The organism is Paenibacillus sp. FW507-14B1B (assembly GCF_058781425.1).
In genome coordinates, this window is record NZ_JBYSWS010000002.1 from 1 (window position 1) to 461,373 (window position 461,373).

409 protein-coding genes, 1 tRNA gene, 1 rRNA gene, 1 pseudogene and 2 riboswitches (1 of these 414 only partly in view) are annotated in these 461,373 nt (G+C 43.0%); of the genes and pseudogenes, 65 read left to right on the forward strand and 347 right to left on the reverse strand.

All coding sequences use genetic code 11. The annotated features are described in order from the left end of the window. The 6 genes from AC3WJJ_RS08250 to AC3WJJ_RS08275 form a co-directional block, all read right to left on the reverse strand. Positions 1-203: ribosomal RNA gene (locus AC3WJJ_RS08250) — 16S ribosomal RNA — on the reverse strand; the annotation flags it as partial. Positions 204-684: 481 nt separating this feature from the next. Continuing rightward, entirely contained in the window at positions 685-1,248 is a 564-nt protein-coding gene (locus AC3WJJ_RS08255; protein ID WP_492539655.1) for a hypothetical protein, read from the reverse strand. Between the two features lie 215 nt (positions 1,249-1,463). Next, positions 1,464-3,218 (reverse strand): fibronectin type III domain-containing protein, encoded by a 1,755-nt coding sequence (locus tag AC3WJJ_RS08260; protein WP_492539657.1) that lies wholly within the window; start codon positions 3,216-3,218, stop codon positions 1,464-1,466. A gap of 392 nt (positions 3,219-3,610) precedes the next feature. Further along, positions 3,611-4,762, reverse strand: coding sequence for a PAS domain-containing sensor histidine kinase (locus AC3WJJ_RS08265; protein ID WP_492539658.1), 1,152 nt, complete (start codon positions 4,760-4,762; stop codon positions 3,611-3,613). Beyond that, entirely contained in the window at positions 4,755-5,408 is a 654-nt protein-coding gene (locus AC3WJJ_RS08270; protein ID WP_422657005.1) for a response regulator transcription factor, read from the reverse strand. The genes AC3WJJ_RS08265 and AC3WJJ_RS08270 overlap by 8 nt, the downstream gene beginning before the upstream one ends. Positions 5,409-5,537: 129 nt before the next feature. Continuing rightward, a complete protein-coding gene (locus AC3WJJ_RS08275) occupies positions 5,538-5,972 on the reverse strand; it encodes a GAF domain-containing protein (RefSeq protein ID WP_492539660.1) in 435 nt (144 codons plus the stop codon). Positions 5,973-6,255: 283 nt separating this feature from the next. Here AC3WJJ_RS08275 and AC3WJJ_RS08280 point away from each other — a divergent pair, with 283 nt between their 5' ends. Beyond that, the gene (locus AC3WJJ_RS08280) at positions 6,256-7,035 is read left to right on the forward strand and encodes a Crp/Fnr family transcriptional regulator (protein ID WP_492539662.1); all 780 of its coding nucleotides are present in this window, start codon (positions 6,256-6,258) and stop codon (positions 7,033-7,035) included. An 81-nt stretch (positions 7,036-7,116) separates the two neighbouring features. Here AC3WJJ_RS08280 and AC3WJJ_RS08285 read toward each other — a convergent pair whose 3' ends face one another. The 15 genes from AC3WJJ_RS08285 to AC3WJJ_RS08355 all read right to left on the reverse strand — a co-directional run bounded on the left by AC3WJJ_RS08285 (position 7,117) and on the right by AC3WJJ_RS08355 (position 25,703). After that, a complete protein-coding gene (locus tag AC3WJJ_RS08285) occupies positions 7,117-8,523 on the reverse strand; it encodes a protoporphyrinogen oxidase (RefSeq protein ID WP_492539664.1) in 1,407 nt (468 codons plus the stop codon). A gap of 214 nt (positions 8,524-8,737) precedes the next feature. Then, complete coding sequence (locus tag AC3WJJ_RS08290; protein WP_422657009.1) at positions 8,738-9,478, reverse strand: GTP pyrophosphokinase; 741 nt, start codon at positions 9,476-9,478, stop codon at positions 8,738-8,740. 171 nt (positions 9,479-9,649) lie between these two features. Beyond that, a complete protein-coding gene (locus tag AC3WJJ_RS08295) occupies positions 9,650-10,543 on the reverse strand; it encodes an EamA family transporter (RefSeq protein ID WP_492539666.1) in 894 nt (297 codons plus the stop codon). A 179-nt stretch (positions 10,544-10,722) separates the two neighbouring features. Next, positions 10,723-11,106, reverse strand: coding sequence for a hypothetical protein (locus tag AC3WJJ_RS08300; protein ID WP_492539668.1), 384 nt, complete (start codon positions 11,104-11,106; stop codon positions 10,723-10,725). A gap of 122 nt (positions 11,107-11,228) precedes the next feature. Then, positions 11,229-12,596 (reverse strand): LLM class flavin-dependent oxidoreductase, encoded by a 1,368-nt coding sequence (locus AC3WJJ_RS08305; RefSeq protein ID WP_492539669.1) that lies wholly within the window; start codon positions 12,594-12,596, stop codon positions 11,229-11,231. 31 nt (positions 12,597-12,627) lie between these two features. Next, positions 12,628-13,464 carry an ABC transporter permease gene (locus AC3WJJ_RS08310; protein WP_492539671.1) on the reverse strand — a complete coding sequence of 279 codons (837 nt, stop codon included), beginning with the start codon at positions 13,462-13,464 and terminating at the stop codon, positions 12,628-12,630. Further along, a complete protein-coding gene (locus AC3WJJ_RS08315) occupies positions 13,461-14,318 on the reverse strand; it encodes an ABC transporter permease (RefSeq protein ID WP_492539673.1) in 858 nt (285 codons plus the stop codon). The genes AC3WJJ_RS08310 and AC3WJJ_RS08315 overlap by 4 nt, the downstream gene beginning before the upstream one ends. Before the next feature lie 31 nt (positions 14,319-14,349). Further along, positions 14,350-15,369: an aliphatic sulfonate ABC transporter substrate-binding protein gene (locus tag AC3WJJ_RS08320; protein ID WP_492539675.1), complete on the reverse strand. Its 1,020-nt coding sequence runs from the start codon at positions 15,367-15,369 to the stop codon at positions 14,350-14,352. A gap of 44 nt (positions 15,370-15,413) precedes the next feature. Further along, a complete protein-coding gene (locus tag AC3WJJ_RS08325) occupies positions 15,414-16,190 on the reverse strand; it encodes an ABC transporter ATP-binding protein (protein WP_492539676.1) in 777 nt (258 codons plus the stop codon). Positions 16,191-16,388: 198 nt separating this feature from the next. Beyond that, the gene (locus tag AC3WJJ_RS08330) at positions 16,389-17,852 is read right to left on the reverse strand and encodes a sulfatase family protein (RefSeq protein ID WP_492539678.1); all 1,464 of its coding nucleotides are present in this window, start codon (positions 17,850-17,852) and stop codon (positions 16,389-16,391) included. A 108-nt stretch (positions 17,853-17,960) separates the two neighbouring features. Next, a complete protein-coding gene (locus tag AC3WJJ_RS08335) occupies positions 17,961-18,854 on the reverse strand; it encodes a carbohydrate ABC transporter permease (RefSeq protein ID WP_492539680.1) in 894 nt (297 codons plus the stop codon). A gap of 13 nt (positions 18,855-18,867) precedes the next feature. Further along, the gene (locus AC3WJJ_RS08340; protein WP_492539682.1) at positions 18,868-19,788 is read right to left on the reverse strand and encodes an ABC transporter permease; all 921 of its coding nucleotides are present in this window, start codon (positions 19,786-19,788) and stop codon (positions 18,868-18,870) included. A gap of 126 nt (positions 19,789-19,914) precedes the next feature. Then, positions 19,915-21,534 carry an extracellular solute-binding protein gene (locus AC3WJJ_RS08345; RefSeq protein ID WP_492539684.1) on the reverse strand — a complete coding sequence of 540 codons (1,620 nt, stop codon included), beginning with the start codon at positions 21,532-21,534 and terminating at the stop codon, positions 19,915-19,917. A gap of 166 nt (positions 21,535-21,700) precedes the next feature. Next, entirely contained in the window at positions 21,701-24,028 is a 2,328-nt protein-coding gene (locus AC3WJJ_RS08350; protein ID WP_492539686.1) for a helix-turn-helix domain-containing protein, read from the reverse strand. 256 nt (positions 24,029-24,284) lie between these two features. Next, positions 24,285-25,703, reverse strand: a complete 1,419-nt coding sequence (locus tag AC3WJJ_RS08355) for a sulfatase family protein (protein ID WP_492539688.1) — start codon at positions 25,701-25,703, stop codon at positions 24,285-24,287. A gap of 131 nt (positions 25,704-25,834) precedes the next feature. Between AC3WJJ_RS08355 and AC3WJJ_RS08360 the strand changes: the two genes are divergently transcribed. Beyond that, positions 25,835-27,826: a beta-galactosidase gene (locus AC3WJJ_RS08360; protein ID WP_492539689.1), complete on the forward strand. Its 1,992-nt coding sequence runs from the start codon at positions 25,835-25,837 to the stop codon at positions 27,824-27,826. 92 nt (positions 27,827-27,918) lie between these two features. Here AC3WJJ_RS08360 and AC3WJJ_RS08365 read toward each other — a convergent pair whose 3' ends face one another. Both AC3WJJ_RS08365 and AC3WJJ_RS08370 read right to left on the reverse strand, forming a co-directional pair. Continuing rightward, positions 27,919-28,260: a DUF952 domain-containing protein gene (locus AC3WJJ_RS08365; protein WP_492539690.1), complete on the reverse strand. Its 342-nt coding sequence runs from the start codon at positions 28,258-28,260 to the stop codon at positions 27,919-27,921. A 25-nt stretch (positions 28,261-28,285) separates the two neighbouring features. After that, positions 28,286-29,182 carry a LysR family transcriptional regulator gene (locus tag AC3WJJ_RS08370; protein ID WP_492539692.1) on the reverse strand — a complete coding sequence of 299 codons (897 nt, stop codon included), beginning with the start codon at positions 29,180-29,182 and terminating at the stop codon, positions 28,286-28,288. Positions 29,183-29,303: 121 nt separating this feature from the next. On the opposite strand from AC3WJJ_RS08370, the gene AC3WJJ_RS08375 reads away from it, so the two are divergent. Beyond that, complete coding sequence (locus AC3WJJ_RS08375) at positions 29,304-30,377, forward strand: branched-chain amino acid aminotransferase (protein WP_492539694.1); 1,074 nt, start codon at positions 29,304-29,306, stop codon at positions 30,375-30,377. Between the two features lie 59 nt (positions 30,378-30,436). On the opposite strand, the gene AC3WJJ_RS08380 is transcribed toward AC3WJJ_RS08375, so the two are convergent. Further along, positions 30,437-32,011 carry an ATP-binding protein gene (locus AC3WJJ_RS08380; RefSeq protein WP_492539696.1) on the reverse strand — a complete coding sequence of 525 codons (1,575 nt, stop codon included), beginning with the start codon at positions 32,009-32,011 and terminating at the stop codon, positions 30,437-30,439. Between the two features lie 208 nt (positions 32,012-32,219). Between AC3WJJ_RS08380 and AC3WJJ_RS08385 the strand changes: the two genes are divergently transcribed. The 3 genes from AC3WJJ_RS08385 to AC3WJJ_RS08395 all read left to right on the forward strand — a co-directional run bounded on the left by AC3WJJ_RS08385 (position 32,220) and on the right by AC3WJJ_RS08395 (position 33,518). Then, positions 32,220-32,552 carry a hypothetical protein gene (locus AC3WJJ_RS08385; RefSeq protein ID WP_492539698.1) on the forward strand — a complete coding sequence of 111 codons (333 nt, stop codon included), beginning with the start codon at positions 32,220-32,222 and terminating at the stop codon, positions 32,550-32,552. Between the two features lie 149 nt (positions 32,553-32,701). Beyond that, the gene (locus tag AC3WJJ_RS08390) at positions 32,702-33,271 is read left to right on the forward strand and encodes a thymidine kinase (protein WP_492539700.1); all 570 of its coding nucleotides are present in this window, start codon (positions 32,702-32,704) and stop codon (positions 33,269-33,271) included. Between the two features lie 34 nt (positions 33,272-33,305). After that, the gene (locus tag AC3WJJ_RS08395; RefSeq protein ID WP_422657025.1) at positions 33,306-33,518 is read left to right on the forward strand and encodes a hypothetical protein; all 213 of its coding nucleotides are present in this window, start codon (positions 33,306-33,308) and stop codon (positions 33,516-33,518) included. A gap of 60 nt (positions 33,519-33,578) precedes the next feature. Here the strand turns inward: AC3WJJ_RS08395 and AC3WJJ_RS08400 are convergent, their stop codons facing one another. Further along, positions 33,579-34,445, reverse strand: a complete 867-nt coding sequence (locus AC3WJJ_RS08400) for a YitT family protein (protein WP_492539702.1) — start codon at positions 34,443-34,445, stop codon at positions 33,579-33,581. 331 nt (positions 34,446-34,776) lie between these two features. Between AC3WJJ_RS08400 and AC3WJJ_RS08405 the strand changes: the two genes are divergently transcribed. Beyond that, positions 34,777-35,385 carry a TVP38/TMEM64 family protein gene (locus AC3WJJ_RS08405; protein ID WP_422657027.1) on the forward strand — a complete coding sequence of 203 codons (609 nt, stop codon included), beginning with the start codon at positions 34,777-34,779 and terminating at the stop codon, positions 35,383-35,385. A 71-nt stretch (positions 35,386-35,456) separates the two neighbouring features. Here the strand turns inward: AC3WJJ_RS08405 and AC3WJJ_RS08410 are convergent, their stop codons facing one another. The 7 genes from AC3WJJ_RS08410 to AC3WJJ_RS08440 form a co-directional block, all read right to left on the reverse strand. Next, positions 35,457-35,966 carry a hypothetical protein gene (locus tag AC3WJJ_RS08410; protein ID WP_492539704.1) on the reverse strand — a complete coding sequence of 170 codons (510 nt, stop codon included), beginning with the start codon at positions 35,964-35,966 and terminating at the stop codon, positions 35,457-35,459. A 69-nt stretch (positions 35,967-36,035) separates the two neighbouring features. Then, positions 36,036-36,431: a monovalent cation/H(+) antiporter subunit G gene (gene mnhG / locus AC3WJJ_RS08415; protein WP_492541965.1), complete on the reverse strand. Its 396-nt coding sequence runs from the start codon at positions 36,429-36,431 to the stop codon at positions 36,036-36,038. Beyond that, positions 36,424-36,708, reverse strand: a complete 285-nt coding sequence (locus AC3WJJ_RS08420; protein ID WP_422657029.1) for a Na(+)/H(+) antiporter subunit F1 — start codon at positions 36,706-36,708, stop codon at positions 36,424-36,426. The genes mnhG and AC3WJJ_RS08420 overlap by 8 nt, the downstream gene beginning before the upstream one ends. Then, positions 36,708-37,184, reverse strand: coding sequence for a Na+/H+ antiporter subunit E (locus tag AC3WJJ_RS08425; protein ID WP_492539706.1), 477 nt, complete (start codon positions 37,182-37,184; stop codon positions 36,708-36,710). Before AC3WJJ_RS08425 ends, AC3WJJ_RS08420 begins: the two co-directional genes overlap by 1 nt. Before the next feature lie 5 nt (positions 37,185-37,189). Beyond that, positions 37,190-38,671: a Na+/H+ antiporter subunit D gene (locus AC3WJJ_RS08430; RefSeq protein ID WP_492539708.1), complete on the reverse strand. Its 1,482-nt coding sequence runs from the start codon at positions 38,669-38,671 to the stop codon at positions 37,190-37,192. After that, the gene (locus AC3WJJ_RS08435; RefSeq protein WP_422657032.1) at positions 38,664-39,002 is read right to left on the reverse strand and encodes a Na(+)/H(+) antiporter subunit C; all 339 of its coding nucleotides are present in this window, start codon (positions 39,000-39,002) and stop codon (positions 38,664-38,666) included. Before AC3WJJ_RS08435 ends, AC3WJJ_RS08430 begins: the two co-directional genes overlap by 8 nt. A gap of 2 nt (positions 39,003-39,004) precedes the next feature. Then, positions 39,005-41,863, reverse strand: coding sequence for a Na+/H+ antiporter subunit A (locus AC3WJJ_RS08440; RefSeq protein WP_492539710.1), 2,859 nt, complete (start codon positions 41,861-41,863; stop codon positions 39,005-39,007). Positions 41,864-42,106: 243 nt separating this feature from the next. Here AC3WJJ_RS08440 and AC3WJJ_RS08445 point away from each other — a divergent pair, with 243 nt between their 5' ends. Then, positions 42,107-42,331, forward strand: coding sequence for a hypothetical protein (locus tag AC3WJJ_RS08445; protein ID WP_492539712.1), 225 nt, complete (start codon positions 42,107-42,109; stop codon positions 42,329-42,331). A gap of 22 nt (positions 42,332-42,353) precedes the next feature. Here the strand turns inward: AC3WJJ_RS08445 and AC3WJJ_RS08450 are convergent, their stop codons facing one another. From AC3WJJ_RS08450 to AC3WJJ_RS08485, 8 genes are all read right to left on the reverse strand, one after another. Next, positions 42,354-42,629, reverse strand: a complete 276-nt coding sequence (locus AC3WJJ_RS08450; protein ID WP_492539714.1) for a hypothetical protein — start codon at positions 42,627-42,629, stop codon at positions 42,354-42,356. Positions 42,630-42,818: 189 nt separating this feature from the next. Then, on the reverse strand, positions 42,819-43,667 hold the full coding sequence (locus tag AC3WJJ_RS08455; RefSeq protein WP_492539716.1) for a bifunctional 5,10-methylenetetrahydrofolate dehydrogenase/5,10-methenyltetrahydrofolate cyclohydrolase: 849 nt from the start codon (positions 43,665-43,667) through the stop codon (positions 42,819-42,821). 71 nt (positions 43,668-43,738) lie between these two features. After that, positions 43,739-43,816, reverse strand: a riboswitch (ZMP/ZTP riboswitch). Between the two features lie 55 nt (positions 43,817-43,871). Then, a complete protein-coding gene (locus AC3WJJ_RS08460; protein WP_492539718.1) occupies positions 43,872-44,057 on the reverse strand; it encodes a hypothetical protein in 186 nt (61 codons plus the stop codon). Between the two features lie 67 nt (positions 44,058-44,124). Then, complete coding sequence (locus AC3WJJ_RS08465) at positions 44,125-45,534, reverse strand: sucrose-specific PTS transporter subunit IIBC (RefSeq protein ID WP_492539720.1); 1,410 nt, start codon at positions 45,532-45,534, stop codon at positions 44,125-44,127. A gap of 1 nt (position 45,535) precedes the next feature. Beyond that, a complete protein-coding gene (locus AC3WJJ_RS08470) occupies positions 45,536-47,032 on the reverse strand; it encodes a glycoside hydrolase family 32 protein (protein WP_492539721.1) in 1,497 nt (498 codons plus the stop codon). A gap of 156 nt (positions 47,033-47,188) precedes the next feature. After that, the gene (locus AC3WJJ_RS08475; protein ID WP_492539723.1) at positions 47,189-48,172 is read right to left on the reverse strand and encodes a LacI family DNA-binding transcriptional regulator; all 984 of its coding nucleotides are present in this window, start codon (positions 48,170-48,172) and stop codon (positions 47,189-47,191) included. Continuing rightward, positions 48,169-48,564, reverse strand: coding sequence for an MmcQ/YjbR family DNA-binding protein (locus AC3WJJ_RS08480; protein ID WP_492539725.1), 396 nt, complete (start codon positions 48,562-48,564; stop codon positions 48,169-48,171). The genes AC3WJJ_RS08475 and AC3WJJ_RS08480 overlap by 4 nt, the downstream gene beginning before the upstream one ends. 67 nt (positions 48,565-48,631) lie before the next feature. Further along, the gene (locus tag AC3WJJ_RS08485) at positions 48,632-49,438 is read right to left on the reverse strand and encodes a Cof-type HAD-IIB family hydrolase (RefSeq protein ID WP_492539727.1); all 807 of its coding nucleotides are present in this window, start codon (positions 49,436-49,438) and stop codon (positions 48,632-48,634) included. Positions 49,439-49,638: 200 nt separating this feature from the next. On the opposite strand from AC3WJJ_RS08485, the gene AC3WJJ_RS08490 reads away from it, so the two are divergent. Next, positions 49,639-50,343, forward strand: coding sequence for a TolB family protein (locus AC3WJJ_RS08490; protein ID WP_492539729.1), 705 nt, complete (start codon positions 49,639-49,641; stop codon positions 50,341-50,343). Beyond that, the gene (locus AC3WJJ_RS08495) at positions 50,312-51,649 is read left to right on the forward strand and encodes a S9 family peptidase (RefSeq protein ID WP_492539730.1); all 1,338 of its coding nucleotides are present in this window, start codon (positions 50,312-50,314) and stop codon (positions 51,647-51,649) included. The genes AC3WJJ_RS08490 and AC3WJJ_RS08495 overlap by 32 nt, the downstream gene beginning before the upstream one ends. An 81-nt stretch (positions 51,650-51,730) precedes the next feature. Here AC3WJJ_RS08495 and AC3WJJ_RS08500 read toward each other — a convergent pair whose 3' ends face one another. Continuing rightward, positions 51,731-52,192, reverse strand: a complete 462-nt coding sequence (locus AC3WJJ_RS08500; RefSeq protein WP_422657044.1) for a hypothetical protein — start codon at positions 52,190-52,192, stop codon at positions 51,731-51,733. A 272-nt stretch (positions 52,193-52,464) separates the two neighbouring features. Between AC3WJJ_RS08500 and AC3WJJ_RS08505 the strand changes: the two genes are divergently transcribed. Next, positions 52,465-53,721, forward strand: a complete 1,257-nt coding sequence (locus AC3WJJ_RS08505) for an MFS transporter (protein ID WP_492539733.1) — start codon at positions 52,465-52,467, stop codon at positions 53,719-53,721. Positions 53,722-53,826: 105 nt separating this feature from the next. Here the strand turns inward: AC3WJJ_RS08505 and AC3WJJ_RS08510 are convergent, their stop codons facing one another. The 26 genes from AC3WJJ_RS08510 to AC3WJJ_RS08635 form a co-directional block, all read right to left on the reverse strand. After that, positions 53,827-54,834: an HAAS signaling domain-containing protein gene (locus tag AC3WJJ_RS08510; RefSeq protein ID WP_492539735.1), complete on the reverse strand. Its 1,008-nt coding sequence runs from the start codon at positions 54,832-54,834 to the stop codon at positions 53,827-53,829. 3 nt (positions 54,835-54,837) lie between these two features. Continuing rightward, positions 54,838-55,182 (reverse strand): PadR family transcriptional regulator, encoded by a 345-nt coding sequence (locus AC3WJJ_RS08515; RefSeq protein WP_422657050.1) that lies wholly within the window; start codon positions 55,180-55,182, stop codon positions 54,838-54,840. 198 nt (positions 55,183-55,380) lie between these two features. Then, positions 55,381-55,908, reverse strand: coding sequence for a hypothetical protein (locus AC3WJJ_RS08520; RefSeq protein ID WP_492539737.1), 528 nt, complete (start codon positions 55,906-55,908; stop codon positions 55,381-55,383). 65 nt (positions 55,909-55,973) lie between these two features. Continuing rightward, positions 55,974-57,494: an amidase family protein gene (locus tag AC3WJJ_RS08525; protein ID WP_492539739.1), complete on the reverse strand. Its 1,521-nt coding sequence runs from the start codon at positions 57,492-57,494 to the stop codon at positions 55,974-55,976. 253 nt (positions 57,495-57,747) lie between these two features. Beyond that, positions 57,748-61,869, reverse strand: coding sequence for a beta-N-acetylglucosaminidase domain-containing protein (locus tag AC3WJJ_RS08530; protein WP_492539741.1), 4,122 nt, complete (start codon positions 61,867-61,869; stop codon positions 57,748-57,750). 47 nt (positions 61,870-61,916) lie between these two features. Continuing rightward, entirely contained in the window at positions 61,917-62,783 is an 867-nt protein-coding gene (locus AC3WJJ_RS08535; protein ID WP_422657054.1) for a carbohydrate ABC transporter permease, read from the reverse strand. 13 nt (positions 62,784-62,796) lie between these two features. After that, positions 62,797-63,693, reverse strand: coding sequence for a carbohydrate ABC transporter permease (locus tag AC3WJJ_RS08540; RefSeq protein WP_492539743.1), 897 nt, complete (start codon positions 63,691-63,693; stop codon positions 62,797-62,799). An 87-nt stretch (positions 63,694-63,780) separates the two neighbouring features. Next, positions 63,781-65,154, reverse strand: coding sequence for an extracellular solute-binding protein (locus tag AC3WJJ_RS08545; protein WP_492539745.1), 1,374 nt, complete (start codon positions 65,152-65,154; stop codon positions 63,781-63,783). A gap of 287 nt (positions 65,155-65,441) precedes the next feature. Next, a complete protein-coding gene (locus AC3WJJ_RS08550; protein WP_492539747.1) occupies positions 65,442-67,628 on the reverse strand; it encodes an S-layer homology domain-containing protein in 2,187 nt (728 codons plus the stop codon). A gap of 267 nt (positions 67,629-67,895) precedes the next feature. After that, the gene (locus tag AC3WJJ_RS08555; RefSeq protein WP_492539749.1) at positions 67,896-69,632 is read right to left on the reverse strand and encodes a DUF4091 domain-containing protein; all 1,737 of its coding nucleotides are present in this window, start codon (positions 69,630-69,632) and stop codon (positions 67,896-67,898) included. A gap of 249 nt (positions 69,633-69,881) precedes the next feature. Then, the gene (locus tag AC3WJJ_RS08560) at positions 69,882-72,197 is read right to left on the reverse strand and encodes a dockerin type I domain-containing protein (protein WP_492539750.1); all 2,316 of its coding nucleotides are present in this window, start codon (positions 72,195-72,197) and stop codon (positions 69,882-69,884) included. 93 nt (positions 72,198-72,290) lie between these two features. After that, the gene (locus tag AC3WJJ_RS08565; RefSeq protein ID WP_492539752.1) at positions 72,291-76,382 is read right to left on the reverse strand and encodes a beta-N-acetylglucosaminidase domain-containing protein; all 4,092 of its coding nucleotides are present in this window, start codon (positions 76,380-76,382) and stop codon (positions 72,291-72,293) included. An 83-nt stretch (positions 76,383-76,465) separates the two neighbouring features. Further along, entirely contained in the window at positions 76,466-80,389 is a 3,924-nt protein-coding gene (locus tag AC3WJJ_RS08570; protein WP_492539754.1) for a glycosyl hydrolase family 95 catalytic domain-containing protein, read from the reverse strand. A gap of 104 nt (positions 80,390-80,493) precedes the next feature. Further along, positions 80,494-84,294 (reverse strand): alpha-L-fucosidase, encoded by a 3,801-nt coding sequence (locus AC3WJJ_RS08575; RefSeq protein WP_492539756.1) that lies wholly within the window; start codon positions 84,292-84,294, stop codon positions 80,494-80,496. Positions 84,295-84,406: 112 nt separating this feature from the next. Next, complete coding sequence (locus tag AC3WJJ_RS08580) at positions 84,407-87,415, reverse strand: sialidase domain-containing protein (RefSeq protein WP_492539758.1); 3,009 nt, start codon at positions 87,413-87,415, stop codon at positions 84,407-84,409. Between the two features lie 48 nt (positions 87,416-87,463). Further along, a complete protein-coding gene (locus tag AC3WJJ_RS08585; protein ID WP_492539760.1) occupies positions 87,464-88,180 on the reverse strand; it encodes a cohesin domain-containing protein in 717 nt (238 codons plus the stop codon). Between the two features lie 59 nt (positions 88,181-88,239). Beyond that, the gene (locus tag AC3WJJ_RS08590; RefSeq protein ID WP_492539762.1) at positions 88,240-91,323 is read right to left on the reverse strand and encodes a dockerin type I domain-containing protein; all 3,084 of its coding nucleotides are present in this window, start codon (positions 91,321-91,323) and stop codon (positions 88,240-88,242) included. Between the two features lie 77 nt (positions 91,324-91,400). After that, positions 91,401-94,424, reverse strand: a complete 3,024-nt coding sequence (locus AC3WJJ_RS08595) for a DUF4838 domain-containing protein (protein WP_492539764.1) — start codon at positions 94,422-94,424, stop codon at positions 91,401-91,403. 27 nt (positions 94,425-94,451) lie between these two features. Further along, complete coding sequence (locus tag AC3WJJ_RS08600; RefSeq protein ID WP_492539766.1) at positions 94,452-99,329, reverse strand: discoidin domain-containing protein; 4,878 nt, start codon at positions 99,327-99,329, stop codon at positions 94,452-94,454. Positions 99,330-99,515: 186 nt separating this feature from the next. Further along, positions 99,516-104,927 (reverse strand): glycoside hydrolase family 2 TIM barrel-domain containing protein, encoded by a 5,412-nt coding sequence (locus tag AC3WJJ_RS08605; RefSeq protein WP_492539768.1) that lies wholly within the window; start codon positions 104,925-104,927, stop codon positions 99,516-99,518. Between the two features lie 35 nt (positions 104,928-104,962). Next, a complete protein-coding gene (locus AC3WJJ_RS08610; RefSeq protein ID WP_492539770.1) occupies positions 104,963-108,928 on the reverse strand; it encodes a family 20 glycosylhydrolase in 3,966 nt (1,321 codons plus the stop codon). Positions 108,929-109,023: 95 nt separating this feature from the next. Continuing rightward, positions 109,024-114,186, reverse strand: a complete 5,163-nt coding sequence (locus tag AC3WJJ_RS08615) for an endo-alpha-N-acetylgalactosaminidase family protein (RefSeq protein ID WP_492539772.1) — start codon at positions 114,184-114,186, stop codon at positions 109,024-109,026. A 266-nt stretch (positions 114,187-114,452) separates the two neighbouring features. After that, complete coding sequence (locus tag AC3WJJ_RS08620) at positions 114,453-115,466, reverse strand: S-layer homology domain-containing protein (protein ID WP_492539774.1); 1,014 nt, start codon at positions 115,464-115,466, stop codon at positions 114,453-114,455. A gap of 184 nt (positions 115,467-115,650) precedes the next feature. Beyond that, positions 115,651-117,288 (reverse strand): response regulator transcription factor, encoded by a 1,638-nt coding sequence (locus AC3WJJ_RS08625; RefSeq protein WP_492539775.1) that lies wholly within the window; start codon positions 117,286-117,288, stop codon positions 115,651-115,653. A gap of 27 nt (positions 117,289-117,315) precedes the next feature. Next, positions 117,316-118,509, reverse strand: coding sequence for an ABC transporter substrate-binding protein (locus tag AC3WJJ_RS08630; protein ID WP_492539776.1), 1,194 nt, complete (start codon positions 118,507-118,509; stop codon positions 117,316-117,318). Positions 118,510-118,767: 258 nt separating this feature from the next. Further along, the gene (locus tag AC3WJJ_RS08635) at positions 118,768-120,555 is read right to left on the reverse strand and encodes a sensor histidine kinase (RefSeq protein ID WP_492539778.1); all 1,788 of its coding nucleotides are present in this window, start codon (positions 120,553-120,555) and stop codon (positions 118,768-118,770) included. A gap of 282 nt (positions 120,556-120,837) precedes the next feature. On the opposite strand from AC3WJJ_RS08635, the gene AC3WJJ_RS08640 reads away from it, so the two are divergent. Then, positions 120,838-121,074, forward strand: coding sequence for a DUF4183 domain-containing protein (locus AC3WJJ_RS08640; RefSeq protein WP_492539780.1), 237 nt, complete (start codon positions 120,838-120,840; stop codon positions 121,072-121,074). 79 nt (positions 121,075-121,153) lie between these two features. Here AC3WJJ_RS08640 and fucU read toward each other — a convergent pair whose 3' ends face one another. The 4 genes from fucU to AC3WJJ_RS08660 are packed head-to-tail and all read right to left on the reverse strand — an operon-like array spanning position 121,154 to position 125,638. Next, entirely contained in the window at positions 121,154-121,585 is a 432-nt protein-coding gene (gene fucU, locus AC3WJJ_RS08645; protein WP_492539782.1) for an L-fucose mutarotase, read from the reverse strand. A 53-nt stretch (positions 121,586-121,638) separates the two neighbouring features. Beyond that, complete coding sequence (locus AC3WJJ_RS08650) at positions 121,639-123,141, reverse strand: rhamnulokinase (protein WP_492539784.1); 1,503 nt, start codon at positions 123,139-123,141, stop codon at positions 121,639-121,641. Positions 123,142-123,161: 20 nt separating this feature from the next. After that, positions 123,162-123,821 (reverse strand): class II aldolase/adducin family protein, encoded by a 660-nt coding sequence (locus AC3WJJ_RS08655; RefSeq protein ID WP_492539786.1) that lies wholly within the window; start codon positions 123,819-123,821, stop codon positions 123,162-123,164. Between the two features lie 26 nt (positions 123,822-123,847). Further along, positions 123,848-125,638 (reverse strand): L-fucose isomerase, encoded by a 1,791-nt coding sequence (locus AC3WJJ_RS08660; protein ID WP_492539788.1) that lies wholly within the window; start codon positions 125,636-125,638, stop codon positions 123,848-123,850. A 158-nt stretch (positions 125,639-125,796) separates the two neighbouring features. Here AC3WJJ_RS08660 and AC3WJJ_RS08665 point away from each other — a divergent pair, with 158 nt between their 5' ends. Then, positions 125,797-126,657: an AraC family transcriptional regulator gene (locus tag AC3WJJ_RS08665; RefSeq protein ID WP_492539790.1), complete on the forward strand. Its 861-nt coding sequence runs from the start codon at positions 125,797-125,799 to the stop codon at positions 126,655-126,657. A gap of 83 nt (positions 126,658-126,740) precedes the next feature. On the opposite strand, the gene AC3WJJ_RS08670 is transcribed toward AC3WJJ_RS08665, so the two are convergent. From AC3WJJ_RS08670 to AC3WJJ_RS08715, 10 genes are all read right to left on the reverse strand, one after another. Beyond that, positions 126,741-127,754: an ABC transporter substrate-binding protein gene (locus tag AC3WJJ_RS08670; RefSeq protein WP_492539792.1), complete on the reverse strand. Its 1,014-nt coding sequence runs from the start codon at positions 127,752-127,754 to the stop codon at positions 126,741-126,743. A 110-nt stretch (positions 127,755-127,864) separates the two neighbouring features. Next, a complete protein-coding gene (locus tag AC3WJJ_RS08675; protein ID WP_492539794.1) occupies positions 127,865-128,839 on the reverse strand; it encodes an ABC transporter permease in 975 nt (324 codons plus the stop codon). A 37-nt stretch (positions 128,840-128,876) separates the two neighbouring features. Further along, positions 128,877-130,373: a sugar ABC transporter ATP-binding protein gene (locus tag AC3WJJ_RS08680; RefSeq protein WP_492539796.1), complete on the reverse strand. Its 1,497-nt coding sequence runs from the start codon at positions 130,371-130,373 to the stop codon at positions 128,877-128,879. A 139-nt stretch (positions 130,374-130,512) separates the two neighbouring features. Continuing rightward, positions 130,513-131,490, reverse strand: a complete 978-nt coding sequence (locus AC3WJJ_RS08685; protein WP_492539798.1) for a substrate-binding domain-containing protein — start codon at positions 131,488-131,490, stop codon at positions 130,513-130,515. A gap of 5 nt (positions 131,491-131,495) precedes the next feature. Further along, positions 131,496-133,283 (reverse strand): sensor histidine kinase, encoded by a 1,788-nt coding sequence (locus tag AC3WJJ_RS08690; RefSeq protein ID WP_492539800.1) that lies wholly within the window; start codon positions 133,281-133,283, stop codon positions 131,496-131,498. Positions 133,284-133,297: 14 nt separating this feature from the next. After that, complete coding sequence (locus tag AC3WJJ_RS08695) at positions 133,298-134,911, reverse strand: response regulator (RefSeq protein WP_492539802.1); 1,614 nt, start codon at positions 134,909-134,911, stop codon at positions 133,298-133,300. Positions 134,912-134,966: 55 nt separating this feature from the next. Beyond that, positions 134,967-135,377 (reverse strand): VOC family protein, encoded by a 411-nt coding sequence (locus AC3WJJ_RS08700; protein WP_492539804.1) that lies wholly within the window; start codon positions 135,375-135,377, stop codon positions 134,967-134,969. Between the two features lie 95 nt (positions 135,378-135,472). Continuing rightward, complete coding sequence (locus tag AC3WJJ_RS08705) at positions 135,473-135,862, reverse strand: 2Fe-2S iron-sulfur cluster-binding protein (RefSeq protein WP_492539806.1); 390 nt, start codon at positions 135,860-135,862, stop codon at positions 135,473-135,475. Positions 135,863-135,896: 34 nt separating this feature from the next. Next, positions 135,897-136,844 (reverse strand): phosphotransferase family protein, encoded by a 948-nt coding sequence (locus tag AC3WJJ_RS08710; protein ID WP_492539808.1) that lies wholly within the window; start codon positions 136,842-136,844, stop codon positions 135,897-135,899. Positions 136,845-136,931: 87 nt separating this feature from the next. After that, the gene (locus AC3WJJ_RS08715; protein WP_422657092.1) at positions 136,932-137,405 is read right to left on the reverse strand and encodes a C40 family peptidase; all 474 of its coding nucleotides are present in this window, start codon (positions 137,403-137,405) and stop codon (positions 136,932-136,934) included. A 3-nt stretch (positions 137,406-137,408) separates the two neighbouring features. Beyond that, a riboswitch (cyclic di-AMP (ydaO/yuaA leader) is annotated at positions 137,409-137,541 on the reverse strand. A 683-nt stretch (positions 137,542-138,224) separates the two neighbouring features. On the opposite strand from AC3WJJ_RS08715, the pseudogene AC3WJJ_RS08720 reads away from it, so the two are divergent. After that, positions 138,225-138,587 (forward strand): annotated as a pseudogene (locus tag AC3WJJ_RS08720) (transposase); the annotation flags it as partial. Between the two features lie 99 nt (positions 138,588-138,686). Here AC3WJJ_RS08720 and AC3WJJ_RS08725 read toward each other — a convergent pair. Further along, entirely contained in the window at positions 138,687-139,016 is a 330-nt protein-coding gene (locus AC3WJJ_RS08725; RefSeq protein WP_422657093.1) for a four-helix bundle copper-binding protein, read from the reverse strand. Between the two features lie 217 nt (positions 139,017-139,233). Here AC3WJJ_RS08725 and AC3WJJ_RS08730 point away from each other — a divergent pair, with 217 nt between their 5' ends. After that, complete coding sequence (locus AC3WJJ_RS08730; protein WP_492539810.1) at positions 139,234-140,304, forward strand: Mrp/NBP35 family ATP-binding protein; 1,071 nt, start codon at positions 139,234-139,236, stop codon at positions 140,302-140,304. A gap of 88 nt (positions 140,305-140,392) precedes the next feature. On the opposite strand, the gene AC3WJJ_RS08735 is transcribed toward AC3WJJ_RS08730, so the two are convergent. Beyond that, positions 140,393-140,629 (reverse strand): ferredoxin family protein, encoded by a 237-nt coding sequence (locus tag AC3WJJ_RS08735; protein WP_492539812.1) that lies wholly within the window; start codon positions 140,627-140,629, stop codon positions 140,393-140,395. 256 nt (positions 140,630-140,885) lie between these two features. Between AC3WJJ_RS08735 and AC3WJJ_RS08740 the strand changes: the two genes are divergently transcribed. Then, the gene (locus AC3WJJ_RS08740) at positions 140,886-141,740 is read left to right on the forward strand and encodes an SDR family oxidoreductase (RefSeq protein WP_492539814.1); all 855 of its coding nucleotides are present in this window, start codon (positions 140,886-140,888) and stop codon (positions 141,738-141,740) included. A gap of 146 nt (positions 141,741-141,886) precedes the next feature. Here the strand turns inward: AC3WJJ_RS08740 and AC3WJJ_RS08745 are convergent, their stop codons facing one another. The 14 genes from AC3WJJ_RS08745 to AC3WJJ_RS08810 form a co-directional block, all read right to left on the reverse strand. Beyond that, positions 141,887-142,627 (reverse strand): LutC/YkgG family protein, encoded by a 741-nt coding sequence (locus tag AC3WJJ_RS08745; RefSeq protein ID WP_492539816.1) that lies wholly within the window; start codon positions 142,625-142,627, stop codon positions 141,887-141,889. Further along, positions 142,620-144,134, reverse strand: a complete 1,515-nt coding sequence (locus AC3WJJ_RS08750; RefSeq protein WP_492539818.1) for a LutB/LldF family L-lactate oxidation iron-sulfur protein — start codon at positions 144,132-144,134, stop codon at positions 142,620-142,622. Before AC3WJJ_RS08750 ends, AC3WJJ_RS08745 begins: the two co-directional genes overlap by 8 nt. Continuing rightward, positions 144,131-144,859, reverse strand: a complete 729-nt coding sequence (locus AC3WJJ_RS08755; RefSeq protein ID WP_492539820.1) for a (Fe-S)-binding protein — start codon at positions 144,857-144,859, stop codon at positions 144,131-144,133. The genes AC3WJJ_RS08750 and AC3WJJ_RS08755 overlap by 4 nt, the downstream gene beginning before the upstream one ends. 44 nt (positions 144,860-144,903) lie before the next feature. Continuing rightward, complete coding sequence (locus tag AC3WJJ_RS08760) at positions 144,904-145,680, reverse strand: DeoR/GlpR family DNA-binding transcription regulator (RefSeq protein WP_492541967.1); 777 nt, start codon at positions 145,678-145,680, stop codon at positions 144,904-144,906. A 260-nt stretch (positions 145,681-145,940) separates the two neighbouring features. Continuing rightward, complete coding sequence (locus AC3WJJ_RS08765; RefSeq protein ID WP_492539822.1) at positions 145,941-148,010, reverse strand: bifunctional aldolase/short-chain dehydrogenase; 2,070 nt, start codon at positions 148,008-148,010, stop codon at positions 145,941-145,943. Positions 148,011-148,173: 163 nt separating this feature from the next. After that, positions 148,174-149,451, reverse strand: coding sequence for a class II aldolase/adducin family protein (locus AC3WJJ_RS08770; RefSeq protein WP_492539824.1), 1,278 nt, complete (start codon positions 149,449-149,451; stop codon positions 148,174-148,176). Positions 149,452-149,647: 196 nt separating this feature from the next. Beyond that, positions 149,648-149,992 (reverse strand): hypothetical protein, encoded by a 345-nt coding sequence (locus AC3WJJ_RS08775; RefSeq protein WP_492539826.1) that lies wholly within the window; start codon positions 149,990-149,992, stop codon positions 149,648-149,650. Positions 149,993-150,099: 107 nt separating this feature from the next. Next, complete coding sequence (locus AC3WJJ_RS08780; protein WP_492539828.1) at positions 150,100-150,666, reverse strand: peroxiredoxin family protein; 567 nt, start codon at positions 150,664-150,666, stop codon at positions 150,100-150,102. A 33-nt stretch (positions 150,667-150,699) separates the two neighbouring features. Next, positions 150,700-151,368 carry a hypothetical protein gene (locus AC3WJJ_RS08785; RefSeq protein ID WP_492539829.1) on the reverse strand — a complete coding sequence of 223 codons (669 nt, stop codon included), beginning with the start codon at positions 151,366-151,368 and terminating at the stop codon, positions 150,700-150,702. A 94-nt stretch (positions 151,369-151,462) separates the two neighbouring features. After that, the gene (locus AC3WJJ_RS08790; RefSeq protein WP_492539831.1) at positions 151,463-151,618 is read right to left on the reverse strand and encodes a hypothetical protein; all 156 of its coding nucleotides are present in this window, start codon (positions 151,616-151,618) and stop codon (positions 151,463-151,465) included. Positions 151,619-151,781: 163 nt separating this feature from the next. After that, positions 151,782-152,165 (reverse strand): DUF302 domain-containing protein, encoded by a 384-nt coding sequence (locus AC3WJJ_RS08795; protein WP_492539833.1) that lies wholly within the window; start codon positions 152,163-152,165, stop codon positions 151,782-151,784. Between the two features lie 94 nt (positions 152,166-152,259). Next, a complete protein-coding gene (locus AC3WJJ_RS08800; protein WP_492539835.1) occupies positions 152,260-153,015 on the reverse strand; it encodes a class I SAM-dependent methyltransferase in 756 nt (251 codons plus the stop codon). Between the two features lie 245 nt (positions 153,016-153,260). Next, on the reverse strand, positions 153,261-154,109 hold the full coding sequence (locus tag AC3WJJ_RS08805) for a hypothetical protein (RefSeq protein ID WP_492539837.1): 849 nt from the start codon (positions 154,107-154,109) through the stop codon (positions 153,261-153,263). 277 nt (positions 154,110-154,386) lie between these two features. After that, the gene (locus tag AC3WJJ_RS08810) at positions 154,387-155,289 is read right to left on the reverse strand and encodes an SDR family oxidoreductase (protein WP_492539839.1); all 903 of its coding nucleotides are present in this window, start codon (positions 155,287-155,289) and stop codon (positions 154,387-154,389) included. Between the two features lie 137 nt (positions 155,290-155,426). On the opposite strand from AC3WJJ_RS08810, the gene AC3WJJ_RS08815 reads away from it, so the two are divergent. From AC3WJJ_RS08815 to AC3WJJ_RS08825, 3 genes are all read left to right on the forward strand, one after another. Further along, on the forward strand, positions 155,427-156,389 hold the full coding sequence (locus tag AC3WJJ_RS08815) for a helix-turn-helix transcriptional regulator (protein WP_492541969.1): 963 nt from the start codon (positions 155,427-155,429) through the stop codon (positions 156,387-156,389). A 32-nt stretch (positions 156,390-156,421) separates the two neighbouring features. Continuing rightward, the gene (locus AC3WJJ_RS08820) at positions 156,422-157,090 is read left to right on the forward strand and encodes a pentapeptide repeat-containing protein (RefSeq protein ID WP_492539841.1); all 669 of its coding nucleotides are present in this window, start codon (positions 156,422-156,424) and stop codon (positions 157,088-157,090) included. Positions 157,091-157,252: 162 nt separating this feature from the next. Beyond that, positions 157,253-157,999: a sulfite exporter TauE/SafE family protein gene (locus AC3WJJ_RS08825; protein WP_492539842.1), complete on the forward strand. Its 747-nt coding sequence runs from the start codon at positions 157,253-157,255 to the stop codon at positions 157,997-157,999. A 31-nt stretch (positions 158,000-158,030) separates the two neighbouring features. Here the strand turns inward: AC3WJJ_RS08825 and AC3WJJ_RS08830 are convergent, their stop codons facing one another. From AC3WJJ_RS08830 to AC3WJJ_RS08845, 4 genes are all read right to left on the reverse strand, one after another. Then, the gene (locus AC3WJJ_RS08830) at positions 158,031-158,237 is read right to left on the reverse strand and encodes a hypothetical protein (protein ID WP_492539844.1); all 207 of its coding nucleotides are present in this window, start codon (positions 158,235-158,237) and stop codon (positions 158,031-158,033) included. 172 nt (positions 158,238-158,409) lie between these two features. After that, positions 158,410-159,156 (reverse strand): amino acid ABC transporter ATP-binding protein, encoded by a 747-nt coding sequence (locus AC3WJJ_RS08835; protein WP_492539846.1) that lies wholly within the window; start codon positions 159,154-159,156, stop codon positions 158,410-158,412. 15 nt (positions 159,157-159,171) lie between these two features. After that, a complete protein-coding gene (locus tag AC3WJJ_RS08840) occupies positions 159,172-159,831 on the reverse strand; it encodes an amino acid ABC transporter permease (RefSeq protein WP_492539847.1) in 660 nt (219 codons plus the stop codon). Between the two features lie 43 nt (positions 159,832-159,874). After that, positions 159,875-160,648 carry an amino acid ABC transporter substrate-binding protein gene (locus AC3WJJ_RS08845; RefSeq protein WP_492539849.1) on the reverse strand — a complete coding sequence of 258 codons (774 nt, stop codon included), beginning with the start codon at positions 160,646-160,648 and terminating at the stop codon, positions 159,875-159,877. Between the two features lie 251 nt (positions 160,649-160,899). On the opposite strand from AC3WJJ_RS08845, the gene AC3WJJ_RS08850 reads away from it, so the two are divergent. After that, positions 160,900-161,637, forward strand: coding sequence for a hypothetical protein (locus AC3WJJ_RS08850; RefSeq protein ID WP_492539851.1), 738 nt, complete (start codon positions 160,900-160,902; stop codon positions 161,635-161,637). Between the two features lie 89 nt (positions 161,638-161,726). Here the strand turns inward: AC3WJJ_RS08850 and AC3WJJ_RS08855 are convergent, their stop codons facing one another. The 10 genes from AC3WJJ_RS08855 to AC3WJJ_RS08900 form a co-directional block, all read right to left on the reverse strand. Continuing rightward, positions 161,727-162,245: a hypothetical protein gene (locus AC3WJJ_RS08855; protein WP_492539853.1), complete on the reverse strand. Its 519-nt coding sequence runs from the start codon at positions 162,243-162,245 to the stop codon at positions 161,727-161,729. Positions 162,246-162,503: 258 nt separating this feature from the next. Beyond that, entirely contained in the window at positions 162,504-163,433 is a 930-nt protein-coding gene (locus AC3WJJ_RS08860) for a manganese-dependent inorganic pyrophosphatase (protein ID WP_492539855.1), read from the reverse strand. Between the two features lie 125 nt (positions 163,434-163,558). Further along, a complete protein-coding gene (locus tag AC3WJJ_RS08865) occupies positions 163,559-164,581 on the reverse strand; it encodes a UDP-N-acetylmuramate dehydrogenase (protein ID WP_492539857.1) in 1,023 nt (340 codons plus the stop codon). 194 nt (positions 164,582-164,775) lie between these two features. Continuing rightward, positions 164,776-165,006, reverse strand: coding sequence for a hypothetical protein (locus AC3WJJ_RS08870; protein WP_492539859.1), 231 nt, complete (start codon positions 165,004-165,006; stop codon positions 164,776-164,778). Positions 165,007-165,056: 50 nt separating this feature from the next. Beyond that, positions 165,057-165,977, reverse strand: coding sequence for an RNA polymerase sigma factor RpoD (gene rpoD / locus AC3WJJ_RS08875; RefSeq protein ID WP_492541971.1), 921 nt, complete (start codon positions 165,975-165,977; stop codon positions 165,057-165,059). 213 nt (positions 165,978-166,190) lie between these two features. Continuing rightward, positions 166,191-168,809 carry a PAS domain S-box protein gene (locus AC3WJJ_RS08880; protein WP_492539861.1) on the reverse strand — a complete coding sequence of 873 codons (2,619 nt, stop codon included), beginning with the start codon at positions 168,807-168,809 and terminating at the stop codon, positions 166,191-166,193. 99 nt (positions 168,810-168,908) lie between these two features. After that, positions 168,909-170,207: a beta-N-acetylhexosaminidase gene (nagZ, locus tag AC3WJJ_RS08885; protein ID WP_492539863.1), complete on the reverse strand. Its 1,299-nt coding sequence runs from the start codon at positions 170,205-170,207 to the stop codon at positions 168,909-168,911. Positions 170,208-170,329: 122 nt separating this feature from the next. Beyond that, a complete protein-coding gene (locus tag AC3WJJ_RS08890) occupies positions 170,330-171,178 on the reverse strand; it encodes a DegV family protein (protein ID WP_492539865.1) in 849 nt (282 codons plus the stop codon). A gap of 317 nt (positions 171,179-171,495) precedes the next feature. Beyond that, the gene (locus AC3WJJ_RS08895) at positions 171,496-171,855 is read right to left on the reverse strand and encodes a GIY-YIG nuclease family protein (protein WP_492539867.1); all 360 of its coding nucleotides are present in this window, start codon (positions 171,853-171,855) and stop codon (positions 171,496-171,498) included. A 27-nt stretch (positions 171,856-171,882) separates the two neighbouring features. Then, the gene (locus tag AC3WJJ_RS08900) at positions 171,883-172,638 is read right to left on the reverse strand and encodes a DUF2087 domain-containing protein (RefSeq protein ID WP_492539868.1); all 756 of its coding nucleotides are present in this window, start codon (positions 172,636-172,638) and stop codon (positions 171,883-171,885) included. A gap of 168 nt (positions 172,639-172,806) precedes the next feature. On the opposite strand from AC3WJJ_RS08900, the gene AC3WJJ_RS08905 reads away from it, so the two are divergent. Beyond that, positions 172,807-174,084 (forward strand): MFS transporter, encoded by a 1,278-nt coding sequence (locus tag AC3WJJ_RS08905; protein WP_492539870.1) that lies wholly within the window; start codon positions 172,807-172,809, stop codon positions 174,082-174,084. 79 nt (positions 174,085-174,163) lie between these two features. Here the strand turns inward: AC3WJJ_RS08905 and AC3WJJ_RS08910 are convergent, their stop codons facing one another. Continuing rightward, positions 174,164-175,912 carry a M28 family peptidase gene (locus AC3WJJ_RS08910; protein WP_492539872.1) on the reverse strand — a complete coding sequence of 583 codons (1,749 nt, stop codon included), beginning with the start codon at positions 175,910-175,912 and terminating at the stop codon, positions 174,164-174,166. 207 nt (positions 175,913-176,119) lie between these two features. On the opposite strand from AC3WJJ_RS08910, the gene AC3WJJ_RS08915 reads away from it, so the two are divergent. From AC3WJJ_RS08915 to AC3WJJ_RS08925, 3 genes are read left to right on the forward strand one after another with little or no spacing between them, the layout of a single operon-like run. Continuing rightward, the gene (locus AC3WJJ_RS08915; RefSeq protein ID WP_492539874.1) at positions 176,120-176,833 is read left to right on the forward strand and encodes a polyphosphate polymerase domain-containing protein; all 714 of its coding nucleotides are present in this window, start codon (positions 176,120-176,122) and stop codon (positions 176,831-176,833) included. A gap of 5 nt (positions 176,834-176,838) precedes the next feature. Beyond that, positions 176,839-177,540 carry a DUF4956 domain-containing protein gene (locus tag AC3WJJ_RS08920; protein WP_422657127.1) on the forward strand — a complete coding sequence of 234 codons (702 nt, stop codon included), beginning with the start codon at positions 176,839-176,841 and terminating at the stop codon, positions 177,538-177,540. Positions 177,541-177,559: 19 nt separating this feature from the next. After that, complete coding sequence (locus tag AC3WJJ_RS08925; RefSeq protein WP_492539877.1) at positions 177,560-179,443, forward strand: CotH kinase family protein; 1,884 nt, start codon at positions 177,560-177,562, stop codon at positions 179,441-179,443. Between the two features lie 50 nt (positions 179,444-179,493). On the opposite strand, the gene AC3WJJ_RS08930 is transcribed toward AC3WJJ_RS08925, so the two are convergent. From AC3WJJ_RS08930 to AC3WJJ_RS08975, 10 genes are all read right to left on the reverse strand, one after another. Next, on the reverse strand, positions 179,494-179,808 hold the full coding sequence (locus AC3WJJ_RS08930) for a hypothetical protein (protein ID WP_492539878.1): 315 nt from the start codon (positions 179,806-179,808) through the stop codon (positions 179,494-179,496). Positions 179,809-179,897: 89 nt separating this feature from the next. After that, entirely contained in the window at positions 179,898-180,512 is a 615-nt protein-coding gene (locus AC3WJJ_RS08935) for a TVP38/TMEM64 family protein (protein WP_492541973.1), read from the reverse strand. 115 nt (positions 180,513-180,627) lie between these two features. Continuing rightward, positions 180,628-181,098, reverse strand: a complete 471-nt coding sequence (locus tag AC3WJJ_RS08940; protein ID WP_492539879.1) for a DinB family protein — start codon at positions 181,096-181,098, stop codon at positions 180,628-180,630. Positions 181,099-181,266: 168 nt separating this feature from the next. Continuing rightward, positions 181,267-182,079, reverse strand: coding sequence for a GNAT family N-acetyltransferase (locus AC3WJJ_RS08945; RefSeq protein ID WP_492539881.1), 813 nt, complete (start codon positions 182,077-182,079; stop codon positions 181,267-181,269). A 179-nt stretch (positions 182,080-182,258) separates the two neighbouring features. After that, complete coding sequence (locus tag AC3WJJ_RS08950) at positions 182,259-182,975, reverse strand: DsbA family oxidoreductase (protein ID WP_492539882.1); 717 nt, start codon at positions 182,973-182,975, stop codon at positions 182,259-182,261. 129 nt (positions 182,976-183,104) lie between these two features. Continuing rightward, entirely contained in the window at positions 183,105-183,818 is a 714-nt protein-coding gene (locus AC3WJJ_RS08955) for an HAD family hydrolase (protein ID WP_492539884.1), read from the reverse strand. Between the two features lie 15 nt (positions 183,819-183,833). Further along, entirely contained in the window at positions 183,834-184,403 is a 570-nt protein-coding gene (locus tag AC3WJJ_RS08960) for an AAA family ATPase (protein ID WP_492539886.1), read from the reverse strand. A 212-nt stretch (positions 184,404-184,615) separates the two neighbouring features. Further along, positions 184,616-189,538, reverse strand: a complete 4,923-nt coding sequence (locus tag AC3WJJ_RS08965; RefSeq protein ID WP_492539888.1) for a HAMP domain-containing protein — start codon at positions 189,536-189,538, stop codon at positions 184,616-184,618. Positions 189,539-189,612: 74 nt separating this feature from the next. Next, positions 189,613-189,876: a YqkE family protein gene (locus AC3WJJ_RS08970; protein ID WP_492539890.1), complete on the reverse strand. Its 264-nt coding sequence runs from the start codon at positions 189,874-189,876 to the stop codon at positions 189,613-189,615. A 74-nt stretch (positions 189,877-189,950) separates the two neighbouring features. Further along, positions 189,951-190,682, reverse strand: a complete 732-nt coding sequence (locus AC3WJJ_RS08975; RefSeq protein WP_492539891.1) for a ZIP family metal transporter — start codon at positions 190,680-190,682, stop codon at positions 189,951-189,953. Positions 190,683-191,004: 322 nt separating this feature from the next. Here AC3WJJ_RS08975 and AC3WJJ_RS08980 point away from each other — a divergent pair, with 322 nt between their 5' ends. After that, the gene (locus AC3WJJ_RS08980) at positions 191,005-191,502 is read left to right on the forward strand and encodes a hypothetical protein (protein ID WP_492539893.1); all 498 of its coding nucleotides are present in this window, start codon (positions 191,005-191,007) and stop codon (positions 191,500-191,502) included. A 123-nt stretch (positions 191,503-191,625) separates the two neighbouring features. Here the strand turns inward: AC3WJJ_RS08980 and AC3WJJ_RS08985 are convergent. The 9 genes from AC3WJJ_RS08985 to AC3WJJ_RS09025 all read right to left on the reverse strand — a co-directional run bounded on the left by AC3WJJ_RS08985 (position 191,626) and on the right by AC3WJJ_RS09025 (position 200,399). Continuing rightward, positions 191,626-191,698: transfer RNA gene (locus tag AC3WJJ_RS08985), tRNA-His, on the reverse strand. A 75-nt stretch (positions 191,699-191,773) separates the two neighbouring features. Then, positions 191,774-192,232 carry a RidA family protein gene (locus tag AC3WJJ_RS08990; RefSeq protein ID WP_492539895.1) on the reverse strand — a complete coding sequence of 153 codons (459 nt, stop codon included), beginning with the start codon at positions 192,230-192,232 and terminating at the stop codon, positions 191,774-191,776. A gap of 162 nt (positions 192,233-192,394) precedes the next feature. Next, the gene (locus tag AC3WJJ_RS08995) at positions 192,395-194,023 is read right to left on the reverse strand and encodes an S-layer homology domain-containing protein (RefSeq protein ID WP_492539896.1); all 1,629 of its coding nucleotides are present in this window, start codon (positions 194,021-194,023) and stop codon (positions 192,395-192,397) included. Between the two features lie 102 nt (positions 194,024-194,125). Continuing rightward, positions 194,126-196,081: a type I pullulanase gene (pulA, locus tag AC3WJJ_RS09000; protein ID WP_492539897.1), complete on the reverse strand. Its 1,956-nt coding sequence runs from the start codon at positions 196,079-196,081 to the stop codon at positions 194,126-194,128. A gap of 12 nt (positions 196,082-196,093) precedes the next feature. After that, a complete protein-coding gene (locus tag AC3WJJ_RS09005) occupies positions 196,094-197,401 on the reverse strand; it encodes a DUF4129 domain-containing protein (protein WP_492539899.1) in 1,308 nt (435 codons plus the stop codon). Beyond that, complete coding sequence (locus tag AC3WJJ_RS09010; protein WP_492539901.1) at positions 197,398-198,504, reverse strand: DUF58 domain-containing protein; 1,107 nt, start codon at positions 198,502-198,504, stop codon at positions 197,398-197,400. The genes AC3WJJ_RS09005 and AC3WJJ_RS09010 overlap by 4 nt, the downstream gene beginning before the upstream one ends. Positions 198,505-198,515: 11 nt before the next feature. After that, a complete protein-coding gene (locus AC3WJJ_RS09015) occupies positions 198,516-199,439 on the reverse strand; it encodes an AAA family ATPase (protein ID WP_422661487.1) in 924 nt (307 codons plus the stop codon). Between the two features lie 280 nt (positions 199,440-199,719). After that, entirely contained in the window at positions 199,720-200,010 is a 291-nt protein-coding gene (locus tag AC3WJJ_RS09020) for an alpha/beta fold hydrolase (RefSeq protein ID WP_492539903.1), read from the reverse strand. Between the two features lie 32 nt (positions 200,011-200,042). After that, complete coding sequence (locus AC3WJJ_RS09025; RefSeq protein ID WP_492539905.1) at positions 200,043-200,399, reverse strand: antibiotic biosynthesis monooxygenase family protein; 357 nt, start codon at positions 200,397-200,399, stop codon at positions 200,043-200,045. Between the two features lie 97 nt (positions 200,400-200,496). Here AC3WJJ_RS09025 and AC3WJJ_RS09030 point away from each other — a divergent pair, with 97 nt between their 5' ends. Next, positions 200,497-200,796 carry a hypothetical protein gene (locus AC3WJJ_RS09030; protein ID WP_492539907.1) on the forward strand — a complete coding sequence of 100 codons (300 nt, stop codon included), beginning with the start codon at positions 200,497-200,499 and terminating at the stop codon, positions 200,794-200,796. 109 nt (positions 200,797-200,905) lie between these two features. Here the strand turns inward: AC3WJJ_RS09030 and AC3WJJ_RS09035 are convergent, their stop codons facing one another. The 6 genes from AC3WJJ_RS09035 to AC3WJJ_RS09060 all read right to left on the reverse strand — a co-directional run bounded on the left by AC3WJJ_RS09035 (position 200,906) and on the right by AC3WJJ_RS09060 (position 207,661). Then, a complete protein-coding gene (locus tag AC3WJJ_RS09035) occupies positions 200,906-201,823 on the reverse strand; it encodes an NAD(P)/FAD-dependent oxidoreductase (protein ID WP_492539908.1) in 918 nt (305 codons plus the stop codon). A 199-nt stretch (positions 201,824-202,022) separates the two neighbouring features. After that, positions 202,023-203,135, reverse strand: a complete 1,113-nt coding sequence (chrA, locus tag AC3WJJ_RS09040; protein ID WP_492541975.1) for a chromate efflux transporter — start codon at positions 203,133-203,135, stop codon at positions 202,023-202,025. Positions 203,136-203,437: 302 nt separating this feature from the next. Then, on the reverse strand, positions 203,438-204,661 hold the full coding sequence (locus AC3WJJ_RS09045) for a CynX/NimT family MFS transporter (protein ID WP_492539910.1): 1,224 nt from the start codon (positions 204,659-204,661) through the stop codon (positions 203,438-203,440). A 183-nt stretch (positions 204,662-204,844) separates the two neighbouring features. Next, positions 204,845-205,639 (reverse strand): ABC transporter ATP-binding protein, encoded by a 795-nt coding sequence (locus tag AC3WJJ_RS09050; protein ID WP_422657151.1) that lies wholly within the window; start codon positions 205,637-205,639, stop codon positions 204,845-204,847. Then, complete coding sequence (locus AC3WJJ_RS09055; protein WP_492539912.1) at positions 205,639-206,568, reverse strand: ABC transporter permease; 930 nt, start codon at positions 206,566-206,568, stop codon at positions 205,639-205,641. The genes AC3WJJ_RS09050 and AC3WJJ_RS09055 overlap by 1 nt, the downstream gene beginning before the upstream one ends. A 58-nt stretch (positions 206,569-206,626) precedes the next feature. Then, on the reverse strand, positions 206,627-207,661 hold the full coding sequence (locus AC3WJJ_RS09060) for an ABC transporter substrate-binding protein (protein WP_492539914.1): 1,035 nt from the start codon (positions 207,659-207,661) through the stop codon (positions 206,627-206,629). Positions 207,662-208,017: 356 nt separating this feature from the next. On the opposite strand from AC3WJJ_RS09060, the gene trhO reads away from it, so the two are divergent. Beyond that, the gene (trhO, locus tag AC3WJJ_RS09065) at positions 208,018-208,914 is read left to right on the forward strand and encodes an oxygen-dependent tRNA uridine(34) hydroxylase TrhO (protein ID WP_492539916.1); all 897 of its coding nucleotides are present in this window, start codon (positions 208,018-208,020) and stop codon (positions 208,912-208,914) included. An 87-nt stretch (positions 208,915-209,001) separates the two neighbouring features. Here trhO and AC3WJJ_RS09070 read toward each other — a convergent pair whose 3' ends face one another. From AC3WJJ_RS09070 to AC3WJJ_RS09105, 8 genes are all read right to left on the reverse strand, one after another. Next, entirely contained in the window at positions 209,002-209,250 is a 249-nt protein-coding gene (locus AC3WJJ_RS09070) for a YuzB family protein (protein ID WP_422657155.1), read from the reverse strand. A 91-nt stretch (positions 209,251-209,341) separates the two neighbouring features. After that, the gene (locus AC3WJJ_RS09075; protein WP_492539918.1) at positions 209,342-210,418 is read right to left on the reverse strand and encodes a lactonase family protein; all 1,077 of its coding nucleotides are present in this window, start codon (positions 210,416-210,418) and stop codon (positions 209,342-209,344) included. Positions 210,419-210,585: 167 nt separating this feature from the next. Beyond that, on the reverse strand, positions 210,586-211,842 hold the full coding sequence (odhB, locus tag AC3WJJ_RS09080; RefSeq protein ID WP_492539920.1) for a 2-oxoglutarate dehydrogenase complex dihydrolipoyllysine-residue succinyltransferase: 1,257 nt from the start codon (positions 211,840-211,842) through the stop codon (positions 210,586-210,588). 6 nt (positions 211,843-211,848) lie between these two features. Then, positions 211,849-214,725, reverse strand: a complete 2,877-nt coding sequence (locus tag AC3WJJ_RS09085; protein WP_492539922.1) for a 2-oxoglutarate dehydrogenase E1 component — start codon at positions 214,723-214,725, stop codon at positions 211,849-211,851. 224 nt (positions 214,726-214,949) lie between these two features. Then, positions 214,950-215,822, reverse strand: coding sequence for a DUF72 domain-containing protein (locus tag AC3WJJ_RS09090; protein WP_492539924.1), 873 nt, complete (start codon positions 215,820-215,822; stop codon positions 214,950-214,952). 77 nt (positions 215,823-215,899) lie between these two features. Next, the gene (locus AC3WJJ_RS09095) at positions 215,900-216,826 is read right to left on the reverse strand and encodes a Gfo/Idh/MocA family protein (protein ID WP_492539925.1); all 927 of its coding nucleotides are present in this window, start codon (positions 216,824-216,826) and stop codon (positions 215,900-215,902) included. A 132-nt stretch (positions 216,827-216,958) separates the two neighbouring features. Then, on the reverse strand, positions 216,959-217,123 hold the full coding sequence (locus tag AC3WJJ_RS09100) for a hypothetical protein (protein ID WP_492539926.1): 165 nt from the start codon (positions 217,121-217,123) through the stop codon (positions 216,959-216,961). A gap of 125 nt (positions 217,124-217,248) precedes the next feature. After that, positions 217,249-217,764 carry a metallophosphoesterase family protein gene (locus AC3WJJ_RS09105; protein ID WP_492539927.1) on the reverse strand — a complete coding sequence of 172 codons (516 nt, stop codon included), beginning with the start codon at positions 217,762-217,764 and terminating at the stop codon, positions 217,249-217,251. Positions 217,765-217,928: 164 nt separating this feature from the next. Between AC3WJJ_RS09105 and AC3WJJ_RS09110 the strand changes: the two genes are divergently transcribed. Then, the gene (locus tag AC3WJJ_RS09110) at positions 217,929-218,555 is read left to right on the forward strand and encodes a LysE family translocator (RefSeq protein WP_492539929.1); all 627 of its coding nucleotides are present in this window, start codon (positions 217,929-217,931) and stop codon (positions 218,553-218,555) included. 26 nt (positions 218,556-218,581) lie between these two features. Here AC3WJJ_RS09110 and AC3WJJ_RS09115 read toward each other — a convergent pair whose 3' ends face one another. Then, positions 218,582-219,928: an amino acid permease gene (locus AC3WJJ_RS09115; RefSeq protein WP_492539932.1), complete on the reverse strand. Its 1,347-nt coding sequence runs from the start codon at positions 219,926-219,928 to the stop codon at positions 218,582-218,584. Between the two features lie 156 nt (positions 219,929-220,084). Between AC3WJJ_RS09115 and AC3WJJ_RS09120 the strand changes: the two genes are divergently transcribed. Genes AC3WJJ_RS09120 through AC3WJJ_RS09130 form a run of 3 tightly spaced genes read left to right on the forward strand, consistent with a single transcriptional unit; the run spans position 220,085 to position 223,745 of the window. After that, the gene (locus AC3WJJ_RS09120; protein ID WP_492539934.1) at positions 220,085-221,206 is read left to right on the forward strand and encodes a GerAB/ArcD/ProY family transporter; all 1,122 of its coding nucleotides are present in this window, start codon (positions 220,085-220,087) and stop codon (positions 221,204-221,206) included. Then, on the forward strand, positions 221,182-222,600 hold the full coding sequence (locus AC3WJJ_RS09125) for a spore germination protein (RefSeq protein ID WP_492539936.1): 1,419 nt from the start codon (positions 221,182-221,184) through the stop codon (positions 222,598-222,600). The genes AC3WJJ_RS09120 and AC3WJJ_RS09125 overlap by 25 nt, the downstream gene beginning before the upstream one ends. Beyond that, positions 222,597-223,745 carry a Ger(x)C family spore germination protein gene (locus AC3WJJ_RS09130; protein WP_492539938.1) on the forward strand — a complete coding sequence of 383 codons (1,149 nt, stop codon included), beginning with the start codon at positions 222,597-222,599 and terminating at the stop codon, positions 223,743-223,745. Before AC3WJJ_RS09125 ends, AC3WJJ_RS09130 begins: the two co-directional genes overlap by 4 nt. A gap of 89 nt (positions 223,746-223,834) precedes the next feature. Here the strand turns inward: AC3WJJ_RS09130 and AC3WJJ_RS09135 are convergent, their stop codons facing one another. The 5 genes from AC3WJJ_RS09135 to AC3WJJ_RS09155 form a co-directional block, all read right to left on the reverse strand. Beyond that, entirely contained in the window at positions 223,835-225,301 is a 1,467-nt protein-coding gene (locus tag AC3WJJ_RS09135) for a PTS transporter subunit EIIC (RefSeq protein ID WP_492539940.1), read from the reverse strand. A 344-nt stretch (positions 225,302-225,645) separates the two neighbouring features. Then, positions 225,646-226,146 (reverse strand): PTS sugar transporter subunit IIA, encoded by a 501-nt coding sequence (locus AC3WJJ_RS09140; RefSeq protein ID WP_492539942.1) that lies wholly within the window; start codon positions 226,144-226,146, stop codon positions 225,646-225,648. Then, on the reverse strand, positions 226,147-227,034 hold the full coding sequence (locus tag AC3WJJ_RS09145) for a PRD domain-containing protein (protein ID WP_422657170.1): 888 nt from the start codon (positions 227,032-227,034) through the stop codon (positions 226,147-226,149). Positions 227,035-227,371: 337 nt separating this feature from the next. Next, entirely contained in the window at positions 227,372-230,113 is a 2,742-nt protein-coding gene (locus tag AC3WJJ_RS09150; protein WP_492539945.1) for a CHASE3 domain-containing protein, read from the reverse strand. Positions 230,114-230,327: 214 nt separating this feature from the next. Continuing rightward, on the reverse strand, positions 230,328-230,705 hold the full coding sequence (locus AC3WJJ_RS09155; protein ID WP_422657172.1) for a DivIVA domain-containing protein: 378 nt from the start codon (positions 230,703-230,705) through the stop codon (positions 230,328-230,330). 228 nt (positions 230,706-230,933) lie between these two features. Between AC3WJJ_RS09155 and AC3WJJ_RS09160 the strand changes: the two genes are divergently transcribed. Then, positions 230,934-231,506 (forward strand): TraR/DksA C4-type zinc finger protein, encoded by a 573-nt coding sequence (locus AC3WJJ_RS09160; protein WP_492539947.1) that lies wholly within the window; start codon positions 230,934-230,936, stop codon positions 231,504-231,506. A gap of 114 nt (positions 231,507-231,620) precedes the next feature. On the opposite strand, the gene AC3WJJ_RS09165 is transcribed toward AC3WJJ_RS09160, so the two are convergent. The 15 genes from AC3WJJ_RS09165 to AC3WJJ_RS09235 form a co-directional block, all read right to left on the reverse strand. Then, positions 231,621-232,631, reverse strand: coding sequence for a Gfo/Idh/MocA family protein (locus tag AC3WJJ_RS09165; RefSeq protein WP_492539949.1), 1,011 nt, complete (start codon positions 232,629-232,631; stop codon positions 231,621-231,623). A gap of 23 nt (positions 232,632-232,654) precedes the next feature. After that, positions 232,655-233,014, reverse strand: coding sequence for a replication termination protein (locus tag AC3WJJ_RS09170; protein ID WP_422657177.1), 360 nt, complete (start codon positions 233,012-233,014; stop codon positions 232,655-232,657). Between the two features lie 258 nt (positions 233,015-233,272). Further along, positions 233,273-234,448: an acyltransferase gene (locus tag AC3WJJ_RS09175; RefSeq protein WP_492539951.1), complete on the reverse strand. Its 1,176-nt coding sequence runs from the start codon at positions 234,446-234,448 to the stop codon at positions 233,273-233,275. Between the two features lie 179 nt (positions 234,449-234,627). Then, positions 234,628-235,176: a general stress protein gene (locus AC3WJJ_RS09180; RefSeq protein WP_492539952.1), complete on the reverse strand. Its 549-nt coding sequence runs from the start codon at positions 235,174-235,176 to the stop codon at positions 234,628-234,630. Positions 235,177-235,248: 72 nt separating this feature from the next. Next, positions 235,249-237,753 carry an ATP-dependent helicase HrpB gene (gene hrpB / locus AC3WJJ_RS09185; protein WP_492539954.1) on the reverse strand — a complete coding sequence of 835 codons (2,505 nt, stop codon included), beginning with the start codon at positions 237,751-237,753 and terminating at the stop codon, positions 235,249-235,251. A 31-nt stretch (positions 237,754-237,784) separates the two neighbouring features. Next, positions 237,785-238,159 (reverse strand): DnaJ family domain-containing protein, encoded by a 375-nt coding sequence (locus tag AC3WJJ_RS09190; protein WP_492539956.1) that lies wholly within the window; start codon positions 238,157-238,159, stop codon positions 237,785-237,787. A gap of 167 nt (positions 238,160-238,326) precedes the next feature. Next, positions 238,327-239,127 carry an SDR family oxidoreductase gene (locus AC3WJJ_RS09195; RefSeq protein ID WP_492539958.1) on the reverse strand — a complete coding sequence of 267 codons (801 nt, stop codon included), beginning with the start codon at positions 239,125-239,127 and terminating at the stop codon, positions 238,327-238,329. A gap of 90 nt (positions 239,128-239,217) precedes the next feature. After that, a complete protein-coding gene (locus tag AC3WJJ_RS09200; RefSeq protein ID WP_492539960.1) occupies positions 239,218-240,027 on the reverse strand; it encodes a hypothetical protein in 810 nt (269 codons plus the stop codon). Between the two features lie 5 nt (positions 240,028-240,032). Then, positions 240,033-240,785, reverse strand: coding sequence for a vWA domain-containing protein (locus AC3WJJ_RS09205; protein ID WP_492539962.1), 753 nt, complete (start codon positions 240,783-240,785; stop codon positions 240,033-240,035). A gap of 27 nt (positions 240,786-240,812) precedes the next feature. Beyond that, complete coding sequence (locus AC3WJJ_RS09210; RefSeq protein ID WP_492539963.1) at positions 240,813-242,942, reverse strand: cell envelope integrity TolA family protein; 2,130 nt, start codon at positions 242,940-242,942, stop codon at positions 240,813-240,815. Between the two features lie 154 nt (positions 242,943-243,096). Then, complete coding sequence (locus tag AC3WJJ_RS09215) at positions 243,097-243,372, reverse strand: WXG100 family type VII secretion target (protein ID WP_422657186.1); 276 nt, start codon at positions 243,370-243,372, stop codon at positions 243,097-243,099. 136 nt (positions 243,373-243,508) lie between these two features. Then, complete coding sequence (locus AC3WJJ_RS09220) at positions 243,509-244,021, reverse strand: WXG100 family type VII secretion target (RefSeq protein ID WP_492539965.1); 513 nt, start codon at positions 244,019-244,021, stop codon at positions 243,509-243,511. Positions 244,022-244,048: 27 nt separating this feature from the next. After that, a complete protein-coding gene (locus AC3WJJ_RS09225; RefSeq protein WP_492539967.1) occupies positions 244,049-244,855 on the reverse strand; it encodes a hypothetical protein in 807 nt (268 codons plus the stop codon). A 16-nt stretch (positions 244,856-244,871) separates the two neighbouring features. Then, the gene (gene essC, locus AC3WJJ_RS09230) at positions 244,872-248,864 is read right to left on the reverse strand and encodes a type VII secretion protein EssC (protein WP_492539969.1); all 3,993 of its coding nucleotides are present in this window, start codon (positions 248,862-248,864) and stop codon (positions 244,872-244,874) included. Between the two features lie 90 nt (positions 248,865-248,954). Then, a complete protein-coding gene (locus tag AC3WJJ_RS09235; protein ID WP_492539971.1) occupies positions 248,955-249,266 on the reverse strand; it encodes a hypothetical protein in 312 nt (103 codons plus the stop codon). Positions 249,267-249,653: 387 nt separating this feature from the next. On the opposite strand from AC3WJJ_RS09235, the gene AC3WJJ_RS09240 reads away from it, so the two are divergent. After that, positions 249,654-249,893 (forward strand): hypothetical protein, encoded by a 240-nt coding sequence (locus AC3WJJ_RS09240; protein ID WP_492539973.1) that lies wholly within the window; start codon positions 249,654-249,656, stop codon positions 249,891-249,893. A gap of 79 nt (positions 249,894-249,972) precedes the next feature. On the opposite strand, the gene AC3WJJ_RS09245 is transcribed toward AC3WJJ_RS09240, so the two are convergent. Continuing rightward, positions 249,973-250,107 (reverse strand): hypothetical protein, encoded by a 135-nt coding sequence (locus AC3WJJ_RS09245; protein WP_422657192.1) that lies wholly within the window; start codon positions 250,105-250,107, stop codon positions 249,973-249,975. Between the two features lie 218 nt (positions 250,108-250,325). Between AC3WJJ_RS09245 and AC3WJJ_RS09250 the strand changes: the two genes are divergently transcribed. From AC3WJJ_RS09250 to AC3WJJ_RS09300, 11 genes are all read left to right on the forward strand, one after another. Then, positions 250,326-250,655, forward strand: coding sequence for a PadR family transcriptional regulator (locus AC3WJJ_RS09250; RefSeq protein WP_492539975.1), 330 nt, complete (start codon positions 250,326-250,328; stop codon positions 250,653-250,655). Then, complete coding sequence (locus AC3WJJ_RS09255) at positions 250,648-251,196, forward strand: HAAS signaling domain-containing protein (protein ID WP_492539977.1); 549 nt, start codon at positions 250,648-250,650, stop codon at positions 251,194-251,196. The genes AC3WJJ_RS09250 and AC3WJJ_RS09255 overlap by 8 nt, the downstream gene beginning before the upstream one ends. Then, positions 251,196-252,044: a DUF4097 family beta strand repeat-containing protein gene (locus tag AC3WJJ_RS09260; protein ID WP_492539979.1), complete on the forward strand. Its 849-nt coding sequence runs from the start codon at positions 251,196-251,198 to the stop codon at positions 252,042-252,044. Before AC3WJJ_RS09255 ends, AC3WJJ_RS09260 begins: the two co-directional genes overlap by 1 nt. Before the next feature lie 77 nt (positions 252,045-252,121). Further along, positions 252,122-252,298, forward strand: coding sequence for a hypothetical protein (locus AC3WJJ_RS09265; protein ID WP_492539981.1), 177 nt, complete (start codon positions 252,122-252,124; stop codon positions 252,296-252,298). A gap of 11 nt (positions 252,299-252,309) precedes the next feature. After that, positions 252,310-253,287 carry a YpdA family putative bacillithiol disulfide reductase gene (locus tag AC3WJJ_RS09270; RefSeq protein ID WP_492539983.1) on the forward strand — a complete coding sequence of 326 codons (978 nt, stop codon included), beginning with the start codon at positions 252,310-252,312 and terminating at the stop codon, positions 253,285-253,287. Positions 253,288-253,325: 38 nt separating this feature from the next. Then, a complete protein-coding gene (locus tag AC3WJJ_RS09275; RefSeq protein WP_492539985.1) occupies positions 253,326-253,769 on the forward strand; it encodes a DUF441 domain-containing protein in 444 nt (147 codons plus the stop codon). 105 nt (positions 253,770-253,874) lie between these two features. Continuing rightward, on the forward strand, positions 253,875-254,780 hold the full coding sequence (locus AC3WJJ_RS09280; RefSeq protein ID WP_492539987.1) for a decaprenyl-phosphate phosphoribosyltransferase: 906 nt from the start codon (positions 253,875-253,877) through the stop codon (positions 254,778-254,780). A 23-nt stretch (positions 254,781-254,803) separates the two neighbouring features. Continuing rightward, the gene (locus tag AC3WJJ_RS09285) at positions 254,804-255,439 is read left to right on the forward strand and encodes an HAD family hydrolase (RefSeq protein ID WP_492539988.1); all 636 of its coding nucleotides are present in this window, start codon (positions 254,804-254,806) and stop codon (positions 255,437-255,439) included. Further along, entirely contained in the window at positions 255,427-255,765 is a 339-nt protein-coding gene (locus AC3WJJ_RS09290; protein ID WP_422657200.1) for an EamA family transporter, read from the forward strand. The genes AC3WJJ_RS09285 and AC3WJJ_RS09290 overlap by 13 nt, the downstream gene beginning before the upstream one ends. After that, positions 255,755-256,075, forward strand: coding sequence for an EamA family transporter (locus tag AC3WJJ_RS09295; protein ID WP_422657201.1), 321 nt, complete (start codon positions 255,755-255,757; stop codon positions 256,073-256,075). Before AC3WJJ_RS09290 ends, AC3WJJ_RS09295 begins: the two co-directional genes overlap by 11 nt. Positions 256,076-256,109: 34 nt before the next feature. Next, the gene (locus tag AC3WJJ_RS09300) at positions 256,110-257,411 is read left to right on the forward strand and encodes a DUF6080 domain-containing protein (protein WP_492539989.1); all 1,302 of its coding nucleotides are present in this window, start codon (positions 256,110-256,112) and stop codon (positions 257,409-257,411) included. A 103-nt stretch (positions 257,412-257,514) separates the two neighbouring features. On the opposite strand, the gene AC3WJJ_RS09305 is transcribed toward AC3WJJ_RS09300, so the two are convergent. Beyond that, positions 257,515-259,260 carry an ABC transporter ATP-binding protein gene (locus tag AC3WJJ_RS09305; RefSeq protein ID WP_492539991.1) on the reverse strand — a complete coding sequence of 582 codons (1,746 nt, stop codon included), beginning with the start codon at positions 259,258-259,260 and terminating at the stop codon, positions 257,515-257,517. 146 nt (positions 259,261-259,406) lie between these two features. Between AC3WJJ_RS09305 and AC3WJJ_RS09310 the strand changes: the two genes are divergently transcribed. Next, complete coding sequence (locus tag AC3WJJ_RS09310) at positions 259,407-259,907, forward strand: ADP-heptose synthase (RefSeq protein ID WP_492539993.1); 501 nt, start codon at positions 259,407-259,409, stop codon at positions 259,905-259,907. Positions 259,908-260,001: 94 nt separating this feature from the next. Here AC3WJJ_RS09310 and AC3WJJ_RS09315 read toward each other — a convergent pair whose 3' ends face one another. Then, on the reverse strand, positions 260,002-260,454 hold the full coding sequence (locus AC3WJJ_RS09315) for an NUDIX domain-containing protein (RefSeq protein WP_492539995.1): 453 nt from the start codon (positions 260,452-260,454) through the stop codon (positions 260,002-260,004). Positions 260,455-260,505: 51 nt separating this feature from the next. Then, positions 260,506-260,811 carry a HesB/YadR/YfhF family protein gene (locus AC3WJJ_RS09320; protein ID WP_492539997.1) on the reverse strand — a complete coding sequence of 102 codons (306 nt, stop codon included), beginning with the start codon at positions 260,809-260,811 and terminating at the stop codon, positions 260,506-260,508. Between the two features lie 522 nt (positions 260,812-261,333). Here AC3WJJ_RS09320 and AC3WJJ_RS09325 point away from each other — a divergent pair. Together AC3WJJ_RS09325 and AC3WJJ_RS09330 are read left to right on the forward strand one after the other, a co-directional pair. Next, positions 261,334-263,091, forward strand: a complete 1,758-nt coding sequence (locus AC3WJJ_RS09325; protein ID WP_492541977.1) for an ABC transporter ATP-binding protein — start codon at positions 261,334-261,336, stop codon at positions 263,089-263,091. Beyond that, positions 263,092-265,203, forward strand: coding sequence for an ABC transporter ATP-binding protein (locus tag AC3WJJ_RS09330; RefSeq protein WP_492539999.1), 2,112 nt, complete (start codon positions 263,092-263,094; stop codon positions 265,201-265,203). A 110-nt stretch (positions 265,204-265,313) separates the two neighbouring features. Here AC3WJJ_RS09330 and AC3WJJ_RS09335 read toward each other — a convergent pair whose 3' ends face one another. From AC3WJJ_RS09335 to AC3WJJ_RS09370, 8 genes are all read right to left on the reverse strand, one after another. Further along, positions 265,314-266,237, reverse strand: a complete 924-nt coding sequence (locus AC3WJJ_RS09335; protein ID WP_492540001.1) for an S-layer homology domain-containing protein — start codon at positions 266,235-266,237, stop codon at positions 265,314-265,316. Positions 266,238-266,322: 85 nt separating this feature from the next. Further along, positions 266,323-266,793 carry a hypothetical protein gene (locus tag AC3WJJ_RS09340; protein ID WP_422657209.1) on the reverse strand — a complete coding sequence of 157 codons (471 nt, stop codon included), beginning with the start codon at positions 266,791-266,793 and terminating at the stop codon, positions 266,323-266,325. Positions 266,794-266,872: 79 nt separating this feature from the next. After that, a complete protein-coding gene (locus tag AC3WJJ_RS09345) occupies positions 266,873-267,607 on the reverse strand; it encodes a hypothetical protein (protein ID WP_492540003.1) in 735 nt (244 codons plus the stop codon). Then, entirely contained in the window at positions 267,601-268,449 is an 849-nt protein-coding gene (locus tag AC3WJJ_RS09350) for an ABC transporter ATP-binding protein (protein ID WP_492540005.1), read from the reverse strand. Before AC3WJJ_RS09350 ends, AC3WJJ_RS09345 begins: the two co-directional genes overlap by 7 nt. A 103-nt stretch (positions 268,450-268,552) precedes the next feature. Continuing rightward, on the reverse strand, positions 268,553-268,921 hold the full coding sequence (locus AC3WJJ_RS09355; RefSeq protein ID WP_492540007.1) for a PqqD family peptide modification chaperone: 369 nt from the start codon (positions 268,919-268,921) through the stop codon (positions 268,553-268,555). Positions 268,922-268,926: 5 nt separating this feature from the next. Next, on the reverse strand, positions 268,927-270,840 hold the full coding sequence (locus AC3WJJ_RS09360; RefSeq protein ID WP_492540009.1) for an OPT family oligopeptide transporter: 1,914 nt from the start codon (positions 270,838-270,840) through the stop codon (positions 268,927-268,929). 171 nt (positions 270,841-271,011) lie between these two features. Then, positions 271,012-271,350, reverse strand: a complete 339-nt coding sequence (locus AC3WJJ_RS09365) for a four-helix bundle copper-binding protein (protein WP_422657214.1) — start codon at positions 271,348-271,350, stop codon at positions 271,012-271,014. Positions 271,351-271,473: 123 nt separating this feature from the next. After that, complete coding sequence (locus AC3WJJ_RS09370) at positions 271,474-272,475, reverse strand: CobW family GTP-binding protein (RefSeq protein WP_492540012.1); 1,002 nt, start codon at positions 272,473-272,475, stop codon at positions 271,474-271,476. 132 nt (positions 272,476-272,607) lie between these two features. Between AC3WJJ_RS09370 and AC3WJJ_RS09375 the strand changes: the two genes are divergently transcribed. After that, the gene (locus AC3WJJ_RS09375; RefSeq protein ID WP_492540014.1) at positions 272,608-273,120 is read left to right on the forward strand and encodes a MogA/MoaB family molybdenum cofactor biosynthesis protein; all 513 of its coding nucleotides are present in this window, start codon (positions 272,608-272,610) and stop codon (positions 273,118-273,120) included. Positions 273,121-273,181: 61 nt separating this feature from the next. Here the strand turns inward: AC3WJJ_RS09375 and AC3WJJ_RS09380 are convergent, their stop codons facing one another. The 103 genes from AC3WJJ_RS09380 to sucC all read right to left on the reverse strand — a co-directional run bounded on the left by AC3WJJ_RS09380 (position 273,182) and on the right by sucC (position 378,787). After that, positions 273,182-273,727 (reverse strand): hypothetical protein, encoded by a 546-nt coding sequence (locus tag AC3WJJ_RS09380; protein WP_492540015.1) that lies wholly within the window; start codon positions 273,725-273,727, stop codon positions 273,182-273,184. Between the two features lie 118 nt (positions 273,728-273,845). Continuing rightward, a complete protein-coding gene (locus AC3WJJ_RS09385; RefSeq protein WP_492540017.1) occupies positions 273,846-274,847 on the reverse strand; it encodes an acrylyl-CoA reductase family protein in 1,002 nt (333 codons plus the stop codon). Positions 274,848-275,073: 226 nt separating this feature from the next. Next, complete coding sequence (locus tag AC3WJJ_RS09390) at positions 275,074-276,543, reverse strand: nicotinate phosphoribosyltransferase (protein WP_492541979.1); 1,470 nt, start codon at positions 276,541-276,543, stop codon at positions 275,074-275,076. A gap of 50 nt (positions 276,544-276,593) precedes the next feature. Beyond that, entirely contained in the window at positions 276,594-277,142 is a 549-nt protein-coding gene (locus AC3WJJ_RS09395) for a cysteine hydrolase family protein (RefSeq protein ID WP_492540019.1), read from the reverse strand. Positions 277,143-277,187: 45 nt separating this feature from the next. Next, positions 277,188-277,973: an NUDIX hydrolase gene (locus AC3WJJ_RS09400; RefSeq protein WP_492540021.1), complete on the reverse strand. Its 786-nt coding sequence runs from the start codon at positions 277,971-277,973 to the stop codon at positions 277,188-277,190. 145 nt (positions 277,974-278,118) lie between these two features. Next, on the reverse strand, positions 278,119-278,532 hold the full coding sequence (locus AC3WJJ_RS09405; RefSeq protein ID WP_492541981.1) for a YlbF/YmcA family competence regulator: 414 nt from the start codon (positions 278,530-278,532) through the stop codon (positions 278,119-278,121). A 76-nt stretch (positions 278,533-278,608) separates the two neighbouring features. After that, complete coding sequence (miaB, locus tag AC3WJJ_RS09410) at positions 278,609-280,168, reverse strand: tRNA (N6-isopentenyl adenosine(37)-C2)-methylthiotransferase MiaB (RefSeq protein WP_492540023.1); 1,560 nt, start codon at positions 280,166-280,168, stop codon at positions 278,609-278,611. A 200-nt stretch (positions 280,169-280,368) separates the two neighbouring features. After that, positions 280,369-280,941: a phosphate propanoyltransferase gene (gene pduL / locus AC3WJJ_RS09415; protein WP_492540025.1), complete on the reverse strand. Its 573-nt coding sequence runs from the start codon at positions 280,939-280,941 to the stop codon at positions 280,369-280,371. A gap of 110 nt (positions 280,942-281,051) precedes the next feature. Then, positions 281,052-281,918 (reverse strand): 2-oxoacid:ferredoxin oxidoreductase subunit beta, encoded by an 867-nt coding sequence (locus AC3WJJ_RS09420; protein ID WP_422657222.1) that lies wholly within the window; start codon positions 281,916-281,918, stop codon positions 281,052-281,054. 2 nt (positions 281,919-281,920) lie between these two features. Beyond that, positions 281,921-283,675, reverse strand: a complete 1,755-nt coding sequence (locus AC3WJJ_RS09425; protein WP_492540027.1) for a 2-oxoacid:acceptor oxidoreductase subunit alpha — start codon at positions 283,673-283,675, stop codon at positions 281,921-281,923. A 126-nt stretch (positions 283,676-283,801) separates the two neighbouring features. Then, positions 283,802-284,764, reverse strand: a complete 963-nt coding sequence (locus AC3WJJ_RS09430; protein WP_492540029.1) for a dipeptidase — start codon at positions 284,762-284,764, stop codon at positions 283,802-283,804. Positions 284,765-284,848: 84 nt separating this feature from the next. Continuing rightward, positions 284,849-285,109 (reverse strand): stage V sporulation protein S, encoded by a 261-nt coding sequence (locus tag AC3WJJ_RS09435; RefSeq protein WP_054956146.1) that lies wholly within the window; start codon positions 285,107-285,109, stop codon positions 284,849-284,851. A gap of 131 nt (positions 285,110-285,240) precedes the next feature. Beyond that, complete coding sequence (locus AC3WJJ_RS09440; protein WP_492541983.1) at positions 285,241-286,035, reverse strand: TIGR00282 family metallophosphoesterase; 795 nt, start codon at positions 286,033-286,035, stop codon at positions 285,241-285,243. An 83-nt stretch (positions 286,036-286,118) separates the two neighbouring features. Continuing rightward, positions 286,119-287,660: a ribonuclease Y gene (rny, locus tag AC3WJJ_RS09445; protein WP_422657225.1), complete on the reverse strand. Its 1,542-nt coding sequence runs from the start codon at positions 287,658-287,660 to the stop codon at positions 286,119-286,121. A 348-nt stretch (positions 287,661-288,008) separates the two neighbouring features. Next, a complete protein-coding gene (locus AC3WJJ_RS09450; protein ID WP_492540032.1) occupies positions 288,009-288,752 on the reverse strand; it encodes a regulatory protein RecX in 744 nt (247 codons plus the stop codon). Between the two features lie 131 nt (positions 288,753-288,883). Continuing rightward, entirely contained in the window at positions 288,884-289,945 is a 1,062-nt protein-coding gene (recA, locus tag AC3WJJ_RS09455) for a recombinase RecA (RefSeq protein WP_492541985.1), read from the reverse strand. A 235-nt stretch (positions 289,946-290,180) separates the two neighbouring features. Further along, positions 290,181-291,443, reverse strand: a complete 1,263-nt coding sequence (locus AC3WJJ_RS09460) for a competence/damage-inducible protein A (RefSeq protein WP_422657227.1) — start codon at positions 291,441-291,443, stop codon at positions 290,181-290,183. Positions 291,444-291,554: 111 nt separating this feature from the next. Then, a complete protein-coding gene (gene pgsA / locus AC3WJJ_RS09465; RefSeq protein ID WP_492540034.1) occupies positions 291,555-292,142 on the reverse strand; it encodes a CDP-diacylglycerol--glycerol-3-phosphate 3-phosphatidyltransferase in 588 nt (195 codons plus the stop codon). A 232-nt stretch (positions 292,143-292,374) separates the two neighbouring features. Beyond that, on the reverse strand, positions 292,375-292,866 hold the full coding sequence (locus tag AC3WJJ_RS09470) for a YajQ family cyclic di-GMP-binding protein (RefSeq protein ID WP_422657229.1): 492 nt from the start codon (positions 292,864-292,866) through the stop codon (positions 292,375-292,377). Positions 292,867-292,992: 126 nt separating this feature from the next. Then, positions 292,993-293,163, reverse strand: coding sequence for a hypothetical protein (locus AC3WJJ_RS09475; RefSeq protein ID WP_422657230.1), 171 nt, complete (start codon positions 293,161-293,163; stop codon positions 292,993-292,995). A gap of 89 nt (positions 293,164-293,252) precedes the next feature. After that, complete coding sequence (locus AC3WJJ_RS09480) at positions 293,253-294,230, reverse strand: helix-turn-helix domain-containing protein (RefSeq protein ID WP_492540036.1); 978 nt, start codon at positions 294,228-294,230, stop codon at positions 293,253-293,255. Positions 294,231-294,262: 32 nt separating this feature from the next. Continuing rightward, positions 294,263-295,030: a DUF3388 domain-containing protein gene (locus tag AC3WJJ_RS09485; RefSeq protein WP_492540038.1), complete on the reverse strand. Its 768-nt coding sequence runs from the start codon at positions 295,028-295,030 to the stop codon at positions 294,263-294,265. 186 nt (positions 295,031-295,216) lie between these two features. Then, on the reverse strand, positions 295,217-295,471 hold the full coding sequence (locus AC3WJJ_RS09490; protein ID WP_422657233.1) for a DUF3243 domain-containing protein: 255 nt from the start codon (positions 295,469-295,471) through the stop codon (positions 295,217-295,219). 116 nt (positions 295,472-295,587) lie between these two features. Further along, positions 295,588-296,358 (reverse strand): elongation factor P 5-aminopentanone reductase, encoded by a 771-nt coding sequence (gene ymfI, locus AC3WJJ_RS09495; RefSeq protein ID WP_492540041.1) that lies wholly within the window; start codon positions 296,356-296,358, stop codon positions 295,588-295,590. Next, on the reverse strand, positions 296,355-297,641 hold the full coding sequence (gene yfmH, locus AC3WJJ_RS09500; RefSeq protein WP_492540043.1) for an EF-P 5-aminopentanol modification-associated protein YfmH: 1,287 nt from the start codon (positions 297,639-297,641) through the stop codon (positions 296,355-296,357). The genes ymfI and yfmH overlap by 4 nt, the downstream gene beginning before the upstream one ends. A 3-nt stretch (positions 297,642-297,644) precedes the next feature. After that, complete coding sequence (gene yfmF / locus AC3WJJ_RS09505; protein ID WP_492540044.1) at positions 297,645-298,928, reverse strand: EF-P 5-aminopentanol modification-associated protein YfmF; 1,284 nt, start codon at positions 298,926-298,928, stop codon at positions 297,645-297,647. A 116-nt stretch (positions 298,929-299,044) separates the two neighbouring features. Next, entirely contained in the window at positions 299,045-299,839 is a 795-nt protein-coding gene (gene sleB, locus AC3WJJ_RS09510; protein WP_492540046.1) for a spore cortex-lytic enzyme, read from the reverse strand. Positions 299,840-300,082: 243 nt separating this feature from the next. After that, positions 300,083-302,725 carry an FtsK/SpoIIIE family DNA translocase gene (locus tag AC3WJJ_RS09515; RefSeq protein ID WP_492540048.1) on the reverse strand — a complete coding sequence of 881 codons (2,643 nt, stop codon included), beginning with the start codon at positions 302,723-302,725 and terminating at the stop codon, positions 300,083-300,085. Between the two features lie 61 nt (positions 302,726-302,786). Further along, complete coding sequence (locus AC3WJJ_RS09520) at positions 302,787-303,032, reverse strand: YlzJ-like family protein (protein ID WP_492540050.1); 246 nt, start codon at positions 303,030-303,032, stop codon at positions 302,787-302,789. Then, positions 303,029-303,787: a ClpP family protease gene (locus tag AC3WJJ_RS09525; RefSeq protein ID WP_492540052.1), complete on the reverse strand. Its 759-nt coding sequence runs from the start codon at positions 303,785-303,787 to the stop codon at positions 303,029-303,031. Before AC3WJJ_RS09525 ends, AC3WJJ_RS09520 begins: the two co-directional genes overlap by 4 nt. Positions 303,788-303,985: 198 nt before the next feature. After that, positions 303,986-305,665, reverse strand: coding sequence for a ribonuclease J (locus AC3WJJ_RS09530; RefSeq protein WP_422657241.1), 1,680 nt, complete (start codon positions 305,663-305,665; stop codon positions 303,986-303,988). 254 nt (positions 305,666-305,919) lie between these two features. Then, complete coding sequence (dapA, locus tag AC3WJJ_RS09535) at positions 305,920-306,801, reverse strand: 4-hydroxy-tetrahydrodipicolinate synthase (protein WP_492540054.1); 882 nt, start codon at positions 306,799-306,801, stop codon at positions 305,920-305,922. Positions 306,802-306,839: 38 nt separating this feature from the next. Further along, positions 306,840-308,054, reverse strand: coding sequence for an aspartate kinase (dapG, locus tag AC3WJJ_RS09540; protein ID WP_492540056.1), 1,215 nt, complete (start codon positions 308,052-308,054; stop codon positions 306,840-306,842). Between the two features lie 330 nt (positions 308,055-308,384). Beyond that, on the reverse strand, positions 308,385-308,981 hold the full coding sequence (locus AC3WJJ_RS09545; protein WP_422657244.1) for a dipicolinate synthase subunit B: 597 nt from the start codon (positions 308,979-308,981) through the stop codon (positions 308,385-308,387). Continuing rightward, positions 308,982-309,878 carry a dipicolinate synthase subunit DpsA gene (dpsA, locus tag AC3WJJ_RS09550; protein ID WP_492540057.1) on the reverse strand — a complete coding sequence of 299 codons (897 nt, stop codon included), beginning with the start codon at positions 309,876-309,878 and terminating at the stop codon, positions 308,982-308,984. It abuts the gene before it with no gap. 186 nt (positions 309,879-310,064) lie between these two features. Next, positions 310,065-310,511: a dUTP diphosphatase gene (gene dut / locus AC3WJJ_RS09555; RefSeq protein ID WP_492540059.1), complete on the reverse strand. Its 447-nt coding sequence runs from the start codon at positions 310,509-310,511 to the stop codon at positions 310,065-310,067. Further along, on the reverse strand, positions 310,486-311,754 hold the full coding sequence (locus tag AC3WJJ_RS09560; RefSeq protein WP_492540061.1) for a M16 family metallopeptidase: 1,269 nt from the start codon (positions 311,752-311,754) through the stop codon (positions 310,486-310,488). The genes dut and AC3WJJ_RS09560 overlap by 26 nt, the downstream gene beginning before the upstream one ends. Before the next feature lie 96 nt (positions 311,755-311,850). Further along, the gene (locus tag AC3WJJ_RS09565; protein ID WP_492540063.1) at positions 311,851-312,831 is read right to left on the reverse strand and encodes a polysaccharide deacetylase family protein; all 981 of its coding nucleotides are present in this window, start codon (positions 312,829-312,831) and stop codon (positions 311,851-311,853) included. Positions 312,832-313,017: 186 nt separating this feature from the next. Further along, positions 313,018-315,111, reverse strand: coding sequence for a polyribonucleotide nucleotidyltransferase (gene pnp / locus AC3WJJ_RS09570; RefSeq protein WP_492540065.1), 2,094 nt, complete (start codon positions 315,109-315,111; stop codon positions 313,018-313,020). A 283-nt stretch (positions 315,112-315,394) separates the two neighbouring features. Then, a complete protein-coding gene (gene rpsO, locus AC3WJJ_RS09575) occupies positions 315,395-315,664 on the reverse strand; it encodes a 30S ribosomal protein S15 (RefSeq protein WP_422657250.1) in 270 nt (89 codons plus the stop codon). Between the two features lie 166 nt (positions 315,665-315,830). Next, the gene (locus AC3WJJ_RS09580; RefSeq protein WP_492540067.1) at positions 315,831-316,778 is read right to left on the reverse strand and encodes a bifunctional riboflavin kinase/FAD synthetase; all 948 of its coding nucleotides are present in this window, start codon (positions 316,776-316,778) and stop codon (positions 315,831-315,833) included. Positions 316,779-316,820: 42 nt separating this feature from the next. Further along, the gene (gene truB, locus AC3WJJ_RS09585) at positions 316,821-317,735 is read right to left on the reverse strand and encodes a tRNA pseudouridine(55) synthase TruB (RefSeq protein ID WP_492540069.1); all 915 of its coding nucleotides are present in this window, start codon (positions 317,733-317,735) and stop codon (positions 316,821-316,823) included. Continuing rightward, positions 317,732-318,709 carry a DHH family phosphoesterase gene (locus AC3WJJ_RS09590; RefSeq protein WP_492540070.1) on the reverse strand — a complete coding sequence of 326 codons (978 nt, stop codon included), beginning with the start codon at positions 318,707-318,709 and terminating at the stop codon, positions 317,732-317,734. The genes truB and AC3WJJ_RS09590 overlap by 4 nt, the downstream gene beginning before the upstream one ends. A 34-nt stretch (positions 318,710-318,743) precedes the next feature. Continuing rightward, complete coding sequence (gene rbfA / locus AC3WJJ_RS09595) at positions 318,744-319,094, reverse strand: 30S ribosome-binding factor RbfA (RefSeq protein WP_422657254.1); 351 nt, start codon at positions 319,092-319,094, stop codon at positions 318,744-318,746. Positions 319,095-319,113: 19 nt separating this feature from the next. Continuing rightward, positions 319,114-321,825 carry a translation initiation factor IF-2 gene (gene infB / locus AC3WJJ_RS09600; RefSeq protein ID WP_492540072.1) on the reverse strand — a complete coding sequence of 904 codons (2,712 nt, stop codon included), beginning with the start codon at positions 321,823-321,825 and terminating at the stop codon, positions 319,114-319,116. Further along, complete coding sequence (locus AC3WJJ_RS09605) at positions 321,818-322,147, reverse strand: L7Ae/L30e/S12e/Gadd45 family ribosomal protein (protein ID WP_492540074.1); 330 nt, start codon at positions 322,145-322,147, stop codon at positions 321,818-321,820. Before AC3WJJ_RS09605 ends, infB begins: the two co-directional genes overlap by 8 nt. After that, complete coding sequence (gene rnpM / locus AC3WJJ_RS09610) at positions 322,134-322,445, reverse strand: RNase P modulator RnpM (RefSeq protein ID WP_422657257.1); 312 nt, start codon at positions 322,443-322,445, stop codon at positions 322,134-322,136. Before rnpM ends, AC3WJJ_RS09605 begins: the two co-directional genes overlap by 14 nt. Before the next feature lie 24 nt (positions 322,446-322,469). Continuing rightward, entirely contained in the window at positions 322,470-323,567 is a 1,098-nt protein-coding gene (gene nusA, locus AC3WJJ_RS09615; protein ID WP_422657258.1) for a transcription termination factor NusA, read from the reverse strand. Between the two features lie 32 nt (positions 323,568-323,599). Further along, positions 323,600-324,061, reverse strand: coding sequence for a ribosome maturation factor RimP (gene rimP, locus AC3WJJ_RS09620; RefSeq protein WP_422657259.1), 462 nt, complete (start codon positions 324,059-324,061; stop codon positions 323,600-323,602). Between the two features lie 194 nt (positions 324,062-324,255). Beyond that, positions 324,256-328,572: a PolC-type DNA polymerase III gene (locus tag AC3WJJ_RS09625; protein WP_492540077.1), complete on the reverse strand. Its 4,317-nt coding sequence runs from the start codon at positions 328,570-328,572 to the stop codon at positions 324,256-324,258. Between the two features lie 167 nt (positions 328,573-328,739). Next, positions 328,740-330,188, reverse strand: a complete 1,449-nt coding sequence (gene proS / locus AC3WJJ_RS09630) for a proline--tRNA ligase (protein ID WP_492540079.1) — start codon at positions 330,186-330,188, stop codon at positions 328,740-328,742. A gap of 136 nt (positions 330,189-330,324) precedes the next feature. Further along, the gene (gene rseP / locus AC3WJJ_RS09635) at positions 330,325-331,593 is read right to left on the reverse strand and encodes an RIP metalloprotease RseP (RefSeq protein ID WP_422661495.1); all 1,269 of its coding nucleotides are present in this window, start codon (positions 331,591-331,593) and stop codon (positions 330,325-330,327) included. Positions 331,594-331,730: 137 nt separating this feature from the next. Next, entirely contained in the window at positions 331,731-332,870 is a 1,140-nt protein-coding gene (locus AC3WJJ_RS09640; protein WP_492540080.1) for a 1-deoxy-D-xylulose-5-phosphate reductoisomerase, read from the reverse strand. Between the two features lie 19 nt (positions 332,871-332,889). Beyond that, on the reverse strand, positions 332,890-333,690 hold the full coding sequence (locus AC3WJJ_RS09645) for a phosphatidate cytidylyltransferase (protein WP_492540082.1): 801 nt from the start codon (positions 333,688-333,690) through the stop codon (positions 332,890-332,892). A gap of 19 nt (positions 333,691-333,709) precedes the next feature. After that, complete coding sequence (gene uppS / locus AC3WJJ_RS09650; protein WP_492541987.1) at positions 333,710-334,477, reverse strand: undecaprenyl pyrophosphate synthase; 768 nt, start codon at positions 334,475-334,477, stop codon at positions 333,710-333,712. Positions 334,478-334,545: 68 nt separating this feature from the next. Then, the gene (gene frr / locus AC3WJJ_RS09655; RefSeq protein WP_422657264.1) at positions 334,546-335,100 is read right to left on the reverse strand and encodes a ribosome recycling factor; all 555 of its coding nucleotides are present in this window, start codon (positions 335,098-335,100) and stop codon (positions 334,546-334,548) included. Further along, the gene (gene pyrH / locus AC3WJJ_RS09660; RefSeq protein WP_208918882.1) at positions 335,100-335,828 is read right to left on the reverse strand and encodes a UMP kinase; all 729 of its coding nucleotides are present in this window, start codon (positions 335,826-335,828) and stop codon (positions 335,100-335,102) included. Before pyrH ends, frr begins: the two co-directional genes overlap by 1 nt. A gap of 418 nt (positions 335,829-336,246) precedes the next feature. Further along, positions 336,247-336,897, reverse strand: a complete 651-nt coding sequence (gene tsf / locus AC3WJJ_RS09665; RefSeq protein ID WP_492540085.1) for a translation elongation factor Ts — start codon at positions 336,895-336,897, stop codon at positions 336,247-336,249. Between the two features lie 145 nt (positions 336,898-337,042). Then, positions 337,043-337,741, reverse strand: a complete 699-nt coding sequence (gene rpsB / locus AC3WJJ_RS09670; RefSeq protein ID WP_422657266.1) for a 30S ribosomal protein S2 — start codon at positions 337,739-337,741, stop codon at positions 337,043-337,045. Positions 337,742-337,982: 241 nt separating this feature from the next. Further along, positions 337,983-338,588: a hypothetical protein gene (locus tag AC3WJJ_RS09675; RefSeq protein ID WP_492540087.1), complete on the reverse strand. Its 606-nt coding sequence runs from the start codon at positions 338,586-338,588 to the stop codon at positions 337,983-337,985. After that, positions 338,585-339,130: a hypothetical protein gene (locus AC3WJJ_RS09680; RefSeq protein ID WP_492540089.1), complete on the reverse strand. Its 546-nt coding sequence runs from the start codon at positions 339,128-339,130 to the stop codon at positions 338,585-338,587. Before AC3WJJ_RS09680 ends, AC3WJJ_RS09675 begins: the two co-directional genes overlap by 4 nt. A gap of 32 nt (positions 339,131-339,162) precedes the next feature. Beyond that, a complete protein-coding gene (locus AC3WJJ_RS09685; RefSeq protein ID WP_492540091.1) occupies positions 339,163-339,474 on the reverse strand; it encodes a hypothetical protein in 312 nt (103 codons plus the stop codon). A 67-nt stretch (positions 339,475-339,541) separates the two neighbouring features. Beyond that, entirely contained in the window at positions 339,542-340,951 is a 1,410-nt protein-coding gene (locus AC3WJJ_RS09690; protein ID WP_492541989.1) for a flagellar assembly protein A, read from the reverse strand. 30 nt (positions 340,952-340,981) lie between these two features. Next, positions 340,982-341,770 (reverse strand): FliA/WhiG family RNA polymerase sigma factor, encoded by a 789-nt coding sequence (locus tag AC3WJJ_RS09695; RefSeq protein WP_422657271.1) that lies wholly within the window; start codon positions 341,768-341,770, stop codon positions 340,982-340,984. A 15-nt stretch (positions 341,771-341,785) separates the two neighbouring features. After that, positions 341,786-342,190, reverse strand: a complete 405-nt coding sequence (locus AC3WJJ_RS09700) for a hypothetical protein (RefSeq protein ID WP_492540093.1) — start codon at positions 342,188-342,190, stop codon at positions 341,786-341,788. A 2-nt stretch (positions 342,191-342,192) separates the two neighbouring features. After that, complete coding sequence (locus AC3WJJ_RS09705; RefSeq protein ID WP_492540095.1) at positions 342,193-342,690, reverse strand: chemotaxis protein CheD; 498 nt, start codon at positions 342,688-342,690, stop codon at positions 342,193-342,195. Next, complete coding sequence (locus AC3WJJ_RS09710; protein WP_492540097.1) at positions 342,683-343,309, reverse strand: chemotaxis protein CheC; 627 nt, start codon at positions 343,307-343,309, stop codon at positions 342,683-342,685. Before AC3WJJ_RS09710 ends, AC3WJJ_RS09705 begins: the two co-directional genes overlap by 8 nt. Before the next feature lie 4 nt (positions 343,310-343,313). Continuing rightward, positions 343,314-343,775, reverse strand: a complete 462-nt coding sequence (locus AC3WJJ_RS09715) for a chemotaxis protein CheW (protein ID WP_422657275.1) — start codon at positions 343,773-343,775, stop codon at positions 343,314-343,316. A gap of 60 nt (positions 343,776-343,835) precedes the next feature. Further along, a complete protein-coding gene (locus AC3WJJ_RS09720; protein ID WP_492540099.1) occupies positions 343,836-345,923 on the reverse strand; it encodes a chemotaxis protein CheW in 2,088 nt (695 codons plus the stop codon). A 25-nt stretch (positions 345,924-345,948) separates the two neighbouring features. After that, the gene (locus AC3WJJ_RS09725; protein ID WP_492540101.1) at positions 345,949-347,358 is read right to left on the reverse strand and encodes a protein-glutamate methylesterase/protein-glutamine glutaminase; all 1,410 of its coding nucleotides are present in this window, start codon (positions 347,356-347,358) and stop codon (positions 345,949-345,951) included. A 42-nt stretch (positions 347,359-347,400) separates the two neighbouring features. Next, positions 347,401-348,285 (reverse strand): MinD/ParA family protein, encoded by an 885-nt coding sequence (locus AC3WJJ_RS09730; RefSeq protein WP_492540103.1) that lies wholly within the window; start codon positions 348,283-348,285, stop codon positions 347,401-347,403. After that, positions 348,282-349,715 (reverse strand): flagellar biosynthesis GTPase FlhF, encoded by a 1,434-nt coding sequence (gene flhF / locus AC3WJJ_RS09735; RefSeq protein ID WP_492540105.1) that lies wholly within the window; start codon positions 349,713-349,715, stop codon positions 348,282-348,284. Before flhF ends, AC3WJJ_RS09730 begins: the two co-directional genes overlap by 4 nt. Further along, positions 349,712-351,745, reverse strand: coding sequence for a flagellar biosynthesis protein FlhA (gene flhA, locus AC3WJJ_RS09740; protein ID WP_492540107.1), 2,034 nt, complete (start codon positions 351,743-351,745; stop codon positions 349,712-349,714). The genes flhF and flhA overlap by 4 nt, the downstream gene beginning before the upstream one ends. A 23-nt stretch (positions 351,746-351,768) precedes the next feature. After that, a complete protein-coding gene (gene flhB, locus AC3WJJ_RS09745) occupies positions 351,769-352,866 on the reverse strand; it encodes a flagellar biosynthesis protein FlhB (protein ID WP_422657281.1) in 1,098 nt (365 codons plus the stop codon). Positions 352,867-352,883: 17 nt separating this feature from the next. Then, a complete protein-coding gene (gene fliR / locus AC3WJJ_RS09750) occupies positions 352,884-353,675 on the reverse strand; it encodes a flagellar biosynthetic protein FliR (protein WP_492540109.1) in 792 nt (263 codons plus the stop codon). 11 nt (positions 353,676-353,686) lie between these two features. Further along, entirely contained in the window at positions 353,687-353,956 is a 270-nt protein-coding gene (gene fliQ, locus AC3WJJ_RS09755; RefSeq protein WP_422657283.1) for a flagellar biosynthesis protein FliQ, read from the reverse strand. A gap of 32 nt (positions 353,957-353,988) precedes the next feature. Beyond that, on the reverse strand, positions 353,989-354,741 hold the full coding sequence (gene fliP, locus AC3WJJ_RS09760; protein ID WP_492540111.1) for a flagellar type III secretion system pore protein FliP: 753 nt from the start codon (positions 354,739-354,741) through the stop codon (positions 353,989-353,991). Further along, positions 354,738-355,256 carry a flagellar biosynthetic protein FliO gene (locus AC3WJJ_RS09765; protein ID WP_492540113.1) on the reverse strand — a complete coding sequence of 173 codons (519 nt, stop codon included), beginning with the start codon at positions 355,254-355,256 and terminating at the stop codon, positions 354,738-354,740. Before AC3WJJ_RS09765 ends, fliP begins: the two co-directional genes overlap by 4 nt. Positions 355,257-355,268: 12 nt before the next feature. After that, complete coding sequence (locus AC3WJJ_RS09770) at positions 355,269-355,634, reverse strand: response regulator (RefSeq protein ID WP_422657286.1); 366 nt, start codon at positions 355,632-355,634, stop codon at positions 355,269-355,271. 27 nt (positions 355,635-355,661) lie between these two features. Further along, positions 355,662-356,930: a flagellar motor switch phosphatase FliY gene (gene fliY / locus AC3WJJ_RS09775; RefSeq protein ID WP_492541992.1), complete on the reverse strand. Its 1,269-nt coding sequence runs from the start codon at positions 356,928-356,930 to the stop codon at positions 355,662-355,664. Continuing rightward, a complete protein-coding gene (fliM, locus tag AC3WJJ_RS09780; RefSeq protein WP_492540115.1) occupies positions 356,920-357,918 on the reverse strand; it encodes a flagellar motor switch protein FliM in 999 nt (332 codons plus the stop codon). Before fliM ends, fliY begins: the two co-directional genes overlap by 11 nt. 33 nt (positions 357,919-357,951) lie before the next feature. Continuing rightward, entirely contained in the window at positions 357,952-358,413 is a 462-nt protein-coding gene (locus AC3WJJ_RS09785) for a flagellar basal body-associated FliL family protein (RefSeq protein WP_492540117.1), read from the reverse strand. After that, positions 358,410-358,634 (reverse strand): flagellar FlbD family protein, encoded by a 225-nt coding sequence (locus tag AC3WJJ_RS09790; RefSeq protein ID WP_492540119.1) that lies wholly within the window; start codon positions 358,632-358,634, stop codon positions 358,410-358,412. The genes AC3WJJ_RS09785 and AC3WJJ_RS09790 overlap by 4 nt, the downstream gene beginning before the upstream one ends. A 51-nt stretch (positions 358,635-358,685) precedes the next feature. Next, positions 358,686-359,504: a flagellar basal body rod protein FlgG gene (flgG, locus tag AC3WJJ_RS09795; protein ID WP_422657290.1), complete on the reverse strand. Its 819-nt coding sequence runs from the start codon at positions 359,502-359,504 to the stop codon at positions 358,686-358,688. A gap of 75 nt (positions 359,505-359,579) precedes the next feature. After that, complete coding sequence (locus tag AC3WJJ_RS09800) at positions 359,580-359,966, reverse strand: TIGR02530 family flagellar biosynthesis protein (RefSeq protein WP_422657291.1); 387 nt, start codon at positions 359,964-359,966, stop codon at positions 359,580-359,582. Beyond that, positions 359,966-360,520: a flagellar hook capping FlgD N-terminal domain-containing protein gene (locus tag AC3WJJ_RS09805; protein WP_492540122.1), complete on the reverse strand. Its 555-nt coding sequence runs from the start codon at positions 360,518-360,520 to the stop codon at positions 359,966-359,968. Before AC3WJJ_RS09805 ends, AC3WJJ_RS09800 begins: the two co-directional genes overlap by 1 nt. 21 nt (positions 360,521-360,541) lie before the next feature. Continuing rightward, entirely contained in the window at positions 360,542-361,990 is a 1,449-nt protein-coding gene (locus AC3WJJ_RS09810; protein ID WP_492540124.1) for a flagellar hook-length control protein FliK, read from the reverse strand. A 44-nt stretch (positions 361,991-362,034) separates the two neighbouring features. Further along, a complete protein-coding gene (locus tag AC3WJJ_RS09815; RefSeq protein ID WP_492540126.1) occupies positions 362,035-362,961 on the reverse strand; it encodes a MotE family protein in 927 nt (308 codons plus the stop codon). A gap of 44 nt (positions 362,962-363,005) precedes the next feature. Beyond that, a complete protein-coding gene (fliJ, locus tag AC3WJJ_RS09820; RefSeq protein ID WP_492540128.1) occupies positions 363,006-363,449 on the reverse strand; it encodes a flagellar export protein FliJ in 444 nt (147 codons plus the stop codon). Between the two features lie 10 nt (positions 363,450-363,459). Further along, a complete protein-coding gene (fliI, locus tag AC3WJJ_RS09825; RefSeq protein WP_492541994.1) occupies positions 363,460-364,779 on the reverse strand; it encodes a flagellar protein export ATPase FliI in 1,320 nt (439 codons plus the stop codon). Beyond that, positions 364,766-365,617, reverse strand: coding sequence for a FliH/SctL family protein (locus AC3WJJ_RS09830; RefSeq protein WP_492540130.1), 852 nt, complete (start codon positions 365,615-365,617; stop codon positions 364,766-364,768). The genes fliI and AC3WJJ_RS09830 overlap by 14 nt, the downstream gene beginning before the upstream one ends. Beyond that, positions 365,610-366,626, reverse strand: coding sequence for a flagellar motor switch protein FliG (gene fliG, locus AC3WJJ_RS09835; RefSeq protein ID WP_492540132.1), 1,017 nt, complete (start codon positions 366,624-366,626; stop codon positions 365,610-365,612). The genes AC3WJJ_RS09830 and fliG overlap by 8 nt, the downstream gene beginning before the upstream one ends. Before the next feature lie 12 nt (positions 366,627-366,638). Continuing rightward, positions 366,639-368,219 (reverse strand): flagellar basal-body MS-ring/collar protein FliF, encoded by a 1,581-nt coding sequence (gene fliF / locus AC3WJJ_RS09840; RefSeq protein ID WP_492540134.1) that lies wholly within the window; start codon positions 368,217-368,219, stop codon positions 366,639-366,641. A gap of 33 nt (positions 368,220-368,252) precedes the next feature. Beyond that, on the reverse strand, positions 368,253-368,561 hold the full coding sequence (gene fliE / locus AC3WJJ_RS09845) for a flagellar hook-basal body complex protein FliE (protein ID WP_492540136.1): 309 nt from the start codon (positions 368,559-368,561) through the stop codon (positions 368,253-368,255). Between the two features lie 42 nt (positions 368,562-368,603). Next, positions 368,604-369,056: a flagellar basal body rod protein FlgC gene (gene flgC, locus AC3WJJ_RS09850; RefSeq protein ID WP_492540138.1), complete on the reverse strand. Its 453-nt coding sequence runs from the start codon at positions 369,054-369,056 to the stop codon at positions 368,604-368,606. 6 nt (positions 369,057-369,062) lie between these two features. Continuing rightward, on the reverse strand, positions 369,063-369,470 hold the full coding sequence (flgB, locus tag AC3WJJ_RS09855; RefSeq protein WP_492540140.1) for a flagellar basal body rod protein FlgB: 408 nt from the start codon (positions 369,468-369,470) through the stop codon (positions 369,063-369,065). Between the two features lie 396 nt (positions 369,471-369,866). Continuing rightward, positions 369,867-371,273, reverse strand: coding sequence for an ATP-dependent protease ATPase subunit HslU (hslU, locus tag AC3WJJ_RS09860; RefSeq protein ID WP_492540142.1), 1,407 nt, complete (start codon positions 371,271-371,273; stop codon positions 369,867-369,869). 43 nt (positions 371,274-371,316) lie between these two features. Then, a complete protein-coding gene (hslV, locus tag AC3WJJ_RS09865; protein WP_422657303.1) occupies positions 371,317-371,859 on the reverse strand; it encodes an ATP-dependent protease subunit HslV in 543 nt (180 codons plus the stop codon). Positions 371,860-371,883: 24 nt separating this feature from the next. Continuing rightward, positions 371,884-373,215 carry an FADH(2)-oxidizing methylenetetrahydrofolate--tRNA-(uracil(54)-C(5))-methyltransferase TrmFO gene (gene trmFO / locus AC3WJJ_RS09870; RefSeq protein ID WP_492540144.1) on the reverse strand — a complete coding sequence of 444 codons (1,332 nt, stop codon included), beginning with the start codon at positions 373,213-373,215 and terminating at the stop codon, positions 371,884-371,886. A gap of 20 nt (positions 373,216-373,235) precedes the next feature. After that, a complete protein-coding gene (gene topA, locus AC3WJJ_RS09875) occupies positions 373,236-375,335 on the reverse strand; it encodes a type I DNA topoisomerase (RefSeq protein ID WP_492540146.1) in 2,100 nt (699 codons plus the stop codon). 35 nt (positions 375,336-375,370) lie between these two features. Then, a complete protein-coding gene (dprA, locus tag AC3WJJ_RS09880) occupies positions 375,371-376,492 on the reverse strand; it encodes a DNA-processing protein DprA (protein WP_492540148.1) in 1,122 nt (373 codons plus the stop codon). Positions 376,493-376,598: 106 nt separating this feature from the next. Beyond that, positions 376,599-377,528 carry a succinate--CoA ligase subunit alpha gene (gene sucD, locus AC3WJJ_RS09885; protein ID WP_422657307.1) on the reverse strand — a complete coding sequence of 310 codons (930 nt, stop codon included), beginning with the start codon at positions 377,526-377,528 and terminating at the stop codon, positions 376,599-376,601. Positions 377,529-377,626: 98 nt separating this feature from the next. Further along, complete coding sequence (gene sucC / locus AC3WJJ_RS09890; protein WP_422657308.1) at positions 377,627-378,787, reverse strand: ADP-forming succinate--CoA ligase subunit beta; 1,161 nt, start codon at positions 378,785-378,787, stop codon at positions 377,627-377,629. A gap of 571 nt (positions 378,788-379,358) precedes the next feature. Between sucC and AC3WJJ_RS09895 the strand changes: the two genes are divergently transcribed. After that, the gene (locus tag AC3WJJ_RS09895; RefSeq protein WP_492540151.1) at positions 379,359-380,987 is read left to right on the forward strand and encodes a YifB family Mg chelatase-like AAA ATPase; all 1,629 of its coding nucleotides are present in this window, start codon (positions 379,359-379,361) and stop codon (positions 380,985-380,987) included. 134 nt (positions 380,988-381,121) lie between these two features. Here AC3WJJ_RS09895 and AC3WJJ_RS09900 read toward each other — a convergent pair whose 3' ends face one another. From AC3WJJ_RS09900 to trhA, 18 genes are all read right to left on the reverse strand, one after another. Continuing rightward, positions 381,122-381,508 carry a YraN family protein gene (locus tag AC3WJJ_RS09900; RefSeq protein WP_492540153.1) on the reverse strand — a complete coding sequence of 129 codons (387 nt, stop codon included), beginning with the start codon at positions 381,506-381,508 and terminating at the stop codon, positions 381,122-381,124. Continuing rightward, complete coding sequence (locus AC3WJJ_RS09905; protein ID WP_492540155.1) at positions 381,505-381,810, reverse strand: EscU/YscU/HrcU family type III secretion system export apparatus switch protein; 306 nt, start codon at positions 381,808-381,810, stop codon at positions 381,505-381,507. Before AC3WJJ_RS09905 ends, AC3WJJ_RS09900 begins: the two co-directional genes overlap by 4 nt. Further along, a complete protein-coding gene (locus AC3WJJ_RS09910) occupies positions 381,807-383,909 on the reverse strand; it encodes a TP0910 N-terminal domain-containing protein (protein WP_492540157.1) in 2,103 nt (700 codons plus the stop codon). Before AC3WJJ_RS09910 ends, AC3WJJ_RS09905 begins: the two co-directional genes overlap by 4 nt. 81 nt (positions 383,910-383,990) lie before the next feature. Continuing rightward, positions 383,991-384,608, reverse strand: coding sequence for a ribonuclease HII (rnhB, locus tag AC3WJJ_RS09915; RefSeq protein ID WP_492540158.1), 618 nt, complete (start codon positions 384,606-384,608; stop codon positions 383,991-383,993). A gap of 191 nt (positions 384,609-384,799) precedes the next feature. Next, positions 384,800-385,666, reverse strand: a complete 867-nt coding sequence (gene ylqF, locus AC3WJJ_RS09920) for a ribosome biogenesis GTPase YlqF (protein WP_492540160.1) — start codon at positions 385,664-385,666, stop codon at positions 384,800-384,802. Between the two features lie 49 nt (positions 385,667-385,715). Beyond that, positions 385,716-386,333, reverse strand: a complete 618-nt coding sequence (gene lepB, locus AC3WJJ_RS09925) for a signal peptidase I (RefSeq protein WP_492540161.1) — start codon at positions 386,331-386,333, stop codon at positions 385,716-385,718. A 106-nt stretch (positions 386,334-386,439) separates the two neighbouring features. Beyond that, positions 386,440-386,784 carry a 50S ribosomal protein L19 gene (gene rplS / locus AC3WJJ_RS09930; protein ID WP_422657317.1) on the reverse strand — a complete coding sequence of 115 codons (345 nt, stop codon included), beginning with the start codon at positions 386,782-386,784 and terminating at the stop codon, positions 386,440-386,442. A 246-nt stretch (positions 386,785-387,030) separates the two neighbouring features. Continuing rightward, positions 387,031-387,177: a hypothetical protein gene (locus tag AC3WJJ_RS09935; RefSeq protein WP_492540164.1), complete on the reverse strand. Its 147-nt coding sequence runs from the start codon at positions 387,175-387,177 to the stop codon at positions 387,031-387,033. 93 nt (positions 387,178-387,270) lie between these two features. Continuing rightward, positions 387,271-388,344, reverse strand: a complete 1,074-nt coding sequence (locus AC3WJJ_RS09940; protein WP_492540166.1) for a hypothetical protein — start codon at positions 388,342-388,344, stop codon at positions 387,271-387,273. A 97-nt stretch (positions 388,345-388,441) separates the two neighbouring features. Continuing rightward, a complete protein-coding gene (locus AC3WJJ_RS09945) occupies positions 388,442-389,272 on the reverse strand; it encodes a glycosyltransferase family 2 protein (protein WP_492540168.1) in 831 nt (276 codons plus the stop codon). 31 nt (positions 389,273-389,303) lie between these two features. Beyond that, a complete protein-coding gene (locus AC3WJJ_RS09950) occupies positions 389,304-390,005 on the reverse strand; it encodes a class I SAM-dependent methyltransferase (RefSeq protein WP_492540170.1) in 702 nt (233 codons plus the stop codon). A gap of 146 nt (positions 390,006-390,151) precedes the next feature. Continuing rightward, positions 390,152-390,973, reverse strand: coding sequence for a tRNA (guanosine(37)-N1)-methyltransferase TrmD (gene trmD, locus AC3WJJ_RS09955; RefSeq protein WP_492540171.1), 822 nt, complete (start codon positions 390,971-390,973; stop codon positions 390,152-390,154). A gap of 1 nt (position 390,974) precedes the next feature. Next, positions 390,975-391,499, reverse strand: coding sequence for a ribosome maturation factor RimM (rimM, locus tag AC3WJJ_RS09960; protein ID WP_492540173.1), 525 nt, complete (start codon positions 391,497-391,499; stop codon positions 390,975-390,977). 126 nt (positions 391,500-391,625) lie between these two features. Beyond that, positions 391,626-391,856 (reverse strand): KH domain-containing protein, encoded by a 231-nt coding sequence (locus AC3WJJ_RS09965; protein ID WP_422657324.1) that lies wholly within the window; start codon positions 391,854-391,856, stop codon positions 391,626-391,628. 21 nt (positions 391,857-391,877) lie between these two features. Continuing rightward, positions 391,878-392,150 (reverse strand): 30S ribosomal protein S16, encoded by a 273-nt coding sequence (rpsP, locus tag AC3WJJ_RS09970; protein WP_006211361.1) that lies wholly within the window; start codon positions 392,148-392,150, stop codon positions 391,878-391,880. Between the two features lie 58 nt (positions 392,151-392,208). Next, positions 392,209-393,588 carry a signal recognition particle protein gene (gene ffh, locus AC3WJJ_RS09975; protein ID WP_422657325.1) on the reverse strand — a complete coding sequence of 460 codons (1,380 nt, stop codon included), beginning with the start codon at positions 393,586-393,588 and terminating at the stop codon, positions 392,209-392,211. A 25-nt stretch (positions 393,589-393,613) separates the two neighbouring features. Continuing rightward, positions 393,614-393,970: a putative DNA-binding protein gene (locus AC3WJJ_RS09980; protein WP_492540176.1), complete on the reverse strand. Its 357-nt coding sequence runs from the start codon at positions 393,968-393,970 to the stop codon at positions 393,614-393,616. A gap of 137 nt (positions 393,971-394,107) precedes the next feature. Continuing rightward, a complete protein-coding gene (gene trhA / locus AC3WJJ_RS09985) occupies positions 394,108-394,755 on the reverse strand; it encodes a PAQR family membrane homeostasis protein TrhA (RefSeq protein WP_422657327.1) in 648 nt (215 codons plus the stop codon). Positions 394,756-394,941: 186 nt separating this feature from the next. Between trhA and AC3WJJ_RS09990 the strand changes: the two genes are divergently transcribed. The 5 genes from AC3WJJ_RS09990 (at position 394,942) to AC3WJJ_RS10010 (ending at position 398,798) form a co-directional block, all read left to right on the forward strand. Further along, positions 394,942-395,964 (forward strand): glycosyltransferase family protein, encoded by a 1,023-nt coding sequence (locus AC3WJJ_RS09990; protein WP_492540178.1) that lies wholly within the window; start codon positions 394,942-394,944, stop codon positions 395,962-395,964. A gap of 274 nt (positions 395,965-396,238) precedes the next feature. After that, positions 396,239-397,207, forward strand: a complete 969-nt coding sequence (locus AC3WJJ_RS09995; RefSeq protein WP_492540180.1) for a glycosyltransferase family 2 protein — start codon at positions 396,239-396,241, stop codon at positions 397,205-397,207. A gap of 6 nt (positions 397,208-397,213) precedes the next feature. Then, positions 397,214-398,221: a polysaccharide pyruvyl transferase family protein gene (locus AC3WJJ_RS10000; RefSeq protein WP_492540182.1), complete on the forward strand. Its 1,008-nt coding sequence runs from the start codon at positions 397,214-397,216 to the stop codon at positions 398,219-398,221. Between the two features lie 17 nt (positions 398,222-398,238). After that, positions 398,239-398,559 carry an LSm family protein gene (locus AC3WJJ_RS10005; protein WP_492540184.1) on the forward strand — a complete coding sequence of 107 codons (321 nt, stop codon included), beginning with the start codon at positions 398,239-398,241 and terminating at the stop codon, positions 398,557-398,559. A gap of 35 nt (positions 398,560-398,594) precedes the next feature. After that, complete coding sequence (locus AC3WJJ_RS10010) at positions 398,595-398,798, forward strand: hypothetical protein (RefSeq protein WP_492540186.1); 204 nt, start codon at positions 398,595-398,597, stop codon at positions 398,796-398,798. Between the two features lie 138 nt (positions 398,799-398,936). Here the strand turns inward: AC3WJJ_RS10010 and ftsY are convergent, their stop codons facing one another. The 12 genes from ftsY to AC3WJJ_RS10070 form a co-directional block, all read right to left on the reverse strand. Continuing rightward, positions 398,937-399,935, reverse strand: coding sequence for a signal recognition particle-docking protein FtsY (ftsY, locus tag AC3WJJ_RS10015; protein ID WP_492540188.1), 999 nt, complete (start codon positions 399,933-399,935; stop codon positions 398,937-398,939). 26 nt (positions 399,936-399,961) lie between these two features. Continuing rightward, complete coding sequence (gene smc, locus AC3WJJ_RS10020; RefSeq protein ID WP_492541996.1) at positions 399,962-403,531, reverse strand: chromosome segregation protein SMC; 3,570 nt, start codon at positions 403,529-403,531, stop codon at positions 399,962-399,964. A gap of 155 nt (positions 403,532-403,686) precedes the next feature. After that, complete coding sequence (gene rnc / locus AC3WJJ_RS10025) at positions 403,687-404,385, reverse strand: ribonuclease III (protein ID WP_422657334.1); 699 nt, start codon at positions 404,383-404,385, stop codon at positions 403,687-403,689. 12 nt (positions 404,386-404,397) lie between these two features. Further along, the gene (fabF, locus tag AC3WJJ_RS10030; RefSeq protein WP_492540191.1) at positions 404,398-405,636 is read right to left on the reverse strand and encodes a beta-ketoacyl-ACP synthase II; all 1,239 of its coding nucleotides are present in this window, start codon (positions 405,634-405,636) and stop codon (positions 404,398-404,400) included. A gap of 161 nt (positions 405,637-405,797) precedes the next feature. Next, entirely contained in the window at positions 405,798-406,031 is a 234-nt protein-coding gene (gene acpP / locus AC3WJJ_RS10035; protein WP_046677908.1) for an acyl carrier protein, read from the reverse strand. Positions 406,032-406,135: 104 nt separating this feature from the next. Next, on the reverse strand, positions 406,136-406,885 hold the full coding sequence (gene fabG, locus AC3WJJ_RS10040; protein WP_492540193.1) for a 3-oxoacyl-[acyl-carrier-protein] reductase: 750 nt from the start codon (positions 406,883-406,885) through the stop codon (positions 406,136-406,138). A gap of 118 nt (positions 406,886-407,003) precedes the next feature. Beyond that, a complete protein-coding gene (gene fabD, locus AC3WJJ_RS10045) occupies positions 407,004-407,933 on the reverse strand; it encodes an ACP S-malonyltransferase (protein WP_492540195.1) in 930 nt (309 codons plus the stop codon). Between the two features lie 35 nt (positions 407,934-407,968). Beyond that, positions 407,969-408,973 carry a beta-ketoacyl-ACP synthase III gene (locus AC3WJJ_RS10050; RefSeq protein ID WP_422657338.1) on the reverse strand — a complete coding sequence of 335 codons (1,005 nt, stop codon included), beginning with the start codon at positions 408,971-408,973 and terminating at the stop codon, positions 407,969-407,971. After that, on the reverse strand, positions 408,970-409,956 hold the full coding sequence (plsX, locus tag AC3WJJ_RS10055) for a phosphate acyltransferase PlsX (RefSeq protein WP_422657339.1): 987 nt from the start codon (positions 409,954-409,956) through the stop codon (positions 408,970-408,972). The genes AC3WJJ_RS10050 and plsX overlap by 4 nt, the downstream gene beginning before the upstream one ends. Positions 409,957-409,991: 35 nt before the next feature. Continuing rightward, entirely contained in the window at positions 409,992-410,558 is a 567-nt protein-coding gene (gene fapR / locus AC3WJJ_RS10060) for a transcription factor FapR (protein WP_492541998.1), read from the reverse strand. Between the two features lie 177 nt (positions 410,559-410,735). Next, on the reverse strand, positions 410,736-410,909 hold the full coding sequence (rpmF, locus tag AC3WJJ_RS10065; protein WP_006211382.1) for a 50S ribosomal protein L32: 174 nt from the start codon (positions 410,907-410,909) through the stop codon (positions 410,736-410,738). A gap of 52 nt (positions 410,910-410,961) precedes the next feature. Beyond that, positions 410,962-411,471 carry a YceD family protein gene (locus AC3WJJ_RS10070; protein ID WP_492540197.1) on the reverse strand — a complete coding sequence of 170 codons (510 nt, stop codon included), beginning with the start codon at positions 411,469-411,471 and terminating at the stop codon, positions 410,962-410,964. 183 nt (positions 411,472-411,654) lie between these two features. On the opposite strand from AC3WJJ_RS10070, the gene AC3WJJ_RS10075 reads away from it, so the two are divergent. Beyond that, on the forward strand, positions 411,655-412,890 hold the full coding sequence (locus AC3WJJ_RS10075) for a nucleotidyltransferase (protein ID WP_492540199.1): 1,236 nt from the start codon (positions 411,655-411,657) through the stop codon (positions 412,888-412,890). Here AC3WJJ_RS10075 and AC3WJJ_RS10080 read toward each other — a convergent pair. Beyond that, a complete protein-coding gene (locus AC3WJJ_RS10080) occupies positions 412,880-413,920 on the reverse strand; it encodes a SepM family pheromone-processing serine protease (protein WP_492540201.1) in 1,041 nt (346 codons plus the stop codon). The two genes, AC3WJJ_RS10075 and AC3WJJ_RS10080, sit on opposite strands and share 11 nt — an antisense overlap. Before the next feature lie 117 nt (positions 413,921-414,037). Here AC3WJJ_RS10080 and AC3WJJ_RS10085 point away from each other — a divergent pair, with 117 nt between their 5' ends. Then, positions 414,038-415,270 (forward strand): nucleoside recognition domain-containing protein, encoded by a 1,233-nt coding sequence (locus AC3WJJ_RS10085; RefSeq protein ID WP_492540203.1) that lies wholly within the window; start codon positions 414,038-414,040, stop codon positions 415,268-415,270. Here the strand turns inward: AC3WJJ_RS10085 and coaD are convergent. The 5 genes from coaD to AC3WJJ_RS10110 all read right to left on the reverse strand — a co-directional run bounded on the left by coaD (position 415,248) and on the right by AC3WJJ_RS10110 (position 418,219). Next, positions 415,248-415,763: a pantetheine-phosphate adenylyltransferase gene (gene coaD / locus AC3WJJ_RS10090; RefSeq protein WP_492540205.1), complete on the reverse strand. Its 516-nt coding sequence runs from the start codon at positions 415,761-415,763 to the stop codon at positions 415,248-415,250. The two genes, AC3WJJ_RS10085 and coaD, sit on opposite strands and share 23 nt — an antisense overlap. Continuing rightward, positions 415,753-416,361: a 16S rRNA (guanine(966)-N(2))-methyltransferase RsmD gene (gene rsmD / locus AC3WJJ_RS10095; protein ID WP_492540207.1), complete on the reverse strand. Its 609-nt coding sequence runs from the start codon at positions 416,359-416,361 to the stop codon at positions 415,753-415,755. The genes coaD and rsmD overlap by 11 nt, the downstream gene beginning before the upstream one ends. Positions 416,362-416,979: 618 nt before the next feature. After that, positions 416,980-417,093, reverse strand: a complete 114-nt coding sequence (locus AC3WJJ_RS10100) for a YjcZ family sporulation protein (RefSeq protein ID WP_422657381.1) — start codon at positions 417,091-417,093, stop codon at positions 416,980-416,982. Positions 417,094-417,296: 203 nt separating this feature from the next. Further along, positions 417,297-417,536, reverse strand: coding sequence for a helix-turn-helix domain-containing protein (locus tag AC3WJJ_RS10105; protein WP_492540209.1), 240 nt, complete (start codon positions 417,534-417,536; stop codon positions 417,297-417,299). A 92-nt stretch (positions 417,537-417,628) separates the two neighbouring features. After that, positions 417,629-418,219 carry an HD domain-containing protein gene (locus AC3WJJ_RS10110; protein WP_492540210.1) on the reverse strand — a complete coding sequence of 197 codons (591 nt, stop codon included), beginning with the start codon at positions 418,217-418,219 and terminating at the stop codon, positions 417,629-417,631. Between the two features lie 120 nt (positions 418,220-418,339). Between AC3WJJ_RS10110 and AC3WJJ_RS10115 the strand changes: the two genes are divergently transcribed. Both AC3WJJ_RS10115 and AC3WJJ_RS10120 read left to right on the forward strand, forming a co-directional pair. Next, positions 418,340-420,334 carry a GTP-binding protein gene (locus tag AC3WJJ_RS10115; RefSeq protein ID WP_492540212.1) on the forward strand — a complete coding sequence of 665 codons (1,995 nt, stop codon included), beginning with the start codon at positions 418,340-418,342 and terminating at the stop codon, positions 420,332-420,334. Positions 420,335-420,398: 64 nt separating this feature from the next. Continuing rightward, the gene (locus AC3WJJ_RS10120; protein ID WP_492540214.1) at positions 420,399-421,070 is read left to right on the forward strand and encodes a tetratricopeptide repeat protein; all 672 of its coding nucleotides are present in this window, start codon (positions 420,399-420,401) and stop codon (positions 421,068-421,070) included. A 145-nt stretch (positions 421,071-421,215) separates the two neighbouring features. On the opposite strand, the gene AC3WJJ_RS10125 is transcribed toward AC3WJJ_RS10120, so the two are convergent. The 14 genes from AC3WJJ_RS10125 to AC3WJJ_RS10190 all read right to left on the reverse strand — a co-directional run bounded on the left by AC3WJJ_RS10125 (position 421,216) and on the right by AC3WJJ_RS10190 (position 433,994). Then, positions 421,216-421,881, reverse strand: coding sequence for a GDSL-type esterase/lipase family protein (locus AC3WJJ_RS10125; protein WP_492540215.1), 666 nt, complete (start codon positions 421,879-421,881; stop codon positions 421,216-421,218). Between the two features lie 84 nt (positions 421,882-421,965). Continuing rightward, complete coding sequence (locus AC3WJJ_RS10130) at positions 421,966-425,127, reverse strand: MMPL family transporter (RefSeq protein WP_492540217.1); 3,162 nt, start codon at positions 425,125-425,127, stop codon at positions 421,966-421,968. After that, the gene (locus tag AC3WJJ_RS10135; protein WP_492540219.1) at positions 425,111-425,590 is read right to left on the reverse strand and encodes a MarR family winged helix-turn-helix transcriptional regulator; all 480 of its coding nucleotides are present in this window, start codon (positions 425,588-425,590) and stop codon (positions 425,111-425,113) included. The genes AC3WJJ_RS10130 and AC3WJJ_RS10135 overlap by 17 nt, the downstream gene beginning before the upstream one ends. 137 nt (positions 425,591-425,727) lie before the next feature. Continuing rightward, a complete protein-coding gene (locus AC3WJJ_RS10140; RefSeq protein ID WP_492540220.1) occupies positions 425,728-426,153 on the reverse strand; it encodes a GNAT family N-acetyltransferase in 426 nt (141 codons plus the stop codon). A gap of 40 nt (positions 426,154-426,193) precedes the next feature. Further along, a complete protein-coding gene (locus AC3WJJ_RS10145) occupies positions 426,194-426,643 on the reverse strand; it encodes a MarR family winged helix-turn-helix transcriptional regulator (protein WP_422657390.1) in 450 nt (149 codons plus the stop codon). A 41-nt stretch (positions 426,644-426,684) separates the two neighbouring features. Next, complete coding sequence (rpiA, locus tag AC3WJJ_RS10150) at positions 426,685-427,362, reverse strand: ribose-5-phosphate isomerase RpiA (protein ID WP_492540222.1); 678 nt, start codon at positions 427,360-427,362, stop codon at positions 426,685-426,687. Positions 427,363-427,439: 77 nt separating this feature from the next. Beyond that, entirely contained in the window at positions 427,440-427,994 is a 555-nt protein-coding gene (locus AC3WJJ_RS10155) for an O-acetyl-ADP-ribose deacetylase (protein ID WP_492540224.1), read from the reverse strand. Positions 427,995-428,084: 90 nt separating this feature from the next. Beyond that, complete coding sequence (locus tag AC3WJJ_RS10160) at positions 428,085-428,534, reverse strand: hypothetical protein (RefSeq protein ID WP_492540226.1); 450 nt, start codon at positions 428,532-428,534, stop codon at positions 428,085-428,087. Positions 428,535-428,565: 31 nt separating this feature from the next. Next, on the reverse strand, positions 428,566-429,093 hold the full coding sequence (locus tag AC3WJJ_RS10165) for a GNAT family N-acetyltransferase (protein ID WP_492540228.1): 528 nt from the start codon (positions 429,091-429,093) through the stop codon (positions 428,566-428,568). A 27-nt stretch (positions 429,094-429,120) separates the two neighbouring features. Further along, positions 429,121-429,747 carry a TraX family protein gene (locus AC3WJJ_RS10170; RefSeq protein ID WP_492540230.1) on the reverse strand — a complete coding sequence of 209 codons (627 nt, stop codon included), beginning with the start codon at positions 429,745-429,747 and terminating at the stop codon, positions 429,121-429,123. Between the two features lie 182 nt (positions 429,748-429,929). Beyond that, positions 429,930-430,907, reverse strand: coding sequence for a diaminopimelate dehydrogenase (locus tag AC3WJJ_RS10175; RefSeq protein WP_492540232.1), 978 nt, complete (start codon positions 430,905-430,907; stop codon positions 429,930-429,932). A gap of 164 nt (positions 430,908-431,071) precedes the next feature. Beyond that, positions 431,072-432,274 (reverse strand): SLC45 family MFS transporter, encoded by a 1,203-nt coding sequence (locus AC3WJJ_RS10180; protein WP_492540234.1) that lies wholly within the window; start codon positions 432,272-432,274, stop codon positions 431,072-431,074. 4 nt (positions 432,275-432,278) lie between these two features. Then, positions 432,279-433,016 (reverse strand): glycerophosphodiester phosphodiesterase, encoded by a 738-nt coding sequence (locus tag AC3WJJ_RS10185; RefSeq protein WP_492540236.1) that lies wholly within the window; start codon positions 433,014-433,016, stop codon positions 432,279-432,281. A gap of 228 nt (positions 433,017-433,244) precedes the next feature. Next, positions 433,245-433,994, reverse strand: coding sequence for a DsbA family protein (locus AC3WJJ_RS10190; protein WP_492540237.1), 750 nt, complete (start codon positions 433,992-433,994; stop codon positions 433,245-433,247). Between the two features lie 193 nt (positions 433,995-434,187). Between AC3WJJ_RS10190 and AC3WJJ_RS10195 the strand changes: the two genes are divergently transcribed. Next, positions 434,188-434,622 (forward strand): MarR family winged helix-turn-helix transcriptional regulator, encoded by a 435-nt coding sequence (locus AC3WJJ_RS10195; RefSeq protein ID WP_492540239.1) that lies wholly within the window; start codon positions 434,188-434,190, stop codon positions 434,620-434,622. 24 nt (positions 434,623-434,646) lie between these two features. Continuing rightward, positions 434,647-435,855 carry an MFS transporter gene (locus AC3WJJ_RS10200; protein ID WP_492540240.1) on the forward strand — a complete coding sequence of 403 codons (1,209 nt, stop codon included), beginning with the start codon at positions 434,647-434,649 and terminating at the stop codon, positions 435,853-435,855. Between the two features lie 82 nt (positions 435,856-435,937). On the opposite strand, the gene bcbE is transcribed toward AC3WJJ_RS10200, so the two are convergent. From bcbE to AC3WJJ_RS10225, 5 genes are all read right to left on the reverse strand, one after another. Then, positions 435,938-437,227 (reverse strand): bacillibactin exporter BcbE, encoded by a 1,290-nt coding sequence (gene bcbE / locus AC3WJJ_RS10205; RefSeq protein ID WP_492540241.1) that lies wholly within the window; start codon positions 437,225-437,227, stop codon positions 435,938-435,940. Between the two features lie 84 nt (positions 437,228-437,311). Beyond that, positions 437,312-439,018, reverse strand: a complete 1,707-nt coding sequence (locus AC3WJJ_RS10210) for a methyl-accepting chemotaxis protein (protein WP_492540243.1) — start codon at positions 439,016-439,018, stop codon at positions 437,312-437,314. Positions 439,019-439,206: 188 nt separating this feature from the next. Further along, positions 439,207-441,534: an RNA polymerase recycling motor HelD gene (helD, locus tag AC3WJJ_RS10215; RefSeq protein WP_492540245.1), complete on the reverse strand. Its 2,328-nt coding sequence runs from the start codon at positions 441,532-441,534 to the stop codon at positions 439,207-439,209. 264 nt (positions 441,535-441,798) lie between these two features. Further along, positions 441,799-442,857 carry an FUSC family protein gene (locus AC3WJJ_RS10220; RefSeq protein WP_492540247.1) on the reverse strand — a complete coding sequence of 353 codons (1,059 nt, stop codon included), beginning with the start codon at positions 442,855-442,857 and terminating at the stop codon, positions 441,799-441,801. 126 nt (positions 442,858-442,983) lie between these two features. Next, the gene (locus AC3WJJ_RS10225; RefSeq protein ID WP_492540249.1) at positions 442,984-443,628 is read right to left on the reverse strand and encodes a phosphatase PAP2 family protein; all 645 of its coding nucleotides are present in this window, start codon (positions 443,626-443,628) and stop codon (positions 442,984-442,986) included. 159 nt (positions 443,629-443,787) lie between these two features. On the opposite strand from AC3WJJ_RS10225, the gene AC3WJJ_RS10230 reads away from it, so the two are divergent. Then, positions 443,788-446,055 carry a glycosyl hydrolase gene (locus tag AC3WJJ_RS10230; protein ID WP_492540251.1) on the forward strand — a complete coding sequence of 756 codons (2,268 nt, stop codon included), beginning with the start codon at positions 443,788-443,790 and terminating at the stop codon, positions 446,053-446,055. 111 nt (positions 446,056-446,166) lie between these two features. On the opposite strand, the gene AC3WJJ_RS10235 is transcribed toward AC3WJJ_RS10230, so the two are convergent. The 3 genes from AC3WJJ_RS10235 to selD are packed head-to-tail and all read right to left on the reverse strand — an operon-like array spanning position 446,167 to position 448,504. Then, positions 446,167-446,361: a hypothetical protein gene (locus tag AC3WJJ_RS10235; protein WP_492540252.1), complete on the reverse strand. Its 195-nt coding sequence runs from the start codon at positions 446,359-446,361 to the stop codon at positions 446,167-446,169. 18 nt (positions 446,362-446,379) lie between these two features. After that, positions 446,380-447,414: a tRNA 2-selenouridine(34) synthase MnmH gene (gene mnmH, locus AC3WJJ_RS10240; RefSeq protein ID WP_492540254.1), complete on the reverse strand. Its 1,035-nt coding sequence runs from the start codon at positions 447,412-447,414 to the stop codon at positions 446,380-446,382. A gap of 40 nt (positions 447,415-447,454) precedes the next feature. After that, positions 447,455-448,504, reverse strand: a complete 1,050-nt coding sequence (selD, locus tag AC3WJJ_RS10245) for a selenide, water dikinase SelD (RefSeq protein ID WP_492540256.1) — start codon at positions 448,502-448,504, stop codon at positions 447,455-447,457. A 370-nt stretch (positions 448,505-448,874) separates the two neighbouring features. On the opposite strand from selD, the gene AC3WJJ_RS10250 reads away from it, so the two are divergent. Both AC3WJJ_RS10250 and AC3WJJ_RS10255 read left to right on the forward strand, forming a co-directional pair. Beyond that, positions 448,875-450,074, forward strand: coding sequence for a peptidylprolyl isomerase (locus AC3WJJ_RS10250; RefSeq protein WP_492540258.1), 1,200 nt, complete (start codon positions 448,875-448,877; stop codon positions 450,072-450,074). Between the two features lie 142 nt (positions 450,075-450,216). Continuing rightward, positions 450,217-450,561 (forward strand): LytTR family DNA-binding domain-containing protein, encoded by a 345-nt coding sequence (locus AC3WJJ_RS10255; protein WP_492540260.1) that lies wholly within the window; start codon positions 450,217-450,219, stop codon positions 450,559-450,561. Positions 450,562-450,608: 47 nt separating this feature from the next. Here AC3WJJ_RS10255 and AC3WJJ_RS10260 read toward each other — a convergent pair whose 3' ends face one another. After that, positions 450,609-451,241 (reverse strand): YdcF family protein, encoded by a 633-nt coding sequence (locus AC3WJJ_RS10260; protein ID WP_492540261.1) that lies wholly within the window; start codon positions 451,239-451,241, stop codon positions 450,609-450,611. A 106-nt stretch (positions 451,242-451,347) separates the two neighbouring features. On the opposite strand from AC3WJJ_RS10260, the gene AC3WJJ_RS10265 reads away from it, so the two are divergent. Beyond that, positions 451,348-452,112, forward strand: a complete 765-nt coding sequence (locus AC3WJJ_RS10265; protein ID WP_492540263.1) for a YwaF family protein — start codon at positions 451,348-451,350, stop codon at positions 452,110-452,112. Between the two features lie 105 nt (positions 452,113-452,217). Here the strand turns inward: AC3WJJ_RS10265 and AC3WJJ_RS10270 are convergent, their stop codons facing one another. From AC3WJJ_RS10270 to AC3WJJ_RS10285, 4 genes are all read right to left on the reverse strand, one after another. Then, positions 452,218-453,207 (reverse strand): aldose 1-epimerase, encoded by a 990-nt coding sequence (locus AC3WJJ_RS10270; RefSeq protein WP_492540264.1) that lies wholly within the window; start codon positions 453,205-453,207, stop codon positions 452,218-452,220. Positions 453,208-453,373: 166 nt separating this feature from the next. Then, positions 453,374-455,050 carry a glycerol-3-phosphate dehydrogenase/oxidase gene (locus AC3WJJ_RS10275; protein WP_492540266.1) on the reverse strand — a complete coding sequence of 559 codons (1,677 nt, stop codon included), beginning with the start codon at positions 455,048-455,050 and terminating at the stop codon, positions 453,374-453,376. A gap of 163 nt (positions 455,051-455,213) precedes the next feature. Further along, positions 455,214-456,704, reverse strand: coding sequence for a glycerol kinase GlpK (gene glpK / locus AC3WJJ_RS10280; protein ID WP_492541999.1), 1,491 nt, complete (start codon positions 456,702-456,704; stop codon positions 455,214-455,216). A gap of 63 nt (positions 456,705-456,767) precedes the next feature. Continuing rightward, positions 456,768-457,328, reverse strand: coding sequence for a glycerol-3-phosphate responsive antiterminator (locus AC3WJJ_RS10285; RefSeq protein WP_492540267.1), 561 nt, complete (start codon positions 457,326-457,328; stop codon positions 456,768-456,770). 252 nt (positions 457,329-457,580) lie between these two features. On the opposite strand from AC3WJJ_RS10285, the gene AC3WJJ_RS10290 reads away from it, so the two are divergent. Continuing rightward, entirely contained in the window at positions 457,581-458,420 is an 840-nt protein-coding gene (locus AC3WJJ_RS10290; RefSeq protein WP_492540269.1) for a sugar phosphate isomerase/epimerase family protein, read from the forward strand. 94 nt (positions 458,421-458,514) lie between these two features. On the opposite strand, the gene AC3WJJ_RS10295 is transcribed toward AC3WJJ_RS10290, so the two are convergent. The 3 genes from AC3WJJ_RS10295 to AC3WJJ_RS10305 all read right to left on the reverse strand — a co-directional run. After that, positions 458,515-459,942 carry an NAD-dependent succinate-semialdehyde dehydrogenase gene (locus tag AC3WJJ_RS10295; protein WP_492540270.1) on the reverse strand — a complete coding sequence of 476 codons (1,428 nt, stop codon included), beginning with the start codon at positions 459,940-459,942 and terminating at the stop codon, positions 458,515-458,517. 116 nt (positions 459,943-460,058) lie between these two features. Beyond that, positions 460,059-461,015 (reverse strand): siderophore ABC transporter substrate-binding protein, encoded by a 957-nt coding sequence (locus tag AC3WJJ_RS10300; protein ID WP_492540272.1) that lies wholly within the window; start codon positions 461,013-461,015, stop codon positions 460,059-460,061. A gap of 200 nt (positions 461,016-461,215) precedes the next feature. Further along, positions 461,216-461,373 carry the end of an iron ABC transporter ATP-binding protein gene (locus AC3WJJ_RS10305; RefSeq protein WP_492540274.1) on the reverse strand. Its footprint extends 601 nt past the window's final position, so 158 of the gene's 759 nt are visible here — the last part of the coding sequence; the start codon falls outside the window, past its right edge; its stop codon occupies positions 461,216-461,218.

Here is a 461,373-nt window from a genome sequence, read left to right on the forward strand (position 1 = left end):
TCGCCATGAGACAAAATAAATTATCCGGTATTAGCTACCGTTTCCGGTAGTTATCCCAGTCTTGAGGGCAGGTTGCCTACGTGTTACTCACCCGTCCGCCGCTAACTATCAGGAGAGCAAGCTCTCCATCAAGTCCGCTCGACTTGCATGTATTAGGCACGCCGCCAGCGTTCGTCCTGAGCCAGGATCAAACTCTCCATTAAGGATTTATCGAGCTGAACATCACCGAATTACTTCGAGAAAATATCCAACCTTCCAAATCATTTAAAGAGCGATTCGCTCATTTAGAAAAACTGACGAGAATTAAAAATTCTCATTTTTGATCTTACCGAGGTAAGATCGGTTTAACTCACTCGTTGTTCAGTTTTCAAAGGTCAATTCTTTCACGTTACTCGTGAATAACATTCACCGCAGCAACTCTTATATCTTATCACACTCTATCAATGTTTGCAAGCTTTTTTTGAAATCTTTTTTTTAATTCATTCAACTCAGCATTGATTGTATTGTGCGCCTTCCGTTTATATCTCGCGGCCGGATTTATAATATAACATCTTGCTAGCTAACTTGCTAGTTGTAAATTATTCCATTTAAAAACTACTGTTACTCCCAAGGGATAACTCCCACAGTAACAGTAGTTTTTAAACATTCATTATAAACAACAATTAATATCGATTATTGTCTCTCTTAATCATCCAGTTCCACACTTTGAATCTGTCCATCCGTGTTTATTTCTAATTCAATTTCAACACCTTGCTTTAGACCAAGTTGATCTTCATCTTCAATGACCACATCTTTTGGGATGTTAAATGTTTGGGTGCCGCCCTGTTTTACTTGAACCTCTACCTTGTTACCTTCAGCTTTCAAGATAATTCCTTCATATTCTATATACTTCGTAACTGTTTTACCATTTGGGTCCGTGATCGTCTTTCGCTTACCTCCGTCTGTAAGCAACTCCACCTTTTTATGATAGCCGTTATCTATCGTTTCATCTTTAATAATCTTTTTAACGGTTACACCTTCTGGAAGTCCTTCTTTATTCGATTTCTCAGTATCTGAGTTAGGATTTGTTGTCGAGGTGGATTGATCAGTTGTTGATTCTGTTGGTGTTGTTGTTTCAGAGGAAGTATTAGGTGGTTGAGATTCTGCTTTCTCTGATGCACAACCACTTAACACAGCACTAATAGAAATTAATGTGAGAAGCAATACATAAGCATATCTTCGGTAATTCTTGTTCTTTTGAATTCTCATTAGGTTCCCTCCTGATGTTAGACAGATCTACTTCGTTCTTTGTAACTCAGCTTTTACACCTTGCATTGTTATTATACTGGTATTGCACTTGACCATAATTACACCACTCTATTAAATTAAACGGCATATCTATTTTTAAACAATTGAAAAAAGAGGACTCTCCGATTAAACAATGGAGGCCCCCTGATATATTACGACTATTTTAAAGGACTAAATTACGGAAGCTGTTGAAGCATTGTCTTTACGGTCTTCGCAAAATTATAATTACTTGTTTTATCCCAATTGATCGACCACGTCATAGCTCCGCGTATGTCCGGATACTTAGCTACAGGCTTATAGTTCCCGCATCCATTGCCCGTAGCAAGACAATTCAGTGCATTACTAACTACACTAGGTGCGACGTATCCTCCACCCGCTGCTCCTGTTGTTGCTGGCGTTCCAATTCCAAGTTGGGAAGGTGCCACCCACTGTAGGGAGAGGTCAGATAGAGCAGTTAAGAAATCGATTGTGCCTTGCCCGTAACACTTACCATCCCGTCCAAGCATACAACCTGAATTATAGTATTGTACATTGATAACAGTCGTAATATCTTTTAAGTTATTATACAACTGCATATATGCGGTACCACTACTTTGCATATCTATCGTCTGCGGTGCCATAGTCAAAATAAAATCCGGTCCAACTTTTTGCTGTAGTTGACGTACTGCGTTCGTCAGATTCGCAACATTCATACCATTTTCTAAATCAATATCGAGACCATCCAATCCAAATTGGGTGATTACATTATATATACTATTTACAAAATTAGTTACATTGGGCGAGGCACTGCTCAGATTCACGTTTCCTTTTTCTCCGCCGATCGAAATAATGACCTTTTTGCCTTGAGCTCGTTTTGCCTGAATATCATTTATTAAATCCGCATTAGAATATCCGCCAAGTGCATTAGAAAGACTTGAATCGACGTTGAAAGTTACTCCACCAGGTTTGGTCGGATCCATATCCGCAAAAGATAATACGATAATATCATACTCACTAGGCACATCACTTAGTTTCAAGGCTGATGATCCATTGATAAAATTCTGCCAATAACCGGTTAATGTATGTTTAGGCAGGCTTCCATTACTTCCACCCGTTAGAGTAGTTCCACTCACCGCCGTACTTGCAGCAGAAACATTACCCGCAGCATCTTTTGCTTTCACTGAAAATGAATAGGTTGATCCTGCCGAAAGACCAGTAACTGTAGCTGTCGTGCCTGGTACAGATAAGGCAAGTGTATTCCCTTGATAAATATCATAACCAATAACACCTACGTTATCTGTAGAAGCGTTCCATGACAAAGAAATGCTGGAGAGAGTATTTCCTGTCACTAAGACATTTGTTGGAGCAGTGGGAGCCTGGGTATCTGGACCGCTACTGTTATTATCCGTAGTAACACTGACGACATTACTTGCATTTGATAGATTCCCCGCTGCATCTTTCGCTTTAACAGTAAAGGAATAAGACGTATTTGCATTCAGATTAGATACAGTATAGGCAAGTGTCGTGCCTGACACATTCCCCACTTCGGTCGAACCTTGATAAATACGGTATCCTGTGACACCTACATTATCTGTAGATAAGGACCAAGACAATGACACGCTGGATGATGTCTTTCCTGTGATTTGCAGATTACTTGGCGCAGTTGGCGCTTGCGTATCGGTACCGCCTCCACTGCCCTGAATTTCTTGCCATAGCGCTGGTACATTAGAAGGTTCCCATCCAGGAAGAGAGGTATGTGCTTGTATATCTTTATATGTCTTCCCTCCATATGTGACTGTATCGTTTACAGCATAGGAAACGTAGGGAGCCCATGCGCCACGATCAGCTGCTGATGCCATCATCGGCAATGAGCTAAGAATAACTAATATAACTAAAACAAGCAGACCAATTTTCTTATGTCTGAACCAGATAGGCTTAACACTTTTTTTCATAATATCTCCTCCTATAGTTTCATATGGTCTCTCTCCAACCCGCTTTTCACCTCCTTTCATAAATAAACCAAATCAAGGCACCAAGAAATAAGCGTCCAAAACAAATAACCTTGTCTCTGTTATGCAGTTCACTTATAGAAGGAAATCGAGAGAGTTGTACTGAAGCTTCATATAGAAGAAAGGAATTGCAAAAAAAACTGCGAATGGTATCCAAAGAAAGAGGAACTTACAAAATTGGGGGGGTTGAATTGTCTACAATCAATAATTACATTTTATATATGTATTGTAATTAATTGGGCTAATGCTGTCTATAACAATATTTATATAAGATAATAATTTAAACACAAAAAACCTTTGTTGATAGTTCATCAACAAAGGTTTTATCATCTAACTCACACCGGAATAATTAGTCTTATCACAGTACCCTCACCTGGTGCCGTCTCGATAAGAAGTCTCGCACCAATCCCATGTGCCCGCTCTTCCATGCTGAACAGTCCGACACCTTGTTTCTCTTCACTACGGATAATACCTACGCCTTTATCAATAATACTGACCTCAACCGAAGTTGAGGTTTGTTCAATTCGGACTTCAGCTTGATCCACTTCAGCATATTTCCCGATATTTAACAGTGCTTCCTGGATGATACGGTAGATCACCGTCTCTTGTTGATAATTCAAACGTTTGGTTAGACCCGATTTGAAATCCACTCTTATTCCATAGTGTTCGGTGAAGTTTTCGATATATGTGCGGATGGCAGGTACAACACCTAGGTCATCGAGTATAGAAGGTCGAAGCTGCCACGCCAACCCACGGACATCTTCTATAATATTAGAGACTTCTTGTCTAACAACAGTCAATTCATCAACAGTCGAACTCTTCATTTCTGAAATATTAGAGGAAGATTCCAACCGTTCCTGCTCTGCTATTAAGATCCGGTCCATACTAATTAACAATGAAAATAAACTTTGGCCAATTCCATCATGAAGTTCGCGCGAGAAACGCTTACGCTCTTCCTCTTGAATGTCCATCACCTTAACCATCATACGCTTTAATTCTTCTTCCGCAGCTTTAAGGCGGGTAACTTCATGGCGAATGGCTAAGAATTGTACAGGTTCGCTCTCTTCATCAAAAAGAGGCACGATTGTTGTATCAACCCAGTAGTGCGTTCCATCCTTGGCTTTGTTTCTAATCTCCCCATGCCATACAGAACCAGATTTAATGGTATCCCAAAGCGTCTTCATAAATGCTTTATCATGATAATCCGAGTTGATAAGCCTATGATCCTTACCAAGTAATTCTTCACGAGAATATTTTGAAATCTGACAGAACTTATCATTCACATATAAAATTCGGCCTTTATAGTCCGTAACCGCAACAATTGAGGATTCATCTAGGGCAATTTTTAAATCACTTAATTGTCGCAGCGAATTTTTTACGTTATCCAAAATATCAGGATCTGCATGAATGCCGTCAAGCTGATTCAAAAGTTCCATGACATGCTGACCAATCACCTCAGGGTAATGGGAACTTTGATTATTATTCAAAGGTTAGCAACCCCTTTTGCATCGCATATTTAATCAAGTCAGGACGTGATTTGAGACCTAACTTCTCCATCAAATTGCTCTTGTGGGTTTCGACTGTCTTTACACTAATAATCAGCTTCTCCGCAATTTCTTTGTTAGCGTAACCCTTAGCAGTCCAGGATAACACTTCTTTTTCTCGATCTGAAAGGGATTCAAATTCGTCTGTCCCTTCGCCATTCTTAACTTTTTCAATATACTGCCCCATTAAACGTTTTGTAGCTAGCGGAGTCAAGTATGCATTTCCTGCAGCCACATAACGGATAGCCGTTAATAATTCTTCATGCGGAGCGTTCTTTAAAATATACCCTGAAGCACCTGCTTGAATGGCGCGAAATAAATATTGTTCATCATCATGCATCGTTAGAACTAATATGTAAATGTCCGGCATCAACTTTTTCAATTCTTCTGTAGCTGTCATTCCGTCTTTGCCGTGCGGCATGCTCAAATCCATTAGAACCACGTCAGGTTTTAATTCCTCAGCCATACGTATGGCCTCATCTCCGTCCGCAGCTTCCCCAACCACTTCTATATTCTGCTTCTCGCCTAGTAGCAACTTGAGTCCGGACCTTACAACAGCGTGGTCGTCCACAATCAACAGACGTATCATGATTCCCCTCCTAATATCCGTTCCAGTAAGTGTGACTTATATCATGATATAAGAAAACAACAATCCCAGCAAATATGGATTGTTGTTACTGTATAGAATATAAAAGCATTAAGCCCATTTAAATGTATACTAAGCTGTTTCTGGTTTTCTAGAAAAATACGTTGCTGCTTTCTCTAGTATCGCCAACTCAGGCGTCGTGTAGATCGCGCCAATTCTTCTACCCATTAACAGAATACCCATGGTTTCATTGTCTTCTGTACGCACAGGTGTAGCTGCAGCAACAACAAGACGTTCAGCAAGCATAATCGAATCAACACTTCGACGCTGTTCATCAGAAGTACATGTTCTCTGTACAGTTCGTCCGATCCGAATAACTTCACCTGAGATCCCCTGTCCTGGCCGATTTACCATATACCTGAACTTTTCATTGATGTTACCCGAAGCTGCAATCCATCGAATTTGACGGGATGAGGCATCATATAATGCAAGTGCACAAAAATCACTCTCTATATGCTGACGCAACTCCGATAAATAATGTTCCCATTCCGCTTCTCCGGCATTCATTTCGAGTCCCTCCCATATATAGTTGTTCATTATAATAATTATTGTATATTGATCAAAACAAATTGTAGATCGGGGTATTCCCTGAAAAAATACTAAGGGTACACGAGCATGAATTGCATGATTAGGCGATATCATAACGAATTCACTCGCTAAATTCTATGATATTCCTCACTAAAATGAGGGGATACCCTCAGAAAAAATTCAGAGCGTTCCCCGATGTTCGATTGTTCCGTAATCTTTTATGATAGATACAACAAGAGAACAACACGGGAGGCTGATCATAATGGCCATGACGATTGAACATCAACAAACATTTAAAGCATGCTGTAATGTAGTTAAATCCAAGACAGAACATTCCGCTCTAAAAGGAATCGCTCAATATTTATCAGATGAACAGTTCGGATGCTTAGAAACAATAATGCAGACAAGAAAAATTGCGAAAGGTTCCTATTTATTCTGGGAGAGCGAAGATGCAGATAAACTGTATTACATTATTTCCGGACAGGTGAAATTGCTGAAATCAACAGAAGATGGCAAAGACCTTATTCTTTCCGTTATGCAGAAAGGAGATTTGATCGCACAATTCAACGGCCTAGCGAGCGCTCAGTACGGATTCAGTGCAGAAACAATGAGCAATGCTCAAGTGGGCGTGATTTTGCGAAAAGATCTAGAAGAATTATTGACCAACCGTGGCGATATTGCACTGCAGTTCATGTATTGGTCGGGTCTAAACAATCAAATTATCGAATCTAAATTACGTGACCTTCTTCTACATGGTAAGCCAGGAGCACTTGCCTCCACTTTGATCCGTATGAGCAACACGTATGGTATTCCAGCTATAGATGGTTCCATTCATGTTCAACTAAAATTAACTAATGCTGAACTTGGTGAAATGATCGGCTGCACTCGTGAAAGTGTAAATCGTATGCTCGGAGATTGGCGAAACGAAGGAACCATTGATATCGAAGACGGAAAAATGATTATTCGTGAAATCGACAAATTGCGCGAAATTTGCAAATGTCCGAATACTTCGGGCTGCCCTGTCCAAGTATGTCGTCTGTAGGTCGATCCCTCAAAATAAAAAGACACCATTTTATTCAATGAATAATAATGGTGTCTTTTTATTTATTTTATCAAACTCGAATTAAGCGTCTTGTTGATTTTGTTTCAGCCGTGTCACAATTTCATGAGCAGTCTTCTCTCCATTACTTATACAGTCTGGAATGCCTACACCATAATAAGAGCAGCCTGCCAACAATACATTAGGATATCTATGCTCAAACTCCGTCTCAAGAGAATCTACGATTTCACGGTGCTTTAAATGATAATTCGGCATATTATTGTGCCATTTCGTCACTTCATAAGTAATCGGTTTAGCTGCTAAACCCAGACTTTTGTGGATATCCATCATCGCCACTTCTGTCAGTTCTTCTTCCGTCATATTTACCAGTTGATCGTAAGCAGGATTCGAACTTTTATAAAATAGTCTAAGAAGGAGACGACGCTCTTTAGACGTATGCTCCCATTTCCTACTGGTCCACGTACAAGCGTCACACATCAAATCACTATTCTTGGCTGCGATAAAACCTGTCCCATCACTCGGCAGTTGGCTATCCATAACATCAAATCCAAGATAAATGCTAATCATCGACTTCGTGTGTAGCTGTGCTAAATGATTCGTGAGTGAATAATCCTGAAGCAGCTCTTGTGTCTGGTAGCTACCACCGCTGAGCACAACATAATCTGTCTTTAACTCGCGGCCATCCGCCAATGTAATAACATAACCCTCTTCACTCTTTCTCAGGGTCTCCGCTTTTACACCTTTATAGATAAGAGCATCTTCCAAGCGTTGTTCCATTCGGTCTATTAATGTAGACACACCCGATTTGAAGGAGATAAACTTTTTGTTGCTAGCACCTAAATAGATGTGTCTGTTTTCACCGAGGCCCTTAATAAGGCTTCCATATTTATTCTTGTATTCAAGTAGATAAGGAAATGTCGACGCGATGGTCAGATCATGCAGATCACCAGAATAAACACCAGAAATTACGGGTGCAATCTGTTTGTCTACAAGCTCTTTGCCGAGGAAGGCTTCTAAAAACAAACCAAGCGAATCATTTTCCTCAAACGTTTCGTTAGGGATGTATAAATCTTTCAATGCCTCAACTTTTCCTTCGGCTGATACAAGCTCACTTTCAGCGAGTGACTTCAGGTCGGTTGGAATACCGAATACTGAATCCGCAGGGATCTTTTTCAATCCTTCTTCTGTATAAATATACGAAGTCCCTGTGGCGTTATAAACAACCTCTTCAGTCAATCCTAACTCTTCCAATAAAGGGGCAACATTTGTCTTCCTTGCAACGATGGAGTCCGCACCTGTTTCCATAATGAATTCACCATTCGACAGGGTCCGTATTTTTCCACCAAGGATTTCATCGCTCTCTACGAGAACCAATTGCATATCCAAGTTGTATTGTCTCGTTTCCTTCTGCAAATAATACAACGTAGACAATCCTGTAATACCACCACCAATAATAACGGTTGTTGCCATGACGATAACACCTCGTATATGTAAGTTATGAACAATTGTTTATTATGATTTACTGTCTAACATTCTATCCAATTCAAGAGTATAACATAGGTGGACGGGCATACTGCGACTTGAGCCTTTCAATTATGTGAACAGTTGCGAAATACTGGAGCTACTTGGACATAAAAAAAGAACTCTGCAAAAAATCACAGAGTTCTTTATCGTGAGACAATGATCAATCTTGGGTCAATACATCTAACAAGCCCGAAGGAAGTTTAAATTGCTGGTTGCTGATCTGAATATTTCTTAACTCTTCTAATAATGACTCTTGAGGGTGTGAATCTTTAATGAGCTGTACTTCATGCTGCAAACGTTCCATTTGATGATCCAAAGCGTTGGCAGTATCTGCAGCAATCTTCAACTCAAGCAATAGTCTTTCCGGTACAGACTGGTTGTATTTATAAAAAATCTTGTGCTCTAAACTTGCCCAAAAGTCCATTGCAATGGTCCGAATCTGTAACTCGACACATACATGTTCCACGCGATCCGAAAGAAATACAGGTACTTCAAGAAGCAAATGTAGACTTTGATAGCCATTTGGCTTCGGATTCTTAATATAATCTTTAACATTAAGAACTTTCAAGTCGCTTTGATTCTCTAACATTTCACTGACTTTATAAATATCAGAGAGAAAAGAACACGTGATTCGCAGGCCTGCAATATCCTTAATATTCTCTTCGACCGATTCTAGAGAGATTGGTACTCCTTTACGATTCAATTTTTTGAGAATACTTTCCGGAGACTTCAGCCTGGATTTCGTATGTTCAATCGGGCTGTAATCATGAAGAGCTTGAAACTCTTCCTTCAAAATTTCAATTTTGGTTTCTATTTCGTCAAGTGCAAATTTATATTTCATCATAAAACGTGTGATTTCATTCTTCATTATTTTGAGCTGTCCGAGTTGCTGTTGGTTCATTTCTAGTCGTCCTTTCAGTACGATGATAGATCGAATGATGCATTTATGAATTGTATGTTACTCATTTAATATTCTAAACTTTTAAGGCTTACGACTGCAACTTTCATACATTAACTGACTGTTAGCTGTAATGCTTCTGATACAAAAGACCGCTTTAAGCGGCCTACATCTTTACGTTGCTTGTGCGTTTTTGGTTCTTACTGCTGCGATCTGCGGATAGGCAATTCCAAGTAGGATAATAATAACGCCGATCCACTGTGTCATTGAAACATGTTCCCTTAACACAAGCATCGACACAATAACAGCCACTGGAAGTTCTCCGGCGCCGAGAATCGTTGCGAGGCCTGTGCTAATCTTCGGCGCACCCAAAGCGAATAAAAGAACGGGTAACACTACACCAAATGCCCCTAATATCAACCCATATATCCATAAGCCGTTAGCAGGTGAAACCTCTAAGAATACTCTTGGGGTAAAGAGAACGGTCAACAAGATCAGTCCCCCACAGGACATATAGAAACTTCTTGTGATTGGCGACATCTGTGTCTCAACCCTGCCACTAAAGAATACAAACAACGCCATCATGAGTGCCGCAGCAAGACCTAACAGAGTCCCTCTCAAGTTAAGCTGTAGTTGCTCTGCTCCAATGATTCCACCTGCCAATACCGTTCCAACAAGCAAAATAATGATAGACACCAGCGTGGCCCGAGACGGCATCTTTCTGTTCACAACTGCTTCAATAACGACCCCCATCCAGGTAAACTGGAACAGGAGTACTACTGCTATAGAAGCTGGGATACTTTGAAGTGACAAATAATAAGTTACTCCAGTCAGACAAGTACAAAGCCCCACACAAGCAAGTCTGCCAAACTGCTTCAGCGTTATTCTTCTCCTCGCAAAAACAAGCATTAATACAAGTAAGATAAGCCAACCTGTAAAGAACTGGCTGATCATCACTTCTTGAAACTTAAAACCCTTGCTGTAAGCCAGCTTCACAACGGTTGACAAAATGCCGAAGCAGCAAGCTCCTAAAAATACATACAGTGAATTTTTGAGTAATTGATACAATTGCTTCTCCTCCACAGAAAAACCCCGCTCCTTTTTGTTTTGGATACCAGAAAACAAAAAAAAGTGGGGTCAAAATTTACATTATTCATTTACGATTCATTGTATGATAAAAATGGATTAAAGTAAACGGTTCGTAAAATTTTGGTACGAGGACACTCTTACTCATAACATCGATTTTATTAAGGCTCAATTTGAGCTTTCGTTGCATACCATCTTCCCTTCTTTAGTTTCAAAGAAAGAGTAACTGGTTCATAAAATCCCATTTCTTTCGTGTCGTATTTATGTGTAACATACACTTTAGCCGTTAAGAACAAGTGAACAGGAAAAGACATGCCAATCTTATGCGCAGACGAATCATATACATACCCATTTTTTGTCATACCTCTTTCTACTGGATTGATTGATTTTAATGTGGATTTATTCATATAGTCAGTATAATCATAAGCACCACTCATTCCTCTTTCAAGGATAGAGCGAACATCCTTCGCAATCCAAAAGCTGAATGCAATATACACAGCGACAATGATAATCACAGAAGTTAACACCCAACCTTTCAATTTCACGCTACTCCCCCTTATTTCAGATTAATCTCCTTATTCTATATAACAACTTCAATAACCATAAAAAGTTGTAATACTCAAAAAAATCCCCTCGGTCAACCGACCATAAGGGGAGCTCTACACTTTTATGAGAATAATACGGGTTCAACCTCTTGAGACTTCCGGAAATAATTCACACTAGGTCTAGATAATCCAAGATGATCCCTTAAAGTAGTCCCTGTGTAATCCTGACGAAACAATCCACGTTCCTGTAATACGGGAATGACTAGATCAACAAACTCTTCCAATCCGCCCGGAAGAACCGGTGCCATGATGTTAAATCCATCGCAGCCGTAATCCTCATACCATTCCTGCATGAAGTCTGCAAGCTGTTCAGGTGTGCCCACAAACTGCATATGTCCTCTTGACGCAAGCACTTTTCTGCCTAGTTCTGCAATCGATAGCTTTTCTTTATATGCCAAATCCAAAAGAAGCTGAATTCGACTCTTCATTCCATTAGAAGCTGCTACAGGATCTGGAATATCCGATGGCAGCGGTTGATCTGGAGACAATCCACTCAAATCATAATTCAAAAATCCAGATAACACCGCAACTGCCGCAGACTCAGGAATTAGCGCTTGAAGCTCATAATATTTTCGCCATGCTTCTTGCTCCGTATTTCCGATGACGGGAGAGAGTCCAGGCATGATCTTGACATCACCGGGTTCACGTCCATAAGTAGATAACTTGGATTTCACAGATTTATAAAAACTCTTTGCCGCCTCAAGTGAAGTCTGGGCTGTAAAAATCACTTCAGCATACTGCGCAGCGAAATCTTGTCCCGCTTCTGATGAACCTGCCTGAATCAGTACAGGATAACCTTGTGGAGGTCTTGGTACATTCAGTGGTCCCATGGTGGAATACCACTGGCCTTTATAATCAACGGATCTAACCTTAGGAGAATCAGCGAACTTTCCTTGTTCCCGATCGAGTATCAGTGCATCATCCTGCCAGCTATCCCAGAGCCGTGTAGTCACATCGACGAATTCTTGCGCCATTTTATAACGTAAACCATGCTCTGGATGCTTCTCTCTTCCGAAATTTTGAGCTTCAATATCCAACTGAGAGGTTACGATGTTCCATCCCGATCTTCCACCACTAATATAATCGAGTGAGGCGAACTTCCTAGCAACATTATACGGTTCGTTATAGGTCGTAGACACTGTTGCAGTAAGACCTATCTTTTGAGTTACCATGGATAGCGCAGGCAGTAGAGTCATTGGATCAAGCATTCCCGAAACAGACTGCTCAACTTGCTGAACATGAACATATAACAAGTCTGCAAAGAAAAGCATATCGAATTTTCCTCGTTCTGCCGTTTCAGCTAGTTTTTGATAGAATGATATATCAAAGAGTTGTTCTACTGCCGAATCAGGGTGACGCCAACCTGCATGATGGTGGCCGGTATAATAGATAAACGCTCCTAAGTGCATTTGTTCATTTCTTGTTCTCATTCTCATTCTCCCCTTTATTTATGTTAAGTCTTCAGCCCGTATAAGTATCTCTCCACCTCAGCCAGCGCTTCTCAAGCACTCTTACGACCGAATCCGACAGCTTGCCAATAATGGCAAAAATAATGATTCCTACAAATACAACATCTGTCTGAGAGTATGCTCTTGCATCCTGAATCATATATCCAATCCCTGCGCTCGTTCCCATCATCTCCGCAACAACCAGTACAAGCCACGATACGCCAAGAGACAATCGGACCCCAAGTAAAATATTCGGTAGTGCAGCCGGAATGATGACCTTATGAATCTGCTGCCATTTCGAAAATTGAAAAATCCGTGAAACCTCAAACAACTTCATATCCACACTTCGTATTCCAAGGAATGTGTTTACATATACCGGGAAGAAAGCGCCCAGGGAAATCATAAGTGTCTTGGAAAACTCACCAATTCCAAACCAAAGAATAAACAATGGGATAAGCGACAAGAGTGGAACAGTTCTCAACATTTGCAGAGACGGATCTAACGTTCGCTCAACGATCTTGCCTAATCCAGTAGATATTCCAAGTAGAAATCCTGCTAACCCACCAAGTACAAATCCAAGCATGGCCCGAATAAAACTAATCCGAAAATGATCCAGCATTTCTCCACTTACAACAAGTCTGAAGAACTGACGAACGATGGCATACGGCGTAGGCAGCAGGTTCGGTCCAATCCACCCTAGACTTCCCGTTATCTGCCAAATAACTAGAAGAATTACAGGTATAATCCAAGCATGCAATGAACCGGGAATACCTTGAAGCCAAGCTCTGCGTATAATCTCCGAATTAGCGTCGCCCTCAGTTTTAAAAATCGGTGTAATATCTTTACTCATGATCGGCCACCTCCTTGGTAGCTATCTTGCCACTTAAGCATTCTCTTCTCCAACCACCGAACCAATGAATCTGATCCCTTCCCGATCAAAGCGAACACAATAATTCCAGAAAAGACGACCGTGGTTAATGAGAATGAACGCGCATCATTGATTAAATATCCGATTCCTGAACTCGACCCCATCATTTCTGCAACAACCAAGCCAAGCCATGCAACACCGATGGAAAGTCGCACCCCAAGGAATATATTCGGTAGTGATGCTGGTATGATCAGCTTCGTAATCAGATCCCATCGACTGAACTGCAAGACACGTGCCACGTCGAACAGCTTACTGTCAACTGAACGAATACCCAGAAATGCATTCACGTACAGTGGAAAAAAAGAGCCTTTTGCAATGAGCAGGATTTTGGAAGTCTCACCAAACCCAAACCACAAAATGAATAACGGAGCAATCGCTAAATGAGGTAGTGTCCTAAGCATTTGAAGGGATGGGTCTAACAGGCGTTCTGCTGAGTAAGAGAACCCTACCCATATACCCGCCGCTAGCCCAAGTCCGCCGCCAAGCAAAAAGCCTAGAAGCGCACGATATGCTGAAATGCCGAAATGACTGGCTAATTCTCCTGATTGGGTAAGGTTAAGCAGCTCTCCCAATATAGCGCTAGGAGCAGGGAGAAGGATCGGATTCAGCATATTCAGTGCGCCGGCAACTTCCCAGATGATCAAGAGTGACACCGGGACAAGTATGCCTAGAAGCGCATTCGTTATTGAAATCAAGACACGCCGATTTTTTGTTGCTCTCTGCTTATGATGAGTCCTCGGCTTTACAGCCGCTTGGCTTATACCCTCTTGAAACATGTCCCTGGCCTCCCTTCATTTGAATCGTTCATTATTTCAACCTGTCTTTCAAAGCTTCTTCTATATATCTGTTATCGAATACTTCCTTCACGTCAATCTTCTTTCGAATGGTCTTTTGTTCGTACTGAAAATCTGCCGTTTTCTGCTGTTCAGCAATAATCTCATCTGAAACTGGAATATTGATCATATGAGATCTGTCGAAGGTTCCTTGAATAACCTCACTAGGTACCCCACGCTCCTTCGCATATCGTTGAACAGCTTCCTCCCGGTGTTCATTTTCCCAAGCCAATGTTTTATTGAGCACTTTTAAATACAAGGTAACAAGTTCAGGATACTGGTCAGCAAATTCTTTCCGAACAATGTTAAATGAAGGAGAAAGAACCCCCTGTTTCTCACCGTCAACCAGTACATTACCTTTTCCGGTTAAGGAATTGAGCGTAATATACGGGTCCCATGTCGCCCAAGCATCCACGCCCCCTGATTCAAAAGCAGGCTGCGCCTCGTCAGGTTGGAGCTGTATAATCTCAAATTCGGATGGCTCTATTCCAGCCTCTGCAATGCTTCGATATAAGAAGTTATAAGCATTGCTACCCTTCGCTACAGCAATCTTCTTCCCCTTAAGATCAAGTAGTTCTTTTGCAAGACTGTCTGGCGGCACAATAATGGCCACATTGTTCTTCCCCTCGAGTGTCTGGGAGATCACCTTAAACGAAATGTTCGCTGCTTGAGCAGCAACAATCGGCATGTTGCCAAGACCTGCGAAATCCAGTCGGTTGGATGCCATTGCTTCGGTCATGGGCGGTCCGCTCTGAAACTCTGCCCACTCCACGTTGACGCCAAGTTTACCGAATTCGTCCTCGAACCACCGTTCTTCACGTGCTTTACCGAATAAACCTCCGCTTCCTTGAACCCCAAGCTTTACAGTTAACCCTTCATAACTCCCCTTAATTAATGGTTTATCCGAGCTCGTATCCTGACCCTGTTTCGCGCAGCCGCTCATCCAGACCGTTAACAGCAACAATAATATGGCTATTGCACGCATTGGTTTCATCGACAATCTCTCCCCCTGATCAATATAAATCTTCTTGCACTCCCTTATATTCCGGCACCATGATCAATTTCTGGCCCTTCTACTTTCTCGAATTCATCCAAAACCTTACGCCGAAACTCCTGAAAAGGCTGCGATGTTCTCTTTCTAGGAAAGGACAGTTCGATTGGCAGCACAGTACGAATATGTCCCGGCCGTGGGTTCATAATCACAACCCTTTGACCTAGGAAAACGGCTTCATCCAAGTCATGCGTTACGAAAATCATTGTTGTTCGGTTTTGTTGCCAGATATCGAGCAGTACCTCCTGCATATGAGAACGAGTAAAGGCATCGAGTGCGCCAAATGGTTCATCTAGTAGAAGTACTTCAGGATTACGAAGCAATGCCCTCGCAATAGATACACGCTGAGCCATACCACCTGATAACTCCCTCGGGTAGGACTTTTCAAATCCCTTCAATCGAACCAGCTCGATTAATTCATCCACTTTGTTTCGGACACGGGAATTTTTCAAGGCTAAATTTCCTGCGATATTTTTCTCTACCGTCATCCAAGGAAAAAGACGTGGCTCTTGAAAGATGAAGCCTTTCTCGATTCCTGGTCCTTCAATCGGTTTGTCGTTAAGAAGTACCTTGCCTGTATAGTCTGTATCTAAACCAGCGATGATCTTGAGCAACGTACTTTTACCACATCCACTTGGTCCAATAATCGTGACGAACTCGCCTTTCTGAATCGACAACTCAATATTATGAAGGGCACGAACCGTCCCCGTCGGTGCTAGGAAAGATTTATGCAATTGTTCGATTACCAGTGAATCCAATGCCATAACGATCACCTCTTTATATTTGATAAAACCTACCCGTTTACTCAGTATTATGCATAAAAAAAACTGGAGATTCAGCGTTAAAGAGTACTCTCGTAACAGAAGTACCGCGCTTTAATCTCCAGTTGTCTGGTCGATTGATTTAGTTAATCGTCATTTTAGCAACTGCATTTATGATTGTCAAACATTTTTTGGTCATCTTTAAGAATACAGTCCCGTAAAACTGCTCTCTCTCACACCTGGAGAAACAGGCTTAATTTGTCCGCTACCACATACCGGAGCAGACACTCCGTCCTTGTCTGGAATGACATATTTTCCGAACCATTGTCCTAGACTCAAACGCAAAGATTCTAAGACAGGCAAGCAAGTTGGATCGTCAATCCGATTGTTGTTCTCATCAGGATCATTTAATACATTGTACAAAGCATGGGGACCGTAAGGATAATTGTGAACATACTTCCACTCGCGTGTTCTTATCATCCGTACCGGACCGTATTCATCATAAATAACGACGTCCTCACGTCCAGGTCCCTGCTTTCCAGCGAGCAATTCAGAGAAACTTCTTCCTGGAAGCGCGATCTCTAGCTCAGGTTGATTCAATCCTACGTATTCGAGTAGCGTTGGAAACACGTCATATTGGCTAAGTAATTCATCACAGACCTGTCCTTGAGCAATCACACCCGGATGACTAAATATAGCTGGTACTTTTACAGAGGTGTCATACATATTGAGAGGGAATGTTCCATTTCCTTTGCCCCATACGCCATGATGTCCCATGTTCATTCCGTTATCGCTCATAAAGATAATGAGGGTATTATCGCGAATTCCCTTTTCCTCTAAGCTGTCAATAATCTGTCCAATGCCTATATCCATTGCGGTTATCGAAGCATAATAACCTCTTAGAAGCTCTTTACGATGTTCTCCTTCGCCGCGTGGACATGTTGCGATCTGATTCGGATGTATTGGAAGTTCCGGCACCGATTCAAACGGGCAATCATCATACATCGAGACATATTCTTCCGGATGCTCGGAGCGTTCCCATGGGGAATGAGGCGCTGTATAGTGAACACCTAAGTAAAATGGATTCGTCTCTTGAGTCAGATCATCCAGAAATGTAAGTGCATGATCAGTAATAAACTCCGTAATGTATCCGTTCTCAATTTTGACCTCTCCATCCTCCACAACATCCGGTCTCATGTAAGAGCATCCACCGCGGGCGATCGAATACCAGCGACTAAATCCTTTTTGCGGAACGATGCTGTTGCCAAGGTGCCACTTGCCGCTAAGCGCACAAGTATATCCCGCTTGCTCCAATAGTTCGGTATAACAGGTCTGACCATCCAGATAACCTACCGCTTTCTCTTCATCTCTAAATACAGGATCAGCTGCGACAGATTCATCCAGCGTACTCTTATCCAGATTACCGGATCTAATCCAATCATGAACGCCATGTTGTGAAGGAATGCGTCCTGTCATAATCGAAGCTCTGGCGGGAGAGCACACAGGTGATGCACAGAAAAAATTCTCAAATCGAACTCCTTCCGCAGCTAAACGATCAAGATTCGGCGTCTGAATCTCTTCATTCCCTTGCGCACCTAGTGCCCACGCCCCCATATCATCAGCTAAGATGAATACAATATTAGGCTTGTTTTGAACATGTTTCATAACTTATGAGTCCTCCGTTCAAGTAGGATTAGTGATGAGCTTGTTCAATCTTACATTGTACGCCCTCCATTATATTCCTTTATCCATGAATGCCAAGGGGAAAATTGGTTACCCTTTCACAGAACCGATCATGACACCTTTGATAAAAAATCGCTGCAGGAATGGATATAACATTAGCATTGGGACAGAAGATACGATAATAACCCCATATTTAATTTGCTCGGCAGCCTTTTGCCGCTCCATCATTTCAACCGCATCTTCACTGAGTAAATCCTGAGCCTGATTCTGCACGAGAATCTCTCTTAGAATAAGCTGTAATGGATGCATGTCCGCATCTCTTAAATAGATGAGAGCCGAAAAATAACTATTCCATTCTTGAACCGCACTAAACAATGCAATTACTGCAATAATAGGCAAAGACAATGGCAATACAATTCTCATGAAAAATCGGATATTACTGCATCCGTCAATGGCAGATGCCTCAAGTATTTCATCTGGTATGGTCTGTTGGAAAAAAGTTTTCACGATAATCAAGTTATAAGCACTAACTGCCCCCGGTATAATCATCGCCCAAACCGTATTTATCATATCTAAATCACGCACAATCAAATAAGTTGGGATTAGTCCACCACCGAAAAACATAGTGAAAATAATCATCATCATAAAGAAGTTACGACCAACAAGATCCTTACGGGATAGAGCATATCCTGCTGTAATCGTAAGTGAAGTACGGATAATCATGCTAAGAAGCGCATATATGATGGAGTTCTTATAACCTGTCCATATTCGGCTGTTAGAGAATATCTCTTTATAACCATTGAGCGTGATATCTTTCGGAAATAGAAAGGTCTGCCCTGTGTTAACAGCATCAGGATTACTGAACGATGCTATGAGCATGAAATAGAGAGGATAGATCACAATAAGGGATACAATAATAAAAAATAGTGTGTTTAACAAATCGAATATTTTATCATTTCTACTTCGATTACGAATATTATCCATATCTAAGTCCTCCTCACCACAGACTAGTCTGTTTCATTCGCTTCGCTAACGTATTCATGGTAATCAGGACGATGAAATTCACAATATTATTAAAGAGTCCGATAGCCGCAGAATAACTGAACTGAGCCCCAACGATCCCGACCTTATAAACGTAGGTCTGTATAATCTCTGAAGAGCCTGCATTCATAGCATTTTGCATTAAATATGCTTTTTCAAAGCCTACTGACATGAAAGATCCCATGTTCAAAATCAGAAGAATCATAACCGTTGGCATAATTCCTGGCAGGTCTATATTACGAATACGCTGCATTTTACTCGCACCATCCACGATGGCAGCTTCGTGCAGTTCGGGATTGATCGACGTTAAGGCTGCCAAATATATAATCGTACCCCATCCGGCATTCTGCCACACATTTGACCATACAAATAATGATTTGAACCAACCCGGCTCGGCCATAAAGTTTAACGGGTCGATCCCGATCGCCCCAAGCCCAATATTGATAAGTCCACTTCGAGGATTTAAGAATAAATACATCATACCTACAAGTACAACCATTGAAATGAAGTGAGGCGCATAAACAATGGTCTGTACACTTCGCTTCAATTTATTACTGATCAACTGGTTCATGAGAAGTGCAAGTATAATCGGAATTGGAAAGAGAACGAGTTCATAAAGTGATATGACTAATGTATTTTGAAGAGTCGGCCAAAATTGAGCAGAATTAAAGAACCGAATAAAGTGATCAAACCCGCTCCAATCGCTCCCCCAGATTCCTCGATTCGGTGAATAGTTTTTAAAGGCAATCTGTAAACCATACATCGGTCCATACTGAAAAATGATGAAATAGATGAGTGTCGGTAGTAGGAGCAAATACAACTGGTAGTTTTGAAGTACTTTCATCCATATGCTACGCCGAAGTACTTGTCTTGCCATATGTGACAACTCCCTTCAGATAAAATATTGTGTGAGGTTAAAGGGGCGGTATATTGAAGAAATAAAGAAGGCCGCATAAGCTTCTATGCGGCCTCTTTAGCGAGTACAAATCCCGATTATAGGCGGTTATTTGGCTTCGCTTGAAGAAATATAGCTGTCATAGTTACGCTGCATCATCGCTGTATAATCTTCAAGTCCGTACTTCTTAAGCTGTTCAACCATTTTACTCCATTCTCCAGCAGGATCATTCCCCGTTACAATCTTGGCAATCGCCTGATCCAGATAAGCATTTTCAGCTAAAACATCTATTCCCCATTGCTTAATCTGTTCTGCATCTTCAAGTGAAACCATTAAATTTCTTGGGAATATTTCTGGATTCGTGAAAGGTTTCAGAAGTTCGACATATTCCTTCTTCCGATCAGGGGGTAAGTCCGGATTTGGAACAGCCGTTGCAAATGTCTCCGCGAGTACCGCTCCCGGCGCCTGAGCCCCGGCACTTTCAGCATAACGATCATCCACAGTTACGGTATATCCGCCATCCACTTTTTCTAGATTAGTACCAAAGGGACCAAATGTAGCTTCAAGTGATGTATCTGTTTCATACAGTTCGTCGAACCATTTCATCGTTATCTCAGGATTCTCATTCTCCTTCGTTATGGAGAACCCGTGAGGATTGTTATTCGGATCCTGTCTGTTCCAACCGGTTTCACCATTCGGACCTTTTAAAGGAGGCACCATGACATAATCATCCCGTGTTTCCGGAGGAAGCGCGGCAGAATTCCAGAAGAAAAATGCGCCTACCGAGGATGGATTACTGTTTAATTTAGCTGAATAAACAGAAGCATCATGGGTAAAAATCTCCTGATCAATCAAGCTCTCCTTATAAAGCTTGTTCATGTAAGTGAGGAAATCACGATTCTCTTCCAAAATAGGTGCGAATGTAATTTTTCCATTCTCCACATGGAAGTTCGATGCATTTCCGCTAGGCCATGATTTTCCGAAGGCAGCAGCCAAGGAAAGCGGTCCCTGAATCGCATTTTTCATATTCACTACGCTAAACGGTATTTCATCAGCGGTACCATTGCCATTGGGATCTCCCGTTTTAAACGCTTTCAACACTTCATAAAATTCATCCGTTGTCGTCGGCATCTCCAAACCCAATTTGTCGAGCCATTTTTTGTTGATAAACATAGCATCCGGTATCGTATTTTCCATGGTTTCAGAAATCATAGGAATGGTATAAATATGACCATCTGGAGCCGTTACATAAGCTTTATACTCTGGCCGTTTCTCGAATAATTTCATAATATTAGGTGTCAGTTCTTCATTAATCATATCGTCCAGAGGGATAATCTGACCGTCAGATCCATAACGTACAATATCGGATGTAGACATCAAATAAGGACCAAAAAAGACATCTGGCAGATCGTCACTAGCAAATAATAGATTCATCTGCTCCTGACCATCCGCTGTGCTGGCTAGATTCCATTTCACATTGACACCTGTCTTCTCGGCCATATTTTTGAAGAATTTCATTTCACTATAGTCTTTTTTCACTGCAGGATGTTTAATCGTAAACATGGTCAAATCCACTGGTTTTTCTAATGGAAATACGATTTTCTTCGTTTCTCCAGGCGCTTCACTTTTAACAGTTTCTTTCTCTCCTTTACTACCACTGCATCCTGTAAGCGCTGTAGAAATCGCAATTAGCGATGTGAACAGCAAGAGCCCCCATTTTTTTGTCATTCGAATACCAACTCTCCCCTTCATTCAAAATAAATGACATAGCTGATGTGTCAAAAGAACGATCGTACTCTCGCTCACAGCTATGATCACGTCTACCTTATCAATTGCCTCATCCATCTCACAATCAGCGAAATCAAGAAGACATGTGCCGAACGGATAAATCCCGTCATGATAAGGATTTAGAAGAGATGTCAGTATTCATTTGACCTAGATCATATTCATTTCGCATATTGTCGCATTCACTTTCCTTCAACGTGTTCAGCTTTCTATAATCACCAGGAGTAGCGTGGGTATGCTGTTTGAATTTACGGATAAAGCTTGATACATCTGCATAGCCAATTCGTCTGACGATATCCTGCAATGAAAATTTAGTTGTCGTTAAGAGAAGCTTCGCTCGAATGATTCGCTGTTCATTAACATATTCCGAGATGGTCATGTTACTCTTCTCTTTGAATACTTTTCGAATATGAGAAGCCGACCAGGATAGTGAATCTGCCATATTCTGAACTGAAAAGTGATAGTCAAATCCATTTTGCTCAATATATTGAACCATCGCTTGATATAGATCATCTTCGGAGGATTGATCATTGTGATTCATCTCTGCTACAGCAAAAGTACACACCTGTAGTACAATTGCCGCTAGTTCATCGAAACTCTCTTTCCGTGTTAAAGCCATCACATCAGGAAACGGTTCATACTGAAACCTGTTTCCATACAACTCCTGCATCGTCTTCCAGACAGACTGCACAACATCCACACACAAATAAGTAGCCATAAACATGGTTGTACTATTGTCACGTATTTTATTAATCAGAAAATCTGCATTCCGCTGAATTTCTTCCGTCTCTTTTTTGTGAATAGCACGAATCAAATGTTTAAGTTCTTGATCTGGATACCAGAATCGATCATTTTGCTCAGCCGATGTTTCTCTAAAGAAGATGACCTTATTTTTACCTTTAATGATCGAGTACTGTAGTGACGTTGAAGCTTCAATAAATGATTTGTATAGCCGTCCCACTTCTGAAGATGGATTTCCAACACCTAAGGTCATTGGGATAGATGTTAGTTCAGTAAATCGCTCATGAAGCAAAAGCCAATCTCGTTCAGGCCATGGCTCTTTCTCATCTACCGAGATAATACATGCTGTTCGCCCATCTTCTATAAGGTCAACCAGATAAACTTCCATTCCTTCTTTAAATAGAGAATACCAAATTTGATAGAAATCCCGCTTTTGCTCTTCGGTTTCGGATGAATGTTCACCAAATTGCAGAATAGCGACTTGATATGTGGATTGTTGTAACGCCAGACCAACAACTTGACCCTCCTCATTAAAATGCTCCGTATTCTTGAACTGTCCTTTTAATAAGCGGTTTAACAAGTGTTCCCGGAGAGCGGGTGTTGTGATTTCTTCATGCTCCTTTAAACGCTCTTGAATGGACTCTGCATGTTCCATTATTTTGCGTATGGTTTCAAAACCATGAGCTCCACGAAGCATAGATCCCCATTTCGCGTCCCCTTGTCGGATCAGCATACGGATGGGATTATAGTTCATACGCATTCCAGCATAGATGAACAGCACGCCAATAAAGACAACCAGTATGGCTGCAAAAACCGATTTGTTCTTAATATCCGTGACAGGTCTCATCAGCTCAAGATCAGGTACAACCGTTACATATGTCCAACCCGTACCATGAGACTTCGCATAGGATACGTGAAACAACTCTTCCCCTGATTTAACGGCACTCGTGCCTTCATCATCTGATAATTCAAGCCTCTCCATAATATCTCGATCCAGTTGCTCAAATGGATATAAAGAGGCAAGTACCTGTCCATCTTTATTTATGACAAACGTATTTTTCACATTTAATTTCATTGAATTCTTGAACAATTCCTGATACGAAGTTTCGTTCACTGAGAAAATAGCCGTTCCCTTAGGATTCAGACTGTTCACTGGAATGGGAATCATATAAACGATTTGATTGGAAGTGCTCGTACTACTTTCTTTTCGAGTAGCTAGCAATAACTTTGCTCTTTTGAGATTGTCCAATTCCGTCTTTAATTGTACTGGCTTCCATTCTTGGAACTGGTAGATTTCTTTGAAGAAATCAAATCGATAGGAGCTTTTATAGGAGAATATATAGTCTCCGTTACGAGGATAAAACATGAGCTCTTCTACAAATTTATTGCCTGTAGAAAAGTTCAAACGATTTTTAGCAAGCAAAATATCGTAAGCTGTTTCTGGCATATTGGAACTAAACGTGGGGTCACTCGAAATCGTGCCTGCCATACTCATCATTTCTCGATACTTGGAATCAACGATGTCACGGACCTGTGCCAACATACTCCGGTTCGCCTCGAAAGACTGCTCTTTCATCAAAGAGACAAAATGAGAGTATACCGTAAATCCAATAATTAGAATGGGAATTCCCAAAACAAGTAGATAGGACAATAAATATTGATAAAATAAAGGGATTCTCCATGAATTTTGCGACATCGTCTCATCCTTTCTTCCTTAAATAGCAGAAAACTATCCCCCGATTTCAGGAATAGTCATCTGCCATATTAGTATTAATACTTAAACAACCTGTTGATTTACGTAAGCGTTTACAAGTAATTCTAAATTAACAATCCCTTCTCATAATACCAATCAGTCAAATAAACAAATCATGTGTGAAATCGATATTGGCATACAAAAAGGCCACATTTCATAGGTCAAGCCTTGAGTTGTGGCCTTGTACAATCAATTTTCCTTACTCGCCCGTGTATACAAAAGGTTCATCGCCAACCTCTTGCTGGAGCCGGTCTAACTCTTGTTTCAACACCTGCACGACGTGTTCATAATCAGGATCATTGTACACATTGATCATCTCATAAGGGTCTTTCTTTAAATCAAGCAATTCCCATTCGGGCTTCTTCGGCTCATCCGTTGCTCCTGAAGAACCTAGTGCATCAGCGTAGTAATATATCAATTTGTACTGATCGGTTCGTACACCATAGTGTGCGTAAACATTGTGCTCGGACATATGCATCCAGTATCGGTAGTACATGGAGTTACGCCAACCCTCAGGATTCCTTCCTTCAAGGATGGCTCGAAAACTTACCCCTTGCATAAATTCAGGAGTAGCAATGCCCGCATAATCTAAAAATACAGGAGCAAAGTCCACATTAAGCACCATATGCTTACTTACTTGCCCTGCCGAAATCTCACGAGGGTAGCGAACTACAAATGGCATCTGCAAAGATTCCTCATACATAAATCGTTTATCATACCAACCGTGATCACCGAGAAAGAATCCTTGGTCTGAGGTATAGATTACCATCGTATCGTCGCTTAAGCCTTCTTGGTCCAAATAATCCAGCAATCGGCCCACATTATCATCTACAGAAGCAATGCAGCGCAAGTAATCTTTAATATAGCGCTGATATTTCCAGCTTTTTAGAGCTCTTCCTTCCAGATGAGCTGGTGGATCCATCTTTAAATCCGTCTTGGTAAGGTCACGGTCAATTCTCATTTCTGCGGCTGCGGCAGCACTAGCTCGATTAGCGTAATCATCATGGAAAGTTTCTGGTTCAGGGATATCGATATCTTCATACATATGGGCATGCTTCTGATCCGGAATCCAAGGGCGGTGGGGTGCTTTATGGTGACACATTAAGAAAAAAGGCCTATCTTTATCCCTCTTCGCAATCCAATCTATCGATTTATCTGTAATAATGTCGGTTGCATAACCCTCTTCATGAATTGTACTTCCCATCTCATAAAACTTTGGATCAATATAATCGCCTTGTCCAGGAAGCACACTCCAGAAATCAAACCCTGTTGGATCACTTTCCCCTCCATGACCGAGATGCCACTTCCCAATCATCGCGGTCTGATAGCCATCTTCTTGCAACAATTTCGACACGGTCATCTGTCTTCCATCAAACCTGTCAGACAATGTTTTGACACCGTTTACATGATTGTATGTACCTGTTAATATGCTTGCTCTGCTTGGTGTACAGATGGAGTTGGTACAGAAGCAATGGTCAAATCGAATACCTTCATTGGCAATTCGGTCAATATTCGGCGTTTCGTTAATCTTACTGCCATAGCAACTGATAGCATGTGCAGCATGATCATCACTCATCATAAAAATAATATTGGGACGCTTTACATTACTGTTGTTCATCGTAAATAGTCCTTTCATTTCAGAGTTTCAATTCGTTATACTTATATTCAAATTGTACACTGTTTATAATTCCCTTTTTATTATAGTATTCAGATAAGAAATTGACAACCATTAAAAGGGAAGTGTTCAAAATGTTATATGGCGCTTGTTACTATCCTGAACATAGGGAACCAGACCGTTGGGGTGAAGATCTGCAATTGATGAACAAAGCAAAAATTAATGCTCTTCGAATTGGGGAATTTGCTTGGACAAGGTTCGAACCTGAAGACGGAGTATATGATTTCTCATGGATGGATTCTTTTATTCAACTTGCAGGAAGCTATGGGATACAAATCGTATTGTGTCCACCCATGAGAACAATTCCTGTATGGTTAAGCGAAAATGACCCTTCATTGCACATTGAGAACCATAGCGGAGATCGGTTAGAGCATGCTAGTAGATACACCTTTTGCATCAATCACCCACTTCTTCGGGAAAAAGCCCACGCTCTTACTTCAAACATGGCTATTCGTTACGGAAGTCATCCACAAGTGATCGGCTGGCATTTGGATAACGAAATTGGTGACGAACCTGATTGTCACTGCCATCGTTGTCGGTCAAAATGGCAGCAGTGGTTAGAGGGACGATATGGAGATATTCAAGCACTTAACCGTGCCTGGGGAACGGTGTTTTGGTCTATGGAATATGATCATTTCGGTCAAATCCCTACTCCCCGCATAACTAAAGCAGATTATAATCCAGGCTTCATCCAAGCATGGCGTCATTTTCGAAGTAACTGTAACATTGAAGTCGTAAAACTTCTTTCAACTGCGATTCGTCCCCATTTAGGAGCCGAAGGATCTTATATTACTACGAATAGTCAGATGCCCTGGAATAACCGTACAGACAATTATGAAATGGCCGAACATTTAGATATTACGGGTACAAATTACTACCCTCCGTATGGAGACCGTTGCCATGCTAATGCACTAGGATTAGCAGCCAACCGAAGCTTTAAAAACGCACCATTTCATGTCTATGAGCTGCGTAATGAAGGTCATTCTATCATGGGGGCCTCAGGTAACACGCCTGCTCCTGGAGAGCTCGAAAGGCTGACCATGCATACCATCGCGAATGGGGCAGACGGTGTCTTTTATTTCCCGTGGAAGCGATTCCCTTTTGGCAGTGAACAAAATCATGGTGCGATAACAGATTTCGACGGTAAACCTACTCGGATTTATGATGAATGTCTATCTATTGGAGAGAAATTGAATGAAGTAGCGTCGTTCTTCCAAGGTTCCCATGTCATTAGCGAAATTGCCGTTTTGTACGATTTTCCAAGTCGCTGGCATGTAGAGCATCCCTCTCCTTGGACCGGAGATAGCAGTCTATATATGAATCATACCAACAAGTTATATCATACCGTGCGTAAACTTGGACATAACTGTGATGCCGTGGGGAGGAACTGTGACTTTTCCGCTTATAAACTTATCCTTGTTCCCATGCTTCCAATTGTAGATGATCTGTTGGTGAAGAAGCTTCAGCGTTATACGGATGAAGGTGGAGTCCTGGTATTTCATCCAATGAGCGGGATTAAAAATGAAGAGACACGTTATTTCAACGATCGCCTACATCCTGGCATGATCGATCTATTGGGAATACGTACTTTAGAGGTAGCTACTGCAGGAGTCGGTCATGCTATTGATTTTAGCTGGAACGGACAGTCTTACACAGGAGGCTTATTCAGTGAGCTTATTCAACCAACTACAGCACAAATCGAGGGATCATTTGCAGGTGAATGGTACGAAGGATATCCGGCTGTCACTAAACGATCAAGTGGCGAAGGATATTGCTGGTTTGTTGCTACCTTTGCGGAGGAGAATTTCTATATCGAACTACTGACGTATCTATGCAGTGACATCGGCTTGTCACCAATACTTAACATACGTCCACCTGCCGAAGTAGAGATAACCATGCGACAACAGATTGATGGGACGAAGTATACGTTTCTAATCAATGCGTCCGCACGAGAGAAAAATATGGAGTTAAATAGCAGCCTTCAAGACATATGGAATAACGAGGTTGTATCTGGCACAGTAAGCTTGCAACCGTATCAAGTTCGTATATTACGTTCTGCTGAGTAGGTATATTAAGATATCAAGACGAGTGAGTCTAGGATAAACTTTATCATTTAACAATAAGTCTTTAGCTAGACTCTCTCGTCAACTAATATTGATTAATGAAGCACCCCAGCTGGTAGTTGAAAGTTCCCCTCAGCATCAGTTGCGAATTCTAAAGTCTGGATGATCGCATCTAAATTCAGTGGTCCGTAGATATGTGGAAACAGTTTACCTAACTCATATAAGTCCTCATATACAATTTCAGATTCTACTTTTGTGTCATCAATAAGCATCAGCAGTAGATCTCTCTTCCCTTTATATAAAGAATTTGCCACTCCTAATACTTGATCGGTTGTAGAACAATGAATGAATCCTTCCTGTTGCAGGCTGCTTGGAGCATACTCTCCATCGAGAAGCATTTGTTTCAAGGCTGTATGGTTCAGAATATGCATGATCATGAAAATTCCACCTTTGTATGTATAATTATTCCTCATCTCTAAAACTACTTATAAATCGTTGTGCACTCTTTGATAAATAATGATCTTTAAGCCATACAATCCCTACTTCGGATTGAAAATCCGCATCCACTATATCCAGCATTTGTACGACGTTTACAGGAAAGGATGACATGACGGACTTCGGAAAAATCGTGATTCCGATGCCGCTAGCAATTAAGGACATAATGATCGCCACACTTGAACATTCACAGATAATATTAGGTTCAAAGCCATGTCTCTTGCACTCATTCATAACCTGCTCATGCATTCTTGTGGTCTTTTCTGTCTTCAGCGTAAGGAATGGAAATGTCGCTAGTTCCTTCATATTAACCGTATGATTGTGAAACTGTGGGGTCCATGCACTTGGAATAACAGCAACATAAGGATCAGAGGGTAGTGGAAGCACTTCATATTGATCGATGTGAGTCTGCGCCTCAAATGGAAGTCTCGCAACGACCAGTTCAATCACTCTTTTTTGAAGTAGTTCTCCTAAGTATACATGATCTCCCTCTATAATTTTAAACGTAACTTGAGGGTAAGATTCTCGAAAAAGCTGAATGCGATTAGGAAGTAGTGAAATACAAGAAACAACCGAACCAAGAGAAAGAACCCCTCTTACCCCTTCTTCCATCTCTTTAACCTCTCGAAGTGTTTCGTCAAATTGTGCAAGCAAGATTTCTGCTCTTTGCCGGAGAAGCTCCCCTGCATCTGTAAGATTCAAGCGTTTAGACGTCCGATCAAACAATCTGACGCCCAGCTCCTCCTCCATAAGCTTCAATTGGCGGCTAAGTGGGGGTTGTTCCATATTTAATTGCTTCGCTGCCCTTGTCACCTGACCCTCTCTTGCAATTGCTAGGAAATACTTCATTTGACGCATATCCACGTTCCATTCCACCGCCCATACCTAAAAGATATGATAATTAAACAAAATAGATACTTTAAATATACCTCTCAAAATGATAGCATTCAATGTAAGAATAAATTTTTAGGGAGCGATGGGAATCATGGCTAGTACAATAGACATCCAAACAACAACTAAGAAAAAACAAAAACCGCTTCAACACGAGCTTGGTTTTGGCATTCATTTTACCGACCACATGTTTATTATGGACTATAGCGAAGGTAAGGGATGGTATGATCCCCGCATCGTACCTTATCAACCAATTGTGCTTGACCCTGCTGCAAAGGTGTTTCACTACGGTCAGACGATCTTCGAAGGCTTGAAAGCTTTCAAGTCCGAAGAAGGTAAAGTTCTCTTATTCAGACCAGACAGAAATATTCAACGTCTAAACCGTTCCAATGAACGTCTTGGAGTACCACACATCGATGAAGATTTGGCGCTTGAAGCCTTAAAAAAAGTGATCGCGGTTGATCAAGACTGGATTCCTACTGAACCAGGAACTTCTCTATATGTCCGCCCCTTCGTAATTGCAACACAGCCAGCACTAGGTGTTGATGCTTCCACACACTATCAATTCATCATCATTATGTCACCTGTTGGCAACTACTACGCTGAGGGAGTAAACCCTGTAAAAATATTCGTTGAGAACGAATATGTACGTGCAGTTAAAGGTGGAATTGGCGAAGCTAAAACAGCTGGTAACTATGCTGCAAGCTTGAAAGCTCAAGAAATTGCCAAAGAAAAAGGTTATTCTCAAGTGCTATGGCTTGATGGCGTTCATCGTAAATATATTGAAGAAGTTGGTAGCATGAACGTCTTCTTCAAGATTAATGGAACAGTTTATACTCCGAAGCTAAACGGTAGTATACTGGATGGAATTACTCGTAGTTCTATTATTCAACTTCTCCGTCACTGGGATATCCCTGTTGAAGAAAGCACAATGTCGATTGAAGATTTGTACAACGATGCAAAGAGCGGTGCTCTTGAAGAAGCATTCGGTACAGGCACTGCTGCTGTAATCTCTCCAATTGGCGAGCTGAACTGGCGTGGTGAACAGCTGACTATTGCAGATGGAAAAACCGGTGAAGTTTCAAGCAAGCTTTATGATACATTAACAGGGATTCAGCGTGGAACAAAACCAGACCCATTCGGATGGATGGTTGAAGTTACACTGTAAATCCATATGAAACAAGGTTCCTAGAGTGATGTCTACTCTTGGAACCTTGTTTTTGTATATTATGTAGTTGTATTCTCCTCTGAGATCGGTATTCGGATCGTAAATGTGGTGCCGATATTTATTTCGCTATGTACGTAAATCGCCCCTCCATGATCTTCAACAATTTTTTGACATAACGACAATCCTAGACCCGTCCCCTCCTCTTTCGTTGTATAAAAAGGATCAAAAATCTGGTTCATATCACTTGCAGCAATTCCTCTTCCGGTATCTTGCACCTCAATGATAGCTGTCTTCTTATCCACCTTCAAAGAAAAATGAACATGTCCTGTGGTCTCCATAGCCTGAAACGCATTACGAATCAGATTGATCAATACTTGAATGACCTTATCTCTATCCATGTACACCATAGCCTGATCTTCAGGAGTTTCCATTGTAAAGGTATGCCCTCTAGAAGCGGCCTCGGACTCACATAAAGAATATACTCTGGCCATACAAAAATGCAGGGAGTCTAATTTCATGTTGCTGACATGGGGCTTAGAGAACTGAAGGAACTCAGCGGTCAACTCACCGACTCTCGTAATTTCACCCATAATGACATCATACCAAGGCTCAATATTATAGTTTTGTATTTTGGATAACTGAATAAATCCCTTAATTGAAGTTAATGGATTTCGAATCTCGTGAGCCATGCCGGCTGCAAGTTCTCCTACTGTTTTCATTTTTGCTGATCGCATAAATTCTTCCTGACTCTTAAGCCAGCTTTCCCTACGCATTTGGAATATTCGTTCTTCGGCCATGCTAATTACTTCTTGAAAGGTTGGAGCTTCTTGAGGAAAATGTGTCACGCTATAGGTAACTTGAATACCTAGCTCATCAAAAGAGATTAAATCCTTCACCTTGTCTGACGATGGAAGAAGGATTGCAAATCGGTCTCCTGCATATCGAGCTGTTGCAAGCATGTTCGTGAAGTGGTTTCGAATCGAGTGTGCGAAATGGATAAGTATCTCATTTGCTGAGGCAATGTCTTTAGCATTCAAAGACTTGAAGTTGTTAATATCGAGCAGCACTAGCTGAAAGCTATTATTCTTCTGCGTGAGCTGCTGAACCGTCTTCATGTAACCTTCATAGTTGAGAAAGCCAGTAAGCGGATCATGATTAATTAAGTAATCATTCTGTTTCGTTAATGATTTCTTCTCAGATTCCATTCTTATAATAATATGGATCGCGAGAATAATAAGAATAGAAGTAAGTACATCAAAAAATGAAACAAGTATTGCATATGTAGATAGAGGTGTGTACGTCAATCGGATTAATGTAAATTGAAGGATCAGAAGAATCCCTATGGTTATCGTTTCTTTAAACTTCTCCTTATGCTGTATCATATGGATGATCAAAATATAATAAAGCAATATACTCCAATTCAATTGACTCGTGTAATGAAAAGCGCCGATAAGTACAAACTGAAAGACTATAATTTTAGGATATTTACGATCCAGAGCCATACTTGCCATTAACAATAGAGCAGTGAGGAGCAAAAGTTCCAAATTCACATGCTTACCAAGACTAATTGATGAGATCACAACAAAGGCCGTCACTAAAGGAACAAACAGGAGCTTGATAATATTAATGGACAATTACAATCACTCCTATATTCATATACAAACACTATTTTATGGTTATCACCCTTCCATATGTTATAACAAAAACGAAGATATGCACAGATAAATCAAGAAGACAGAAAAATCTTTAATCAATATGGGTATTGGCACAGGTACATCTGTCCTCCACTTCATACTATAACCCAAGATAAACACATAATCTAACTGCAAGGGAGATGCCTTAATGACAGAATATAGTGGATCAATTGGCAACACAGGAATGGGCCATGGAACACCAAATGCAGACGCCCTTATGAATACGAGCTGGGGTTCACACACAAACGTATCAGGTATGATGGAGAATGCTAATTATCCATTAATGAATGCTGTCCACCCCAATTCAAAGCATGAACATGGACATATGCACGGGCATGGGCATAAGCATGGGCATAAGCATGTTCACGCACACGGCTGTGCTCCAGTGCATGTCGTTCCTGCTGTAGTCAAAACAAGTATTAGTGCAGAATTGGTACTTTTCATTCTCCTCGTTATTATCATCCGTTGCGCTAATTGGTAATCCTCAGCTTTAATAAATTTGACTGCTTTGTGGCCATATGGCTACAAGGCAGTCTTTACTTTTTTTCAAAAGATTTGTTATTTACACATGTGGTTAGAAAATGAGAAAATAGGATTTGGCTTATATGTTTAACGGGAAAGGAAATAAAAATGGCACAGTTATATTTCAAGTACGGAGCTATGAATAGTGGTAAATCCATTGAGATCTTGAAGGTTGCACATAATTACGAAGAGCAGAACAAACCTGTTCTCATCTTTACTTCCGCTTTAGATCATCGGGATGAAGTTGGTTATGTTTCCTCTCGTATCGGTCTTAGACGACAAGCTACCCCAATTACTGAAGATACGGATATATTCGGGATAGTACGCAATCATCAGCCGAAACCTTTTTGTGTTCTTGTGGATGAGTGTCAGTTCCTAAGCAAAGACAGCATCCTACAGCTTGTACGGATCGTGGATGAGTTAGACGTTCCGGTAATGGGCTTTGGACTTAAGAACGATTTCCAGAATCAACTTTTTGAGGGAAGTCGCTACATGCTGACCTACGCTGATAAAATTGAGGAAATGAAAACCATTTGCTGGTTTTGTGAACGTAAAGCGATCATGAACCTTCGTGTAAAAGATGGAAAGCCGGTGTACACTGGCGAACAGATCGTCATTGGTGGGAACGATACTTATTTCCCTGTATGTCGCAAATGTCACTCCAACCCTCCACTCTAAAACAAATGTCAATCTTAAAGGAGAATACGCGCTCATGCCTATTGTCAGACCTCTGAATACAGATCAGGATTTTCAGGAAGCCGTGGATCATAAATATAAAATACGGATATTTAAAGATAATCATCTCATCGATTCCGGAACCATCGTGATTCGCTTCACGGACGATACCATCGTGACTCAGTCAGGGGTCAGTTCCCTTGATTATCATAAGCGTGAGCAATGCGAGTTTTTCGAAGTTCGAAAATAAGATATGATTCAAAACAAAATCCCTGCTCGTGGTACTCCACGTAAGCAGGGATTTTGAGGTTTAATGAATATCTTTTTTTACGATGCTACCACCGAGAACATCTGCAACATTTTGAATGGATATGAAAGCATTCTTATCAATTTCCTGAACGACTGTTTTTAGCTTAGATACTTCAAGTCTGTTGACTACGCAATAGATCATTTGAGTCTCTTCCTTCGAGTATCCACCTTTACCATACAAAAGTGTTGTGCTCCGGCCTAAACGATCATTGATTGCATCAGATATCTCTTCATAGTCGCTCGATATAATCGTAACAGACTTAGACTCGTCTAAACCTTCTACGACAATATCCATAACCTTTGCTGCGATGTAATACGTGAAGATGGAAAACATCGCTGAATCCGCTCCAAATACGAAACCGGCCACAATAAAAATAAAGACATTGATAAACATGACAATTTGACCAACAGGAAGACGCAGCTTTTTCGAGAGAAGAATGGCCACGATTTCCGTACCATCAAGTGCACCACCGTAACGGATAACAAGACCTACCCCGAAACCAAGAATAAGACCACCAAAGAGAACAGCGAGGATCGTCTCATTCGTAAAGGGTTGAACATCATGTAGTAACACCGTCGTAACAGATAGCACGATAATTCCGTACAACGCAGATAAAGCAAACGTCTTGCCAATTTGTTTATATCCGATAAACAGAAATGGTAAGTTAAAGATAAAGAGGAATGCACCAAGTGCAACGGGGGTAATCTTGGATAGTACCATTGAAATACCCGTGATACCTCCATCAATAATGGTATTCGGAACGAGGAAGATTTCCAGGGCAACTGCCATGGCTACAGCCCCGATCGTAATAAAAATAAAACGTTTAATGATTTCGCCGATAGACAGTTTTCGATGCGTTTTGGCCATACTTAGGACTCCTTCAATGTAGAATATCACCGCTAGTGCGATAATTATCGAAATTTTACTTAATAATAATATAGGAATTTGATACATTGTTCAAATCGGAACAATGTATCACGAGCCTTAGGTTCGTGCATGATTATACATAAATATAAGCATATCGACACGTAACAAGGAATTAATGCGCTATCAAAGTTAACTCAGATGCAGCAATATAGGGTAATATGCTATAATGAAATTCGTTGTATTTCATACAAGAATTCAAATGGCTCAGATACATATAAAGTGACTAACGCGAGTTAAAACCAGGTATCGACAGGGAGAGATCGTACTCATCATGATGGATTGGATTGAGCAAGCTTTTACCTTTTTGAAAAATATAGATATGAATCAAGTCGAATCCTGGCTTCAAGAATACTCTAGCTTGGGTCCGCTTCCAGGCATACTTCTTTCTTTCATTGAAGCTTTTCTTCCCATTCTACCTCTTATTGTCATTGTGATGGGCAATGCAGCCGCCTATGGCTTGTGGTGGGGGTTTCTATTCTCATGGATCGGCGTGTGTGCTGGTGCTATTGCAGTCTTCTGGTTATCGCGTAAATTAGGTGGTAAGCTTGGACTCTATATTCAAAAGCGAATGCCCGGTACACAGCGTTTCTTTCACTGGATTGAAGAAAAGGGTTTCACGCCTATTTTTATACTCTATTGTTTCCCATTTACGCCATCGGCACTTATCAATGTTGCATCGGGTATAAGTACTGTATCCATGACTACCTTCATTATTGCCGTAATGGCAGGTAAATCGGTCATGATCTTTATGGTTGCTTTCATCGGTCATGATTGGCAAGGGTTTGTTCAGCAACCGTGGCGAATACTCATTGCCGTTGGCGTGCTCTGGCTGCTATGGCTCGCCGGTAAAAAATTAGAGAATCGTTATCATCACGCTTAAATAGCGTGGCTACTTATAAAAGAAGGCCACTCGAGGAATCCTCCTCAGGTGGCCTTTTAGCATTGATTCTATTATACGAATTGCACAAACTCCTCAGGGTCAGTGTGAATATACTGAGCAATCTTGTGATGAATCACTTCATCACATTGTAAGAACTTTTCATAGAATGCACTGAATGAATTCAACAGCTCTGGATCCTCTGCCACATCTGTTCGAGATACCTTGAATCCTTCGAGACTACTAGGGTAGCCTTTGGCCTTCAGATAGAATTCAATACTCTCCAGCAGCACTGACGCCTCTTCTCCTCCGAAGAAACGTAAGCTCCCTTTTAAAGCCATCCATTTCGGTGGTTGAGCCAGAAAGTAGGCACTCCACCAAAACAACTCTTCCGGTGAATGATGCACGTGGTCGTAGTATACACGGTACATGAACAATAGCTGCTGTCCATGTGTCAGTCCATCATAGAAACGTCTCTCTTCCTCACCACGCATTCTCGCTTCCTTGAAAGCTTGAATTAATGGGGCAAAACAGACGTCCCCTAGGCGATGCTCCTCTAGCAAATTGAATTCATTACGATTCATGCACACTCTTAGCAATAGATCAGCTCCTTTAGAGTGATTATCGCTATGCGATGAAATGAAGTCAATAAGTTATTTATTAAGTGTACGCTCAGTTTGCTTCTCTTGCTGTATATCCATATATTCTTTCTCCAGTGCAGGGCGAAGATCATCGTTCGTGCTCTCACTCCATAACGGAACCCCGGAACGATAAGCTGCTCTCCCGTTAAGATGACCCGCTACTGGAGCGGTAATAAATACGAAGATGATGCCAAGCAGAAGCTTTGCGCTAATATGCTCAACATAAAATGCAAAGTACAGAAATGCACCTGATAAAATGAGAAGCACACCGAGCGTTGAGCTTTTCGTCGCCGCATGTGAACGCAAGTACACATCAGGCAGACGAATTAACCCGAACGCACTTAAAGCACTTATCAAAGCACCTAGCAATATGACGATACCGAGCAGTAATTCTCCAATTTCACTCATCGTTACTCCGTTCAATGACATCACCCCTTTCAATATATCTCGCTAAGGCTGTTGTGCCTATGAAAGTCAGAATACCAATTAACAAGATGATGTCTAGATATGCTTCTGTTCGAAACAGCATCGAGAGAACAGCGATCATAGACAGCAAGATAATCCCGATCGTATCTAGTGACATGATCCGGTCATTCATGGAAGGTCCTTTTATTAACCGATATAAGCACCCAAGAATGGCGAGGGACAGGACGGCAAGTGAAATAATAAGCAGCGTATTCAACATTACCGCGTCACCTCCAGAATCGCCTTCTCGAAACTATCTTTGATCTGCTGAACAACTTCACCTTTGTCCTCGATATCCATCGCGTGAATATAAAGCTTCTTTTTATCATGTGAGACTTCCATCGTCAGCGTCCCCGGTGTTAAGCAGATTAGACAGGATAGTACGGTGATCTCCCAATCTGTCTTCAATTCAGTTTCGTATTCAAAAATCCCTGGGCGAATATTCAGTTTCGGTCTAATGATCTGACCAATGACCGTAAAGCTTGATTTAAATAGTTCCTTCAGGAATAGCAAGAGAAGAGCGATGACCGCCCACAACTTCCGCAGATAAAAATCATGTGGCCAAAACCGATTGAGCAAACCTATGAGCGCTGCACCAATCATGTAGCCAACTATGAATTGCTTAGCAGACCAGTCCGAATAAAGAAACATCCAGACAAAGGCAATAATTAGATTTAGTAAAATTTGATGGCCCATCTACACTACTCCTTTAATACAGCATCGATGTATATGGACGGATTCGCTAATACCTCACCCGCCTGTCCGGCAAAGGAATAGATCCACTCCGAACCCAAGCCGAGACCAATAACTAAAATGAACAATCCGATCACAGAAATGTAAGCCGTACTATGCCACTTTTTCAAATCCCGGACAGGAAGTAAGTGATCTTCCTTCCAAAATGCTCCCATAAACATTTTAATCAAGGAGTATAGCACGAGCAGGCTTGAGGCAACAGCAACAATCGTGAGCCATATTTCGCCTTCACTCAGACCACCACGTACCATCAGTACTTTACCAGGGAAGCCACTAAGAGGAGGTATACCAACGAGCGCCAGTACCAAGATGAAGAACATCCAGCCAATGAGTGGATAACGCTTGATCAATCCGCCCATCTCGCTTAGCTTGTTCGTGCCTGCAGCAGCAATGATCATCCCTCCCAAAATGAACATCAACGCTTTTGCAATCATGTCATGCATGAGATACATCACTGTGCCATCTAGTGATTCCTTTGTGGCCACCGCTAAACCAAAAGCGATGAAGCCGACACTAATGATAACGTTATAGTTGAGAATTCGATGAATGTCCTTGTAAGCTACAGCTCCTAGTCCACCTAATATCATCGTGGCTGCCGCCATCCATGCAATGATGTTATGAGTGAACCCTTGATCGTGATAAAAGATAAGCGTAAAGGTTCGAATGATCGCATACAATCCGACCTTCGTCAGCAGTGCCCCGAACAAAGCCGTTACAGCGGTTGGAGGAACACTGTATGAACCCGGTAACCAGAAAAATAGGAACAATCCAGCTTTTAAAGCGAAAACGATCAAGAACATGATCGCGATCACATTCAGGATCCCACCCTGCCCAGCTTCAGCCACTCGAACGGATAAATGAGCCATGTTCAGCGTACCCACTACTCCATACAGATACGCCATCGCTGCGACGAATAAGCTCGATGAGATGATATTAATCAACACATATTTCAGCGTCTCCCTAAGCTGCCGTTTCGTACCCCCAAGTACAATCAATGCATACGAAGCGATGAGCATAACTTCAAAGCATACAAACAGGTTAAATAGATCACCCGTCAGAAAAGAGCCGATCACACCTGCAAGAATGAATTGAACAAAAGGGTAAAAATAATACTTTTCACGCTGTTCCCCTATCGTACGGAAGGCATACAAGAGACAGCCTGCCGCTACGACAAGCGTCGTTAATACAAGCAGTGCTGCAAACATATCCGCTACAAATACAATCCCGTATGGCGGCATCCATCCCCCCATGTAAAGAGTCTGTATTCCCTTGTCCTGCACCTGTCCAATCAAAATGACAACAGAGATAATATTAATTACAACACTGATTATACTGATCCACCGCTGCGCTTTAACCTGCTTGGGCAGGAATATGAGAACGACTGCAGTTAATAAAGGGATCAGAAGTGGGAGAACGATCAGGTTATTCATCTTCATTCCCCCTTAACTCTTCCATATCATCTGTTCCGAGCCGCTGATATGCCTTATAAGCTAGCACGAAAAAGAACGATGTCACACCGAAACTAATAACGATGGACGTCAGTATCAGCGCTTGTGGGAGCGGATCTACATAAGATTCTGCTTGCTCTCCTAAAAGCGGTGCTGCCCCTGTCTTCAATCTAGCTGTCGTGAGTAGCAATAAATGGATCCCATGCGTTAATAGGGACGTTCCCAAAATGATACGGAGTAAACTTTTGGAGAGAATCAAGTAAACCCCGACGGCGAACAAGACGCCGATGGCAAGTGACATATATAATTCCATGGCTAGTCGTCCCTCCCAATTGAATAAATAATCGTCATGGTGACTCCAACGACCGCCAAATATACACCTAAGTCGAATAATACAGCGGTCGCCAGCTCCGTATCACCAAGCAGTGGTAGATCAAAATGATTAAAAGCATGGCTGAGGAATGGTGCACCAAACAAAAATGATCCCATAGCTGTAAGGTACGCAATTAGAAGGCCAATCGCTGCCATCGCTCTGTAGTTTACTGGAACGATCTTTCGGCTTACATCCATACCAAAAGCCATAGATAAAAGCACTAAGGCAGATGCAGTCATGAGCCCACCAATGAAGCCGCCACCTGTACTGTTATGCCCTGCAAGGAAAAGATACAGCGCAAATGTCAGTACGATAAAAATGACAACCTTCGAGATGGTTCTTAAGATGACGTCATTGCTATTCGGAAGAACAATATCAAGTCTCCGCTCTCTCTGTCCCAGTATCGCATCACCTGGATCAATCTTAATCATTGCATATATTGCAAGTGCAGCAACACAGAGTACCGTAATTTCAAGCATCGTATCAAATCCACGGAAGTCAACGAGAATAACGTTAACTACGTTCTTACCTCCCGCGAGTTTTTTACTTCCATTGATGAAGAAATCTGAAATAGGTTCAAACATTCTGCCGCTGGAAGCTCCTAATGCGATCAATGTCATCACGATACCAACACCTGCAGAAATGAGCGCATTTGTCCATTTGAAACTAAGTTTAACTTTCTCCTTCTTCAGTTTCGGCAAATGATAGAAGCAGAGCAGGAACAGCATAACGGAGACCGTCTCTACAATCATCTGAGTAAGTGCCAGATCCGGCGCTCTGAAGATAACAAAGAACAGTGTAACCATATAACCTGACATACCGGTCAAGATAATCGCTACAAGTCGTGTGCGGACAAATAGAAGTGCCAGCACGGAAACAACAAGGACGATAATAACGATTGCCTCATAAAACGACACAGGAGCAAAGTTCGAGGTATCAATCTTAATACCACCTATATATACGATAGCGTAACCTAATAGCGCGATCATAAATGCAAATATATAGATGACATAGTGACGAATGGATCCAGTCATATATGTTCCTGTAATCTTATGACCTCCACGCTCTAATGTAGAGAGACCACTGTCGTAAGCGCGATTAAAAGTGATTCGGTTAAATAACGGTCTGTTTAACAAGCGTACTTTTCCATAAAGCTTGTAAAGGATCGTCCCTAGAATGATAATTCCAATCGTCATAAAGATCTCTGTAGTCCAGCCGTGCCAGAACTCGATCTTCACGAGGAATTTATCACCCGGTGTTAGCATATCTGGCATAATAGCTGCCATTGCAGGCTCGATCAACGAGTATGACAAAATGTTTGGGAATAGCCCGAACAATACGACAAGCGAAGCCAAGATCACTGGTGGAATAAGCATGCCGAGTGGAGCTTCGTGAGGTTTCTTATTAAGCTTGTTCGGTTGAAACTTCCCTGTAAAAGTTTTGAACACCAAGATCATGCTGTACAGGAATGTAAATACACTTGCTACCCAAGCCACAACAGGAATGAGAATACTCCATGTCTCCGCATTCCAGAAATTCATTTCCGTGGCGTGAAGCACAGCCGTAAAGAACATTTCTTTACTTAGAAAACCATTAAACGGTGGTAATCCTGCCATCGAGAATGCACCTATTGCAGCGATCGTAAAAGTGATGGGCATCAGTGACATCAAGCCGCCAAGCTTGCGGATATCACGCGTACCTGTCTCATGGTCAACGATACCTACCACCATAAACAATGCACCTTTAAATGTAGCGTGATTGATAAGATGGAAGATCGCTGCGGTTGTTGCTTTTGTGTAGATAAGGGAGTCTGGATTCCCCGAGTAAAATGCGGCGGCGGAACCAAGACCTAGCAAGCTCATAATTAGACCTAGCTGACTTATGGTCGAGAATGCTAATAGAGCTTTAAGATCGGTCTGTTTAATAGCTCGAATTGAGCCATAAATGAGTGTGGTTAATCCCACGGCTGTTACAATCCAGAACCATTCGGCTTGACCTGCGAACACAGGACTAAAGCGGGCAACCAAATACAGTCCTGCTTTAACCATCGTAGCAGAGTGGAGATAAGCACTGACAGGTGTAGGTGCTTCCATTGCGTCAGGTAACCAAATATGAAATGGAAACTGAGCTGATTTCGTAAATGCCCCGAGCAGAATAAGAATCATAGCAGGAATAAATAATCCATGACTTGTTATCTCACTGCTATTAGCTATGATTTCACGAACACTCATACTGTTTGACATGATGGATAGCATCAGGAATCCAGTAAACATAGCAAGACCACCAAATACAGTGATGAGCATGGACTTTAATGCCCCGTATCTGGAACGATCACGCGTATGCCAGAAAGCGATTAGAAGAAAAGACGATACACTTGTCAATTCCCAAAATCCATAAAGCACCATTACGTTGTCTGATAACACAACGCCGAGCATAGCTCCCATGAACAGAAGCAGATAAACATAAAAGCGATGGATTGCTTCTTTGTTCTTATCCATATAAAACACGGAATAGAAGACAACAAGCATACCAATCCCTGTAATCAGTAGTGCAAATAACAAGCTTAGCCCATCCAGATATACGGTGAAGTTAATACCTAATGAAGGGATCCACCGTAAGGTTGAAAGTACACCTTCCCCATCTTGTATAGAAGGGATCCTGCCAATGAAATACGCAAATAATAAGGCAGGAACAGGTAGAATAAACCATCCTGTGTGTACTCGTTTCATGTACTTGTAAAGCAGAGGTACCAGAACGGCATAAAATATCGGTACCATAATGGCGACGTGAAGCAGCGACAAGTTGATTCCTCCTTAGCCCAAAAATGTTAATCTTCCCTTAGTATTGCCAATACAAAGATCGTAAGACCGAAAAAACGCAAAAAGAGCCCGCTGTTGGCAGGCTCCTCCGGTTACTTCCATATGTAATTAGCGTACAACTTCAAACTGTGAACCAGTATATCTTAAATTCAGCGTTTTTGTCAAAAGAAAAATGAATGAAAATAATTCAATTGGGCATCACTCTTAAGTGAGGAGTGATAAAGAATGATCATCCGAAAAATCACAGTTTGCGTATTGCTATTCGCTGTTCTACTTATGGGTGCAGTCCTTCTAGACAACTACATCAGCCGGATCCATTATCCTGATTCTACGGTCTCACCATTTAGCTACAATGATAATATAAACACTCATAATCCAATGGAAACAGAAAGCACTCGATTCTTTTTACCACGAGAATATATCCGAATTCTTTATCACCTAGACGAGTAAACAAGCGTTTAAGGTATATGTGTTACAGATTTTTAAAAGCTTGAATGAAACGCTCCGGGCTATCTTTCACCGTATAGGAATATACGCCGAATTTCGTATGCAAGTATAGAAAGCCGCCAGCCTTTCCCATCTGACGATAGGACAAGTCGAATACATCTGCAACCTTAAATTCACGATACTGCGTTACAATCCGATCGCGGTACAAATACAATGTCCTGTTATCCTCATACATGATTTGCTCCGTACTTCCAATCTCTCTTTGAATTTTGTAATAGGGCTGTACAGCCAACCAATCCATATTCGCCCTCCCTGATCTAATCATTTCAAATTTATTACCCATTGTAGCACATAAAATGTGTGGGATTATTTTACACCATAGTTGAATAACCCTTGTAACCATTGGTGATGCATTCATGATCTAACTCAGAAAAACCCCGAATTTGTTAAATTCGGGGTTTTTTTGTCTTCTTTTTCATTATGGTAAGTATTACTTCACAGCACTCTTCTCTGCTGCATCAACAGTATGCTTGAGAAGTGTTGCAATCGTCACTGGGCCTACTCCACCTGGAACGGGCGTTATCGCACTTGCACGCTCATAACACGCCTCGTAATCACAGTCTCCTATGTTCCCTTCATTATAGCCTGCATCCATAATCACAGCACCTGGCTTAATCCAGTCTCCTTGGATAAAGTTCGGTTTACCAACTGCAGCCACAACAATATCCCCTTGAGAGACCAATTGGTCCAAGTTCTGTGTTCTCGAATGACAGATTGTAACCGTAGCATTTCGGTTCAGAAGCATCAAGGATACTGGCTTACCGAGGATTGGACTTCTGCCAACAACAACGGCATGCTTTCCTTCCATAGGAAGCTGGTATTCGTCCATAATAGCTAGAATGGCTGCAGGAGTACATGAAGGAAATGCAGCCTGATCAAATGCATTTTGTGCAAACCCTAGCATTGTGACGCCATCCACATCTTTTTCAATAGAAATAGCTTCAAACGCAGCACGTTCATCAATATGATGAGGAACAGGATGCTGCAGCAATATTCCGTGTACGGAGGGATCAGTATTCAGATCTTGAATAACATTGATCAACTCCTTCGTAGAAGTAGACGCCTCCAACACAACCCGTTTGGAATCAATTCCAAGTCTTTTGCAGGCGTTACCTTTCATGCGGACATATGTTTCAGAAGCAGGGTCATCCCCAACAAGAATCGTGGCAAGACAAGGTGTTACACCTTTTTGTACCAAATGGTTTACACGATCCTTCAATGCCTCTTTAATATTACTCGCTACTTGGTTACCATCCAAAATCAACGGTTCGTTCTTCATCCTAATCAGCCCTTTCGACATTTATGTTAATAAAACACAAAGAGGTAAAGCGATTCTGATTAGAATCGCTTTACCTCTGCCCAGGCGTACGGCTGTTATCTATGTGCTCCCTCATGGTATTCCATGTTACGCCAGTTACACATAGTAGTTTTTTTAAATATATCACGTTTTGAAGTAAGGTGCACCTGAATTTCCTAATGTGATTTACGAATCTTTTTTTCTGCGATTCCTCAAGTGTTCCATTATTTCAAGCGCTCCTATAAATAGAACGAACAATATAAACATTGAAATAGACCGGCCATAATCGATCAGACCGAACTGCGGAGCGACCGCTGCCGTGATACCTACAACGATTATCCCGAGTACAGACAATTTCCACCCTCTAAACATTGATGTATGACTCCTCGCTATTCAGCTTCTTGTCCATCATTATACAATGTTCTCAGGCAGAAAAAATCTATTTTTTGTTAGAAACGTCATTAAGCATTCGATCATTAAATCCAAAGAACCAAGTTAATGTGAACGCAACACCCATCGCAACTAAGTTACACAGGATATAAAGTGGGAGCTGACTGTTCAAGTACAAGAGCGTTCCTGGTATAACCGTTACAGCCATGCCTGTCGCTTTTAACTGTAACAATGAAGCCATAAAACCACCAACACCACCACCGATAAGCCCCATCACAAATGGTTTGACATATCGAAGATTAACCCCGAAGATAGCTGGCTCTGAAATACCTAGAAAAGCAGAGAATGACGATGGAAGAGAAAGCGCCTTTAGCTTCTTATTCTTGGTCTTCAAGCCCACAGCTAGGCAAGCTGCCCCTTGAGCAGCCATTGCACTTGTAACAATCGCATTAAAAGGATTAGCACCCGTGCGCTCTAGCAACTGGATTTCTAGAAAATTAAAAATATGGTGCACACCTGTGACCACAATGATCTGATTAAAGAAGCCAATGATAAGCCCCGCCAGTCCAAAAGGAAGCTCTAGCAAGTATGTCGTTGCATTTAGAACAACCTCTTCAACCGAGTGAAATACCGGACCAATGGCAAATAGTCCAAGCGCAATCATAACCACAAGTGTTAGGAATGGAGTTACGATTAGATCCAGCGCTTCCGGAATTCTTTTTCTAAGAAAACGTTCGAACTTTGCCCCTATGAGTCCCATGAAAAATGCGGGAAGCACGGACCCCTGGTAACCTACAACAGGAATGAATCCAAGGAAAATAAGTGCTTCTGATGAACCATTAGCTACTTCATAAGCATTTGGAAGAGCAGGATTAACAAGCATTAATCCGAGCACAATCCCTAGAACCGGACTACCTCCAAACACCCTGAAGGCAGACCATGCCACTAACGCAGGTAGAAAGGCGAACGCCGTATCTGTGAGCACCTGAGTGAATAATAGGAAATTAGGAGAAATGTCTGCTGGGGTTGCACCAAACCAAGCAAGCATTTGTTCTTGTGTCAGCAGCCCCCTAAGCCCCATGAATAGCCCTGTTGCGACCAATACGGGAATAATCGGCACGAACACATCACCAAATGTACGGATGGCCCGTTGAAAAGCATTGCCTGATTTTTTTGATTCCTTCTTCAACTCATCTTTACTTGTACTCTCAAGCCCTAGGCTTTCAACGGCTTCAAATATTTGATTGACCGTACCAGTACCGAAGATGATTTGATACTGACCTGAGTTGAAAAATGCACCTTTAACCTTATCGATATTCTCCACTTTCTCCTGGTCAATCTTCTCCTTATCATGCACCATGATACGAAGTCTAGTTGCACAGTGAGCGAAAGAAGCGATGTTCTCCCTCCCACCGATTGCCTCCACTACTGATTTTGCGATTTCCCGATTGTCCGCCATCCTAATACTCCCCTTTCTTTAAGTCTACGGCTTGTTTAAGATCCCACTTCGTTACTGCTATATCAGCACTGCCTCCTTCGGTGAACACTCGTATCCCCTCACTTCCGGGCTGCGGAAAGATTCTACTCGTAAATACCTCTGACCCATCATTAACAAATAACTCCACTGAGGATATATCTACAAAGAGATGAAGTTTTAGCTGCTCTCCATCCATATGACACGATCTAGTCATTCCATATTCTTGACCAACAGGTTCACCGGATGCGGATCGATCCAGCGTTAGTGTGCTGCGCTTCCTGTCATATTTAATCACCGTCTGTTCATGCTCACTAGCACGAATTGAAATCCCTACAACATCCGCCTTTATATCATGAAATTCACATATCATTTCGTAACAGGTTCCAGCGAGTCGCTTATAGGTACGAACTTCATTCGTAATCTTGTCCTTTATCTCCATAGATTGCTCCCGTAGGAGTCGGAGTTCTGGAACCGGCTGTTGTATTAACTTGCCCTGATCGATTTTGAGTTCTCTTGGGATGGTAAGACAGTGAGCCCATCCATGCGAATCCGTTGGGTAGTCAACTTCAGGCTGACCCATCCATGCAACCAGAATCCGGCGTCCCTTCTCATCCTCCATCGTCTGAGGTGCATAGAAATCAAATCCACGATCCAGCTCATCAAAATCTCCATGATCAAACTCTAATGTATCTCGGTTCAGCGGCCTTCCTAATACAAATCCTGATTGGTATATATTGTGATAACGCTCTCCCTCTGGACGCAACCCTTGAGGTGAGAAGATGAGTACACCGTTGCCATCCAATTCAAAATAATCTGGGCATTCCCACATATAACCGAAACCGTTCAATCCAGTCTTTATCTCTCCTCGGAGCTGCCACTTTATTAGGTCAGGCGATTCGTATACTACCGCAGCTCCTGTAAGGTTTCGCCTTTGGGAACCAATCACACAGCGATACATATCTTCGTCTTTCCATACCTTCGGATCACGAAAATGATCGGTATATCCTTGTGGAATATTAGCTATAAGGGGTTCGCTTCTTTTTCTAACTAAACCGCTTTCATTCATAGTGGCTAAGCATTGATAAGGTTGTCTGTTCCAGTCTTGATCCCGAGTATTACCTGTGTACATCAAGTAAAGCTTGTTATCTTTAACAATCCCGCTTCCCGAGTAGGCACCATGGGAATCAATCGGATCACCGGGAGCAATGGCGATACCTTCATTATGCCAAAACACGAGATCCTTGGACTTGGTATGATACCAGTATTTCATTCCATGATACGTCCCGAGTGGAAACCATTGATAGAAGAGATGATACTCTCCTGCATAGAAACAAAATCCATTGGGATCATTCAATAGTCCGGTTGCAGGCTGAACATGGAATTTCTGACGCCATGGACTTCGTGCAACCAGATCAGTTAAAGCGGCAATCTCTTCGGGAGAAGCCTGTGTGAGAAGCCGATATTTCTGTTCTCTGTCCATCTCTCTTCTCCTTTACAAAGAATTATTAATATCTAACTTTAAAAAACAGATACAACGGAACCGGTTCCATTCATGAGTAAAAAAATGAACTCAGTTCCAAAAAAGCTTTTGTTATCCTTTTTGGAACCGGTTCCGCATTTAGTATAAATGATTATTTCAAACGCTGTCAACACTTTCACGATCCATAAAATCATATCCAAGAATTGTTAATGGTTTCACGGATTCTTCTCTCACTAGTTTTATGATATTTAATGCAGCCAATCGACCTGACTGCGAATAACCATATTTAACCGTTGTAAGGCTTGGATGAATCACTTCAGTGACGTCATAACCGCCGAATCCAGTAACGGATAACCGTTCAGGAATCCTTATTCCTTTCATGTAAGCAGCCTTCATGACACCCAGTGCAATGTTATCCGTAGCACATACAATTATAGATGGGTTACTTTGATCTAGAATGGATGAGGCTGCTATAACGGCATCTGACATTTTAAAGCCACTCTCATAAAAATTCACTTCAACATCAGCACGTTTGTGGATAGCATCTTGAAAGCCTTGTTTTCGATGAACACCAACGGCTACATCTTTCTCAGTGACACCAAGATAAGCGATCTGCTTATGTCCTTTATTCAAGATATACTGACCCACATCATAACCTGCACCATAATCGTCATACACCATGCTATGAACATCCGGATGCTGTTGACCAAGAAGGATAACCGGAACCTCTATTTCTTGAATCGCTGTCAAATGAGCTTCTGTGACCTGTGTAGCAAATAGAATAATGCCCGAAATTTTCTGTCTGGCCAGATCATATAGTGCTTCTATTTCCCGAATTAAATCTTGGCTTGTATTCACAATGAGCAGCTGGTAGCCCTGAGACCTAAGCTCTTCATCAAGGCCGGTAACCGATTGAGAGGCAGAGAAAGAGTCAAGCCTCGGAACGATGGCTCCAATCATATTCGTCTTCTTCGCCTTTAGGCTTTGAGCAAATGTATTGGGAGTATATCCTGTTTCTTGGATCACTTGATCAAGCTTTCTACGGGTAGCGTCACTAACGGATCCACCATTTAAATAACGGGATACCGTGCTTTTTGCCACTCCTGCAATCTTGGCTATATCGGTAATCGTATTTTTCATTCTTTATCCTCGTAGATTGTGGCTGAGGGCACTTTGCCTTCGTTTATTGTAATTCGGATCGATTTAGGCAAGCTTTTAACCACCAGATCATAGGAATGATTGATCATATCGTGAAGGTCAGAATCTGTTAATGAACCATCTATAGTAACGGTATTCCAATGTTTTTTATTTAGGTGATAACCTGGCTGTACTGCGCTATGTTGCTCTCGCAGGTTCTCAGCAATAAGAGGATCACACTTTAGGGATATGCTCGATATTTGCTTATTTTCCGATTTGGAGATCAATGCAAACATCTTCCCTCCAACCTTGATCACAAGCGGTTCTGGGCCGAACGGGTAGTCTTCAATTGCTCCCTTTTTGGATAAACAATAGGCTATAAAATCGCTATTCATGGATTTATTCTCCTTCATCCTTCATTATTCATTTAATATAACATGTCAAAAGGATGATAGCGTAGTTCTATACCGCAGACATCCCTGCAGAGGAGATTAAATTAAGCTGCATAAGCCCTTTCATGATCCCATCTTGGTCAACATCACTCGTTATATATTTTGCTACTTGTTTAACCTCCGGTTGTGCATTCCCCATCGCTACACCGTGTCCAACATACTGTAGCATTTCAAGATCATTGTAATGATCTCCAAAGGCTACAACCTCTTTGCGGTTAATCCCAAGATGATTGATCATACGCTCAATTCCTGCGGCTTTAGAGCCTCCAAGCGGTAAGACGTCTGTAGCAAACTCATCCCAACGCACAAAACGAAGTATATCCTTATATTCCTGTTCGTATAAGACCTGTTCTTGCTCGGTACAAAATACAATCGCCTGATATATCTCTCTATTCATATAATAATGCGGATCATATTCTGGCATCTCAATCTTCAAAGGACCGTAACTTGAATCTACACGTATATGTTTGGCCACATTCATTCTCATATGCTCTTCACTGACATAAAGAATTGGTTGGTCTGAACGAACAGCAAATGCAGTCAACGACTGAAGCACTTCAGAAGGAATGGGATGTGTATAAATGACTTCTCCCTTGTACACCACATATTGCCCATTCATGCTAACATAAGAATCAATCTCAAGTTCTTCTAGGAGATCCTTGAATAGAAATGGAGATCTGCCCGTTGCAATCGCAACCTCATGACCATTCGCCTTTAACTCCTTTATGGCAGCTTTAGTGGAAGGTGGTATGTTTTTATCATGATCTAGCAAGGTGCCATCTATATCAAAAAAGATCATTTTCTTATGCTCATTCATTTCATTTCCTCCTTTGGTGACTCTTTTTCACCATCCAAGCATAATGTATGAAACGCATTTCAGGTCAAGAGACTAATTATTAACCAGCTGCTGATTAAGCAACTGGTTTTTTCTTTGTAATAGATAGATTTTGAATGTTTTATCTGGGATAATGTGGTATATAATCATGGTCAACACTATGAACTAGGGGGAATAACAGCATGAATGATAAACGCGCCATCACTGCCGAAGACTTGTACCAAATACAGTGGGTGAATGATCCTGTCGTTTCTCCTGAGAACGGTGCCGTCGCCTACGTCTTAAGGAAAGTAAATGATAAACATGACGGATACCACTCCCATATCCGATTGATGAATGCAGATGGGACTCACGATATTCCTTTTACAACAGGAGTACAGGATACCGTACCTGCATGGTCTCCAGACGGATCTCAGCTCGCTTTTCTTCGTCATAAAGAAGGCGTAAGTCAAGTGTGGATCATGCCGGCTCATGGGGGTGAAGCTCTTGCAATGACGGATTATAAGTATGGGGTGAGCACATTTAAGTGGTCTCCTGACGGCTCTTCTCTCCTTATCAAATCGGAAGCTGCAAGTGTACTTTCTTCAGAGCTGGATGTTGAGAAGAACGACACACCACAATTACCCGAAGAGATAATTATTGATCGTATGAAGTTCAAATCAGACGGTGGAGGTTTATGGAATGGTCGTCGAAGTCATTTGTTTCTATTCGACCTAACAAATAAGGAAAGCGCACAGCTTACAGAAGGCGCTTATGATATAGGCTCTTTCGCTTGGTCTCCAGATGGACTAGAGATTGCTTTCACCACTGCGTCTTCAGCTGATCATTATCCTGATCCAGACCTTAGGCTGACGAATGATCTTATTCACTCTAGATCTGGTCAATAAGTCTAAGAAGCAGCTAACAGACGGATCCCTCGCCATTGACTTTATTTCTTACACACCCGATGGACAGTCCATACTTATGCTGGCTGATGACTTATCACATGGATTCGCTACTCTGACTAGAATCTACCTTATCTCAGTAAACGATTGTTCATATCAAGTACTGTTTGATGAACTAGATATTCAGCTGGGACATAGCTGTGTGAGTGATATGAGGTCTGGAGCCGGGTCTCCACCGCAGTTCAGTAAGGATCAAAAATCGGTATATGTACAACTCAGCCGAAATGGTAGTGTGCATATTGGTCGATTCACACTTGATGGTTTAGAGCATCAAGTTACGATCAGCGGTGATCGAGAGGTCTACCAATTCGCACTTACCTCTGAGGAGAATCTGATATTCGCTGCCGCAGATCCTATGCAACCCGGTGATCTTTTTACATACAATCGTAATCGCGGGGAAGAAAGTAGACTAACGCGGTGGAATGAATCCTTCTTAGATGAACTACAACTGAGTGAACCCGAAGAATTCACTTTTGAAACTTCTGATGGTTGGCCGATTCAAGGATGGATCATCAAACCAATTCATTTCGTTGAAGGCTCCAAAGTTCCAGCTGTGTTAGAAATCCATGGTGGCCCACAAGCGATGTACGGTCACACATTCATGCAGGAGTTCCAATTGCTTGCAGCATCTGGATATGCTGTCTTCTATACGAATCCTCGTGGAGGTCACGGCTATGGACAGGTACATGTAAACACAGTGCGCGGCGATTACGGAGGACGGGATTACCAAGATCTCATGGAATCCGTAGATCATATATTAAAGACTTACTCCTATATCGATGAATCACGTTTAGGGGTAACCGGCGGAAGCTATGGTGGGTTTATGACGAACTGGATTGTCGGTCACACAGATCGCTTTAAAGCAGCGGTCACGCAGCGATCGATTTCTAACTGGATCTCTTTTTATGGCATAAGCGATATCGGATATTATTTCACAGAAGATCAGATTTGGGGTAACCCTTGGGATCATTTCGAGAAACTGTGGAAGCATTCACCTCTTGCTTATGTGAATAACGTTCACACCCCTCTGCTTATTCTTCATGGTGAACAAGATTTGAGATGTCCAATTGAGCAAGGCGAACAGCTGTTTATCGCCCTAAAGCGCCTTCATAAAGAAACCCAGCTCATTCGTTTTCCTGGAGCTGATCACAATTTATCCAGAAGCGGTCATCCGCACCTACGTGTAAGGAGACTTCGTCATATTGTACGCTGGTTTGAAGAACATATTGAACGATCCGCGGACTCATAAACATATTTAAAACCGCATGAACAGATTGTTCATGCGGTTTCTTCTACCTGTAATTATTAATTTAATATTACTATAGAAAACTCAGATCCGCGTCATCGACGATTGTGGTCCAATCTTTATGACTTCAATATTATGACGCTCTGCCCAGCGTATTATTTCACGAATTCCTTCACAATTAGAATCCATGAATTTGAAGTTACTAGCAACTCTTGGACTCTTCTTACCTTTTAACTTAAAGCTAAATGCTGCACTCCGGCAACCAGAAACGCGAATAACTTCAACGTCTTCTGCTCTTATGGTCTCTTCATGTATTCTGATCGTACTTGTATCATTCTGAATTTCAACACGACGTTTTACCATTCTAGCGTAAAATTCGATGACCAGGGCTGTGACCATCACCAAGTTCACAAGCATCTGAGCATAAAACAATACTGGATATGACTGCTGCGTCCAAACACCGATTTGAAACATAACAATGCTGAATAATAAGGATAAGAAAATAACTTCTTTCATACGAGTGGCATATTTGATCTGATAGTTCATATTAAATCCGCTCCTATCTGTGTATTGACCGTCATAATGTAAGTGCTTACAAAACATCTTACCTTATTATACCACCTTTGTACATATTTCAGACACATTTAAGCCACATTTTTGTCAAATATTTTTTATTAAATTTCTTGCAATCGATCATTATTGTTGTTATCACTCATATTCTCTTCCTAAAGTTACAGAAATATTATTCTTATTGCTCTAAGAATGAAGTAGTATTATGGATGCAACATCAAACGTAAACATCTCGGAGGGATTACGGATTGCAAAATTCATCTAAGATCAAAAAACTTGCTCATCCAAAATGGAACTACTTTATTCTGCTGCTCGTTGTATTTGGAGGATTTCTTATCTTTGGATTCTCTGAGAATATTAAAGGTCCGGCTATTCCTAGAATGCAATCCGAATTTCAACTTGATGAAATGCAGCTTGGATTACTCCTTGCTTTTAATTCATTAGGCTATTTGATCGCTTGTTCATTCACAGGCATTTTATCATCACGAATCGGAGTTAAGTGGACTGGGATATTAGCCTTTAGTTCAATGGCTATATCCGGTATACTCATGTATTTGTCTACTAACTATGCCTTCTTATCTGCATCTTATTTTCTTATGTACATAGGCAACGGAATGTTGGAAATCGGGCTTGCGATCATGGCTGCCCGAATCTTTACAAAAAACACAGGCACGATGATGAACTTGTCCCATTTCTTTTATGGTCTTAGCTCTACCGTTGCGCCAATTATCGCATCATCCATGATGGGTTGGAATGTATTTGGCGGTGAGCTTGGTTGGCGAGGAATGTATCTCATCATGCTATCTCTGTCACTACTTCCAATTATCCCTTCTGTAATCGGAAAGTTCCCAGGGGATGAACAAATGGTTGGTGAACGGATACCACTTAAACGCTTCTTTAAGGATAAGATTGCGTGGCTCATTGTTGCCGTCTTGTCGTTCGGGGTTGTATCGGAGATGGCTGTAGGGGGCTGGCTTGTTTATTACTTAGAAAAAGCATATGGCTGGTCCATCGACTCAGCTTCAAGTATGCTCTCCATATTCTTTCTCTTCTTCATGTTATCTCGATTATTTGTCGGACCGATAACAGATCGAATTGGTTATACCGTATCCATCATGCTATTCTCCGCTTTTTCAGGAATATGCACACTTATAGCTATTGTTATCGGACAGAAAGGTGCCATTCTATTCGCTGTCGCTGGTATCGGAATTGCTCCGATCTACCCTACTGTTATGGCGCTGCTCGCAAAACGTTATCCCAGCAGCACAGATTCGGCAATTACATTTACAGTTACATTGATGGGAATAGCAAGTGTTATAGGGAATTTGCTCATTGGTGTAATTATTGACGGGGTTCGTTCTCTATTCCAAAGATACGGTGAAGCAGAAAGCTCTATTATAGGTCTTCAAGCGGGCTATGGATTTATCGGATTTCTTGCTCTTCTGTGCTCAGCTACCTGCGTCATCCTGTATTTATATCTTCGAAGAAGAAATGAATTGGTTTAAAAATATCATTTAGCATTTATACTGGATCATATAGAACAAAGAGGCAACCGACCGCTATGGGAAGGCGCCTCTTTGCTCTTTGTAAATGTCGATAATGATTAATCATTATTTCCTATACAGCTTCATCCCTACACTTACAGAATCGATAATGGTTATGATCGCAATTATAGTGATCAATCCACCTTTTGTTGTGTTATTCCATATAGACATCACAGTCTGATACGCTTCACTTCCCATACTGATCAGCCCTGCATGTTCTAATTGGTTCATAAAATCAGCATTCCAAATGGACGGATTAGAGAACATCACAAATATAAGAATCAGAGACGTGATATTGAAAAAGAGATGGGAGATAACAATTTCAGGGGTCCACTTTCGTGTCATCATTTTCAAACAATCTCTAAGGATTGCAATCGCAGTAATCACCCAAATAAACGGAATATATTTACTAAATACTTCCTCATTAAAGACGGGTATTACCCAGTACAAATCATCATTGTATCTGTGTACACCGACTAAATTTAATGCAAAAGTAAATAAAACTAAAGATAAGATCGAGATGATAATCCCGAAGATCGGCTCACTTACTTTAATAAGAGTTCTTGGATTGGGGATCGATGGCAAATCAGATGGACTCCATGATTTCTTCGTATTTAATGTGCGTTTGGAACTGCGGCCTCCCTTCCATTCTACCAAAGCAAAGATGATGGTTACCCACGCGAAGCCTTGGATACATGCTGTAAATAAAGTAACTACATATTCCGCGAACTGCTTCATAATTTCAGTCGGGTTCAAAATCAATTCAATGATTGAAGCTACACTTATCGCTATAGCAATTGAAACAAGGACCACTTTCATAACGGTTACAAAAGGATCGAACATCTCCGGACTGATCAAATAACGCTCTTTCCCTCTATACTTTGCTGCTAATTCTGAAGGATCGCCAAGCTCAATCAGTACTTCTTCCACATCATTTTCATGAATGGTTCCATCCCCAACTCTCAGCTCCAGCATATCTTCAATCAAGCCTGTTAATTCCTGCTCGATATCTGATCTTTGTTGTTCGGGAAGTTTCTGAGTTACCGCAAAAACGTACTTCTTCACCAGATCCATTAATTAACCTCCTCCATGATCAATCAAGCCTTCAAGACTTCCAATCAAGCTTCTCCATTCCACACAAAGTTGTTCATAAACTTCCTTGCCTAACGGAGAAAGAGAGTAATATTTCCTCGGTCTTGTGTCATTGGTGTCCCACTGACTTTGAAGCAACTCTTGTTTCTCCAATCTCCGAAGAAGTGGATACAGCGTTCCTGGATCTACATTTATCCCCTTCTCCTCAAGCACTGTGACAAGGGAGTAGCCATATTGCGGCTCAGACAACTGGCTTAGTACACCCAAAATAATGGTTCCGCGTCTTAATTCCTGCATTAATCCATTGATGATTTCATTCACGTCAGCCATATGATCAACTCCTGCATTCAATATACTGTACGACACACACTATTGTAAATAGTAAAATATCATACATTGAATATTATTATCGAAATTGAGTCTTATAAACCTAAATTACACTAAAAAGAGCTGATAACCGATTTTGATCGGTACCAGCTCTTGTTACATTCATTGTTATTTCACATATTCCACGTATAATTCTTATGTTTACTTTGTTGCTATAGTATCCCAGCGATGACTGAATTTATCCAGTCTCGGATGAGGATGATCTGGCTTAGCAGTGAGAATTAATCTAAGCTTTACAATCCATTCTTCGAATGATGAGAATGAAGCAAAAGCATTAGCCATTTCCGGTGACAAAAAAAGAAAATGCGGGGCTGGATATTTCTCCGTCAGATGACGAAGAGCCGCATCGATCGGTGTGTACTTCTTTCTTTTTCCTTCCCAGGATTCTACGATTACATCGGAACGACCAATCTCTTCCACCCAGTACCCAAGCGGCTTCTCACGCTTATGGAACGCGCTGGATAGTTCTTTGAACATTCGTTTTACCGTTTCCTCATGAAGCGGATACAGAATGAGTTTCTTAAAGGATAAGTTATCAAGTAGATCAAGAGCTACTTGTAGGTCGGACTCATGGATGTTTTCAAATGTATCATAAAAGATCAGTGAACCTTTAACCCCTTCTTTAGGTGGCTCATACCCGTAAGGCACGTGTTGTAAATTGCGTGTCATTCGATTACCGCCCTTTCATCTCATGCGTTTCATTCCATGAAGCAATCCAAAATGGTTCTCTACAACTATTCCCCATTATTCGACTCATGACACAAATCGTCCATCATCGGAGGTTGGCGAAATTGAGTAGCCTGCTCATAACCGTAAGCTATTTTGAACAGGGTAGGTTCACTGAAGGATGTACTCACAAATGTAACCCCCTGCGGTCCTTTCGTATTATACCCTCCCGGTGCAATAACACCATCTTTCGCATATCCACCTGGTACGGTGATGGCTGGGTAACCAAGTCGTGCAGCCAGATCATTACAATCCTCGTCACCTAAGAACATCAGGGCATCTAATTGATGCTCCCGAAGAACGTAATCAATTCCTTGTTTGCCAGCAAGTTCTATGTTCTGCTGAACACTATCAAGGTATTCCTGTTCCGTAAGGGTGCCACTAGTCTCTTCACACTTCACGAGGACATCCTGTCCGTATTTTAAAGTCTGTTCCGCATGTTCATTATTAAAAGCGATGACATCGGCCAAGGAATGAACAGGAATGGAAACATCCAGCTTACTTAAGTAGTCATTCAAATACTTTTTGAACTCATAACGGAGAACATGAAAGTCCCATGATGTTTCTTGGCTAGGTAGTTCAACGGGATCGATGATTGTCGCTCCCTTCTCTTTCATGACTTCAATAGCTGCCTCTATGACTTCTAGTCTATCTTTATCTAGGTCCTTATAGTAGTGCCGGGGAATACCAATTCTTGCTTTCTTTAGATAGTCCTTGTCTAAGAATTGGGTGTAGTCTTGATTCACATGCTCTGCACTGGCAAGAGTCTTCTCGTCTCTCTCGTCTACTCCGGTTAAAGCACTCAGAATAATCGCTGCATCTTCGACCGTTCTCGTCATGGGACCAGGAGAATCCTGAGTGTACGTAATAGGAATAATTCCGCTGCGACTCACTAAACCCACGGTAGGCTTTATACCAACAAGACAAGTGTGACTAGATGGACTTATAATTGAACCAGAGGTTTCGGTACCGATGGATGCTGCGCATAAGTTGGCTGCTGTTGCAGCTGCAGAGCCAGAGCTTGACCCACCAATGAATACTTCTCCCGGTCCGTACGGATTGAGCACAAGTCCTCCTTTTGAGCTGTAGCCTGCCCACATGGTCGATGACATGAAGTTAGCCCATTCCGTCATGTTAGCTTTTCCTAGCAATACGGCGCCAGCGGACCTAAGCTTCGCAGCAACAAAGGAATCTTCTGATGCATATGAATCGGCCAAGGCTAAAGATCCTGCACTCGTATGCATTCGGTCTCCCGTATCAATATTATCTTTCAGTAGGATTGGAATTCCATGTAACTTTCCTCGACCGCCTCGCTCCCGGCGTTCTGCATCCAACTTTCTAGCGATCTCAGCGGCATCAGGATTTATTTCAAGAACCGAACGAAGTTTTGGATCATACTTGTTTATCCGATCTATATATAACTGCGTTATTTCTTCAGAGCTAATCCATCCCTGTTCCATGGCTTCCTGCATATCTGAGATCGTTGCTTCTATAATCCAGCTTTCTTTATCTATATTATTTAATAGCATCTATGTGTTCCTCCTAATATTTGTTCAACTATTGAAATAGATTTCGTATATTATTGATTCACATTTTCACCGCCAATATTTACAGAATATTCTATGTAATTCGGGGACAAGCACATATAATCCTCTATAATGAAGCGACATGAGGAAAAGCAATCAGGCCACCCAAGGAATCTACCCTTGAATGGCCTGCCTTCTTCCAAGTGGAGTTCTGTCACATTAACTTTAACTCTTTAGAAATTTACTTTAGATAACCTCACTCCGTAATCTTACGAGCTACCAGAGCCAAGTCTTCTACATTAATAACGCCATCTTTGTTCACATCTGCACGCTTCGCTTGAGCCCAATCTGGACTGTTGGTATCTTTGCCATAATTAGCAGCAATAATCGCCAAGTCACCGATCGAAACCTTGCCGTCTTTGTTTACATCGCCAGAAATACCTGGTTCAGGTTCTTCTGCGGTAATCGTGATTTTGTGATTAGAAGTTGCTGTGGTGCTTTCCTTACCTTCAGCATCTGCAACAATAACCTTTTCAATCTGGATGGTGCTTTCCATCGTATCTGTTACTGTCTTTGCACGGAAATCCAAAGATAACAGCTGCTGATCACCGGTTACAGCATGATCTGCACCTTCACTGACTACTAAAAATCTCAGTTTTCCTGGGATGCTATTCGCAGTCTCAAGAAGCTGTATTCCATTTTGCAAAGAGGCCGCTGTTTTGAATTCCAACTGCTCATGATCATAGTTAACCATGATATCCATAGCATACACGGAATCTTTTACACTCTTCACGCCAAACTCCAGCTGGAAATCAGTTCCACCAGCCACAGTTTCGACACCAGAGAGTACTGAAGTCATCTCGCCTGGAGGATCTACCTCACCATTTCCGTCCTTTTTAACAGTAATAATTTCGTGAATTTTAGGTTTTACTGACCCCTCCCATTGAACCTTCACTTCAAATACATTGCCATACTTAGAAGTGTTAAATGAATTATAGGATCGAGATAAGTTCCCAACGTTATGCCATCCGTTTGCATCTCGAACAGACACCACTGCATTTGAAACATCTGAAGGGTTCTGTAAAATAATCACTTCTTTAACCTTTGTATCCTTCGACAACTTGTAATTTAACGTACCAGAGTTACCAGCGCCCGGCATATAGAAGGTTGACAATCTTTGGTCAACGGACAAAGACGCCTCATTTCCAATGCTTCCTGCAGGCTCCGCCTGAATCGCTGGTTTGGATGTTCCTGGTCTTTCAATTCCTTCATTAATCAAAATCTCATTCAGTGCAAGCCATGCATTATGATTGACAGTTGAAATCAATCTTACATACCTAGCTTGTTTGCCCCCATCAACTTGAACCCGCTTGTAACGATACGGCACTTCATGCTCTGGGAAATTTAAGCTTCGATCGCCTGGATTAGCAAAAGTATGAATTGTCTCCCATGTCTGTCCGTCCAAAGAAAGCTGAAGATCTCCTTGACGGAAATAATCTCCTTCTCCGTCATTGATTACAACAGCAACATTCTGGACATTCACCACACCGCCCATGTCCACCTGAACATACTTGCCTTTTGATTGTTCCGCACCAAACCAGACCTTGTTCTCCAGGGAAGCGTTATATACATTATTGATTGAACCTTGATATATGCTTCCATAGTTATGAGAAATGACTGGAGCTGAGAACTTATTTAATTTGATCAATAACTGTGTGAGATCCAAGGTGATATCTGTATTCCCTTTGTTAACAACTCGGAAATAAGCAGCACTCGTAAACGGACCATTCCCCGCATTTACTTGTTCCCATTCAACACCATTTTTGGATGACTCAAGCACGGATTCACTGTTTGAAGATTCTAACACCACTTGAGTGATCTCTTCGATCGCTTTTAAGTTAATCCCAACGTACTGAGATGGCTTCAATGTAATTCCCGTTAGATTCGTGAGCTGAGCAGAATTGTCCGTAACCGTAACGGTTGTATCCTTTAGCTCCGGCACATCCGTATATACAGACACCTTGTTTTTATCTGCATTCACAGAGAACTCTCGCACCGCTGTCCATAAATCAGGCTTACCACCCGGTACACCCGCATGAGTCAAACGATATCGGACCATACGCGCATCTACATTAAGACCTGCAGCCGAGATTTTAAATCCAGAACGCTCTTCTCCGATCGCAGTCCATTCTTGACCGTCCACGGAATACTCAAGAATCCCTTTTTGGAAAATATCATGATCTGCATCATTTCTACCTTGTGTAATTAATACATTCTCCACTTTAATGGTCTTGCCAAAATCAACACCATACCAATCCCCATTCTTCTGAAGGGTTTGAATATATACATTCGTTGATAAATCGCCATCTACCATCAGGTTGAGTCCTGTAGGTGATCCATAAGAGCTAATAGCTATCGGCTTAACATACTCTGGATCCATAGAAGTATAAATCTGAGCATCCAGTTTGTTAATCAGTTGCTCAGCGAAAGGAACAAGCCGCTTTGCACCTGCTTCTACGGTCACATCTGGGTAATTTAATTTCTTGATTTTAAACGATTTAGATACGTTTAAGGCACTTGTCGCTTTAGCCAGCTCTTCCCAGGCCTTATCCGTATTCCCTTCTTGAATAGCCATGGCAGAGAGTACTGCTGATTTATCGGCAAGCACAACATTTTGCAAGCTATTCAGCCACGGATTAATTTCCTCTAGCATCGCGTTGTTGTTACTCTTCCCTTTAAATGATTCGATTGCATTTAATATAAGATCAAATTCTTGAATCAAGGTATCCCCATTCGCTTTCACGGACTGACCACTGGAATACTTACTTAAAAACTGCTCAAGATCAGCCTTGATATTCTCAGATTCACCTACGACGAGCCCATGACCGCTAGGTGAAGGGTCACTCATATGGTAAGCAATTGTGTTCAGTTCTGAAGCCACTTCAGGTGCAACGTATTTGAAGGAATCAAGCCAGCTCTGATCTTGATTAAATTCGTCTACATTCCAGCTGTAATCTGCTACAGCAAACAAACCAATTTTGGATAGTTCTGCATGACCCATCGGATTAGATACAAGTCCAGAAATATTATGCGTACCCGGAATCAATATTTCTCCTTTACCGAGCATAAGTCTTGCATCTTTATAATCATTCACCGGCCAATTTAACCACATGTACGGATCTCTTCCGTGTGCATCTTTTGGCCATTGCATATCAGCAGCATTTACCGGTGCAACAACACTATTACCGGTCCACATAATATCAACATTCTCTGGTACATTTCTTAAAGCCTCAAGATAAGGTCTGCCACCCGCTCCAGTCCAGCTTTTGTTGTAATACGGAGGACAATAAATTAAAGGCTTAACATCTTTCTTGGATTTAACCCAGTTTGCAACATCCGTAATAAGTTTCACATGTTTGTCTTTATCAACTAAGGATTGCGAAGTACTGATGTCGTCCATGAACAATCCAAATTGGCGTACACCAACTCCGTATAATTGCTCAAGCTTTGCAAGTAAAGTTTGGAGTTCAGCATCGTAATTATTCCAGTTAATCATACTAAATCCAGGATGGATCGCCCATACGAACTGAGTCTTAGATTCATGACCTACATCCACCAACTCTTTAATCTTTGCAAGCTCAGCTGCAGGATAAGGTGTTCTCCATGCTGAGTTATGATACTTATCATCCTTCGGCGCAAAAATGTAAGAGTTCATCTTCAGTTCTCCACCGAAACGCATCAAACTTATTCGATCTTCATGAGACCATGGGAATCCATAAAACCCTTCAATGAATCCACGAGAACCTGTATCCGCAAAATCTTCGATTTTCAGATGACGAATCTGCTTATCTGGCATTTGATCAAAGATCATCTTCAATGAAGCCAGACCATAATAAGCAGCATCGGTATCTTTACCTAATACCGCAATGACACCTTTCTCCTGTTGCTCACTACTCACACTTAGAACATAAGTGTCTTGTTGTGTGAAGTTCGATTGTTCATACAGAATATTCTGTGTAAAGTAATTGTCTACATAGCCTTTAGAATTACGGGTACCTATAATGACATTCGTCTTTCCTGCTTCAACTGCTCCTGACTCTGATAGTTGTAATGACTTGGAGCCCAGTATTTTACGAAGAAACTGACGTGTTGACTGGTCAATCGAATCTTCAATAACAACGTTTACATTTGGCGTGATCGTAAATGATGTTTCTTGCTCCGTTTGTTTCTGTGGCAATGGGTAGATTTCATAGGATGCCGCTACTTTAGCATTTTTTTGTGGGAGGTCACTCGAAATATCCGCTGCACCTGCGAAACCAGAGAACAAACCGGCCACCATCATAAGCGAGATGAAGGCACTGAAAATCTTCTTTGGCATGTACTTAACACCTCCGATAAATTAAATAGAAACAAGTTTAACAGCCTCTATCCCTTTAACGCACCCGCAGTTAACCCACCAGTAATTTGACGTTGGTACAACACGTACATCACGATGACAGGTATCATAGAAATCGAAAGACCTGCAAATAGTGGTCCCCACTCGGTTCTGTACTGCATTTCTCCTTGCATAATTGCGATCCCTACTGGAATGGTGTATTTCATGGGATCGTTGATTAGGACCGTAGCCATAATGTACTCATTCCACACGGTTAGAGCATTCATGATACCAACAGTGATTAAACCAGGCTTTGATAACGGCAGCATGATCTTGAAGAAAACGCCGTATAGTGTAGAGCCATCAATGGTTGCGGCTTCTTCAAGCTCACGAGGAAGGGTTTTGAAGAATCCCACCAGAAAGAAAATACCAAATGGGAGAATCCCTATCGTTCCGACAGAATAAACAAGGGTAAGCCCGAATAAGGAGTTGGACAAATTCATATCTCCGAGAAGAAAGAACAACGGTATTAGTCCAAGCGTTGTTGGAATCATCATCGAAGCAACGTATACAAAATAGAATAGTCCTCTCGCCTTAAATGTAAATCGAGCTAGTATGTATGCTGTCGTTGCAGCCATGATGAGCGATAACAGTGTACTGGATACAGTTACTATAATGGAGTTAAAAAAATAATCGCCAAAATTCGCTCTACTCCATACGTTTGCATAATTCTCAAACCGAAAAACGGAAGGAAAATCCCACGGTTTTCCGAGCATGACCTGCTGGTTATCCTTTAAAGAAGTCAGGAATGTCCAAAGAACTGGATATAGGACAACCAAACTCCACAAGATGAGGAAAAATCGAACTGCAATTTTGGATAGGATCAGCAGTGGTTTTGTGGTCGAATGATCGTTCAACAAATATACCTCCTTACATTTCAATGGACTCCCGGTGAAGAATACGTTGCAAAATTAAAGTTGTAATTAAAGATAGAAGCAATATCAATACGCCGATGGTTGCTCCGTAGCTTAAATGGAACTGCTTAAAGCCCATTTGATACAAGTAATAACCAAGAACTTGTGTTTGATTATCTGGGCCACCATCCGTCATCAACTTCACGATGATAAAGGAACCATTTAGTGTTGTGATTACGATATGTATGATCGAGGTTTTGAATTGCTCCCAGATTAGAGGTAGTGTAATACGAGTGAATTGCTTCCATTGTCCCGCACCATCGATACTAGCAGCTTCGTAAAGTGAAGACGGAATACCTAGGATCGAAGCGATGATGAGCAGCATATAAAATCCGATACCGGCCCAAACGCTTGGAGGGAGAAGTGACCACATGGCAAGACTCGAATCACCAAGCCAGTTCGTTTCTACAGGTTCTCCTGTAAATAACGAGATGAAGGCATTCAGGAATCCAAGACGAGGATTATAAATGAAACTCCACAACACACCGATAACAGCTACGGATATGATGTTCGGAAAGAAGAACACTACCCTGTAGAATCCGTATTCTTTCAATTTTAGACGTGTCAAGGATACGGCGAAGAAAGTCGCAAGTAGCATAATTAAGATGACCTTCCAAAAAATCAAGAAATAATCATTCGAGATGGCCTTAGGTATAATCTCATCGGAGAATAATTGTCTATAATTATCAATACCGATAAAATTCATCGACTCAGAACCGCCTGACCAATCAAAGAAACTTAAGTACAAGCCTCGAAACAGCGGATAGATCGTAAATAGACAAAAGACAGCAAACGTAGGCAACAAGAAACTTGCAATAAACAAATTACGTTTCAACCATTTATTGTTCTTCATGGGCGTAAGCATCCTCCCCTTTGATTTGAAAGAACAATCAGAGGAACACGTATGTCCTCTGATTGTTTGGAAAGAAGAGTATTGAACCTACTTACGGACTTTGGCTGCTGCCTTCTCCATACGGTCCATCCATTCTTCTGGTGTAATGGAACCTTGCAGCAATGCGATGGTTGCATCGTTCTCTGCCTGCTCAAGATCCGCGCTCAATTTAAATACTGGAGCAACAATGGTGTCGCTGCCGTTAAAATATTTCATTGCTGTTTTTACAACATCACTTGCGCCTGAAGATTCCAGATCTGCTTTAACGTTCATCAAAGCGCCTGTCAGCTCAGCCCAGCGTACTGCAGTTTGTTTCGTAAAGATAAACTCGATAAATGCTTTTGCTGCATCTGGGTTTTTAGCTTTTTTCGCAATAGCGATGTTACTAGTGTAAGGAATAGCAACAAATTTACCGCCTGGTTTTTGCATAACGGAAGGAATAAATCCGAATTTAAAGCCTTCTGGTACATCTTTTTTCATTTCATTCTCAAGCCACAAGCCGTTAGGAATCATTGCATCTTTATGCTGCAAGAACAGCATTTGGGAATCCGTATGATTCATACCGAACGAAGCGTTATCGAAATAACCTTTTTCTCTCATATCAACGACCTTTTTCAAGGTGTTCGCTACAGCATCATTTTTGAAAGATCCTTCTTTAGCCGCTTCTTGATCTTTTAAGATTTGTGGATTATCCCCATTCTCAGATACAAAACCTGTATTCAGGAGTCCACCTACAATGTAGTACGGGTATTTACCTGTATGGATGTAAGGGTATACACCATCAGCTTTAATCTTCTCACTAGTAGCTAGGAAGCTATCCCAATCTTTAGGAACTTCCCATCCTTTTTCAGTAAAGAGTGATTCATCGTAAAATGTTCCCCAAGATCCAAATACGAGTGGAATTGTGTAATTCTTACCCTCATAGTCTTGTGGAGGAGCGATCAGATTGCTTGTCAGCGGTTCGCCGTCCACATTCTTCGCATCTTTCACCCAATCTGTAATATCCATCAACTGATCGTCAAGCACCATTTGTGTTTCGTTAGATCCAGCTCCATCGATGTATACAACATCAGGTGGATTACCTTGAATCCAGCGTGGTTTCATTTGCTCATTGATCTGAGAACCTGCAGATTCTTTAATGTTGACATCTGGATACTTCTTCTTAAATTCACCGATGACTTCCTTCCACCACCCATCGCCATAACCACCGACAAAGTACTGGATTTCAAGATCACCTGCTACTTTTGGATCTTCTGCCTTCGTATCGTCTGTTTTTGGTGTTTCAGTCTGTGAAGTTTGTGTCTTCTCAGGTGTTGTCGGTGTCTCAGCCGTTTTTGCTCCTCCGCATCCAGCCAGAGATAATACGATGGACATCATTACTAGACTTAAAGCCGCTTTCTTTTTACCTTTTTTGCTTTTCATTAGCTATCCCCCTCTAATAATCTTGCTTGATTTCTTTATGCATTTTGAATTCACTATTCTGACTGATGGAATTTTAAGACATTTTCATTATATAGCTTGTGAAAACGCAACCAAATGATCTCTTTTGATGTAAAGTTGATACTTTTTGTACTATTAAAATTCTTATATACAAATTCGCGAAATATTAAAAACCACCAAATGCACCTTGATAGGTGAAATTGGTGGTATAGAAAAAGGCGAGGAAAGCCAATCGCTCCCTCGCCCTGCAATATTATTTCCTTCTTTAATTAGTTTGCTGTATTACGATTTAGAATAGCCGCTGTTTGAGCTCTTGTGATGTTCGTGTCCGGTTTGAAGGTACCATCCGGATAACCTTTCACAATTCCTTGCTTAACAGCCCAAGCCGTAGCTGCAGCATAATACTTCGTACTGGATACATCTGAGAAGCCTGTATCTTTTGAAGTATCAGGCGAACCCGCCATACGGTATAGAACACTAACCATCATACCACGGGTCATATGATCATCAGGTCGGAATGTACCATCCTTGAATCCAACTACAAGTCCCTGCTCAGCAGCCCAAGTTACAGCCTTAGCATAATACTTATCACTAGACACATCAGGGAAGGCAGTGTCTCCTGTAACTTTAGGTGAACCGGCCATTCGATACAAGATCGTCGCCATCATTCCACGAGTCAGGTTCTTATTAGGACCAAAGCTAGTACTTGATAGCCCCTTCATCCAACCTTTACTAACGACTTTCGTGATATCGTTGGTATACCATGCATCTGCCACAACATCAGTAAAGGTAGAGCTAGCTTTAAAATCAGAAACACCAGAGAAAGCATTGACTTTATCGGTCATGTTAAATACAGTGGACGCTTTCTTAGAAGAGTTCTCATCATCTGTTCCTGGCATCTCACCATTAGGTGGAAATTCTGGTCTTTGACCATCATCAGGGAATTCTGGCCTTTCTCCATCAGGTAATTCACCACCAGGGAGTCCAGGTCTTTCCCCATCAGGTAGTTCGGGTCTTTCGCCATCAGGGAACTCAGGTCTTTCACCTCCTGGACCTCCCATGCCTACAACCGTACCTGTATACTGCTGCATAGTCGCCTCATCAGAGAAGCTCGTGACTGTAGAAACATCATAAAGACCATCTACTTCTTCACCATTCACATCGCCGCCCACATAAATGTTGTACGACTGATCTACCTTAAACTCTGGGCTACTGATTACAGCACCCCGGTAGCCACGGTAGTTGTCACCTGAGGACTCGTCTTTTTCAGGATCATATGCAAATACGACCTTGCCTGTTAAGTCAGTAACAATGATCGCTTCATCCGCATTTTGAGAAGAAGCAAACTGAAGATTCATTGTTACTTGTTCAGATTCACTTTCAGCCCAATCCATTGTGGAACCAGTCGCTACTACATAACCACCGTTAATAAAGCTACCACTGTCAGAATCTAGACCAGAGTCAGACACAGGTTTAGCTAAAGAGATAACAACGCCACCGTTAATGACTAAGTATCCATTTGAATCAATTCCGTCACCCTCAGACCCCAAGCCTGCTACCACATGCAGATTTCCGCCATTAATCGTAGTAACCGAAACCCCGTCTTCATTCGTGTTAATTCCATCATCCTGTGACTGAATATTGATTTTACCTCCATTGATGGTAAGGTGCATTTCTGTATCCATACCTTCCTTGTCAGCCACTAAGTTTAATACACCAGTACCCAGCTTCTCCCCATTTACATTCATTGACTGAACGGAGTAGAATGCACCGTCATATTTATATTTCTTCTTTTTCTGATCATTATCTTTGTAAATGCGAGCTACATGAGAACCGCTAATATTGTTGACAGAGCAATCAGCCAGTATTACATTCGCACCCGCATCCTTTGTATCCTGAGTAGCAGAAGGGGTATATTTGTCTGTCTCACCGTTATCATAAGCAGTCCAAGCCTGGTCAGACTCATATACATTATAGAAGATGACAGCTGGAGCAATCGTGCAATTGATATCTACATTATCGAGAATCAAAGTTACAACAGCCGTAGGGTCTGTCCGGCGATCTTTGCCGAGGTCTACCGAAATTTGACCGTACGACAATTTACCGGAAATTCGGTAAGTCCCCTCTTTAGTAATCTTTACAGCAGTATGAAGTGCTGCTTCCTCTTCGGAATGCTTATCATCATCCGTTCCCTCCCCGTAGGGATTTCCACTCTCATACGAATCCTGATCATGATAATAAATAATCTCTCCACCGACATTAACAGCAGCTTCCGGATCCTTGGATGCAGCCTTACCATCTACAGTGACCCCAGCGTCGCTGAGGACGATATTTACCACATCTTTTTCATCTACAGTTTTTTCTGCAGCATTTGCTGGGTTTACCCAAAGAACCGCAAGCAATGCCACGGATAGTGTTAGCGACAACATACTTCGCCAGCGAAAACAATTTCCCATAGCCATTTCTCCTTTTCTTTCTCCAGTCATAAAAATCGACTAGATAATATGTATACTTTGACGGGAGTAACGATCCGCCATAAGTAATGTAAACTAACTTAACAGAGTTACATTAAATCGTTCTGAATTAAAACTGAATAAAAACTTAACGTTTTGAAATTGATTTACCACAGTAAAGTAAACTTCATTTTTAGAGAACAAAAAAACAGTGTTAGCCGATGCCATAAGCAACTTCCAACACTGTTCTCCATTCAATTACTCTAACATTTATTCTTGCTGAACCTTCATTTCGGCAATCAATTGTCTCGAGGTCTTATCCAAAACAGCCTTCAAACGATCAATTTCTTGTGCGATATCGATTCTGCCAGGATCTTTCACCCCGTTATATGGATCACGTTCGAGATCTCCGATCGCTGGCATATTCCAAATAGCTGCATCAAGGTCTTTTCCTAGCGCTTGATCTTTTCCTGCGATATAGCTTACCTTAACTGCATCACGTATTCCTTCCTTCATGCGTTCGAATCGAACAGAACTGATGAGACCAGGATACACCATCGCTGAATCACCAGACTCCCAAGTTTTAAAGTCCGTCGTTTCAAATGGATTTTCTACAAACGAATCAAAAGCCCACCGAAGATAGCCATCCACTTGGTGCCGAAGTGCATACCACGAAATCCATACCGATTCGGCTGGCACCGAGCGTGTGAAACTGTTCGGGTAATGGCCCACACAATTATAGATCGTTGTCATAAGTCCAAGCGATCTTCGATGCTCCGCTATACTCGCTAACTGTTTGCTGTCGTGCTCGATGTAGATCGAACCAATCGATATATTGTAAATGCGATCCAGTCTAGCATCGTTCAGATTATTATAGTCCATAGCAGCCGATATTTTCAGTCTTCCACCGGATACCTCGTCAATTAAATCTGCTGCCTTGATCATATCATCTAAGGCACGTTCATCGTTCGCCATCGTCGTAATATCCAGCCATCCTTTTTCCTCAAGATGAGGCACGAATGCTTCAAGGAAAGCCCGCCACATCTCATCCCATTTAGGATCATGCACCGGCACGATTTCGATAATATCACGAGCCTCTGCCTCATCATAATATTTGATCTTACTCGCCCATGACACCATACTGTAAGCATCAATCTGTTTATTGATGCCTAAATCCAACATAAACTGAACCCACTGATCAAAGATATCAAAATCAAATTCAAATTGACCGTTCTTTTTCTTCGTCCATTTCACCATCGTGTCATACGGATCATAGGTTTGTGAATTCCAAGGATCATACGTTACGGTCGTCGTGATCACTTTCTGACCGGCTGCTGCCAGCATCTCATAATGCGGTTTCATGGCATCAAAATGTGCCTTCGTCCATAACTGATCTTCCGGAATGTCATTCACCCTAGCAACTGCATAGGGATTCTGCCACAGATCCAGTGCAAAAGACCAGTCCTTTACTTCTGGCAGCGTTAGATCAAGTACTTCTAGTTCAAGATTGAAGATAACGCTTTCACTTGAAGCCGAAGATGCAATTAGTTGACCTTTATACACTCCGGCTGCAGCGTCTTTTGGAACATCGATGGATACCCAAATCGGCTGTACATTAAAGGCGTCCATATTTACAGATTCCGCAGAACCTAGTATATCTGGAATATCTTCCTGCGGATTACCCAGTGACGGATTTCCTCTAGCAGCCTTCGTCTTACTTATAAAATGAACGTTAATTTGGGAAGATTCTATACGATTGCTGCTGTCTGCAACCAAATCACCCATGGATAAAGTAACTTGTTCCAAATCTTTATTCGTAGTCCATAACACCAGTTGAGAACTTGCACGATCTCCCTTCCAGGCACTACCTTTCCATGTTGTTTCTTTCAAATGAATGGTTTCGTTGTAATCCACTCTCTTATAGTCATCAAATAAATTCTTGACGACATAATGCATGTCTGTCGTCCCAACAGCACCATTTAAAGTTCTGTTCTCTTGACTGTTCAATGATATCATCCTCTCTGATGTCAATTCCGAGCCCACAGGTAAGTTGCTTCATCCGATTCATTCACTTTTATGCTGTGACTCATTACATGAACCTTCTCTCTCAGCGGATTGATTCCCTGCCTCATTTTCGATATATTTTCTACTATCTTATATTTATAGCTGATATGAAATCGCTAGACAGCAAAAAAGGCAGCCCAAGATCAGATCTTGAGCTGCCTTTTTAAATAAATCGTTATTACTTACCAACCGTTACTCTGTTATTTTTTTCGCTACAGCGGCAAGGTCTGCAATATCAATCTTACCGTCGCCGTTGACATCGGCACGCTTAGCCTGTTGCCAGTCTGGACTGCTCGTATTTTTACCATAATGAGCAGCTACAATGCCGAGATCCCCGATGCTCACTTTACCATCACCGTTCACATCAACTGTCTGTTCAGAGCCTCTTCCCGACACCTCAATGAGTTTCGACGAAACCGCTCCCTCCACTTCGTCCCCGTTCTCATCTCCGAGTGTTGCATTCTCCACGGAGATTTGACCTGAGGCGGAATCCTTAACGGAAGCTGCTGTAAAGCTCAGTTCAACTAGTTGTGCATCACCGGTGATGGCATGCCCCTCACCTGCACTTGCCATGATCAATCGAACTACGCCAGGAGTCTTTTCCTGTACTTCAATCAGCTGTATGCCATCAATAAGTGATCTCCCAGAAAGAAAATCCATAATCGCAGTATCATACTTCACCATAATATCTTGCGCATAACTGTGTCCGATTGTATTGCTTATACCAAGTTCAATCTCAAATTTATCCCCTTCAGCCACTTTATCTGGTCCTGTCAGATATGTCGTTACTCCCTTCGTTTCCTCAGGAGGTACAATGGGTTTTGCGGATATTTCGATTTTATCAAAATCGGGTGCATAAGCATTTTTACCCGGGTTGCTTAATTTGATTGTGTTAACGCCTTTGTTCAATTCGATGTTCACATTTCGTGCCCGTACACTACTCCAACCACCTGAAGAAGGAAAAGAAAGTTTCGAGCTCAGGTTTCCATTTACCGTGAGATCTGCATCCCTGTTTGCATCCCCGCTGACATAGTAAATGTTTAATCGGTATATTCCACTCTCAGGCACAGTAATGTTGCTAAACTGCAAGGCATTTTCTGGCCCATCACCAACATTGCCTACAACTCGACCTCCTGATGCTTCAGTAACGGAACGGAAATTCGCCTTACCGCTGAGTGTGCCGCCTTCCGCTTCATATACAACTGGCGGTGAAGGTTCCGCCGGATTTGGATTATAAACACCAGAAATTTTCAGCATGACGCTACCATGTGCAGGAACCATATCTGAATAATTTGAAAGTCGTGTACCCATATTTTTCTTTTTCCATAGATCTCGCACAGTAAACTTATCCTTCAGCCCAATCATATCAGAAGTGACCGTCATCTTGGCTGGAGCATTGGAGCGGTTAAGTAGTACTACAGCTCTTTCGCCGCTATTCTTACTTCCTAGTGGTTTTGAATAAACCTGCAGGTCTGGTATGGATTCATCAACTAGCTCCCCCTGAATACCAGCAGGGTCCTGATTAACAGCAATGACCTCAGCATTTTTAATAATATCGGCAAACTTGCTGCTGTACGATGTAGGATCATCAAGCGTTGTCACATCCAGACCTAGCATAAGAGGGGATGAAAGTACTGACCACATACTGAAATTAGATACAGACTCTTCGTAATTCAAGCTTTGTTGACCTGGGTATTTATCGGCTATAACCCCTACTTCAAGACTGTCTGGATCGTTAAAATGCCCGGGTCCAGCTACATCAGCATGCGGAGTTACCTTATCGATCTCATAAAGAACACCTTTCCAGTAATCTCCTTGGTTATCGATATCGTATCCCACTCTCCATGTATGGCCGATTGCCGGTGCCCATTTCCAAGGCTGCTGTTTCCCCCACTCACAAATATTAAATAAAATATCGCGTTTAGGATTTGCATTCTTTAGTGCATTACCGAACTGTTCATAATGGGTTTTAAAATCAAGCCCCATGGAATCCGCGCCACAGGCGTCCACCTTGATATAATCATAACCCCATTCCGCAAACAGATTCACATCCTGCTGATAGTATCCATAGCTTCCCATATTACCGCCACATCCAATTCTGCCAAGATCGGTATAAATTCCAATTTTCAAACCTTTGCTGTGGACGTAATCGGCAAGCGCCTTCATTCCATGTGGGAATTTTGTTTTGTCTGCGTAAATGTTTCCGTTAGCGTCCCTACCACCCTGCCAGCCATCATCAATATTAATGTACTCGTATCCAAGGTCCTTAAGTCCTGTTCTAACCATACTGTCAGCCACATCTCGGATAAGCTCGTCACTAACATTGAACCGCACCGCATTCCAAGTGCTATATCCCATCGGTGGTGTTAAACCAATCGTATCATTGGGTTTGTGAGAAGCATTCGCTGTCTGGGGCTCAGATTCAAAGAAACAAAACGTTGTGAAGAGCAAAGCTGTACAAATTAAACTCAAGTAACCACGCTTAATCCAGCCTACAGATTTTCCCATGTGAAACCCTCCTTATTCTATCTTCATGTAATGAAGTCCTTGCCAAAAAGAGTTGCTATATCATTGCTGAATATGGCATGAGCCTGACTTAATCTATTGCATAATTTTTGCTGCGATAGCTGCAAGATCCATAATATCGATTCTACCGTCATCGTTTATATCCGCGCGTTTTGCAGTTTGCCAATCAAGACTATTCTGATCCTTGCCATAGTGCGCTGCTGCAATCGCTAAGTCACCAATGGTAACTTTACCGTCTCCATTCAAGTCTCCCGAATGAACCGGCGGATGTTCGTCTCCATTGATCTTGACCTGAATACTTGAAGTGGCAGCTTCCGTTTCAGTTCCCTCGTCGTCCCCCATCACCGCCTTTGTTACGGTTATATTTGTGGTCGCTGTCTCTGTCACTGCCTTCGCGATAAAGTCTAGATTCAGGAGCATCTTATCTTGTTTGATCGCATAATCCGGTCCTTCACTTACAACGATTAACCGTACTTGACCAGGAGAGCTCTGGATTGTATCAATTACATTAATGCCTTCTACAGTAGAGCTAACCGATTTCAGTTCCATTAAGGAATGATCATAAGTTATGCTCACATCTTGTGCGTAAATTGAATCAACTACATTTTTCACCCCATATTGAATGCTAAATGGTTCACCACCATTAACGGTGATGGGTCCTTTTAGTTCCGTCGATAATTTCGGGTCTTCCGGCGGAGTCGTACCTTCACCTGGAACCAATATGATTTCGTGAATCATTGGTATTATCCCACTAGCCCATTCTAGCTTCACCTCCAATACATGTTCGAAAGACGACGTATTAATCATGTTATAAGTCTGGTTTAATACACCAGCTTCGTGCCAGCCTTCAAGGTCTCGCACTTGAACTTTAGCATTCGATATGGAGGATGGGCTTTGAAGAATACGAATCTGATCAAGCCGCGTATGACGTGACATTTTATAGTTCAAATAGCCTGAAGTTGAATTCCCCTCGGTTGTATAAAAAGTTGCAATTTTTCCATCAATGGCTGCCTGAGCTTCATTCCCAGCTTTGCCTTGTGGGACAGCTTGGATCGCTGGGTTATCCATTCCCGGCTTCTCAATCCCTTCATTGACAAGAATTTCATTCAGTGCAAGCCAGCCTGCGTTATCTACAGTTGTATATAAACGGATATATCGTGCAGGCTTATTGTCCACTTCAACTCTTAAATAACGGTATGGAGCCACGTGCTGAGGGAAGTTTTTACTGATATCTTTGGGATTGTTAAAGGTATGGATCGTTTCCCATTTAACACCGTCGAGAGATATTTGTAGCTCTCCCTGGCGGAAGTAGTCCCCCTCTCCGTCGTTAATTACAACTCCTGCATTTTGTACAGGAATAACACCACCCATATCCACCTGTACGAATCGTCCAGGTGTTTGTCGTCCGTTAAACCAGACCTTGCCGTCAATCTTACCGTCAAAAATTGCGGCTAGATTGCCTTGATAAACCCCTTCATAATTATGGCTAACTACAGGCTCAGTAAATTTTTGATAACTGATCTGCAACTTTGTTAGATCGAATTGTATGTCCTTTTCTCCCAAATTTATAAGTCTGATATAAGCAGCATTGGGATAAGTACCGCTTCCTGGAGATATCATATTCCATTCAATCCCGTTCTCGGAAAGCTGCAATACAACTTCATTGCTGGAACCTTCTAGCCTCACGTCCGATATCTTCTGCAAGCTAGGAAGTTGAAGACCCAGATATTCATGCTGCTTTAATGTAATTCCTGAAATTTCTGATAGATGTGAAGAAAAATCCGTTTCTGTCACAGAAGAATTTTTTAAAGATTCCACGTTAGTAAACACGGCTGCTCTATCCTTTGTCTTATTTACGGTAAACTCCCGAACCGCAGTCCATAAGTCTGGCTTCCCTCCAGGAATGCCTGCATGGGTAAGTCGATAGCGAATAAACCGGGCTTCCAAATCAAGTTGTGTCTCAGCAATATTGGTGCCCGATTTCTCCTCTCCGATCAATGTCCAGTTCTCTCCATCCAAAGAGTATTCTAGCTGTCCTCTTTGAAAGATATCATGGTCTGTATCTGTTCTACCTTGAATGATATGGATGTCATTTACCTTAATGGTTTTACCAAAGTCAATACCATACCAATCGCCATTTTGCTGTTTCGTCTGTATGTATACAAAGGTGTTTAAGTCACCGTCCACCATTTTGCTGATATTCGGAAGAACTCCATAAGAACTAAGCGGAAGTGTCGAGTGATTGTTAGGGTCTAAAGTGTTAGAAATTTGAGCATCAAGTGTCTGAATTAATTCATTAGCAAAAGGAACAAGGCGTTTGGCCCCTGCTTCAACCGTCTGAGGTTTATCGTTAATTACAGCTCTTGTAAACTTCTTCGATTCCGCCATAGAATTCGTTGCCTTCACTAACGCTTCCACTGCAGCATTCATATCACCTTGCTTAAATGCCACAGCAGCTTGAACAGCATATTTGTCAGCTTCAACGACATAGTTCAAGCTGTTAATCCAAGGCTTGATTTCATCCAGCAAACTTTCATTTTTAATCTTAGAGTTGAACCCTTGAATGGATTTCAGAATGTGATCGAATTCAAGAACTAACTCTTCTCCAATCTCCTGCAATGAGGTTCCCTTTTTGTAGGCGTCTAAGAATGTTCCCAGCTGCTCCTTAACATTCTCAGATTCATCAAATACGACGCCCCGTCCGTTAGGTGATGGGTCGCTCATATGATAGGCAATGGTCTTATACTCTTCAGCTGCTTCCGGTTCGATAAATTGGAAGGAATTCTGCCAGCTGTCTGCCGCATCAAAATCATCAACGTTCCAAGTAAAATCAGCAACACCGAACAAAGCTACCTTAGAGAGTTCAGCCTGCTCTAGAGGGTTAGATACAATCCCAGAAAAATTGTGTGTACCTCTATCAAGCATAGGAACTTCCCCGAGGAGAAGACGATTTTTCATGTAACCGTTCACCGGATAATTGAACCAAATATATGGATCTCTCCCAATCTCATTCTTAACCCACTGATTATCCGTCGTGTTTACACCACCGATAACATCTTTACCGGTCCACATGATCTCGACATTGTCTGGGACATTTCTTAAAGCTTGTAGATAAGGCTTACCACTTGTTCCAGTCCATGCTTGATTATAGAAAGGCGGACAGTAAACTAGAGATTTCACATCTCCCTTGGAGGCTACCCAATTCGCAACATCGGTGACCAGCTTGACATGTCTATCTTTATCTGTAAGTGACTGTGCTGTACTAATGTCATCCAGAAATAAACCAAATTGCCTTACGCCAGCACCGTATAACTGTTCCAACTTGGCTAACAGAGTCTGAAGCTCAGCCTCATAATTGTTCCAATTAATCATGCTAAAGCCTGGATGGATAGCCCACACAAACTGCGTTTTTGTTTCATGACCCACATCGACCAGTTCCTTGACCTTGGCTAACTCATCTGGTGGATATAGCGTCCGCCAAGCAGAATTATGGTATTTATCATCTTTCGGTGCAAATATATAGGAATTCATCTTGAGCTTTCCGCCAAAGCGCATAAGACTAATTCGATCTTCATGTGACCATGGAAAACCGTAAAATCCTTCGATAAATCCTCGCCATTTTGAATCTGAAAAATCTTCAACTTTCAAGGAACGTAGTTCTTGCCCCGCGGTTTGTTCAAAAATCATGTTAAGTGTGGCTAGTCCGTAATACACCGCATCTGAATCGTCCCCAAGTATTGCAATGATTCCTTTCGGTTCTAATCCTTTGTCTGCTACTAACACATACGGATCTTCCTTACCACTGAAAATGGAAGCATCATATTCGACTTTCTCGGAGAAATAGGTATCAACCTGTTCACCAGAACCTTTAATACCGAGTAGAATATTTGTTTTACCTGTAGCAATGGCCCCTGATTCTGAATAGGTAATTGCTTTGGAGTCAAGGATCATCGCCAGAAAATCCTGTGTTGCGGCATCCACTCGGCCGTCTAGGACCAGATTCACCTCATCCGTAATTGTAAAACGGGTATCCGTATAAGTTACTTTTTGTGGCAATGGATATAGCGTGTATTCTCCGGTAGCAGAAATACGATCCGCACTTGCTGGATATGAGAATAAATTTAAACATATAAAAATCGACAATAGGCAGCTCACCGTTCTTTTCACAATCAACTTCCTCTCTATTCCATTGAGATATTAAGAAGGAGCGGGCCCTTAAAGGGCCCTTTAAGAACAAATAAACTTGTGATTTAGTTCAATATTCGCCGAGCAATAACAGCCAGATCCATAATATCGACCTTACCGTCATTGTTAATATCTGCACGCTGTGCGGTTTGCCAATCCGGACTATTCTTGTCTTTACCATAATGGGAAGCCGCAATCGCTAAATCGCCAATGCTCACCTTGCCATCATCATTCAAGTCTTCGGAACGAACCGGCGGTTGTTCATCTTCCTTAATCTCAATCTGGATACTTGAGGTACCCACTTCTTTCTCCTGTCCATTCTGATCACCAAACAAAGCACTGGTTACTTTTATGTTGGCACCTTCTGACTTGGTAACGAGCTTCGCTTTGAAATTCAGTTCGAGAAGTTTTGCATCACCTTTTATGGCATGATCAGCGCCTGTACTTGCCGTAATCAGACGAAGTGCTCCATTTGGATCATTCTTTGACTCCAATACCTGAACACCATTCGACACAGATTCACCCGAGATGAACTCAAGAAGATTTTCGTCGTATTTCAATCGAATGTCTTGTGCATAAGCTGCGTCTGTGACATGGGTAATACCCAGGTCTACAGTAAAGCTCTGCCCTTGATTAACCGACTTAGGACCGGATAAAGTCATAGCAGCAGATTCTTCAGGTTCATCATCGACAACAGGTACATATTCAAAAGCATCGATCATCGCGATTGTATTCGAAGAGGCATTATTCTTTGTACCCTTCACCACGATCTTGATCGTATGTTCCTCTTTTGATAGATCTGCTTTTTGGAATAAAACCTGCTGTTTCAATGTTGCTGGACCATATCCATCCACACCTTCTGCCACAAGCTCTCCATCAAGATACACATCGAAATAACCGTGGTTCGGCTGAAGTGCACTGATGAATTTAATGGAGGTCCCAGTAAACGTGAAGGATGCAGAAGCACCTTTCTCATTACTAAAGCTTTCCGTGCCCTGGTAGTTGCTAGGATTACTGTAAGGACTCCACACTCCGGTGTATACAATGGACGAATCTTTATCATCGACTTTGATCGGAAGAACCGGCGGTTTTCGACTAGACACAATTTTATACTGCTGTCCCTTCACTGTTGGGAATTCAATCACATTCCCATTCGCTGTATAGTTGACAGGTTCCCCGCTTCCAACATGTACAACCTTCGTTTTATTGAGCTCTGCAAATCCAGAATATTTCACTGTAGCTTTATTTCCTTGCTTCGAAGTAATCATTGCTTCTCTAAGAATCGTACCTTCCCAGCTCATATCCACTTCAAATCCACCTCTTGCAACAAGCCCTGTAACATTTCCAGTAGGCCATGAGTCTGGTAAAGCTGCTAATAAATCAATACTTCCTGCATGGCTTTGCAGAAGCATCTCCGCAATTCCGGAAGTGGCTCCAAAGTTACCGTCGATTTGGAAAGGAGGATGTGTGTCGAACAAATTTTCAAGTGTACTGCCCTTGAGTTGCTCCCCTAACAGTTTGTGTGCACGATTACCGTCTAGCAGACGTGCCCATAAATTGATCTTGTTCGCTTTACTCCAGCCCGTTCCCCCATCTCCACGCGAATTCAATGTAACTCTTGCTGCTGCAAACAACTCCGGATTATCTACTTCATTGATAAGCGTTCCTGGATATAATCCGATCAAATGCGAGATATGCCGATGTTGATCGGTAGGGCTATCAATGTCGTTCTTCCACTCCTGAACCTGTCCCCATCGCCCAACTTTCGGCATCCAGAGCTTGCTACGTTTCTCCATGACCTCACTACGAAGCGCTTCATCCACACCTAAAATCTCGCTTGCCTTTATGAACTGTGTAAATAACTCCCAGATTAATTCCTGATCATATGACACACCGATGGAAACATCCCCTTGCTCTGGAGAATACGAAGGAGATGAGACAAGACTTCCATCAGAGTCTTCGATCAGGTACTTCACCCAAAATTGTGTAGTTTCTTTAATAATGTCATACACCTGACCCCTTAATAGATCTTTGTCTCCGCTGAATGCATAGTGATCCCACACTTGTTGAACCATGAAGGCATTCGCCGCTGGAGACCAGCCCCAGTAGAAGTCAGATCCAGGTGCCGTATAACCAAACGGGTTATTTACCGTATGAATAGCCCAGCCTTCCCCTTCGATACCATGATGTCTTTGCGCCGTCTCTCTACCCGGTTCACGCAGTGAATCAATGTAATCAATGTAAGGAATGTCCGTTTCTGCTAGATTCACGACTTCGGAAGGCCAATAATTCATCTGCACATTGATATTGGTATGGTAGTCACTATTCCAAGGTGGATTGTTCACTTGATTCCACACCCCTTGCAGATTGGCAGGAAGTGAGCCTTCCCGTGAGGATGCGATAAGTAGATAACGTCCATATTGGAAGAATAATGCCTCAAGGCTTCTTTTCTCTGACTCGCTAGCATTTGTTTTGTAACCGTTCAAAAGCTCATTCGTTGGAATATTCGCTACCGATCCACCTAGATCAAAAGAAACTCGATCAAACAACTCTTTATAATCTGTCACATGGGAGACACGCAGCTGATCAAACGACTTTATTGCTGCCGCTCCAAGATTGGCTTCAACAACTTCTTTTGGCGTCTTATCACTCTTGTAAGTTGGGTAGTCGTTCGCATAATCTGTTGCAGCGGTCATCAGGATCGTGACATTAGTCGCCCCGTTCACAGTTAATTTCCCATTATTCGCTGACACACTTCCTCCTTCATGCTGCACTTGAAGCTGAGCCTCATACGCCATCTTATTGCTTGGGACTTTACCACTTAAAATCAGCTTCTTCCCTTCTGCCTTCACACTATTGGACGGCTGAGCACCGGTAAGACGAATATCAAAGGTCATCGGCTGATTCTCTTCCGTGGTCAGTCTCATAACCATGACCTTATCGGGATAGCTTATAAAATACTCCCGTTTGTATTTCACATTGTTGGATGTATAAGACACTCTTGCCATTGCCTCATTAAGATCCAGTTCACGCCGATAATCCGAGAAAGTCTGACTGCCATTGTTATCAGAAGTAGATGTCATCTCCATTTCGGATAATTGAATTTTACTTCCACCTTTGCTTACCAGATCAAATTTATAAAACTTAAATGCTGTACTATTGGCAAATGTATAAGATTTCTTCAACTTCCGACTCGCAAACTCTTCATTACTTCTTGTGTCCAAAACGGTCCACTGCTGCCGATCATTCGAACCTTTTAGCGTCCAGTTCTTCGGATCTCGGTCCGGGACATCATTTCCTGAAGTGAATGAATATCCAGTAATGATCTTGGATTCTTCATAAGCCCATTGCACCCAGAAGGGAGGTGTTCCATCGCCTGAATACCATTTCGTATCCGCTGAGCCATCTGTTAGATTCGAAATCGGTTCACCGTATTGCGGATTATCTGAGCTTGCCGTTACGGTATAAGCTGATTGACGATTAAAATCCAGAAATACATCTCCAAATGCCTGATAAGCCCCAAAGGAACTATCTCCAGCACCCATGACACCTGTTATTTTCCCTACAAGCGCCTTAGCTTCATTGACCTTTCCTTCCTTTAAAAGTTGTCTTATCGTTTCAACATGGGCCTGCGCACCATCTTTAATCCCGTTTTGATAATTTGGATCTGCACCAGGTCCACCGCTCCATAGCGTCTTTTCATTAAATTGAATACGCTCTTGTAAGACGCCTCCGAAAACCATGCCGCCCATGTGTCCATTTCCAATCGGTAGAGCCTGTGTCTCCCAATTCGTTGCGGGCTGTCGATACCATAGGGACAAATCCTGATCCCCCACTGTTCTATCTACAGCCGGCTGTACATCCGCATGCAATGTTGAACCTATAATGCCGTTAATCGGTAATAAACTGCTAAGTATCTGAGAACAAACGATCCAGATCGACAGCACCGCAGCTGTTCGTCTGAACAACCTTTTGTTGCCTATTTGCATTATGCGTACCCCTCTCATATTAATCGTTTAAAAATAGCAGCCCCAAGATCAGCAAGTTTTTGTCACAGTGCTTTGTCCTGAGGCTGCCATATGTTCTGGTATTCCTATTCGATAATCTTTCTAGCTAGTGCCGCAAGATCAGCGATATCGATTTTCCCGTCGTTGTTCAGATCTGCATGCTTAATCTTAGTCCAATCTGTACTTGTGGAATCTTTACCGTAATGTGCGGCCATGATACCCAGATCACCGATACTTACCTTTCCATCTCCGTTCAGATCGCCAGAGTATCCAGGTGTATCCGTAGTAATATCAAACGTGATTGACGAAGCTAGTGCCTTCGTTTCTGTTCCATTTTCATCACCAAGAATCATCTCAGAAATGGAGATTTTCCCCGAAGAACCTCCAGCACTTTTCTTAGTCCGTAATTCGAGATTCAAGATATCAGTATCTACTTTTACAGCATGATCTGCTCCTTCACTCGCTGCAATAATTCGAACTTGGCCCGGAACTTTTGTGACGGTTTCTACGACCTGAACTCCTTCTACTAACGAATTAGCCGATATAAACTCCATGGTCTGTTCATCAAACTGAACCGTCATATCTATTGCAAATACTTGTTCCGAAACATTGTTCAACCCAACTTTAACAGTGAACGGTTCGCCTTCATTTACCTTATCCGGCCCCGTTATGGTTGACGTTAAGATCTGCTCACCATTGACGGACGATTTGAATTTATCAAGTGCAGCTTGTAACTGATCCTTAGCCGTGATCACTTGTTCTTGCGTGGAAGTCAGATCACTCGAAACTCGCTCGGCAGCCTGAATCGCATGATTCAATATTTGCTTGGAACCTACCGGATACTGTCCCGTTTTATTTCCTTCCACAGCTTGATCATGGAAACTCTTTGAGTCCTGAATTAGTGCATCTAGCTCCGTTGTATCCGCGATTTGAGCAACCGTTGGATATAGTCCAACTTCTGCCAAATGAACAGGACCTCTTGATTTCAGAATGCGGATTCTGAACTCTGTGCCCGTTACAGCATTTTGAAGCAAAAGAACGCGTTTATAACCGACAACTCCTCCAGTTGCTATCTGTTCCCACTCCCCAGAAGCTTTACGGACATCTACCGCAAATGATTCCACTTGTTGCCCCTGCGTAATATCTTCCTGAATAAGCACCTTATCAACCTCAACTGCTTGATTAAGCTTAAAGGTAAGGGTGCTCGGCTGAACGGATGAAGATTGCCATGATGTCTTATTGTTTCTGTCAATTACTTTGTTCGGATCAGATCCTGCTGCACCGTTCTCTGCACTAACAACAGCACGAGTAGCATGATTCACGGCAAAATCACGTTTCATTCGCAGACTCCATTCCTTTAGGCGCGCAACATCTGCATCCGGAAGTTTTCCACGTTTATCTGGCGGGATATTCAGTAACAGAACTGAATTTCGAGCAATGGACTGATAATAAATGTTCCTAAGCTCTGCAACAGATTTCGGCTGCTGATTGGCATGATAGAACCAACCTGGACGTATACTTACATCTACCTCAGCCGGGAACCAAGTTAAATACTCCATCCCTTTTGCAGCAGCATCTGCTAATGCACTCCGACTTCCTAGATCCGATGAGCTATAAGAAGGGTGATAGACCTGTTTTCCTTCTTCATCCATTTTCGCTCCCAGAACACTCCATTCGTTCTCTCTTGCACGGCCGGATTCGTTACCTACCCAGCGAACATCATTTCCAGATACAGCAATTACGGCATTGGGAGCAAGTGAACGAATAAGGGAGTAATAGCTCTCCCAGTCATATTTCTCCGATCGATTGCCTGGAATGTTGCCTTGCGAGCCATCAAACCAGACTTCATCAATCTCTCCATACTCCGTTAACACCTCATATAACTGATTAAGCATTCTTGAGCCGTAATCCGTTGCAGGTAGATTAAACCTCGGAAGTTCGCTGTTATTAGCACGATCATCTCCTTCAACCAAAGTAGGAATATTCCGTAAGCTAGGCTTGCTTCCATTGCCAAATATACCTTCGGTATAAGCTCGATGATCTGCTGGAGACAGGTACACGCCGACTTTGATACCGTATTTACGCATGGATGTTACAAATTCACGAAGAACATCACCTTCTCCGTTCTGCCACGTACTCCCTTTCACACTAAAATCCGTGTACCTTGAAGGATACAGAAGGAACCCATCATGATGTTTGACGGTTAGTATCGCCATCTTGAATCCGCTATCCTTCAATGTTTTGGCCCACTGATCTGTATCTAGATCTGTAGGTTGGAATCTGTTCGGGTCTTCGTTAAAATCCCCCCATTCAACGTCATAGTAAGTATTGATTCCGTAATGTAAGAAGGCAGTTTGTTCATATTCCTGCCATGTGACCTGGCGAGGTTCCGGTCGTACTAAAGATGCTTTTGCAGCAAGTGCTGCTGGACATTCATTCTGATTGATAGGAATTCGGTAGCCAGGATTAAGATCCGTAGGTATCAGACATGGACCCCCTAGAAGCCCAAGCAGTTCAGGCTTGAAGTTTCCTTCCAAAGTGCCGAAAGCAACTCCGTACACTTCACCCTTCAAACTTGCCTTGTCAGTTGATACTCCTGATACACCACCAAAGACGATGGAATCTTTAGTAACAGCTGGAATTTCAGATAATGTTAACGTCTCACCTAGCTGTTCTTGACCTTTCCACAGACTAACTGAGGCAGTTCCATCACTATTTCCTGTGTAGACAAGCGATAAATGAATATAATCACCTGTCAATTTCCCTTCAATATTAACGGTCGTTAAAGTCTCCGAATGACTTACAATCTCCAAAGACTCTTGTGAAGACCGACGAACCGTAATAGCTCCTCCAATGTCAAACACTACCGTTCCAGGTTGTATTGAAGAAGGAGCAGCCGATATTTCGGCAGCAAAATCAGCATCAAACCTCCCTTCATTATTAAAGTTATGACTAGGAGCGAACACAATCTTTGATTGTTCGCCGCTCATTTTTAGACGTCCAAGTCCTGTGATTTGACCTCCTTCCACATTTAGCGTTCCTCTGACTAACTCATCCTCTGATGGGATGTATTGTGTTTGATTCATTGTGCCTAGAGCTCTGACCCCCAAATGTTTAGTAATGCTTGAAAGGCTCATCGTCTTTAATAGAGAAGGACTAAATTCCCCCTGATAGCCCGTCACCACAGCGTGGGATATAGAACCTTTGAAACCACGATTAAGCGCTGCTGAATGAACCTCATTACCGAAACTGAATTTTCCTTTCTCACTGCCCCCACCACTTATAGCTGCACGGCCATTCTTAGATACCGCTGGCGTCAACTCTTTACCATTCAAAAATGCCCTTAATTCTGCTCCCGAAGGTGTAGGCTGATAAACGAGAGCAATAGCATGCTCTTTACCCGATTCAGGTGCTGAGGTCGTGCCCTTATACTCTGTCCAGCTACCGTTGTTGTTCACGGCAAAGCCATATTCCAGCGTAGTAGCGGATTGGTATCTCGCATACAAATTGCCCATTACCCCCATTAATGTACCTAAGGTATTTTGCGAGCTCTGGGGCTTAAAGACAGCTTCTACGATAAATGGTTCATCGATTGTGCTGGTCCCATACGGATTTACGGTGCGGAATTCTATCCCATTTGTACCACCACCCAATACAACACCTTCTCCAAATACAAGTTGCTCATTACCAGAACGACGATTTACCTCTCCGTCCATCGTTTCACCTGTAGAGGCTGTGTATCCTTTCTCCGTCGAGAACGAACCCCCAAAACCAATATTAAGCAAAGACTGGCTACTCCCTGCTGCTTCTGAAATCGAAGAGAATATGGGGAGTGTACTGAACACCATACATGTAGCCAATAAAATAGAGGATAATCTTTTCTTCAAAGTACATTTCCTCCTAACCGCTATCAAATTTGTTCATGATATTCATATCGAATCGAGACAATCAAATGAGCGGGAAGATATCAATTATTGCATATCTCCCCGCCTCTACTTCTTACTCCACTAATTTTGTCGCGATGGCTGCAAGATCAGAGATATCAATTTTTCCATCCTTATTCAGATCTGCAATTTTCGCTTTATCCCAATCTGGACTTGTTGAATCCTTTCCATAATGGGATGCTGCAATTCCAAGGTCACCGATGCTGATCTTGCCGTCGCCGTTAAGATCGCCAGAGATGCCCGTATTCTCAGGTGAAACATTAACTGTCAAAGCGGAACCTGTCACTTTCGACTCGACTCCGTTCGCATCTCCTGTAGTTACATCAGATATCCGAATTTCACCAGACTTAGCTTCAAGTAATTGTTTCGCTTTAAAGTTAAGTTCCATCAACTGAACATTACCTGATACCGCATGATCCGCCCCCGTGCTTGCAAGGATGAATCGGCTCTGCCCAGATACTGAATCGACTGTTTCTACTAACTGCACACCATCAATGATCGAGGTTCCAGATACGAAATCCATAATGTCTGTATTGAATTGTACGGTAATATCTTGCGCGAACACAGGATCCTTGATTTGATTCAGGCTTAATTGAACTTTAAAATCCTCACCAGAACGTACTTGATTAGGACCTGTCAGCGTTGATGAAGTACCTTGTTCTTCTGTCGCAGCTTTGGATTTAATAACCGTACTCAGTTTATTGATACTCGATTGTGTGTCTAACGCGATTCCAAACGTATTTCTAATGTCTAGACTTGTGCTGAATCCTGCTTCGAGTGGATATTCACCTGGAGCAAGCTCAGGGAATTCAGCTTCAAATACATACTCCGTACCTGCTGTATTGGATTTTTTAAGTTCAAAGACCACATCATTTTCACCAATCTTGCCTTTCAAAGTTCGGTTACCATTAAGCATCACATATTGATCAAAAACAGCTTTAATCTGTACTTTATCGTTAGCAACATATCCATCTGATTGTACGGATTCAAGTTGAATCGAAGTTAATGAAGGATTCGGCAATTGTCCTTGACGTTGCCATTTGAGATACTCTGTGTTGAATTTAATGAAACTCATCGCTTCACTACCTGTTCCTTCATAGAACAAACCGATTTCTCCATTACCCAGATTCGCTAAACTGGAATACGCATAATGACCTTCCTTAACTAACTGAGAGTACTTCCAGTCGAACTTATACTTCGTTCTGCCATTGGCGTGTTTGCCTTCTTCCTTAATCAAACCAACTTTTACCGTTCCGTTAATTCGACTTGACGAATTACCAGGGCTTGCAAAGATTACGGCTTCGTGTCCGTCAATCTGACCGTCAAAACGAATAGCTGTCATTTGACAGTAAGCTGCTATTAGGTCACGCTCTGTCACCACTTCAGAATCCCAAGTCTCTCCACCATCAAAGCTCGTTGCAATTTGAGCATAACCCGAGTAATTACGCATGAACATTTTCAATTGTCCATCTGGCATTTCTAATACTTGGGCTTCCGTAATCTCGTTAGCAGAACCGTTAAAGGTTCTCTCATCAAGCGTTACTCCATTTACGATTCGACCATGGTTCGGCGACTCTCCACGATGCCATGTTGCTCCATGATCATCGCTATAAATTGTAGCGCTAGCCTGCCTATTATTCTCATTCGTAAAATACACAGGAAATACGAGTCTTCCAGCATGTTCCCCTTTAGTCAATTGAATACCTGTTCCTGGTCCTGCTCCGAGAAACACCATCCAGTCTTCTTTCGTTTCCGGATTTAGATTGACTGGACCTTCCCAAGTTGCTCCCTCGTCATCGCTATGCCACAGCTCAAGATATGAAGTTACAAGTGGCTTAAGCGGTGAATTACTAAGGAAGATGTTCCCGATCTTAACATTGTTGTTGTATAAATTTCTTAAGGAGTCCACTTTATAAGTTGTTTTTACATTTGAACTGTTGTAGACTTCGCCATTCTCGCGAACCGTATATTCCTGATTACTGGAATCTTTCAGGAGTAAGTATTTTTTTCCGTCAATCGTCTTGTAGCCCGTGCCTCTTTGCGATGTAGGGAATCCACCACCCTCAGGGAATCCAAGGACCAGAGAGAAGATCCGCTTTGTATCCTTATCCTGTAATAACGCCTGATCAATGTTCGAGGCATTACCAGGGTAGTTATTAATCAAAACTCCGTCATTCTCCCAAGTCTTACCTTTATCAAAGCTTCGTCTTACCAACATATCAATGTTAGCTGGTGAATCACCACCATGATTGATACGCTTGTCGATACCTGCAATGAGTGTTCCCGCCTCTGTGTACAGAAGTGCTGGAATACGGTATGCATTCGATCCATATAGACCTGGATAAAAAACGCTATGCGGCTCTGTAATTAATGCATTATCAGGCAAAGGATTTTGAACCGGTGTTTTAGCAGTTACACCGGTGACTGCGATGAGATCCTGATCTGAAAGAGGTTCATTGTACACTTCTGCGAAATCAATCTCACCATTAAACGGATAATTATTCGACCCAGCTTTACGCTCAGTTCTGCCTAGCTCTGCGCGGTTTGGAGCATAGATATTGTTTAGAAACTTTTTAGCTGTCGTTGTGTCCTGCTTGACAAGCTTTCCATCGAGGAAGTATTTGTAGCCAGCTTCTTTATCCATGACCATAGCAACGGTATGCACTTCATTTTCTTTCACTGTAACATCTGCTTTAACGTGAGTATTTGACGCTGTCTTCCCAGGCTCTTCATATCGATTCTCACTTCCGATTGCAGAAGGTGTAATGTAAAGATGGAAATGTCCATTGGGTAGTGTATTATTGCTCAGTGAGAATAAGGACATGATCGAAGAACCTGTGTAGCGAAAGCGTACAATAATAGTGCCTTCATCTAATGCTTTAAGCGCGTCTACCTTGTTATCTAGATTCGTAAAATTAGCATTGCGAATTTGTTGATTCTCCGCTCTAAGCACGAGTCTGGGATCAGCTTGTTCCTGTTGTTCTGTCGAATTGGCCATCGCTGTAAATGGCAACATAGCCGCTACCATCATAATGGTAAGAAAAATTGTCGCGAACTTCTTCAAAAAAATTCCTCCTTAGTAATAGATCATCATTTTTCGCCTAGCTAACATTTACTCTTGTTCTACTATTTTCTTAGCTACCATCGCTAGATCCGCAACATCAATTGCACCACTGCCATCTAGATCAAGATGCTTCACCTTATCCCAGTCCGGGTTGCTAGAATCCATACCATACTTTGCAGCGATAATCGCCAAGTCTCCGACACTCACCTTGCCATCACCATTTACGTCTTCAGATGATCCCGTCTTTGTTTTAATTTGAATCGTGAAGGACACCGGGGTAATAACAGATTCTTCTCCTTGCTCATTACTTAAGATGGCTTGGGTTAACTGGAGATTTCCGCCTTGATCCTGTGCTACATTTGCTGCTTTGAATCCAAGTTCAACGATTTCAGCATCCCCTGTAATTGGATATTGACTACCCAAACTCGCCAAGAAAACTCTTATTTTTCCAGGAGTACTTATCGTTGGTTCGTTGACAACAATTACACCTTCTTGAAGAGAGCGAATGGAATCTGGAATATATTCCATGACAGCCGGATCATATTCAAACGTCAAGTCCTGTGCATACACCGCACTAGATACACTAGTGACTCCATATTTCACAGTAAAGGATTCCCCCGGTGCGACAATGCTTTTACTCCCAACCAAAGTCGCTGAAGTCCCTGCTTCAGGTGTCTCCGCGTTCACTGCCGGATTCGCCATGAAAATCCAGCTCATAATCACAGCCATAAGAGTCACCATTACTCTCTTTTGAACCAATCCCATGCTTCTCATCAATTCTCACCCTCATCTTTTAAATTTTCGTTTTAGGATATCAGCGTGTATTATTGATTCACAATTTGTGTCGCTAGTTGAGCAAGATCCGTAATGTCGATCCTTCCGTCTTTATTCAGATCAGCGCGCTTAACGTACTCCCAATCCGGACTCGATAGATCTTTTCCATAATGCGTAGCTACGATCGCGAGATCGCCAATGCTCACTTTGCCATCTCCGTTAATATCGTAGATAATCGTATCTGTGCCAATCTCGAAAGATGTCGAAGCTAGTTCGGCAGTAAATTCATTCCCGTCTGCGTCCCCAAATAATGCACTTTTAACCTCTACATTCGCGGTAGAGTTCCCCTCAGCAAGTTTTACTTCAAATAGAAGGCCAAAAAGAAACTGATCACCAATCACAGCATTCTCTATGCCATTACTCGCCACAATAAATCGTACTGAACCTGGATTTAGTTCCTTCTCAGAGACAATATTTAAACTAGGTGCATAAGCAATGTTGTTGTATTCCAGAACATCAGCATCATAGTTAAACACGACATCCTGGGCTGTGAATGACTCTGCTTGCTCAACACCATAATTAACCCATATCATTTCACCAGGATTAGCTGTTTTTGGTGCACTAAGTACCGTTCTGAACTCCTTGTTATTCGGACTGGTATCAGGCACCTCTATAGACACCTCATCGACAAGAAAACTACCGCTCGTGTTTCCGCTGGGAACTTGAAGTCTTAGTTTAGTAATGGATTTGCTACTAGGGCCCAGCTTCCCCTTGCCTACTCTATCGCCGTCTATGAAGACAATATACTCAGAGCTAGTACGATCAATAATAGCTTCTATTGTCTGCCATCGATCATCCGAATAAGAAGTTGTAGAGTCAATAAAGGTTCCCTGTTTGGTGTAACTAACAGTTCCTAATAAATTGAGGCTAAGCTTCAGAACTTCCCCATCCTGAGCATCCAAGTAGTGCAAACCAAGAGGAGTGTTTTTCTGCCCTGGCTTTACTTTGGCTACCAACTTGATGGAATTCCCCTGTTCAGGGAACGTCCAAACACTTTTGTTTAGTGTGCTTGACTGAACTAACTGAAGTGCTTTATTGTCTTCAGTTTGTTTAATGACGGGTGGTTTGTTGCCACTTGTTTCCCATCCAGATGGAGACTGCTCAATTGTCATGCTCTCAAAATTCTCTGCCACTATCTTTTTCCACAAAGATGCAATCAGCTCTATCTCTGTAAGTGAATGGACTAACACTTTACCTTGAGCATTAGCTACAGAAATATTGACAGGGTATACACTTACGGCTTCATTTGCAGTATCCTGTATTCTAAATTCGGTGTTCGTCGTTTCACCTGGTGCCAGATTGGCTATCGTCTTTGTTGACGGGGTAATGATCACTTTGTCTGGACCACTCGGAGACAGAATTAACCCTGTAAAATTACTAGCACATGTGTTGGTCAGTTCAGCTGTAATGACTGCTTCTCCTTGATTCGCAATCGCCTGTTCATATCTTGTATTAAGGGTTGGTTTACAGCCTTCTTCAGGAGTCGCGGGTATGCCATTCCCCTCATATGCTCCGATATTCGGAACAGATGTACTGGAAACAAGGTTACCGAAATAATCCTTCCCCCCGTTACCGTTAATCAAGACTCCTGCGCCTATTGCCGGTGAACCTTCTCTCAAGCGATAGTCATTAGGTTCAAGCGTTCCAGCATTCAAGAACATCGGGTCAATCGTCATCGAATTCGTAGCCCAAGAAGGGATTGAAGAAAGTCCGTGAAGCACATTGCGATCCATCTTGAACGCATTTGAATTGAGGCCCCATCCGACAGTACCCGAACCCTCTTTATAAACAATGTTGTTGAAGAACTCCACATTCTGAATCGGTGAATTGTTCTGTGAATAGACATTAGGGGACAAGCCATCTCCGATATAAATCGTGTTGTTGTATATTTTTCCATTTACAATTTTACCGCCACAACCATGTAAGAATATTTGCGCACGGTCGTTGATCGAAATATTGTATCTTACGATAAAATCTTTCGTATTCGCTGAATCCGGACAGAAGAGGAAGAATCCCCCTTCATTGTTGTAGGAGAGATTATATTGAAAGGTCACATGATTCGTCGCATGATCAATATCGTAAGCCATTCCATCCAGTGTACTTACACCGCCAGTGGTGCGATTGTATTGAAAAATAATGTTATCAGAGTTAGCTGTCCACATGCCGGCATTGTAAGATTTAGCGCGTACATTGAACCCATCAAGAACATTACGTTCGATAAGACCCCCATCTGTCATCTTGGCTACGATTCCGTCTCCTCCGATGTCAGATAATTGATTGCCCTGAATAAGCACATCCTTATGAGGGTACCAAGCGGCCGTGCAGTCATTCGCCCAACGACTTAAGTCCGGTCTCTTACACCAATTAGACCAGAAATAGATCCCACCGCGATCTACCGCTTCTATCCTATTATTCTTGATTTGAATCCCATGATAAGCAGTCGGTGTTACGGTCCCTTGTGCTTCGACAATAATGCCCCCAGATGCGTTTCCAAATTTACCCGAGCTGGAATTCGCTCCACCGCCCGTTGTCGAAGGCATTTGACCCCGAACATCATGTATGTACAAATCTCTTAACACAACACCCGTTAGATCTCCTGCATCCACACCTAGTACATAAATACCGCGCTTCGCTGTACGATTATCACCGGGGGCAAGCAGTTCCAGATCCATTACTTGGACGTGGGCCATGTTCTTCAGAATAATTGCGTTGGTCTGACCATCAGCATTAATAATTGGCAGTTTATTGCCCGAACCATAGGCACCGATTACGATGGGAGCCTGCTCGGATCCTGAACCCTTAGGAGCAAATTGTCCAAGACAAGTAGATCCCCGCTTAAACAAAACAGAATCTCCCGGCTGTAATTGCTTGTTGTTGATGGAACTTATCTTGGAAAATGGACTGTTTGTAGCTCCGCTTCCTTCGACAGTGGCAGAACAATCAACGTGGTAAGCGGTTACATCAGTTGAATCCATTGGTGCAGCGTCTACTAAAGTTGCTCTGCCTCCCATAATGAGAAAACATAATAATGCCCCTGCTACAAGCATCCAAGCTTTCTGATTTAGCACTTGCATTTGAAGTTTCTCCCTTCAATTTACTTGCAAGGTAGGAGAGCAGCCGACGAGAAGGCTGCCCCACCTTCAATGCAAGGTTACTCCGTAATTTTCTTAGCAATGATTGCAAGATCGGCAATGTCGATCTTACCATCACCATTCACATCAGCACGCTTCGCTTGTTGCCAATCTGGACTTGATGAATCCTTTCCGTAATGGGAAGCGACAATACCGAGGTCACCGATGCTTACTTTTCCATCTCCGTTGACATCACTGTCTGGAATTGGCGTAGAATTCGGATTCACAGTTACACTTGTTGACGAAGCTGCCGCTTCTGTTTCTTTTCCTTCCGCATCACCAAGGATGGCCTTAGACACTTCAAGTTCTCCCGTGACAGACACGGGATTTTCCTTTCCTATGAAAGTTATCTCTGCGATGTCTGAGTTTTCTGACAAGGCATGATCAGGTCCCTCACTCGCAGCGATCAATCGTACTTTACCAGGTGAAGTTTTAGCCTCCACAATGGCGATCCCGTCCTTGATAGATTCCGCAGATACATACTCCAGAACACTTGAATCGTATTCCAGCTCAATATCTAACGCGTATGCCGGATTCGGAATGTCTTTCATCCCGAGCGTTACGGAAACAGTCTCGCCTGCACGGATCTCATCCTTATCTGTTATGAGGGTAGTACGAAGCTTCCCCTCTTCACCTGGCTCTTCGATGGCTTCCGCATTTACTTTGAACTCACGTACGATAACCCACTGCGTTTGTGATGCTGTTGAACGGAAACGAATAAATCTTGCTTTTACATCTTCATCAAGGGAGAGTTTAATTTCCGCCTGATTATTCGCCTCAGCTACCGTTCTCCATTCCTTAAAATCACTAGATACCTCAACAACACCTTGACGAATGTAATCATTCGGTTTCGCGGAAGTAGACATGAGTAGGTTAATCTCTTTAATCTTCTGAACGGACTTAAGATCAAGACCTACGTAATCTCCAATAGATGGATTGATATTCGACCAATAGACCGTCTCATCCTTACCATCTACAATGTTCCCAATGTCATTATTCTGGTAGGTACCAAACGTAGTCATTGGCGCTTGCTTCAGTTCTCCGCGATTCAGCTTATAGATCCAAGCCGATTGCCCGAAACCACTCAGATATCTACGAAGAGAGTAAGAGTTCTGCAGCATGATGCCATCAAAACGATGGGAATATAACAAGGCTTGGGCTTGAAGCTTCGCTTCTCTTACTTTGGTTGCATCATTCCCTAATCTGTAAAACTCCGCTTCCGTATCCGCAATGGCAAAATCTATATTCCATGCCAATCGCTCAATCATAAATGCCTCAGAACTTGCGGTTGGCGCTTTTTCTATAGCAGCAGACAGTAGTGATTTAGACTGCAAGTAGTTATTCCGCGCCTTAGTTACGGCATTTAAGTTGTTATAATCACCTGTCGGTTGATTAAATACTGCTCTGCCCGCTTCCTCAACCAGATTGAAGTATTGAGCCATTTCCCCGGCGGCAATACCGAATCTAGCTTGCACATAATCGCTGATCAGTTCTTGCGGATTTGAGCCCGAATTCCAGGACATCTTCGCTAAGATTAGATGTGTAATTTCAAACGTAATCCAATCTCCTGGCTCTGAGTACGTACCTATTCCATTCATTCCAATCGTTTTATAGTAAGGAAGCTCCTCACCGATTAATTTTGGAAATACAACTGGAAGTGAATGAAATGCATACCTGCGGTAATATTCGTACATGGTAAGATCTCCGTTAAATACGCTACTCCATTTATTGATCAGATTAACCGATGGTTTATTTACCGAAGAATTCGGATCAAATACGGAATCACGGTAACTACGGAAATAAGGTGCGAAGTCAATCAGTACGGACTCATCATACATATACTCACTACTTGGTGGTTGATCATGTGAGGAATACGCAATTGCCTCAATTCGGACACCAGGCAGTTCCTGCTTAACTTTCGCATGAAGCTTATTGACGACATATGCATATGCATTGGCGGAACTGCCGAACTTTGCAATAACGGCAGGTGGCCAGCTTGCGACATCCGGAGGCCAAGCATCGAAAATACCGATTTCAGGACGCTCTCTCAGATAAGAAATAACTTCATTCACATAGGTGTCTACAGCCTCTTCATTCGCAATATTGAATACGTTGTATCCAGAGATGAACCATTCTGGATGAGCTGCACCGTATTTATCCTTACGAAGGAAACTTTCAAACCCATGTCCACCTACCTCAACAACGATATCCCGCTTGCTTAGCTCCGGAATCATTTGCTGACGCCAATCATCCCAGCGTGTATTCCCTTCGGCTATATAATCGTAAGGAACCACTAGTGTATTCAATTTGTTCTTCGCCATCCAATCAATTAGTGCAGGTAAATTATCCGATGAATGACTCCAACCTTCTTCAACATACTTTCTTCGAACCTTGAAATCAGGTTCTTGAAGTCCATGGATTAACTCCGAAATGACCACCGTATTAACCTGAGGCACTGATTCTGAGAAATTGTTATAGAACTTGAAATTAGGAGCGAAAAAGTGAACCCCCAAACTCTCAAGCATTTCATACGCAGAATACAAAGTTCCTCGATCATTCTCCCCTGCGAGTACAATGCGATTTCCAGTAGCCTCGGTTACAAATGAATCTTCTTTCGAACCTTTAAGCTGGTTATTAGCCGAACTCAGCCATTCACTAGGGAAGTTCGCATCTAGACTTGTATTCGAATAGTTCTTTGCATCATCCCCAGTGACAACAATCAGGGCACTCGTAAGGTGGTTAAGTCCACTACTGTCGCCAGTTGCAATTCCTTTTACGATTGGTACTTTGCTACCCGTCATCTTCTTGAGGTAGCTCTGCAATTCTGAAGCGGCATATTGAGCCACAGTGGAGCTACTGTCCTTACTCCACCAGATTACAGCTGACTCCACACGCTTATTGTTGATCAAAGTTAGCTCACTCTGCTTCGTAACATCAACGTTCGAAGCAGAGGCGCTAACCGAAGGATTCATGGAGAAAGTTTGCAGAACCATGCACAGAATCATGACAGGTACAAGTCGCTTCGTTAATATTTCACGAATCACTTTGTACCCTCCTCATCACGAAAAAGATTACTGAACGATTTTCTGAGCAATAACTGCTAAATCCATGAGATCGATCTTGCCGTCACCATTCACATCTGCACGCTTCGCTTGCTGCCAGTCTGGACTTGATGAATCTTTTCCATAGTGTGCTGCAACAATACCCAGATCACCAATGCTGACCTTGCCATCGCCGTTAAGATCACCGGATACTCCTGTTTGTTCTGGCTTCACTTCTACAGATACTGTCGCTGGAGCCGCCGTTGTCTCTGTTCCCTCTTCGTCACCTAAGAGTACATCTGACACGCTAATATTAACGGTTACGGTCTCAGATACTTCCTTCGCCCGGAAGGTCAACTCAGCTATTTGTTGATTTCCGCTAATTCCGTGTTCCGCACCTTCACTCGCCATAATTAGACGAAGCTTACCAGGTGTTTTGGTTGACTCTTCTACAATCGCAACACCTTCGATTAGTGATTTAGCGGAAACATAATCCAAGCGATCAGCATCGTACTGAATCGTGATATCCTGTGCAAACACTTTACCGGAGATATGGTTCACATCATAACGGATAACAAAAGGCTGGCCTGAAGTCACAGATGAATCAGCACTCAATACAGCCTGCACTTGAGCGGTGTCCTGCTGTCCTTGATACACCGTAATTTCAGCTGCAGATGCGAATTCCCCAACGCCTTTTACAGCTTCTAGCTTGATATGAGTCGCTTTCACCGGAGTGAAATTCGCTTCCTTCAGCTGCTTATTTCTCAGCCAGTTCCCGCTTGTCACAAGTGTGTAATTCACACCATCTGTGCTTGTGTACACGTTGTAAGCGGTAATTGTTCCGTTGCCTTCATCCGGACGAGGTAAGTACCCAAGTTTACTAATGGTGTACTCTCCGCCCAGATTCACTATGATGGACTGCGGAAGTGGATCAACGTTAAACCATTTTGTATGCCAGTGTGTATCCGGATCTCCATCGAGTGCAAGACGCGGATCATTTACACCCGCTTCAGAGCTCGTAGCTGTAGCACTCATTTGGCTTTGTGGAATTTCAGTTAGGTTAATTTGACCCGAAACCGTCACCTCACTGGTTGCAGAGAACCCACCTTCTTCCGTCGTCGCCGTTATTGTTGCTTTGCCCTGTCCTTTTGGTGTAACCATTCCCTTGCTGTCAACACTTGCAATACCGGGATCACTACTCACCCACTTTACAGTCTTGTTCCCTGCATTCTCAGGTTCAATTATCGCCGTCAATTGAACCGGTGCGTTAAGCACCTGAAGTGAGAGTGTCTCAGGATTAAGCTTAATGCCAGTAACCTTTTGTCCATCTTCGAGCGGAATACCGAACAGCTTAAATTCCCGAATGGCTGCCTTTGACTCTGCATCAGGTAGTCCGGTAATCGTAATTCTAGCGTACCTACCTTGGCTTCCGAATGAATCCTTGATCGTACCTGTTTCCTGATTGTCAGCTCGATTCGTTACCGTGATCCAGTTAGAGCTTGATGTCTCCCGAACTTCAATTTTGTATGAATACGGCTTGTTATTGTGTTCAAAAGAAACCTCGGAAGATTTAATCGAATGCAACGCACCAAGATCAACCGTCCAGCTATGACCATTGTTTTTATCCGCTGCAGACCAGAATGTGTCCATGTTACCGTCGTTAGCGTGACCAGCTGGATGTGCTTGATCCACACTATCCGCTGTTGCAGACTTACCTTCTGAAATTAATCGAACTTCAGGTGCTGCCTTTGGTGCTTCATAAACATCAAGCTCAGAAGCCGACGCGAAACCTCCAAGTGCAACAACTGCTTCAAGCTTCACGTAGCGGGCCGAAACACTATCAAAAATAATGTATTTCTTCAAGTTGTTTCTAAGCCATGTACCACTTGAAACTTTCGTATAAGTCTCTCCATCTGTACTAACGTATAGGTTGTATGAAGTAATAGTACCGTTCCCCGCATCCGTTCTTGGGGCATATCGGAATTGGCTAATATTGCGAACTTTACCTAAATCGAGAATGATGGACTGTGGGAGCTTATCGGACCCATCCCATTTGGTATGCCATACAGAGTTCCGATCTCCATCAATCGCTTTCGCTGCTTCTGAGCCAGACTGGAAGCTTTTCGCTGAAGCTGTCATTTCCTTCTTAGGAATCGCTGTAGGTGAAGGCTGTGTTAGATCACGATATAGGTTAATCTCTGCAGCCGAAACAACACCCTGAACCGATTCTGTGGCTTCTAATTTCACAAAAACAGCTTCTACTGTATCAAAATTGATTGTCTTCACTAGTTTGTCATCATTCCACTGTCCACTGCTTACGAGATTGAAGTTCGTTCCGTCCATACTCGTATACAGTTTATAAGCCGTAATTGTTCCATCTTTGCCACCGTATTGTCTTGGCATATATTTCAATTTATTCACATACTGCTTGATCCCCAAATCTAATGTGATGCTCTGCGAACCTCCAGCATTTGGAGAGGAGAGCCATATGGATTCGAAGCTGCCATCCAGCACATTAGATGCCGGTGAAGCTGGATCGCTGCTCGATGCTGTAGCAATCATATCTTCTTGTGGGATACGACTTGGATCTGTGTCCTCCTGAGGAAGCTCAATTTTAACTGCATCGATCAGAGGTGTAGTATCTGCCTTGAACCCCGCCACCTTCACCATGAATTCCTCAGTTGTCGAAATGGATGGTGTTTTAATGTATAAGATTCCACCTTTTTCTGATGCTGCATAATACCAGCCACTCGTTGCACTATCCCATGCCGCTTTCGACTGTAACTCTGGATAAGTAGCTTCATCTACGTAAACAGCAGAAGGTTGATCAGGCATGTGAATTGTAAATTGATTCTTACGGGATTCCAACTTCCCTTGATAATCGCCTACACTTGCTCCTACTTTGATGACCAAATCTCCAGTTCCTTGCTCTGGAGCGGTAGATGTAATTAATGTTTTGGCAAATTTGCCACTACGATGTTCTTTCGATGTACCATCATCTTCATACATCGTAAAGCTTGATGTTTTATAAGGGTAAATATCATAAGTTATTGGATCAGGTGCCACCTGACCGTCATATAACGAATCAGGGTACATCGGGATAATGGCCCCACCCTTCACGAGAAGAGGCAAACGATCCAGTGGAGCATTGTATTCATCTAACATTTTAGATCCGTAATGTTCCTCACCTGTCCAGTAATCAATCCATTTCCCTTTCGGGAGGTAAATTCCATTTCTCATTGTTGTGTCGGTATATACTGGCGCTACTAAGAAGGATTCACCCGACATGAATTGGTACTGCGTCAACGTTCCCTTAGAGTTCGGATCATCTGGATAGGAATAGATCATCCCTCTCACCTGCGGAGCGCCGCTTTCATAAGCTTCATTTAAATAGGTATACAAATATGGCGTTAATCGCTGTCTTAGTTTAAGGGCATCACGGTTGTAACTTGTGTATGGTTCCCCCCATACCCACGGCTGTTTATCTTTCGCTGCCCAACCGGACATATTTATCAAGATTGGAGTGAAGATCTTCCATTGCAGGTCGCGCACGTAGGTCTTAGCACTTCCTCCGAAAATCCCATCCACATCACCTGTCGAATATGGCATTCCGGAAAGTCCGGCGCCGATCATCGACGGGATATGGAAACGAATATATTCCCAGTTACCGGACTGATCTCCGGACCATACCGTGGAATATCGCTGGGTACCAGCCCAGCCGCCTACGGACCAGACATAACCTCTACTATCTGAATTATTCTCTATTCCCGTATAGGCCTGCTTACTTGCGTCCAAGGCAAAGTCATACCCCGGGCCTACCCAAGCCACATCGAGTTTGGCTAATCGAGTACCATCTACACCAACTTCCTGTGCAATTTTATCTACACCATTTTGAGTCCATAATCCGGTATAGAAACCTTCCTTATGTAGCTCATCAACCGTGTATTTCAGGTCCTGATAACCACAACCGTATCCATCATTCGGTAAAATCCAGGCACCCGGCATATCATGCTCACGATATTTTTTGGCGATAAGGTTAATGACATCAGATGTCTTTTCAGGAGCTCGGTTGTAACAATCCGCATCACCAAGTCCCATCCCCCAACGAGGAATTAAGGACGGCTTACCAGTAAGATCAGTATAAGCATTCAAAATTTCTTTCATGGTGTCGCCGTAGAAGTAATAAGCATCGAACCGATTCTCATTGTGAGTCAGCTTGACCGTGGAATCAAAATCATAAGTACCACTTTGGAACGTGTTACGAAGCACCCCATATCCCGCGGTACTCAAATAGAATGGTGCTGGATTCGATACCGTTCCGCTTCCCCAATCCCCATAGTTGTTAGCAATGGCAATTTTGCGATCACGATGGTTAAAGAATCCATTCTGCATACCGCCGCCGTAGAAATATTCATCCTCACCGCGGATGAGTTGTTGAGAAGATGACTGCCCGTTATAGTTCAAGCCAGCGGATTCTTCCCACACTACCGTTTTGTTATCGCTTTGGTACATAGCGAACTTCAACGGATTTTTGTAGGCTCTTAGTACGAATTTGCCTGTTTCCATCTTGTAATACTTACCTTCGTCAGACCACTTCACATTAACGGGTCCAAAATCATCCTTAATGACGATAGGTTCCTTCGGCTTTTCCGAAGTTTTCCCTGACAATTCCTTGAATTGCCCGTTTACGCCAAGCCAAATCCGAAACATATCTTCCCTTTGAAAAATAACTTTGATTTTGTCTGAGCCGGAAGTGATTTCAAACGTTTTATCGTCTTTTTTGACGAATTCGGAAATATTGCCCACGGTAGCCCCGTGTGCGATTTCAGGACGCAAGATGAACCCCGTAAGAATAAGGATCATCAAAGCAAACACCCACATACCAAATCGATTAATAGTGGTCGTCAATCATTTCCCTCCATTCAGCTTGCTTCATAAACTAAAAACAGCCATCCCCAATTTTTCCGATATGCTTCTGCTAATGATCACCTCCTTAAGCTTTAAAAAAAGAAAGCGGTAAGACAAGATACAGCCACTTCACTGTATTAAAATCCAAGTCTTACCGCTCTAATTCAATCTGTTAACTTACATGTTCTATTGCAGTATTTTTTGTGCGATAAATGCAAGGTCGCTAATGTCTACCTTACCGTCTTTGTTCACATCAGCCTTCTTGAACTTGTTCCAATCGGAATCTGCTGATGTTTTTCCGTAAGCTGCCGCAGCAATGGACAAGTCACCGATCGAGAATTTACCATCCCCGTTCAGATCACCGATCTCTCCGGAAGGTTTAATAACAGATTCTAGGAATGTGTTGAGTGCATTCGTCAGTTCAAGAATCGATTGATCTACTTCGGATTGTTCAGCACCACTGTTATCAGCTACACTTTGGGCTTTAAGAATCGCAGCCTGAAGTACTGCTTTAGAACCAACTGGATACTGACCTTCCTCAGTTCCTTCTACCGCTGCATCCAGTTTAGTCTGAGCATTGGTAATGAGACTGATCAGTGCTTCTTTATTAACAGTTTCACCTTTCTTGATCCGTATCTGGTGTGAACCGCCAGATAACTCTTTCTCCTCACCAAGACTATTAGCAATCTGAAGTTTAGCAAGCGTAATCGTTGCCGTTTCCTCTTTTTCAGCTGCACTTGCACTGAAACGAAGTTTTAATGTATCTCCTTTGGCTTGACTGCCGTTCGGATTCGCAAGAATAATGCGAACTTGACCAGAAGATTGTAATTCATTGACAATCATCGTATCCTTGTCTGCTGCTTCAGCCGATATATACTCGAGCTGACTAGGATCGTAAGTGAAAGTCAAGTCTTGTGCAAAAGCTTCCTGTGGTGTCTTACCCATGCTGTAGATCAGGTCAAAAGTCTTCCCAGCTGTAACTTCCTCTGGGCCTGAAAGATGAGAATCTGGTTCTTGAACTTCACCTTTGATCAACTTGGCATCCGCCCAATCACCATGATCTTCGGAGTTGCCATCGCCGTTGTCGTTCACTACAAGTTTGAGTTCCTTCACACCCGTAACATCTACACTAAGCTCTTTTGCTTGAGTAGCTGCCCGCATTAATCCACTATCAAAAGCTTTCTCACCGTCCAGGAATACCTGGAACACAACAGTGTTCTTCCCTGCAGCAGTACTACTAATTTCTTGGTCAACGCCAACGATAGCCTGGAATGTTTTAAAGTTTTGCCCCGTTAAATCATAGATCACTTCCGAATTAGCGTGTGTACCAATACCCTTCTCATAAGTTACTGCTCCTGTAGCCCCTCTTAAACGGATCGGGTTACCTTCCACACTCTTATCCTTTTGTACGGTCATCCAACCTGTGGTTGCACTTTTCCAGTCCATATCACTAAGATAGTAATCCACCACATTAAACTTAATTTCATACGTTTGCGTTGTCTTCCCATCAGCAGACGTAGCCGTAACTATAGTTGTTCCCGTCAAATCCTTAGCAGGTTTAATATCAATAATGACACTTGCACCTGCAGCTACTGCTGTAACGACCGGTACTTTCGTAGTGCCACGAAGTACATTGTAGGTATAACTAGACTTTTCTGGATCAAATCCCGTTAAAGGTTTTCCATCTACTTTAATCGCTCCAACCAGATGAACTGTTGAGACACCTTTACTTAAGCTCATGAGATCTGTTGTATTCGATGGAATTGGTCTAAGGGTATAACTGTAGTTGTAAGTCTTATTCGCTAAGATCATATACGGAGCATGAGGTTTGGCTCCCCAGCTGTTGTCTCCTCCGACACCCATCTGCTTATAATTCAACCTGAGTGTTATATCTTCACGATATGGCACTTCATGTGGATGTCTAGGTCCATCCAGATCCTCTGGTGTATGATGCAGTGCATTTGCCTCAATCGTTGGGCTACCAATAGCCATAAGCCCTGAACCATCATTATTTGTCAGTGCAACCCAACGAACGTCCGTCTTATTCCCCATCTCTGAAGGTTCAATATAAGGGAAGAACTGATCTTTAACTGTTCCACTATACAGTCCAACATCTGCGCCTGAATTACGATCCTGATAGTTCTCGATTGGACCGCGTCCATACCATGTCATTTGTTCGAACTGTCCAGGAATGGTCATCATATTCCCTACTTCAGGAATTTCTGGCAGGCTTGATGATCCTGGCTTAAGCTCACTAGATACCTTAACATCACCATTTCCAAAAATCGTAAATGAAGTTTTGTATGAAGATACGGTGGATGTAGGTAGCGTTTCATCCACATCAATTCTTACCGTCTTCTCACCAATTTTTGTAACTTGAACCTTGTTCACAGTTCTATTCTTACCGGCATTCTTCCAGGTTGCCACTCTTGAAGGGTGGCCATTTCCCTTATCGTTGTCGATTGGAGCTCTCCAGAAGTTCGGAACCGGTCCGTTTTTAATCAGTTCTGTTCCGTCATAACGGAAGGATTCAAGCGTACCTGTTGATTTATTAAATACAATTTCCATGTCTTCTGCTGATGCAGTAACGCGTTGATCATTCTCATCCACTGTCAAGTCAGGCATTTTGGATAGATCAAGTGCAGGCGCGCTCTCTTCATTCACAGGCAATTTGAATTGCTGCTTCGCAATTTCATGCCCCTTCTTCGCCCATAATTCGTCTTGTTTTAATTTGAAGCTGATATTAATCCAGTACTCTACACCCGGCTTCGCTGTAGGCATCTTGTAAGGAAGCGTAATTTGTTTAGTAGCAAGACCAGACGTATCCAGGACTGCAGCATCGATGACTCCTTGCTCAATCACCTGATTGTCAGCTTTCACTTCCCATGTCGCTTCATACTCATTAAGATTCGTGAACAAAAACTCGTTTTTCAGTTCAATTTTGCCTGTAGTTAAGTCAACTGCCTTTACTTGAATGTCTTGATATACCTGCTTTACTTCCCACAGTTCAGGCTGAACAATTCGGTCAGCGGTAATCAAACCATTCGACATGAAATTACCATCGTTCGGGGAATCTCCAAAGTCTCCACCATATGCGAGGTACTCGGTGGATTCGAGCGGCTCTGATTTGGCATCCGCCGGATTAAAGTCCATCCATAGCACGGTATTACTATCTGGTGTGCGTGCATTGTTGTTCAGCTCATCTAAAGTTAGTCCCTTGTTATAGACACGAACTTTATCGAACATCATGTTTGAAGTTCTGCCTAATTGAGCGTCTTTACCAATTGTCAGAGGATACGAACTAGCAGCAATATTTCCTGTAAATGCTTTCGTTGCAGCGATCTTTCCATCCACATAAAGTTTCAGATCCGTACCATTGTAAGAACCAGCTACATGATGCCAATTATTAAGCCAGTTGGTAGGCAAATCTGCAGAAACGGATGTCCATACACCGCTTCGGTAAACAAAGAATTCCAGCTTGTTATTCCCGTTCATCTTCAGCGCAAACTGCGTATCACCTTTGGCAATAATAGGACTATTTGCAATATTGGCAAGTGGCTTAACCCATGCTTCTACTGTTAAAGGTCCTGTAAGGTTATACTTTGAATCATTCGGCAACGTCACCGATGGAGCCGCGTTGTTGTTCGGCTTCAATACACCCGTTACATCCCCATCATTAGAAGCAACAACTCCTGTATAATTCGCTTCAAAACTCTGATTAGCATCCGTTAAGTAGGTTCGTTCAGATGGTGTTTTTACACGCACGGCCTGATCTACCCAATCCCAAATATGTCCACCTTGCAAGTTCGGGTACTTACGGATTACATCCCAATATTCTTGCAGATTACCTACGCTGTTACCCATAGCGTGAGCATATTCACACAAGATATAAGGACGAGGGTCACTGCTCTTAGCATAGGTCTCTACAGTTGTAACGGACGAATACATATGGCTCACCATATCCGTTACTCTCACATCGTTATATCCTTCATAGTGAATTGGCCGAGTCGGATCCAGACTACGAATGTATTCCGACTGTACGATAAAGTTAGATCCCGATCCAGATTCATTCCCAAGTGACCAGATGAGAACAGATGGATGATTCTTATCGCGCTCTACCAGACTTGCAGATCGATCTTTGACATTCTCTGTCCATTCTGGTTTATTCGTTGGAACTGAGTTCCAAACCCCATGCGTCTCCAGGTTCACTTCATTTAAAACATAAATGCCATAACGGTTAGCAAGGTCATACCAGAACGGATGATTCGGATAGTGAGATGTACGTACGGAATTCACGTTAAACTGTTTCATCAATTCAATATCTTTAATCATGAGGTCTAGATCCAGCGTTCGTCCTGTATCCGGACTTGTTTCATGACGGTTAACACCTTTTAGCAAAATTGGCTTACCATTCAGCTTCATTTGCTGCTTACCACTTCCATCGTCCGCAACCTCAACTTCAAACTCACGGAAACCGACTTTTGTTCCAGCAGCTTCGATTACACGCCCACTTGCGTCTTTCAGACTGAAGACAAGTGTATAAAGATTCGGAGATTCCGCTGACCACTTCAATGGATTCGTTACTTGTTTCGATCCACTGACTTCGATCTCAGACTTTCCGGTCACTTTGGCATCCATCGTAATTGGAGCTTGAAACACCGGTTGATCGTTCGCATCATACAGCATAGCTTCAACGGTATGACTACCTGGTGCTGAATCGACTAAATTACGAACATCTACCTTTACATTCAGGGAAGCATCTTTATACTGAGCATCCAAATCGGTGACTACGGTAAAATCCCGGATCTGCACCGATGGAGTGCTATAAAGGAATACATCTCTAATAATTCCGCTAAGACGGAGGAAATCTTGATCCTCTAGCCAGCTGCCGTCTGACCATCGATAAACTTCAACGGATAGCTTGTTTTCGCCAGTTTTCAAATAAGGGGTAATATTAAAGTCCTTGGCTGTGAAGCTATCTTCGCTGTAACCGACTTTCTGACCATTTACCCATACATAAAATGCACTTTCTACTCCTTGAAAGGAAAGAAATACCTGTCTACCATCCCAATCGCTAGGAATTGTGAATGTACGCTGATAAGAGCCGACAGGATTATATTCTGTTGGTGCAAATGGTGGTTGAACATTCGTGCTATTACCATTTCCCCAGAAAGGATAGGTTACGTTCGTATAAATCGGAAAGTCATAGCCTTGCAGCTGCCAATCTCCAGGGACTTTAATCTCATCCCATGTACTTGTATCAAAATTATCTTTGTAAAAATCGACGGGTCTTGAAGTAGGGTTCTTCGCCATATTAAATTTCCATTGTCCATTTAAGGATTGATAGTATGGTGAAGGGTTCTCTAGCATAGCCGATATCATATCCGCGCCTTTCAGCGCGGAATTGACATCACCATAGGGGATAAATGAAGCATGTGGAGCTTCCCGGTTAACTTGAAAAATTTCAGGGTTGTTATTCCATTCTGGATAATCTGCTGAGACGGCTGCATTCACTTTTAATCCGGAAAAACTGGAGGAAATCATAGATATGAGTAATAAGCACAGCATAGCTCGCCTTAATTTCATATTCTTATTCACCGTCCACTTCATTTTTTTGTTAGTTAATACAACCTTTATTCAATGACGATATCTTTTGCTATAAGCACCAGATCCGTCAGATCGATCTTGCCGTCACCGTTGATGTCTGCACGTTTCGCTGTATTCCAATCTGGGTCTGAAGAAGTTTTGCCATAGTTAGCAGCAACTATTGCAAGATCACCGATGCTGACTTTGCCATCACCATTCAGATCTGTGGAAGGTTCAGGATTCGTTGTTGTTGTAAACTCCACTTGTACAGTAGAAGGGAGTGCACTGGTTTCCTGTCCTTCACCGTCACCAAGCATTGCTTGCTTTACAGCAATCTGTCCTGTTTTAGGTTCTGTCAGATCCTTAGCTTTAAAGGTAATATCAACAAGATCGACATTTCCTTTAATTTCTTTTCCAGAACCTTGGCTAGCCAAAATCAAACGTACGCTACCTTCCGTACTCTTCGACTCTAGAATATCAACGCCGTCCACTAACGATTTAGCGGATACAAAATCCATTAGGGAGGAATCGTATTCAATGATGACATCCTGTGCATACACAGCATCAGAAACCTGGCTAAGAGCTAACCTTACGTCAAAATTCTGTCCAGTTTGAACAGTCTGCGGTGCAGTTAAACGAGTTGCAGCCTCCCCTGGAACATCTGAAACCACCGTTAGCTTGCTCACTGCTTTATGCCCACCAGATACGGTTGTAGCGGTAATATCAGCTGTACCTGCTTTAATAGCTGTAATGATAGCTTTCCCGTCTTTAGCTTGAACCGTAGCTACAGCCTCATCACTGCTGGACCAATTCACTTGTTTATTCGTAGCATTTGCTGGTTGTAGTGAAGCGGTCAGCGCTGCGGTTTCTCCTGGTTTCAGCGAAATCTCCGCTTTATCTAGCTCGATACCGGTTACCGCCACCTCAGGAACGTTATTGCTGTACACAAAGTCATCAAACACGGTGACTGAAGGACCGAATACTCTCGCGCCCATTTTCCCCGCTTCTGTCGGCAATTGTGCAATAGCACCTTCGTAATAAGTGGTGCCATTGACGATCAACGTCACATGCTTCCCTTCAAACTTCACTTTCACGGTCGCTGTTTCGCCCTTTTTCAATTTCGCACCTTGTGCATTTGACAATAAGCCATAGGTATCTTGAGCGTTAACCCAGTACCAAGCACCTTGATCAAAGCCTACAGATGCCCAAGCGTTATTATTGATATAGCGGAACAGAACTCCCGATCGAATCGCATCTGTCTGTGGAGTAACCTTAAACTCAATTTCTCCATCACCAATCATAGGAGACTGGCTATCGACAAACAGATTGTTCACACCATTAGACGTGAATTTAACAGCATGTTCACCTGCTTTGTCAGGTGCCTCTACAAGTTCCATCTTTCCGACACCCTTACCAATGACATGCTCCCAGCCATCCAGTGAATTATTCTCAAAGTTAGATGTGTATCTCACCGGCTCTGGAACTTCTACTGGATCATCTGGATTAGGTGCGTAGACTTCAAACTCATACATGGAGTAACCATACGTTCCAGCACGCTTCGTACCTAGCATTCGAACGTATCTAGCTTTTTCGGTTGGGAATTTAATGATTTCTACTCCCCCGACTCCAGCGTTGGTGGAATAAACATCTCGCCAGTTTTCTGCATTATCTGATACTTGAACTTTGTAGCCTTTGGCATAAGCGCTTTCCCATTTGAAGATAACTTTGCTTATGTCCTTACTCTCGCCAAGATCAACATAGATCCACTCGTTGTCTGTATATTTAGACGACCAACGAGAAGCACCTGAATCAATTTCATCCACTACAAGATTAGCTGGGAATTGAGGCACCTCTACCGAAGATGCTACTGCCGTTTTATGTGCAGCTAAGTTAATCGTCCAATCAGGTGATCCTGCCTCCTCCGCAATTTCTTTCCCTGAAAGGGTGCGATTGAAGACCTTAAACTCATCGAGCAGCCCCTTAAATGATTTCGACTTGCTGCCTACAACCGCTGTATGAAGATATGTTGTTTCTGAAACGGAGCCTTTTAGCTCCCCATCAATGAATAGAGAAGTTCCGCTTAAATCTCCTTTGAACGCAACATGTACCCAGCGCCCGACCGGAATCGCAGTTTTAAAGCTGAAATCGTAACCTTCACGGCTAAACCCTGCATTCGGGGTGCCTTTTTGCTTCAGTTTAAGAGCTCCATAAGCGGATTCCATCAATATCATCTCATCAGCCTGTTGCTCATCGAGCTTAACCCAAGCTGAGACAGTCCACGGAAGACCTTTAACCTTCAGAGGTGTCTCGATGTGATCCGTAACGCTTCCGAATCTCACCGCTTTCCCTGTTTTACCTTCATCAACATAAGTAGTGCCATTACTCTTTGTTCCATCGTAAGCATTGCCCGACTGATCACCAGTTGTCTCCGCTGCATCCTCAAACGGATAATGCACAACGACATCAGAAGCAGATTCAACTTCCTGCAAAAGATTAGTTCCTGGCCCTTCTCCTAATTTTGCGAATAATTGTTTGAACTCGGCATACGTGCCGTCTGTGGATTTTCCTCTCCACATCTTTTCAGCCAGAACAGGCATAGCCTGCTTTATGCGGTCGTGAGCATCGGCTTCACTCACTTTTTTGCCCATCATATCGTTCCATGCACCGAACATACCGCCAAGCAGATTCGGTTCACCTTCCTGAAGCCGAACATTACCTCCGAAGTGTGTAGGGTCCCAGTTGTTATACAGCCACTCGGAATTCAGATAATCATAGTAATATCCAGCCTTCGGCACGATGTACAACAGACCATCCACCGTATTAATGATTTTAAAGCCGTCTTTCACGGATTTGACCGGATCTTGCCATCCGTTATTCCAAGCGTTTACTGCAATATCCTTATCTACTGCTGTCGATCCAGGGAATGCAGATAAACTGCCCCACATTCTTGCTTTTTTCCCCTTACTCTTAAAATGTTCATTCATCGTGTTCAGGAATTGTCGATAATCCTCAAATGTGGATGGATCATTCGGAGCAAACTCATCTCCACCAAAATGAAAAGTTTCCGAATCAAACCAATTCCCATCTAGATATTCGTCCCATACATCCTTGATAAAATCGATCGTTTCTGGACGAGTAATATCAAGATGATCAACAGGTAAATTCTCTTTTACAAGATCTGGTCTGATCTTGGTAAACGAAAGTGCATGACTAGGCGTATCGATCTCAGGGGTTATATTAAGCCCTCTGATTTTTGCGATATCCTGTAAATCACGCATATCCTGTTTCGTATAGTGTCCATCCTTTGCCGCTAATTCTGGGTACTTGGTACTTTCTAAGCGGAAAGCTGTGTATTTGTTCCAATGTTCACGGCTATTGTCTTTAAAGATTTCGTTATCATTCAGATGAAGCTGAAAATCATTCATTTTGTAATAGGACATGAATTTTGCGTAATCCTTCAGGAAATCAATCGTAAAGAATTTACGCCCTACATCGAGCATAAAGCCACGCTCACCATACTTAGGAAAGTCTTTAGCTACCCCTTTTACAATGCTGGACTTCTCAGGGTCCTGCTCCAAAATTTGAAGGGCTGTTCTAGTTCCATAGAACACACCAGTCTCGGTGTTTGCATGGATTTTTACGTAATCTCCAACTTCAAAGAAATAGCCTTCCTTACCAATTGACTCATCTGCCGTCTTATCAATCGTTAGCAGGAAGTCGCCTTTGGAAGCGGATTTCGAAAGAACAATCGGAAGATCAAAGCCTGTTACTTCTTTCAGATCCTCCTGAAAGGCCTCTGCCGCAGCAGGGAGCTTGCATGAACAAACACTAGTAGGTATCACAATTTTGGAATTCGGTGTTAGCTTAAAAGAACCGCTCCCACCAGTCCACTCCTGCAAGCTAGGTATTACTTTTGGTTTAGCATTTTCTGATTCTGAAGCGGCTGCGGTTTGAAATGGAATGGAATATAGCAGCAGACAAAACACGGTAAAGGCATAAGCCCATCTCTTCATCCTTTTTCCCCCAGATTTTTAATTATTCGTACACTTTAAAAAAGCCAGGTACATCATGTTTTATTACTCACACATGTACCTGGCCTTGAAGCTGATTACTCTACAATTTTACGGGCTACAATAACCAGATCTTCCAATCCGATCTTGCCGTCGCCATTAATATCTGCTTTTTTCGCTTTCTCCCAATCTGGGCTTGCTGTCGTCTTACCATACTGTGCTGCAATCATCGCCAGATCACCAATCGTTACTTTTCCATCACCGTTAATATCGCCATCCGTAGTCGTACCCTTCTTAGCAATCTCAACAATGACTGAAGAATTAGAAACCGGAATTTCCTTACCTTGATCATCCGACACGAGTGCGTTCTTAACCGCAATTGTACCGTTCGTTGTTTGATCTAGATCTTTGGCTTTGAATGTCAATTCCAATACTTCGGCACTATTCTTAATTCCGTTGGTTGCACCTTCACTAGCTACAATGAAGCGAAGTTTGCCTGGTGTGCTGTTGATTGAATCGATAATACTAACTCCAGTGATTAACGAACGCGCATCGACATACTCCATAATGCTCGGGTCATACTCCACGTTAATGTCCTGTGCAAATATCGTATCACTCAGATTCTGGAGTCCGTACTGAACTCGGAATACTTCTCCTGCTTGAACTTTAGCTGGAGCAGTTAATGTGGACGCAGCTTGCAATTCACCGTCTGCTTCCTTGACAATAACTCGACTTGTCGCGGTGAATCCACCGTCCTCAGTCGTTACGGTAATGACCGCTTCGCCAACCTTAATACCTTTAACAACAGCATGACCGTCTATCTGTTCTACGGTAGCAACGGATTCGTCACTGCTGCTCCAGCTAACTTTTTTATTCGTTGCATTTTCAGGCTGAATTACAGCATTTAATTCTCCTGAGTTCCCTACTTTGATCTCAAGTTGTTCTTTGTCGATTGTCACATTCGTTACTTTAATTTGTTCTGACTCATCCACGACCTTAAACACATTCAGCTCCGCTGCAGATGCAAAATTACCTACACCCTCTACAGCTTCCAGTCTCAGATGCGTCGCTTCTACAGCTGCGAAACGAACGGTTTTGGTCTTCTCATCGCGTGCCAATGAGCCATTTGCGATTTTTGTGAAGTTCGTTCCATCAACACTTGTGTACAAATTGTAGCCTGTTATTGTACCGTTGGAAGCCCCTGCTCTAGGTTTGTAATTCATTTGATTGATGTTATATTTACCACCTAGATCTAGAGTAATAGACTCTGGTAAGTGAGCCGGGCTCCATTTGGTGTGCCATAATGTTGCTTCATCTCCATCAAGCGCGTTGCTTGGTTCATCACCAGGCTGGAAGCTACTTGCTGTTGCAGACATCTGAGACTGTGGGATTAACGCGTTCGGTGCATATACATTCACGGTTGCACTTGCACTTAACTTACTACCGTCTTTCGTCGCTGCGGTAATAATGGCCGTGCCCGTTTGATGAGCTGTCACTTTACCCGTTTGGTCTACGGATACCACGTCAGGTTTGTCAGAACTCCATTGCAATGTACGATCAAATGCATTAACCGGTTCTACACGTGCAGTAATGGATGCTGACTGTCCCTTATTAAGATCAATCTGTTTCTGCGTAATCGTTACTTTCGTGACCAGAACACCTTCTTCTGGAACGATTGCACCCTTATCATCAACTCGAATGTTATCGACGACAAGTGTACCCGTTAATTCCTTCTGGTTGTTCACTTTGTTTTTGATTATCGCTAGATAAGCGTCTTTAGCATTCTCCGTCGCAAAAGACAGATCCAGTGTATGACGTCCTTCTTTCAAATTCTCAGAAACCAAGTCACGAACGACACCATTCTCATTCACTCGAACAGCCACCGTATACATGTCAGTCTCGTCAGATTGATACTCCATCGTCAGATGGTAACGATTATCCTCTTTCATTCGAAGCGTGTGCGGAAGCGTACGTAGCCATTCGCCTGTTCCTTCTTCATTCGTTTTCAGCGACCATTTGCCATCCAGAACATAAGTCATGAACTGATTGCCGCCTTTTTCAACCAAATGGGTACGTACTGGACCCGATTTAGAATAAACGAATGGCCCCCAACCCTCATCCACATTCTCGAAATCCTCGAACAACACGGAATTACCTGCTTCAGTCTTGGTTGGATTTTCCCAGATCTTAACATCATCAAAGGTTACTGCTGCATTTCCATCTTCTACATTAAAGAAGAGATTCGCAGTTTCACTTGTGGCATCAAACGAAACCTTGATCCGTTGGAAACTTGCTCCCACGTATTTGTGCTGTCCAGATAAGTACTTATGCTCTGTGTTATCAAGCATATTAGTCACTTCATCGTTTCCTTGCTTTACACCAACTTCTACCTTACGCTTACCATCCACCTTGACCCATACCGATGCAGAATACGTCTTACCCGGTGTGAGACCTGTAAGTGTCTGCTCAATATGCGCATCTCCAGGACCTTTTACTTGAAGTTGGTCATCTGCATTACTGTTCTTCACGAAATTAATGTGATCTGTGCTCTCAGCTGTAGAAGATTTCTTCCAGTAGCCGAATTCTTGACTATCAAATCCCATGTCTTTCGCCGGACTTCCTTCACCCCATACCATTTCTGGCTCTTCTTGAGCCGTCGTCTTGTAAAGGGCATAACCAATGCCTTTTTCTGCTGTCAGTGTTACTTTTCCATCCGTAACTTCAACACTTCCAACATGTTTACGACCTAGGTCTGTGAGTTTGTACAACTGAGCTGTCTTTACACCATTCCATGATGCAGGAAGCGTCCATGTGGACTTACCACCAGCAGGATTCCAGTGATAGATTTTATTTTCCGTTTTTGGATCCCATGGAATAAATACGGTACTGTCACTGATGTTGCTGCTGTCTGTCATGATCGCAATGTCATTTCCATCCTTGCTTAAATGGATCTTGCCATCCTGCTTACGTTCAACGACAACATTCTTCTCAAAGTCGATGCGATTATCGGTCATCTTGATGATCGGGAAATACTGCATATACTTCGTTGGTAGATTGTGATTAAAAAATGCAGCGCTTGTTGATTGGTAACTGTAGAATGGTGCACTGTTCTGCCAGTAACCTACGCCTACCTGTTTATTTCCTTTAAGCAATGGAGTTGTTAAGAAACCATCAAGTGTCTCATTACGGATAAAACGAATGATTTTACTATCATTACCTTGGTTCGGATATCCGGGATCTGTTCCCCAGTGAACCCATGTCGACTGCTCGTAAAGTGGACCAGCAAACTCAGTACCAAGCATCCAGCCGTTTCCGTTAATATACTCTGCAAGCTTTTTCGCGTTATAATCAGCACCAGTGTACACATCCACATAAACAAAGGAAAGATTATCGCCGGTATCGCTTTTCAGCATATCGAGACGACGCTTTAACTCGCCAGATTCCACATCCTTCGTTTTGTTCACGTAGTACGATTGATCCAGCCAGCCCCATCCTTTACTTAGCGGTTGATTCATGTTTTCCATCTTGAACTCAAAAGCATCCTGCATATATTCCGTCGCGTTAATATGCACACCACCGCGAATATTGTATTTTTTCCCTTCACTTAAAACATAGTTAAAATCTTCAGCTCCACCTTGACGAATACCAATATGGCCACCGTAGTCTGGATGAGAATCATCGTGTCCTTCAGCTTGGTAACCTTTGAACAGAATCAGTTGACCAAATCCGTCTGTGAGATTCGAGATTTTCTTCGCATTATCAAAAGCTCGCAAAAACGGAGAAGTTGTAGTTGAACCAATATTCATACTGATGTATGAAATATTGTCACGAATCAGTTCACTTTGATATGGTGCATCAGCATGTTCACGGTATGCTATTGCTCCATCCTGCCAATCAACGATGCCGTCATTGTTTGCATCTGGTGTCAATACAATTTTAGCCCAAGGCAAAGGTTCTGGATCAAGGACTGTGCTTCCCCGATAAGTCCATGCCCCACCAGAAAGTGTCGCCTTCTTGGCATTCAGAGCCGTATCCTTCGCCACATTAACACGTACCTTATCAAAGCCATCTACAACATTGGTAATAACACTGGCTGCCAGTTTATCGTTGTTTAGAAATGCATATGTTCGACTTCCACTTACATCCGCTGCATCAGCTTTGAGGTCGCTGAATTCTTCCTTCACAATATTCCACTCACCTGTAATCCAAGCGGCTGTCTCCTGTGCTTTAGGTTCTGTTCCCAGCACAGAGACAAGATCATGATTAGGGAATTCAATTCTCTTGACCTTCTCTGATCCATTCTCTTCAATATCCGTTACATTAAAGTGAAGGACGTTATCCTTTAGTTCTAAGGCAACTTTAACGTTCACTTTAATTTCTGGAAGTTGAAGGGTGTAGGATGCCGTCTCCCCGTGAGTAGCATCAGCTGCTTTCTTACTAAAATCAGATGCCACAGGGAAATACGACTTCCCGTTTATTTTAATTTCATTAAATCCGTTTACCTGACCGTTCATTTCCGCGCCGTTGCCTGACCATATGTACTTCTTCACCCGCGGGAATTCCTTATCAACTTCAACCACCAATGCATCCGATCTGAGTGTTTCTGTAAGCTCAATTGGCTTTGGTACAGGATCAGTCGATACAATGGGTGTCACCTTCACATCGTCAATCAAAATAGTCTTATTATCATACCAGCTACGAAGTCCAATCTTACCTGGTGCAGTAGATAAGCTAGGAAGGCTTGTTGTAAGAATATTGTTGCCATCAATCGACAAATTCACGGTGTCTTTCTCATACCGCAATTTAAAGGTATATTGTTGGCCCGCTGCAAAGGTAAACGCAGGAGCTGCAATACCTCCATAGGTTTCAGCACCATTCTTCATGGCATCCCAGCCCCAGCTACCTGCATCATACTGAATAACGTTGTAGTTTTTCTCATCAACGAAACGGTAGATGAGTCCAAAACGTGTTGCTGCTTGACTAAATTTCAATTTCACCTCATATTCAGCATTAGCAACTGAAGGTGATTCTTGATCGGCTAAAATAACGGCCCCTTGTGTTACTGCCTTTACTGCACCTTGATCTGCCGTAAAAGTAGTCGTACCTTTCGCAGCTTTCCATCCAGCGATGTTACCATCATTGTAATCCTTGAAATACACGTCCTTATCTTGGGCCGCAAATACCCCAGCCGCTGGCAGACACATTTGTAAGCTCAACATCATCGTCAACAAAAAGCTAAGCGACTTGAAGCGTTTTTTCATTCCTACGAACCTCTTTTCACATTGAAATGATTGAAAAACTACTTTTTTTTCGCGATCAACATCCTTTTATTTCTTTATTTGTTTAATTTTTACATTTATTACCTATAAAGACCCCTCCTTCCCTATGAAGGCGCGTCATGGTATGCTTTTTTGGAATAACGTCTACCGCACTTTCAATTGTTGATATTCCCCACATCTATTTGATTCCGGCTCTTCGCTTAGCGGTATATGCGAAGAGCCGGTACCAAACCTTATTAAGATCTAAATTACTTTGAGTTTAACAACCGCTTGATAACGGAAGCGGATTCAGCTCTTGTCGCAGATGCTTTTGGAGCAAATGTAGTCTGTGTTCTACCTTTCATTAATCCTGATTTCAAAGCAAACCCTACCGATTTTTTAGCCCAAGAGCTAATTTTGCTATCATCTTTAAATGCACTTGTTGAACTAGAAGCCAGACTATCAACCTTTACACCCGAAGCATAGGCTTTCGCTCTCATCAACATCGTTGTCATTTCTTCGCGGGTAATGCTTTTATCTGGGGCAAACTTCGTTTTAGACATACCACTAATAATACCAGCTGCATATGCTTTCTTAACCGTATCTTCGTACCATACTCCAGCTTTCACATCTGTAAACGGATTTGTTCCTGAACCTTCTTTCAGGTCTAATGCTCTCGATATAAGAGCCGCAAATTGTGCACGGGTAATGTTTTTATTCGGCGCAAAGTTGTCAGCATCCATGCCCTCAACAACTCCCTTTGTTACCATCTCCATGATATCCTTCTTCGCCCAGTGTCCTACGATATCGCTGAATATCTTAGTAAACTCCGATGATTTATTTGGGGTAAATTCTTGATCCTTCAAATTACGATCCAGCATTTTAAGCGCTGTCCATTTCACAGCTGTTGTACCTGCTTTTTTTGCTTTAAAAGTGATGGTCGCAATATCCAAATTACCCTTCTCACCATTCACATTCCCAATCTTAGTGTGGGCTATTGTAATTTCATTATCTTTAACGATCGGAGATACTGAGAAGCCTTTAATCTTTGTCTCTGCTTTTACAATTTCAAGAACCTTCGGATCAAAATTAAATTTGGCTTCATAGGCATATAAGTCTTGAATGTCTTTTCCCGTCAATGTAACTGTGAACGTAGAATTAGCCGATTCTGTTGCCGATTGCTTCATTTCAAAATCTGAGACTTTTTCCGCTGAGACTGTATTCAGCCACATCGACGAACATAGTGTACAGATTATTGCTAGCGTGAATGATTTGCGTTTCATAAGAACATCCCTTCTCCCGGAAATTTTATGTTTGAATACGTTATGTATAAATCCCCTCTCTTAATAACTCATCCTATCCTTATCATATAAATTCTGAAAGCGGATACACATGATCTATTTTGATCAAAAAATGATCATTTTTGTTTTCCCTGATTTTTTCGTGATTTATTTCATAGACTAGCCATCATTCTTTCTCTTTCCGATAAGCTAATGGGCTGACACCCGTGATTTTCTTGAAGATCCGGCTAAAATGTTCAGGATTTACGTATCCAACCTGCTCAGATACTTCATAAATTTTCATACCGCTTTCCAGTGCCTTTTTAGCTTTCTCAATCCGTAGATTGGTCAGAAACTGAATGAAATTAATACCTATTTCTTTGGAGAATTGTTTACTTAAATAACTCTCGCTTACACCAACAACCTGACTGATGTTAGATAGATGAATGTCTTCATTAAAGTTTTTCTCTAACAGTTCCTTTGTCTTAGCAACAACAGGACTTAGCGACGGCTCTTTAGGTTTGTATTTTGGATGAAGTTTCTGATGAAGATTTTCTAGGAACAATCGGCACCAATGCACTGTGTTCTCCCAGATCTCCTGTTTATAGATGTGATCCGTAATTGGATATGGCAGCTGATCATGAAGCTTTTCCCAAGACAGCCCTTTTTGATAAATTAATGCACTCGCTTCCCAGATCATATCGACTAGGTCTGATTTGATATTGTCGGGCGATGAAGGATATCGCTGAATTAGGAAGCTCGAACAACGTTCATATACCTCTCGCCACTTTGCCCCATCTGATTCACTTAACGATTGCAATATTTCTGTTCTAGCCAAGTACCATATCTCTTTCCAATCATTCACTTGAATAGTTGGGCGTCTTTCAGCTTCAGGATAAAATAATCGGTTATATCCTTGGTAATAACTTAAACCTGCTAATCGTTCAGCTTGTCGGAATAATCGATTCCACTGCTGATGACCATCCGCGATATCACTGATCCCCATCGAAAGATTTAGATTTATGAATTGCTTTAACCTCATATTCACATCGGACAGAATCATTTCAGTCAATCGGCGAATAGCCATGATGCTGCATTGCTCGGGAAAAGAAAAGAATAATACATAATGCCGATCATCGTACCTGCATACATGGCATATTCCTTCGTTTCTACTCCGGTTCGTTACGGAACGGATCGTCTGCATGATCATTCGGTGTGAATCTTCAAACTGAATAGAATCCGATAACCTGATAAGCGCAACCTCTAGATTTTTCTCTCCCATATGTGTCCGCACAAGTTCCATTGAGGCAGTTAGATCTTCATCCTCACCCGACACTTCGAGGGAATCGGCTAGAGATAGTCTGTGAAGTACAGAACAAATGCTAGCCTCCACATCTTCCGATGTGGATATTGATTTCGAGGAGCTTTGTCGTCTCTTCAGCTCATCGACCGTCTTCGTCAACACGGGGGCGATATACGTCTCATCTAACTTGGCTTTAAGCATGTAATCAAACGCGCCGAGTACAAAAGAATCTCTTACGAAGGAGTAATCTCCGTAAGCACTCAGCATGATGGTTAACGGTTGATTCGAAATTGAAGTATTATTAATTGCTTCGAGTAGCTCTACACCGTTCATATGTGGCATATGAATGTCTGCCAGGACAAGATCGACATCCTGTCGACTTTGTAACATATGGAGCGCCTCTTTACCATCTCCTGCTTCTCCTGCAATCTCGAAATCCGTCGATGCAAGTGAAATGTATTCCCGAAGTGCTAACCTTGCTAGTGGTTCGTCATCAACAATGAGAGCTTTATATTTCGTCATAGTTCCCTCCATAATTGAGCCTTATGATTACTTCAAAGCTTGAACCGCTCTTTCCCAGTCTTGATTCAGTTTCTGTTGAATATCGGACACCTTAGCTCCTGAGAATATTTCTTGTGCCGCTTTTTTTTCATCGAATTGTACTGCGTTTTTCACTTTTTCAAATTTCTCATCGATTCCAAGATACTTGAAGGGCTCAAATGGATGCTCTTCTTGAACCTTTTTAAAGAACGGTAGAATCGATTCGATATTTATTAGTGTCGATGAATTTTGCGAATAGTTAATATACACTTGATACACATCTGGGCTGAACACCCATTCCAGAAATGCTTTGACTTCCTCTGTGTTCTTTGAATTTTTATTAATCGCCATATACTGATCTGGCATCGTGATAGCTTGAAGACTCTCAGAAGTCGATTGTCTCCAAGGTAATGAGAATGCATCTAAATCTTTATCACTATTGGTCTTCGACAGATGATCTCTTAGATACCACTGTCCTAACGCAAGCATGGCCGCTTTATTCGTTTGAAACAGTTGCTTGGCTTGATCGAAACCGATATTAAGGGCATCAGGCCCTGCAAGTTCATGCTCTGCCATCTTCTTAATCATCATTGCAGACTGTTCGAATGGAGAGTCTTTCCCGAATGGTCGTTCCTGCTCAGCGATGAATGACAAGTAATTCTCATTGCCGGCTAACAGCGGGGGTCCAAATTCGGTGAAAGGATAGAATGTCCAGCTATCCTTACCACCGATCGCAATCGGAATGTATTTACCATGAGCTTTGATCTTCATCATCACATCCATAAATTCATCCGTCGTTTGTGGAATTTCAACGCCGACTTCCTGAAATATACTCGGATGGTAATAGACATATTCAGAGAATGATACAAGAGGTAAGCCAAGGATTGAATTATCTAACTTCGCAGGATATTTATTTTTGTTCGCTGCAGTTAATCCGTCCAGTGGTAGAAGCGCTGCTTTATAGGTGATCAGATCAGCAGGCTTCAAGTAAAATATATCGGGTAAATCATTAGCTGCTAATCGAACCTTTAAGTATTGACCGCTATTATCTGGGATGGTCTCGACCTCAACGGTTACATTGGGCTTAATAATCGAATACTCCTTGACCTTTTCAGTCCAAAATTCGATGTCACTCTTCGCTTCCCACATACCAAATTTAATTTTTATTGGTTGATCCTGATTCACTTTTCCTTGTTGTTGCATTGTTCCTTCCCTTGGGCTGATATTACTTAAAGAAAGAACACAGCCCATGAAAATAAGAGAAATGATTCCTATAAAGGATGCACGGAGTAATATTTTCACTTCGATTAATCACTGCCTTCAAAAAAAGTTAAAAAGTATTAAAGTATGCGCTTACAAGATTGAACACCATCATACCTCCTCTGAAGTCACAGCTGAATGATGTTTTCCGCCTAGACATTGATCTTTTATGATCCTCCACTATATTTTCACTTTACCTCCTTACCCTAACATTTGATCCTGAGCTTCCTCTGTCGTATGGATTAATGGTAATCTAATCGTTACGATGGTTCCCTGAGGCTCATTCTTCCCGTACTTTAAACCGTAACGCATCCCGTAGTGAAGCTGAATCCGTTTATGAACATTCCTGTTTCCCATGCCACTGAATGAATGTTTATGAGGACTGCCATCACTATCCAATGAAAGAGAGCTCGTATCCGCCATCCCTACACCATTATCTGCAATGGTTATCAGGAGATCTTCCCCTTGTTTTCGCACGACAATCTGAATCTTCCCGGGATAATCTACATTCTTGAGGCCATGAATAATGCTGTTCTCCAAAATCGGTTGTAACAATAGCTTCAATATGTAGAAACCCGCTAAATCCCCCTCCACCTTCCACTCTGTTTGAATCGGTCTTCCGAAACGAATTTCCATAATGTACAAATAATGTTTCAAATGATCCATCTCCTCATCAATCGTAGTCAAGATTCCACCACGATTAAATGAAGATGCTAATAAACGTGTCAGCGCATGTGTCATATTCCTGATGTTATCTGCTTTACTGATCAAAGCCATAAATTTGATTGAATTAAGCGTATTGATTAAAAAGTGAGGATTAATCTGCGACTGAAGTGCTGCAAATTCTGCCTTTCTCTTCTCGATTTCCTGTAATTCGTGATGACGTAACAAGTCTTGCACACGATCTGTCATATGGTTAAAAGATTCGCCAAGCTTAACCAGCTCCTGACTACCTGTGGTCATAAATTTAGCATTTAAATCTCCCTCTGTTACCCGATCCATTTGACGAAGAAGCTCGCTTAACGGCTTCGTCACATTAGATACTAAGTAGAAGGACACCAGAATAAATGCCACAATAATCATGATTGCAAAAATCCATACGATATAATTCACGCTCAGATAATTGGCTGTTAAATCTGCATACGGAATCGACTGTACAAGCCACCACTCCGTCTGATTTATCTTGGCATACGTGATCAAATTTGTATTATCTTCATTCACATCTACAAAGTAGCCTTTGTCCTGTGGGCCTCGATTCACGAACCAATGCATTGGGAATTCACTTCCTCTAGATGCAAGGGTGTTGGAGGAGACGATTCGCCCACCTTCCGTAACGATGTGTAGAGTGGATTCCGTATTATCCCTTGATTGCAAAATATGATCAAAAGCACTGCTCTCAAACGTAAATAAGATCATTTCTAGATTCGATAAAGGGTTGATTACACTTGGTGATAAGGCGGCCACCATATTATAAGGATTGTAATTTCCATATAGAACATTAGGCAACATACCTAGAAAATGAACACTATCCGCATTTTTCAGAACCTGATCATACCATGGTTGCTTACGGAAATACGAGTCATCCATGTTCAGGTTTTTTAAGTATGAATAAGATTTATTGTCTTTGAAAAAAAAGTTCACCGATAGCACACGCCCTGAGATGGATGCAGTATACTTCTCAATTAACACCTTTAACTCATTACTTGCTTGCTGTCTTTCAATTCCTGTCGTTTGATTCATTTCATAAAGCTTTGCCATTACATCTTTGTCCATGCCGATCGAAGCGAATAGCCCTGTCAACCTGCTAATCTCCTGACTAACAGAATACGATATCGCTTGTGCAGTCTGCTGAGATCGTGAAGTATTTTGCTGAAGAATGTCTCGTTCATAAATATTTAGAATAATGATGGAGAATAGAATGATCGGCAGAATGACCACAAGTATAAAGAACAATCTCAACGTGCTAGACATCCGCCAATTTTTTCTCATAAGTTCCTCCCCTTTAAGAGATAAGCTCATATACTGTCACTCCCACCTCCCTTGGTATATGGATGAAACATATTCCCTCTATTTTGTCTAACTTCCTGCATGCTGACAAAAGTACTCACAATGTTACAAATACAGACTTACATAGCAAGCAATTCTGAGCAAATCCCCGCTTTTCGACATCGTTTCAAACCTCTATTTTGCACAAAAAAGAACTGTCACCATATGTAGAATCCTCTACCTTAGTGACAGCATTTTTGAGGTATTCACTAACTAATAATAGTAATGGTTACGATTCCCGCTCATGATTTCACAGACGATCAAGGTAGACCCGTAAAGTTCTTCACGAACATAAGACTACACAGTCACACCAATTTATTTATTAACGGGATGCTTCAAGAAGGACGTATATATAAAGTCAGCCCACATAGTCTGATTATCCACTCTGCGGGAAATCACATCATTGCTGGAACTCCAATCATTATTGAAGTACTTTGCTTCTCTGTTCGAATCGTCTCATAGCCCCCTTATCCTTCAAAAAAAGAAGGTGTACCACGGTCAGATTGACCTTGGTACACCTTCTTCTCTGATGCAATGACACTTATTCTACCACAACACCTTTTTTCAAAATCACGTTGGCACAAAGCGCTTTCTCTCCAGTAGAGACAATTGCATATGCGTTCTTCGCACGCTCATAAAAAGCAAAGCGTTCCACCTCTTCAAGCTCGATCGCTTTGAAGTGATGTTCTTTGACAATTTGACGATATTCATCCCAGATTGGGGTTTCAATCGTATCACCTGGCGTAACAGCCATCAATGCGACTGGGGACTCCACATAGATGTCAAGTGGGAACAGTGGCAATACCGCCTTTAACAGCTCAGGAATGCCATGACCATCCGCGCGAACCAGACGCTGTGCATGACTTGCTGCAGGGAAATTTCCATCACCGAACACAATTTCGTCGGCGTGCCCCATTTCCATGAGCACTTTTAGTAGTTCAGGAGATATCAAGCTTGAGATTCCTTTTAGCATCTTTACACAACCTTCCACTAAGGATCATGATCATACTATTGGAATTAGCTATTCTATACAGACACTTTAGTAATACTTCTGAAACTAGCAAAAGCCTGATCCCACTCTTCACCTTGTTCCGGTTCATACGATGACATAGGGAAGGATCGCTTCACAAGCTGAATTCCCTCTTCCCGGTTTTGAATCGCACCACTTGCAATAAATTGAACAAGCATATTACCAATCGCGCTTGCTTCAACAGGTCCTGTCCACACCGGGCGGCCTAGAGCACTGGCCGTTAATTGACAGAGAAGCTCGTTCTGAATACCACCGCCGACCATATGCAGTCCAGCATACTGATTACCGGTGAGTTTTTCCACTCGCTCAAGCACTTCTCGATATCTTAGAGCAAGACTCTCTAGTATGCAGCGTACAATTTCCCCTGCACTTTGAGGTACCTTCTGGCCTGTTTCCCGACAATAACTCTGAATTTCAGCAATCATATCCGGTGGATTCATAAATCGCAGATCATCCGGTGCGATAAAGCTACGGAACGGTTCTGCTTCACGAGCTAAATCCACAAGTTCACTGAACGAGTATTCGTTGCCATTACGATCCCAATGACGTTTGCACTCCTGCACAATCCAAAGACCCATGATGTTCTTAAGCAGTTGGAAGGTGCCATATGCACCTCCCTCGTTAGAGAATTCAAGGTCCAGCACATCTGGATGAATAAGCGGCTCATCAAGCTCCGTTCCGAGAAGAGACCATGTACCGCTTACTAAGTATGCAAACGTCTTCGATTCTGCTGGTACAGCTACAACAGCGGACTCTGTATCATGTGAAGCTACTGCAATTGCTTGAATCGCCGGAACGTTCAATTCCTGACAGATCGAATCCTGTAATTTCCCAATAATAGTCCCAGGTTCAATCGGATCAATGAATAGAGAAGGATCTAAACCGAGCTCTTCAATGAGCTGCGTATTCCAAGCTCTGTTCTTCACATGATATAGCTGAGTTGTTGTAGCCATCGTAAACTCACAGACCTGTTGACCCGTAAGAAAATAATGTAGTAAATCAGGTGTTAATAGGAGCTTTTCCGCGATTTCCAGCTTTGGTGAGTTTGCCTTGACCATCGCATGTAATTGAAAAATCGTATTAAAGGGCATGAACGCCAGCCCGCTTTCATCGAACAATCTCTGACGTCCAACCTGGGCGCTCGTCTTCTCCACCATACCCATTGTCTGGGTATCCCTGTAATGATAAGGAATACCGACAAGCTCACCATTTCGGTCAATAAGCCCGAAATCAACGCCCCATGTATCCATTCCGTAGCTTTGCGGTGTATACCCAGATTGAAAAGCCTTCTGGATACCATTCTTTACTTCTTGGAACAGGGCAGCGATATTCCAGTGCAGATGCTCACCAAATTGTACAGGTATGTTAGGAAAACGATGAATCTCAGTAATTTGAAGCTTACCCTGGTCTCCCTCATCCTGCCGGATGATCTCTCCGATCAACGCGCGGCCACTACTTGCTCCCATATCAAATGCGAGCACTGCAGGTGTATCGTTCATCACTAGCACCACCCAATACTTTATTTCATTTTTTGAAGTAACTGGATCCGATAATCTTCACTTTCCAGTGCAGCTATATCATCGACTTCTTGATCAGTTAAAGGCACTGGGGTTCCAGCAGCACGTGCACTCAAATAGATTTTGGCACTTTCTTCGACAACTTGAGTGCGGTAGTATGCCTCACGAAGATTTCTACCTGTTGTCACCAGACCGTGATTACCTAGCAGAATCGAACTTGCTTGGACTACCTTCTCTGCTACAGCATCAGCAAGCAAATCCGTTGTTGGAATAATGTAAGGAATATAAGCTGTTCTACCAACGAGCGCTGCTTGATCTGGGAACATAATGGGAAGATTTTGTTCGATTAACGTAAACGCAATACAGTGTGACGGATGCGTATGCACCATGGCACCCATATCAGGGTTCGCACGATATCCATACAAGTGCATGAGCACTTCAGATGAAGGACGTAGTCCAATATCCGTAATCTCTCCTGTAGGAATATCAACTTCAATCCACTGTTCAGGTTCAATCTCTTCAAGTGCAAATCCGCTCGGGGATAAATACATCTTATCTCCGGCTCTAGCACTGATATTGCCACCAGGACCCACAACGAGTCCATCGTTCACGATTTTACGTGCGTATTTACATAGCTCGTTTCGTGTATCTAAGTTTTGCATATGGTTTCTCCTTTTCTCACACCTGTTTATTTATACAGTGGACCAAAATTTTGACATGCGCGGAAATCTGCGCTTTCAGCATGCTCCGTACCAAACATTCCCCATGCTCTAGGACGGAACACTTGCTCAGATGGCACATTGTGCATATTTACTGGAATTCGAAGAATAGATGCCAAGGTAATTAGGTCAGCTCCAATATGTCCGTAGCTGATTACGCCATGGTTCGCTCCCCAGTTGTTCATCACTTCATATACGCTTGTAAAAGCTCCCTGACCTGTGAGGTTCGGTACAAACCAAGTTGTAGGCCATGTTGGATCTGTACGCTTATCTAGCGTGTCATGTACATGCTCTGGAAGTTCAACGGAGTACCCCTCAGCAATCTGAAGCACCGGGCCAAGTCCTTTAACCAGATTCAGACGGGACATCGTCATTGGCATACCGCCACGAGTCAGGTAATCCGTTGAGAATCCGCCGCCTCTGAAGTATTCTACGGAAGCCGGTCTCCACTGCGAAGCCTTTAATGTCTTCTCAACTTCTTCGTCCGTAATTTCCCAGAAAGGCTTCATCGAAGGCTTACCATCACGCTCCTGCTCCCCTGTCCCATCAAGTGTTGCAGAACCAGAGTTGATCAGATGAAGGATTCCACCTTCTGCTGCACCTTCAAGCTTATATCCTGTTACACGTTCAACCGAAGCGGGACTCCAGTACGTTCTAACATCAGCAAAGATTTGAGCCGTGTTTGTTAGCAAATATCCGAACAACATATTCACACCGTTCAAACTATCGTTCTCTGTAGCAACGATGTACGGTGAACGTTTACCATTCCAATCAAAAGATGAATTTAGCATGGTTTCCAGGAAATCACCGTTCGGAGCATGGTCCGTCCATTGTCTTTGGCCTTGGAATCCAGAAGCGATAGCGTTATGGCCTTGCGCCTCTTCTTCGAAGCCAAGTTCAGCAAGACGTGGGTTTCCGATCATGAGGTCACGTGTGATCAGTGTCATTTTCACAACTGTTTCCCACTCTAGATCTTTACGCTCACGACTGGACTGCAAGTGTTCAGGGTTGTTATCCGGTCCTTCTGTACAGCTTTCCTTAACCCATTTAAGAGCCGTTTCATATTCCTCGGGATCATAGATTCCTTCTTCCAAACGACGTGTAAACTCACTCATATCAACATACTCATTACGCATGCCAAGGTATTCTTGGAAGAACGAATCATTTACGATCGAACCTGCGATACCCATGGATACGGAACCCATTGACAAGTAAGATTTCCCACGAATATAGGCAGCAGATAAACCACTTCTTGCAAAACGAAGCAACTTCTCCTGAACATCATCTGGAATAACGCTATCTCCTTCATCTTGAACGTCTTCACCATATATACCGAACGCAGGAAGACCCTTCTGAGCATGGGCAGACAATACAGCTGCCAAGTATACTGCACCTGGACGACCTGTCCCGTTAAAACCCCATACAGCCTTCGGCAGGGATGGATCTGTATCCATCGTTTCTGTACCATAACACCAGCAAGGCGTAACGGTAATTGTCAAACCAACCTCGGAGTTTTTGAACTTTTTCGCAGCCGCTGCGGCTTCTGCCACGCCTCCGATGCAGGTATCGGCGATAACACACTCTACCGGTTCTCCGTTCGGATAACGCAGGCTATCAGATAGCAGCTTTGCAACCGATTTTGCCAAATTCATCGTTTGATCTTCGAGTGATTCACGAACGCCTTTTCTTCTACCATCAATCGTCGGCCGAATTCCTATTTTCGGAAATCCATCTTTCCATCTGTAATCGCTTTCAATCATGATCTATTACCTCCTTGGATTTCTATCATTAATTCTATTCTAAAGAGGTTTGTAACATGAGATAACCCACTATATTGTTATATCTTAATTACAAGACAGCAATAAGAGTGAAGATTATTATATAATGAAGCTATCATAGGATTTTGGAGGAACATCAGGTGCCTAAAATCGAAATACCTTACAGCAAAAGTGATCAATTCAGTTTCAAACGCAATCCAGAGCTTCTATTTGCGGGTCAGGTTGTAGATGAATCTTTTTTCTACGGACCTCCGCAGATTCATGATTACTGCGAGATTATTTATATCGTTGAAGGAAGCGGCGAGTTTATTATTGGAGGCAAAACCTACGAGCTTCACCAAGGTGATGTCGCTATATATAATCCGGGTGTACCTCATGAAGAACATTTTAGAGCGTCAGGGCCATTCAAAGTCATATACTGCGGAGTAGATCATCTTCATATTGATGGTGTTCCACAAGGTATGCTGCTTCCTCCTTATGTTGATCCCGTTATATCTTGTGAGAAGTATGCTTATAAAGTTGAGAGCTATCTATCTGAGATCCTTCAAGAGTGTGATTCACAAGTTCTAGGTTATGAGACGCTAAGTACGAATCTACTTATGTCCTTGATTACGGTCATCTACCGAATTGTCGATGTAAAACATCAATTTCAGGAACTCAAAGGAAAGAATGAAATCGCACTTCGTACCAAACAATTCATTGATAAAAACTATACACAGAGCATCAGCCTGAAAGACATTGCAGATACACTTTATGTTAGCCAGCATCACTTGTCCCATCTCTTCAAAAAAGAGCTTGGCGACTCTCCGTTCAATTACTTAATTTCTCGTAGAATTGAGGAAGCGAAGAGACTGCTTGCGAAATCCAGTATCCCCGTACATGAAGTAGCTTCGAAGGTCGGTTATGGGAACGAGAAATACTTCTCCATGTTATTTAAGAAGGTGACCGGCCAGACTCCAAGCTCATTTAGAGATCAAGAACGAAGCCTTCCATCAGGGTAATTTCATTCGACACATTGAAGAAGCCGACTATAGGGTAGCTAAACTCCCCTCGATCGGCTTCTTCTTTTTAATTCACATCTAATTTATTCATAGATTACAGCTTTAATCTCATCACTGTCGATATTGTTCTTATCATACCAGTAGAATCCAGTATCGATAACCGGCTCGATCTTCTCGCCTTTGATCGCTGCCACAGCTGCCTTGACCGTTTCATAACCAATACCAACTGGATTTTGCGTAATTGCTCCTGCCATGCTTCCGTTTTTAATAGCATCGATCTGTTGTTTACCGGAGTCGAACCCTACAACCGTAATTTGTCCTTCTTTCTTCATCTCAGCAACTGCATTAATGACACCAATGGCCGAACCTTCGTTAGCTCCAAAGAACCCCTTCAGATCTGGATGCGCTTGCATGATCGCTTTTGCAAGGTCTGTGGATTTCAAGTGGTCTCCGCCACCATATTGAATATCTACAATTTGAATATTGGGATACTTGTCTTCAATCTGTTTCTTGAATCCATCTCTGCGGCTAACTCCCGTTACACTCGTCTGATCATGTACGATCATAGCGATCTTACCTTCATTACCAATTAATTCTGCCATTTTGTCTGCAGCTAGAGCGGATGCTGCTAAATTGTCCGTAGAAGCTGTTGCCAGAGGAATATCGCTATCTACACCCGAGTCAAACGCTATAACCGGAATATTGTTCTCTTTCGCTTTCTTCAGCAGTGGAATGGAAGCTTGGCTGTCAAGCGCCGCGAATCCAATCGCACTTGGTTTTTTATCGAGTGCAGCCTGAAGCATTTCAATCTGCTTATCCACTTGAGATTCTGTTTCTGGTCCTTCAAATGTAATCTTCACATTAAACTCTTTCCCCGCTTGCTCTGCACCCGATTTAACCGCTTGCCAGAATTGGTGCTGGAATCCCTTGGATATGATCGGGATATAAATTTCACCTTCAGCTTTCGTACCTGTTCCTGAATCGTTTGAACTCGGTGTGTCACCGCCGTTTGCTCCATTCTTTGAAGAACTACATCCGGCAAGCAGACTTGTAGTCAACATGAATACCATGGCCAATATGGATAGCTTTTTCATCATTCATTCTCCCCTTGTTTATGAAATAGTTACAATCTATAGAACTTCCTTCAGGAAGTGTCTACCTCTGTCATTGAATGGGTAGGGCAAAGAATAAGCATAAAAGAACTATGCTACGCTTTACGACGTCGCAAGATATCTGCATAAACGGCTAAGATGATCACGATACCGACCACAACGGTCTGCCACTCTTGAGGAACGGATAGAATACGTAGACCATTAGTAAGCACACTCATAATCAATGCCCCGATGACCGTTCCAACTATCGTACCCTTGCCTCCACTTAGTGAAGTTCCACCAATAACAACGGCTGCAATAGCTTCAAGTTCGTATCCAGCACCTAATGCAGGATTGGCAGAATTAAGACGCGAAGCCATAAGCACCCCTGCAAGTCCGGTAAAAGCTCCAGTTAGGGTATAAATGACGATTTTCCAGTAGTTAACGTTAACCCCTGATAAGCGAGTAGCCTCTTCATTGCTGCCTAGCGCAAAATTGTATCGACCAACAATCGTCTTCGACAAAATAATGTAACCGAGAAACGCAGCGATGAAGAAAATCAAGACTGCATTCGGAATATCAAATCCTGGAATGATCGATCCCAGTATCGAACCTTGTGCCACTTCCATAAAGATTTCGTCATCATTAAAATAAATAGGTTTCGCTCCCGAGATCACGAGAGCCAAGCCTTTGGCAATCATCATCATGGCAAGTGTCGCAATAAACGATGGAATCTTCAGCTTAGCGACAGCTGTCCCCGAGATCAGACCACAGAGAGCACCGGTCAATATTCCTCCAAGAATACCAAGTGGGACAGGTACATCCCAGAATGTAATGAATACACCTGTCATCACCGCACTTAAGGTCATTACTGTACCGACAGAAAGATCAATTCCTCCAGTAATAATGACGAATGTGGAACCGAGTGCTAGAACACCAATAACAGCGGTTGAGAATAAAATACCGACAATGTTAGAGAATTGAAAAAAGTTGCCTGATGATAGCGAAAATGTAACGATGAGTACAATTAAACTGGCGAGTGCCAGTACTTGCTGAATTGCTCCTGATTTCGATCGCAGTTTGATGTTCATTCCATATCATCCTCCTGACGTGCATTATTCGGTTACATTACATTCTTAAAGTCGCCAAGTGCATGATTTTTTCCTGCGTGGCCTCTTGGTAATCGAGCTCGCCCGTTATCCTTCCTTCACACATCACGATGATCCGGTGGCTCATACGAAGTATTTCCGGTAACTCTGAAGATATCATAATGATGGATTTCCCCTGCTCTGTCAGATCATTAAGTAGTTTATAGATCTCACTCTTGGCCCCCACATCAATCCCTCTGGTTGGCTCATCGAAGATAAGAATGTCACAATCGCGAGTTAGCCATTTCCCAATCACAACCTTCTGCTGATTCCCACCTGAGAGAAATTTCACCTCTTGATCGATATGCGGGGTCTTTACCTTGAGCTTGTCGACTATTTCCTGAGTTGTTCGTCTGATCTTGGAGGATTGGATAAATCCAACAAATTTAAATTTTCGATAAGAACCAATCACAACATTGGATTTCACGTCTAGATCGACCACACAGCCGAATCGCTTACGATCCTCTGACAAGTATCCGATACCTTGTCGTACCGCATCGTGCGGTTCTTTAATTGTGACTTTACGTTGACGAATCCGAATTTCTCCTGATTGTATTTTGTCTGCACCAAATACTGCTCTAGCGAGCTCGGTCCTCCCTGCTCCTACCAATCCAGCTATTCCAAGAATTTCGCCTTTCTTAAGCTGGAAGTGGATATCATGAAGAACCCTGTTACGATTCAATCCAATGACCTCAAGCACGGTTTCGCTATTGGTGCGAGCATTCTCCGGTTTCGAAGAATCATAGATTTGTCTGCCAACCATCATCGTTATGATCTGCTGATTCGTAACCTCAGATGTAAGGACGGTATCGATATAACGACCATCTCTCATCACTGTAATTCGATCTGTAATCTGCTTAATTTCATCTATCCGGTGAGAAATGTACACAATTCCAACACCCTGCTTACGAAGCTGATTTATAATCCGGAATAGATCGGCAATCTCCGTTTCACTTAAAGCAGCTGTCGGTTCATCCATCACTAACACTTCGGAGTTAAAAGACAATGCCTTGGCGATTTCCACCATTTGCTGCTTAGCGACGGTTAAATCCGCTACAAGCGTAGAAGGGTCCATATCAAGATCCATTAATTCGAAGAGCTGAAGCACTTTGCGGTTCAACTCCTTCTCATCCAAGAACAATCCAAAGCCTTTCTTCGGTTCACGTCCCATAAAAATATTCTGTGCAACACTCAAATCTTGAGAAAGATTCAATTCTTGATGAATCATTCCTATACCAGCATCCTGAGCGGCTTTGGGACTCAAAATTTCAATAGGCTTACCTTTATATACAATGGTACCTACATCCTTCTGATAAACACCCGTGAGAACTTTCATTAATGTGGATTTGCCTGCACCGTTCTCGCCCATTAATGCATGAACCTCACCCTTTAACAATTCAAATCGGCAATCGCTTAGCGCCTGTACACCAGGGAAACTTTTTTCGATGCCAGTCATGGATACGAGTACTTCTCCCAAGCTTCTCACCTCTTTACACGAAGTCTGTGTGATTAATTGTATAAGTCGTGCTCAATGGAAGGAATGGAATTTTCTCTTCTCCATGTTGAAAATCCCACTAAAAATTAAAGTATCTTACTGGTTTAGAGAATAAAAAAAACTACTCTTCCACAAAGGGAAAGAGTAGTTTTTGATTTTCTTCTGTGTACATATTGTCTTTATGGATAACAACTGAATCTGTATATATCTCAGGCGGGACCTTATCTCCGTTCAGAACGGACAATGCGGTTTTTACACCGAGGTAACCTATGCTAAAAGGTTTCTGAACGACCGTTGATTGAAGCACACCTGCTTCTAGCAACTTCACCTCGGCAATGGAGCTGTCGAATCCAACAAGCTTCACTTTACCCATAAGACCAAGCTCTTGAATAGCTCTCCCGGCACCAACAGTTGAAGGTTCATTAAGTCCAACAATGCCATCGAGATCCAGGCGCTTTTGAAGCAATTCCTTCGTCATGTTGTAAGCCGTCTCTTCCATCCCTTCACTGTAATAAGTTCCTACAATTTCGGTTCCTTTACGATAACTGAGGATGCTACGAACTCCTTGTTCCCGCTCTATCTGTGTTGACGTTCCTTGAACATAACTAATAATTGCAACCTTGGCATTAGGTGGTAGAAGCTCTGCCATCTCTCTACCTGCCTTCTGACCAGCATCAATATTATCCGTAGATATTAGACTTTCTGCATAATCGCCATTAATATCGGAATCAATCATGATCAGTGGGATGCCTGCTTTTCTGATCTTCTGCGCAGTAGGTACAAGACGGTTATAATCACCAGCAGCCATCACGATTGCATCTGGATCCTCTTGAATGGCTTGTTCGATCATCGAGATTTGTAGATCAACTTCAATCTCTTTAGGTGGGCCTATCACTGATGCTTGAACGTCAAATTCTTTAGAAGCTGTCTGAACCCCATCGGTTAACACTCGCCAGAACTCAATCTCCTCCGTAGCTTTCAATACAACAATAATCTTCTTGGATCCTGCTGAAAATTCTTTTATCCATAATGCATTTAAGGAAAAGCCCACAATGATCATCGCTATAAATGCTAGAACAATGTAACGTAATTTGAACATTCTGATCAGGCCAACTCCTCCTCCTTACTGCCCTGTTCATCAAAATGAATTGCAGGAATAGTCACAATCGCTGTCGTCCCCTCATTCAGGACACTTTTATAGGACAATCCATATTTTGAACCGAAGTATAACTGAATACGCTGATGAACATTCGCGATCCCAACCCCTACCTTGCTCGTATTATGTGAATCTGATGGGTAAAGGATCGTTCGTATGGTCTCCTCATCCATACCAATTCCATCATCTATAACCCGAAGCTCAATATCATGACCGATTCGAGCTCCATGAATATGAATCATACCCCTTCCTCGCTTGTTCTTAACCCCATGATAGATCGCATTTTCTACAAGGGGTTGAAGTAGAACTTTAAGCGTCATATACCGTTTAAGCGATGAATCAATATGGACCGTAAATTCGATCTTATCCTGATACCTCATCTGCTGGATTTTGAGATAGCTTGTAATGTGTTCGATTTCAGTTGCTAAAGGTATCAGCTCTTGGCCTTTGCTCAGTGATGCCCGGAATAATTTAGCTAGCGCTGATGTCATCAGAATAACCTCGTCATGCTTCTTACCCTCAGCCATCCAAATGATTGAATCGAGTGTGTTATAGAGAAAATGCGGATTGATCTGGGCTTGAAGGGCATTTAGCTCACTCTTGCGTTTGAACTCTTGTTCAACAACGATTTGATTCATTAATTCTTTGATCTTCATCATCATCAGATTAAAACTACGGGCCAAGCTGGATATTTCCTTTGAATGTCCAACTGGAACACGGATATCGAAGTTTCCTTTTTCCACTTCGTTCATATTCTCCTGCAATCTCTTTATCGGCCTTGTCAGATTCCGAGATATGAGATAAGAGACCATCACACCTACTCCTAAACAGAACAAGCCAGCTACTGCAAAAGAGAGCTTCATTTTCTTTTTGTTCTCAACCAGTGCATTCTCATAAAACACTCCGACAATTTTCCAACCGAATCCCGAATCCTTAACGGTGTATATCCGACTTACACCATCCTCTTGAGTAACAAATCCACCGCTTGGTTCTTGGAGTACACGTTCTATCTGCTCTGTCTTCAAATTGCTATATAGAAGCTGTTGTTGAGGATGGTACACAATATTACCTTCCCGATCCACAACAAATACATAGCCTCTATTTCCAAGATCCAACTGATTTAACATATCATTAATTACTTTAAAATTAAGATCTATAAGCAGAATACCAAGTCCTTGTGAACGATCTATCCCGCGTAGTTCACGGCTTAGCGAGACCACCCAGTGGTATTCATCTTTGATAACTGGCTGGACATGGGATGAAAAAATCACGGCCTGCCCAGCCGCATTCTGTGCCTGCTGGTACCAAGACTGTTCTGCTGGTGGACTGTTCGGATTCAACTGCACACCGCGCCGATCCGAAATAAATGTCCCATTGTAGCCGAATATATTAACCGATGTAATATCTTTTCTAGAGACAAGAATAGAGTGAAAATACTCTGATATTTTGGACTCTAGCGCTGACAATTTTTTTGGTGAAAGTGATTGGGCATACGCCAAGTATTCTCTCACGTCCGGATTATTCATTGCCGTCAAGGAGATATCCTTCATGCCTGTAATATAAGTCTGTATATTGGCGTTTACTTGATTGATCAATTCGGCTGTGTAACTCTCAGCCGTCTCTCGCACAGCCGATTCCGATAATCGGTAGGAGATAAATATGAGCAGTAATGCCGTCAACAGAACAAGCAAGACAAAGGTGCCTGCTATTCTAGATTGGATACTTTTGATTTTCATATTACGCCACATCATCATGCACCGTCTGCCATCATCTTCTGGCGGTAGTCAGTCGGCGTATCCCCCGTATATTTCTTAAAGAGCACACTGAAATACTGAGCATCCTGATAACCTGTTTTCATAGCAATCTCATAGGTTTTCAATGAAGAATGCTTTAACAGCTCCTTAGCCTTCTCCAATCGAATACGGGTTACATATTCTACAAAAGTCTTTCCGGTATGGGCCTTAAATAAAGAACTGAAATAGCTTGCACTCATAAAAATCCGGCTGCACACCGTTTTTACGGAAAGCTCTGTATCATCATAATTGTTATGAATAAATTGTACCGCTTCTGACATCTGATGACGCGAAATATCCTTACGTGTTTCAACGACTCCTTGGATGGCCTTCTCACACATATCCTTGAGCCAGTATTCTATCTCTTCCAATGAACGAAAAGAGTACAGCTCTGTTAATAGACGAGTTTCCTTACCGAGTAAATCTTTCTCACTACAGCCGATTTCCAGCAATGCCTGAAGTACAGCCAGCATCACCCTCAGCACTCGAATGTAGCACTGTTCAATGGATATCGATGCATGTTTAAGTTCTCCGATCAACCGACTGATCGAAAGATCAACATCTTCTGGTGTACCTGTCTTTATAGCAGATACAAGGGCATTCTCCGCATTCGTTCCGTCATATAGTGGCATTGAACTTCTATTCTCTAGATCTAATATACTTACAACTTGATCACTACCCATTAGCAGACGATATTCCAGCGCCGATACAGAAGCTTGGCAAGAGTGTCTGAGATCTTTCAGTTCACGACAGATCGTTCCCACTCCAACCGTTACCGTAAAGGACAGATAGCGTTTAATGGAACTGCGAATGGCCTCGGCCATTTCTTGGGCACGTGTATATATTGCCTCTTCTCCCGTTCCGGATAATACAGTAATAACCTTATTCCCTTTATAACGAAATACAGCAGAAGCGGATTCATCGCTCATAATTTCTTGAATAATATTGTAGACAGCAAAAGCATACAGCTCATTATCGGTACCATGGTCATCAGGACGCAGTTCATCCATATCTGCCGCGATAGCTACAAATAAAGGACCGGTCAGTGCAATATCGAAGTATGCCATTTTACTCGATATTTCCCAATCGCTCAGTGCTGAGGACGCTAGACGTTCAAGAAATCTCTCTTTAAGTAGCGGAAGACTCTCGTTTAACTGTTGTTTCAATTGATTTAGATGTTCCTGATTTCCACGCTCTTCATCCATTTCGACTTTTAATTTATCCAGTATCTCACGGAGTTCCGCTGATGTAACCGGTTTCAAAATAAAATCTGTGACTTGTAGTTTCACAGCTTGCTGTGCGTATTCAAAATCATCATATCCCGTCAAAATTATGATCTTCGTTCGTGGATACAGCTCCACGATGCGTCGGGAGAGCTCCAGTCCATCCATAAAAGGCATATAAATATCGGTTAATACGACATCTGGTCGAAGACTAGCAACGACTTCTAAGGCCTCTTGTCCATTCTCACTTACACCCACACATACAAACCCATGTTCTTCCCATTGAATACGATCCCTAATTCCTTCTCGGACAATGGGTTCATCATCCACTATGATGATCTTATACAATTGAAACGCCCCCAACCAACCTAATGATATAATGTACGGATGAGCATGTACCTGATTACTCCTTGCAAATCATGAGAAGATTCCCATTCGGATCTTTAATAACAAACCATTGATTATTCTCGATCGTCGTCACGATATCAACTTCTGTTTCCACAGCGTAGGCGAATGCTGCTTCCAAATCATTCGTAAGTAGCATGAATGCAGGCGTTGTAATATGTGGTGCTCCACCCGGTTCCTCGCCTCCCCACATGGGCATTGTGTCTAAGATGAGTCCGGTTCCTTGCATAGGGAGAGGACATAAATGTCCATTCAAAATTTCACACTCCATTACATTTAGCCCAAGGAGCTGGCAATACCACAGTCGAGATTCCTCAAGGTCTCGAACCGGTACAAAGACACTACCTATTTTGTTTTGAATCGGGCTCTGCGATATAGAGAAGTGTGTGTCCCTCTCGTAGCGCTTCATCATATTCCCTCCAAATTGAACTGTTATTGTATTTAAGATAAAAAAACCGGATAACCTGATTACAGGCCTCCGGGTACGATCATGATGAAATATGATTAGAAGTATGGTGCGTGCTTAATAGAAACAACGCCTATTCTCTCGAATTTCGTCTGGCATCCTAAACGATAACCATCATCGATCTCTTCAGGATCCAGTCTATTCTCTTCGGCTTCATTCGCAGCGGACATATACTCCATTCCTTCACTTATATGACAACGACAGCGAGCACAAGTCCCTCTTTTACAAAAAGAGTTCCAATCAACTTCATTCCGTTCTGCAAGTTCGAGAATCGTCATACCGACAACCGGAACAACATCCTGCTCGGTGTTCCTTCCTCGTAACAGGACAAGCTTCTCTTCTGTACTTGCTTGTCTAGTAGGAGTGGATGCCTCGGAAGTTTCAAGAACAGATTCTTTCTTCTCCCGACCTTTCCAAAATTTAAACACGCTGTACTTCCCTCCTCAATCAGATAGACTAAACTTATGTAATTAGGGAATTCGGCAGAAGATGCTTATGGAGCAATCTCTTGATTTCAAAAATATCATTCAGTTCTGTAATTTCTCTGCCTGTATATTTCTCATAAATTGCTTTTACAAAATTCGCACCAAAATCATGCATCAGCGTTCCTGCAAATAATCGATCAATAAACTCATTATACTTCATCCCCAGCCCCTTAATAAACTCAAAAATACCTTCGATATCACTTTGCAATAATTCAAATATAATCGGAGGAAACTCATATTCAACCGGTGCAATTGTACTATCAGCGAAATCAATAATATAGAGCTGTCCAATCGTGTTGATCAGTACATTGTCACCTGTTAGATCACCATGCACATGAACATAAGTTTGAATCTTATACTCTCTTAGGTAATCTTTAATTTGCTTGCTTACTTCGGGTGCTGCAATATGCCATCTCTCGTTATGTACTGCTCTATCTATAAGGAATTCACGACTAAACTCTTCATCAGGACGAATATTTAACTTCGATAAATTATGCTGCAGCTCTTTGATGAACTGTTTCTTTTTTTCGAGAGTTAATTGAGTGAAGACATCGCCAGCACTTTCCCCTTCAATATAATCCATAATGAGGTATTTGAATGCATACTTATCTTTTAACGTGCCCGCAGCAACAATGGATGGCGTATGAATCCCTTGCTGGATGGCTCTTTGCATTGCTGTTTGTTCAGCTCTGTAATCTGAGTCTGTATCTAAACCCGATTCTGATGGCGCAAAAATCTTAATGACATATTCCCCTGTTTTGAACACCGCATTAGTTCCTGGCTTCAAATGAGAGATATGCTCTGCTCCAGTCAGTTGTTCTCTTGCAAATATTTCTTCTATTAATAGCCTGAAATCTTCTATGGACTGATAAACAGCTCCCCAGGAATGCCAGTTGTTAATTTCTCTTCGAAATAAGTAAGACATAACGATTAATCCTCCATGTTCATCACTTTGAAATACGATCATATATTTAAAAAGCCCGCGATATTAATCGCGGGCTTTGATTCATTATTAATTAATAGTTCCTACCATCTGCACATAATTCTCTTGACTGATCACTCGACGTGCAGTTACATAACGAGTCTTATAATAAGATTCAGACAATTTACTGATTCTTACACCCTTACTTGTTGATGCATGAGCAAATTGATCATTTCCGACATAAATTCCTGCGTGAGAAACTCCACGACCACTTGTATTAAAGAATACCAAATCTCCCATTCGAAGGTCTTCTTGATCTACATGAGTCCCCGCTTTGGCTTGTGCAGCGGATGTACGAGGCAAATCTAGATCATATTGATTCATTATGTACAGAATAAATCCTGAGCAGTCAAATCCACTTTCCGTTGTTCCACCCCATTTATACGGAGTTCCAACCAACTGTGTTACTTGACTTTGAAGCTTTGGCATATCAGCGTATGCTGTGAAGGCGCCAGAAGAAAAAATAAGTGCAGACCCTAGTAATGATATAATGACTTTCTTCAAAACACTTTCTCCCTTCGGTGCCTACGGAGTTAGCTAAGGGTTCGGCTGAAGGTCTCCTATATTCCCTCTATTGCAAGAATAATTCACCCGGATCGGTTCCCCCGTTTTCAAAAACGAAATTCGGCAAAATTCATTAATATTTTGTAACCCTATCATACTGTAATATATTTTGGCTAGATATGTCAATGATATGAGTGACAAAAATGTAATTTCTTCCTCTACTTATTCCTTCTCTCACTATCATTCCCCTATTTTTTACCTATCCGTAAACGGTTGGACTATACCAGATGTTATTTCAAATTAAGACATCAAAAAGGGGCTGTCCCAAAAGATCTAGGATCTTGCGTGATGGCCTCGTTTGTTGTTGTGAGATGCTCCGCGTACGAAACGTTCCTCCCCTCGCTGTTGCCCCCAAATTTCCGGGAATTATTCTAGCAAGGAAGAAATTCGGGGGCAAAGGCGACCGCTACCGCTGGTCCGGAATCGTTTCGTTCTCTCCGCTGCTTCGTGCATACCATTCAAAGACAGATAACAGAAGGAAACCGCCCTCTAGTAGAATGGAAGTACGACCAACCATGTAAGAAGGATTTGTACATTCAATATACCATTGATCAATTTTATCTGCCAATGGATTTAGAGGACGACATTCCGTCCAATCACCTTGTTCGTGTAGTCAATGAAGCGGTCAATCGCTTAGATGACCGAATCTTCCAGGATGCCTATCAGGTGGAGGACGAAATAGCTAACTCACCAAGATCCTCATTTACGCCTACACCCAGCGACTGTATTCCTCTCGTCAAATCGCCAAGGTACTCGACAGAGAGCGGATATGAGATTCGAAAGCGACACTACCGGGGAGAAAGCTGTGAAGGTTGTCCACTCAAAGAAGCTTGCACCAAAGCTAAAGGGAATCGTGAAATCACGGTAAGCATGGAATACCTTCGGTACAAACAACAAGCTCGTGAGAAACTTAGAAGTGAGAAAGGGTACGCACTGTCGGTTTGAAGGATGATGGAACCGGAAAGTGTATTTGGGCAAATCAAGAACAACCGAGGGTTTAGACGATTTCTGCTTCGAGGCCTGTCGAAAGTCAGCCTTGAGGTCGGATGGCTTTCACTCGCCCATAAACTGTTGAAGAAGGCGGCAATAGACCAAAATAAAGACATGGCGGTGCTGGGATAACCTCCCTGACTCCACCATGTCTTTATTTTTTGCTCCATATTTCACTCATGTGAGCTGCTTCTTTAAACAAGAATCTACTATTAACTCTACTAATATCGTTTAAGCTGCCATAGCTCGGCATGCATCAGCACATCTGAAACATGCCTCGGCGCAGCGCTGGCAGTGTTCATGATCATGCTTTTTGCATTCATTGCCGCATCTCTCACACATTTCTGCACATGCCTCGCAGATTTGTTTGACATAAGAGCTATTAATAGACATTGCATGTGCTGCAAAGGCACATAAATCTGCACACTCTCGATCTAGGCGGATACACTCCTTCATCATTTCCATATGTTCTTCTTCCAGACAAGCGGAATAACAGTGGTTACAAGCCTGCATACAACGTAGACATTCATCGATACATTTCTGCATTTGTTCATGTGACATAGGTAGTTCTCCCTTCAGAATCGAATTTCACCTTTTGCAAACGAGGCTACCTCTTATTAAACAGAAATTGTGTGGTTTCTGTGTAGAATGGATATATACTCACAAAATTTTCACAAAATACATCACAATCGAGCTTTCATTGACTAGTCGTTTCAACTTCTTTAAACTGAAATGAACAAGAAAATCGGCATTCAAGAAGCATGTATAGAGGTGACTTATGAATAGAGAGATATTTGAGAGCAAAATGGCAACCATCATCGACCCCAATCTAAAACTTCCTTTGATTCAGATTGGATACATCCGTGATGTCATGTTGAAGGAAGACAAAGCTGCACTGACCCTGATCGCTACCGAACAAGATCAGACACAAGGCGTAACAGAAACCCAGAAACAGCAGATCGAAGAGCTGCTTCGTACCATAGGAGTATCAAATATACATATAAGAATAAAGACAGTATCCGAAGAGGAGAAACAACACATATCCGTTAGAGCACTGGAGATGCAACAATCACAGACAAAATCAGCAGCAAGACCTGCAGCTCCGAATCCCTTTCCAGTGAGCCCCATGGTTAAAGCTGGGGTGAAATTCATCGCCATTGCTAGTGGCAAAGGCGGCGTTGGTAAATCTACTGTGACTCTGAATCTCGCAAAAGCTTTGCATAAAGTCGGTAAAAGAGTCGGCATTATTGATGCTGATATTTATGGCTTCAGTATACCTGACATGATGGGGATTCATGAGAAACCTGAACCTACGAATAGTCGTCCCACACCACTGCAGCGAGATGGAATCCAAGTGATCTCTACAGGTTTTTTTGTCAAAGGTAATGATCCTGTCTTGTGGCGTGGCCCTCGGCTTGGAAGAATGCTCTCTAGTTTTTTGAACGATGTAATGTGGGGTCCTCTGGATTATATGCTAATCGATCTTCCCCCTGGGACCGGTGATATTGCCCTAGCTATCCATCAGATGCTACCAGAGTGCTCTGAAATTATCGTTACGACACCGCAATCCACAGCTACAGTTGTTGCAGAACGTGCAGGAATGATGGCACTCCAGACCCATCACCATATTATTGGGGTTATTGAGAATATGTCTTACTATGAAGATCTGTCAGGAAATAAACATTATATCTTTGGTAAAGGCGGCGGTTCAAAGTTAGCAGAACAGCTAAATACCTCCGTGCTGGCTCAGGTTCCGATCATCCCGGATGAACAACAATCCACGAATCCTGATCTTCTGAAGCAAATCTACGATGATATAGCTATTCATGTTGTTCAGACGCTTTCATAATGATTGTAAATTAAAAACACCCTTCCCTATAGGTGAGCTGAAAGTAACTCTGCACCTATGAGGAAGGGTGTTTATTTAAGTATTAGCTTCATTTGTTCTTATAGTATTCCACAGCCTTTTCGTAATAAGGCTTCTCTTCTTCCGGCAAATCATCGATATAAAATACTGCTGTCACGGGACAAGCTGCTTCACAAGCGCCACAGGAAATACAAATATCCGGGTCAATGTAGAATTGATCGTCTCCTTCTTCAATGCAATCAACTGGACATACGTCGACACATTCACCAGCTTTTTCATCTATACAAGCTGAGCCAATAACATACATGGATTAATCCCCTCTTTTCGCTAATCTACTCTAAGCTACCTCATTTAATCATACATCAAAACTAGAAAAAGTAGGACAAGAAATATCCTCATAAGGACTTTTTAAACAAAAAGATATAATAATTATGTGAAACATTTATTACTTTGTCAATTCATTTTAGGAAAGATCTTCTATTCTAATCCTCCGTCAGTACTTATACGCTGGAATTATATAGATGTTTGAATTTAACAAAACTCTTGGGGAGCGTGAATGATAAATGGGACCCTTTACTAATGACTTGTTAAGAGACAAAGTTATATTAATTACCGGTGGTGCCACAGGACTTGGCCGCGCTATGGGTGAGAAGTTTTTAGAGCTGGGAGCTAAACTTGCGATCTGTGGCCGCCGCGAAGAAGTACTGAAGAATGCAGCAGAAGAAATGAGTCCCTTGGGACACGACGTCTATTATAGAAGCTGTGATGTACGTGATCCCCTTCAAGTCCAAGCGCTTATCGATGCTGTAGAGAGTCACTATGGTGGCATAGATATTCTCGTAAATAACGCTGCCGGCAATTTCATCAGTCCCACAGAACGACTATCTTCACGCGCTGTTGATGCAGTACTCAACATTGTACTTCACGGGACTTTTTATACAACCCTGGAAGTCGGTAAGCGCTGGATTGAGAGAGGTTCATCTGGAACCATGCTTAATATCGTGACAACCTATGCTTCAACGGGTTCCGGATATGTTGTACCCTCCGCGGCCGCCAAGGCTGGGGTACTGGCGATCACCCGCTCACTTGCCGTAGAATGGGCTCCCTACGGTATACGTCAAGTTGCCATTGCCCCTGGTCCGTTTCCAACAGAAGGTGCATGGTCTCGGCTGGCTCCTACCCCAGAGTTTGAACAGAAGATGATTAATCGCGTTCCACTTGGTCGCGTTGGCAATAAGGATGAGTTATCCAATCTGGCAGCCTTCCTAATATCTGATTACGCAGCCTACATTAATGGCGACGTTATTACAATCGATGGCGGTGAGTGGCTTCAAGGTGCTGGACAATTTAATGATCTTGGTGAGTTAACCTCTGAGCAGTGGGATGAAATTTCTCCTTTAACCCGTAAGGGTAAGTAAACCGGATTGGTATCCATGGTTGAAGTTTGATTGAAGTTCGTGTTTTAACTACCTAAACACAAAATATCCCCTTCTGTGTACCTATAAAGCCCTGTACACGGAAGAGGATGCATATAAGAATATTACACAATAAACCTGAGTCTGCTCTATTCGAACTGATCCACAAGCAGTGCATAGACAATTCCAGGTCCATGGACACCAATTGTCAAGTCGTTCTCTATATCCGCAGAACGGCTAGGACCCGAAATAAAATGGATACCCGCTGGAAGACTCTCTCTTCCAGCTTCATCAAAGTTCACTAATATTTCACCAAGACGAGTCTTTAAGCGTTCTATCGGAATAATGACAATGAGTACTGTGGGAAGCAAACTAACAGATCTGCCTTTGTCCGGCGAGGACATGACAACCATCGATCCGGTATACGCTGCCGCATGATCCGCCACAACGATTCCGAAGTCAGCTTCTGCTGCTGTTGAGCGCCAGTCTGTTTCAGGATGGTCATTCCAGACGGAAATCTCTGTATTAGGAAGCGTGCTCTCTAAATTAAGTTCCGAAAGCTCCTTTTGATTTTGCCTTAAGATCCGACTAGCACTCATCTCTCCTGCTTTCGTCGTAATGAATTGCTTCACTTGGTCCATGCCCGCTACATGCACAACATAACCACCTGCAGCTTCCATGTTCGATGTGAAATGTTGAATCCGCTCTTGGGGTGTCCAGCTAAAATCATTCCAGAATTCGGGAGCGCCGCGGAAAGGCTGTTCCGGCTTCTTAAGCACACGTGGTCTGTTCAGCTTAGCGGCAATTCCATTCATAAACGCTTCCTGTTTCTTCTTCGACTTCGACTCTAGATCGGCAAGCCATTCCTGATGAGATTGCTGTTTAGTCATGGTGTCCCCCTCCCGTCTCTCGATCCTTCATGATCTGCTTCAGCCTGTTCTCCATCCCTGCATCCATTTCCTTAACGCCATTACGGATTTCCTGCTCCAGTGTCGGCCACTTATCTCGGAAAGATTCCTTCGGCAAGCTCGGAGTAACACGGTATGAGTTCCATCCTTTTAACGGGCCGAGTTTCGAACGGATCTCGCCACCACGAACAATTAACTTCTGTCCAATCTTCCCAAGTCTGATCACAGCTTTATAGCGCTTAGAATTGCCCATGATGGCTGCAAATCCACTCATTCCTGCTCTTTCAAGCTTATTGCCTCTGCCAGCCTCAACCTTACGCCGGCGCAAGGAGACAAGCATATCGTGTAGAGGGATCTTTACAGGACAAGCTTCATAACAAGCACCACATAGACTTGACGCATTCGCAATATCATCCCATTCCGCTACATTCTTCTGAAGAGCCGGTGTAAGTACCGCTCCTATAGGTCCACTGTAGGTTCCGCCATACGCATGTCCTCCGATCTGACGATAGACCGGACAAGCATTTAAACAAGCTCCACAGCGAATACAATTCAGAAGCTCCTGAAACTCCGGATCCCCTAGTTGCAAGGAACGACCATTGTCGATAATAATAATATGCATTTCCTCAGGACCGTCTCCGTCACGTTCTCTACGTGGTCCTGAAATACCGGACATATAAACCGTCAGTTTCTGCCCTGTAGCCGAACGAGGAAGTAAAGTCGCCATCACTTCGAGATCAGTCCAAGACGGAATAATCCGTTCCATCCCCATCAGTGTAATCTGTGTCTTCGGAAGTGTCGTTACCATACGAGCATTACCTTCGTTCTCGAACAATACCATCGAACCTGTTTCGGCAATCGCAAAGTTACAACCGGTCATACCTATATCCGCATCCAAAAACTTTTCTCTTAGCTTGTTCCGAACAAATCCAGCTAATATCGAAGTATCCGGTGGCAATGTCTCCCCTGCCTCCTTGGATAACAAATCTGCAATCTGGTAACGGTTTTTGTGAATGGCAGGAATGATAATATGCGACGGGGTTTCGTCTGCTAGCTGTATGATATACTCCCCAAGGTCAGTCTCTACGGCTTCTACCCTAATGGACTCGAGTGCTTTATTCAGATGCAGCTCCTCAGAAACCATCGATTTCGATTTCACAACGGATTTAGCAGAGTTCCGCTCAGCAATCTGAAGAGAAAGATTCACCGCTTCTTCAGCCGTATCTGCAAAATGGACATGAACTCCATTCGCGCGGGCATTATCTGCAAAGAGATTCAAGTAATAGTCAAGATTCGCAATCGTATGAAGCCGGATTTGACGTCCACGTTCACGCCATGTATCCCAGTTACCATGATCAGCGGATGCTTGCAGCTTCCCGCTTCGCAATCTCTCTGTCGTAAACCGTACCGCACTTCGTAGAAAATCATTGTTTAAGGCCAGGCTGGAGCGTTGTTTTACACTCATCTTTTTGGTCTCCGTTGTACTCATGCCTCTTTCACCCCTTCATAGAGAAGCTCGGCTAAATGCATGACCTGTACCTTCTCACCACGGTATCTGAGGTTGCCCGCAATATTCATCAGGCATGCCATATCGAGGCCGACCAATACGGAGGCTTCGGTCTCAATGACATGATCTACCTTCTCTGTAACCATTGCTCCTGAAATATCCGCCATTTTGACAGCGAACGTACCACCAAATCCGCAGCAGTCTTCTGCAAAAGGAAGCGGTACGAACTCCAGCCCCTTAACCTGCTGAAGCAGCTCCATCGGTTCATCCTTTACACCCAGCAGCCGACTGCCGTGACAGGATGGATGATACGTTACTTTTTGAGCGAATGTAGCGCCGATATCTGTTATACCGAGAACCTTAACGAGGAACTGAGTAAATTCATACGTTTTCTTTTGTAAATCTTCAGCTTTCTTCAAATAGATAGGATCATCTTTAAATAAGTCCGGGTAGTGATGAATCATGTATGTGCAGGAACCTGAGGGAGACACGACAAAGTCACTGTCCTCAAAAGCATCCAAAATGGTCTTGGCGGTTGTTCGTGCCTCATCCCAGTACCCGCTATTGTAAGCAGGCTGTCCGCAGCAGGTCTGAATGTCTGGAAATTCAAGTGTAACGCCATACCGGGCTAATAGACGAACCATCGCTTCAGATACGCGTGGGAATAAAGCATCACTTAAACAGGTTACAAACAAGGATATTTTCATAAGTAGCACCCCACTTACTATTCAGTTAGTCATACGCTGGCAGATTATACAGATATCATTTGGATTCCACGCTTTATAAAAGGTTCCGCATCGGTTGTCGCAAGACGCTGATCCGTAATAATCGTATTCACACGCTCAAGATCCGCCACTTTAGTGAAAGCTTGAACGCCGAATTTACTCGCATCTGCAAGAAGAATGACCTGATCCGCCATCCCGATCATTTTGTGTTTAATTCTCGCCTGCAGCTCATTGGATTCGCTTAACCCTCTCTCGACGTGAACACCTTTGAAGGAAAGAAATGCTTTATCCACATGATAGGAGTCCAGAGAACGCTCTGCTAAAGGACCTACAAACGATAAAGAACGATGAGCCAATATACCACCAGTGGAGATGACTTCAATCTTCTCCTTGCCGCTTAATTCAGCCGCGACTTTAATTGAATTCGTCAGTACCGTTAGAGGGTAATCTGGAATCAGTCGTGCCATATACCAAGCAGTCGAGCTCGCATCGAGTAAAATCCGCTGATTAGGTTCGATCTGTTTTACAGCTTCCTCGGCAATGCGCTGCTTCTCTTCGGCATGCATAATTTCTCGTTCAGTAAAAGGAATCTCCGGTTGCGAACGCCAAGAAAACGGTTGATCTTTCACACTAACCGCGCCTCCATGGGACCGGCGAAGACGTCCTGAATCCTCAAGCCGATCTAAATCCCGGCGGATCGTTTCCTCCGTTACACCACAAAGCTCGCTCAGTTCGGTTACCCGGATACTTCCTCTTTCATTGACCAACTGCACAATTTTCTCATAACGTTCAGCAACCAGCATAAATCTCTTCATCCTTACTATTGTATTTTTGAAGTCAAATTCACGATTCGACGAATATTTCGTAAGCTTCAGCCTACCCTGCCACTTGTTCCGGCTCATTTACCTTAACCTCAAAAGATTCGCAGATCAACCTTCTAGCCTGTGAAATTCGTCCAACCTTTTCTGCTCAAAAGAGACGCTTCAAACTCCGCTATAATAACCGTGTCCAAAGCGTCTCTCCCTATTATTCATTTATTGTAATACAGAATTAATTCCGTTTTTTAACGGGTAAATGCAGCAGGTACACCACCGTCAATAGTGAGCATGCATCCTGTCGTTTTCTCCGAACGCGATGACGCGAAGAATGCGATTCCTTCTGCGATATCTCTTGGATAAATGTTTACTAGCAGTGTTGTCCGCTTTCGGTAATACTCTTCAAGCTGATCCGGTTCAATACCATAAGCGGCTGCACGCTCATTGCGCCAATTAGAATTCCAAATCGCAGAACCTTGTAGAATCGCATCCGGAAGGACCGTATTCACCCGAATACCATACTGTCCACCTTCAGCCGCAATACAACGTGCCAAGTGTGCTTCCAGTGCTTTCACAGAGCTATAAGCTGAGGCATTCTTGCCGGCATACACAGAGTTCTTCGAACCCACGAATACCATGCTGCCCCCGATACTTTGCTGTTTCATGATCTTAAACGCTTCACGAGCAACAAGGAAGTAACCTGTTCCAAGAACATTCATGTTCAGATTCCATTCTTTAAGTGTTGTTTCATCAAAAGGACTGGAAGTTGCAAGGCCAGCATTGTTCACGATGATATCAACACCGCCATAAGTTAGTGAAGTAGCTTGATATGCAGCATACACCGCTTCTTCATCCGTTACATCCATCTTCACAGCGATCGCACGGTTTTCACCGTATGTCTCATTAATCTCTGCAGCCACCTTCTCTGCACCTTCAAGGTTCAGGTCTGCAAGGACAACATGTGCTCCTTCAGAAACGAGTCGACGTGCGGTTTCACTGCCGATTCCACCTGCTCCTCCAGTAATAAAAGCTACCTGACGGGAGAATTCAGCTTCCTTCGGAGCCAAAGTTAACTTATAAAGCTCTAATGGCCAATACTCTACGTTATAAGATTCGTTCTCACTCAGAGATACGAATTGACCGAGTGCTGTTGCCCCGCGCATAACAGCAATTGCCCGATGATAAAGTGCACCACTTACTTTAGAATTTGACCAGCTTTTGCCGGAGTTAATCATCCCAACACCCGGAATCAAAATAACACGAGGAGCGGCTTCAAACATTACATCTCCTTCATGCTTGTTACGGTCAAAATAAGCTTTGTATTGTTCTTTATATGAAGCAATACCTTCTTGCAGTTTCACTTTAAGTCCTTCAATATCATGTGCATTAGGTGTCCAGTCAATAAAAAGAGGGACCATTTTGGTATGTACCAAGTGATCTGGGCAAGCCGCTCCAACCTGTGAAAGCTCTGCTGAATTTTTACCACCGACAAAATCCAGCACATCTGCCTCGTCATCAAAGGAAAGGATCATCTTCTTCACATCACTTACCGCACCACGAACCAAAGGCATCACTTCTGCGGCAATTCGATGACGTACATCAGCAGGTAGCGCTTCATGTTTCACACCACCAAATAATTGATCTTGCTTAAATTTACTTTCAATAAAACTTTCCGCTTCACTGATGATTTTGATCGTTTGAGCATAGCACTCCTCAGAAGTTTCACCCCAGGTTACAAGGCCGTGCTTCTCCATTAATACCAGTTCAGCATTCGGATTACTTCGAACACCTTCAGCGATCATCTTGGATAGCGTAAATCCAGGTCGTACATAAGGAACCCACACGAAACGGTCACCAAAGATCTCCTTCGCTAGCTCCTTACCGTTGTCCGCACAGCAAAGACTGATGATGGAGTCGGGATGGGTATGGTCCACATGTTTAAAAGGAAGAAACGCATGCAACAATGTTTCAATCGAAGCTCTTGGATCTTTGGCATCAATCATACAATTCGCGAGATATGCTACCATCTCTTCATCTGGCATTTGATCGCGCTCGAACAATGGTCTAATATCATCCATTCGAAGTCCTGTAAAATTGCCTGCTTTCATAGAAGCAAGATCAGACCCACTTCCCTTAACATACATCACTTCCACATCACGGCCGCGGAAATCTTTTACGATTGTTTTGCTTGATGTATTTCCTCCGCCCCAATTGCACACGCGGCGATCTGAACCAATAATATTAGAGCGGTATACAAGTTCGTCTAGCGTGTTGTTCGCTTGAGCTGCCTCTGTATTGTTCCATAAACTTTGAACCATGAATGAATCTCCCTTCGGATGCGTTAATTTGGATTTGTAACGAAATATTCACAATGTATTTGAAAACATAATAACACGCCCGTTTACTTTTGAATAGGTTTAATTCAAAAGTAAACGGGCAAAAAGTTGATTATATATTTCGTTTTTTTGTTAACGAATAGCTTTATTCCAAGTGAAATGCTTCTTTAAGATCTTGGATCTTAGCCTCATCGATATGCTGTACAGGTCCCAAAATAAAAGTATCTATTAATGCTTTTGCACTGTACTCTGCCACTTCGAGCCGATCAAATGCGTTAAGCAAGGATGAGCCGGTTACGATGACACAGTCATTCTCCGCAATGGCAAGTGGAGTATCCTTTTTGAAATAAGCTGCAGCTTGTTCGACTTGATGAACGACCATACCAAACGGAAGTTTCGGCATTTCTCTAAGCAAGATATAACTTTCCGGAATCGTACGTGAATCGAATGATGTATCTGTCACAGCAAATGCCATAATGTTAGGTGGATGCGCAATAATAATGGACTTCACATGGGGTTGTGTCTTATAGATAAGCTCATGGAACTCCACCGAACGACTCGGTATTTTGCCTGCCTCATATTTTCCTTGCTCAACTCGAACTAAATCTTTGGGCTGCAAATACTTCCTGTCATCCCCGTAAGGCGTAATTACGAAAGAACCATCTGACATTCGCTGTGAGAATGTTCCTTGTGTGCTGATGAATAATCTTTGGTCATACGCTCTAGAGATGAGCATACACATTTCTCTTCGTATTTCGCGTTCCTCGGTTGTATATTCTCCCGGTTGAAACTCACTCATCTTTACTTGGGGCTTATCTCGGCTAACCATCTGCAGTGTGATGGGTGTACCAATCCGATGAGCATTAATTTCTAATCTAGCGCAGTATTCCAACGTCTCAAACGCACGGAATGCCTCAAATAAATTGTTCCCACCTACAACTACACCGTGATTCTCAAGCATGACACTATTCATACCTTTAGCGAACTCAGCCGCGATATTCTCACCAAGCTTTTCACTTCCTGGAAGCGCATATTCAGCCATTCCTACGTCGCCCACAATAAGTTCTTCATTCGGAAGCAGCTTCGTATTTGGAATTTTTCGAACGATACTAAACGATACTAACGCAGGAGGATGAGCATGCACTACGGCTTTTAAATCTGGACGTGTGCGGTAAATCAAACGATGAAACGGAAATTCGCTTGAAGGTTTATGGTGACCGTTCACCGATCCATCAGCTTTTACACATACGATATCTGTCCGTGTTAAGGCTCCCTTATCCACTCCGGCCGGCGTGATCCATATATCCCCGTTCTCATCTTTAATGGACAGATTCCCTCCAGACGTTGTGGTCATTCCATAGCTGTAGATCCGTTCCATCATCATCAATAATTGATCAGCCGGATGAAGCATTTCTGTTTGCATGTTCAGCGCCTCCAATTAACAAAAGATTTCAAATATATTTAATGTTTGTTTTCTTTTGTTTTTTTGTTTTTAAGTTTACTTCAAGGAATTGTATTCGGCAATGATGAATCGCACTCACTAATCCTTTTCTATGTAAATGAATCATAAAAAAAGCAGCCCTGAATAGAGCTGCTTCATACTTATTCTATTTATAATATTAAATGAATAAAAAAGGCACTAAGAATAATAATGCAATCGAAGTCCAAGCTAAGGCAGCCCCAGGGTAACCAAACCCGCCTCCGTATCCATATCCGTAACCAAATCCAGGTCCAAAGGCCGAGGTTTCTGCCTTCTTCACCATAGACTTCAGTTGTTTTTTCGCCTTGTCTGGCTTTGTTGACATTATATTAGCGCTTGGATACGCTTCTTCAAACTCCAGTCCTTTGTCACTTACACCCCTAAGAGTTCCAGTTATTTGTGTACCATCATGAAGCACTGCGCAAACCTGACGGCCTACATAAGGTTTGCAAGTATCTACTGAAAGTGGATAAATGTTATGCACCGCTCATCCTCCTCACCCGTTGAATTGATTCATTTTATTCCAATGGGTGAGTTCCTGTCAGATACAAACGTCTACTTTTTATAGATTACTTCAACTTATTAGCTGTATTATTTCGATTTTTCATAGGCTTTCACCATAATGCTATGATCAATGGCCCCTTGAAACCGGTCTGTAATAATTCCTTGTTTATTAAGAACATAAGTCGTAGGATATGCAACGATCTTGTACTTATCCGTCACCTCTCCCTGAAGATCATATACCATTGGAAATGTTGCCCCTACTTCTTCTAGAAAAGCTCCCGGATCCTCCGCATTCTTCTCCAGATGTGTCATATTCACCGCTAATACAACCGTATCCTTGTCTTGATATTCTTCATAGAAATCCTGCATATATGGCATTTCGATTTTACACGGTGGACACCATGAAGCCCAGAAATTCAAGAGCACAGTCTTTCCTCTGTAATCTGATAGTTGAATTGACTCCCCATCTTTCGTCTGGAGAGAAAACGCTGGTGCCCTATTTCCAACTTTAAGTCCCTCAGGTATCGTTTCATCCACTTCCATATTTCCATTGCTCATCTGCATTTGAGTTTCGTCTCTCTTGCTGGAATAATCATATATACCCCAAGCAATAAGACCAAGTAATATCAAAATGGCAATTCCATTTTTCTTCACGAGCATCCCCCTTCATTAAGTTCTTCCGATGAATCAGCTGATTTTGTTCGATCTACTTAAGAATACATCCAATAACAGCAGGGCGAACGCTACAATGCCAAACGTAATTTGAACCGAGTTAAATCCAGCCACAACAGTGGAACGATTCGGATCAAAGAAAGGGATCAGTACCGAGCCAATGCTGTACCATAAGGCGAGTGAGCTAAATACACGTATCGAAACATCATATTTCACCCAAACGAGCACCAAGAATACGCCTTGAAGTATCACATACATAAAGCCAATGATCCATAAGGATTCATCCCACAACCATAAAAAGAGGCATCTTGTAAAAGCTCCTGCTAAATATGCTAATATGGACGCCTTTAACAATGGAATGATCCACAACTTATTTTTGTTCAGCCGAAATCCTATATATACAAGGGCTAAAGCTGTTCCTAGAAGGATCCCTTTGTCCCCACCCGTAAAGTACAATAGAGATAACGGATTCTGAATCGTGCGTATTGGATCGAATACGATCATGCTGAACTTCCAGACGACAAATCCAATGATCAATGCGTTAACATAGGTATCTAGAATAAAACTCGATTCTTTTCGATTTCGAAGACGAATCTTTAGAACGATAAAGCCGACTATCGCAGATAAAAGAAAGATCAATATATCCGCCCGGATCATGAATGGACCCAAAGCTATCGTACTCAAACGCTTCCCTCCTTAAGTACCTCCCAACAAAAATTACCTATAGGGGTATACTCTATATGTTAGTAAGATCAAGTTCATATGTCAACTCTCTCAACTATCTTTTGTCTGCGATAACTAGAAAAAAGGTAGCCACTGGACCTAACAGTAAAGAAAGCAAGAACCAGTTCAGGCCGCTTCGATTCTTCCCTTGAGCAATTCCTGCATTAATTAGAGCCAGTGTACCCCACCCTACAAAATAACCTCTATCCATCGTTAATTCCTCCAATCATGCGTTCATACTAACAACTACTACGTTTAACATATGTCATCGTTCCATCCTAATGCTCTAATACTATTCAAATTGTCTTCCAATCTAATAAAAAAAGAGGCCGAAATTGGCCTCTTGGTCAGCTCTTATATAGCTGCATTTCATTTTAGATACTACGATCAATACAACTTATTAAGCGCTGCTCAATCTCCTGAGCAATTGCAGACAACTTATCGTTCTCTAAAAAGTTAATGAGGGCAGTCGGTTTAGGCATACCGATCTTTGTGGTTCCCTGGTCCTCATATACAGCAATTTTACAAGGAAGAAAGTAACCGACGAGCACATTCTCGGATAGAACACGATTCGCCTCTACCGGGTTACACACCTCTAGAATATAATACAGCTGATTGAAGTCTACACCTTTATCATTCAGCTTCTCTTTCATATCAAGGCTCCAGAGAACACCAAATTGTTCTTCTTTCAAGCTGTCCGTCAAATCTGAAATAGCCTGTGTCGGTGATTTATTCGTCTGAACGGTGTAATGAAACATGTTGACTCCTCCTTTAGAAGTAAAATACCTCTTACATATGATTACCCATACATTCAGGAGCAGATTCAACCATAGTAGAATACGCTTATTACAATTAAATCTTTACTGCCTCGTAAGTGAGCATTTGCTCAGCGTGGCTTGGTTGCTCACCATATTTATAATCTGCTGAAACTGTAATCTCACGAAACCCGATTTTCTCCAAAAGGAGTATAAATTCATAGTGACCGTACCAACTAAGAGGAAATCTCTGCAGCTCTGATTGAAGTAGCCGCCCATTTTTCCACTTTTCATATTTTAATAAAGACACCATTCGCTGCTCAAGCAAATTAACCTCTATTCGTGTCTCCTCAAGGGTAAGGACCTCTCCCGCTTCTGTGTCCCAGGTTCTTGTGGAGACAGACTTGGTATCGTAATCCGTGGGAAGAAATAGATCAAGTATGATTCTCCCGCCCGGAGCGAGATGTTCATATATCGTATGAAGTGCTGTGATAGCCGTCTCCCTGCCTTCAAGCAGTTGAAAAGAGCCCGCTGGAATGATAATGGCGTTGTACTGTTGCTTTAATTGGAAATTGTGCATTTCCTCCTTGTATAGACGCGGTGTTAATTCAAGCTCAGAACATCTACTACGACAAGACTCCAACATATCCTCTGAATTATCTAACCCATCCACCTTACATCCAGCCTGCAGCAGTGGAATTAGCACCCGTCCAGAACCGCAACCGACTTCCAGTACGCTCTCTGATGTATCGCCCAGACGTTCCTTATAATACTCTACATCACCAAAAGAATGTCCAAGCGGTTTGCTGAGATCATATACCTCTGTACATAGACTTCCATAATATTGCTGCATATGCTCATTCCTTTACGAGTTAATAGATTACTAGATTACAAATCATGCAAATTCAGTTCTTATTCACAGTATAAGACTTATAACACCCGCTTACTGTTCCGTTTGTGCTAAATACAAGTTGAATGCCTTCTCCGTTGCTGGTAAAAAAAATAACCCCTAGAATTTCATTGGATTATCCTGAGGATAATCCAATGTATATTCTAAGGGGTAACCTTTACGAAAGTGAAAGCTAGAGGAGATTATTATTAGGTCTTCTGTAATACCATCCACCACTTCGGATCAAAGCCTTCCAGTTCTACTTCTTGCAGCCCGAGATCTGCCTCATGAATCCATTCTCTGGCCAACTGGATGTAGTTGCTGTGAAAGTCTGAGCTGTAGCCCATATCCTCATAACCTGCATAGGTACAATTATCAAATATAAAGTACCCTTCTTCCTTCAGCAGTTTCATGCAGGTTTCTATAATGCTAATGAACTCGCTATAAGCTGCGGTCTTTAACTCTCCTCGGGCATGGTAGGCCATAACGGTCTGGAGCATCTTAGGTTCAGCGGTCCACCAATCCACATTAACGGTATCGTTTCCTTCTCGCTCTGCAACAATGGTCTGTATAATATCATTCATCGCATGATGAAATACAGCGACATCCACCTTACCTTCTCCGCAGTAACTCAGAATATTGACACCATTGTCTTCAATAATCTCTAGCTCAATACTTAACTCTGATGCCTTTTCCCTAAAACCGCTTGTTAGACTTTTATTGAGATTTGCTGTGATGTACTTGGCTCCTTCGTCTGCATAGGCATTCAACGCTTTAGGTATGAAGATTGTATCACCAGCAGCAATCTCAAACAGCTTCGCTTCTTTAGGGATATTGAAAGTCTCAAACAGATGAACATATGAAGAAGTGTAATAAAGTTCAAGTAATTCAGAATCAGTACGTTCATTCAGGGTAATCGGAGGAGTAATCATCCGAGCTAATTTCTGTTGCAGAGCCTCTTCAGATAAACTGGTTATTAATTCTAGCGTTTCATCCGAAAAGCCTCTCGTCAACCGTTCCATCTGACTGCCATCATGGTGAGATTTCGTCCGGTCCATAACCGTCACTCTCCCTCTATTCAAAGATCGATGATGTATACACTCAGAAGACTCCCTAAATTATAAAATGAATATGTGAGAATAACATCCCCTACTATGTATAATGATTTTTTTCAACGCTTAGTCCATGATGTTCTTGATTATTCTTCCTCTAAATAACCTTGCTCAATGAAAATACATACATACAAAAAAACAACCTGTCTGGATAACTCCAAACAGGTTCCATACAACAACTTATATCTTAAGATTCTCACCAATAAACTCTCCTATAAAAAACTCACTCCATACCAACCTGCTCTTTATCCATAATACCGTGCTTCAGCGCATAATTCCCCCAATGCGGCTTTCTCCCATCGATATCAATGAATCCATACACATCCGACAACACCCAACTGCTCAGAGACTTACCCGACTTCGTAAATACATCTGGATCTGCAGCGAGTGCCGCTACTGCTTGCCCAACGAAATACGGTGTCTCCGATTCGATAAAATGCGGTTCTTTCGCTACAGCATCGCGCCAATTCTCTTCCTCTACCTCATAGTACGCAAGCATTTGCTCTGATCGTAGGAAGCCTGGTGTAACTGATACGGCGGTTACATTATAGGGACGAAGATCCTCCGCCATTGCGGTAGCTAAGTGGATCGGAGATATTTTGGCCAAGCTGTAATATAACTGCCCCCGGTAGCTGTAACCAACACCATCTGTCATCTCGATGATGATCCCCTGCTTGCGCTTCACCATAAGAGGAGCACCATAATAGCTAGTAATCAGATGAGCCCGAACAGAGCGCTCTTGAAGCAGCATACCGGCAGCTAGAGAATGCTCCCAGAAAGGAACACCCCACTCTACATACTGCTCTCCTCCCCATATATCGTTGACAAGGATATCTAGCTGTCCGTTCTGTTCTTCATCCACTCGTTTAAAAAACGCTTCTACTTCTTTCTCTTCTGTATGGTCCACACGAACTGGAATACCCTTCCCACCGCGAGCTGTAACCATCTCAGCCGTTTCCTCTATCGTTTCGGGTCGGTTGATATCTGACCGTCCTTCCCTTGTGCTTCTTCCTGTGCAATATACGGTCGCACCCGCAGCACCTAACATGACTGCAATACCACGCCCAGCTCCTCTTGTTGCGCCCGCTACAACGGCTACTTTTCCTGACAAAGGTTTGTTATTCATATTAATAATCCTCCATTTATCATCGTGATCAGATTGAATATGTACCTAGTGTAGCAAACTATATATGACATCCTTTGTCTTATTTTCATGGTACACTAATATAAAAACATTTACTTGAGAGAAACGGGGTGAGCATCATCAAAGCTGACCGATTGATATCCATCCTTCTAATCTTACAAAATAAAGGCAAAATGACCTCCCGTCATCTTGCAGAACAATTAGAGGTATCAGAGCGAACGATTAACCGCGATATGGAAGCTCTTAGCGCCGCCGGTATTCCCATCTATGCAGAACGAGGGATTCACGGGGGCTGGCGTTTATCTGAGCAATACCAGACCAAGCTGACTGGCATGAAGAAGGAAGAACTGATGTCCCTGCTTCTCTCCAATCAGGATCATCTCCTCGGAGACTTAGGCATCTTGAAGCATTATGAGACAGCCTTTCAGAAAATATTAGCCTCATCCCCAGACTCCATCCGTAAGGAAGCAGAAGTGGTGAGATCTCGTATTCATATCGATGGTGCAGGGTGGAGCCCAGCACATGATACCATATCATGCTTATCAACGGTTCAAGACGCGGTGTGGAGTGAGCGAAAGCTAGCGATTCAGTACCAGCGTGAAGATAAAATCGTCGAGCGAATCATCCATCCCCTTGGCCTCATCGCTAAACGGAACGTTTGGTATGTCGCCGCTGAAACCGATGGCGAATTGCGTACATACCGAATATCCCGGTTATTGAACGCCAAGCTGCTCGAGGATTCTTTTGAACGGCCTGCTAACTTTAACTTAGCCAGCTACTGGGAGTCCTCCATGAAAGAGTTTAAACAAAACTTGCCCCGTTATCACGCTACTCTTTATCTCGAAGAGTCACGACTAAGTCGACTTGAGCGGGAGCGCTACGTTAAGATCCTCAACCAAACCCCTTATAAGCAGGATTGGCTAAAAGCCGAAGTACAATTCGATACATTGGAGTCTGCTTGCGAGATTATTTTGTCACACGGACCGTTTATTCGAGTACACAGCCCTGTAGAACTCAAGGAACGGGTAATCGCCCAAGCTAAGCTAATGATGGAGCAGTATGAATCTACAAACGAGGAATGAATCTGATTCCTGATAATGACCGGAGGTATATCATGTCACAAGCTTCACGATCGACCAATAGCAGTATCAAAATCGCAGCACCCAAAATCCCCAAAGTACTTGATTCCATATCATTATCTGATCTTGAGATCGAGGACGAATCCAGCTTCAGACAAGTTGTCATTGAGGATGAACGCATCTCCTATGCGAATGCCAAGAAAGTATTATTTGATCAAACGGTATTTAACCGGGCGACTTTTGGACACACTTCACTTCAAAATGCTGAGCTAACCGATGTCGTATTTAATCACTGCGATTTGTCTAATGTCGACTTAAGTGATGCCATCATTCACAGAACACAATTTAATCACTGCAAAATACTAGGGCTTGATCTTACAGCAGCAACCATCCGAAACACTTCGTTTCATCATTGTACCGGAGATTATGCCACCCTTCGTTTTGCGAATATGAAGCAGGTATCCTTCCGCTCTACTTCACTAATTAAATCGGATTTCTATCATTCTGAATTATCGAAGGTGGATTTTGAAGATACCAACATTGACCAAGCACAGTTCTCCGGTACGAAGCTCGCTGGAATTGATCTAAGCAAAACAGATTTTCATAATCTAGGTTGTACATTAGAGGACCTTCAGGGATGCATTATCTCACCTACTCAGGCCGTTTTATTCACCAAAATATTTGGACTGATCGTAAAAGAATAAAATATCCCAAAGAAGACAAGCTTTCGCCCAAAAGGACGATCACTTGTCTTCTTTAATCTTTTGAATTCTACAATTGAATGAAAACGAGTAGACCTTAGCAAATGTTGTATAATAAAAAAATAATTATCTCTATCTATCTCATCACGAAGGAAGCGAACATACATGACGATCTTTTTCACCATGCTGCTCATGGGGCTCCTTCTTGGATTTGTTGGAGCCGGCGGGTCAGGATTCATCATCGCCTTACTTGTAACAATCTTTCATATCCCCGTTCATACCGCTCTTGGCACATCAATTGCCGCAATGGTATTTACGATGATCTCCGGATCGATCAGCCATATGCGGGAGCGCAACACCATCTTCTCCGTGGGATTAGCCGTCGGACTGTTTGGGGCAATCGGAGCTTATGCAGGTAGCTTTGCAGCCCGTCTCATTCCAGAGGACAAGCTGGTATGGTGTACGGCCCTAATGCTCTTTCTTTCCGGTATCTTAATATGGGCAAGGACCCGAATGACTCTTACTAGTCGTCCCATTCTCAATTCCGTTCGATCATCTCATTTCTGGATGATGGCTGCGATCTCAGGACTACTCACAGGTGGTATGTCAGGGGTATTCGGAATCGGCTCTACTCCCTTTATCCAGCTTGCACTTATGATTCTGTTCCATATGCCTATGAGGCTTGCTGTAGGCACAACAATGCTTGTCATCATGCCAATTGCTTTATTCGGAGGCTTCGGCTATTTCCAGGCCGGATATATCGATTGGATTCTTCTTCTACAGGTGGTTGCCGGCACGATGATCGGTTCTTATATAGGTGCTAAGTTTACTGCTAGGGCACCTAAAATACTACTCAGATTAGCCATGATCGCCGTACCTATGTTAGGTGGAACAATCATGTTATTAGGATAAGATAATATAGAAATACCGGATGATTCCCTTTTTAATCTGTATTTTCATCAGCTGACAAATTGTCCGTGAGAGGATCGATATTCTCATCAAATTTTTGGGGGCTCGGGACATTCGTTATTCCTTCAGACTGTTCCACCCAATACCCAATGTTTCGATATAATTCTGCATAAGATTGGTCCAGTATCTCTTCGGGAATATGTTCTGCATTTATGAAATGATCCGGCTCTTGCTGCTCCATATTTATCGCCTCCTTGTGTAGATTCTCACCAATGTATTTCCCGCCCGCCCCCTTAATATTGTTGATGATACATTCTTTTATTCTTCTCACATCAAAACAATACGCAATTCATAACTACAACAAAAAGACGAAAGCGCAGCATTTTTAATGCTATCACTTTCGTCTTTTCTAATTAATGTAACGCTCGGTTCAAAAAAGCACGGGTTCGCTCTACTTTCGGATGATCAAATATTTGTTCCGGTGTACCAGACTCGATCACTTCACCATGATCCATGAAGATGACACGGTCTGCTACATCTCTTGCAAAGCCCATTTCATGAGTTACAATGACCATTGTCATATGTTCTTCAGCAATCTGCTTCATAACCTGTAGCACCTCTTCAGTGAGCTCTGGATCCAATGCCGAGGTAGGTTCATCGAACAGTAAAATGTCAGGGTTCATCATTAGCGCCCGTGCAATGGCTACACGCTGCTTCTGTCCGCCTGATAGCTTGCCTGGGTGAACTCTTGCTTTGTCTGAAAGACCTACCTTCTTCAGCAGTTCTGCACTCTTGTGACGTACATTCACATCTGACTCCCCTTTTACGTGTCTAGGGGCAAGTTCAAGATTCTTCTCAACCGTTAAATGTGGAAATAAATTAAAGTGTTGAAATACCATTCCCATACGGGAGGTAATCTGCTTAAGCCTTTTAGTATCCGTGTACTTTCCATCTTGAACGAGGTATTCATTCTGGACGCGGATCGATCCCCCATTCACTTCTTCCAGATGAACGAGGCTGCGAAGCATTGTGCTCTTCCCGGAACCCGATGGCCCTATGATGGCAACAACTTCCCCTTTATTTACTTCAAAGGACACATTTCTCAGCACGTCCAAATCACCAAATGATTTTTTAAGATTAGAAACTTCAATAATAGCCATTTCTTAGACAGTCCTTTATTCGAATTTGAACTTTCGTTCAAGGTACTTAAATAATAGCGTCAAAACGAGGGTCATAAGTAAGAATATTATTCCCGCTACAAAGAACGGTAGTAACTTGAAATCTCGATTGACAGCTGTCTGGGCAAAATACAAAATCTCGGGAACTGCGACCGCGTACAACAGTGCCGTATCTTTCACTAACGTGATCGACTCATTCGATACGGAGGGCAGAGCAATACGAAACATCTGAGGCAAAATAATACGTGTTGTAGTCTGCCAGCGACTGAGCCCTAGCACCTGTGCCGCTTCGTATTGACCTTTATCAATGGCAAGCAAGCCACCACGGAATATCTCAGCAAAATATGCAGCATAATTCAGTACAAACGCCAGACTAGCCGCTACAAAGCGGTCCATGATTAAATGCTCTCCTATTCCAGGCAGCAAGGGGAGTCCATATACAAAGAACAACAGCTGAAGTAAAAGCGGTGTTCCTCGCATGACGTAAATATAAGCATTCGCGACCCACACTAGCGGTTTAATCGCACTCTTCGCCATCATAGTCAGACCGAAGCCAAGTGGAATGGAGGCAAGGATTGCGATTATAAACAGCAATATCGTCGCCTGAGCACCCTCCAGCATTGGGATCGTGATGTCAATTAAATAGTTGATGTCCATGATTTCAAGCTCCTATGTTATAACCTGATGTTCAGGATTTTCTTTATTTCAAAACCTTATCTTCGCCAAACCACTTCTTCGATATTTCTGCGGATGTTCCATCTGAATTGAGTGTATCCAAGGCTGTCTGAAGCTCATTTAGAAGGTCTTCCCTTCCTTTCTTGATACCAATTCCATAATCTTCTGGAGCCAATGTATCCTCAAGCAACGTATAAGTTCCTTCTTCTTTCGACATATAGTATTTAATAACAACTTCATCGATAATGACAGCATCTACACGGCCATTTTTCAAATCACTAAGCGCAAGTACGTTGTCTGGATATTCAGAAATATTCTTAATTTGGGATTTGATCTCATTGCTATCAAGCGCATTAGCAGCGGAGGAAAGACCTTGCAGCCCTACATTCTTACCTGCTAAATCATCAATCTTTTTCATTTCCGAATTATTCAAGACAACTACAACTTGACTGTTCTCTAAATACGGTTTCGTAAATAAAACCTTCTCCTTGCGTTCATCTGTAATGGTGTAACCATTCCATATTAGATCAATTCGGCCACTGCTTAATTCAGACTCCTTAGCCTTCCAATCTATAGGTTGAAACTTTACTTCATAGCCCATCTTTTCAACCGCAGCACGCGCATAATCAATATCAAATCCGACAATATTGTTCTTCTCATCACGGAATCCGAGCGGAGCGAACTTGTCATCAATGCCAACAATCAATTCTTTTTTACCACTCGAGTTGTCAGCGCTTGAGCATCCAATCATAGAAAATATTAATAATCCACTCATCAAAAATAACAATGTCTTTCTCATTCCAAAATGCCCCCTAGTATGCTTGGACTGGACATATCTTCATTGCCAGTCATTTCTTTTGCGCTTTAGCACGTTATCAGAGCTTCATGATACCATATTAGATGACAAAAGTCGACGTTTTGCGACACTCACTGTCATTGATCTCGATCCAAATTCAGGAGATCTTAAGCAAACCTTAAGGATGAATTCAGGTTACACGGAAACAATGATGGATAGAAACACCAACTAACTTTGAAAGGCGGTAGATTGTATTGCGTAATAAACACTCATGGACCAAAAGGCTACTTAGCCTTGCTCTCACCTTGATATTCTCGTTAACACTTCAAGGAATATCTAATGCTGAGGTGTCTAAAGAGGAAGTCCTTCAAGGAAGTGAACGGATCTCTAAACATGGTAGCGGTATGCTGAAGGAACTCGCCACATTCCTTAACCTGGAGCCTAAAGTTATGTATGATAAGCTGCAGAAGGAATCACTCGCTGACATCGCTAAACAGCAAGGAGTTGAGCGTGCAGCATTAAAAACTAAAGTGATTGAATTGATGAAGGAACGTGCAGCTTCGAGACCAACACCACTCGGTGCTAACATGGATTTCTCAGCAGTAGCTGATAAGCTTATTGATAAGAAAGGCGGATGGCATCATGGCAGTAAACGGCGTCACGGTCGTCTGGCTAATGCCGATGAATTGTCAAAAATTCTGAAAGTGACTCCTGAACAACTTAAGCAATCCCTGCATTCTGGAAAATCTCTCGCTGATATCGCCACAGAAAATGGCGTCAATGTACAGACTGTCATTGATCAGCAAGTAAAAGCGGTTACGGATCATTTGGATCAACGTTTTGCAGAGGGGAAGCTAACTAAAGAATCGTACGAGGAACGTAAAGCGAAAGTTAAGGATTTTGTTACGAATTTCGTTCACACACGGAACATTGAGCTTAAGAAAAATCCTTCCAAGCAGCGAAGTATTTCACAGATCTCACCTGAACAATAAGGTAATGTGACGACAACGTGTTAGCTTCTTCAAACTATAAACAAAGGGGCAGTTCAGATCATTCGATCTGACTGCCCCTTTAATTTAGTTTATGGAGTGTATTGCTGAATAATTTTTACAACGGTACCATCTTCGATTGTAATATGATACGGGAACCACTTCATGTCGATGATATCATTCTTATTATACACAGCCAAGAATTTCTTCAAGCTTACGGCTTGGTTCCAATTAATCTGAGCATCTTCCATACGTCCTGTGTGATCGTACAGTTGAAGCTGTACTTCCGCATGATCAGCGACATTCAGAACCACTTGTTCTTCCTTGTCATTAACAATATAATAACCATCCGGCGCTTCTGTCATTTCAGGATCTTGTTCGCGTTCACGGAAGATTTCGTTCGCTTCTTCGCCTTCGTACCACTGGATCGGATCAACATTTAGATACACTTTACCATCTTTTATGTCTATAGAATTAATGAACACAGCCTCTTGATTGGGTGTCTTCACAACCGGTGTATATTCCTCATTGCTTGAAGCAACACCTACCGACGTCATCATCATCAATACCACTAACATCATCGCTATCATTTTCCATACTGGCTTTTTCATAAATAACAACTCCCCCTATGTATTCAATGGAGAACGGATATCTATATAACAATTACCCTGATTGATGGAACATAAAACCATTTCTTAGGTAAAACATCACATTTCTTCGTCGTTCTATATGATTATTATATTCAGATTAGCTGCAAAAAGGGTTTCATTTCGTCTTCAAAACATTACAATAATTCAATCTTCCGCATGCAAATAACCCGTCTGTCACACCAAAGTGTAACAAACGGGTTACCAAATGAAATTTCATTATTACTTGTTGAAAGACTCCGTCAATACAGGAACAATCTGTGATTTACGTGAAACGACACCCTTTAAGAATGCTTGATTATTGTTAAGAGTGACATTGTAAGCTTTCTCAACCGCGTGAGCTTCCTGTCCCAGCGCAAGTGCAACGGAATCATTATTCAAAATATCCGTGACAACAAAAACAAATAAGTCCAATTTCTTCTCTGCAATGATCGCGGAAATTGCATCTTCCAATTCAGCTTGACGGGAGAGAACATCATTCGTATCTACCGCGTTTACTTGTGCAATTTCAACTTTAGCTCCACCCATTTGGAACTCTTTAGCATCTAAAGAGATCAATTGTGCAATCGTCTTATCACTTAGATCTGCTCCAGCTTTAAGCATGTCCAATCCGTAAGAATCAGCATCAACACCAGCAATCTCAGCTAATTCACGAGCTGCAGCCACATCTTCTTCTGTACAAGTAGGAGATTTGAAGAGCAAGGAATCAGAAATAATAGCGGACAACATAAGACCAGCAATTTCCTTACGGATCGACACACCTTTTTCCTTGTAGATCTTGTTTAGGATAGTTGCAGTGCACCCTACCGGTTCAGCACGATAATAAAGCGGATGGCTTGTCTCAAAATTAGCAATACGGTGATGGTCAATTACTTCTACGACGCGCACCTGATCGATATCATTTGCACTTTGTTGACGCTCATTATGGTCAACGAGAATAACTTCTTTTACTTCATTAGCTACGGTCTCAACAAAACGCGGTGACTCCACTTTGAAGTAATCAAGTGCGTAACGGGTTTCTCCGTTGATCTCTCCAAGGCGAACTGCTTCCGCTTCTAGACCGAGTTCTTTCTTCAGTTCAGCATACGCAATTGCAGAACAGATCGTATCCGTGTCCGGATTTTTGTGTCCAAAGATTAAAGTTTTTTCCATAATAAATGCCCTCCGTCGTTTGATTATCTAAGACTCCTGAGAAACTTCTGTAGGTATAATTCTATCTGATTATATCGTTAAATTCTACTTATTCCAATTACTTTACACTGATTTTAAAAATTTCATTACACGATAACAATTTCAGGTTCCGGCACAAAACCAAATTTCCGATCAATCGCTTCCGTAATGACTTGCATTAGGTACTGAATATCGGAAGCTTTGGCATAATTTTGATTTAGAATCATGTTCCCATGATGAGGAGATATAATCGCTCCACCATGTTCCGTTCCTTTCAAATGAAGCTGTTCTACAAGTGACCCAATGGCGACACCGTAATCGTAGTTATTCTTAAACACCGAGCCGCATGAGGGATAATCAAAATGCTTTTTGCTTGTGCGGTATTTAATGATATCAAGCATGGACTGCGGTGCCTCGATTCCTTTTCCGGCTAGTGCATGTACTTCTCCTAAGAAGAATGAAAAGAAATGTGGAAGTGAGGAAGGATGATTCCCTCTTTCTTTCCAAGCAGGTACCAACGATGACATGTACTGAATCTGTTCTTCAGAGTGAACAGGAATCTTTAAATCTGCACCTACAATAATCCATGGGTGATGTTGAAAAATAGACTGCTTGTATGCAAAATCACATTCACCTGCTGGAATGGACTGAACGATGAATGACGAAGAAGATAGATCTAAATAATATACATTCTCAATGATGTCGCAGATTTGCCGATGATTATACTTGGCATTCATATAAATACCTGCTCCCAGACAACCAGGAAGCAAGAACGTAAAGTCTAACTGATCCGAACCACCGCTAAGTCCCATTAAGGAGAGCATAGACATCGGCGTACCGGCAGATACAAACCATTTACCGTTCTCTGCCCGAAGCTCCGTCAGACGTTTGAGTGATATAAACACCCGATCTCGTTCAGGATGATCAGGAAATAAAATATTGGAACCCATGCCAAAATTGTACCAAGGAAGCCCTTTTGTTTGGCAATCCTGATACAAGGCCGTCAGATCTTCTACTGTTTCTGGCAGAGCCACGTAATTAGCTGCTCCTCCAATGCCATATGTAGAGTAGCTCGACAACGGTATATCCCGTAAGCATAACCGCTCAATAGCGGATGTATGTAAACTCATCGGTGTCATGTCACTCCTCTATCAGTAATCGTGTTATCCAGATTAAATCTATTCACTTACGTTTCATAATTATGATGGAAGCCCTTGACCCATGTCAATTCATTCAACCGCAGTTTTCACTGTCAATAAAAAACAGCCCGTTGAAAATGGCATGTAAGCTGCCTTATTTCAACGGGCTGTTGTGAATATCATTCCTAAGACTTGGGATTAGAAATGTCTCTCCATTCAACAACAAACTCTTCTTGTTCTGTGCCTTCATATTGACTGTGTTCCTCTAATGCATTTCCACACTCACAAGAGATTTGATCTGAGCCATAGTTATCCGTGCCGAATACAATCTGTTCTTTACGGTAGTTTCGCTTTCCTGGAACAACTGAATGCTCCGCTCCGCATTGCAAACATGTAATCCGAAATCCCGGTTTCATAACCTCAGCCTCCGTCTCATCAATTTAAGCAACCATGACACAAAACAGAACTATTCAAGAAAATCTTTCAATCGTTTGCTACGGCTAGGGTGTCTTAATTTACGAAGTGCTTTTGCTTCAATCTGACGAATACGTTCACGAGTTACACCGAACACTTGGCCAACTTCCTCCAGGGTACGGGTTCTGCCATCCTCAAGTCCAAAACGAAGACGAAGTACATTCTCTTCACGCTCCGTGAGCGTATCCAGCACCTCTTCTAGTTGCTCCTTCAACAGTTCAAACGCTGCGGCATCCGCAGGAGCAAGGGCATCATGGTCCTCAATAAAGTCACCCAAGTTCGAATCACTTTCTTCTCCTACTGGAGTTTCAAGTGATACAGGCTCCTGTGAAACTTTAAGAATTTCGCGTACTTTTTCTGGACTGATGTCCATCTCTTTACCAATCTCTTCAGGTGTAGGTTCGCGTCCCAGATCTTGAAGAAGCTGACGAGAAATTCGAACAAGCTTGTTGATTGTCTCGACCATGTGCACAGGGATACGTATTGTTCTCGCTTGATCGGCAATAGAACGAGTAATCGCTTGTCTTATCCACCAGGTAGCATAGGTACTAAATTTGAAGCCTTTGGAATAATCGAATTTCTCAACAGCCTTGATCAGACCCATATTACCTTCTTGAATAAGATCTAAGAACTGCATGCCTCTTCCAGCATAACGTCTTGCTATGCTTACAACAAGTCGCAGGTTCGCTTCAGCCAGACGACGCTTGGCTTCCTCATCACCATTGTTAATCCGCTTAGCAAGTTCCACTTCTTCATCTGCCGATAGAAGGGGTACCCGACCAATTTCTTTCAAATACATGCGAACTGGATCACTAATCTTAATACCCGGAGGAAGCGTTAGGTCATCATGCACCGAAAAATCCTCGGAAGGAGAACTCACTGTTTTTTCCGGTTCCGCAGCCTCTCGTTCCATTGCGAAATCCGCATCGTGACGGTTTTCCATTCTATGCCCCCCTGTTGACATTTCTGATATTTTATGCTAATCTTATTGTAGATTATTATGACTTAAAACAATAATTATTTATCCGTCATTCTATCATATTAAACCTATGATTTCAACTTCTAGTTTATGTTAATACAACCGATCTCCTTAGAGATCGGTTTTTTTGTTGTCATTTCTACTTACTCATCCAAAATACCGTTCTATGACCTCTAGTAATTCGGTCCTCTTGATCGGCTTACTTATATAATCATCCATCCCAGCCGCAATACAATATTCCCGATCTCCCTTTAGTGCATTCGCGGTTACTGCTATGATGACAGGCACTTCATTTAAAGGGAACATCTTCTTAATCGCCTTCGTTGCCTCTAAACCGTTCACTTCTGGCATCTGCACATCCATCAAAATGAGATCATATGATCGTAGCTGAACCTTTTCCAGAACTTCCTTACCACTTGATGCGATATCCACTTGATAACCTGACTTCTCAAGCATTTTCTGAATAACGAGTTGATTCGTCTCATTATCTTCCCCAACTAATATCTGAAGATTCTTGCTCTTCTCAAGCGGAGACAAACTGCTAACGCTCTCTTCATTCTCAAGGACCTTTTCATTGCGATCAAAAATAACCTTGAATTTAAAAGTAGCACCCGGTTTCTCGGTCGGTTCGATCCAGATCTCACCGTTCATCATCTCTACCAGCTTACGACTTATTGCAAGACCTAGGCCGGTTCCCTCATGCTTACGTGTCATGAAGTGATCCAATTGATAAAAAGGTTGGAACAAGCCCGCTACCTTTTCATCAGGTATGCCTATCCCTGTATCTTGAATCGTGAATTCCAATTGAATGTGCCCCGGTTCTGATTCAAGCTCCTGAATGTTCATATAAACTCCACCCGTAAATGTGAACTTCAAGGCATTGCCCAGAATATTTAACAACACTTGCTTTAATCTTTCTGAGTCTCCGATCATTATCTTCGGTATTTCTGGTGTCATTGTATACGCCATCTTTAAATTCTTCTGAATAGCTTTGGGATTTAATAGGTCGAACGTTTCATCAATAACTTCCTGCAGCCGGAATGGTTCATGGACAAGCGTCGTTTTCCCAGACTCAATCTTTGAAAAGTCCAGAATATCATTGATGATATTTAGTAAGGATTCTCCACTTTTCCGAATGATCCGAACATACTCTCTCTGCTCGTCATCAAGCCCATCTGAGTCCATAAGCAAATCTGTCATTCCTATAACACCATTCATCGGAGTTCTAATTTCATGACTCATCATGGCTAGGAATGCACTCTTTGCACGATTCGTGCTTTCTGCTGTTTCCTTTTCAATCAGCAATTTTTTCTGTTCCGTAATATCCTTGGCAATGACATAGAATCCAACATTCTCCTCATTGATGATGATTGGAGCTATCGTTGTCATCACTTCAATTGAACGACCATCTTTATGTTCAAAGTAATCAATACTATGATTGCTTGACGTATCTTTTAACGAATCCTTCAAAACCTTGCTCAAATTGCGAACACCTGTAAAACGTGTCAAACTCATACCGGCCATATCTTTAATACTGTAACCCGTAAGCTTCTCAGCCATCATATTGCCATGTACGATATTTCCGTTTAGATCAAGAGATATCACGGCATCATGATTGTATTTTTTGAGAGAGGTATAACGTTCAACGGTTTCCTGCAGTTTAAGTTCCATTTCAATTCGTTCTGTAATATCTTGAATGGTACCAATCATCTTCAGAGGTCTGCCGTTATCATCATAAGATACTATTCCTTTGAGATGAAAATATTGAATCGTATCATTGTCATGTATTAATCGATACTCATAATTGAAAGCACTTCCCTTTAGCGCCTTCCGAATAGCTCTCTCTAAGTCTGCTCGATCACGTTTATCAACAAAATCTAATATATTAAAAGTAGCTACATCAAGCTTGTCCCGATCCATCCTACATATACGATATACCTGCTCCGATAAGTCAATCTTCTTACGCTTGATATCCCATTCCCAGCTGCCTATCGCTGCTATTCGTTCTGCTTCATTCAGCATCTCTTCACTACGTTTACGTTCTGTTATATCTCGGCCTACACATAGATAATTTGTAGCATTAGCAACGGTTACTTTTTGAACTGTTGTTTCGAACCAACGATAACTCCCACTCTTTTGACGAAAGCGATATTGTACAACCCCTAATTCCTGACTCACCATTTGATGAACTGCATCTAGATCATCGGGATGGTACAGTTCCTCGTTGTATAGCCCAATGAGTTCGGAAGGGTGGTAGCCTAACAGCTCTAAGACTGAAGGTGAGCAGTCATTCCATCTTCCTTCTGGCGAAAGGTAGAATATTATTTCCTGTGCATTGTTTGAGATGAGTCGGTATAACTCCTCCGTATCAAGCAGCTTTTGTTCCGCCTTCTTCTTCTCCGTAATATCGATAACATAACTTACGAAGTATAATGGAGCATCTGATTCATCACGAACACAAGTTATATGTAATGATGTGTAGACAATGGAACCATCCTTACGAATAAAACGCTGCTCTATCTCATTATTTGTAATATGATTCTCTGCTAACTTTGACATCTTTTCAAACCCTTTGTGATCCTTAGGGTGAGATATATCATCGAATGAAACCTGCTTAATTTCCAATTCTGAATATCCAAGTATATGAGATACGGCAGGATTGATTTTCAACCACTTACCTTCCAAAGAAACGATGGCGACACCAATAGGTGCGTGTTGGTACATATGTTCAAAAATGGATTGATGCTCTATTCCTTCACCTAACATAATCTTCCTCCGTCCCACTAAGCCAGCTTATCACTAATAATAGTATGTAAACGTTTTAAAAGCGACACTTCAAACCCTTTCATTCAAAATATATATAAACTACTTAACGCTATTAAGCAACTTCTGAGCATCCTTATTGAGCAATTTCACATCCGGCTCTTTAACAAATGTATCTTTAATACTATATTTCATTTTTAGACGTAAAATAGGAAGCACTCGCTCATCAAGTACTTTTTCCGTGATACGCTTACTCTTAACCGCCTTGAGGAGAGCTTTAACCACCGTTTCTTCTTTATCGTACTCATGACCTACAAGAACGATATTACTCCCCGCAAGTACAGACCGAATTGCGATTTCACCGAGTTCGATCTTACCATTGTCAACTGCACCCATGGTCATATCATCCGTAATAACAACACCTTTATACCCAAGTTGTTCTCTTAATAATCCTGTAATGATAGGCTTAGAATAGGAAGCTGGTGTTTTGGGATCAATCTTCGACATCAGAAGATGGGCAACCATCACAACATCAGCCCCTTGATCGATGGCTTCCTTAAAAGGAACTAATTCGAGCTTGTTAAGTCGATTCATATCAACATTTACAACAGGCAATCCTTCATGAGAATCAACCACAGTATCACCATGACCAGGAAAATGTTTTACAGCCGCTACCACACCCGCTTCTTGAATCCCTTTCATCGCAGCCGTCCCTAGCCGCGCCACCTGTGCTGCATTACTGCCGAATGAACGATCACCAATTACCGGATTATTGGGGTTACTGTTCACATCAAGCACAGGAGCAAAAGCCATATTCAAACCAAAGCCACTTAATCTTTGACCAATTTGACTCCCCATCTTGTAAGTTAGTGCGGTGTCATTCTTCTTCCCGACAACTCCACTGGCAGGTAGACGCAGAAACGATTCAGGCATACGAGACACACGACCACCTTCCTCATCAATACTCATCCAGAGTGGCACAGGGTTATTTGCATTCTCTTTTTTAAGATGGTTGAACAGATTTACCGCCTGCGTTGTACTGGCTATATTATCTTTAAAGAAAATGAATCCCCCAACATGATAATTATTTATTAGTTTTTGGGTGTACGAATCTACTGAAGTGCCCTCCATACCCACAATGACGAGTTGCCCCACTTTCTCTTCAAGGCTAAGTTCACTTAGCAGCTCTAGTGCTGGGTCTTTTTCGGGGGGTTCTGTTTTAGTATTGGATTGATTTTCTGCATCTTTATTTCCCTCTGCACTTTCATTTGTTTGTGTGTGAATTGGCTTGATTACTTCTAAAGCCCCTGTACCCTGATCGGAACTCTCTTCACAACCAATGATTCCAATGAACAAGAGACACACCATTAGCGGAACATATGTATAACGTCTCAATACCATACCTTCTTCCTATCTTAGTATTCAAATCTTTACTCATATAGTTTGATCCTAAACAACACAGACAGAATAAAAAACAGCCCGCTTAATAGAATGTAGGCTGTTTAGTCTGTATATTCAATTCATTAGGAAAAAGTAGGTTGATTTTTGATCCAACACATAGCAATGGTGCCTTCACCCGCAAGATAACCAACAACAGGTATAAATGTCATAATCTCTGTTTTTAGTGTTGGATTAATCTTACTTAGTTCTTGCTCAATTTCCTTAGCCTCTTCCATGTTATTGGCATGCATGATGCATACCTTCTTAATCTTCTGAATATCTTCTTTTAGAATATCAACCATTTTTTGCCTTGCCTTTTTGAAAGTGCGAATCTTCTCCGCAACGACAACTTTTCCTTCGTCAAATCGAAGTAACAAGTGAATTCGTAGTAAGTTACTTAATAACAATTGGGTACCTGATACTCTTCCGCTGCTATGGAGACGGCTAAGACTTGACGGAATAACATAAAAAGATGTATTATGAATCATTTCTTCGATCTTTTCTTTAATTTCATTCGCTGAATGTCCCATTTTATGCCAGTGAACACCCGCGATAATCATCTCACGAAGTGGAAAAGCTCCAAATTTAGAATCAATTCCAATCACAGGCACTTCAGCAATTTCAGCCCCTTGCATCGAGGAATTTAAGGTTCCACTTAAAGCCGACGAGCAATGAATGGCGATCACATCATCATATTTTTGTTTAAGTGACTCATACAGTTCAATAAATTCACCTATGGGTGGCTGAGAGCTGCTGACTTTAGACTCTTGGCGCATCTTATCATAGAAATCGTCTGCCGATATATCAACACTTTCCCTATAAGTTTCATCACCAAGGATAAGCCGCAGCGGAACCATATAAATATGATTTTCTTTGGCAAACTCTAAGTCTATCGTACTTGTGCTGTCAGTAACCCATGCTATGGATCTCATTTCTGATCACGTCTCACTTTCGCGTATTTCAAACATAGTTGTAGTAAACATTATAAACCGTTATGAAAATAATATATCAACCGCATCCCCCCATGCAAATGGAAGTAATTATCCATTTGTCATCTTGAATGGAATGGTTGAGGTTGTATTCATGTTCATGGACGAACATTCCCTTATTGAATTGATCTATGCCCATAAATTTAACACAAATCAGACTTCTTGTTCCATATGTATGTGTCGTTATAGTGTAGAATTAAATAAACAGAGGTGCAAACACTTCGCACCTCTGTTTATTTAATTCTCAACATGTATTTATATTATTTCGTTCGTTTCATTGAGTTATATCCGCGTTCACCATAAGACTGCAGTTCAGAAATCCAGTATTCCTCTCTCTTATTCACTGCATCTTTTACATTATAAAAAGGATCTTCTTTGGGCTCGATGATCTCTAGAATTTCAAATTCAAAAGAATCCTCACCATATTCATTCCACTCTTGCTGCAATACTTTATTGATGCTCGTTCCCATTTGAAGCTCAAAGCGTTTCCCGTTCATCGTCTTTAGATTAGGTGTTCCAACAACAAGAACTTTACCATTCTTCACATTTCTTATCTGATAAATACCTGCTTCAATCTTGATCTCCTTGTACTTTTGAACTAATTCAGTTCTCCGATTCATCTTTCTGTTTCCTCCCCATTCTTAAAGTTACGATATTAGCCAGTACTTACTTCCGTCTGGTTCCCGGTCAATAAATCCATACTCAATTAAGAACCTTCTTACCGTAACATAATCATCATAGACACCTTTTAAAATTTCGTTAACCTCAGCCTCAGTATAGATCTGCCCCGATTGAAATCTCGTCGATATTTCGCGGAGAACAACATATCTCTGTTTCTCTTTCAAATTGAATTTGAGTAATTTCCCGTTCGTGCCAGAAGGAAAAAGCTTATTCAGAATAGCTATTCGCTCTTCCTCGGTAACATTGTATCTGTCATCAATCATTTTGGCGGTTTTGTGCAAAGGTACAAAGGAAGGAGCGTGCTCATCTTTTTCCTTCAAGAGTTCCATCATCGTTAACAGAACCTTTGCTTGCCTCTCCTTCTCCTTCAAAGCAAATCGATGATTCCGTATCGTGGATGCACTTCCAATGCCCATCTCTTGTTGGACCTCTGTATCACTCTTACCCTGATAGAACAATTGCAATAACCTGCTCTGATGCTCTGTAAGACCCGTCAACTTCTTATCTAGCGCCGCTAAATATTGAAACACGGAACCATGCTCTCGCTCTACATGTAAGGCAATATAACGTTTAGGCTCATATAGTAAATCGTTATCAGGATAAATGATTCCCTTCTCTATTCCTCTTCCGCATATTAAGCAAACAAAGCCCTGCACCTCTTCTACAAATCCCTGCTTCAACTCTTCAATGGAAGCATTCCAAAAGCGCTCATGAAGTTCCATGTTGTCAACACCCTCTCCTTCATTTATATAGACATAATAATAATTTGTCTATAAAATGTCAAACCCGGATCTTCAGTCACAACCCTATTGTATAGAAGAATTATCCTTTAAAGGCATCAATTAACCTGATAGAATAGAGAAGTTGCTGCTGTAAAGGAGGTCTCTCGCGTGCGAATCATACAACAGTCGGCAAAAGAATGGAAAGATTGGCCACGTAACATCAAACTTTTTTTCTTGGCCAATGTGCTATATCAGATTGGAACAGGGATGTTTAGTGTTCTATACAATCTATACATAAAAGGTTTGGGCTATCCGGATGCCATGAATGGAACCGTCGTAAGTGTCCAGTCGTTGGCGACTGCACTTCTGTTTATTCCAATCGGTTTTTTAGGTGATCGAGGTAGCCGCAAAAAAATTCTCGTGATAGGCGCATTACTGAGTGGTATTGGACTTATGGCCCGATCCATGCTGGAATCAGAATTTAGTATGCTTGGCCTTGCAATTTTCACTGGTATTTTCTCGTCCTTCTTTCAGGTGTTAGCGATTCCATTCCTGGCTGAGAACACGAAAAAAACGTATCGAATGCGAATTTTCAGCCTGCATGCCTCACTTGTTCTAGCTGCTCAAGTTCTTGGGGGCATGGGCGGCGGGTTTCTAGCTGACTTCATTCAAATATTCGGTATCGAACAAGTGTTGAGTTTAAAAATCGTGTTGATGATCGGTGGAGCTTGTACTTTCTCAGCTTTTATTCCCTTGTTATTCACCACGGATTCTAAGATACAAGAAACCGTTATGCCTGAACCATCTAACATTTCAGAGCGTATAAAGACGTCTACCACCAAATCTGATTTCAAAATCATTGGTCAATTTGCCGTAGCACAGCTCCTAATTGGATTAGGTTCTGGTTTAGTTGTTCCATATCTAAACCTATATTTCACCAATCGTTTCTCGGTATCGTTATCTGCAGTAGGCATCTTAATCTCACTTGGACAAGTCATGACGATCGTATCCATGTTGATCGGTCCTTTCCTTGTTAATAAGGTCGGAGCGGTACGTGCTGTCGTTAGCTTTCAGATTTTGTCGTTACCATTTTTATTACTGACAGGCTTTACGAATATTTTCGGTGTTGCTGCCATCGGCTTCTTATTCCGTCAAGCACTAATGAATGCGGCTAACCCGATTCAATCTTCGATTCTGATCGATCGAATCCCTGACCACCGCCGAGGGATTGCGAATTCGTTCACCCAAACAGCTTTTATGCTTGGATGGGCCACAATGGGCCCTGTACAAGCAATGCTGGTCACCACTTACGGGAATTACTGGGGGTACGCGATTACATTTTGTATTACAGGTACTCTCTATGTCGCTTCCTCCCTACTTTATTTCTGGATGTTCCGGGACCGGAACAAACAGATGGATAACTCGTTATCAGCCACGGCTCTATAAGTCTGTAAATAGGAAAAGCGGAGTGGTCCAAGCCACTCCGCTTTTTAGATTAATCAACCACGATCTCTATTCCGCTTAGTTATCTCATCGTATACACCGGACGCGAGGGTCCTGGTTCAGCCTGAATCCACCCTATACCTAACAGTACGATCAGGATAACTATTGCTGCAGGAATAACGAGACGCCAACTCCTCACCAGCACTCGAAGTGCAGGATAGGCATATGACAGTATTAATGAAGCAATCATTGAACTAAAGAGATTTATGCTCAAAGGCATCATTATAAACAAGATATAGAAGAATGATGTAAACATAAGTATAGGTATGACCCACGTTAAAAGAAGGACAATGGGATGGTGTAATGTACGAATAGGATCTTTGGAACGAACAACAGACAAAATTACTATGGTATGAGAAAACAGTGGAATCGCAAATAAATAGCTTGCACCAGGCAGCATCCAAGTCGATAGAATGAGCAGCAAAAGGAATAGCAACATGCCACTAACCATCATCTCGATAACATAAATTTGCTTATGCAACAACTTAAAAATCAACACATTTACGATGAGCGCTATCAGTAAAAAGCAAATACTGTACAGCATTGCATCATACGTAGCTCCCGATCGCATGGTCATTCGTTCAGCCCATTCATTATTTACCAGCTGCCATAACCCGTATGAAATGCCGCAGGATAGTAACATCGCCGTAATCGTCATGATTATGCCGAGCGTTATGCCCTTCCAACGGATTAGGGATCTCCGACTTAAGATCATGATCAATGCTAGCAAACAAGCTGCAAATATAATACTTATTACGGTGGCCCACGAAGCAGGGTATTGAATAAATAAACCTAATAAATTGAAATAGACATGATCTCCTGATTCCAGATTGGACAAGTCCATATTACCAAAATGCTGTGCAACAGATAGTGCATTCTCTCCTTGGTGCTGCATTGTATTTAGAGAAACATTTTCGACATTGTCCATCGGTGTGTGGTATGCTGTCCAGCCATCCCCGTAAGCAAAATTCAATCCAGGTAAACCATAAGCTAAGGCTACGGTTAAATCGGTATCATTCGGCAGTTTTTTGTAAAGATCTGCAAGAAGAGAATTACTTACTGGATTCCGAACGGCTTTTGCAAATTCCTTAACTAAGCGGCCATTCCCCTCACTGGTCTGAAACATAATGGATGCACCCTTTGAGCCTCTTGCTTCAAAATTAGCCACCATGCCTACGGCCCCACGATGTTTCGGATCTCGAAAAAACACCTGTGCTCCCAGAAGCCCCTTCTCCTCCCCATCTGTTAACAAGAACCAGATGTCGTTCTGAAGCTGTGGTCCTGCCCTCAAAGCCCTGGCAGTCTCAAGAAGTGCTGCAACACTTACCGTAGCATCATTTGCCCCTGGACCTGATGACACCGAATCATAATGAGACATTAGTAGTAGTGGTTTTCCACTCCCCGATCCTTTCAATACCCCCAAAATGTTCGTCAGCTCAACATTGCCTTCAAAATATTCTGTTTTTATATGATCCTTAGACTCCTGAAGCTCGGGATTCAAACCCATTTGCTCCATTTCACCCATGATATAACCTCTAACTTCTTCAATCGCTAGTGACCCGTTCGGATGTGGTTTCTGTGCCATTTGAATGACATGATGCATGGCTCGTTCTGAGGAAAAGTATAATTCCGATACATTCTCACCTTTCGGCTGAGGTGGTTTTTCCGACCATAACACCATTAATATAGCCAATACTAATGTTCCTGCGATAAGCATTGTTTGAACATAGGGCCGGCCTTTTCGTGTCAGATTACTCGTGACGATATCCATCCTTCGCATCCACATCCTTAGGTAATAATTATATTCAGCACAACAAGGTAACGAATTGTTATCGCAATGTAAACTTTCAGTTTACATTCAGTTGTTCTTAAGAAAGGAATCAGGAATGACTGTTAGTATAAATCCCATAGAAATCACCGTAGTTCAATGCTGATTGAACAACAGTGTAACCAATTTAGAAAGTAAAGGGGTGAAAACATGAATACGAAACTGAAATATCGACATGAGCTTAAGTTTTTTGTGAACCAACATCAATATCAGATTATTGCTAAACGACTGAGAAACTTGGTGTCTTATGATCAACACGCTAACCCATCTGGAGAATATCATATTCGCAGCTTATATTTTGATGACATCAATAACAAGGCACTTCACGAAAAGCTTGGCGGAATCAGGGATCGAGTGAAATATAGAATTCGGATCTACAATGTTGAGGATACAACCATTCATTTTGAGAAGAAGATTAAGTTCAAAGATTTCATAGCTAAAGTTAAGGAGCCTTTAACTAGAGAACTGACCGAAGAGATCATGGCTGGACATTTCGAAGGATTAAATGATCCAGACAAACCACTCTTTATGGAGCTTTATCATGAAATGAAACATAATCTTCTACGTCCAAAGGTCATTGTAGATTATATCCGTGAACCTTATATTTGTCATCACGGAAATGTTAGGATCACATTCGATAAAGAACTCCGCAGCGGACTACATTCTATTGATTTATTTAATAAGAATCTGAATCCCATTCGGGCGATTGATGAGAATCTTATTATTATGGAAGTCAAATACGATGAATATTTACCTGAATCCATTAAAGCAGTACTCCAGTTAGAGGGTCTAAACAGACAATCCGCCAGCAAATACGTCATGTGCAGAAAGTTTCTGAAATATAACACTTGGGAGGATTATTAAAAGAAATGAACACCACAACGACTGAAACAACCACTAATTTTTCTGATGTCATAAAAAAATCCGTCATGGAGAATTTCGTATCTGACATTAGTCTATCTAAAATGTTAATCACACTAGGTATCGCATTTATCATTGGATTATTTATCTACTTCCTATATAGACGTGTATTCAGTGGGGTTCTATATTCCAAAAGCTTTAATGTTTCGTTAATTGGAATGACGATGATCACAGCGATGGTTATTATCGCCATCAATTCTAACCTAGTACTATCGCTCGGTATGGTCGGTGCATTATCCATTGTTCGCTTCAGAACTCCGATCAAAGATCCTACAGATCTCATTTTCTTGTTCTGGGCTGCAGTCGCAGGTATTGTAACAGGCGCAGGATTCTATACGCTTGCTGCCGTAGGTTCTATTATTATTGGATTAATTCTGTTCTTCTTCATCAAGAAAGCATCTGTAGAAACCCCTTATCTACTTGTTATTAACTGCGATGGTGATTCCAGTGAACAAGAAGTTCATAAACAAATTAGCAAAATCGTAAAACGATACAATGTGAAACAAAAAACTGTTACACGCGGTAACATTGAAATCACGCTCGAAGTTCGTCTACAAGATGAGGAAGGTCGTTTTGTAAATCAAATTTCTGAACTGGGCGGTGTTAAGAATGCCGTACTAATCAGTTACAGCGGCGATTATGTATCTTAAGACAGGCGGTGTCAGGAATATGAAATCTAATTTCAAACCCATTCTCATGGGCTTCTGTTGCCTACTTCTGCTCTTTAGTATTACGGGCTGTACTACTCTGATAAATCGTAATTCAGACACGGCAGAATCAAGCACAAGCGCTGTGAATTCAAGTACTGATACGAATGGGAAAAAGGCTACTCTCAATGACATTTTCCCAAAAGATAAAGTCATTGATGTGAAAATAACGATCGATGAGGCAGATTTTCAAGATATGCTGGATAACGCCAGCAAAGAGGAATATAAGGAAGCATCCGTTAACTATAATGGATACCAGTTTGATCATGTAGGCATTCGGACCAAGGGCAACTTAAGTCTTAGAAGTGTAGTGAACTCGGACTCCGATCGATACAGCTTCAAGTTATCTTTTGATGAATATATAAGCCAGCAATTAGGTGGCATCAGTAAAATAAACCTAAACAACAATTATAGCGATGCCTCCTATATGCGTGAATTCTTGACTTACGAACTGGCTGAATCCGTGGGGCTTCCAACACCGGGGTTCTCATACGTGAATGTTTATGTGAATGATGAGTTATGGGGCTTTTACCTAGCTATTGAACAAGTTGATGAGGCATATCTCAACCGTAACTTCGGCAATGCTACAGGTGCGTTGTACAAAGGAGAAATGACAGGTGCCGGAAGTGACTTAACTTGGCTCGGAGATGACCTAGACTCTTATACAGGATTGGCTATGAAATCAGAGAAATCGAACGATGATATCCTGATTGATATGCTGGATGAACTAAATAATGGTTCTGATTATGAGAAGGTACTGAACGTCGAAAATGTGCTTAAATATATCGCACTTAATGTGGCAGCCTCCAACATGGACAGCTATCTAGGATCCAATAAACAAAACTATTATTTATATGAAGATGACGGCATCTTTAACATTCTTCCATGGGATTATAATATGGCTTTTGGAGGATTCGGAGGTAGCAATATACTTATCGACGAGCCAACACAAGGCGCTGTTGCGGAACGCCCACTTGTAGCTAAATTGCTAGCAGTTGATGAGTATAAAGAACAGTATCATCAGATACTAAGCGAAATGATTAACGGTTATTTGAAAGAAGAGAATATTACAGCAAGAATTCAGGAATTACAAGAATTAATCTCTACTCATGTGAAGAACGATCCAAGACCATTCTATTCGTATGAGCAATATGAACAAGCGATCCCTTCTCTTACGTCTTTCATTACAAGTAGTAATGAGAGCATCTCGAAACAACTAGATGGGACGAGCCCTTCTTCTGGAGACGGAAGTGGAAGCGGAGGGGGAATGGGTGGTCCTGGCGGTGTTCGTGGCATGGGACGAGAAATGAGACAAAATGACGGTACTACTAGAGGCAACAATACGAATACAGGCAATGTGGGAAATCAAAACCAAGCACCTATGAATAGTGGAGACACTGAGGTTAACGGGCAGGCCACACCGCCTTCCCCACCAGACGACATGCAAACGAACGCTGCTGGTGTTCCTGGTAATGTTCCTGCTGGTAATCCAGTTGGTAATGACACTATGCCTACTGCTACCACTGGTGATCCAAACGAAACTTCTAGCAATGGTGCACCACATATGCCATCTACGACCACTCAAACCGAGTCGGAATCGTCTCAGAATGGGCAGCAGAACAATCGCCCCGATCAATTTGGCGGGGCTGGAATGAACCCAGGACAAATGGATGGCAAAATGCCAGAAGGCGGCTTTGGTGGTGGCGGCTTCCGGCCAGATGGCTTCGGCCGTGATGGGGCTAACGAGCAAGGCAGCAGTCGTGAAGCCCTCTATACGGGAGTTGCTCTAATTTTACTTATATTATCCTCACTATTCGTGACCTTGTATAAGCGTAAACGATTGTAAAATAGCCATAAAAAAGAACAATTCTCCACTCTTGGAGGATTGTTCTTTGTTTACCCTATCCATGAAAGAATAGCAGGTGTTACGATCAAAATAATCCCTAAAGATATACAGCTACTCGTTACCTTTCTGGATAACTTCCGCTGGGTTTCAGCGGAGCGATACCATCCGTGAAATTGCAATTTATTGCGGTACAGAACTAGAAACAATAACACATTCCCACCGAGCAATATCATTCCATAGTAGTCATGCCACGTCATAATTGATGATAAGAGCCTCTTTTCCACTTCTCCAAGACTAGCAACGATAACCATCAACAAAATCATCATTCTTATCACTTCGATTAATGCCGTCCAAAGTCTGGTCATGGTCTGTAAATACTCCTTACTATCCATAGTTTTATCAATTATATACCAAACAATGGAAAATTTAAAATGAATTGAACAAGTGTTAACAACTATTCAGGTGTAAGTTCTGTACTTTTCTGCGACGTATTTGTCCCTCTGAGAATAAATGCTTCTATTTTCTTACTGATCCACAGAAGTACAATAACCGCAGCAACTACCCCCAACAGTAGCAATGGCTGATTCATAAATTCCATAAAGTTAGCACCTACAAAAGATACACAGAACACCATAATTCCCTTGCCTAATGTAACAGCTAGCAAATAGGAACGAATATGCATCCTTGCAATTCCTGCAGCCATATTCACGGCCACAAATGGACCAACTGGAAGAATCCCCAGCAGAAATACATAACTAAATCCGTTTCGTTGAATCCATCTCATACCACGTTGTACCTTAGGTTTTGCAGCCCATTTATCCAGATATCGAGATCCAGATATTTTGCGAACGACCAGAAACGTAAGCAGACAACCACTCACAAGACCGATCCATGAATATATAAATCCGGGCCAGAAACCATATACAGCCGCATTTACTCCAACAATAAGTACTGTCGGTAGCGGTGGAATAAATGACTTCATAAATGTTAGGAGGATCCCAGGAATAGGTCCAAGAGACCTGAATTTCTCAAGAAACCAGCTTAAATTTTCTTCTGTAAACAAAGCCATGATGTCTTGTACACTATCCAATCTATTTCCACCTACTTTATTAAACAATTAGATATCTTAAGTGTAACGGATAAATGGTGAACAATCACTATGATTTTATAAACTAAAACGGGCTTTATTGGTTATTCATTAAAGACTTAATTTGATTCATATGGTGCTGATCATGCCAAATGAAATCACGAATAAATACAGGCACTTGAAATGGGTGCCCATCTGCATCTACATACTCCTTAGTATATTCCTCTTCAGATAGGCTCTTGATGCAGTTAATGATGTTTTGACGATAAGTCAGGGTTTGTTCTATCAATTCCTGAATAGACATGGTTCGCCCATAAGTCTTAGCCGTTTCATTAAAAGAATCATAATCCAGATGCTTAACTGTCAGTTCTTCTTTATGACTTATATTCAGGATAGCCCCTTCTAGGAAATACTCGTCCCATTTCATGATGTGACTCACTACATCGCGAACTAACCATTTTCCTTCCCCCATCGATTGATTCCACAGCGTTTCATCCTGTTCTTTCAACACCCTAACATAGTCAATCCACTCTGAATACTGCTCTAACAGTTGTTCTTTCTCGTTCATGGAGAGAGCACCTCTTTCTATATTATTTATCACATAAGTTCTGAGTCGGTCATCAGACCATTCTGATAACATGTTCCACAATCATGTGCCTGTATCCATTCTGCAACGCAGTTGGTGCGGGCTGTACAATATTTCGAAGAGATTTCCTTGATGTGAAAGTTATCCCGCCTACCTCTCCGTCCATGTAGTTCTTACATACCCGAGCTTCATCCCGATCCTCTCCATATTTCGATGGCTTTGTGATAGAAAGGAACATTGACTTACCGCCAGCCGGCAATTCTCTTCAATTGCTTTAGCCAGTCGTCTTCTAAGAAGCGATTGCTGCAAGCCTTTGTATCTATAATCAGGTAAAGTTGCTGCAAAGGTCAGGGATGCAATTCCATTCTTTATGTACATAACGCCTACGGCGGCTGGCTTATGTTCAATATAAGCCATGAAAAAAGTCCAACCAGGACGGGCATAAAGCACTTCATTATTTCTAGCGACTGGATCTATACCTTGCGGTGGTAACCCTGTCCCCTCGCAATGGATAGCTGCATACTTCTCGAACTCATCACGCTTAATCGGTCGTATCTCTATACTGTGCTCCTCTTCTGAAATACCTAATTCGAGCTCCATGTACATGGATGTATGGAACCCAGCATGATACAATCCTTTCTCTGACAAGACCTGTAGTAGTCCTTGATCCACCATAGATGGAACAATTTCAATCTGAATTTTACGGCCTTTTGATTGATAGAATCCAATCATATCATCGATGTATGGGATATCTGAAGATCGTATTCCTTTCACCGTGTTAAAAGAAGGCCACGGCATGTTCTTACTGTATAAACATATCGCACTCCCTATATGTTCAATCTCTATTCCTTCCGGGTTCCCTTCCCGCTCCTTGATAGCCAGCATTCGGTCAGTCATATAATCCATTTCAGAAGTCTCTATATCAAGAATCAGGGACTCCGATAGAAGTGAGGGGCTCTTCATACAAACGCTTCCTTTCCTTCAACTTACATGAATTGCTATTATTATAGAACTTATGTTCCTACTTTACAAGACTAAATTACCAGATCGTTCCAAACGAAACCTTGTACTAAAATCAAACAAGCGACTCGCGGATTATGCTCCCGAGTCGCTTGTTCTGATACTATTATAAAGTGTAATAATTACGATTTTGACGGGATATCACAAGAACCATCGGTGCATGCTCCCGCGCTGTTGTCATCCTCATTTACTAGAATCAATGGCTTTTCTTCACCATATGCTTTTTGCAACGCATCCATAAATACCTCTTCTGGTTGAGCACCAGACACCGCATATTTACCACCCAATACGAAGAATGGAACTCCCCTTACACCGATTCGCTGAGCTGCTTCTTCATCTGCACGAACTTCAGATGTGAATGTATCACTATTCAGAACAGAAGCCGCCTCATCGCGTGATAGACCAATTTCTGCGGCCAGATCAGCAAGTAACTCTTTATCCTCCAGATTCCGTGTCTCCGTGAAATAAGCCAAGAAGAGACGCTCTGTCATTTCTTTCATCTTGTCATGCTGAGAAGCAAAATGTACAAGACGATGAGCATCAAAAGAGTTCGCTGGAATGATTTTGTCCAAATGATATGTAAGACCTAATTGAGCCGCTTGCTGCGTAATATTACGGTTGGAAGCCTCTGCCTGCTCAATACTCATTCCATACTTACTCGCCAATAGTTCAGTCATGGATACACCTGGTTTATAAGATGCATTTGGGTCTAATTCAAAACTGCGGTACACCACTTCAACGTCTTCTTTATTCGGAAAATGGTTTAAAACCGCCTCAAAACGGCGCTTACCAATATAACAAAACGGACACATAAAGTCCGACCAGATCTCAACCTTCATTTAGCTAAACCCCCTATGGTATTTGAATTGACTTACTTATTGTAACCTGCATTCGAAATTTCTTCAAGCTAATAAGTAAGCCTTTCTATAATTTGTTACTAATGCTTCATGATTCATCTTATCGTCTCCTCAATCAACATTAATGGTAACCCTGCCTTTCATCATCTCCGTAACAGCATTCAAATCGGAAAAAGTGTATGTCGGTTGTATGGTATCATGCTTCGCTTTCCGAGCTCGATTGAGCCACACGGCATCTATACCACACTGCATTGCACCCCAAGCGTCATTGTTAATGGAATCTCCGATATGCAGCACCTCACTCGGCTGTAGACCAGCTCTGCGTAACCCCTCTAAGAACATCTCTTGACGTGGCTTGTAGGATTGTACATCTTCACTTGAGATAACACCATCTACCTTTAGCCCATGATATTCAATTGCATTACTGACATCCTCCGTATCAATATTAGACAGAATATACAGAGGAACCTGACCGTTCCACTCTTCAAGAAATGGCTTCGTATCCTCAAAGATAACAGGCTTTTTCCAATGTTCAAATTGCAGCTGAATCAGTTTTTCCGCATCTGCGTCCGATTGAAACTCCCGAATTGTCTCTGCAAGAGACTCTACACCGATTTGTCGTTGCGGTCTAAAGGAAGGTCCATAACACGAATCCGATAGTCGCAGGAAAGCTTTCCACCAATACCCACCAATATCTCGAATCGAATAATCTGCACTTGAACTTGAACTTGTACGTACCCGCTCACAGATTAATGGCAGAATTTCATCATCTTCATGAACCAAGGTCCCGTAAAAATCAATAAAAACAGCTTTATATTTCTTCATCATATCCTCCTGTTGTCACATGCCTCGACTTTTCATTTCAATCCACTGCAGAAGCATGTTCATTCCTTTTCTCGGACCTGTTGCTCCGTTCATGATGATATCTGCAAACCATTTCGTAGGTTCTACGTATTGGTCATGTCGGTACCGGACTAAATCTAAATATTCGGCAACCGTATCATCATATGTATATCCTTTTTCAAGAAACCACTTCATGCGCCGCAAGGACCGTTCATCTGCTTGGCAGTCTATATATACCTTTAAGTCTAGTGTGTTTCTAAGCTCTGGAAAATGAAATAACAAAAATCCTTCGATGATAATCACATCAAAATTCTGCCCTTGAACAGCCAAGGAATAATCTTGAAGAAGTTTGTTTACATCTACTGCATCCGGATGATTAAAATCCTCATATTCTTTATCCGTGAAGGAAGCATGAGATCGAGGTCTCACCTCTTTATAGTAATGATCCATATGAAATATTTTGACTACTAGGGGTTGAAGATGCTCTTCAAGTTGTAGGCTAAGCCTTGTCTTACCACTACCAGAGCCACCTGCTATACCAATCGTCTGAACGTGATTACGTCTCATGGGCTCCCACAATAACATGCCTTCAACATATTTCCTCCATTCCTAGCGGAATTCTATAGAAGATTTTATCCCTAGATATCACAGACTAACCTTCCATAATTATACATGGGAAAGAGAACGGATGATACCACTCGAAAAAAAAGCGAGTAGGCTAACCCTTAAAGGCCTAGCCACTCGCTTACATTTCTCTTCATTCTTCTTAAACAATGAGCCTATTGTGATTGATCCGTTCCATCTCGATCTTCTTGAGCAGCCTCCGGCTCACGAATCCAGCTGCGAATCATAGACAACAGCTGTGTACTATTCACTGGTTTTGTAATGTAATCAGATGCTCCTGCTTCCAGACACTCCTCACGGTCGCCTTTCATTGCCTTCGCTGTCAGAGCAATAATTGGCAGATCGCTGAATTGCGGTTGCTGGCGAATTGCGCGAGTCGTCTCATAACCATCCATGACCGGCATCATGATATCCATGAGGATCATATCTACATCCGGTGTCTGATTTAATATATTTAGAGCTTCATGGCCGTTCTCAGCAGGAATCACTTTCATATTGTGACGTTCAAGTATAGTCGTTAGCGCAAAAATATTTCGTATATCATCATCAACCACTAACACCTTCTTGTATTTAATCATCTCGTCAGATTGATGAAGTTTTACGAGTGTCTCCCTTGGACCCTCGGGGAGATTTTCCGACTTCCGGTGTAAATATAATGCTGTTTCATCCAAGATTTGAATCGGTGACTTTACTTCTTTTATCACTGCATATTTAGCTAGGTCCTCGAGTTCTTCCTCTTCTTCCGCACTCCACTTCTTACTGCGATTCAACACAATTGGCAGGTGCTTATGCTTCGCCGTCTTCTGAATTGTCTTAATGAAAGTAAAGACGCCACCACCTCTTATATCGTTATCAAGCATCATACAATCGAATTCTAGCGTTTCAAGCTGATCTAGCGCCTCTTCAGTTGATGATGCAGACGTTATATGGATATCGGTGTTATCGATCATCTCCACGATTTCCTGACGCCTTGCTTCATCGCTCACAATAAGAAGAAGTTGATGTATTGATTTCTGTGCATAATCTTTTAATCGATCAATCGCATTCTCAAGGTCTTCATTCGAGACTGGTTTGCACACATAATCAAACACGCCTTTCTGTTTCAATCCAACCTCATCTTCTTCAATTGTAATGACACATACCGGGATGTGACGCACACTAAGATCGTTTTTTAATTGTTCGATGACAATCCAGCCATCCATGTCTGCTAGACGAAGATCCAGAGTTATTGCATCAGGCTTATATTGGCGAACCATTTCGAGTGCATTAGATCCCATTGAAGTAATGATTGCTTTAATGCCTTTTTTGTGCAAAACATCTAGCAAAATCTCATTAAACGCCAGATCATCCTCAATGATCATAAAGACCTGATCACCTGGCTGAATGTGATTCCGATCGTCCACGATACTCTTAGGTGATGTTCTTGTGAAGGAGCGTGTTCGAAGCGGAGGTGTAACATCTATCACCTCAGGTTCGTACTTAGGCTTCGGTTCTGGTCCAGATAGCTCTTGATCAAGCGGTAGATACAATATGAAAGTACTTCCTTTACCCTCAACGCTGAATAAAGAAATTTCACCGCCTAGAAGTGCAGCAATCTCACGAGAAATCGCAAGACCTAACCCTGTTCCACCATATAATCGGTTCGTACTGCCATCGGCTTGCTGAAACGCTTCAAATATAATCTGCTGCTTGTCCTCAGGAATACCAATACCCGTATCATTTACAACGAAACTGAGGACCGTCTTCGCTTGATTTAGCGCCTCATTATCGCGGCTCCAGCCATCTGTAGCAGGTGCAATATACAGAGAAACTTCTCCATCTTCTGTGAACTTAAAAGCGTTAGAGAGAAGGTTCTTCACAATTTGCTGAAGACGTTTAAAATCCGTAAGGATCATCTCCGGAACTCCAGATGCTATCTTGATACTATAGTCGATATGTTTATCTTCAGCGATATGCCTGAAACTACGGTCCAATCCGTCAACCAACTCGCTGATCTTAACCTCATTATAATCCGGTGTGACTGTTCCAGATTCGATTTTAGACAAATCTAATATATCATTAATTAAATTCAATAACTCAATGCCAGAATCCTGAATTGTTTTGGCGAATTTCACTTGGTTGGAGGTCAAATTCGCATCCGGATTCTCAGCCAACTGCTCGGCAAGTAGTAATAAAGAATTCAGTGGTGTTCGCAATTCATGAGACATATTTGCCAAGAACTCTGATTTATACTTTGAAGTCAAGGCGAGCTGTTCTGCTTTTTCTTCAAGAAAACGTTTTGCCAGTTCAATCTCGTCATTCTTACTCTCAACCTCAGCCTTTTGAATAACAAGCAGCTTTGCTTTATCTTCTAGTTCCTCATTCGTATGTTGAAGCTCTTGCTGCTGATATTGAAGTTCTTCCGTTAAGGATTGGGATTGGATTAATAGTTCTTCCGTTCTACGGTTTACTTGCATGGTATTGATCACAATTCCAATCGATTCAGTCAGCTGATCAAGAAAAGCGAGATCGATTTCATTGAACAGACGGAAAGAAGCAAGTTCAAGTACAGCAAGCACCTGATCCTCAAAAATAATCGGAAGAAGTACAATGTTCAGTGGTGTCGCTTCTCCAAGTCCTGACGATATGACAACATAATCGGATGGTACATTGGTAAGCAGAATCCGCTGCTTCTCCACAAGACACTGTCCTACTAAGCCTTCTCCCGCACGGAACTCATTTGAAAGATGTTTGCGCTGCTGATAACCATAACTTGAGAATAATCTTAGAAGCGGAGTACCATTCACATCCTCATTAAGATAGAATACTCCATGCTGAGCAGATACGAGTGGAGCAAGTTCAGACAATATCATACGACTGACCGCACTTAGATCCCGCTGGCCTTGAAGCATCCGAGAGAACTTCGCAAGATTCGTCTTGAGCCAATCCTGCTCGGTATTAATACGCGTGGTTTCTTTAAGATTGCGGATCATCTCATTCACATTATCTTTCAGTGCCGCTACCTCTCCAGCTGCAGCAACATCAATCGAACGAGACAGATCACCTTTTGTTACAGCTATAGCAACATTCGTAATCGCACGTACCTGCGTTGTAAGTGTGCTCGCCATGTAGTTAACGTTATCAGTAAGATCACGCCAAGTTCCAGCAGCACCCGGTACATTCGCTTGACCACCAAGCTTACCTTCAGCTCCCACCTCACGCGCAACGGTCGTTACTTGATCTGCAAACGTTGCAAGGGTATCAATCATATTATTAATGGTATCGGTTAATTCGGCTATCTCACCTTCAGCATCCACATTTAGCTTCTGCTTCAAGTTACCATTGGCTACTGCGGTTACGACTTTCGCAATACCCCGAACCTGATCTGTCAGGTTGGAACCCATTGTATTTACGTTATCTGTCAGGTCTTTCCAAATACCACCGACACCATGAACCGTCGCTTGTCCACCTAACTTTCCATCGGTGCCCACTTCACGAGCGACCCGTGTGACCTCAGAAGCGAAGGAGTTAAGTTGATCCACCATCGTATTAATCGTATTTTTCAGCTCTAGTAGTTCACCTTTTACATCAACTGTGATTTTCTTAGACAAATCACCATTCGCTACAGCTGTTGTTACTCCGGCAATGTTCCGCATCTGAATTGTCAGATTACTCGCCATGAAGTTAACGTTGTCCGTCAGATCTTTCCATGTTCCAGATACGTCTTTCACATCGGCTTGTGATCCAAGCTTTCCTTCCGTCCCGACTTCACGAGCGACACGCGTAACCTCTGATGCGAATGTACTAAGCTGATCTACCATCGTGTTTATGGTGTTCTTCAACTCTAAGATCTCACCTTGTACATCGGCTGTGATTTTCTTCGATAGATCCCCTTTCGCAACGGCTGTCGTAACCTCTGCGATATTACGAACCTGGTTCGTGAGGTTGCTGGCCATGTCATTAACACTTTCTGTGAGATCTCGCCAGGTTCCTGCAACTCCGGTGACCTCAGCTTGACCACCCAGTATTCCCTCGGTACCCACCTCACGTGCCATCCGTGTAACTTCAGAAGCAAATGTACTAAGCTGATCTACCATCGTGTTAATGGTATTCTTCAGCTCTAAGATTTCACCTTGTACGTCCGCTGTGATCTTCTTCGACAGATCTCCATTAGCAACTGCTGTTGTAACCACAGCGATATTACGAACTTGCTCGGTCAAATTACTAGCCATATCGTTAACGCTCTCTGTCAGGTCACGCCAGGTTCCAGATACGCCTTTTACATTGGCTTGTCCACCTAGCTTACCTTCCGTACCTACCTCACGCGCCATACGTGTTACCTCAGATGCAAACGTGCTGAGCTGCTCGACCATGGTATTGATCGTATCTTTCAACTCCAGGATCTCGCCTTTGGCATTAACCGTAATCTGTTTCGATAGATCCCCTTTGGCTACCGCAGTCGTAACAGCGGCTATATTACGAACCTGATCGGTTAGATTATTCGCCATATTATTGACACTATCCGTTAAGTCTTTCCATGTTCCAGATACACCCTTTACATCGGCTTGGCCACCAAGTATCCCTTCAGTACCTACTTCGCGGGCTACACGGTTTACTTCTGATGCAAATGTGCTTAATTGAGTTACCATCTGATTTATGTTATTGGCGGTTCGAAGGAATTCACCTGTAAGCGGACGACCTTCGATCTCCATCTCGACTTTTTGTGACAAATTACCTTGGGCTACTGCATTAATAACTCGAACCATTTCATTCGTAGGCTGGATAAGATTCGTTACAAGCCCGTTTAAGGACTCTACCATCGTCCCCCATGAACCACCATTATTCTTATGTATAAATCGACGATGAAGCTTACCATCTTCGCCAACCACCTTGGCTACCGTCTGTACTTCGGTCACCAAGCTTTCCTGCATATCCATAATCTCATTAAAAGAATCCGCAACTTTACCTGCTACACCCGTCCACTCATAAGGCATTCTATGGGAGAAATCGCCTTTCTTCAATGCCATTAAAGCGTTTAACAACAAACCTACGTCCAATTGATCTTGAGAAGCATCTTGGATCTGTTTTTGATCAGACATGGGCATATTCCTTTCATGTTTAAGATGATGGAATGAATACTATATATGAAAACAGACGACCGTTAAGCCGTCTGTTATTTGAATTTTCGCCAATCCATTCCACTGTTCTCCAGCAGATGTTCAAAATCATTATCCAATCTTTTTTGTTCTGCTTTTTTTGCTTCTTCCCGCTTCTGACGCTCTTCCTCAACTCTTTTAGCCTCGTCAGCTTTGAGTGAATCAGATTGGGCCTTCAGACGCTCAATGACCTGTGGATTCAGTAAATCTTTGAGTGTAGCAGGCTTATCTGTGTGTTCATTGATACGGGGAGCTTGAGTTCTACCCTTTTTCTTCGCCATACTCATATCACCTCGGTTCTTCTATATTATAACATTATCAATTTGTCACAGCATCCAGGCCATATGGATCAGACTCAAACAAAAGCATAACTGACATAAACCATAATCAATAGCCCTATGATGAATGAATAGGTTGAAGGTCGCTCATAACCATGCCCATGACTTTCAGGAATTAGTTCTTTATAAACGATAAACATCATCGCACCCGCTGCAAAAGCTAGACCATAGCCAATTAATGATTCGATATAACTAGCTGTAAAATAGCCCACAACAGCCGAAATAAGCTCCATCATTCCAGTCAAGAAGACGATCATAAACGCTTTGAACTTATTTACACGAGAATTAATTAGGAATACGGCCAAGATCAATCCTTCAGGCATATTCTGAGCCCCAATGGATATGGCCACCATAGGACCAAGTCCTACATTCTCACTCGCATAACTAAATCCAGTACTTAATCCTTCCGGAATGTTATGAATGAACAAAGCGATAATAACAAGTAGCGATTTAGAATCAAAGGATCTGATCTTCGATTGATTCTCCACATCGATATGAGGGATATTCTTCTCAATCAGATCCAGAACTACAATACCAAGCAGAAGTCCAACCGTGAGTGAGATAATTCCACCTTCCTGAAGTGCTTGCGGCATGAGTCCAAACGTGGAGGCCGAGACCATAATACCAGCTGTGAAAGCAATCAGTATATCTTTCCACTTCTCAGACAATGTCTTTACAAATAATAAAGGTACAGCACCGAATACTGTTGCCATCGCAGAAATAAAGCTGCCCCATAGTGCCGATTCCATATCTCGTATTCTCCTTTAAGTTATCAACTCAGCAGAATGCATAGTACTGTTACTATATAAACATCGTTTTAGGAAAATGAACATGGGAAGAGATACCAAAATCAGAAATATCCGCCCCAATTGGAGCGGATATCGCTGTCAAATGATAGTATCTTTGTTCTTGCCCTATATTATTCTTCGCAGTATATCCTTATGCTTTTGATACTTCATATAACCTAGACTAAAGTCTAGGTTGACTTTTACCTAGAGACGGAAGACACGACTTCCTCCGCATGGTATTCTTTAGCATATTAGTACATAGGAAAGGGGCACGTTTAAATTTATGAAACGAACCATTTTCGCGCCGCTACTCATCTTACTTGGTGTCTATTTGTTATTGAATCAAGGAGGATCTATCGGTGCAGGAACGATTTTTTCAACCTTCTGGCCCACACTCTTCGTCATTCCACTAGGCTTGTTCTTCCACTGGATGTACTTCTCTATGGTGGGACGAAAAGGAATCGGGCTGCTTATTCCAGGCGGGATTTTTCTCATGGCAGGGATCACCAGCCAGTTCGCGATCTTGTTAGATAGCTGGGAGACCATGTGGCCTGGCTATATCCTTGCGGTTGCTACAGGACTCTTCGAGTTTTATTGGTTCGGCTCCCGCAATAAGTGGATGCTCATACCCATCAACATTTTATGTGTGCTATCACTCTTATTCTTTGTTGTCTTCTCCATCGGACCCGTTCTTAACTACTTATCTTTTGTCCAGCCTTTAATTGCTGTCTTGCTAGTTCTGGGTGGTGTATGGCTAATTGTGAAACGTAAGACAACCTAACAAACAATAAAGGTCGATAACAGGTACTTGTCTTATATGCCTGTAGTCGACCTTTACTGTATACAAAAAAAAGGAACGATCTAAGTAACTTACTTAGATCGTTCCTTTGCGCTGCATTATGAGGGCGATCGATGGGACTTGAACCCACGAATGCCGGAGCCACAGACCGGTGCGTTAACCCCTTCGCCACGACCGCCATATCCATCAGCGACTTTTATAATTTAACATACACATACACAACTTCGCAAGTTGTAAGTTTTTCCAGTGATTATTAGTCATTTACCACTTGAAATATTGAATCCACAATGATGGGTAGGTTATCCCGAACGGAAACGGCCCCCAGTACAGATCGTGCATGGACACCCTGTTCCCCAAACACATCTAGCAGTAGATCAGAGTAGCCATTTAACACCTTATGATGTTCTTCATAATTCTGCGTAGCATTAACAAATCCTTGGATTTTCACAACCCGCTTCACCTTATTAAGCGAACCCAGCGTTTCTTGAAGTACAGCAAGTACCTCAATCCCCGCCTGACGCGCAAACTCATACCCCTGCTCTGTTGAATACGTTTCTCCTAGTTTTCCATGGCATGGTCCTGGTGGTCCTTTACCGGATACATAGAGAAGATCGTTAATTAAGACAGCATTCACGTACTTTGCGGCCGGGCTGCTTGCTTCAGGGAGTGTGATACCGAGTGTCCTTAGGCGCTGTTCGATTGAATTAGACATACAACAAACCTCCTAATCTCCAAATTTATGTGACGTAAGCTGATTCATAGTGAAGGACTAAACCGAATAACTCTTGGTATATTGTAGCATAAATTCAATCTTTTGTAGGAATAAATAAAGTGCGCACTTCTAATCAGCACGCACTTGTCAATTCGAAATCAGTTAAATATCAAACATATAGCTTTTATATCGCTCCATATTCATCGTGGCTTGCCATACATCAGGCGTCTCTGAACCAACATACCAATATGCATATCCAGCTGGATTCCGATCCGCTAGCATATTGTGCTTCATAGATAAGGAGCGTGCATCCTCCGTCCATATCTTTCGATCGGTTCCGCCCTTCACATACCCTGCTTCATATTGACCTAGCCAATGATTCCACACCAAGGAAGTTGATGAAGAATTAATACGTTGTCCTTGCTGTGTAAGACTGATATCTTCTGATGTCACCACTAGATTAAGTCGCCATTCCCTAGTGTAAAGCGGCAGCGCGATGACCGACTTAGAGGCTGGAACCTGAGTTAATAGCTTATCAACAGCTGCGGTGAGCCAGGGCAGTGAAGAAACCGATCCTGCTATAGGCGACCCTCCCCAATGCTCATCGTAGCCCATCAGCACTACATAATCTGCATATCTTCCTAGTGCCTTATAATCGAATGCAGCCGTCCAATCCGACCCCAGATCAGGGGATACATCTATCGAGATCACTGCACCTTGTTTATGCAGCTCAGTTGATAAATCTTGAATAAAAGCTGTTAGATAAGAGCGGTCCTCCGGTAAAACATTCTCAAAGTCCACATTGATGCCGTCAAGCTTATACTTCTTCACATTAGTAGCGAGCTTCGTAATAACCGTTCTTCTGGCTGTTGAATCACTTAACATCTTGTGGGTTGTCTCTGCATTGGAGCGGTTACCAAGCATCGCCCAAACCTTACGTCCATTATTATGAGCCCAGTTCACGAGCTCTAAATCCGTTTCATCTGAAACGTTCCCTGTGCTCTCAATATAATACCACCGTGGCACTAGCGTATTTATTCCTGAGGTCTTTGCATAGGAGATATATTGCTTTGTTGTCCCATTATATAACCATCCCATCTGGATCTCGGATGCATTATTAGCAAAAGCGGAATCATTCACCCTATCCAAGACGTCAATTACATTTCCGTCATGTAGTATACGGTCCATCAGCACCGCTACCTCTTCTCTTGTAATTGGATCATTCGGTCGGAACTTCCCTCCACTTCCCTGCAACCAACCATGAAGTGTGGCAACACCCACCTCAGCACGAGACCAAGCTGCTAGTTCTGCAGCATCCTCATAACGTCGGTATACAATCTCTTCTCCTGTAGAAGCATCAACCTTCATGGCACGCACCATCATTACAGCTGCTTCCTGTCTTGTCACAGGATCTAACGGTTTAAACGTGCGTTCACTTCTACCATTAATTATTCCTAAATTCGTTCCCGCGTGAACCCATCCGTAGTACCAAGCCTGTTTAGGGACATCTCGAAAAGCTGAAATATCATTATCAACCGGATTCATCTGTAGCAGTCTGCTCATCATTGTCGCAATTTCTGCACGAGTAACCTTATCACGAGGCAGAAAAGCCCCTGCGCCATTTCCGCTCACTATATTTCTCTTCGTCAGGCGAAGAATTGCTTCTTTCGCATAACTAGTAGAGATATCGTGATAGACGATCTGGCTCGGGGCCTGCTTGGCTTCCACTGGTGATAATCCTGTTGAGAAGAATACTATACACACGAGCAGAAACAACATATATTTTTTCACAAGTACGCCTCGATTCTTTCGTCCAATTCTTTCAACAGCATATCAGACGAAAGATATCATAGGCACTAATCAGTTGTTGGTAAATTATCAGTTTATAACCTACTATTCTTTTGAAGCGAGTATAACCGTTCCGATTCCATCCACTTTTATCATTTCATCATTCATCATTTCAACACACTCTTCTCCAAACAATAACCGCCAGTGTCCTAGACTCGGAAGTTTGACTTCGATGACTGATCTCCCAGCATAATGAAGCACATACAAGTGTTTCACAGGGTCACCATTGGCATGATCCCGGATCGAGAAGGCAATCGCTTGCTCCGGAGCTTCCTCAAAAATCAAATGCTTGCGTATCGAATCAGCATCTTTCATTCTAAAAGCTGGGTGCTCCTTGCGTAGCTTAATCAGTCTTTGCACGAACGTTATCGCACCACTGTGCGCTTTTGCCTGATCCCAATTTAATAGGTTTACATCATCACCTAAGTTATAGCTGTTCTCAGCACCGTTCTTCGAACGATAAAATTCTTGGCCAGCATGGAGAAAGGCAATCCCTTGACTGGTTAATAGTATTGAGGTTGCTAAACGATGCATAGCTCGCCGGTTCTCATCATTCTCGCTTGCAGTGGATAGTACTATTTTGTCCCACAGGGTGTGATTATCATGACACTCCACAAAGTTCACCGTTTGATTCGGTTCCATTGCAAATGAAGAGAGTTCATTATTGTAATGGATCCCTGCAACGATACCTTTTTTCACTCCGGTTTCGAGCGATTGACCACCGCTAATAAACCCTTTCTTATCGAATACAAAAATATCACCCTTCACAGTATCTCTAAACCCATCGTTAAAGTATGCGATCCTCGGCATCTCTGCAGCCTGAAGCTGATTAGCTCGCTTTTCCTTGGCCAGTTCGGTCTCCATAATCCAGCCCTCACCAATCATAAGGATCGAGGGATCTATCTCATCAAGTCGCCTGCGTATTTCATTCATCGTATCTTTATCCATTAGCCCCATTAGATCGAACCGAAATCCATCGATATGATATTCCTGAGCCCAATGCAGAATGGATTCGATGATATATTTACGCATCATCCCTCTCTCACTTGCTGTATCATTCCCACAACCCGAACCATTCGAGAGTGTCCGATCTGCAGCGTAACGAAGGTAGTAACCCGGAACCAGCTTATTAAAATGAATGAGATTCGCATCATACACATGATTGTATACGACATCCATGATAACCCGGAGTCCTTCATCATGCATCGCCTGAATCATCTGCTTCAGTTCTCGAATACGTACATCCGGTCGGTATGGATCTGTTGCGTATGATCCTTCTGGTACGTTGTAGTTCTTCGGATCATAACCCCAGTTATATTGGTCTTCTTGACAGGTCTCATCAACACTTTCTGTGGCAAAATCATAGAACGGAAGTATCTGGACGTGAGTCACACCAAGCCTTTTAAAGTGTGCAAGTCCTGTAGCGATTCCACTGGCACCATGCGTACCCATTTCGGCGAGTCCGAGATACTTCCCCTTATGCTGTACACCGCTTCCAGGATGAACCGATATGTCCCGTATATGCAGTTCATAGATGATAGCATCAACTGCGTTCACAAACTCAGGTTTATCAGATGTCCATCGTACTGGATTCGTCTGATTCATATCTATGATCGCAGCACGATCTCCGTTAACTCCTACTGCTTTTGCATAAGGATCGACAGCTTCATTCCACTGACTTCCGATTCGGACAAGATAAGTATAATAAAGTCCCGCCGCATCACCTTCTATTTCAGCGACCCACGTACCCTTTACGTCCTTTAGCATCTGTACTTTTTGAGTTGGCTTGCTATTCCAGTCTTCATAGAGCATGACAAAAGCCTCGCTTGCCGTTGGCGCCCATAAACGAAGCTTAGAACTCTGCTGGGTATAGGTGAGCCCAAGGTCGCTGCCTTCGTAATAGAAGAGATTGTCAAACTCATCCGTAAAGACGGAAACACCTCCTGTTACAGCGAGATCACCATAGTCGATTGCCGTCTTGTTGTCTTTTTGTACAGACACACTGTCCACTCCTTATTTATGGTGTTTTAGTTCTTTTAGATTGTTATTCATCTCCTCATCCCGAATAGAACGGTGGCCATATCTAGCCTGCTCGTACAATCTTATGAACTCATCTGAGACGGGCTCATCTGATTCTTTCCATACCTTCATATCCCTTTTCGTTTCTCTCGGTGTCTTTGAAACTTTCCATTTGTATCCTTCCCGAATTTTATGGGTCAATATTCTTCTATACGCGCGCCGGATTTGAGTCGCATTATCTACAAATTCACTTTCCTTATGAATAGATCCATTTAAACGGACTCCTTCGAGCAGGCGTTTCAAACGACTTGACACCTTCTCATGCTCGATCTCTATTTCTTCATCCTCATAACCAAGAAAAGCTCCATCCTGAACTTGGTGAGACATGAGTCGATTTAACCATGCTGAAACTTTCTGGAGCAGCATCGGAAGCACTTTAACGAACCGATAGAGCAGGTAAAATATTAATGCGGCAGCCGCAATGTATACAACAAAGAATGCAAGCTTTTCTAGGAATTCCATCAAGGAAGAAGGTTCTGATGGCTCATTAGCAAATGGCATCTCTGCAGCCTCTGGATCCATTTCAGGTGTTGATTCTGGTTCTCCAGGAGACGTCTGTAGCAGTTGACCAATCCATCTAGCAAGGCTTCTGCCGAATGCAGATAGCCACGCTTGAAGCATTGGAAGTAAGGAAAGCCCCCCGATCGTGGCTATTAAAATAATGATCATCCCTCTATTTTGCCGAAGAACCCGCTGTTCAACGATTGGTTTCTTAGAACCCGAAAGTGTCTGTTCTTCGACATAATGCCGATTTAACATAAATAAAGTCATGACTAGAGCAGACGCACCCGCTCCCGTCATCACTAAGGTATATGGCTGGAATCGTTCCATGAAGCTTAAGATAAAGCTGCTTACTCCATAAATGGCTAGCCCTATAAAATAGTACGATCCAGAATACAGAAAAGATATGCCCGTCTGCTTTAAACGTATTCCTCGATAACATGTCACATATAAGCTCGGCACCGCCACTATTAATCCAATATCTGCACCGAATAAGATATAAGATATACTCACAGCAACGACAGATGACCATAGAAATGTCATGAGAAAAGTCTTTATCCGAAGAATGTGACTCCCTACATAGCCTAAACCATAGCCAAGAATTACAATAAATATCCACACTGGGATGAATGATTCTGGGAAAAGATATACCATCGGTATGAAAAGAACAGGAAAATATAACAACGTCTCAGCAAAACCCATGCCAAGAACACGAGAGAGTCCCTTAAGCTTCGCGCTCATAAAGCTCCCTCCTTCCATTCCCATCCTCTTTCTTCAAGCAGTGTTACCTGCACTCGGTGTCCATGCTCTTGGAATTGGTCCAATAACTTTTGAAGACGATCACTCATATAGGTGCTCAGAATGAGAATGTCATAACTTCCTTCCAAATGTTGAAGCTCTTGTTCCAAGTAATCATGAAAAGAAAGGACCCGAGTTAACTCCAATCTTGCAAGAGCTTCATAAATAAAGTTAAGCTGTTCCCGCCCAGCTGAAACAGGGATATTGATTAATTCACTCCCACCATCGTCATGACGTCCGTTCGCGCCAAGTCCAACTTCCATACCTTGTGTCAATAAATGAGCCGCCACCCCAGCGGCTAAACGAATTCCATATTCCACAGCCTCTGGACGGGTGGCATGACTCCACATCTGCTCGTGATCTTCTATGTTCAAATATAGTTTAATTCGGCAATCCGCCGTTGCGTCTCGTCTACGTACTTGAAGTGAACCTCTTCGTGCGCTTGCTTTCCAGTGAACATCCTTTAACGGATCACCATCACGGTAATCCCTTATTCCGGATACAAGGAAGGGGTCTTCTACGATCCATCTCCGGACGATAAGATCACCGAGCCAAGTCTGAACGGGCAGCGTCATTTCTGTAGGGTCTAGTGGCTCAGGATAGACTGTCAAACCGCCGTCAATTGGAAAGCTTCGCACATCTGAACTGCTTCCCAGAAGATCACCAGAAGTCATCGATACCGTGCCGAGTTTATAAACACCTCTGTGAGTCGCTGTCACATGATGTCTACGGACCATTTTAGTCCACGGCATAAGGCTGAAAAAACTTTTATGATTCTGGTTGTATTGACCTTCACTAATATCCAGATTGTTTTGTCCACGGAAAGCTATTCCGGTTCTGAACTGAGACTCTACCCGTAGCCATGGCACAGGAAGAGCCTTGCGGTTCTCAATAACCTCTACAAGCTCAAGTGCCTCTCCTTCAAAACAAGTCGTCACTTTAAAGGATCGGCTATACGCGATTCGCTTCAGGGCAAGTCGTCGAAATAAGCCTGCCTGTAGCACGATCACAACTGCCGCCATGAGTAGTATCCAGTATGCTCCCATATGCAATCCTCCTATGGTGAGACGCTTTCTTCTGCAGGCACAGGTACTTCTTGTAAAATACGTTCAATGACGCCTTCCGCAGCTCCTGCTCCGCCTCTTGAGCGTAACGTACCTTTGAGCAGCATTCGATGAGCCCATGTATAAGGCGCTAGGTACTTAACATCATCCGGCGTAACAAATTCTCTTCCTTGCAGAATAGCTTGCACCTGTGCTGCTTTCAATAAAGCTTGACATCCCCTTGGGCTAACACCTGATGCTACAGCTTCATCCTTACGTGTCCGCTCCGCAAGATCAACAATGTACTGCAGAACATCATCGTTCACATGAACTTTTGCAGCTGTCTCTCTTGCCTGTATCAATTCTTGAATGGACGCCGCAGCTTGCAGCTGTTCGAGGGGTTGCCCTTCTTTAAAGCGCTTTAAAATATGAACACTTTCATCAGCACTAGGATATCCCATACTAAGTTTGAACAAGAAACGATCTAACTGGGCCTCTGGGAGAGGGAAGGTACCTTGCTGCTCTAACGGATTTTGTGTGGCAATAACAAGGAACGGATCTTCTAAACGATGGGTTACTCCATCAATACTCATCTGCCGCTCCTCCATACATTCAAGCAAGCTGGACTGTGTACGTGGTGTAGCCCGGTTTATTTCGTCTGCAAGCAATATATGGGTAAATAAAGGGCCTGGACGGAAATCGAATTCAGCACTTTTTTGATTAAAATAATAAATTCCACTTAAGTCAGAAGGGAGAAGATCCGGTGTAAACTGAACTCTTTTAAACGTACAATCTACGGATTTTGCCAGTGATTTTGCAAGTAGTGTCTTACCGGTACCCGGTACATCCTCAAGTAGCACATGCCCTGCAGTAATTAAAGCAATAAATAATTTATCGATGAGATCCTCTTTACCAACGATGACTTGACCAATATTCATTCTAACCTGTCCAGCCAACTCACGAACTGCGTTATAGTTTGAGATGGGAATCACTCCTTATGCATATCTACTTTCTCACATATAAAGTTCGGCAACTTCACCTAATAACCCTGTTTATTTATCTCTTTTTCTGTCGAATAGAAGCAAAAACCCCGATTCCAAGGAGTGGGACCGGAGCCTAAAAATAAGCTTTATAATTTTTTGAGCCACGCATTTACCGTCTCATTGAATACATCTGATTGTTCCAAGTTTGGAAGATGTCCTGTATCATGAATTCGAATCAAGTGGGCATAGAAGCTCCAATAATAATTGCCTTCTCTACACCGAAATGGTCCAGAATATGCCTAACATCCTCTTCATATGCGAAAGGCTCTAAAGGAATGTCCGTATGTCCATACCCCCGCTGATCATATGCAATAACCTTAAAGTTCTTATCGGAAAAATAGGCAAGTTGATCTTCCCATATATCAAGATTTGTGTGTCCACCATGGAGCAGAACTATTGTATCTCCTTGCCCGGCAACAAATATTCGGTAATTAACCCCTTTAATACTGCAAACTTCTGTTGACATCGTTCTAATTAATCACTCCATTTCCTCCAATCTCAAGGATCGGTCATTGCACCTAAAGCTTCACTCGCCCATCGTTCACGTTCATACTCTCTTCCACCAACTCGGATATCGATATAATGCTTCACCTCTGGTTCCGGATCATAATAAGGCTGTAGAAGTTCTACCCACTCCTTATACTCCTTCGATTGACGAAATCCGATGGTATGGTCCTTAATTGCATTCCAGCGGATAAGTAACAGATATTCGTCCCTATTTTCCACACACTTATATAGTTCATGTCCAAGATAACCTCTCATTTTGGATATAATGCCATAGGCTGATCGGAATGCACTCTCAAAATCATTCATAGCTCCAGGCTTGATAACTAATGAAGATGCCTCTAATATCACGCTTATGTCCCCACTTTCATATCGTAATAAGGTTATACTGTACCTATATATATGCTGATATAATAGGATAGAATACTGAATTGGAGATGAAGCATTCATGGCATTCGGCATCACGAAACAAGAGCTTAGAGAATGGCAGAAAGCAGTGGCACGAGGTGAAATTGCTTTCCTAACTCATTATTGGTATGACGAAAGATTTCCACAGTACAAAACGGTAACCAAAGTCGGATGCAGTGATCTAAACCTCCTTAAACAATGGTGTGTGGATCATGGACTTGATCCTAGATACATTCATTACCGTAAGCCTTATCCACACTTTGATCTGATAGGCCCAAAGCAAGTTGAACTGCTTCAAGCAGCATCATTAGATGAACAAGTACAACGTTTCCGACTCTAGGTAAATAAGTGGAAGAATGTATAAAACCCACCGCCATCTCATCGCCAAGGTGATGATACTTCGGTGGGTTCTCTCATACCATATTATTACAAAACACTCTTCTATTTGTCTACGATATAGACTGTTCATTTATGGACATAAGTTCTTTGTGAATCCATATCGCAGCTGTTGCACCATCACCCATTGCTACGGTTGCTTGTTCCGCATGTACACCAAGATCACCAGCAATCCACACATTGGGAACGTTAGTCATCTTCGATCTCGGATCGGCCTTTACATGCTTGTTATTTTCGAGATCAGCACCAAGCTGCTCCGCCAGCTCCGAATGTACTTCATTACCTCCAAAGGAGATGAACCCACGCTCTGCTTCAATCTTCGCCCCGTTCTCCAGCATTACAGACCGGATCATTCCATCCGCATCACATAACACTTCCGCAATCGTTTCATCAATATACTTAATATCTTTAACTTTCATCTGTTGCAGAAGCTCATCGTCAACCGGTGTTCCCTCATGATTAATATACGATAAATCATCAGTCCGATTTGACAATAGCAGCGCCATGTTTGCCCCTGATTCACCAGCACCTAATACAATGGTTTTACGGTTCTGCACTTCATATCCATCACAATCAGGACAGACGTAAACGCTACGTCCGAGCGTCGGGACAAGCCCTGGAATATCAGGGAAACGGTCAGACAGCCCCGTAGCAAGTAAAATCGTCCTCGCACGATATTCCACCCCGCTCGTCCCGATCAGAAGGAATGAATCACCCTGTGATTCTGCTTTATCGATGGTGTCATTAATAAATTGTACACCAACCGATTCAGCTTGATCTCTCCCGCGCGACCTCAGCTCATCACCCGATATTCCTTCAGGCCAGCCTAAAATATTATGATAATCTCGGCACAATGTTGAGCGCCCTTTCCCTTTATCGATCACGAGAATATCGTGTACACTATATCGTCCTAATTGGATAGCCGCTTGCAAGCCGGCAATACCTCCGCCGACAATAATGCAGTCTTTCATAGGTTCACTTCCCTTCAACAATCATCACATGTGTATTTGGTTTCTGTTTATGTGTTTATGTCCCTCAATACATTAAACAAAACCGAGCTTATTCACTCTACGTACTATTCTTTCCCAAGCTCTTCATCAACATAAAAAAACGTTGGTGCCAACAGACACCAACGCTCTTCTAACTGAGAATATTAGATTTCAAAGCTTCTCACAGCCATATCTGACCTGCCACTGCACCTAAAATAACAATCGTCCATGGTGGAAGTTTCCAGAATACAAGTAACCCGAATAAGGCGGCTGCAATAATGAATTCGATTGAGGTAGTAACAGAAGATGTCCATATGGGATCATAAAGTGCTGCAAATAAAATACCCACAACAGCTGCATTCATAGAAGCCATCGCACCTTGCAATCTAGTAATACGGCGCAAACTGTTCCAGAAGGGCATGGACCCGATGACTAGCAGAAATCCTGGAAGAAATACAGCAACTATTGCCAATACCGCTCCTGGAATTCCTTGAATAAATACACCTAGGTAGGCGGCAAACGTAAACAGCGGTCCTGGCACTGCTTGGACAGCTCCATATCCAGCCACAAACTCTTCCTTACTCATCCAACCGTTCAGCATCGTTTCTGTCTCCAATAGTGGAACAACCACATGCCCACCCCCGAAAACAAGCGAACCCGTACGGTAGAAGCTATCCATAAGTACGATCCACTCATTCCCTATGACCAGTCGAAGTATAGGCAGACCGATCAATATCACAACAAACAAGGACAAGCAGATGATCCCTGTCTTATAACTAACTCGAACAGACTGGTGCTGAACGTCAGGGGATCTTTCCTCCTTAAACAATAGCATTCCCGCTACTCCAGCTGCTGCAATGACGGCAACCTGTACCCATGGAGCTTGCCAGAGCAGCACTGCTGCAAGTGCACCAAACGCAATACTTGCCCTTAATCGACCTGCTGCTAACTTGTTCGCCATACCTAATACTGCTTGAGCCACAATTGCAACAGCCACAAGTTTTAATCCATGGATCCACCCAGCTCCTCCTACATCAACGCCATGGATCAAATATGCAAATGCAATAAGGAGTAATACAGATGGCACCGTAAAACCAAGCCATGCCACAATCGCGCCAGATAACCCTGCACGCATTGCACCGATACCAATTCCAACCTGACTGCTTGCAGGACCAGGCAGGAACTGACACAGTGCAACAAGATCAGCGAATGATTTTTCATCAATCCATTTTTTTCGAACAACATAGGTCTTATGAAAATATCCTAAATGTGCGATTGGACCACCAAACGACATAAGCCCCAGTTGTAATGCTGTCCAGCAGACATTCCATAACTCACGCCCCTGCCTTTTGTTTGAAGGGACATTAGGAACAGGATTTACCGGTTGTTTAGAAGACAATCGTTTTCCTCCTCATCCATTCTTCAACAGAACATTTCACATGCAGTTCCCATGATAACTGACATTTGTAAACCCTGTGTAAAATTACATAAAAAAAGAGCAGCCGTTATTGACGGACTGCTCTCTCTACTCATATCAAGCTAAATCTATTTCACTTATTCACCTGAATGATTATACTACTTCCAGATTCTTTCGTTTTACTCTGCTGATGTTGCAGATGATGTATATCCAGGTTTGGCTGCACCGAATCCAAATATGAACAGCATAACGACGACACCTGCCAGAATCATCAGCGGAATACTCCAACTGTTTGTAAAGTCATGCATATAACCGATCAACATCGGACCGATCGCTGCAAGTAAATAACCAAAGGATTGTGCCATCCCTGACAATGCTGCTGCTTCATGTACCGTTCGAGTCCGGAGCGTGAAGAACATGAGTGACAAGCTAAAATTCGCTCCACCAGATATTCCGATTAAGATCACCCACAATATATTAAGAGACTGTAGACCCGATAATAGACCTACATAACCTACAAACATACTTGCTGCGGATACAAACACCAGTAGACGCTGATTCGGTCTTCGACCGGCAAGAACAGGGATGATGAATGAGAACGGAAGACTGACGAACTGAAGAATTGACAGCATCCATCCTGCAGACGTGTAATCTAATCCCTGACTGTGTAGAATTTCTGGTAGCCAAGAAATATTTACATAGAAGGTGAAAGATTGGAGTCCCATGAATAATGTAATCTGCCAAGCAAGCTTTGACTTCATTAAACTTGATCCCTTTGGAGGTGCAGTTACATTACTTACTGTAGCCCGTCCTTGGCGTCGTTGACCGATCCATACTAGACTAGCAAGCAAAGATAGCGCCGACCATACAATAAGTGACCCCTGCCAGCCAAGACTTGGTTGTGTAGCTAGAGGAATACTAATACCTGACGCGATTGCAGCAAGCATGTTCATTGACATGGAATATGTTCCAGTCATCAGGCCAATGTTACCCGGAAAATCCCGTTTTACAAGACTCGGAAGCAGGACATTGCCTACTGCGATAGCCATACCCAGCAGCGCTGTTCCGAGCATTAAAGTCCATGGTGACGATATGGAGCGCACCCAAATTCCTGCAGTCAAGACGATCATGCTTATGAGGAGCACGGTCTCGATTCCATATTTTCTAGCTAAACCAGGTGCCATAGGCGATAGTATAGCAAAGGCAAGCAAAGGAAGCGTGGTAAGCATCCCAGCTAATGCATTTGAAATTCCAGTATCATCACGAATGATCCCAATCAATGGACCAACGGAAGTAATGCCAGCCCTCAAATTTACGGCAATTAAAATAATTCCGACAAAAAGAAGCCACTTCCGTGTCTTCGATGGCTGGTTCGTTTCTAAAGTTGTGTACCTTGATGCCATGATGCAAACCCCTCACTATTAAGTAAATATGTATATTCTAACATTTAAAAACAAACTTATCACAATTATAAGCTATCCAGCAAACACACTACCAAGTCAAAAAACCGCATCTTTTCGATGCGGTTCTTCATTACATGCTATTATTCCTTGGTTTATCGCAGTCTTGAGAAAGCTTATCATACTTCAACCAAGCATTAGGCGATCATCGGACAGTTTATGTCCGCTAATCTGTTCAAATTCACCCAGTAGCTGTTCAACTGTCAGATCCTGCTTGCGATCTTCATTAACATCAAGAATGATTCTACCTTTGTCCATCATAATAAGACGATTTCCTAGACGTATAGCCTGCTCCATATTGTGAGTAACCATTAAAGTTGTCAGATGAAGGTCTTTAACGATCTCTTGAGTGAGCCGTGTAATAAGCTCTGCACGAGCTGGATCGAGTGCTGCTGTATGCTCGTCCAATAGTAAAATTTGTGGTTTTGTAAAGGTTGCCATCAGTAGACTAAGCGCCTGCCGTTCGCCACCAGACAACATACCAACCTTAGCGCGTAAACGGTTCTCAAGGCCGATCCCGAGCCGTGCAAGCTGTTCTTTGAACATTTTTCGCTTATTTGTGGTCACCCCTATACTCAACCCACGAGATTGACCTCGGCGATAGGCCATCGCGAGATTCTCCTCAATCGTCATATGCGGCGCGGTACCTGCCATCGGGTCTTGGAACACCCTTCCAATCCAGCGGCTCCGCTTAAATTCTGGTAAATGACCAATGGAGTTACCATCAATCCTAACCTCTCCAGCATCAGGCTTCATCACACCAGAAATAATGTTCATCAGTGTGGATTTACCTGCACCGTTACTACCGATCACGGTTACGAAATCTCCAGGATGTAGATGAAGATTGATACCCATAAGTGCTACCTTCTCATCCACCGTTCCTGGATTAAACAACTTAGATACACGATTCATCTGCAACATTAGAATGCACCTCCCTCAGTTTTACCCTGATCTAACAACTGAGCGGAACGCCTGCGTGCCTGAGAGCGCTGTTTCATTGATCTTCGGATCGTTGGGACAACCAAGGCAATAATAACAATGATTGCTGTAATCAACTTCAAATCCGATGCTTCAAGCCATTTAATCTCATACGCAAGTGCAACAACAATACGATAAATGATCGAACCCAAGACCACTGCTGCTGTCGTACGGAAGACAGACCCCGTACCGAGAATTGCTTCACCGATAATAACAGAGGCCAAACCAATAACGATCATTCCGATCCCTGAACCAATGTCAGCAAAGCCAGACTGCTGCGCAACGACAGCGCCTGAAAGAGCAACTAGACCGTTAGAAATACTTAATCCAAGGATGGTTGTTGTATCTGTATTCACGCCGAAGCTTCGAATCATGCGCTTGTTATCTCCAGTTGCTCGGAGTGATAAACCAAGATCCGTACGGAAGAAACCATCGAGCAATAACTTCCCTACAATGACGATGACCAGCATAACGTACAGGGGATCCAGACTTGCAAAGATCGTCTCCTCATCACCTATGGATACATTCGGCTTACCTAAAATTCTCATATTAATGGAATATAGTGCAATCATCATAATAATACCGGACAATAACCCGTTAATTTTCCCTTTTGTATGAAGTAAGCCTGTACACACTCCAGCCAGCATTCCTGCAGCGAGAGCACCTAGTGTAGCGAACCAAGGATCAACTCCTTTGCTAATAAGAACAGCTGCTACGGCTCCACCCGTTGTGAAACTTCCATCAACGGTTAAATCTGGAAAGTCCAATATTCTAAACGTAATATACACACCTAACGCCATCAGAGCATATAACAACCCCAATTCAATGGGACTATCAATCGTCTTGATAAAATCAATCAGGAATTCAAACATGCGTTACCCTCCTATAAGATTAAGCAAAGGCGCGGGCAGTGATGTCCGCGCCTTACTGTTACTGAATGATGTTGTTATCCGGGTCTTTGACTTCCTGCTTCATTGCATCCGTAACTTCAATACCGTACTCAGCAGCTGCCTTAGTATTCAGAATCAAGTCCAATTTATCTGGAATCGTAATTTTCATATCCGCTGGCTTCTTACCATTCTTCAGGATATCTACAGCCATTTGCCCAACTTGATATCCATGGTCGTAGTACTTGAAGCCAACTGTAGCAAATGCACCTTTCTCGACTGTATCACGGTCACTTGAGAAGAATGGAATCTTGTTCATTTTTGCAGTATTAATAATTGCATCTGCACCACTAACCACTTTGTTATCTAGCGTGATATAGAATGCATCGACCTTGCCTACTAATGACTCAGCAGCTTGTTTTACCTCAGAAGTATTCGTTATGGAAGCTTTTATAAGCTCAATTCCATGTTCTTTCAGTGCAGCTTCAGCTGTCTTTGACATTACAACTGCGTTGGCCTCACCTTCATCAATAATAAGTCCAATCTTCTTCACGTTAGGAAAATGAGTGCTAACAAATTTCATGAGTTGTGTCGTCGCTTCTGGATTCGTGTCCGATGCTCCTGTTACGTTGCCGCCTGGCTTCTCCAGATCGCTAACCAGTTTAGCGTCAACCGGGTCAGTAACTGCTGCAAACAATACCGGAGTTTCCTTTACATTTTTGACAACTGCTTGTGCAGAGGGTGTTGCAATTGCGATGACTAGATCGTTCTTATTATCTTTGAGCTTTTGTCCAATTGTCAGGTTGTTGGTCGAATCGGCCTGAGCGTTGTTATAATCCAGCTCCATATTTTCCTTCTCAATAATTCCGCCATCTTTAAGGGCTGCCATAATTCCCTCACGTGTTGCGTCAAGCGATGGATGTTCAACGTATTGGGAGATGGCAATCTTGAACGATTGCTTGTCCGTGCTACCTTCCGAACCATTCGATGGCGTGTCTGCTCCTTCTTTATTTCCGCAGCCAGCCGCTGTCAGCAATAAGGCTGACAATGTTAATGATAACCACATTTTTTTCTTCATGGTATTAAAACCCCTCTCTTTATCGAACTAATTAATAATCGACATAAAGCGACACCGCTTAGTCGCTTTTATCAATCAAAGCATTACTGCAAAAAAAATTCGAACAACGGTATATTATGGATATTTTATATGGAGGGAGATGGTTACGTCAATTGCGATTTTTAAAGTGAATCATAAAAGTCTACAATATAAGCGCTTATATCAGAAGTTCTTATGCTAGGTTCCCCTTCATTCATAGAAATTCAACCTATTGGTAACTTTCTATACATTTAAGTTGACTATGTGGCAATAATTCACTACAATTTTAGAAGTATGCATTTTGAGTAGAAATCCGATAAAAGAACAGGTGATATATCATGGCTGAAGAACAGCAGTCCTACCAAATTTTATTATATTATAAATTCGTCCAAATCGAAGATCCTGAAACTTTCAAGAATGAGCATTTGCAGTATTGTAAAGATCTTGGATTAAAGGGCCGTATTCTCGTTTCCTCGGAAGGCATCAACGGTACGGTATCAGGAACTATTGAACAGACCGAACAATATATGAAAGATATGAAAGCAAATCCGCTATTCGCAGATATGGTCTTCAAAATTGATCCTTCCGAAGGTCATGCGTTTCACAAAATGTTCGTCCGACACCGTAAAGAACTCGTAACCTTCCGTGTAGAAGATGAACTAGATCCCAATGTCATAAGCGGAAAAAGACTTTCTCCTAAACAATTCTTTGAGCAGCTTCAGCAAGACGATGTCATCGTACTTGATGGCCGCACAGATTACGAATATGATATTGGTCATTTCAGAAATGCGATCCGTCCAGAGGTAGAGTCGTTCCGTGAATTCCCTGAATGGATTCGTGAGAATATGAGTCAGTATAAAGACAAAACCATTCTTACCTACTGTACTGGTGGCATCCGCTGTGAGAAGCTTACCGGTTTCATGCTGAAGGAAGGCTTCCAGGATGTTGCTCAGCTAGATGGCGGCATTGTAACGTATGGTAAGGATCCAGAAGTACAAGGAAGACTATTCGATGGAAAATGTTATGTGTTCGATGAGCGTATTTCTGTACCTATTAACCATACGGATGAGGATATTATTGTAGGTAAATGTCATCACTGTGGTGAACCTGCAGATCGCTACATCAACTGTGTCAATGATGCTTGCCATCTACAACACATTTGCTGTGAAAAATGTGATGAACTGCATAACGGCTTCTGCTCCGAAGCTTGTGAAGAGACCGTAGCAGCTGGATAATATATCGTATACGTTTTTCGTAAACACAAACGGCATGCTCGCTTAATAAGCGAAGCATGCCGTTTTGTTATAGTAAAGTCGGTCTTATTAATCTTCATGAAATACAACGAGTTCCTGCTCAATAGCCGCTTTAATCAGCTCAACACACTCTTCTGTCGTCTTGCCGAATACGCGTTTACCATTGACGAGGGCATACGGACGAATCTTACACAAACCACATAAATTCATACAATCTGCGCGAAGGACAGCAATTTCAGGATACAGTTCCTCTAAGTGTTCAAGATCCAACGCACTCATTAAATTGCTATCACAAACTTCCACTACCACGATCCCCATCATTACAATCACCTGAATTCTTTTGTTAGAATGTCCGTTAATTATGAGGAAGGCAGACGTTTTTGTCAAATGGGGGTTCTTGAAGCATAGATTAAGCTTTAAACACAGCAGGTTTAACGCACACCGGCTTCGATTGCTCAGTGGTCTTACCTGTAAACTGAAGCATTCCATTCTCTGGGTTAACCGTGTATAGCACTAGATTGTCACCGTCACGGTTCGCCACAATCAAAAATTTACCTTCTGGCATTAGTGAGAAATGACGTGGATGACCACCTTCTGTTGAAATGAATTGAATAGGAGTTAGCTCACCTGTACTTGGATCAACTGAAAAGACCACAATACTATCATGACCACGATTCGATCCATACACTGTAAGACCGTCTTCAGAAACTGCAATTTCTGCACAATAGCTCTCACCCGTAAAATCATCAGGTAGCGTAGATAACATTTGAATTGCCTCTAAACGCCCCTCTTCGGATACATAACGGAAAACTTTCACCGTAGAATTCAATTCATTAATAACATAGGCATATTTTCCGCTAGGGTGGAAAGCCAAATGCCGTGGACCTGATCCTAATTCTAACAATGTTTCGCTATGAAACTTGAGTGTATTATCCTTCTTATCGATCTGATAGGCGATGATTTTGTCCAATCCCAAATCCTGAATGAACACATATTTCCCATCAGGACTGAAGAAGGCCGAATGTGCTCTAGGCTGTTGTTCCGCATTCGAACGATGTCCCTCATGAAATTGCTCATCTAACCATTTCGAAGCCACAGCATGCTCATCTAACGCGATTAATCCAACACTGCCTCCGTGATAACTAGAGACAATCAAATACTGATCTTCAGGATCTCGTTGTATATGACAAGTAGAACTGCTGCTTCCTTGAACTCGGTTTAATTCAAGCAACGCTCCTGTAGAGGGATTAATCTCAAATGTAATAACTTCTCCAATCTTTCCCCCATCTTTAGCAACTTCGCCAATGGCATATAAGCGATTTGTTTCTGTATTGATATTAAGGAATGTTGGATTTTTGACTCCAGATACTTGATGCAACAACGTCAAATCACCATTATCCTGATTGAATGAGTACACACAAATTCCATTTTCACTTGCTTCTGCATAAGAACCTGTAAAAACTAACGTTTTTGTTGAAGTTTCCATATATGTATCTCTCCTTTAAACTGCCATCTTACGATGGAGTATGTATATGTCTCTACCATGTTACACTTCCTACTTCGAAGAAATCAATCCTGCTTCTATTAAGCATGCATATAAAAAAAGCTGTCCGACAAAAATCCTTCTGCCGGACAGCCTTATATCTTCTTATATTAACCTTCCAGCAACAGAGACTCCGGATCTTCAAGTAGTTCCTTAACGGTAACTAGGAAGCGTACGGCTTCTGCACCGTCAACGATACGGTGATCGTAAGAAAGCGCGATATACATCATCGGACGATTCTCAGAACGTTCTGCATCGATAGCAACCGGGCGAAGCTGAATTTTATGCATGCCTAGAATACCTACCTGCGGTGTATTCAATATCGGAGTTGAGAGAAGGGAACCAAATACTCCTCCGTTCGTAATTGTGAAAGTTCCTCCTTGCAACTCAGATAAGGATAAAGTATTACTGCGGGCTTTGCCAGCAAGATCCACGATTTCCTTCTCAATCTGAGCGAATCCCAGTCGATCTGCATCACGAACCACAGGTACAACCAAGCCTTCTTTGGCTGAAACAGCAATACCAATATCGTAATACTTCTTAAGGATAATATCCTCACCATCAATTTCAGCGTTCAATAAAGGATATCGTTTCAGAGCGCCTACAACTGCTTTGGTGAAGAATGACATAAATCCAAGACCTACATCATGCTTTTCCTTGAAAGCATCTTTACGACGTTTACGAACGTCCAGAATAGCTGTCATATCTACTTCATTAAAAGTCGTAAGCATGGCAGCGGTATGTTGCGCTTCAACCAATCGATTAGCAATCGTCTGACGACGACGTGACATACGCTTACGTTCTGTTGGCTTCCCTGCAATCTCAGCGGGTGCAGATGGAGCCGCAGCCTGAGGTGCTGGTTTCTCAGACACAGCTGATTTACTAGCCCCATTCGAATGGTTCTTCACATCTTCATGGTAGATACGACCGATTGGGTCACGGCCCTGTACCTGGTCCAGATCAATCCCGCGCTCACGTGCTAGCTTCCGTGCAGCAGGTGAAGCTTGAGGTATAGAACCTTCTCCACTCTCTGCCGGAGGTGCTGGCGATTTCGGTAACTCAGCAGCAGCCTGAGCTTCTGGTTGTACTGGTGCTGGAGCCTCAACCTTTGTTGGCTCACTGCCCACTCCTTCTTCTGGGGAAATCTGACCGATAACTTCTCCGATCGTTACATTGTCCCCTTCTTGGCGAAGGATCTTTTGCACAACACCGCTTGCCTCCGCGCTAATTTCAAGATTGACCTTATCCGTTTCTAACTCGAGCAAAACGTCACCGATGTTAACGCTATCCCCTTCTTTAACATGCCATTTGAATATCGTTCCTTCGGTGATGGATTCGCCCATAGCTGGTACAGTTATTTCGTTCACAGCCGCTTACCTCCCCAATGAGATATGTTGATTTATAGTTTTGCGATTAAGGGCAAAAGAAATGATGGTCTGTTGCTCATAAATATGCACATCCTGATATCCGCTTGCAGGACTAGAACGCTCCGGACGTCCGCTATAACGAATTTCGGTTCCCTTAGGTGCAATTTCACGAATTCTTGGTTCCATGTAACTCCATGCGCCCATATTCTGAGGTTCTTCCTGAACCCAAAGAACTTCTTTCAGCTTCGGATACTTGCTCATAATGCGTGCAATTTCCTCTTTCGGGAATGGATACAATTGCTCTACACGAATGATATGCAACCAAGAGTGATCTTCATCTTTCTGTTTCTCAATTGCTTCTTCGAGATCTACAGCAACTTTACCCGAGCATAATACGAGACGTTCAACTTTCTTCGGTGTTTCACCAAGACCTGGTTGTTCAATAACCTCTTGGAAAGAACCTTCGCTGAAAGCTGTCGCAGGTGATGCAACTCGTGGATTCCGAATAAGACTCTTTGGAGCCATAAGAACAAGTGGTCTAGCATCTTCCGTATTTACGATAGAAGCTTGACGACGAAGAAGATGGAAGTATTGAGCCGATGTTGTCAGGTTAGCAACCGTCCAGTTGTCTTCGCCACCCAGTTGCAAGAATCTTTCCAATCTTGCACTAGAGTGTTCAGGGCCTTGACCTTCATAACCATGAGGAAGCATCATTACGAGACTAGATTTCTGTCTCCATTTGGAACTTCCAGAGGTAATGAACTGATCAATAATAACTTGAGCACAGTTCGTAAAGTCACCATATTGAGCTTCCCAAATGACAAGCGTTTCAGGTGAATACACGTTGTATCCATATTCAAAGCCCAAGACTGATGCTTCGGAAAGCGGGCTATTGTGAATGGCAAAAGAAGCTTTTGCCTGCGGCAAACGGTGTAAAGGACAGAAAGTCGAGCCATCAACAGCATCGTGAAGCACAAGATTACGATGTGCAAAAGTTGCTCTTTCTGCATCTTGACCCGTAATACGAATAGGCTGACCGTCTGATAGAATGGTAGCAAACGCTAATGTTTCAGCATGTCCCCAGTCTACTTTTTCACCTTCTTGAAGTGCACCACTGCGACGTTCAAGAATTCGTTGAAGCTTAGGATACACAGTAAAACCTTCAGGCCACTTAAGAAGCTCAGTATTGATTGCGCTGAGTGTCTCAACAGGTACACCTGTCTTCACTTTCGGCTTGACGTTCTCGTTCGATGGATTTAGACCAAGTAACACATGATCAACAGGCTCTTTAGACTTAACGCTGTCGTAAGCTTCTTTCAAACCATTAAGAACTTTAGCCTTCAACTCATCAGCTTCAACTTGGCTCATTTCTTTATTACTTACTAGTCTATTCATGTACAGATTTGCTACTGTCGCATGTTGTTTAACCTTTTGATAAATAAGAGGTTGCGTCGTTTCTGGATCATCCGTCTCGTTATGACCATATCTGCGATATCCAACAAGATCAATCAGGAAATCTTTCTTAAACTTGTTACGATATTCGCTTGCAAGACGCGCAGCAGCGATACATGCTTCTGGATCATCTGCATTCACATGCACAATTGGAATTTCATATCCTTTAGCGAGATCACTCGCATAATGAGTGGAGCGAGAGTCCTTACCCTCTGTTGTAAAACCGATACGGTTGTTAACGATAATATGAATCGTTCCACCATTTCTGAATCCAGGAAGCTTATTAAAGTTAAGTGTCTCTGCTACAATGCCTTCGCCAGGGAACGCTGAATCACCATGAATAAGAATGGTCGCAGCTTTATTCACATCTTGCTTCGGATACCCTGGTGCACTGCGGTCTTCTTGTGCAGCGCGAGCAAAACCTTCTACCACTGGATTAACAAACTCCAAGTGACTCGGGTTATTCGCAAGGGTAACACGAACTTCATGAGCATCTTCTTCCTTCAAGAAACGATCTGCACCAAGATGGTATTTCACATCCCCCGTCCAGCCATAGTTAATACCCATGGAACCTTCTGAAGGCACAAGGTGTTTATTCGGAGAATTAAGGAACTCCGAGAAGATTTTGCTATAAGATTTGCCGAGAACATGCGCAAGAACATTCAATCGTCCACGGTGAGCCATTCCCATAAGAATGGAGCTAACATCAGCGTGAGCCATTTCTCTTACAATCTCATCAAGCATTGGAACGAGAGCGTCATTACCTTCAATAGAGAACCGCTTAGCTCCTACAAAGGTACGATGCAAGAACTCTTCAAACTGCTCCGCTTCGAGCAATCTCTTAAGAAGATGCTTCTTCTCTTCCGCGTTCAAAGGAGCTGGGTTAGTACCAGATTCAGCTTGGCTGTTCAGCCAGTTGCGCTCTTCTTCTTCATGCACATGACTGAATTCATAGGCGATCGTTCCCGTATATATTTGATGCAGCCTTTGGATCGCCTCCCACCCATTCTTTACATCGCTAGGAGCTTCCTCCCAGACAACTTCTGCAGGTAAGGCAGCTAAATCCGCTTGGCTGAGTTGGTATGTTTCAGGTTGAAGTAAACGGGTGTCCACTTCCATTCCGATGCCAATCGGATCAATGTCTGCAGCAAGATGACCGTAAGTTCTGATGTTCCACACCAGCTTACCGGCACTCACGCCTTTTTTCAATAAACTACGATCACATGTACTACCGGATTCCTGCGTATCCGCTTTCTTTTCTTTGTTTGGCAAAGATGGAGGAGATCCCCAACTTGCGAACAATTCACGATATGCTGGTTCCACAGATTGTGGATCTTGTAAAAACTTCTCGTACTGGTCTTGAATGTACCCCAAATTCGGACCGTGATATTTCTGCCATGGTCCCTCTGTCATTCTGTCAAGGGTCTTCATCGCTGACTCCCTCCGTCAGATTATTTTGATAGTTCAAGGACGGAAATTCTAATTACAAGTTCATTATAATACACTTAAGCACTATACCGAAAATAACCTTTTTATATAATAATCATCTCATAAACAGATGAATTTACGAATATTTCGTGACATTTCGGTTATCAAAGAGCTGGCAAGTCCAATGATTTTACATTAAAAGGATTAATATCCATTAATATTGTTATTTACAACCATTCCATTTGCCTAATAGGATCAGGACCTGTTTCTTGACCGATAAGCCCCATCAATTGTTTAGCATTGGCTGCAGCATCTCCACCAGAGTTATTGTTAAATATAAGCCAGCATTCTTGGGTGCTGTTAAGCAAGGTTAGCAGATTCTGCTTCCATTCCTGCAATTCTTCTGTATTATAACGATATAAATATCGCACCTCACGCCAATTCGCTTCACCACTTGAATGCCAGCCCGCCGTATTTCGTCCGTGAAGACGGATCATCGTCGCATGAGACTGCGTGGGTTCAAGCACAACAGGTATGGAACCAATGCCTGCATCCGGTTCATCAGCAATACTATGAATCCAGCCCTCATCTCGCATGAACTGAAGCGTCTTATCCCGATATCCAGGTGCAAACCAGCTCCTATTCCGGAATTCAAGCGCAACAGAATATCCATCCATCCATTCCCTAGTTCTCTTTAGTATCTCAACATGTTTTCTATCACAATCGAACCAAGGTGGATACTGGAATAAAATCGTCTTCAGCTTATTCTCCTTACGCAATACATCTGCCGACTCTTTAAATGCTTCAAACATGGATCTCATATCAGGATATGGGATTTTGCCGCGCGAATGACCCGTCATACCTTGATAAGCTTTGACAATAAAACCAAAGTCATCAGGGGTTTGGATGCTCCATTTATACATTCGATCTGGCGCGGGTATAGCATAAAACGAATTATCCATCTCTAGGATCGAAAAATGCCGTGCATATATTTTTAACTTATCCCCCGGCTTTGTACCCTCCACATAGAGATCATCGTGGTCTCCCCAGCCTGACAAGCCAATATATATTGAGTCTCGCACCACTTCTTCTATGGGCATAATCTTTCCTCCCTCCATATCTCTGATTTAAGAAACAGCATCTTTCTTTATTAACCTATTCTTCAACATTTCAAAAGTCAGGGCTGCCAAAGCGTAGCCCCTTTTTCTTCCGCCTTCTTAACAATGAGCTCACATAAACGATGCGTCTCAAGAGATTCCTCCATAGAAGGATACGGATGAATGCTACCTGAAATACTTCTTAGGAAATGCGTAATAATATCATCGAAGCCCCTTCGTTTTAAAACAGGCACCCAATCTCCAAAGGTCCGATGCTTCTCTTCACCTTCACTTAAATAAATCTTATTGTTTAGATCACGCACCATATGTTTTTGACCAGGACTTATCACCTCAAGACGCTCTTCTGTCATGCCACTGTCACGATTCATGAACCCGACAGATGTATAGTTGTCTCCATCAAGCTTGAGCATAACCTGCACCAACAATCCATTGTGGACCCTCACAGAAACAGAAATATCCTCCACTTTACCTGGAGACAAGTAAGATATAGTATCTACTACATGAATAAAATCATCGAAGATAAATCTCCGAGCAAAATCAGGTTGGTAAACTCGGTTCTTCTCCATATAGATATAGCTTCTGTCGTTCACTTCTTTAAGCTCTGACACCAAAGGAGCAAATCTTCGATTAAAGCCCGTCATAAGCACACAGTTCTTCTCGCGAGCAAGTGCTGTAAGTGCTTCGGCCTCTCCGAAATGATAAGCAATCGGTTTATCGACGTATACGTGTATGCCTGCGTTCAATAGCTGCTTAATAATATTCGGGTGAGATTCAGTTGAAGTATGTATAAAAGCAGCATCAATTCCTCTCTGTATCAAGTTCTCAATCGTAGGCTCAGTTTCAGTAAATCGATATTTCGCTTTAGTCTGTTCAAGCACATCTTGATTTCGTGTACTAAGAATCCACTGCACCTCATGCATAGAAGACATGATTGGTAGGTAAGCTTTCTGTGCGATACTGCCTAATCCAATAACTCCAACCTTCATTTTTTCTCCCCTTTTCCTATGAAACGAACATATTTACCTCTATTATAAACATTACGTATTGAAAACAAAAAACACACCTTGAATAAGGCATGTTTTCAGAGTCGAACAAAGATAGCTTCATTAATCACGAAATTAAATATCGTCATGTTTACCTGGTACTACCATGATATGATCCCAAATAAATTTCTTCTCTTGCTCCGTTAAATCGCTCTGATCAAGTAATGATCGAATTCGTTCTTCAAGATGACCCACCCAATTTAGAAACTGATCAATATCCGGTAATCGTTCAGTTGCCACCTGATATCCCCGCTTTCCGCATCATAAAAGATTTAGGGCTAAAGCTGAAGTAGTCATACCTTGTTACTTGTATCAATCATACTTGAAATTTGTTAAGTAGGCGTCAACTAAACATAAAATTACGGTTAGTCATTCTTGTTTTCATAAAATACATGTTGCGCATTCAAAACGCCGTTATTCAACTCGATTATTCCATATGAAAAATGCGATTGCCGACGTTTATCCGTTGGTGATCCAGGATTGAACAGGAGAACATCTCCTATCTGTTTCATCACAGGAATATGTGAGTGACCAAATATGATACAGTCCACCTTCTGGTCCGCAAAAGTATTTATAGCTCTACTCTCAGTCGTTCCCTTAGTTCCATGACCATGGACGATACCCAATCGGTGTCCCTCAATTAGCAGCAGCTTATTTAACCCAAACCTCTCAATCATTCCGTCTGAATCTGCATTTCCTGCAACGCCCTCGACCGGTGCAATCTCTTGCAAAGCTTCATAAACCGACTCATTTGACCAGTCACCTGCATGAATAATCAAGTCCACGGATTGAAGCCCTTTTAACAGCTCATTAGGAAGCTTCTTCGCCATTCGAGGCATGTGTGTGTCTGACAATACCCCGATTCTAAAGGTGCTAGGCATCTTAGCCCTCCTCCCCTCTCCATATCATGTCTTTAATACAGAGCCTATCATGAGCATTTATTTTCATGAAGAGGTATTACATATTACATGTCCTGAATACAATGTGTACAAGCATTTTATTTAATAATAATAAAATCCTTGTCTTAGTGAACAGGAGTGAGAACATGAGTCTATTTTTAAGCTATGTTATTCTTGGTCTGTCCTTATCCGCCCCAATCGGGCCTATTAATGCCGCCCAACTGGACAGGGGTATCAAAAAAGGGTTCTGGCACTCTTGGTTATTCGGACTTGGAGCTGTGCTTGCAGATATTCTCTACATGGTACTTGTCTATTTAGGTGTTGTTCATTTTCTTAGTACTCCATTTATGCAAACTTTCTTATGGCTATTTGGTGCATTTGTTCTAATATATACTGGCATCGAAAGTCTGATTAACGCAGGCAAGGTCAATATCAGTACCAAGAAGAAAGATGAGAGCTTAATCGCCAATCTATTCTCCGGCTTTCTCATGTCTCTTTCCAATCCCATGACGATCTTATTCTGGCTCGGAATCTACGGCTCCGTACTTGTTAAGACAGCATCCGATCACGGAAAAAGTGACCTGTTCTTATTCAGTACAGCGATTATTATCGGCGTATTGATCTGGGATTTGACGATGGCAGGTATATCAAGCATTTTCCGGAAATTGTTAAGCACTCGGGCTATCACATTGATTTCTGTCCTATCTGGTCTTTCACTCATCATTTTCGGTATCTACTTCGGAGTAAGAGCACTCAAGTTGTTACTATTTTAATTAAAGCTTTTCTAATCCGTCTATTCTCAAGCTTCTTTGGCCTCTCGCCACTTTGTCCGCAGCATGATTAAGACGATTACAGCAATGATTACTATAAAACCAAGGCTTATCCAAAAGCCAGGCCGGCTCGTTTTGTGAAAAAGTGTTCCGCTTACAGCAAGCAATATAAGGATCATCCCTAGGTATCTCTTCATTTTACCCCAGACCGATAAATCAAGATTTCGTCCCGCTGAGATTAGAATAAAGAACCAATTATACAAAAGCATAAGCCCGGCTGCCGTTGTTAAGTATTCATATATTTTTCCAGGCATCAGTAGAGATAGAACAATAGAAACAATAAGCCCGGCTGCCGTTAAACCGAGTGCGTAAATGGGTGTCTTCCGTTTAAACATTTTCTTAGAGAATAGCTGTGGTGCATCATGATCTTCTGATAAGGTCACGAGCATTGTTGTCACCGCATATAGAGAAGCAACCATCGTTGAGAATCCCGCAATGATTAGAACAGCATTAAATACATGGGGAACAAAGGGTAAATGATAGGATTTTAAAGCTACGATAAATGGACTCTCTGTCGTTGAAAACTTATCCCAGGACAACATCGTGAGCGCTAACCCTAAAGAAAGTACATAGACTATAGCCAGAAGGAGGATCATAACTCGACCTGATTTCGGAGCATCTTGCGGATTTTTTAGCCTTATCGCCATAACCCCCATAACTTCAATACCTCCAAAAGCATAAAACGCAAAAATGAGCGAGGACCATAATCCCAGTCCACCTGTTGGAAAAAATGAAGAGGATATGCCAGGTACCTTCGGCTCAGTCCCACCCTTAATCCACCCCATGAGTGCTATAAATGCGATCACAAGAAACATCACTATCGCAGCAATTTTAATAATTGCAAGTACATGTTCCAAACGATCAAATCCCTTATTCCCAATCCAAATAACGAATATGCCTAATGCAGCAAATATAGCAGCGAACACCCACAACGGAATGGCCGGAAACCAAAACCGCGAGAAAATCGAGAGTGCCGTCATCTGACTCCCCATAATAAGGACTTCTGAACACCAGTACATCCAACCTGTCGAGAACCCTGCCCAGCGTCCATGAGCTTTCTTCGCATAAGATCGGAAAGATCCTTTTTGCGGGTCTTCTGCTGTCATACGAGCTAATACATCAAATACGATAAAGGTCCCGATTGCAGCTAAAACAAAAGATATCAATATTGCAGGTCCTCCGAGTTTAATCCCAAGACCTGATCCCAGAAAATATCCTGTGCCTATTGTAGAAGCTACCCCAAGAAGCGATAACTGCCACCATTTCAGCGTTCCTTCTGTTTTGCCTCCTGATTCCTTAGCAGCTGTCTTGCCCATGGGAATCCCTCCTTTAAATCGGTTGAATTATCCATTCTTCAGCGCGAAAACGCAACTGATCATAGAACATCCTCAGTATGTGCTGAGCGATTAATGCATAATCTCCCCTCTAATCGCGAAAGTTATCCTTAAACACCGTTTTTTGGAGGGATCTGTTTGACAGCAACCCGTGGCATTCCTATATCTCAAGGATTCATGCTGTTAATGCTGACAGCCGGATTAACGAATCATGTCATGATTATTCCAGTCGTACTAGAGAAATCGGAACGTAATGCTTGGATTACAGTGGTAGTTGCCGGTATTCTCTTTGTTCCCTGGGTTCTCCTTGCTTACCGCTTAATGATAAAAATAGGGACTCGCTCCATCAGTAAAGCCGTAGAAGATAGCGCTGGTAAATTCGCTAGAATACTAATATCCACGATGATGGCTTTGTATTTAATAGCCTTTGCCTTTTACACATTAAAAGAAGTAATTGATTGGACAAAATCAACCTATCTGCTTCAAACTCCCATTCTTGTTACTTCGGTTTGTCTTATAGCTCTATGCCTAATAACGGCTAGAAGCGGAATGACCACCATCGGTATTACCGCTGGTATCCTACTGCCGATCGTTGTCATCCTCGGTATTTTTGTAGCAACAGTCAACGTGAAATATAAAGATTATTCATTTTTGTTACCAATACTTGAGGATGGTTTCGGGCCCATATTAAATGGTCTTCCCATTGTATTCGGAGGGTTCACCCAGTATATTCTTGCAGTATTTATCACACCTCATACCAAAGGAAATGTGAAATCATGGACAGCTTTAGCATTTCATGTGGTGCTCGTAATCCTTACACTTGGACCTACAATAGCGGGTATAACAGAATTCGGTGCCGATGAAATGAAGTTACAACGCTATCCCGCCTATGAGCAGTGGAGACTCGTTAAGTTAGGGAAATTCATCGAACATGTTGATTTCCTATCCATTTATCAATGGTTAAGTGGCGCCTATATTTCCATCAGTCTATGTATGTATCTTGCGGCGGAAGCGTTATTTACGAAAAAGAACCGGACTGCAGGGATGATAGGCTTCTCCTTTCTTCTGATCATTTTGTGCGCTGCACCAATCAGCAACTTAAAAATGTACTTTTGGATGAGGGACTATTTCATACCGGGTTCCGCAATCTATACCACCGTCCTCCTACTGCTTATGACATTCTTGATTCGGGGTGCTACTAATGATCCGCCCCATGCTCAGAAAGGAGAGCCTCCATGTACTTCACCCCACAAAACTTGAAAGAGCAATTTAGAGAATGTGAAGATGTAAAAATAAAAATATACCCAGAACCATATTCGGACGTCGATCAACAGCCTTGGGCTATAATTATCTACAATGTGATGATGTGTGATTCTTCCGTACTATCCGAAATACTACTACCTGTCATTGGTGATGAATGGAATCGTTCTTGCTCGGAAAACAGAAAACCAGATCCGGACGATCTCGAATCTACACTCACCTTGCAACGAATACCCGCCAAATCTGAGATGCTTGTCGAAAACGTGTTTTCTGGTATGGCTGTTATTATACTTGCAGGAGAAGATTTTTTCTTCACATATAATGCCGCATCAGATATAAACCGATCGCCTGAAGAAACCAATACAGAGATTGCGATCAAAGGGGCGAGGGATGGCTTTGTTGAGAGCCTGGAGACAAATATAGCTTTGATACGAAAAAGACTTAAAACAACAGACATGGTGTATTCCTCATTTAGTGTAGGTAGTATCTCACCAGCTAAAGTAGGAATGGTTTATTTAAAAGAGAAAGTTGTACCTGAAGCTGTAACTATGATTACTGATAAACTAAATAGCTACATTGGGGAGTCTCCAGCTGGCCCTGGAGAACTGATTGAACATCTGTCCCCTTATAAATTCTCATTACTACCTGTTTTTGACTATACGGGAAGACCTGATTACATTTTGGATTCACTCATGAGAGGGAGATTAGCTCTTATCGTGGATGGGAGTCCGATAGCTATCATCGCTCCTTCGAGCTTAATGCAGTTCTTGTTCTCTGCTGAAGATCCGACACTACCTTATTATTTTGCTTTTCCTTGGAGGATTCTGAGGTTGATTGGGATCATCTCTGCCATATTATTACCAGGATTTTATATCGCATTGATGTCTTATCATCAGGATCAGATTCCTTTCCCATTACTTGCTACCGTGGCCAATACAAGACTTGGACTTCCTCTTTCCGGTTTCTTTGAGATGGTCATATTGCTGTTTCTACTCTCTTTACTCAAAGAAGCTGGCACAAGAATGCCAGCTCCTGTAGGTTCAACCATCACGGTTGTATCTGGTATCATTATTGGCGATGCAGCAATTAGAGGCGGATTATTCTCCCCAACGCTCACCGTAATTGGATCTATATCGTTTGTTGCAGGTTCAACCATTTCAAACCAAGATGTAGGTGTGTCCACAACATTAGGCAGATACTTCGTACTTATCCTATCAGGGATTCTAGGACTGTTTGGTTTTTTTGTTGCCATGTTTTTTGTCATTCAGTATGCTGCTTCACACCGTCCATTCGGACAACCTTTTTTCGCACCCTTTTCCCCCTTCTCATGGCCAAAAATCATTCGAAATTTCATGAGATTTCCAGGTAAAAATAAAAAAGGTGGCTCCTTATGAATCGATTCATTCCGCTCTTCCTTATCGCTGTTTTTTCGTTATCCATCCTTCCGGGATGTTGGGATATTCGAGAAATACAAGAAATAAACTATATCACAGCGCTTGGTATTGATTTTCGGAATGAAGAGTACATCGTTTACGCCCAGATGCTTGACTTCTCGAGCGTAGCAAAGCAGGAAAGTGGAAAACAAACAGAACAAATACCAATCTGGGTCGGAAGAGGATCCGGTAAATCGTTATCCGAGGCTATAACTAACCTCTATACGACGAATCAGCAGCATATATCATGGGCGCATGTAACTGCGCTAGTTCTTACAGAGCCGGTACTGACCGATGATCGTATGAATCAGGTATTTGATCTAACCAATCGCTCTCAGGAAATTCGTTATACTAAATGGGTGTATGGGACACAAAACCGAATAGAAGAACTATTCACGACCACCCCCTTTTTTCAGTTATCTCCACTTCATTCACTGCTGCATGAACCGATGGAGAGTTTTAAACAATTTTCATTTATCCGTCCCATTCAATTCAATGAATTTATTATTCGTTACCGAGAAAAAGGGGCTACTGTTGTGCTGCCATCTTTACAAATATCAAGTGCCAACTGGTCGGAAAATATGCGGCAACATCCGTTAGTGCAGCTTAGCGGAGCCTTTTTTATTCAGAATCAAAAGAATAAAGGATGGATGAGTCGAGAGGATATTTCCGGTATACGATGGTTAGCCAGCCGAGCAACTAGAGCTGCTGTAGAGATCAAGAAAGAGGGAGAATCCTTAGGCAGTATTATACTTGAAGCACCACACTCCGTAGTTGAGGTCATTTGTCGAAACGATGATGTTTCTTACCGTATTAAATTAAATGTCAATGCCACCGTTCAAAATGTTCGTCAACAAATTAGTCTACAAGAAATGAATGCATCAGCTAAAAAAGCTTTAACCGATGAAATCGTCCAGACTTTTCGTAAAGCAACCAAAAAAAATATTGATCCCTATCAGTTATCACTTCAACTGTATAGAAAAAATCCAAAGTTGTGGAAAAAGTTAAAAGATGAAGGCAGGGATGTTACCTCTGATTCGCTACAGGATGTTGAAGTTACGATTGGTCTTCGTTTCTGGGGTCAGCGTAAGGATATGAGAAACTGAGAGAACAATAATAAAGAAGCTGTCCCAACATTCATGGGGACAGCTTCTTTTCTGATTTTGATATTAAGCTTCATTAGGGGGCTAACGTTTTACAACATTTTCTTAATATCTTCTTTTAGCGATTCTGCTTGTGGTCCAAATACGACCTGTACCGCGCCCTGACCCAGTCTCATTACACCGGAAGCGCCCAGTTTCTTAAGCTCTGAATCTTTAACAGCTTTATCGTCTTTTACAACGAGACGAAGACGGGTAATACAAGCATCAATACTCGTAATATTCTCTGGTCCACCGATGTTAGCAAGAACTTTTGCAGCTTTGGAATTCCCTGTTACCACACCTGCTGCGTTTCCCTCGGATTCTGACACATCTTCTACAAGCGCTTCGTCCTCATCCTCTTCTCGTCCAGGAGTCATTAGATTTAATTTTACAATGATGATCCGGAACAGGAAGTAGTACAACACTCCAAATGCCAAACCGACCGGTATCAGCAACCACGCATTCGTTGATAGCTTCAAGTTCACCAAGTAGTCAATCAGACCCGCTGAGAAAGCGAATCCTAAATGGACATCGAGGAGGTACATGATCAATCCGGAAAGGCCTGTTAAGATCGCATGCACTACGTACAATACTGGAGCAATAAACATAAATGAAAATTCAAGTGGCTCAGTAATACCTGTCAAAAACGATGCAATCGCTGAACCGATAAAGATAGAACCCACAAGTTTACGCTTTGATGGTTTCGCTGTGTGAATAAATGCAAGTGCAGCAGCTGGCATTGCAAACATCATAATCGGGAAGAAACCTGTCATAAACATACCTGCTGATTTATCACCCGCGAAGAATCGATATAAGTCACCTTGAACGACTTCACCAGCAGCATTCGTAAATGTACCGATTTGGAACCAAGCAATAGAGTTAAGTACATGGTGCAAGCCAAGTGGGATCAAGAGACGGTTCGCTGTACCGAATAGGAATGCTCCGATACCACCAAGACTTACAATCCAGTTACCGAAGTCTGCAATCACATTCTGTATCGGGTACCAAATCATACCCACCAGTACAGTTAGAACCATCGTTGTGAAAGCGGTTATGATTGGTACAAACCGTTTACCTGCAAAGAACCCTAGCCAATCAGGCATCTTAATATCGTGGAACTTGTTATATAAGTACGCAGACCAGATACCGACGAAGATACCGCCAAGCACACCCATATTCAATTTAACATCGTCTGCGATAAAAGGCATTTGTCCAGGCACCGCAGCCAAAATGTTAATCATAACCTGATAGGAGATAAGCGCGGAAAGCGCGGCAACCGCATCTCCAGCGAATCCAATTGCAACCCCTATTGCAAAGATCAGAGCCAAATTATCTAGTATCGCAAGTGCTCCTGAGGTCATAAAAGGGGTTACATATTGATTTAGGAATGCACCAACGGCACCTAAAGGTATATCTTTTTGATAGTCGATCAAGCCTAAACCTTGCAGGATACCTGCAGCAGGTAATGTAGCAACAGGTAGCATGAGTGACTTACCAAGCTTCTGTAATTTTGCCAACATGTTAATCATCCTTTCGATATCAATAATTTAACATCTCACTGAAAACGTTTACATAATGCATCGAATGAACAACCAGTTTGTTCCATCCCATTGTCTTTATACGCTTGTCTTTGGATACCCCCAAACCAAAAAATAGTGTATTAAACATTTGAATGCGTCTCACTCTGGCTATCCGGTCCTATGGGGATCAACAAAAAAAGCCAAGAAGAAAGGACGACTATATTCCTATAGTCTCATTCTTCTTGGCTCATGCCCATATTTATGGTAACACGCCTTAAACGTATTCATTTGATGTTGTTATCTTAAATCAGACCTTTAAGATTGTCAATAACAAAATATACTTATTAAGAATTTAGCGTGATGCTAAGTACGGAGTCCGAGCCCGCAGACACTTTTCCTGTATGACCTTCGACATCAGATGCTAATTCATCCGCATTCGTAACAATGACTGGTGTAACTATTGGATAACCAGCAGCCTTAATAGCATCAATATCAAATTCGATTAAAGTTTGTCCTGGTTTAACGTTATCACCGACACTAACATGACTAGTGTAACCTTCACCCTTTAGACCAACGGTATTGATTCCTATATGGAACAAATATTGCAGACCTGTTGCTTTTTCTTCAAGCATAACTGCATGCTTTGTTTTTATGACATGAGCTACCGTACCTTCAAAAGGTGACACTAAACGTCCTTCCGTCGGCTCTATAGCAATCCCTTTACCCATGTGACCTGCAGCAAAGGCTTCGTCCGGCACTTGAGACAAAGGTACAGCCTCACCAGTTAATGGGGATTTTACCTCAACTTTATTTACTACTGCTTTCTTTCTCCAACGTTCAAACATTTAATTATCCTCCTTATTAAGGGTATTGTCTTGTGTGCGTCCTCTAAATAGTCGGTAAAGATGCATGGCTAAGAAACATACCTCAGCTTCAGGAATGGTTCTTCCCAGATCCGTTTCCATAACAGTGGCAAGACGTTTAGCCAGTTCATATTCATCTGTAAATTTAGCCTTGATCTGATCTGCGAATGGATTATCAACCTTAACAGAATGATTCAATATTCGATCTACAGAGAAACGCAAGTGCATCAGTAGACGGACGTAATCCATACTGCCATTCTTAAACTCCAAACCTCGTTCTTGTTCAATCATGCTTACAAGGCGACCTACCATATTGGATGCTTTCACAAGCTGTCCAACGGGAACGTGGCTTACTGCAGAATATACGTGATACGTTAGAAAGCCCACCTCATCTTCCGGGACTTTTATGTCAAAAGCCCGGCCGATCATTTCAGCAGCTTTCAGAGCTATGTCATACTCTTTAGGAAAACTGATCTTCGTCTCTTCCAGAAATGGATTAATTATATCCATCCCTTTACGAATACGATAAATCGTAAACTGAATATGACTTGGCAATGCAAGATATACTTTGTCATTTAGTTTGCCCGGAAATTCTGTGGTGATGCTGTTCAAAATCTCATCTGTTATTTCAAGCACTTTCGGATCGAAATCCTCTAACAGATGATGATACTGGCTCCATTGTTCCCGATCCTCCAGCTTAAACAGCTTCTCGATGCGGGGATCATCCGCTGAAATCGTTCCACCAGTCTTTGTACCAAAACCGATACCTTTTCCAAGGATTACATATTCCAGTTCCTTTTTAATGCTTTGGACCATGACTACATTGTTTCCGATCACACGAATGACCTTAAACGTTTCCGTCCCGCTCATGTAGATCCCCCTTTCTATTAGCTTAAACCGAATATGGCTGAAGGATTCATTGGTTAAAAAAAGAAAAGCCAAGGAAAGCCTTTAATCCTAAAGGCTTTCCTTGGCTCATGCCCGTAAAACGGTAACACGCCATTACAATGTCGTAGTTATAAAATAATCATAATGCATATCAAATCCACCGTCAACTTGCACAGGGAGTCGACTATATATGCCATTCACCATTCAGCCAAAGATCGGATAAGACGATTTCTTCTACTATGCTTTTTGTTAAAACTCACAAAAAAACATTAAACAAAATCATGTTCAAATGAAACAAATCAACGTTTTATATTCTGTGTCACTTACTATCCATAAGAGATACTCGAATTGCAGCAATCACATCGCTCAACTGAACAGGTTTGTTCATATAGCCGCTAGCACCCGCTGCTAGGCATTTATCTTTATCTTCCTTCATCGCTTTGGCCGTTAGCATGATAACAGGCAGTGATGCTAGCTCCTGATTTTCTCGAATTCGTTTCAATGTTTCGTAACCATCCATCTCTGGCATCATGATATCAAGCAGCACCACGTCTATGTCTTTCTCCATCTCGATAATTTCCAGACATTCATAACCATTCTGTGCCGTTAACACTTTCATCTTAACCTTCTCAAGAGCATTCGTAAGACCATAAACATTCCGAATATCATCATCAACCAGCAGGACCGTCCGTCCCTCTAATTGCAGGGTCTGATCCCACTCTTCAAAATCATCCTCAAGCAAAGAGTTTATATTCCAGCGACTAGTCTTCTCGATGGTTGCTGCAACTTCTGGAACGATGAATAAGTTTTCATTCTGAGGAGCTTCTTGTTGAGATGGGAGATAGAGGGTGAATCGACTCCCCTTTCCTTCCTTGCTCTCGACAGATATATGACCTCCCAATAAATTAGCTAATTGTAAAGAAATCGACAAGCCAAGTCCTGTACCGCCAAATCTTCGTGCTGTCGCTCCATCTCCTTGGCGGAACGCTTCAAAAATAGGTTTTAGATTCTCTTCCGAGATGCCAATACCTGTATCTTCGACCATAAAGGTAATCATTTGTCCGCTACAATAATACTCCTGTGATTTCAAGAAATCTACTGTACCGATCGTTAGTTTCACGGTACCCTTATCCGTAAATTTAATGGCGTTAGATATTAGGTTTCGTAGAATCTGATGCAGCCGCATGCCATCACTATATATCGTATCTGGGACACCACGCTGAACTTCAATATCAAAACTTAATTGTTTACTTTCAGCAGATTTAGCGAAGTAATCATTCATTATTTCTGGCAATTCTGTTATGTTAACCATGTCTATCTCTACTTGCATTTTACCTGCTTCAACCTTTGAAAGATCGAGAATATCATTAATTAAATGCAGCAATTCACTGCCTGACTTATGAATTACAGAAGCGTAATTCTCTTCTTCATCACTTAAATTCCCTTGTTTATTCTCAGTCAAAATTTGAGAAAGTATGAGCATACTGTTAAGAGGTGTACGCAACTCATGAGACATATTAGCCAAAAATTGCGACTTGTACATTGAGCTCTGCTCTACCTGCTCCGCATACTTTTCTAATTCTATGGCAGTATGCTCTGCAGCTAATCTTTTCGCTTCTAATCGTTCGTTTAATATTTGCGTTTCTTCAGCATGCATCTGAAGCTCTTCCGTCTGCGCTTGAAGCTCTTCGGTCTGGCTCTGAAGCTCTTCAGACTGCACTTGCAATTCTTCATTTAACGCCTGTGAATCTCGGTACAATTGCTGTATTTCCATCTTGTGAAAGATTGAATTCATCGCATTTCCTAAAAGTTGAAGAAACTGTTCTAGCAGTTGTACCCTTTGTTCATCTAATGGTTTAAACATCCCCATCTCTATTACAGCAAGCACCTTACCCTCGAACATAGCCGGTGCCACAAGCAAATTCGATGGTTCAGTATCTCCCAAACCTGATTCAATTCGAATATAGTTAGGTGGTATGTCATCAAACTGAATTATACGTTTCTCCACCATACATTGTCCTACTAGTCCTTCACCTATGGAGAAACGGTCTCGAACCTTATCCCATGGTTCTCCATTCGGATCGGCAAAAGCTGCTGCCTTAACCAGTTCCTTATCATCACGATTAACGAAAAGAGCAGCATAAGGGACCCCCATCACACCGGCTGTTTTATGGATAAAAAAACGAGATAATGTGTCAAGACGATCCGCGCTTTGAAGAAGTGTGGACATGACAGTGGCTTGATCCTTCGCCCATGATTGACGGCTTACATTCGTTAGTAACTTATTCGTATTTTCAGCCAGATCATAGACCTCATCACGGCTGTTTACCTTAATTCGTTGTGATAGACTACCTCCAACAGCTACCCCATCAGCGATATCAGAGATCATCTTAGAAACTGCACGTATCGGTCCAACAATGCTTTTCGATATGATTATAGCAGCCAAAATGGTAGCTAAAGCTATACCTATCCATAGGGAATACATCGTAATCATCAAATTTGTATTGCTGTTCTTCATCATTGCAATACGTTCGGAGGTAAGGTCCCTCTCTGTAGAACGAAATGTAGAAAATTGGTTGTGTATCGTCTGCATCGCTTGCTTGCCTGGATCGTTAATAAAAAACTGTAATGCTTCTTCATCCTGACCAACTTGTTTTAGACGAACAGCTGGTTGTCCAGCAACTTCAATCCATTTATTAATATTACTCTTAATATTCACTAGGTTCTGTAATTGCGTCTTATTATCGGTAATAAGTTGATATAACTTATTGTAATTCAATTCCCAAGTTGATAAAGCTTGCTCGTAGGGTTCCAAGTATGCGGAGTCACCCGTAATAACAAATCCACGTTGTCCTGTTTCGAGTTCAAGCATATTCTTCTCTATCTCATGGGTAAGATTATGAACCTCTATATCATGTTTCTCTATAAAATCCGCTTCTTGTTGGAGTGAAGACAAACGTCCCGAGACAACAAATAGAAATAAGCCAAGACAGATCAATACAAGGGTATAGCCAAGTATTATCTTTGTGCGAATATTTATTTTCAGGTTGTTAGACAACATGCCAACCTCCTTTGCACTATCATATATTTCCTTATTATTATAGTAATTGTTATGAAAAAGGTTTACAAGAACTAAGGTGTCGCGTCCCTTTCAACGTGACTTTTGTCGTAGGCCCTCCCGCATGGATTTAGAACATTTTAAAAAAACAAAACCACGATTCCCAATTAAAGAAATCGTGGTTTTTATGTAAGTATTCCTAAAAATTATGATTGATTTAATCAATAAAAAATTGCTGTTCAGGACGTATTCTTTTTTTAAGCAGTGCCAAATCCGCTTCCATCTTAACCACGATTTCCTCAATCGCAGAAGGATCGATGGTTGGACGATCTGGTTCTGGCCTTACTCCAGCTTTCAAATCGCGGATCAAGATCTGCTGTTCCTGCCACTTATCCATTAAATCGGAGATTGTAGCGTAGAATCGTTCGTAATCTTTAATAACATCATCTAAGAACGAATCAACTTCTTCCGCATCATAACCTCTCAATTTGTTTGCAAATTCTTTTTCATGGATAGACAAAGCGTCCAGTTGAATGCCCAGCTGTCGGAATAGTTTTTTTTGTTTATCCAATCGGCGTTTCATGTGTTCATCCATTATCGATTACCTCCAAATATTGGTGCGGACCCTGTCTTCACATCCTGCCCCTTTCTTTTTTATATCACATTCAACGTGTTGATTAAAACCGTCTGCAGATTTTTTGGAGAAAGTTCCAAAATCCTCTCAATGACTTGAAATATTAAATCTGATTGCCAATAGCCCATTTAGGGTAAGGAATGTACAGAACGCAAGTCAACAGACCTAGGAAGGGAGAGTTATTTTATCATGTCACATCTTAATGACAAACAGCTAACTGAGCTGAAACATAAGTTGATTGATGAGAAGGAACAAATCTCCAAACATTTCAACCCTTCGGATAAAGATCATAGACAACATACATCCGACTCCTTACGAGAATCCACAGGTGAACTCAGTTCTGTAGATAATCACCCTGCTGATATTGGGACTGAAACATTTGAACGTGGGAGAGATCAAGCCATTGATAATACCTTGGAAGCTGAACTGAACCAGATCGATTCCGCTTTAGATCGTATAGAGGAGGGAACTTACGGATCCTGTGAAGTATGCGGAAATCCTATTCCATACGAGCGCTTAGAGGCTTTACCATACACACCTTACTGTATTGATCATGCTTCTGATCAGAAGTTATCAGACGATCGTCCTGTGGAAGAGGATGTTATGACACCCCCTCCTTCTGGAGCAGGTGTTCATCGTCAAAAAATCGCTGGCAGATTTGATGATGCAGGCGCTTGGGATGCTGTGGAAGATTACGGTACAGCAACTTCACCAGCGATGGATGTAGAACCTGAAAAGGATAGCTACAAAAAAGACGTATAGGTAGCAACGATTCCCTGAAAAATCGGGCACCGGAGGATTCTCCGGTGCCCGATTTATTTTTATTGCATATCATCTCGGTTATTCGTAGCGAAAAATTAGCAGCGTTCGGTTCATTTAGTTTGGAGGAATGACAACTCTAGTTGATGTTCGTGCCGATTCAAGGCAAGCATCAATTACACGCATGTTTTGAATCGCATCTTCTGGGCTATACGGGAGTGGAATGCTGTCCATAACTGCAGCAGCGATCGCATCAGCTTGAAGTGCGAAATGATTATGAGCTCCAAGTCGTTCTTCACGAGTACCCTTGGCGGTATGAATTAAAATCTGCGCTTGATCCTCCATACGTTCCCAACCAAATGCCGATGGCAATTCAATCCTACCTTCACTTCCGGAGATCTCTAAGCTGCAACGCGAATAGGCCCACATGCCGCATTCAAAGGTTAATCCAAGACCATTCTTAAATTCGAGCAATCCATGCGCCATCATGTCTACACCATCATGATCCTCAGAATAAGACGCATGAGCTGTAATCGCTAAGGGTTCTTGACCATATATCATACGGGCCGCAGAGATTGGATAACACCCAACATCATAGATCGAACCTCCACCCATTTCTTTGCTGTAACGGACGTTTCCCTTATCCGCTGCATTGTTAAAGGTAAAGCTTCCATGTATACTTCGGACTTCCCCAATTTCTCCACAATCAATCAACTCGCGAACACGGGCATGCTTCGGGTGATAGCGATACATAAATGCTTCGGCGAACACTACCTTATGCTCTTTAGCGGCATCTACCATTTGACGCACGTCCACTTCGTTTAAGGCAGCAGGCTTCTCACATAAAACATGCTTTCCTGCCATAATAGCCTTAATTGTCCATGGCTTATGCAGGTGATTAGGCAAAGGTATATAGACCGCATCAATCTCTGGATCATCAAGCAAAGCTTCGTAGGACCCATAATACTTTGGAATGTTAAAATGTTCTGCAACTTCAGCGGCTTTGTCCTTATTTCGGCTCGCGATGGCGGTTACCTCACAGCGTTCTGACTTTAATATACCTGGTATCATTGAGTTTCTAGCAATTCTAGCCGTACTCATAATACCAAAGCGAAGTTTATTACCCATGAAGTATTCCTCCTTTGATCTCCTCAATAATTATCTATTACCGCTTTATTCAGTATACCTAAACAACGATCAAGGTCACTTTTCACCTGTTTCTTATAAAGTTTGGCCTTTTCCTCCCCATCACTAGTAAAATGATAGAGTACGATCTCTTGAAAATCGACCTTAGGATCATTCCCCTTCAACTGCTTCGTTCGATACAGTACCCCTTCTTGTACAAGCTCATGAAGTGCTCTATAAATCTCACTTTGAGGAGGGGAGTAACCATGTTTCTTAAATTCCTTTCTCATTTCTTCCAGCATCTGATAACCATATCCTCGCTGCTGTTCTACCATTGTAATCAGATATACTTTAATAAATGCCCTTTGAGCGATCATGAAAGCCATCTTGCCGCCCCCTTCCTTGAGATCTTAAATTCGCTATATATACCATTATAAACCACCGTTTCTCACTTTGCACAAAAGGGGGAGGCCTCCTTTTATCCTCTCAAAAAAGTAGATAGATACGAGAGTTATAGCAAAATATGTGCAAGATGAAATAGATTAAGTTGTTTTTTTATTATTATGAATTTTTCATATGATGAAAATATAACGCATTCACTTTTCAACAAAAAAAAACCGCCAGGTTGGCGGCTTTAATATATTTTACATTTTCACTGTCGTAATAGACTCCCTCTTCGTGCTTCGACTCCTGCCAACAGCCACGCCACCTAACCACTTACCATGAGGTAGGAGTGAAATAGCCCTAGTGCCCAGATAAGCCAAGGTTACGCTAATTAACCAAGAAGAAATGATTCTTACCCCTGAAGGCATGGAGATCATGATGCTTTCATCTACCACATAGCTAATACGTAATGTCAGCAGATGCATCAAATATGCACCGAATGAATATAGACCAATACTTGATAAAATCGTATTTACAGCGCGTCCACTTCTCTGACAAATCCAACTTGCAAGATCATACATGGACATAATCGAACTTATGAGAAAGAGCGCCATCAATGGACGAAGCAATGATAAAGAATAGAATGTAATCCTAGTTCCTTCTGCCATTCGAACTTCCTGTATTCCTTGAGTCAATAAGAAACCAAAAAGGAAGCAGAATACAGCCCAATATAATGGCCTAGCACGTGAAATCCATGAAGACCACATCCCCGGATTCATTCCCGCGGCAGCTCCCAGAATAAAATAGAATGAAAAATAGAGAGCGTTACGATCTGCATAGGTTGTAAACAAATCACTCCACACCGGAATATGTGAATTCTCCATCCAGCGGCCGATAGTCGTAATATTCGCTGTCATCACGATAAACAGAATCCCTGCCATAATTAACAAAATAATATTTATCTGCCGACTAAACCGGATAACAATACCCCGCATGGCAGAACGAAACAGTGGGTACAGCAGATAAAATTGAAATAGCATAATGATGTACCACAAATGTGTACTTGCCTTACCCGTGATCAACATTTGACCTAATTCAGTCCATCCAGCAACAGAACCCAAATGAACAGAACCATTAATGACCACATGAATCACGGACCATACGACAAATGGAATATATATATCACTGATGCGTCTTTTGACAAAGGGAGCATATCTAAATTGCTCAGAATCATTGTAGAACAGAACCATACCTGTGATAAATATAAAAACAGGAACAGCAAATTTTGATATCAAAAGCAGCACAGCCATAAGTACACCGTCATTCATCGTCATTCCTGGAGCTACTGTATAATGGGCAATAGAGTGCTGTAGGACAACAGCTAAGAATGCTAATCCCCTTAGACGTTCAATTTCCCGTATTCTCTCTTTCCTCAATCCATTTCTCTCCGATCGTATTAAACTATCACTCATTATATATTCCTACGACGGAAACAACACTGTTCATATCTTCCAAGTAATTTTAGAGTTCAACTCCACTTTTTCATAAAAAAGTCCGGTCCCTGATAAGGAACCGGACCAACCGTTTATCTTAATACCATTTTCAACTACATGATCTACATTATTGTACCACGAGGAGGCAGCTCGTCTTCTGCTCTTACACCATTCCTACCATAGGTTTCTGCGTTGAGCGATCGATTTGTACGGAAGATATCATGAACATCAACATCCTGTCGACCTGCTTCAACGAGCACTAGAATACGTCCTTGATTTACGTAAGATTCATACTCCTTTGCTTCCTCTTCAGGAATGCCGAGCCCAATTAATCCGCCAACCAAACCTCCTGCACCTGCTCCTACCGCTGCACCTGCGAATGTAGCTGCGATCGGCCCTGCAGCTAGAATAGGCCCAATTCCAGGAATAGCTAGAGCTCCGATTCCTGCGAGGAGTCCCGCTGCCCCGCCAAGAACACCTCCTGTAGCAGCACCCGTTGCTACACCTTCCGGCGCCTTCGTACCTGTTTCATCCGTTACTGCTTCAACATCACGCTCATCCTTAGCAAGAATCGAGATTGCGTCCTTTGGGACACCTCTATGCTGTAGCTCTTTTATAGCCTCTGATGCTTCTTGCTCTGTCTCGAATACGCCAACAATTTTCTTTTCCATATTTAGTCCCTCCTGCAATCGATTATGGATTTTTGTTATCCATCATTACCCGATTGAGGGACGGCCCAAACGTTACATTTTTGCTCGAGTTCGATTCGTAGCTACAGCCTGTAGCGGATCTTCTGGCCAATAATGCTTCGGGTAACGTCCTTTTAGATCTTTTTTCACTTCAAAATAACCACTGCTCCAGAAACTAGCCAAATCTGAGGTCACTTGAACGGGTCTCTGCGCTGGCGAGAGCAGATGTATAGTTAATGGAACTTTCCCACCTGCAATACGAGGTGTTTCTGGTAATCCAAACATTTCTTGTAGTCGCACAGCCAAAAATGGCTTAGATGGATCTTGATAGTCTATGGGGATGGATGAACCACTAGGCACCTTGTAATGGGTCGGCGCTTCCTTTTGTAGTATTTGCCGCTGTTCCCAGCTTAACAGATTCTCTAACAACGTAGCCGTTTGGAGCTTCTGTAAAGCTTGACGGTTGCGTGCACCATCCAGATAAGGTTCTAACCATACTTCTAGTTGATTCAATAGGGCTTCTTCTGAAACATCTGGCCAATCTGAATAATGGAGTCTGATAAAAGATAACCTCTGTCTGAATTGGAGGGCCTGCTTCGTCCATGACAGTAGTGATAATCCTTCTTTTCGAATTCCACTTATAACAGCTGCTGCAATTTCTTCGTGCAGAGGTTGATTATAGACCTGTTCCTTCATAACAATTGCGCCAAGTGTCCGTTTGATGCGTGCGCGCACTGCACCTGCTGAGGAATCCCAGACAACTTCTTTTACATCTGTAACTTCATCCTGATAATACTGCCAGATCAGTGTCCCATCCAAAGCAGAGGCTAGTTGAATATTACCTTCTATTCCTTTGTCATCCACCGCCGCCACGACGATATAGTCAGCCTTACTTAATGACTGCTTGGTCTTCAATACCACGCCTCGACCACTTCGAAGTAGGAAACTGCCATCACCTCGATTTTTGGCAATACGATCGGGATAGGCAAATGAAAGAAGAAGACCCGTTAAATTAACGTCTATTATTTGATCTTCGGGCACATCCAACTGCTTCCTTAGATTGTGAATTTCTTGAATAATACGTTTTTTCGCACCCTTATTCCCATCAATCTGTTCCGTCGTATAATTGCCTTGCTCCATGAGCAGTAAGCGTTCCACTCTTGTCCTTATATCACTATCAGTTGCTGCTTCTAGGCCCCCAATTAGATCTCTTTCTTGTAAAAGCACCGCGAGTCTGCAGGCTAATGCCCCATGGGAGAGTTCCTTTCCCTTCAAAAGCATTTGAGCAAGTCTAGGATGAACACCGAGCTCTGCCATCTTACGACCATGCTTGGATACAGCTCCTTCAGAATCCAGTGCACCGAGTTGATGCAGCAAATGACGTCCTTGCTCGAAAGCTACAGTAGGAGGGACGTCTAGCCAGGATAACTCCTCAGGATCTCTCACTCCCCAAATAGCCAATTCAAGTGCAAGCGGCGTGAGATCCGATTGCTGAATATCCGGTACATTCATCTCAGGCAGTCGAGAATGTTCATCTTCACTCCATAATCGATAACATCTTCCGGGTGCAAGTCTTCCTGCTCTACCTCTCCGCTGGTCAGCAGATGCTTTGGAAACACGCTTGGTGATGAGCTGAGGAAGCCCGGTTCTTGATGAGAACACTTCTGTACGCATCAAACCACTGTCCACTACCACGCGTATACCTTCTATAGTTAAGCTCGTTTCCGCAACTGAAGTTGACAATACGATCTTACGTTGGCCTTCACCAGCAGGCTGTATTGCTTCATCTTGTTTCCCAGGGGATAACTGACCATAAAGTTCACGAACGATGACATGACTCGGCAACCCAGAACGATATAACTCCTGAGCTGTTCTACGGATTTCGCCGATTCCAGGTAAGAATACCAAAATATCGCCTTCTTCTTCGTTCAAGGCACGTTGTATCACACTAGAACATACTTGTTCCATTCGTTCAGTTCCAACTCGTACATAGGTCGTTTCAACTGGATAACTTCTACCTGTACAATAAATGACAGGTGCTTGCCCTAGAAGTTCTGCCACAGGTTCAGCATCCAGTGTAGCCGACATGATAAGCAGCTTTAAATCTTCACGAAAGACAGATTGTGCTTCAAGCGCCAAAGCAAGCCCTGTATCTGCATGTATACTTCGCTCATGGAATTCATCAAAAATAATCATAGCGATATCTGACAACTCTGGATCGTTTTGAAGCATTCGGGTTAGTATCCCCTCTGTAACAACCTCTATAATCGTCTCAGCACTCACTCTACTGTCCATACGAACTCGATAACCAATAGTCTTACCGACAGGCTCTCCTATCGCTGAGGCCATGTATGAAGCTGCTGAACGAGCAGCTATCCTACGGGGTTCAAGCATAATAATTTTTCTACCTTTAAGCCAAGGTTCATCTAGAAAGGCTATTGGTGTTTGTGTTGTTTTTCCCGCTCCTGGTTCAGCTATTAAGATTGCTGAATGATGATGACGATAAGTTTCTTGAATTAACGGTATCACTTGTTGAATGGGAAGCTCATTTCTATGCATGTATTCTATTCCTATCTTTTATCCGATTATTTCATTCCGTTAGTTGCTTCTTAATTTGTAGTTCATACTGCTCAAATACTCCGCTAGAACCGAGTCCCCGCTGTTCTAGAAGCAATTGTAGGCGTAATCTTTTCTCATTCAATTGCTCTAGATGCTGTTCTTTCTCACCATCGTTTCCACAAGCATGGATGAGATCGACTAGCCTAACACATTCTTTATGAAGAACAATTTCCTCTGGAATGTAACCTGAATTTTTGAGCAGTCGATACGACATACGTAGATCCTCTGGAATATGTGACAGATCATCTATCGGCAGTGGCTTACCAGCATAAGGTGATTGATCAAGTTCGCCATTTCGAATAGCCTCTTCAATCTTCTGTTCAGCTAGTCGGGAGAACATACTCATTAGATAGATACCTCCTCATTTATTCATTATTCCTATCATAAGGGATTCTGATATTAAAAGAAAACAGCTAAAAAAACACCCTATAGAAGTACACTGGATTTACCGAAATAAGTATGTCCTGTGTACTTCTATAGGGTGCAATTTACTCAAACGACTTCTGTTTATTGTTACCGCAGAAGAGATTCCGCGCCATCAATAAAAATTTGGGAACCTGTGATATGCCGCGATTCATCGGATGCCAAAAAAGCAACCAGGTCTGCAACTTCTTCGGGTTTACCAGGACCATCGGCAAGCGGCTGTCCACCATCCGGGTATTCAATCGGAATAGTGATTTCATCCAAATCTCCTTGTCGATCCGTGCTCTGATCAATATTCGTAGATATCGCGCCAGGACAAATTACATTCACTCTGATCTTGTATCTAGCTAACTCCAAAGCTGCCATTTTGGCAAAAGCAACTTGTCCAGCCTTCGTCGTACTATAGGCAATCATCCCAAAACCTGTGAACACCCGAGTACCGTTAACCGAACTCGTAATGATAATGCTACCCTGACCTCGCTTCTTCAGATGAGGAATTGCATATTTGACAGTCAAGAAGGTACCATTCAGATTTATGTCTAGTGTCTTCTCCCAATCTTCCAGACTCAACTCTTCAATCGGAGCAAGAACACCATTTATACCTGCATTGGCGAAGACGATGTCGATGCCACCAAAAATCTCCACTGCTTCGAGCACGGATCTTTCAACACGCTCCGGATTAGAAATATCTACATCGAAAGCCCGAGCACAGCCTTTGCGAATCGAATTTAATTCCTGCTCTACTTCAGCCGTACGATCATCCTGCATATCAAATAAAGCGACATTCGCGCCTTCTTGAACAAGTTTTATAGCAGCAGCTTTACCAATCCCAGAACCTGCGCCAGTAATGATTGCTGTTCTTCCCATAAATCTCTCTCTTCCATTATTCATATATAACACTCCTTTTTTCGTAACATAGTGAACCTACCTGTCACAAGATTACCCAAAAGGCAGATGTTTATAATCATAAAAGAAGAATTATTACCACATTATTTCAAGAAATGATGCGTCGTCTTCAAGCCCATCCGTATGAAGCGCATTCATTAAAACCTGTACTTCAGTATCCGGGACCCATTCTGAGATTGGATCTAAATCATTTAATCCATCACTATACATTAACAATCTATATCCAGTCAGGTTATCCAAAGTACATTGAAACACATGCGGCTTCCCCCCCACCGTACCATGACGTGTGGACCAGCGTTCAGCCGTGTGAAAGTTATCTCCGAACTTAGAAGAAAGTTCTGTCTGATTATGAAATAATCGAAGCCTGGAATCACCTTGCCATGCGAGCCATAGTCTCCCTTTTCGGTGAATACGGTTAGGCAGATCAACTCGGCCACATATATACATGCTCTCACTACCGAGTCGCTGCTTCTCTTCGAGCACTTCCTTAAGCAATGGGGGGGTTCCTTTCTCAACACGATACAAGTCAGCCTCACGAGAAGACAACTCAGTCAGTTCTTGTAATTTTCGTTCGAATGGTTGCGCTGATAAGTCATTCCCTTTTCGCAACCACTCAAGAAGATTCCTCCCTAAAAATTTCGATGCAAAGTCCCCTCGATAACTCAATCCAACTCCATCGCAGAGGACAAAACTACATGCACTGCTATCTACAGCAAAGCCCATATAATCCTGTCCCTTCTCTGAAAGTAATACGGTTTCAGCAGCGCGTCCATATGCGAATCTACAGGTAAAATCCTGTTTAAAACTTGAAATTGGCTGTTCACTATTCTGTTTACTCTCATAGAAGTATGAAGGATGGGATTTAAAGGCATCAGAACTTTTCATAAGCGTTACCTTACCGGAGTAGCAGCTGACATCTGAAAACCGATCGATACCAGTTCAGCACATGTTCCAGGCAGCATCATCAGCGCTCCTGGACTTAGTTGATAATCAGCTTCTACAAGCATCTCACGGTAACTCTCAGGCAAGGCTGAGGACATCAGCTTTAATTTATAAGCATGCTCATCTTCAAGTGTAGTATCAGGGAGTATTCCCTTCCACCTTCTTGGTTCGCTAATGGGCTGACTCATCAAATGATCAGATATAAAAATATTCTCAACGAGCACATTCCCATCGGGTACACTCATACTCATAATCCGGCGAGCAATCGGTTCGGGATCTTCACCTGTCGCAACACCGTCAGTCATATGACAGACAAGAGGTGCCGGGCAATCCTGCATATTTGGAATTTCGGCTTGCAGTATTCTCTCCGCTTGAAGGAATGCTTTAGCGGAATCAGAGAAGCGCTTTGGTGTTAAGTCCGGCAAAGTCCCCACAGCTGCAATCTCATCTATTCCTTTAATTCCATTTAAGAGATCATACACATCGTCACTGTATGCTAATATCGCTATCCGATATCGAGGGGTAAGACGATTTCCTTTCGTAGAACGAAATACCATCTGCCGGATCGCCAAGGATAATGCATCATAGACAACATCAATCCGTCTGCGTCCTTCCATCAACATATTCATAGATGCACTAATATCAATCAAGTATATAATGAGCGCTGGTGTGCGCTGTGAAGCTTGTATTGTATAATTCACTTAGAACACCCCTGCTCTTTCGTTATGTCATATATTTGGTAGCCAGTAACTGCTGTTTTTAATAAAATTTTTAATGCTTCTAGCACGCATGCTCATTTGTCCAATGCTTTTATAGTAAGCTGCATCCTTTTGATACAAGCTATGAAACTCTCTAGCAAAATTTCTAGCTCTGTCTGTGTTACCCGTAAGCTGGGCATTGTATGCTTTGTCATAGGTTGCAATAAGCTGCACAACATTTTCAGCACGTTGTTTTTTTAACTTTTGAGCTTGGTCAGCTTTCGCTTTCAATTGAGCTTTACGTTCTGCTTCCTTCCTTGCCGTTTCAGCTGCTAAGGCGGCCGCAGCTGCTTCACGCTTCTTCTTCTCTGCAAGCTCTGCTTGGTAAGCTTCGTATTTAGCCTGATTATCATACTTCTCTTGAAGAGCTGCCTTCTTCTTGTTCTCTTCTAATTGAGCTAAATATGCTTCGTACTTGGCTTGCTTGTCGTACTTCGCTTGAAGCTGTGCCTTCTCCTCATCAAGTTTTGCTTTCTTGGATTGCTCGATGGCTTTCGCAGCTGCAGCTTTCTTGGCAGCTTCGGCTTTAGCACGCCGCTCTTGTTCCTGCTTTGCTTCGGCTTGCTTACGCTTCTCCGCAGCTTTCTCTTCGGCCGCTTTTAACGCCGCAGCCTTCTCTTCGGCTTTTTTCGCAGCTTCCGCTTCTTGCTGCTTTCGAGCGTCTTCTGCAGCTTGAGCTTCTCTCGCCGCTATCAACTGGGCCTCTTCCTGCTGCTTGCTATCAGCTTTATCTGCTAATATTTGATTTACCGTTACCGCTGATCCTGCCAAAATAACAACAATAGCAGCAGCGGCAATTACCCATTTCTTCGAGCTGATAATTTTTCTCCACCCATGTTTACCTGTAACCGGTGGAAATAACTGTTGTTCAAGTCCCTGTATCGCCGCAGCCAATTCTACTTCTAGCGGGCTGTCTTTTTTCACAAAATGGTAAGCTGATCGAAAGATCTCAAGCGCTCCGACTAAGTTGCCTGCATGCTCAAGATCTCTGGCTTGATGAAATAAGCGACCCACGACATTATCATTAACTTCCCTATTGCCCGGTACAATACCCAGTAGATCAGCATTTTCGTCTTCGAAACGCTCAGGTAATGGTCTCGCTCCTTCAGATCCAGCAGCAGATAATGGGCCTGCCCCCTCCTCCAGTTTCTCTTCCACGATCTCATCTTCAGATATCGAAGAAAGAACAACGAGCCATTCTCCAAAGGTAGGACAACTGCTCAAGTCATGGCTATCCCAAGCCCTAACGAATAAATCCGAGATTTTATTTCCGAACCGCTGTCCCAATGATTTCTTAAGTAAGAAGTATCGTTCGCACGGGGTCTGCATCTCATGCTGATCGAAATAGCTTTCACCCCATGCTTTATTTACAATTGCTTGGTCGCTCCAGCCCAACATTTCAGCGATAATAATTGCCCCAGCAAAACGATCCGCATACGCACTCCATAATCCGCTATGTACTGTTCGGTGAGCAGCGTACCCTGGAGATCCAGCTAATAACACATCAGGACGATCCATCTTTGGACTATAAATCTGCTCAACATCAACGAGTTCCACAACTGTTGAGCCTTCAGGAAGCTCTACTTCCGAAAAAAACGGAAGCATGACGTTTGGTGCAGACAAATCGCAGTGTGCCAAACCGCGTTGTTCCATACTCGAGCCAATTGCAGCCAGTGCTTTTGCCAACATAAGGCTTTCGCCTCGGCCAAGAGTACGCTGATCGCTAACAACATCGAACCACGTACACCCATGAATCCACGGCATTAGAACGGCATATAACAGGTCCGGATATTCTGCAATCAAATTTCCGTTTCTTTCGGGAGTGAGCACATCGCGACTACATACCTTCAGACCAGAAACCTCATGATAGTTCGCCATATGCTCTGACTGATAAACCATGGCAGGTATTCTGAACTTGGGAAAAAACACTTTAAGCGCTTTTGCCTCGTGCAGCGCTCCATCAACTGGAAGTAATTGATATACAATGCCTTGCCTTCCCGCTTGAGCATAGGCAAGTCCTGGGGCGGCGGGGTGCTGTCCCACCGTATAGGTTGTTCCGTTTATGATAATCTCATCACCCGGATTCGGCTGATAAGCCATAAACATCCCCCTCTCTATAATGCTTCTAAAGTTATTTGTTCTATCAATTTCACGGAAGAATCTACGATTGCAAGAAAACCGGGAGTCAGCTTGAACACCCGGTTTTCTTGTATATGAACTTAATTATATATTACAATAGCCCAACTTACGAAAATTAACGAGATTCGTCCGCCATACGGAATTTTTGAGCAATAGCTTTCAATTCTGCACTGATGCTGTCAAGGGTTTGGACGAAAGAGTTCATTAGACGGCTTGCCTCCTGAAACTCTTGGAAGAAGCGCTGTTTTGTCATACCGTCCCACTGACCTTCCATACCATTTACAGATTGAGTCAGACTATTAACGATTTGTTGACTCTGTTCACCACTTTGTTTAAATTGATTCGCTACTTGCTCTACTTGTTCTGGTGTAATTAAAATGCGACCTGCCATGTATGTACCTCCTTGGTATTATCGGTTCTGATCAACAATTGTCATCTTATTAGATATTGGCAAGATTTTCAAAATGTCCTCAGACCTAATTTCCAATTACCCCCAACGACCCAGTAATGAAACCTATATCCATTTATTAGTTTGCGATACTCAGATTAGAAGGATCGGTAAACGTCCATGCTTGCCCATCTAATGCAGCTTGCTTTACAGAAACATCTCCATTATCACTATTCATACCTACAGCGGCAGCTGCTGAGCTAGGATTAGAAATGATAGACCCTGATGTTCCGGACTCAGGTAAGATGGAGTTTCCTCCTTCATGTTTGAATGCCGCAAACAAAGCAGTGGGAGATACTCCCCCAGCTGTGACATGCTCTAGAATTGTATGATATTGATGATCAACTTCCTGAAATTGATCAGCCTTCATTTGTAAATGCTTGCCCATTTCATTTAATAGAGCTCCCAAGCTCTCTCCAAGCCGCTGGGCCGACTGCCATTCATCAATTACCGCCGCTTTCATCGACGTTTCCCACACGAGCGAGCTCATTGCCTGATTAAGCTGATTTGTAATGGCTAAGTACTGCTCGCTGGATTGCTGAAACTGACGGCTTAATGCCCGGAGTAATTCCGGTTCGACAGATATACGCATAGGTCCTCACCTTTCATACGGGCTCCTTTACTGTTTCAGCCACATGAGAAGCATATGATGAAATTGCTCCTTAGTTGCAGGTGCTGCGGTCAACCAATCCTGATCGCCTTGAAGACTCATACGCAGCAGCCAGTTCATAGAATCATTCACAATAAATGCTGCATTTTGACTCTCCCAGTTATACCCGTTCCATTTTGACAGCTGAATTTCTCCGGAAGAAACCTTGTTTTTCAAACATTTTGCAAGAGCAATCGAACCTTCGACATCATCCGTCAGCTTAGCCAACCTGTCGCTGAGTTCTTCACTATTCATATCCGAAGCACAAGTATATATATCCGCAAATTCTTTACGGCTAAGCAAGAGGGCTGGAATCTCTCCCGGTGACTGATCACTAAGAGCTAAATCCTCCACCAGCTTATTGCAAGTATCTTCAATCGAGCCAAGCTCACTGAGCATATAGCACCGACCATTTTCATCGCATTTACATACTTGAATGACTTGTTCTTCCGTTACATGCAAATAGCCTTCGAAAGACTTATCATTGTTCTCGTATTTCAACCAACAGGCTCGTTCAGCCAGGCCAGCAATAGCTACACGTGAGAACACATCAGGCGGAATTGACAATTCTCCACTTTCCTCGCGAATCAAGTAGCTTTTTTCGAGAAGCGATACCTTCGACGCCTCCCACTCACTAGCAATTTCTTCCGTTAAATAACCGCTGAATGGGTCTTCTACACCAAGCAGACGATCTGAACCGAGAATGCCGGCCAAAAAGAAAAACTCTTTATCATTTAACGTTACGGTCTCCTGTTTGGAAGCATGAATTGTCAACATTATGAGCCACCTCCCCTCAAACTACAACATGCCATCGGTCGCGAATTTCCGTGACCCATTGTTGGGCGTTCCACTGCTCATCGAATGGAACTGCGCCTTTAATTCTGGAAAATTTTCGTTTAATGTAGTACCCTTGGCCTGCTGGTAATATTTTTAGTCCTCCAGGACTATTAGCCGACTCCGAAAAAGGGATTCTAAAGAACGATAAATCATTCGAATCGAGAGTCCCAAATAAAAATCCAGATTGTGACGCTTTGACGTCAGTAAACCAATCCACTCCATATGTTGGGAAATCTGCCGGTACTCCAGAGAGGACCACATGTACTTTCCGATCTCTGCCAAGTCTCACAATTGAAGATAATTGATCTTTTATCGTAAAATCGTTTAGTTGCTTACTCATCACATCTGCATCATCTATTAGTAATAGAATCGCAGGATCTTCACCTTCTTTTGTCCGACTCTGAACTTTTTCATAAATCTCAGTTATTAATGGCGCCAAATCTTCTTCATTCTCAGCATGGCCTTTAACATGTGGCAGATGGTTTAATCTGCTAAGTCCACTGCTCCCGTACCTTGTGTCCACCGTATAAATCTCAAGTGCATCAGGTGATGCGTGGTACGCAAGAGACAACATCCAACTGAGCAGAAATGACGTTTTCCCGCCTTCCATTGGACTTGCCACGATAAAATGCGGACCTTCTTGTAAATTCACAAGGAACGGAGATAGGTCATCTGTAGATAATCCGACGGGTACTTGATACTTTGACGTACCGGATATTCGTTCATACGGTTGATCCACGCGAAGAAGCTCGGAGAGCGCTACCTTCTCCGGCAATGGATTAATGGAAGGTGCCTGCTCTCCATCCCAGGTACTCTTCAATCGAGCAATCAAACCACGCAGCTCAGAAGACCTTTCTCCCTCATCCTGACCAGACGCGGAAAGCGCAGTCTGAAATTCAAGTGGGGGCACTTGACCTTTAATAAGCCCTCTTCCTGGCGGAAGCTGGCTCGGTGCTTTAGAAGGACGCCCCACTGCATAATAATAGTCTGCAGGATCGGAAAGCTCAAATGAAACAGCTTGGCTGATGTTACTTCGCACTTTTTCAAACATATCAGAAATTCGGTTAGCAGAGATGACAAAGGTTATACCTAAGCTTCCGCCTTCTCTAAGCAAGTACTCCAGCATGTCATTCTCTTCTGGGTAAGAATTCCGGAAATTGAGATACCCATCAATGATAATGATCAATTGGGGAACCTTTATAGACATAGCACGCCTGTAAGCTGCAATGGTCTTTACACCAGCATCAGCGACTAAGTCTTTTCGTGCGCCAACATGCTTCGTTAAAAATCGGAATAATCGTTTTATACGATCATCTTCCTCGGCTGTCATAACACCACCTATATGCGGCAGAGCTGAGAAATCTCTCATCATTCGTCCCATATCAATGATATATCCATGCCATTGTTCGGGGGTATACTGTTTAGCCAAAGATATCAGAAGTGTCTGAATAAAGGTTGTTTTTCCTAGTCCTGGCATCCCGTACACGGCCAAATGTCCTTGCTCCAAATTTAATTCAAGTGGTTTCTGACATTGGTTCGGTAGGTCATCGACGACTCCCACATAGGCACTCAGAGGAGAGTTGACATACTCATGATCAGTATACTCTTTACCAACTATCAGGACATCATCCAGCTCTAAGCTATCAGGTAACGGAGGTAGCCAAGGACCTTGTAGTCTTTCAATTCCTTCATCTTTCGCAATTTCGGCCACTCGATTAATTAGAACTTGAAGCTGCTTTGGTACCTCTTCACAGTGAACTTTAGTCGAGTGCGTCTGTGCTAACATCGGCTCAAGCTTACCGTTAAGACGAACTTCACGAATATTAATCAAACCTTCTGAATCTTGTTCTTCTATATAAGGAGCACCGCTCCAAGCGAACTGCATTTCTTCAAAAACCTCGTCGCTACCGACCTGGAAATATCCACGACCAGGCTTATTAATCCACGCAGCATTCGGAATTTTGAGCATATCCCGGCTGTCTCCTTCGCTCTGAACACGTAAACAGATCCGGAAACGAGAGTTACTCCAAATCTTATCATCCACGACGCCCGCAGGCTTTTGGGTAGCCAGAATTAAATGTACTCCAAGCGTCCGACCAATCGCAGCAATACTAATCAGCTCATCCATAAATTCGGGTTGATCTTTTTTGAGCTGTGCAAACTCATCAATAATAATAACAAGATGCGGGAGCGGCTCTCCATGTCTATTACGAAGAAGTTTATAGTATTCATCAATATGCTGTAAATTTCCTGCATCGTTTAATATTTTCTGACGACGTACTAACTCCGCTTTCAATGAGATTTTAGCCCGTTCAATCAGATTATTGTCTAGATTCGTTATTGTACCGACGACATGGGGCAGATCAAGGAATGTATTCGACATGCCTCCCCCTTTATAATCAATTAACATGAAGGCAAGATCGTGAGGGTGAAATTCTGCAGCAAGAGATGCAACGATAGATTGGATGACTTCACTCTTACCGGATCCCGTCGTACCTGCGATTAATCCATGCGGCCCATGCCCCTGACGTTCTATCTTATCATGGAGGTTTAGATTGATCCTTTTGCTACCTGCTCTAACACCCATCGGTACAGGCAGCGTATCTGGGTATCGGTTCTTCTGCCAACGGCTCTTGACATCAAGCTCTGAAATATGATCAATATCCATCATTTCAAACAATGTCAATACTGCTGGAATATCAGAAGCGGACGAACGCTTTAATCGAATTGGAGCCATATAACGGGTCATAGCTTCCATCTGCTCACGGCTAATATGGTCAGGTTTATAGTACTGCTGTCGAATGACACCGTCCTTCTTCATGGTGTAAACAGCCTGCTCTTTTTCCACTTCGATGATCAACTGACAATGCATAGGTAGATTCTCTTTGCGGTCCGACAAAATAATCGTGACAGCATCAACCTCTTCCCCATGTTCAAGTAAAAGCGGTAACAGTGGCTCCTCCTCAATTAGGTGACTGCTCGACAATATAACAAAATAAACAGGTACCTCAACCGATTTCCCCCCATATTCTGATCGGTTACCCTTACGACGATATAACTGCATAAAAATCTCATCTGCCAGCTGATGAGCACTACTCCGTCGATCTGCTAAATACCTAGAGGAACGATCATCGTCCCATGTATGAGGAAGCCAGCGAAGATAGTCCCAATCATGGGCTTCCTTCTCGTCATAAAATGCAGCTACTTTCACTTCATCCGGCGAGTGACGTACTGCAGTCTGTGACATGATAACCCGGAGTGTATTCAATACATTCTCTCTTCCGCCTACAATACCGATCACTTTAGAATCGTATAACGGCACTGTAATAGAAGCATCATCAACCGTTTGACAATCTTCTGCAAGTTGTTGGGCTGCTTCGATTAAAGGATCTTTCTCATAGCCATCCGCTCTCGGTGCTCGAACCTGAATATGAAAAGGCACAGTCCCTTTTCCTACGCTGATATCTAAAAAATCAACATCCTCAGGTGATCTTTCCCAAAGAGAGCTGCTTCTGTTCTTCACAACCTGAAAGCAAACATCGGGGTCGCCGTGAATTTCAAACATAACTTCCACCTGATTACGCTGACGTTCTTTCAATTCTTCACGGTGAAGATCAAGCTGAGCACGATAATTAAGATTGCGTTCTGCTATCTTTTTCTGGTATGTCTTCTTATTACCTAGGTACATAAAAAAGGGTAACGTAAATGAAGTAAGCATCATAAATATGGACAGCATTTGAAACATCATATAGTTGCTGTTACCCATCTTGCCACTCATATTCATATATATATAAAAACTAATAGTAACTATCGTCATTATAATAGGAATAATAATAGAGATGAGTGAAAAAGACGGTTTATTGGGCTCTGAAGGAGGTCTAAGTATCTCCATCTCTTCTATTTGTAAAGCCGGTTTAATTCTTGGCGAACGCTGATATAAGACGTTCATCATGGTCCTCCCCTTTATAGTAAACATTGGGTAAATAGAATTATGTAATCTACTGATTCCTTCTTAAATCAAAGGGTTAATTACCCATCCCTATACTTCCTGAAACAACGATCTACGGCCATAGACAGGCGCTTCTTCATTCGTTGTTGAGAATGCACGTTGTAGCCTGATATACGCCCCTTCTCTTAGGCCCGCCTCTTTGACTGCCAATTCATCTTTCACCGTAAACCATAGACCCTCAGGGAACTTCGCTTCCAATATATATTGTATTCCTGTACTTGAAGGCTCTTTAAAGAGTCGAATTCCTAGCAACTCGTTTAGTCGGTTAATTGAACAATCATCAGGAACATCAATATCAAACCATTCTCCTTCAGCTCGTCCACAAATCACTGTAAGAATCATCTTGCTCTTCCTGCCCTTCTATATATCGTAATGGTAGAGTATTCCCTATGAAAAGGCCGAACCCCTATATCATATGATATAAAAATAGGTTACAGTATTGTAACTGTATCACTCCAGAGTCTATCCTGTCAATTTGTGTCATATTTCCTATGTCCTATTTTCGTGCGGATTTGCGTAGTTCATAAGGACCAAATTTAATTTGAAACGGGTAAAATTGCTTTAATTTAACTTTAAAATAACAATTTTTAAGCATAAAAAGAGAGAGTTCACAAATTCGACACTCTCCTAAATCCGTCTATTGATTTATTCATTGATTTTAAGGTTATTTTAAGATTGGCAGTTTATAATGCAATTATCATGAAACAAGACTTTTCGTGAGGTGATTTGATGAAAGCACTCATTATGTTTCAAAACAAACCAGTACCTGTTTATTTTACAGAAGAAAACAAACAGCCAGTACAAAAAGTATTAAAGCTCTTAACCAGCGCACTTGATCATAAAATTCGGAATGGTAAAAAGGCGCTGCAAAAATGCCTGAACTCCCTCATAAGTATTGAAATCGAGGGTTCCGAGGCAATTCTTCACAGTAAAAGTGAAAACGACTCTCTTGCGCTATCTCTCTTTTAAAAGGGGGATAGCCCTTTTTTTTGCCTGAACACTAGTGGCCCTCCCCCGCATTAAATCTTTCATAGCTTTATCTTGCCAATTAGTAGTGATAATAACGCTCTGCGACACTCTGGGCTTTATAAATACGAATCTGAAACAGCCGTACCAAATTCATTCGCGTATGCAGTTCTTGGCAGCTGTCCAGCTTCTTTAAAATAAAGCGATCAATGGACATGCCATTCACTCCTTTTATTCTTATTTACGTCTGGGATTAATTCCCTCCCTCCGTATTTCCTATTAACCCTCCCTCATGTTTTTAAACAAATATTTACATAAGATTTCACGACAGTACCTTGCATTATTCAGTACCTAATGTTATTCTCTGAATATGCTAATGAATATTAATCAGTACTGGTTTCTATTCAGTTCCTAAAAAGATCGGAGGTAACGTCTTTGGAAGTCAGTATTCAGTTTAAAAAGGGAGTCCTTGAATTGTGTGTGCTTGTACTCATCCACCGCAAAGACCAATACGGCTACGAGCTTGCTCAATCCGTTTCCCGTCACATAGAAGTTGCCGAAGGTGCACTCTATCCGCTCTTGCGTAGGCTTGTAAATGAGGGGTACTGCACAACCTATCTACAGGAATCATCTGAAGGACCTCCCCGTAAATATTACAGACTGACTGAAAGCGGCGCGAGTTACATGAACGCCATGGTGAAAGAGTGGAAATCATTTGTTGGCAATGTCACTAATTTAATTGAGGAAGGACAAGAGAATGAATAAAACACAATTTTTATCTATTTTAAAAACTAGGCTTGCACCCCTTTCAAGGGAAGAACGCAATGAACTTCTTAGTGATGTGGAATCCCACTTTGAGTTTGGTCTACAAAACGGCCGCACAGAAGAAGAAATTGCTCGTGAACTCGGAGATCCGTTTGAAATAGCTAGAGAAGCACTTGGTGACCGATTTACGGATATGCCTATATATCTTGAGAAGTCACCATCAACTACAGGAAGTATCTTCATAGGAATTGGTCTATTCTTCTGTGGACTTGTCATGGTGCCTTTTCTCATCGCTCTTTGTGCAGGATGGATTGGACTCGCTGGGGGTGCTGCCGCCACTATACTCAGTCCCTTACTCGTGCTACTGGATTATCTGTTTAACGGTACTTTCTATCCGGCAAAGCTATTCCTCTCCATATCTATGGTAGGTGTTGGCATTCTGCTTACGTACCTCGTAAAATGGGCCCTCACCGGTCTCAAAATGCTAATTCGAGCGTATTTCAGATGGAATAAACGAATGTTGAAAGGAAGAAACGTCTAATGAGACATAAATTTCTGGTAAGTACAGCAATTCTCCTAATATTAATAGGTGTGGTTGGAATGGCTGCATATAAGTTCAAGTTTCAAGACAAATATCCAGAGCATAAACAAACCTGGACGCTTCAGGCTAATGAATTAAAGAAACTTTCAATTCTAAGTGATTATGATATGGATGTTTCATTTACGACTACTTCAAGTCAAGAGGGGTATATCGAATTTGAAGGCACCGTTCATCCGAAGGTAGTGGAGCATCTCAGAAATCTAACCTTTAACGGTCCAGACTTTTCTATTGATTTGACTCCACCGTCTACAATGGAATTTTTCAGTGTCAATTTCACTTTCCCCAAAGGAAAAATAATTGTAGCGTTGCCTCAAGGAGCGGAACTCGATAACTTGAATGTCTCTAGTTACTCAGGACATGTTAACATTGAAGGTGCTACTTCCAATAACATCGAGGTTTCTTCGTTATCAGGTGACATCTCCATTTTAAACATCACTGCTAATCACTTGAAACTGGATACGATGTCTGGAAATATTGAAGGAGGCACCCTCACTGCAGACGCGGAGATAACGAGCCGTTCTGGCGATATCGATTTATTACACGTCCAAGGTGATGCTATAATCGATAACGCTTCAGGTAATATTTCAATTGGCCAGCATGGTGTGGCTTCAATCAATGCGAAGACCCTATCAGGAGATATCGACATAACTGTTGACCCAGAATTTAACGGTTTATATGAGGCTCATACTCTATCCGGCTCCGTGAATGTCCCTACTTCATTAAATGAAGGACAACAAAAGGTCATCGCTGACTCTCAATCTGGTGACATCGATATTCGCTTACCTTAAAGATAGGTATTCTTCAAAAAGCAACAAAAAAACACCTTTCTGTAGCGGTTTAAGACCGAATAGAAAGGTGTTTTCCCATGTTTATCCCAGTACATAAATGGATGCAGGATGAACCGACATCCAATCAGATTACGGGGTCAAAGCTCTCCATATATGGGTATATACCGTATGTTGGATTGCTTCCTATGTGGATTTATCTGTTCAATTGCGGTAGGATTATTATTGCTGATTATTCGTACACGCTTATTACATAAGGAGGTTCATCATGCAAGACGTTCTAATCATCGGCGCAGGCCCGTGTGGTTTGTCCGCAGCTATTGAATGTGGAAAACGCGGTCTGTCTTCAGAGCTTATCGATAAACATAATATCGTTCACTCCATTTATTTGTATCCTACACATATGCAGTTTTTCAGCACAGCAGAAATGCTTGAAATCGGGGATGTGCCATTCGCTCTGTCGAACGATAAACCCTATCGAGACGAAGCACTTGCCTACTATCGTAAAGTTGCCGAGCATTACAAGCTAAACATTTCACCATACGAGGAAGCCACTTCTATCACCAAGCTTCCGGACGGATCATTTCGGGTCTATACACGCAAACGCAGTGGTGTAGAAAGCTATCGCGAAGCTAAGAATGTCGTGATATCGACTGGATATTTTGATCACCCGAATTATATCGGTATCCCCGGTGAAGATTTGGACAAAGTAACTCATTATTTCCGGGAAGCCCATCCATACGCTGGTATGAAAACGGCCATCGTTGGAGGAAGTAATTCTGCTGTGGATGCTGCCATGGAGTTAATCCGTGTTGGAGCTGAAGTCACAGTAATTTACAGAGGTCAAGAAGTGTCTGAGAACATTAAGCCATGGGTAAGACCACTATTTGAAGGAATGGTTAATAAAGGAAAGATCAAGCTACACATGGAGTCTACGGTTACCGAAATCCGGGAAAACTCTATAACAATCACTTCTAATGACGGAGCTCAGCAGTCCATTGATAATGACTTTGTTCTTGCTCTAACAGGCTTCCGTCCAGATCGAAAGCTGTTAGCTTCTTCCGGTGTAGAACTTGACGATTCTATGGAGAAGCCGAAATACAATCCTGAGACCATGGAAACAACGGTACCTGGCCTATATGTTGCTGGTGTTATTGCTTCCGGTCGAAACGCGAATGAGGTATTCATTGAAACTGGGCGTTTACACGGACGTTTAATCGCTGAGCACCTTATAACCAAATCGTAGTATCTTTAACATGCACTCCAAAGGAGATGACGTACACGATGGATGTCACCTCACTCATCCTATTAGGTATGGCTGCACTCGGAATTTTGAGCAATAATACGACAATCACGATTGCGATGCTGGCGCTTCTGCTAATTCGAGTAACTGGCTTTCAGCAGGCTTTTCCGTGGTTAGAGAAATACGGGCTGACTATTGGAATCATCATCTTAACGCTCGGGGTTATGTCGCCACTCGCCAGTGGGAAGATGAGTCCACAGCTTATCGGAGAATCGTTCCTTAACTGGAAGTCCCTTCTCGCTATCGGGGTAGGTATGCTTGTTGCCTATTTAGGCGGACGAGGAGCTTCTATGATGGGGACTAACCCTACAATTGTAGCTGGCCTATTAATTGGAACAGTTCTCGGCGTGGCTTTATTTCGCGGCGTTCCCGTTGGTCCTCTGATTGCGGCTGGTATTTTATCGTTGTTAATCGGAAAATCATAGTTCTACTTCAGAGCAAGAGGCTGCCCTAAGGCCTTCACAGACCTACAGGGAGCTTCTTGCTCATCTTATTTACTACCATTTAACATTTATAGGAGGCCTAGTCACGTGCAACCGCCTAACCCAATTAGCAAACCCGTTATTCATCGGCAGACGCCCTATCTGCTATTTAAACAATTGAGACCAAAGCAATGGACAAAGAACCTACTAATTTTTGCTGCCCCATTATTTTCATTCGAAACCGTAAATGCTGCCACACTTTTAGATACAATAGCAGGTTTCTTCTTACTCTGTTTTGTCTCCGGTTGTGTATACATCATTAATGACTACATGGACCGCGAGGCTGACCGTAACCATCCTGTGAAACGGCATCGCCCCATGGCTTCTGGACAACTAAATCCAAACCTTGCACTCGCATTTGGTGCTGTACTCTTAATTGGCTCACTTGCAGTCTCATCACTATTAAGTCCATTGTTCACGGTACTGCTTGGACTTTATTTTATGATGAATGTCGCTTATTCTTTTCGATTGAAACACGTTGTCATTATTGATATTATGATCATTGCTGCTGGATTCGTACTGCGTGCAATAGCCGGTGGTTTAGTTATTCATGTACCTTTCACGCCCTGGTTCCTGTTATGCACAATGCTTCTCTCCCTCTTCCTTGCGATTGGAAAAAGACGGCATGAACTTGTTCTTCTTCACGAGGACAAAGGATCCCACAGAAAAGTACTAGAACATTATTCACTAGAGCTGCTAGATCAATTCAGTGGTATCGTAACGACCGCTACCATCATCAGTTATTCACTTTTCACCTTTACATCCGGTCGTACCGTTCATCTCATGTGGACGATTCCACTCGTTATTTATGGAATGTTTCGATACCTCTATCTCATCCATATTGAAAAAAAGGGCGGTGCACCCGATCGCGTATTGTTTGAGGATAAGCATATTTTGATAACCGTGCTTATTTATGTTGTCAGCGTCATCGGAATTCTCGCCTATTTTGAATAATTCAAAGATTTGAGGATGTAATTATGAGACAAAAAGTAGCCTTGTTCGATGTAGACAAGACGATAATTCACAAAGATTCCATGTTTCAATTTATGCTATATGGATTAAAGAAAAAACCGACTTCCTTTTATCTTGTATTTCTTATCTTTTTCTACTCTGTGCTGTACAAAACGAAGTTAATGAAAGCTGAAAAGGCAAAGAGTTCTTATTTTCGGTTCATCAAGTTTATGAGCGAACAGGATTTGAAGGTCTTTTTTGATACGATGATCATGCCCTATGTATACCCTGAGGCACTAACTGAATTGAGAAATAAAAAAAAGGACGGATATCACATCCTCCTTGTAACAGCTTCTCCCTATGCATATATGAAGTATTTCGAAGAGCTTGATGTTGTCGATGGTGTCATTGGCACGACACTGACAATGAATGGTGAACGATTTACACATGTCATCGAAGGTAACAACTGCAAGGGTGAGGAAAAGGTTACTCGAATTAAATGTTATTTGGCAGACAAGGGAATCACGATCGATTATGACAAATCATGTGCATATTCTGATTCAATATCAGACATGCCGATGTTGAAGCTAGTGAACCATAAGTATCTGATCAACCGGCACCAACATACATCAGGATGTGAGGGTCTAACATGGAGCTTGTAACCAAGAGCAAGAACCGGCATATCGGTAAATGGTTAATGATTATTTCTGCATTTTTGACAGCTACGGGCCAACTGTTCTGGAAATGGGGTCACACGAACCTAATCTATATGGCTATCGGATTTGTATGTTATGGTCTTGGGGCGATCTTCATGATCAAATCTTTAGCATTAGAGAAGCTTTCTGTTGCATACCCGCTTATGTGTATTAGTTATATTGTGGCCTTATTTTACGGTGATATCTTTCTAGGGGAACCTATAACGATCAAAAAGACGGCGGCCGTAGTTCTACTAGGAATCGGGGTGACCTTAACATCCTATGAAAAATGATCCGCTGTTGTACGCCCTTCTACTAGCTATGACCTTGTTTGGCTCCCTGGGGAGTGTACTTTTTAAAGGTTTTACTTCCAAAAAGAAGCTTTCCTTGCTGTTCCTGGGCTTTGCTTCATATGGAACCGGCGCACTTTTGAATATCTATTTATTAAAAGAACTTCCGTACACCCTTGTCATGCCAGCAAATGCTCTAACTTTTTTATGGGCTCTGCTGTTTGCCAAGATCATATTCAAAGAAACGATTGGAGTAATAAAAATTGCAGGTGTTGTCTTTATTATGTCCGGTTTAATACTCTTAATCTGGTAAATCTAAATAACATTTTGGAGACTGGTGGTTAAACATGACTTTCTACAATTATTTGTTCAGGGACAAAAAAGATAATTTGGCCGCATTAAGCTTATGGGTTATCTTCTGTCTGTTTTATATGTATCTAAATATGCCCTTCATTCAATACATTAAAGATAACGCGGAGATGCTAGGCAAGTTTAATCCGTTCTATGGTGCCCCCTTCTCACTCAACCTGTTTAATTTCGATCCTTCAATGGAATATGGGAACGCCACAGCAACGATTATCCATCCACTCTATACCTTTCTATCAACTCCGCTTACATACATATCAAATCATACGATAGGTAACCTGCTGTTTCTGATTCTGCAATCTGCAATGAATGCCCTTACTACTGTTCTGGTGTTTTTCATGCTCCGCAGAAATGGATCTGCGATGTCCGTTTCACTATTGTTCTCAGCTTTTTTCGGTGTTAGTTCTTACAGTATCTTTACAGCAGTTATTCCAGACTCTTATCCTTATGCGCAGTTTATAATCGTATTGTCCGCGTTGTATTTACAGAAATGCCGAGCAGAGCAATCATTCCCGATTATACCTAATGCTGCGTTTACTGCACTTAACTTTGGGATCACTTCAACCAATGTAGTTACTTATGCAGGTGCACTTTTCATCAGTCTTTTTAGCCGAATCAGCAAGAAGACATCTTTTCGATGGTTCATGATTATTATGATAACTGCCCTGATGATCATCCTCGGTCTGACTGGATTACAGTATGTACTATTCTCAGGGAAAACATGGCTCTCCAATGTGTTCGGGGGACTATCCAGTGGTGGTCTAGGTTATGTAAGTCCGTTCTCCTTTGCCCATCATGCTAAGGTATTCTACATGCTTGTAATAAGCCCTATTCTAACGCCAGACATCGCTTTGATCGATACGGGAATTACTGCATTCGCAACTGATCTCAGCAAGCCCTATCCGTTCTATGTTCATGTTGTGGGCCTTGGTGTAATCTTAATGGCAGTTCTCGGATTCATTAAAGGAATCAAGTTCAGGGATACATGGGCTGTCTCCACTTACATTTTATTCGCGTTTGTCCTCCATATTGTTGTAGGATTCGGACTCAGCGCTTACAGCTATGATATGTACCTTTATGCAGGTCACTATCTATTCGCTTTCTTTATTCTAGCAGCAGCTTTTGTTACGAGACTTCAGAATGCTAAGCTCAAAAGAATTATGCTTGTTGTGGTTGCGATCTTCCTCGTCATAACGGTTGTGAACAACCTAGTTAAACATCAATCAAGTCTGGATTATATTAAATCTTCCTATACAAATGTTCTTACACAGCAGGAGAAATAACATCTTTTAGACCAAAAAATAGCCCTTGAGCAGATTGGATTCGACGAACATCCACCTGTCCCAAGGGCTATTTTTTATAGACAATCAATATAATAAGATCAATTTAAGACTCCAAATGCTGTACATTGTACAGTCTTGCGTAACTACCATCACGTTCCATGAGTTCAATATGTGTTCCTTGCTCCGTAATTTGTCCATTCTCAAGCACGACAATCATATCGGCATGTGTGATTGTAGATAAACGGTGCGCTACAATCAAAGTCGTACGATCTGCTGACAACGATTGGAGCGATTGTTGAATCAGATGCTCTGATTCCAGATCCAGCGCTGATGTTGCCTCGTCCAGAACAAGAATATCGGGGTCTTTCAAGAAGACGCGGGCAATGGCAAGACGTTGTTTCTGTCCCCCGGACAATTTTACGCCCCGTTCTCCAACTTCTGTATCATATCCCTGTGGAAGATTACTAATAAATTCATGGGCATTGGCCGCCTTCGCTGCTGATATAATCTCCTCATCAGACGCTTCAGGATTACCAAACAATATATTCTCACGAACAGATCCGCTGAATAGGAAGTTATCTTGCAGAACCATCCCCACAGAGCCCCGAAGACTATCGAGTGTCCATTTTCGAATATCCAACCCGCTGATCTTAACACTTCCCTGCTGCACATCGTAGAACCTTGGAATAAGACCAATCAGTGAGGATTTGCCTCCCCCACTCATCCCAACGAACGCAACAGTCTGTCCCTGCTCAATTGTCAGATTAATATCTTGCAGGACCCAGCCCCCTTGTTCATTATACTGAAACCATACGTGATCAAACTCAATACGTCCAGCTGAAGTTAATTTCTTAGCGCCGGGTGCATCCACAATATCATAGGGTTCGTCAAGTAATTCTTTGACACGCTCCAATGATGCAGTTGCTTGCGTGAGCACAGTTGAAGAATTAATCAATCTACGTAATGGTGCATATAGTCTGTCCAAATAACCGAAGAACGCCACAAAAGTACCCAAGGTTAAATCACCTTGAATAACCCGATAACCCCCGTAACCAATCACTAAAATAGGTGCGATGTCTGTTAATGTGTTAATAATTGAGAACGTCAGAGCATTCCAGCGTGTCTGAGCCATCGCTTTATTTAGAAAGTTTCCATTAATGCCTTCAAATTTCTTTTGATCATAGCGCTCTAGCGTAAAACTTCGAATCACCGAGATCCCTTGAACACGTTCATGGAGATACGACTGAATGCCTGCCAGTGCTTGGGATCTATCTTTGGTGAGCTTTTTAAGCCGCTTATATAATAGGTTTACTGCTATCGCATATAACGGCAATACCGAGATAGCCACAAGGGTCAACATGGGGTTCATAAAGAACATCACGATAAGGACAAATATTAATGTGAAAATATCCAACCAGATGTTCATCATTCCAACTTCGACGAGGTTCTTAGATTGTTCGACATCATTGATAAAACGGGAAATCGCTTCACCAACTTTTGTATTCTGATAATATCTCAAGGACAGACGCTGTAGATGAGCATACAGACGGTTCCGCATATCAAACAAAATACGACTCGTAATAAACTGGGCAAAATACTGCCTCAGATATTCCACCGGACCACGAACAACAACAAACAATACCAGTGTTCCCCCGAGTATGAGCATTAATTGGTTCAACTTCTGTTCTACTGCCATCTGAGAGTTAATGAGAAGATCATCAACAACGTATTTCATAATCATTGGAAGCAACAATGGAATCGAAAACTTAATCATGCCAATGATCAGCGTAAGAATGATCCACTTTAAATAAGGTTTAACGAATGGATAGTAAATTTTCCATGACTTCAAAAGTAACAACGACCCCTTTCTTATGCATCATTCTAGTTGCATTATTTTTTTACCCACGATTTGGCTGCAGGTTGACTTTTGTGCGCTTCAGTGCTTTATTATCTTTAAACTTATTTTATAATTGCATTACCCGCAGGAGGAATAACATGAGTACAATATTTGTAACCGAAGCCGTCATGCTCGCCATTTACGGACAGCTTCTCACACCAACACAGCCCGTAGAATATATCATCCCCTATAAGACAGTCTTGGAGCTATATGAGCTGAAGAGCAGTGATGAACCGCTCATGCATTCCACACCCGATGACCATCACGTTCGGACCAAAATCAATGAGTTAATTCGTTATTTTGAAGAACCGCTTAATAAGAAAAAAATAGATCGAGCATTGCAAGTACCATGGGCTAAAAGCCCATCCATCCCACTCACGGAAACAACGCTTGTTACGATACTAAACGCAATGGATACAGCTCCTTATGGGGAATTATTCGATCCCGTGGAGACAGAACTCTTATTGACAGCACAACGCATCGAAGCTCCTATGCTTACGGATCAATATGAGTTCATCCAACGCATCATCGATGCTTCCATTCCGGTACAGGTTTATGACATTGATGATTTCGACTTTGCATTAGAAGTAACGGAGTGACTTAAATCACAACAGGTTAAATCTACGCGAAAAAAAAATTCCCCTTCCGGGGAACCTCATCCACCTAATTGATTTCATTCAAACAGATACTGTGTTAGCGTATCTGTTTTTTGATTGTATTCATCAAGTGGACCGAAATCGTATCCATGACAGGCATATTCTCCATATCACAATACTTTAAAGATATTTCGCTTTCGACAGGCAGATCAATAGCGCTACGAAGTCCTATGGCTGAATACACACCAATGACATAATAAACTTCATCTCCACCCGCATGCCTTTTCACAAACTGTGGTCCTGATAACAGATCGATTAATCGCATATCATCCGCAATAAGGCCGCTTTCCTCCCAAAGTTCTCTGGATGCCGCGTCCTCCATGGATTCGCCGGGCTTCATACTGCCAATTGGAACACCCCAAACGTCTTTACCTTGACGTTTCAGGAGCAAAATCTCCTCATTGTCATTCAGCACGATCACAGCAGCCTTTACACTGACCGTCGTTCTCTTGCCAATATACTGACGAATATCACGGTGATATACGCTCATCTCTGGGAACCTCCTTTCCCTTAGATAGCGCTTCAAGCTATTAATCTTTCGTTAGTTCACTGCGCTCTCTTCTTTATAAACATATACAATATCATCTGAGGAGTCTTCATATTCAACATGAAGATTATATCCCCGTAAATACCATAAATCATGCTCTTCCATAAAAAAGGTTACATCCTCTGCTTGCTCCGTTATCCCTGGACTAACAGGCTCTTCAATAGAAATACCTAGTGAAAATCCGGGATGCAGTCCACCACCAGAGCTGTAACGCGGGAAGAAACGAATGAAGGTGCCAGCGTTTAGTTCCAATTCTTTCTTGTACCAACGCGCTGCCTCTTTGCTGACTTCTATAACCATGCTAACACACTCTCCCCTTGAGGTACTTGCCTGATTCTCAGGTCATCGCCTATTGGTCGTATATGTATCATAACGCATATCTACATGGGGTTACAAATCTTTTCGCAGGAAAATCGAAAGCTTTACATCCTCTCCATTTCCACTCTTTTCAAAAATAGGTTTGACATTTTCAGCTACTCGGTGATAAAATTCAGTCCATACAAGTTTCAATTTATTGTAAATTCAAATGAAAGGGTGGTTAAGGTGTTCAATATGTTTATTGTCTATACTCATCGTCCTATGGATAATACTTTACAACTGAATACCGATGACACCCAGCCGGTGCACCCTCAGTTCTAATTCTGACCAATGGTTCATGGATTAATTGAACTATAATTATCTCTTACGCATGGTTGTTGTCATAATCCGTGCGATGATAAGTTAATGATTGAAAGCATATCGTCCGTTTTCGGGACCGATATGCTTTTTTTGGTTTCATAAGAGAACTGAACAATGTCCGGCACACGAAAGGAAGGGATATTTTTGTTCGCTGTACTAAAAAATTTAGGATGGTTTTTCAGGCTTGAGAAGAAGCGATACCTAATCGGTCTGTTCTTTCTCATCTTTTGCGGCTTACTAGAGTTGCTTCCGCCGCTCCTGCTTGGTAATGCCATTGATGATATCGTTAACAGTTCGATATCATGGCCTTCGCTTGCCAAGTATTTGCTCCTAATTATGGGGATTGTCGCTATCATTTATGCGAGTACCTACATATGGATGCATCGTATCTTCGGAGGAGCTAACCTTGTAGAACGTTTGCTGCGCACACGTTATATGAATCATCTTCTGGGGATGCTACCACCGTTTTTTGAGAAGAACCGTACAGGAGATCTGATGGCCAAGGCAACGAATGACCTACGCTCCGTAGCGGCTACTGCTGGTTTCGGTATGCTTGTTATGACCGATTCGACGGTCTATCTTATTGTCATTCTATTCGCTATGGGATTCATCATCAGTTGGAAGCTGACACTTGCTGCCATACTCCCTCTCCCCATCATTGCGATTGGTATGGTTATCTACGGAAAAGCAATACATAAACGCTACACAGCTGCTCAAGATGCTTTTGGAGTCATGAATGACCAGGTACTGGAGTCCGTTGCGGGGATCCGTGTCGTTCGGGCCTATGTACAAGAACGAGAAGATCAGCGCCGTTTTCAAGAAATTACGGATGATGTTTATCGCAAAAACCTGGCTGTCGCCAAAGTTGATGCATTATTTGAACCTACCATTAACTTTTCCATCGGCTTAAGTTACGTGATCGGTCTTACTTTCGGCGTATACATGGTGTTCCAGAATCAAATTACCCTTGGAGATCTCGTCTCCTTCAACATGTATCTGGGTATGATGATCTGGCCTATGTTCGCCATTGGAGAGTTAATTAACATTATGCAACGCGGTAATGCTTCCCTTGACCGGGTAAATGATACACTATCCGTTCCGCCAGATGTAATAGATCCTACGGATCCTGTTCATATGACATCTCCAGATTCGATAGAACTGAAAGAGGTCACGTTTCGGTATCCGAGCTCATCAGTCGATAATCTGAAAGAAGTGTCTCTTACCCTGCTCAAAGGCCAAACTCTAGGTGTCGTTGGGCGTACTGGAAGCGGAAAGTCAACTCTTCTTAAACAACTGTTGCACGAATACCCAATGGGTTCTGGCGATATCCTCATTTCAGGAGCTCCGCTTGAGATGTTGTCTAAAGACCTCCTTCACAGCTGGATCGGATATGTTCCTCAGGAGCAAATTCTATTCTCTAAAACCGTGAGACAAAACATTCAGTTTGGTAAGAAAGACGCCCCTGATGATGTCATCATGGAAGCCATTGCAACGGCTGCCTTCGATCGAGATTTGAATACCCTTACTGATGGTCTAGATACTCTTGTCGGGGAAAAAGGAGTCGCGTTATCCGGTGGACAGAAGCAGCGTGTATCACTGGCTCGCGCTTTCATCTCTGACCCGGAGATATTAATTCTGGATGATGCTCTTTCTGCGGTCGATGCACGCACCGAAGCTCGAATTATTGAGAATATTCGAAGTAAGCGCGCTGAAAAAACAACTTTAATATCTACTCATCGGTTATCCGCTGTCCAGCATGCTGACTGGATTGTAGTGCTTGATGAAGGCAGAATCATTGAGCAGGGAACGCATGATCAGCTTCTGACGCAGAACGGGTGGTACCGTGAGCAATTTGAACGTCAACAAGTTGAGAACAATCTTACCTCCGAGGAGGTGTCTTAATTGACTCCGAACGATCAAACCATTTCGAATGAATCTGGATTTGCCAAGCGGCTCTTTCGTTACGCATTAACAGCGAAAGGAACTTTTATAGCAGCACTCATCATGCTCACGATCGGTGTAGCAGCTGAGTTGGCAGGTCCTTTTATAGCCAAGAACATGATAGACAATCACATTTTAGGTATCGAAAAACCTTATTATGAAACATCAACGAAGGAACAAGCAGCTGCTTATAACGGAAAGTACTACAAACGTGAAGATCGATTTGAAACAGGCGAAAGTAAGGGCCGGGAGGTTCGTGTCCTCCAGACCGGAAGAAGCTTTTATTTTATTAATGAACCCGTTGTCCGTTCTGAGGGCGAACGCACTTACCAAGATGGGACGCTCACTATTTCATATCGAAATGAAAATGCATCCTATCCCGCTACAAAGCTTGACACGAAAGAACTATTCGCATTCTATGAACCTGAACTCCCGGGTATATACAGGCTAGTGCAATTCTTTCTCATCGCGTTGGTTATCTCTATGATTTCGGTATTCGCACGTACCTACTGGTTACAATCTGCTGCCAATCGGGTTATTCAAAAGCTGCGTACAGATGTCTACGCCCATATTCAGCGTCTTCCCGTGTATTTCTTTGATAACTTACCTGCTGGAAAAGTCGTATCCCGAGTCACCAACGATACGGAAGCTGTAAAGGATCTGTTCGTAGCTGTACTGTCTAATTTCAGTTCTGGTATGGTCTACATTACTGGGGTCTACGTTGCACTGTTTCTCCTAGACCTAAAGTTAGGTCTGATCAGCTTATTTATCATTCCAATGCTGATTACTTGGACAGTACTTTATCGAAAATTTGCTACGAAATACAATGTTATCATCAGATCTCGCTTAAGTGAGATTAATGCAATCATTAACGAATCCATTCAAGGGATGCCCATTATTCGTATTTTCCGACGTCAAAAAGCTACCAAAGAAGAGTTTGAAGCTCTAAACGAAGACTATATGGCACATCAGAATAAAATGCTGAATTTGAACTCCCTGACCACGCACAACTTGGTTAATGTGTTACGTAATCTCTCTTTCGTTGTTATCCTGTGGTATTTCGGAGCTGGATCTCTAGATGGTACTGGCATTGTATCCATAGGTGTACTTTACGCTTATGTGGATCTTATGGGCCGAATGTTCCAGCCGATTACCGGCATGGTTAATCAGCTCGCAGCGCTGGATTCCTCCATTGTATCTGCAAAGCGTGTATTCGAACTGATGGATGAGACAGGGGAAAAGGTTACTGATGGCACGATGCCGCGCTACTCAGGCAATGTAGAGTTCAAGGATGTATCTTTTGCTTACAAGAAAGACTACGTCCTTAAAGATATCTCCTTTGAAGCCAAGCAAGGACAGACGGTTGCTCTTGTAGGGCATACCGGTTCAGGAAAAAGCTCCATTATCAACCTGCTGTTCCGCTTCTATGATCCACAGAAAGGAACAATTACTATTGACGGTCAGCCTGTTACCGATATTCCGAAACAATGGCTCCGCCAGCATATGGGCATTGTTCTTCAAGACCCCTATCTGTTCACAGGCACAATTGCTTCTAATGTAAGTTTAGGGGATGCTCGAATCACACGTGAACAGATTAATAAAGCGCTCTGTGATGTTGGCGCCGACCGATTACTCGGTCATCTTCCTCAAGGATTTGACGAACCTGTCATTGAAAAAGGAAGCACGTTGTCAGCAGGACAACGCCAGCTCATCTCTTTTGCACGAGCACTTGCATTTAATCCTGCTATCCTCATCCTAGATGAAGCAACCGCGAATATTGATACCGAGACAGAAGCTCTCATTCAAGATGCGCTGGAGGTACTAAAAAAAGGACGTACCACATTCATTATCGCCCATCGTTTGTCTACAATCCGTAGTGCAGATCAGATCCTTGTGCTCCATAGAGGAGAGATTGTTGAGCAAGGCTCCCATGATGAGCTTATGGAACAAAAAGGTCGCTACTTTAAAATGTATCAGCTTCAGCAAGGTGGGATGGCTGCTCCACAAGCAAATGATAACAGAGAACCTGTCATCTCAGGTGCGCCTGTAAATCTTGCAGGTGGTAACGTCTAATATTTTTTGCAATGAGAATTTGTATGAATAGAAAATAGGCTAACCTTAGGTCAGAAGATACTCTGCCTAGGTTAGCCTATTTAAATATACTAATACAAATCTCATCAAGCTCATTTCTGACTGATTGTAGCTTCTTCTTTCACTTTGACTTCATAATTAGATGGCACATAAGTTTCCACCGATGATTTAGAAATCACTTGAGGGTACAACTTGTCCGGGTCCGGCTGGATTATCATATAATTTATAACAGCTTCCTTACTGCTCACGAAATCAATAGAAGTAACTGCCAACCCGTATCCCGGATGAGGAAGGTTGTCTTTCGTTATGATGACCTTATTCACCTCGGCATTTACTTTCTCTACCTGAAACGAGACACCATCCTGTACTTTCTCGCTGTCATCTACATTTCTCTGCTTATGGTTCTCGATAAACTGCATAGCTGCATGTGTCATCTCAGCAGCTTCGATCCGTGTCATTTCCTGTTTTGGATTAAACTGACCTGCCTTACTAAGCTCAGTAATTTTAGTTAACAGTAGAAATTGTACAGCTCCACGGCTCTCTTCCTTTATCTGGCTTTCATCAGCAATGTTAATATACATCAAGATCACAGGATAATTCCCTGTTTTCTGCACCGCTGTTGCAAGCAAATGAGCAAAATCCTCTCGTGTCATCGGTTCATTCCACTTTGTCTCGGTCGATACGGGTAGCCCATTCTGGGCTGCAATGTTCACTGCATCCGCATACCATGCTCCATCCGGAACCGTACTGAATGATTTTCCGCTGAAATTTGGGTGTTCTTTCAGATCTGTTGCTTTTATAACCATCTGAATAGCTTGTGCCGATGTAATCGTTCGCTGTGGAGCAAACTTATCAGAAGTTATCCCCTGAATAATCCCTTTAGATTGCAATGATTTCACAGTAGCCAACTGATCCCTGTCCTGGACATCAGAGAAAGCCGATGCTGAAGCAGCTCCTACACCAAGGAGCGAAGATGAGATAAGCAGCGCAGATAACAATTTAGTCGTTGTAGTCATAACTTGCACCTCCTATCATTTCTGACGTGCAGGTAATGGAAAATGTTTCAACCTGAGAGTTGATTGGTTTACCTAAATTCATAAGTTAAAATTCGGAATCTCTCTCCCCTTCTAATCCTAACTTGATGTACATCTCTCTAGAATATCCTTGCAGCTTCTGTTCCAATGCCTGAGCCTGATCTTTAAAGGCCGTCAGTTCACGTATCATACGCGAGCGCCCAGCAGGGCTGAATGTCTCATGAATTCGTTCTTTGAAATAGTCATGAACGATATGATTTCGCTGTTTCCAAACTTCTTTAAGCTGTAGCGTTTCTTCTTCGGAAAAAGGAAAGTAATGTTGTATTTCCTGAACTAGCTGTCCTAAAGAGCTGCTCAGTTTTCGTTGATACAATTGTGCAATATCCTCTTCCGACAGTACTTTACCCTTTGACAACTTGATGAGCATCAGCAAATTAGCCAACTGCTGCTCCAATGCCTGGGAGTAGTATACTGCCAATCCGAAATAGGCAAACAGCTCTTTGGAGTGGTCACTGTCCAGCAGTCTTGTTTGTTTCATGTTTTCCTCCTGTTAGATAAGCTGCCTTTTTCGTCTTCATCTTTCCTTCTCTTTATGGTATAGGAAGATTCATCCTTCATCAACCTGATTTTCTATTAAATTCCGTTGCATCCTTCGCACATGCTGCTTTTATATAGATGATTCCTAATACTACGGTGTATACCAAAGCATAGGTAAGCGCTATCACGCTAATCCATAACCGTCGTTCATCTGCATGCATCAGCATATCGATGATGAGTGACACTGGAGGTAGAAGGTACGCAATGAACACAAAACCATGTGGGAGGGAATCTGTAATGGATAAACCGGCTATGGAGAGTACGACAAGAACAAGCAACATACCAACAGCCCTACCATGGTTCTCCATCCATCCAGACTGAAAAAAGAGCGCAATTGTAGATCCTAGCCAAGCTAGAAATACATGTGCTAAGAGTGCTAGACAAAATCGAACAAACCCAACTGGCTCGGCAAACATGTGGGTCGCCATCGGATAGATTACACATAGTATACTTACAACCAAACTCATCATGATAAGAACAGAATACTGTGTAAAAAAGAACGTTCTCGCACGCCCCGTATGTAATATAAGCAGACTGATCTGCTGCCCCCGATCATGATTAAGATAATTCAAGCTAAGCCATGCAAATCCTATGAACAGCAGCGTAGAAGTAACAGCATAACTATCCAGGACAGGACTCGGTCTATAGGAGTATAACAACATAACGGTTATGATTATAAACGCAATAGGTGCGAAATATTTATAAGAACGTGTATAGCTTGCTAATAAGTATCGTAGAAGCTGCCAATTTAGCATATGTTCTCCCCCTGTCGCAGGGAGATCACAGAACCGCCATGGGTCAATATGAACATCAAAAATGTATCTGAGAATTGTCTATCAATGACTACTTCAGAAGGTGAACCTCTCGAGATCCAGTATAGAAAACCATTTTTCGTCTCCAATTCCACCATCGATTCTGGTGAAATACCATAAAACCTCAATCTGCTTTCCACATTCGCTTCGGCACATTCATGTATAGCGTCACGTATGACTCTCCCTTGCTTCATAACGACCACTCGATCTGCCAGACTTGCCGTCAGAAGTGGCTCGTGTACTGACATAACAATAGCAGTTCCTTGTTGCTTAACTTCACGCAGAACAGCAATCATATCATGCTGAGAAGTTTCATCCAGCCCGGATAAAGGTTCATCCAGCATAAGCAAGTCCGGCTTTGCAAGCATGGCTTGCATCAGATTTACTTTTTGTAACATACCTTTGGAGAAGAGATTCATACTGCGCTCAGCATGTTCCTGCATATGGAACAGGGATAACATACCCGATATCATTGTAAGGGCATCCGCTGTTCTCATTCCTTGTATCCTAGCCATATGTAATAAGTATTGTGCTGGGGAGAATCTTAAAGTTGGGAATTTCTCAGGAACATAACCAATCTGTAGATGGCTAGGTATTATGACTCTCTTACCGTGAGATGGATTAGCCAGTCCAGCAACAATATGTAGAAAAGTGCTCTTACCCGCTCCATTTCTTCCCGTTACTGCTACACATTCTCCTCTACTAATGTGCCAGGACACCTCTGAGAGTGCCACATGCTGTCCGTATTGTTTACTCACATGATCTAAAACAATGAGTTCCTCCATCTTTATCTTCCCGCCTCTATAACCAATCTTTTAGCACATTGTACCTTTAAATTCCAAATTAATACAAGCCCTCGTTACTTATATGTAAAAAAGCCGCCCACGGCTAATCCATGATCGGCTTCCACTCAATCCATTGATTTACTTCCATCAATTCAACAAACTTGACTAGCCTAGGTATTAATGGCTCCGCCGCTTCCCCAAATTCAACTTGCAGAGACATTGCAATGTCAGAGATGGAGTGTTGACCATCGCATCTCATAGCCACTGCCGCACCCAGATCATCAAGCTTTACTTTAATCATAGCCGGCTGATTTAAAAAGCGAACAGCTTGTCGTTCAATCCATGATTGCCTTGGAACGAATACAATCACATAATCATTTCCTTGCTCGATTGTCAATCCTTCCTTTAGTAGAGGAACCATATGAAGCAGGTTCTGATCTTCTGCATTTTTGTTACCTCTTATAAATCTCACTGTGCTCACTCCTTACTGTTTAACACTTGCTTCTCTTTACTAGCTAGCGTCCCCCAGGTCAAGATCATCGTAACCATGAAGAATATCAGAAGTGGTAGCCAGTTATTCTCAAATCGTGTATTCACCGGAATATTTACATTCATCCAGATTAACACAGCGATGATGACTCCGATTAACGACTCACCGGCAATAAGCCCCGAAGCAAGAAGCGTTCCTGTTTCTACGCGCGCTCTGAGCTTCGCTTCATTCTTACGGGACAATTTCTCAATCAACCAGCGTACAAGGCCCCCGACCATAATTGGTGTACTCACATGTATAGGTAAATAAATACCTACTGCAACGGTTAAGGAGTTAAGTCCGAGCAGTTCGAATACGATGGCCGAGGCTGCACCGATAAAGATTAATTCCCAAGGGAGATTACCGGCCATGATCCCCTCTACAATAATTCGCATCAATACCGCTTTAGGCGCTGGGAGATCTTCCGAGCCTAAACCGTAACTTTCATTCAAAACAGACAGAATGAATCCGATCACCAGACCCGATACGAGTACGCCGATCATCATAGCCACCTGCTGTTTCCACGGAGTACCACCTACCAAATATCCAGTCTTTAAATCCTGTGAGATGTCACCGGATACCGCAAGTGCAACACACACGATTGCCCCAACTGTTAACGATGCAACCATACCGGTCATTCCCGTTAGACCTGTCAATTTGAACACAAAAGTAACGATCAACAGCGTCGCTATTGTCATACCGGATACCGGTGAAGAGGAACTTCCGACAAGCCCCACGATACGAGATGCTACGGTTACAAACAGAAAGCCGAATATAGCTATCGCGATTGCACCAACAATCCCCACATCCGTAAGTGGAGAGAATCCAATAATTACAATCAGTACAGCAATCATCGTAAAGACCCATACTCCAGGAATATCAAGATCTGTTCGGTCCAGTGATATCTTGCTGTTATCCTTTTTTTGCAAACCACGAAGGGTTGCTGTTAAGGAACTGAATAGCATAGGAAGTGTCTTCACAAGTGTGATTAACCCTCCAGCGGCTACGGCTCCTGCACCAATATAACGAATGTAATCACTCCATATTCCCCATGCATCCAGCTTCCCAATTGGAGTGATTGAAGGTGCCACGATATCTGCACTCCCAAATCCAATAAAACCAATGACCGGAATGAGAACAAGCCAAGCAAGAACGCCACCCGCAAGCATTTGCCCTGCAATTCGGGGACCAATAATGTAACCGACACCTAATAATGCCGGGAATATATCCATCCCAATGACTGCATTTTTAAATTTGAATACAGAGCTTTCGATTTCGGTTCGGAACCATTTAAACCCATCACCCATCGCTTTCACTGCTCCACCTATTACAAAGCCATACACGACCATGGTTGCACTTTTTCCTCCAGTGTCCCCAGACATAAGCACTTCAGCACATGCAGTTCCTTCTGGATAAGGAAGTGTCGCATGTTCATTCACAATGAGGAGTCTGCGAAGGGGAACCATCATGGCCACGCCAAGAAATCCCCCTACAAGTACAATAAAGCTAATGGTCGCCATAGAAGGAATGTGATTCCACATATACAATGCAGGCAGTGTAAATATAGCACCTGCAGCAACCGCTTCACCTGCCGTCGTCATCGTCTGTACGATATTGTTCTCGAGAATTGATTTTCTTCGAAAGATTCCCCTTAATACACCTAATGATATGACCGCTGCTGGAATCGACGCACTAACCGTCAGACCAATTTTCAATCCCAGGTAGGCGTTAGCTGCAGCAAAAATAACTGCAAGAACAACCCCAAGTACAACAGCAAACGCAGTTAACTCCGCCATTGATTTCGAGGCAGGTATGTACGGAACGAACCCTACAGGGTTGTCCTTCCCATTTTGGTCTTGCATTTCGTTCTCTCCTCTCTAAGCTATGATTCAGTGTTCGTACCAATCCATCATTATCATTGTTCGTATAAAGGGACCAAAATATGATTTCATTTCAAAACAAAAAAAGCCTGCTGATTGCATGACCGTTTGGGCCATCTATTCAGCAGGCTTTATTATGAAGAAAGCGTATGACTACGCTACACAGTACATTGCACGGAACACCTCGACACATTTTCTGCATGCTGCAGCACACTGTTTACAATGATCCTGCGCATGTCTCTCGCACTCAGCAGCACATGATTCACACATCTTCATGCATAGTTCAGCAATTTCAGAAGCATATGGACTCATTCTTGTCATCGCTTCTGCCGTAAATGTACATATTTCTGCACATTCCCGAGTTAGGGTTATACAGTCACGTAACATAGCCAAATCATATTCTTTTAGACAAGATATGTAACATACATTACTAGCATTCATGGCTTGAAGACATGCATCGATACAATCTTGATATTGAAGTTCATTATACATTGCATTTTCCTCCTAGACAGGTTTTTGCTCTGTTATGGTATTAAACCATTGACTACATAATGAACCAAGTAATATGTATATGACGTCATAAGAAAGCTCGTCCTTTTATTACCACCAACATCTCTACTGCGAAATCGATTGTTGATCCAATAAGACAAGACGATCGTGAAGCCATAACTTGTTGAAATGTTCACCAATAAATACGACTACATCCGGACGATCACCTTGAGGATTGATTTTCATAAAATCGGATTCTCGGTAAGCGTATTGAAATAAGAAGCGACTAGCGGTGTCACTAAAGGTTAGAATCCCCTTCGCCCGATATATATCTCTTGGAAGGTCTGCAATGAATGCTTCAAAATCATGGCTATGAACAGGCCCCTGAAAATAATAAGTGTATGACATCACATGCTCATGTGTATGATGCGTATGATGATCATTTTCATGTCTATGCTCACTTTCATGCGTCGTATTGTCTGTTTCATCATGCACTTTCACATAACGATGATGATCTAATTCTCCTTCTAATAGGAGTTCTGGATCTACATTGCAACGGACCGCTGGAATCAATGGGGCAAAAGAATTCCACCCTCTTACAATTCGAGAACTTTCTTGTTGCTGTTCCTCAGAAATTCGATCTATTTTGTTCATAATCAACAAGGAAGCACAGCGGATTTGCTCTTGCATTAATCGATAGGTTTTTCCTTTCTGCTCTGCGTGCAAATGAAGTAAATGAGCGGAATCTACAACCGTAATTACATTTTTCACATCGATTTTAATATATAAAGATGCCTCCGCGACAGCATCCAAAATCTCCATAGGATTCGCTGCGCCCGTAGCTTCAATCACAATCACATCAGGCTTCTCTTTCTGAATGAGCATCGCCAGCTCCGATGTGAGGTCCGCACGGATCGAACAACATATACAGCCGCTTAACATTTCTGCTGTTGGAACATCTTGCCCTGTAATCATTCCTTCGATATTGACCTCACCAATCTCATTCATCACAATGGCTGGCCTTAATCCTTTTGCTTTCCAGTAGGTAATCATTCTTGTTAAGAGTGTTGTTTTCCCACTACCTAAGAAACCTGATAAAATATATATTGGAGTAACTTCATTGTTCATATGTATCGTCCTCTCTCTAACGTTCCTCTGTTAGCGAGTTTACTACACAGAGCTTTTACCAGCAAGGTAGGCATGCTTATAGGAGCGTCACAAAAAGATCAATTTGCTTAAAAGACAGGAGTTGTTCATGATATGAATGCTGTTGAAGAACATCGATTAACAAGCCCGCAGCAGGTATCCTGCTTCGTTGTAACTGTGTCTGATACGAGAACAGTAGATACTGATGAAAGTGGTCCCTTGATGAGAACCATGCTTGAGCAATCAGGATATCACGTTGTGGACTACCGGATTGTGCAAGATGATTACGAGCTAATCCGTGAACTCATTCACGAAGCATCTAGCAACCCAGAAGTGGATGCCCTTCTTTTATCAGGCGGAACAGGTATTTCGAGCCGTGACTGCACTTATGAAGCGGTCTCCTCCCTGCTCGATAAAGAATTAACGGGATTTGGCGAAATTTTTCGTTTGTTAAGTTATGAAGAGATTGGACCTGCTGCAATCTTAAGCCGAGCTATCGGCGGTACGGTTAGCAGAACAGCCGTCTTTTCAATGCCTGGGTCACGGAATGCTGTACGCTTAGTAATGGACAAGATCCTATTGCCTGAATTACGTCATGTCGTACGCGAACTAAACAAGCAGCCCTAGAATGATATGCTAAAAAAAAGACGAGCGCCGAACAGAATCGTTAACGCTCGTCTTTTTACTGTTATTCCGTAATGATTTGCATCGAGTTTGATCGGCGCGGTACATGTTGCAACACTTTCAAGGCCACCTGATTCACTTGTTGGATGTACTGGTCTCGTTTAATCCCTCCAGAGGTGTATACTAACGCTGCCTCTTTTAAACCAATAATCCTGTTATGATTCGTTTTCCCCGTATCATTGATGCCATCAACTCCGTACAATTCCTTCATGGCATTAACTCTTGTCTGCTCGTCAGTAAAAATATATACCGTGAGAAGCTGACTAGAGTCATTATTCATACGGTATTGATACGACATATTACCAGCATTATCTTCTGCATAAGTTTCATTCGTTAATTGAATATTCATGTCCTTAAATAATTGCTGCATGGTATCCAAAAACTGTCCATTTAGCCCAAGTCCCTGTGAATCTGCTGCTTGATTCCCGTCCCGATAGGCTTGCATATTATACTTCCGCATTTCATCCTTAGCTGTGTCTCTGCTGCATCCACTCAATAGAGACGCAAGTAATGATATCGCAAGTATCCCCATTACTGAGCGTTTCACCATCGTACATACCCATCCTTTCCAATCATACATCATGAATAGCAGTATGACTTCCTAGGATTAGGATGCCAGGCAATGAACGTGATTATGCGAATATATTATGCGAATAAGCCTTTTCTTCTTAGAGTGAGATGACACTTCTTCCCATTGCTTCCCCTCTTAAGATACCCGCTAAAATATCCGGAAGCTCATTAAGCGTATGTACATGAATACCTAAGCGTAACGCCGATTCAGGTTTCCATTCATCTGCTAGCTTGGCCCAGATCTCTTGTCTTGTTTCCATCCTGCAAAAGACAGAATCAATACCGAGCAGCTTCACTCCTCTAAGAATGAACGGATATACTGTAGCTTCGAATTGCCCCCCTCCCGTTAGGCCGGATAAAGCAATCGCTCCATCATACTTAACACGTTTCAATAAAGAACTTAACTGAGTACCACCAACCGGGTCTATTACTGCAGCCCATTGCTCTGATGACAGCACACCTTTCGATTCGGCTGCAGCTTCTTCTCTTGTCACTACAGAACTAGCACCGATTGACTTCAACCACTCACCTTGAGTAGAAGCTTTTCCTGTAGATGCTATAACATCAAACCCTAGCTTGGACAATATAGAAATTGCAAAGCTTCCTACGCCGCCTGTAGCGCCTGTCACAAGTACCGGACCATCCTCTGGCTTAATCCCATTCCGAAGCAGGCTTGCTACGGACAGAGCAGCTGTAAATCCTGCTGTGCCGATTCCCATGGCTTCTTTATGCGTAAGTCCTTCCGGTAATGGTAGTAACCATTCTCCCCTTAGCCGTGCGTACTGACTGTACCCTCCTTCATGAGTGACACCTACCTCGTATCCGGTACAAAGAACCTGATCACCAGGCTTGTAAGAAGGATGCGTCGATTCCACAACAGTTCCAGCTAGATCGATGCCCGGGATAAATGGATAACGCTTCACAATTTTTCCTTCTGGAGTACTTGCAAGACCATCCTTATAATTGACACCGCTGTACAGGACTTTAACGATTACATCCCCTTCTGGGAGTTGATCCAATCCCCAAGCTTCAACGCCGCTGCGAAACCCTTGATGATCATTCCTAACTACAAACGCATCAAATATGACGTCTTTCTTCATATTCATATCTATACCCCTTCCCTTCATCCTTCTATGATAAATCTAATGAATCAGTGCCGCTATTAAAAATGTCCAAGCTGAACCTGTAGCATGTTTTGTCGTCTCCTGCGGTTTCCCGAGAAATAATGCGTGAGCAGCCTATCAAAAATGGCAGGTCATGAGATATACCTCTTGACCTGCCATTCGTTTATTGGAGTTTCAATATCATGAAACTTACAATCCAGCGCTACTCTTCGTTACTTTCTCCTTGATGCTCTTCCAAGTAGTCAGCGATCAGCTTTTGTTTCATGTCCCATACTTTCTCACTCAAATTCACACGATAAATTTCTGGGTTGAGCTTTCTCAAGTATTCGGGCCAGAATTGTTTCAGCTGAAGATTGTGGTACTCACGAATTTCTTGCAACGTCGGAAGCTGATATACCAATTCTCCGTTCTCATAGATCGGTTCAAGCATCGATACAGCCTCGAAATCACGTACGTTTTTACGCATATAAGGATGAAGTGGATTAAACAACTTCAATTTACCCGATTCAGGTGGCATTTTCTCTTCTGGGAAGCTGATATAGTCAGCAATTGCCTTTCCACTCCCTTTAGACACGATACGGTAAACATTCTTTTTACCTGGAGTGGATACCTTCTCAGGATTACCTGAGATCTTGATTGTAGGAACCATTACACCGTCCACTTCACGTTCAACCAGCTTATATACCCCGCCTAGTGCAGGTTGATCTGCTGCTGTAATGAGCTGGGTTCCAACACCCCACGTATCGATGCGAGCCCCTTGTGCTTTCAGATCCAATATGGTTCCTTCATCCAAATCGTTCGATGCTACAATCTTAACGTAATCTAGACCTGCATCGTCAAGCATTTTACGAGCTTGAATCGACAAATATGCGAGATCACCACTGTCGAGTCGAATGGCATTCATTCGTTTACCCTGAGCTTCTAGCTTCTTCGCTGTATTGATTGCATGAGGCACGCCGCTTTCCAACGTATCAAATGTATCTACCAGCAGTGTAACTTGATCAGGCATGACTTTTGCAAATATATCAAAAGCTTCTTGCTCATTATGAAATGTCTGAACCCAAGAATGAGCATGTGTTCCCTTCGTAGGAATTCCAAACATTTCACCAGCAAGCATGTTCGAGGTTGCATGGAAACCAGCGATATACGCTGCTCTTGCCCCCCAAACCGCTGCATCGGCTTCTTGAGCACGGCGCGTACCAAACTCCAACAATATATCATTTGGAGCTACTTGACGAATCCGTGAAGCTTTTGTAGCTATTAAAGTTTGAAAATTCATAAAGTTAAGTATCGCTGTTTCAACAAGCTGAGTTTCAAATATCGTACCTTCCACACGGATCAAGGGCTCATTCGGAAATACAAGTGCCCCTTCCTTCATAGCATGAATATTCCCTCTGAATCGGAACCCACGTAGTTCTTCCAAAAATGCTTGGTCGTAATTCTCCTCCTGCTTAGCAAGGTATGCAATATTATCTTCAGTAAAATGGAGGTTCTCAATATAATTTACGATTCGTTCAAGGCCAGCAAAAACCGCGTAACCATTACCGAAAGGAAGTTTTCGGAAATAAGCCTCAAACACGGCCTTTGTATGATGGGAACCATTGATCCAGTGTGCGTACATCATATTAATCTGATATTTATCTGTATGTAAAGCGAGTCCTGCTGTCAACATCATGATCCTCCTCCTGTCACTCGGCTAAGAAGCCGAATGCTTCAAAGCTGTCATTTATCTCCACTTCGAACAACCGCTGCACCAAGACTACCCTTAAAATGACCGAGCGCCCAGTGATGTCCCTCCGGATTAAAGCTTGCTACAGCATCTTCATATATCTTGAGGGAATATCCACGGTTATATGCGTCAACAGCTGTGTGAAGTACACAAATATCAGTGCAGACCCCGATCAGATGAATCTCCCGAATGCCACGCTCTCTCAACTTTACGTCAAGATCCGTGCCACAGAATGCACTATAACGTGTCTTATCCATCCAATAAATCTTATCCTTACGGGACTCGTATACTTCTTGAAGCTCTCCGTAAAGTTGACGTCCTCGTGTACCCCGAATATTATGTGGAGGAAATAACTTGGCCTCAGGATGAAATGGATCTTCCTTCTCATGCAAATCTACCGCCATTACAACGAAGTCACCCTGATCAACATACGCTTTCGTTAACTCGGCTACGGTATGTTGAATTTCTACAGCAGGCTCTCCAACAGGTAAATTGCCGTCTACAAAATCATTCGTAAAATCAACAACAATCAATGCTTTCACTTGCATCTCACTCCCTTTGATATAAGTTATTATTAAACATTATCATTAGGTATAAATCGAAAGCAGTGGAGCGTGGTCTGTAAAACGGTACAACTGAGCAGGTCGCTGCGAGTATTGATTGGAGTTCAATAGTTTACCGTCCTTATCCCGCACTTCTTCCAGAATGCCTTGCCGGCTACGGGTTGAAGTGATCTTACGAATGAAGTTCGGCTCTTTAAATTCAGGCACTACGGTCTGGATCACCTGATATAATTCACTCAGTGTAAAATGCTCAGGTAAGAACTGTTTGGCAATCGTTGTCTGAAGCATCTGATGTTGAATTTTTCGATACGCATCAAGAATGATCTCTCTGTGGTCGAAGGCAAGTTCAAGCTCTTCTAGTGCTTCATCGATGGTAAACAACCCCACCTCTTCGGCATCATCAGCCGCCTGTCTATGTTCCAGCATCCATTCTTCTACAAGAGCATAGAATGCCTGACTAATAATCCATCCCCTCGGATCGCGACCAGGAGTGCTGTAAACACCTAGGTATTCCAGATGACCCCCATCTACACCTGTCTCTTCCTTCAGCTCACGCTTCGCTGCATCATAAATAGACTCACTCTCACGGCAAAATCCACCCGGTAAAGCCCACATACCGGCGCATGGCCATGATCTGCGCCGAATCAGCATGACTTTAAGCTCTCGAATAGGAAGTGTCTTCGTCACCGTCTTACGTTCCCGCTTCGTCAGTGTAAACATGACGATATCTGCAGGAACTCCATCCGGTGTTCTGTATTTCTTGATGTTAGTCATCGGCTTCTGTTCATTATCCGTCATATTCATCACCATTTATTTTCGTTTTGATAATATCATTATGACATATTGATTCTCGATGTCAAGTTGTTACTGTTGTTATTTCTCTATATTATTCAATTTAAACGCCATCCTTACTAGCGCAACAGAAAAGGCGCGGAAATTAATCCGCACCTTTGCTTTAACCGCAGCTGCTCGGTGGAGTGTCTTTACCGGTCTCTACGTTTACTTTTTGTGAAACAGTATCGTGAATAACGGATACGACCAACTGTAGCAAATAGTTAATATCACTTTGGCTTTGTTGGAACTCAACGACAAGTGGGATTCCATCAATCTCGTCTTGGAGCTCTTCGATTTCACGTTCAATTTTTGCAACCATGTCTTTATTCTGGAACGTCTCAAATGCAACGATTTCCTTTTGCTTTTTCTTAATCGTCTTAATTAAGTCTTGAACACGCTCGTGATTTCGAATTTTCTCTTCCGCTTGTTGGAACATTTTCACTTCTTCACTTGTGGAGATCAGTTCAGCAAGTTCTCCTGCTTTTGCCATGATGTCTTCGCGAATAATCAAATCACGCGTATTGAATGTCGGCATTCCATATTTATTTACACGACCCTGCTCCTGTGTCACGTTCATCGCTCCCAATTATTCATAATGAAAACCATATGAGTTAAACCGCGTCTATCGCCACGCTCGGATCTGTAATCATATCACCTTTAATGTACCAGGTCATCGGATCTGTAATCCTTACATGTACAAAGCTGCCTATTAAATCTGCAGATCCTTCAAAATGAACCAGCTTGTTAGAACGAGTCCGTCCAGACAGCATGGAATCATTGTTCTTGCTAACCCCTTCAACTAGAACCTCTACGGTTCTACCTAGCATACGGTCATTACTCTTGCGACTCTGCTCGTTGATGAGTGCATTCAAGCGCTGAAGGCGTTCACTCTTCACTTCCATTGGAACGTTATCTTCCATCACTGCTGCCGGTGTACCCTCACGCGGTGAATAAATGTAGGTGTAAGCAAAATCATAGCCTACTTCCCGAACCAATGAGAGTGTTTCCTCGAACTGCTCGTCCGTCTCACCAGGGAAACCGACGATGAAGTCGCTCGTCAATACAACGTCTGGAATCGCTTTTTTGATTTTCTGAGCCAGCTCAAGATACGCTTCACGAGTATACTTACGACTCATCTTCTTCAATACTTGACTGCTGCCCGACTGAACTGGAAGATGGATGTGCTCCACCAGATTTCCACCCTTCGCCAAGACCTCGATCAAATGATCATCGAAATCCCTTGGATGAGAAGTGGTGAATCGAACACGCGGAATATCAATCTTGTGGATATCATCCATCAAGTTTGCAAATGTGTATTTTATGTCTGTAAAATCCTTACCATAAGCGTTCACGTTCTGACCCAGAAGTGTAATCTCTTTAAAGCCTTGGCGTGCTAGCTCTCTTACTTCTGCAATAACATCCTCTGGTCTGCGGCTACGCTCCTTGCCTCGTGTGAATGGAACAATACAATACGTACAGAATTTATCACATCCGTACATAATGTTGACCCAACCCCGCAATCCTTCACGCTTCTTAGGCAAATTCTCAACAATGTCGCCTTCTTTAGACCACACCTCAACAACCATTTCCTTGCTGAAGAGCGCTTCTTGGATCAGATGTGGAAGACGGTGAATATTGTGCGTACCAAACACCAGATCTACGAATCCGTGTTTTGATAATATCCGTTTAACGACGCCCTCTTCCTGTGACATACAGCCACACACACCAAGCAACATATCCGGTTTCTCGGTCTTCAAATGCTTCAAATGACCCAACTCACCGAACACTTTGTCTTCTGCATTCTCACGAATTGCACATGTGTTCAGCAAAATAATATCGGCTTCCATTCGGTCTTCTGTAGGTTTATAGCCCATCTGTTCAAGCATACCCTTGATCGTCTCTGAATCATGTTCATTCATCTGACAACCAAATGTGTATACAAGATAGAACTTTCCTAATCCGATGGTCTTGAATTCCTCCGGTAAAGCCGTATCATACAGGACTTGAACATCCTGCTTACCGCGTTGTTTCTCTTGTCTATGGTTAGGCTCCGATAGAATGTTGATTTCCCGTCCCCGGATTCGAATTCTCTTACCATTCTCGTCCTCAGACAAAATCTTGGCATCCGAAAAATCAAAATACTTGGAGTAGTCCTTCTGTTCTTTGGACATTCGCTCGGTCACTCCTTAAAATCTGCAATAAATCCATGCTTATTTCACAAAACCTGCCATATAGGCACTGCCTCTAATTATATCATGATCTTTCATCGTAGGCTACTGTCACACGATTGACTCTATTTATTTCTATTAGGTATAGCAAAAAGAGCCAGCCACTGGTAGATCCAGTAGCTGACTCTTGAATAAAATCCAAATTAATCAACGATTTCTGCAGTATCTCCTGTTTTGGCACCAGCAGCATTCGCTTCATCCGTATCAATGTGCATATCCAGTGCAAAGCTATCAGATACACGTGCAATGACATTTTCAAGCACAAGACCACGCTCTCCGCCAAGACGTACTTTCAGCATTTGCTTGTCTTTAATGCCCCACTTCTCAGCATCGGAAGTATGGAAGTGAATGTGACGAGCTGCCACAATAACACCTTCATCTACAGTTACTTCGCCAGCAGGACCCTTGATTGTTACACCTGGTGTGCCTTCGATGTTACCAGATTCGCGAACAGGTGCCTTAACACCAATCGCAAAAGAGTCTGTACGGGAGATTTCCAGCTGAGTTGCAGGACGAGCTGGTCCCAAAATTCTGACTTTATCGAATTGTCCTTTCGTACCGATCACAGCCACTGTTTCGTTAGCTGCGAATTGTCCTGGTTGGGACAATGGTTTGAATTCAGTTAACTGATAACCAGGTCCGAACAATGCTTCAATATGTTCTTGAGTTAAGTGAATATGGCGGGCCGAAACACCCACAGGTACAGTTTTACTCATGTGTCTCACTCCTTGTATTCTCTATAAGCTGTACATGCCAACACCTATTATACTCCCTATTACCCAAAAATAAAAAGGCAGTACGGATTTCCCGCCTGCCTTAATTGATTTTATTTGAATTCTGCTACAAGATTGTCAAATTGTTCAGGTGTTAATTCGAGCTCTTGATGAGCGAGAGGTGTATCCTTAAATCCAGAAATTTGATTCTCATAACTCTTACGGCTTTTATCTTGATAGATTAATCCTGTAACAAGTCCATTCGTTTCCATTAGTTTCGTCATTGCACTAATTCGATTGGAGGAATCGTATTCAGGGAAGCTGTCCAAATTAACAATATTCTCTTTAAACCACTCATACGTGTTCACTTTGTTAAACGTAACACATGGGCTGAATACATTAATGATCGAGAAGCCTTCATGTTTAATCCCTTCCTCGATTAGAGCAGTCAGCTGTTTAATGTCACTGGAGAACGACTGAGCCACAAATGTAGCTCCCGCTGAAAGTGCAAGTTCGAGCGGTGACAGTGTCGTCTCAATTGACCCTTCAGGCGTACTCTTCGTAACAAAGCCTTCTGCGCTTCTTGGTGAGGTCTGGCCTTTTGTTAAACCATAGATCTGGTTGTCCATTACAATGTATGTAATGTTAATGTTTCTGCGGATCGCATGAATGGTATGACCCATACCGATAGCGAATCCATCGCCATCTCCTCCTGAAGCAATAACCGTCAGATCGCGGTTGGCGAGTTTCACACCTTGTGCAATGGGTAGAGCCCGTCCATGAATACTATGAACGCCGTAAGCGTGAATATAACCAGATATCCGACCCGAGCAGCCAATACCTGAGATGACAGCCAGCTGATCCGGTTCTAATCCACAGCTGGAAGCAGCACGCTGAATGGCAGCTTGAATGGAGAAGTCACCGCAGCCAGGACACCAGTTCGGTTTGACATTGTTTCTAAAATCTTTAAACGTAGCCATCTTTATACCAGCTCCTTGCTGTCGACATAGACACTTTTACATTCGTTGTAAATAATGGATGGCAGGAACGGGTTCCCGTCATATTTAAGTACACTGCTTAGCTTTTCATTTCCACCTACATTCAGCTTTATCAGGTTAGCAAGCTGCGCAGTCGCGTTATTTTCAACCACAATCACTTGTCTTGCTCCCTCTATATACGGCTTAATCTCTTCTGCAGGGAATGGGTGCAGCAAGCGTACAGTTACGTGATTCGTGCTAATTCCATCACGTTCAAGCTGCTCTCTTGCCTGATCAATCGTTCCGCCCGTGGAACCCATACCGATAATCAGAAGATCCGGATTCTCATATGGAGCGACTGCCAAGATTGGATTGGTCACAACCACATGATTCAACTTACCAAGGCGTTTATCCATCATTTTCTTACGGTTGTCTGCGGACTCCGATGGACGTCCAGTTTCATCGTGCTCAACACCTGTCACATGATGAATTCCGTTTTTGACACCTGGTAGAACACGTGGAGATACTCCGTCATCAGTCAATTCATATCTTTTGAATAGAGCCTTGTCCTCTTGAGCAGGTACATCGCTGACAAGATTTCCACGATTAATAACAATGCGGTTGTAATCCAGTGGTTCACAGGACTGTTTACCAAGCGACAATTGCAGGTCTGTTACAACGATGACTGGCACTTGGTACTGCTCAGACAAATTAAAAGCTTCGATCGTATCATAGAAGCACTCCTCAATAGAGCTTGGGGCTAGTACAATTTTGGGAATTTCGCCGTGAGTGCCGTGAATCATTGCATTAATATCGCTCTGCTCTTGCTTCGTCGGAAGACCCGTACTTGGACCACCACGCTGGGTATCCACAATAACGACTGGCGTCTCTGTCATACCTGCAAGGCCAATGGCCTCCATCATAAGTGACAAGCCTGGTCCAGCAGATGCCGTCATCGTACGAACACCGGCATAGTTGGCACCAATCGCCATCGTTACAGCAGCGATTTCGTCTTCTGTCTGCACGACAGTTCCACCGAATTTAGGTAGTTTTTTGATCAAATATTCCATAATTTCGGAAGCAGGTGTAATCGGGTAGGCACTCATCAATCTGCATCCCGCAGCTACCGCACCCAGACCGATCGCATCATTCCCTATCATAAATAGCTTTTGCTTGCCATCAGCAGGCATAAGCTTGAATTCATCTAACGGGCCACCCGCCAAATCAAGTACATAATCAGCACCACGCTTTACCGCTTCAAGGTTCTTCTCAACTACAGCTGCACCTTTACGACCGAACTCTTCCTCCACAGCGCGATTAAATACGTCTAGCGGTAGTCCAAGCAGCGCCCAAGATGCACCTGAAGCAACCATGTTTTTCATCAAGGATGTTCCGAGCTCCTCAGCTATGGCTGTAATCGGTACAGGAAACAGACGAATGTTTGCACCTTCTGGAACGACAGGAGTAAACTTCGCATCTGCAACAACGACCCCACCTTCACGTAACTCATGGGCATTCAGATCGATACTCTCTTGGTCAAACGCAACAAGGATATCTAAATCATCCGCAATAGACCGAATCGGTTGTGTACTAATACGTATTTTATTATTGGTATGTCCACCTTTAATTCGAGATGAGAAATGTCTATAACCATAAAGGTAATACCCCAGCCGGTTTAAGGCTGTAGAGAAAATACGGTCGGTACTCTCGACTCCTTCGCCCTGTTGTCCCCCGATTTTCCAAGATAATTGACTGATCAAGCTCTCCACTCCCTTTTTTTCTATAACAGCAATAATATTGCATCATCAAGTTCATTTAATCACGATAAAGTTTATCGGCTTAATAGTTAAATATCAAGAAATTTTTTCTATTTAACATTTCATAGATTATATTTTAGTTAAATTCAGAGGCTGTGTCGGCAAATGTTTCTCCAAGAAATTGAAGGCATTCCTTGACATCCAACCTTGAACCAACTGCTCCGGATAGTGCTTTAACAGTGTATTTCCCCACTCTTGATAACGTCGAGGACTCTCTAATCCATCAACCCATTCATCAATTCCATCAAAATCAGACCCGAACATCAAATGCTCCGCTCCTCCAAGAGAGCAGACACGCTCGATATGAGGTAACAGATCTTCAGGCTTCACAGGATGCTTATCACGCTGTATGAACCATGGTACAAACGTCAGTCCGATGAGACCGTCCATTGCAATAATTGCACGAATCTGTTCATCATTCAAGTTGCGAGGGTGCGAACATATCTCAATGGCATTTGAATGAGACGCAATTAACGGCTTCGTAACAAGTTCTGTCAGCTCCCAGAATCCTGCAACAGACAAATGAGATACATCGAGTAAAATGCCGAGTTCATTGCATAATTCAATCATCTCACGTCCTTTGCTTGTAAGTCCACCCCCACGTTTCTCCATTACACCATCTGCAGCCCAATTGGCATGATTCCAAGTCAATCCCATAAACCTTACTCCCAATTCATAACAAAGACGGACATAGAATAGATTCCCTTCTAGCCCGTCCACACCTTCAAGGGATAAAAGCCCCCATCTACGTCCTCCATTTTGCACACTGCTAACCTGTTCACGCCATTTAAGCCATTCCAGATGTCCTGCTTGCACCAATCGGTCACGAAATATATCAATCTGAGCCGTCACACGGTCAAATGAAGCCCGACCGTAACGCTCTGTCAAAAATATAGCAAACACTTGAAGTGCTACGTTCCCTTCTTCCAATGTCTCCATCGTCACATCTAAATTTGGATTCTGGGCAAAGCAAGCTTTTGGATTTTCCCACAGCTTACTCAGTGCATCGCAATGAAAATCTACAACTTTCATCCATCAAACCCCTCTCTTCCATTCCATAGCAAAAAGCCTGTTTACTTAAGATCGGTAAACAGGCTCATCCTCAACATCCCATCATTATCTAGGTTCTACGATTAGCTTTATCGCCGTCCGGTCTTCGCCATCTATCACAATATCCGTAAAAGCAGGTATGCAGATTAAGTCTACCCCGCTTGGTGCTACAAATCCCCTGGCAATGGCTACAGCCTTAACAGCCTGGTTCAGTGCTCCCGCTCCAATTGCTTGTAACTCCGCTCCGCCGCGTTCACGGAGAACTCCTGCCAGTGCACCTGCAACTGAATTTGGATTGGATTTTGCTGAAACTTTTAATACTTCCATGGTAAGTACCTCCCCTGGGAATGTTGAGTGATGGTTTGCTTCCGTTTACTAGATGTTATTCGTGAGGTTGGAAAAGATTCCTTCTTTTTGCCAATCGTTCCTTATTAACTCTTAAACCACAGGCCTCACTTTTAATCCATCCGCCACTCATCTTCATAAAGGCGTATCTTTTCGATTTTTTTTGCTTTGCCGGTCGTATCGTCCAGTTGCACATAAACCGCATGGAAATGCCATTTTCCTTCATCAACCTGAAACCGGGCTGGAAGCTGCGTCTTGAACTTATACAGAACTGCCTCCCGCTGCATCCCTAGAATCCCTTCCTTTGAGCCTACCATTCCCGTATCCGTCAAATAAGCCGTGCCATTCGGCAGAATCGTATCGTCATTACTCTGTACATGTGTATGTGTACCTACAACGATTGAAGCGCGACCATCTAGATGCCACCCCATAGCGATCTTCTCGGATGTAGCTTCCGCATGAAAATCAACCAGAATATGCTTATGCTTTTTGCGAAGCTCGTCTACAATTTCATCTGCCGCTCGAAACGGACAATCAAGTGCAGGTAGAAATGTCCGCCCCATCAAATTGACGATTGCGAGCTCCTTACCGTTCGCTTTAATCAGCGTTGAGCCAAGTCCGGGTGTTCCTGGTGGGTAATTTGCAGGCCTTACCATCCGGGGTTCATGATCAATGAACTCAAAAATATCACGGTTATCCCATGTGTGGTTACCCATCGTTATACCATGAATCCCCCAGTTAAAGAACTCGTTAGCAATCGCGGATGTAATTCCACGTCCAGATGCTGCATTCTCTCCGTTAGCAATAATAATATGTGGGTTATATTTAGATTTCAGTTCTGGTAATGATGCTTTAAGCGCCTTTCGACCTGTACTTCCAACAATATCTCCGATGAATAAAACGTTGATGTCAATCCACTCCTCTAATCGCTTACAAATTGTTTATGAAAGATAAAAAGTGGCCAAGAAGCGGCCACTTTTTATCTAGGACATTATTTCGCGTAATCAACCGCTCTTGTTTCACGGATGACGGTGACTTTGATATGACCAGGATAGTCCAGTTCATTCTCAATAGTTTTGGTAATGTCACGCGCCAGGCGGAAAGCTTCGGCATCATCGATCTTATCAGGTTGTACCATAACACGAACTTCACGTCCGGCTTGAATAGCGTATGATTTCTCAACACCTTCAAAGGATTCGGTAATCGCTTCGAGCTTCTCAAGACGTTTAATATATGTCTCCAGCGTTTCTCTACGAGCTCCAGGTCTTGCTGCGGATAATGCGTCAGCAGCACCTACGAGCATTGCGATAACTGAAGTTGCTTCACAATCACCATGGTGGGAAGCGATACTGTTGATGACCACCGGATGTTCTTTATACTTTTTCGCCAGCTCCACGCCGATTTCAACGTGCGAACCTTCCACTTCGTGATCCAGCGCTTTACCGATGTCATGCAACAATCCGGCACGTTTCGCCAAGGTGATGTCTTCTCCAAGCTCTCCAGCCATCAGACCCGTTAGATAAGCTACTTCCATCGAATGCTTAAGCACATTTTGACCATAGCTTGTACGGAACTTCAAGCGGCCCAGGATTTTGATCAAATCCGGATGTAGTCCGTGAACACCAACCTCAAAGGTTGCTTGCTCTCCGTACTCGCGAATACGCTCGTCCACTTCTTTACGGGACTTCTCAACCATCTCTTCGATACGCGCCGGATGAATTCGACCATCCGCAACCAATTTCTCCAATGCTGTTCGGGCGATTTCTCGGCGAATCGGATCGAAGCCTGACAGAATAACTGCTTCCGGAGTATCATCGATAATGAGGTCAATCCCTGTAAGGGTTTCAAGCGCACGGATGTTACGTCCTTCACGGCCAATAATTCGGCCCTTCATTTCTTCATTCGGCAGTGTAACGACGGAAACCGTCGTCTCTGCAACATGGTCTGCTGCACAACGCTGAATGGCAAGCGTAATAATTTCACGCGATTTCTTATCTGCTTCTTCCTTCGCTTGTTGCTCAAGCTCTTTAATCATTTGTGCAGTTTCATGGCGAACTTCCTGCTCTACATTACTCAAAATGATGCTTCTCGCATCCTCCATGGTCAGATTGGAGATACGCTCCAGCTCTGTTACCTGGTTTTTGTAAATTAAATCAATCTGTTGCTGGGTTTCTTCAATTCGTTTCTCTTTGTTCGCCACTTGTTCTTCTTTACGTTCCAAAGATTCTAATTTTTTATCCAGCGATTCTTCCTTTTGCAACAATCTGCGTTCTTGTCGTTGAATTTCATTCCGACGCTCGCGAGTGTCTTTGTCAGCCTCGGCTCGAATTTTGTGGACTTCATCCTTAGCTTCGAGAACCGTTTCTTTTTTCAGTGCCTCTGCTTCCTTTTTCGCGTTTTCTACGATTTGGACAGCAGCATGCTCAGCACTGGAAATTTTAGCTTCTGCAAGGTTTTTGCGAATAAAATAACCGAACCCAAAGAATATAGCGGCAACGAAGAGAACGATTATGATCCAGATCAAGGTCTCCATCTGTTCACCTCCTCGTTGGTTCCTCCAAGGCATTCCTTGGGATGTTCAATTGTCATGTCACTCTAGCTTCATTCATACATAAAATTTCGGCAGCTTCGTCTACCGTCAACATTGCGCATGTAACCATACGCATAGCCCGCCTTTCGGCAGATTACATTTCACTATGAATTGGCAAATCATGAATCTTTCATATAAGTAACTTTTTTGGAAGGAAAAAGGCACCTGTACATGATAAAGATTCATTTTCATTTTAGTATTTATGAAAAGATATTGTCAAGGGAAAGCAATGGTTAATGACCATGTTCATCCAAATATGATTCTATTAATACCATAATAATCCATTTTTGATTATTCAAACACTTCTAACTCTTCTAGAGAATTTTCAGCCTCTTTATCCTCAGTTATTAATTTATAGATTACTTTACGCACTTGTTCTCCTGTAAAGCCCCGACGCATTAAGAAAGCCCCTGTCTTACGTTTGCGCTCAAGTGCATCTCCTTTGATCTGCTGCCACTTCTTCTTTCCTATCAAATATGCACTATAAAATTCATCCTCTTCATTCACTTCATTTAAAGCATCTACGATAAGTTCACTATCAATGCCCTTCTGTCGAAGCTCCTGCCGCACCCACATGCGTCCCTTCTTCTGCTTCGTAATCCGCTGTTCAGCCCATTGCTTAGCATAAAGCTCATCATCAACTAAACGTTCCTGCTGTAGACGCTCTATCGTCTTCTCGATCCCGTCAGCAGTCATTCCCTTCTGACTAAGACGCTGCGCGATCTCCTTCTCCGTTCGGGGCTTTCGTTCCAAGAAACGTAGTGCCTCCACATAAGCTTGCTGTCGTTCATCAGCAACAACAATCTCCTCTAGCTCTTCCTTCTGGAACACACTACCCTTCATCAATCGATATTTGATCATGATATCTTCATGAACGGACATGCTATATTGCCCAAATCTAATCAGGTAACAATGCTTAGGTTTTCGCATCATCTCAACGGAGGTGATCACTAAGTCCTGGTCATTCGGAAAAAGAGATATTCCTCTTGACTCCTCGTCTTCTATTGAAGACTGTTGATCATTGTGTATGTCCATAAAATCCCCTCCTGCTACACTCATTCTTACAATTATAACACTTTCCGATCAGATCTAGATTGTAAAGAAGACCGTTTGGTGTAATAACTAACACCAAACGGTCTATCAGATACCGCTAAATATACTATAAATTATTCAGCTTTAAACAGTTCTTGTTCTTCTTGTTCTTCCTTAAGCTTTTCACTTTCACTAGCCTCAGGTACATTAGTTGACAGATTGCTTGCCTCACGGATTTTCCGCTCGATAACATCAGCAATCTCCGGATGCTCCTTCAGGAATTGCTTAGCATTTTCACGGCCCTGACCCAAACGTTCACCTGTAAAGGAATACCACGCGCCACTCTTATCAACGATATCTAGTTCTGTACCGATATCAATCAGGCTGCCTTCTTTCGAAATGCCTTCTCCATACATAATATCGATTTCAGCTTGTTTAAAAGGAGGTGCTACCTTATTCTTGACGACTTTGACACGTGTACGGTTACCTACCACGTCATTCCCCATCTTGATGCTCTCAATACGACGAACATCCAAACGAACCGTTGAATAGAACTTCAACGCACGGCCACCCGGGGTTGTTTCTGGGTTACCAAACATTACACCAACCTTCTCACGAAGCTGGTTGATAAAGATAGCAATCGTCTTCGATTTGCTGATTGCCCCTGACAATTTACGAAGTGCTTGAGACATCAAACGAGCTTGTAGACCTACGTGAGAGTCACCCATGTCACCTTCGATCTCCGCTTTCGGAACAAGCGCTGCTACCGAGTCAATAACGATAATATCGACAGCACCACTGCGTACTAACGCTTCTGCAATCTCAAGAGCCTGTTCACCCGTATCTGGCTGAGACAGCAACAGCTCATCAATGTTAACACCTAGTTTGCTCGCGTAAGCAGGGTCTAGAGCATGCTCCGCATCGATAAATGCAGCTTGTCCACCCACTCTTTGAACTTCGGCCACAGCATGGAGTGCTACGGTAGTCTTACCGGAAGATTCAGGTCCATAGACTTCAATGATCCGGCCTTTCGGAAGACCGCCTGTTCCTAATGCTATATCCAATGCCAAAGATCCGCTCGGCACGATTTCGACTTGCATGTGAGTTGATTCACCCAACTTCATAATTGAACCTTTACCGAACTGTTTCTCTATCTGACGAAGCGCCATATCCAGCGCAGCACGACGATCTGACAATTCTTCCACAACCCTTCAATTGTTGATAGATTAATCATACCTTGTTTCGTTTCGTTTGCCAAGCATTTTTTCGAACATACATTCGTTTTTTTTACTGAAGCATTCCCTCCTTGTTTGAACCGCAGGTGCTCCAGAAACAGCAAAAACCGCGGCAACATCATTTGATATGCCACGGTTCTTCCGTATATCCATTATACTGAACAACAGACTTTGATTCAAGTCTATTGTTAATTTTTTACTGAAACTGAGTTGCTGTAAGTCTCAGCCACAAACGGTACAAGATCGCCTTAGTCGCACGTAGACGAACCATCTCTCTGTCACCTTTAAGGTGAAGCTCATGTACTTCTGTCTTCTTGCCACGCTCTGACAATCCGATATACACAAGTCCGACTGGTTTACGTTCTGCATAGCCTGGCCCAGCCACTCCTGTCACAGATAAACCGAAATCACTATCTGTCACCATCCGAATCTGTTCAGCAAGAACCTCCGCAACTTCAGGAGATACTGCACCTGGCGCATCCTCACCTTCTAGAAGCTGCTGTGGAACATTTATCAGCTTATGTTTAATCTGGTTCGTGTAGCAGACAATTCCTCCTAGTAGCATCGTCGCACTACCTGGAATTGAAGTGATATTCTCCATTACCAGACCACCTGTACAGCTTTCCGCAGCACTAATGGTCCAGCCTTGATCAGCCATCATATCAACGATAACTTTTTCAATGGGAACATCCTCGTTTGCATACATATGTTCTGGAACAATCCCCTTGATCTGTTCTTCGAGAGCAGTAAGCCGCTCCATGGCCTCACCTTCGCTGGAAGCCTTGGTGGAAATGCGAACCGTCACTTCGCCTTCTTTTGCATACAGAGCAATGGTGGGGTCGCTTTGCTCGCTGATTAGATCACTAAGCCGGTCATCCAGCGCAGACTCACCGATCCCCGCAAATTTAAGCATCTTGGAGTAGAGTGGCAACTCATCGGTGAGTACATGCTGCATTAACCAAGGCTTCGCCTGTTGTTCAAACATCGGCATCAGCTCTCTTGGAGGCCCCGGAAGTACAATATAATGAGTGCCATCATGAGTAATAGCATTCCCTACAGCAAGTCCTGTCTCATTCGGCAGGGGTGTTCCTCCATCTATTGACAAGGCCTGGCGTTTATTATTCTCTGTCATTTTCTTACCGCGATCCATAAAGAAGCGGTCTACATTGTCCATAGCCATTCTGTCAATATGAAGAGAAGTCCCGATAAATTCCGCTAATGCATCTTTCGTAATATCATCCTGTGTCGGTCCTAGACCCCCGGTCAAGATTATAATATCCGTCCGAGCACTGGAGATCGCAAGTGATTCCTTAATACGCTCCATGTTGTCACCAACGACGGTCTGATAATATACATCGATCCCCATACTTGCAAGTTGTCTGGACAAATATTGTGCATTTGTATTTACGATTTGACCGAGCAACAACTCGGTTCCGACCGCAATAATCTCTGCTTTCATTCCGCGTAAAACCTCCTGATCTATTCTCTTTATAATTGTTACCGTTTATAACAATCTAATTAACTCTCGCCATTATGGAAGAAAAAAGCAATAGGATTTCTCCTATTGCTATTATGCCCCGGCCCCTCTAAGAAGGTGTTTGTTTTTCACAAAATATTCTGCGCCAGAGTAGATCGTAATCAATGCCGCAGCCCAAATTGCAATCTGATCAAACGGCACTCCAAAGAACACGAATGGGAAATTATTGATCAACAGAGCAACAATCGCAACAATCTGAATCACTGTCTTTAACTTACCCGAATTTCCAGCTGCTACAACAGCTCCATCAAGCAGAGCAATCTGACGCAGTCCAGTTACAGCAAATTCACGGCTAATAATTACCACAACAATCCAAGATTCCACTTTTCCCATTTCCACTAAAGAAATAAGAACAGCAGCCACAAGCAATTTATCAGCCAATGGGTCGAGTAATTTACCAAGATTAGTTACCATGTTGTTCTTACGAGCGAGATAACCATCAATTCCATCTGTGCTGGCTGCCACAATAAAAATCAAAGCGGCGATAAGCTGGTTATATGGCAGTTTAAAACCATTCCATACGATCGGCTCTGGATAAAAATCGAAATCCACCAGCAAAAAAATCATCATAACGGGTATCAGGCAAATTCGGGCCAGCGTTATGCGATTCGGTAAATTCATGAAGCAGCCTCCCTCTATTGGGGTTGTTATTACCCGCAACCGACTTCATAACAGTCAGTTTTTCGAACTAAGATTTGAATCATATGTACCTAAAGGCTCGATAAGCGGATAGCAGCACATGCTAATGAGTCTATCCACACCTTGATATATCGAATTTCAGTATAATATTAAGGCTGGTTCCGTGTCAAAAAGAGAAAGACCTCCTCCTCGCACACGAAGGGAGGCCTGCAGCCTATTTAAAGTTGGTAAACTGCAGATCCAGCGGCAGATCGGCTTTGCGCAACAACTGCATGATAGCCTGAAGATCATTCTTACTCTTACCCGTAACCCGAATCTGATCACCTTGAATCTGACTCTTAACCTTGAGCTTCGAATCACGAATCAGAATATTGATCTTCTTAGAGTTCTCCTGATCGATCCCCTGTTTCAGCGAAAGACGCTGTCTAACGGTTCCTAGTGATGCAGGCTCAATCTTACCATAATCCACATTCTTCAGAGATAATCCACGCTTTACCATCTTGGATTGCAAAATATCGATAACCGCGTTCAGCTTGTATTCATCCTCAGATGCGATGACTAGCGCGTCTTTATCTAGTTTCAGACTGCTTTTGCTGCCCTTAAAATCGAAGCGATTCTCAATTTCTCGCTCCGCTTGGTTAATCGCATTACTCAATTCCTGCATGTCCATCTTGGACACAATATCAAATGAACTTTCAGAACTCATGGTCATTCCTTCCTTTCGTGCAATATGTCTACTCTATTATAGGTTATAACTCTGGTGGAAGTCTAATCCTTCAGACCATGATTCCTCCATTACCCTAATACATCTCTATACAAAAGACTTCGTCTTCTAATTTCCTGCCCCACTCTTACCAGGTCCGCGGAACATTTCGAGAACGCCCAGTAGGATATGAGCTAATCCAAACCCTAGTATACCGTAGCCCCAATTATTCGGGATTAGAAAATAACCCAAGAGACTTACAATTACACCTAGCAAAGTTACAATCCAACTCACAGACATCTTGATGCCCACCTCACTTGCTATAGGATGAAAAATAGCGGTGCGCATAAACCGCACACCGCTATTACTTTATCCTGAGAAAGGAAAGTTTATTCTATATCGTTAGTTCCCGTTTCGCTACTGCCCGTAGATCCTGCCTCTGCTGGTTCAAATAGCAATCGTGATGATGTCTTACCATCCGTTACGGGTTGCCCACCTACCGTAATTTCTGTAGCTGGTGAGTATCCAGACTTCACGTACATACCTTGGCTATCCAGTTCAAAACTTACAGATTCACCAGCATTCATCATTCCGAAAGAGAGCTTCTCCCCCGTTGAATTGTATCCCCGGTAAACTTCCACCCAGCTCTGTCCAGAAGCTTTAATTTCTACTTTAACTGGGGTATCTCCTGATGAAGCTACTTTGAAGACCACATTCTTGCCTTCCTTACGGTCTTCTGTAACCGTTATTTGACCTTGCTCGCCTTCGTTATTGTTCTCATCAGGATTTTGGGTTTCGTCCTCACCGTTAGATTCATCTCCTGGTGCAACATCCGTTTCCGGGTCTTTATTCGTTCCTTCATCCGTAGTACCACCTTCACCTTGAGCGCCTCCCGGATTCGGTGTCGTAGGCTCATCGCTTCCACCTTGTTCAGAAGGATCATTCTGAGTAACAGGCGGCACCTTATCAGGCACATCACTGTTAGTTTTATAAGCATATAAAGCAATGACAGCGATAATCAAAATAGGGAATATCCACATTAGTACCGTTGGAACCCAACTGATATTCCGGTCTGATGATGTCCTTGTGGCACGTTTCTGCATCACAGGCTCCATTGTTGCTTCCGGCTCAGGCTTAGGCACATCTTGTTTATGTCCCTCAAGCAGCTCATCTGGATTTAAACCTACCGCTTCCGCATAGGTTTTGATGAATGCCCGGACATAAAAGCTGCCTGGAAGCACCTTATAGTCCCCAGCCTCGATGGCTTCTAAGTAGCGTTTGCGTATTTTTGTAACTTCCTGCACGTCGTCCAGACTCATGCCTTTTTGTAGACGCGCTTCTCTTAATTGTTGTCCCAGTTCGGACATACCATCACCTCCTCTTGGAATTTCTGCGGTCATTACAGATCGTCACTGTACGAACCGGTGAATGTATCATAAACGATTTCCTCGCCCGGATTGTTTCGAAGTTCGATCAGAATATCAAAATCATCGTATGAGTATTCGGATTCCCGCACAAATATATCCGGATGCTCAATTACTTTCGTGCTCTCCATAGTCATAATGTCTTGAAGTAACTGATAGTGCTTTTCGTTAGAACGTATGGTACTCACAATTCCGTCAATAATGAAGACATTGGTTGGATTCATTTCATCCTCAGATAGCTGACTGCGAATCGTCTGTCTTAGCAATGTAGAGGATACAAATGTCCACCGTTTCATGGCACATACACTACCTGCAATAATGGATTCAGTCTTGCCGACACGTGGCATTCCTCGGAGACCAATGACCTGGTTTCCTTCCCGCTTAAACACTTCACCTAAAAAATCAACAAGTAAACCTAACTCATCACGAGTAAAGCGAAATGTTTTATGATCGTCAGAATCCCGGTCAATATAACGGCCGTGACGAACTGCCAGTCGATCTACAAGCTTGGGAGGCCTTAGTGCCGTCACCGTAATATTCTCGACCTTGTTTAACATTTTACCCATTAAAGTGATTTTCTCTTCATCATCCGTCTCTAGAAGCATACCTCTAGTCTGACCTTCTACGCCGTTGATTGTTAGAATGTTCACTTCCATCATACCGAGCATAGACGCAATATCCCCTAGCAAGCCAGGACGGTTCTTATGTATCTTATACTCCATATACCACTGTTTAGATTCCACCAAAACACCTCACCCGAACTTCTATTCCATTAACCTTCGACAGGATTTACCAATCATAGACATGCCGAAAAAAGTTTAATAAATGGGTCACGTTAATGATATATAAAATGAAAATGAAAGGCAAGGGCAACTCTGTAACCAATTTCGAATAAAAAACCCCCTGCATCAGGGGGCTGCTCTTCTGAACTATGCGTTCGATTTGGCTAACTTGACCATGAGACGAGCAATCGTGCGGCGTTCTTCCTCATTTCCTACTTCCCAAAGCTCTTTTAGAGCACGGTTGGAGGAGTTCTGAGGATCAACTTTCTCATCCAGGAAATCACCAATTTCGTAGGCAAGCTGAGAAATCGTGTCTTCACTCATTCCCGCTTTTTCTGCTTGAACAACACGCTCACCAAGAAACTTTTTCCACGAATCGAAGTTTTTGAGTACGGATGACATGGATTAAATCCTCCTTTTGCTTGCTTGCAATTGAGATTTAAAACGAACAATAATAATATGTCCCCGTACGCAATCCACTATGAGTGGTGAAATACACCATATACACGAAAGCCTCTCTAAGTCACCCATCCACCGTTCGGACTAATCACCTGTCCCGTAATGTAACCAGATTCCGGCAAAGCCAAAAAGTAAACAAGCGAGGAGATTTCATCCGGATGGGCAAGACGTCCAACCGGAATTTCTTCCTCAAGCATGCGAATCTCATCTTCTTCCAAGTGACCCAGCATTGAAGTATCCACTGCACCAGGAGCAACAGCATTCACTGTAACGCCTGAAGGAGCGAGCTCTTTGGCTAATGCTTTTGTGAAAGCATTAAGTCCTCCCTTACTCGTGGAGTAGAGCACTTCACATGAAGCGCCTGAAATCCCCCACACGGAAGAAACATTAATAATTCGTCCGAACCTTTGTGAAACCATTCGTCCCATGAAGGCCTGGGTGCAAAGGAATGTCCCTTTTAGGTTAACAGACATCACCGTATCCCATTCTTCTTCTGTCACATCGGATAGAAGGCCATAATGAGAAATCCCTGCGTTATTGACCAAAATGTCCGGCTCCATGCCATGATTCTGTAGCTTTTCCTTCATCCGCAAGATTTGTTCCTTATCCTTCAAATCCGCAGACACAGTCATCACCTTAGATCCATGGCTCATACATCGCCGTGCTACCTCATTAGCAGCTTCATGAGAGTTCATGTAATGAATAATGATATTCATACCAACAGCTGCGAAACGTTCCGCTATAGCAGCCCCAATCCCTCTGCTGGCGCCTGTGATCAGAACCGTCATTTCCCCAATCGGTTTCTGAACCTCTCCCAATAGATCACTCATTCCGGGCTTAACACCAATGAAACGGCGAGTTGATCCCAATCTACATGTTCCTGAAGTCTGCGGTTAACATCTTCTAGTGTAATCGACTCGTATACTGGTAAAACAGCGAATAAATTGCTGCCTCTAAACTCGTATCGAGTAAATTCATGTGCAATGTTTTCCGGGGAATTGAGCATCCGCAGATAGCCACCCATTTTCTTTTTACGCGCTCGTTCAAAATCGGACTGATTAAATCCTTTTTCCTTCAAGCGATCCACTTCTTCACGAATGCGCTTAAGCATCTGCTCCGGATCCCTTGTATCACCACCTGCTGCGGAAAATGCATACTGAGGCGAACTACTATACTCATGAGAGAAGCTGTCGGAAATCAAGTCCTCATCATATAATTTTTGATACAATTCTGTGCTAGATCCAAACAACAGATCAAGCATCAATTTTGTAGTCAAATCACGTCGCAGCTGATCTTCTGGTGCAAGACCAACTTCTTTTTCTTTGAAGCCAAATAAGCATTTCGGTAAGGAGACAGCGAGTCTGCATATCTTTTGTTTCTCCGCAACCTGTTCTGGTTCTGGATCAAACAGCCGATCGATGCTTCCCTGCTTGTCGTATGTTTTACGAGCCTGGTTCGCCTTTACCATAGCAATCGTTTCTTCCGGATCTACACCACCAACAACGAATAGCAGCATATTACTCGGGTGATAGAAGGCGTTATAACAGGTATATAAATCTTCTTTTGTTATCGTGCCAATGGATTCAATCGTTCCTGCAATATCAATGTGTACCGGATGCACTTTATACAAAGCTTCGATCAGCCCGAAATACACACGCCAATCCGGATTATCCTGATACATGTTAATTTCTTGACCGATAATCCCTTTTTCCTTCTCCACATTCTGATCCGTAAAATAAGGATTTTGAACAAAATCAATCAGCGTCTCTAGATTCGCCATGATATTCTCTGTGGCTGAGAACAAGTATACGGTTTGATCAAAGCTTGTAAATGCATTCGCAGATGCGCCGTTAGAAGCAAATTTCGCGAATACATCGCCGCCCTCCGGTTCTTCGAACATTTTATGCTCAAGAAAGTGAGCGATTCCATCCGGAACGCGTATCTCAGGTTTTCCTTCAACACGGAAATGATTATCTACAGAACCATATTTCGTTGCAAAAGTAGCATATGTTTTCTGGAATCCGGGTTTAGGCAAAACATAGACGTGCAGCCCATTATCCAGCACTTCATAGTACAACGTTTCTTGGAGATTTTCATAATGAATGCTTTGCACCGGCTATTCCTCCTTTTGGCCTTTCAGGAAATAAATCGTATCGAGCGAAAAAGCGGATGCAGCGCGCGTAACGTCATCGATTGAAACATTTCCCACCTGCTCCAGAAGTTCCTCTGCCGTGCGCTCCTTACCGGACAGTACACGATTAAAATCATAAGCAATTAACTCAAAAGCGGAATCTTGCATTTCCTTAACTACATTACGAATCATCGCTTTAGTCTGGGTCATTTCAACGTCCGAAATTATTCCATTAGCCATATCATCTAGCTGTTTACGGATAATTTCGACCGCTTTCTCATAGTTCTGAATTTCAATTCCGGACTGGATCGTAGCGATCCCTTTGTGCCCGTCATATCGTGAAGAAGCATAATAAGCAAGGCTCTCTTTCTCACGGACATTTACAAACAGTTTGGAATGTGGGTATCCACCAAGAATACCGTTATACATTAAGGCTGCAGCGTAGTCTTTGTCACTGTAAGTAATTTTGCTTCGAAGTCCAAGATTCAGCTTCCCTTGATTGATGTCCAGCTTCTCTACTACCGTCTGAGGCTCGCTTGTGTCGGAACGGACGACAGAAGCTGCGTATTCAGAAGTATTTACACGGTCCATCGAGAAATGTTCTTCTACAAGCTTTTGGACTTCCTCAATGGAGGTATCACCCACGACGTAAAGATCAAATACAGCTTCGTTCATCCATTTCTGATAAGCAGTATATAAACTATCCGCTGAAATGCCGTCTAGGTCCTTACGCTGACCTAGTGGGTGAAGGCGGTACGGTTCATTTCTACACATAACTTCAATACAACGTTCAGCCGCATATCGAATCTTATCATTCACGATCGCCTCTAACTTTTTACGAACCGTATCCCGCTCCGTCTGTACATAAGAACTGCGGAATACTCCATTCTCAAGAGCGGGCGCAGTAAGCGCTTCGCCTAAAAAAGCAAAAGACGATTTCAAGAGACTCTCGGAGCTCTGAACAAATGAATCATTAATCGTGTCCATTCGAAAATGTACAATTTGATGATCTCCTCGTTTATAAACATCAAAACCGAAACCAGCTCCATACAACTGTTCGAGTCGTTCTCGGAAAGCTCTTGTCTCCGGATAGGAGACTGTACCTCTCCGGAGTACAAACGGTGTCAAAGCCGTGGTCGTCACTGTGTCTTCTTCCAGTGGACTTCCGGCATACAGCGAAATTGCAAATGTTTTGAAGCGGCGTGTCGGTAGCACGTGAATACGGATACCACCCGCTGAGCCGTGTTCAAATCCCGTTTTCGTCGTCAAGGTCCAAAACTCCCTTACCACATGAATTGATGGTGCTCTAGGCTTAATTTAGTTCCATTCTAACCCATCGTAAAGTGAAGAAGCAACCGAAGACAAGCCCTCGGTTGCTTCATGTATTACATACAGAAGATATGCTGTCCAATGGTTTTGACTTGAGGACGGCTCCAAATCCAGGACGAGGTCGCTGTCTTCGGATTAAAGTAATAGAGGCAACCGCCTGAAGGGTCCCAACCGTTAACCGCTTGAAGTACTGCTTTTTTTGCTGTTTCATTCGGCTCGAGCCAAATCTGTCCATCTGCTACAGCCGTAAAAGCACGCGGTTGGAATATGACTCCGGATGGTGTATTTGGAAAGCTTGGGGACTTCACACGGTTCAATATAACAGCTGCTACAGCAACCTGGCCTTCAAAAGGTTCACCACGAGCCTCGCCGTACACCGCATTAGCCATGATTTTCAAGTCATTGTCGGATAACCCTAGGTTATTAGCAGAGGATAGATTAGACTCTTGCTTTTTACCAGTATTCGTCTTATTCCCTGTTTGTGTTTTAGGTTCTGTTGGACGCCAATTCTTTGTTGCATTGTAAAGTTTGAGCTTTACCTTTGGACCGACAATACCATCAACCTTCATTCCAAATTCGGATTGGAACCATTTCACGGAACTGCGTGTCTTGGAACCAAATACACTATCAATCTTTCCGTGATAAAATCCTAAGAACTTCAATCTGCCTTGAAGCTCATATACATCATCACCTGTGGAACCAAATTTCAAAATAGCCTGACTGAATGTAGGAACAGCTTCCTGTGTAAGTGGGTTTTGCTCCGATGTTGGATTGGCATTCGTCTGTGAAAAAACGGCCGCCGATAACAATACCAGGACACCGAACAGTAGCCAAATCTTTATGTTTTTCATGATGCGCTCTACCTTTCTCTTGTGGTTTAACAAGCCTCGCTAAAGATATTATGACAAGCGATCCCTTTTCCTATGCACATTTCCAAGAGAAGAAGTAGAGCCAGCAATTCTTCTGATCTAGATGAAACCTTTCCATACGCTCACTAAAGTATAACTGGCCATTACCAATAACCGAAAAAACAGGCATCTTTCGCATAATCAAAATGCGTAAAAGATACCTGTTTCCTTGTTGTACTTGTTGAATTATGAGCTTACACGGCTCTGCTGATACTGCTCCATCGACATTAGTACCTCACGAGGTTTACTCCCCTCATACGGTCCGATCACACCTCTAGCTTCCATGGAGTCAATTAATCGAGCTGCACGTGTGTATCCAACTCGCATACGACGTTGAAGCAAAGATACCGAAGCTTGCTTCGCCTCCAAAATAATGGTTACCGCTTGATCATATAACTCATCAAGGACTTCATCATCTGCAGCTCCAGATTCATCGATCTCAGGAACTAGAGACTCATCATATTCAGCCTGCCCTTGGTCACGAACAAACCCGACAATATTCTCTACTTCCTGATCGCTCATAAATGCACCTTGAACCCTTACAGGCTTAGACGATCCCATAGGCATGAATAACATATCTCCTCGACCAAGCAACTTCTCCGCCCCGGCCATATCTAGAATAGTTCTAGAATCGACTTGCGAAGAAACACCGAACGCAATCCTAGAAGGAATGTTCGCCTTAATAACCCCTGTAATAACATCCACAGAGGGACGCTGGGTAGCAATGATTAAGTGAATCCCTGCAGCACGTGCCATTTGGGCTAGACGTGTGATGGCCTCTTCAACATCATGTGCAGCAACCATCATTAGGTCTGCAAGCTCGTCTACGATTACGACAATATACGGCAATACAGCGGACGGATTGTCTTTCATCAATGTATTATAACCTTCAATGTTCCGTGTACTAGACTTGGAGAACAGCTCATATCGTTTCTCCATCTCAACAACAATCTTCTTAAGAGCCAGTGAAGCCCGTTTCGGATCTGTCACCACTGGTGCTAACAGATGTGGAATCCCGTTGTATACATTCAGCTCGACCATCTTAGGATCGACCATTAGAAACTTTACTTCATCGGGCTTAGCCTTATAGAGAATGCTTGTGATAATCCCGTTAATACATACAGATTTACCAGATCCCGTAGCACCAGCAACGAGTAGATGGGGCATTCTTGCTAAATTACCGACAATAGTCTGTCCGGAGATGTCTCGCCCGAACGCGATAGAAAGCTTAGACTGTGCATCCTGAAAGAATGGTGTCTCCATCACTTCACGCATCGTTACAATGGAAACTTCATTATTCGGAACCTCAATCCCGATCGCCGATTTACCCGGTATAGGTGCTTCCATCCGTATGTCCTTCGCCGCTAATGCAAGCGCGATATCATCTGTAAGACTAACAATACGACTCACCTTTACACCAATATCTGGCTGAATCTCATACCTAGTAACAGACGGACCTCTGACAACCTCCAGCACTTTAGCACGAACACCGAAACTTTCAAGCGTAGCCTCCAGCTTACGGGCTGTCTGCATATAATCCTTCTGATCTCCGGACTTGCCACCATTGTTAGGCTTCGATAACAAGCGAAAAGGAGGAAGCTTGTACGGTTTGGGTGGCGGTGGTGGTGGCGTAACAGGTGTTGCTTCCTGATCCGCTTCTTCAGTGAATTCTTCATTTGAAACTGCGGAAACCAAGTCCTCCTTAACTTCTTCTTGTCCTGATCCCGTCACACTCATATTCTCAGCAGCCTCTTCTGTAATATCATACTGCTGAGCTTCTAACTCATCCAAGTCCTCATCATCCACATTATTTTCTTGTTTAACTTGCTCGAAGAAATCACGAATAATGGGCGATGAAGATGTAGGTACGTTTGAGATCGGTGAATCATCGTACCCAAATGGAGTGGCTTCGCCCTCCTCTTGAACGAAATTCACAGCTCCAACATTCTCTTTATGGGCTTGTTCAGAAAAGTCCTCGTTATCCTGTGTATCCTGTGTATCCTGTTCTTTATCAACTTTGGATTTCGAATTTTTGTTGCCGAACAGTTGGAAAAATACAGGGGAACCTTTCTTTCTCGACAAAGGCATTTCAACATCTTCTAGATCATCACCGTCATCATCCTCATATTCTGGGATAACTTGAGGCTTTTTCTTTCGCGCGGATGCGGATGATTTAGCTTTGGCCTTCGTCTGCCGCCCTTGCATTCTCTTCTGTAGATGTTCACCTGCTTTTACCAAACGGACCCGCAGCATTCGCACCAGATCCACATACGATAAGTTAGTAATGAGCATAAAGCTGATGAACAGCATAACGATCATAATAAGACGCGCACCCACACTACCAAAGAACATCAATAATAGAGCAAACTGCAATGCACCTATATATCCCCCGCTAACATCCCTTCCCATTACGGGGTGATTTCCATCAGCTTTACTGTGAAGGAGCTCTCCTTGCAAATCACTATGTATTTGAGCAAGCACATTACCTGAGCTAAGTTGACCGATAGGTGCTAGCTTAGGCTCCAGGCCGCTGATGCTGCTCATTAAAGTCAGCGATAGGACAAACAGAAGAACGCCAGTACGACGACTATTCCAGCGTTTAGGCCATTTCCGATGAATCATCACCATTAATCCATAGAACATTCCAACAAGGGGGATGATGAAGTAATATTTACCTAGTAGATAGCCTGACATCTTAGATAAAGATCGCCCTACCGGAGCCTCCCCGGATAAAGCAATCACCGAGAGTGTCATCAGTATAATTCCATAAATTTCATATTTGAGAACCGAGGCAAATACAGCTCTCTTCTTCCGCTTGCGTTTTGCCAATAGTGTCACCCCCGAAGCCATATTATAACATATATTCCGGTGGCGCACCTATGTTCTGTTTTCAGACTTTAGCCCTATTTTGATCAAGTACAGGTACGAAGGAAATTGTACTTCCAGGAGCATATTGTGGATTTAAATAATCTGCAAGCTCACAATTCAACAGACGAATGATTTTGGCCTTGTTGTCATTCAGAGGCTCCACCTGCATATGAAGACCACCAATATTAATTTCCATTGTGGAGGGCGTGTCCTGTTCTAATGTATTTTTCCAGATAACATCTTCTGGCATTACCGTATATAAGGTCATTGGGTAAGTCCTCCTGCGCTCATATTTTTACCAGTTCCAATCATCTCGTTCAATTTTGCCAGCGCTTGTCCAATTCCACCAACCTCGTTCATCAATCCGTACTTCACAGCGTCCATGCCCGAAACTGCAGTTCCAATATCACGATTTAACTCCCCTGTTTTGAACATCAATGCTTTAAACTGATCCTCTGTAATTCCAGAATGAGAAGTCACAAACCGAACAACACGCTCTTGCATCTTCTCCATGTATTCAAAAGTCTGAGGAACCCCTATGACCAGTCCATTCATCCGAATCGGATGGATCGTCATAGTTGCACTTTCCGCGATGAAAGAATAGCTGGATGCTACAGCGATCGGAACACCAATACTATGCCCTCCTCCAATAACAACGGTAACGGTTGGTTTGGTTAAGGATGCAATCATTTCTGCTATTGCAAGTCCCGCTTCAACGTCACCACCAACCGTATTCAAAATAATGAGCAATCCCTCAATGCGAGGGTTTTGCTCAGCGGCAACCAACTGAGGAATTAGGTGCTCATATTTGGTCGTTTTGTTTTGCGGTGGAAGAATTAAATGACCTTCAATCTGGCCGATAATGGTCATACAAAAAATGTTGGATTCTCCACTCGCAGGTACCCCAGTTTGACCTAACTGCTGAATTGTATCTACCACGCTTGGTTTATTGTTGTCTTCCGTCTGGGTTGAAGGGGCCCCCGTCTGTTCAGCTCTATTACTGTTAATCGATCTCTTATCCATTTCTGCACCCTGCCTTTTGTCATAGTCGTCTTACGCTATGGTTTAGTATGGCAAAAAGACATACTGGATTATGCCTTTCTCGATATCTTATCCAGCAGTTCATCATTTGGAACGCAAAAAAGCCCCTTTCGCGGGAACCGTCCAATATACCTGCGAAAGGGGCGACTGTGTGCCTTAATATTCTGTTCGTTCTCTCAATTATACTTCCATGATAATCGGAAGAATCATTGGTCTACGACGTGTTTGCTCATATAAGAAGCGACCCAAAGCATCTTTCACGCTTGTTTTGAGGGATGCCCATTCATTTACATTCTCACTCATCAACTTCTGTAATGTGCTCGAGACGATTCGGTTACTTTCCTCAAGTAATCCTTCCGACTCACGTACATATACAAAGCCGCGAGATATAATGTCTGGTCCAGATACAATGGAACCATTCTGCTTGCTAAGTGTTACAACGACAACCAAGATACCATCTTGTGATAACAGTTTACGGTCACGAAGCACGATATTACCGACATCACCAACACCAAGTCCATCGATTAGAACATTACCTGCCGTAACTTTACCTGCTTTACGAGCTGAACCGCCTTGAATTTCAACAATTTCTCCAAGATCCGTAATGAAGATATTGTCTGGATCAACACCAACAGATTCAGCAAGCAAAGCATGACGACGCTGCATACGGAATTCACCGTGCACAGGTATGAAGAATTTCGGCTTCATTAAGTTTAGCATGAGCTTGAGTTCCTCTTGACTACCGTGACCGGAAACGTGCACACCCGAATTGGAACCGCTATAAATAACGTTTGCACCTAGACGGAATAATTCATCGATTGTACGTCCAACATACTTCTCGTTACCTGGTACGGGTGTTGCAGCAATAATAACCGTGTCACCTGGCAAAATATCCACCTTACGATGAGTCGAACGTGCCATACGCGTTAATGCAGACATCGGCTCACCTTGACTGCCTGTACACAATACAACGACACGGTCAGCCGCCATTTTATTTACTTCTTCTGGTTCAATCAACATTCCATCCGGAATGTGGAGATAACCCAAATCAGAAGCGATAGATACAACATTCACCATGCTTCGTCCAATGACCGTTACTTTACGGCCCGTTGATTCAGCGGCGTTAATCACTTGCTGGATTCTGTGTACGTTCGAAGCGAATGTAGCAACGACCACACGCTGATCTGCTTTGCGGAAGATATCTTCCATCACGATACCAACGTTCTTCTCAGATGGAGTAAAGCCCGGTTTCTCTGCATTCGTGCTATCCGACAGTAGTGCCAGAACGCCTTTACTTCCGATTTCAGCCATACGCTGCAAATCGGCATATTGATCATTAACTGGAGTATGATCGAATTTAAAGTCGCCGGTATGAACTACACTGCCTTCCGGAGTATCGATACAAATACCGACTGAATCTGGAATACTGTGGTTTGTTTTGAAGAAGGTAGCTTTAAGTGTGCTGCCAAGCTGAACTTCAGAATCTGCATTAATGAGAATTCGCTTTGTTTCGCCAAGCAAGTTCGCTTCCTTCAACTTGTTCTCTACCAAGCCTAGTGTCAGCTTTGTTCCATATACAGGAACGTTCAGATGTTTCAATACATACGGAAGTCCACCGATATGGTCTTCGTGTCCGTGAGTAAGTAGAATCCCTCTGACTTTATCACGATTTTCAGTTAAGTAAGAAATATCAGGAATGACAATATCTATTCCAAGCATGTCCTCTTCCGGAAATTTAAGCCCCGCGTCCACGACAACGATGTCATTAGCGTATTGAATGACATACATATTTTTCCCGATTTCACCGACGCCGCCCAAGGCAAAAATCGATAGTTTATCGCTATTTATTTTTTTTGACAAATCAATCTAACCCTCCTATAGTTTTGGACGTCCACCAATTGTTATATTAAATTTCAAAAATATACCGCACCCAGTCACTTGCATTCATTATACATGATGAAAAACTGAAAACACAAGTCACCCACCCAGTAAGGGGTAGGATACCCCTAGAAAGCGGCGTTTTATAAAAGAAAAACCACCTTCTTGTGAAATGAAGGCGGTTTTTCGGGATTTATGGTATAAATACACAATATTCGAGTTTAATGACTGATGCTTTAGTAGTCAGATAGTACTTTTCGGATATAAGCCGCTTCGTTCTCACTTGGTGAAGTCAATGGTAAACGTACTCCTCCTACATGATAACCTTTCTCCACTAGAGCAAATTTCACAGCAGATGGATTAGGAAGCGGATCAGGACATTCAAACAGACCTTTAAATAGAGGGAATAACTTTTGATGCAATTGAGCAGCCGCTTGAACCTGGCCTTTCAGATATGCATTTATCATATCCTTCATATCACTACCCGCAATATGACTAGCCACACTCACAATTCCGTAGGCACCTACAGACAATGCAGGTAACGCAGCTGAATCATCACCTGAATATACGATAAACTCCTCAGGTGCTCCAGCTACAATCTGTGTCACCTGATCTAAGGATGCGCACTCCTTTGTTGCTACAATGTTCGATATTTGAGCAAGTCTTAGCGTAGTCGCAACGCTCAAACTAATTCCTGTTCGACCTGGTACATTATAGAGCATGATCGGAAGTGAACTTGATTCTGCAATAGCTTTAAAATGCAGGAACAAACCTTCCTGATTCGGTTTGTTGTAATAAGGTGCCACAAGTAGAATTCCGTCAACACCGCACTGTTCTGCTTTTTGTGTAAGCTTTATGGAATGTTCCGTGTTATTACTCCCCGTTCCAGCAATTACTTTACATCTTCCAGCTGCATGTTCGACGACGAATTGGAACAGTTTAAGCTTCTCGTCTTCACTCAACGTAGGAGACTCGCCTGTCGTTCCTGCCACGACAAGAGAATCAGACTTTTGATCTTCAATTAAATAATCAACTAGTCGTGCAGTCTCGTCCCAATTAATGTTCCCCTTCGAATCAAAGGGTGTAACCATTGCCGTAATCAATCTTCCAAAATCCACCGTGTTTCCTCCTTAACTATTGCCGGCACCATCAAACTCTACCGGTGAAGCTCAAATTTATTGTGTAACGCCCTCAATGCTTGAACCATATCCTCTTTCTTTACGAGCAGCCATATCGTTGTATTGGAATCCGCCGATTGTAGTATCGAGATATCATGTTCACTTAATGCTTCAACAATTTTAGCCATGATCCCGGGAACTCCGTTAATTCCACCGCCAATCACGGAAACTTTAGCACAACCAGACAAGCTCTTGGGTTTCAAGCTCAGCCCCTGCAGTGCCGAAATTGCTTTCTCTGAATCGCTGTCGAATATGGTATATAGAACTCCCGTAGGAGTGACATTAATAAAATCAACACTAATTGAGTTCTCCGCCATCGTCTTAAACACCTTCAATTGAAGCCCGTCCGAACAATCACATTCTACTGATATCTGAGTAATGTTACTGACATAAGCTATCCCTGTGACATAACGGTCGACAATGTCCATTTGAACGTCTTTAAAGCCATCCGGTTGTGTAACAAGCGTACCCTCCGTATCCATAAAGGTTGAACGAACACGAAGCGGAATGAGGGACTGCATTGCAATCTCTACAGCTCTCGGATGGATGACTTTCGCACCTTGATGCGCCATATTGCATATTTCAGAATAACTTACATGAGTAAGCGGCCTTGCGTTCTCTACTATTCTTGGATCTGCCGTCAATATACCATCAACATCTGTATAAATATCAACCATCTCTGCACGTAGCGCAGCACCCAAGGCTGTAGCCGAAGTATCACTACCACCTCGTCCAAACGTCGTAAAATCACCAGATTCCGTCTGTCCTTGAAATCCGGTTACAATAACGACTTGGAATTTCTCTAGCTCTACTCGGACCCTGTCTGGCCTCATATCCATAATACGCGCATTACCAAACTGATTATCGGTGATGAATCCAGCTTGCGCCCCCGTTAGAACAGTAGCTGGAATCCCCTCATGCTGAAGTAGACTGCAAAGCGTTGCAGCAGATATGATCTCTCCGCAACAGAGCAACAGATCTCTCTCTCTTAGCGGAAGAGCATTGCCATTTTGCTCACTCCAATCGAGTAGAGTGTCTGTGGCATATGGCTCACCTCTGCGCCCCATCGCAGATACGACAACAACAAGTCGATAATTCTGGGCAAGCTCTCGGCGGATATGTTTAATGACACGTGCTCTCGCTTGTGGCGAAGACAAGGATGTACCTCCGAATTTCTGAACCAGAATGCGCATGAGAATTCCTCCGTTTATTATGCCGGAGACTAAAACACAGGCGTCGATTGAATGAAACGGCCAGCTTAGAGCCTGGCCGTTTCGCATGGAAACGATTATTTCTGCAATAAGGTGTAACGTCTACTGATTCGCGCGCCCATTATTTTTTTGGCCTCACGGACCATTTTTCGACAAATAGCTACTCTTTGAATGCTGTCGGGGGTGCTTCGTCTAATGTTATAACTTGATCTTTGAAATGGATCACCTTCCCTGCGGATCTAACCGTGGACAGCTCGTTCACTGGTATGTCTCCCCTTCATGAGAAACTGTCTCTACTACTGGTTATAGTTGTTATGCTGAATGAAACCGTTCAATTATCATTGGCTGCAGCTGTCTGCCTTCCAAGGCTGCATAACAGGTTTCCGGGATCAGTTCCATTTTGGCAACAAGCGAATTCGGTTTCTGCTGTGGATTATCCTGTCCGAAAGGAACAAAATAAATATTTTTTGTAACCAGCAGTTTTGCGATATTTGCAGCATTCAATCCAAGTCCGTCATTCGTGGATATCGCTAGCACAAGTGGTCGGCAATTTCTCATCTGCGCCTTTGCAGCCATCAGCACAGGACCATCTGTCATGGCATTTGCGAGTTTACTCGTCGAATTCCCTGTACAAGGAGCAATAACCAGGACATCCAGAAGCTTAGAAGGGCCTAGTGGTTCCGCCTCAACAATTGTAGAAATAATATCATTACCTGTTATTTCTTTCAACTGTTTCTGCCAATTTTCCGATGTGCCGAATCGGGTATCTGTCGTCATGATTGTTCCTGATACGATGGGTACTACATTAGCTCCGTCTTCTTTAAAGCGTTTGATCTGTGGCATTACTTCTTCGAATGTACAGTGGGAACCAGTTAAGGCATAGCCAACCGTTTTACCTTTCCAATCCATTTACGCATCCCCCCGAATCTTGACTTCTTCTGAAATCAACTCCACTAACGTATTAGCCATAATAATACCGGCTGTCTTTGGAGCTACGATTCCGGGTAGTCCGGGTGCAAGCATGGCTTTGATTCCCCTCTTCTCGGCATATCTGAAGTCGCATCCTCCAGGTGCAGAGGCAAGGTCGATTATAACGGCCTCGCGGGGCATCTTAGATAAAATCTGTGCTGTGACAATCATCGTTGGAATCGTATTGAAAAGTAGATTAATATCGGACAATTGATTGCTGAGATCCTTAATCATAAAAGGCTTCCAGCCCATCTCCTCCGCTCTTGCGTAATGCTCGCTTTTGCGGACTCCCATTTTGATCTTTGCTCCCAAACCTTGTAAACTTCTAGCCATCGTAAATCCAGTCCGTCCCATACCTAACACCATACTGGTCGATCCATGAATCGTAAAATCTGTATTTTGAATAGCCATCATCAGCGCGCCTTCGGCAGTCGGAATTGAGTTGTATATCGCTACATCATCACGCTCTAACAGCTCAACCAGCTTGATGTTATTACTTGCGCACAGAGCTCTCAAGTAGCTCTTAGCCATGCCAGTGTATACAACAGCGTGCTTCGGCAGAGCCTGAATATGCTCCTCCTCCAGCTTTAGCGGACCTTCCGCATAAAGTGCGCCAATACGGCCCTCATCATCACAACCAACAACGGGCAGTATCAGGACATCGGCACCTGACAGCAGCTCAACTGTAAGCGGCTCCCGGGTTACTCCCTGGAAGGAATCCTGCAATTTGTCAAATCCGGCTATTACAACAGAGGCATCCAATTCGGCACATTTGCGGATAACCTCAATCTGCCGTGCGTCACCGCCAAGAAAAACGGTTCGGACTCCTGTCAGCATGCAAGGCGTCGCTCCTTTCCAAACCAATGTATAGACTATCTTATGCGCTGGCCTATGAAGAGGTGAGCAAGAGTGAACCTTAAACTTGAGTTAATGTGGTTAAGTCCTTAAGGGATACAAAAAACCGTTACGAAAGTAAAACTCCGTAACGGTTCTTGGCTAATGCTCTAAAGGAGCATTACTTCTCTATTTGCCCGTATGACCAAACCCACCACTGCCGCGAACCGTATCTGATAGTTCATCGACTTGAATGAGCTCAATCGTCGGCACTTCTTGAAATACCATCTGAGCAATACGCTCATTACGAGTAATGGAGAATGGTTCTTGACCAAGATTGATCAATAACACTTTAATCTCTCCACGATAATCTGCATCAATTGTACCTGGTGTATTTAAGCAAGTAATCCCATGCTTGAATGCCAGCCCGCTGCGTGGGCGAATCTGGGCTTCCAATCCACCGGGCATAGCGATAGCGAATCCGGTTGGGATCAATTTTCGCTCTCCTGGCATCAGAACCACGGACTCATCCACCGCAGCATGCAGGTCAAAACCGGAAGCTAGCTCCGACATTTTGACAGGGAGTTTTATATCTTCATTTCCTGATAATCTATTGATTTGAACGTAATGCAACAAATTCGTCCCTCCTAATTTTGTTAAGCACCTTATCTGAAGATCCAACCATCGCCAAAGAAAATGGGGTTTCAAACATTCGATCAAGGACAGCATTAATATCATTCATATTAACCTGTTCAATCCGCTGAATCAATTCATCCATGCTATTGTGACGACCAAGCATAAGTTCATTTTTTCCAAGGCGGTTCATGCGGCTTCCCGTACTTTCCAGACTGAGAATCAGACTTCCTTTCAACTGTTCTTTGCCCTTATGTAGTTCATCCTCGGTCATTCCGTTCACCGCTAAATCGGACATAATTTCGTTCGTCAGATCGAGTACATCCTTGGTTTGTTTAGGTGCAGTACCTGCATAAATCGTAAACATCCCGCTGTCTGCATGAGAACTATGATAGGAATATACGGAATACGCAAGCCCTCTCTTCTCTCGAATCTCCTGGAATAGACGTGAGCTCATACCGCCACCTATCGCGTTGTTAAGCAGCACCATAGCGTACTGGAGATCATCTCCGATAGAGCTACCGGGAAATGACAAACAAATATGGTTTTGTTCCGTCTTTTTCCTCCGGAATAGCAATCCGTCGTGGAATACGGGTACCGTCAGACTCTGACTTGCGCCGCTATTCTTGAAAGCACCAAAATGACGTTCCAGCAGCTCAATAACACTGTCGTCAATGTTTCCAGCTAAAGCAATAACCGTATTCTCGATCGTATAATGATTGTTCATGTACGATCTTAACGCATCAGAGTCCATTGCTTCCAGATGCTCTTTCGTACCTAAAATCGGATAGGCTAGTGGATGCTCACCATAAGCCGCCATCGACATCAAATCGTGCACAAGATCATCTGGGGTATCCTCATACATCGCAATTTCCTCAAGAATGACATTTTTCTCTTTTGCAAGCTCCACTGGATCGAGCTTAGAATTAAAGAACATATCTGACAACACATCTACAGCTATCGGAAGATGCTCATCAAGCACCTTAGCATAGTAACAGGTGTATTCTTTCGATGTAAATGCATTCACATTCCCACCGATCGCGTCAAATTGCTCAGCAATTGCACGCGCATCGAAACGGTCCGTACCTTTAAACATCATATGCTCGATAAAATGTGTAATCCCGTTTATATCTAACGATTCATTGCGGGACCCCGTCTTGACCCAAATCCCAAAAGAAACTGACCGACATGTTGGAATTTGTTCCATAACTACTCTCAGGCCGTTTGACAACTGTATTTTTTTCACGAAAGGCCCTCCTAACCTGCTCCTTGGTTTCATTCCATGGATATAAATTGATGATTTAATGCCATCCATTCATTGTATCAAACTTAAACCAGTCACTCAACTTCCATACGGCACAATTCGTTCAGGTGATAACGTTTCACTCACCGTACCAATATGTAAACCTTTAGCACGTATACCTTGGATCATACCTTTCATCGCTTTTGAGGAGGAAGAGGTCGGATGCATTAATATAAGAAAACCGGGTTCAACTCTTTTTGTAATTTTTTGCACGACAGATTCTGGTGATGGATTCATCCAATCCACCGTATCCAATGTCCACAGGACGGTCTTTAATCCTCTTCCATAGGCAATTGACACCGTCTGCTGATTAAAATCCCCAGAAGGAGGCGCAAACCACTTGTTAGTAACTCCTAGGCTTTCTTTAAGGAGCTCCTGGGTCTTCACAATCTCTAGTTCTGCGCGACTTCGACTGAGCTGACTCATATTAGGATGAGAGTATGCATGGTTCTCCACCTCATGCCCCCTCTTCAATATCATTGCAGCTAGCTCTGGATTTTTCTTTAACCAACTTCCATCCAGAAAAAATGTTGTTTTGATCTTCTCCTCATCCAAAATGTTCAACATAGGCTCAATAAACTCATTCCCCCATGCCACATTGATCATGAACGAAACCATAGGTTTATTTGGATTCCCTCGGTAGATGGGCTGCTCACCTAAGTCATCCAAGTTAACCTTTGCTGGGATTTGTTGATAAACATAAGAAATCGGCTCACCCGATTTTCTTTTTAATGCCCGCTTATACGTTTCTTCTACATTAACCTGCTGCCCGTTATAACCAGGCACCGCCTTCCACACCGAATCCACCTTGGCATCGATGGGCTCAATTCGTGTCTTAGCAGCCTCCGCTTCAATCTCACCAAGAAGATTCAAGTCGACAGACGCAGTCTGCTGTTCTAAGTTTATCGCACCTCTAGATGCACTTAACTGATTGATATAATCCCATGATCCCGTTAATACGGCGATCCCAGACACCGCTGCAATGCTTATAAGTAGCACAGCCACCTTTAATCCTTTCATTGGACGTATCCATCCCCTTTATTTGCTTTGTCCCATTTTATGAGACGAGGATACGTAATATGTGCCTTAACCATGTTAACTAACATTTAAGGAAAGGAAAAAGGTAGTTAGCAGGTTTGAAGCCATAAAAAAAAGAGCCAGAATAACATTTCTGTCTCTTTCCTTCATTATGATTCTTATCTATCCTTATTTCGTTTCAGCGGTCAAAACAGCTTTGCGAGAAAGGTTAATCCGACCCTGCTGATCGATTTCAGTTACTTTCACTGTAATCACATCACCAATGGCGATAACATCTTCCACTTTTGCTACACGCTCAGTAGACAACTGAGAAATATGAACAAGGCCGTCTTTATTCGGAAGAATTTCAACAAATGCGCCGAATTTCTCAATCCGCTTCACGGTACCTGTGTAAATCTCACCTACAGCTACTTCACGTACAATACCTTCGATAATCGACAGCGCTTTTTGGTTCATCTCTGCATTTGATGAAGCGATAAATACGCGACCATCTTGTTCGATATCGATTTTTACGCCGGTTTCTTCAATAATTTTATTGATAATTTTACCACCAGCACCGATAACGTCACGGATTTTATCCGGATTAATATTCATGGTAATGATTTTAGGCGCGTATTGGGAAAGCGTTTCTCTTGGCTTCTGGATCACTTCCATCATCTTGCCAAGAATGTGCATACGACCTTCTTTGGCTTGATCTAAAGCTTCCTGCAAAATTTTACGGTCAATACCGTCAATTTTGATATCCATTTGAATCGCAGTAACGCCAGCTGGAGTTCCAGCTACCTTGAAGTCCATATCACCGAGATGATCTTCCATACCTTGAATATCTGTCAAGATGGAAACATGCTCGCCGTCTTTGATCAGACCCATAGCTACACCAGCAACAGGTGCTTTAATCGGTACACCCGCATCCATCATAGCAAGCGTGCTTGCGCAGATACTCGCCTGGGATGTTGATCCATTTGACTCAATAACCTCTGAAACGAGACGAATCGTGTATGGGAATTCAACCTCGGTAGGAATAACTTTAGACAATGCGCGCTCTCCAAGCGCACCGTGTCCAATTTCACGACGTCCTGGTGCACGCAGTGGACGAGCCTCGCCGACACTGAACGGAGGGAAATTGTAATGATGCATGAAACGTTTAGTTTCTTCCAGATCGATACCGTCCAGAATTTGAACGTCACCAAGTGCGCCAAGTGTACAAACGCTAAGTGCTTGTGTCTGACCACGAGTAAATAGGCCTGAACCATGTGTACGCGGCAATAAGCTTGTATCACAATCGATTGGACGGATCTCAGAAAGACCACGACCATCAGGACGAACCTTGTCATGTGTTATAAGGCGTCTAACTTCTTCTTTTACAATATCATGCAGAACTTCTTTAACATCCTTCAGAAGCTCAGGTGTTTCAATATATTTCTCTTCAAACACATTGAAGGTTTCGTCGTTAATCGCATCAATTGCATCCTGACGAGCGTGTTTCTCTGCAATGCGAACAGCTTCAACTAAACGCTCTGCTGCAAATTCACGAACCTCACGGTTTACAGTTTCATTGACAGCATGAAGTTTAACTTCCATCTTCTCTTTACCAGCAATGCTAACGAGTTCCTCGATGGTTGCAACAATGCTCTTAATCTCTTCATGACCGAACATAATCGCTTCAAGCATCACTTCTTCTGGCACTTCGTTCGCTTCAGCTTCAACCATCATAATTGCATCTTTTGTTCCAGAGACAACTAGATAAATGTCACTTGCTTCCTGCTGAGCGATGGTTGGATTGACAACGAATTCTCCGTTGATACGTCCTACAGCTACACCACCGATTGGTCCGTTGAACGGAACATCGGAAATACTTAGCGCAGCAGAAGTACCGATCATCGCTGCAATTTCAGGCTCACAATCCTGATCCACACTCATAACCAGGTTTAATACTTGAACATCGTTCCGGAACCCTTCAGGAAACAATGGACGAATCGGACGGTCTGTCAAACGACTGGACAAAATCGCTTTCTCACTTGGTCTTCCTTCACGCTTAATAAAGCCGCCGGGAATTTTACCTACTGCATACAATCTTTCTTCATAGTTCACAGTCAACGGGAAAAAATCCAAGTCTTTTGGCTCGCTTGAAGCAGTCACCGTACATAGAACCGCTGTTTCGCCATAACGGACCATGACCGCTGCATTTGCTTGTTTAGCCAAACGACCTGTTTCCAGAACCAGCGGTCTTCCTCCTAGCATCATTTCAACACGTTTTTCCATATAACCCCTCCTCGTGAGGACATTTATTTTACTCTGCTAAATTAAAGTATTACCTACACACGCATTCTTCATAAGAAAAACGTCTAGCGACGTTTCTTCTATGTAACAAAAAACAATGTAACATAAACAAGACGTATTCTAAGCTCCTATTCAAACCGAGCAAGAATCAAAATCAAAGGAAACTGCAATCGTTCCTATAATTTAAAAAAGAGCCTAGCTGCACCGCTGTCGTTCCAAGAAGGACAGTGGACAACCAGGCTGCTTTCGTACACCTTATGGATTATTAGCGGCGTAATCCAAGCTTCTCGATCAAAGCGCTGTAACGTTTAACATCCTTGTTTTTCAAGTATGCAAGCAACTTACGGCGTTGGCCGACCATTTTCAACAATCCACGACGGGAGTGGTGATCTTTCTTGTGCGTACGCAAGTGGTCAGTCAAGTTCGTAATGTTTTCCGTTAGGATAGCGATTTGCACCTCTGGAGATCCTGTATCGGACTCGTGAGTTCTGTGTGCATCAATCAGTTGTTGTTTACGTTCTTGAGTCAATGCCATCCTGTTCACCTCCTTCATAATAATCGCCTATGGCCTCGTTACCGACGGTGAGATCGAACAACCAAGCCAAGGTTACGGTGCCGGATAGCCCGGGCAACCTCTACGAGTATATCATACTTTTTTCAAAAAAGAAAATATGATAATCAATATCATTATTAAAAATGAATTATTTTGCTAATATCTCTCTAGTCTTATCTACATCGCTTTGAATTCCTGCAATTAATTCGTCAATCGAATTAAATTTGAGTTCTCTACGTATAAACTCGACCACATCAACAACCATGGTTTGGCCGTAAAGGTCCTCATCAAAATCAAGCAAATGAACCTCATAGATTGGTTTAACGATGCCATCATGAAATGTAGGCTTAAGGCCTACACTCATAACACCTGGAAGCCATTCATCATGGTGAGTACAGCGAGCCCATACTGCGTATACACCTAGTGCAGGCGTAACGTAGTGTTCCTCGAGTTCCAGATTGGCTGTCCGAAACCCTAAAGCTCGTCCTCGCTTCTCGCCATGAATCACAGTGCCCCGAATTCGGTAATACCTTCCAAGCCAGCGTGTTGCGTCCGAGATTTGACCATTATATAAAGCTGCTCGAATTGATGAACTTCCTACCTTCTCACCATCTATTAAGAACGGTGGAACCGTAACAACTTGTATTGTTTCTTGGCTCAGGCCATGAAGCATGTCAGCACGACCAGCACCTTTAAAGCCAAACCGAAAATCAAAACCAACGACCGCTGTATGAAGCTGAAGCGGCATAAGCATCTCCGTTACGAAATCTTCAGGGCTGACTTGTGAGAATTCTTCATTGAAATCCACCACATATAATATGTCAACCCCCATATCAGCCAGCAGCTTCTGCTTGTCCTGTTGAGGTGTTAAATAGCCTTCATAATTCCCTTTTCTCATGACATCTTTAGGGTGAGGATAAAAGGTTATTACGGCTGATGGCAAGCTCTCTTTACGCGCCAAATTAACAGCAGTCGATATAACACTGGCATGACCCGTATGGAGACCATCAAATTGACCGATTGCCGCAATTTGCGGGATGCCGTGTTCAATTTTCTGTTCTGAGGTTAACGGATAAGATAAGGATACGATTTTCATGTGCTTCTCACCTGCAATTCACTTAGATAGACATCAATAATATTAAACCGAGAAGACCTTAACAGGCGCAATTGCTCCGGACTCCTCTTGTTTTTGGAAAATACCCAAGAACTGGTTCTCGGTGTCATACAGACGTATGCATCCAAAATGATTAACCGGAGGACTCACAACCTGTGAAGACAGTCGCTGGCCTTGCAAGGCAGCACTTCTCTTCTCATCTGTTACCGTGTGGGCATGCAAGTGCACAATGGCCTCATCCGCCGGGATTAACCAGGATTGGAGTGTACCATCAGCCATAAATTGCTCAATTTGTTCAAGTGTCAAACATTTCGAGGCAGAAATACCAGCTGATGAAGTTCTCTCCAGCTTAGCCATCGTGGATGGAAGCCCAAGTTTCTTACCAATATCCACACAAAGTGTACGAATATAAGTACCTTTCGAGCACAACACTCGAAAAGAAATATCAGTATAAGATCCATGCGCCTCAAAACCTGTCATCTCGATTTCATGCACGGTTACCATACGGCTTTTGCGTTCAATAGTCTTCCCCTCACGGGCAAGCTCATACAATCTCTTACCATCAACCTTTACAGCCGAATACATCGGTGGCACCTGAGAAATTTCCCCTAAAAAGGAAAGAAGTGTTTCCTGCGCCGCTTCTGGTGTAATGTTGACCTCTTCCACCGATTCAATCACAGTTCCTGTTAAATCCTCAGTATCTGTAGAGACTCCCAGACGAAGCACTGCTTGGTATTCTTTTGGAAGGTCCTGCATGTATTCTACCACACGAGTTGCACGTCCAAGGCAGAGCGGCAATACGCCAGTCACCTCGGGATCAAGTGTACCCGCATGACCGATTCGTTTCATTTTAACAAGACGGCGCACTTTAGCAACAACATCATGTGAAGTCCATCCCGCTGGTTTGTTGACCGCCAAAACACCTTCAAGTTCTGTCATAATGCTTGTTTCACCCGCTCTACTACTTGAGTCATAATACTTCCTAGCTCACCTTCGATTCGGCAACCTGCCGCACGAACATGGCCTCCTCCACCGAAGGACTGGGCCAGAGCTGCAACATCCACTTTTCCAGCAGATCGTAGGCTTACCTTTACAGCCCCCGTATTAACCTGTTTAAACAATATACCAACTTCTACACCTTGAATATTACGTGGATAATTAACGATTCCTTCTAGATCTTCATTAATCGCTCCACTATCAACCATATCCTGAGGTGTAACATGGACCCAAGCTACTTTCCCATCCGAAGACATCGTTAGTGTATTGAGTGCTTTAACAAGCACGTTTAACTGGGGCAGTGTCATCTCTTCGAGCAGCGTTTCCGCAAGTTCCGGACCATTCACTCCATACGACAACAAAGTAGAGGCAATACCCATTACTTTAGGTGAAGTGTTGGAGTAACGGAATCCACCAGTGTCTGTTAAAAGTCCCGTATAAATGGCTGTAGCAATCTCTACATCCCATTCGATATCGAACATGTTCAACAGATCAAACAGAATTTCCGCAGTTGCGGCTGCTTCAGGAAGAACCACATTGACAGCACCATACCTGTTATTCGTAGGATGATGATCAATATTTACAATGACTGCACCCTCTGTAAAAAGTTCCTTAGTCCTGCCAACGCGATCAAAGTCTGCACAATCTACGCAAATAATGGTATTAAAAGAACGCTGTGGCGACTGTTCAGACATATTAATGAGTTCAGCTGCATGCCATAAGGAATTCATTCTTTTCGGAATGACTCCTTCGTTGATCATTGTGAATTTCTTGCCCAAACGTGAGAGAAGCCAGCCCACCGCTAGGGTGGAACTGACTGCATCTCCATCGGGCTGAACGTGCGACACGATCAAGTAATCGTCATGCTCCAGCAGAAATTTTCTGACCTGCTGCAGCTCTTGTTCATAAGTCTGCATGCGCCCTCTCCTTTATAAAAACAATCTGATCTGTCTAATCCTCTTCTCGTTCGATTTCACCAAGCAGCTTCTCAATTCGGCTACCATATGCAATCGACTCATCGAATTTGAAGATTAGCTCCGGCACATGCCGGAGACGAATTCTTTTCCCAAGCTCGGAGCGGAGAAAACCACTGGCTTTCTCAAGAGCTTTCAGCGTTCCCGCTTTCTGATCTTCGTCTCCAAGAACGCTAAGGTAAACCTTAGCCTGTGAAAAGTCGTTCGTCACATCAACCCCCGTTACGGTGATAAAACCAATTCGAGGATCCTTGAGCTCTGTCTGAATTAGCTGACTGAGCTCTTTCTTAATTTGTTCGCTGACGCGTCCTGTACGGATTTTAGCCATGTCTGATCACCTCTTTACGTTAGCGCTCTACCGTTTCCATGATAAAGGCTTCAATGACGTCGCCTTCTTTGACGTCACTATAGCTTTCCAAGGTAATACCACATTCATAACCCTGCGCTACTTCTTTTGCATCATCTTTGTAGCGCTTGAGGGAATCGATCTTACCTTCATGAATAACAATGCCGTCACGGATCAGACGCATTTCTGCGTTACGTGCAATTTTACCGGAAGTAACCATACAACCTGCAATGGTACCTACCTTAGTAACTTTAAAGGTATTACGTACTTCTGCGTGGCCGATGACGTTCTCTTTATAAATTGGATCCAGCATACCTTTCATAGCCTGCTCGATCTCTTCAATTACGTTGTAGATTACACGGTGTAGGCGAACATCCACTTTTTCTTGCTCAGCGGTCTGTTTCGCTTGTGTATCTGGACGAACGTTAAAACCAATTACAATCGCATTGGAAGCAGCAGCCAAGATAACATCTGACTCTGTAATAGCGCCTGCACCGCTGTGAATAATTTTCACGCGAACGCCTTCCACTTCGATTTTATTCAAGGAACCTTTCAGGGCTTCAACCGATCCCTGTACGTCACCTTTGATAATTACGTTAAGATCTTTGATCTCTCCATCTTTAATATGTTGGAACAGATCATCCAGCGTAACACGAGTATTCGTATTCAGCTCAGATTGACGATGTGTGATAGAACGTTTATCGGCAATGGAACGAGCTTTACGCTCATCTTCAAATACCATAAACGGATCTCCAGCACCAGGAACTTCAGTCAAACCTGTAATTTCTACAGGTGTTGAAGGTCCCGCTTCTTTCAGGCGACGGCCCTTATCGTTTACCATTGCGCGGATACGTCCGAAGCAGTTACCTGCTACAAATGCGTCTCCAACTTTAAGTGTACCGTGTTGTACGAGAATTCTGGCAACAGGTCCTCTACCTTTATCAAGCTCTGCTTCAATAACGGTACCACGTGCACGCTTATCCGGGTTCGCTTTATATTCGTTAACCTCAGCTACGAGTAGAATCATCTCAAGGAGATCTTCGAGGCCCATGCGCTGTTTAGCCGAAACGTTTACGAAGATTGTATCTCCGCCCCACTCTTCCGGTACCAGTTCATACTCGGTTAATTCTTGTTTTACTTTATCTGGATTTGCATCCGGTTTATCGATTTTGTTAACAGCTACGATGATTGGAAGTCCAGCTGCTTTCGCATGGCTGATCGCTTCAACGGTCTGTGGCATTACACCGTCATCTGCTGCAACAACGATAATTGTCATGTCCGTAACTTGGGCACCACGAGCACGCATTGCAGTAAACGCTTCGTGACCTGGTGTATCCAGGAAAGTGATTTTCTTGTTGTTGATTTCCACTTGATACGCACCGATGTGCTGTGTAATACCACCAGCTTCACCGCTGGAGACATTCGCTGAACGGATCGCATCCAGTAGTGTTGTCTTACCATGGTCAACGTGACCCATAATCGTTACAACTGGAGGACGCTCAAGCAGATCCGTAGGATCATCAACCTCTTCAACCGTTTCGAAGCGGTCTTCTTCAACCGGAATTTTCACTTCTACTTCTACGCCGAATTCGCCAGCCAGAAGCAGGATTGTATCAATGTCAAGTTCCTGGTTAATCGTGGCCATCACGCCGAGGAAAATCAGCTTCTTAATGACCTCGGAAGCGTCCTTATGAAGCAGCTTCGCCGTTTCACCGACGGTCATGTTGCCACGGACGATAATTTTCTTCGGCGTGTTGTCGATTTTTTCACGAGGCGGCTGCTGACTCTGATTCCGTCCGCGATTGTTCTTGCCTCCACGGTTGTTACGGAAACCACCTTGACGATTATCATCAAAGCGCTTAGAGCCTGGACGGTTATTGTTGTTACTGTTATTGCTGCTGTTATTGCTGTTACTTCTGTTACCACCACGGTTACCAGCACTACTATTGTTGCCTGCGTTACCACTAGGACGGTTAGAGTCAAAACGTCCACCCTGGGACTGTCCTCCGCCTTGTGGTCGGTTTCCTTGGGATTGACTTGAACCTTGAGGGCGTGCTCCACCTTGTCCTGCACCTTGAGGACGGGAACCACCTTGTTGTCCTGCATTCTGAGGACGAGATCCACCTTGCTGACTAGAGCCCTGTTGCGGATTTCTGCTCCGGTTATTTTGCTGGCTTCCTTGGGAAGATCCAGTATTCGTTCTCCGGGAATCCTGACTACCTTGTGGGCGCTGTTGAGAGCCTGTTACATTTGAGTTGGTTTGATTTCTATTGTTCATACCTACCTGCTTTTCCTGTTGTTTTTTGGGCTGTCCTTGTTCCTGTCCATGACCAGATGGTCTTTGACCTTGATTACGGCTGCCGTCTTGCCCACCACGACTGCCTTCGCTGCTTAGTGTTGGAGCGTTTGTCTGAGTGCTTGCAGCTGGAGCTGGAGCTGTACTACTTGTACTTGCTGCTCCAGAGACCGCCGGTTTGCGGCTTTCACTTCGAACTGTATCTGAGCCATCACGTTTAGCAGCAGCATTTGACTTAATGTCTTTAAAGAACTGCTCCACCCTTGATACTGTATCGTTCTCCATAACACTCATATGATTATTAACCGGAACATCTAGACGCTTGAGTATCGTTATAATTTCCTTACTGCTCATATTCAACGATTTAGCATACTCATATACTCGAAGTTTATTGTCTTTGTTTTCCTGTTTACTCAATATACTCCACCTCCGACATTATCCCCACTTGCTTGGAGATCATTTCTGCGAATCCTTGATCCGTAACTGCCAGCACAACACGTTCAGGTTTACCTACACTTGTGCCCAGACTTTCCCGGTCAAATCCGATTACCAGAGGGATTTTATAAGTACCGCACTTATCGCGGAACTTTTTTTTTGTATTATCTGAGGCGTCACCCGCCAGAATGACCATTTTCGCTTCAGAAGACCGGATTACTTTGAGCACGATCTCATCGCCGGTAACCACTTTACCTGCACGCATGGCAAGGCCTAAATGAGAAAGCACCCTATTGTTCATCATCGGCACTCTCCTTAGCCGCTAGAAATTCATCTTCTACCTTAATGAAATCCTGAGCCAGCTGTTCATAAATTTCAGGCTGAACATGATGCTTTAAAGCACGATCAAGCGCTTTGTTTTTGTGGGCCAATTTAAAGCAGGATAACTTCCCGCACAAATAAGCGCCTCTACCCGACTTCTTGCCAGTCAGATCAATAAGCACTGTATCTTCGGGTGTTTTCACGACGCGAATAAGCTGCTTCTTGGACATCATTTCCTGACAAGCCACACATTTACGAAGCGGTATCTTTCTCTGTTTCAAAGCTAGCACCCCCGTCCCTTTACTTTAATCGACGGAGACGGAATCCTGATGCATTTCACCCGATAGGGTTTTTGGTCTGCCGTATTCCTGTTCCGCCTGACTCTCGCTTTTAATATCGATCTTCCATCCTGTCAGTTTAGCCGCAAGACGGGCATTTTGCCCTTTAATCCCGATAGCTAGGGACAGTTGGTAATCAGGAACAATGACGCGAGCCATCTTCTCATCCTCAAAGACCTGTACTTCCAAAACTTTAGAAGGACTCAAAGCATTTGCTACATACTCTTCGACCTGTTCTGAATACCGCACGATATCGATTTTCTCACCGCGAAGTTCGTTAACAATAGTCTGCACACGCATACCTTTCGGTCCTACACAAGAGCCGACTGGATCAACTTCCTCATTGCGGGAGTATACAGCGATTTTGGACCGGAACCCTGCTTCACGAGCTACGGAACGAATTTCTACTACACCGTCAAAAATCTCAGGAACCTCAAGCTCGAACAGACGCTTCAAAAGACCAGGGTGCGTACGAGACAACATAATCTGCGGTCCCTTTGTTGTGTTCTCTACTTTTGTAATGTACGCTTTGATCCGGTCGCCGTGCTTGAATTTTTCATTAGGCATCAGCTCGGTGAGCGGCAGAACCGCTTCAATCTTACCCAGGTCAATGTAAATGTTGCGCGGATCCTGACGTTGTAGTGTACCTGTAACGATATCGTCTTCTTTATCAATGAAGGCGCTATAGATCAAGCCACGTTCCGCTTCACGAATACGCTGTGTAACAACCTGCTTCGCAGTTTGTGCAGCGATACGACCAAAATCGCGCGGTGTTACTTCAATCTCGGCGATATCCTCGATTTGAAAATGCGGGTTGATATCTCTTGCCGCAGTCAGTGAAATTTCAGTACGTGAGTCAAGAACCTCTTCCACGATCAATTTCCGGGCATATACCTTAATAACACCAGTATTGCGGTTCATATCCACTCGCACATTCTGTGCAGCGTTAAAATTACGTTTATAGCTGGAAATGAGTGCCGCTTCAATCGCTTCAAACAGCACATCCTTGCTGATGCCCTTGTCTCTCTCCAACTCATTCATTGCTTCAATAAAATCCATACTCATTGAAAATCGGTTCCCCCTTTCAAAACTTCCGTCTAAAAAATGATGGCCAATCTGGCACTGGCAACTCTTGCATATGGAATAACGTGCTGTTTCTTTCCGGATTTAATGACAAGCTCTTCATTCTCAAAAGACTCCAGTTTGCCTTCAAATTCCTTCATTCCATCCACAGCCTCGTAGACCGTAACGAAAACATCTTTTCCGACTGATTTGGCAACATCCTCCATCTTCTTCAACGGACGCTCTGCACCAGGTGAAGAAACTTCAAGAAAGTAAGCTGTCGGAATGGGATCATTCTCATCCAGCTTTTGGCTCAGGTATTCGCTGACCAATCCGCAATCATCAATATCGATGCCGCCCTCTTTGTCTACAAACACACGTAAAAACCAATTGCTGCCTTCTTTAACATATTCCACATCTACCAGTTCAAAGCCGTGCTCATCCAAATACGGCTGCACCATTTCTTCCACAGTCGTTTTAATCTTCGGTGTGCTCAAAGAACATAACCTCCAACACTTTCATTTCCTATATACCAAAGAGTAAAGAGTGGGTTGCCCCACTCTTTACACAACGGTTTTATCTCCATGATTACCAAAAAAATTATAACATAGTCTGGCAGTAGTGACAAGTATGAGTCCTTGACTGTCAAGTTGTCAAGTGCCCTCATATCCCCTGTGTTTACAGTATTAATTTAAAACAATGAGAGTTGATTACTCTCCGGCAATCCTCGGAAGCAGCCCATTTGCGTGAGCAGCTCAACTGCTGTTTTGCTCGCTTTAGATTTCTGTTGGAAGTCTTCGATTGACAGGAATTCCCCTGCCTCTTTTGCAGCAGCGATGTTCCGTGCCGCATTATCTCCGATCCCCTGTAGGGCTGAGAATGGAGGAATAAGCGCGTCCCCGTCCACCGTGAACCGAAGTGCATCGGAACGGTACAGGTCTATATTTTTGAATGTGAATCCACGCGCTGTCATCTCCAAGGCCATCTCGAGAATAGAAAGCATGCTTTTCTCCTTGGTGCTTGCTTGAAACCCTAACTGTTCGATTTCAACAATCCGTCTTTGGATCGCATCGTAACCTTGACAGCATAATTCGATATCAAAATCCTCAGCACGAACAGAGAAATAGGTAGCGTAATATTCAATAGGATGATAAAGCTTAAAATAGGCGGTACGAACGGCCGAGATAACATACGCGGCAGCGTGCGCCTTCGGGAACATGTACTGGATTTTCAGACATGAATCGATATACCACTGAGGTACTTTACATCTCTTCATTTCATCTATCCATTCCTGTGACAATCCCTTACCTTTACGAACGCTCTCCGTAATCTTAAATGCAAGTCCGGCATCCATTCCAGCCTTATAGATCAAGAACAGCATGATATCATCACGACAACCAATAACCGTCTTGATGTTGCAAGTGCCGTTCTTTATAAGCTCCTGAGCGTTACCTAGCCATACACCTGTTCCGTGAGAAAGTCCAGATATCTGCAAAAGGTCAGCAAAACTGGATGGCTTCGATTCAATCAACATCTGACGAACGAATTTAGTTCCCATCTCCGGAACACCATAGGTAGCAACCGGTGAGCGAATTTGTTCAGGCGTAACACCGAGCGCTTCCGTTGAGTTGAACATGCTCATAACCTTCGGATCATTCATTGGAATTGTCGTCGGATCCACCCCGGTTAAGTCCTGCAGCATGCGCATCATCGTCGGATCATCATGACCCAGAATATCAAGCTTGAGCAAGTTCGCATCAAATGCGTGATAATCAAAGTGAGTTGTTTTCCATTCAGCTTTCACATCATCAGCTGGGAACTGAACAGGCGTAATATCTTCAACTTCAATATAATCTGGAACAACTACGATACCGCCTGGATGCTGACCCGTGCTACGTTTGACACCAGTACATCCAGAAGCTAGACGACTAAGCTCAGCCCCGCGCCAACGCTTCTGATGTTCTTCTTCATACTTTTTGGCATAACCAAATGCCGTTTTCTCCGCAACCGTACCAATTGTTCCCGCACGGAATACGCTTTTTTCACCGAACATGACCTTGGTATAGTTATGCGCTTCTGGTTGGTATTCACCTGAGAAGTTCAAGTCAATATCAGGGACTTTGTCCCCTTTAAACCCAAGGAACGTTTCAAATGGTATATCCTGTCCCTCACCTTTTAGCGTGCTGTCACATTTAGGACATTGCTTATCGGGAAGGTCGAATCCACTGGGTACACTACCATCAAGGAACCATTCACTGTATTTACAATCTGAATTTTTACAAATGTAGTGAGCTGGAAGCGGGTTTACCTCAGAAATGCCAAGAAACGTAGCAACAACAGACGAACCTACAGATCCCCGAGATCCTACCAAGTATCCATCCTTATTCGATTTCTTAACGAGCTTCTCGGAGATGAGATAGTTAGCGGAGAAACCGTACTTGATAATCGGCTCCAGTTCCTTCTCAAGTCGTGCTACAACTACCTCTGGCAAATCCTCACCATATATTGATTTAGCTGTATCGTAACATGTATTTCGAATCTCCTCATCTGCTCCATCAATAATCGGGGTGAACAGCTTAGATGGGAACAATTCTAATTCTTCAAAACGATCCGCTAGATCATTTGTATTCTTAACGACGATTTCATAAGCTTTATCTTGCCCTAAATAAGCGAACTCCTCTAGCATCTCGTCCGTGGTTCGGAAGTGAGCATCTGGCTTACGGATATCTTTCAAAGGACTAAAGCCCGTAATACCATGAATCGTAATATCACGGAACAGCTTATGTCCTGGCTCAAGATAATGAACATTACCTGTTGCAATAACCGGTTTGTTCAGCTTCTCGCCAATCTTAATCACTTTGCGAATGGCGTTCTTCAAATCATCTGGACTGGCTACAAAACCTTTATCCACGAGATGCATGTACATTGTAAGAGGCTGTACCTCCAGCACATCATAGAACTGAGCGATCTCTTCAGCTTCTTCCTCTGTTTTGTTCAGAACTGTCTCGAAGAATTCGCCCTTCTCACAGCCTGAGAGAACGATGAGCCCGTCGCGCATTTCAACAAGCTTAGACTTCGGAATGCACGGCACTCTTTTAAAATACTCGGTATGTGACATCGAAATAAGCTTATATAAGTTCTTCTTCCCAATCGGGTTCAGTGCGTAGATCCCACAATGAAAAGGTCTTGTGTTGGATAAATCATTACCGACATAGTCGTTAAGTCGATCCAACATCTTGATGCCTTTCATTTTATCCACATCTGCTAGGAGGCCATTCAAAATACCTGCAAGTGCAATTGTATCGTCAATCGCCCGGTGATGACTCTCTAGTAATACCTTGTACTTATCAGCCAACGTATTCAATCGGTGGTTCCTCATACCCGGATAAAGCAGCCTTGCCAGCTCAAGCGTATCTAAGTATGGATTCTCAAGGATGGGCATTCCGGCATTCTTAAGTGAAGCTTGAATGAAACCCATATCGAATCGTGCATTATGAGCGACAATTACAGCGTCCCCTACAAATTCAACAAAATCTTTGAGTACGGGCTCAAGGTCCGGAGCGTCTTTGACCATCTCATCCGTAATATTCGTTAACTGCTGAATATGATAAGGGATTTTCTCATGCGGGTTAACAAAGGTAGCATATCGATCGATTTCTTTACCCTCGTGCATTTTGACTGCTGCAATCTCCGTAATTTTATTCCGGGTGATCGATAGACCCGTAGTCTCGATATCAAATACGACGTATGTGGCAGTTTTCAGGTCGATGCCCGGCTTCGCTTGCTCTACCACATTGACCGCGTCATTTACGACATTGGCTTCAACACCGTACATCATCTTGATACCGTTCTTTTTGGAGTGCTTATCCGCATCCGGGAAACACTGAACACCACCATGGTCACTAACAGCAATCGCCTTGTGCCCCCATGATGCCGCAGTCTTTATATATTTATCAATGGAAGTTACAGCATCCATTGTACTCATCGTTGTATGGAGGTGAAACTCAACTCGCTTCACTGGTGCATTATCTTTACGTGCTGGTGGTGCCTTCACTTCAGTCAAATCTGAAGGTATCATTACAAGTTCTGGAATCTGCATAAACCGATCAAATTCCACTCGGCCGCGTGCCTTCAACCATTTTCCGTTTTCTAACAAACCAAACACTTTTAGATCTTCTTTTGTTTTAGCAAACATCTTCATCTGAAGTGAATCTGTGAAATCTGTAAGATTGAACGTAAAGAGAGTCATTCCATTTCGAAGTTCCTTACGATCAAGACCGAAAATGGTTCCTTGAATGGTAATCTTCTTCTCTTCATCTTGAATTTCTTGAATCGGAACAGGCTGATCCTTAATTTCATTTCCAACTTGAAGCTTGATGTCGCCTTCTTCCTCTTCTATATCATCCTCGGACTCAAGACTCGTCATAAGGGCTTGAATTACTTCTCGTTCTTCCTCACGTTTCTTCTGTTCGAATTCTTCATAAGCTGCCAGTCCATTATCACCGACACTCATCTTCACTCGAAGATTAAGCGAGAAATACTGATTGAAAAAACGCGTAATCGCCTCATCAATCTGTTTCTTGCGCGCAAGCTCTAGAGACATCCCATCTGACATCGTAAGATGCAATTGACCTTCTTCTACTTCATGCTTGGCTCTAGCCATCCAGCCGTTAACGGATGGAATTTCCCGATGTACCCACTCTAAGAAAAGCCCCCAGTATTCTTGTACAATATCTGCTTCACGAACTGAACCTTGATAACGGAACAAAAATCTAATTTTCGCAATATGGTTCATTTTTTCTTGGATTCTTAAGCAAAAAGTTCTATATACCTCTGACGGAACAAGGTTTTCCTTCGCAATGGTAACCAACCATTCCTTACTGCCGCGGCTTATTTCTACCTGTTCAATCCAGCCGTCCATAAAATAGGGTTCTATCAAACCTGCCGGGACTTCTCCCTGCTTCATCAGCAGCTCAAACCTTTTTCTCTTCTCTTCCGCTGTGCCCATGGTTCCCTCCCCCTGCTTACGAAAAAATGAGACAAAAACAAACGAAAAGCTTCTGAGGCAGCACCCATTCGTCCTGTTGCCCACAGAGCGTCATGCCATCCAGAAGCTTTCCGGAATATTTCTCTTTTATTCTCAAAGCAACTTTCGATATCTATTACTCTATCATATTAGTAAGCTCTTGCGAACAGTACGGTATGATTTGCCTCTTCTCCACATACTAGGCAAGTCTTCTTATGCTCACCTGGCTCAAATGGAATATTTCGGCTTGTAGCCCCTGTTTCCTGCTTCACTGTATCCTCACATGCACCAGATCCACACCAGCCAGCTAGTGTAAAGCCGCGCTTTTCTTCCATGCTTTCTTTCATTTCATCCAGTGTATCTACGGAATAGAAATGATCTTCGCGGAATGCTTTAGCGCGGTTAAACATTTCTTCATGCACCTGATCCAGCATTGATTTTACTTCTTCAACCAGGTTCGCTTGCTCAATTACTTTCTTCTCTCCGGTGATGCGAGATACGAGCACACAAACGCCATTCTCCATATCACGAGGTCCGATTTCAAGGCGTACAGGTACACCACGCATTTCATATTCGTTAAACTTCCAACCTGGACGAACACTTGTGTTGTCGTCTACACGGACACGAACTCCTGCTGATTTCAGTTCTTTGAAGAGCTCATCTGTGCGACCTACAACGGCCTCCCATGTCTTCGGAGGTCCAATAGGAACCATAATTACTTGTGTTGGAGCAACTTTCGGTGGCAATACCAATCCGCGATCATCTCCGTGTACCATAATTAATGATCCAATGAGACGTGTACTTACACCCCAAGATGTAGTGTGTGCATACTCCAGTGTATTGTCACGATTCAGATATTCAATATCAAAGGCCTTGGAGAAATTAGTGCCCATGTAATGGGAAGTACCAGCTTGTACAGCTCTTCCGTCTTTCATCATAGCTTCGATGGAATACGTATCTACTGCACCCGCAAATTTCTCTGACGGTGTCTTCTGACCTTTAATAACCGGAATAGCTAAGTAATTCTCTACAAAATCACAATAGATATCCAGCATCTGCATTGTTTCTTGACGTGCTTCTTCTTCCGTCTCATGCGCAGTGTGACCTTCTTGCCATAGGAATTCACTTGTCCGCAAGAATGGAAGTGTACGTTTCTCCCAGCGAACAACGTTAGCCCATTGATTGATTAGTACAGGGAGATCACGATAAGATTGAATCCACTTCGAGTACATATGTCCAATCATCGTCTCGGAAGTTGGTCGAATCGCAAGACGCTCTTCGAGCTTCTCGCCGGCAGCTTCTGTTACCCAAGGCAGCTCTGGGTTAAAGCCTTCCACGTGTTCTTTCTCTTTCTGGAAAAAGCTCTCTGGAATAAAGAGTGGGAAATAAGCGTTACGGTGGCCCGTCTCTTTAAAGCGACGATCTAGCTCATCCTTGATATGTTCCCAAATTTCAAAACCGTCCGGCTTAAATACGATACAGCCCCGAACTGGTGAGTAATCCATCAAATCTGCTTTTTTGATGACATCAATATACCAACGCGAAAAGTCCTCTCCTTGCGGTGTAATTTCAGTCACGAATTGTTTATCCTTAGACATAAGAATATTTGTCCTCCCATATGAAAAGCGTCAATTATGTAGCTTTAACAAGCTATTATTAGATACTTTAATAATAAAAATAGTCAAAAAAATTTACGGCTCAGTGCGGCTGGCGCACCGAGCCGTAAATTAATCGTTAACCGTTAATTAATCGCAGTATATCGTTATAGGTTACAGCGATCATCAATAGGAATAGCATAGCAAACCCAATGAAATGCACCATACCTTCACGATTAGGATCGATTGGCTTGCCACGAAGTGCTTCCACGCCTAGGAACACAAGACGACTTCCATCTAGCGCAGGCACAGGCAACAGGTTAAAGATACCCAGATACAAGCTCAGTATCGCTGCCCAATAGGTCAGCTGAACGATACCTTGCTTCGCGATCTGCCCTGTCACTTCAAACGTCCGAACTGGTCCTCCCAAGTCATCCATCGAGAATTGCTGAATGAGCTGGCTGAATCCTTGGAAAATGATGTTGGTTGTATCCACCATCGCTTTTCCGGAGCCTGTAATGGTCTCACCAAGTCCTGCCGAACGAGTTGGAAGTTCAGGAACAATCCCGACCTTACCGCCTTCCTGCCCCTCCATAGAACGAGGGGTTAGCGTCACATTAAATACTTGGTCACCGCGGCGTACGGTCCAATCCATCGGCTTGTCCTTTGAATCGGAGATGAGATCAATCATTTTTTTGTAATCTGCACCGATTGCGGTACCATTGACAGTTTCAATGATGTCTCCTTCACGAAGGTTAGCTTCAGCTGCAGGCATGTTCTCCGTAATCTTACCAATCTGTACGTAAGTTGGATTCTCGACCGGAATTCCCGCCATTTGAATATGAAGTGCGAACAATATAAAAGCCAATATAAAGTTCATCACTGGTCCGGCAAAAATAGCAAGCGCCCGCTGTCCAACCGTTTTACTTCCAAACTGACGATTTTTAGGAGCGATTTGTGTTTCGACTCCCTTGGTCACCATCAGCGCCTGAGGGTGAACCTCGTACTGTTGAAATTCTCCATCCACATCTAGACGAAGGGATAAACGCTCCTCCAGATCGATAAACTGAACCTCGCCCCGAATTACATTCTTGCGATTATCAAGCTGATCTAGATAGATTCGCTTCACCTGATTGTCACTATTCACCCTAACGGCAATGGTCTGCCCAGGCTGAATTTCAACCAATTCAGGGTCTTCACCAGCCATTCGGGCATATCCACCAAATGGAAGAAGCCGCAATGTGAATTGAGTTTCGTTACGCTTATAAGAGAACAGTTTCGGACCGAAACCGATCGCGAATTCACGAACTAAAATCCCAGCTCGCTTGGCGAAATAGTAGTGCCCCCATTCATGCACCGTTACGATTACAAAAAACATGAGCACCGTTAAAAAAACAACCTGCACCATTTCCAATATTGACATCCCCCTTTTCCTCTGAGAACGCAGTATGTCCCTATAGATTATCATTATTCTCTTATTGACCACAAGAGAATCACATGTTGTCAGCTTTTTTCAGGGAGAATTTTCGAAATAGCTTTAGATTCCTATAGCTGCGCTGCTAATTCACGAGCCAAGGTGTCACTTTCTTCAATAGCCTCCAAAGCCGGTTCAGGTGTGTTTTGGTGCTTGTTAAGCACGCCTTCGATGATATCCTCAATCTGCAAGAAAGAAATTTCTCCACGCAGAAAACGGGAAACCGCAATTTCATTGGCGGCATTAAATACCGTTGTTGCCGTTCCACCCATTTTACCACATTCATAAGCAAGTCTTAAACAAGGGAACCGGTCAAAATCCATTTCTCGGAATTGAAGTTTCCCAGCTTCCGCTAAAGACAAGCCTTTGGATGGAGAGGGCCAGCGTTCAGGAAATGTAAGAGCATACTGAATTGGCACTCTCATATCTGGGTTTCCAAGTTGTGCGATGATACTGGAATCACGATATTGTACAAAAGAGTGAATAATGCTCTCTGGATGAAGCAGCACTTGTATCTGTTCATAAGGAAGTCCGAACAACCAGTGAGCTTCAATAACTTCCAAGCCTTTATTAACCATTGTTGCCGAATCAATGGTAATCTTGGCACCCATAGACCAGTTTGGATGTTTTAAAGCATCTTCAACCGTTACATTTTTTAGTTGTTCACGTGTGAGATCTCGAAATGATCCACCCGATGCAGTCAAAGTTATAAAATCAACATCCACCCGACGCTCTCCGTTCAAGCATTGAAAAATCGCGGAGTGCTCACTATCGATAGGAATAATGTCAACACCCTGAGCCTTGGCTAAGTCCATAACGAGATGCCCAGCGGTTACTAGTGTCTCTTTATTCGCTAAACCAATCGATTTACCCGCTTTGATGGCCGCTAAGGTTGATGGTAACCCCATACTTCCGACGACTGCGGTAACGACAAAATCGGCTTCCGTGCCTGCTGCGACCTCAATCAAGCCCTCTTGGCCATAATAAAGCTGTGTACCTGCAGGAAGATCTGGACGAATGCGATCCGCCAGTTCTTTCGTAGCAACAGATACCTTTTTCGGATTAAATTCCTTCACTTGTTGTGTCAGCAAATCCACGTTACTACCTGCTGCTAAACCCTCGATTTGAAAGGAGTCACGATATTTTGACACAACATCTAATGTCTGGGTTCCAATGGAGCCGGTAGAACCTAGCACACTAATTTTTTTCATTCCTGCACCTTCCCTTTCATCAGTAAGGCAGAAGACTTAATATATGTACAAATGGGAATACAACAATCCAGCTGTCGCAGCGATCCAAAATCCCGCCATGACCAGGCAAAAGACTACCCGAATCTTTAATGCCGTATACCCGCTTATAAGCCGACTGCACGAGATCTCCAAGCTGTCCAATGACCGCACAAGCAATCCCGATTAACAGGGCGTTGCTGTAAGGAAGCAGCCCATTCGATAAGAGGGCAAAGATCATCGCAGTAAGAACTGCAATGATCACGCCCCCAACAGCACCTTCCACAGTTTTGTTCGGACTGATTGCTGGCCAGAGCTTGGTGCGACCCAGCTTACGACCTACAAAGTAGGCACCTGCGTCACTTGCCCATATCGATGCCAGAAGCAAGAACGTCCAAAACAGACCATGTCCATCAGGTGTGCTTCTCGATTCAGCAATATACATAAAGCCCATTCCGATGTAGATCGACGCAAGAAACAATAGTGAGACTTGCCCAATTGGAGTCTTGTTCTTGCTGAATACCGTAACGAATAAAAAGAGTAGCATCACAAGCCAGATTCCATGCTCCCACGAGAACGGGAACGTTATATCTAACAAATTCCATGGAAAGACAAACATAAGTACACCCAGATAACCTATCGCCGCCGTCCCACCGAAAGGTGCAATTTTTGTCATTCTAGCGAATTCATAAAAACCGATCAGGGACATAGCTAAAACGAGAAGATGATACCAAAGACCGCCCATGAAACATAATCCTAAAAAGACAGCTCCCGCTATAATTCCGGTAATCAAACGCTGTTTCATAACGTCCTATCCTCCATAACTACGTTAGGCCGCCGTAGCGCCGTGTTCTGCGTTGATATTCAGCTACAGCCTCCACCAGATGTTCATTGGTGAATTCAGGCCATAAAGTCTCGGTAAACCACATTTCGCTGTATGCGAGCTGCCACAACATAAAGTTGCTGAGACGCAGTTCACCGCTTGTTCGGATTAATAAATCCGGATCCGGCAAATCACCTGAAAGAAGCTGTTTGCCAATTAGTTCTTCGGTAATATCCTCAGGCCGAAGGGTCCCCTCGCTTATGTCCCGCCCAAGCGCTTTGACACATTCGGTGATCTCCTTGCGGCTGCCGTAATTCAACGCAAAATTCAAAACAAGCCCATCATTATTCGCCGTCCTTGCAACAGCTTCTTTCATAGCCTCCAGCGTATGCGAGGGAAGATCCTCCGGATAACCCATCATAGTGACCCGAACATTTTTCTCAATCAGTTCTTCCAACTCTAGCGCTAGAAACTCTTGCGGAAGCTTCATCAGGAAATCGACCTCATCCTTGGGACGCTTCCAGTTTTCCGTTGAAAAAGCATACATCGTCAATATTTTGATCCCCAAATCATCCGCTGCAATTGCGGTCCTTTTGACTGCCTTCATGCCATTCTGGTGTCCTAGAATCCGCGGTAATCCGCGCTTCTTGGCCCAGCGGCCGTTGCCGTCCATTATGATGGCCACATGCTGAGGGATGTTGTCGGGAGAGAGCCGGAGCGCCTGCTGACTGTCCTCCTGATTCAACCACGATCGAACCCGTTTGATCATTCCATTTCCTCCAGGCATCTTTCTGCAAAAAAGAGACAAACCCCACCTAACCGGAGGGGCCGAAGTCTCTATACTTCCATAATCTCTTTTTCTTTTGCAACGAGCACTTTGTCGACTTCGGCAGTATATTTATCCGTAGCCTTCTGGATATCTTCCTGATGTCTCCGGGACTCGTCCTCGGAAATATCAGTTTTCTCCAACTTCTTAATGTCGTCATTGGCATCACGGCGAATGTTACGGATGGCTACCTTCGCTTCTTCACCGAATTTCTTCGTCATTTTCACAAGGTCAGTTCTACGCTCTTCCGTAAGAGCAGGAATTGACAAGCGAATTTGATTACCATCATTCGCTGGTGTTAATCCAAGATCAGATTTCATGATCGCTTTCTCAATATCACCGAGCGAGGATTTATCCCACGGCTGAATCATAAGCGTACGGGAATCCGGTGTAGTAATATTAGCAAGCTGATTAACCGGAGTTGGAGCTCCGTAATATTCTACTTGAATACGGTCGAGCAGAGATGAACTTGCCCGGCCGGCACGCAACGTCGCGAGATCGCGTTTCAATGACAGGATCGCTTTTTCCATGCGTTCTTCTGCATTCTTTTTCACCGTTTGTGGCATTAGTCTACACTCCCTTTAACGATCGTTCCAATCTTTTCACCTAGAACGACACGCTTAATATTACCTTGCTCCGTAATGGCGAATACAATAAGCGGAATGTTATTGTCCATGCACAACGAAGAAGCTGTAGAGTCCATTACACCCAGGTTTTTATTCAACACATCAAGGTAAGTAAGCTGTTCGTACTTCTCAGCTGTTTCATCCTTAAACGGATCTGCGGAATAAACACCATCCACTTTATTCTTAGCCATCAAAATCACTTCAGCTTCGATCTCAGCAGCTCTCAGAGCAGCCGTAGTATCGGTAGAGAAGTATGGGTTACCTGTGCCAGCGGCAAAGATAACAACACGGCCTTTTTCCAGATGACGGATCGCTCTACGGCGGATGTAAGGTTCAGCAATTTGCTGCATGGAGATCGATGTTTGTACCCGTGTAGGCACACCGATTTGTTCCAATGCATCTTGCAGTGCCAGTGAGTTCATCACGGTTGCAAGCATCCCCATGTAATCGGCAGTCGCACGATCGATACCGTTCGCGCTTCCAGCGATACCACGCCAAATATTACCACCACCACATACAATCGCTACTTCTACGCCGAGTGCAACAACTTCTTGCACCTGTTCTGCGATGGATGTAATCGTCTCCGCATCAATACCATAACCATTTTGGCCGGATAGGGATTCCCCACTGACCTTCAAAATAACTCGTTTAAATACAGGCTGTTCCAAATGTTAACCCTCCACTTTAAGACGGCGCCTTTCGAAAAGACGCCCGTTTGAAAAACGACAGACAGACGCAAAACACTGCTTGACGGCACATAAAAATCGGGTAAAAACTCCGTTTCGCGGGGAAACGTCTATCGACACATCTTCAGGTAGCAGACCGCCTTTAGATGAAGTTGTTCCTTCAAGATAAGGATCGTCTTTACTCCGAATTTTTACACTTTCTTATCTTATAAGAAAACCAAATATATCGATGCACTTCAAGTAGAAACGCTTCTCTCATCCTTATTTAAAAGGATGAGGATCGTTTCCGCGGGAATATAAGCCAAGTATAACACGAAGATTATACTTTCTTACATTTTTAAAAAAGAAGGAACACAAAGTGTTCCACTCTTTTTTAAAAGCTATATTTAGCCTAAATGGCTTATTTATTCACCTGAGACATAACTTCTTCTACGAAGTTGTCAACTTTCTTCTCAAGACCTTCACCAAGCTCATAACGTACAAAACGACGGATGGAGATATTCTCACCGATCGTGCTGATTTTTTCGTTAAGAAGCGTGTTGATCGTTTTGTCTGGATCTTTAACGAAAGATTGATCAAGCAGGCAGTATTCTTCATAGTATTTGTTAATGCGGCCTTCAACCATTTTCTCAACGATTTTCTCAGGCTTACCTTCATTCAGAGCTTGAGCTTTCAAAATTTCTTTCTCTTTCTCTAGCTCATCCGCAGGAACTTCTTCACGACGAACATATTTCGGGCTTGCAGCAGCGATATGCATAGCGATGTCACGTGCAAACTCTTTAAATTGATCTGTTTTACCAACGAAGTCAGTTTCGCAGTTGATTTCAACAAGAACACCGATACGACCGCCACCGTGGATGTAAGATTCTACTACACCTTCAGTTGCAATACGTCCAGCTTTGTTAGCAGCTGCAGACAAACCTTTTTCACGAAGAAGCGCGATCGCTTTGTCGATATCACCATTTGTTTCGTCAAGCGCTTTTTTACAATCAAGCATACCTGCGCCTGTTCTTTCACGAAGTTCTTTTACCGCACTAGCTGATACTGCCATTGATATTCCCTCCAGTTATAATTAGCATATTAATGCTGTTTCTCAGCATTTTTCACATTCTGACCTTAAAAAAAGGGCAGTGAGAGGTTATCCACCTACCAACCACCCTTTTCATTTAATTCAATCTTTATACGTCCAACCTATATTAGGCTGTAGTTTCTTCACCTTGGTGAGCTTCTACAACGGCATCAGCCATTTTACCTGTCAGCAACTTAACAGCGCGGATCGCGTCATCGTTACCTGGGATAACATAGTCGATTTCGTCTGGATCACAGTTAGTATCTACGATACCTACAATTGGGATACCCAATTTGCGAGCTTCTGCAACTGCGATACGCTCTTTACGAGGGTCGATGATGAACAAAGCGCTTGGAAGACCCTTCATGTTCTTAATACCGCCAAGGAATTTCTCAAGACGATCTTTCTCTTTGCGGAGAAGGATAACTTCTTTCTTAGGCAATACTTCGAACGTGCCGTCTTCTTCCCACTTCTCCAGTTCTTTCAAACGATTAATACGTTTTTGGATTGTTTCGAAGTTAGTCAGCGTTCCGCCGAGCCAACGTTGGTTGATGTAGTACATACCACAACGTTCTGCTTCTTCTTTCACGGAATCTTGAGCTTGTTTCTTTGTTCCGACGAAAAGGATTGTTCCGTTCTCGCCAGCAACACTCTTAACAAAGTTGTAAGCTTCCTCTACCTTTTTAACCGTTTTTTGTAGGTCAATAATGTAAATTCCGTTTCTTTCAGTGAAGATATATCTGTCCATTTTTGGGTTCCAACGACGAGTCTGGTGACCGAAGTGTACCCCAGCTTCCAAAAGCTGCTTCATGGAGATTACTGCCATCTTCACACACCTCCTAAGTTTGGTTTTTGTGTGCCCTCCGCCAAGGTCATTTCTCGTTAAGACTCCCATAAGGAAGCACCCCCAACGAAATCTCTTAGCGTGTGTTTTAACACCGTCAATTAATATATCACAGTTAAAAGGCTTATGCAATTATTTTATGTGCTTAAATGCACATTTCTCCTGTTTATACCTAAGATGAATCATTATTCTAATAGAACCTAAAAAAACCGCTCGGAACCTCTTAACGGTTGCCGGACGGCTTTTCAGAAATTTTTTTAATTATCGATTGAAAACTCTCTCCAGCCGTAAACGTGTATGTACCCGTCTGAATTTGAGAATTTATCTTTTTTGCTGAAGCTGCTTTTATAAAAGATACTTTATCGGTAATAACACCCGCTCGCTTCAGGCCTTCAGCTACATGGCTAAGATTGCTTCCCTTCGTAATAACATAGCGAATTGTAGCTTCTTTAGGAGATGAAGGTTCTTTAACAGTAGGAGTATTCGTATTGTTCTTGTTATGATCTGGTTTCTCAGGTGTGTTGGGCGAATCTGGATTCTGCGCATCCGTTACCTTTGAGGGTGGTACTACAGATGTCCCATTTAATTTCCCGCTATCTTGCTTCATCTTCTCTTTCCATTGGTCTTCTGTCATCAGCGGATCTGCTTCATCGACTATAGTTAGGTTGAGTGATTTTGCCCCTTGTTCAATCTCTTCTTTAGTCCATTGCTTCTCCTGTGGCTCAGTAGAAGACATACTGCGTTCACCCATAATGCTGAGCTGAAGTAATACGGCTCCAAGGACGAGGCCAATGCCAAGACCCATCATAAATACACGGTTCTTGATCACGGGGTTTCCTCCTGTTTCGCTAACTGAATGATTAACTGCACCTCTCCACGCTGCATACCCGTAGACTTAGCAATCATATCCATGGACTTACCCGCTTCATACATTTCAAAAAGTGCGGTGTAGCGTCGCTTAATTGTATTTTCAGGAGAGGGATTAGGCTTCTCTATTTCAGTTATTGTAGATGCTGCCTCGTTATCTGCTATAACGGCTCTGTTTCCTGATGACATCATACTCTCTACCGTATTTAGCTTTGTGTCAGTGGTAGAAAGCTGCTGTTCGACAACTAGCAGTCGTTGACGCATTTCATGAATCTGCTCTTGCTGAGAATCTTGCTTAGCAGAATGCTCTTGCTTCATCTGACCGACTAATTGGAGTAGTTGTTCATTTTCAAGCTGAATTTCACCCATATACTGCTCTAAGGTGGTTTCTATCTCTTTGACGATCTGTTCATTATTAACTGTCTCTTCACGGCGTTTAGGCAGCATAAGAGCATAAAGGACAGCTCCAATGCCCAGGAGTACGATATAAATCCATGAGTCCAAAACGATTAACTCCTTTGTGCCAATAATTTACTTTATAGTGAAATGTCCAATATGCGTCCTTTGTAAGGATGCTCTGCAGGTTGTTCTGCGACTTGCTCCTTGGAATCGGAAGAAGAATCTCCACCTTGTTCGGGTGTTTGCCTGCTTCCATCTTCACGAATTGCAGATTCAGCTGTTTCGCTGACCTCTGTACTACGCTGTGCCGCCTGGCGGCTTTGTTTCATTTGTTCTCCGGCTAACAATGTCTGGTCCTGGGTTGGGCGCTGATGGTTCTCTTGTTGAATCTTCCCTGCCTCGCTCGTTCTCGGAACCGCGATCTGCATCTCTACTGATTTCAAACTCAAGCGGAATCACCTCGTCCCTTAATGATTAACCCTCACTTGGCATCTCATATAAGATCCTATTCCTGCACTAAACCAAAGGAACCATACTAATATCACCTTCATGATAATAAAAAGAAACCCGCTGAGTCGGATCCTTTATAAACCGTGTATAGCGTCCAATGACAATTTTGGCCCCGCCATAGATCGTCTTAACAATATCCACCTTCGCAATGGCGGTGTCCTCAAGCATTCGCTCGATCTCAAGCATCCTGTCTTTGATTTCAGCCTGTTCTGCCATATTAGACTTTTTGGTTACATTCAGCTTAACACGAAGAGCTAACTTGTCTGGCGAAAGTTGACCGGACGCAGCTAATTGATTCAGTAAATATAGCGCTTTATCCGTTTTATCCATACTATCAACCTGTTGCTTCAACTGAGCTCGAAGTTCAGCAAGCTCATTGCGTAGTTCCGGCAGAACACCGACTTCAATAACAGTTGCTGTTGACATCGTGTTCCCAATCGTACGAGCAATGACTTTTTCACCAGCTTGAACAACTCCACCCACAATAAGCCCCTTTGTTCCATTACAGATAACATTCTGACCAGCTCGAATATTGGAGTGCATAATACTTTGGCTAATTGTGATATCGGCTCCTGCAATGACATTGCCATCCTGCACAAATGTACTTTTCACATTTTGTCCAGCCTTAACATATCCCTTGTTATATCCGATAATGCCACCTGAAATATCGATTGAACCTTCTGCTTCAAGCTCAGCTCCTTCGACGAAACCTGTAACACGAATATCTCCCGCCGCTTTAATTCTGAACCCTGACAATACATTCCCTCGTATGACAACAGTTCCTACAAAGTCGATATTGCCTACGCTGTAATCAACGTCGCCATTAATTTCATATACGGGAAATACGTTGATTTTACCTTTTTCGGTCTTCGTTAAAAGTCCATCTATAGCAGCATACATAGCTGTTTTTTCTGGATTGATGACGACGTTCTTACCGATCTTAAATTGTGCTTCTTTACCAGGTTTGAATGGAATCTCATCGCCGGTAACTGCTGTTCCAGGAACCCCTGGTTTCGCCGGAATACGAGCTGCGATCAGTTGGCCTTTTTTAACATTATTAAGACGCGTTATTTCCTTATAATCCACTTTACCATCAACCGTTTCGAGTGGACGCAAGTGTTCCTGATCTCCCATTTCAACCCTTAACTCAATCCGACCATTCTCCCCGTGTACAGGCTCAGTCCCGATCGCTACGGGAGCTCTACTATATTGATATTCTTCGGAATGACTGACAATACGACCTAATGTGTCGTGCTGAAGCCCGTAGCGGATTTGGTGGCCTCGGAGAAATTGTTCAAGGGCTTCGATACTACATGTAAAACCCTCATCCCAATCAGACATCTGCACATAGGCTACTGTCTTATCATCCGAAAACGTGACATTAAAGTATTTATCAAGCGCATAATCAACAGACAATCCGTGAACCCCCTTCCATATTGGCAAGCGTCAATCGTTCTGCATTAACAAATCCCGATCCTTGTCAAGCGTGCCTCTTAGCCTTAGAATCGCTTTGGAATGAAGCTGCGATATTCTAGATGGAGACAACGACATGACCTCGGCGATTTCACTAAGCGATAGATCTTCGTAGTACAGTAAGGAGACAACTGTTCTTTCTTTTTCCGTCAACTTTCCAATCCCTTTCACTAGGGACTCGTGCAAATAAAATTCATGCACTTTATGATCTGGATTTTTTGCTTTTTCGTCTACCAAAAGGTTCATTCGAGTCTCTGACTCTTCTTCACGAATAGGATCTTCTAACGAGCTTAGAGTCATTACTGCAACTTCCTGCAGCATATGTCTAAACTCCTTTTCAGAAACTTCAAGATAATCGCTCATTTCGGAATCACTAACAGTTCTGAGATACTTCTGCTCCAGCTGTTGATAGGCTGATTCGATCTTTTTTGCTTTCTCACGAACAGAACGAGGGACCCAGTCTCCTTGACGGAGTGAATCCAGTATGGCACCTCGAACACGCCACGATGCGTAAGTTTCAAACTGGAGTCCACGTTTATAGTCAAACTTCTCAATGGCATCAATCAGGCCCATAACCCCATTACTTGCTAAATCGCCTTTAGAAACGTTACGGGGTAGCCCGATTGCCAATCGGCTTGAAACATAGTCAACGATGTGTAAATGGTACTCGATTAGCTTCTTCTTTGCTTCTTGATCTCCATCTTCCTTCCATGCTTCCCATAAATCCATATGGTTGAGGGGAGAAGCTTTGCGCTCGTCCAATTGCCTTCACCATCCTTATTTTTCTGTCAGGTGACGAACGGCCTTGGCCAGTTCTTCGGGATCCTTAGTTGAAACCAATTTCGGAGGATTTAATGGGACAAACCCCTTACCCTCTTGATTCTGCTCTGGTTCCGGTTTAATAAGACTCATGAGTTCTTTATCTTCATCCGGTGTTGTCATATCAAGTCTATTTCCTAGCTGCCCAATAGCGGCCTCGTCAGAAGTATCAAACCCTTCAGTAGGTTTAAATGCTAGAGTGAAGACCCATCTGAGCAGGTACGCTAATGCAAACCATATTACAAATGCTATTAAAGCCCTATTTAAACTTGTCATCCACAGATTGTTTCGTAAAGTGAATAGAAACGTAAATACAAATCCGGCTAATCCAGCTAACAAATTAAATCGTATATTTCCTATCATGGCTACAATTCCTTTATACCCTTTTGTACACTACGTATGGTAAATATACCCGTTGAGCAGTTCAATTCAACCGTTCTTCCGTAATTTCCTCCGGTATCTTCCCCAATCAGTGGAATCCGTAGCTGTTCCAATATATCTTTACAAGACTCCACATTCCGAGGTCCAATCCTCATGCTGTCACCTGCACCAGCAAAAGCAAACATCTGCGCGCCACCAGCCATCTTTGCGACTAACCTTCCTTGCGAAGCCCCCATATCCTTGAGCTTAGTTAAAAGAAATGGAAGGGCCGTATCTGCATACTTAGCCAAATTCACTTGGCCTTCTCTGGCAATGGAAGATGTGGGAAGCATCACATGCGCAAGGCCTCCAATCTTTAGCAGTGGATCATATAAAGTCAACCCCACGCAAGAGCCCAAACCTGTTGTGCGAATGCATCCACTCGGACCCACAACGTTCAAATCCGCCATTGCCACTTTTACTACACTTTGTTCGTCAATCATTCTCTAGAGGCACTCCCAAAGCTTCGAATATTTGAGCAAATGACTGAGGATCAGGTATTAAGAAAAACTGTCCCTCCACTTCATAATGCCCTTCCAAGAACGTGGTATTGATTAGCAAAGCATCATCGCCCATCTCGCCAAACTGGAGAAGGCCATAGCTTAATATCGCACCTGCCATATCCATCGCCAGCCCTGGAACAGTCGGTGTCATCGAGAGCTTGGTGAAATCAGCTAACGAAGATAAATAAGACCCTGCTAAGATGTTTCCAATCTCATTCAGTGCAGATTGCTCCATCTCTGAGAATTCAACATCATGCAGCACTTCAATTCCAGCCAATCGCTGAAGAAGTTTCTTTCCGGCCTCAGGACTCATGATAAAAAAGAGATTACCCGGTGCGTCACCCTCAACTCGGAGGAAGACTGCAATGACGATTCGTTCAGCTCCTCCAACACTTTCGGCTATCTCTTCAAACGATAGGAGTTGAACGGTTGGTACTGCCATATCAATCGGCTTATTCAAGAGTTGGGAGAGGGCGGTTGCGGCATTACCCGCCCCTATATTGCCAACTTCTTTGAGAACGTCCATTTTGAAGTCTTTATCATACTTGAAGAGATCCACCAGACTATTCCTCTAGACCTTCAAGTTGAATGATTTCACTTTTGTTTAGAACCTCAGACAGGTTAAGCATAACAAGCAGGCGCTCGTCATCAATCTTAGCTACACCGCGGAGATACTTCGCTTTCACACCACCTACAACTTCTGGTGGAGTATCAATACTGTCGCTGTTTAAATCGATAACATCACTAGCAGAATCCACTATAAATCCAACCTGCATTTCATTAACGGAGACAATGATGATTCGAGTCTGATCGGTATATTCAGCTTCTGGCAAACCGAAACGCCCACGGAGATCAATTACAGGAATGACTACACCACGAAGATTTACAACGCCTTTAATAAATGCATATGTTTTGGGAACACGAGTAATTGGCATAAGCCGCTCAATCGTCTGAACCTTTTCAACTTCAATTCCATACTCTTCACTGCCGAGCTTAAAGACGATTACTTTTAATTCTTCTCCCATTTAAAACCCTCCTTATAATTTCACACTCTACTACCTAGCTGATATGTTGCTAAGTTCCTGCTACTTGATAAATGCATTGGGATCAATAATGAGTGCCACTTGTCCATCTCCGAGAATGGTAGCTCCGGAAACACCCTGTATCGAAGGTAGATACTTACCCAAGTTTTTAATTACGATCTCGTTCTGACCGATAAAATCGTCAATAGCCAAAGCAGCTAAACGCTCACCTTTACGAATAACAACAATTTCGGTTTCTTCCTCAGTCGATTCATCAAAATCTGGAACTTCAAACACACGGCTAAGTGATATAAGCGGAATATGGGCTTCCCTGAACGGAATCATACGCGTACCGTGAACTGTACGAATCTGAGCTTGTTTAATAATTCCCGTTTCCACGATCGATGTCAGTGGGATTGCATATTTCTCAGAGCCCATCTTTATAAGCATTGCAGCTATGATGGATAGCGTTAGTGGAAGTTGTACTGAGAAGTTCGTCCCTTTACCAGGCGTTGAATATATTGTGACATTACCACCTAAGGAATTGATCTTTGATTTAACTACATCTAAGCCTACTCCCCGACCCGATACATCGGATATTTTCTCAGCCGTACTAAATCCTGCTGCGAACAAGAGTTGATGAGCCTCTTCATCAGACAGAGCAGCTGCTTGTTCCTCAGTTACAACGCCCTTTTTAATAGCACTATTGATGATATTTTCCCGAATGATTCCGCGACCATCGTCTTCGATCTCAATAAACACATGATTTCCACTGTGGAAAGCTCTTAGATGAACCGTTCCCGTCTCTGACTTTCCAGCTGCAACTCGATCAGCAATTGGCTCAACACCATGATCGACAGAGTTACGAATTAGATGAACCAACGGATCCCCAATCTCATCAATCACGGTGCGATCAAGTTCGGTCTCAGCACCTGTGATGATAAGATCAATTTTCTTATCCAAGGATTTGGCAAGATCGCGCACCATTCGTGGAAATCGATTAAATACAGTATCCACAGGTACCATCCGTAATTTAAGTACGATATTCTGGAGGTCACTGCTAACCCGGCTCATATGCTCAACGGTATCCGTTAGTTCCTGATTCTTGGCTTCATTGGCAAGCTGCTCCAGACGCACACGGTCGATCAACAGTTCACTAAATAGGTTCATCAATACATCAAGACGCTCAATGTCCACCCTGATTGTTCGAGATGGCGCGGCTGTGCCGGTATTTTTGGATGGAGCTTTACTTGGGGAAGGAGCACCACTTCCTTCATTTTTAGATGAAGTTGTTGCGTTAGTGTCAGCCGTTGTAGAGCTTGTCTCGTTCTCTTTTTGAACTGGTTCGGCTGTTGCCGCACTCTGCTGAACCATCTGTTGCAATGACTCATGATCCAAATTAGTTACTGTTGCTGTATCCATTTCTGAAATATTCAAAATTTGGCTTTCAAGATTAACTGGATCTTTCTGGGTAATAAAGTACAGCGAGAACGTTTGGTCGAATTCTCCCTGCTCAATTTCCTGGACATCTGGATAAGTCTTAACGATCTCACCCGATCTTTCCAGCAGTTCAAATACCATATAGGCTCGTACTGCCTTAAGCTGGCAGTCTTCCCGAAGTTTTACCTGGATATAGAGTACCTTATGACCCTCTGCAATAGATTGATCAAGCACCGAGTACTGAAATTCATCCAGTTCAATACCCGGATAAACCGGAGCACTGTCTGGTTGCTGTGCTGAAGCAGCTTCTGCTGATGGAGCGACTGCGCCTTCACCACGTACGATAGCTTGAAGTGAAGCTACAATAGAGGAAACATCAGCCTTCCCTTCTCCACCCTGTACAATATCTTGGACCATGGATTCAAGTGCATCTAAGCTTTTAAATAATGTGTCAAAAATAAAATCTTGCATTTTTAGCTTTTCATTCCGAACCAGGTCCAGCACATTCTCCATTTGGTGTGTCAGAGATGCCAGATCTTCAAATCCCATTGTTGCTGCCATCCCTTTTAAGGTATGAGCTGAACGGAAGATCACCTGTACTATACTTAAGTCATCCGGACTGCTTTCCAATTGAAGCATATTTTCATTTAATGACTGCAGATGATCATTCGACTCATCAATAAACATGGATAAATATTGATTCATGTCCACTTCCGAGATACCCCCTCTATGAGTTTCACTTACCGAGATTTACTGCTTGTACCAATTCCCCTGCAATATTTTGCAGTGGTAGTATATTGCTTACACAACCTAATTCAACGGCTGAACGAGGCATTCCATACACAACGCAAGTCTGCTCACTCTCAGCAAAAGTTGAGGTAACTCCAGAGTCGTAAAGTTCTTTCATCATTCTCGCACCGTCACTTCCCATCCCCGTCATCAACACAATATGGCGTTTCAGATTAGTGAGTGGTAACAATGATTCAAACAGCACGTCAACCGAAGGGCGGTGACCATTACAAGGATCACCCTTACGGATTGAAATCTGGTACTGTCCATTCCCAGAAGAATACATCGTCATATGGTTTCCACCCGGTGCGATATAAGCAGCCCCAGCGCGTAAGAACATTCCGTCTTGTGCTTCCATAACATCCAGATCACTAAAGGAATCCAGTCGCTGAGCCAACGATTTCGTAAAGTTTGGTGGCATATGCTGAACAATCACAATCGGAGCTGGGAAATTCGCTGGTATTTGCTCCAGTAAAACCTTCAAAGCTCTGGGTCCGCCTGTAGAGCAACCTACTGCTACGATTTGAGTAAAGTTCCGCTGCACGATACGGTCTTGAACAGTGTCACTCTTAACTCCCAAACTTTCCTTACGATCTGGGCTAACCATCTTATTAGGAGAAAGAATATCGCTTTTTCTACTATTAATGACTGGGGCCAAAGCTTCCCTCTCTTTAAATATCGGTTCTGTGCCACGGATCATTTGGTTATCTTTATGATTTTCATCGCCAAGCAGCCGATCCGGTATCAGCGGTTTAGGAGAAGGTTGCTCTACATTTTTCTTATGGATATGTTGAATACTTGAAACATCTTTACGCACCGATCTTTGAATCGGGGTCTTTAGCGGCTCGTCCACACGTAACGAGCTTGATCGGTCGGAAGGCCTTGGCGAAAGACGACTAGCTTTTGATTTCTCTTGACGTTTCTGCTCTTCTTCCTCCCACAATGCCCTCCGCTCTTTGGCTTGCATTGCTGCTTCTAGCTGACAGAGCAATTCCCTGCCAACCTGTTCTATGTCCTGTGCATTTAATATAGAAGGCTTACGTATGAAATCAAAAGCGCCAAACTCCAGTGCAAGAATTGTTTCTCGCATCCCCTGCTCATTAACGCCTGACAACATGATGACTGTTTGATTCTCTGCTTCCATAATGGACTTTAGTGCATCAAGACCATTCATTTCAGGCATTTCTACATCCATCGTGATAACATCAGGGCTCAGCTCTTTGACTTTCTCAACGGCTTCCTTGCCGTTACTTGCAGTACCTACGACTTGAAACTGGTGATCCCGTTCAATTAGATCGGAGAATATCTTCCTCATAAACGGTGAATCATCTACCACCAGCACACGAAATGGCTTCACCTAAGTCCACCTCTGTTCCCTTATAGTCAAAAAAAAGAATCATTACGTTCGTTTAAGCCACCGCTGCATGAATCCCTTGATTCCAGTAAGGGGGCCTGATTCCGGGGGTACCGGAACAGCCAGGTAACGAAGAGCTAATCGCTTTACATCTCGTGTTGCATCACACGTTGGAAAAGCAATTGAGAATGGAATCTGACGCTTTACGGATTTCACAACAAATGGATCATCCGTTACGTAACCTAACATTTTTATATTTAAATTCAGAAACCTGTTTGCCGTTAAAATGATCTTATCTGATGCTTGTCTCGCTTCTGATTCATCCCCAGCTTTATTGACTACCAAGCTAAAATCAACTTCAGGATAGCTCCCATGAACGACCTTAATTAATGCATAAGCATCTGTAATAGACGTCGGTTCAGGTGTAGTGACCACGAAACAGTGATCTGCAGAAGTAATAAATTTCATATTTTCTTTAGAGATCCCCGCACCCGTGTCAAACAGAATATAATCCATCTCAGATGATATACGTTCAATTTGTGAGATGAAAAAATTCAAATCCTCCTCAGATAAAGAGAGCATATCTACTATTCCGGAGCCACCCGCTATGTACGGAAGATCTCCAGGCCCGTATTGAATAACATCTTCGATGTTCTTTTCTTTACGAAGCAGGTGATACAGACTGAATCTCGAAGATACTCCCATAAGCACATCAATGTTCGCCATTCCAATATCGGCATCAAATACCAGTACTTTTTTTCCCATTGATTTAAGTGCTAGGGCAAAATTCAGTGTGAAGTTTGACTTACCAACTCCCCCTTTACCACTGGATACCGTGATAATCTTAGCTGAACCTCTCGAAGCCGATCTGGTTGAATCTGTAAATTTGGTAGAAGCTAGTTGCCTGAGCGCTTGAGCTTGATCCGTCATATCCAGCGCTCTCCAAGCAACATCTTGGATAACATCACAGTATCCGGCATTAAAAGATCATCAGGCACGTTTTGACCATTGGTCATGTAGGATAGTTTAAGTGGATAAGCATCCAGAAGATCAAATAATGAACCATAGCTTCCGGTTTCATCAAGTTTCGTTAAGATCACCTTATCTAAACCAAACTTGCTGAAATGATTCGTTATCTCAACCATGTCACTACTCTTTGAAGTCAGACTCAGAACAAGATAGGTTTCGCTAGAATCAGATTCTGTTAATAGACTCTGTAATTCAGCTACCAGTAACTCGTTACGGTAGTTGCGACCTGCGGTATCCATCAATATTAAATCGCAGGCTTCCAAACGGTGCATTGCCCGCCTCATATCCCCTGGTGACTGAACCACCTCGAGCGGGACATTTAGTATGGAAGCATACGTCCTAAGCTGCTCAACGGCAGAAATTCGGTACGTATCTGATGTGATGAAACCTACTTTACGTTGATACTTGAATAGCTGTTCTGCTGCTAGTTTAGCGATCGTTGTCGTCTTTCCTACCCCTGTAGGACCAGCAACATATACAATTCGAGTATCTCTTTTTATACCGCCACCAAAGCGACCATCTAAAAATGACTCAATCTGTTCTAAAACAGCATTGCTTAGCTGTTCATCTGTTAACGTCTTTCCACTTTCATTCCATTGCTCCGCTATAGGAAGTAACCATCTTTCCGATAGAAGATCTGATAACCCCTGTTTACTAAACTGTTCTCTTACAGACTCCAAAACTGTAGGAAGCTCCTGTGAGACTTGACTTTGACGTGATAACTTAGCAATCCACTCTTTCATCTCTCGAAGCTCTTCTAGCAGCTTTTGCTCGGAGCTAGTCTGAGCATTAGGGTTCACGATTGCTTTCCCTTGAGACTTTACTGAGGAAGTTGCAATCTCGTTGTTGCTCTGCTCATTAGTGTCCGTATGGAACAATTCATTATGTTCAGGTTGACTGTTATCTGACTTACCCGACGCAGTTTGAGCCATCGCCGCTACTAGATCAACTGCCGATCTCTCACGATCGGCTAGCTCCTCCGAATTCTCTACTTCCAGCTTTGAATGTTTCGAATTCCCCTCAGTTACTGTTCCATTCTGATCCTGAGAAACAGAATTCGAGGTCTTTTTATAGGCTTGAGGTACTATATTCCTTGGCATGGGAGTGAAAGGTGTGTTCGTCTTTTCCGTACTAGCCTGTTTGTCCGCTTTTGATTTCTCTTCTTTATCCACTGCTGCGATGACTTCAATCTTCTTTTTGGTGAATAGCCCCATAATTCCGCCAACTTTAATCTCTTTCGAGCTTAAGATAACCGCATCACTACCGAGTTCTTTACGAATATGCAGCATGGCTTCCGGCATCGTGTCAACGATATATCGTTTCACTCTCATAAATTCACCACTCCGACGCTTTGAATTTCGACATTGGGTTCAAGTTCACTGTACGAAAGCACGGGTATATCCTGCATGCTGCGTTCAATAACTTGACGAAGATACATCCGAATCGCAGGGGAGGTTAACAAGACTGGCTGCTGACCCATTTGAATCAAACGATTCACCTGTTCGCTAAGCTTTTGGAAAACATTTTGAGTCGATACTGGGTCCATAGCGATATAACTACCCTGATCACTCTGTTGTACGCTTTCCGCGATCTTCTTCTCTAGAGCTGGTCCCACCGTAATAACTCGCATCGCTTCCCCTTCTTGCACATATTGCTGTGTAATTTGGCGCGACAGTGATTGTCTAACATATTCCGTAAGGACATCGGGATCTTTAGAATAGTGTCCATAATCAGCTAGTGTTTCAAAAATAGTAACCAGATCTCGAATGGAGATCTTCTCCTTCAAGAGCTTAGCTAATACTTTCTGCACATCACCAATTGTAAGTACGGACGGAATAAGCTCATCAACCAGAACAGGGTAACTTTCTCGAATATTGTCGACCAATGTCTTCGTTTCTTGTCTTCCAAGCAACTCATGAGCATGTCTCTTAATCAGTTCAGTCAAATGGGTAGCGACCACGGATGGCGGATCAACTACCGTATATCCCGCAAGCTCTGCCCGCTCTTTAGCAGGCTCGTCAATCCAAAGTGCAGGAAGACCAAAAGCTGGCTCTGTCGTTTCAATACCTGTTACAGAATCATCCTCATACCCTGGACTCATAGCAAGATAGTGATTTAATAATAATTCACCACCGCCGACAGCATTCCCTTTAATTTTTATGACATATTCGTTCGGTTTTAGTTGAATATTGTCGCGAATACGAATAACAGGTACCACAAGACCTAATTCAAGTGCGCATTGTCTACGAATCATAATGATCCGGTCAAGCAGGTCACCACCTTGTTGTGTATCTGCTAGTGGAATCAGACCGTATCCAAATTCGAACTCGATAGGATCTACTTGCAACAGATTGATAACACTTTCTGGACTCCGTACTTCTTCAATCTGTTGTTCTTCTTCCATCTGTTCAACCTCCACCTGCTTCCGCTCCAGATTACTCTGCATTCGTCTTGCAGCAATAAAGAGAAGCACCGCAATAGGAAAGGTTGTTATGAAATGAATCGGGGTAAACAATCCTAGAAATGTCACGGTAACCGCAACTATGTACAACAATTTTGGATATGAGAACAATTGCCCTGCCAAATCATCAGATAAATTACCCTCAGATGAGGCACGAGTGACAATAAGACCAGCAGCTGTGGAAATTAAAAGTGCGGGAATCTGACTCACCAAACCGTCACCAATTGTCAGTATTGAATACGTGCTCATCGCTTTAGCAAAAGGCATACCATGTATAGAAATACCAATGATAAATCCGCCAATCAGGTTAATCAAAAGGATAATGATTGATGCAATAGCATCACCTTTAACGAACTTACTCGCACCATCCATTGCACCGTAAAAGTCTGCTTCACGTTCAACCTTACGCCTGCGTTCGCGAGCTTGATTTTCATTGATCATGCCGGCATTCAAATCAGCATCAATACTCATCTGCTTACCCGGCATTGCATCGAGTGTAAATCTTGCTGCTACTTCTGCGACACGCTCAGAACCTTTCGTAATGACGATAAACTGAACAACTACAAGAATGAGAAACACGATGAACCCGATCGCGATTTCTCCACCAGCAATCCAGCTTCCGAAAGTAGCAACAACTTCACCCGCTTTACCTTGCGATAGAATAAGTTTGGTTGTTGAGATATTGAGCGACAAGCGAAAAAGTGTGGTTATCAGCAATAGAGATGGGAAGATCGAAAAATCGAGCGCTTCCTTTGTATTCATTGCCACAAGTAATATCATGAGTGCAAGTGAGATATTAACAATAAGCAGTACATCCAATAGCCATACAGGGATCGGAAGAATCATCATGAGTACAATACCGATGACACCCGCTAGTACAGATATTTCTTTTATTTTCACTGCTGCCGGCCTCCGATCCCTAGTTATTTCGCTTTACCTTTAAGTTTGTATACATAAGCCAGCACTTCGGCTACAGCTTGAAACAAGTCACCGGGAATGGAATCCCCGATCTCTGCTCGTTGGTACAACGCACGTGCCAGCGGCTTGTTTTCCATGGTTATCACGCCATTCTTCTTGGCGATCTCTTTGATTCGCAGTGCCATATAATCCTGACCTTTAGCAATAATCTGCGGTGCTTCCATGGAGGAACCATCATACTTAAGCGCTACAGCAAAGTGTGTAGGGTTCGTTATAATGACATCAGCGTTCGGGACTTCCTGCATCATCCGTTGCAGTGCCATACGCCTTTGTCGTTCACGAATCTTACCTTTGATCAGCGGGTCCCCTTCCATTTTTTTGTACTCATCCTTAATGTCTTGCTTGGACATTCTTATGCTCTTCTCATGCTCATATTTCTGATATATGTAATCTAGCACAGCTAGAACGATGAGCCCTACCGCGATTTTGATACCAAGAGAAACGGTTACGTCTGCTGTAAACTGAAATATAGCTGTCGGACTCATCAAAGATAATGAAGACAAACCTTGTCTTGCACCCCACAGCGAGGTATAAACCAGATAGCTAATAATACTTAATTTGAGAATCGATTTTAGAAACTCTGCAAGAGAACGCATAGACGCAATATTCTTAAATCCTTTGATTGGATCAATCTTACTGAACTTCATCTTCAAAGATTCTCCTGTTAGAAGAAACCCTACCTGCATGTAGTTAACGGCTAATGCGATTACAAATACAACAAGAAACACTGGAGCAAGTAGTAGCAAGATTTGAATCCCGTATTCTCCGAGGAGCATGATCGTGTTATCTACCGTAACATCCATGGATAGACGGTTCAGGAACACATCGGTGAACAGCCTTACCAGATGGTCTCTGATATAATCACCAAAGATCATAAGGCATAAAAAAGCAGCCATTAGAACCGATGAACCAGACAACTCCATACTTTTAGCAATCTGCCCTTTTTTACGGGTTTCCTGCCTCTTCTTAGGCGTTGCCTTTTCCGTCTTCTCACCGCTATCACCAGCGAATAGCTGCAGATCAATGCTGTACTTCAATGTCACCCCTACCACTCCTAATTTCACCCCGCTGGTCTATTGCCGATCGTTCCCAGCAGTTTCTGCATAGCTTCGAACATTTCAGCAAACAGATGATCAAACAGCGCTACTAGTCCTGGCATAAGCAGAAAAAGCAGAACCAACCCTACGATAATCTTCAAAATGATCCCGATTACAAACACATTAAACTGAGGTGCTGTTCTCGCCAAAAATCCGAGTCCAACGTCAGTTAGGAATAGTGCCGCTACTAGCGGTGCGGCCATTTGCAGAGATAATACAAATGAATGTGCAAAGGTTGTAATCAAAAAATCAGCTACACTTCCATCCTGAAACTTCGTAAAGACATTCCCTGTGATCGGCATCCAATCATAGCTGTACATAATCGCATCAAGCAGATAATGGTGTCCATTCATGCTTAGAAACACGAGAAGTCCTAACATATATTTAAAGTTACCGATCAGCGGTGTTGAAGCTCCAGTAAATGGATCAATCACATTTGCCATACTGAAACCGATCTGAATATCTATCAGGGCACCTGCTGTCTGAACGACAGCCATCATCAAAAATGCAGTAAATCCAAGTAATAACCCTACTAGAACCTCCTGCATAATCAGCAGAATGTAGGACATATCTTGAGCGACTGTCTGGCCAAGACCAGAGCTAAGAAACACGAGCACCGCAATCATAAAAGAAAATCCAATTTTATACTGTGTTGGAACACCTCGGGACGAATAAATCGGCGCTACAACAAAAAATGATGTTATTCGACAAAAAATAAGCATAAAGACAGGAATACTTTGTTCCAACCATTCCATGAACACTCAGCCTATCCAATATATTTGTGGAGGTTTTCTAAAATCCCACGAGTAAAATCCACAAGTGTTGTTAATATCCAAGGACCAAACAGCAGTAGTGCGAGCAATACAACGATTATCTTCGGTACGAAGGCAAGTGTTTGCTCTTGGATTTGTGTCGTTGCTTGAAATATACTGATGACTAATCCCACGACCAACGCGAGTACAAGCATCGGCGCACTTACTTTAAGCACGATAAAAACTGCCTGTCCCGCTAAACCGATAATAAACTCAGCACTCACGGCGAGTCCTCCTGTACTTGAATTACTTGCCGCTACGGATTGAAGCTCATTAACAATGACTTCACAACGAGATACCAGCCGTCAACTAACACGAACAGTAGTATTTTGAACGGCAGCGAGATCATGACCGGTGGTAACATCATCATCCCCATAGCCATCAAGACACTCGCTACAACAATATCTATAACAAGAAATGGAATAAAGATCATGAAGCCCATTTGAAATCCGGTCTTGAGTTCACTAATAGCAAACGCCGGCACTAAAACCGTAAGCGGGATATCCTGATAATTGTCTGGCTTTTCGGCTCCCGTGTATTTCATAAATAGCAATAAATCTTTCTCTCGGGTATGCGAGAACATGAATTTCTTCATGGGCTCCTGAGCCTTGTCCAGCGCCTCAACCTGCGTCATTTCTCCTTTAAGATAAGGCTGCAATGCAACATCATTCATCGTTGAGAATGTTGGAGCCATGACAAACAATGTCAAAAATAACGCTAGACCAATCAGTACCTGGTTCGGAGGAGTCTGCTGTGTACCTAGAGATGTTCTTACAAACCCTAGAACAATAACAATTCGCGTAAAACTCGTCATCAGGACAAGAATTGCGGGAGCCACACTTAATATCGTGATCAAAAGAATCAACGATATAGCACTCGTCCCCGGCTCATCTCCGCTATTACCAATCTGTAAATCAATATTCGGAATCGGATCCGCCCAAGCCGAGGTGGTCAGGATCAATCCGATCAACATGAGCAACGTGACAGCAAACGCAATCTTTTTATTCATGAATCTTTATGATCCTCCCGCAGCAATTCTTCAACCTTTTGTTTCCTGCCCGGTACGCTGCGGAGCTTCGATTCAAACACCTCATGAAAAGATGATGTATCCTCAAGCTCAATATCCTCAGACTTCTGTTCCTTACGGAACCGTGCCACAAAGTTAGCGATAAACGGCGGCAGAACTCCTGAATTCATTCCATATTCCTGTTCTAACGAGGTAAGAATAAGTGCAACTTCAGTTGGATCGGAAATCTTGTCGATGAGCGAGACATTTTCACCAACACCGATCAGGTAAATACTGCCTCCTACCTCTACTAACTGAATGGATTTGTTCGGGCCGATTCCAACCGCACCAAGTGTCCGGATGGAACGGCCCTGCATCCAACTCTGATTCTTTCGGCCTAAAAACCGAATCAGAATGACTATGGCTGTTACGATAATAGCGAGAACAATAAATACATAAAAAAGTTGAAGATAATACCCTGACGTATCCGATCCTAATCCCTCTGAAGCTGCTATCATAACCAAACTACCTTACACGCCAAGCGTTTTGTTGATCGCTTCAATAACACGGTCAGACTGGAATGGCTTCACGATAAAGTCCTTCGCGCCAGCTTGGATAGCGTCGATAACCATCGCTTGTTGTCCCATAGCAGAACACATAATAACTTTAGCGTTAGGATCAACTTTTTTGATTTCTTTCAAAGCAGCGATTCCGTCCATTTCAGGCATTGTAATATCCATCGTGATCAAGTCTGGACGAAGCTCTTTAAATTTCTCGATCGCTTGCGATCCGTCCTGTGCCTCTCCTACTACCTCGAACCCGTTCTTTGTCAAAATATCACGGATCATCATTCTCATAAATGCAGCGTCGTCCACAATCAGAATTCTGTTAGCCATTGATTAAAAATCCTCCCTAAATATGTGCTATTGTAATTTTTGTATTCGGTCCCATTGACTTACGATATCTGTAACACGGACGCCAAAGTTCTCGTCAATAACAACAACTTCACCTTTGGCGACGAGCTTGTGATTCACAAGAATGTCCACAGGTTCACCAGCGAGCTTGTCCAGTTCAATGATAGATCCTTGAGACATTTCCAAGATATCCTTAATTTGCTTCTGGGTCCTCCCTAATTCTACGGTGACTTTAAGGGGAATGTCCATCAGTAAGTTCAGATTGTTTTCATCCACCTGAGCGTACGGTGCATTTTGCAGGTTTGCGAATTGCACAGGCTGTACATTAACATTACGATTTGGCATTCCGCCATATTGTTGTGGTGCATGCTGATAAGGTACCTGTTGTCCATATGGCATTGATGTAGGCATTTCTCCTCCACCCATCATGCCTTGGTTGTATCCATAACCTTGATCCTGTGGATATCCTTGCGGATGCATTGGCATTTGCTGTTGCATTGGTGCTTGATTTTGTGGTTGTACCTGCTCTTGTACAGGCTCAGATATTGGAGCTTCAACTGAGGCTGAAGATTGAGCCGTTGGGGCAGGCTCTTCTGCTCCATTAATCAACGTATTAACCATATCCTTTGCGAACTCGATCGGTAGAAGCTGCATAATCGAGGAATCGATTAAGTCACCAATAATGAGTCTAAAAGATATTTTAATCAGCGTCTCTTCAACAGGTAATTTATTAACCCCATCACCACTTGACATATTCAGGATATCAATTCCTGGTGGAGAAATGTTCACGAATCGGTTAAAGATCGTGGACATGCTCGTAGCCGATGACCCCATCATCTGGTTCATAGCTTCCTGTACAGCGCTAATATGAATTTCGTTCAGCTCTTCTTCCTGAGGATCCCCCTCTCCCCCAAGCATCAGATCTGCAATAACCTGTGCATCCCTTGTCTTGATTACAAGAGAGTTAATCCCTTCGAATCCGTCGACATAAGTAACATGAACAGCCACGTGTGGCTTTGGAAACTCTTCTTCAAACTGGCTTCTAGAAATAATAGATACTTTTGGAGTTGTGATATCTACTTTTTTGCCAAGTAATGTGGATAGAGCAGTTGCTGCGCTACCAAATGTGATGTTGCCGATCTCACCTAACGCATCTTGCTCCAAAGGTGTTAATACTTCATCAACACTTTGCACCGAAGGAGAAGAGGGTGATGCCATTTCCGTTTGCTTTAACAATGCATCAATTTCTTCCTGGGATAAATAATCTTTACTCGTCAATTTCTTCAGCTCCTTCGCTGACGATTTCATCGATCTGCACCGCAACCCGATCTTTCATCGTTCCTGGGCTACCAATGTACTTCAGCTTATCGCCCACTTTAATGGACAGTCCATCATGAACAGGTTTATTCAGTGAAATAACATCACCTACACCTAATCCTAGAAATTCTGAAATGGTAAGCTGGGACTCACCAAGCTCAGCTATAATTGGTAGTTTGGCTTTGCTTACCCTCTGCTTTAAAGCATCTACTTCTTCAGGTACTCTTGCCTTTTTCTCCGATATAAACCATTGATGAGCTGACAGCTTCGACATGATTGGCTCTAGAACAACGTGTGGAATACAAAGATTAATCATTCCGGTTGTATCTCCGATTTTCGTGCTGAGCGATATCAAGGCAATAGTTTCATTCGGAGAAACGATTTGCATAAATTGCGGATTAGTCTCCATCGCTTCGAGACGAGGAGAAATGTCAAGCACTGTCTTCCAAGCCTCTTGCAAGCTTTCGAATGCTCTACTAAAAATACGCTCCATAATGCTGGTTTCGATTTCAGTCAGTGCGTTCATCTTGGCTGGAGCGTTCCCTATCCCGCCAAGAAGGCGGTCTAGCATGGCATAAGCGATATTCGGGTGAACCTCTAGTACCATCCGTCCTACAAGCGGTTCTGCTTCAAAAATATTCAAGACTGTCATTTTAGGTATCGATCTTATAAATTCATCATAAGGCAGCTGTTCTACCTGTACGACACTTATTTGCACAAAAGTACGTAGCTGAGCTGAGAAGTAAGTTGTTAAATATCGAGCGAAATTCTCATGAATACGAGTCAAGCTACGGATATGATCCTTGGAGAAACGCACCGCTCTTTTAAAATCATAGGAGCGAATCTTCTTTTGTGTATCTTCTTTTTTCAGTTCTTCTGCATCCATTTCGCCGGAAGAGAGAGCGGCCAGCAGAGCATCAATCTCATTTTGTGATAAAACATCAACCATCATCTCACCCCCTTACGTAATCCAAGTTCCAGTTTATAAACGTTGAACAATCTTATTTGTAATTTCAATCTGATGAACCTTACCGCTAGGAAGAGTTTCATTAATCTGATCTAACAGTTTAGATGTAAATTGTTCTGTACTCTTGGAATCTTTAAAGCTTTCGGGTTTGGTATCAACCAATGCTTTGATGATGATTGGTTTAATCTTAATTTCTTTGATCTTGTCAAAATCTTCTTTAGCTTTTTTGTCATTTAATTGAAACGAAAAACTTAATTTTGCAATGTAATCAGCATCCGCTAAATTGGTAGTTACATCACCAATTTCAGAAGTCATTTCAACGATCTCATCAGCTGATAAATTGTGACTCGGAGCCGGTGCAGCTGACACATCGTTCTCATTTTTGCCAACCAATTTATCAGACAGTAGAAACACAGCTAGAACGATTAACGTTATTGAGAGCATAATCGTAATTAACCAGGGCAGCATCTTTTTCATGAAGGTTCCTCCATCTGTTGCACTTTAATAGTTGCTTGGTTCACACCGAGCTCACGGTGATAGGCTTGGATCGAGGCGATAACATCCGCAGCTTTCTCCAAAACAATCAATCTTTTACCAGTTGTCAAGGTCACGTAAGTGTCGGGTGTCTCCTCAACCATTTCAATCAATAGCGCATTCAGCCATAACTGCGATCCATTTAACCTCGTAACCGAAATCATGTGACAGCCTCCTTAAATTTGGGGAGGACTTAGCCTCCCCTCATCTCATTCTTATCGTTTCAGATTAACGACTTCCTGAAGAATTTCGTCAGAGGTTGTAATAATTCGAGAGTTAGACTGGAAACCACGTTGTGCCACAATCATTTCCGTAAACTCTCCCGTTAAATCCACGTTAGACATTTCAAGCTGCCCAGATATAATTGCACCCGTACCATCCTCAACACTATTAGCTGGGAGTCCTACGACCTCGCCGTCAGCATCACCGCCGAGTGCATTCGCAGTAACGCGGTACATATTCCCACCAATCTTCTCAAGACCTTCTGGGTTAATAACTTTAGCGATACCAATCTGGACACCATCATCTCCATCTCCACCTTGAGTAACAATCGTTCCATCCTGAGCGATAGAGAAGCCTGTAACTTCTTCACCAAGCGTTATAATTCCACCATCTACGTCCAGTACAAACATACCGTCAGAAGTAACCAAGTTTCGATTACCGTCAATGTGGAAATCACCGGCTCTTGTCAAGAAAGGAACTTCTTGATCTTCCGACATCTTAACCATGAAGAATCCATCACCATCAATACGTAAGTCGGTCGGAACATTTGTCGTCTGGGCACTACCCGGTGTATGGATCGTATCAATGGAACCCACTGTGGTACCCAAACCGATTTGTTTGGCATTCACTCCGCCTTGAGTATCACTAGGAGCAGTTACACCAGAAACCGTCTGACTCAGAATATCCTTAAACATAACACGACCAGCCTTGAAACCTACCGTATTTACGTTCGCGATGTTATTACCGATTACATCAAGTTTAGTTTGAAATCCTCTCATACCGGAAACGCCCGAATACATGGATCTTAACATTGAACTTCCTCCTTATAGTTGGGCCGCGTCAGTCGATCAGCGGCCACCTGGTTTCCTTTACGGGCCAACCAGTAATTATGAAATAATGACGGCACTATCGATTTGGGTAAATACATTGTCTTTCATTGATTGATTATCCATAGCAGTTACAACTGTACGGTTAGGTACATTCACAATTAAAGCCATATCATTTAATAATATGAGTGAATCTTTGCTTCCTTTAGCGGCTGCCTTTTCAATAGCTGAATTGATCTGTGCAAGCTGATCACCTTTAATCTCAATGCCTCGTTGCTCCAGACGTTTCGCAGCATGATTGCTAAACTTAAGTAGGCTCTCTTCAAGAAGCTCCTTAAACTTTCCTGGCTGCACACTCGGGTTCGATGTTGTACTACGATCTCTTTGCAGTGATGCAGGTTGAATTTTCCCGGGAAATAGTTGACCAATAGTTATGCGATCATTCATCACACTATCCCCCCGCTTTCACTACCATCTGGCTGAGAAGAATCATCAGTATCGACTGGAGTGTCAGGCGTTTCCGAAGGTGCTTCCGGTCCATCATCTGGATTGTTAGCATCCGGTACAACATTTTCAATCTGCGTAATGTAATCCAGTGCAACTTCGTCTTTACCAATCTTGGCATAATGTATTCCGTCACGAATAAGGACAGAATCAACAATACCACTCTTCATGACCGTCTGACCGCTGCTACCTTCAGCGAATTCAACCCAGCTCACTTTCTTTCCGATTAAGCTTGATGCCGTTCCGAGTGACTGCCTCATGTCTGTAATCTGTGAAGAAATATTCATCAGCTGTTCTAGTGATGTAAACTGGGCCATTTGCGCAATAAATTCCTTATCTTGCATAGGTTGCATCGGATCCTGGTAACGAAGCTGAGTAATAAGTATCTTTAGAAATTCGTCTTTCCCTAGCTCCTGCCCATTAGATGTACCTACCTTATTCACATTCTCTTTTGAATAATTTGGCCAGACATTATTAACGGAATTAGTTGTAGCCATTTCATTCTCACCTCCTTTTGCCTATACTGATGCCGTAAACGCACCTGTATGAGACTGAGCATCCACTTCTTGACGTTCCGCTAACCATTCATTCCATTCCTCAGTTATAGCCGCTGTTGCAACCGCGTCATCGGATGGAACATCCTTCTCTCTGGAGCGTCGATTCGAATCTTGTTGACCAGAACCTGGTTGTCTTCCATCCTGATAGAACTGGGAGGAAGAGGACTGACTACTCTGAGTAACTTCAAGCTTCTCAACTTGTAGTCCCTGACCTTGAAGCGCAGAACGAAGCTGTGACATTTGCTGATCAATTAATTCTCTGGCATCTGAATTTCGAGTCATAAACTGAGCTACCAATTGTCCATTTTGCATCGTGATCTTAATATCAACCTGACCTAAATGTTCTGGATTCAGGGAGATCCTCGCCTCAGTGAACCCTTGAAGTTTGACAAACTCCAATTTATTAACGACCAGATTTGTCATCTCGTTAGCGAATTGATTTACAGGTACAGGTTGGGCCATAGCTTTAACAGGAGCTGTACTACCTGTTCGAAGCGCTAGCTGTCCAGCTGTAAAGTTCTGTTCCGTTATGCTATCTGTATTTCCTGTAGCAGCTTCTTCCGTCGATCCACCGTCAATCAGTTTCGCTGTTAAGCGCTCTTTGGCATCAAATGTTTGAACTGAAGAAGTGACAGGTTTCATACTAACTGGAAGTTCTTTACGATCTACACTCACCGGTTCCTCACCATCAAGATAACTGGCAACTGCTGACGCCACTTGGGACTTATTTTGAACGATTTCCTTGCTTTTCCCGTCCCCTCCCTCTGTCAATAATGTCTGGAAGGATTGCGCTAATTGCATAAGCTGGGGCTTCGCTTGATCGCCGAGCGTGTTGTTCTTAAGCATGTTACTTAACTGTGTAAGTGTATCCTGAACAGCAAAGCGGATCGTTTCAGGGTGTGCAGCAAGTGGTGAGATACTCTGGACATCACCCTCAGGAAGTTGCTGCTGAACGCCTGCCTGCTGTCCTTGTACCTGCACATTGCTGAGCACCGTCGCTGCCTGCATAAGCCATGCCTGAAGCTCTTGTAACAGAGAAGGATCTTTCTCTAGTGCCTCTTCCATTTTCTCTAAGTCTTTCATAAGAGAAAGAATCATTTGACTAAAGTCTAAAGTTCCTTCTTGGTCAGTGTTACCCTCAGCCATAGAAAGTTCAGGCTTATCTATCGCTTGGCTGCCTTGTGAGAACATCGTTAAATCCTTTAGCATTTGAACGGAGGCATTTAACATCATCTGCGCTGTATCCTTAGCGTTAGGTGTGGACGGCGTAGGCGTCCCCGCATTCGTCATTTGTTGTACTAAGGCTTGTCCAAATCCATCGACAGAGCTTGTTTTTCCGTTATCTGATGTTTTCCCTCCAGATATGGCTCCGCTAACCGTTGATGTTGTACTTTGAAATACTAGTGTCATAGTTTTCACCTCCCTTCATATAGGAGTGATTCTTATCACAAATACTACTTAGATCCCATCAACCTGTTAAGAACTTTGGCTGTTAGCTCAGGATCGATAGTGGACATCGCATTTAATATCCGAGCTCGTGTTCCGTCATCTACTGTGTTCAAGATCGTAATTGTCTTGGCTGAACTGATTTTATAAGTTTGTAAAAGTAAGTCTGCCGCATTCTTAGGCGTCATCTGCGAGAATGTTTGACTCAACTGATTTTTATCTAGATTCTCTGTCGTTTTAACTGTCTCTTTGGTGGCCTCATTCTTCTTCAATCGTGCTTGTAATGCAGCAATTGCCAAATCTTCAGCTGGTTTAGCATCCTTAAGCATCATTGTTGCATCAGCAGCCGTTTTAGGGTCCATTTTCTCCAAAATTGCTACTCGCTTAGCACTCTTCATTTCACTAAGCATTAATACCATTTCCTCAAGCGTTAGGTTTTGCATGATCGGTGCTGCTTTACTAGGACTCATGTCAGCATACACTTTAGCCAACTCCCGAATTTGTTTTGTATAGGAATCTTCTTCGGGCTCATCCGTCGTTGACGTTTGATTCTGCATCTCTTCTACCTGTGCCTGAAGATCTTTCACCTTGTTCGATTCGATCTTCTTCTGCTCAGTCAGTTCTTTCAGAGTCGTTTCCTTCTCAGCTAGTTGTTTCTTCAGTTCCTTGATTGTGGCCTCATCACTTTCTTCTTGATCCTTAATTGCTTTGAGTTTCTCTTCTTCTGGTGTTAATACAGGATCAGGCACCCACTCTTTAATAATAGGTACTTTGTTAGCTAGATCTAGCACACCGTTCCGAACATTAATGTTGAAGAGTGTCAATAGCACCCCCACCAAGACAATCGTAAAAATAATCGGTATCAGAAAGATCAGAATCCGTTCGAATCCTCCGTTAGACTCTTCTTTATCTATTGGCATATCATTTCGAGCCACTCTCTACTCCTCCTTTGCGGGCATACCTTGTGGCAGTTAAGAGCTTAGCGGGCGTTTATGGCAAAACGAACCGTCGCCATTTCGTCCAGCTCGTTTTGTTCCCGAAGGAGACTTTCATGCCGGAACTTTTCTTTCGATTTATCCCTAGCTTTCAACCATACTTTTTCATCAAGCATTCTCTCATTCAATTGCTCTTGTTTCTTATTTACATTGACATGTGCAAGTCGTATATCATCACGTTTCTTCGCAATACAGGACTCTAGGTATTCAACATACGCTTGTATATTCCGAATTTCGGCGACCGGAGCACTAGTCTTGGCCGCATTCTGCAGAGCTTCATACATCTGCTCACGCATCTCAAAAAGATCACTCAGACTTTTTTCTTCTGCCTGAAGCTTACCTATCGCGGATGATAACATCCACTCCGCTTGTGTCTTCTCGTTACTTTTTAGATCCACAATTTTCTGAAATGCGTAGTGAAATTTCATCTTTCAATGGTCATCTCCTTGAAAATTCGGATATTAAGCGCTCTTGCACCTCGCTCAATGTCACTTTTTCATTCACTTTTTGCTTCGTAAAGTCCCAAATGCTCTGAATATAATCTATCGATTCATCAATTTCCGCATTCGATCCCCGTTGATAGGCACCGATATTAATGAGATCCTCTGAGTCCTTATACACAGACATCAATCTCTTGATGTTATCTGCCGCTTCGATCTGCTCCTCTGGCGAAATATCCTTCATAACCCGGCTAATACTCGCAAGTACATCAATTGCAGGAAAATGCCCTTTATTCGCGATATTACGATTGAGAACAATATGCCCGTCCAATATACCCCGAACCGCATCAGCTATAGGCTCGTTCATATCATCACCATCTACCAATACCGTGTAGAAAGCAGTGATCGATCCTGTAGGACCCGTACCTGCACGTTCTAGCAGTTTAGGCAGATTGGCGAATACAGAAGGCGTATAACCACGCATTGCTGGCGGCTCCCCGACAGCTAAGCCGACCTCACGCTGCGCCATGGCATAACGTGTTACAGAATCCATCATAAGCATTACATTTAAGCCACGATCCCTGAAATATTCTGCAATCGTTGTTGCGATCAATGCCCCTTTAATCCTTATTAGTGCAGGCTGGTCAGAAGTAGCTACGATAACTACAGAACGTTTCAGTCCTTCTGGTCCCAAATCTCTTTCAATGAAGTCTAGGACCTCTCTCCCCCGTTCACCAATCAAGGCAATAACGTTAACATCTGCCGATGTATTTCTTGCAATCATGCCCATCAGTGTACTCTTTCCGACGCCCGAACCAGCAAAAATTCCGACACGCTGGCCCTTACCAATGGTGAGAAGACCGTCAATCGCTCGAACACCGATGCTGATCGGCTCAAGTACCCGAGGTCTATTCAGTGGATTCTGAGGAATATTATTCGTTGCACTGTATGGCATTCTAGCCGGAATAAGTGATCCGTCTAACGGCTGACCTAATCCATCAAGTACTTTCCCCAGCAGTTCTGAGCCAACCTGTACGCTAAGCGGTTTACCTGTTCCGACTACGTCGCATCCTGGTCCAATCGAGTGCAACTCACCGAGTGGCATCAGTAGCACCTTATTGTCTCGGAACCCTACAACTTCTGCTTGAAGGGGCTTGGATTGTTTACTTGGATAGATGTAACAAACTTCACCTACACTTGCATCAGGACCTTCTGATTCAACCATAAGACCAATAACCTGCGTAACTTTACCATTAATGCGTACAGGATCGATATGTCTTAGGTGGTCTTTGTAACGGTTACTGTCAAGCTTCTTCATCTTGATTTCTCCGTTCTTCATCATCAAGTGATAGTCGGATCAACTCTTTCTTAATCTCGGCAAGCTGTGTATCTATCCTCGCATCAACACTACCGAATGAAGAGCGGATAACACATCCACGATCTTTCACGGTAGCATCAGGAAGAATCTGCAATTCAGCTTGAGAGTCGAGTGACATAGCCAGTTCTTCTCTAGCAGCGTGCACAAATGCGAAGTGAGCTGGAGAAACACAAAGAGAGATAATCCCTTTTTCACGTTTTCGAGTTAGATTTTTTCTTATGAGCTCTAGCATATAATCCGATTCGACTTCTAACTGGCGATCCAACACTTTCTCAGCAATGGCACAGCTCAGATCGACAAGAAACGGTTCTGCTTCTTGGATTAAGGATTCTTTAGCCTCATAAGCCTGCTTCAAGAGTTCTTTGGCCTCATCCGTTGTCCGCATCATCATCTCTTTCATCTCGGACTCGGCTTTGGCAGATCCCTCTTCATATCCTTGACGGTAACCTTCAGCTTTTAGTGCTTCAGCAAGGTCTTCATCCTGACTTCGTCTTTCTTCCCACCATGCCTCGATCTGTGCCTGTGTATCTGCAAGTATTTTCTCAGCTTCTTCAGAGGCTTCCCGAATTTGCCGTTCAGCGAATTCCTTCGCATCCCTTAGTATTTCTTCCTTGATCTTCTCAGCTTCCGCTATCGTGGGATGTAAGGCCGGCTCAACCGGCTGTAGGAATTCAGGAGAATCTTCATTCTCTGTGACCACTGCGTAGTGACGGGCTAAATCCAACTCTTTCAAGACATCCATCGGCATGTATTGGGACGATTTGATCAAGTTAGACAATAATGTCATCTCCTCCGCCGCGAGCGATAATCACTTCGCCTGCTTCTTCAAGTCTCCGGATTGTACTTACGATACGAGTCTGAGCTTCCTCTACATCACGCAATCGCACCGGCCCCATATATTCCATCTCTTCTTTGAAAGTCTCTGCCATGCGTTTGGACATATTTCGGAAAATAACATCTCTAACTTCTTCACTAGCCACTTTAAGCGCAAGCTGCAAGTCTGCATTCTCAATATCGCGGATAATCCGCTGAATTGAACGATTGTCCACGTTAACGATATCTTCAAAGACAAACATCCGCTTCTTGATTTCTTCTGCAAGCTCCGGATCCTGGATTTCTAGAGCATCTAGAATCGTACGTTCTGTACCTCGGTCAACCCCATTAAGGATTTGTACAATCGATTCAATACCTCCGGCACTAGTGTAATCCTGAGTAACGGTCGCAGACAGTTTCTGTTCCAATACTCTCTCCACTTGAGAGATAACCTCAGGCGAAGTGCTATCCATTACAGCAACTCTCCGTGCAACTTCTGCCTGCTTCTCTTGCGGAAGGGAGGAAAGAATTGCTGCAGCTTGCTCGAACTGTAAGTATGAGAGCACAAGCGCAATGGTTTGAGCATTTTCATTCTGGATAAAGTTGAGAATTTGGCTTGGATCTGCTTTTCTGGCAAAATCGAAGGGCCGCACTTGCAAGGTTGCTGTCAATCGGTTAATGACTTCCATAGCCTTATGCTGACCAAGAGCCTTCTCCAGAATTTCTTTTGCGTAAGTTATACCGCCTTGCGTGATATATTCCTGTGCCAGACAGATCTGATGAAATTCGGACATGATGAGTTCCTTCTCACCACCGTCTACTTTACGCACATTGGCGATTTCTAACGTTAACTGTTCAATCTCTTCTTCACGAAGATGCTTGAATATCTGAGCAGAAACTTCAGGTCCCAGCGTGATTAATAAAATGGCTGCTTTCTGACGACCGCTTAATGTTTGATTATTTCCTCTAGCCAATTGGTTCCACCCCTATTCCTCAGCTAGCCAAGTTCGAAGTAAATTAACGAATTCATCTGGTTTCTTCTTCGCGAGCGTTTCCAGCTGCTTACGAACTTGACTCTCATTCGTCACACTCTCTAAATTAATAGACGGGAATTCCGTTGTTGGCGGAAGTGGAATATCCTCTTCCAATAATTCCTGTTGTTGTTTCCGTCTCCGAATGATGAAGTATGTTCCGCCTGCAAGTAATGCCAATGCAGCTAGACCAATACCCCACATGAGTGGCTGAGAAAGAAGTGTTTTCGCATTTTCCTCTGTTTTCGGATTCATAACTTGTGAAACGACCGAAACTTTCTTAGCTAGGTCCGCGTCTGTATAACTAACTCCTGAGTCAGCCAAAGAAGCTCTAACGATATTGACCAAAATGTTCTCAATCGCACCTCTTGTTGTCTCATCCATAATTTCTTGTCCATTAGGTGGTTCAACGGATACATTAATGGTTAAGTCTTTAACAGTGTAAGGACTCGAGATGATATCACGTGTGATCCGATTCACATCGTAATTTTTAGTACTGGACGTTTCCTCCGACTGTGTTTGCCCATTAGTCGAATCACTTGGATATCCAGGTACTTCTTCTTCTCCCGTACCAGCGACTCCGCCAGTTGGACTGCTCGTTCCAGAATAATTCTTCTGAATCTCCTGGACACTGATTTCAATCCCTTTCATCTCTTCTTCATCTACGGGTGTTACCAGATTTTCTTTGCTGGAAATCTGATCAAAATTCAGTTTGGACGCAACAAGTACGTTCACCTTGTTCGGTCCCATGTATTGGGATAAGAACTGTTGAACGTTTTGACGAACTTCTTTTTCAAAATTCCTCTGTAAAGCAAAATTTTCTTCCACCTTACCGACTAACCCACCTTGACCACCTTTAGCCGTAGCCAGAAGCTCAACCTCATCATTTGAGATGGTAATGTTCTCGATTGGTAAATTCGGCACCGATGTTTTGACCAAGTTATAATAGCTATCAATCGCTTCTTGGGTAGGACGATATCCTGGTTTAAATTGCATAACTACTGAAGCAGTTGCCTTCTCCCGATCCGCTGTTGTTGCAAAAACACTTTCTTTCGGCAGATTAAGGAGTACCGTTGCATCTTTAATTCCGTTCATCTTCTCGAGCATCCGCTCTACTTCACCATTCAGAGCATTTACATACTTCACTTCAAATTCATTCTCGGTCATACCGATAGCTGAAGCATTCTGCTCAAAAGTCTCTAGGCCTATTGTCCCGTTCTGAATGATCCCCTGTGATCCAACATCAATTTGCACTTTGGTTGCATTGGTGCTTGGTACGGAAATACTAGTTCCATCTGGACTAAGTCTATACGGAATGCTCTGTGACTCAAGGTGATTAATAATACCAGCTGCATCACTAGAGTTTAAATCCCTAAATGCTACCTCATACTCCGTTTTAGAGAATTGCATCGTCAAAACGATAATTGCAATCAATGTAATTGCAATTGTGGAGATAAGCATGATTTTAGTTTTTTTGCTGAATTGGTTCCAATACTGGGTGAATTTCTCCCGATATTGGGCTATTCGTTCATTCACATTGTCACCCCATCCGAAACTTTGCTAGAAACATTAAATTTGCGTGCGCATGATCTCTTGGTAGGCTTCTACCACTTTATTTCGGACCTGTGTTGTGAGCTGCACGCTCAGCAAAGCCTGTTGGGCTGATATCATTGCTTGGTCTACATTGACCTGGCCTAGCATTAATTTGTCAGACATTATGTGTGAGTTTTGTTCTTGAGCTGAAACAGATTGAAGAGCGTCTTCAAGATATGAACCAAATTGGCGAAGCGAATCTGAAGGCGTTGAATCTACTTTTGCAGAGGTTTGCATCTGTAAGGGTTGTACTACACCATTGTTAAACATCGTGTTTTGAATCATGAATGTTCCCTCCTCTTCCCTCTATATGTATTTGAATGTCCCCTATCTTCCGATCTCTAATGCTTTCATCACCATCGCTTTCGAAGCATTTAATGCTGTTACATTTGCTTCATAAGATCTACTGGCTGAAATCATATCTACCATTTCTTTCGTGATATCTACATTTGGCATGTATACATATCCTTCTGCATTCGCATCCGGGTGAGATGGATTATATACAGGTTTTAGTGGTGATTGATCTTCTTGGATTGCACTCACCTTAACGCCTCGTCCAACTCCATTACTTCCGCCCATCTTCGATTGCAAAATACTATCAAAAGAATTCTTCTGAGGTTCCATAACAACTACCTTACGGCGATATGGAACGAATTCTCCATTACTAACCTGAGCACGTGTTGTTTCCGCATTTGCAATGTTAGATGAAATCACATCCATTCTTAGCCGTTGCGCGGTTAATGCAGAAGCACTAACACTGAAACTATTACTAAAATTCATACCACGTTATCTCCCTTCTACGGCAGCCCGCATAATCTTGATTTGTTCAGTTACGGATTGAACATAGGAGTTGTATCGAAGCTGGTTCTCCGCTAGAAGAGACATTTCACGTTCCACATCGACATTGTTTCCGTTATTGTTCATCGCGCTCGATTCATCGGTATTTACCGATATTTCAGGGATATTGCTCGACGGTCCGATCTCAAAATGTCTAGGATCGGTTCTTTTTCCGGGCAATGTTGTTTTTACTCCGTTCATTTCCTTCTGCAAAAGACTCTCAAATGAAACATCCGACCTTTTGAAATAAGGGGTGTCCACATTTGCGATATTGTTGGCAAGCACCTGGTTTCTAAGGTTTGCCGCATCCAATCCGCTTTGCAGCTTTTGAAAGCTACTGTTGCTTAATAGATTCACCAGTCATACCCCTTCTCTTCGACATTGTGAAAAAGATATTCAACATGACCCAACTAAATCCTCTTTTTTTCGACAGCAAGAATTAATACATATGCCCTAACCTAGGTCTTAAGTAGAAAACGACAACATGATGTCATATAAATTAAGTTTCGTAGAGATTGGGACTTTTTTCAATGAGAAAAAAGCCCTATCTTTTACCAAAAAGAAGGGCTTTTAGTTCATTTTTATTCATTTTTAACCTAAAATCTGCAAGTATTCGTGAAAATCTATAGAATGAGTATTCACAAAATTGTTGCTAACTAGGTCTTATCAGCGAGTTCGGCTATACCCTATCAGTCCCGTTTGCTTGCCCACTTGTGAAATGATTTCGACAATTGTAGCTTGCTAACTTCGACATTAAAGGATATATTGGCTCAAATCTCGATCCTGCGCAATATCCGATAACTTCTCTTTTACATATTGAGGGGTGATGACCATACGATCCAACGTCAACTCTGGAGCTTCGAAAGACAAATCCTCAAGTAACTTCTCCAAGATGGTATGCAATCTACGCGCACCAATGTTTTCAGTGTTCTGATTAACGGAAGCAGCAATTTGAGCGATTTCCCGAATTGCTTCAGGGGCAAACTCAATTTCGATATCTTCTGTTCGAAGCAGATTTACGTACTGTTTCGTTAATGCATTCTCCGGCTCTGTAAGAATAGACACAAAATCATCAAGTGAAAGACTGCTGAGCTCCACACGGATCGGAAAACGTCCTTGAAGCTCTGGGATGAGATCCGATGGCTTGGCAACATGGAATGCACCCGCTGCAATAAATAAGACGTAGTCCGTCTTCACAGGCCCGTATTTGGTCATAATCGTAGATCCTTCTACGATAGGTAAAATATCCCGCTGTACGCCTTCACGAGAGACGTCAGGGCCAGAGGAACTTCCTTGGCTTGCTACTTTATCAATTTCATCAATGAAGATGATCCCCGACTGCTCTGCACGTCTTACTGATTCCTGTATGACATCATCCATATCAATTAACTTCGTTGCTTCTTCTTGGATCAGCACTTTCCGTGCTTCCTTAATGGCAAGCTTCCGTTTCTTCGTTCGCTTCGGCATTAAATTGCCAAACATTTCCTGCATGTTCATGCCCATCTGGTCATTTCCCTGACCTGCAAACATATCAAACATATTCGGAGCTGTGTCTTCAACATCTATTTCAATTAAATCATCTTCAAGATTTCCTGAGAGCAACTTAAATCTTACTTGTCTACGCTTTTCTTTGATGGTGCTATCTTTTTCAGGGGTTTCATCCTCGATATCATCATTCGAGTTATTTCCTCCACCAAACAGCATTTCAAAAGGATTTCGCTGACTCTTTGTCTTCTCTGTGGAAGGAACTAGAAGCTTCACAATGCGTTCATTGGCCATTTCCTCAGCTTTATCCTTAACTTTCTCGGTTCGCTCGGTCTTGATCATTCGAATTGCCGTCTCTACAAGATCCCGGACCATTGACTCTACATCACGCCCTACGTAACCGACCTCAGTGAACTTGGTGGCTTCAACCTTAACGAACGGGGCATTGACGAGCTTGGCAAGACGTCTTGCAATTTCCGTCTTACCTACGCCTGTTGGACCGATCATCAATATGTTTTTCGGAACAATTTCATCACGTTCTGCATCAGACAGACGACTTCTCCGATAACGATTGCGAAGCGCAACAGCTACTGATTTTTTAGCTTGTTTTTGACCAACGATATATTTATCTAGTTCTGCTACGATTTGTCTTGGGGTCATTGATTCGTTATTCATCGTCATTCCTCCACCCGTAAATGGCGTTCAATGTTTTGTTAGATTACAATTCTTCTACGATGATATTACTATTCGTATATACACAAACTTCAGAAGCAATTTGAAGCGCTTCTCTAGCGATATCACGAGCTTCCATATGCCCAGCATGACGTTTCAACGCACGTCCAGCCGATAACGCAAAATTGCCGCCTGATCCTATGGCAAGCACATCATCATCAGGCTCAATGATTTCGCCTCCACCGGAAATGAGCAGCATTCCTGTTTTATCCATTACGATCATTAACGCCTCTAACTTACGAAGGATCCGGTCCTGTCGCCAATCCTTGGCTAATTCCACTGCAGCACGCTGCAGGTTCCCATGATGTTCCTCCAGTTTTCCTTCAAATTTCTCAAACAAAGTAATCGCATCCGCCACAGAACCGGCAAAACCGGCGACAACTTGTCCCCGGTAAAGACGGCGCACTTTTTTGGCGGTCTGCTTCATTACAACACTTTCCCCGAAAGTTACTTGTCCATCTCCAGCAATAGCGGCTTTACCGTTATGCCTAACTGCACAGATGGTCGTCGCGTGAAAAGTCATTTCCATGATGGCGGACCTCCCTAATACGAATTATGAGTTAGCGTTAAGAGCATTCGCTTCAATGAAACCACGAACTTGATCGAGAGCCCGATTAGCAAGCGCCTCATTCTTCTCTTTTTTGTTACGGATACGAGTACCTAGATTTGGCAAGAGGCCAAAGTTCGCATTCATCGGCTGGAAATGCTCCGGATCAGCATTCGTGATGTAGTATGCCATACTTCCGATGGTCGATTCCTGTGGGAATACAACTCCATCAAGATTCTGTGCAGCTCTAGCGGCGTTAATGCCGGCAATAAGTCCAGAAGCTGCTGACTCTACATAGCCTTCTACACCTGTCATCTGACCAGCCAAGTACAGGTTCGGACGATTCTTCACCTGATAAGTAGGCTCCAGCAATTTAGGAGAATTCACAAATGTGTTTCGGTGCATAACACCATAACGTACGATCTCTGCATTCTCAAGACCAGGAATCATGGATAAGACGCGCTTCTGCTCGCCCCATTTGAGATGAGTCTGGAAGCCAACGAGATTATAAAGCGTACCTGCTGCGTTATCCTGCCGAAGCTGTACAACGGCATAAGGTAACTCCCCTGTATGCGGGTTTACAAGTCCTACCGGTTTCATCGGACCAAAGAGTGCAGTCTGTTTCCCGCGTTTCATCATGACCTCAATTGGCATGCAGCCTTCGAAGTAAATTTCCTTTTCGAATTCTTTAAGTTGTGCCACTTCGGCATTGATTAGCGCATCATAGAATGCATCGAACTCTTCTTCAGTCATCGGACAATTTAGATACGCTGCCTCACCCTTATCATAACGAGAAGCAAGATAAACCTTGCTCATATCAATCGAGTCTTTTTCAATGATCGGGGCCGCTGCGTCATAGAAATAAAAATAATCCTCGCCCATGAGGTTTCGAATTTCTGCGGACAGCGAAGGTGAAGTGAGCGGTCCTGTTGCGATAACAACAATACCTTCTTCAGGTATATGCTGAATTTCTTCATTTACAACCTCGATCAAAGGATGATTATGAAGTGTATTCGTTATTTCACCTGAAAACCCATCACGGTCTACAGCAAGAGCTCCCCCGGCCGGAACGGCATTCCGATCGGCGGAGCCGATGACTAAGGAGTTCAGCATCCGCATTTCTTCCTTAAGTACGCCTACCGCATTGGTCATCCCATTAGCTCGAAGTGAATTACTGCATACGAGCTCAGCAAATTTATCTGTATGATGAGCCGGTGTCTTCACAACTGGCCGCATTTCATATAAAGTTACTGGTACGCCGCGACTTGCAATTTGCCAAGCCGCCTCGCTTCCAGCGAGTCCAGCGCCAATAACGGTAACTCTTTGTGATTCTGTCAAGTTAATACCCCCTGTGTACCTTACAAATCATCTGTCTCGTCTTGTTCTTCCACCATTTCAGAATGGTCGCATGCTGTACATTGCAGTTTGATACCCTGTTTACTCTTCTTCTCGACCATCAAACTACTGCAATTTGGACATGGTTTTAGTGATGGTTTATCCCAGGATACAAAGTCGCATTCTGGATATCGGTCGCAACCATAAAAGACACGTCCCTTTTTGCTACGTCTCTCTACAACATGGCCATCTTTACACTTAGGACATGCTACCCCGATATCCTTTATAATCGGTTTTGTATTTCTGCAGTCTGGAAATCCTGAGCATGCTAAGAATTTTCCAAATCTACCGAGCTTATATACAAGATGCTTTCCGCATTTTTCACAAATTTCATCTGAAACTTCATCTTCAATCTCAATTTCTTTCATTTCTTCTTCAGCAACTTCAAGCCTTTTCTCAAAGGACTCATAGAATACGCCAAGTACTTTAACCCAATCCTCGGAGCCTTCCTCAACATGGTCAAGATCCTCTTCCATGTTAGCAGTAAATTCAACATTTAGAATCTCAGGGAAGAACTGTTCCATCTGTTCAATAATGAGTTCACCTAGTTCCGTTGGAACGAATTTTTTCTCCTCGATCGCAACGTATCCACGTTTCTGAATCGTTTCTAGTGTAGGCGCGTACGTACTTGGGCGTCCAATACCCAGCTCTTCCAAGGTACGAACCAAACGTGCCTCTGTATACCGCGGTGGCGGTTGAGTAAAATGCTGTTTCGGCTCAATCTCTTCTCTGGACAGCGCATCACCTGTATGTAATTCAGGCAAAAATTTCTCTTCTTCTGTCGTACCATCATCGTTACCCTCTACATATACCTTCATAAAACCGGGGAAGCGTACTTTCGATCCCGTTGCACGGAATATAGTAGGCCCTGCGGTAATGTCAACAGATAAGGTATCCAGTATGGCTGAGGCCATCTGACTAGCCACAAAACGCTCAAAGATTAATTTATACAACCGAAGTTGATCACGGCTCATAAAAGGCTTCATGCTTTCCGGATCACGAAGTACCGAAGTCGGACGAATCGCCTCATGTGCGTCCTGTGCATTAGCCGCTTTTTTAGAATAATTTCGAGGGCTTTCTGGTACAAATTTCTCACCGTATTTACCCACAATAAACTCTTTGGCTTCATCTTGAGCTGTTGTTGAAATACGTGTGGAGTCCGTACGCATGTACGTGATCAGACCGACTGTACCTTCTTTTCCGAGCTCAACGCCCTCATAGAGTTGCTGAGCAACTGACATCGTCTTAGCAGCCCGGAAACCTAACTTACGAGCAGCCTCCTGCTGAAGTGAACTCGTTGTAAATGGGGCAGATGGATGACGCTGACGTTCTCTTTCTTTAACATCCGCTACTTCGAACGAGGAACTCTGGATCAAAGAAAGAATTTCGTTAACTTCCTGCTCATTATTAAGTTCCTTCTTGACTCCATTAAGCTTCAGAAACTTCGCTTCAAAAGCAGTACCGTTAACTGCAAGCTTAGCTGTAATTGTCCAATACTCTTCCGGCTCGAAAGCACTGATCTCATTCTCTCGGTCCAAAATAATCTTAACCGCAACGGATTGTACACGTCCCGCGGATAAACCCTTTTTAACTTTCTTCCATAATAGTGGACTAATCTTATAACCCACCAGACGATCCAATATACGTCTTGCTTGCTGTGCATTTACCAAGTCCATATTAATTTTGCGAGGTGTTTTAAACGCATCTTTTACCGCTGTTTTTGTTATTTCGTTAAATACAACACGAAGGCTTTGAGTTTCATCCAGCTCTAGTGCATGGGCAAGATGCCATGCAATTGCTTCCCCTTCACGATCGGGGTCAGCCGCCAGATACACTTTTTTCACCTTTTTGCTAGCATCCTTAAGTTCCTTCAAGACAGAACCTTTTCCGCGGATCGTAATGTATTTCGGATTGAAATCGTTTTCGACCTCAACCCCGATCTGGCTCTTCGGCAAATCGCGTACGTGACCCATCGAAGCTTTAACGATGTATTTACTGCCGAGATATTTGCCAATCGTCTTCGCCTTGGCCGGCGACTCTACGATAACGAGTGAATCCGCCACAGGTTCATCCTCCTCTCCAACATTCAAACTTTCGATTAAATTATCTTATATAATGCACCAGGTAATTGGGTTATCTGCTTTTTTATGATTAAAGATAACAGAACTGAATGCAAATGTCCAAAATCCCAACGGGTCCGCTCCAGCAGATCATCTAGCGTCCCTGACCCCTGTTGCAACATATGGTATATTTCCATTTCGTCTTTTGTCAACCCGTTTACATCATATTTGTGGGAAGGAGTATCCTCATTACCATCCTTAAAGACACTCTTTTTCACTTTAGGGAGCCATGAATCATACTCTTCCAGAACATCTTGACTACAAGTAACCAATTTAGCACCTTGCTTGATTAAATCCAGTGTTCCGCGACTTTTTGGTGATGTAATGGGACCTGGAACAGCAAAGACATCTCTTCCCGCCTCTAAAGCAGCATCGGCTGTGATCAGTGAACCACTTCTAGCATCTGCTTCTACCACCAAAGTGCCTAAGGTGATTCCAGCGATTATACGATTTCGTTGTGGAAAAAATCCCGGATGTGCCTTTGTTCCTGGAGGGTATTCAGAAATTATGAGACCTTTCAATGCTATTTCTTCATATAAAGATCGATTTTCCGGTGGATAAATAACATCGATTCCCGCTCCAAGAACAGCAATTGTTCCACCCCCGCATCGCAATGCTTGATCATGAATAACACTGTCAATCCCCCTTGCCATACCACTGACTGCTATAAATCCAGCCCCGCACAACTCTTCCGTTAACATCGAGCCGATCTTTCGACCATAGGCGGTTGGTACACGTGTCCCAACGATGGCAATTCCCGGTTGTTTAAGCAGATGAACATTACCTTTCAGATATATAACCCAAGGTGCCTGAGGAGATGACTTTAACATGTCAGGGTATGTCGCATCAAGTGCGGTTATGATCTGTTGGGATTCATTAGACAATTTCAGACAATTTTCATCAATAATTTCACGAAGTTGCGTAGACAATCGACGTGCAATTTCAACATTCAATCCAAGCGCAACCCAATCCCTCTCTTCAAATCGAATCATATCCTCTCCAAAAATACCATTCACAATCAATCGGTGAATCGTCTTCCACCCAATTCCATCAGTCTCATGAAGAGCAACCAACAAAGCTCGTTCAATCAATTCCTTCATTATATAACCCCCAAATTATTGTTATTAAAACACAAAAAGCAACCCTTCATTTCCGGTCAGGAAATAAAAGGTTGCTTACCTACTTCAATATGAAGCTACTTCACACTTAGTGTGTTGTACACAAACTAAGAATGCCTTTCTCTTCAAGCACACTTACAAGTGTTGAACCCATCTCAGATGGTGTTGGTGCGACTTTAATTCCACAGGCCTCAAGTACGGCCATTTTTTCCTTAGCCGTACCTTTTCCTCCAGAAATGATAGCGCCTGCGTGTCCCATCCGTTTGCCTGGAGGCGCTGTAACACCGCCGATAAAGCCAACAACTGGCTTCGTCATGTTCGCAGCAATCCATTCAGCTGCTTCCTCTTCTGCTGTACCACCGATCTCACCGATCATAATTACAGCGTGAGTCTGAGGATCTTCATTAAAGAGTTTAAGAATATCGATAAATTCAGAACCCTTAACCGGATCTCCACCGATACCTACGGCAGATGATTGTCCAATTCCGCGCGTAGTTAGCTGATGAACTGCTTCATACGTCAAAGTTCCGCTTCGGGAAACAACGCCCACATGACCTGGCATATGAATGTAGCCTGGCATGATACCGATCTTGCACTCACCTGGAGTAATTACGCCAGGGCAGTTAGGACCGATCAAGCGAGTCTTCTTACCTTCCATATAACGTGCAACTTTCACCATATCTAATACTGGAATACCTTCTGTAATACAGATGACAAGTTCCATTTCTGCATCTACGGCTTCCATGATGGAATCTGCTGCAAATGCTGGTGGTACGTAGATAACGCTAGCTGTTGCACCAGTTGATGCTTTAGCTTCTTCTACTGTATTAAATACAGGAAGGCTTACCGTTTCACCATTCTCTAGTGTAATCTCAACTTCAGTTCCGCCTTTACCGGGAGAAGTTCCTCCGACCATTTGCGTACCGTAATCGAGTGCACCTTTTGCATGAAACAGGGCCGTTTTACCTGTAATCCCTTGTGTGATGACTTTTGTATTTTTATCGACCAAAATACTCACGATTGATTCACATCCCCTATCTTTATTTGAAAATGAAAGCAACCGCACGGCTAGACGGACGAACCATCCTACGTGCCATGCCCCTTCAGGAATGAATATTACTGAACGAGTGAAACGATCTTCTGCGCTCCATCAGCCATGGAATCAGCAGGAACGATATTCAGTCCGGATTCAGCCAAAATCTGTTTGCCCAAATCAACGTTTGTACCTTCTAAGCGAACAACCAATGGACGTGTAAGTCCAAGCTGTTTCGCTGCTTCTACCACACCGGATGCAATAACATCACAGCGCATAATTCCACCAAAGATATTAACGAAAATACCTTTTACCTGTGGATCGGATAAAATAATCTTGAACGCTTCGGTTACTTTCTCCGTTGTAGCACCGCCCCCAACATCGAGGAAGTTAGCAGGGTCGCCGCCGTAATATTTAATAATATCCATGGTAGCCATAGCAAGACCTGCACCATTAACCATGCAGCCAATATTACCATCTAATGCTATGTAACTCAGGTCATACTTGGATGCCTCAATTTCCTTCTCATCTTCTTCTTCCAGGTCACGCAGTTCTTGAATGTCTTTATGACGGAACAATGCGTTGGAATCAAAGTTAAGCTTGGCATCCAGAGCCATAACGTTTCCATCACCTGTTACAACCAATGGATTGATTTCAGCAATCGAGCAGTCTTTCTCAACAAATGCAGTATACAATGCGATCATAAATTGCGCCGCCTTGCCTACCAGCTCTTTCGGAATATTGATCGCATAAGCTAGTTTGCGAGCTTGGAACATCTGCATACCAACAGCTGGATCAATAGCTTCCTTAAAGATCTTCTCAGGAGTTGCTTCAGCAACTTCTTCGATCTCTGTGCCGCCTTCTTCAGAAGCCATCATAACAACGCGCCCGGTTCCCCGGTCCACAACCACGCCGATATAATACTCCTTACGGATATCGCAGCCTTCTTCGATAAGTAAACGCTTAACCTCTTTACCTTCTGGACCCGTCTGGTGAGTTACCAGCACCTTACCCAGAATCTCTTCGGCATAAGCACGAACCTCATCAAGGTTCTTGGCAACTTTAACGCCACCTGCTTTACCACGTCCACCTGCATGGATTTGAGCTTTGACAACGGTTACGGGACTGTTAAGCGACTTCGCTGCCTCAACAGCTTCCTCTACCGTGAAAGCAACCTTGCCGTTAGGAACGACAACTCCATATTGCTTCAGTACTTGTTTTCCTTGATATTCATGGATATTCATTCTGGAATCCTCCTATCAACATGACTGGAACAAGGCTTTATAAACCTATCTATACAAACCCAAGCTATTGTAACATGTTTTTAAAACGCTTACCTTAAAAAGTTCACAACTTATCCACAGCTTTTTGATATGGATATGATTGCACCGAGAGAATGATTGGGAATTTATGTAAAATAATTCCGGTACTATCTTTGAATACTTCGCTCCAAAACCGTGCTATATCAACGCTTTTTTAACCATTTGATTAAAAGTAAAATTAATATGATACATGCAACGATAGAGATCATAGCAGAAATTAATGATATGATAATCGTTTCCCAATGAATAGCCATGAGTTGCCTCCTATCATCTATTATTAATAAACTTGTCAATCAATACCTCTACTTTCTCGTTAAAAACACTAGCATTATGTGGGAAAATTGTAAACGTTATAGATCTCATTATGTTTGACTTTTAGGTATGTACTCTCTTAAAATACCAACTATAGAAAATAAGGAAGCACCTTTTTTCAGATATCAGTCCGACTGTCCTTTTGACAGTGACAGAATTCAGAAAGCAGGTGTTTTTTGTTATGTACGGAAAACTTTACAGTGCCTGTCTATACGGTATTGACGGGGTTGTCATTCAAGTTGAAGTTGATCTGGCTAACGGTCTTCCACAGACCTCAATTATCGGACTACCCGACTCTTCCATTCGGGAATCTGTCGAACGTGTAAGGGCTGCTATTAAGAATTGCGGCTATACCTACCCCATGCAAAGAGTTACAGTCAATCTAGCACCCGCCGATCTGCGTAAAGAAGGCTCCTCCTTCGACTTGGCTATTGCCCTTGGAATTCTAACAACAAGTGGACAACTGACTTTAGCTTCTTCAGATCGATTGCTCATGCTCGGAGAACTTGCACTAGATGGTAGCTTAAGACCTGTTACAGGTGTACTTTCGATGGTAGAACGTGCAAAGAGAGATGGATTTCAAGGCGTACTCCTCCCACGTGACAATGCGGCCGAAGCTGCTTTAATCGGCGGCATAAAGATCTACGGTATAAGCCATCTGTCAGACCTTACAGAGGTAGAAATGCCGGATAAGGAGAACTCTAACGATCATAAATCTTCCGTATCACGTAATAAGAAAGAAGAGCCTATTACCGTATCTCTATCCCGCTTACAGTATCATCCTGAAAACACAACTAAGGATCGTAGGAAAGACCGCCCGGAAGCTTCAATCGAGGATTATAGCGATGTTCTTGGACAGCTCCATGTCAAGCGAGCATTAACAATTGCAGCGGCGGGAATGCATAATATCTTACTTATCGGACCGCCGGGTACAGGAAAGACGATGCTCATAAAAAGGCTTTCCACCATCCTCCCAGCATTAAGTGAACAGGAATCTCTTGAAACGACCAAAATTTTTAGTGCAGCAGGAAAACTGAAGCAAAGTGAAGGTCTAATTCATAACAGACCTTTCCGTTCACCTCATCACACAATATCGACCGGTGGCTTAATTGGCGGAGGAACGATCCCGAAACCTGGCGAGGTAAGTCTGGCACATCGTGGAATTTTGTTTCTTGATGAGCTACCCGAATTCTCTCGAAGTGTCCTTGAAGTGTTGCGGCAACCCTTAGAAGATCATGAGGTGACCATCAGCCGAGCACGTGCTGTATTCACCTTCCCTGCCCGCTTTATGCTGGCTTGTTCCATGAATCCTTGTCCGTGTGGGTATTATGGAAGTGATCACCCTCTTCATCGCTGCTCTTGTTCATACCAGCGTATTTCACAATACCGCGCCAAAATATCTGGGCCTCTACTTGATCGGATCGATCTTCAAGTGGATGTACCTAGACCGAAAGAATGGCCAAGTGGCACCATGCCATTGTCATCTGAAGAGATGCGATCGCAGGTGAATACCGCTCAGCGCATACAAAGTGCTCGTTACCGGAATACTCCTTTTCGTTCCAATAGCGAACTATCAGGAAGCGCCTTACGTCGATTCACTAAGCTTGGAAATGACGCAGCTGATCTTCTTCATTCCACGCTTGATATGCTTGGTCTGAGCATGCGCGCCTATGATCGAATACTGAAGCTTGCTCGAACTATTGCTGATCTCGAGGGGTTAGCTGAAATCTCCTTTGATCATGTCGCTGAGGCAATTCAATACAGGCAGCTGGATAAACAAGCAATTACCACGGATGAAGTTATGCACTAAAATGCGTATCTCTTATGTAATTAACTATTCTATAAAAAAGCCGGAAGTATAGAAGCTCCAACTATGGGAGCTACTGAACTTCCGGCTTTTTCTCTTGCTCTCATCATTTAAATGCATCAACTGCTATCTATGCTTTAAAATGCCTGCTCGATATGCTCAATAGAAGCAACTGATTTATCAGGGTTAAGGATGACAGCCACCACGTCAAAACGAACGGGAACATCATAACTCTTCCTACAATGAAGATACTGCTCGGCCATGCTGCGAACTTGGTTAATCTTACGCTGGTTAACGGATTCGGAAGGAGTTCCAAACGTCAAGTTTCCACTTCGACTGCGAACCTCGATGAACACCAACATATCCTTGTACTCTCCAATAATATCGATTTCCCCTGTACGATTCCGCCAATTCCGTTCCACAATACGGTAACCTTTTTCCATCAAAAAAGTCGCTGCTGCGGCTTCTGCCAAGGCTCCTTTTAGTTTACGAGTATCCTTCTTATCATCTGAGCTAGGACTCAACTTATTCGACTCCCTTCCTTCGCAGCACTTTCTGCTTGGTACACATAAGTTAGCACCTCAGCCACAAGTTGATAGAGTTCTGGAGGAATCTGCTGATCTAAATCAAGCTTGGATAGTACTTCAACGAGCGCTGCATCCTCCTGTACCGGAACACCATTCTCCTTGGCCCGCTCTAGAATGGTATCCGCCAGTTTACCTTGTCCCTTGGCAATGAGAATTGGCGCTTCATTTTCTTCAGGGGCATACTTGAGAGCTACTGCCTTTTTCATGGCTAGAGGGGTTTCTGATTCTTTACCCTTCATATTCTGTAGTCCACCCCTTTATAAGTTTGTGGTGTATATTCGGAAGCTGTATTTCCATTACTTTGATCCATAACAGATTCGGAGATCTCAGGAAATGGACTTGTCTTCATGCTGAGGAGCTGATATCCAATAGATTCCACTCCAGCTGCCAGCTCTTTTTTTCTGGATTCAAAAAGTTCTGAAACCCAAGGCTGGTCATTACGCAAATTCAGGCTCACAATCCGGTCTACAACATGAACATCAATCACCGTTGGACCCAAATGCTTCATATCTAGGTCAAACCACAACCGGCAGTTTGTTGCATCCAGTTCACCTTTTCTACCTCTACGGGATTGAATATGTACGGAAGCTGTCTGCTCTCCGTCTGCCCCATGAAGCGGGATAAACATCGTAACCTGAGCAAAGGGTGCTGTTCTATCTGTATTTAATAGGAGCTGTTGTCCGGTCATATGCTGAATAAGTTGTCCTGCAGCTTCTTTAAGGGCTGGGGGAATGTCATTGCTTGCAGCTAGCTGAAGTAGCAATCCTTTTAACGTTTCCTTCGCATCCGTTGAACTAGTGGCTAATGGTCCCGTGTTGTTGAGTGGCTGCTGCGTATTCATATCCGCTTGATCTACTGGGTTAGCAGCAGCTGCCAGATTGGCAGCAGAACTCTGAACACTATTAGCCGTTTGTACCTGGGCAGATGAACCCGCCATTGCCGCTTGGGGCGCCTGAGTCATCGTTTGGGAGGGCAATCCTGGTTGGGATACACTAGACTCTTGTACACCGCGCTGGGCAGCCTGTGTGACAGGCGTAGCGCCTGCCTTTTCTTGCGCAACAACAATAGAAGGAGCAGCCGCCCCCTGAGCTGCTGGCGCCGCAGATGGCTCCCTAGGGGCTTCTGCGGCGATGTTAGGGCCGGCTCCCGAACCTCCGCTCTGCGGGTTCGGATTGCCGGCTTGCCCGGCGGCAGCGGTGCTCGCCGCCGCACCCTGCGCGGATGGCTGCGCCCCGCCGCGCAACACCTGCTGCTCGTGCTCTGCACCGAGCAGCTTCAGAAGCCGCCCCACCCACGGCTCCGCACCGTGGGTGGGCGGCTTCGGCGAAGGGCCTGCGGCTCCTTCGCCAGGCTGCGCCGCCTGTGCCAAAGGCGGCGGCGCACTCTCTGCCGCCGGCCCCGTGGCCACGGCGGCTTGCCCTGCTGCCGGCGGCATCGCCGTGCCGGCAGTTCCCGAGGCCGGCTGAGGCGCTGCGGCGCCGGCCCAGGGGCCTTGCTGCGCGAGCTCGCCGCGCAGCTGAGACAGCAGGCTCTGCAGCTTCGTCAGCAGAGCCTGCTGTCCGCTGCGAGCGCTATCCGCAGCAAGCGTCGATCTATCGCCCGCTCCTGTTTGAAGTTCAGCCCCCGCTGCTCGATCCATATTAACTGTGGCCATGTTAGCCATTCCTTCATTTTTACCATTCGTGCCAGCCACAGGACTATTCCCAGCAGTTTGGACTGCTTGACCTTTATTTGACATCTGAGCTTGCAGTGCTTCGCTAAGCTGATTTTCAAGCGATTCAAGCAACGCATGAAGCTGAGGACCGAATACAGCTTGGTGCAATCCTTTAACGCTCTCCGGAGTAATCGGCAACCCCCGATGAAATGCAATAGCCGAAGACTCCAGCCATTCCGTTAATGGAACTTGAGGAGGCTTTACAGCAAGCATCTCTTTAAACTGAGCTATATTTTCCTTCGTTAATGGAATGCCTACGCTCTGCATCCCGCGAATCATTTCCCGATTCTCTTTCGTATCCGGTAAATTAGCGAATTCAAGCACTTCCATCATTGAGGATGGAGTTAGCGTCTGATTGGCAGATGGACTTAAAGGCTTAAGCACAACTGCCCCTTCCTCCCCTGGTGGCTGCACTTGAAGAAGAGCTGTTTCCCCTGCTCGAAGCGGTGTCTCCAGCTTCGCCTTTACTTGAACTCCTTGTATTTGCACGACGGCTTCCTGTCCATCCTCTGATACATTCATAACAACACCGCGAACGACCTGACCTGGCTTCATATCCAGTGTCTTGCTCTCGCCCGCTCTCTGTTCACCAAGAAGCCCTCGAATCAACGATCCGATGTTCACGATCTGTTCCTCCCTAAGCATCCATTTTCCTTATATATCGGCAAAAGCCCGCCTTTTTACAAGGCGGGCTGTGCAAGAAATTTAAAATAATGATAACTGCTCAAACTCAATATTTCTCAAAAAGCTCCGGCGATGCAGCGGTGTAGGACCCAGAATTCCGAGCTGTTCACGATGCAGCTTCGTTGCATAACCTTTATGTATAGCAATCCCGTATTCTGGATAAGCCTCGTTCCATGCTCCTTCGCATAACCGATCTCTTGTCACTTTTGCGACAATAGATGCTGCAGCAATCGATTGACTGTTGGCATCACCTTTTATAATCGCTAGTTGTGGAATATCACAATCCACCTTCTCTGCATCAACAAGTAAGAACTGCGGAGTCACCGCAAGCTCCTCAAGCGCCATCTTCATTGCCAACCGAGCAGCCTGTTTAATATTAATTCGATCTATAGTCTCGGCATCAACACATCCTATACCTACCGCAAGCGCCTCTTCCATAATCTGATCATACAAAGCATCCCGCTTCTTCGCACTCAGCTTCTTAGAATCATTAATTCCCTCAATCACTAATCCTTGCGGGAGAACAACAGCAGCAGCAATAACATCACCAAATAAACAACCGCGTCCTACCTCATCAATTCCCGCAATAAATTCATATGCAGGCCAATATTCACGTTCATAGGATAACAAATCACTCATCATAAAACTCCTTGGTGCCTGGTCAAAAAAGGCTACATTTCATTTATTCTTCGAATAAAGAACAACATTCAAATCTATGAATCTATTCTAAAATCATATCATATGTACCTAAAAACAGTCACCTATCTTTAGGCTTTTTAAAATATCCCATAACAAAAAAACCACCTTTACGGTGGTTTCCCAAAAAACGATTAGTAAGGTGCTTCCATGGAGAAGCGTCCCATTTTTCCAGCACGTAACTCACGTAAGAATAAGCTTGAGGCTTTCTCCAAATCTATACGCCCCCCACTTACAACACAACCGCGTTTACGGCCAATGTCTTCCATTACAGTCACAATCTCATCCGGATTCTCAAAATCCTCAGGACGCTGCTTTAAGTCGAAACGCTCACTCATCGGCTCCCAGTAATATTTCGACAAGTATTTAACCGCAAAAAACGCAATGTCCTCAACGTTCAATATTTCCTCTTTGATAGCACCGGTCACGGCTAGACGGTATCCAACATTTTGATCTTCAAACTTCGGCCACAAAATGCCTGGCGTATCAAGCAGTTCCATCTGGCCGCCTGCAACCTTAATCCATTGCTGACCTTTTGTTACACCTGGACGATCTCCTGTTGCCGCAATGCTGCGGCCAGCAAGTCGGTTTATTAATGTAGATTTACCTACATTCGGAATCCCAACGATCAGGACTCGCATTGCACGGGGATTTATACCCTTGGATAGCATTTTATCAATTTTTTCTTTCAACAAAAGTTTTACCTGATCTGGTATCTCTTTGACCCCTGATCCTGTCTGAGCATCTACCGGAAATGCAGTATGACCCTGCTCTTTAAAATAAGTTAGCCATTGACGTGTCACCTCTGGGTCAGCCAAATCTGCCTTGTTCATAATGATAAGGCGCGGCTTCCCCTGTAAAATATCGTCGATCATCGGATTGCGGCTAGATAGCGGCAGTCTGGCGTCAATCAGCTCTATAACAGCATCAATCAACTTCAGTTTATCCTGTATTTGACGGCGTGCTTTTGTCATATGTCCTGGAAACCATTGTATCGTCAACGTCGTCACCTCACAAAAATTCCAATTCCGTTATTCTTCTTATTCCCTGTTAGTGATTAATAAAACCAATATCTTTAAGTGGCCAGAAAATCAGATCTGCTCGGCCGATAATGTCTTCGAGTGGAACGTATCCAATCATTCGACTATCTGTACTGTTGGATCGATTGTCTCCCATTACAAATACATGCCCTTCAGGTACCTTACCGTCTGGGAAGTCTGTGTTCGGGAAATTCAGACTGTTATATAGTCTGTCTTCTGAATGAGCTTGGTCAATTGCATCTTGTATGTAAGTCTCGCTTACGGTTTTACCATTCACAGTGACTTTGTCGCCCTCTACTTGAACTGTATCACCAGCAACAGCAATGACGCGTTTGATGAAATCTCTTCCCTCGGAAGGCACGTGGAATACGATGACCTCACCACGCTCCGGTTTACGAATGTCGTAAAGAATTTCATTCACAATAAGCTTCTGACCTGTTACGAAGTTAGGCTGCATGGACGGTCCTTGTACGATGAAAGGTTGAAACAGAAGCCATCGAATAAGAACTACGAGAATTAGTGCAATCAGAAGGGCTTTTAGCCACTCCACTAACTCATTTTTTTTCTTCTTAGCAGGACTCTCTGATTCTCTTGCTTCGAATGTTTCCTGATGTGTATCCTGTTGCATAATTCACCGTCCTCTCTTTTAATTGATGATCTACAGCACTATGATCAAATTTGGATATACAAAAGGGGCTTGTATATGCGCACAAGCCCCTTTTACCGTCCGTTGATTAACGACGAATTTCTTTAATTCTCGCTGCTTTACCACGAAGTTCACGAAGATAATAAAGCTTCGCACGACGTACTTTACCACGGCGAGCCACTTCGATTTTCTCGATTTTAGGCGAGTTGATTGGGAAAGTTCTTTCCACACCAACACCGTAAGAAATTTTACGAACTGTAAAAGTCTCACTGATTCCGCCACCGCGACGTTTAATTACAACACCTTCGAAAACTTGGACACGCTCACGAGATCCTTCGATAACCTTAACGTGCACTTTTAAAGTGTCGCCAGGACGAAAGCTCGGAATATCCTTACGAAGTTGTTCTTGAGTAATCGCTTGTACGATATTCATCTAGGACTCCCTCCTCTCACACAGGCGTTCTTGCATCTTCCGGAAAATCTTCTATTCCCCATCATTATCCGCAGAGGACCACCGTATTCACAACAAAAGAAATTTTAACACGAATCTTAGGAAGAAGCAAGTGAATAGTATATTTCAGACCAGATTGATGAATCCTATTTTATCATAGAAAAAGCCACTGCATATTACAGTGGCTTAAAGACATGATCTATGAATCACCAATTCTTAGAGCTTCCATCAGTTCAAAGCATCTTCACTACTCTTCTCCCTTGCTCCATGACGCTCAGCATAATATTCTAATATATCATCTACGGTATGGAACTGTACTTCATCATCCTGCTTATCCATGCGGTTATATTGTTGATCATAGTTTGTATTTGTCATTTGATAAATCCTCCTAAATATCTTTCCAGTAGCTCAGCCATGATATAATTACCCCGATTTTTCGTTTTTGCATCGTTTTCACCTCTACTATTTTTAAGATTCGATTTTTATAACGGTGAATATAGTACTTACTGATGGGGAACCAATTTCTTTTGATGCAGAAGATAGATTATAAAGCTCTACCCTATTTGCTTCATCTAAATTCAACACGATTGAGCCGTAAACCGTGCTATCCATAGCGCTGGACTTCGTATTTGATCGATTAACGATATCTCCATTGATCACAACACCAAATGCTTTAGGGTCCACTTGGTCATCTGTCAATATTATTTTCCATTCCATATAATAAAAACCTGATGTAGGGATAATTAAAGCAGATGTTCCATCAAAAGATATGTTATCCAAAGAGCTTTGATTAAAACGAATTGGCATTGCAGGCATCACCGTTTGGGGTACTTCTCCACTAAGATAAAGCAAACTTCCACTCACAGTTGACTTCTTTCCAATGTTATTAGATTCTCCAATTAAACCTCCCGAATCTGAAAAACGTGTAGCACTTACAAGAACATTCAAGTCATCAATAGAAGTAGCCAAAGCTTCAGTAAAGTCTGTCATTTGTGCATGTATATGAGAAGTTGGACGCAATTTCTGAGCATGTAATGAAGCAACCTCAACCTTCTCACCTAGCATACATGATTGATCATTCAAAGAGGTCTTACTAATCGGATTCTCTTCTGTTGTAGACACGATCTTCATTTGTAACATTCTCATAACAACATCTAGGTCGGGGCGAATTATCTCCTCCAGACCGATCCGGGCGGATAGTGGTGTAATGATGGCATAAAAAGCGGTGATCTTTTCCCGGACGTCTTCGATGTTCGATAGACTTGGAATTACAGCGATCTTCTGAGCAGCAATGCGAGCAATTTTCTTTTCAGTTAAAGTATACGGCATTTCATTAATCTGACGACTAAGGTTCTGCACTTGAAACTTCAGAAGTGTAAAACTTTCATTCGCTTGAGTGGTTAATACCTGAGATGTATAAGTACCTATCTCTCTCAACAGAAACACGAACTGATCTGCTTCTGATTTTTTTACACTTAAACGTGAAGAAACTGGGATATGGACTTTTTGTTGCTTCTTTTTGATACTGCTTTTTCTCCTCATTTTATGTCCTCCATCCCTACTACTCTATCCCCTCCTATTCAGACCATGAACAAAAAAGCAATCATCCCTGGAGAGAAGGAAGATTGCAGGATCGGGATCACTCGATTCTCACCACATGCCGATCAGGTATAAAATGGATCTCTCTAGCAACAATCTCCGATGGATTATATCCACACTGATCAATTTCAAATGCCGAGCGACCAATACTCCATTTTTTGCGAAATCTTTCGGCGTTCTCAAGTGATAAGAGCTTATACTTCATATCCCTTCCACCAAACGTCCCATGTCCTTCGTGATGTATAAAAACATTCTGGGCGACCCAAAGTTTATACCCCGCAATTCTGGCCCTGATACAAAAATCATCATCCTCGTAGTTTCCAGGGAAGAAGCGTTCATCAAGCACCCCGATTTTATCAACGACTTCCTTTGGGAATAACAAACATAATCCAATTAACCGATGCGGATAAAAACCTCGACCTTGATAAATTACACTTCTAGACCTTGCGTAGTTATCCATTTCCTCCTGTGTCTTATACACAGCATCGTCTACTCGTTGAATTGGGGCTACAAAATTAGAAACCGGACCAACAATACCGATGGAAGGGTCCTTTTGAAGCCACTCATGTAAATGACGTAACCATCCCTCTGTGACTACAGTATCATTGTTAATCAACAGATAGTATTTACCCTCAGCTACCGCGATTCCCTGGTTGCATCCAGCAGCAAACCCCTTGTTCTCTTCATTCACGATTACTTTTGCATGATCGATGCTTTTCAAATACTCTACCGTGCCATCGGTGGAACCATTATCCACGAATACCCACTCATAGGGTACATCCGTATGTCGAATAATACTTTCAACACATTTTTTCGTGAGTTCGATTCGATCTCGGGTTAACATGACTATCGAAGTTAGCTCTAAAGTCATCTTATTTCCTCCATCCTTAGAGAATGCTGAATCATAAGCCCGAACTATCTAAAATATAACCGATCGATGTTTGAAGGCGAGAACCCTCTGGAACTAACACACCCAGACCATTATTGGACTGTAATTTATAATAGTGAATAGGTATAGAAGTTTCATTCAGGAAATCATCGATGGCGCCATGGACACCATTCTTTTCTCCACCTTCTGAAAGTGCATTCAGTGCGATATGGTTAAACCCACCAACCTCCAGCAGTTCTGATTGCCCTGGCTTCATCCCTTTCGCAGCATGTGGTTGTCGATATTCTTCTGGAATGGACTCAGGATAGTAATACATATCTCTCCGGCCATACGGCCAATCTACATCATGCATGAGAACGATTGGAAATCGACCTGTTCTTAACGCCATTTGCTCTACCGATTTTAATTCGTGGTATACCGTATACCAATTATGGTCCCCATCGATCAATATCAAATCATATTGATCAATCGACGGGAGCGCCTCTAAACTGAATTGTTCAAGTATCGTCACGACTTGCTCACCATAATACTGCCGTAGCAAGGCAATATCATACTGCGGACTTGGATCCACTACAATGCAGCGGGACTCCATATGTTTACAATACTGAAGCAATTTGAACGTGTTAATCCCCGTTAAAGAACCTATCTCTACAATTGTCTTCGGCTCTGCTGCGATAAGCACAGGCTTAATTACGTCATTCCAGAAACGGTGCATAACTAACCTCCATCCAAACAATATGAGACAATGATGATGGATTATGTTATGCAGTATAGCCCATCCAATATGTAACATTTTCCTACAAAAAAAGAGAAAGCCATTAGACAGGCCTTCTCTTCTTCAATATTTGATAATCAATATCATTAATCGGTGTGCTTCTCACGTTCTGTTCGGAGCTTTTCTAAGTATATCTTATCCTTTTTAGTAAGCTCGATATCTTTCAGCATCTCGGGACGTCGCTCCCATGTCCGCTTCAAAGCCTGCTCTCTACGCCACACCTCTATGTTAGCATGATGTCCGCTAAGCAGTATATCAGGCACCTTCCAACCTCTGAACTCAGCTGGACGGGTATAGTGTGGATACTCAAGGAGTCCTGTACTGAATGAATCTGTAACCGCAGACATTTCATTACCGAGCACGCCAGGAAGAAGTCTAACCACGGAATCAATGATTACCATCGCAGGAAGTTCTCCGCCTGTCAGAACATAATCTCCTATAGACAGCTCATCTGTTACCAGATGTTCGCGGATTCGCTCATCATAACCTTCATAATGACCACAAATAAAAACCAAGTGATCTTCTTTGGCAAGCTCCTCAGCCTTTTTCTGTGTAAAGGTCTCACCTTGAGGACACATCAAGATAACACGAGCTGGTTTCTTCTCAGCAACTTCCCCCGTTGATTGTGGTGCTTCGTCTTTCACAGCATCCACATCTACTGCAGAGTTCATGGATGGCGTAGACAGTACTGCCTCAGCAGCTGCAAATATCGCTTCTGGCTTAAGTACCATGCCTCCGCCACCACCATACGGCGTATCATCTACCTGTGAATGTTTATTCCCGGAGTAGGGCCGAAAATTGACTGCATTCAGAGATACAATCCCTTTCTCAGCAGCTTTACCCAAGATACTAGACTGAAATACTCCATCGAACATTTCAGGGAATAGCGTCAAAACATCAACTTTCATGTTATAACAGTCCCTCCATGAGGTGGACCCGAATAAGTTTAGCATTTTTATCAACATCGAGTACAACATCTGGAATCGAAGGTAGTAAGATCTCTTTTCCCTCTGGAGTTTTAACTACCCATACATCGTTAGCTCCTGGTGTAAGAATCTCAGTGATCGTGCCTAATTCTTCAGCAGGTTCTTCATCTGTTACTACGCGGCATCCAATAATTTCATGAAAATAATACTCGTTCTCCGGAAGTTCCTCTTGAAGATCTTCACTGATCTTAAGAAGACTATCCTTGAATTTTTCTGCTTCATTTATTCCGTTAATTTCTTTTAATTTAATGATGTACATATTTTTATGAAATCGGGATGTTTCCACCGTTACTGGCAAAGGTCTCCCGCCCTTTGCTGGCACAATAAATAAAGAACTTTTACTAGCAAAACGTTGTTCTGCAAAATCCGTATGTGGTACTACCTTGATTTCTCCACGAATACCATGTGTATTCACGATTTTCCCTACAGTAAATAACTTCTCTGACATGGTCTTCCTCCTGCATCTTGTTATGAACTTAATTCACTAAGACATATTATATTTCTTCAGCATGTACGAAAAAGGGCTAGGACATGCATCCTAACCCCCTTTCGTATATCTTTAAGAAAAATTCTCTTAAGAAATGATATCAACGGTTACCCGTTTATTCATTTTAACCGCCGCCGATGTTACGACCGTGCGCAGTGATTTGGCGATACGCCCTTGCTTGCCTATGACCTTCCCGACATCGTCAGGATGCACGTACAGTTCATATACAATCAAATGCTCCTTCTCCACTGTCTTCACGGTCACATCTTCTGGATGATCCACTAAAGCCTTAGCAATAACACGAACTAATTCTTCCATAGATGACCCTCGCGATCAGTCTTATTTCTGATGCTTAAGCTCATGAAACTTCTTCATTACGCCCGCTTTGCTTAGCAAGTTGCGAACAGTATCAGATGCTTGCGCACCATTTTGAAGCCAGTTTAGCGCTTTTTCTTCATCGATCTTAACTTCAGCCGGTTGAGCAACCGGGTTGTAATAACCGATTTCCTCGATAAAACGGCCGTCACGTGGGGAACGGGAATCAGATACCACCACACGGTAGAAAGGGGCTTTGTGAGCACCCATACGTTTCAGACGAATACGTACTGCCATTTGAAAATTCACCTCCTTCGAAAAATGTCCTACTCGTTCCTATCAATCTATCTAATCCTTAACGGAAAGGGAACTTCATACCTTTACCAGCTAGACCCTTCAATTGCTTCATGGCCTTGTTTTTGCCACCTTTAGGTCCCATCATATCAGAGAACTGTTTCATCATCCGGCGCATTTCATCAAACTGCTTGATAAGACGGTTCACTTCAGCAAGTGAAGTTCCGCTACCCGCAGCGATCCGTTTACGGCGATTATGATTAATAATGTCCGGTTGTTGTTTCTCCTCGGTTGTCATCGAGTGCACAATTGCCTCAATTCGGCCCATCTGCTTCTCGTCTACCTTCAGATCCTTAGCCTGCTTCATCTTGCCCATGCCAGGAATCATATCCATTAACTGATCTAATGGACCGAGCTTCTTCACTTGCTCCATTTGCTCTAAGAAATCTTCGAACGTGAACTCTGCGTTACGCATCTTCCGTTCCATTTCCTTCGCTTTATCAGCATCGATGTTCGACTGAGCTTTCTCAATCAAGGAGAGCATATCTCCCATACCAAGAATACGAGACGCCATCCGTTCTGGATGGAACGGCTCCAATGCATCAATCTTCTCGCCAAGCGCAGCAAACTTAATTGGACAACCTGTAACCGCTTTGACGGACAGTGCAGCACCACCACGGGTGTCTCCGTCCAGCTTCGTCAATACAACACCAGTCAGTTCAAGCTGCTTATTAAAGCTCTCTGCCACATTAACGGCATCCTGACCTGTCATTGCATCTACAACGAGCAATACTTCATCCGGAGTAACCACACTATGAATCTGCTTCAGCTCTTCCATCAGCTCTTCATCAACATGAAGACGTCCGGCGGTATCGATAATGACATAATCATGACCATTATCTTTCGCATGCTGCAGACCTTGCTTAGCAATCTCTACCGGGCTTGTCTTGTCACCAAGAGAGAACACCGGAACTTTAATCTGCTCTCCTAGAACTTCCAACTGCTTGATCGCCGCAGGGCGATAAATATCACCAGCAACGAGCAATGGGCGGCTGTTCTGCTTCAGAAGAAGCTTCGCAAGCTTACCGGATGTTGTTGTCTTACCAGCACCCTGCAAACCTGCCATCATGATGACCGTTGGTGGCTTGTTGCTCTTCGCAAGCTTGGACTGGCTTCCACCCATCAGCTCTGTCAGTTCTTTATTGACGATATCAATAATGATCATGCCTGGCGTGAAGCTGTCCATAACTTCCTTACCAATAGCCTTTTCTTTAACCTTGGCTACAAATTCCTTTACTACTTTAAAGTTGACGTCGGCTTCAAGAAGCGCCAGACGAACCTCGCGCATGGCTTCAGTTACATCCTCTTCGGATACTTTACCTTTACCACGAAGCTTACTGAACACATTCTGCAGCCTGCTGGTCAATCCTTCAAATGCCATATCCGTCACCTCCGTCTATACAAACTTAATCCCATAACATTAATTGATTTACCATATCAGTCATTATCTTCTTATCGTGCTCATTCAGGCTACTGCAGCTTAACAGACTCCGTAGCTTCTCAAGCTCACGGATACGCTCATCGTGCTTCTTCAGAAGCCCGAGCTTCTCTTCATAAGTCTCTAGCACCTGCTCTGCACGCTTTATGTGCTCATAAACCGCTTGACGGCTAATTTCAAATTCACTCGCAATTTCCCCTAACGAGAAATCCTCATGAAAGTAGTGCTTTAAAAACGTCTGCTGCTTCTCTGTAAGCAGTCGTTCATAGAAATCGAACAGCAGATTAATACGGTTCGTCTTCTCGAGTCGGTTATCCTGACTCATCTAAGGGCACCCCCTCGTCAAGTAAAAACACTTTACAGTTCACTTGACGAACATTATCATACAAAAAACAAAGAAGGATGTCAAGCTTTTCTCCTTGTCATCCTTTTTTAAAATGTTAATGGGTGCTCCTTAACAGATTATTGAATTGGAAGCAGATAGAACAGAACCGCAAAAAAGTGCAATATACTACCGGCAAGCACGAATAAGTGCCAGATGGCATGATGGAATGGGAAGCCTCTCCAAACATAAAAAATCGTACCCAATGTATAGAGTAAACCACCACCAACCAATAAATTTATGCCTTCTTGAGCCACGACTGCTGTCAGTGGACTCCACGCAATCACGATCAACCATCCCATCGCAATATAGAACACGGTAGACATAAACAGAAACTTTTTGACAAAAAAGGCTTTGAAAATGCAGCCAAATATTGCAATACCCCAGATAATGCCGAACAAGCTCCATCCAAGAGAACCACGAACAGCTACGAGTAGAAACGGGGTATACGTCCCGGCGATGAATAAATAAATGGAGGAATGGTCCAGAAATTCAAACACATCTTTGGCCTTTCCTTCTTTAAAACTGTGTACCAGCGTGGAACTCATATATAGCAGCAGCATGGTTGTTCCATAGATCGTGAAGCTCACGACATGCCATACCGTTCCTTCTAAGCTGGAAAATACAATCAACAGCACGAGTGCAGCAACACTGAGCGCGGCACCAATACCATGGGTAATTGCATTGGCTATTTCTTCCCTACGGGGATAAGTATGCGTATTGGCCATAAGCAACTTCCTTTCGTTCTTTCATTTCTTTTCATTATACGTGTTGAGAAACTTCAAATCCAGCTACCGAAAGATGATTCCACTTAAATCAATGTAAATGCATTTTTTTGCAAATAACCATCATTCATCCAATCTATTAAGATAGTATGGCATATAATAGCGCATAACGTTGAAAGGAGGCTTCTTATGGCTGTAGTTATTTACCCCCAAACTTTGAACTGGACCTATATGAAGCAACGTCCTCAGCAGCTAATGACACAACTGGGAGCTCTTGGACACCAGGTTTTCTTCGAGAATCAATCCCCATTACCGCTAGATCAAGAGTTTATAGAAGTCGAAAAAAATGTATTTTTGTTTACAGATACCCAAACATTCATATATCGAACTCTCCCACAATTACGTAAGCAGCACTCGATTGTTGTCTGGACTACATGGTCAAAATTGCGAACACGGATCTATACTTTATTTAATCCGGATGCGGTCATATATGACTGCTGTGATGAATTTCCACAATGGGCTAAATATGAGCACAAAATGGTTGAATCTGCGGATCATCTCGTAGCAACTGCAGAAGTGATTCAAACTCGGTTAAGTCTAGCCTATCCTGAGAAAAAAATCACATTGATTCCTAATGGGGCCGATACTTCCTTTTTCCAAATTCCATATCAAGAAAGGCCCTCCGATTTACCATCTGGACCGATAGTTGCATATATCGGAGCTTGGGCTTATTGGGTGGACCACGCATTATTCACCAAACTGGCCACTGTATTCCCTCATGTGCAGTTTATTTCGATAGGAGCTCCATATGGAGACACCCATGACTACAGCAATCTGCCTAATGTGCACATTCTTGGTGAAAAGCCACATGATCAACTTAAACGCTATCTGCCTTACATTGATGTAGCACTTATTCCATTTCAATACCATCCCATTACACTGGCTACTAACCCTATTAAAGCCTATGAATATATGGCAGCCGGTGTGCGAGTATTATCAACAGCCTTGCCTGAGTGCATACTCATGGAACCTCATATAACTACAGCCACTACTCACGATGATTTCATTAATAAACTTTCTCTTATGCTTAATAATCCCGATAATCAAGATCAAAGACTTGCTCGAATAGCTTACACACAACAAAATCGTTGGGTGGATCGCGGCATCCAGGCAGACCAGGTAATTCAGAGTACCCTTGCAACCAAACGCTAGAACGGTGGTGTCAGGTATTGAGATCATTCGAATACAGCCATATGGCTACTCGTTAGAAGATATCAGCCGCTATCGAGACCAAGTTCTGAGAACCATAGTAGATTTGAAGGGAGAATGGGTACATTGGGAGCCGGGTGCTTTCCGCTACCCCCCACTAAACTTTTTTAATCCTGACAAACCTAACAAACAGATAGAGCATCATTTAAAGCACCTTAATTGCATATACGAATACGGCTTTCCTAGGTATTGGCGTAAGGAATGGCTTCGAGCACGCTTGGAGGACTGGAAAGGTCACCTTCCGGCCGCACGCTTCCTGCCTCTTGACATCGCACCCTCTAATGCTCAATCCTATTTCCTACCTTCCACACCCAATAGCCAAGATACGAGAACATCAGGAGATTGCAAGTATTCAAATCATCTATTTACAGCTTTTAGTGGAGTCCACGAACAAGAAAGAGAACATATTTCCAAGGTATTAAGCCGTACACAAAATGGAGAAGAAATAGTAACACTGGATACGTGTTGCACTGAGCTAACCAATGCCTACTCTAACCCGAAAGTATCGATCTTGATGAGTATTTACAACATGAGGGATACCGTCGGATGGAGTATTCGATCTGTGCTTGCTCAAGCTTTTCAAGAATGGGAGCTTTGGATCGGTGACGATGCGTCGAATGATGATAGTTTTATCGAAATGATGTCTATTCCCGACACGAGAATCAAGATATTAAGACAACCACACAATACTGGAAAAGCGCAGACGATGAACAAATTACTTGAACACGCTAAAGGTAAATTCATCCTAGAGCTAGATGGAGATGATTGGCTTCCTCCGACAGCGCTCGAAAATTTAGTCGATATCCTCGAACGATCTCCTGCAGCTGGTATGGCCACCGGAAGTTATGGTTGCTGGTTCCGAAGCCGTCAATTGGGATGCAGATGGAACGGTGTGGTCCACCGAAATGATATTGAAAAGATTAACAGCGATCTTCAAGTTCATCCGCCTATACCAAGAATGTACCGTAAAGCCGCTCTTCAAGACCTTGGAGGCTGGATAAATCAGTCGGATGACTGGAATCGTTTATTCGAAGATATGGAAGTGATATCTAGGCTACTGAAACGATACCCCATTATATCTTCGCCCGAGGTTCTTTATCATCGTGTTATTCATCAGGGTAGTATGAGCCAACGTCACGGAGCTTGGTTTCCTTCATGGAATCAATACAACCAGCATAGGAGGTGAGTATTCATGAAAATTGCTGTGTCCGGATATTATGGTATGGGGAATTTCGGGGACGATCTATTTTTGCACACACTTCGTCAAATATTTGACAATCATAACCTTTACCCTTGGGCATCACATATAGATCCTCAGCATAATGATGCCGTAATTATCGGCGGTGGAGATCTGATCACTCCCTACTCCTTTAATTCTTACTATTTCCATCCATTGTTTAAGCAGCTCCCTACTTGGTTATACGGTGTTGGCATTGTCGACGTCTATCCTGAACATACCTGGCCGGCAGATCAAATTGCAGAATACAGAGCGATAATCTCCAAAGCTAAACGTGCTGTGTTCCGGGATGACAGATCCACAGCTATCGCAAAGCGAGTTCAATTCCATCATCATGTAGAGACTGAACCAGATATCGTCTTTGGTTACCGCGAACCACGCATTCCCATCAAACGTTACTCCAAGAAACCGACCATCGGCCTATGTGTATTCTCCTATGATTCGTTTCCTTTGGACAATATGACAAAACTACTCTCTCACCTAATGCAACGAGGCTACCACGTAGTGCTCATTCCAGTTATTCACCATCCTGGAAACCGTTATGCCGACTACGAAACATGCCTTTCACTTCAAAAAATGGTGCAGACTAATTCTCCGGCTTCGTCTATTGAAACCATGCCGTTTCTATTGGATTTGGAGCTAACCTATAGTTATATTCAAGCCGTTGATTTCCTGATCAGTTTTAAACTTCATCCATCCCTCGTGGCCTTAAGAGCCGGCGTTCCAGTCCTTGCATTCAGTCATATGAATAAAGTCGAAAGTCTACTCAGCTGCTTCGATTTAGAGCGCTATTACTGTGATTATAATCTTCCTTTGGAAGCATTAATTGATCAGACAGAGTTGTTTTTACAAGAGAGCCCTGCTCTAGTTGATAAAGCCAAACCGAAGATACGAAGAATGGAAGAACGAAGCTTAACATCACTTTATGAACTGAAAAAAAATATCGAGATGACTATTTCATAACAAGGAGGAATTCATTTATGAATTTATTATCCCTCGCTTTTCAAATCACCCTGAAACTCAAAAAAATATATTTAAAAGTGGAGTCTCTCAGCAGAGAAATTCGAAGACTAACCCAAAGACTCAATTCCCTTGAGAACCAACTGGTCTCTGGACTTACTGTGATACCGGAATTCACTAAATATTTCACAAATCGGATTGGCCAAAATGTTCAAATTCAAACGATGCTTATCACACTTCAAGGTGAGGTTGTCTCCGTCGCTGATGATGGTGTACAAATCTCTGAAACCTCAGGCGATATCGTATTGATCCCATTTGCAAAAATAACATCCATTCAATAAAGTTTATTTAATTTATAAAGGTGGTGTATATAGCTATGCGCTATATTGATTGGCTTAGAGCAAGTATCGGTTCAGAGGTCGAAGTATCTGTCGTCGGTGATGTTATTATTGGAGAGTTGTCTGAAGTGGATAATGCGTTCCTTTCTGTCAAAATCCCTCCAATTATTTATGGACCCCCTACCGAGACTTCAATGATACCACTTCAATCCGTTCAATTTGTCCGTATTGTATCGTTATAATGTCGGGCATCGAAACTAGCAAGAAAGAAACGTACCATAAGGGATAATATGAAGGAGTGGCAGCAATAGACCAAAACAAAGAAATAGCGACGCGGGGGTGATCCCCCAGCATCGCTATTTCTTTGTTTTTTTATATTTTTACTCAGTTTCCTCTGTATTCTCTTCTTCTTTAATCAGTCCGGCAAATAATGCATGTACGAATTGTTCGGAATCGAAGGTCTGTAGGTCACCCATTTTCTCACCAAGACCCACAAGCTTCACCGGCAGGTTCAGTTCTTGACGAATAGCCACGACGATACCACCCTTTGCTGTACCATCCAGCTTCGTCAATACAAGACCTGTAACTCCACTCTTCTCACCAAATAGTTTTGCCTGACTGAGCGCATTTTGACCTGTTGTAGCATCAAGCACCATCAGCACTTCATGAGGAGCACTTGGGATTTCGCGCTGAATAACACGAAAAATTTTGTTCAGCTCTTCCATTAAGTTGGTCTTGTTCTGTAATCGGCCTGCTGTATCACATAGCAGAACGTCTACTTGACGCTGCTTCGCTGCTTGAACGGCATCGAACATAACAGCTGCAGGGTCAGAACCAGGTTGCTGCTTAATCACCTCAACACCAACACGCTCTCCCCATACTTCCAATTGCTCGATCGCTCCTGCACGGAATGTATCACCCGCAGCCATAAGTACCTTTTTGCCTTCTTGCTTAAATCGATGAGCGAGCTTTCCAATCGTAGTCGTCTTACCTACTCCATTCACACCAACAAATAGGATAACCGTAATTCCATCCGGATTCATGCGAAGCTCATTATTGTTATCGCCTCTTAGCAACCCCATAAGCTTCTCAGACAAGACGGGTTGAAGATCCGCTGCATCTTCGATGCGGCGTTTCTTCACTTCACCACGGAGCTCATCCATAAGATCCATTACCGTGTTAACACCAACATCGGCGCCAATCAGAATCTCTTCGAGCTCCTCATAGAACTCCTCGTCGATTTTTTTGCGGCGAATCACCAAATCTGAAACTTTCTCCACAAGCCCCTTACGGGTCTTCTCGAGTCCATCTCGGAATTGTTTTGTTACACTTTCTGTTTTGTTTGAAATGCTTTCCTTGAGTTTCTTAAAAAAGCTCATACGTTCCCTCCATTGGTTGTATATAGTTAGGCGATTACCGCTTCCTCACTCTCAAGTTTAACGGAGACGAGCTTGGATACGCCGCCTTCTTCCATCGTTACACCGTACAATACATCGGCTTCTTCCATCGTTCCTTTGCGGTGAGTAACCACGATGAATTGCGTTTGTTCCGAGAATTCACGTAAATATTGTGCGAAACGAACAACATTCGCTTCGTCCAAAGCTGCTTCAACTTCATCAAGAACGCAGAATGGTACTGGTTTAACTTGTAATATGGCGAATAACAAGGCCATCGCTGTAAGTGCTCGTTCTCCACCCGAGAGCAGCTGCAGGTTTTGAAGCTTTTTGCCTGGTGGTTGAGCTACGATATCGATCCCTGTCTCAAGGAGACGTTCAGGATCAATAAGAATTAGATCAGCTCTTCCACCTCCGAACAGCTTCGTGAACACTGTGCCGAACTCTTTGCGAATCGCATCAAAGGTCGTTTTAAAACGTTTGGACATCTCATCGTCCATCTCTTTAATCACCTGATAGAGAGTCGTTTTGGCTTCTACTAAATCTGCCTTCTGCACACTGAGGAATTCGTAACGCTCGTTCACTCGCTGATACTCCTCAATTGCACCAAGATTAACATCTCCAAGCGCAGCTATATTCCGCTTTATTTCACGGACTTCATCCTGCACAGCTGGCACATCCTCAGGTACAGGATAGCGATGTTTCGCTAGCTCATAACTGAGTTCATAATCCTCACTCAGCTTTTTCAGGATATTCTCCAGCTCGACATCCAGTCGATTCACACCAATCTCCGTTTGGCGAAGCTGTTCCTCCACAGACCTCAGCTGTGTACGCTGCTCTTTCGTCTCGCTTTCCTCAAGCTCAAGCTTCTTGCTGAGCTGTGCTCGGGATGCACGCTTGAACTCAAGCTGCTTTGCTGCCTCGTCTTTTTTCAGTTTAAAATGATTCAAGTCTTCAATCTGCTTGACGCTTTCAGATGCATTCTGTTCCAGTTCCGCGAGAACCGAGGATAGCATGGTTCGATTCTGCTTCTGTTCTTTCTCATGGTTGTTTACATCTGACTGCATTCGCTTCAACTGTTCCTCAAGAGAGAACGTTTCTTGATCGAGTTTACCTTCCCGTACCTTCAGTGTAGTCAATTGGGTCTGAAGCTCATCCTTGGCAGACTCATTGGCTTTGCGGGCAAACTCTGCAGCTTGTATCGCCTGATGCGTCGCTTTCTCTTCATCCTCAAGTTCTGACAACAACTTAACCGCACGAGTCCGACTTTCCAAGATCTCTTTAGCTTCTTGCTCATGACTCGTCTTCTCCTGACCAGCCAACTCTGCTTGCTCGAGGACGTGACGAAGCTCATGCTCCAGCTGCTTCCGATCACTTGATGCCTGCTGTTCTTCAATTCGCTTGTCATCACCAGACTTACGTAAATGATCCAGCTTGTCCTGAGATTCAACCATTTGTCCTCTTACTTGTTCAATCCCCTTTTGAAGCTTGCCAATCTGCTTCTCTGTTTCCGTAATCTCCTGATCCAACTGATCCAATTGGCGCTTCCTACCTAAGAGATTATTGCTCTTCTTATGGTGGCTACCACCCGTCATCGAGCCGCCTGCATTGACAACATCACCCTCAAGCGTTACGACACGGTAACGGTACTGGAAACGGGATGCTATTTTGTTAGCCTGCTCCAATGTCTCTGCAATGACAACATTTCCAAGTAAACTACCGACAATATTACTGTATCTTGGATCATATTGAACCAGTTCCGAACCAAAGCCTACGAATCCTGGTTCCCCTTCTGCCATAGAACGATCAGAGGATGAAACTTGTCTTGGACGAATTACATCCAATGGCAAGAACGTAGCTCGGCCTAGTTGCCGCTGTTTCAAGAACGAAATTGCTTGCCGAGATACAGCTTCATTATCCATGACGATATGCTGCACCGAAGCACCAAGTGCCGTTTCCATTGCTAACTCCAGCTTCTCTGGCACTCGGATGAGTTCTGCAACAGCGCCGTGAACCCCATGTAATGTGGATTTGCGGGACGCTTTGAGCACTTCTTTAACCCCAAGCATAAATCCGTCAAAATCATCCTGCATTTCTTTCATCGTATCACGGCGAGAAATTTGCGCTTCTCGTTTCTGCTCCCATTTACGCAGGGCGCTCTGACTTTCTTCTAGCAGCTTTTGCAGTGATTGATAGCGCTCGCTCTCTGTGATATAACCGCTGCGTAGTTCTGCAATTTCCTTGCCAAATCGTTCAACATTGCGATCAATCTGCTCTTTGCGACTGAGAAGTTCTTCTTTTTGCTTCTCCCATTTCCCTGTTTCTTCTTGTGACCTGCTCATCCGTCGCCCAAGTGCCTCTGTCTGCTGATCCGCATAGCGAATCTCATTACGGGCTTGAGCCATTCGGTTCATCAAGTCAAGGAGATTGCCCTTCAGACTCTCTTCTTGTTGTTGGCTAATCCCACCCGTAACACCAACAAGCTTAGCTTCTTCTGCAGAAAGCGTATCTCTTAACTCAGCTAGTTCTTTTTGCAAGGCAGCAAGCTTGTCCTTCATTCGGATCAACTCTTCCTGTCTTTCTGCGAGCCTCGCTCCTCCAGAATCCACACTCGTTGTCAGTTGTTCTCGGGTCCGCTCCAAGTTACGACGACGTTCCTTAAGCACTTCGCCGTAACCCTCATTCTTCTCGAAAGATTCACTATACTGAAGCAGCTCACTCTGGGTCCTCTCAACTTCTTCTTCGAGTTGTCTCAGTGCAGAACGATCACTTTCAAGCTTAGCATCATGAGCGGACACAACTGTGGAGAGGGCAAGCTGTTCTTCTTTGAGCTGTTCCAGCTTAGCGTTCGCTTCGCTCCATGCGCCATGAATCTGTTCAATCTGATACACATATAGAGATATCTCTTTTTGCTTAAGCTGTTCTTTTAACTCTTTGTAACGGATTGCCTTCTCAGATTGATCTTTTAAGGGGCCAATCTGGTCCTCAAGTTCAGTCACAAGATCGTGGATCCGAAGCAAATTCTGTTCCGTTTCATCCAGTCTGCGCACAGACTCTTTCTTCCGAGATTTATATTTCACAATACCTGACGCTTCTTCAAAAATACCTCGACGATCCTCAGAACGAGTACTCAAGATTTCTTCGATTCTGCCTTGTCCGATAATGGAGTATGCTTCTTTACCAATACCTGTATCCATAAACAATTCCGTAATATCTTTAAGTCTACAAGACTGCTTATTAATCAAATATTCACTGTCACCACTACGATGTACACGACGGGTAACCGTCACCTCATTAAAGTCCAGTGGCAACACATGATCCTCATTATCAAGGGTCAAAGAAACTTCACCATAATTAACCGCTTTACGAGCATCACTTCCAGCAAAAATAATATCCTCCATCTTGCCGCCGCGAAGTGATTTCGCGCTCTGTTCACCGAGTACCCAGCGAATGCCGTCCGAGATATTACTCTTCCCGCTTCCGTTGGGTCCAACGACTGCAGTAATTCCCCGCACAAATTCCATTTCCGTCTTATCGGCAAACGATTTGAAACCCGCTAGTTCTATCCGTTTCAAAAACATATATTCCAAATCACCTCTACCGTTATTGTACCATACCGAGTTACCACCAATAGCAAAGGGACAACGAAAAAGAGCAAAAAACAGTCGTGACCCCTTGGTTTCCGGTTGCCGCCTGACTGATCTTTGCTCTTTGTTTGTCCTCACATCGGCGAAGCTTAGGCGTTCAAGCGCTTCAGCTGCTTCAAGGCTACCGCCGCTGCCTGCTGCTCGGCTTCTTTCTTGGAACGACCGCTTCCTCGTCCAAGACATTCGCTTCCCATAAATACCTCAGAGACAAACTCACGTTCATGCGCAGGTCCCCGCTCTTCAACGATACGATATTCCAGCGTACCCATACCGTGATGCTGTGTTAGTTCTTGAAGCTCGGTCTTATAATCGCTCATTTGAGGCCGGCCGTTCACTGTGACGGACTGGAACACATGGTCACTTAGAAATGAACGAACTGCCTCTAACCCTTGATCGAGATAGAGCGCTCCCACAAAAGATTCGAACACGTCAGCAAGAAGAGCCGGGCGGGTCCGACCGCCCGTCATTTCTTCTCCCTTGCCTAAGAGCACATAACGGCCAAAATCTAATCTTTCAGCGAATTTGACCAGCGAGGGCTCGCATACGATTGCAGCCCGGAGTTTTGTCAGTTCCCCTTCTGGACGATCTGGGTAAAGGTTGTACAAAAACTCACTCACTGTAAGTTCTAGTACAGCATCCCCGAGAAATTCCAGACGCTCGTTATCCTGACTCTGACTAAAACGATGTTCGTTGACATATGAGGCGTGGGTAAAGGCCTGCTTCAGCAGCATTCCGTTACGAAACTGGATATGAAGTTTATGCTGTAACTGCTTCAGATCTCCACTCAACACACTGTCCCCTTACTCGGTGTATTTTTTCAGGATAATAGTGGCATTATGACCACCAAACCCGAATGAATTGGACATTACAATGTTCAATTCAGCTTTTCTTGGTTCGTTCGGTACATAGTCAAGATCACATTCAGGATCTTGATCCTCCAGATTGATCGTTGGAGCGATAATCTGGTGTCCTAGACTCAAAGCACATATCACAGCTTCCACACCGCCTGCAGCACCTAACAAATGGCCTGTCATCGATTTCGTGGAGCTTACTGCAACTTTATAAGCATGATCACCTAATGCCATCTTCACAGCCTTCGTCTCCGATCGATCTCCGACCGGCGTTGATGTTCCGTGAGCATTGATGTAATCAATATCCTCAGGATTGATTCCTGCATCACGAATAGCCATCTTCATACAACGCGCTGCGCCATCCGGATCAGGTTCAGTCATATGGTGAGCATCGGCACTTAATCCATAACCGATAACTTCGGCATAAATTTTCGCACCACGCTTTTGAGCATGCTCTAAAGATTCCAGAATCAGAACTCCTGCACCCTCACCCATAACAAACCCGTCACGACCCGTGTCAAACGGACGACTTGCCTTGGCAGGCTCATCATTACGAGTTGACATTGCACGCATTGCACAGAAACCAGCCATGCCTGTTGGACGGATTGTCGCTTCTGCACCGCCACACACCATAACATCAGCATCTCCACGTTGAATCAAGCGGAAGGAATCTCCGATCGAATGGCTACCTGTCGCACATGCTGTTACCTGTGTCGTATTCGGTCCCTTTGCTCCCAAGTTGATGGACATTTGGCCAGAAGCCATATTCGCGATCATCATTGGGATGAAAAATGGACTTACTCGCTTAGGACCTTTCTCCAGCAATACATTATGCTGATCTTCCCAAGTTCCCAAACCGCCAATACCAGATCCGATGGATACACCAACACGTTCTGCCTCAGCATTCTCACCAATCTTGATTCCACTATCTTCGAGTGCTTTCGTACCCGCAGCAACTGCAAATTGAACAAATCGGTCCATCTTGCGTGCTTCCTTACGGTCCATATAATCCTCTGGATTAAAATCCTTTATGGATGCAGCAATTTGTGTTGGGTAGTCGCTGACATCAAAAGCTTCAACATGGGACACTCCAGATTTACCAGTCATAAGACTGTTCCAAAACGTATCAATGTCCTTACCTATCGAAGTCATAACACCCATACCAGTAACAACAACTCTTTGCTTCAAACAAACTCACCTCTATATGGACTGCCCTTACACCCCCAAAATTCTCTTCAGGGTGCTTGGATCAGCAATAATCTATCATTATTCAAACACTTGTAAAAATAAACTTAGATAATGTGGAGAAGTCCCGCCTTACAACAAGAACGGGACTTTGGTTTTATGACTTAGGTATGAGATTGTATGTACTTAACAACTTCACCTACGGTCGTAATTTTCTCCGCATCTTCATCAGAGATCTCCATATCAAACTCATCTTCCAACTCCATCACCAATTCAACTACATCGAGAGAATCAGCTCCAAGGTCATCTTTGAAAGATGCTTCTAGTGTTACGTCGGCTTCGTCAGCACCCAGGCGGTCGACGACGATGCGTTTTACACGTTCCAATACATCGGACATCCGGCTCACCTCCTCTTGGTAATTATATAAGATATAATTTCAAATTGCCATAGAAGGCACTTGAAAACGTAATTAATGCAGACTCTTGAACGGTGGATTAACTCTTACATATACATTCCACCGTCTACATGAAGGGTCTGCCCTGTCATGTAGCCCGCAGCGGAAGAGGCAAGGAAAGCAACAACACCTGCGATTTCTTCCGACTTTCCAAGGCGTGCGAGTGGGATATCTCCCATTAGCTTCTCACGCATGTCTTCAGGTAGTTCACGTGTCATGTCTGTATCAATGAAACCAGGCGCAACAGCGTTCACTGTAATACCACGGGAAGCTAATTCACGGGCTGCCGATTTGGTCAGACCGATCACTCCCGCTTTTGCGGCAACGTAGTTAGCTTGCCCAGGATTACCAAGTGCACCTACAACCGATGAGATATTAATAATGCGGCCATAGCGCTGTTTCATCATCGGACGGGTCACTGCTTTGAGACAATTAAAGACGCCCTTCAGATTCGTTTCAATCACTTGATCGAACTCTTCTTCTTTCATGCGCATGATTAAATTATCTCTAGTAATCCCAGCATTATTCACCAAAATATCAATTCTACCCCATGTGTCAAGCACTTGCTTGACGAGGGCATCCGCTTCAGCACTTTTTCCAACGTTAGCTTTTAACGCGATGGCCTCCACGCCTTTAGCCTTGATTTCAGAAACAACCGCATTGGCTGCCTCTTCATTACCAGAGTAATTCACAGCAACATTAACTCCCATATCAGCTAATGCAAGCGCAATACTGCGCCCAATGCCACGAGAAGCACCTGTAACTAGAGCTGTCTGTCCTTTTAAAGCTTCGATCATAAATGTTCCTCCTTTCCCCGAGTCTACCCATAAAATGGAGATTTCAACTCACAAATACACGTTCAGAATCAAAAGAATCATTAAATCTGGTGTCAGAACCAGACTTTTAGAACATGAATTAGAAAGTCTCCAGCTCTTTAATACTGGCTAGACTATTTATATTAATAAGCTTCACAGTTTTGTCTATTTTCTTAATCAGACCCGTCAAAACATTCCCAGGTCCAATCTCCACAAAGGTATCGACACCTTGGCTGATCATCCATTCCACGCTGTCATGCCATAGTACTGGAGAATATACTTGTTCAACAAGCAGCTTCCGGATTTGTTCAGGATCGCTGACCGGTGTCGCGTTGACATTAGCAACTACAGGTACTGATGGAGCTGTTAATTGAACATCTTTAAGCTCCCCTGCAAGACGCTCAGCAGCTTCTCTCATCAATGAAGAGTGAAAAGGCCCACTAACTTCAAGTGGAATAGCTCGCTTGCCCCCCGCTTCCTTTACGCGACCTGATACAGCCGTAACCCCTTCTGTAGATCCAGAAATAACGATCTGTCCAGGACAGTTAATATTCGCAAGCTCAGCCGGAGTTCCTTCTTCCGTTACTCTGCGGCACAATGTACTTAGCGCTTCACGATCCGCACCCAGTACTGCTGCCATCGCTCCTTGACCACCAGGGACAGCTTGCTCCATAAACTCACCACGAGCACGCACAATCTTTACTGCTTCTTTAAGAGGTAATACACCAGAAGCTACAAGTGCACTATACTCACCAAGACTGTGGCCTGCAACATAATCAGGAGTGATCCCTTTCTCACGGAAAGCTTCCAAATATGCCACACTTGCAGCAAGAAGTGCAGGCTGAGTGTTATATGTTTGCTTAAGTTCTTGATCCGGACCTTCAAATATAATTGAGCTCAGTGAAAAACCAAGTGCTTCATCTGCCGTTTCGATCACATGACGTGAAGCTGGAATTTCATCAAACACATCTTTTGCCATACCTACCGATTGGGCACCTTGCCCTGGAAATACAAATGCTATCTTTCCCAAATGTATCGCTCCTCCCAGCTAGATTACCAATTATACTACCATTTGAGAACGGATGCGCCCCAAGTCAAACCGCCACCAAACCCAACCATAACAACCGTATCGCCTTCCTTCACTCGGCCTTCTTCAACCGCTTCAACCAGCGCAAGAGGAACGGATGCTGCGGAAGTATTAGCATACTTATCCACGTTAACAACAACTCGCTCAGCTGGAAGATTTAAACGCTCCATAGCGGATTGAATAATGCGAACATTTGCCTGATGCGGAATGAAAATATCGATATCTTCTTTCGTTATGCCGGCTTTAGTCAATACCGTCTCTGTTGCAGAGCTCATAACCCGAACAGCAAATTTAAACACTTCTCGTCCATTCATATAGATGTAATGCTTCTTCGCTTCCAAGGTTTCAGCAGATGCTGGTAGACGCGATCCACCTGCTTCAAGATACAAGTGAGCCCCACCAGCGCCCTCAGCCCCGAGATCGAAGGCTTGAAAGCCTCTTCCTTCCGGTACTTCGCCAAGCACAACAGCGCCCGCTCCGTCACCAAACAAGACACAGGTATTACGGTCTGTGTAATCCGTAATTCTGGACAGCGTGTCAGCACCTATGACAAGCGCATTATTATACATTCCCGTCTGTAAGAAGTTGGTCGCTGTCGCAAGCCCGTAGACGAATCCCGAGCAAGCAGCAGACAGATCAAACGCTGCAGCTTTTTTAGCGCCAAGACGATCTTGCAATATACAAGCCGTTGAAGGGAAGGACATGTCTGGAGTTATCGTCGCTACGATAATCAGATCTAGCTCCTGAGCTGTAATGCCCGCTGATTCAAGTGCTTTCACGGCAGCCTCATAGGCCAAGTCAGATGTAGCTTGTTCAGGAGAAGCGATATGCCGTTCCTTGATTCCGGTACGGGATACAATCCATTCATCGCTCGTTTCTACGATTTTTTCCAGGTCACTATTCGTCAATATTTTCTCAGGCACATACTTACCTGTCCCAATAATTCCTACTGATCTTAAATTGTTGTTCATGTTCTCACTCATTTCCCGCTGATTTCGTTTGAGATGCTCTCTACCAAACGATTTTGCATGGCTACTCGGGCCTGACGAACAGCGTTCTTAATCGCATTGCCGTCGGATGAGCCATGGCTCTTAACTACCAGCCCACTTAATCCGAGGAGAGGTGCCCCTCCATGCTCTTTGTAATCCATAACAGATTTCAGGCTTCTCAACTGTGGCATCATCATCGCTGCCGCCATTTTTGTCTTCAGGTTTTGCCCGAACTGTTCTTTCAACAGTGAAAACAGCGCTCCCGCTGTTCCTTCAATGGATTTCAACAATATATTACCAGCAAATCCGTCGCATACCAGCACATCACACACACCATTCATCACATCACGCGCCTCAACATTACCTACAAAATGGATCGGCAACTGTTCAAGCAAAGGATACGCATGCTTTGTCAATTCGTTTCCTTTGCCTGGTTCGGTGCCGACATTTAGCAGTCCGATTCGCGGCTTGGCTATGCCATGTACCTTTTCACGGTACAAGCTTCCCATCAAAGCATACTGCTGAAGATGCTCAGGCTTGGAATCCATGTTCGCACCCAAATCGAGTGCCAGCATCCCTTTCCCATCCAAGGTAGGGATCATTGGAGCTAGTGCAGGACGCTCAATGCCTTGCATTCTCCCTACCACAAGCAATCCAGTAGTCATAAGTGCGCCTGTGTTCCCTGCGGAAATCATCGCATCTGCTTCACCCTCGCGGATCATTCTTCCTGCGACCACCATGGATGCATCCTTCTTGCGTCGTACTGCTCTTACAGGCTCGTCTTCTGCATCAATGACTTCACTAGCGTGGCGTAGAATCAGATTAGATGGTGTTTCCTTAAGAAGGGGCTGCAGTAGAGCCTGATCACCCACAAGAATAATTTCGGTATCTTTCCATTCTTGCGCCGCGGCTATTGCACCCTCGACATTACTCTTTGGAGCGTTATCGCCACCCATAGCATCTATAGCAATTCTCATGTTGAATCCTCCTTTTACCAAAGGCTCTGTTACTGTTATTCCCCTGTGGATCGATATACGATAAAGTTCCCCTGGAATACCATTTCATCGCCCACATATGTGAACACTTCAACTTTAGCTTTGCCCTTCTGGCCAGCATTTGAACGCACATAAGCTTTTGCAATACATTTCTCTCCCAGACGAACCTGACGAATAAATCGGATATCTGCGGAAGAAGTCAGTGCAATCTCATCGTTAATTACCGCGACTGCTAAAGAATTCGCCTGTGCGAAAACATAATGTCCGCGAGCTATCAGCGTTTTGCTAAATACATGTTCTTCTCGAATTTCAAAAATCGATATCCCACTCTTGTCCAGTTGTAAATCTACCACATCACCGACAACTTCATCCAGGGACAGTGAGCGGACCTGATCATAGGAATGCTCCGCCATCTGCTTCATCCGTTCCCGGAGTTCCGGGATGCCGAGTTCCATTCGATCAAGACGAACGGTCTGTATGCTCACTTTGAGTTGACGTGTTAGCTCTCGGTCCGTGACAAAAGGGTTCTCATCAATCAGCTGGATCAGCCGCTGGTGCCGGTCTTTTTTGGATAGACGTTCGATGACGGTGCAACTCCTTCTGCCTCCATTGGCGTGAATCTTTTAATCTATGTAAAAGTTAATCCTCATATTAGAACCTGGTACTAATGTGTAGTATAAATCATGTGACTGCAAAAAGAAAGAGGCATTCAGACAAAAAAAATAGCACCTCACCAAAGATGAAGTACTACTTATTAAAAACTATTGTTTGATAATCTCTCTTGCTTTGTACGTTCCGCACACTTTACATACGCGGTGAGCAAGTTTCAATTCTCCGCACTGTTCGCATTTCACCATGCCTGGCACAGCCAATTTAAAGTGAGTACGACGCTTGTCACGACGTGTTTTGGACGTTCTACGTTGAGGTACTGCCATGTTCCCACCTCCTTATCAGTTAACCCGCTTTCACGGGATGTCATATCCATCATCATTTAAAGAAGTCTTTCAGCCCAGCTAACCTCGGGTCGATCACTTCCGTGTCGCAATTGCAGGAGCCTTCGTTCAGGTCTTTACCGCAATTTGGGCAAAGTCCTTTACAATCTTCACTGCACACCGGGGCAAGAGGTAAGTAGAGTACAAATGCTTCTTCCACATACTCAGCAAGATCCACACTCTCGCCTTTCACGTATGTAATGTCTTCATTTTCATCCTGAAGCTTGTCAGGATCCTCTACCGGCTGGAATACTTCATGAAAAGGGATGTCCAGTTGTTCAGTAACCGGTTTAAGACAGCGCGAGCATGTAATCTCAAGCTGACCTTTCAACCGACCATGAACGTCTACCGCGCCAGTGACGGATAGAATTGCCGTTAAATCCACTTCAAGCGGACTTACAGAAACAATTTCCTTCCGACCTTTTACTGCTTGGCTAACATCCACGGTTTGATGGAACTGTAACGGTTGATCGCTGGTTGTCAATTTTCGAAATTGAATAAGCATATCCATCACTCCAAGCAAACAAAGATTATTATACCGATTTAAAGAGACTTTTGTCAACAGCATATCATTCAATTTTCTATACTGGACTTGTTATAGTATAGCACCGACCACCCTGTACTACTTCAATTATTCTTGCAGAATTGTCAAGGAATTATGATATATTTTTAGCAAGGAGTTGGTTTTGTGAAAACAGTAGGAATTATAGTGGAATATAACCCCCTGCACAATGGTCATGTGCTTCATTATACAAAATCCAAAGAAATAACAAATGCCGATGCAGTCGTAGCTATCATGAGTGGTCCTTTTTTGCAACGTGGTGAACCCGCTCTGGTTAGTAAACGTGCACGTACAGAGATGGCGCTACATATGGGCGTGGACCTGGTTATCGAGCTTTCAACAGCCTATGCAGTACAGCCTGCTGAGTGGTTCGCCTATGGGGCGGTTGCTCTTCTGAATGGGACTGGCGTAGTAGACTGTCTCTCTTTTGGCTCGGAAAGCGGATCGCTTGACGATCTCTTCCCGCTTGCCGAAGCTCTCTCTGAGGAGAGTGGACAACTTCGTAATGAAATCACCAAGCACATGTCTTCCGGAAGCAACTTCCCATCTGCTTATGCGATTGCAGCTGCAACTGTAACAGGCTCATCCCAGCGTTCAATCAACGAACTAACACAGATGCTGGCAAAACCTAATAACTCACTTGGACTACATTACTTGATAGCACTCAGGCGCCTCCAAAGCCGCATTACTGCCCATACAATAACACGGGAAGGCGCTAACTATCACGACTTGGTCCCCACAGACAAGACGATCGCCAGTGCAACTTCGATACGTAAGCTCATTCTGGAGGAAGGGCTTGAGACCGTATCATCCTATGTCCCAAACTATACACTAGATATTCTCCATAGGGAATTTATGAACGGTCTCGGTCCCATGGACTGGGAGAGATTCCGTCAGCCATTGTTCCATACATTGCTAACCCAGAAGCCAGAAGAACTAGAATCATATCATGAGGTTACAGAAGGGCTTGAACACCGAATCCAGAAAGTGCTGCCACAACTTGGCGAGCCAACGATTGACGCACTCCTTAGTGCTCTAAAAACAAAGAGATATACGCGAACCAAACTCCAACGTATGCTGCTGCATATTTTGCTTAATCATAACAAAGCAGAAATGAGCCGAACTAAGCTTATGGAAGGTCCCGGATATATCCGTGTGCTCGGCTTTAGCGATAAAGGCAGAGTGCTACTTAAGCAAATGAAAAAGACGGCCTCACTTCCAGTAGTCATGAGACCGTCCACCTTCTCGCACCCCTATTTAAACATGGATCTGCAAGCTTCTGCCGCCTATACAAGCGCATATCCGAATCCTACAGTATCCAGCATGTTCAGCGACTATCTTGCGCCTCCAGTTATTCTTTAGGGGCAAGATCATTCATATAATCGATTGCATCCTGCAATTTGTCAACCGGAATTAACTTCATGCTGGTACCGATGCGGTCAGCTTTTGCTTTTGCTTCATCGTAGTTCTTTCGTGGAACGAAGAACAGCTCTGCTCCCTCGCGGTCGGCTGCCACAATCTTGTGCTTCACGCCCCCGATCGGACCCACTGTGCCTTCTTTAACGATTGTTCCGGTTCCAGCTACACGGTAACCTTTACTAAGGTCTCCTGGTGTGAGCTGATTATAGATTTCCATCGTAAACATCAAACCCGCTGAAGGACCACCGATCTTCGTGTCAGCGAAGGTCACACGGTCATCTGGGTTGCTCGACTCTATATCCTGCATGGTCGCGATGATTACACCTAGACCTGGTCGTTCTGACCCGGTCTTTTCATCTTTGATGGGTACGAGTGGCACCGTTCCAGTAACCACCTTATCACCACGAGATAATTTCACTTCGATCCTGTCTCCGATTTCTTTGCTCGATAACTTCTCAGCTAACTTCGTATTATCTGAAGTTGGTTCTCCATCGACAGAAATCAGTTTATCACCAGGATGGAAAAACTCTTTGTTCGCAGAATCCTTTGGCACAGAGATAACAAACATATATGCAGGAACGATTCTATACTCTACATTCGCTGCATGGTAGGCCGCCTCCATTGCTAAAGACTGAGAAGAATTCATGTAGTAGACCTGAGTAGCTGCATACTCTTCCTTACTTTGGTCGCCCATCTTCTCTTCCTTTTGCACCACTTCTGCATCCGAATTAAACACAGACATCATCAGTAATGCCATATTGGCATAACTTGCTGATACAGTCGTCAGCATAAAAGTCCCTTCTTCAGTGGGATCACCTTGTTCAACAGATATCATCGGTTTGACATCCTCAGCACTACCGGGTTGATAGATCAAATAAGGTGTGGGCATATACACAACTACATACAACAATATTCCAATGAGCAAAAGATATAAAAGTACTCTTAATCCATTTGGTTTAACGGTTCTTTTCACGGTTTTCCCTTCCCTCTGGAATGTCTCTTGCCACTCCCCCTCAGACCTCATTTGGTCTGACGGTTGTCTCCTCTGCATAAATTGGTACTAGCCATGTTCTCGGAGAGGAGATTCCTTATGAATAAAGCTCACATCTTCAAACGAATATTTAGCCTCTGGTCCACAATTCTTCTAGGAGCAGCTGCTATTATGCTTGTTTTCGCAGTCGTTAGTTCACCTGAAACAGCTTTTCAATCTTCTCTTCAAGCTTTAAAGCTATGGTGGAATATTGTTTTTCCAGCGCTTCTCCCTTTTCTTGTACTAGTAGAGATAATTAACGCTTATGGGTGGGCTCAAGGCATCGGGGTCCTAATGGAACCATTGATGCGCAAGGTATTTAGACTTCCTGGCAAAGGTGGTTCTGTTCTAATTACCGGCATGATCGCTGGCTTTCCGGCTGGAGCACAAGTCTCAGCTACGATGGTTGAACAAGGGGAGCTAGACGCTAAGGATGCTGGTAAACTTGCAGCACTTTCGCATTTCTGCAATCCCATGACCATTCTCATTGTTATTGGTAGCGGACTACTTCATCAACCTGCAGCAGGTTATTTTCTACTCGCGATCCATTGGATCTCAGGACTTCTCGCAGCTTGGACTTACTCCGCAAGACGCGTAACTCTGACACGAAAAATGTCTTTACAGTCTGAGTATGCTACCAACAAGCACAAAGAACAGAACAAAAACGCCTCATTACTACTTCAAGCCGCAAGAGCAGCTTCTGAGGCCAGAACGCGTGATGGGCGAAGCTTCGGAAAACTTCTCGGGGAATCCGTGTCACGTTCAGTCCATACCCTTATGATGACGGGTGGATTCATTATGATATTTTCAGTGATCGTGAACGCCATATCCAGCTATCTGTTACCAAATGTTCCTTCATATGCCACAGCTAGCTTGTTTGAATTCCATCTTGGAGCCCAAAGAATTAGTGAAAGTTCGTTCGTGTCTCCTACAATGCAGTTAGCTATTCTATCAGCTGTTCTAGCATGGAGTGGCGTCAGCGCACATCTTCAAACCCTTTCCGGAATGAAAGCGAATAGTGGGTTTAAATGGACTATTTTCGCCTTCAAACGACTTGTCCATGCCGTATATGCCTTTGGTCTTACCCTTGTGTTGTGGGAACCTGCTTCTTCAATCACTTCGTCAGTACTTCCCGCGTTTGGGGCTGTTCCACAGGAAACGTTACAGAATGAACATTCATTTAGTCTATGGAGTGAGTTCTACAAGCTTTTTCAGTGGCAAATTGTAACTGCCATCGTGCTTATCGGATTATTCTTAACCTTGTCCCGGTTTATAGGCCGGCTTTCTCGTTGAACTTTTTGCGAAGTGCAGCATCAACCTCCGGACTAACTAGATCGGTTGTATCTCCATTGAAGTGAGCGATCTCTTTCACAAGACTTGAGCTAAGATAGGAATACTTCGGGTTGGTCATCATAAAGATCGTTTCCGCATCTGGGTTCAGCTTGTGATTCGTTGATGCCATCGTCAATTCATATTCAAAATCTGTAACGGACCGAATGCCGCGCACAATCACTTGAGCTTCTTTTTCCCGTACATAATTCGCAAGTAAATCCCGGAAACCATCCACCTCTATATTGGGCAAATGTGATGTGACCTTCCGGAGAAGATCTTTCCGTTCTTCTAAGCTAAAAAGCGGATTCTTACTTAAGTTATTGAGCACTGCTACGATCAAGAGATCAAACTGTTTCGAAGCTCTAGTGATGATATCCATGTGCCCCATCGTTACAGGATCAAAGCTGCCGGGATATACCGCTACACGATATGTACTTTTTCGCTCAGTTCTCATGGATGATGTCCTCCTCGCCGGCTCGTCCGGGCTGTTCTTTTTCAATTGGATTATATTCAAATATAGATACAGCGGTCTCACCGTATTTGGCTGTACGCAAATGAAGGAACCCACTAATCTCCTCAGGATATGTGTAGTTAGATTCGTATTCCAGCACTAATAAGGCTCCTGCGCTTAGCAGCCCCCGCGTTGCCATCTCTGTCATCAGCGCATCGCCATTCTTCATACGGTAGGGGGGATCCAAGAAAACGAGGTCAAAAATATACTTCCTCTTTTCCAACGCTTTTATCGCCCTTCCCGCTTCGTTTCGGTATATTTCGGCATTTGATTCAAAACCTGTAGATTTTAAATTAGCTTTGACGGTTTCGATACTTTTCGACTCCATGTCAATAAATACAGCACGCTCCATACCACGACTTAGCGCCTCGATTCCTAGTCCACCCGTTCCGGCGAACAAATCCAGGACAGCTCCTCCGTCGAAATACGGACCAATCATGCTGAAAATTGCTTCTTTCACTTTATCCGTCGTTGGACGGGTACCCATACCAGGCACACTTTTCAGAGGCCGGCCTTTGGCACTTCCTGCTACTACTCTCACAACCACTATCACCCGTTCTATATCTAAATATGGAATGCCAACAGAACATAACGGCTGTCATCCCTTTAATGGGAAGACGTCTTTTCTTAGTATGGCATTTTATGAGGTTATCGTAACACAATCACCCCGCATATGAAAAATGATTCATACGCAGGTCCATTGTTTTTTCAAAGAACAGGTATATTTCGGCGTGTAAGGGGCATCCTTGAACTATCGACATCAATGTATGTCGTAGACAACCGCGGAGAAGACTTACGTTTCCCCATAAGCTCTTCGTCCGGTTTCTCCTCTCCCATGAGGGCGCTCTGCAAAGGGCGCCCAAATTTTTTTGTCCAAAAACCCTATATTAACAAGCCTTTTTCACAATTGTTTACTAACTCTTTCAAAAAACAAACCCCAGAATATATCTGGGGTTTTTCATGTTTTCATCGGAGTAGGAGCAGCTCTTATCGTTGGCAATCCCGTGAGAAACGAGTTCCTTAAGTAGAACAGACCAACCAGCATCGCCGGTTGGTCTGTTCATTTCGAAACATGCTATCAAGTTATATACGACCACTAGAAGATGGCTGTTCGTTAGCGCCAGGCGCGGATCGCCGTATCATAAATTTTAACGAAAAATTAGATAAATGCGCGTGTAATAATAACTAACAGAATAAACAATACCAAGATAGCACCTACCGAGGAACCCATACCGTATCCACCGCAACCATAACCTCCGTGTACTCCGCTCACATAAATCCCTCCTCGTTTAGAACATAACACATGTTATGCTCTAGCCCTTCAAACGAACTAGGCGAGCGCCTTATATCCCAAATATTAAGTCAATTGCCTATAGGCGCTTCTGATTCTGTGTTGCAGATTAAAGCTTATAAATAAAAAGCGTGACGGAATTCGTTCTCCGCACGCTTATGTTGTAAGTTACTGTGGAAGCAATGTTACTCCGCAGCTCCAGCTGTATGATCTTCCTCAGGAGATGCTTCCTTTCTACGCCGATCAATAAGCCCTTCTTCACCATGTTCCCTATACTTTCTCATCCATACTTTTAAACGGCCGATATCGGAAATTTCTAGAGCTGCTGCAACTTCTCTTTTAGTCATTCCATCTAGCCTCATGGCCACTGCCTTTTTCTTGGTCTCCAGGCTATAATAATGAAAAACCTGCCCCTTTTTAGCCATTGATATCACCTCTACCGATATATATCGGCTAGGCTTTGCATTTTTTCAATATATGCATGTCATCACGAGCTAATAATAATTAATGGAATGAACTACGGAAGTAAATATCCCTTCTGGACAGCATCAGCAATCAGCTCTTTCGCCCAACACCCTATTTCTGGTACAGATAACGTAATCGCATCAATTCGGGCTAATACCTGAGCAGAAGTTACCCCATGTTCAAGCCAAGCCTTCCCCTCTGTCGCATAATTGTGAAAAATAGGCTGAAGACGATCCACTGCAGCAGCAAACTTCGCCTCTGTTGTTGAACCATTCTCGAATTCAAGCCAAAGGTTCATCATCTCCTCACCTTGATCCTTTGGTAAAATATCAAAAATTCGCTCTGCTGCTGCTCGCTCACGATCGAATTTATCCAAATTCCCTTGAACATCATATGCAAAGGTATCACCCGCATCGATCTCAACTAAATCATGAATCAATAACATTCGAAGTACATGTAACAAATCCGGTTGTTCTCCAACAACATGTTCTTCTAGCACCGTGGCCATAAGTGCAATATGCAAAGTATGTTCCGCATCATTTTCACGTCTACTTCCATCTGTAATATATGATCTTCTTACAATATGTTTCAGCTTGTCCACTTCTCGAATAAAATCTAATTGTCTTAAAAAGCGCTCGTTCAAGTCTTGTTACCTCCCCTAGAAGTCTCTAATTTAAATTAGCATAAAAATTCGTATCTTCCAAAATTTATCCTATGCTATAATCATGAATCATAAGTATACAACAACAAGGAGCTTAAATAGATGCTTAAACCCCCTATTCGAAATGTCGGTATATTCGCCCATGTTGATGCCGGAAAGACGACAACTACCGAACATCTACTGTTTAAAAGTGGAACGATTCGTAAGCTGGGGAGTGTTAATGATGGAACTGCTCATACAGATCGGATGGAAGTGGAACGCGAGCGGGGAATTTCAGTGAAATCTGCAGCCGCCTCATTAGAATGGAATGGTGCGCGCCTTAATCTGATCGATACACCAGGACACGCTGACTTTCTCTCAGAGGTTGAACGTCCTCTTCGGGTCATGGATGGCGCAGTTCTGATCATTTCAGCGGCAGAGGGCATCCAGTCTCAGACCGAAACCGTATGGCAAGCACTTCGTAAGTTCAATATCCCTACCTTAATCTATATTAACAAAATGGATCGAACAGGTATCGAAATAAAGAGTCTTATGGAAGAAATACGCCTAGTTCTCTCACCAAATATCTTTCCTGTAACCGCACCTGATGGGGAAGGCCAAGCTTTTCATAAAGTGTATTCCATTTGGAATGATGAGAACCGATGTAATCCGGAAGTCATGGCATGCTTGGAAAATGCTTCAGAACTCTCAGCTGTACTAGATGAGGAACTGTTGGAACTTTATCTTGAGCATGGGACTCTTCCTATAGAGGACGTCCGGCGAAAGCTTCAAGCTTGTACTCTAGACGGGGAGGCTTTCCCTGTCTGCTTCGGAGCTTCTCAGCAGGGAATTGGAATACCAGAACTACTTGATCATATTCACGAATATTTGCCTGAAGCTAGTGGTAGTGAAGACAATGAGTTATCTGCGGTCGTCTTTAAGATCGAGCGAGATGCTCACATGGGCCGCATCGCATATGTACGCCTTTATCATGGTACCTTGCAGAACCGTGATTCCATCTTAAACGTTACAAGAAATTCCACGGAGAAAATCACCCAAATCCGTAAAATAGATAGCGGTGGTAAGCTGATCGATACGGGGCAAGCTGCTGCAGGAGAGATTGCAGCGGTGTTCGGCCTAATGCAGACTCAGATTGGCGACATCCTTGGAAGTGACGTGGGAATTCCTGAATCTCCCGAAATAGCCGTACCCCTATTGACGGTCCAAGCACGCAGCAAAGATCCCTTGAAATACCAAGAGCTTGCAGAAGCATTACATGAACTTACAGATGAAGACCCCCTACTCGATTGCCAGTGGCTCCCGGTGGAGCGTGAGCTGCATCTGAAAGTCATGGGAACCATTCAGCTCGAAATACTTGAAAACATATTACTGAACCGTTACCAATTAGATGTCGTTTTCGACACGCCTTCCGTGATTTACAAAGAAACGCTTGCTTCAAAGACGCAGGGCTTTGTCGCCTATACGATGCCGAAACCTTGTTGGGCCATTCTTCGTTTCGATATGGAGCCCCTTCCTCAGGGGAGTGGTATCCAGTATAGCTCTATCGTACGAAATGAAAATCTGCTACAGAGCTACCAGAACGAGGTTAAGCGGCGCGTACCTGAAGCACTCCGCCAAGGTTTATACGGCTGGGAAGTAACCGATCTTAAAATCACCTTAATCGAAGGCGAGCATCATGTATGGCATACACACCCTCTAGATTTTGTTATCGCTACTCCGATGGCTTTGATGAACGGACTTGCGTCGTCGGGCACTATTCTCCTTGAACCCATGCTTCGTTTCCGAATGACCGTTCCGGAAGGAATCGGTGGACGAATGCTCAGCGATCTTGTACAGATGAGAGCTCGTTTTGATAGTCCTGTTATTGTGAATGGCCGCTGCATCGTAGAGGGTGTTGTCCCAGCTGCTGAATCACTCGATTTCCCAGTTCAGCTTCGCTCATTGACTGGAGGACGGGGTATATGGACTACGACATTCTTCGGATATGAGCCATGTCCGCCTGAGACGAAAGTGGCAAGAGAACGCCGTGGTGTTAATCCGTTAGACCAGGCCCATTTTATTCTCAGCATGCGGAATGCTTTATCTAGTGAGCATTGATTCTAGATCACTCCTAGAATTGATGAAATTCTATTCTTGAATTATTTATTAATGGAGGATATTCATGGGTAAATTCATTGGCTTTTTCTTATTATGGAGATTAATCGGTAATCCGTTCATTGCTATACTCATCATTTTATTGATTGTGTATCTACTGGATCGCCGGTTTGTTGGACTATTTCCGAGCATCACTCGCCCTTTCAAGCGGTTACGTCATATCTCTAAACTTCGTGCACAGATTGCAAGCAGTCCTAGTGATGTATCCTCAAGACATGAGCTTGCAAGACTTCTTATAGAGCGTCGTAAGTATAGGGAAGCGTTGGCTATTCTAGAATCCATTCGATTAAATTCAGAAGATTCTGCGGAATATTGGGATGATCTAGGCACCTGCTTCTTACATACAGGAAATATTTCACAAGGTGAACAACATATCTTAAAAGCATTACAGATGAATCCAAGAGTAAAGTACGGTCGACCTTACCTTCGTTTAGCAGCGGCTTTCAAACACAGCGATCGGGAAAAAGCGATTACTTATGTAAAAGAGTTCCATTCCATACACTCATCCTCTAGCGAAGCTTACTATCTCTTAGGATCCATGTATAAGGATCTGGGTAGGATAGATGAGGCAAAATCAGCCTTTAAGGAATCCGTAATGATTTATAAATCTTTACCAAAATATAAAAAGCGTCAAGAGCGCAAATGGGCCATTCGCAGCCTATTAAAAGGTGCTATTTAATTCTACAGTACTTAAACTTGTACCCTGATAAAAAACCGACTATCCTTTTTGAAGTAAACACCTCCAAGTCGTAAGTTGTTCCCTTACAATGGAGGTGAAATTCAAAAGATGCCGGTTTTTTTGTTTCTTTATTTATTAAAATCATTTATTTCAAAGGCATATAACCAAGCTGGTTAAGCTTCTCTGCGATCACTCGGTATCCTTTAGAACTGGGATGTATTCCGTCAAAGGATAACATCTCTCGTTCTCGACCAGCAAACCGCGAATATACGTCAGCTACACCTAAGTAGCTTCCAGTAGTCAATCCAAATAAATATCTATTGAAACGAATTACATATTCTGTTGCCTCATCCCATGTGGGATATGGATTATACAGACCGACCACTCTCAACACATAAGGGTGACCTTTACCTGATTTAAGCCTAGAGATGACTGAAAGACAGCCTGATATATTACGCTGACAACGCTCTAATGCTTTTTCCAATCGCTCTCGCTCAGGTCGATCCCCCCCTGACTTCACAGCTTGAATTAGATCATTCCCTCCGATCGACATCGTGATGATATCCGCATGGTTCAGCTGTCTCTTAAACAATGGATCTCGTAACAAGCGATCATACAATGCATCCGAAGTTAATCCGTTAATACCTAAATTCGCATAATCAATCGATTGACGCAAATGCTCTTCTGCCATCCTCCGGTATATAGGAACAAAACCGCTGCCGGGCAACGCACCGATCCCAAAGGTCAGAGAGTCGCCGACAGCGGTGTAATGATACACCACTACACTCACCTCCACCCTGCTCAGTTCCATATTATATGTGGGACTCCTGTGTACTGAAACTGACAATAGTCTGGTGTACTGTAAGAATCTGAGCAAGGATGAGTGCAATCATGATTATAAGTGTACGTTATTTTGTTGTTGTTCCTGTTGACGGGCACCACTGAATGGCCACCAATTCGCTCTACCGAACATTTTCACCATCACGGGTACAAAGAACGGCAAGAACAACAGAGCATAGAGTATAAGCCCACTTAATACAACCGTAGCAATCTGCATCATAGAGAGTACGCCGGATGGATACATCGCTGCAAATGTACCACCTAATATTAAGACAGCAGATAGTATAACCGTACCCATGTTTCGCATCGCATGAAGTATTGCATCTTGTACGTTCATCGTCTTATTCTCGTTAAACCGATCCATAAGGAATATGCTGTAATCTACACCAAGCGCCGTAAGCATAACAAATCCAAAGAAAGGAGTTGCCCAGCTTATACCGGAATAACCGAGCAGATCAACAAATACAAATTCCGTTATACCTAGAGATACGTAGTAGGTAATTAATAATGAGAATAACAGGTATAGCGGCATTATAATGGAACGTAGAAGAACAATTAAAATAAGTAGTATTCCGGTTACCATCAGGATTACAGTCCGGTTATAATCTTCATCCGAGATCTTCTTCAAATCCGCATACGTACTCGTCACTCCACTAATCGCCCGCTCTGCATTCTCAAGCTTCGTACCTTTGACGGCACGGATTACCGCATCTTCGATATTGTTAATACTGTCCAAAGTTTGTGCCGCATAAGGATTCCCTGCGAAAACCACATCAATAGTCATCATTTTACGATCAGGTGACAAGTAGATATCAAACGCACGCTCCATGTCTTTATTATCAAGCGCCTCCTGAGGTATAAAGAAACCGCTCAGCTCTTGATCCGGAGCAGCTTGAATCTGTGCAAGATAATCTTGTGCTGTGGTTAACCCACCGCTAATCTTCCCAAGTCCATCCACACTTTGATCAAGACCATCCGTCAACTGTCCAAGCTGGCCCGCTAATTGATCAAATCCTTCAACGATCTGTTGTTGTCCTCCTCTTAACTGCTCCAAACCGTTCTCAATGGATGGAATCTTCTGAATAACCTGACCTTGGCCTGCAGTCGCTTGCTCCAGTCCTTGTTGTAAAGCATTCATACCAACGATCAACTGATCGAGTCCTTTACCTAGAGCTTGTTGACCAGCTATCGCAGTTGCAAAGCCTTTATTCGCCTTACCAAGCCCGTCTGCTGCTTGTTTGGTCTGCTTTTGTATTTGAGTAAGACCAGAGGCAAGTTGTGAGGAACCTTTACCTGTCTCTTCTACTGTTCCTCGAATCGTTAAATAATCTTTATTTTGAAGCAGTTCCGGTATCGATGTCTCTAAGTTTCTAAAAGAAGCTTCGAGTCCGTCCAGCGCTTTAGCAACACCACTTAGCTGTCCCGATATCGTTTTCATAGCCTCGCTTAAAGCGCCCACACCTTGAGCTGCATCAGTATAGCCTTTTAACAATTCCTGATTAGCGGCCACCAGCTGATCTGCGCTCTTCTTAGCAGTCTGAAGACCACTCTTTAGCTCAGATACACCCATAGAGCCACTTTGGATGCCTTTCTGAATTTGTTTCAGAGCATCTCCTAACTGCCCAATCCCCTGCCCCAAATCAGCAGTACCCTGTGTCAGCTTGCCGCTACTCGCTGCTGCTTCTTTCAGCTTAGGTTCATTCTGACTTAGCTGGCGACTTGCCTCAGACAATCCTTTCTGAATTTGGGTTAATCCATCCGTTGTCTGGTCCAGTCCATCATTCAAAGCGCCTACTTGCTCAGTTACTCTGAAATCTTTAATCTCATCACCAGCTGGTCGCGACAAGCTACGTACAGATTCAACACCATCTACCTTCAGAATCTCCCTAGATATTCTTTCTGTCAAAGCCATATATTCACCGGTATCCATCCGGTCATCATTCTTCATAACAATCGTTGCTGGCATAGACTGTCCTGCTCCGAATCCTGCCTCAATCAGATTAAATCCTCTTACAGATTCATAATCTTCACTGATTTCTTCCATGCTGTTGAACGACAATTGCCCGTTATACGAAATCAGGAAAGGAACACAGATGGCAGCTACGATGAGAAGAGCAGCCCATGGGCGTTTTAGCGAGAACTTACCAGCTATCCCCCATACTCTACTTTCTTTGTGCTCTAACGAACCTTTTGACGGCCAGAATAACTTATTACCTAACACCGCCATAAAGAAAGGTACAACGGTAAACAGTGCTATAAGCATCACTGCAATTCCAACAGCCACTGCTACTGCAGAACGATACAATATAAATTGAGAAAAACCTATGGATAAGAATCCAATAAATACAGCAAGACCAGAGAAGAACACCGTTTTACCCGCGGTTCTGTAAGTTTCTACAATCGCAGATACCGTATCCTCCTGACGCATTAATTCTTCCTTATATCTACTGATTAACAGAATACAGTAGTCCGTACCGATTCCGAACATGACCGCAACCATAAAAATTTGTGTAAAGGTAGACAAAGGGAAATCAGCAGTATCCACCAAAAAAGCTACAATAGACTGAGATACAAGGTAACTTATTCCTACAGTCAGCAAGGGAACAAATGGGGCTATTATAGAACGAAACACTGCAAAAAGGATGACGAGAATAAATATGATTGTTATGTATTCCGTCTTCTTAAGTCCATCTTCCGAGCCTTGAATGGTATCTTCATTAATCAATTCATTGCCCGTAAGATAATATTCTACTCCGATATCGCCAAGCGCTTCATGAACCTTAGATCTCATCTCATTCACAGGCAACTTATCCATGTCAGAAGAGATGGCAACCATCATCGTCTTGCCATCTTTGGATATCATTTTGTCTGCAAGTGTTGGCTCATCAAAAGGATTCATGATTGTATCAATGCTTAAATCATCCCTTTTTGATTTTAATTCGGTCACAGCTTGCTTGACCTTATTCTTCCCTTCTTCACCTAGACCATTAGATGCGTAAAATACCATAGCTGATTGAACAAGATGTTCTCCACTCTGTGCTGCGTTCATCTCTTTCAACATCGCAGCAGCCTGGGTCGATGAGTATCCATCCGGAACAGAAAGCTGCCCTTTCTCTCGGACAAGCTCAGTCATTGAAGGCGCTGTAAACATCAACACAACGGTTGCCACCAACCACACTGCAATGACTGCCCACTTTGCTTTAAGTATCGCTCTCACGCTCTTGATCCCCTCCATGTTCCTGCATTAATCGAGCCAATTTTTCATATAGCGTAATAAAATGCTCCACTTCATTTTCATTAAAATGAGTTAAATAGGAAGCCACAAGCGACTGTAAATGCAGTTCTGCTTGTTCATGCACACGATGTCCGGCTTCGGTTAGCGTTAAATAGACGACTCTTCGATCATCCTCATCCCGAGATCTCTCAATCCAGTTTCGTTCTACCATCCGGTTCACAATGGCTGTAATGGAGCTCTTACCCACAAACAGATAGTCAGCCAAAAAAGTAGACGTACATCGTTCATTACTGCGGATCAGGCACATCACTTGAAATTGTTCTCTTGTTAAATCCACATTGATGCCATCTCTGGTATCGGCAAGAATACGTCGGTTCACCATCATGTCCGCTGCAATATATCGCTTGATCCAACTTTCCGCGTTTCGAAGTTCGATCTCATTCACCCCCCTGTCCAATTAGTTCACTAATAAAACTATTCAATGATAAAACTATATTATCCCAAGACGGCATTGTCAAATTTAAACAATAAAAAAACCAGCATGCCTCCATGAGACTGCCGGTTGTTCGTTACTGCATAACTTTACTCTTCTTCTTCCACTTCATAAACGCAACGATAACGCTCTACACCAGGGTAAAGTTCCCCTAGACTATATATTTCAAATCCAATACTGCGGTAGAAACCTACAGATTCTTCATCCGTCTCTGCGATCACCCGTACAGGCTTTAGCTGAAGCATCAGCTCCAAAATCATTCCCCGTCCGTAATCTTTTCCTCGGTTTTCCGGTGTTACTGCAATATGCTTAATCGTCAGTTCACCCTCACTAGCATCGACACCAATAATGCCGACTAGTACGTCATCTTCCTCATAGCCATATAAATCTAGACCATTCGGTTTACGATATGCCTCAACGGCTTGATCCATTCTCTCTGGATCTGGAAAGACAGCATAAGCGAGCAGTTCCTTTACTTCCAGATCATCTAGTCGAGAGGAAATTTCTTTTATCATCATCCAATCTCCATTTCTACAATAAATTCCTGTGTTACAGCTACAGTAGTTCCTCTGCCGTTGTCCCGAGCTTCCGAAGCAACGCTGCTGCTTGTTCTTTCTCTTCATCAGATAGTCCACTTACTGCATTAACGATCTTATTCTTATGACCCGCGAAGATTCCCTCAAAAAAAGCAGTACCCTCCTCGGTCAATTCAGCATAAATCACCCGGCGATCCTCTGCTGAAGCTCTTCTGATGAGCAGATTTTTTTTCTGCAACTTGTCCACTACATATGTAATGTTCCCGCTCGAAATCAGGACCTTCTCACCGATTTTTTGAAGTGGCTGTGGTCCCTTATGATAGAGCACATCCAGTACACCAAATTCCGTTGAGTTCAGACCATGACTTTGAATACTTCGATTCGAATGAGCCATCACTGAATTATAAGCTCGTGAAAGCACTACTAGTAAATATAATGACAATTCTTCGTGTTCATGCTTATCTGACATGCTCCTATAACCTCCGAAATTATCTACTCTTTGTTGTTGTGTTACGTGGTTCGGTCGATAACAACAACAGAGCCGTCTTCATGTCCAATAAAAGCCCTGTCTGCCATACCAATAAACAAACCATGCTCAACAACACCCGGAATCTCCTTTAATTGCTTCTGCAGCTGTTCAGGAGAGTTTATTATACCAAAATTACAATCAACTATATAATTTCCATTATCGGAAATATACAAATTATTCGATTCACTCTTTCGAATCTGCACTTTGCACCCTAGCTGCTCTAAGGCAGACAATGTCCATTCACTTGCAAACGGGACAATTTCAACGGGCAGAGGAAAGTTCCCAAGTCGATCTACAACCTTGCTCTCGTCTGCCACGATGAGCAGCTGATCGCTATGAAATGCAGTTATCTTCTCGCGTAATAGCGCTCCGCCACCTCCTTTAATTAGTCGTAGCTGAGAATCTAACTCGTCCGCACCGTCAATGGTTAAATCCAGCCTATCGATCTGGTGAAAAGGAATCAATGGTATCCCGTGCTGGACAGCTAATCTTTCTGATGCTGTGGATGTTGCTACGGCTTGAACCCGAAGCCCTTCCTTAACTAATTCTCCAATTCGTACGATTGCAAAGTATGCCGTTGAGCCGGTTCCAAGCCCAATCTTCATTCCATCACGTACGTACTGAACCGCTTTTTCTGCAGCATTTTTCTTCTTATTCATGTTGATTGATCTCCTTATTTGTTCTTAAAATATAAACGGGGCTGCCTTGGCTAGCCCCGATAATCATAACGACCATGTTATTCAAAACGTTCAAGCCAACGCATATATAATTCAACATTATCCATTTCAAAACATACAAAATCAATCTGCTCAACCCGATGGTCCTGCGGTTCGACTTGCAGTAATTCAGATACCGCTTTCAATGCAACGTCACAAGCTGGAGATTTGGGATACCCATAAATACCAGTGCTTATATTAGGGAAAGCAATGGTGCGCGCGCCTACTTCATTCGCCAGCTGTAAGCTGCTACGATAACAATCCGCCAGGGTTAACGCTTCACCACGTCCTCCTCCTTCCCAAATAGGACCGACGGTATGAATAACATGCTTCACATCCAAATTTCCAGCACCCGTTATAACCGCATGTCCCGGAGGACAACCTCCCTGGAGCTTACGTATTTCTTTACACTGCTCCATAATCTCAGGCCCACCAGCTCTGTGGATGGCGCCGTCAACACCATTTCCGCCCAATAGGCCGGAATTTGCTGCATTAACGATTACATCGCCCTTCCAAGTTGTAATATCACCTGATAAGACGGAGATCCTTGTGTTTCCGATCATTACAGTTTTCATTCGGAAAATCTCCTTTCGGCCTTTTTCCTTCATTACCCCAGCAAAGGGCCGTTTGACCCGAACTTCAATCTGTGTTTTTTCAGCAGCTTTTTATTTGGTATTAGTATGTGTGAGTTGTAGCTCACTACCGACAACTTGAGCAATCCGGTCTGCCATTTGCATTTCCGCTTGACCTTGTAAAGAGCCTTCTTCTGTGTGATAAGTTCTAAATGTTCCTTTATGAAGGGATTGTTGTATGTGATTTATGAGAATACTTCCCGCCTCTTCTAACTTCAAATCACCACGGTCTTCATCTGTAACTCGGCATAAGATTACCCTCATCATTCCATTCAGATCATGATACTCTAAAGAGCCCAGCGGTACCATGGTCCTTCGGTCCTCTTCCGTAAATACTTTTGTCATATAAACTGTATATTCAGCTGGAGGCACTGAAATGTATGCTCCCTGCTTCTTCTCGGCAATCAATTTTGAATTTCGATAAGCCAAGTAGCCCGAAATGCCCAACATCAGTACACATACCACGATCCCAAACCAAAGCATTCAAACCTCTCCTTATGTATAAACCTTGTATTTAAAGCCTAATAATCAGATGAATATCCTTCGGCTCAAGCTCAAACAACTCCGGATCTTTGTCTGCTGTGAGGATGCCTCCATTTGATGTGTAGAATCCAACTGCTGATTCCGTCTCAGTTGAAGATATATAAAGATAAGAAGCTCCTAGATCTTTGGCGGATTGGCTTAATTCCTTCATCAATAAGGTCCCTATTCCTTGTCTTCGGAACTTACGGCTTACATACATCAGATCAACCTGTAATCGGTCTTTAAGAGGACCTCTTTTTAGATGACCAAGTACAGCAAAACCAACTAAACGCTCGCCTTCAAACGCCCCATAACCTTTTCCACCTTGTTCGAGTTCTAAAGTGAATCGCTTAATAAGCTGTTCCATCGTTTCTTCATCCCACGTGGGGCACTCGTGAGCCTTTTCAATTTTAATAAGTTCACCTTGATTGTCCACGTATATACAATTAATAAACTCAGAACGATCAATTTCTGAGATTTTCCTTCCTTCTTGAGATGTCATTTCTCGAATCGTTACCATCTTACCACCCTCCGTTAACCATTTTGATTAGTACTTCCACCATTGCAAAATAGCCAGCAGTGACAAATGAACCGGATAAAACGATCTCCATAGCCAGGAACGTACACGTAGCAATTCTAATCGTCTCCATAATACTTCACCATATACGAAAATAACTGTCGGCAGGATGCTCCACAATTGTAGAACCCAACCGTTTAAGAACAAGAAGAGAATATTTAACAAGAAATGCCACCGAACCAGCAAGTGTACCGGTGCGTACCGGAAAATCAAGATTAATAATAGACCATAAGCTCCATAATCAAAAGGAATGAAATCCATGATAAAACTTGCCACAGCTACAATCAGAACGGAAATTAGCAAAGATTCAGTGCGATCTAATATCAGAAGCACGAATACACCAGCTAGAAGAGACACAACCACATTTAGACCTGATGAGTCTAACGCTAATTGATAAGGTATCTGTGATAACAACGCAATGACACCAAGTCGCATGATGTACCGAGATCTTGATGATGTACGGATATACCCTTGAACTAAGGCGTAAACATACAAAGGAAAGGCGATTCGCCCTATAATTCTCCATATCTCTTGCTCTGGAAAAAAGACAAGTCCAACATGATCCATGAGCATGGTTAGCATCGCTAGTAGCTGCACAAGAGTTCCTCCTCTGATTATACTTTCAAAGGCTTATTTCCATTTCACCCTTTCCATTATGAGTTTCTTTATGATCCTCTGCAAGTTCATTTCGTCACGAATGAATCTGAGTCTTTAATTGTAAAAAAAGCTCGTACCCATTAATGGGCACGAGCTTGCCTTACTTCGTTATATAGCGTGTATTACAAAAGTCTCTTACGAAGGTCTGCTGGTGAATGAGGAGAAAGCATGCCAAATGGAATATCAAACACGGTTTTCGCTCCAGCATCGCCAGCTTGTCCAAGCTTATAAGCAGCACGAGCATAAGCAACAAGCACGCTTGCAGTAAACTCAGGATTACTGTCCAGTGTCAGGCCGAATTCAATAATCTGTGTATTATTCTCGCCCGTCCGGCCACTGCGAAGAACCATACCACCATGTGGCATCGAGGAGTGATCTCGTTTCATCTCTTCCTCACTGATAAAGTTCACCACAGTATCATAGTCAGCGAAATAGTTCGGCATTTCTTTGATTTCAGTTTCGATTGCTGCTGTATCTGCACCTTCCTCAGCTACGATGAAACATTCACGTAGGTGCTTATCACGCGTACTTAGTTCAGGGTTCTCACCACTACGAACACGCTGAATTGCCTCTTCACGAGGAATGGTGTATTGTACACCATTCTTAACACCAGTGACGCGACGGATCGCATCGGAATGTCCTTGGCTTACGCCTTTACCCCAGAAAGTATACTCATTACCTTCTGGAAGCACTGCTTCTGCAAGCAATCTGTTCAAAGAGAACAGGCCTGGATCCCAACCCGTGGAGATGACGCTAACCTTGCCACCTTCACGAGCAGCTGCATCTACACTCTCATAGTAAGCAGGGATCTTGGCATGGGTATCAAAGCTATCTACCGTATGGAACTTTCCTGCCAAAGCTGGACCTTGTTCCGGTAAATCTGTTGCCGAACCACCGCAAAGAATTAAAACATCAATTTGTTCTTTATAGTTATCTAGTTCAGATATGTGTACTGCTGTAGCCTCAGAGGAAACACCCTGTGGATCCCGACGAGAAAATACAGCCTTTAATTCGAAATCAGCATTTTGCTTAAGGGCTTTTTCAACCCCGCGGCCCAAATTTCCGTATCCTACAATCCCCACTCTTATCTTGTGTGTCATATTACGCCTCCTCTAAATCTTTAACTTTCGCTATTGTACCAAGAGTTTCGTAATATTTAAACAATTACCAGCATAGAAGTACAAACTTTCCGTCTAAATATCCATGTGGAATCAAACTATAGCTTTATACGTTAAAAACGATTAGTGATCAGCTTACGAATTCATCATGGATGAAGTGTCGCATTTGGCTTAGAACGACGAATTGTTTCCGGATGACGAATCATAGATACACAGAATAAGGCGATAAGCATACTGCCTGCTGCACAATAGAATAAGATCGAGTAGCCAAATACATCAATAAGCTGTCCAAGCAATGGTGGAGAGGAAATAGCTGCTAACGAAGACACCAGATAGTACAAGCCAGTACGCGTCCCGATACTCTTCTCAGAGCCTGTCGATACGATGAACGGATAGGAATTAATATTAATGCATGCCCAGAACAGTCCCCCAATAATCAATAAAATCCGTAGCACAAGCAGGGAATTAATGAATGGAACGAGTGCAAAAACAACAAATAATCCAGTAACGCCCGTAAGAATAACTCGTTTCTTCCCAAACTTACTGCCAAGCAGTCCGCTTGGAATGGCGAAAAGCACGAAGGCCAGAGAGAAGAATGTCAACGAGAAGGAAGCTTCTGATTCCGTTAGCCCCATCTCATTTTTGCCATACAAAGTGAACAACGTTTCTACACCTTGATAACCTACAAACCAAAAGAAAATAGCAGCCAGTAAAAAAATCGTTGTACGATCTAACTGCCCTTTTAATGAAACTTTCGTCTTCATTTCAGTCTGGGCCGCATAACCAGGCGCATCACGCCTTTCTTGAATAAACCGCAACAATATAAATAATGAAATGAGCGTAACACAAGCAGCTGCTAAAAATGGAAAGGATGGATTCGCCTTATACAGTATTGACCCGACACCGAAAGCCAGAATTGAACCAAGCCCCCCCATAAAGTTAATAATTCCGTTAGCACGAGTTCTGTTCTTCTCAGCCGTGATATCAGGCATAAGCGCTACGGTTGGTGAGCGGTAGAGGCTCATCGCAAGATTCATCAGCATCATGAACAATATTAATGTAAATATCCCAGTATGGAACGGTATGAAGGCTGTAAATAAAGCACCGAGTGGCATTCCGATAAGCAGGAACGGCATACGTCTCCCGAACCTCGTATGCGTCCGATCACTTTTGATGCCTATCCATGGCTGTAAGAACAGAGCAAAATAATTATCAATGGTCATTACAAAACCGATCATCGCCACGCTAGAGATGTAACCTTCAAGGAAAAAAGGTACAAACGCATTATATAAGGCCCAAGTAATACTGATACTGAAAAAACCAAACCCGAGCAGCCACGTTTTTTTCACTTATTTACGCTCCTTCGATCTGAAGCAAGTGATGTAGCCGATCTGGATGGTCGGTAATAATACCAGCCACTTTAGCTACAATCAGACGCTTCATTTCCTCAGAATCATTCACGGTAAAAGGGTGATACACAATTCCGTTTGCCTTCGCTTCTTCTACCCATTCTGGCAGGACCGCATACTTATTCGCATGCAGTGCATCTGCCGAAACCGTCTTAGCGTACTCCCATGGCTCATATAGCCCCTCCATGTACAAAATACCTGTGCGAATTTCTGGGGCAATCGACTTGCATTTTACAAGTGAGTAATGATTAAAGCTGGAAATGACAATCCGATCCTCCATCCCGAAGCTACGAATGGTAGCGATAACCCGCTCCTCTAATTCAGGATATTGAATAATTCCATTCTTTAGTTCAATATTGATTATTGTTTCTTTATCTCTTGTTAGCAGAAGTAGTTCCTCAAGTGACGGAAGATGCTCCCCACGGAATGATTCTTGAAACCAAGATCCCGCATCGAGCTGCTGAATTTCATCAAATGTATAATCTTTAACCAATCCTTGTCCATTCGTTGTACGATTTACCGATTCATCATGAATGAGAACAAGCTTTCCATCCTTTGTCATCTGGACATCGGTTTCAATTCCCGTTGCACCTAGCTCCAATGCCTTACGAAACGCAACCATCGTATTCTCTGGACAAACAGCCGAAGCACCTCGGTGTGCGAAGTTGATGATTTGAGTCATTTTTTAAATTCCTCCTGAATTGTCTTTAAGAATTTATACCTTCTATCATAGCCTTCAAGTGTTAAGGCTGTGTTTAATAAGAGAAGAATATATCGTACGTTATTCATTCTCTACTTTCCATATTCCACATCTGCCCCATAAACCCTTGTAAGCGCAACCAAACGAAGGCGATTTTTGAGAAAAAAAACAATCCATGCACTCTGCAGTACCTGGATTGTTAGACTAAGTTCACTTGGTGTTTTGATCAATAAATGCTTTTATATCTTCAAAGTTCGGCTCTTCAAATTTCACTCCATTCACAAAAACGGTCGGAGTCCCATTCACACCTTGTTTATCGGCAATATCCAAATCTCGTTTTACATTCTGTATATATTTCTTTGACTTCAAATCCGCTTTAAACTGCTCGAGAGGCACTTCAGGCATTTCCTTCTCAACCAATTTCGTAATGAAAGAGTAAGTCGCCCATTCCGTATGCTTGTCACCCTGCCGCTCAGTCATAAGCTCGTGGTATGTCCAGAAGTATTCGGGATTCATCTGAAATAATGTCTCTCCCGCTAATGCAGCCATGACGGAATCTGGAGCGAGAAATGCCATATCAACATAAACAAAATTGGCTTTTCCAGTATCGATATACTCCGATTTTAGTCTAGGAAATACTTCCTCTGTCCAAATCTTACAATAAGGACATTTATAATCCGAAAATTCTACGATCTGAATCGGAGCATTCACATCACCTAAGACAGGCTGGTTCTGAACATCAAAATCTTCAGGTGTATCACCTGCTTGAACTTTCGATAAATCAGGATACTCCACTTCAGATTTGTTATTCATTACGATCAAGGCAGTCATCGCCGCAATAACAATAAGACTGATGATGATCCCTATATAGGTCTTGTTACGAGAAGAAGCTGTTTTTTGTACTGATTTATTACGATGTGTACCCTGATCTAACGGATTTTTGCGTTTACTTTCTCCCAAGCTTGTCTTCCCCCTCCAATATTTTTGATACCAAAATTATAAATAACTACAACGTGCTTAACCTAGGACATATCTCTCTTAATCCAAAGTTTCTAATAATCATTATTATGCACAGGTTATTGACCATACTAACTTGTTTAACATATAATTGTCTAGACAACTATTTATATTTTAATGAAAGCTGGTGTGTTTCTTGAAGATACCTGAAGACAATCATTCCATCGGTTTTCAGCTTGGATATACATATCGCCGAGCCTCAAACCTATTCTTGAGTAAATTAAAACCCTTTGATATTACACCTGAACAGTGGTCTGTTCTCAATCAGATTGCGCTCAGTGAGGGACTAAATCAAAAAGAAGTTGCAACCAGAGCAGATAAAGATCAGCCTACTACGACTAGAATACTCGATTTATTAGCAAAAAAAGGACTTATTCGGAGAGAGGTGTCCCCTCAAGACCGAAGAGCCTTTCTGCTGCACGTTACAAAAGCTGGTGAAGATCTACTCGCAATTACTACTCCGATCGAGCATGAATGCAGTCATCAGATATCCGAAGGCATTGATCCGAGTGAGATGAAGATATTTAAGGATATCCTCTCCCGGATGAATGCCAACCTCGAAGCGAAATAAACATAACAGGAGATTTGATACTTCATGAACCATGAACTTAATAACAAACTATGGACCAAAGAATTTATAACACTAACTGTAAGTAACCTGTTTCTATTCCTTACACTTCAGATGCTGTTAACCACACTTCCCGCTTATGCAAAAGAAGCGTTCGGGGCCAGTCCAACTCAGGTAAGCTTAATTACCAGCTTATTTGCATTCAGTGCTATCGCCTCGAGATTGTTCTCTAGTAAAGCCCTTGAAAAAGGAAAACGACGTCAGCTTCTTTATATCGGATTGTTCATTTCCTTACTTGCCATACTGGGATATTACGCTGCATCCAGCATTGGTTTTCTGCTGCTCATGCGTGTATTATTCGGCCTCGGCTTTGGTATGACCAGTACATCCTTTCCAACCATGGCCTCGGATATTATTCCTGCAAAACGACTAGGCGAAGGCATGGGATACTTCGGGTTATCAACGACACTAGCCATGTCCATTGGTCCGATGATTGGATTGACTTTACTTCAAGGTGGTGGTTTCACCCCACTTGTCTTTATAACATCAGCCATTAATATTCTTATCTTTCCGTTAGCATTTCTACTGACTTCAAGAACACCAAAACGACATAAAGAACCTGCGCCAGCAACAATACAAGATGGCAAGAAGGGTACAGTCATGCGCCGTCTCCTTCTCCCTGCAGTGTTGAATTTTCTGACATCCATCACTTATGGTGGACTCCTCAGCTTCTTGGCATTGTACGGAAAAGAGGTTAATCTATCCAATCCTCAATATTTCTTCTTGTTCAACGCACTAGCAATTATTCTGATTCGGCCTGTATCTGGAAGACTATATGATCGGTATGGACATAAAGCTATTCTCATCCCAGGAGCACTATTCATGGTTGCGGGATTAATACTTCTTACGTATGCAACAACTACAAGCGGCCTACTTCTATCTGCACTTTGTTATGGTCTTGGGTTCGGATCTATGCAGCCATCACTTCAAACTTGGATGATCCAGGAGGTTCCACCACAACAACGCGGGATGGCAAATGGTACCTTCCTGAACTCACTCGACTTTGGTGTCGCTATCGGCGCTATGGTTCTAGGCACAATAGCGCGGTTCTCAAGTTATACGGTCATGTACCGTTATTCTGCCATTGCCGTCCTTTTAGTAGTCATTATTTATATCGTAGCTCTGGTCTGTAAATCGGCTTCTCGGAGAAAAACTGATTCTACCTCATCTATCTAACTTAAACAAAAGGCATTAACATCAGATCTCGTTCTGAAGCCCTTACTTTGCACCGGATAGATTACACAAACAAAAACCTTGCCTACTTACGGGCAAGGTTTTTGTTTCCTAAAGGAGAACGCTTTTGCTTCTTAAATTCCATCTGGTGAGGACCATTGTCTTTATCCTCCTCTTCTTTCTTCTCCTCAGGTTTAACTGCAAAGAAGGTAAGGAGGGCACCTATAGCTGAAACTGCCGCTAATACGCTGAACAAAACCCAATGATTAGCTCCGAGCAGGAGAGAAACAACGGGAGGCCCAAGTGAAACACCAATAAATCGCATACTGCTATATAGTGATGTAATCGTACCACGCTGCTCCTTCTCCACTCCCTGCGTGAGCAAGGTGTCCATGCTTGGGAGGGCGAGACCGATACCAATGCTTCCCAGAGTCATGAAACCAACAACAAAGTAAATCTCATCACTGAACCCTGTAATGATTAGAGCTACCGTCAATAATGTCATTCCCACAAAAGCTGTCCATTTCATTCCTACCTTATTATCCCCGATAAACTTTCCAGCGAGAAATGATGCCAAACATAATGCCGCAAGAGGTATTGCTAATACTAGTCCTTTCATAACTCCTTTTAGCTGGTATGTTGACTCTAATGTCTCTGATAAATAGAACAACACACCAAATACACCAAACATCGCTATGCCGCCGATTGCAAAAATCGCATACAGCCATCGCCCTTTTTCATGCAGCACTTCTTTTGTCGTCTTTAAAAATTCACGGATCGATTTCTTATTTTCTTTAAGCTTCGGAGGCTTCACAAGAAAAACAACTAAAACAATAGAAATTAAACATAGTGCAGGAATAGCGATAAATGGTAAAAACCAAACTAAACTTCCGAGATAAGCTCCAAGAATTGGACTGATTACTTTACCAAACGTATTGGAGGTCTCTATTATTCCAAGACTTTTACTAACTTCTTCTTCCTCTTTAAACATATCACCGACAAGTGGAATAACGATGGGAAATGCTCCAGCAGCCCCTATACCCTGAAGCAATCTTCCCGCCAAAATCACGCTGTATGCTCCCATTCCATCCATCATCCAGGCAGCAACAGCCGAAACCCCTCCGCCCACGGCAGCAATGATTAAACTTGGAATGATGATCTTTTTACGCCCATATCGATCCGAAAGATAACCCGCGATAGGAATAAGCAGTATAGCAACAACTGCATAAACCGTAATCAGCATACTGACCATAAACGAACTAATACCCAGTTCTTTAGAGATTTGAGGAAGAATAGGAATCAACATGGAGTTGCCGAGTGTCATAATTAACGGTATGGATGCAAGGGCAACCAGATCCCTTTTCTTATTTTCCACGAGAAGACCACCTTTAACATCATTTACGTCTGCTTATATTGTGGGTTCATTTGCCCATAATATGCATGACAAAAAGGTGGCTTGTTACACTTTAAATCCAGACATTAACTTCTTAAGATGAGCTGATAGCTCATGAAGAGTCTGTACGCTAACAGTAACTTCCTCCATCGAAGCGAGCTGCTCCTCCGTTGCAGCACTTACGCTTTGAGAGCCAGCTGCCGTCGTCTCCGTAATCTCTGTAATTCGACTGATCGAGGTTACAATTCCAGCTGCTCCATAGTTTAGCTGTTCCGTACCCGAACTTACTTCGGTGATCTTGTCGTTAAGTTGTCCTATCGACTGCTCAATCTTCATGAATGCATCTTTAGCTCCAGTCGCAACTTCCATCCCATCCGTTACGGATCTTAATCCCTCTTCCATAATTATCGTCATATCCTGGATGTCCAGCTGAATCTGCTTCACAAATTGACTAATTTCATCTGATGATGCAGATGTCTGTTCTGCAAGTTTTTTCACTTCCGACGCTACAACGGCAAATCCTCTTCCATGTTCCCCAGCCCGGGCGGCCTCAATGGAAGCATTCAAGGAAAGTAACCCTGTTTGGGTCGCAACATTTGTTATCACGTCACCCATGGTCCCAATACTTTCAGCTTTGCGACCCAATCGTTGCACTGCCTCAGCTGATTTCGTTACAATGGTTCTTATATTCTCCATCTCCTGAAGGGTATGGACTATCGCTAAATCGCCTTCCCCAGCAAGTTGATTCGTCTTTTGCGAGAGTTCTGCAGTAGTTTGGGCAGATTTTGAAATCTGATTCATTCCTTGAGCCATTTCATTAACGACCGCTGATGTAGCTTCAGAATCTTTGAGTTGATTCTCAACTCCAGCGGCAAGCTCCTCCATAATACCAGAAGTATGCTGTGTCGCTTGGTGAATTTCTTCAGCGCTAGACTTAAGCATGGTCGTAGAATCAGCCACCTGATCCGCTGCCTTCTGCACCTGCATAACAAGATTCCGAAATCCCTCAATCAACTTATTGTAAGCATCTGCAACACCCTTGATCTCATTGTTCGAACGTACATCCAGACGAGTCACGAGGTCCCCACCGCCTTCTGCAATCGTGAGTAGCTGTTCACGCATCCGGTTCAGCGGTTGTATCGAACGAACGAGGATTAAATTGCTTAACCAAAAATAGAGGACAGCGATAATCCCAATTCCCAAAATAATACTATTTCGCTGACTAGCACGTGTATTGATTGCTTCTTTACGCTCTTCTATATGTACATATTTTTGATTTACAAAGTTCGAAATAACAGGAGCAAATGATTTGCGAATCTCTCTTTCTTTCTGAAACTCATCATGATATTCGCTATATGAAGCGAGCACAGCTCCCTGCTTATCCATACCAGCCTTCTTCAAGACCATATCCACAGCCGTATTATATGTAATGAATCCAGACTCTATATCATCTAACATCTTCATATCGTCAGGACTTGCTTTCACCAATGGTCTTGTCGCTTCACCTAACTGAACAAACAATTCTCTCTTCTGATTTAAAGAGTCTATATATGAAGTATCTCCTGTAAGCAAAAATCCTCGTTCATCATTTGCCATTCCGGTAAAGTAGAGCTCCATCTCATTTAAATGATGAACGATCTGCTGGTCTACATCAATAATGGTTGTAAACTTCTTCTGCGTATTATGAGATGAAATAAATGCACTCAGGATCATGATCATGATAACCGTTGACATAATGATTGCGGAGATTAACATTTTTGTTTTGATTTTCATTGGTGAAAGCACCTATCCCTCAGTAATGTATTTGAGACCACTTAATATTTTCGACATTATTCCGGCGAAAATGAATAGTTGTAGCTGTCACAAAAAAAAGAAATCGCCCTTTATTTACTGGAGAATCCAGCAACCATTAAAGGAACGATTTCTTTAATAATCATTACTGATTTAGGTCATCCTCTAGCCTAATTACGAGGAAGGAAGCGACTCTTCTCACCTAAATGGTAAATATGAAGCTCATGCATTGCACGCGTGCATGCAGTATAGAACAATTTCCGTTCACTCTCTTTGTTATACACATCATTCGAACCGTTATAGATGATCACAGCATCAAACTCTACACCTTTTGCCAAGTATGCTGGAACAACCAAAGTTCCTTTCTCAAATGCAGGGGTGCTTTTTGTAATCAACCTTACAGGAATTTCAGCAGACAACTGTTTGTGAACACGGAGACTTTCGGCCTCTGTCTTACATATGACCGCAACATAATGGTATCCCTTCTCATGAAGATTACGAATATCAGATATAACAGACTTGGTTAATTCTGATTCGGTATCTACTGGGATGACACGAGGCTCCTCACCAGGTCGATTAAAGGGTACGATTACTTCGCCTCCTGGAATCATTTTTCGAGTAAAATCAACGATCTCATAGGTCGACCGATAGCTTCGAGTCAATGAAATAACTTCAGTCTCTTCCTCTCCATATAGACTAACCAAATTCTCCAGGCTACCTAACGCTTCACCATGAGCATAAATGGCTTGGTTCAGGTCTCCTAAAACAGTCATCTTAGCACGAGGAAATAGTCGCTTTAGAAACTCCAGCTGAAAAGCAGAGTAATCCTGCACTTCATCGACAATAACATGCCGAATAACTGTATTCGTACGGAAGCCTTGCAGAAGTTCTTTCAAGTAAAGAAAGGGAGTTGCATCTTCATAAAACATTTCTTTATTCTGAATCATTTGCATGGTTTGGCTGCACACTTCACTCCAAGAATCAGGCAAGGTAGCATCACTTCCGGCTAAACGACGGAATAACCGTTCATCTGCAAATAGTTTACGATATAAGCCTTTAACATCAACAAATCGATATCGCTTCACCCAACGTCTTATAGGCTTGAGCCTATTGCTCACCACCATCCGACCCAGTAGTTCTCTTTCCTTATCAAAATCATTAAAACTAACTTCATTCTTCTTCTGCTTTCGGCGAAGCGTCTGGAACGCCCGGTGATAATCATCTGGGTCCATTAATTCGATCTGATCTTCAACCCACGGTTCTTTCCGCTCTTCATGTGCAAAATCTGACAGACGTTTAAGAATCCATTCCTTCATTAATTCGAGTCTGCCAGCAAGCTTCACTGCTGAGTCATAGCTATAAAAATGCTGAATCATCTCATCGCCGCTAACAATCACTTTACCTTGAAAAACGATCGGTCTAAACATCATACCTTCCCGCTCCAATAAATCTTTATAAGAACGGATAACATCAAGATAAGGTACTGAGGACTTATATGTGATTCCTTCTAGACGGGCACGATGTGCCGGTGTATCAGGAGCATTCAGTAAGACTTCTGTCTGTGTAAACACATCTTCTAACTCAAATTCTCTGCCAAGACGATGCTCAAGATAAGATTGGAAAGTTGTCTGCTGCATATTGTCTTCCCCGAGCTCAGGGAGAACGGTTGATACATAACTGTTAAAGAGTGGGTTGGGTGAGAACAATATCATCTGATCTGCACTTAACACCTCTCTGTATTTATACAGTAAATACGCGACCCTCTGTAAAGCTGCAGATGTTTTTCCGCTACCCGCAGCTCCTTGTACGATCATCATCCGCGTCTTATCATTTCGTATCACAGCATTTTGTTCCCTTTGAATCGTTGCCACAATGCTCTTCATGCGATCATCAGCGCTATGACTTAGCACTTGCTGAAGCAGTTCATCCCCAATCGTCACCCCCGTATCGAAGAGAACTTCAATCACACGATCATGGATAACAAATTGGCGCTTCAAGCTCATCTCTCCGGAAACAGTGCCTGACGGAGTCTCATAGTGGGTTATTCCTGGAGATCCATCATAATATAGACTGGAAATTGGAGCACGCCAGTCATAGACAAGGAAAGTATCTGAATCTGAGTCCATGAAAGATCCAGTCCCAAGATAAATCGGCTCAACCTGACTCGTTCCTTCTTCTCGAAAATCAATTCGACCAAAATAGGGTGAATAAACAAGTCTTTTATACTTTTTCAGTGCTTTACTGGACTGCAGGTGGGATCTCTCTCTTTCTGAAAGCACCTGTGATTGCTGTCGAAGGTTGGTTGACGTCTCCCCCAAATCATCGGGATTGCTAAAATTGACAGTCACTTCATCCCAGAATTCTTTACGCATCTCAATGACATCACCGCGGACTAAGCCTACATCTGCCTCAAGTTGCGTAATTTTTCGACCAATTTTGTCTGTGACTTCCGTGACCCGCGCTTGTTCGTCCTTCCAATCCTGATCGCTGATCGCCATCTCTTCATCCCCCTATTTTTAGTTGACATTGGGTTTGATCTGTGCTATAATTGAAATATATTAATACTGCTCTCATTAAAATAAGTGATCAGACCAAGATCCATTGTAACAGTCTATAATACAATAATCAATATGAATACCCAGAAGTCGGCTAATCTAGCCGGTTTTTTTATGTCTAAAAAATAAAATCACACGATACTCCCCTTCAAATGTAAACAGGCTGCACCATATGCCAGCCTGTTTACTGTTGTAGAGCATCTTCATTTATTTTTTAAGCCATGCTAGTATGCCCCCAACGTTATCCTTTTTCTCTACGAAGCGGCTAATGTGATCCGCAACTCGATTTAGACGCTCTAATGTGTGGCCATAATCATACATGGCTGCAGCCACAACGGTCATCCGAAATCCTCCAGGTTCAGAGCCAGCGCCGCAGATCACTTGATCCATAAATGCTTGATTCTGCTCAGCCATAATTTCTGCCTCATCCTCATTAGGCTTCAACTTGTCTTCAAATTTCCACAGAATGTGTTCATGAAATTTAATGAGTTGTTCAAGATGTGCATCAAACTGCTCATCAATCTCCTCTGTACGATTCGCCTGAAAATAATGATTCTCCACAGCATTAAGTACTTCATATCCCTTTTGAAGAGAAACTAATAAGTGCTTATACACGACGAGCTGTCTAGAATGGCTATATTTTGCCCTTTTCAGCTTCTTTTGCTCTTCCTCGAACAAATTGTATTTGTCTGCTAAGGATTTAATGGTTCCTTCTAAGCTGTTCATCTCATCACGGTACACGGTATCCTTAATCTCATGTGAAATCGCTGTACGCAATAATAACGACATTTTATCAAATACATTGTTAATCTGTTTAAAATACTGTTCTCTCGGCTTTGGTGGGAAAACAATAATATTGATTAGAAATGCAGAAACAATACCAATCAGCGTTAGAAAAAATCGATTAAAGGCAAAGTCCCATTGTCCGGATGCTTCCATAACTGAAATAACTGTGACGAGTGTTAAACCAATGGTCTCGCCCATATTGAGTTTAATACAGATCATAATGACTAAAATACACACGAGCCCTACGGCAATCGGCTGATTCGTTAAAAAGTAACCCCCAAGCATCGCAAGCCCCGCACCTAGCGTACTCGTCTGAAGCTGATCCAGGAAATACTTCCAGGACCGATAAATTGAAGGCTGCATGGCAAAAATCGCTGCAATTGCAGCTCCGACCGGTGATGAAATCCCTAGCAGCATCGTCAGATAGAGGGCTAAAGTTACAGCTAAGCCCGTCTTTAACATTCTTGCACCAAAGGCCACTGGCAGCCCTCCTTAAAATATTTTCTTACCCACCAATCATGTATAATGGGGGTACGCACCATTTATTTTCTATGAAACATCTCATATACGAACTAATTACCCTATGCGTTGCAATATTATACAATTCTACTTCCGCCGAAGCTCATACACTCCAATGGAGAACATCAGCCAAGCACAGCTTGCCAAATAACCACCAAGTACATCACTTGGATAATGAACACCTAGATAAATTCGACTAAGTCCAATGCACAAAATGATGACACTAAATAATAACACAACCATGTTTCTACGAGAAGTCGTATGGAAGCTTTTCCACAGCAAGTATGTCAATATGCCGTACATTGTAAAAGCTGCCATCGAATGGCCACTCGGAAAGCTATATCCTGTAATATCAATCAGACGGTTTATATCAGGTCTAATACGTCTAAACATGTTTTTTAATATAACGTTTAGCATAGCAGAACCCAATATCACAACTGCAAAAAATATCACTTCTCTTCGAAGATGCAGCACTTTGTACATCCATATGACAATCGCCAGGCAAATAATAACTATCGGGATATTAGAGCCGAGGTAGGTGAATCCCTTAGCAACCCATGTTAAGGAAGGCTGCTCAAATCCACGAACAAGCTTTATAAAGAAACTGTCGAAACTAACTACTTTTTCCGATATTACCAATAAGGATATGGCTACAAAAGCGATTAATGAAACAATGGAGATGATCCAAAACCACCTGATTCGGGTATTAGAATATGTGTGATGTTGACTCATGAAGTTCGCTCCTTACGCTTGTCTCCTAATTAATCAGTCAGAAACAAGATAGTATCATGTTACATAACCCTTGTACAGCTCTTTCCAATCAGGTTCATATTTTCTTGAAATTTCAATTATTATCACCGATTTACTCGGAATCATTCAAGGGAGGTTCATATGAAACACAAACGCTGGATTAATGCTGCAATAGGTGTAATGGTAGGATTATCTTTAACTACACCGGCAGATGCATTTACCGGAGAGACATACGCTGGGGCAGGATCTTATAGTCATGTTGTACCCCACGCCGCTGTGGATGCACAGGCTGACATCTACAGAACTGCAAATGTAGCTGGCAAGATGCCAACGAATAAATGGTGGAGCAGCCTAGCTTGGAACCCTTACTCTGAAGCTCAGTACCCGCATCCATTAGCAGTCAAAAACGAGCCCTCGGGATTTCGTATTTATAATCCGAGCCCTCGAATTATATCAGATACTCATGCGATCTCTGGGTCAATGACATCCTCAGGTGACTTTACGGTTGGTCACTCCGAAACAGAGTCATTCCCTGATGCCAAAGTGGATGGGTATAATGATTGGTTCGTAAAGGCCAAATATAGTTTTGAATCAACTTCAATGCAGGTGACTTATGGGCATGGATCGCCTTATGTATTTTTTACTTATAACAACGGAAATCCTTACATATCATTTGAATCCTCCCCTAAGATCTGGTATGGCAATTCCTCCAGTCCGATACTTGGGGTTAGCATAAATGGAGCACATTATGGACTCTTTGGTCCATCAGGCAGTACATGGAGAGGCATTGGCACTCCCAAGCTCACCAATTCATTGAATGGCAAGAATTACTTCTCGATTGCTGCACTGCCAGACAACAAGCCTCAGACGCTTGAAAAGTTCAAGAAGTATGCGTATTCGCATGTTACAGACACCGAAGCAAACTGGGATTACGATGCATCAACAGGTGAAATTACCACGACCTATACATATAAGACAGAAGCAAAGGAAGGATTAAGCAATGGCACGATTTTCGCCATGTATCCTCATCAGTGGAAGAACTCCTCTAATGCTAATCTTCCGTACACCTATCCATCTGTTCGCGGAACAATGAAAACAGGTGAGGGAAATTCTTTTGAAACAACGATGAAATTTAACGGAGTCCTCCCTTCCCTACCAGATGATAAGGGCATCTATGATCGAGCCCCATTGGCTAAGTACATTGAAGAAGCCGCAGGTGAAGATTACTATGGTGCTCCAGACTCCTATTCCATCGGCAAACGACTTGGAAAGCTTGCAACCTTGGCACCAATCGCTGAACAGATTGGAGATACGGCATCCGCGGACAAGTTCTATGATGAGATTAAATCTCGTCTGGAGAGCTGGTTAACCGCAAGTGATGAATATGGCAATGTTAAGCAATCCGAATTGTTCTATTATAACAATGTGTGGGGATCACTCATCGGTTATCCTGCAAGTTACGGTACAGACAGGGAGCTCAGCGACCATCAAGCCCATTATGGATATTTCCTTAAGGCAGCAGCAGAGCTGGCTCGTAAAGACAAAAGCTGGGCCGAAGATAGTCATTATGGACCGATGATCGACCTCCTGATCCGAGATATCGCGAGCGATGACAGGAATGATCCTATGTTTCCATATCTTCGCCAATTTGATCCCTATGCAGGTCATTCTTGGTCATCAGGACATGGGAGATTTAATGACGGAAATAACAACAGCTCCTCTTCGGAATCAATGAATGCTTGGGCTGCTCTTATTCTGTGGGGAGAAGTAACAGGAGATATCGATACGAGAGACTTAGGAATCTATTTGTATACAACAGAAATGAATGCCATTAATGAATACTGGTTCGACACTGAGGGTACCAATTACCCTCAAGCATTCACGCGCTCCAGTGGAAGTATTATCTGGGGTGGCAAAACTACGGGAGATTCCACCATGTGGACAGCAAATCCAGCTGAAGTTCATGGTGTTAACTGGCTTCCTATCACGGGGTCCTCCCTCTATCTTACACAGCATCCTGATTATGCGGCCCAGAACTACGCAACTATGGTTAGAGAGAACAATGGAACTGAGTTTACGACGTGGAATGATCTCATCATGATGTACTTGGCGATTTCAAATCCGGAAGAAGCGATAAAACAATTCAACACTCAGGCTGCTTCTATGATTCCTGAGCCAGGAAATTCGAAAGCGAATACGTATCACTGGATTCAGACGCTTAATAGTCTAGGTACTCAAGATTCAAGCATCACGTCGGACTACCCCCTATACGCTGTATTTAATAAGAATGGACATAAAACTTATGTGGTGTACAATATGAGCAATTCCATAAAGACGGTGCGCTTCTCCGACGGCACAGAGGTACAGGCATCCCCGGACCGTTTCACTACTTATGAAAGCAAGGACTAATCCATAACAACAATTTACATCTGCCCCTATTCATATACTCAGCATAAAATAAAGAGAGTCCTGTACGCAGACAGGACTCTCTTTATTAATGCAAATGACTATTCATGTAAATCAGTTGTTCATTACCCATATGGTGATGAAAGCGATCAGAGAAACCCCATAGATCATGATCAAACGAACAATATTCGCTTTTGATCTTCGTTCATATTTCGGGTTCGACTTCTTGTTCTCTTGAGACAAGCCTAACATTACCGTTGATATACCTCCGATTAACACTAAAGAAATGACGATGATATAAATAATCACGCCCATCCCCCTTCTGTATTAGAACCGCTGATTCACTAGCTCCTTCACCGCTTGCACTCCTTCAATGGTGCTTCGGACATGAACTACAAGCTGCTTACTCTCGTCGTAATGACGGGAAGAATGATCGTATTTCGGATCATAGTAATGTGTCAGCAGCAGATGAATAGCTTCCGGAAAGCGGTCTTCCGAAAGATGGCGGCCTATCTCTGCGGCAATCGGTGTATGAATTCGATCTTTAATTCGATTAAAGGCTTGAATGTATTCATCCTTATATTCGGCTGGACGATAATCATTCATAATCTGTGTAACACGCTCTTCTATCGGCATATCGATAACAATAGCCAACCCTTCTTCTTTCTTCTCAATCAGGAAGTCCGGAAGCACAACTTTACCGATCCGCTTGCTCTCCGCTTCAAACAGAACATAGGGAGCTTCACCAATTTCTCGTAACTGTTCAAACAAGAGTGAATCAAAGGTCTTCTGATTATGCGAGTTAAGACCGATATGACCAAAGATGGATCCGCGGTGACCCGATAATCCTTCCAGATCAAGCACAGGATAGCCTTCTTTCTGAAGCTGCTGGAGAATCGCAGTTTTACCCGTTCCAGTAAAGCCGTGCAGTACCAAGGCTTCCGCATTTAAACGGGTTTGATTAAGCGTATCCACAACCAGCTTTCGGTATGCCTTTATTCCCCCATGAATTCGGTATACATGAACATCCATCAAGGAAAGCACAGTTGCTGCAGTCCTGCTCCGCATCCCACCTCTCCAGCAGAATACCACTTTGTTACCCTCTAACTGCTTGAATTCTTTCACAAAAGCAGGCAGCTTAGCGGACATGATCTCTAGTCCACGCTCCTTAGCTGCGTCAACACTTACCTGTTTATACAGGGTTCCGATCTCTGCTCTTTCCTCATCGTTAAACACTGGAATGTTATAGCTGCCAGGTATTGTTGACTCCTTAAATTCTGAAGGAGATCTTACATCAATTAGATTAAATTGCTTGTCCTTCTGAAGTTTTAAAAGTTCTTCCACACTGATGTCTTGAAACATATCGTACGCTCCTTTTATCCATACCGGACCACACTAGCTGCTATTCTACGACAATCGTTCCTGGATGCTGATCTGTCACGCGTCCAATCATCCCCGCTTCTACGCCAGCTTCTTGTAATTCTTGAAGCAGCTTTAAAGCTTCCTCTTGATCAAGCGCAATAAGTAAGCCCCCTGAGGTAACCGCATCACACAAAATTAAGCGATCGATGTCATCCATTGCTTCAGGAAACTGAACAGAACCACTCACATGTGCATGATTATTCTTAGAACCCCCCGGGATAACTCCTGCCTCCGCCATTTCACGGACACGTGGAAGCACCGGAACATCGTCTTTAACGATGACAATGCCAGTACCGCTTCCCTTCGCCATCTCAAGCGTGTGCCCCATAAGGCCAAAACCCGTCACATCTGTACATGCATGTACATCGTAACGATCCATAACTTCAGCAGCGGTCTTGTTCAAACCAGCCATCACTGATGTTACACGAGAGATTTCCTCTTCACTAAGGAGATCCTTCTTGATAGAGCTGGTCAGAATGCCTACACCGATTGGCTTTGTTAAGATAAGCGCATCTCCAGGCTTAGCCCCTGCATTGGTTCGAATCTTATCCGGATGAACAATGCCTGTTACAGCAAGACCGAATTTAGGTTCCTTATCATCAATAGAGTGTCCGCCAACAAGAGTAACTCCTGCCTCTTTCAATTTATCTCCTGCACCACGTAAAATATCCGAGAGGACCTGCTTGTCCAGTGTGGTGATTGGAAAGGCAACAATGTTAAGCGCAGTTAATGGTTTCCCGCCCATCGCATAAATATCGCTGATGGCGTTCGCTGCTGCAACCTGACCAAAAGAATATGGATCATCAACGATCGGAGTAAAAAAGTCAACCGTCTGCACCATTGCTAGTTCGTCCGTCAGGCGATATACACCAGCATCATCACTTGTATCCAAGCCAACGAGAAGGTTCGGATTCGGATCAGCAGGTGGAAGTGTACGAATCACTTGTGCCAGATCAGCAGGACCGATTTTACAGCCGCATCCTCCTTTGGAAGAAAAAGAGGTTAGTTTAATTTTCTCAGGTTGTTTCATGATGGATCATCCCTTCTTATCTGTTCTATATCTACACTTAGCTTGAACATATAACAACCCCTGAAATACCACCATGCTGGAAAAGCAGCATGGTGACACCTCCAAGGGCTAATCAATAAACAGTCGTTTTTAGTTCATTTATTTTGCAAAATGCTCAATACCTTTATTATATGAAAATACCAGCTTTAAGTCTATTCATCCATTCTTCACACGAACGCTTTCACACGAAATTCCCAAGTAATCTAAATCTTGGAGATTCTTTTTCAGATTTTTTATCATTTCTTAAGGTAAGCTCGTGCTTTATCTGGTAAAGTGATAAAAGATAATAACAACTCATTATTAGAAGCAGTTGAAGGGAGTCATTAATTTAATGAAAGAAAATGATGTACAGCCAACAAATAACGAACGTCCGGAGGATGATTTCGGGCAATCTCAGGAACAGAATCCAAATACAACACCGGAACCTGTTACACCTGAAGAGAATGATATGGTAACAGAAGCAACGAATTCAGACAGAAACGATGACCTTAATCCATTGGATGATACCTCGGTACAATCATCGGAATCACAGGTTGCAGGCGTGGTCTCATCCAACAATCATGATAATAATCAACCGCCTGCTACATCCACTAGCGGCAATGGTGGTAAGGGCTGGATGATCGCATCCATCGTTCTAGCTGCAGCCCTGATCGTTGTCTTGATCGTTAACCCATTCGGCAAAAACGATGGCGATAAAGCAATCGCAACGGTGAACAACGTAGATATTACGAAAGACAAGCTGTATGATGCACTGGTTGAAGCTGGCGGTGAACAGACGCTTGATTCACTACTTACAAAAGAACTCGTTCAGCAAGAGTTGGACAAGAAGTCCATTGTAATTACGGATGCCCAAATCAACGAAGAAGTTGAATCCGTTAAGAAAATGTTCCCATCTGAAGAAGCATTCAACTCCGCTCTTACTTCAAGCGGTATGACACTTGAAACTTTGAAAGAACAGACTAAATTACAACTCGAATTGACTCAACTGTTGAAAGATAAAATTAAAATCACTGATGAAGAAATTAAAAGCACCTACGAGCAGTACAAAGACAGCTTTGCAACTCCTGAACAAGTTCGTGCTTCCCACATTCTTGTAAAGACTAAGGAAGAAGCTCAAGCCATTATCAAGCAGTTAGATGAAGGTGCCGACTTCGCTGCAATTGCTAAAGAGAAGAACGAAGATGCAACGAAGGATACTGGCGGAGACTTGGACTTCTTTAGTAAAGGTCAAATGGACCCTGCATTTGAAGAAGCAGCCTGGAAACTTGAAAAAGGTACTTATTCCAAAGAACCTGTAAAAAGCTCTTTTGGATACCATATCATCAAGGTAACGGATAAGAAAGCAGCAACCAACCCAACACTTGAGGATAAGAAAGAAGAAATTACGAAGCAGTTAGAGTCCACGAAATTGAATGAACTTACACCTGCATATCTGCAAGAGTTGAAAGATAAAGCAAAAATCACGAACACACTTGTAACAACAAAAGATAATGAGAAAGAAGACATTAAGACTGAAGAACCAGCGAAGTAATATTAACTTTAAGTCCCTTATACCGCAGAGGTATAAGGGACTTTTGTTGTAAATTCCAAAAAGTTCTTTTATGAAATGCAAAAACATGATAAAATGAAAGCGTTATCACAAAATGATAATTAAACGAGGGGGAGTCAGAATGATGAAGTGCGAACCAGAATCCAGAAATGTGTATGAGGACTTCGTGGTTGAGACGGACATTCTGTTCTTTAAAACCGGAACCCACGGTTTGGTCAGTTTTCACGGCAGGAATTATAATATAAAGAAAAGAATGAATGCCGAACAAATCACCTCACTTTTATCCAGAAAACAATTCTTTAATGTTGGTGGCAACTGTTATGTTAATGTTAACAAAGCTACAGATGTTGAACAGGGAGTTGTTTTTTTTGGTGAGAAGGCGCCGTCTTCAAAAATCCTTCGAATTCCTCGAAGAAAGCAAGAACCGCTCAAACGGTTAATGATGGGGCACAAACAACCTGTTACTTAACCACGCCATAAAACCGCCTTATTCCCAATATAGGCGGTTTTATTATTTTATAATGATCTGAATGGTGATACCAATCTGTATCCTATGTAAAAGAACACCTCACGAGCAAGAAATGGCAGCTTCGTACGCATGCTTCGATATGCGCTCGTTGTGGTAGGTGACGAATGCACATTCATATCTAAATCTCGCGCCAGTAACATAGCCCGCTTCATATGTAGCGGGTCACTGACTAGCAGGAACGACGACACACCAACCTCAGCTGCCGCGATCTTGGCATTTTGCAAATTCTCCTCTGTAATCGTAGACGTTACCTCAATGATGATGTCTTCGGCTGCTACACCCTGTTTTAATGCATACTTTTGCGAGGACTCCGCTTCACTGACCGCCTCTTGCTCTCCACTTCCTCCTGTAAAAATGATTTGGTCAACGTATCCGCCTTTATACAGTCTCACAGCATGATCAATTCTTCCTTTCAACACGGGTGATGGTTCCTCACCAGCAGTCGCCGCACCTAATACAATTGCAGCATCGGCATGAATGAACTCTGATTTTTGACCAAAAGTCCATATCGAATAAGCCGTATAGCCTACAATCATTACGATGATTGCGAGTAGAGCAAGAAACAACCGGACCAACTTGCACTTCCTCTTCATCTGTCTTGGATTGTATGACTTCATCATATGAGGTAGCCTCCTTTCTTACATTTAAGCATCATCATAGAAAGCTAATTCATGGTAATATACATATCATAAGAAGCGTTACTACTACTGTAAGAAGGGGGATTTCATGAGCGCATTATTTGATCCGAATTATCCACATGATTTCAAAGCTTTCTCCATAGAACATGTGCTTGTTATCGGGTTACTCTTTGTCATGATTATGACATTATTCTTTTGCCGTAACATGATCTCTTCCAGACCTATCGTTCAGTCTATAATCAAATGGATCTTAGTTGCTGCTTTGTTACTTCCTGAAGTTTGTCTTCAACTATGGTACTTCACTAGCGGAATATGGGACCAGACCTCGTCTATCCCACTGGAGTTATGCAGCTTGACCATGTTTCTTTCGGCCATTATGCTCCTAACAGGCAGCCGAAAAATATACCCACTCGTTTATTTTGCCGGTATTGGTGGTGCACTGCAAGCTGTTCTTACTCCAAGTCTTGACTATCCATTTCCGCATTTTCGCTTCTTCCACTTCTTTACTGTCCATCTTGCCATCATTCTTGCCCCTCTTTATATGACTTGGGTCCGCAACTATCGCCCTCAATGGAGATCCATTGGCTGGACTATGATATTCTTGAACGTCGCTGCACTGGTGGTCGGTCTCATTAATTTCACTCTCGGTTCTAACTACATGTATTTGATGAGAAAGCCCTCCACTCCTTCTCTACTCGATGTATTGGGACCGCACCCCGTCTATCTTCTGGTTGAAGAACTGTTCGCGCTTGTGTTCTTCACTGTGATGTACACGCTATTCTTTGTTATACCAGAACGGATTAGAAAAAATCGCCTTTCTAAGCGCTACACGGCTAAAGAGCAATCCTACTAACCATTTCGGATAGGCAAATTACAACTATACAAAGCTGAAAAAAGCGTATAGACCCCTCTTAACCTCACAGGAGTCCATACGCTCTTTTTAATGGAATATATTAAATTACTTCAAATAAATTCTTGCTGTCTCTTCCCAGATCTCTCCTGGGGCAAGACCGAATAACCCGATTTCTTCTGCGGGTAAATCTACATTCGGTGCATTAACCAGATTGATCTGTGGCTCTGGACAGAAAAATTGCTCACAAGCGTTATTGTTCCAAATCATCCACTGCTTATAAGATGTACCTACATCGTATACCAATGTCTTACCAAGTCTTGTATCGGTAAGCTCCATACGGTTTCTACCGTTCTGCGGCACAGCCGTATAGTGATTATCTAACGAATCAAAATACGGACTAATACCTTCCGTGCGCATCTCTTCCTCTTCCGCCGTTAATTCCTGATGCTTGCCTGTTGGCAGCATACGGTCACTCATTTCCCAGCGCTGACCGATTGTCAATTTTAACCTACAATCCTCAGGTGTACTACCTTCCGCAAATGGTGCATTAATTGCAGTATGGAATGCAAGTAGACAAGGCATGTCTTGATCCCCGTTATTACGAATAAATACATGTTGAGACAAGCCCGCTGCACTGAGTGCATATCGAAGCCGGAAGGTAAACGAATGAGGTAACATAGCAAACACCGGGTGGTTATGATCAATGCTTACACTTACGGATACATAGCTTTCAGTGGCTGTTGTTCCAAATTCATCCACCGTCCAAGGAATGGTATGTAAAAAACCGTGAAGGTGATTACCCGTTGCTACTTCATTCACCGGAAATTGATAGGTTTGTCCATTCCATGGGAATTTACCATCTTCATATCGGTTCGGTGGAAATAATACGGGAATGCCATGCACACCAGGGTTTTGTTTGAATTGATCCATCTCAGATTCAGCCGGCTCACGCAAGAAACGGTAACCGCTTTCTAAATCTCGAAATGCAATCAAGTTGCCTCCGATTTCAGGTAAAACAACTGCTTCATATGGACCAAATTGCAGCCAAATGGCTTTTTCTCCTTGATAAGATCCTTCGTATGCCTTGTGATTCATCGGTTGATCTCTCCTCTCAATATGACTACTCTAGATTACCATACAGAAGGGATAGGATTCTATATCTCACACCCTAGGTCAGCCATCGTTAAACATAGCAAACGAGGCTAACCGAAGATGTGCTCACTTGCTTTATCAGGTCAAAATGATTCGTTAGAACCTTATCTTACTCTGATCTTGCCGGGCTGGTTGCTTTCATGATCTCTCGCTCAAGCTCGAAAGCATAAACCTCCTGCTGCTCATTCGTCCAATTGAACGTATCAGCCATGTATTGAATGACGGATTCCTTCCATTTTAGGGTCCAGCCGATATTAAAGAGCAATGAACCCGTGCGACGAATAAAAAAGTCCGTTGGCTTTAGAGCCATTTCGAATTGTACTGCATAAACGAGTGGTATAAACACCTCTAGTGGAAGCTTATAACTTTTGCCTTCTTCACCTACATCAAGAGCGAGCTGAAACAGCTTCTCCACATTAGAGCCATACGTACGTACCCAGTTTTCAGAAAATGCTACATCAAGACCAAGACTTACGCCTTGCTCGGTCTGTTCTCGGATATACGCAGGAAAACTTGCAGAGCCACCTACATGACCTCCGGAGATGGGGTGATTCTTCGTCTGGCAAACGCCAAAAGACTCGCCACCATTCGCACTTATTCGCTTCGCAACGAGATCAACAACCGTAGCAGCCATTTTTCGGTATCCCGTCAACTTCCCGCCTGCAATCGTAATAAGCCCCGAAGGAGATTCCCATATTTCATCTTTTCGTGAAATCTCGGAAGGATTTTTCCCCTCCTCCAATATAAGCGGCCTAACACCTGCCCATGCTGACTCCACATCGGATTCGCTCAGCTGTACATCAGGAAACATATCGTGAATTGCCTGCAAAATATAGTCGCGATCCTGCACCGTTATAACTGGATCCGCGGGATCCTTCTTGTAGACAGTATCCGTTGTACCAACATACGTCTTCCCGCTTCGAGGAATGGCAAATACCATTCGCCCATCGGATGTATCAAAATATACAGCTTGCCTGAGTGGAAACTTCGACTGATCTATAACCAGATGTACACCTTTGGTTAACTGAAGCATTTTCCCCTTCTTGGACTGATCCATCTCCCGGACATGATCAACCCATGGGCCTGTAGCATTCACGACTTTATTCCCGTAAGCCGTATATACATTACCACGAATTAGATCCTTCACGGTAATTCCAATAATTCGACCACTTGGATCATAGTTTAAAGACTCTGCTCTCGCATAATTGATCAGCTCCGCTCCTTGCGCTGCGGCCTCCTTCATTACCTCTAACGTGAGACGGGCATCATCTGTACGATATTCCACATAGTACCCGCTGCCCTTTAACCCCTCCTTCTTTAATAGGGGTTCTTTCTGCAACGTCTGCGCAGAGGATAGCATGGAGCGCCGCTCACCGCGTTTTACCCCAGCCAAGAAATCGTACACTTTTAGTCCGACCGAAGTACTTAGTTTACCGAACCCCCCACCTTGATAAATCGGTAAGAGCATCCACTCCGGAGTTGTTACATGAGGGCCGTTCTCATAAACAACAGCACGCTCTTTACCAACCTCAGCAACCATACTCACTTCAAATTGCTTCAAATATCGGAGTCCTCCATGTACAAGTTTCGTAGATCGACTGCTAGTTCCAGCAGCAAAATCCTGCATTTCAACTAATAAAATACGCATACCTCTCGTCACAGCATCTAATGCAATACCCGCACCTGTAATTCCACCGCCTATGACGATCAGATCATAGCTTTGACCATTCATCTCTTCAAATTTCTGAATCCGCTCCAAGCTTGAACAGGATTGTTTCTGAATCATCTTGTTATGCCCTCCCCGAATCACCATTCTTATAAAGAAACAAACCAAAAAAGAGACCACGAATCACGCAGTTAGCACCTTATTACGAGGTGTACCGCGATATGTGGTCTCTCCAGATCTCCTGACGAATATTAACTTATGGATTATTATAGCATATAAAATTTTAATGAAAAGCCATCGCTGCAAAAACTGCCTTTTTCCAGCCCTTGTATAGTTGCTCCCGGATTTCTTCATCCATGCTTGGCTCGAACCTCCGCTCTACACTCCATTTGCGGCAGATTTCATCTTGGTCCTTCCAGTACCCAACAGCGAGACCTGCTAAATAAGCGGCCCCTAAGGCAGTCGTTTCACTGATGACGGGACGTTCCACAGGTACATTAAGGATATCACTTTGGAACTCCATCATGAATGAGTTCGAAACGGCTCCCCCATCCACACGAAGCGCCATGATCTTACACCCTGAATCCTCTTCCATAACAGCTAGTACATCCCGCGTCTGATACGCAAGTGATTCCAACGTTGCGCGTATGAAATGCTCCTTCGTCGTTCCCCTTGTTAAACCGAATACAGCTCCCCGTACGTCGCTGTTCCAATAAGGACTGCCAAGCCCAACAAAAGCAGGAACGACGTACACACCCTCCGCTGATTCGACCCTGCGCGCATAGGGCTCACTATCTTTAGCCTCACGGAACATCCTCAATCCATCTCGGAGCCACTGTATGGCTGATCCCGCTACAAACACACTTCCTTCAAGTGCATACTGCACTTTTCCATTCAAACCCCAAGCAATTGTTGTGATCAAGCCATGCTCGGACTTTACAGGCTGATCACCCGTGTTCATGAGCATGAAACTACCCGTTCCATAGGTAGTCTTCACCATGCCCTCTTTGAAGCAAGTCTGCCCGAACAGCGCAGCTTGTTGGTCCCCTGCAGCACCCGCAATCGGTACTTCACGTCCGAAGAAATGATAAGGTGCGGTAACTGCATAAACCTCAGAGGATGGTCTTACCTCAGGAAGCATGTGAGCGGGAATGCCCAAGATCTCTAGTAATTCTTCATCCCATGTTAATTCATGAATATTAAATAGCATCGTACGTGAAGCATTGGAATAATCAGTCACATGCGCCTTTCCTCCAGAAAGCTTCCATATAAGCCATGTGTCTATCGTGCCGAATAACAAATCTCCACGCTCAGCTCGATCCCGTACGCCTTCCACATGATCCAGAATCCACTTGATTTTCGTTCCGGAGAAATAGGGATCCACGAGTAAGCCTGTTTTGTCACGGACTTTCTGATCATGCCCCTCGGCAATCATCTGTTCACATATTGCTAGGGTCTGACGAGATTGCCAAACAATTGCATTATAAACCGGAACGCCTGTCTTGCGGTCCCACACCACCGTCGTCTCTCGTTGATTCGTAATCCCGATACCGGCAATTTGGTCCGTCTTAACCCCGGATTCAGACAAACAAGTAGCAATAACTGCGAGAATTGAGCCCCATATTTCGTTTGCATTTTGTTCTACCCAACCAGGTTTGGGGAAATATTGCGGGAACTCTTTTTGAGCCGAATATACGATATGACCCTCTTGATTAAATAATATCGCCCTCGAGCTTGTCGTACCTTGATCCAGAGCTAATATGTATCGTTCCAATTCCATCCCACCCTCTCCAAATCGTTACATAAAAGATTACGTTCTCATAGAAATCATGTCAAATCATCGAGACAAATAATGCTTAAACAATTCTTTACTGGAGGTGGTAACCGCTGTGGCACCTGCTGCAATCGCTTCTTCCACTTGAGATGGCGTCCGAATGAGTCCCCCTGCAAAGATTGGAATACCTGTACGCTTTTGCACTTCTTCAATCATATGTGGCATCGCACCGGGAAGCACTTCAATATAGTCAGGCTGCGTTTTTTCAAGGAGGGCATAATTCTTCTCAAGTGCAAGTGTATCTAGTAAGAACACTCTCTGAATAGCAACGATCCCTTTCTGTTTCGCCTTCAAAATGACACTGGAACGGGTTGAAATCAGTCCATCTGGACGGATCTCCTGACATAAGTACTCTGCGGCGTATTCATCATTCTTCAGTCCTTGTACTAAATCTGCATGAAGAAACATTCGTTTCTCGGTTTCACGTATCAACCGGTACATATGCCCTAGACGTGCCACATGTGTATCGAGCAGCACACCATACTGGTACGTACTCTCTAGTATCTTGTCTAACTGCTTCATCTGTTTCGCAGCTGGAAGTATTTTTTGACCGTGAAAGCTCAAGTGGCTTCACTCCTCTGCTATGTCTTGCGTCTAAATATTACATTAATTCGGTTATCAAACAATATAAACCTCTATCTTATTTAATCATGGTTCTTATTCCTAAAACTTTATTTCATCAAAGGAATTACTATGAACGGAATTAAAGGGTAACCACATGTATATATTTGTACAAGATACTTGTATGCACCTTGGCTTGTAGAAATGATGATGATTTGGGACGATCTCATAATCGGTACAAGGGGGACAAATATTATGCTGAAAGGAATAAATCAGTGGGGATTCCCAGAAGGAACTTCGGTTGAAGACATCTTCCATCATGCTGAGATGGCTGGTTATGATGCAGTGGAACTTAACCTTAATCCAGCTGGGGGTATCGGGTTAACCATGGAGAGTACAGCTAGAGAAGCACAGGCTATTTTGGCACTAGCTTCACGCCATGGAATCAAGCTTCGAAGCCTATCCACCAGTTTGTTATGGCGAACACCTCTATCCTCAGCAGACCCGGATGTGAGAGCCTTAGGTGCAGCAGTTGTGAAGAAGCAGATTGAACTGGCTTCCCTACTCGGAATGGATACGATTCTAGTTGTCCCTGGTGCAGTAAATGCTGACAATTCCTATGACGAATGCTACACGCGGAGCCAAGAAGAAATCAAGAAACTTCTCCCTCTGGCACAGCAGCATGGCGTGTACATCGGGATCGAGAACGTATGGAACAAGTTTCTACTCTCACCACTTGAAATGAATCGTTACATCGACGAGATGGACTCGAAGATGGCTGGTGTCTATTTCGATGTTGGGAACATTTTATTGTATGGCTTCCCTGAGCAGTGGATTCGAATTCTTGGATCACGGATCCGAAAGATACATGTTAAAGATTTTAATACCCAAGTTGGCAATGGAGCAGGGTTCGTCCCCCTACTTTCTGGAAACGTAAATTGGGTTGAAGTTCACCAAGCTTTACAAGAGATCGGGTACACGGATACACTAACAGCAGAACTAAGCCCCTATGCCGCTAACCCTTTTCAAATGGTCTATGACACATCTCATCAACTTGATATCATTATAGGTAGGTCATCTATTTCGGCTAATTGATAGGTAACTTTAGAAAAGCCGCTCAGGATTAATCCTGAGCGGCTTCTTTGATATGAGACACACATGTTTCAACGTAAGACTACAATTCCATTCGTTATAGACCAAGAGAGATATACTTTGTTTCAAGAAACTCTTCAATCCCAAAATGTCCACCTTCTCTGCCGAGACCACTCTCTTTGAAACCTCCAAAAGGAGCTTGAGCCGTCGAAGGAAGAGGATCGTTAATACCTACAATGCCATATTCTAGAGCTTCAGCTATTCGTACCGCTTCATTCAATCGTTCGGTGAAGACATAGGCAGCAAGTCCATAAGGACTATTATTCGCCCGCTTCACAGCTTCTTCAACTGAATTGAAGACCGCAATAGGAGCTAATGGACCAAAGGTCTCTTCCGTCATACATAACATGTCATCCGTCGCATGCATGATAACTGTAGGCTGTACATAATGCCCTTGCTTATCATTTAAATGCTCTTCTTCTCCAGTCAATAGGATGCCGCCTTTATCCTTCGCATCTTGAATATGCTGTCGCACTTTCTCGGCTGCTTCCCTATGAATAAGAGGGCCTACATCAACCCCCTCATCCATCCCGTTACCTACTCGAAGCTTCTTAGTCAATGCAGCCACTTTCTCCGAAAATGAGATTGCGACAGATTCCTCTACATATATTCGATTGGTACATACACAGGTTTGACCAGCATTTCTAAATTTTGATAAAATGACTCCTTCAGCGGCCTTGTCCAGATCAGCATGTGCAGTCACGATGAACGGGGCATGACCACCAAGTTCAAGAGATATTTTCTTCACATTAACAGCTGCTCCTGCCATAAGCTTCTTTCCTACAGCCGTTGAACCCGTGAATGATAGCTTTCTTACGCGATTGTCTTGTTGCCACACATCAGCAATTTCACTTGAGTTGCCCATAACAATATTAATTACACCTTCAGGCAAGCCTGCTTTCTCAGCTAACTCCACTAGTTTAAGCGCAGTGAATGGTGTCTCGGAAGAAGGTTTGATGACGATGGTACAGCCTGCTGCAAGTGCTGGTGCAACCTTACGTGTAATCATAGAAGCAGGAAAATTCCATGGCGTTATGGCAGCCACTACACCAACGGGTTGCTTTGTCACAAGAATACGTTTATTCGGAGAGGATGATGGGATCGTCTCACCGTATATTCTTTTTCCTTCTTCTGCATACCACTCGATAAAAGCATTGGCATATTTTATTTCCCCAGCTGCTTCTTTTAACGGTTTACCTTGCTCAAGCGTCATTATTCTGGCTAACTCATCTGTATTCTCCTCAATCAACTCGTACCAGCGCCGAAGGTATTGTCCTCGGTTCTCAGCTGTTAACTTTGACCATGATGTAAATGCTTCATGTGCAGCATCAACGGCTCGCGCTGCTTCTGCCGAGCCTCCCTTACTCACGGTTCCAATAACTTCTCCGGTCGCTGGATTAATAACTTCAACCTGTTCAGATGTGCTTATCCACTCTCCGCCTATATAAATTTGATTAGGATACATATGATAAACCTCCATTTAACTGTCAGTATATAATATTGTCCTCTAATAGTAACCGACTTTCAAATAAACAAAACACCGGACCCACTAAGTAGGAACCGGTGTTTGTGCTTAATAAATTATTTTACGCCTGCACTTACTTCTTTAACCATTTCTTTTACAGAAGTTAGTCCACCACCAGAAAGGTACCAGTAGTTAGGATCCAGATAAACGATGTTACCATCTTTATATGCATTCGTTGTTTTTACGAGCTCGTTCTCTACAACGTCATTTGCACCTGAATTTTGACCTGTTGCCACAACAGCTCCGCGGTCAACCACGAACAAGTAATCCGGGTTCTTCTCTACAATATACTCACTGGAGATATCTTTACCATGTGTGCTCACTTCGATGCCAGGATCTACTGCTGTAAAGCCGAACACATCATGCAGTATACCAAAGCGGGATCCTGGACCATAAGCGCTGATCTTACCTTCGTTGGCGAGAATGATCAATGCGTTCTTACCTGTTGCCTTAACCTTTTCATTGAGAGTAGCAATCTCTTTATCGATTGATTCCAGTTCCGATTTCACTTGATCTTCTTTACCGAAAATCTGTCCAAGCGTATTCATGTTCTCTTTGAAGGAATCCATATATTTAGAAGTGTCTACACCCATGAAGATCGTTGGTGCAATTTCAGAAAGCTCTTTATAAGCATCACTTTGTCTACCAGAGATAATGATGAGATCTGGCTTGATTTTATTAATCTTTTCGAAATCAGGTTCTTTCAAGCTACCTACATTCTCGTACTTAGCATCTTCAAATTTAGAAAGATACGGAGGAATATTGGCTTGAGGAACACCTGTAACTTCAACGCCTAATTTATCTAAGGAGTCAAGAACACCAAAATCAAACACAACGATTTTTTTAGGGTTTTTCGAAATTGTTGTTGTATCTAGTTGGTGCTTAATCGTTATTTTGTCCCCAGCAGCTTCCCCACCATTACCTGACGCTGCATCCTTCTTCTCGTCTGATCCGCAAGCTGCAAGAGCCAGTGTAAATACCGTAACCATAAGCAACATCAATACCTTTTTCATAACTCCACCCCTAATTATTATTTTTATATTGTATTGCAATCATAACCTCTGTATATTTTTATAAATAATGTAATATATTTACATTATTATGTCATAGGAAGCCCTTCCGCTTATGAAGCAGACCCCCTTGAAGAATATTCGGGATAAGCATTCTGATCCATCTTTTTTGAATCTCTTATCCCACTTTATGTGCACGAAGATTAAGCGTAGTAAACACAAATCTTATTATCATTAATTTCTTCAATCTCGATATCCATATCATAAATGCTTCGAAGTACATTGCTCTGAATAATCTTATCTGTCTTGCCTTCATTCTCAATCTTACCGTCTTTAAGCGCTACAATATAGTCGGAGTAGC

Excerpts from the sequence above, each read along its gene's own strand:
- AC3WJJ_RS08255 (WP_492539655.1), bottom strand. The coding sequence starts at position 1,248 with ATGAGAATTCAAAAGAACAAGAATTACCGAAGATATGCTTATGTATTG.
- AC3WJJ_RS08260 (WP_492539657.1), bottom strand. The coding sequence starts at position 3,218 with ATGAAAAAAAGTGTTAAGCCTATCTGGTTCAGACATAAGAAAATTGGT.
- AC3WJJ_RS08270 (WP_422657005.1), bottom strand. The coding sequence starts at position 5,408 with ATGATACGTCTGTTGATTGTGGACGACCACGCTGTTGTAAGGTCCGGA.
- AC3WJJ_RS08275 (WP_492539660.1), bottom strand. The coding sequence starts at position 5,972 with ATGAATGCCGGAGAAGCGGAATGGGAACATTATTTATCGGAGTTGCGT.
- AC3WJJ_RS08280 (WP_492539662.1), top strand. The coding sequence starts at position 6,256 with ATGGCCATGACGATTGAACATCAACAAACATTTAAAGCATGCTGTAAT.
- AC3WJJ_RS08285 (WP_492539664.1), bottom strand. The coding sequence starts at position 8,523 with ATGGCAACAACCGTTATTATTGGTGGTGGTATTACAGGATTGTCTACG.
- AC3WJJ_RS08290 (WP_422657009.1), bottom strand. The coding sequence starts at position 9,478 with ATGAACCAACAGCAACTCGGACAGCTCAAAATAATGAAGAATGAAATC.
- AC3WJJ_RS08305 (WP_492539669.1), bottom strand. The coding sequence starts at position 12,596 with ATGAGAACAAGAAATGAACAAATGCACTTAGGAGCGTTTATCTATTAT.
- AC3WJJ_RS08310 (WP_492539671.1), bottom strand. The coding sequence starts at position 13,464 with ATGAGTAAAGATATTACACCGATTTTTAAAACTGAGGGCGACGCTAAT.
- AC3WJJ_RS08315 (WP_492539673.1), bottom strand. The coding sequence starts at position 14,318 with ATGTTTCAAGAGGGTATAAGCCAAGCGGCTGTAAAGCCGAGGACTCAT.
- AC3WJJ_RS08320 (WP_492539675.1), bottom strand. The coding sequence starts at position 15,369 with ATGAAACCAATGCGTGCAATAGCCATATTATTGTTGCTGTTAACGGTC.
- AC3WJJ_RS08325 (WP_492539676.1), bottom strand. The coding sequence starts at position 16,190 with ATGGCATTGGATTCACTGGTAATCGAACAATTGCATAAATCTTTCCTA.
- AC3WJJ_RS08330 (WP_492539678.1), bottom strand. The coding sequence starts at position 17,852 with ATGAAACATGTTCAAAACAAGCCTAATATTGTATTCATCTTAGCTGAT.
- AC3WJJ_RS08335 (WP_492539680.1), bottom strand. The coding sequence starts at position 18,854 with ATGGATAATATTCGTAATCGAAGTAGAAATGATAAAATATTCGATTTG.
- AC3WJJ_RS08340 (WP_492539682.1), bottom strand. The coding sequence starts at position 19,788 with ATGGCAAGACAAGTACTTCGGCGTAGCATATGGATGAAAGTACTTCAA.
- AC3WJJ_RS08345 (WP_492539684.1), bottom strand. The coding sequence starts at position 21,534 with ATGACAAAAAAATGGGGGCTCTTGCTGTTCACATCGCTAATTGCGATT.
- AC3WJJ_RS08350 (WP_492539686.1), bottom strand. The coding sequence starts at position 24,028 with ATGTCGCAAAATTCATGGAGAATCCCTTTATTTTATCAATATTTATTG.
- AC3WJJ_RS08355 (WP_492539688.1), bottom strand. The coding sequence starts at position 25,703 with ATGAACAACAGTAATGTAAAGCGTCCCAATATTATTTTTATGATGAGT.
- AC3WJJ_RS08360 (WP_492539689.1), top strand. The coding sequence starts at position 25,835 with ATGTTATATGGCGCTTGTTACTATCCTGAACATAGGGAACCAGACCGT.
- AC3WJJ_RS08365 (WP_492539690.1), bottom strand. The coding sequence starts at position 28,260 with ATGATCATGCATATTCTGAACCATACAGCCTTGAAACAAATGCTTCTC.
- AC3WJJ_RS08375 (WP_492539694.1), top strand. The coding sequence starts at position 29,304 with ATGGCTAGTACAATAGACATCCAAACAACAACTAAGAAAAAACAAAAA.
- AC3WJJ_RS08385 (WP_492539698.1), top strand. The coding sequence starts at position 32,220 with ATGACAGAATATAGTGGATCAATTGGCAACACAGGAATGGGCCATGGA.
- AC3WJJ_RS08390 (WP_492539700.1), top strand. The coding sequence starts at position 32,702 with ATGGCACAGTTATATTTCAAGTACGGAGCTATGAATAGTGGTAAATCC.
- AC3WJJ_RS08395 (WP_422657025.1), top strand. The coding sequence starts at position 33,306 with ATGCCTATTGTCAGACCTCTGAATACAGATCAGGATTTTCAGGAAGCC.
- AC3WJJ_RS08400 (WP_492539702.1), bottom strand. The coding sequence starts at position 34,445 with ATGGCCAAAACGCATCGAAAACTGTCTATCGGCGAAATCATTAAACGT.
- AC3WJJ_RS08405 (WP_422657027.1), top strand. The coding sequence starts at position 34,777 with ATGATGGATTGGATTGAGCAAGCTTTTACCTTTTTGAAAAATATAGAT.
- AC3WJJ_RS08410 (WP_492539704.1), bottom strand. The coding sequence starts at position 35,966 with ATGAATCGTAATGAATTCAATTTGCTAGAGGAGCATCGCCTAGGGGAC.
- mnhG (WP_492541965.1), bottom strand. The coding sequence starts at position 36,431 with ATGAGTGAAATTGGAGAATTACTGCTCGGTATCGTCATATTGCTAGGT.
- AC3WJJ_RS08420 (WP_422657029.1), bottom strand. The coding sequence starts at position 36,708 with ATGTTGAATACGCTGCTTATTATTTCACTTGCCGTCCTGTCCCTCGCC.
- AC3WJJ_RS08425 (WP_492539706.1), bottom strand. The coding sequence starts at position 37,184 with ATGGGCCATCAAATTTTACTAAATCTAATTATTGCCTTTGTCTGGATG.
- AC3WJJ_RS08430 (WP_492539708.1), bottom strand. The coding sequence starts at position 38,671 with ATGAATAACCTGATCGTTCTCCCACTTCTGATCCCTTTATTAACTGCA.
- AC3WJJ_RS08435 (WP_422657032.1), bottom strand. The coding sequence starts at position 39,002 with ATGGAATTATATATGTCACTTGCCATCGGCGTCTTGTTCGCCGTCGGG.
- AC3WJJ_RS08445 (WP_492539712.1), top strand. The coding sequence starts at position 42,107 with ATGATCATCCGAAAAATCACAGTTTGCGTATTGCTATTCGCTGTTCTA.
- AC3WJJ_RS08450 (WP_492539714.1), bottom strand. The coding sequence starts at position 42,629 with ATGGATTGGTTGGCTGTACAGCCCTATTACAAAATTCAAAGAGAGATT.
- AC3WJJ_RS08455 (WP_492539716.1), bottom strand. The coding sequence starts at position 43,667 with ATGAAGAACGAACCGTTGATTTTGGATGGTAACCAAGTAGCGAGTAAT.
- AC3WJJ_RS08460 (WP_492539718.1), bottom strand. The coding sequence starts at position 44,057 with ATGTTTAGAGGGTGGAAATTGTCTGTACTCGGGATAATCGTTGTAGGT.
- AC3WJJ_RS08465 (WP_492539720.1), bottom strand. The coding sequence starts at position 45,534 with ATGGCGGACAATCGGGAAATCGCAAAATCAGTAGTGGAGGCAATCGGT.
- AC3WJJ_RS08470 (WP_492539721.1), bottom strand. The coding sequence starts at position 47,032 with ATGGACAGAGAACAGAAATATCGGCTTCTCACACAGGCTTCTCCCGAA.
- AC3WJJ_RS08475 (WP_492539723.1), bottom strand. The coding sequence starts at position 48,172 with ATGAAAAATACGATTACCGATATAGCCAAGATTGCAGGAGTGGCAAAA.
- AC3WJJ_RS08480 (WP_492539725.1), bottom strand. The coding sequence starts at position 48,564 with ATGAATAGCGATTTTATAGCCTATTGTTTATCCAAAAAGGGAGCAATT.
- AC3WJJ_RS08485 (WP_492539727.1), bottom strand. The coding sequence starts at position 49,438 with ATGAATGAGCATAAGAAAATGATCTTTTTTGATATAGATGGCACCTTG.
- AC3WJJ_RS08490 (WP_492539729.1), top strand. The coding sequence starts at position 49,639 with ATGAATGATAAACGCGCCATCACTGCCGAAGACTTGTACCAAATACAG.
- AC3WJJ_RS08495 (WP_492539730.1), top strand. The coding sequence starts at position 50,312 with ATGATCTTATTCACTCTAGATCTGGTCAATAAGTCTAAGAAGCAGCTA.
- AC3WJJ_RS08500 (WP_422657044.1), bottom strand. The coding sequence starts at position 52,192 with ATGAACTATCAGATCAAATATGCCACTCGTATGAAAGAAGTTATTTTC.
- AC3WJJ_RS08510 (WP_492539735.1), bottom strand. The coding sequence starts at position 54,834 with ATGGATCTGGTGAAGAAGTACGTTTTTGCGGTAACTCAGAAACTTCCC.
- AC3WJJ_RS08515 (WP_422657050.1), bottom strand. The coding sequence starts at position 55,182 with ATGGCTGACGTGAATGAAATCATCAATGGATTAATGCAGGAATTAAGA.
- AC3WJJ_RS08520 (WP_492539737.1), bottom strand. The coding sequence starts at position 55,908 with ATGACACGCAATTTACAACACGTGCCTTACGGGTATGAGCCACCTAAA.
- AC3WJJ_RS08525 (WP_492539739.1), bottom strand. The coding sequence starts at position 57,494 with ATGCTATTAAATAATATAGATAAAGAAAGCTGGATTATAGAAGCAACG.
- AC3WJJ_RS08530 (WP_492539741.1), bottom strand. The coding sequence starts at position 61,869 with ATGCCAAAGAAGATTTTCAGTGCCTTCATCTCGCTTATGATGGTGGCC.
- AC3WJJ_RS08540 (WP_492539743.1), bottom strand. The coding sequence starts at position 63,693 with ATGAAGAACAATAAATGGTTGAAACGTAATTTGTTTATTGCAAGTTTC.
- AC3WJJ_RS08545 (WP_492539745.1), bottom strand. The coding sequence starts at position 65,154 with ATGAAAAGCAAAAAAGGTAAAAAGAAAGCGGCTTTAAGTCTAGTAATG.
- AC3WJJ_RS08550 (WP_492539747.1), bottom strand. The coding sequence starts at position 67,628 with ATGGGAAATTGTTTTCGCTGGCGAAGTATGTTGTCGCTAACACTATCC.
- AC3WJJ_RS08560 (WP_492539750.1), bottom strand. The coding sequence starts at position 72,197 with ATGGGAAAATCTGTAGGCTGGATTAAGCGTGGTTACTTGAGTTTAATT.
- AC3WJJ_RS08570 (WP_492539754.1), bottom strand. The coding sequence starts at position 80,389 with ATGCAAATAGGCAACAAAAGGTTGTTCAGACGAACAGCTGCGGTGCTG.
- AC3WJJ_RS08585 (WP_492539760.1), bottom strand. The coding sequence starts at position 88,180 with ATGGGATTGGTTCAAAAGAGAGTAATGGTGACTCTTATGGCTGTGATT.
- AC3WJJ_RS08590 (WP_492539762.1), bottom strand. The coding sequence starts at position 91,323 with ATGCAAGTGCTAAATCAGAAAGCTTGGATGCTTGTAGCAGGGGCATTA.
- AC3WJJ_RS08610 (WP_492539770.1), bottom strand. The coding sequence starts at position 108,928 with ATGAAGAGATGGGCTTATGCCTTTACCGTGTTTTGTCTGCTGCTATAT.
- AC3WJJ_RS08615 (WP_492539772.1), bottom strand. The coding sequence starts at position 114,186 with ATGAAAAAACGCTTCAAGTCGCTTAGCTTTTTGTTGACGATGATGTTG.
- AC3WJJ_RS08620 (WP_492539774.1), bottom strand. The coding sequence starts at position 115,466 with ATGAAACGCAAATCATTCACGCTAGCAATAATCTGTACACTATGTTCG.
- AC3WJJ_RS08625 (WP_492539775.1), bottom strand. The coding sequence starts at position 117,288 with ATGACGAAATATAAAGCTCTCATTGTTGATGACGAACCACTAGCAAGG.
- AC3WJJ_RS08630 (WP_492539776.1), bottom strand. The coding sequence starts at position 118,509 with ATGCAACAACAAGGAAAAGTGAATCAGGATCAACCAATAAAAATTAAA.
- AC3WJJ_RS08635 (WP_492539778.1), bottom strand. The coding sequence starts at position 120,555 with ATGAGAAAAAATTGGCGGATGTCTAGCACGTTGAGATTGTTCTTTATA.
- AC3WJJ_RS08640 (WP_492539780.1), top strand. The coding sequence starts at position 120,838 with ATGGTTACGATTCCCGCTCATGATTTCACAGACGATCAAGGTAGACCC.
- fucU (WP_492539782.1), bottom strand. The coding sequence starts at position 121,585 with ATGCTAAAAGGAATCTCAAGCTTGATATCTCCTGAACTACTAAAAGTG.
- AC3WJJ_RS08650 (WP_492539784.1), bottom strand. The coding sequence starts at position 123,141 with ATGAACGATACACCTGCAGTGCTCGCATTTGATATGGGAGCAAGTAGT.
- AC3WJJ_RS08655 (WP_492539786.1), bottom strand. The coding sequence starts at position 123,821 with ATGCAAAACTTAGATACACGAAACGAGCTATGTAAATACGCACGTAAA.
- AC3WJJ_RS08660 (WP_492539788.1), bottom strand. The coding sequence starts at position 125,638 with ATGATTGAAAGCGATTACAGATGGAAAGATGGATTTCCGAAAATAGGA.
- AC3WJJ_RS08670 (WP_492539792.1), bottom strand. The coding sequence starts at position 127,754 with ATGATGAAAAAGCTATCCATATTGGCCATGGTATTCATGTTGACTACA.
- AC3WJJ_RS08675 (WP_492539794.1), bottom strand. The coding sequence starts at position 128,839 with ATGAACATCAAACTGCGATCGAAATCAGGAGCAATTCAGCAAGTACTG.
- AC3WJJ_RS08685 (WP_492539798.1), bottom strand. The coding sequence starts at position 131,490 with ATGTTCAAATTACGTTACATTGTTCTAGCATTTATAGCGATGATCATT.
- AC3WJJ_RS08690 (WP_492539800.1), bottom strand. The coding sequence starts at position 133,283 with ATGAAAATCAAAAGTATCCAATCTAGAATAGCAGGCACCTTTGTCTTG.
- AC3WJJ_RS08700 (WP_492539804.1), bottom strand. The coding sequence starts at position 135,377 with ATGAAGCGCTACGAGAGGGACACACACTTCTCTATATCGCAGAGCCCG.
- AC3WJJ_RS08710 (WP_492539808.1), bottom strand. The coding sequence starts at position 136,844 with ATGTCTTACTTATTTCGAAGAGAAATTAACAACTGGCATTCCTGGGGA.
- AC3WJJ_RS08725 (WP_422657093.1), bottom strand. The coding sequence starts at position 139,016 with ATGTCACATGAACAAATGCAGAAATGTATCGATGAATGTCTACGTTGT.
- AC3WJJ_RS08730 (WP_492539810.1), top strand. The coding sequence starts at position 139,234 with ATGAATAGAGAGATATTTGAGAGCAAAATGGCAACCATCATCGACCCC.
- AC3WJJ_RS08735 (WP_492539812.1), bottom strand. The coding sequence starts at position 140,629 with ATGTATGTTATTGGCTCAGCTTGTATAGATGAAAAAGCTGGTGAATGT.
- AC3WJJ_RS08740 (WP_492539814.1), top strand. The coding sequence starts at position 140,886 with ATGGGACCCTTTACTAATGACTTGTTAAGAGACAAAGTTATATTAATT.
- AC3WJJ_RS08745 (WP_492539816.1), bottom strand. The coding sequence starts at position 142,627 with ATGACTAAACAGCAATCTCATCAGGAATGGCTTGCCGATCTAGAGTCG.
- AC3WJJ_RS08750 (WP_492539818.1), bottom strand. The coding sequence starts at position 144,134 with ATGAGTACAACGGAGACCAAAAAGATGAGTGTAAAACAACGCTCCAGC.
- AC3WJJ_RS08755 (WP_492539820.1), bottom strand. The coding sequence starts at position 144,859 with ATGAAAATATCCTTGTTTGTAACCTGTTTAAGTGATGCTTTATTCCCA.
- AC3WJJ_RS08760 (WP_492541967.1), bottom strand. The coding sequence starts at position 145,680 with ATGCTGGTTGCTGAACGTTATGAGAAAATTGTGCAGTTGGTCAATGAA.
- AC3WJJ_RS08765 (WP_492539822.1), bottom strand. The coding sequence starts at position 148,010 with ATGGTTCAAAGTTTATGGAACAATACAGAGGCAGCTCAAGCGAACAAC.
- AC3WJJ_RS08770 (WP_492539824.1), bottom strand. The coding sequence starts at position 149,451 with ATGCAAACAGAAATGCTTCATCCGGCTGATCAATTATTGATGATGATG.
- AC3WJJ_RS08790 (WP_492539831.1), bottom strand. The coding sequence starts at position 151,618 with ATGGATAGAGGTTATTTTGTAGGGTGGGGTACACTGGCTCTAATTAAT.
- AC3WJJ_RS08795 (WP_492539833.1), bottom strand. The coding sequence starts at position 152,165 with ATGTTTCATTACACCGTTCAGACGAATAAATCACCGACACAGGCTATT.
- AC3WJJ_RS08800 (WP_492539835.1), bottom strand. The coding sequence starts at position 153,015 with ATGCAGCAATATTATGGAAGTCTATGTACAGAGGTATATGATCTCAGC.
- AC3WJJ_RS08805 (WP_492539837.1), bottom strand. The coding sequence starts at position 154,109 with ATGGACCGGACGAAATCTCACCATGATGGCAGTCAGATGGAACGGTTG.
- AC3WJJ_RS08810 (WP_492539839.1), bottom strand. The coding sequence starts at position 155,289 with ATGAATAACAAACCTTTGTCAGGAAAAGTAGCCGTTGTAGCGGGCGCA.
- AC3WJJ_RS08820 (WP_492539841.1), top strand. The coding sequence starts at position 156,422 with ATGTCACAAGCTTCACGATCGACCAATAGCAGTATCAAAATCGCAGCA.
- AC3WJJ_RS08825 (WP_492539842.1), top strand. The coding sequence starts at position 157,253 with ATGACGATCTTTTTCACCATGCTGCTCATGGGGCTCCTTCTTGGATTT.
- AC3WJJ_RS08830 (WP_492539844.1), bottom strand. The coding sequence starts at position 158,237 with ATGGAGCAGCAAGAGCCGGATCATTTCATAAATGCAGAACATATTCCC.
- AC3WJJ_RS08835 (WP_492539846.1), bottom strand. The coding sequence starts at position 159,156 with ATGGCTATTATTGAAGTTTCTAATCTTAAAAAATCATTTGGTGATTTG.
- AC3WJJ_RS08840 (WP_492539847.1), bottom strand. The coding sequence starts at position 159,831 with ATGGACATCAACTATTTAATTGACATCACGATCCCAATGCTGGAGGGT.
- AC3WJJ_RS08845 (WP_492539849.1), bottom strand. The coding sequence starts at position 160,648 with ATGAGAAAGACATTGTTATTTTTGATGAGTGGATTATTAATATTTTCT.
- AC3WJJ_RS08855 (WP_492539853.1), bottom strand. The coding sequence starts at position 162,245 with ATGAAAAAGCCAGTATGGAAAATGATAGCGATGATGTTAGTGGTATTG.
- AC3WJJ_RS08860 (WP_492539855.1), bottom strand. The coding sequence starts at position 163,433 with ATGGAAAAAACTTTAATCTTTGGACACAAAAATCCGGACACGGATACG.
- AC3WJJ_RS08865 (WP_492539857.1), bottom strand. The coding sequence starts at position 164,581 with ATGAGTTTACATACATCCGCTATTGAGCGGTTATGCTTACGGGATATA.
- AC3WJJ_RS08870 (WP_492539859.1), bottom strand. The coding sequence starts at position 165,006 with ATGAAACCGGGATTTCGGATTACATGTTTGCAATGCGGAGCGGAGCAT.
- rpoD (WP_492541971.1), bottom strand. The coding sequence starts at position 165,977 with ATGGAACGAGAGGCTGCGGAACCGGAAAAAACAGTGAGTTCTCCTTCC.
- AC3WJJ_RS08880 (WP_492539861.1), bottom strand. The coding sequence starts at position 168,809 with ATGTTAGGTGAAGGAATAGAGCATCAATCCATTTTTGAACATATGTAC.
- nagZ (WP_492539863.1), bottom strand. The coding sequence starts at position 170,207 with ATGGTATTGAGACGTTATACATATGTTCCGCTAATGGTGTGTCTCTTG.
- AC3WJJ_RS08890 (WP_492539865.1), bottom strand. The coding sequence starts at position 171,178 with ATGAGATCCATAGCATGGGTTACTGACAGCACAAGTACGATAGACTTA.
- AC3WJJ_RS08895 (WP_492539867.1), bottom strand. The coding sequence starts at position 171,855 with ATGAATCGGAGAACTGAATTAGTTCAAAAGTACAAGGAGATCAAGATT.
- AC3WJJ_RS08900 (WP_492539868.1), bottom strand. The coding sequence starts at position 172,638 with ATGGAACTTCATGAGCGCTTTTGGAATGCTTCCATTGAAGAGTTGAAG.
- AC3WJJ_RS08910 (WP_492539872.1), bottom strand. The coding sequence starts at position 175,912 with ATGGATATCGTCACGAGTAATCTGACACGAAAAGGCCGGCCCTATGTT.
- AC3WJJ_RS08915 (WP_492539874.1), top strand. The coding sequence starts at position 176,120 with ATGAATACGAAACTGAAATATCGACATGAGCTTAAGTTTTTTGTGAAC.
- AC3WJJ_RS08920 (WP_422657127.1), top strand. The coding sequence starts at position 176,839 with ATGAACACCACAACGACTGAAACAACCACTAATTTTTCTGATGTCATA.
- AC3WJJ_RS08925 (WP_492539877.1), top strand. The coding sequence starts at position 177,560 with ATGAAATCTAATTTCAAACCCATTCTCATGGGCTTCTGTTGCCTACTT.
- AC3WJJ_RS08930 (WP_492539878.1), bottom strand. The coding sequence starts at position 179,808 with ATGACCAGACTTTGGACGGCATTAATCGAAGTGATAAGAATGATGATT.
- AC3WJJ_RS08935 (WP_492541973.1), bottom strand. The coding sequence starts at position 180,512 with ATGGCTTTGTTTACAGAAGAAAATTTAAGCTGGTTTCTTGAGAAATTC.
- AC3WJJ_RS08940 (WP_492539879.1), bottom strand. The coding sequence starts at position 181,098 with ATGAACGAGAAAGAACAACTGTTAGAGCAGTATTCAGAGTGGATTGAC.
- AC3WJJ_RS08945 (WP_492539881.1), bottom strand. The coding sequence starts at position 182,079 with ATGAAGAGCCCCTCACTTCTATCGGAGTCCCTGATTCTTGATATAGAG.
- AC3WJJ_RS08950 (WP_492539882.1), bottom strand. The coding sequence starts at position 182,975 with ATGAAGGTTGAGATCTGGTCGGACTTTATGTGTCCGTTTTGTTATATT.
- AC3WJJ_RS08955 (WP_492539884.1), bottom strand. The coding sequence starts at position 183,818 with ATGAAGAAATATAAAGCTGTTTTTATTGATTTTTACGGGACCTTGGTT.
- AC3WJJ_RS08960 (WP_492539886.1), bottom strand. The coding sequence starts at position 184,403 with ATGAGACGTAATCACGTTCAGACGATTGGTATAGCAGGTGGCTCTGGT.
- AC3WJJ_RS08965 (WP_492539888.1), bottom strand. The coding sequence starts at position 189,538 with ATGTCTGATCAAAAACAGATCCAAGATGCTTCTCAAGATCAATTGGAC.
- AC3WJJ_RS08970 (WP_492539890.1), bottom strand. The coding sequence starts at position 189,876 with ATGGCGAAGAAAAAGGGTAGAACTCAAGCTCCCCGTATCAATGAACAC.
- AC3WJJ_RS08975 (WP_492539891.1), bottom strand. The coding sequence starts at position 190,682 with ATGGAATCGGCACTATGGGGCAGCTTTATTTCTGCGATGGCAACAGTA.
- AC3WJJ_RS08980 (WP_492539893.1), top strand. The coding sequence starts at position 191,005 with ATGAAACGAACCATTTTCGCGCCGCTACTCATCTTACTTGGTGTCTAT.
- AC3WJJ_RS08990 (WP_492539895.1), bottom strand. The coding sequence starts at position 192,232 with ATGTCTAATTCAATCGAACAGCGCCTAAGGACACTCGGTATCACACTC.
- AC3WJJ_RS09005 (WP_492539899.1), bottom strand. The coding sequence starts at position 197,401 with ATGAGCGCGAAGCTTAAGGGACTCTCTCGTGTTCTTGGCATGGGTTTT.
- AC3WJJ_RS09010 (WP_492539901.1), bottom strand. The coding sequence starts at position 198,504 with ATGGGAGCATACTGGATACTACTCATGGCGGCAGTTGTGATCGTGCTA.
- AC3WJJ_RS09015 (WP_422661487.1), bottom strand. The coding sequence starts at position 199,439 with ATGAATATTGGTCAAGTCATCGTTGGTAAAGAGGATCTCATCGATAAA.
- AC3WJJ_RS09020 (WP_492539903.1), bottom strand. The coding sequence starts at position 200,010 with ATGTCAACAGAAGTTTGCAGTATTAAAGGGGTTAATTACCGAATATTT.
- AC3WJJ_RS09030 (WP_492539907.1), top strand. The coding sequence starts at position 200,497 with ATGGCATTCGGCATCACGAAACAAGAGCTTAGAGAATGGCAGAAAGCA.
- AC3WJJ_RS09035 (WP_492539908.1), bottom strand. The coding sequence starts at position 201,823 with ATGAAAGACTGCATTATTGTCGGCGGAGGTATTGCCGGCTTGCAAGCG.
- chrA (WP_492541975.1), bottom strand. The coding sequence starts at position 203,135 with ATGTCGTTTGGTGGTCCAATCGCACATTTAGGATATTTTCATAAGACC.
- AC3WJJ_RS09045 (WP_492539910.1), bottom strand. The coding sequence starts at position 204,661 with ATGGCATCAAGGTACACAACTTTAGAAACGAACCAGCCATCGAAGACA.
- AC3WJJ_RS09050 (WP_422657151.1), bottom strand. The coding sequence starts at position 205,639 with ATGTTGCAGATGAATCGTGTATCTAAGTTGTTTAATCCAGGAACGGTG.
- AC3WJJ_RS09055 (WP_492539912.1), bottom strand. The coding sequence starts at position 206,568 with ATGTTTGAATTCCTGATTGATTTTATCAAGACGATTGATAGTCCCATT.
- AC3WJJ_RS09060 (WP_492539914.1), bottom strand. The coding sequence starts at position 207,661 with ATGAAGAAAAAAATGTGGTTATCATTAACATTGTCAGCCTTATTGCTG.
- trhO (WP_492539916.1), top strand. The coding sequence starts at position 208,018 with ATGGCTGAAGAACAGCAGTCCTACCAAATTTTATTATATTATAAATTC.
- AC3WJJ_RS09070 (WP_422657155.1), bottom strand. The coding sequence starts at position 209,250 with ATGGGGATCGTGGTAGTGGAAGTTTGTGATAGCAATTTAATGAGTGCG.
- AC3WJJ_RS09075 (WP_492539918.1), bottom strand. The coding sequence starts at position 210,418 with ATGGAAACTTCAACAAAAACGTTAGTTTTTACAGGTTCTTATGCAGAA.
- AC3WJJ_RS09085 (WP_492539922.1), bottom strand. The coding sequence starts at position 214,725 with ATGAAGACCCTTGACAGAATGACAGAGGGACCATGGCAGAAATATCAC.
- AC3WJJ_RS09090 (WP_492539924.1), bottom strand. The coding sequence starts at position 215,822 with ATGCCCATAGAAGAAGTGGTGCGAGACTCAATATATATTGGCTTGTCA.
- AC3WJJ_RS09095 (WP_492539925.1), bottom strand. The coding sequence starts at position 216,826 with ATGAAGGTTGGAGTTATTGGATTAGGCAGTATCGCACAGAAAGCTTAC.
- AC3WJJ_RS09105 (WP_492539927.1), bottom strand. The coding sequence starts at position 217,764 with ATGCCTAGCACCTTTAGAATCGGGGTATTGTCAGACACACACATGCCT.
- AC3WJJ_RS09110 (WP_492539929.1), top strand. The coding sequence starts at position 217,929 with ATGAGTCTATTTTTAAGCTATGTTATTCTTGGTCTGTCCTTATCCGCC.
- AC3WJJ_RS09115 (WP_492539932.1), bottom strand. The coding sequence starts at position 219,928 with ATGGGCAAGACAGCTGCTAAGGAATCAGGAGGCAAAACAGAAGGAACG.
- AC3WJJ_RS09125 (WP_492539936.1), top strand. The coding sequence starts at position 221,182 with ATGTACTTCACCCCACAAAACTTGAAAGAGCAATTTAGAGAATGTGAA.
- AC3WJJ_RS09130 (WP_492539938.1), top strand. The coding sequence starts at position 222,597 with ATGAATCGATTCATTCCGCTCTTCCTTATCGCTGTTTTTTCGTTATCC.
- AC3WJJ_RS09135 (WP_492539940.1), bottom strand. The coding sequence starts at position 225,301 with ATGTTGGCAAAATTACAGAAGCTTGGTAAGTCACTCATGCTACCTGTT.
- AC3WJJ_RS09140 (WP_492539942.1), bottom strand. The coding sequence starts at position 226,146 with ATGTTTGAACGTTGGAGAAAGAAAGCAGTAGTAAATAAAGTTGAGGTA.
- AC3WJJ_RS09145 (WP_422657170.1), bottom strand. The coding sequence starts at position 227,034 with ATGAGCGGGACGGAAACGTTTAAGGTCATTCGTGTGATCGGAAACAAT.
- AC3WJJ_RS09150 (WP_492539945.1), bottom strand. The coding sequence starts at position 230,113 with ATGTTGTCTAACAACCTGAAAATAAATATTCGCACAAAGATAATACTT.
- AC3WJJ_RS09155 (WP_422657172.1), bottom strand. The coding sequence starts at position 230,705 with ATGGATGAACACATGAAACGCCGATTGGATAAACAAAAAAAACTATTC.
- AC3WJJ_RS09160 (WP_492539947.1), top strand. The coding sequence starts at position 230,934 with ATGTCACATCTTAATGACAAACAGCTAACTGAGCTGAAACATAAGTTG.
- AC3WJJ_RS09165 (WP_492539949.1), bottom strand. The coding sequence starts at position 232,631 with ATGGGTAATAAACTTCGCTTTGGTATTATGAGTACGGCTAGAATTGCT.
- AC3WJJ_RS09170 (WP_422657177.1), bottom strand. The coding sequence starts at position 233,014 with ATGGCTTTCATGATCGCTCAAAGGGCATTTATTAAAGTATATCTGATT.
- AC3WJJ_RS09180 (WP_492539952.1), bottom strand. The coding sequence starts at position 235,176 with ATGGAAAAGAAAATTGTTGGCGTATTCGAGACAGAGCAAGAAGCATCA.
- hrpB (WP_492539954.1), bottom strand. The coding sequence starts at position 237,753 with ATGCATAGAAATGAGCTTCCCATTCAACAAGTGATACCGTTAATTCAA.
- AC3WJJ_RS09190 (WP_492539956.1), bottom strand. The coding sequence starts at position 238,159 with ATGAGTATGTTCTCCCGACTAGCTGAACAGAAGATTGAAGAGGCTATT.
- AC3WJJ_RS09195 (WP_492539958.1), bottom strand. The coding sequence starts at position 239,127 with ATGAATAATGGAAGAGAGAGATTTATGGGAAGAACAGCAATCATTACT.
- AC3WJJ_RS09200 (WP_492539960.1), bottom strand. The coding sequence starts at position 240,027 with ATGAAAAGTTCTGATGCCTTTAAATCCCATCCTTCATACTTCTATGAG.
- AC3WJJ_RS09210 (WP_492539963.1), bottom strand. The coding sequence starts at position 242,942 with ATGGCTTATCAGCCGAATCCGGGTGATGAGATTATCATAAACGGAACA.
- AC3WJJ_RS09215 (WP_422657186.1), bottom strand. The coding sequence starts at position 243,372 with ATGGCAGGTCGCATTTTAATTACACCAGAACAAGTAGAGCAAGTAGCG.
- AC3WJJ_RS09220 (WP_492539965.1), bottom strand. The coding sequence starts at position 244,021 with ATGCGTATATCTGTCGAACCGGAATTACTCCGGGCATTAAGCCGTCAG.
- AC3WJJ_RS09225 (WP_492539967.1), bottom strand. The coding sequence starts at position 244,855 with ATGTTGACAATTCATGCTTCCAAACAGGAGACCGTAACGTTAAATGAT.
- essC (WP_492539969.1), bottom strand. The coding sequence starts at position 248,864 with ATGAACGTCTTATATCAGCGTTCGCCAAGAATTAAACCGGCTTTACAA.
- AC3WJJ_RS09235 (WP_492539971.1), bottom strand. The coding sequence starts at position 249,266 with ATGATTCTTACAGTGATTTGTGGACGAGCTGAAGGAGAATGGTTTGAT.
- AC3WJJ_RS09240 (WP_492539973.1), top strand. The coding sequence starts at position 249,654 with ATGAAAGCACTCATTATGTTTCAAAACAAACCAGTACCTGTTTATTTT.
- AC3WJJ_RS09245 (WP_422657192.1), bottom strand. The coding sequence starts at position 250,107 with ATGTCCATTGATCGCTTTATTTTAAAGAAGCTGGACAGCTGCCAAGAA.
- AC3WJJ_RS09255 (WP_492539977.1), top strand. The coding sequence starts at position 250,648 with ATGAATAAAACACAATTTTTATCTATTTTAAAAACTAGGCTTGCACCC.
- AC3WJJ_RS09260 (WP_492539979.1), top strand. The coding sequence starts at position 251,196 with ATGAGACATAAATTTCTGGTAAGTACAGCAATTCTCCTAATATTAATA.
- AC3WJJ_RS09265 (WP_492539981.1), top strand. The coding sequence starts at position 252,122 with ATGTTTATCCCAGTACATAAATGGATGCAGGATGAACCGACATCCAAT.
- AC3WJJ_RS09270 (WP_492539983.1), top strand. The coding sequence starts at position 252,310 with ATGCAAGACGTTCTAATCATCGGCGCAGGCCCGTGTGGTTTGTCCGCA.
- AC3WJJ_RS09275 (WP_492539985.1), top strand. The coding sequence starts at position 253,326 with ATGGATGTCACCTCACTCATCCTATTAGGTATGGCTGCACTCGGAATT.
- AC3WJJ_RS09285 (WP_492539988.1), top strand. The coding sequence starts at position 254,804 with ATGAGACAAAAAGTAGCCTTGTTCGATGTAGACAAGACGATAATTCAC.
- AC3WJJ_RS09290 (WP_422657200.1), top strand. The coding sequence starts at position 255,427 with ATGGAGCTTGTAACCAAGAGCAAGAACCGGCATATCGGTAAATGGTTA.
- AC3WJJ_RS09295 (WP_422657201.1), top strand. The coding sequence starts at position 255,755 with ATGAAAAATGATCCGCTGTTGTACGCCCTTCTACTAGCTATGACCTTG.
- AC3WJJ_RS09300 (WP_492539989.1), top strand. The coding sequence starts at position 256,110 with ATGACTTTCTACAATTATTTGTTCAGGGACAAAAAAGATAATTTGGCC.
- AC3WJJ_RS09310 (WP_492539993.1), top strand. The coding sequence starts at position 259,407 with ATGAGTACAATATTTGTAACCGAAGCCGTCATGCTCGCCATTTACGGA.
- AC3WJJ_RS09315 (WP_492539995.1), bottom strand. The coding sequence starts at position 260,454 with ATGAGCGTATATCACCGTGATATTCGTCAGTATATTGGCAAGAGAACG.
- AC3WJJ_RS09320 (WP_492539997.1), bottom strand. The coding sequence starts at position 260,811 with ATGGTTATAGAAGTCAGCAAAGAGGCAGCGCGTTGGTACAAGAAAGAA.
- AC3WJJ_RS09335 (WP_492540001.1), bottom strand. The coding sequence starts at position 266,237 with ATGACTACAACGACTAAATTGTTATCTGCGCTGCTTATCTCATCTTCG.
- AC3WJJ_RS09340 (WP_422657209.1), bottom strand. The coding sequence starts at position 266,793 with ATGAAACAAACAAGACTGCTGGACAGTGACCACTCCAAAGAGCTGTTT.
- AC3WJJ_RS09345 (WP_492540003.1), bottom strand. The coding sequence starts at position 267,607 with ATGCTAAATTGGCAGCTTCTACGATACTTATTAGCAAGCTATACACGT.
- AC3WJJ_RS09350 (WP_492540005.1), bottom strand. The coding sequence starts at position 268,449 with ATGGAGGAACTCATTGTTTTAGATCATGTGAGTAAACAATACGGACAG.
- AC3WJJ_RS09360 (WP_492540009.1), bottom strand. The coding sequence starts at position 270,840 with ATGCAAGACCAAAATGGGAAGGACAACCCTGTAGGGTTCGTTCCGTAC.
- AC3WJJ_RS09365 (WP_422657214.1), bottom strand. The coding sequence starts at position 271,350 with ATGTATAATGAACTTCAATATCAAGATTGTATCGATGCATGTCTTCAA.
- AC3WJJ_RS09370 (WP_492540012.1), bottom strand. The coding sequence starts at position 272,475 with ATGAACAATGAAGTTACTCCAATATATATTTTATCAGGTTTCTTAGGT.
- AC3WJJ_RS09375 (WP_492540014.1), top strand. The coding sequence starts at position 272,608 with ATGAATGCTGTTGAAGAACATCGATTAACAAGCCCGCAGCAGGTATCC.
- AC3WJJ_RS09380 (WP_492540015.1), bottom strand. The coding sequence starts at position 273,727 with ATGGTGAAACGCTCAGTAATGGGGATACTTGCGATATCATTACTTGCG.
- AC3WJJ_RS09385 (WP_492540017.1), bottom strand. The coding sequence starts at position 274,847 with ATGAAGAAAGACGTCATATTTGATGCGTTTGTAGTTAGGAATGATCAT.
- AC3WJJ_RS09390 (WP_492541979.1), bottom strand. The coding sequence starts at position 276,543 with ATGTTGACAGCAGGACTCGCTTTACATACAGATAAATATCAGATTAAT.
- AC3WJJ_RS09400 (WP_492540021.1), bottom strand. The coding sequence starts at position 277,973 with ATGGTGATGAATATGACGGATAATGAACAGAAGCCGATGACTAACATC.
- AC3WJJ_RS09405 (WP_492541981.1), bottom strand. The coding sequence starts at position 278,532 with ATGCCGACATTCAATACGCGTGATTTGATTATTCGCGAAGACATCATG.
- miaB (WP_492540023.1), bottom strand. The coding sequence starts at position 280,168 with ATGTCCAAAGAACAGAAGGACTACTCCAAGTATTTTGATTTTTCGGAT.
- pduL (WP_492540025.1), bottom strand. The coding sequence starts at position 280,941 with ATGAGTAAAACTGTACCTGTGGGTGTTTCGGCCCGCCATATTCACTTA.
- AC3WJJ_RS09420 (WP_422657222.1), bottom strand. The coding sequence starts at position 281,918 with ATGGCTACGTTTAAAGATTTTAGAAACAATGTCAAACCGAACTGGTGT.
- AC3WJJ_RS09430 (WP_492540029.1), bottom strand. The coding sequence starts at position 284,764 with ATGAAAGTTGTAGATTTTCATTGCGATGCACTGAGTAAGCTGTGGGAA.
- AC3WJJ_RS09435 (WP_054956146.1), bottom strand. The coding sequence starts at position 285,109 with ATGGAAGTATTAAAAGTTTCAGCAAAATCCAATCCAAATTCAGTTGCA.
- rny (WP_422657225.1), bottom strand. The coding sequence starts at position 287,660 with ATGGAGACCTTGATCTGGATCATAATCGTTCTCTTCGTTGCCGCTATA.
- AC3WJJ_RS09450 (WP_492540032.1), bottom strand. The coding sequence starts at position 288,752 with ATGGACATACACAATGATCAACAGTCTTCAATAGAAGACGAGGAGTCA.
- AC3WJJ_RS09460 (WP_422657227.1), bottom strand. The coding sequence starts at position 291,443 with ATGAAAGCAGAGATTATTGCGGTCGGAACCGAGTTGTTGCTCGGTCAA.
- pgsA (WP_492540034.1), bottom strand. The coding sequence starts at position 292,142 with ATGAATTTACCGAATCGCATAACGCTGGCCCGAATTTGCCTGATACCC.
- AC3WJJ_RS09470 (WP_422657229.1), bottom strand. The coding sequence starts at position 292,866 with ATGAGTTCTGAAAGTTCATTTGATATTGTGTCCAAGATGGACATGCAG.
- AC3WJJ_RS09475 (WP_422657230.1), bottom strand. The coding sequence starts at position 293,163 with ATGTCTGTGAGTTGGATTGTAACTTTGCTAGGTGTAATTGTAAGTCTC.
- AC3WJJ_RS09480 (WP_492540036.1), bottom strand. The coding sequence starts at position 294,230 with ATGTCCGAACTGGGACAACAATTAAGAGAAGCGCGTCTACAAAAAGGC.
- AC3WJJ_RS09490 (WP_422657233.1), bottom strand. The coding sequence starts at position 295,471 with ATGTCATCCGTACTCAAAAACTTCGATTCGTGGAAAAAGTTTCTTGGT.
- ymfI (WP_492540041.1), bottom strand. The coding sequence starts at position 296,358 with ATGAGTGATCTATTGGGAGAGGTTCAGAAACCGATTGGGGAAATGACG.
- sleB (WP_492540046.1), bottom strand. The coding sequence starts at position 299,839 with ATGAAAAACATAAAGATTTGGCTACTGTTCGGTGTCCTGGTATTGTTA.
- AC3WJJ_RS09520 (WP_492540050.1), bottom strand. The coding sequence starts at position 303,032 with ATGACCTTATATACGGTAATGCCAGAAGATGTTATCTGGAAAAATACA.
- AC3WJJ_RS09525 (WP_492540052.1), bottom strand. The coding sequence starts at position 303,787 with ATGGATAAGAGATCGATTAACAGTAATAGAGCTGAACAGACGGGGGCC.
- dapG (WP_492540056.1), bottom strand. The coding sequence starts at position 308,054 with ATGCGCATTCTGGTTCAGAAATTCGGAGGTACATCCTTGTCTTCGCCA.
- AC3WJJ_RS09545 (WP_422657244.1), bottom strand. The coding sequence starts at position 308,981 with ATGGATTGGAAAGGTAAAACGGTTGGCTATGCCTTAACTGGTTCCCAC.
- dpsA (WP_492540057.1), bottom strand. The coding sequence starts at position 309,878 with ATGCTGACAGGAGTCCGAACCGTTTTTCTTGGCGGTGACGCACGGCAG.
- AC3WJJ_RS09565 (WP_492540063.1), bottom strand. The coding sequence starts at position 312,831 with ATGAAAGGATTAAAGGTGGCTGTGCTACTTATAAGCATTGCAGCGGTG.
- pnp (WP_492540065.1), bottom strand. The coding sequence starts at position 315,111 with ATGGAAAAACGTGTTGAAATGATGCTAGGAGGAAGACCGCTGGTTCTG.
- rpsO (WP_422657250.1), bottom strand. The coding sequence starts at position 315,664 with ATGGCATTGACTCAAGAACGTAAACAACAACTGATTGATGCACACAGA.
- AC3WJJ_RS09580 (WP_492540067.1), bottom strand. The coding sequence starts at position 316,778 with ATGAAAATCGTATCCTTATCTTATCCGTTAACCTCAGAACAGAAAATT.
- truB (WP_492540069.1), bottom strand. The coding sequence starts at position 317,735 with ATGACAGAACTTGAAGGTGTTTTGGCGGTCAACAAACCAGCGGGATGG.
- AC3WJJ_RS09590 (WP_492540070.1), bottom strand. The coding sequence starts at position 318,709 with ATGCAGACTTATGAACAAGAGCTGCAGCAGGTCAGAAAATTTCTGCTG.
- rbfA (WP_422657254.1), bottom strand. The coding sequence starts at position 319,094 with ATGGCTAAAATCCGTACAGGACGCGTCAGCGAACAAATTAAGAAAGAG.
- AC3WJJ_RS09605 (WP_492540074.1), bottom strand. The coding sequence starts at position 322,147 with ATGATGAACAATAGGGTGCTTTCTCATTTAGGCCTTGCCATGCGTGCA.
- nusA (WP_422657258.1), bottom strand. The coding sequence starts at position 323,567 with ATGAGTATGGATTTTATTGAAGCAATGAATGAGTTGGAGAGAGACAAG.
- AC3WJJ_RS09625 (WP_492540077.1), bottom strand. The coding sequence starts at position 328,572 with ATGGGCACAGCGGAAGAGAAGAGAAAAAGGTTTGAGCTGCTGATGAAG.
- proS (WP_492540079.1), bottom strand. The coding sequence starts at position 330,188 with ATGTCTAAGGATAAACAATTCGTGACTGAAATTACACCGCAAGGAGAG.
- rseP (WP_422661495.1), bottom strand. The coding sequence starts at position 331,593 with ATGGTGCAGGTTGTTTTTTTAACGGTGCTCATGTTTTTTGTAATCGTA.
- AC3WJJ_RS09640 (WP_492540080.1), bottom strand. The coding sequence starts at position 332,870 with ATGAAAAAAATTAGTGTGCTAGGTTCTACCGGCTCCATTGGAACCCAG.
- AC3WJJ_RS09645 (WP_492540082.1), bottom strand. The coding sequence starts at position 333,690 with ATGAAACAGCGTTTGATTACCGGAATTATAGCGGGAGCTGTCTTTTTA.
- uppS (WP_492541987.1), bottom strand. The coding sequence starts at position 334,477 with ATGATCAAACGGGTTCGATCGTGGTTGAATCAGGAGGACAGTCAGCAG.
- frr (WP_422657264.1), bottom strand. The coding sequence starts at position 335,100 with ATGCCACAAACGGTGAAAAAGAATGCAGAAGAACGCATGGAAAAAGCG.
- tsf (WP_492540085.1), bottom strand. The coding sequence starts at position 336,897 with ATGGCAGTATCAGCTAGTGCGGTAAAAGAACTTCGTGAAAGAACAGGC.
- rpsB (WP_422657266.1), bottom strand. The coding sequence starts at position 337,741 with ATGGCAGTAATCTCCATGAAGCAGCTTTTGGAAGCTGGGGTACACTTC.
- AC3WJJ_RS09700 (WP_492540093.1), bottom strand. The coding sequence starts at position 342,190 with ATGATAGGAAATATACGATTTAATTTGTTAGCTGGATTAGCCGGATTT.
- AC3WJJ_RS09705 (WP_492540095.1), bottom strand. The coding sequence starts at position 342,690 with ATGATTGACGAACAAAGTGTAGTAAAAGTGGCAATGGCGGATTTGAAC.
- AC3WJJ_RS09715 (WP_422657275.1), bottom strand. The coding sequence starts at position 343,775 with ATGGGAGAAGAATTAAAAGTAATCGTCTTTAAGCTCGGCAGTGAAGAG.
- AC3WJJ_RS09730 (WP_492540103.1), bottom strand. The coding sequence starts at position 348,285 with ATGACGGATCAAGCTCAAGCGCTCAGGCAACTAGCTTCTACCAAATTT.
- flhF (WP_492540105.1), bottom strand. The coding sequence starts at position 349,715 with ATGAGAGTGAAACGATATATCGTTGACACGATGCCGGAAGCCATGCTG.
- fliR (WP_492540109.1), bottom strand. The coding sequence starts at position 353,675 with ATGGAATGGTTGGAACAAAGTATTCCTGTCTTTATGCTTATTTTTTGT.
- fliP (WP_492540111.1), bottom strand. The coding sequence starts at position 354,741 with ATGAATAAAAAGATTGCGTTTGCTGTCACGTTGCTCATGTTGATCGGA.
- AC3WJJ_RS09765 (WP_492540113.1), bottom strand. The coding sequence starts at position 355,256 with ATGATAGCAGCTTCAGAGGGATTAGGATCGGATACGTCAGGGTATTAT.
- AC3WJJ_RS09770 (WP_422657286.1), bottom strand. The coding sequence starts at position 355,634 with ATGGCTAACAGAATTCTGATTGTGGACGACGCTGCATTTATGAGAATG.
- fliM (WP_492540115.1), bottom strand. The coding sequence starts at position 357,918 with ATGGTTGATGTTTTATCACAAAATGAGATTGATGCTCTGCTGGCCGCT.
- AC3WJJ_RS09785 (WP_492540117.1), bottom strand. The coding sequence starts at position 358,413 with ATGAAAAAGATGCTGCCCTGGTTAATTACGATTATGCTCTCAATAACG.
- AC3WJJ_RS09790 (WP_492540119.1), bottom strand. The coding sequence starts at position 358,634 with ATGATTTCGGTTACGAGGTTAAATGGATCGCAGTTATGGCTGAATGCG.
- flgG (WP_422657290.1), bottom strand. The coding sequence starts at position 359,504 with ATGTTAAGATCCATGTATTCGGGCGTTTCCGGTATGAGAGGATTTCAA.
- AC3WJJ_RS09800 (WP_422657291.1), bottom strand. The coding sequence starts at position 359,966 with ATGAATGATCGCATAACTATTGGTCAACTATTTCCCGGGAAAATTCAA.
- AC3WJJ_RS09805 (WP_492540122.1), bottom strand. The coding sequence starts at position 360,520 with ATGGCTACAACTAATTCCGTTAATAATGTCTGGCCAAATTATTCAAAA.
- AC3WJJ_RS09810 (WP_492540124.1), bottom strand. The coding sequence starts at position 361,990 with ATGACACTAGTATTTCAAAGTACAACATCAACGGTTAGCGGAGCCATA.
- fliJ (WP_492540128.1), bottom strand. The coding sequence starts at position 363,449 with ATGAAATTTCACTACGCATTTCAGAAAATTGTGGATCTAAAAAGTAAC.
- fliI (WP_492541994.1), bottom strand. The coding sequence starts at position 364,779 with ATGAAGAAGCTTGACAGTAACCGTTACAAAGACCACCTAAGACATATC.
- fliE (WP_492540136.1), bottom strand. The coding sequence starts at position 368,561 with ATGATTCAAAACACGATGTTTAACAATGGTGTAGTACAACCCTTACAG.
- flgC (WP_492540138.1), bottom strand. The coding sequence starts at position 369,056 with ATGAATTTTAGTAATAGTTTCAGTGTTAGTGCTTCTGCATTAACCGCG.
- hslU (WP_492540142.1), bottom strand. The coding sequence starts at position 371,273 with ATGAATAACGAATCAATGACCCCAAGACAAATCGTAGCAGAACTAGAT.
- hslV (WP_422657303.1), bottom strand. The coding sequence starts at position 371,859 with ATGGAAATGACTTTTCACGCGACGACCATCTGTGCAGTTAGGCATAAC.
- dprA (WP_492540148.1), bottom strand. The coding sequence starts at position 376,492 with ATGAAGGAATTGATTGAACGAGCTTTGTTGGTTGCTCTTCATGAGACT.
- sucC (WP_422657308.1), bottom strand. The coding sequence starts at position 378,787 with ATGAATATCCATGAATATCAAGGAAAACAAGTACTGAAGCAATATGGA.
- AC3WJJ_RS09895 (WP_492540151.1), top strand. The coding sequence starts at position 379,359 with ATGTACGGAAAACTTTACAGTGCCTGTCTATACGGTATTGACGGGGTT.
- AC3WJJ_RS09905 (WP_492540155.1), bottom strand. The coding sequence starts at position 381,810 with ATGAAGGGTAAAGAATCAGAAACCCCTCTAGCCATGAAAAAGGCAGTA.
- rnhB (WP_492540158.1), bottom strand. The coding sequence starts at position 384,608 with ATGAGTGATTTGTTATCCTATGAACGTGAATATTGGCCTGCATATGAA.
- lepB (WP_492540161.1), bottom strand. The coding sequence starts at position 386,333 with ATGCAACAGGATACACATCAGGAAACATTCGAAGCAAGAGAATCAGAG.
- rplS (WP_422657317.1), bottom strand. The coding sequence starts at position 386,784 with ATGAATATCGTACAAGCGATTACTCAAGAACAACTTCGTAAGGATATT.
- AC3WJJ_RS09935 (WP_492540164.1), bottom strand. The coding sequence starts at position 387,177 with ATGACAAATACAAACTATGATCAACAATATAACCGCATGGATAAGCAG.
- AC3WJJ_RS09940 (WP_492540166.1), bottom strand. The coding sequence starts at position 388,344 with ATGAGGAGAAAAAGCAGTATCAAAAAGAAGCAACAAAAAGTCCATATC.
- AC3WJJ_RS09945 (WP_492540168.1), bottom strand. The coding sequence starts at position 389,272 with ATGACTTTAGAGCTAACTTCGATAGTCATGTTAACCCGAGATCGAATC.
- AC3WJJ_RS09950 (WP_492540170.1), bottom strand. The coding sequence starts at position 390,005 with ATGCACCGTTTCTGGAATGACGTAATTAAGCCTGTGCTTATCGCAGCA.
- trmD (WP_492540171.1), bottom strand. The coding sequence starts at position 390,973 with ATGAAAGTTGATGTTTTGACGCTATTCCCTGAAATGTTCGATGGAGTA.
- rimM (WP_492540173.1), bottom strand. The coding sequence starts at position 391,499 with ATGTCAGAGAAGTTATTTACTGTAGGGAAAATCGTGAATACACATGGT.
- AC3WJJ_RS09965 (WP_422657324.1), bottom strand. The coding sequence starts at position 391,856 with ATGGAAGAATTAGTTCGTGTTATTGCTAAGGCTTTAGTGGATCATCCA.
- rpsP (WP_006211361.1), bottom strand. The coding sequence starts at position 392,150 with ATGGCAGTACGTATTCGTCTGAAACGTATGGGTGCTCACAAAGCCCCT.
- ffh (WP_422657325.1), bottom strand. The coding sequence starts at position 393,588 with ATGGCATTTGAAGGATTGACCAGCAGGCTGCAGAATGTGTTCAGTAAG.
- AC3WJJ_RS09980 (WP_492540176.1), bottom strand. The coding sequence starts at position 393,970 with ATGAGTCAGGATAACCGACTCGAGAAGACGAACCGTATTAATCTGCTG.
- trhA (WP_422657327.1), bottom strand. The coding sequence starts at position 394,755 with ATGGCCAATACGCATACTTATCCCCGTAGGGAAGAAATAGCCAATGCA.
- AC3WJJ_RS09990 (WP_492540178.1), top strand. The coding sequence starts at position 394,942 with ATGGCTGTAGTTATTTACCCCCAAACTTTGAACTGGACCTATATGAAG.
- AC3WJJ_RS10000 (WP_492540182.1), top strand. The coding sequence starts at position 397,214 with ATGAAAATTGCTGTGTCCGGATATTATGGTATGGGGAATTTCGGGGAC.
- AC3WJJ_RS10005 (WP_492540184.1), top strand. The coding sequence starts at position 398,239 with ATGAATTTATTATCCCTCGCTTTTCAAATCACCCTGAAACTCAAAAAA.
- AC3WJJ_RS10010 (WP_492540186.1), top strand. The coding sequence starts at position 398,595 with ATGCGCTATATTGATTGGCTTAGAGCAAGTATCGGTTCAGAGGTCGAA.
- ftsY (WP_492540188.1), bottom strand. The coding sequence starts at position 399,935 with ATGAGCTTTTTTAAGAAACTCAAGGAAAGCATTTCAAACAAAACAGAA.
- smc (WP_492541996.1), bottom strand. The coding sequence starts at position 403,531 with ATGTTTTTGAAACGGATAGAACTAGCGGGTTTCAAATCGTTTGCCGAT.
- acpP (WP_046677908.1), bottom strand. The coding sequence starts at position 406,031 with ATGTCCGATGTATTGGAACGTGTAAAACGCATCGTCGTCGACCGCCTG.
- fabG (WP_492540193.1), bottom strand. The coding sequence starts at position 406,885 with ATGATCGAAGCTTTAAAAGGACAGACAGCTCTAGTTACAGGTGCTTCT.
- AC3WJJ_RS10050 (WP_422657338.1), bottom strand. The coding sequence starts at position 408,973 with ATGAGTGAGAACATGAACAACAATTTAAGATCAGTAGGAATTATTGGG.
- plsX (WP_422657339.1), bottom strand. The coding sequence starts at position 409,956 with ATGAGAATTGCTATAGATGCTATGGGTGGCGATAACGCTCCAAAGAGT.
- rpmF (WP_006211382.1), bottom strand. The coding sequence starts at position 410,909 with ATGGCAGTACCTCAACGTAGAACGTCCAAAACACGTCGTGACAAGCGT.
- AC3WJJ_RS10070 (WP_492540197.1), bottom strand. The coding sequence starts at position 411,471 with ATGCTTATTCAATTTCGAAAATTGACAACCAGCGATCAACCGTTACAG.
- AC3WJJ_RS10085 (WP_492540203.1), top strand. The coding sequence starts at position 414,038 with ATGAATAAAGCTCACATCTTCAAACGAATATTTAGCCTCTGGTCCACA.
- coaD (WP_492540205.1), bottom strand. The coding sequence starts at position 415,763 with ATGAGAACTGAGCGAAAAAGTACATATCGTGTAGCGGTATATCCCGGC.
- AC3WJJ_RS10105 (WP_492540209.1), bottom strand. The coding sequence starts at position 417,536 with ATGGCTAAAAAGGGGCAGGTTTTTCATTATTATAGCCTGGAGACCAAG.
- AC3WJJ_RS10115 (WP_492540212.1), top strand. The coding sequence starts at position 418,340 with ATGCTTAAACCCCCTATTCGAAATGTCGGTATATTCGCCCATGTTGAT.
- AC3WJJ_RS10120 (WP_492540214.1), top strand. The coding sequence starts at position 420,399 with ATGGGTAAATTCATTGGCTTTTTCTTATTATGGAGATTAATCGGTAAT.
- AC3WJJ_RS10125 (WP_492540215.1), bottom strand. The coding sequence starts at position 421,881 with ATGGAACTGAGCAGGGTGGAGGTGAGTGTAGTGGTGTATCATTACACC.
- AC3WJJ_RS10140 (WP_492540220.1), bottom strand. The coding sequence starts at position 426,153 with ATGATAAAAGAAATTTCCTCTCGACTAGATGATCTGGAAGTAAAGGAA.
- AC3WJJ_RS10145 (WP_422657390.1), bottom strand. The coding sequence starts at position 426,643 with ATGTCAGATAAGCATGAACACGAAGAATTGTCATTATATTTACTAGTA.
- rpiA (WP_492540222.1), bottom strand. The coding sequence starts at position 427,362 with ATGAATAAGAAGAAAAATGCTGCAGAAAAAGCGGTTCAGTACGTACGT.
- AC3WJJ_RS10155 (WP_492540224.1), bottom strand. The coding sequence starts at position 427,994 with ATGAAAACTGTAATGATCGGAAACACAAGGATCTCCGTCTTATCAGGT.
- AC3WJJ_RS10160 (WP_492540226.1), bottom strand. The coding sequence starts at position 428,534 with ATGCTTTGGTTTGGGATCGTGGTATGTGTACTGATGTTGGGCATTTCG.
- AC3WJJ_RS10165 (WP_492540228.1), bottom strand. The coding sequence starts at position 429,093 with ATGGTAACGATTCGAGAAATGACATCTCAAGAAGGAAGGAAAATCTCA.
- AC3WJJ_RS10175 (WP_492540232.1), bottom strand. The coding sequence starts at position 430,907 with ATGACACACAAGATAAGAGTGGGGATTGTAGGATACGGAAATTTGGGC.
- AC3WJJ_RS10185 (WP_492540236.1), bottom strand. The coding sequence starts at position 433,016 with ATGACTCAAATCATCAACTTCGCACACCGAGGTGCTTCGGCTGTTTGT.
- AC3WJJ_RS10200 (WP_492540240.1), top strand. The coding sequence starts at position 434,647 with ATGAACCATGAACTTAATAACAAACTATGGACCAAAGAATTTATAACA.
- AC3WJJ_RS10210 (WP_492540243.1), bottom strand. The coding sequence starts at position 439,018 with ATGAAAATCAAAACAAAAATGTTAATCTCCGCAATCATTATGTCAACG.
- helD (WP_492540245.1), bottom strand. The coding sequence starts at position 441,534 with ATGGCGATCAGCGATCAGGATTGGAAGGACGAACAAGCGCGGGTCACG.
- AC3WJJ_RS10225 (WP_492540249.1), bottom strand. The coding sequence starts at position 443,628 with ATGAGTCAACATCACACATATTCTAATACCCGAATCAGGTGGTTTTGG.
- AC3WJJ_RS10230 (WP_492540251.1), top strand. The coding sequence starts at position 443,788 with ATGAAACACAAACGCTGGATTAATGCTGCAATAGGTGTAATGGTAGGA.
- mnmH (WP_492540254.1), bottom strand. The coding sequence starts at position 447,414 with ATGTTTCAAGACATCAGTGTGGAAGAACTTTTAAAACTTCAGAAGGAC.
- selD (WP_492540256.1), bottom strand. The coding sequence starts at position 448,504 with ATGAAACAACCTGAGAAAATTAAACTAACCTCTTTTTCTTCCAAAGGA.
- AC3WJJ_RS10250 (WP_492540258.1), top strand. The coding sequence starts at position 448,875 with ATGAAAGAAAATGATGTACAGCCAACAAATAACGAACGTCCGGAGGAT.
- AC3WJJ_RS10255 (WP_492540260.1), top strand. The coding sequence starts at position 450,217 with ATGAAGTGCGAACCAGAATCCAGAAATGTGTATGAGGACTTCGTGGTT.
- AC3WJJ_RS10260 (WP_492540261.1), bottom strand. The coding sequence starts at position 451,241 with ATGATGAAGTCATACAATCCAAGACAGATGAAGAGGAAGTGCAAGTTG.
- AC3WJJ_RS10265 (WP_492540263.1), top strand. The coding sequence starts at position 451,348 with ATGAGCGCATTATTTGATCCGAATTATCCACATGATTTCAAAGCTTTC.
- AC3WJJ_RS10270 (WP_492540264.1), bottom strand. The coding sequence starts at position 453,207 with ATGAATCACAAGGCATACGAAGGATCTTATCAAGGAGAAAAAGCCATT.
- AC3WJJ_RS10275 (WP_492540266.1), bottom strand. The coding sequence starts at position 455,050 with ATGATTCAGAAACAATCCTGTTCAAGCTTGGAGCGGATTCAGAAATTT.
- AC3WJJ_RS10290 (WP_492540269.1), top strand. The coding sequence starts at position 457,581 with ATGCTGAAAGGAATAAATCAGTGGGGATTCCCAGAAGGAACTTCGGTT.
- AC3WJJ_RS10295 (WP_492540270.1), bottom strand. The coding sequence starts at position 459,942 with ATGTATCCTAATCAAATTTATATAGGCGGAGAGTGGATAAGCACATCT.
- AC3WJJ_RS10300 (WP_492540272.1), bottom strand. The coding sequence starts at position 461,015 with ATGAAAAAGGTATTGATGTTGCTTATGGTTACGGTATTTACACTGGCT.